A 445684-nucleotide genomic window follows, 5' to 3' on the forward strand; every position below is an offset into this window, starting at 1 on the left:
CACGGCCCCTGCGCCAGCTTGGCGACGTGCTCGTACAGGAAGGGCTGGCCCTCCACGTCCGCCAGCCGCTGCCCCTGCAGGTCGGAGCCCCCGGGGTTGCTGGTGCGGCACAGCAGGAAGGCGCCCTTGCCTTCGTGCTTGAGGTAGGGCGCCACCGAGTCGAAACCCATGAAGGGCGACAGAGTGACGGCGTCGGCGCCGTAGCGTTCGAAGGCTTCGAGCGCGTACTGCTCGGCGGTGGAGCCGATGTCGCCGCGCTTGGCGTCCAGGATGGTGGGCACGTGGGGCGCGTTGCGGCGCATGTGCTCCATGAGCTGCTCGAGCTGGGCCTCGGCGCGGTGGGCCGCGAAATAGGCGATCTGCGGCTTGAAGGCGATGACCAGGTCGGCCGTCGCGTCGACGATGCGCGCGCAGAAGTCATAGATGCGGCTGGCGTCGCCCTTGAGTTGCCCCGGGAACCTGGCGGGCTCGGGATCGAGCCCCACGCAGAGCAACGAACCGTTTTTTTGCTGTGCGGCGGCCAGCTTGTCGAGGAAAGTCATGGGCCGGGATTTTAGGCGGCCCCGCTCCGGCAGCTGTTTCAGCGCCTGTTTGCGCCGCTGTGCCAGCCGGCCAGCCCCCTCAGGGCGATGGGGTGGGCGTGTGCTGTTCCGCGGCCAGGCACAGGTCGGCCCAGGCGCGCGCCTTGTCGGCCGGATTGCGCAGCAGGTAGGCGGGGTGATACGTCGCCACCACCGACGCACCGTCGACGCCAGCCAGCGGCACGACGCGCCCGCGCAGCTTGCCCAGCGGATCGCCGCTTTGCATCAGGCCTTGCGCGGCCAGCGGGCCCATGGCCAGCACGACGCGCGGGGCGAGCGCGGCGGCGTGTTCGCCGAAGGCCTCGTCCATCGCGCGCGGGCTGCCGGGCTGGCCGGCGGCCACGCCGCGGTGGGTGCGCACGAGGTGCACGGGCGTGCGGCCGTCGTGCAGCTTCAGGGCGCGCAGCATGTTGTCGAGCAGGCGGCCGGCGTCGCCCGCGAAAGGCTCGCCGTGGCGGCCGTCGGCCTCGGGCGGCATGTCGGCGACGACGAGCCAGCCGCCTTGCGCGGGTTCGGCGCCGGCTTCGGCATAGAGGCGGCAGGGCGCTTCGACCAGCACGGCGGCGCCTTGAGGCTGAGGCGCGGCGGTCGGACGGGCGACCGGCGCGGGCGCCATGGCGGGCCGGGTGACAGGCGCAGGCGCAGGAGCGGGCGCCGGTGCGGCGACCGGCATTTCGGCCTCGTTTCGCTCATCTGCGCTCGCCACATCTGCGTATGCCGCTACTGTTTCAATAGCAGCGGGCGCCGCCTCGACCGCTTCGGCGACCTCCGGCACGGGCCACCAGACCTTCACACCCATCTCGTCGAGCATCGCGCGCTGGCGCGCGTCGAGCTTCAATGTCTGCACGGCACTCATCGCAAGGCTCCCCAGGCGGTGCCTGTTTCATTCAATCGCAGGCTCATGACGACCGCGTCTTCACGCTTGTTGTCATGGGCCGGGTAGTAGCCCTTGCGCACGCCGACGCTGCGAAAACCGTGGCGCAGGTAGATGTCGAGCGCGCGCTGGTTGCTCTGGCGCACTTCGAGCCACAGCCACTGCGCGCTCTCGGCGCGCGACCAGCCGCCCAGGGCCTCGAGCATGAGCGGCGCCCAGCCCTGGCGCTGGAAGGCCGGCGCCACGGTGATGTTCAGCAGGTGCACCTCGTCCACGCCCTTCATGGCGACGAAATAGCCGATCAGCGTTTCGCCCAGCTCGGTGACCGGCGAGCGCACGCCCTGCGCCACGCCGGGCGCCAGAAGGCACTGGCAGTGGTAGCCCACGGCCATGGAGTCGGTGAAGTTGGCGCGCGTCCACGGGTGGCTGTAGGCCGTCTGCTCGACCGCGCACACCGCATCGATCCGCTCGATGGTGAGCGGTTCGAGGCGGGCTTCGACGGGCTGGAGGACGGCGCTCATGCGGGGTCGGGGGTGGGTGTGTCAGAGGGCGGCGGCGGCTGCCTTGATGGCCGCGCGCTCTTCGGTGGTCTGCGCCACTTTATCGCGAACGTACAGCGGCCAGGCCTGTGCCGCCGGCACGGTGCGCCCTGCCGCGAGCAGCGCGGGGGCCAGCCGCAGCAAGGCGGTGGCGCTCGGCAGGGCATCGTGGCGGGCGGCGGCCGGGGCCAGGCGCGGACCGTAGGCGGCGAAGGCGGTGCCGGCGAGCGCCCAGCCGGGCGGCACTTCGAGCGCTTCGGGCGACAGCAGCAGCGGTTCGTCGTCGCCGCCGAGCGGGCCGTGGGCGGCGAAGTCGTAGCGCGCGGCGTAGATCTGGTCCATGCGGGCGTCGAGCGCGGCCACCACCTGCTGCGCGCCGAAGGCATGGCGCGCCTCCTCGGCCACGGCCAGCAGGGTGTCGACCGGCACCAGCGGCACCTTGGCGCCGAAGGCCAGCCCTTGCGCCACCGAGCAGGCGGTGCGCAGGCCGGTGAACGAGCCGGGGCCGCGGCCGAAGACGATGGCGTCGAGTTCGGACAGCGCGAGGCCGGCGTCGGCCAGCAGTTGCTGGATCAGCGGAAGCAGCGTGGCCGAGGCCTGGGCGCCGCCCACGCCGTTGTGCGCGCGCAGCGTGTCGCCGTGCAGCACGGCCACGGACAGGTGCTCGGTGCTGGTGTCGAAGGCAAGCAGCTTGGGCAAGGCGAGGGGCATGCGCCGATTATCGAGGGGCGGCCCCATTCGTGCCGTGACCCGGCCTTCATCCCACGCTCACCCCACGCTCACCCCACGCTCACCCCACGCTCATCCCGCGCTTACACCGCGCGCTCCCCGCGCTCACCCCTCGTCATCGCTCCGCAGAATCGCCAGCCCCGCCTTGCGCAGCGGCGCCAGCGCCTTGGCCGGCGCATCGGGCGACACCAGCAGGCGGGTGGCCGCGCCCACCGGGTTGACCACCCAGGCCGAGGCCGCGCCCAGCTTCTCCGACGAGGCCAGCACCACCGTCTCGGCCGCCGCCGCCATCAGCGCGCGCTTGATCTCCGCCTCTTCCAGGTCGCCCGTGGTGAGCCCGGCCTCGGCGTGCACGCCGGTGACGCCCATGAAGTACGTGTCCGCATGGATGCGCGCAATGGCCGCCATCGCCGCCGAGCCGACCGCCACCATGGAGTGCTTGAACAGGCGCCCGCCGATCAGCACCACCTCGATGCCGGCATGGTCCACCAGCTCGACCGCCACCGACGGGCTGTGCGTGACCACGGTGGCCTGCAGGCTTTTCGGCAGGTGGCGCGCGAGCTGCACGGCGGTGGTGCCGCCGTCGACGAACACCACCTGCCCTGGCTTCACCAGGCGCGCGGCGGCGCGGCCGATGGCCACTTTTTCGTCGGGCGCGAGCTGCTGCCGCCCGGCGAAGTCGGCCTCGGCCGCCGCGATCGGCAACGCGCCGCCGTGCACGCGAAGCAGCAGGCCCTCGGCCGCCAGCTCGCGCAGGTCGCGGCGCAGGGTGTCTTCCGACAGGCCGAGTTCGTCGCTGAGCGCCTTCGCCACGACGTGGCCGTCGCGCTCCAGGACCGAGAGGATGTGTTGCTTGCGCTGGCGGGTGAGCATCGGTCGATGGTATCGGCCCGAACAGCCGATTGCACGTTTTTTCTTGTTTTTGCACGAACATGCACATATGCTCGCCGCCCATGACCCTCCAAGACCGCGTCCGGGTGCACGAAGTCACCCTGCTTTCCGACCATTGGTACACGCTGCGCACCACCGCCTTCGACTGGCGCCGCAACGACGGCCAGTGGCAGCGCATGCACCGCGAAACCTACGACCGCGGCAACGGCGCCACGCTGCTGCCCTACAACCTGGCGCAGCGCACGGTGCTGCTGACGCGCCAGTTCCGCTACCCGGCCTTCGTCAACGGCCACGACGACCTGCTGATCGAGGCCGCGGCCGGCCTGCTGGACAACGCCGCGCCGGAGGAACGCATCCGCGCCGAGGTCGAGGAAGAACTGGGCCTGCGGCTCGGCAACGTGCAGAAGATCTTCGAGAGCTTCATGAGCCCGGGTTCGGTGACCGAGAAGCTGCACTTCTTCATCGCGCCCTACGAGCCCTCGATGCGCATCGGCGCGGGCGGCGGCCTGGCGGAGGAAGGCGAGGACATCGAGGTGCTGGAGCTGGGCATCGACGAGGCGCTGGCCATGGTGGCCGACGGGCGCATCGCCGACGCCAAGACGGTGATGCTGCTCTACCACGCGAAGCTGCACGTGTTCGCTGCGTCACTTGCGTCTGGATAATGGGCGGATGCCTTTTGCCCTCCGCCGCGCGGCCTGCGCACTGACCTTTCCCCTCGTTTCCTTGCTGGCCCCGGCCGCAGCCTTCGCGCAGCAGGTTCAAGCCCTTCCCCCGCAAGTCGACGCCGCCCTCGCCCGCGCCAAGGTGCCGCGCGAGTCCGTCACCATGCTGGTGGCCGAAGCCGACGGCACACGCCAGCCCCGCCTGGCCTGGCGCACCCAGGTGCCGGTGAACCCGGCGTCGATCATGAAGCTGGTCACCACCTACGCCGCGCTCGACATGCTCGGCGCGGCCTACAGCTGGACCACGCCGGTCTACGTCGAAGGCACGGTGGCCAACGGCGTGCTCAACGGCAACCTCTACATCAAGGGCCAGGGCGATCCCAAGCTGGTGCTGGAGCGCGTGTGGCTGCTGCTGCGCCACGTGCAGGGGCTGGGCATCACCACGGTGAGCGGCGACATCGTGATCGACCGCAGCGCCTTCGAGACCACCGTGGAGGGCGACCCGGGCGCCTTCGACGGCGAGCCGCTGCGCCCGTACAACGCCTCGCCCGACGCGCTGCTGGTGAACTTCAAGTCGGTCAACATGACCTTCGCGCCCGACCGCGCGGGCCAGGTCGCCCGCGTGAGCTACGAGCCCCCGCTGGCCAGCGTGGCGATGCCGGCGACCGTGCCGCTGGTGCCCGGCGAATGCGGCGACTGGCGCACGGCCCTGCGCGCCGACTTCAGCGACGTGAACCGCATCCGCTTCAACGGCGGCCTGCCTGCCGGCTGCGGCGAGAAGAGCTGGGCCGTGGCCTACGGCGACCCGCGCACCTACGCCCTGCGCGCCATCGGCGGCCTGTGGGCCGAGATGGGCGGCCGCGTGGGCGGGCAGATGCGCGAGGGGCGCGTGCCGGCGGGGCTGAAGCCGGCGTTCGAGTTCGAGTCGCCGCCGCTGGCCGAGGTGATTCGCGACATCAACAAGTACAGCAACAACGTGATGGCGCAGCAGCTGTTCCTGACCATCGGGCTCACGCAGAAGAACCGCGGCACCTTCGAGGCCTCGCGCACCGCGCTGGGCCAGTGGTGGCGCGAGCGCATCGGCACGGGCGAGGCGCAGCCGGTGTTCGAGAACGGCTCGGGCCTGTCGCGCGACGAGCGCATCAGCGCCGCGGCGCTGGGCAAGATGCTGCAGGTGGCGTGGCGCTCGCCGGTGATGCCGGAGCTGATGTCCTCGCTGCCCGCCATGGGCGTGGACGGCACGCTCAAGAAGCGCACGCTGCGCTCGGGCGGCTCGGCCCACCTGAAGACCGGCACGCTGCGCGACGCCTCGGGCGTGGCTGGCTTCGTGGACGGCGCGAGCGGGCGGCGCTATGTGCTGGTGGCCATCGCCAACGGCGAGAACGCGGGCGCGGCGCGCGCGGCATTCGACGCGCTGGTCGACTGGGCGTCGCAGGACAACTGAGCCCTCGGAGGGTGGGCCGCTGCGGGCGACGTCCTGTAGGCGAACACCGATTGCGTGGGGCCTCGCTGCTGAACAGAATCGGACGCTCGTTCGATTTCATTCCAACGCAGGAGACAAACCCGTGCAACAAACACAACACACCTCCACCCCGCCTGTGCGGCTGCACCGGACGGCGGCACTCGCGGGCATCACGCTGCTGCTCGCGGCCTGCGGGGGAGGTGGCGGCGGGGGCGGGGGTGGGGGTGGCGGCATCGGGGTGGGGGTCGGGACCCCGCTGCCCGCGGCCGACACCGGCCGGGGCTCGGTGGTCACCAGCCCGCCCGAGCAGACGGCCAATCTCACGGCCGACCAGTTCAAGGCCAGCCTGCAGGCCAGCGCCCAGGGCAGCGCGCTGCTGCAGGTCGCGGGCACGCCCAAGTGCGGCATCGACATGCGCTACCTCGAATACCGCACCGTCGGCGCGAAGAACGAGGCCACCAACGCCACCGCCGCCGTGATGGTGCCCACGGGCTCCGACGTGGCCTGCAGCGGCCAGCGGCCGGTGGTGCTCTATGCGCACGGCACCACGGCGGCACGCAACTACAACCTGGCCAAGTGGACCGACAGCACGCAGGCCGCCGCCGGCGAGGGCCTGCTGATCGCGGCCACCTTCGCGGCGCAGGGCTACATCGTGGTGGCGCCCAACTACGCGGGCTACGACAAGTCGACGCTGCCCTACCACCCCTACCTCAACGGCGACCAGCAGGGCAAGGACATGGTCGATGCGCTCACCGCGGCGCGCAAGACCTTTGCGAGCATCGGGGCGAACGACGCGGGCTCGCTGTTCATCTCCGGCTACTCGCAGGGCGGCTACGTGGCCATGGCGGCCCACCGCGAGATGCAGGCCACGGGCAGGACGGTGACGGCCTCGGCCCCGCTGTCGGCGCCCTCGGCCATCAGCCTGCTGACCGACTACGCCTTCCAGGGCTGGCCGGCGCTGGGCGCCACGCTGTTCGTGCCGCTGCTGTCGACCAGCTGGCAGCAGCAGTTCGGCAATGTCTACGGCACCCCTGGCGACGTGTACGAAGCGCAGTACGCCAGCGGCATCGAGACCCTGCTGCCGAGCCTCGCGCCCGACACGCTGTTCAGCTCGGGCAAGCTGCCGCAGCTGGCGCTGTTCCCGGCCAATGCCACGCCGGGGCCGGTGAACAGCCAGCTCGCGATCTTCTACGGCGCCAACAACCTGGTGCGCCAGAGCTACCTGACGCAGGCGGCCGCCGACATCCAGTCCAACCCCTGCCCAGGCAATGCGCTGCCGGCCACGGCAGCTTCGCTGAGCACGGCCACGCCGCTGGGCTGCACGCCGTCCACGGGTTTCCGCAAGGCGGCCGTGGCCAACGACCTGCGCAACTGGGTGCCCGCCAGGCCGGTGCTGATGTGCGGCGGCGCCAACGACCCGACGGTGAACTTCGTCAGCACCCGCGCCACCGCCGGCTACTTCCGCGCCAAGGGCATGCCGGCCGCCGCGCTGACCGTGGTCGACCTGGAGGACTCGGCCGCGGTCGACGTGTATGCGACGGCGCGCGCCGGCTTCGCGCAGGCCAAGGCGTCGCTGGTGCAGAGCACGACCGGCAGCGCGGCGGACAAGGCCCAGGCGGTCACGCTGGCGTACCACGGCACGCTGGCGCCGCCGTTCTGCCTGGCCGCGGCACGCGGCTTCTTCCAGGGCGTGCTGGCGGCCGGCGGCTGACCGGGGTCAGGGCCCGCCCCCAGGCTGCGCGCACTTCGTGTCGCTGCTCCTCCCCCCTACCTGGGGCAACACCTGAGGCCCGGCAAAGCCGGTTCCCTGGTGTTCCTGGATCAGGCCGCCGACGCTCGTTGCAGCCTGTCCTTCACGCCTTCCCACTCGGGCGTGTCGGGCGGGGTTTCGATCCAGATCAGCTTGGCGCCCTGCGCGTCGAACTCGCGCAGCACGGCGAACAGCTGCTGCGCGCTGGCCGCCGCGTCGTCGGGCATGCGCCGCAGCAGCAGGCGCTGCGAGCGGGTGCGCATCGGGGCGCGGGCCCACACGGCGATGTGCGCCGCGTTGGCGCCCAGCACGTCGAGCCCGGCCTGCAGGACCTTGGCATCCATCAGCCGCACCTTGGCGTTGGGGGCATAGTGCGCCTCCAGCGTGCCCGAGGCGCGCGGGTCGGGCGTGTCGAGCACATCGCGGTCGCTGAGCTTCTCGCCGCAGGCGGCCTCGATCTGCGCGCGCGTGATGACGCCCGGGCGCAGCAGCACCGGCGCGCCGCGACTGCAGTCGACGATGGTCGACTCGATGCCCACCTCGCACGCGCCACCGTCGATCACGAGCAGGTCGTCTCCGAACTCGTCGTGCACATGCTGCGCGGTGGTCGGGCTGACGCGGCCGAAGCGGTTGGCGCTGGGCCCCGCGACGCCGGGCACGCCCAGTTCGGCGCAGGCCTCGAGCAGCGCCTGCGCCACCGGATGCGAAGGGCAGCGCAGGCCGATGGTGTCCTGCCCGCCCGCGGCGGCAGCGCCCACGCCGGGCTGGCGCGTGACGATCAGCGTGAGCGGGCCGGGCCAGAAGACCTGCACCAGCTTCTGCGCGAACAGCGGCAGCGGCTGGGCGAAGCGCGACAGCGCCTCGGTGCCCTTGATGCCGGCCGCCACGTGGACGATCAGCGGGTGGTCCGAAGGCCGCCCCTTGGCCTTGAAGATGCCGGCAACCGCCATGTCGCTGGTGGCATCGGCCCCCAGGCCGTAGACGGTCTCGGTCGGGAACGCGACCAGGCCGCCCGCGCGCAGCACGCGCGCGGCTTCGGCAATGGCGTCGATGGCCTGGGGCGAGCGCCCGTCCAGGATCATGCGAGGTCGGCGGTGGTCACCGCGGGCAGGCCCAGCAGCAACGCGGCCTGCGACGCGGCGGCGCGCACGCCGTCGAGCGTGGCGCCGGTGAAGGTCAGGTGGCCCATCTTGCGGGCGCGCCGCGGGTCGACCTTGCCGTACAGGTGCAGGTGGGCGCCGGGCAGCGCGAGCACCTCGCTCCAGCGCGGCGTGACGGGGGTGTCACCTCCCTGCACGAACCACAGGTCGCCCAGCAGGTTGAGCATGATGGCCGGGCTGTGCTGGCGCGGCGCGACCAGCGGCAGGCCGGCGAGCGTGCGCACCTGCAGCTCGAACTGCGACACGTCGCAGGCTTCCATCGTGTAGTGGCCGCTGTTGTGCGGGCGCGGGGCCATTTCATTGACCACCAGCGAGCCGTCGGCCAGCGCGAAGAACTCCACGCACAGCACGCCCACGTAGTCCAGGCCATTGGCAATGCTCTTCGCGGAATTGACCGCGCCCTGCGCCACCGTCTTGGGCATGTTCCGCGCGTGCACCTCGGTCACGGCCAGGATGCCGTCGCGGTGCAGGTTGCGCTGCGGCGGAAAATGCACCACCTGCCCGTCGCGCCCGCGCGCCAGGATCACCGAGCATTCGAACTCGAGCGGCAGCATCTTCTCGAGCACGCAGGGCACGCAGCCCGTGGCCTGCCAGGCCTCGACCAGCTCGGCGCGCGTCTTCACGCGCTGCTGGCCCTTGCCGTCGTAGCCCAGGCGCGCGGTCTTCAGGATGCCGGGCAGCAGGCCGTCGTCGACGGCGGCGAGCTGCGCGGCCGTTTCGATGGCCGCATAAGGCGCGCAGGGCACGCCGCAGCGCGTGAAGTGCGCCTTCTCGGCGATGCGGTCCTGCGCGATGGCGATGGCCGAGGCGGCGGGCGACACCGGGCGGGCCACCGCCAGGTGCTCCAGCGAGGGCGCGGGCACGTTCTCGAACTCGGTCGTCACCGCGTCGGCGAGCCCGGCCAGGCGGGCCAGGCCGTCGACGTCGTCGTAGTCGGTGTGGATGTGGTGGTGGCTCACGCGGCCGGCGGGGCTGTCGGCGTCGGGGTCGAGCACCGCCGTGAAGTAGCCCATGCGCTGGGCGGCGTGCACGAACATGCGCCCCAGCTGGCCGCCCCCGAGCACCCCGAGCGTGGCGCCCGGAAGAACCGGCAGATCGCCTTCATGGCCGCTCACAGGGCACCTCCGCCTTGCGGCGAGAAGGGGGAGACCGGCGCGGCCTCGCCGGCGCGAACCGGGGTGGCCTCGCCGGCGCGAACCGGGGCGGCCTCGCCGGCGCGAACCGGGGCCGCCTCGCCGGCGGGGGCCGGCGGCAGCGTCATGGCTTCGGCGGCGGCGGTCTGCGCCGTGCGGAAGGCGTCGAGCTGCGCGCGCAGCGCCGGGTCGTTCACCGCCAGCATCGCCACCGCGAACAGCGCCGCGTTGGCCGCGCCGGCGTTGCCGATGGCAAAGGTGGCCACCGGCACGCCCTTGGGCATCTGCACGATGCTGTAGAGCGAATCGACGCCCTGCAGGTGCCGGCTGGCCACCGGCACGCCGAGCACCGGCACCGTGGTCTTGGACGCCAGCATGCCCGGCAGGTGGGCCGCGCCCCCCGCGCCCGCGATGATCGCGGTGAGCCCGCGCCCCGCGGCGCTTTCGGCGTACGCAAAGAGCGCATCGGGCATCCGGTGGGCCGAGACCACCTTTGCTTCGTGGCTGATTCCGAATTGCTGGAGAATCTCGACCGCGTTGCGCATCGTCTCCCAATCGGAGCTCGAGCCCATCACTACACCGACCTGAATGGTTTCGTTCATGGTTTCAATTTTACGTTTCACCCCCAGCTGGTTCCGATGATCGACATCACTCTCGAAAATTTTCAGGCCGAACTGGTCGAAGGCTCCGTCGCCACGCCGGTGCTGCTGGACATCTGGGCCGAATGGTGCGGACCGTGCAAACAGCTCGGGCCGGTGCTCGAAAAGCTCGAGGTCGAATATGCCGGGCGCTTCACGCTGGCCAAGCTCGACGCCGACAAGGTGCCGCAGATTTCCTCGCAGCTGTCTGAAATGTTCGGCGTGCGCAGCATTCCGTTCTGCGTGATGTTCAAGGACGGCCAGCCGGTGGACGGCTTCGTCGGCGCCATTCCGGCCGAGAAGATCCGCGAGTTCCTCGACAAGCATGTGCCCGGCGCCGACGAAGCGCAAGCCGCGTCCGAAGAAGCCGCGGCACAGGACGCGCTGGCCGAGGGCGACACCCAGGGCGCGCTCGAGAAGCTGCAGCACGCCGTGGCCACCGACCCCGCCAACGACGACGCCCGCTTCGACTACATCAAGCTGCTGCTGCTGGAAGGCCGCCTCGACGACGCCAAGGTCGCCTTCGCGCCGGTGATCGCCAAGACCGGCCTGGTGCGCCGCTTCGACGCGCTGCAGCGCTGGATGGATGCTATCGATTTTGCAGCACCACCCGCAGGCGTGGCGCCCGCGATGGCGGATTTCGAGGCCCAAATTGCCGCCAACAAGCGCGACTTCGACGCCCGTTTCGCCCGTGCCCGCCTGCTGATGGCCGCGCAGCGATGGACCGACGCCATGGACGAGCTGCTCGACATCCTGATGCGCGACAAGTCCTGGAGCGAAGAGCTCGCCCGCAAGACGTACGTGGCGATCCTCGACGTGATCGAGCCGCCCAAGGTAAAGGTCGCCGACGGCCAGATTCCGCCGGACGATCCGGTGGTGGCCACCTACCGGCGCCGGCTGAGCAGCGTGGTGCTGAGCTGATTTTCGCCAATGCGCCTTTGGGCGCTCAAATTCAATGAAAAGCGACCTTCAGGTCGCTTTTTTTGCATCTGCAAATTGCCCAACGGTTCTCACATAGATAAGATTGCTACTCTTTTTTGAAGAAAAGCATATTTCAATGAGCCAAGTCATCGAAGAACTGTCGAGCGCGCGCAAGGCAGGGGGTTGGAGCCAGGAAGCGCTGGCGACCCAGGCAGGCCTGTCGCGCATGACGGTGCAGCGCATCGAAAGCGGCCAGATCGATCCACGCCTGTCCACCCTGCTCGAGATGGCGCGCGTGCTGGGACTCGAATTGATGACCGTGCCCGCCGCGTTGCGCCCGCAACTGGAAGACTTCGTGCGTTCGGGCGGCCGCCTGCTGGGCCAGCCGGCGGGCGTGGGCGCGCCGCCCTCCATCGCACAGAGCCTGGCCGACGAAGGGCGGTGAGCACAGCCGCCGCATTCAACACCGGCATCCGCTACCTGCGGATGTCCCTGCACGCACCGGACGGCGGACGGCGCGCCGTCGGCTATCTCTCGCAGTACGGCGACATCCTGCGCGTGTCGTTCGACGACGCATACATCGGCGACGCCGGGCGCCCGACGCTCTCCCTGGCCTACCGCGGCGCCGACGAGGCCGCCACCCGCGCCATCCTCGCCTCGGCCCGCGACGCTCGCGTCTCGCGCGGCGACGGGCACTGGCCCACCTACTTCCAGAACCTGCTGCCCGAAGGCCACAACCGCGAGCGCCTGGCCCAGCAGCGCGGCTGCAGCGCCGACGATGAGTTCGAGCTGCTGGCCGCCGCCGGCCACGACCTGATGGGCGCGCTCGAGGTCGAGCCCGTGCCCGCGGCCGAAGGCATTCCCGACACCGTGCGCCACTGGCACACGGCGCTCGGGCTCGACGTGCTGGAACCGGGATTCGTCGAAATGCCGGTGGAAGACGCCGCGGCCCTGCCCGGCGTGGTGACCAAGTTCTCCGCCGTGCAGGACGGCCGGCGCTACGTGGTCAAGCGCCATGGCGCGGCGGGCTCCTTCATCCTCAAGCTGCCGACCACGCGCCACCCCGACCTGGTCGACAACGAGTTCACCGGCTACCGCCTGTGCGGCGCGCTCGGCCTGGACTGCGCCGAGGCCAGCGTCATCGGTCGCGCCGATGCGGACCTGCCCGAACAGGTGCCGTTCACGCAGCTGCTCGCCGTGCGCCGTTTCGACCGCACGGCCGACGGCGGGCGCATTCACATGGAAGAGTTCGCGCAGGTGTTGCAGTACGAGCCGCGCCAGAAATACGGGCGCGGCCTCGCCGTCGACTGGCCCGCCATGCTGCGCGTGCTCGACCGGCTGTCGCCGAACCCGGTGGCCGACGTGCGCGAATGCGTTCGGCGCATCGTGGCGTTCATCCTGCTGGGCAACAGCGACGCGCACCTGAAGAACTGGGCGCTGCGCTACCCCGACGGCGTGGCTCCGGTGCTCGCGCCGCTGTACGACCCCGTCTGCGTGGCGGCCTTCTTCGAGGACGTGCCGCCTTCGGACTACGGGGTCAACCGCGCCATCGACGCCAAGCTGCGCGCCTTCGACTGGGACGCGCTCGACGCGTTGCTGCGCTCGGCGGGCCTGCTGCGCCCCGCGCGGCTGATGACCATCGCCAAGGACACCGTGCGCCAGGCACAGGCCGACTGGCCCGCGCTGCTCGCGCGCGACGACACGCCCGACAGCGTGCGGCGCTGCGTGAAGGCCCGGCTGGCCGGTGGCGTGGCATTGGCGAGCTAGACGCGCTCGCATACGATCACGCCCGATTCAACTTGTTGCAGATCGAAAAGGAAAGACCGGCCATGCGCTCCTTCGCCCGCCTCGCACGCTTCTCCCGCGGTACAGCGCTTCCCGCCCTCGCAACGGCGGCTTTGCTGACGGCCTTGACCGGTTGCGGCAGCGGCATCAGCCTCGACGAGCCGATCGAAGGCCCGGCCTGGCGGCTGGTCCAGCTGGGCGACGAGCCCGTCGCGCCGGGCGGCGAGGCGCAGGTCCAGTTCGACCGCAGCAGCGGCCGCGTCAGCGGTTCGGGCGGCTGCAATCGCATCTCGGGCACCTTCACGCGCGCGGGCAGTGCGCTGAAGATCGGCCAGATGGCCTCGACCCGCATGGCCTGCCTCGACCCTGCGCGCGGGGCCAACGAGGCGCAGTTCATCTCCGCGCTGCAGAGCACCGCGAGCTACAGCCTGGCAGGCCCGGGCCGGCTCGCGCTGCTGGATGCGCGTGGGCGGACGGTGGCGTTGCTCATCGGCGGCGGCCGCTGAAACGAAAAAAGACCGGCCTCGGCCGGTCTTTGCTTTTGAAGAGAACGCCGGGTCAGCCGGTCAGCCGCTCCAGCGCCTCGCGGTACTTGGCGGCCGTCTTCTCGATGACCTCGGCTGGCAGGCGCGGCGCCGGGGGCGTCTTGTCCCAGGGCTTGCCGTTGATCTTGGTGGCTTCGAGCCAGTCGCGCACGAACTGCTTGTCGTAGCTCGGCGGGTTGGTCCCGGCGGCCAGGGCGGCCTGGTAGCCCTCCACCGGCCAGTAGCGCGAGCTGTCGGGCGTGAGCACCTCGTCCATCAGCACCAGCGTGCCGGCCTCGTCCAGGCCGAACTCGAACTTGGTGTCGGCAATGATCATGCCCTTGGCCAGGGCGATCTGCGCGGCGGTCTCGTAGATGGCGATGCTGGTCTCGCGGATCTGCTGGGCCAGCTTGGGGCCGACGATTTCCACCACGCGGTCGTAGGTGATGTTCTCGTCGTGCTCGCCGGCCGCGGCCTTGGCGGCGGGCGTGAAGATCGGGCGCGGCAGCTTGCTCGCGTTGGTCAGGCCCTCGGGCAGCGGCACGCCGCAGACCGACTGGGTTTCCTGGTATTCCTTCCAGCCGCTGCCGGCCAGGTAGCCGCGCACCACGGCCTCCACCGGAATCGGCTTCAGGCGCTTGACCAGCATGGAGCGCTGGGTGACCTGGGGCACTTCCTCGGCCGTGACCACGCTCTCGGGCGCGTCGCCGGTCAGGTGGTTGGGGCAGAGCTGGCCGAGCCGCTCGAACCACCACAGCGCCATCTGCGTGAGGATCTCGCCCTTGCCGGGAATGGGCTCGCCCATGATGACGTCGAAGGCGCTGAGCCGGTCGCTCGCGACCATCAGGATGCGGTCTTCGCCGACGGCGTAGTTGTCGCGCACCTTGCCGCGCGCAAGCAGGGGCAGGCTCTGGATGGAGGAGGTGTGGACGGTGGTCATGGGGCAGATGCGGTGAAAAACGACGGAAACGAAAAGACGGTGAAAGCGGATTGTGCGCGCAGAAAAAAGCCACCGCGAACGGTGGCCTTCGAATCACGCGGAAGTTGTCAGACCACGGCCTGCGCCAGCTCGCCCTTGGCGTAGCGGGCGGCAACCACCTGGAGCGTGTCGCCCTTGATCTTGGCGCCCTGGCCTTCGCAGCCGAACTCGATGTAGCGCTGCTTGCAGATCAGCTTGGCGGCTTCGCGCGCCGGCTTGAGCCATTCGCGGGCGTCGAACTTGTCGGGGTGCTCGGCCAGGAACTTGCGCACCGCGCCGGTCATGGCCAGACGGATGTCGGTGTCGATGTTGATCTTGCGCACGCCGTGCTTGATGGCTTCCTGGATTTCCTTCACGGGCACGCCGTAGGTTTCCTTCATGTCGCCGCCGTACTGGCGAATGATGGCCAGCAGGTCCTGCGGCACGCTCGACGAGCCGTGCATCACCAAGTGGGTGTTGGGAATGCGGCGGTGGATTTCCTTGATGCGGTCGATCGCCAGGATGTCGCCGGTGGGCTCGCGCGTGAACTTGTAGGCGCCGTGGCTGGTGCCGATGGCGATGGCCAGTGCGTCGATCTGGGTGCGCTTGACGAAGTCGGCGGCCTGCTCGGGGTCGGTCAGCAGCTGCTCGCGCGTCATGGTGTCGTCGGTGCCGTGGCCGTCTTCCTTGTCGCCCTTCATGGTTTCGAGCGAGCCGAGGCAGCCGAGCTCGCCTTCAACGGTCACGCCCAGGCGGTGGGCCATGTCGGACACCTTCTTGGTGACGTCCACGTTGTACTCGTAGCTGGCGATGGTCTTGCCGTCGGCCTCGAGGGAGCCGTCCATCATGACCGAGCTGAAGCCCAGGTCGATGGCGCCCTTGCACACGTCGGGGTTCTGGCCGTGGTCCTGGTGCATCACCAGCGGAATGTTCGGGTACTGCTCGATGGCGGCCTGGATCAGGTGCTTGATGAAGGCTTCGCCGGCGTACTTGCGCGCACCCGCGCTGGCTTGCAGGATGACCGGCGCGCCGGTTTCCTTGGCGGCCTCCATCACGGCCTGGACCTGTTCGAGGTTGTTGACGTTGAAGGCCGGAATGCCGTAGCCATTGGCTGCGGCATGGTCGAGCAGTTCGCGCATCGAGACGAGTGCCATAGGGAAATACCTCGCGGGAATTAGGGAAAGAAGAAGGCGGAAAGACGAGAGAAAACTGCCGCAATTCTACCGAGACCCCCCTCACCCTAATTGTGGGACGGCACCGACGCCAGCCCGAGGAAACCCAGGACCGGCGGCAGAACCGGCCCGCCCAGCCACTGGATCGGCTTGGCGAACGCACCGATCAGCGTGACATGGCTCAGGTTGTCGAACAGCTTCACCTCCACCGGCACGCCCGCGGCCCGCAGCGCGGTGGCCATCTGGCCGGTGTTGCGATCGGGGTAGACCAGGTTGTCCTTCGAGGCCGCCATGAGCAGCGCGCGCGGCGAGGCCGCAGTGACATGCGCCAGCGGCTGCGAGTCGCGCGGCGTGTTCGGCCAGTTGAAAGCCGCCTGCGCCTGCGGGTCGCCGATGGGCAGGAAGTCGTAGGGGCCGGCCAGGCCGATCCAGCCGGCCAGCTGCTTCGGGCTGGCGCCCACCTCGCCGAGCCAGCGATCGTCCAGCGCCACCATCGCGGCGTTGTAGCCGCCCGAGCTGTGCCCCATCACGTAGACCTGCTTCGGGTCGGCACCGAGCTGCGCGGCGTTGTCGAGCGCCCATTTGACGGCCAGCGCGCTGTCGCGCACGAACACCGGGTAGGTGAAGGCCGGCGACAGCCCGTAGTCGGGCACCACCACCACCGCGCCGCGCGCGGCCAGCGCCTCGCCGACGAACTTGTAGCTGGCGCGGTCGCCGTGGGTCCAGGTACCGCCGAAGAAGAACACCACCAGCGGGCGCGAACCGCGTGCAGGCCGGGTGGACGGCAACGGCTGGTACACGTCGAGCACCTGGCGCGGCGCCTGGCCGTAGGCGATGTCGCCCTGGAACTGGTAGGTGTCGGCGGGCACCAGCCCGTTGAGCACCTTGACCGGCGAACAGGCCGACAGCACGGCGGCGGCGGTGACGGTGAAGGCGGTGACGAAGGCGCTGCGGCGCCGGCGAAGGGAGTGGAAAGCGGTGGCGAAGGTGGGAAAGCTCATCGCACCAGTACGCATGCAGTGGCCGACCGGTTTCGTCAGATGGGAAGCTGCGTGGTCGACAGCACCTGCTTCAGAACGACGAAGGTGCGGATCTGCCGCACCCCCGGCAGGTACAGCAGTTGCTCGGCGTGCAGGCGGTTGAAGCTGTCGTTGTCGCGCGTGCGCACGAGCATGAAGTAGTCGAACTCGCCGGTCACCACGTGGCATTCGAGGCAGCCCGAGACCTTCTGCGCGGCTTTCTCGAAGTCGGCGAAGGAGTCTGGCGTGGAGCGGTCGAGCACCACGCCGATCATCACGAGCATGCCGACGTCGAGCGCGTCGGGGTCCAGCAGCGCGACGATGGCCTTGATGAGCCCCGAGGCCTTGAGCCGCTCCACGCGGCGCAGGCAGGCGGCGGCGCTGAGGTTGACCTTGGCGGCCAGCGCCACGTTCGACAGCGAGGCGTCGCGCTGCAGGGCGCGAAGGATGGCGCGGTCGGTGCGGTCGAGCTCCGGGGGAGGACGCAATTTTGTTGTGTTCATTCCTTTTTCCTCGGCTTGAAAGTGATGGCTTTTGCCATCGTGCCTTTTTTTCATTCGGGAAGCCAGACAACTTCGCAAGCACGTTGCGGGCCCTTCTTCCTACGATTCAAGGCTTCAACCCCTTGGAGCCGCACCATGAACCTGAAGAAGTTTCCCCGTCACGCACTGACCTTCGGCCCCACGCCGATCCACCCCCTGAAGCGCCTGAGCGCGCACCTGGGCGGCGAGGTCGAGCTGTACGCCAAGCGCGAGGACTGCAACAGCGGCCTGGCCTTCGGCGGCAACAAGACCCGCAAGCTGGAGTACCTGATTCCCGAGGCGCTCGAAGGCGGCTACGACACCCTGGTGTCCATCGGCGGCATCCAGTCGAACCAGACGCGCCAGGTGGCCGCGGTGGCGGCGCACCTGGGGCTGAAGTGCGTGCTGGTGCAGGAGAACTGGGTCAACTACTCCGACGCGCTGTACGACCGGGTCGGCAACATCGAGATGTCGCGCATCCTGGGCGCCGACGTGCGGCTGGACGCGGCGGGCTTCGACATCGGCATCCGCAAGAGCTGGGAAGAAGCGATGGCCGACGTGCGCAAGGCCGGCGGCAAGCCGTTCCCGATTCCGGCGGGCTGCTCGGAGCATCCGCGCGGCGGCCTGGGCTTCGTGGGCTTTGCGGAAGAAGTGCGCCAGCAGGAGGCCGAGCTGGGCTTCAAGTTCGACTACATCGTGACCTGCTCGGTCACCGGCAGCACGCAGGCCGGCATGGTGGTGGGCTTCGCGGCCGACGGCCGTGCCGACCGCGTGATCGGCATCGACGCCTCGGCCAAGCCGCAGCAGACCTTCGAGCAGATCGTGCGCATCGCCAAGGGCACGGCCGAACTGGTGGGGCTGGGCCGCGACATCACCGACGAGGACGTGGTGCTGGACCGCCGTTTCGGCGGGCCCGAGTACGGGCTGCCGAACGAAGGCACGCTGGAGGCGATTCGCCTGTGCGCGCGCATGGAGGGCATGCTGACCGACCCCGTGTACGAGGGCAAGTCGATGCACGGGATGATCGAGAAGGTGCGGCTCGGGGAGTTTCCGGCCGGCTCGAAGGTGCTGTATGCGCACCTGGGCGGTGTGCCCGCCCTGAACGCCTACAGCTTCCTCTTTCGCAACGGCTAGAAATTGGCACTCCCCCAGGCTGCGCGCACTTCGTGTCGCTTCGCCAACCCCCTCGCCGGGGGCAACACCTGCGGCCCGGCAAAGCCGGTTCCGCGGTGTTTCGTGAAAGTACCCGTCAGCTGGCGCGGCAGATCTTGAGCATGTTGGTGCCGCCCGGGGCGCCCATCGGCTCGCCGCAGGTGATGGCGTAGACGTCGCCGCTCTGCACGATGCCGCGCTTCTTCAGATGGGCTTCGGCCTGTTCGAGCGCGGTGTCGCGGTCGGTCTGCGAGTCCATCAGCAGCGGGCGCACGTTGCGGTACAGCGCCATCTTGCGCTGCGTGGCCAGGCGCGAGGTCAGCGCGTACATGGGAATGTGCGCGCGGTGGCGGCTCATCCACAGCATGGTGGAGCCCGACTCGGTGAGCGCCACGATGGCCTTGGCGCCCAGGTGGTGGGCCGTGAACAGCGCGCCCATCGCGATCGACTGGTCGATGCGGCTGTAGGTCTTGCCGCTGAAGTCGGCGTCCAGCGTCTTGTCTTCGGCGATTTCGGCCGCCTCGCAGATGCGGCTCATCTCCTGCACGGTTTCCAGCGGATAGCGGCCCGAGGCCGTTTCGGCCGAGAGCATCACGGCGTCGGTGCCGTCGAGCACGGCGTTGGCCACGTCGCTCACCTCGGCGCGGGTGGGCACGGGGTTGGTGATCATCGACTCCATCATCTGGGTCGCGGTGATGACCACCTTGTCCATGTCGCGCGCCATGCGGATCATCTTCTTCTGCAGCGCCGGCACGGCGGCGTTGCCGACTTCAACGGCGAGGTCGCCGCGGGCGACCATGATGCCGTCGCTGGCGCGCAGGATCTCTTCGAGCTTGGGAATGGCCTCGGCACGCTCGATCTTGGCGATCATGCCGGGCTTGTGGCCGAACTCGGCCGCGGCCACGTTGCACAGCTGGCGCGCCATTTCCATGTCGGTGGCGTTCTTGGGGAAGCTCACGGCCACGTAGTCGGCCTGGAAGCTCATCGCGGTCTTGATGTCTTCCATGTCCTTGGCGGTCAACGCGGGCGCCGTGAGGCCGCCGCCCTGCTTGTTGATGCCCTTGTTGTTCGACAGCTCGCCGCCGAGCTTGACGGTGGTGTGCACCGCCTCGCCCTTGACGCCGTCCACCGTGAGCACGATGAGGCCGTCGTTCAGCAGCAGCTTGTCGCCGGGCTTCACATCGCGCGGCAGGTCCTTGTAGTCCAGGCCCACGGCGTCGACGTCGCCGGGTTCGGTGCGCGAGGCGTCCAGCACGAACTTGGCGCCCGGCTCCAGCCAGACCTTGCCCTGCGCGAACTTGCCCACGCGGATCTTGGGGCCCTGCAGGTCGGCCATGATGGCCACTTCGCGGCCCATCTTGCGGGCGGCTTCGCGCACCATGACCGCGCGGTCGATGTGGTCCTGCGCGGTGCCGTGGCTGAAGTTCAGCCGCACCACGCTGACCTTGGCCTGGATCATCTGTTCCAGCAGTTCCGGTGTGCTGGACGCCGGACCGAGCGTGGCAACGATCTTGGTGGCGTGGCGGGGGATGCGGTCCGTGCTCATGAGGGTAGTCTCCGTTTTGTATTCGCTACTGTATACACTTTGTGTGTCTGACGGAAGTCACCCTGACGGGCTTTCGTCGCGCGTCCGCCGCACCGCCGGTCAACCGGCCGCGCGCTTGGCCAGGATTTCGAAGGCCGGCAGGGTCTTGCCTTCCAGCACCTCGAGGAAGGCGCCGCCGCCGGTCGAGATGTAGCCGACCTGCTTCTCGATGCCGTACTTGGCGATGGCCGCGAGCGTGTCGCCACCACCGGCGATCGAGAACGCGCTGCTCTCTGCGATGGCTTGCGCGATGGCCTTGGTGCCGCCCGCGAAGGCGTCGAACTCGAACACGCCCACCGGGCCGTTCCAGACGATGGTGCCGGCTTCGCGCAGTTGCGCGGCCAGGATGGCGGCGGTCTTGGGGCCGATGTCCAGGATCAGGTCGTCGTCCGCCACGTCATTGGCGTCCTTGACGGTGGCGAGCGCATCGGCGGCGAAGGTCTTGGCCGTGACCACGTCCACCGGAATCGGCACGTCGGCGCCGCGCGCGCGCATGGCCTCGATCACGGCCCGGGCGTTGTCGACCAGGTCGGGCTCGGCCAGCGACTTGCCGATCTTCAGGCCGGCGGCCAGCATGAAGGTGTTGGCGATGCCGCCGCCGACGATCAGCTGGTCCACATTGGCCGACAGGCTTTTGAGGATGGTGAGCTTGGTGCTGACCTTGGAGCCCGCCACGATGGCCACCAGCGGGCGCTTGGGTTGCGCCAGCGCCTTGGTGATGGCGTCGATCTCGGCCGCCAGCAGCGGGCCGGCTGCGGCGATCTTGGCGAACTGCGCAATGCCGTAGGTGGTGGCTTCGGCGCGGTGGGCGGTGCCGAAGGCGTCGTTCACGTAGATGTCGGTGAGCGCGGCCAGCTTCCTGGCCAGCGCCTCGTCGTTCTTCTTCTCGCCCTTGTTGACGCGGCAGTTCTCGAGCAGCACGACCTGGCCGGGCTTGACGTCGACGCCGTCGACCCAGTTGGCGACCAGCGGCACTTCGCGGCCGAGCAGCTCGCCCAGACGCTTGGCCACGGGGGCCAGCGAGTCTTCGGGCTTGAACTCGCCTTCGGTCGGGCGGCCCAGGTGCGAGGTGACCATGACGGCCGCGCCGGCATCGAGCGCGAGCTGAATGCAGGGCACCGAGGCGCGGATGCGCGTGTCTTCGGTGATGTGGCCGGCGTCGTCCTGCGGCACGTTGAGGTCGGCACGGATGAAAACGCGCTGGCCGGCGGCTTTGCCCTGTGCGCAGAGGTCGGTGAATCGAATGACGTTCATGGATCTGGAGTAGGTGGAAGACGGGTCGGCCTGCATTGTAGGTTTGGCGCCCTCGTGGCACTGTGCGCCTGTTGCGGCGGCCCGATGCTTTTCAGCCCTTGCTCAGCGCCCTGGCTGGGCTTTGGCGAAGCCTTCGAGGATCTCGACGAAGCTCGCCGCCGCCGGGGACAGGCTGCGCCGCGCCGCACTGTAGACGCACACCTCGCGGTGGAAGTCGGGCGACTCGAGCCGCACCATCTGCAGGCCGTGGGCGCGCACCAGCGAGGCGGAGTAGGTCGGGCACACCGTGAGCCCGAGCCCCGAGGCCACCATGCCGAGCGCTGTGGTCATGTACGACACCTCCTGCGTGCCGGCGCGCAGCATGTACGCGCGCTCGGCCGGGCCCAGCTCGGGCAGCACGCGCTGGCGGAAGTCGCGCGTGGGGGCGATGAAGGTGTAAGGCCCCAGCTCGTGCCAGCGCACCTTGCGGCGCTTGGCGAAGGCATGGTCCGGCGGGCAGATCAGCCAGTGGCGGTCGCGAAACAGCGTGCGGCGATCGATGGCACCGTCGACCGCCACGTCCTGCCCCACGGCGAGTTCGACGTCGCCGGCCATCACGCCCGCGAGCAGGTGCTCGGGCAGCGTGTCGGCCAGGCGCACATCGACGTCGGGGTAGCTCTCGCGGTAGGCCGCGATCACGCGCGGCATCAGCGTGCAGGCCATGAGCTGCGGCGCGGCAAGCCGCAACACCCCTTTCTTCTTGTCACGCAGATCCGTGACGCCCGCCACCGCGCCCGCCAAGTCGCCGAGCAAGCGGTGCACCGAAGGCAGGAACTCGCGCCCGGCCTCCGACAGCTGCACGCTGCGGGTGTTGCGGTCGAGCAGCTGCACGCCCATCTCGCGTTCGAGTTCGCGCACCAGCACGCTGAGCGCCGACTGCGTGAGGTGCAGCTGCTGTGCCGCGGCGGTGAAGCTGCCGGTTTCGGCCACGGCTGCGAAGGCGCGCAGCTGGCGCAGGGTCAGGTTCATATATATGTTTATTTCATCAATCGATGAATTAATTTCGATTGCATCATAAGACGCGTCGTCGCCCAATCGCGGCTGAACGGAGACACCCATGCCGACGACGACTGCCCACACGGCACCCCCACCCATTCACGGGTTGCACCATTTCGCCTGGCGCTGCCGCGACAGCGAGGAAACCCGCCGCTTCTACGAAGACCTGCTGGGCCTGCCACTGGCGCACGTGATCAAGAGCGACCACGTGCCGAGCACGGGCGAGTACTGCCCCTACGTGCACATCTTTTTTCAGATGCGCGACGGTTCGTACATCGCCTTCTTCGACCTGGGCGACGACACCGCGGCGCTGCCCTCGCCCAACACGCCTTCGTGGGTGAACCACATCGCGCTGCGCGTCGATTCGGTGGCCGACCTGCAAGCCGCCAAGGCGCGGCTCGAAGGCGCGGGCGTCGAGGTGCTGGGGGTGACCGACCACCACATCATCGAGTCGATCTACTTCTTCGACCCCAACGGCATCCGCGTGGAACTGACCACGCCCACCGTGCCGCAAGCCGAGATGGACGCACATGCGTTGCGCGCCCGTGCCGACCTCGATGCATGGACAGCGCGCAAGGCCGAGCTGCGTGCAGCGAAGAAGGGCGCATCGCATGTCTGAACTGCAACTCGCCGTCATCGACGTGAAGCCCGGCGCGGCGATGGAAAGCCAGTCGGGCCTGCAGATGCTGCGCCCGCGCATCTACGGCGCCTTCCGGGCCCCACAGGGGCCGAAGAAGGTGGCGGCGATCGTGATGCACCCGACCAGCAACTTCATGGGCCACTACCTGATCGGCCCGCTGGCCGAGCGCGGCGTCTGCTGCATGGGGCTGAACTCGCGCTTCGTGGGCAACGACACGGTGCTGCTGATGGAGCGCGCCATCCAGGACCTGGGCGCCGGCGTGCGGCACTTGCGCGAAGCCGGCTACGAGAAGGTATTTCTCGTCGGCAACTCGGGCGGCGCCGCGCTCGCGGCCTTCTACCAGGCGCAGGCCGAACAGCTCACCGCCACCCACCTGCCCGACGGCGACGCGACGCACCTGCACCCGAGCGACCTGCCGCCGGTGGACGGCATCGCACTGTGCGCCGCGCACCTGGGCCGCACGCGGCTGATGCGCGACTGGATCGACCCCTCGGTCACCGACGAGCACGACCCGCTGTCGGTGGACCCCGACCTCGACATGTACGACCCGCGCCATCGCGTGCCCTACGACGGCGACTTCCTGGCGCACTTCAGCGCGGCGCAGAAGGCGCGGCTGGACCGCATCGAGCAGTGGTGCGTCGAGCGCCTCGCGCTGTTGCGCGGCACAGCGGGCGCGCCGCGCGACCAGACCTTCATCGTCTACCGCACGCACGCCGATCCGCGCTGCGTGGACCTCTCGCTGGATGCGAACGACCGGCTGCCCGGCAGCGTGTGGGGCGACGCGCGGCAGGTGAACTACTCGGCCAACGCCATGGGGCGCACCACCTCGCTGACGGCGTTTCTCTCGCAATGGTCGTCGCGCTCGCAGGCCGACGGGCCGACCAACCTCGCGCGCACCACGGTGCCCAAGCTGCTGCTGACCTACACGGGCGACCAGTCGACGTTCCCGAGCACGCGCGACGCGTGGATGGCCGCGGGCGGCTCGCGCATCCGCAACGTCGACATCGTGGGCGGCAACCACTACCTCGCGGGGCAACCCGAACTGGTCCCGAAGGCGGCCGACGCCATCGCCGAATTCGCGCACGCGCTGTAGAAGAAACATGGAAACCTTTGCCTTCGCACCGGCCTACGAGCTGCCGGCCTGGCCTTTCGCGCCACCCCCTGAACTAGAGAGCACGAAGGTCGTGCGCCACCCGATCGTCATCGTCGGCGCCGGGCCTTCCGGCCTCACGCTGGCCTGCGACCTGGCGCAGCGCGGCGTGCGGGCCGTGCTGCTCGACGAGGACAACACCGTCGGCGTGCGCGGTGCGTCGTCGCGCGGCATCTGCTACGCGCAGAAGAGCCTGGAGATCTTCGAGCGCCTGGGCGTCTACGAGCGCATCGCGGCCAAGGGCATCACCTGGTCGTTCGGGCGCACCTTCTCGGGCGACGAGGAGGTCTACAACTTCAACCTGCAGGCCGCGAGTGTCTCCAGGCAGCCGCCGTTCATCAACCTGCAGCAGTTCTACGTCGAGTGGTTCCTGGTCGAGCGCATCCTCGAACTGGGCGTGACCGACGTGCGCTGGAAGAGCCGCGTGACGCGCGTGGAGCCACTGGCCGACGGCGTGCGCCTGGACATCGAGACGCCCGCCGGCAGCTACACGATCGAGGCCGACCGGCTGATCGACGCGACCGGCGCCAACAGCCCGATCCGCACGCAGCTCGGCATCGAGGCCCATGCTTCGCGCAGCACCGACCGCTGGTGCATCAGCGACGTGCGCTTCAAGAAGCCGCTGCCCACCGAGCGCTGGACCTGGGTCGACGCGCCCTTCAACGAAGGCCGCGGCGTGTGGCAGCACCTGATGGCCGACGGCGTGTGGCGCATCGACTACCAGATGCCCGAGGACTGCGACACGGCCGCCATCAGCCGGCCCGAGGTGGCGGGCGCGCGGCTGCGCGAGCAGCTCGGGCCCGACGTGGCGTTCGAGTTCGTGTGGATCGGACCCTACGGCTACCGCGACCACCTGCTCGACAGCTTCCGGCACGGCCCGGTGTTCTTCATCGGCGATGCGGCGCATGTGGTGAGCCCGTTCGGCGCGCGCGGCGGCAACAGCGGCATCCAGGACGCGGCCAACCTCGGCTGGAAGCTCGCGCTGGTCGCGCAAGGCCAGGCCGGCGATGCGCTGCTCGACAGCTACGACGCGGAGCGCCAACCCGCCGCGAAAGAGAACCTGCAGGTGACCAGCCGCTCGGCGCGCTTTCTTGCGCCGCGCTCGCCGGCCGAACACACGCTGCGCCGCGCGGTGGTGGCGCTGGCGGCGCGGTATCCGTTCGCACGCGCGCTGGTGAACACGGGGCGCATGTCGGTCGCCAACGCCTACCCGGCCGCACCGCATTTGCCCGAGGGCGCGCGCACCGTGCAGAACCTGCCGCTGCGCTGGGCCGATGGGCGTGAGACGACGTTGATGCAGCTGCTGGCCGAAGGCACGCATTGCATCGGCCTGTGGTTCGCGCCCACGCGCGCGCAGGCCGAAGCGGCGCTCGAGGCCACGGCTTCATTGCCGCTGCGCCTGCTGGCCGTGGGCGGCGACAGCGGCCTGCCCGCGCTGCAAGCCGACGACCAACTCGCAGCCCATCTCGGCATCGACGGTGCAGGCGGCTTCGCGCTGGTGCGGCCCGATGCCTACCGCGCCGCCGTGCTGCAGAACGCTCTGCCCGAAGCCATCGCCTCTGCGTTGCGCACCGCGCTCGCACACCGCCCGACCCCATGATCACCGAACCCCGCATCCCCGATCCCGACGGCTTCTACGCAGCGCTGCTCGCCGCGCACGAAGGCCGCACCGACGCGCAGAGCGCCGACCTCAACGCCCGCCTGGTGCTGCTGCTGGCCAACCAGTGCGCCGACCAGGACGTGCTGCTCGCCTGCATCCATGCGGCAGCGGCCGCGCAAGACCCCACGACCCCACACGCCCCATGACCACTTCCGTCTCCTTCGCTTCCGCTTCCGACACCCGCGAGCAGAAGCCGCAGCTGCGCGAGCTCGCGCCCGGCGCCTATGGCTACATCAGCGACTTCGATCCCAACTGCGGCTTCGTGGTCGGCGACGAGCAGGTGGTGCTGATCGACACGCGCCCCACGCCGCGCATGGCGCGCGACTTTCTCGCGGCCATCCGCACGGTGACCGACAAGCCCGTCAAGACCGTCGTGCTCACGCATTACCACGCAGTGCGCGTGATGGGCGCGAGCGCCTTCGACGAGGTGGAACAGATCGTGTCGAGCAACGGCACGCTCGACTGGATCCGCACGCGCGGGCAGGCCGATTTCGATTCGGAAGTCGGACGCTTTCCGCGCCTGTTCGCGGGCGTGGAGGAAATCCCGGGGCTGACCTTTCCGACGGTGAGCTTCGCCGGCGAAATGAGCCTGTGGCTCGGCCCGCGCCCGGGCACGGGGCGAGAACTGCGGCTGATGGCGCTGGGTCGCGGCCATTCGAGCGGCGACACGGTGGCCTGGCTGCCCGACTGCGGCGTGCTGTTCTCGGGCGACGTGGTCGAGAACCACTGCGGCGTGTACGCGGGCGATGCCTACATCGGCGACTGGGCCGGCACGCTCGACGCGGTGCGGGCGCTGAACCCCCGCGTGCTGGTGCCGGGGCGCGGCGCGGTGCTGCAGAACGAAGCGGCCTGCGCGGAGGCCATCGACCTCACCAAGGCCTTTCTTTCCACGCTGCTCGACAGCGTGAAGGCCGGCATCGCCGCAGGCGAAACACTGCGCGGCTGCTTCGCGCGCGCAGACGCCGCGATGACACCGCGCTTCGGCAGCTGGCCCGTGTTCCAGCACGTGCTGCCCTTCGACGTGTCGCGCGCCTACGACGAGCTTCGCGGCATCGAGCACCCCGTGGTGTGGACCGCCGAGCGCGACCGCGAGCTCTGGCAGGTCTTGCGCGGCGAATGACCTGAACCGATTTCAAGACAAGCAACGGAGACAAGAGACGATGAAGCGATTCCTTCCCCTGATGGCCGCGGCGCTCGCCCTGACGAGCGCCACCTTCGCGTCGGCGCAGCCGGCCGCCTACCCCAGCCAGCCGATCAAATGGATCGTGCCCTACTCGGCCGGCGGCGGCACCGACAACCTCGCGCGCACGCTGGCCGAGGCGATGCAGCCGTCGCTCGGGCAGCCGCTCATCATCGACAACCGGCCCGGTGCGTCGACCAACATCGGCGTGTCGGTGATGATGCAGGCCAGGCCCGACGGCTACACGGTCATGCAGGCCGAGAACGCGGCGCTGCTCTTCAACGAGCACATGTTCGTCAAGTTGCCGTACAAGCCCGCGAGCGACTTCACCTACATCGGCACCATCGGCCGCTTTCCGGTGGCGCTGGTGGTGCACCCCGACTTTCCTGCCAAGACCGTGGCCGAGTTCGTGCGCTACGTGAAGGCCAACCCCGACAAGGTGAGCTACGCCTCGCCCGGCAACGGCTCGCCGCACCACATGGCGATGGAACTCTTCAAGCAGAAGGCGGGCCTGACGATCACGCACGTGCCGTACAAGGGCGCCGCGCCCGCCATGACCGACGTGATGGGCGGCCAGGTGCCGGTGATGATGCTGGACCTGGCCTCGGGCCTGCCCATCATCAAGTCGGGCAAGGTGCGGGTGCTGGCCATCGCGCTGCCGCAGCGCGCGAGCGCGTTGCCCGAGGTGCCGACCTTCGTGGAGGCCGGTTTCAGCGACGTCAACGCCTACGCCTTCCACGGCCTGATCGGCCCGGCCGGCATGCCGCCCGAGGCGGTGGCGCGGCTCAACAGCGAGCTGCACAAGGCAATGAAGGCACCGAAGGTGGTGAAGCTGTTCGCGGACTTCGGCTTCGAGGCGCTGCCCGGAACGCCGCAGGACTTCTACAAGCTGTCGCGCGCGGAAAGCGAGCGCTGGGGCAAGATCATCGCGGCCGCCGGCGTGAAGCTCGACTGAACAAAAAAGAAACCCTGCGGCTACCAGCCCAGGCCGAGGTGCAGCGGCAGGTAGACCGCCATGCCGGCGATCATGGTGCCGAGCACCCCGCGCCGCCAGTAGAAATACGCCGCACCGACAACCGCCGCATACAGGCGCGCGTCGTGCAGCGTGGTGATCAGGTGGCCCTGGGTCATGACGATCTCGGGCGCGATCACGCCCGCGAGCGCGGCCGCCGGCGCGTAGTGCAGCGCGCGGTGCGCCCACTCGGGCAGGCCCCAGGGCCGGTCGAGAATGAAGAAGAAGCAGCGGGTGAGCACGGTGACGAGCGCCAGGCCGACGATCACGCCCATCGTCCACCAGTCCGTCGTGGCGCTCACTTGTCGTCCTCCGCCGTCGGGTCGAGGCCGAACTGCTTCTCGAGCCAGAAGCACAGCAGCACGGCCACGCCGATGGCCACCACGATGTTGAGCTTCAGCGGCAGTGCATAGGCCGCCACGGCGGTCACGCCGGCAATCAGCGCGGCGAGCACGCGCAGGCGGGTGGTCGCCATCGAGCAGACGATGGCCACCAGGCTCAGCACGCCGGCGAAGCCCAGGCCCCAGGTCTGCGGAATGAAGTTGGCCAGCGCCACGCCCAGCAGGCTCATGCCCATCCACGCGCACCAGGTCACGAAGTAGTTGCCGGTGAGGTAGGCCTCCTGCGATTCCTGCTCGGAAATGGTCAGCGGCGGCTTCGGATACTTCTTGGTGAAGAGCGCATAGCTCATGTCGGCCGTGAGGTAGCCGTGCGTCATGCGGCGCCAGCGCGGCATGTGCATGAGGTAGGGGCGCAGGTGCAGGCTGAACACCACGAAGCGCAGGTTGACGCAGAAGCCCGTGGCCAAGATGACCCACGCCGGCGCGCCCGCGAACAGCAGCGGAATGGCCGCGAGCTGCGAGCTGCCCGCGTAGACCAGCAGGGTCATGGCCAGCGCCTCGATCACGCTCATGTTCGACTTGACCATGGCCACGCCGGTCATCAGGCCCCAGGCGCCGATGCCCAGCGCCACCGGCGTCATGTCGCGCACGCCGACGCGGAATTCAGGGCGGCTGCGGATGCGCTGCGAGAGGAACATCAGCCGAAGGCCTGCCCGGGCTTCAGGTCGAAGCCGCGCAGGAAATCGGCCACGGCCAGGCGCTTGCCGCCCGGTCGCTGGAGTTCGGTGACGGTGACGGCCGAACCGGCGGCGGCCACGGTCACGCCGGTGTCGCTGACGGCCAGGATGGTGCCCGGTGCGGCCTGCTCGGCAGACGCGGCATCGGCATGGGCGGTCCACAGCTTGATGGTCTCGCCATCCAATGGGCTGTTGGCGCCCGGGAACGGATCGAAAGCCCGGATGCGCCGCACGATGGCGTCGGCCGGCTGGGCCCAGTCGATCAGCGCTTCGTGCTTCTCGACCTTGTGGGCATAGGTCACGCCTTCGGCGGGCTGCGGCGTGCGCACGAGCGTGCCGATGCGCGCCAGCGCCTCGACGATCATCTTTCCGCCCAGCTCGGCCAGCCGGTCGTGCAGGCGGGCGGTGTTGTCGCTGCCGATGTCGATGGCCTCGCGCAGCAGCATGTCGCCGGTGTCCAGGCCCGCGTCCATCTGCATGATGGTGATGCCGGTCTGGGCGTCGCCGGCCTCGATGGCGCGGTGGATGGGCGCAGCGCCGCGCCAGCGCGGCAGCAGGCTCGCGTGGATGTTGAGGCAGCCGTGCACCGGCAGGTCGAGCACCCACTGGGGCAGGATCAGGCCGTAGGCCGCCACCACCATCACGTCGGGCCTGGCAGCCAGCAGGGTGTCGCGCGCGGCCGAGGCCTCGTCGGGGTACTTGCCGTCCAGCCGCAGGCTGCGCGGCTGTGCCACCGGCCATTGGTGGGCGACGGCGCATTGCTTGACGGGGGAGGCCTGCAGCTTCATGCCGCGGCCGGCAGGGCGGTCGGGCTGGCTCATCACCAGCACGACGTCATGGCCGGCGGCGGCGATGGCCTCCAGGGCGGCGCGCGCGAACTCGGGCGTGCCCGCGAAAACGACTCGCAGGCGGCTCAATCTCGGACCCGATCGAGCTCGAGATCGTCTCCCGTGTGATAGCGCCGGACCACGCCGGTGGGGTCGATGTAGATGTACAGCATGCGGCGTTCGTTCACGGCCTTGTAGCGCCAGGTCCAGACGGCACCGTCGAAGGAGCTGACGCGGCTGATTTCATAGGGGCGGCCGTAGAAGGCCATCACGTCGTTCTGGCGCCACTGGTTGACCAGGATGTCCTGCCCGAAGCGCGCCTCGCTGAGCACCTGCGTCACCGAGACGACCTTGCCTGCGGCGTCGACGTCGATGTCGGTCACCTCGAAGCCGGCCGGCATGCGCGAGTACTGCAGCCGCTCGCCGCCGCCGGTGAGCGGGTAGCGGCCCGTGGGCGCACCCAGGCGCTGCAGGGTGTCGGCGGCGGTGGCGCCCGGCTGGACGCGCGTGGGTTCGTTCGCGCAGCCGGCGAGCCCCAGGGCTGCGACCGCGAAGACCGCCAGTGCTGCGAGGGAGCCGAAACGACGTGAGGTCATGGGGGTCAGGCCTGTTCGCGCAGTTCTTCGCGCTGCTGCTTGAGCAGCTTGCTCTTGATGCGGTTGCGCTTCAGGGGCGAGAGGTATTCGACGAACACCTTGCCGAGCAGGTGGTCGAGTTCGTGCTGGATGCACACGGCCAGCAGGCCGTCGGCCTCGATGGTGCGCTGCTCGCCGTTCTCGTCGAGCGCCTGCACCTTGACCGAGGTGGAACGCATCACGCCGTCGTAGATGCCGGGCACCGAAAGGCAGCCCTCCTCGTTCAGCACCTTCTCGTCGCTGGCCCAGGTGATTTCGGGGTTGATCAGCACGATGGGCTGGTTGCGCTCCTCGGACACGTCGATGACCACGAGGCGCTCGTGCACGTCGACCTGCGTCGCCGCCAGGCCGATGCCGCTGGCGTCGTACATGGTCTCCAGCATGTCGGCCACCAGGGCCTTGATGCGGGCATCGACGCCCTGCACGGGCTTGGCCACGGTGTGCAGGCGCTTGTCCGGGTAACTCAGAATGATTCGTTTAGCCATGAAATCGGGGGAAAGTTGTGGCTATTTTCGCCAATTCCGCGACCAGACGCGACGCGTGGCACCGAAAACGTTGCCCTCCCAGGGGCTTCAGCGCAGAATTCGTAGCAAATTGTGAGATTCGTATGCGCGGCGATACTTCGCGCGCTCACCATCCAGACATGAAAAAGCTCAGATTCACCGACCACCAGCGCCCTCATCTTCTTGCAACGCTGACAGCCCTGGCGGTGCTCGGCGGCTGTGGCGCCACGACGGCCTGGGCACAGAATTACCCGGTCACGCCCCAGCAGCGAGCCACAGCCCAGCAAACCGCCCAGCAGGGTGTGCCCCTGAGCGAACTGGCGCCCAACGCGCCCGACGAATACACGGTCAGGCCCGGCGACACGCTCTGGGCCATTTCACGCCTCTTCCTGCTGCGCCCCTGGCGCTGGCCGGAGCTCTGGGGCATGAACATCGATGAAATCGCCAACCCGCACCGCATCTACCCGGGCCAGGTGCTCTACCTGGACAAGACCGGCGGCCGGGCACGCCTGACCACCCGCCGCGGCGGCTTCGGCGGCGAAGGCGGCACCATCAAGCTGTCACCGCGCACCCGTTTCGATTCGCTGGCCGGCATGGCATTGCCCACGCTCAACCCGAGCGTCATCGAGCCGTTCCTGAGCGAACCCATCGTGGTGGACGCCAACACGCTGGACAGCGCCCCCCGCATCGTGGCGGGCAACGACAGCCGCGTGCTGCTGTCGCGCGGCGACCGGGCCTATGCCCGGGGCAATGCCGAATCGCCGCTGGTCGAGGCCGCGGGCCCGGTGCAGAACTTCCGCGTCTTCCGCACCGCCACGCCGCTGAAAGACCCCGGCACGGGTGAAATCCTCGGCTACGAGGCGCAGTACCTGGGCAAGGCACGGCTGCAGCGCGGCGAGTCGACCACCATCGAGACGGTGCAGGACAAGGACGTCATCACCGTGGTGCCGGCGAGCATCGACATCGTCGCGTCGCGCGAGGAAATGCGCGCCGGCGACCGGCTGCTGCCCGAGCCGCCGCGCCAGCTCCTGAGCTACGTGCCGCGCGCACCGTCGACGCAGGTCGAAGGCCGCATCATCTCCGTCTACGGCAATGCGGTGCAGTTCGCGGCGCAGAACCAGGTGGTGGCCATCAACAAAGGCACGCGCGACGGGGTGGACAACGGCCATGTGCTGGCCATCCTCAAGAACGGCGAGACCATCCTCGACCGCACCGGCGCGCGCAAGGAAACCATCAAGCTGCCGAACGAACGCATCGGCCTGCTGATGGTGTTCCGCACTTTCGAGAAAGTGTCCTACGCGCTCGTGCTCGAAATCAACGACACTCCGCGCGCCGGCGACTTCCTCGTCAATCCCTGACCTGCGGCCCCGGCTTTCTCGAACACAGGTTTGGAACGCGCAGAACTCGCAGGCTGGCTGCGGCTTTCATTGACGCCAGGCGTCGGCGACGGCGCCGCTCGGCGGTTGCTCGCGGCCTTCGGGCTGCCTGAGCAGGTCTTCGCGCAACGCGACGCCGCGTTGTGCGAGGTCGTCTCGCAAGCCCAGGCCGCGGCATTGCAGCAGACGCCCCCCAACCTGCAGGCGCAGATCGACCTGACCTGGCAGTGGCTGCATGCCGGGGACAACGGCACGTCGCGCCGCGTCGTGACGCTCGGCGACGACGGCTACCCCGCCTCGCTGCTCGAAATGACCGATCCGCCGCTGCTGCTCTACGTGCTGGGCGCCGCCGACTACAACCTGACGCAGCTCGGCCACAGCATCGCGGTGGTGGGCAGCCGCAACCCCACGCCGCAAGGCGCCACCAACGCACGCAGCTTTGCCCGCGCCCTGGGCGAGGTGGGCCTGCCCGTGGTGTCGGGCCTGGCGCTGGGTGTGGACGGCGCGGCGCACCAGGGCGCGCTCGACGCGGCCGGCGACACGCCGCGGCTGGCCACGGTGGCCGTGGTCGGCACCGGGCTCGACCGCGTGTATCCGGCGCGGCACCGCGACCTGGCGCATCGCATCACGCAGCAGGGGCTGATCGTGAGCGAGCTGCCGCTCGGCACGCCCCCGCTCACGCAGAATTTCCCGAAGCGCAACCGGCTCATCGCCGGGCTGGCGCGCGGGACGCTGGTGGTGGAGGCGGCGCTGCAATCGGGCTCGCTCATCACCGCGCGGCTCGCGTCGGAGCAGGGCAAGGAAGTGTTCGCGATTCCGGGCTCGATCCATTCACCGCAATCGCGCGGCTGCCATGCGCTGATCCGCCAGGGCGCGAAGCTCGTGGAATCGGTGAGCGACATACTCGAGGAGCTCCCGCCGTTGCGGACCCAAATCGCGGCCGCGGCCTCGTCCACCATCGGCAACGGGCACGCGGCCACCCCGGCCGAAGACCCGCTGCTGGACGCCCTCGGCTTCGACCCCGTGAGCCTCGACGCGCTGAGCGCGCGCACCGGCTGGAGCGCGGCCGCGCTGCAGGCCAGGATGCTCGAGCTCGAGCTGGACGGCCAGATCACACGCCTGCCCGGCGGCCTCTTCCAGCGCATGGCCACCACCTGATTCGCGGGTGCTCGTTCGCAAGCGAAGGAGAAGAGACACGAAGTGCACGAAGCCCGAGGGCGAGCGACCACTTCCTGGGCTATATTGGGCCCATGTTCGAAGTGCTTGTTTTTGTGTACGAAAACTATTGGCGCGGCGATGCCTGCCCCGAACCCGAGCAGTTGGGCCGCAAGCTCAGTGCGCACGGCTTCGAGGCAGAAGAAATCCGCGACGCCCTTCACTGGCTCGACGGCCTGAGCCTTGCCACGCAAGGCATGCAGATCGAGCACCACACCAAGGACAGCGCCACGGTCACGCTGCGCGGCGCGCCCGAAGCGGCCATGCCGCAGTCGCAAGATGCCATGCGCGTCTACTCGCAGGCCGAGCAGGAGCACCTGGGTGCCGAGTGCCTGGGCTTCATCAGCTTTCTTGAGTCGTCCCAGGTGCTGCCCTGCGGCTTGCGCGAAATCGTGGTCGAGCGCGCCATGGCGGCGCCGGGCGATCCGGTGGCGCTCGACGAGCTGAAGATCATCGTGCTGATGGTGCACTGGAGCACCGGCATCGAGCCCGATGCGCTGGTGCTCGACGAGCTCTGCGAGTCCCGCGAAGGCCGCACGGCCCATTGACCCGGGGGCCCGGCGCCCCGTCCACGGACTAGTTCAGCAGCCGTTCCGGGTTGGCGTCCAGCTTGGCCAGCGCCTCGCGCGTGGCGCGCACGGTGAGCGTTTCTTCCTCGGCCGGCACCAGCAAGCCCGCCTGCAGGTAGCTCGCGAGCCGCCCCGCCTGGATCAGGAAACTGCGGCCGTCCGCCGAGGCGAACAGGTGCAGCTTCTTGCGCTCGCTGCGCCAGACGAACTGAACCTGGCTCACGCGGTCGTTGTGGTCCAGCATGAACCAGTTGCCCACTTGCAGTTCGTGCGCCCAGGCGAGCATGTCCTCGGCGACCTTGCTGCCGCCGGCATCGGGAATCACCTCGATCGATGCGGCGTCCACCCCCAGCAGCAGTTCGATGCTGTGGGCGTCCAGCGGCAGGTCGTCTCCGGCCCCGCCCTCGTCGCTCACGAAGTCTTCCAGGTGCGTCAGCCGTTCGGCCATGGCTTCGATCTTGGCCTGCGGAATCGCCTCGGTCTTCGACAGGAAGGCATCGGACAGCGTGGCGCCGATGATCTTGATGTGCGCCTCCTGCGGCTCGTCGACGATGCCCAGCAGCGCCATGCCCTGGCGCAGGCGCTGCAACAGCTGCGGCAGGTCCTGAATCACGCGGGCGCGGTCTGTGCGGTTGGGCTTGGCGCTGGCGGCCCACACCAGTTCGGAGGCCACGCGCTTGAGCATGACGGTCTGCTCGCCCTGCGCGCCGTAGCGCAGGGCCGCGATGGCCAGCACTTCGGCCCAGACCTTGAACAGGAACTCGCGGATCTCTTCGCGCACCGGCATGTCGTTGAGCATCTTGCGCAACTCGATGGTGTACTGGATCGCCATCGTTTCCTTCTGCTCGACCTGCTGCGCCACGCTCATCACGCGCTGCGTGGTGTCGCTTTGCGTCAGGTAGCGGTTGAGGAAGGCGACGAACTCGTCGAACACCAGCTTGAACACGCGCTGGCCGGTTTCAGGGTACTGCTCGATGACCTGCACCACGCGGCGGATCTCGCTTTCGAGCGCGCTGCCGGTGATGGCCGCCGCGTCGAAGCCCATCACGCACGAGCCCATGCGGTCGATCAACATGCGCGCGGGATGCTGCAGCGTGCCGAAGAACTCGGGCTCGGCGATGGCCACGCGCAGCACCGGCATCTGCAGCCGGGCGAACCACACGCGGGCGGAGAAGGGAATGCGCTCTTCGGCCAGGATGGCCTGGAACATCAGCGCCACGATCTCGACCGTGGCCTTGTCGGCCGTGGTGGGTGCGCGCTTCTTGAGCTCGGCGGTGCGCCGGCGCATGTCCACCGCGGTCTGCTGCATCAGCGTGGCCTGCTCGCCGGCGCCGTCCATGAACTGGGTGGCGGCCATCCGGTAGGCGACCTCGGCGTCGGCGATGGCGCCGGCAAAAGTCCTGGAAAAGACGCGGGGTGGCGAGGTGCCGGCGACCTGGCCCGCATTGCTGCCACCGCCACCGCCGCTGCCGGTTGCCCGTCCTTCGGCGCCAGAGGCCGGGTACTGCCCGGCCGAGCCGCCCGCCTCGCCGCCGATGCGCGCGGCGACGAAGCGCTTCAGGCTCAGCAGCGCTGTCTGCGCACGCTGCCGCGCGATCATCAGCGGCGAGCCGCCCGTGGTGGCCGTGGCGACAGTGGACGAGGTGGCCGCGTTCGAAGACGCCGAAGTCTGCTGCCCGTCGGATCCGAAGCCTGCGCGCTGCCCACCGCGCGGACCGCCCGGCATGCCGCCGCCGTCCATCGGCACGCCGGACGACGTGGCCGGTCCACCGCTGCCGGCGGCGCCGGCACTGCCCGTGCGGCGCACGAAGCTCTTGAGGTCGATCTCCTCCATCACGCCGTTGGCGATCAGGAAGGCGTTGGCGCTCTGGTAGGCCTTGACCACCACCTCGACCAGCCCCTGCTGCACCGTGTCCTGCACCCGGGTCCACAGCCCGCGGCTCAGGCCGGCGGCCAGCCATTGTTCGACCAGCAGCTTGGCCAGCGTCTCGGGCTTGAGCACGTCCCTGGCGTCGAGTTCGGTCGTGCCTTCGAGGTGCTGGATGCGCAGGCGCAGGTCGCTGAGCTCGAAACTGGCCTTGTCGTGGATCATCTGCGCCAGGCGCGAGGAGAGGATGTTGCTCTCGACCACCTCGTCGCCGATCAGTTCGAGCCGCAACGCCGAAGGCACCGCCGACACGCCGCCGGCCGAGGCGCCCAGCGCCTTGCGCCAGCCAGTCTGCGCAAGCGTTACCCATTGCGTGGCCTGGCCCTGGAACGCCACGAAGTCGTCGCGATGTTCCTGCATGGCGCGGGCGTTGCCGGCCTCGGAGGAGATGGCAGTCAGCCGGTCGCGGATCGCGCGGGCCAGCGGCGCGATGGCGCCTTCCGTTGCCAAGACGAAACGCTCACGCGTCTCGCGTGCGAGCTGCAGGGAAGAGGCGGACCGCGCAATGCTCATTGAAAAGTCGGAAAGACCCGGATATTCGAATTCGATTCGTCAGCAACAACCGAGAGCTTGCATCGGGATGCGCAACCGCACAAGTGCGCGGAGTGCCCGGCGTTGCATGCGAACCGCAGCGCGGCGCGGCCGCCGCCTGATTAAAGCCTGAAGTATCCGTCAGACCACCGCGCCGGCGTTGGGATCGTCTTCGGACTCCCCGTCGCGCTTCGTCGGGCCGCCCTTGACCAGGTCTTCGCGCTTCACCCCCAGCCACATCGCGATGGCAGCCGCCACGAAGCACGAGGAGTAGATGCCGAAGCAGATGCCGATGGTCAGTGCCAGGGCAAAGTAATGCAGGGTCGGGCCGCCGAAGAAGAACATCGACAGCACCACCAGCTGCGTGGAGCCGTGGGTGATGATGGTTCGGCTGATGGTCGAGGTGATCGCGCTGTCGATCACTTCGGAGGTCGTCATCTTGCGGTAACGCCGGAAATTTTCGCGAACCCGGTCGAAGATCACGACCGACTCGTTCACCGAGTACCCCAGCACCGCCAGCACCGCCGCCAGCACCGCCAGCGAGAACTCCCACTGGAAGAAGGCGAAGAAGCCCAGGATGATCACCACGTCGTGCAGGTTGGCGAGCACGGTGGCCAGCGCGAACTTCCATTCGAAGCGGAACGCCAGATAGATCATGATGCCGAGGACCACCATGCCCAGGGCCTTCAGGCCGTTGGTGGTGAGTTCCTCGCCGACCTGCGGGCCGACCACCTCGATGCCGCGCTGCGTGGCCGACGCGTCGACCGACTTCAGCGCCCCCATGACCTGCGCGCTCTGCTGGTCGGAGCTCATGCCCTTCTGGGCCGGCAGCCGGATCTGCACGTCGCGCGAGCTGCCGTAGCTCTGCACCTGCACGTCGGGGTAGCCGAGCTTGCCGATGGCGTCGCGCACCTTGCCGATGTCGGCCGACTGCTCATAGGCGACCTCCATCACGGTGCCGCCCGTGAACTCGACCGACAGGTGCAGCCCGCGGTGGAACAGGAAGAACACCGCCAGCGCGAAGGTGACGAAGGAGACGATATTCAGCACCAGTGCATGGCGCATGAACGGGATCGTCTTGTGGATGCGGAAGAATTCCATGGCGCTTGTCCTCGACCTTTACTTGGTGGCCACGGCCGAGCCGTCGGTCGTTGGGCGCCAGACGGTACCGATGGACACCGTCTTGAGCTTCTTCTTCTGGCCGTACCAGAAGTTCACGAGGCCGCGCGAGAAGAACACGGCGGAGAACATCGAGGTGACGATGCCGATGCAGTGCACCACCGCGAAGCCGCGCACCGGGCCAGACCCGAAGGCGAGCAGCGCGATGCCTGCGATGAGCGTGGTCACGTTGGAGTCCAGGATGGTGCCCCAGGCGCGTTCGTAGCCCGCGTGGATGGCCGCCTGCGGCGACGCCCCGTTGCGCAGCTCTTCGCGCACGCGCTCGTTGATCAGCACGTTGGAGTCGATGGCCACGCCGATGGCCAGCGCCATGGCCGCGATGCCGGGCAGCGTGAGCGTGGCCTGCAGCATCGAGAGAATGGCCACCAGCAGCATCAGGTTGACGGCCAGCGCGATCGAGGAGAACAGGCCGAACAGTGCGTAGTACGCGCACATGAACACCATGATCGCCAGGAAGCCGTACATCACGCTCTTGAAGCCCTTCTCGATGTTGTCGGCGCCCAGGCTCGGACCGATGGTGCGTTCCTGGATGATTTCCATCGGCGCGGCCAGCGAGCCGGCGCGCAGCAGCAGCGCGAGGTCGCTGGCTTCCACCACCGTCATGGAGCCCGACACCTGGAAGCGGTTGCCCAGCTCGCCGTTGATCGACGGGGCCGTGAGCACTTCGCCCTTGCCCTTTTCGAAGATCAGCATCGCCATGCGCTTCTTGTAGTTCTCGCGGCTGACGTCGCGCATGATGCGCCCGCCCTTGGCGTCCATGGTCAGGTCGACCTTGGGCTGGTTGCTCTGCTGGTCGAAGCCGGGTTGCGCGTCGGTGAGGTTCTCGCCGGTGACCAGCACCTGCTTCTTCACGATGACGGGGCGGCCCTGGCGGTCGAGGAATTTCTCGGAGCCGAACGGCACCGGGCCGCCGCTCAGTTCGGCCGAGCGGCCTTCGGCGCTTTCGTCGACCAGGCGCATTTCGAGCGTGGCGGTGCGGCCCAGGATTTCCTTGGCCTTGGCCGTGTCCTGCACGCCGGGCAGCTGCACGACGATGCGGTCCAGGCCCTGCTGCTGGATCACCGGTTCGGCCACGCCGAGTTCGTTGATCCGGTTGTGCAGCGTGGTGATGTTCTGCTTGAGCGCGGCGTCCTGCAGGCGGCGCGCGGCCTCCGGCTTGATGCTGGCCACGAGGCGCCAGTTGCTGCCGTCCTGGCTGTCGGTGGTGCTCAGGTCGGTGAACTGGTCCTGGATGACGCGCTTGGCCGCCTCGAGCGCCGCCGCATCGCGAAAGCTCACTTCCACGGTCTGGCCGTTGCGGCTCACCGAGGTGCCGCGGATGTTCTTGTCGCGGAAGGTGGTGCGCAGGTCGCTGGCGAAGGACTCGGCCTTCTTGTCGATGGCGCCCTTCATGTCCACCTGCAGCAGGAAGTCGACGCCGCCGCGCAGGTCGAGGCCCAGGTACATCGGAAACGCGTGCAGCGCGGTCAGCCACTTGGGCGAGCGCGACAACAGGTTCAGCGCCACCGTGTAGGGCGGGTCGCCGGCGTCGGGCACCAGGGCGCGCTGGATCACGTCGCGCGCCTTGAGCTGGTCGTCGGGGGTGGTGAAGCGGGCGCGCAGCGAGCCGGCGTCCAGCGTGACGAGGTCGGGCGTCAGGCTGGCAGCCTTCAGCGCCTCTTCGACCCGGGTCTGGGTGGTGGCGTCGACCTTGACAGTCGTCTTGGCCGCCGACACCTGCACCGCAGGTGCCTCACCGAAGAAATTGGGCAGGGCGTAGATGAGCCCCACGAGCAACACGATCACGATGATCGCGTACTTCCAGACCGGGTAACGGTTCATGAGAAAACGCTTTTCTGAAACGGAACACGGCGTGAATTGGGGCCCTGCGCCGCAAAGCGCAAGGTTCAGCTCACGCCTTTATTTGACGGCGCCCTTGGGCAGGACCTGCACCACGGCGCTGCGCTGGATCTTGATCTCGACGCCGTTGGCGATCTCGAGGCCCAGGTACTGGTCGCTCATCGAGGTGATCTTGCCGAGCACGCCGCCGGCGGTGGCGACTTCGTCGCCCTTGGCCAGCGCTTCGATCATGGCGCGTGCTTCCTTCTGGCGCTTCATCTGGGGCCGGATCATCACGAAATACAGCACCACGAACATCAGCACCAGCGGCAGCATGCTGCCGAGCGAGGACAACATGTCACCGCCGCCGGCTGCGGCAGGCGCGGTTTGGGCGAAAGCAGAGGAAATGAACAAGAGAGTCTCCAGCAGAGGGAAGAGAAAAGGATGGGAGCGCGGGCAGCGTCCGCGGTTCCTTGGGGCTGGCGGCCGCATGGGATGCGCACCGCAAGTCAAAGCGCGGCGGGGCTTGGCCGCGCACAGCACCGGGCATTGTATTCGGCGCGGAAGGCAGCTCCACGCGCTTATCCGGCGCGGTGGGGAGGGCTTTCCGGGTATTCAACAGGCCCCGAATCCGCTACGTTTTCAATAGCAACGGGCGTCCAATGGACGCCCGTATGCTTGCAAAAAACCCTGGAACTCAGGCCGCCACGCGCTGCGCCTGAGGGTTGCGCCACTTGGCCAGCAGCTCGCTCCAGCGGGTGCGGGCGGCCGCCAGGTTGCGCTCCTTCACGTGGCCGTAGCCGCGAATCTGCTCGGGCAGGCCGGCAATCTCGAGGGCCAGCGCATGGTTGTCCGCGCGCAGGGCGCCGATCACTTCCTCGATGCTGGCGCGGTACTCGCCGATCAGCGCGCGCTCGGTCTTGCGCTCCTCGGTGCGCCCGAAGATGTCGAGCGCCGTGCCGCGCACGCCCTTGAGCCTGGCCAGGAACCTGAAGCCGGTGAGCATCCAGGGGCCGAACTTCTGCTTCTGCAGCTGGCCCTTGGCGTTCTTCTTGGCAATGACCGGCGGCGCCAGGTGGTAGTTGAGCTTGTAGTCACCTTCGAACATGCCCTCGACGCGGTCGAGGAAGCTGCGATCGGTGTGCAGGCGGGCGACTTCGTACTCGTCCTTATATGCCATGAGCTTGAACAGGTAGCGCGCCACCGTCTCGCTCAGCCCCGTGCGGCCCAGTGCCGATTCGGCCTGCTGCACCTTGCCGACGAACTGCTTGTATTCGGCGGCGTAGGCGGCGTTCTGGTAGCCGGTCAAAAACTCCACGCGGCGGGCCACGAGGCTTTCGAGCGTTTCGCGTTTCTTGAACTCGATGACCTGGCCGGGACGCACGCGCTTCTGGAAATCTTCTGGACGCACGGCCGCCTGGCGGCCCCACTCGAAGGCCGTCTTGTTGTTCTCGATGGCCACCGCATTCAGCTCGATGGCGCGCATCAGAGACTCGTGCGCCAGCGGCAGCCAGCCCTTTTGCCAGGCGTAGCCCAGGATCATCGGGTTCACGTAGATGGTGTCGCCCATCAGCGCGGTGGCCGCGGCATCGGCGTCGAAGGTGCCCATGCCGTCCAGGCCCACGGCGCGCGCAATTTCGGCGGCGCAGGCGTCTTCGGGGTTCTGCCAGTTGGCGTTGCGCACGAAGGCGGCGGTGGGCGAGCTGTGCGTGTTGAGCGCCACGTGCGTGCGCCCTTCGCGCATGCGCGCCATGGTTTCGCCGTTGATCGTGACCAGCGGATCGCACGCCAGGATCAGGTCGGCCGCCGCGGTGCCCACGCGCGTGGTGCGAATGTCGTCCTGCGTGTCGCCGATGAGCACATGGCTCCACGTGGCGCCGCCCTTTTGCGCCAGGCCGGCCGCGTCCTGCGTGACGATGCCCTTGGCCTCGATGTGCGCGGCCATGCCCAGCAGCTGGCCGATGGTGATGACGCCGGTGCCGCCCACGCCCGCGACCACCACGCCCCAGACCTTGCCGCCCGCCAGCGACGGCAGCGCGGGGTCGGGCAGCAGGCCGAACTCGGCCGGCGTCGCGCCCTTGCTCTTGCTCTTCTTCTTGAGCTGGCCGCCTTCGACGGTGACGAAGCTCGGGCAGAAGCCCTTCAGGCAGCTCATGTCCTTGTTGCAGCTGCTCTGGTTGATGGTGCGCTTGCGGCCGAATTCGGTTTCCAGCGGCTCCACGCTCAGGCAGTTGCTCTGCACGCTGCAGTCGCCGCAGCCTTCGCAGACCAGCTCGTTGATGACCACGCGCTTGGCCGGATCGACGGCCGTGCCCCGCTTGCGGCGGCGGCGCTTCTCGGTGGCGCAGGTCTGGTCGTAGATGATGGCCGTGGTGCCCGGCATGGCGCGGAACTCGCGCTGGATGTCGTCGAGCAGGTCGCGGTGCTTCACCTGCACGTGGTCGCCCGGGATGCTCACGCCCTCGTACTTCTCGGGCTCGTCCGTGACGATGACCACTTTCTTCGCGCCCTCGGCATGCAGGCTCTCGGCAATCTGCAGCACCGAGTGCCCTTCGGGCCGCTCGCCGACCTGCTGGCCGCCGGTCATGGCGACCGCGTCGTTGTAGAGGATCTTGTAGGTGATGTTCACGCCCGCCGCGATGCTCTGGCGAATGGCGAGCAGGCCGCTGTGGAAGTAGGTGCCGTCGCCCAGGTTCGCGAAGATGTGCTGGTCGGTCGTGAAGGGCTGCTGGCCGACCCACGGCACGCCCTCGCCGCCCATCTGCGTGAAGCCGATGGTGGAGCGGTCCATCCAGGTCGCCATGAAGTGGCAGCCGATGCCGCCCATGGCGCGCGAGCCTTCGGGCACCACGGTGCTGGTGTTGTGCGGGCAGCCCGAGCAGAACCACGGCTGGCGCGTGGCGTCGGCCACGCTGGTGGAGGCCTGCTGCACCACCATAGAACGCTCCTTGGCCTCGAGGATGGCGAGCTGCGCGTCGATGCGCGCGGCCATGTCGGCGCCGGCGGCGGCCAGCAGGCCGGTCTTCTTCAGGCGCGCGGCGATGGCCTTGGCGATGAGCGCGGGGTTCAGGTCGGCATTGGCGCGCAGCAGCGTGTGGGCGGTGGGGTTGGGCATCGACCATTCGCCGCCGGAGTAGCCGTCGTCGCTCGCGCCCTGGCCTTCGTCGAACTTGCCGACCACGTTGGGCCGCACGTCCGAGCGCCAGTTGTAGAGCTCTTCCTTCAGCTGGTATTCGATGACCTGGCGCTTTTCCTCGACCACCAGAATCTCTTGCAGGCCGGTGGCGAATTCGCGCGTGAGCTGCGCTTCCAGCGGCCACACCACGCCCACCTTGTGCAGGCGAATGCCCAGCTGGCGGCAGGCCGCGTCGTCCAGGCCCAGGTCGATCAGCGCCTGGCGCGTGTCATTGAAGGCCTTGCCGCTGGCCATGATGCCGAAGCGGTCGTTCGGGCCTTCGATCACGTTGTAGTTCAGGCGGTTGGCGCGGATGTAGGCCAGCGCGGCGTACCACTTGTAGTGCATGAGCCGGGCTTCCTGCTCCAGCGCATGGTCGGGCCAGCGGATGTGCAGGCCGCCGGGCGGCATCTCGAAGTCGGTGGGAATGACGATCTGCACGCGCTCGGGGTCGATCATGGCCGTGGCGCTGGACTCCACGATTTCCTGGATCGTCTTCATGCCCGACCACACGCCCGAAAAACGGCTCATGGCAAAGGCGTGGATGCCCAGGTCGAGGATTTCCTGCACGTTCGCCGGGAAGAACACCGGCGTGCCGCAGGCCTTGAAGATGTGGTCGCTCTGGTGCGCGGCGGTGGAGCTCTTGGAGATGTGGTCGTCGCCGGCCACCGCGATCACGCCGCCGAACTCGGTGGTGCCGGCCATGTTGGCATGCTTGAACACGTCGGAGCAGCGGTCCACGCCCGGGCCCTTGCCGTACCAGATGCCGAACACGCCGTCGAACTTGTTGGTGCCCTGCGGGCTGAAGCCCAGTTGCTGGGTGCCCCATAGCGCAGTGGCCGCGAGCTCTTCGTTCACGCCCGGCTGGAAGACGATGTTCTGTTCCTTGAGGAACTTGCTGGCCTTCCACAGCGCCTGGTCGTAGCCGCCGAGCGGGGAGCCGCGATAGCCGCTGATGAAGCCGGCGGTGTTCTTGCCGGCCTGCTTGTCGCGCAGCTGCTGGAGCATCGGCAGCTTGACGAGGGCCTGGACGCCGCTCATGAAGGCACGGCCGTAGTCGAGCGAGTATTTGTCGTCGAGGGTGACCGTTTGCAGGGCCTTGAGAATGTGCGCGGGCAGCGGTGCATTCATATATGTCTTGTCTCCGTGTGGCAGGGCCTTGTGGGCCTGGCTGATGGGTGTGGGTCTGTGCCCGGATAGGGCGCGAGCCCATGATCACGCAAAGTGTATGCCGGGGTCCGCGACAGGTGTTTGCGTTCTTTGCCCTGAAAAACCCTCTTCTAGAAAGAATCTTGCTTAACATCGCCACCCATGGAAAGCATCGATAAGTTCGACCTTGCAATCCTGCAAGAACTGCAGGCCGACGGCCGCCTCACCAACGCCGAGCTCGCGCAGCGCGTGGGCCTGTCGGCCGCGCCCTGCTGGCGCCGGGTGCGCGCGCTGGAGGAGTCCGGGTTCATCAAGGGCTATCACGCCGAGATCGACCGCCACAAGATAGGGCTGGGCGTGCTCGCCTTCGTGCGGGTGGACACCGAGCGCGTCACCCACGAAGCCACGCGCAAGCTGGAGGACGCCATCCGCAAGCTGCCCGACGTGATCGCCTGCCACTACATCAGCGGCACCGGCACCTTCGAGCTGCAGGTGGTGGCGCGCGACCTCGACGGTTTCTCGGCCTTCGCGCGCCAGCACCTGATGAACCTGCCGAATGTGAAAGACCTGCACACCAGCTTCTCGCTGGGCGAGGTGAAGGCCAGCAGCGCGCTGCCGCTGGGGCACCTGGCCAAGTAGCCAGCGCCCACGAAAAAAGCCGGCTCCTCGCGAAGCCGGCTTTCCGGAAAGGGGACGCGGGGCGCTCGCCCCGCACCTGCTCAGAAGGTGATGTCCTTCTCGACTTCCAGCAGCTTGCGCCGCGCCAGCGCCAGGTTGGACTTGGCCTTGTCCAGCACGTAGTAGATGAACACGCCTTCCTTCTGCGCCAGCGGGCGAATCAGGTGGTATTGCTTGCCCAGCGTGATCAGGATGTCCTCGATCACGTCGTTCAGGCCGAGCGAACGCATGGTCTTGAGCTTGGCGCGCACCACCTCGGTGTTGCCCGCCGCGGCGACTTCCAGGTCCACGCCGGTGCCGCCCGAGCCGAGCATCATGCCGCTGGCGGAATCGACCACGGCGGCGCACATGGCACCGTCGGCGGTCAGGAGGTTGTCAATGCTTTGCTGAATGGTCGACATATCGAGGTTTCCTAATCGGTCATGCGTATGAAAAGAGCGAAGACGCCGCATGCAAACTCGTCCTCGCCCGTTGTCCCTAGCCGTTGATTCGGGGCGGCAGCCAGCCCGACTTGTGCGCTTCGAGCACCTTCACGCAAGTGGCGGTGCGGTACATCGCCTGCGCAAGCACGGCGCCCGCATTGGCAATGACGTTCACCACGAGCTCGGTTTCCTCGTTGCGCACCGGGCTGAACAGGGCAAAGCCGTCGTCGGTGCCCACGGTGATGCATTTGCAGCGGCCCAGCCGCGCCTCCTGCGAGACCACCACGCCCATGGCGGAGATGGTGCTGGCCATGGCGGCGATGCGCGACGGGTCGAAGCTGCGCAGGCTGGCGCTGGCCACCTCGAACCCGTCGGGCGTGGCGATGACCACGGCGGTCACGCCGGCGATCTCGTCCAGGATGTGCTGCGCCTCGGAGGCGGCCTTGAGCTTCAGTGCAAGGCTGATGTTCACAGCGGCGCTCCCGCATCGATGGCTTCGATCTGCATCAGCAAGGTGTCGATGAGCGCGATCACGTTGTCTTTCTTGCGCAGGTCGACGGCCACGATCGGCAGCACCAGCCCGCGCGCCTGCAGCGCGCGCGCGTAGTCGTCCAGCGAGGGCGTGGGGTGCGTGTCGCAGCGGCTGATGCCCAGGGCGCAGGGCATTTCCTTCAGCGCGCCGGCAAAGCCGTCGAGGTATGTGGCCAGGTCGTCCAGCGGCTGCGGGCGGGCGTTGTCCAGCAGGATGGCCAGGCCGAGCGCGTCGCGAATCAGGATCTGCCACATGAAGTCGAAGCGGCTCTGCCCCGGCGTGCCGTAGATGCGCAGCCGGTCGCCGTTGTCGAGCGTCAGCTCGCCGAAGTCCAGCCCCACCGTGGTGGTGGCCTTGGCCACCGAGGTGTCGGCATTGGCGACGTCGGTGGAAATGGGCGGTGTCTCGCTGATGGCGGCGATGGCGGTGGTCTTGCCCACGCCCATCGGGCCCGTGAAGACGAGTTTGTATTCCCTCAATCGATGTCCCCTGGATGGTCGTTCGTTCAGGCCAGCCCGAGGCGGCGGCGGATGCGAGAGAGCAGGCCGGTGCGGTGCCGGGCGGCCTCGTCGGGCAGGGCGCGGCCGCGCGCGGCGTCGCCGTTGCCGCCGACCCTGTCGGCCCTGTCGGCCTCGGCCGACCAGGCCAGCACGCCCTCCTGCTCCAGCAGGCCCAGGAAGGTCGAGCATTCGTCGACATCGATGCGGCCCAGCGCGCTCAGGCTTTCGGCGGACTGCGCGCTCTTGGAGAGCGCCGCGGCCAGCCGCAAATAGACGGGGTTCTTCTGCAGCGTCGCCTGCGCGGGCCAGCGGACCAGGCGGGCACGATCGCGGGCCGACCGGACGATGTCCGCGGCGGCTGCCTGGGTGCCGCGGATGCGCGGGGTCATCTCGTTGAGGAGGTCAACCAGCTCTTCCGCGAAGATCGGGCGGGCCAGGGTACGGCGGGCCACCGGCGCCGCCGCATCGGCTTCGCCGCGCTGCACCACGGGCACGACGACGAAGGGCGCGGTAGGGGCGTGGCGGGCGTCGGTGGACCCGGCGCTGTCCACCAGCAGCAGGTCGCAGGCGCCCGATTCGCCCACGGTCCACGGGGTACGCAGGTTGGAGCTCAGCCGGACGATGATCCGCAAGAGCTCGACTTCCACTTTCGGGATCCCCATGACCCCCAGAACGAGTGACATAACTGCTTCGCTGGCGCGTGTTTCAAATAGTTAGATATTGTTATCTTTGTGAACTAAACACTTCCGCCCCGCCCTGAAAAGAAGTGGAATCGCTGCGGCTTTTGAGACTAAATGCACAGCAGCAGTGCTTTTTGCCGCGCCGCAGCAACGCCCGTGGACCCCGCCGTACCGGGCCGGGCATCGCTCTTGCAGGCATAGAATTCGCCGCCCTTCAAAGCCACAACCACTCCCCGGGAGACTCCATGAACCGCATCCGGCGCGCCTTTTCGCTCGGCCTATCGCTCGGCCTCGTCGCCACGGCCGCCCTCTTCGCGCCCGGTGCCCAGGCGCAGAACCGCGAACTGACCGTGGGCTCCAGCGCCACCTACGCGCCCTTCGCCTTCGAGAACAAGGACAAGCAGATCGTCGGCTTCGACATCGACATCATCAACGCCATCGCAAAGCAGCAGGGCCTGAAGATCAAGATCGTCAACACGCCCTTCACCGGCATCTTCGGCGCGCTGAACAACGGCGATGTCGACCTGGTGATCTCGGGCGTCACCATCAACGACAAGCGCAAGCAGAGCTACGACTTCACGCCGCCGTACTTCGCGGCCCGCCAGCTCATCGCGCTGCCGAAGAACAGCAAGGTCGCCTCGCTGAAGGACCTGGCCGGCAAGAAGATCGCCGTGGTGAGCGCCTCCACGGCCGACGACATCGCCTCGCGCGAGTTCGGCAAGACCAGCCCCGACATCCGCCGCTTCGAGAGCACGCCGCTCATCATTTCCGAGCTGGCCGGCGGCGGCGTCGATGCGGCCATGGGCGACAACGGCGTCATTGCCTACCGCGTGTCGCAGAACCCCGAGCTGAAGACGCTGGACGACAAGTCCTTCCCCGAAGAGGGCTTCGGCATCGTCGTGAAGAAGGGCGACAAGGCGCTGCTCGACAAGCTCAGCGCCGGCCTCGCGGCCATTCGCGCCGACGGCAGCTACGTGACGATCTACAAGAAGTGGTTCAACAAGGACCCGAACGTGCGCTGAGCCGCACGGCATCTTTTTGAACACGGCCGCCCTCACGCGGCCGTTTCGTTTTTCGTTGTTTGACTCGGATTGAGGTCGTAAGCATGGAACAACCAGTGCTGCTGTTCGGATGGTTCCGCTGGGACATCCTCGTTGAGTACAAAGACCTGTTCTGGCAAGGCGCCTGGATGACGCTGCGCATGACCGTGGTCTGCGTGCTGCTGGGCTCCAGCTGGGGCCTGTGCCTGGCGCTCGCGCGCCTGGCGCAGCCGCGCCACGCGCCCTGGACCTGGGTGGCGCGCTTCTTCCTGCGCTGGCCGGCCACGGTGTACGTGAGCTTCTTCCGCGGCACGCCGCTGTTCGTGCAGATCCTGCTGATCCACTTCGCGGTGATGCCGGTGTTCATCCACCCGACCTCGGGCCTGCTGATCGACGGCGACCTCGCGCGCACACTCAAGCAGGAGCACGGTGCGCTCATCTCGGGCGTGGTGGCGCTCACGCTCAACTCGGCCGCCTACATCTCGGAGGTGTTCCGCGCGGGCATCCAGTCGATCTCGCGCGGGCAGTTCGATGCCGGCCGCTCCATCGGCTTCACGCCCGCGCAGGTGATGCGCTACGTGGTGCTGCCGCAGGCCTTTCGCCGCATGCTGCCGCCGCTGGGCAACAACGCCATCGCGCTGCTGAAAGACACCTCGCTGGTGTCCGCCATCGGCCTGGCCGAGCTGGCCTACGCGGCACGCACCGTGGCCGGTGCGTATGCGCGCTACTGGGAGCCGTACCTGGCGATCTCGGTGGTCTACTGGGTCATGACGCTGGTGCTCACCACCTTGCTGCGGCGCCTGGAGATCCACCTCGCGCGCAGCGACCGGGGCTGAGGAAAACGCCGGCGCCACAATAGCGCCACATGCCACCCATATCCCCCGAAGAGACACCGATCCCGCCCGCGCGGCCGCAGCCATCGAAGCTCGCGGCCCTCGAGCCCCTGAAGCTCCCCGTGTTCCGCATGCTGTGGAGCACCTGGCTCATCGCCAACATCTGCATGTGGATGAACGATGTGGCCGCCGCGTGGATGATGACCTCTCTCACCACCTCGCCCATCTGGGTGGCGCTGGTGCAGTCGGCCTCCACGCTGCCGGTGTTCCTGCTGGGCCTGCCCAGCGGAGCGCTGGCCGACATCCTCGACCGCAGGCGCTGGCTGGTGGCCACGCAGTTCTGGCTGGCCGGCACCGCCGTCGTGCTGTGCGCCGCGCTGGCGCTCGACCTCATGACCGCGCCGCTGCTGCTGGCGCTCACCTTCGCCAACGGCATCGGCCTGGCGCTGCGCTGGCCGGTGTTCGCGGCCATCGTGCCCGAGCTGGTGCCCCGGCCGCAGCTGCCCGCCGCGCTGGGCCTGAACGGCATTGCGATGAACGCGTCGCGCATCGTCGGCCCGCTCACCGCGGGCGTGCTGATCGCGAGCGCGGGGACCGTCTGGGTGTTCGCGCTGAACGCGGTGCTGTCGGTGGCCTCCGGCTTCGTGGTGATGCGCTGGCGGCGCGAGCACACGCCCAACCCGCTGGGCCGCGAAAAGCTCATCGGCGCGATGCGCGTGGGCGTGCAGTTCGTGCGGCAGTCGCAGCGCATGCGCGCGGTGCTGGTGCGCGTGTCGATCTTCTTCTTTCACTCGACCGCGCTGCTCGCCCTGCTGCCGCTGCTCGCGCGCAACCTGCAGGGCGGCGGCGCGGGCACCTTCACGCTGCTGCTGGCGGCCATGGGCGCGGGCGCGATCATCGCGGTGCTGTTCCTGCCGCGCCTGCGCCAGGCGCTCGGGCGCGACCAGCTGGTGCTGCGCGGCACGCTGCTGCAGTCGGCGGCCACCGCCGTCATGGCCTTCGCACCCAACGCGTGGGTCGCGGTGCCGGCCATGTTCTTCGGCGGCATGGCCTGGATCGCCGTGGCCAATTCGCTCTCGGTGTCGGCCCAGCTCGCGCTGCCCGACTGGGTGCGCGCGCGCGGCATGTCGATGTACCAGATGGCCATCATGGGCGCGAGCGCAATCGGCGCGGCCATCTGGGGCCAGGTGGCGACGGTCAGCAACCTGGAGATCAGCCTGGCCATTGCCGCCGCGAGCGGCACGCTGCTGATGCTGATGGCCCTGCGCTGGGTGACCGACCTGAGCGGCGAGGACGACACCAGCCCTGCCCAGGCCGGCTGGGCGGCCGGCCCGCCCACCGAGGCGCCGCAGGAAAACGGCCGCGTGGTCATCACCGTCGAGTTCCTCATCGATCCGGCCCGCGCCGCGGCCTTCCACCTGGTGATGCAGCAGACCCGCCGCGCGCGCCTGAGCCAGGGCGCCGTCGGATGGGAACTTCTGCACGACATCGCCCAGCCCGAACGCTACGTGGAGCAGATCGTCGACGACTCGTGGACCGACCACCTGCGCCGCTTCAACCGCGCCACCGCGAGCGACATGGCGCTGCGCGAGCGGCGGCTGGCGTTCCACCTGGGCGAGACGGCGCCGGTGGTGACGCGGTACGTGGTGCGGCGCTGAGCCTGCGCGCGTGAACCGGCGCGGCCGCTGCGCGCGACGTGTTGCCACCGCAACACGTCGGGGGCTCGTCTGATTGTTTCTCAATTGTTGGTTGTGCTAAATGCCGTGACAAACGTCACACAACCATCTCGCTTACCGCGAGGGACAGCAAAGGAGCACGCATGAGCATCGCGCCAACGCATCGATCGACGAGCCACCCGACGTCCCCTCGTGCTTCCCTTCGCCCCCGCCTTCCTCCTGCTTCTCCTTCCCCTCTTTCTCTTGTCGGCTGTCTCGCGGCCACACTCGCCACGCTGACCGGCAGCGGCGCCTACGCCGCTTGCGGCCCCACGGCCACACCGGGCGCGAACACCGCCGTGGCCTGCGACGGCCTGACGACCGGCTCGGCCAGCGTGATCGCCGCGCCGGGCAGCACCGGCGTCGCCATCACCGTGAACCCCGGCGCCACGCTCGCCACCAACGCCACCCAGGCCCTGCTCGTACGCGACGCCAGCAGCATCACCAACAACGGCCAGATCACGGTGTCGGGCGGTTCGGGCTCGGCGCGCGCGGCGATGGTCGCCACGGGCAACGACAACACGATGACCAACAACGGCGCCATCCGCACGACCAGTGCCGGCACCGCGGGCATCCTGGTGACGTCCAACAGCAGCACGCGCACGCTCATCACCAACAACGGCAGCATCAGTACCGCGGGCGGCAGCTCCCATGGCATTTCCATCCTGGGACCTGGCAATACCGTCATCAACAACGGCACCATCACGGCCAGCGGCTCCTCGGCCAAGGGCGTCTACCTGCAGGGCGGCAACCTCGTTTCCAACCTGCTGGTCAACACCGGCACCATCGCCACCACGGGCGCCAACTCGCCCTCGGGCGGGGCCGACGCGGTGCATGCGAACACGCTCGGCCTGAGCTTCTTCTCGCGCGTGGAGAACCGGGCCGGCGCCACCCTCTCCAGCGCCAACGGCTATGGCTACCGCGGCCAGAACGGCAACGACGTGCTGGTCAACGCCGGCACCGTGGAAGGCCATGGCGGCACCGGCGGCACCGACGCGATCTACATGGGCGCGCTGGGCGTCGGCACGCTGGTGCTGCAGACCGGCTCGGTCATCCGGGGCGGCGCGGACGGCGGCGGCGGGCGCGCGGACGCCTTTCTCGAAGGCAGCGGCACCGTGGACAACGCCTTTCGCAACTTCCAGACCCTGACGATGCGCGGCACGCAGTGGTCGTGGCTCACCGATGCGAGCTTCTCGGACGGGGTGCGCGTCGAGTCCGGGCGCTTCAACCTGCCCGCGACGCTCACCAGCCCGGTCATCGCCGTGCTCCCCGGTACCACGGTGGCCGGCACCGGCACCTTCGCGGGCAACGTGACCAACCAGGGCACGCTGCTGCCCGGCCCCAACGACGGCGTGAACTACGGCGCCTTCACGGTGCGCGGCAACTACCTGGGCAGCGGCGCGCTGATGCAGATCAACACGGTGCTGGGCGGCGACGCCTCGCCATCCGACAAGCTGGTGATCGACGGCGGCAGGGCCTCGGGCGCCACCGCCATCCGCGTGGTCAATCGTGGCGGCCTGGGCGCGCCGACGCTGGCCGACGGCATCCTGGTGGTGCAGACCGTCAACGGCGGCACCACGGCGCCCGGCGCGTTCTCGCTGACCCAGGCCGTGGAGGCCGGCGCCTACGACTACCGCCTGTTCCGGGGTGGGGCGGTGGGTGGCAATGCCGACAACTGGTACCTGCGCAACAACGGCTATGCGGTCGGCGGCACGCTGGTGGGCTCGCTGGCGGAGGCCGTGGCGCTCATGGAAGCCATGCCGGGCGCCGCGGCGCCGGCGTCGGTGGAGCCGGTCAAGCTGTACCGGCCCGAGGTGGCGCTGTACAGCAGCATGCCGCTGGTAGTGCGCCGGCTCGGCCTGGCGCAGCTCGGCACCTTCCACGACCGGCAGGGCGACACGCAGCTGCTTGCCGACGACCCGGACGGCCAGGGCAGGCAGGCTTCATGGGCCCGCGTGTTCGGCGAAAGCACCCGGCAGCGCCTGCGCGGTGACGCCGACCCGCAGTTCGACGGCCAGATCAGCGGCCTGCAGCTGGGCCACGACTTCCTGGCGGCCACCGATTCCGCGGGCGGGCGCCACCGCGTGGGCGTGCTCGGCGGCTACACCCGCGCCAGCGGCGACACGAGCGGGGTGGCCAGCGGCGGCACCAACACCGCCACCGGCCACCTGAGCATCGAGGGCTACAGCCTGGGCGCGTACTGGACGCGCATTGCCGCAAGCGGCTGGTACAGCGACGCGGTGCTGATGGCCACCCGCTACAAGGCCGACGCGCGCTCCACGCTGGGCCGCGGCGGCGACCCGCGCGGCACGGCGGTCACGGCCTCGCTGGAAGCCGGCTACCCGCTGGCCCTGGGCGAGAACGTCACGCTGCAGCCGCAGGTGCAGCTGATCTGGCAGCGCAGTTCGTTCGACGACGTTGACGACGGCATTTCCGCCGTGCGCTTCCAGCGCGACAACGCGGTCACCGGGCGCATCGGCGCGCGGCTCGAAGGCCGCTTCGACGCCGGCGGCGGCGTCTGGCGGCCTTACCTCAAGGCCAACCTGTGGCACACCTTCAGCGGCAGCAACGCGATCTTCTTCGGCCCGACGGACCAGGTCGTCAACCGCCGCAACGCGAGCGCGCTGGAGGTGGGCGCCGGCGTGGTCGGTCAGGTGAACAAGACGGTGTCTGTGTACGGCGGGCTTGCCTACACCAGCGCCATCGGCAACACCGAGCAGACTGGGGTGCAGGGGCAAGTGGGCGTGCGTCTGCGCTGGTGACGGCGCAGCGTCGACCGACCCGTGCAGGGTCTGAAATTGACCGTGTGTGTAAATTTGAATGTCGGCGACACGTCTTTACAGAGGCATTCGGGTAAATTCTTAGCCACTTTTCTTGACCACATGGATAATTAAAGAGTCCAACCGACGTCAAAGAGGTGTGCCACGATGAATCCGCCCCGCCTGCGCAGCCGCTTCTGGTCCGACCTGACCAGCGAAGAGTTCTCCCGCCTCGACCGCGAACGGCTCATCGCCGTGCTGCCGGTGGGCGCCACTGAACAGCACGGCCCCCACCTGCCGATGTCGACCGACACGGCCACCATCGACGGCATGGTGCGCGCCACGTTGCCGCACCTGCCCGACGACCTGCCGGTGCTCTTTCTGCCCACCGTGCCCTACGGCAAGAGCAACGAGCACTCGCGCTATCCGGGCACGCTCACCGTGTCGGCCACCACCCTCATCGCGCTGTGGAAGGACATCGGCGCCTGCGTCGCCAAGGCCGGCGTGCGCAAGCTGGTGCTCTACAACAGCCACGGCGGGCAGATGAGCGTGATGGACATCGTGGCGCGCGACCTGCGCGAAGCGCACGACATGATGGTCGTGGCCGCCAACTGGTACACGCTGGGCTTGCCCGAAGGCCTGTTCACCGCGCACGAGGGCAAGCACGGCATCCACGCCGGCGACCTCGAGAGTTCGGTCATGCTGCACCTCACGCCCGACTACGTTCGCCGCGACCAGTTCCAGAATTTCAGCTCCATGACCGAGCAGCTGGCCGAAGAGAACAAGTTCCTCTCGATCACGCCCAGCGGCAAGCTCGGCTGGCAGATGCACGACATCAACCCCGCTGGCGCCGCCGGCGACGCCACGCGCGCCACTGCCGAGAAGGGCGCCGCGGTGCTCGACCACGTGGGCCGGCGCTTCGTCGAGCTGCTGCACGAAGTCGACCGTTTTCCGTTGTCTCGTCTCGCCAACACGCCGGCCTGGCGCTAGGCTGCGCGCCAAAGGAACGCGCCATGGAAAGCACAACGCCATCCACTCCGCCCCTGGTTGCCCTGCGCAACGTCGGCAAGCGCTTTGCCAACGGCACGCTCGCGCTGCAGGGCATGTCGCTCGACATCGGCGAGCACGACTTCGTCAGCTTCCTGGGCCCCTCGGGCTGCGGCAAAAGCACCGCGCTGCGGCTGATCGCGGGGCTCACCCGCGTGAGCTCGGGCGAGATGCACTGGTCGGGCGCCAACACCGGCGCGGCCAAGGACAGCAAGAGCGACCGCGACCTGGGCTTCGTCTTCCAGGAGCCCACGCTCATGCCTTGGACCAAGGTGTTCGACAACGTGTGGCTGCCGCTGAAGCTCGCGGGCATGCGCCGCGACGAAGCCGCGCCGGTGGTCGAGCAGGTGCTGGAGCTGGTCGGCCTCTCGCGCTTCGCCGACGTGTACCCGCGCGAGCTCTCGGGCGGCATGAAGATGCGAGTGTCGATTGCCCGCGCGCTGGTCACGCACCCGCGCCTGCTGCTGATGGACGAGCCCTTCGCCGCGCTCGACGAAATGACGCGCATCAAGCTCAACAACGACCTGCTGGCCATCTGGCGCGAGCACCGCTTCTCGATCGTCTTCGTCACGCACAGCGTGTACGAGTCGGTGTATTTGTCGAACCGCATCGTGGTGATGGCGGCGCGCCCGGGCCGCGTGATCGACGAGATCCGCATCGACGAGCCGTATCCGCGCGGCGAAGAGTTCCGCACCTCGAGCCGCTACAACGCGCATTGCACGGCCGTCTCGCAATCCCTGCATGGAGCCCTGCATGGCCTCGACGTCGACCATTGAACCCGTGATGCCTGCACCACCCGTGGACACCGCCGAAGCCACGCCCACCGCGGACATGCTGCGCGCCCACGAAGACAGGCTGCGCCGGCGCGAGTCGATGCTGCGCATCGTGGTGCCCGCGGGCATCGTGCTCGCGCTGCTGCTGCTGTGGGAATGGATGGTGCGGGCCAACAACATCCCGCACTACATCCTGCCCGCGCCCTCGCTCATCCTGCGCACGCTGTTCGACAACTGGGATTCGCTGTCCAGCGCGCTGTGGTTCACGGTGAAGCTCACGCTGCTCGCGCTCACGGCGGCCATCGTCGGCGGCGTGGCGCTGGCGATCGCGTTCGCGCTGTTCAAGTGGGTGGAGATCGGCCTGTTTCCCATTGCCGTGATCCTGCAGGTGACGCCCATCATCGCGATCGCGCCGCTGATCCTGATCTACGTGTCGAGCACCACGGCGGCGCTGCTGCTGTGCGCATGGATCGTGGCGTTCTTTCCGATCCTGTCGAACACCGTCATCGGCCTGAAGAGCGCCGACAGCAACCTGCGCGACCTGTTCCAGCTCTACAAGGCCTCGCCCTGGCAGACCTTCCGCTACCTGCTCGCGCCCAGCGCGCTGCCGTACTTCATGGCGGGGTTGAAGATCGCGGGCGGGCTGAGCCTGATCGGCGCGGTGGTGGCCGAGTTCACGGCCGGCACGGCGGGCAAGGAAACGGGGCTGGCCTCGCGCATCCTCGAATCGAGCTTTCGCACCGAGATCCCAATGATGTTCGCGGCGCTGCTGCTGGTGTCCTTGCTGGGCATCGTGATCTTCATCGTGTTCGCGGCGCTGTCGCGCCTCGTACTCGGCCACTGGCACGAAAGCGAGATGCGACGTGAACGCTAGGACGCCCGTGCCCGCCGTCGACTGGGACGCCGTGCGCGCAGACCTGCGCGGCCTCAACCTGATCACTGCGCCGGCGCAGCGCAAGCAGCTGTCCAAGGACTTCTACTGGTACAGCCCCATCCTCAGCGCGCAGCTCGCGGGCTGCGTGGCCGACCTCGTGGTGAAGGTCAGCACGGAAGACGACGTGCGCCAGGCCGCGGCGGTGGCCGCGAAGTGGAAGCTGCCGCTCACCGTGCGTGCCGGCGGCACCGGCAACTACGGCCAGTGCGTGCCGCTCGAGGGCGGCCTCGTGCTCGACGTGACGCAGATGTGCCGCGTGCTGGACATCCAGCACGGCAGCATGCGCGTCGAAGCCGGCGCGCGCATGCACGACATCGACCTCGCCGCGCGCGAGACCGGCCAGGCACTGCGCATGTGGCCCTCGACCTGGCACGTGGCCAGCATCGGCGGCTTCATCGCAGGCGGCTTCGGCGGCATCGGGTCGTTTCGCCACGGCATCCTGCGCGACCCCGGCAACCTGCTGCGCGCGCGCGTGATGACGGTGGAGCGCGAGCCACGCGTGATCGAACTGCACGGCGACGAGATCCAGCAGGTGCACCACGCCTACGGGACCAACGGCGTGATTCTCGACGTGGAGGTCGCCCTGAGCCCCGCCGTCGAATGGGTGCACTGCACGGTGCTGTTCGAAACGTACCGTGGCGCGCTGGACTTCGGCATCGCGGCGCAGGCGCCTTCGCTCGACATCTTCCTGCTGTCGACGGTGGAGGCGCGCTTCTCGCCGTACTACACGGCGATGCGCGACCGCTTTCCGATCGATCGCCACGCCGTCTTCACCATGGTGTCGCCGGAGTCGATGGCCGAGTTCCGCGCGCTGGCCGATGCGCACGGCGGCACGATCTCCGTCGCAGGCACCGAGGCCGAGTTGCTCGCCGACGGCCTGCCACCCGCCTACGAGTGCGCCTTCAACCACACGACGCTGCAGGCGCTGAAGGCCGACCGCGGCTGGACGTACCTGCAAGTGGCTTATGCGCAGCCCTTCGATCCTTCAGTGGTCGAGCGGCATCTTGAAATCTTCGGCGACGACGTGCTGCAGCACCAGGACTTCGCGCGCGCCGGTGGCGAGTGCGGCACCTTCGGAATCCTGCTGGTGCGCTGGAAGGGCGAAGCCCACCAGTACGAGCTGATCCGCGAGATCGAGTCGCAGGGCGGCTGCCAGATCTTCAACCCGCACGTGGTCACCATCGAGGACGGCGGCATGAAGACCATCGACACGCAGCAGATCGACTTCAAGAAGCGCAGCGATCCGATGGGTTTGATGAACCCGGGCAAGACGCGTGGCTGGCACCCGGACATGGCCGTCGAACGCTGAGAAAAGATTTAGTCTCCGCATCCCGTACTTTTCAAAACCTCCACAGGAGCACGTCCCCATGCGCATCCCCGCTTTCCGCATCCGCCCGCTGGCCTTCGCCCTGGCGCTGACCGCCGCCGCCTTCGCCGCGCAGGCGCAGGAAAAAGTGGTGTTCGCCACCAACTGGAAGGCGCAGGCCGGCCACGGCGGCTTCTACCAGGCGCTGGTGGACGGCACCTACAAGAAATACGGCCTCGACGTGGAGATCCAGCAGGGCGGCCCCATGGTCAACAACCGGCCGATGCTGCCGGCCGGCAAGGTCGACTTTTTGATGACCGGCAACCTGCTGCAGTCCTTCGACAACGTGAAGAACGGCGTGCCCACCGTCGTGGTGGCGGCCTTCTTCCAGAAGGACCCGCAGGCCATGTTCGCGCACCCGGGCCAGGGCTTCGACACCTTCAAGGACATGGCCAAGGCGCCCGTGGCCTTCATCGGCAAGGACGGCCAGTTCAGCTTCTGGCAGTGGATGAAGTCGGAGCACGGCTTCAAGGACTCGCAGCTCAAGCCCTACACCTTCAACGTCGGCCCGTTCCTGGCGGACAAGAAGTCCATCCAGCAGGGCTACGCCATCTCCGAGCCCCTGTCGATCAAGGCGCAGGCCGGCTTCGACCCCGTGGTGCAGCTCTTGGCCGACAACGGCTTCTCGACCTACTCCACCACCATCGAGACCCGCGCCGACCTGATCAAGACCAAGCCCGAGACGGTGCGCAAGTTCGTCGAGGCCTCGATCATCGGCTGGAACAACTACCTCTACGGCGACAACAAGGCCGCCAACGAACTCATCGCCAAGACCAACCCCGACTCGCCCGTCGCGTCGCTGCAGGGCTCCATCGAGCTGATGAAGAAGATGGGCATCGTGGACAGCGGCGAGTCGCTCACCAAGGGCATCGGCGCCATGGACGAAGCGCGCGTGAAGGACTTCTACGACAAGATGGTCAAGGCCGGCCTGTACAAGGCGGGCGAGGTCGACCTGTCGAAGGTGGTCACCACGCAGTTCGTGAACAAGGGCGTGGGCCTGGACGTTCGCAAGAAGCTCACCGGCAAGTGATTCGTCTCGTTGTTTTTCCCGTGGGTCGCGCGGGGCTTGCGCCGGGGTCAGATGCCGGCGCCTGGGTTGCCATAAGGCACGCGCGGCCTTTGTTCCCTGGGCTCTGACCCTGTCTCGCCGAACAGGCGATGCGGCCCTCTCTCATGAAAACGTTAGTCGTCCACTGCCATCCAAACCCCGACAGCTTCAACCACGCGCTCTACCGCACCGCGCTCGCGGCGCTGGAGCCTCGCCACGCCGTCAAGACCATCGACCTCTATGCCGAAGGCTTCGACCCGACGCTGACGCGCGAAGAGCGCATCGCCTACCTGGACAACCCCGACCTGATCCGCGAGCGTGTGAAACCCCACGTCGACGCGCTGCTGTGGGCCGAGCACCTGGTGTTCGTGTTTCCCACCTGGTTCCACGGGCCGCCGTCGATGCTCAAGGGCTGGCTGGAGCGCGTGTGGCTGCCGGGCGTGGCCTTCTTGCCGGCCGAGCGCAAGGGGCAGCTCGCCAGGTCGGGCATGCGGCATGTGCGCAGGCTCACCGTGGTGACGACCGGCGGCTCGCCGCACTGGTTCGTGCTGGCCATCGGCCATCCATGCAAGCGCCTGTTCACCCGTGCGCTGCGCGCGCTGTTCGACTGGCGTTGCCGCGTCACCTGGCTGCAGCTGCACGACATGAACGCCGCCACCGCACAAGACCGCACGCGCTTCATCGAGCGCGTGTCGCGCAAGCTGGGCAGCATCTGACGAACACCCACTCCACCGACCAGACCCAGGGAGCCCTTCCATGAGCCTCGAACGCACGCTGACCGTGCGCGTCGCACGCATCTCGCGGCAGACGCCGGAAATCCTGGCCTTCGAGCTGGCCCACCCGTGGGGCCGGCCGCTGCCGTCGTACGAGGCAGGCGCGCACATCGACGTGCACATGCCGGGCGGCTTTTCGCGGCAGTACTCGCTGGCGCGCGCGCCTGCTTCCTGCGATGCCGGCCCGTACGTGATCGGCGTGAAGCGCGAGGCGGCGAGCCGCGGCGGCTCGGCCTCGATGCACGAGCGCGTGCGCGAAGGCGACCTGCTGTCGATCAGCGCGCCGCGCAACACCTTTCCATTGCGCGAAGAAGCCACGCACCACCTGCTGCTGGCCGGCGGCATCGGCATGACGCCGCTGCTGGCGATGGCGCAGGCGCTGGCCGCGCGCGGCGCTGCGTTCACGCTGTGCGTGTTCGCGCGCAGCGAGGAACACCTGGCGTTCGTCGACGCGCTGCGCGACGCAGCGCTAGCGCCGCACCTGCGCCTGCACCTCGACCAGGGCGACGCCACGCAGCGCATCGACCTGCACGCGCTGCTGGCCGACCGTGCCCCGGGCACGCACCTCTACGTGTGCGGCCCGGGCGGCTTCATGCAGGCGGTGCGCGACGCCGCCGCGCACTGGCCGGAAGACGCCTTGCATGCCGAGTACTTCGCAGCACCGACCGACGCCGCCACCGGCACCGGCCTGCCCTTCACGCTGATGCTCGCGAAGCGCGGCATCCGCGTGCCGGTGGCCGCGGACCAGACCGCCGTCGATGCGCTGCATGAAGTGGGCATCGACATTCCCGTGTCGTGCCAGCAGGGCCTGTGCGGCACCTGCGTGGTCGAGGGCGACGGCGAAGGCGCGGAGCACCGCGACTTCTGCCTCACGGGCAGCGAGCGCCGCCACAAGGTGGCCCTGTGCTGCTCGCGCGCCAAGGGCACGGAACTGGTGCTGCAGCTGTGAGCGCACGCCCGCCCGCCGCCACCGAAGAGAGCGAAGCCGACGCGCCCGCCACGCGCGGTCGCTCGCGCAAGTACACGCAGGTGCTCGGCCTCATCAACCAGGCCGCCATCGAGGTGTTCGCCAGCGAAGGGCTGGCCGGCGCGTCGACGCAGGCCATCGCCGACAAGGCCGGCTTGTCGAAGGCGCAGCTGCACTACTACATCGAGAGCAAGGAGGCGCTGTACCGGCAGGTGCTGCAGGACATCCTGACCGACTGGATCGTGGTGTTCGGCTTCAGCGACGAGGCCTTCGGCCCGCGCAAGGTGCTGGGCGACCTGATCCACCGCAAGATGGTGTTCTCGTTCGAGCACCCGCTGCGTTCCCGCATCTTCACGGCCGAGATGATGCGCGGCGCGCCGGTCATCAACGACATGATGGACACGAGCAAGCAGCGCACCGACCAGGCCGCCGCCGTGATCCGGAACTGGATGAACCAGGGCCTGATGGACAGCGCCGACCCGATGCTGGTGCTGTTCCACATCTGGGCCGTGACGCAGTTCTACGCCGACCACGCCACGCAGGCCGCGTACTACCGCGACGCGGCGCGCCAGGGCGACGAGAAAGACCGGCGCTACCTGATCGAGCAGGTGACCGAGTTCCTGCTGAAGGGCGCGGGCGTCAAGTAGACGCGGCTCGTCGGCGCCTTGTCAGCGCCGGGGCAGGTACATGGTGGCTTCGACTTCCACCAGCACCTCGTCGCCGGGCAGGAAGCGCGACACCTCGACCACCGTGCTCACCGGCGGCTCGCCCGGATAGAACAGGCCGCGCACGCGGTTGTAGAACGCGTAGTGCGGCAGGTGGCGAAAGTACTGCACCAGCTTCACCACGTCTTCCATCGTGCCGCCGTGCTCCGCGGCGATCTGGCGGATGCGTTCCAGCACGAACCAGCTCTGCGCCACGATGGGCGCCTCGAACACGTCGACCGACATCTGGCCCGTGGCGTAGCCCACGCCCTGCAGCGCGGTGCGGGCGGATTCGGGAATGGCGTCGTAGCCGGCGACGGCGCGGCGCGTGGCCGGGTCGACGGCGACCACGCCGCTCATGAAGACGAAATCGCCGACGCGCTTGGCGGCAGCGTAGTTGGCCATTGGCTTGCCCATGCTCATGGGGTGTTCTCCGGATTCATTTCAAGGCATCGAGCACACGGCCTGCGCGGATGACGGTGCGTTGCCGTCCGCGCGGGCCGATGAGTTCGTGTTCGTCGGTGGCCGCCAACACCAGCAGGTCCGCCGGGCAGCCCGGCGCAATGCGCCCGTCCCATGCGAGCCCCAGCGCCTTGGCGGGGCTCACGGTGACGGCGTCGAGCCAGTCGGAGGCCGGTGCCAGGTGCGCCATCTGCACGCCGAGGCCGAAGCTCTCCAGCAGGTCGTAGCTGCCGTAAGGGTAGAAGGCGTCCTGCACGTTGTCGGTTGCCAGGCTCGCACGCAAGCCCCGTGCCGCCGCCTCGCGGATGCGCGTGATGCCGCGCGGCACCGGTGTGCCGTCCCATGCGCCCTGCAGGTAGAGGTTGGTGGTGGGCAGCGCGACCAGGTGCAGGCCCGCGCCGGCGCACAGCGCGAGTGTTTCGTGGGCGACCGCCTCGTCCTGCACCGACAGCGAGCAGCAATGGCCGCAAACCACGCCGTGGCGGAAGTCGCGCGCACGCACCAGCTGCGCGATGCTGCGCAGCCCGCCGGCCTCCACGTCGAGGCCCTCGTCCACATGAAAGTCGAGCCCCAGTTCGTGCTGCTGCGCCAGGTCGAACACGCGCCCCAGCTTGTGCACGATGCCGTCGTTGCGGTAGACGAACGCGCCGAGCGTGCCGCCCGCGCGCTTCACCTCGCGCGCGATGCGCTCGCCCGCCGCCAGGTCGGCGAACAGGTCGAGCGGCGTGAGCGACACGAACTGCAGCGCGACGCGCCCGCGCCATTCGTCACGCAGCGCTTCGAACACGGCCAGCGCGGCCGGCGGTTCGGCCTGCACCCAGTCCAGGTGCGTGCGCAGCGCGCGCGTGCCCGAGTGCCACGCGTCTTGCAGCGCGCGCTCCATGCGCAGGCGCAGCGACGCGCCGGTCCAGCTGTCGCGGTGCCTGTTCATGCGCTCGATGGCCGCGAACAGGTTGCCCTGCGCCGCGCCCACGTCCTGCACGGTGTAGTTCTTGTCGATGTGCGCATGCGCTTCGACCAAGGCACTCAGCAGGGTGCCGCGCGCCTGTGCCTGCGAGGCGCTGGGCGCGATGGCCGCGACCCTGTCGCCCTCGAGCGTGACATCGAAGACCTGCGCATCGCCCGCCGCAAAGCCGCGCAGCGGCGCCGGAATGCGCAGCGCTTCGAGCCTCATGCGCGTTGCTGCAATGCGCGCAACCAGCCCAGGCCCGCGGAGGTGCCGCCGGGCTCTGAACCGCGCCTGGGCCGGTACTCGCAACCGACCCAGCCCTGCCACCCGCACTGCGCCGACACCTCGTCGAGCACGTCGAACAGGTAGGGGTAGTTCTGCTCGCCGAGGTCGGGCTCGTGCCGGTCGGGCACGCCCGCGATCTGGATGTGGCCGACGCGGCCGGTGGGCAGGTACTTGCGGATCTTCATCGCCACGTCGCCCTCGACGATCTGGCAGTGGTACAGGTCCATCTGCACCTTGAGGTTGGGCGCGCCGACCGCCTCGACGATCTCGTGCGCATGGTCTTGCCGGTTGAGGAAGAAGCCCGGAATGTCGCGCGTGTTGATCGGCTCGATCAGCACGTCGCGGCCGGCCTTGGCGGCTTCCGTCGCGGCCCAGCGCAGGTTGTCGAGGTACACCGGCTGCAGCGCGTCGCGCTCGAGCCCTTCGGGCACGAGGCCGGCCATGACGTGGATGCGCGGGCAGTCGAGCGCCACGGCGTAGTCGATCGCGCGGGCAATGCCTTCGCGAAACTCGGCATCGCGCCCGGGCAGGCAGGCCAGGCCGCGCTCGCCGGCGTTCCAGTCGCCGGGCGGGCCGTTGAACAGCACCTGCTGCAGGCCGTTGTGCTTCAGGCGCGCCACGATGTCGCTCTGCGCGAAGTCGTACGGAAAGAGGTACTCCACGGCCTTGAAGCCGTCTTTCGCGGCGGCATCGAAGCGATCGAGGAAGGCGAGCTCCGGGTAGAGCATCGAGAGGTTGGCGGCGAATTGGGGCATGGGGTGTTTGTACTACCAGCGTGCGCCGAAGGTGCGGCGCAGTTCATCGATCTGATCGGCGTTCAGGGGCACGGGTCTTGAAGCCTGCGCGAGCATCTGGAGCCGGGCGGTTTCCTCGAGTTCCTCGAGCACGGACATGGCCGCGGCGGGCGTGTCGTGCCACACGTTGGGGCCCAGGCGCGTGAGCATCACGGCGCGGATGGGCGTGCCGGCGTTGCCCAGGCGTTCGATGGCCTGTGCCACCTGTTCGGCCGCGTCGGGTGCGCCGGGACGGTGGTACGCCATGACGGGCACATGGCCGACTTTCATCACGAAGTACGGCGTGAGTGCGGGCAGCAGTTCGTCGCCCGGTTCGTTCAGCGTGAGCGCCACGCAGTGGGTGCTGTGGGTGTGGATGACGCAGGCGGTGTTCGCGTCGAACTTGCGCGCGGCGGCGTAGATGCGCGTGTGCAGCGCGATGGTCTTGCTGGCGCGGTCACCGCTGGTCTGCTGGCCTTGCGCATCGAGCCTGGCCAGACGCGCGGGGTCCAGAAAGCCCAGGCAGGCATCGGTCGGCGTGATGAGGTAGCCGTCGTCCAGCCGCACGCTGATGTTGCCTGCCGTTGCGTGCACGTAGCCGCGCTCGAACAGGCTGCGGCCGACTCTGCAGATTTCTTCTCGGGCTTGGGTTTCGTTCATGTCACAACCACCGCGGAGGTCATCCAAGCACCGCAAAGGCCTTGGTAAAGAAATCATCGCTGCCGAAGTTGCCGGACTTCAGCGCAATGTGCAGCCCCGTCTGCGGTGCGGCGGGAGAGCGCGCATGGCACCACGGCACACCCGGGTCGATCTGCGGGCCGATCTGCATCTGCGCGATGCCCAGCGCCTGCACACAGGCGCCCGAAGTCTCGCCGCCGGCCACCACCAGTTGATGCACGCCGCGCTCGACCAGGCCGCGCGCGATGGCGGCGATGGTGCGTTCGACCATGGCGCCCGCTTCTTCCACGCCGAGCCGGCCCTGTACCGATTTCACGGCACCGGCTTCGGCGGTGGAGTAGACGAGGACCGGCCCCTTGTCGATCAGCGGTGCGGCCCAGGCCAGCACCTCGGCCGCGACATCCACGCCCGCCGCGATGCGCAACGGGTCGACGGCCATCGCCGCGCCGCCGCGCTCGATGAAGTCATGCACCTGGCGGTTGGTGGCCAGCGAGCAACTGCCCGAGACCACCGCCGTCTTGCCGCCGGCCTTCGGCAACGCGCTGGCCTGCGACGACGGCGCAAGGCCGAAGTTGGCTGGCAGGCCGATGGCCACGCCCGAGCCCGCCGTGAGCAACGGCAACTTCGCGAGGGCCGGGCCCATGCGCAGCAGGTCGTCGTTCGACACCGCATCGACGATGGCGATCGACACGCCCTCGGCCTTCAGCTGGGCGATGCGCGCGTCGATGGCCTCGGCACCGCGCGCGACCACCGTGTAGTCGACCAGCCCCACCTTGCGCGTGCACTGCGCCTGCAGCACGCGCACCAGGTTCGGGTCGGTCATCGGCGTGAGCGGATGGTTCTGCATGCCGCTCTCGTTGAGCAATACATCGCCCGCGAACAGGTAGCCCTTGAACACGGTGCGCTTGTTGTCGGGGAAGGCGGGCGTGGCAATGGTGAAGTCGCATTGCAGCGCGTCCATCAGCGCCTCGGCGACGGGGCCGATGTTGCCTTTCGCCGTGCTGTCGAAGGTGGAGCAGTACTTGAAGTAGATCTGCTGGGCACCCTGTGCCTGCAACCAGCGCAGGGCGTCCAGCGATTGCGCGACCGCGTCGGCCGGGGCGATGGTGCGCGACTTGAGCGCGACCACCACGGCGTCGACATCGGCGTCCAGCGGGCCGGCCGGCACGCCGATGGTCTGCACCACGCGCATGCCGGCGCGCACCAGGTTGTTGGCCAGGTCGGTCGCGCCGGTGAAGTCGTCGGCGATGCAGCCGAGCTTGATGGCGCTCATGCCTTCTTGCCCTTGGGCAACTCGATGCCCGGGAAGATCTTGATGACGGCGCTGTCGTCTTCCTTGGCAAAGCCGGCGGTCGAGGCCTGCATGAACATCTGGTGCGCGGTCGAGGCCAGCGGCAGCGGGAATTTGCTGGCGCGCGCGGTGTCGAGCACCAGGCCCAGGTCCTTCACGAAGATGTCCACGGCCGACAGCGGCGTGTAGTCGGCGGCCAGCACGTGGGCCATGCGGTTCTCGAACATCCAGCTGTTGCCGGCGCTGTTCGTGATGACCTCGTACAGCGCGGCGGCGTCCACGCCCTCGCGCAGGCCCAGCGCCATGGCTTCGGCCGCCGCGGCGATGTGCACGCCGGCGAGCAACTGGTTGATGATCTTCACCTTGCTGCCGGCGCCGGCGCCATCGCCCAGGCGGTAGACCTTGCCGGCCATCGCGTCGAGCACGGCGTCGGCCGCGGCGTAGGCCGCAGGCCTGGCCGAGGTCATCATCGTCATCTGGCCCGAGGCCGCCTTGGCGGCGCCGCCGGAGATCGGCGCGTCGACGTAGTTCACGCCCTGCGCCTGGAGCCGGGCTTCGAGCGCGATCGACCAGTTCGGGTCGACGGTCGAGCACATCACGAAGGTGCTGCCGGCCGGCATCGCGGCGGCGGCGCCGTTCTCGCCGAACAGCACCGATTCGGTCTGTGCCGCGTTCACGACCACCGACACCAGCACCGGGCAGGCGGCGGCCAGGGCGGCGGGCGATGCGCAGGCCACGCCGCCTTCGCTCGCAAAAGCGTCCGCCGCGCCGGGGCGCACGTCGCACACGTGCACGTTGAACCCGTTGCCGCGCAGCGTCTTGGCAATGCCCAGGCCCATGGCGCCGAGCCCGATCACGCCGACATTTTTGGAAGTCATGCTGGATTGTTTCTCTGGAAGGATGAAGAAGGAAGGATCAGACGGCGCGGCGCGGGAAAACCCCGGTCAGGTCGCCAGCGCCCACAACACGGCCGTCATCAGGAAGCCGGCAACGCCGAGCACCGTGGTCAGTACCGTCCAGCTGCGCAGGCCGTCGGCCACGCTCAGGCCCAGGTAGCGGGTCACGATCCAGAAGCCGGAGTCGTTCACGTGCGACAGGCCCAGGCCGCCGAAGCCGATGGCCACGGCCAGCAAGGCCACTTGCACGGCGCTGTAGCCGCCCGCCGCGACGGCCTCGGCCAGCAGGCCGCAGGTGGTGAGGATGGCGACGGTGGCCGACCCCTGCGCGGCGCGCAGCGCCAGCGAGATCACGAAGGCCGCGAGGATCAACGGCAGGTGCGCCGCCGCGATGCTCTGCGACAGTGCCGCGCCGATGCCCGTGGCCGTCAGCACCTTGGCGAACACACCGCCCGCCCCCGTCACCAGGATCACGGTGGCGGCCGGCGGCAGGGCCGATTCCATGACTTCGTTGGTGTGCGCCTTCGACCAGCCCTGGCGCCTGGCGATCAGCCAGAAGGCCAGGCCGATGGCGACCATCAGCGCAAAGATCGGGGACCCGATGAAGCCCAGCATGTTGCGCATCGGATCGGCCTTGGGCAGCAAGGTGGCGCCGGTCGTGCCGATCATGATCAGCAGCAGCGGGACGGCGATCAGCGTGAGCACCACCCCCACGCCCGGTGCCTGCAGCTTCTGGCGTGCCGAGGCGTCGGCGCCCGCGTCGAAGGCGGCGAACTGCTCGGCCGTGGTCGGCAGCATCGCGTAGCGCTTGCGGTTGAGCCAGCGCGAGACGAACTGCGAGAGCACCGCCAGCACCAGGCAGATGCCCAGGCCGATCAGCGTGATCCAGCCGATGTCGGCCTTGAGCACGGCCGCGCCGCCCACGATGCCCGGGTGCGGCGGCACCACGACGTGGGTGGCCAGCATGATGCCCGCCACCGGCAGGCCGAACTTCACCGGATCGACCCCGGCCGCCTTGCAGAAGCCGTAGATGATGGGCACCAGGATGATGAAGCCGACGTCGAAGAAGACCGGTATCGACAGCACCAGCGCGGCAGCCGTCAGCGCGGCCGGCACCCGTCGGGGGCCCAGCCAGACGGTGAAGCGCGTCGCCATGCTGCCCGCGCCGCCCGAGACCTCGATCATCCGGCCCAGCATCGCGCCCAGCGCGACCAGGATCGCCACCGAGCCGAGCGTGCCGCCCATGCCGCTGATCAGCGTGGGAATGATCTCGGCGATCGGCAAACCGGCCGCCAGGGCCACCAGAAAGCTCACCAACATCATGGCGATGAACGCGTGCACCTGGAAACGGATGATGAGCAGCAGCAGCAGTGCGATGCCGGCGGCGGCAATGCCGAGAAGAACGGGCGTGGACATGGAATGGAACGGCCAGGAGTGGATGGACGGGGTCGGGGCGCGTTCAGTTCAGCTGAATCTTTGCGAAGTCGGCGACCCGCGTTGCGATTGATTTGTCAGGTCATCATACAAATTTGAGACAAGTTGCCGGCCCCGGGTAAACCCGCAAAGAGCACCTCGTTTGCTTCTTACTTGCCCACAGGCCAGCCTTCGACCAGCGGCCGCGCGAGCTGCGCGCCCTCCTGCCGCCAGAAGGCCGGGTCGGCCTGCTCGATGCGGCGGATGGCGTTGTCCATGTGGGACTTGGCGGCCTCGCGGGCGCCGAGCGCATCGCCGGCCTCGATGGCTTCGACGATCCGCGCGTGCTCTTGCGCAACCTCGCGCGCGAAGTCCGCGCGGCGCGCCTCGTTGGCGCGGGTGACGCGCGTGGCGCCGTGCAGGAACTGCCGCAGGTATTGCAGCGTGCCGATCAGAAAGGGGTTGCGCGCGGCCTCGGCGATGGCGCGGTGAAAGCGCACGTCTTCGTCCGCACCGTTGCCACCGGCGGCCACCGCCGCATGCAGCGCCTCGATGGCCTCGCGGATGCGTTGCACATCGTCGGGGGTGCGGCGCTCGGCCGCCAGCGCGGCCACTTCGGCTTCGAGCGCGCGGCGCAGCTCGACCATCTGGATCACTGCTTCGCGCGAGGCCACATGCGGCATTTCGAAGCGCAGCGGCTCGACGCCGGCGGCACGCACATACACGCCGCTGCCCTGGCGCGAATCCACGAGCCCCAGCGACTTGAGCCGCGAGACCGCCTCGCGCACCACGGTGCGGCTCACGCCGAACTGCTCGGCGAGCACCGCCTCGGTCGGCAGCCGGTCGCCTTCGGAGAGGCGCCCGCTGCGCACCTCGGCCGCGAGCGCATCGGCCACCTGGTCGGCCAGGCGGACGGTGGGGGCGAGGGATTGGAAGCGGGTTGCCATCGAACGCGCGACTCTAACGCAGGCCTGCGCGTCCTCCGCCCGCGGCATGCTCAGCCCAGCGCGTGCCGCGCCGCCCGCGCGATGCTCTGCGCATCCACCCCGAAGAACCCGCGCAATGCCGCGCGCGTGTCGCTGCGGCCGAAGCCGTCGGTGCCCAGCGTGAGGTAGCGACGGCCTTCGGGCAGGAAGGCGCGCACGCTCTCGGGCACGCTGCGCACGTAGTCGGTGGCGGCGACGATCGGGCCCTTGCCTGCGCCGAGCTGCTGCGCGACGAACGGCACGCCGGCCTCTTCGCCGGCCTGTTCGCCCGCGATCGCCCGCTGTTCGCACGCCACGCCGTCGCGCGCGAGTTCGCTCCAGCTCGTGACGCTGAACACCTCGGCCTCGATGCCTTCGTCGGCCAGCAGCTGCGCGGCCTTCACGACCTCGGTGAGGATGGCACCCGAGCCCATCAGCGTGACCTTCTTCTTCGCCTTGCCCGAAGTGGGCGCGTAGACGCCGAAGCGATAGCACCCGCGCAGGATGTCGCCTTCCGCGCCCGCGGGCACGTCGGGCTGCGCGTAGTTTTCGTTCATGAGCGTGACGTAATAGAAAACGTCCTTCTGCTCGACCATCATTTCGCGGATGCCGGCGTCGACGATCACCGCCATCTCGCCCGCGTAGGCCGGGTCGTAGGCCTTGCAGTTCGGGATGGTCGCGGCCACCAGGTGGCTGCTGCCGTCCTGGTGCTGCAGGCCTTCGCCGCCGAGCGTGGTGCGGCCCGACGTGGCGCCCAGCAGGAAGCCGCGCGCACGCTGGTCGGCCGCGGCCCAGATGGCATCGCCCACGCGCTGGAAGCCGAACATCGAGTAGTAGATGTAGAACGGCAGCATGGCCAGGCCGTGCACGCTGTAGCTGGTGGCCGCGGCCGTCCAGCTGGCGATGGCGCCGGCTTCGCTGATGCCCTCTTCCAGGATCTGCCCGTCGGTGGCTTCGCGGTAGCTCAGCACCGAGCCGATGTCTTCCGGCGCATAGCGCTGGCCCACGCTCGAATAGATGCCCACCTGCTTGAACAGGTTCGCCATGCCGAAGGTGCGCGCCTCGTCGGCCACGATCGGCACGATGCGCGGGCCCAGGGCCGGGTCCTTCATGAGGTTGCCCAGCATGCGCACGAAGGCCATGGTGGTGCTCATTTCCTTGCCCGCCGCAGCGGTGGCGAACTGCGCGTAGCTCGCGATGTCGGGCTTGGGCACCACGTCGCAGGCGGTCTCGCGGCGCGGCATGGCGCCACCGAGCGATTCGCGGTGCTGGCGCAGGTAGCGCATCTCGGCGCTGTCTTCGGCCGGGCGGTAGAAGTCCATCGCGGTGGCCTGCGCGTCGGTCAGCGGCAGGTTGAAACGGTCGCGGAATTCGATGAGGTCCACGTCGCCCATCTTCTTGTGCGAGTGCGTGGTCATCTTGCCCTGCGCGGCGCTGCCCATGCCGTAGCCCTTCTTGGTGTGGGCGAGGATGACGGTGGGCTGGCCCTTGTGCTTGGCCGCCGCGGCATAGGCGGCGTGGATCTTCACCAAGTCGTGGCCGCCGCGCTTCAGGCGGTCGATCTGCTCGTCGGTCATGCCTTCGGCCAGGCGCGCGAGCTCGGGGTTCTGGCCGAAGAAGTTGTCGCGGTTGAAGCGGCCGTCCTTGGCCGCGAAGGTCTGCATCTGGCCGTCGACGGTTTCGGCGAACACGCGGGCCAGGGCACCGCTCACGTCCTGCGCGAACAGGCCGTCCCAGTCGCTGCCCCACACCAGCTTGACGACGTTCCAGCCCGCGCCGGCAAAGAGCTTCTCGAGCTCGTCGATGATGCGGCCGTTGCCGCGCACCGGCCCGTCCAGGCGCTGCAGGTTGCAGTTGACGACCCACACGAGGTTGTCGAGCTTTTCGCGCGCGGCGAGCGTGAGCGCGCTCATCGACTCGGGCTCGTCCATCTCGCCGTCGCCGAACACGCCCCACACTTTCCGGCCTTCGCAATTGAGCAGGTTGCGGTGCGTGAGGTAGCGCATGAAGCGCGCGTGATAGATCGAGCTGATGGGGCCGATGCCCATCGAGCCGGTGGGGAACTGCCAGAAGTCCGGCATCAGGTACGGATGCGGGTAGCTGCTCAAGCCGCGCGCGCCGCTGCCTTCTGTGAAGGCGGGGGCGGTGAGCTCCTGGCGGTAGTGCTTCAGGTCTTCTTCGCTCAGGCGGCCTTCGAGGTACGCGCGGGCATACACACCGGGCGCGCTGTGCGGCTGGAAGAACACCAGGTCGCCGCGGTGCTGCGCGCTGCGTGCATGGAAGAAATGGTTGAAGCCGGTCTCGAACAGGTCGGCCGCGCTGGCGTAGCTGGCGATGTGGCCGCCGAGTTCGCCATAGGCCTGGTTGGCCTTGGCCACCATCGCGAGTGCGTTCCACCGCATCAGAGAGGCGAGCTTTTCTTCCAGGGCAAGGTCGCCCGGGAACGGCGGCTGGTCTTCCACCGCGATGGTGTTGACGTACGGCGTGGCCAGCTCGGGCTGCCAGCCGATGCGCTGCTGGCGCGCCAGGCGGGCCAGTTCGACCAGCATCTGCCGGGCGCGCTGCGGCCCCTGCGTTTGCGCCAGCGCCAGGAAGGCGTCGCGCCATTCGGCGGTTTCCGTGGGGTCGGGGTCGTGCGACAGCGGGGTCTGCGACGTATCGAGCAGCAGGGCGCGCATCTGGTCGGGCGAGATCGGGGCGTTCATACCGGCACTTTAGGCCGCACCCCGAAGAATTGGCTACCGGCGCAGGCAATTCCATGCGAGCGTCGCAGCATAAAATTTTTCAAACACTATTGGAGACAGCATTTCATGCAACTCGACGCCATCGACTTGCGCATCCTCGACGAACTGCAGCGCGACGGCGCGCTGTCCAACGTGGAGCTCGCGCGCCGTGTGCACCTGTCGCCCTCGCCGTGCCTGTCGCGCGTGAAGGCGCTCGAAACCGGCGGCGTGATCGACCGCTACGTGGCGCTGGCGAATCCGAAGGCGCTGGGCCTGGGCCTGAACGTGTTCATCTCGATCAGCCTGCGCACGCAGAGCAAGCAGTCGCTCGCCGACTTCGAGCAGCGCATCGCCGAGCACGACGAGGTGATGGAGTGCTACCTGATGACGGGTGACCGCGACTACCTGATCCGCATCGCGGTGGCCGACATGGCGGCGCTGGAGAAATTCATCATGGAACAGCTCACGCCGATTCCAGGGATCGAGAAGATCCGCTCGAGCTTTGCACTCAAGCAGGTCAGATACAAAACGGCGCTGCCGTTGCCGGCAGCGCCGTAGAGGCAGGCACTCCCCCAGGCTTCGCGCACTTCGTGTCGCTTCTTCTCCCCCCTCGCCGGGGGCAACACCGCAGGCCCGGCAAAGCCGGTTCCTCGGTGTTCCTGAAAAAGTGCCCGGGATTCTTCAGAGACCGATCAGGCCGCCGTCGTTCTTGGTGATCACCACGGTCGCCGAGCGCGGGCGGGCGTTGCCGCCTTCCGGCCAGTGGCTGAGGAACTTGCCCGGGGTGCCGATGTCGGCCTTCGCCGTGTTCTCGCCCGGATGCTGGATGTTCACGAACAGCGCGCGGCCGTCGCCCGATTCGGCGATGCCGGTGATCTCGCAGTCCACCGGGCCCACCAGGAAACGACGCAGGCCGTCGGTACCCGGGGCCTTGCCGACGAAGGTGGGCTGCTGGACCGTGGTGGCGCCGTTGAAGTTGGTGATGGTCTTGGCCCCACCGTCGCCGACCTTGCCCGGCAGTGCCGCCAGCAGCATGCAGTTGGTGACGTCGGTGTACTTGCCGTCGTCGGTCTCCAGCCACAGCAGGCCGGGCGCAGCCTGGCTGAACCACATGCCGTCGGGGCTGGAGAAGTCGTTGTCGGCACCCAGGGCGGACACATTCACGTCGGCAGACGCGGTCGAGCGCGCGCCGAAGAGGTACACGTCCCAGGTGAAGGTGACGGCCGCCGGGTTGTTGCCGGCGTCGGCGAAGCGCACGATGTGGCCGTTCGGGTTGCCCGTCTGCGCGGTCGCGCCCTTGGGGTCGTTGTAGTAACGCGGGTTGGCGGCGTCGATGGCGTTGACGCCGTTGATCGTGCGGGCTGCGTTGTTGGTCAGCGTGAGGTACACCTCGCCGTTCTTCGGATTGACCGCGGTCCACTCGGGGCGGTCCATCTTCGTGGCGCCAGCGACGTCGGCCGCCAGGCGGGTGTGGATCAGCACTTCGGTCGCGTCGGTGAACGCAAAGGCCGTGTTGGCCGCGGTGATGCCGTTGACGCCCAGCTTCAGCTCCAGCCAGTCGCCCGTGCCGTCGGCCTTGAACTTGGCGACGTAGAGCTTGCCGTCGTCCATGTACTTGTCGCCGGCCGCGATGCCGCCGCCGATGTCGGCCGCGTCCCAGGCCTTGGTGGAGACGAACTTGTACAGGTACTCGTTCTGCGAGTCGTCGCCCATGTACCAGACTAGCGGCTTGCCGGCCACGACCGGGCCGAGGCAGGCGCCTTCATGGCCGAAGCGGCCCAGCGCGGTGCGCTTCTTCGGCGTGCTGGCGGGCGCGAAGGGATCGATCTCGACCACCCAGCCGTAGGTGTTGGCGCCGTTGCGGAAGTCGTCGGTGGCGGTGGCGCCGAGCACTTCGGTGTTCCAGCGGCCATACAGGTTGTCGGCGGTGTCGGGCGTGACGGTGGCCCAGAGTTCGCGCCCGGTGCTGCTCACGCCATAGCGGCTGAAGGAGGCGAGCTCCTTGGCCGTGCGGTTGGCGTTGTCGTTCGCGGCAATGCGGCGGAAGTAGCCGGCCCAGTTCTCCTCGCAGGTCAGGTACGTGCCCCAGGGCGTGGTCCCGTTGGCGCAGTTGTTGACCGTGCCGCGCGTCTTGCTGCCGTCGGTGGAGTACTTGGTCTTCAGGGCGTCGGTCTTGGCGGCCGGGCCCGAGAAGCTCATCTCGGTCAGGGTGTGGACGCGGCGGTTGAGGGCCGAGTCCTGCTTGTAGCTCCACGCGGTGCCGGCCTTGTTGACCTCGATCACGCTCACGCCGTGCAGGTAGAACTCGCGCAGCACCTCGTCGGCGACCGTGCGCACGGCCGCATTGCCGGTGCCGGTGGTGGTCTGGCCCGTGGGGTGCAGGAACACCGGTGTGATGGCTTCGTGGTTCATCACCAGCAGGCCGCGCGAGGCATTCACGGCGTCCCACTTGTTCGACGCGTTCATGCCGAAGAAGGTCATGCCGTCGTGGTGGTCGCCGGCGCGGCGATCGTAGGTGGTCGCGTCGTCGGTGCCGTCGTTCTTGTAGGCCGCGACGCCCGAGGCGATCGGGTCGCCCAGGCGGTAGAGCACGCTGGCGGTGTAGCCGGCAGGCACGGCGACCGCGTCGGCCAGGCTCTTGGCGACGGCATTGAAGCCGAGCTTCATCGGGGTGGGCGCGGGGGCAGGCGCCGGTGCCGGGGCCGGAGCGGGCGCTGGCGGCACGATCGGAAACGCCGCAGCGCCACCGCCGCCGCCACCGCCACAGGCCTGCAGCAGGGCCGTGCCGGCGGTACCCACACCCAGGCCGAACAGGCTGCGGCGGCTCAGGCGCGAGGCGATCAGGTCGGAGAACGAGGGGTTCGACGTGGGGTTGGTGCCGATGTCGTCGAGGTCGACCGAGAGATCGTCGGTGCGGGTGTTTGCGGTCATGCGCAATGTCTTTCTTCGTGGGTTGGAAAGGAAACCAGCCCGCGAAGTTAGGCACTTCGTATGACGACTTGGTGAAACGTTCAGCTGGCCGTCAGGTTGAATTGATCCACCTGACGGGTTCGTGGGTTCAGGGCGCGGGCAGTTGCCGCGGCCACAGCGCCCACAGCCGCAGCGGCTGGTTCATGCTCGCAGCCAGACGCCCGGCATCGGCGCCGGTGCCCGCGAAGTAGTCGGCGCGCACGGCGCCGAGGATGGCGCTGCCGGTGTCCTGCGCCACCACCAGCTTCTGCAGCTGCGCCGCCGGCCCGTTGGACGCAAGCCACACCGGCGTGCCGTATGGAATGCTTTCGCGGTCGACCGCGATGGAACGCCCGGCCGTCAGCGGCACACCCTGTGCACCGCGCGGACCGAAGGCGGCGTCGACCTCGCTCATGGTTTCCTCGCGGAAGAACACGTAGCGCGGGTTGCTCCACAGCAATTGCGGCACGCGCTGCGGGTTTTGCACGGCCCAGGCCTTGGTGTCGTCGGGCCACTTGCCGACCTTGCTCACGCCCTGGCTCATGAGCCACTGCTGCACGCTGCGGTACGGCTGCTCGTTGGTGGCCGAGAAGGCCACGCGCACGGTGTGCTGGTAGCCGTTGGCCTCGGTGATGCGCAGGCGCCCCGAGCCCTGGATGTGCAGCATCAGCGCGTCGATGGGGTCGGCCATCCACGCGATCTCGCGCCCGCGCAGGGCCGCCTGCGCCTCGGGCAGGGTCTCGATTTCCTGGCGGGTGTACCAGGGGCGGCGAGGCACAAGGCCGTCCGGCGCCTGGTAGATCGGCACGCTGAAGGCGGCGCTCGGCACGCGCGAGGCTTCGTACACGGGCTCGTAGTAGCTGGTGAGCTTGCCTTCGGTCTGCCCGTTGAGCGCCTCGACGCGGTAGGGCTGCAGCCGGTCGGTCATCCACTGGCGCTGCTCTTCGGGGGTGGCGATGGTGAGCTGGCGCACGTCGCGGCACAGCGGCGCAAAGGCGGCGTTGGGGCGCGCGCAGTTGGCCAGCAGCGCGATCCAGGCCTCGTGCAACGGGTCTTCGCCGAAGCCCGGCAGTTCCGCCCAGCCGACCGGCACCCAGCGGCTCTTGGGGTGCGCGAGCGAACCGGTGAGCGGACCGAGGTCGCGCGGCGGGGTGATGACGGGAGGGCGGGTGGGTGCGTCGGGCGCACGCGGGCCGGTGGAACAGGCTGCGAGCGTTGCTACGATCACGAGCCCGACCAGCCACTGGAGTCCATTTCTCATGGGTTTGATTCTGCTTGAAGCCCTCGCCGCGGGACTTGTGTTCATCTTGATCATCTGGTGGACCATGTTTTCCGGGCGCAAGAAGGGTGAATTGCACGACGAGGACGAGGCCGATGCCGGCCACGGCGCCTCCGGGCCGAAAAACCCACCGCCGAAACCGTGAATTGCTCGTGTAGCCCGATGCCGCCGGAAGGTGTGGGAGAAGCACCTCGACGCTATTACTTTAGTAGCAATCATCGCAGCATTCATGCGCGTTTGCGACTCTTTTCTTATTTTCCTTAGGGCTTTGAGGTCGTACCATCGCGTGCGCCCCTGCCGCTAAGCTGCATCCCGATTGATTCAACCTTGAAAGGGCAATGCCATGAAAAAATTCGTACTCGCCACCTGCGCCACCGCCGTCATCCTGTCCGGCTGCGCCGGCGGCATGAGCGACACCCAACGCAACACCGGCATCGGCGCCGGCATCGGTGCCCTGGGCGGCGCGGCCATCGGCTCGGCCACCGGCGGCAACCGCGGTGCCATCGGCACGGGCGCGGTGGTCGGCGCGGCAGCCGGCGCACTGGGCGGCTACCTGTGGTCGCAGCGCATGGAAAACCAGAAGCGCCAGATGGAAGCCGCCACGCAGGGCACCGGCATCGCCGTGACGCAAACGCAGAACAACGAACTGAAGCTGCAGATTCCGAGCGACGTGTCCTTCGACGTGGGCCGCGCCAACATCAAGTCGAACTTCGCGCCCGTGCTCGACCAGTTCGCCAACGGCCTGCGCAACAACCCGAACGCCGAGGTGCGCATCATCGGCCACACCGACAGCACCGGCTCGGACGCCATCAACAACCCGCTGTCGGTCGACCGCGCGGCCAGCACGCGCGACTACCTGGTGGCGCGCGGCGTGAACGCGGCTGCCTTCCGCATCGAAGGCCGCGGCTCACACGAGCCGATTGCCGACAACAACAGCGACGCCGGCCGGGCGCAGAACCGCCGCGTCGAGATCTACGTGGGTGAACGCGCGCCGCGCGGCTGATCGGCGTTCACCGCACCGGGAAACCGGCCGTGCCTGAAAAAAATAAAAGGCCGGTTCCCGCTACCGTTCCATTGGTCCATAGAGAGGGAAACTCATGAGGAAGTTTGTTGTTGCGAGTGCGGCCGCGGCCGCGCTGGTGTTCATTGCGGGCTGCGCTTCGCAGACGCCGCCACCGGCTGCCGCCGCGCCGGCAGCCGCCCCGGCGGGGCCCGCCAACAGCTGGACGGCCCGGCTGGCCGCGCTGAAGACCGACCTCGAGACCTCGACCAAGGGCACGGGCGTGGTGATCGAACAGACCGCAGACAACCAGCTGCACGTGGTGATTCCGAACGAACTGTCGTTCGACACGGGCCGCTCCAACGTCAAGCGCAACCTGGCGCAAGTGCTCGACAAGGTCGCCGAAGGCCTGAAGAGCGCCACCGCCGCCAGCGTGCGCGTGGTGGGCCACACCGACGCCACGGGCAGCGAGGAAGGCAACGAACGCCTCTCGGTGAGCCGTGCCGACAGCGTGCGCAACCACCTGGTGGGCCGCGGCGTGTCGACCACCGTCATCACCACCGACGGCCGCGGCTCGCGCGAACCGCTGGCGGACAACGGCACGGCGGCAGGCCGCGCACAGAACCGCCGCGTCGAGATCTTCGTGGCGGAAAAGGCCTAAGCGCTCTAGAGGTCCCTGAGGCGGTTCGCCAGCTCGACGGCCGACTTCACTTCCATCTTGTCGAACACGCGCGCGCGGTGGACCTCCACCGTGCGCACGCTGATCGCGAGCTGGTCGGCAATCAGCTTGTTGGGCAGGCCTTCGACCACGAGCCGCATCACGTCGCGCTCGCGGTCGGTCAGCTCGGCGACGCGCTCGGCCAGCCCGCGGCGCTGGCGCTGCAGCTCGAGCGCCTGCAGCGACGCACCGAGCGCATGCTCGATGCGGTCGACCAGGGCGTTGTCCGAGAACGGCTTCTCGCAGAAATCGAAGGCGCCGCGCTTCACCGCGTCCACGGCCGTCGGCACGTCGGCATGCCCCGTCAGGAAGATCACCGGCATCGCGGGCAGCAGGCCGCGCTCGGCCAGGCGGTCGAACAGCACCAGCCCGCTGGTGCCGGGCATGCGCACGTCCAGCAGCAGGCACAGCGGTTGCTCGGGCAGCGGCCCCTGGTCGAGGAACAGCTCGAACGCCTCGGCACTGCCGAAATGCTCGCTGGCCAGGCGCCGCGAGCGCAGCAGCCAGGCCAGCGCCTCGCGCACGCTGGCGTCGTCGTCCACGATGAAGATCAAGCCATCGATCAGCGGTTGCATGCCATGAAGTCCAGCAGAAAAAATGGTTGATGGAAAAAAGCGCCGTCAGCCTGCGGCCGGAAGCGTGAATCTGAAGACGGTGCCCCTGGGCTTGTTCGGCTCGAACACCAGCGCCCCGCCATGTTGCTCCACCACCGTGCGGCACAGGCTCAGGCCGAGCCCCATGCCGTCGGCGCGCGTGGTGAAGAAGGGCGTGAAGAGCCGCTCGGCGACCTCGGTGCTGATGCCGCAGCCCAGGTCGGCCACCGAGAATTCGATCCAGCGCCGGCCGTCTTCCTGCCCGGTGCCGCCCACCGCCACGGCGCGCGCCACGCGCAGGCGCAGCACCCGGCTGCCGACATTGTCGGGGCCGTCCATGGCCTGCATCGCGTTGCGCGCCAGGTTCAGCAGCACCTGCTCGACCAGTGTGCGGTCGCACATGGCCGCGGGCAGGCGGTCTTCGAGCACCACCTCGATGATCACGCCCAGCTTGCGCGCCTGCAGCCGCACCAGCGGCAGCACGGCGTCGATCAGCGCCTGCGGCGCCACGGCCTCGCGCGTGCGGTCGCGCCGGCGCACGAAGTCGTGCACGCTGCGAATCACCTGGCCCGCGCGGTCGGCCTGCTCGGCGATGCGCTTCACGGCCATGGCCACCTCGCCCTGGTCGCCCGTCGCGTTCGGCCCGAGCAGGTTGAGCGAGCCGCTCGCATAGCTGGCAATGGCGGCCAGCGGCTGCGTGAGCTCGTGGCTCAGCAGCGAAGCCATCTCGCCCACGGTGGCCAGCCGCGCGCTGGCCTGCAGGCGCTCCTGGCTGGCGCGCGAGAGCTCCTCGATGCGGCGCTGCTCGCTCACGTCGATGAACGCGCTCATCCAGCCGGTCTGCACCTTGTGCGCGTTGATCAGCGGCGCCTCGAAGATCAGCACCGGAAAACGCGTGCCGTCCTTGCGCATGAAGACCGACTCGAAGCCCTCGCGCGGCGGCATGCCGCCGGCCAGGCGACGGGCCTGGCGCTGCTGGTATTCGTGCGCCAGTTCGGTGGGCCAATAGGGCGCTTCCGTGTTGTCGGCCATGAGCTCTTCGGGGCTGAAGCCCACCATCTCGCAGAAGGCCGGGTTCACGTAGGTGATGCGGCCCTGCAGGTCGCGCGCGCGCAGGCCGGTGATGACCGAGTCTTCCATCGCCTTGCGAAAGGCCAGCGCGTCGGCCAGGTCGCGCTCGGCGCGCAGCCGGCGGCGCGTGTCGCGCGCCAGCAGCACCAGCACCGACACCAGCGCGATCGAAATCGCCGTGACCAGCGCGGTGAGCATGTTCGGGAACAGGTCGGGCGCGGCGCGCCAGCCGTCCACGCGCAGCATCAGCGCGGCGCCCGGCAGGTCGATGAGCTGCTGGGACGTGAACACGCGCGTGCCGGTGCGCCGCGAGGTGCCCAGCGCCACCAGCCGCGTGCCGTCGGCCTCGGTGAAGGCCACTTCCTGGCCGCGCGTGAGGGTGGGGCCGACCAGCTCGATGAGCGCGTCGCGCAGCGAATAGCTGGCCACGAGGTAGCCGCCCGCGTCGATCGGCACGCACAGCTCCATCACCTCGACGCCGCCGCCGCCGGCGATCGGCACGTAGTGGCTCGGCGAATAGGCCGGCGCGCCGAGCTTGCGGGCGGCGGCGCAGGCCAGCGCGACGTCGGACTGCTCGGAGCCGCGGGTCGCCTCGTCGAGGATGCGCATGCGGTAGGGCGTGTTGACGGCCTGCAGCGGACGCAGCGCGGCGTCCCGCCATTCGAGGCGCAGCCATTCGCGGTGCTCGCGCAGCAGCGAGGCCGCGATGTCGGGCCACAGCGCGCGGTCGGCGCCCGGGGCCTGCGTGGCGCGCAGGCTCTGCGCGTTGCGCTGGAAGCCGCTGCGCAGGTCGGACACCGCATCGGCGGTGTCCCGGTCGAGCGCGGCCTGCACCTGCTCGACCTCGTGCCGCCCCGCGAGCCACACCACCGTGACGAGCAACGCGGACACCAGCACCGCCAGCAGCAGCCACAGAAACCAGCGCTGCCACAGGGAGCGCAGCCGCGCGAACGCCAGCAGCGCCCCGCGCGGCGGCGCGACGGTCGGCAACGCGTCGGACATCGCTAGAGCACGCAGTGCGACAGCACGGGCAGTTGCGCCCGCATGCGCTCGACCTGCGCCGCGTCGATGTCGAACAGCACCACGCCTTCTTCGGTGGCCTGTTGCGCCACCACCGTGCCCCAGGGGTCGACGACCAGCGACTGGCCCCAGGTGTGGCGGCCGTTTTCGTGCGTGCCGCCCTGCGCGGGCGCAACCACCCAGGCCAGGTTCTCGATGGCGCGGGCGCGCAGCAGCACCTCCCAGTGGGCGGCGCCGGTGGTGCGCGTGAAGGCGCTGGGCACCAGCAGCAGGTCGGCGCCCTGCCGTGCGAGCGCGCGGTACAGCTCGGGAAAGCGCAGGTCGTAGCACACGCTCATGCCGACGCGCCAGCTGTGGCCGTCGCGCGAAGGCAGGTCGAACACCACGGGCTCGGTGCCCGGGGCGATGACGCGGCGCTCGTCGTAGCGCTCGGTGCCGTTGTCGAAGAAGAACAGGTGGATCTTGTCGTAGCGCGCCACGCACTTGCCCTCGGGCGAGAAGGCCAGCGAGCTGTTGAACACGTGCTCGGCGTCGGTGCTCTCGATGGGCAGCGTGCCGCCCACGATCCACAGGCCGAACTCGCGCGCCGCATCGGCCAGGAAGCCCTGCACCGTGCCCGCGCCGGCGGTTTCGCGCAGGCCCAGCTTGTCGGTGTCTCGCGCGCCCATCATGCAGAAATACTCGGGCAGCACGGCGAGTTCGGCGCCGGCCGCGGCGGCCTGCGCGAGCAGGGCGTGAGCGCGCGCGAGGTTGGTTTCGCGGGCGATGGCCGACACCATCTGGACGGCTGCGACTTTCATTGCGTGGTCTCCGGTTTCTTGCCTTCGTTCACGCCGGACAGGCCCGGCATCGAAGGAATGCCTTGCGGCAGCAGTTGCAGCGAGCGCGGCACCTTGGCGATCTTGGGGTCGGCCCAGGTGCCTTCGATGTGGAACTCCTGCGTGGCCGCCGCCGACAGCGGCTTGCTCAGCACCCATTGGGCCAGGAAGGTGCCCAGCCCGATGGCGGGGTTGATGGCCGTGGCCACCAGCGCGGCCGTGCCGGCGTTGATCTCGGGCACCACCACCACGCGCAGGTCCTGCGTCTCGCGCACGATGTCGGCCGAGCCGTCCATCAGCGCGGCGGCGTTCACACCCTTCATCTGCAGGTTGTTGGTGCTGGCAATGCCCTTGTTGATCTTCGCGTCGCCGCGGATGAAGTCGAAGGCGAAGCCCTGGCTGAACACGTCGCGGAAGTCGAGCGTGAGCCGGCGCGGCAGCGCCTGCAGGCTCAGCACGCCGAGCAGCTTGGCAAGGCCCGGGTCGGCCTTGAGGAACTGGCCCTGCTCCACGTCGACCTGCAGCTGCCCGCCCAGGCTCGGGTAGTCGAGCGAGAGCGGTGAGCCGCGCCAGTTGACGTCGCCCTCCAGCCGGCCCTTGCCGCGGCGCAGCACGCCCGGCATGCCGAAGCGCGCGAGCAGCTCGCCGGCGTCGGCAATGTCGAGCCTGAAGGTCATGCCGGTGCGGCGCTGGCCGGCCGCGCCGCCGGGCACGCCGGCCCAGGTGCCCTTGGCGGCGAAGCTCGCCTCGGGCATGGTGAAGGCCAGCTTGTTCAGCGCCCATTCGCGGCCCGCGCCGCCGCGGTTGACCGCGTCGATCTCGGCGCGGCCCAGGCGCTTGCCCAGCAGCTCGAAGTCGTCCACCACGATGTCGAGGGCGGGCAAGGTGCCCGGCTGTTCGTCGAGCAGGGTCTCGACCTGGGTGGCTTCGCTGGGCGCGATCTTCAACCGCGCAAGCCGCGCATACAGCCGCCCGGCCTGCGTGTGGCGGTACTCGGCGTAGCCGCTGAGTTCGGTGGCGTCGATGTTGGCGCGCCAGAGGTCACCGTCGCGCGTGCCGCCGAGCACCACGTTGTGCAGCGTGCGGCCTGCCACGGCGAGCTGCTGCGCGCGCACGGCGATGCGCGTGGGCAGGTAGGCCAGGGACGGGTCGTCGGCGCGCTCGCTGCCCTCGGCCGCAGTGGCGCCTGCGCCCGTCGTGCCGGTCGCCTCGCCCACCAGCGACTGCCAGGCGCCCATGTCGAGCTTGCCCACGTTGATGTTGGCGAACACGCCCTTGTCGGACTGGCTGGCGGTTTCGCCCGCCGCCAGGCCGATGCCGATGCTGCCGCGCACCACGCGCGCTTCGTTGCCCACGAGGTCGCGCACGTACTGCACGGCGCCGATGCGCCCGAGGTCGAGCGACAGCTGGTCCTGCGTGGCGGTGCCCGAGGCAACGGCGGCGCCCTGGCGGGTTTCGCGCGCCAGCACCTTCTTCTCGATGCGCAGCGGCATCTGCTCTTCGGCGCTCTTCACGAGCGGGGGCGGCAGTTGCAGGGCCAGGCCCTGCAGGCTGCTGGTGAGCGAGAACTCGGGCGTGCCGTCGCGCATCGAGAAGGTGGCCGCATACGGCGTGCTGCCGGTGGCCTTCTTCGCCAGGCGGGCGAGCCAGCCGACCTCGCGCGCGCCGCGCAGGCCGTCGGCGGTGGCGGTGCCCTGTGCCTTCAGCGCGACTTCGCGGTTGGGGCCGGTGAAGCGGCCGCGGCCTTCGACGCGGACGTCGCCGCCGAGCAGCCTGGCCTGAACGTTGGCCATCGTGAAGCCGGTCTCGGTGAAGCTCAGCGTGCCCTTGGCCTGCGTGAAGGTGGGGGCCTCGGGCACGATCTGCAGCTCGTTGCCGGACAGCACCACGCTGGCCTGCACCTTGGCGTTGTCCATGGCGGCGAGGGGCAGTTCGAGGTGCAGCTTGTAGTCGGCGGGGCCGGTGGCGCGCGCGCGCAGCATGATCTCGCCGGTGTCCCCGGCCAGCGGCGCGCCCGCGCGCAGCACTTCGCCCAGCGGCCCCTTGGCCTGGGCGTCCACTCGCAGCGTCGAGGCGTGGTGCGACATGTCGGCAATCTGCGCCTCGGCCCGGGTCACCTCGACGCCCGGCGCGCCCACCAGCCGGCCGCGCGCATTGCGCACCAGCATGCCGGCGCGCTCGAACACCAGTTCGCCCGACAGGCCGGTGAGCGGCGGCCACACCGGGGGCGGCACGCCGTTGCGCGCGGCGGACTGCGCGGTGCCGCTCGGGGTGTGGGGCGGCGCGTAGGCGTAGTCGACGTCGGCCACCTTGGCGGCGATGCGGAAGTCGCCCTGCTTCGGGTCCATGAAGGGCATGTCGTGCAGGTCGCCGCGCACGCGGAAGTCGACGCTGCTGGCGGTGCCCTTGGTGACGGCGTCGCGCACGTAGTCGCGCGTGTGCTGGGGAATGTCCAGCGGCAGGTAGCGGAACACGCGCGTGCCGTCGGCGCGCGTGAGCTTGCCCTGCAGGTCGAGCACGCCGGGGTAGCGGCCCTTGCCGCTGGAGACGGCGGGGTCGCTGGTGCGCCAGCTGGCCTCGGCATCGCCCTCGGCGTCGGCGTTGGCGAAGCGCAGCCTGGACACCTGCAGCTGCGCGTTGCCGTTGTCCAGCTTCCATTGCAGCTGGGTCGAGAGCCGGTCGATGGGGACCACGGGCTCTTCGAACACGCCGGGGAATTCGAGCGTGCCCTGCGCGATGGCCAGCGTGGCGGTACCCCCGGTGTGGGTGGCGTCGAAGTCGACGGTGGCGCCGCTGAGGCCGGGGGTGCCGGGGTGGGCCCTGGGGGGAGCGGCGGTTGCGGCAGTGGTGGTCGTGGTCGCGGTCGTGGTGGTGCTCGCCGCGGGTTGCGAGGCCACGCGCAAGCCGCTGATGCGGCCCTTGGCCTGGTAGCGGTCGGGCGCGCCCGGCGAACCCTGCCAGTTCAGGTCGATGTGCTCGACCAGACCGCGCGGCGCATAGGCCTCCAGCACGCGGTGCGTGGCGTCGCCCAGCGGCAGCCGGTCGGCGATGAGCGCCAGCGCGGCCAGGTCGAGGCGGTCGGCGCGCATGGCGCCGTGCTCGGGCGTGCGGCCCTTGGCCGGCGTGTGCTGCAGCCACAGGTTGCCGCCCGGCCAGCGCATGCCGTCGCTGGTGTCGAACTGCAGCGCGGTGGTCGAGAACTCGAGCGTGTCCTCGGTCCGCTGGCCGGCCAGGCGGCCGGTGACGGCGCGCAGCACCAGCGGCTGCAGGCCCTTGTCGAGCGAGACGTCGACCGTGTCCAGCCCCAGGTCGGCCGCGCCGCCGACGACCTGGCCGTCGTCCACGTCGGCCCACACGCGCAGCGCGCCGTTGCCTTCGCGGATGCGCGCGTCGAGCGACACGTACTGCCCCAGGCGCGTGACGTCGATGTAGGGCAGGTCGGCATAGAGCTGGCCGTCCCAGGTCTGCCAGTGGCCGCTGCGTATCGACAGCAGGGGCTGGCGGAACTGGCCGCGCAAGGTGAAGCGCTCGCCCCAGCCGGCCGGCGGAGTGGCGTCGAGCCGCAGCCCGTGGCGGCGCGACGTGTTGCGCGCGACGAAGCGCACGTCGGTCAGCAGCAGGGGTTCGGCCTGTCGCTGCTCGTCGGTCCAGCGCACGGTGCCGCCTTCGATGACCAGCTCGCGCTGCGCGAAAAACCAGTCGGCGCCGCGGGTCTCTCCGGTGGTGTCGGTCGACATGTGCAAACCAGCCACATGGAGTTTTCCCTGAGTGTCGCGGCGCACGTCGAGCTGCGGGCCCTCGATGTAGAGCTGCTCGAAATTCAGCCGCCACAGCGAGCGCGGCGACACGCTGGCCACCACGCGCACGAGGCGCAACGCCTCGCGCTGGTCGGCGTCCTGCAGCACCACGTCGCGCAATTCGAAGGCTGGAAAAAGCCCTTCGGAGCGGGCGGTGATCGAGCCGATGCGCACCGGCACGCCGATGGCCTTGCTAGCCTGTGCTTCCAGGGCGCCGCGAAAATCGCCGATTCGCGGCACAATCCACGCGTGTAGGACAACGACTGACAGCGCCAGAAGAAGCCATGCAGCGATCAACAGACCCAGCAGCCAGCGCGCCGTCACAGCGGTGATTTTGAGCAGACGTGAAGGGGGAGACGCCGTGTCGTTCATTGAGGATCGCGCTGTGTCGGGAATTATGACCGCCAGCATTCAGAGGGGTTCCACGGAAACCGACAGCAGTGTGAACCAGTTGCAAGCCACATCGACGCAAACCGCGTTCTCCTCCTACTCACGCTTCGTGCAGCGCCTGCGTCGCAGGTACGCGGCCGAGCTTTCATGGCTTCCCCCCGGCGCGCCGCGGCGCGAATCGATGACTGTGGCTTACGAGGCATTGCGCCGACGTGGGGACAGCGTGGGCGATGCACTGCGAATTGTGCGGCAGCTGGTGATGGAGCGGCTCGTCACCCTCGATTGCGACGCGCAGGCGCCGCTGGCCGTGGTGACCACCGCGGTCACCGAGCTGGCCGAACTGGCCCTCGATGTCGCCTGCCAGGACGCCTGCCATGAACTCGATGCGGTGCACGGCGCCCCGCTCGGCCCCGAGGGCCAGCGCGCGCAGCTGTGGATCGTGGGCATGGGCAAGCTGGGTGCACGCGAGCTCAACGTGTCGAGCGACATCGACCTCATCTACCTCTACGACGTCGACGGCGAGACGAAGGGCGACGCCGACGGCCGCGGCCGGCTGTCGAACCAGGAGTACTTCTCGCGCGCGGTGAAGCGCATCTACGCGCTGGTGGGCGACACCACCGAGCACGGCTTCGTGTTCCGCGTCGACCTGGCGCTGCGGCCCAACGGCAACTCGGGGCCCAGCGTGGTCTCGCTCGATGCGCTGGAAGAATATTTCCAGGTGCAGGGCCGCGAATGGGAGCGCTTTGCCTGGATGAAGAGCCGCGTGGTGGCGCCGCGCGACATCGTGCTGGCGGGCCAGGCCCAGGGCCTGCGCGGCGCGGTGCTGCCCTTCGTGTTCCGCCGCTACCTCGACTACAGCGTGTTCGATGCGCTGCGCGTGCTGCATCGCCAGATCCGCGAGCAGTCGGCGCGCCGCAGCGCGGGCCGGCCCGAGCGCGCCAACGACGTGAAGCTGTCGCGTGGCGGCATCCGCGAGATCGAGTTCACCGTGCAGCTGCTGCAGGTGGTGCGCGGCGGCCAGTTCCCCGAACTGCGCACGCGGCCCACGCTCGACGCGCTGCAGCGGCTGGCGCGCGCCGGCCTCATGCCGCAGGAAAGCGCCGACGCGCTGGCGCAGGCCTACGAGTTCCTGCGCCGCGTGGAGCACCGCATCCAGTACCTGGACGACCAGCAGACCCACGTGCTGCCGGTGGCCGACGACGACCTGCGCTGGATCGCCCAGACCATGGGCTATGCCGACTGCTGCCCGTTCCTCGCGCAGCTCGACACGCACCGCGAGTTCGTCGCGCAGGAGTTCGACAAGCTGCTCGGCAGCGACAAGCCCTGCAGCGGCAAGTGCAGCGGCAAGAAGGCCGCCGCACCCGCCGAGTTGGCCGACCTGCTCGGCGACCTGCCCCCCGCCTTCGCCGAGCGCATCCGCGACTGGTGCGAGCAGCCGCGCGTGCTGGCCCTGCGCGAAGACACCCGCGCACGGCTGCGCCAGCTGGTGCAGCGCACCGGCGCGTGGTTGAAAGAGCCCGACGGCGACGGCGAAGGCCAGACGCCGCGCCACGTCGATGCCGCGCTGCGCTGGGCCGACTGGATCGAGCCGCTGATGCGCCGCGAGAGCTACCTGGCGCTGCTGGTCGAACGCCCGGCCGTGCAGGAGCGCCTGCTGCGCCTGCTGGGCTCGGCCAAGTGGCCCGCGCGCTACCTGATGCAGCACCCCGGCGTGATCGACGAGTTGGCCAGCGACGAAATGCTCTCGGGCCGCTTCGTGGCCGCGGAATTCGAGCGCGAGCTCGAGGCGCGCCACGCCTCGCTCACCCGCACCGGCGAGGCCGACGAGGAGCGCCTGCTCAACCTGCTGCGCCATGCGCACCATGCCGAGGTGTTCCGCACCCTGGCGCGCGATGTGGACGGCCGCATCACGGTGGAGCAGGTGGCCGACGACCTGAGCGCGCTGGCCGACACCACGCTGCGCGTGACGGCCCGCTGGTGCTGGCCGCATGTGCGCAACCGGCACCGCGAGGTGGCGCAGTTCGCCATCATCGGCTACGGCAAATTGGGCGGCAAGGAGCTGGGCTACGGCAGCGACCTGGACATCGTGTTCGTGTACGACGACGACGACGAGCGCGCCGGCGAGGTGTATGCGGCCTACGTGCGCAAGCTGATCAACTGGCTCACGGTGAAGACGCGCGAAGGCGACCTGTTCGAGATCGACACGGCCCTGCGGCCCAACGGCAACTCGGGCCTGCTGACCACCAGCTTCCAGGCCTACGAGAAGTACCAGCTCGGCCGCGGCAGCAACACGGCGTGGACCTGGGAGCACCAGGCCATGACGCGCGCGCGCTTCGTGCTGGGCAGCGAGGACCACGGCGCCGAACTGGGTGCGCGCTTCGACCAGGTGCGCGAGGCCGTGCTGGTGGCGCCGCGCGACCGCGAAGCGCTGAAGGCCGAGATCATCGCCATGCGCGACAAGCTGCGCGGCGCGCGGCCGGTAAAGGCCGGGCGCTTCGACGTGAAGCACAGCCCCGGCGGCATGGTCGATGCCGAGTTCGCGGTGCAGTTCCTGGTGCTGTCGTCGTCCGGCGAACACCCCGAGCTGATTCCGAACGTGGGCAACATCGCGCTGCTGCTGCGCGCGGAACTGGCCGGCATGCTGCCCGAGGGCGTGGGCCGCAGCGCGGCGCGCGCCTACCGCGAGCTGCGCCGCGTGCAGCACCGCGCACGCCTGAACGAAGAACCGACGCAAGTCACCCCGCCCGCACTGGCCGCCGAGCGCGACGCCATGCTGGCGCTGTGGAAGGCCGTGTTTGGCTGATCTGGCTCACCCCCAGGCTTCGCGCACTTCGCGTCGCTTCGCCACCCCGCTCGCCGGGGGCAACACCGGCGGCCCGGCAAAGCCGGTTCCGCGGTGTTCCTGGCACGACCCGCGACAGGCACTCGCTGTGTGCGCGGTCGTGGTCGCCGCACTTCTGGCCGGTTGCGCGAGCGGCCCGCGCGGCGGTGGCGGCGTGCCCTCCAGCGGCCGCGACGGCCCCGGCAGCCACATTCCGCCGGACCTCGCCAGCGTGCCCGACGCCGAGCCCCGCATCGAGCCCATCCGCACCAGCGGCGGCACCAGCAAGCCCTACACGGTGCTCGGCCGCGGCTATGCGCCGGTCACCGACGACCGGCCGTTCCGCGAGTCCGGAATGGCCTCGTGGTACGGCAGCAAGTTCCATGCGGCGTCGACGTCCAGCGGCGAGCCCTACGACATGTATGCCATGACGGCCGCGCACAAGACGCTGCCGCTGCCCAGCTATGTGCGCGTGCGCAATCCGGCCAACGGGCGCGAGGTGATCGTGCGGGTGAACGACCGCGGGCCCTTCGTCGACGGCCGCGTCATCGACCTGAGCTACACGGCCGCGCTGAAGCTCGACCTGCTGCGCGGCGTGGCACCGGTGGAGATCGAACGGATCACCAACGAGGACATCCGCACCGGAGCCTGGCGGCGCGACTCGGACACGGCGTATGCCGCCGCGGCACCTGCTGCCGCGCCCACTGCCGCACCCATGGCCGTTCCCGTGCGCATGTCGGCGACGCGCGTGGCGAGCGCCCCGCAGGTGCGCGTGCCGGCCGAATGGGTGGCGCCGGTCGGTGCGGCGTACAACGACATTCCACCGCCGGCCTCGACGATGCCGGTCGTGCCGCAGACGCCGATGACAGCGGCCCCATCCGCCGCGTCCGGTGCCTCGGCGGGGGCCGAGACGGAATCGGCGCAGTGGCCGCCCTCCACGCCGCCGTCGCGGCCGGCCATCGTGGTCAACGACCTGGCGCCGCTGCAGGCGGCGCCGTCGTCACCCCCGCCGTTGCCGCCCGGCGCTCCCGCGCCGTCCGCCGCGCTGCAGGGCTTCTGGGTGCAACTGGGCGCGTTCCGCGAACGCGACGGCGCCGAGAGCCTGCTGAACCAGGCCGCGCGCGGCCTGCCTTCGCTGGCGCCGCAGTTGCGGGTGTTCAGCGAAGCGGGCACGCACCGGCTGCAGGCCGGGCCCTTCCCGTCGCGCAACGCGGCCGGCGAAGCCGTCACGCAGCTGCGCGACAGCCTGCGCATCTCGCCGACGGTGGTCGAGCGGCGCTGACCGAGCCCACGCCCGTACAGGGCACCGCTCAGTCGATCGGCTTGGCAGCCACCGGCAGCTGCATGCCCACGCCCAGCCGGTTCCATGCATTGATCTGCGCGATGGCCACCGAGAGCTCCACGATTTCGAGCTCGTTGAACTGGCCCTTCACCGCTTCGTACTCCACGTCGCGCGAGCCGTGGTCGCTGGACAGGCGCGTCAGGCTCTCGGCCCAGCCGAGTGCGGCGCGTTCGCGTGCGTCGTAGAAGCTCACTTCGCGCCAGGTGGCCAGGCTGTTGATGCGCTGCCAGTCTTCGCCCTGCACGCGCAGGTCGCGCACATGCATGTCCAGGCAGTAGGCGCAGCCGTTGATCTGCGAGACGCGGGCGAAGACCAGGTCGACCAGCTTCTTGCCGAGCGTGGTCGATTCGATGGCGCCGTTGACGCCGAGCATGGCCTGGAAGGCCTTGGGCGCGATCTTGAACCAGGCGAGGCGGGGGGCGGTGTTCATGGTGACTATCTCCAGGGTGGTTGACGATGAAATCTGCTTACCCACTGAAGACGGGCGAACCCTGCGCCCTGTGACACGCCGCGCGAATTATTTCGATGCAACGCCCCGGGCGATGCGCGCGAGCTTGTCCGGATTGCGCTGCGCGCGGATGCGCACGATGCGGTCGTTCTCGATTTCGAAGGTCTGCGCCGATTCGAGCTGGCCGTCGATGAAACGCAGCAGGCCGGGCTCGCCATTGATGTCGACCACCTCCACGCGCACGGCCGCGGCCCCCATGCGCCGCCAGACGGCGAAGTAGAGCTGGGCCAGCCGCTGGCTGCCGCGCAGGATCTTGCCGAAGCTCGGCACCTTGCCGCCGCCGTCGCTCAGCAGTTCGGCGTCTTCCGACATCAGCGCCTTCAAGTCCTGCAGGCTGCCGCGCGCGGCCGCATCGGCGAAGGCGCGCAGCAGCCGCTGGTGCGTCTCGCGCGGCACGCTGAAGCGCGGGCGTGCGTCCAGCACCTGGGCCTTGGCGCGGTGCACCAGCTGGCGGCAGGCGGTCTCGGTCTTTCCGAGGGTGCGGGCAACGTCCTCGTAGTCGGCGTCGAACACCTCGCGCAGCAGGAAGGCGGCACGCGCTTCGGGCGCGAGGCGTTCGAGCACGGCCAGGAAGGCGACCGAGACGTTGTCGGCGCGCTCCAGCAGTTGCTCGGGGGTGTCGGGGGCGCCCGTCAGGGTGGGCTCGGGCATCCAGGTGCCGATGTAGTGCTCGCGCTCGACCTTGGCGGCGCGCAGCCGGTCGATCGACAGGCGGGTGACCACCGTCACGAGCCAGGCGTCGGCGCTGTCTAAAGTGTCCCGGGCGGCTTCATGCCAGCGCAACCAGGCGTCCTGCACGACCTCCTCGGCCTCGGCCATGGAACCGAGCATGCGGTAGGCAATGCCCTGCAGCCGGGGGCGCAGGCGGTTGAAGGTGAGGGTGGCGTCGTCCATGAGAGCTAGACGGCTGGCATTCCCCGTTTGTGACGGCGGCCTCAAAAAAAACGCCCCGGGGTGCGGGGCGTTTCTTGAATCAGGCGCCCTGGTATTCGGGCTTGGGGCCGAGGGTGGCCGAGATTTCCTTGCGGTAGCGGTTGAGCTCCTGCACGGTCTTGAAGCTGCGGTCCATCAGCAGGCTCAGGTTGTGCAGGATGCGTTCGCCCACCTTGGTCTCCCAGACGGCGTCGAACTTGATCTGCTTGTCGAGCCAGTGCTCCAGCCAGTCGGGGTCGGGCATGCGGCTCTGGATGGTGTCGTTGGGAAACAGTGCCTTGTTGACGTGCAGGTTAGTCGGGTGCAGGGCCTGCGCGGTGCGCCGGGCGCTGGCCATCAGGACGCCGACCTTGGTGAACGCGGCACGGGCCTCGTCGCCGAACTTTTCCATCGCGCGCTTCATGTAGCGCAGGTAGGCGCCGCCGTGGCGGGCTTCGTCCTGGCTCAGCGTGGTGTAGATGTGCTTGATGACCGGCTCGGTGTGCCACTGGGCGGCACGGCGGTACCAGTGGTTGAGGCGGATCTCGCCGCAGAAGTGCAGCATGAGGGTTTCGAGCGGGGGGGCCGGGTCGAAGTCGAAGCGCACTTCGTGCAGTTCCGCCTCGGTGGGCGCGTGCTGGGGGCTGAAACGCTTCAGGTACTCCATGAGCACCAGCGAATGCTTCTGTTCCTCGAAGAACCAGATCGACATGAAGGCGGAGAAGTCGCTGTCGTGGCGGTTGTCGCGCAGGAACATCTCGGTGGCCGGCAACGCCGCCCACTCGGTGATGGCATTCATCTTGATGGTTTGCGCCTGCTCGTCCGTCAGCAAGGAAGCGTCGAACGATTGCCAGGGAATGTCTTTTTCCATGTCCCAGCGGACGGATTCGAGTTGTCTGAAGAGTTCCGGATAGAGCATCAATGTCTTTCTATGGCCGTCGATTTTAGTCGGCACGTTTGGCGCGACCATGACAGAAGCGCGATGATGCGAATACGTGCGCCGTGGCAACGCGGATGCACACCCCCCTTTTTCGAACCTGGAGCCCGCCATGCGACCCCTCTCCCGATTGTCGATGCGGTGGCACTGCGTACCGGCTGTTTCCCTCGTGGCGAGCCTTATTTCAGCCCTGCCCGCCGGTGCCCAGACCACACCCGCCGCCCCCGCCGCGGTGCAACCGTCGGGTTGCCCCGTGGTACTGCAACACACCTTCCCGCGGCTGCAGGATGAAAAACCCCAAAGTCTCTGCCAGTACTCCGGAAAGGTGGTCCTGGTAGTCAATACGGCCAGCTTCTGCGGTTTCACGCCGCAATACAAGGGTCTGGAGGCGCTGGACCTGAAATACCGCTCGCGCGGCCTCGTGGTGCTGGGCTTTCCGTCGAACGATTTCTCGCAGGAATCGGGCTCCAACAAGGAAATTGCCGACTTCTGCGAAAGCACCTTCGGCGTGAAATTCCCGATGTTCGCCAAGTCGTCGGTGCGCGGCACCGACGCCAATCCGCTGTTCAAGCAGCTGGCGCAGGCTTCAGGCACCACGCCGAAGTGGAATTTCTACAAGTACCTGATCGGGCGCGACGGCAAGGTCGTGCAGGCGTGGTCGAGCATGACGGCGCCGGACGAAAACGGGTTCGTGAACGTCATCGAGAAGCAACTCGGACCAAATTAAGACTGAACAGTTCACAGAACGACGCATCGGTAATATTATCTACCGATGCGTCCAAGCCATTGTGAACTCGTAGAAACAAACGTTTACCAAACGCGAGGGAACCGTGCCTCGGGTGCCGCGCTCCTAACTCGAGTGGGCAGTGAGTGCCCACAGGTTTTCATGTTGCGAGGTCTTCCGGGCGCCTGCCGTCCGGTCGAAATCCCGAGGCGATTCTTCTCCTCCTCCCTCCCTCCCTCCTTCGCGTCGGGGCGCCTCGCAACATTTTTGTCTTCCGGCCGGACGGCGGGTGCGCCGTGACGCACACCACCCGCATCGCCGTCGTCGGCGCCGGCATCTCGGGACTGGCCGCTGCCCACGCCCTGCGCGACGTGGCCGCCGTCACCCTCTTCGAAGCCAGTGACTACTTCGGTGGTCACGCCCACACGGCGACGATCGAGCTTGCGCGCTCCGCCACAGACACCACCCGTGTCGCACATGGCGTCGACACCGGCTTCCTGGTCTACAACGACCGCACCTACCCCCAGTTGATCCGCCTGTTCTCGGAGCTCGGCGTCGAGACGGCGCTGTCCGAGATGTCGTTCTCGGTGCAGGCCACGCGCGACGACGGCGGCGGCCCGCTCGAGTGGAGCGGGAACAACCTGGGCACCGTGTTCGCGCAGCGGCGCAACCTGTTCGACGCCCGCTTCCTCGGCATGCTGGGCGACCTGCTGCGCTTCAACCGCCTGACCACGCGCATCGCGCAGGCCGGCACCGAGGGCGAACTGGCCCAGCCGCTGGGCGAGTTTCTCGACGCCCATCGCTTCGGCGCGGCCTTCAGAGACTGGTACTTCCTGCCCATGATGGGCTGCATCTGGAGCTGCTCGACCACGCAGATGCTGGCGTTCCCGGTGGCCACCATGATCCGCTTTTGCCACAACCACGGCCTGATCCAGATCGCCAACCGGCCGCAGTGGCGCACCGTGCGCGGCGGCTCGCGCAACTACGTGCAAAAGATCGTCGCCGGCCTGGCCGACAAGCGCCTGAGCACACCGGTGCGCCACATCAGCCGTTCGGGTGTCGACGTGCTGGTGACCACCGACGCAGCCGGCACCGAGCATTTCGACCACGTGGTGATGGCCACCCATTCAGACCAATCGCTCGCCCTGCTGGGCGACCCCAGCCCTGCCGAGGCGGCGGTGCTGGGCGCCATCCGCTACCAGGCGAACCACGCCGTGCTGCACACCGACGCCGCCGTGCTGCCGCAGCGACAGTCGGCCTGGGCCGCCTGGAACTACGAGCGCGCGGCCGCCGGCGAGCGCGAAGCGGGCCGGGTCTGCCTGCATTACCTGCTCAACAAGCTGCAGCCGCTGCCGTGGGAGCAACCGGTCGTCGTTTCGTTGAATCCGGTGCGCGAGATCCAGCGTAGTCAGGTGATGGCCGAATACGACTACGACCACCCGGTGCTCGACCTTGCCGCCATCCGCGCGCAAGGCGAGGTGCCCGCCCTGCAAGGCCAGCGCAACACCTGGTTCGCGGGCGCGTGGATGGGCTACGGCTTCCACGAAGACGGCCTGAAGGCCGGGCTGGCCGCGGCCCAGGGCCTGCGCGAGCACCTGGCGCGCCAGGACGCACCGATCGACGCCATGGGGAGTGCGCTGGTATGACCCAGGCGCAGCCGATGCCGACCCCGCTGATGGGCTTCGGCGAGGTGCGCCACTCGCGCTTGCGCCCGGCGCGCAACGCCTTCGCCTACCCGACCTATTTCCTGATGCTGCCGATGCGGGCCCTGCGCGCGCGGCCCGCCGGAACGCTGGCGCTCAACCGGTGGGCGCCGCTGTCCTTCCACGACGTCGACCATGGCGACGGCCGCGCGCCCGCGCAGGGCGGCGCGCTGGGCTGGCTCGACGAGCTGCTGGCCGCGCACCAGATCCACGATGCCACCGGCGAAGCCTGGCTGCACTGCTACCCGCGCGTGTTCGGCTACACCTTCAAGCCGGTGAGCTTCTGGTACTGCCACACGCACGAAGGCGTGCTGCGCACCATCGTGGTCGAGGTGAACAACACCTTCGGCGAGCGCCATTGCTACCTGCTCGACCGGCCCGTGTACGGCGCGGAACTGAAGGCGACCAAGGCCTTCCACGTCTCGCCGTTCTGCCGCGTCGCCGGCGACTACCGCTTTCGCTTCTTCGTCGATGCCGACCTCACGCGCACCGTGGTGCGCATCGACCACGACGACACCGACGGCCCGCTGCTGCAGACCAGCGTGAGCGGCGATCTCGTGCCGATGACCGCGTCCAGCGTGCGGCGCGCGCTGTGGCGCTACCCCGCCATGACCTTCGGGCTGATCGCACGCATCCACTGGCAGGCCGCGAAGCTCTGGCTCAAGCGCGTGCCTTTCGTGCCCAAGCCGGCCCCGCCCACCCATTTCGTTTCACGCGACACCCCCCAGCAGCAGGCGAATTCGCGTGCGGCGCGCCGGGCCGCCCCAAGCAAGCTCGCACCGTAGTGCGACGCACGAAGGCATTCGAATGACCTCCACCACCACGGCCTCCCGCTTTTCGCTTCCTCAAGACGCGCCCGGTTCCGCGCGCACCGTGCTCGGCCTGCTGCAGCGGCTGTCCTACGGCTCGCTCACCGTACGCCTGCCGGACGACTCGGTGCGCCATTTCGGCGCCACGCCGGGCAGCGGCCCCACGGCCTCGCTCACGCTGCGCAACTGGAACGTGTGCCAGGCGGCGCTCAAGTCGGGCGACATCGGCTTTGCCGAGAGCTACATCGCCGGCGACTGGACCACGCCCAACCTCACCGAGCTGATCAAGGTCTTCATCGCCAACCGCCGCGCCATCGAGGACGTGGTGTACGGCAGCTGGTTCGGCCGGCTGGTGTACCGCGTGCGGCACATCATGAACCGCAACAGCAAGGCCGGCAGCTCGCGCAACATCCATGCGCACTACGACCTGGGCAACGCCTTCTACAAGCTCTGGCTCGACCAGACGATGAACTATTCGTCCGCGTGGTTCGAAGGCGACCTCGCCAGGCCGATGCCCGTGGCGCAACGCGCCAAGGTGCGCCGCGCGCTGGAACTGGCGCGCGTGAAACCCGGCGACCGCGTGCTCGAGATCGGCTGCGGCTGGGGCGCGCTGGCCGAGATGGCCGCCACCGACTTCGGCGCCTCGGTGACCGGCGTGACGCTGTCCACCGAGCAACTGGCCTTTGCCCAGAACCGCACCGCCGGCATGGGCACCGACCTGCGCCTGCAGGACTACCGCGACATCAAGGACGCGCCCTTCGACGCCGTGTGCTCCATCGAGATGGTGGAGGCGGTGGGCCGCGAATACTGGCCGACCTACTTCCAGAGCGTGAGCCGGCTGCTCAAGCCGGGCGGGCGCGCCTGCGTGCAGAGCATCGTGATCGACGACGAGCTGTTCGACCGCTACATCGACTCGACCGACTTCATCCAGCAGTACATCTTTCCGGGCGGCTGCCTGCCGTGCCCGCGCGAGTTCCGCCGCGAGGCCGAGGCCGCGGGGCTGGACGTGGTGGACGAATTCGCCTTCGGCGCGGACTACGCCGAGACGCTGCGCCGCTGGCGCGAGAGCTTCCTGGCGCAGCGCGCCCACATCCTGCAACTGGGCTTCGACGAGCGCTTCATGCGCATCTGGGAGTTCTACCTGGCCTACTGCGAGGCCGCGTTCTCGCAGGCCAACATCGACGTGGTCCAGTACACGCTGCGCAAGCGATAGAAACACGCGGCCCTTCGTGCCCCCTGCCCCTTCTTCCTCCCGCTTCGGAACCCTCGACGGCCTGCGTTACGGGCTGCTCGGGCTGCCGCTCGCGTTCGTCGCGCTGCCGCTCTATGTGCTGCTGCCCAACCACTACGCGCGCGCCTTCGGCGTGCCGCTGGCCACGCTGGGCGCGGTGCTGCTGGGCGCGCGGCTGCTCGATGCGCTGATCGACCCGCTGCTCGGGCGGCTCAGCGACCGGCTGCATGCGCGCTCGCCGCGGGCGGTGCTGGGCTTCGGCGCCTTCGCAGCGGGCGTGCTGCTGCTGGGCTTCGGGCTGCTGTTCTTTCCCCAGCTGCTGGTCGACCCCGCGCGCCACGGCGCGCTGCTGGCGGCGGCGGCCGTGCTGCTGGCCGTGACCTATGCGGGCTACAGCATGCTGAGCATCGCGCACCAGTCGTGGGGCGCGATGCTGGGCGGCGACGCGGTGCAGCGCGGACGCATCGTGGGCTGGCGCGAAGGCATGGGCCTGGTGGGCGTGGTGCTGGCGTCGGTCGTGCCGACTGTGGCGGGGCTGCCCGCGATGGTGGCGCTGTTCGGCGTGCTGCTGGCGGTCGGCTGGCTGATGTGGACGCAGGCGCCGCGCCCGGTGCGCACGCAGGCCCCGCATGTGACGGTCGATCTGCGCCTGCCGCTGCGCCGTCCGGCGTTTCGCCGGTTGCTGGCGGTGTTCGTGCTCAACGGCATCGCCAGCGCGGTGCCGGCCACGCTGGTGCTGTTCTTCGTGCAGGATCGGCTGCAGGCGCCGGCCTCGCTGGAGCCCGCGTTCCTTGGGCTGTACTTCGTGATGGCCGCGGCATCGATTCCCGTGTGGCTGCGCATCGTGCGGCGCTTCGGGCTGGCGCGCTCGTGGCTGGGCGGCATGTGCATGTCGGTGGTGGTGTTCGCATGGGCCGGCGCCATGGGCGCGGGCGACGCGGTGCCCTTCCTGGTGGTGTGCGCGCTGTCGGGCTTTGCCATCGGCTCCGACCTGGTGCTGCCGAGCGCGCTGCTGGCCGGAATCATCGCCGAGGCCGGCGACCAGCCCAACGCCGGCGCCTACTTCGGCTGGTGGAACTTCGCGACCAAGCTCAACCTGGCGCTGGCCGCCGGCCTGGCGCTGCCGTTGCTCGGGCTGGCGGGCTATGTGCCCGGCGCGCGCGAAGCCACTGCGCTCCAGGCGCTGTCCCTGGCGTACTGCCTGTTGCCCTGCGTGCTCAAGGTGGCGGCGGGGCTGGCGCTGTGGGCGCTGGTGATACGGCCGGTCCCCGCCCCTTCTTCCTCGCCCCTGCCGAAAGTCTCTCCTTGAAGCCACTCAATCCGCCGCTGACCGACTGGCAGGGCAAGACGGCGTGGGTCGTGGGCGCGTCCTCGGGCATCGGCCGCGCCACGGTGCTGGCGCTGCTGGCGCGCGGCGCGCGCGTGGGCGTGTCCGCGCGCAGCGGCGAGGCGCTCGACGAACTGGCGGCGCTGCACAACGAGGCCGGCCAGCCGCCGCGCGTGATCGCGCTGCCGCTGGACGTGCGCGACGCCGCCTCGGTGGCCGCCGCCCACGCGCATCTGCTCTCGGTGACCGGCGCGATCGACTTCGTGCTGCACAACGCCGCCACCTACGACGCCCTGCGCGCGGACGCGTTCGCGCTCGACACGATGCTGGTGCACCAGCAGGTCAACTACGTCGGCGCGCTGCATGTGCTGGCGGCGGTGCTGCCCGGCTTCGTGGCGCGCAACGCGGGCCACATCGCCATCACGGGCAGCGTGGCCGGGTTCCGCGGGCTGCCGAAGAGCCTGGCCTACGGGCCGACCAAGGCGGCGCTGACCAACCTGGCCGAGGTGCTGTACGTGGACCTGCATGCGCGCGGCATCGGCGTGAGCCTGGTGCAGCCGGGCTTCGTCGACACGCCGCTCACGGCGAAGAACGATTTCAGGATGCCGGCACTGATCACGCCCGCCGCCGCCGCCGAAGCCATGCTCGAAGGCTGGCGACGCGGCCATTTCGAGATTCACTTTCCGCGCCGCTTCACCTTCTGGATGAAGCTGATGCGGCTGCTGCCGTACCGGCTGTACTTTCCGGCGGTGGCGCGGCTCACGGGGCTCTAGCAACGAAAAAGGCGCCTTGGGGCGCCTTTCGTCAGGGTTTCGTGTCGATGAAGCTGGGCCGCAACATGAGCTTGTCGTACAGCTTGGCCAGGTTGCTGTGGTCGGCGCGCCAGTCGATTTCAGGAAAGCGCAGGGCCAGCCAGCCCAGCGTGCAGCCCACCGCGATGTCCGACAGGCTCAGGTGAATGCCGCTGCAGAAAGGCTTGTCGGCCAGGCCCTTGGCCATGGCGGCGACGCCGTCCTCGACCTTGGCGCGCTGGCGCTCGATCCAGGCGGCACTGCGCTCGCCGTCGTTGCGCCCGGCCCAGGTGGCTTCCAGGCGCCAGAGCACGCCGGCGTCCATGACGCCGTCGGCCAGCGCCTCCCAGGTCTTGACCTCGGCACGCTCGCGGCCCTGCTGCGGAATCAGCTTGCCGACCGGCGACAGGGTGTCGAGGTACTCGACGATCACACGCGAGTCGAACATCGCCTCGCCGCCTTCCATGATCAGGCAGGGCACCTTCCCCAGGGGATTGGAGCTGGAAATGGTGGTCTCGGGAGCCCAGACGTCTTCGATGACAAACTGGTAATCGAGCCGCTTCTCGGCCAGCACCACGCGCACCTTGCGCACATACGGGCTGGCGGCGGATCCGATCAGTTTCATGAAGGCTCTCTCCCTAAGATTTACAACATTCGTTAATAGTCATTTTAGGTGAACGGGAAAACCAGGGCCCCAAATCGACGCCGATGTGTAGGTACCGCCCCACGGAGCGGCAGCCGCCTAAAATTCGGGCATGAGCTTTTCCACCGTTTCCGCCCTCTCCCCCCTTGACGGTCGCTACGCGGCCAAACTCGCGGCGTTGCGCCCGCTGATGAGCGAGCAGGGCTATATGCACCGGCGCGTGCAAGTCGAGGTGGCGTGGTTCATTGCGCTGTCCGACTGCGGCTTCGCCGAATTCAAGCCCCTGACGGGCGGCGCCCGCAAGTACCTGCTGGGCCTGGTCGCCCACTTTTCCGAGGCCGACGCGCTGGCCATCAAGGAAATCGAAAAAACCACCAACCACGACGTGAAGGCGGTCGAGTACTGGATCAAGTCCAAGTTCGAAGCCCGTCCGGAGCTGCTGGCCGCCGCCGAGTTCGTGCACTTCGCCTGCACCAGCGAAGACATCAACAACACCAGCCACGCCCTGCAGATCCAGGCCGCGCGCGAAAAGGTGATGCTGCCGGCCATCGACGGCCTGATCGCCAAGCTGCGCGAAATGGCGCACCAGTTCGCCGATGTCTCGATGCTCGCGCGCACCCACGGCCAGACCGCGAGCCCGACCACGGTGGGCAAGGAAATCGCCAACGTGGCGGTGCGCCTGGCCAAGGCCCGCGCGCAGATCGCCTCGGTGCAGCTGCTGGGCAAGATGAACGGCGCGGTCGGCAACTACAACGCCCACCTGGCCGCCTGGCCCGAGTTCGACTGGGAAGCCTTCAGCCGCAAGGTCATCGAGACGCCCGCGCCGCTGGGCCTGGGCCTGAGCTTCCAGCCGTACAGCATCCAGATCGAGCCGCACGACTACATGGCCGAGCTGTTCGACGCGGTGGCCCGCGCCAACACGATCCTCATCGACTTCTCGCGCGACATCTGGGGCTACGTGAGCCTGGGCTACTTCAAGCAGCGCCTGAAGAAGGGCGAGATCGGCTCCTCGACCATGCCGCACAAGGTCAACCCGATCGACTTCGAGAACGCCGAAGGCAACCTGGGCCTGGCCAACGCGGTGCTGCGCCACCTGAGCGAGAAGCTGCCCATCAGCCGCTGGCAGCGCGACCTGACCGACAGCACGGTGCTGCGCAACATCGGCGTGGCCTTCGGCTATGCCACGCTGGCCTACGCGAGCCTGGCCACGGGTCTTGGCAAGCTCGAGCTCAACGAGGAGGCGCTGGCCGAAGACCTCGACGCTTCGTGGGAAGTGCTGGCCGAGCCGATCCAGACCGTGATGCGCCGCTATGGCGTGCAGGGCGCGTACGAGCAGCTCAAGGAAGTGACGCGCGGCAAGACGGTGACGGCCGAGGCGCTGCACGGGCTGATCCGTTCGCTGGAAATTCCGGAAGAGGAAAAGACCCGTCTGCTGGCCATGACGCCGGCCAGCTACGTCGGCAAGGCTGCCGAGCTGGCCAAGCGCATCTGATGGCCCTCAAGTCCACCATCTTCAAGGCCACCCTCGCGGTGGCCGACATCGACCACGGCTACTACGCCGACCACGCGCTGACCCTGGCGCGCCACCCCAGCGAGACCGACGAACGGATGATGATCCGGCTGGTGGCGCTCGCGCTCAATGCGCACCAGCTGCAGGACATCTGCAACGGCGACGGCACGCTGGCCTTCGGCGCCGGCCTGTCGAACGTCGAGGAGCCTGATGTGTGGCTGCGCGACTTCACCGGCCAGGTCAAGATCTGGATCGAGGTCGGCCAGCCCGAGGACAAGCCCGTGCTCAAGGCCTGCGGCAAGGCGGACGAAGTGATCGTCTACTGCTTCAACCACGCGGCCGAGATCTGGTGGCGCGGCATGGAGAACAAGCTCGCGCGGCCGAAGAACCTGAAGGTCTACCGCGTGCCGACCGATGCCTCGCAGGCGCTGGCCGCGCTGGCGCAGCGCAGCATGCAGCTGCAGGCGACCATCCAGGAAAACACGCTGACGCTGGGCGACGGCACGAACAGCGTCGACGTCGAACTGCTGCGCTGGAAATAGCGCCGCGCGGCTAAGCCGCCGGCATCATCTCGCCGCACTGCCAGCACTGCTCGAAGCCGCCTTCGACCTGCTCGCCGCACACGCACAGCCAGTTGCGCTGCGGCCGGTTCTGCAGTTCGTGCAGCAGGCGTTGCGCCAGCTCGAACTGGGTCTCGTCGGCGATCCATATCTCGGGCAGGCACTGGTCGGGCGGCAGCTGGCCCATGACCGCCCCCAGGAACTCGCGCTGCACCGTGGCGGCCACGCCCTCTTCGCGCAAGGCGTGCGCCCACACGGTGGCGATCGCGAGGTTGGGGGCTTGCGCGAGACGGCGCATCGTCAGGGCGCCCGGTTCTTTTCGTCGTCGGGGTCGAACTCGGGCTCGGCGGAGGATGCCGGCCCCTCGTCACGCGCCTCGCGCGCCCGCTCCGCATAGCGGTTGAAGCGCCAGGCCGAATCTTCCATGGTGATGCGGCGCCACGTGGCGCGCTTTTCGACCGCGGTCATGGCGGGCCAGAACTGCACTTCGTCGAAGCTGCGCCCGCAGCCCTTGCATTCGTCGTCGCCCTGGCTGGTGGAGCAGATCGCGATGCAGGGCGTGTCGGGCGTGTTCTCGTACCAGGCCATCCAGGCGGCCCAGGCCTTGGGCGGAAAGCCGACCTCGTCGACCTCGTCCTCGTGGTGAAAGACCATGAGCGCGTAGACCTCGGCCAGCGCGCGCAATTCGGGACCGAGCGTGATGCCATCGGGCGAGGGCGTCTTCTCGCGCCAGTGGTTGATGGCGGCCTCGATGTCGGTGATGTGTATGGCGGCCATGAAAGGTGAAAAAACAGCGGACGGCGATCATAGTCCGGCAATGTCCCGAAGCGTCGAAGGGACAAGATCGCTACAAAAGAAATAGCAGCACACCCCCTGTTCATGCGCATCTCCAAGCTGTTCTCTTCAAGCCCCTGAAAACTTTCGATTGCGCGGCCGCGGGCTTCGATGCTCTAATCCGCCCCACGAAGGGGAGTAGCTCCCGACCGCTGTCCACGGCAGCGCGAATCGTCAGGTCGTCAATACGAAGCAAAACACTTCCGGCCTGCCGGGCAACGTACGCGCGCTCGCGCGGGCGCTGTCGAGCAAGACCTTCGATTTGAACCTGTGCAGGTTTGGTCGAAGCGTTTGCAAGCTCCCGGCGGTCCCCAAAGTCTCCGGCCTTCATCCCCCGCTTTCGATCTCTCCCGCCCAGGATGAATCGAAACGCATCGGCATGCGCCTTCCGTCGTCACCCCTGCAGGGAGAGACAGGGGCGCGAAGACAAAGAGGAATCTATGGAACTGTTCATGACCCCGGAATTCTGGGTCGCTGTCGGTCAGATCATCATGATCGACATCCTGCTCGGTGGCGACAACGCCGTCGTGATCGCGCTGGCCTGCCGCAAGCTGCCGCCCGCACAACGCACCAAGGGCATTCTTTGGGGCACCGCCGGCGCCATCATCCTGCGCGTGATCCTGATCTTCTTCGCGCTCACGCTGCTGGCCATTCCGTTCCTGAAGCTGGTCGGCGCCATCCTGCTGGTGTGGATCGGCGTGAAGCTGCTGGCGCCCGAGCATGACGACGCGCACGGCAACATCACCGGCAGCGACAAGCTGTGGGGCGCCGTCAAGACCGTGATCGTTGCCGACCTCGTGATGAGCGTGGACAACGTCATCGCCATTGCCGGCGCCGCCCAAGGCGCGGGCGAAGGCCACCAGATGCCGCTCGTGATCTTCGGCCTGCTCGTGAGCATCCCGATCATCGTGTGGGGCAGCCAGCTGGTCATCAAGCTGATGGACAAGTTCCCGATGATCATCACGCTGGGCGGCATGCTGCTCGGCTGGATCGCCGGCACGATGGCGGTGTCCGACCCGGCACTGGCCAACGCCGCGGCCTGGACCTGGGTGCCGAAGGTGCCGCAGACCGACGTCATCAAGTACGCTGCCGGCATTGCCGGTGCGCTGCTGGTGCTGGCCCTGGGCAAGTGGATCGCCGCGCGCAATGCACGCAGCCGGCCCGCAACGGCCGTGGCGGCCGACTGAGCCCGCGCCACCGCCCGGAAACCAGCCACCCCGCCCAGTCTCTGTCACTCTAACTACCTGAAGGAGCACGCCATGGAAAAGATCATTCTTTACGTCGACGACGTCACCTACGCCAGCGAGCAGTTCGCCGAACTCGCGCCGGACGCGGGCAGCGTCGTGGCGCGCCATTGGGTGCTGGTGGCCTGCGCGCCGCGCATGACGCATCGCATCAGCAAGTGGGTGAGCCACAGCGCGCGCGAGAACTGGCGCGCCAAGTGGTTCAGCAAGGTGCAGGCGCAGATGCTGCCGCTGCTGGAGCGCAACGGCGGCCAAGTGACCCCGGTGCTGGCCAAGGGCCCGCTCACCGAGCTCACGGCGCTGCTCAAGCGCGAGCATGGCGCGGTCCACGTGGTCGATGCGCGCCGCCCGAAGATCGGTGTCGACATGGAGCCGGTCACGCCCGACCAGAAGCCTGCGCACCAGTCGGGCTGGGCCTTTCCCGGCGCAGTGATGGGCATGGGCGCGCTGCTGGTCTTGGCGAACGAGCTGGCCGAGTAAGACAGGCCCGGTCATTCGTGCAACGAGCCCCGGTGCGGCAACGCACCGGGGCTCGTTGTTTTTCGGGCCCTGCGTTATCCTGCGCCGCATGCGCATCATCATCAAATGGCTGCTCAGCGCTGTCGCGCTGCTCGCGGTGGCTTATCTCTACAGCGGTGTCCAGGTCAACAACTTCGGCTCCGCGCTGATCGCGGCCGCGGTGATCGGCCTGCTCAACATGATCGTGCGGCCGGTGCTGGTGGTGCTGACGCTGCCCGTCACCATCGTCACGCTCGGGCTGTTCCTGTTCGTGATCAACGCGCTGCTGTTCTGGGCGGCTTCGGGCCTGCTCGGCGGCTTTCACGTCAACGGCTTCGTGGCCGCGCTGATCGGCTCGCTGCTCTACTCGCTGCTGGGGCTGGTGATCGAGGCCGCGCTGGGCGGCCTGCTTTCCAAGCGCTGAGCGTCCCGGCTACCTGAGAGGCGGCTCTGCCGCCTGCTCCTTCACCAGCGCCTCCACGGCCCGCGCACGGGTGTCGATGATCGACGCCTCGTAGTGGTCGACCACCCTGGACTGGCGCACCAGTTCCTGCGCCGCCTTGAAGCGGTCGCGCGCGGCGGGGTAGTCGAGGATCGCGACGTTCGCCTCGGCATCGGCACGCACCGCGCGCAGCGTGTCGTTCTCCGCGCCATACAGGTTGCCGAGCGCACGCCAGGCGGTCGCATCGCGCGGGTTCGCGGCGACCCAGTCACGCAGCACCGGAACCATCGGCGCGGGCTGTCGCATGGCGGTCGCGGCTTCGGCGGACAGCAGCATCTCGGGGCGCTCCTTCGACCTGGCGTCGAGCAGCGCCGCCGCCCTGGGCGCGGCGCCCGCGGCCAGTTCGATCTCTGCAGCGAGCCAGCGTGCCTGCCTGGCCGCGGCCTTGTCGTCGGCCGTGCGCGCGATCAGACGCTCGGCCAGGGCACGCGCCGTCTTGTAGTCGCGCATCTCCTTGGCCGACAGCGCCGCCGCGTAGAGCATGCCGGCCTGCTGGGCGGGCGAGCTCCTGGCGAACTCGCCGCTGGAGGCGGCATCGATCCACAGCCGCAACACGTCGACACCCGGGCGCGTCAGCACGCGGGCGCGCGACGCGACCATCGCATGGTCCATCACCAGCGGGACCGGCGGCGCCGCGTCCATGCGGAACTGGAAGCGGCCCTGCATGTCGGAAATGCGCTCGGTGGTCAGCGGATGGCTGCGCAGGTAGGGGAACGAGCCGTTGTCGTTCAGGCGCGAGGCGTACTGCAGCCGCTCGAACATGGCGGCGGCGCCTTGCGGCGCGAAGCCCGCCTGTGTCATCACCCCGAAGCCGATGCGGTCGGCCTCGCGCTCCATGTCCCGCGAGAAGCTCAGCTGGCTCTGCATGAACAGGGCCTGGCTGCCCATGATCACGGCCTGGCCGGCGTCGCCGCTGCGGCTGCGGCCGGCGGCGATCATCCCGAGGATCAGCCCGGCGATCATGAGCGGCATCTGCTTGCCCTGCTTGTCCATGATGCGCGAGATGTGGCGCTGCGTGACGTGCGAGAGCTCGTGCCCGAGCACCGTGGCCAGCTCGTCGCGGCTGCCCACCGCCGCCACCAGGCCCAGGTTCAGTCCGAGGTAGCCGCCAGGCAGCGCGAAGGCGTTGATGTTGCGGTCGCGGCCCAGCAGGATCGTCCAGGCAAAGCGTTCGTCGAGTTCGGGCGTGAGCTCGCCGCGGGCGCGTGCGGCGGCCAGCAGGCGCTGCCAGATGTCCTGCACGTAGGCGGCGATCACCGGGTCGTCGATGTAGTCGGTGTCGCGGTACAGCTCGCGGGCGATCTGGTCACCCAGGTGGCGCTCGGCGCTGGCGGTCATTTCGCCGCCGTCGCCCAGGCCGGGCAGCACGGTTTGAAAGGGCTGCAGCTGCGCCAGGGCCGGCGTGGGAAGCAGCGCCTGCGACGCTACCAAAACAGTAGCGCACAACGACCGCAGGACGTGCGTCAATTGTCTTTTTCGGGAATGTTCGGGAGTCAAGCGCGGCAGTCCTCGTCAGTGGCTCGGGCTCGTATGATGCATCTTCAACTCGATTGTTCAACCATGAGCTCTCTCACCCATTTCGACGCCCAGGGCCAGGCCCACATGGTCGACGTCGCGGCCAAGCCCTCCACCCACCGCGTGGCCGTGGCCACGGGCCGCATCGAGATGCAGCCCGCGACGCTGGCGCTCATCGAGTCCGGCACCGCGAAGAAAGGCGACGTGCTGGGCATCGCGCGCATCGCGGGCATCCAGGCGGCGAAGAAGACCAGCGACCTGATTCCGCTGTGCCATCCGCTGGCGCTGACGCGGGTGGCGGTGGCATTCGCACTGGCCGACGCGGGCAACGCTCCCCAGGTGGCCTGCACGGCGACGGTCGAGACCGTCGGACCCACGGGGGTCGAAATGGAAGCGCTGACGGCGGTGCAGGTGGCGCTGCTGACCATCTACGACATGTGCAAGGCGGTGGACCGCGGCATGCGGATCACGGATGTGCATGTGCTGGAGAAGCATGGGGGGAAGTCGGGGAGCTGGGTGGTGGGGGACTGACGCCACGCAGCCACCGTTGATTTGTATGATCCGGAAGTTTTTTTGCCCAGGGCCCGACATGCCGAAGTCTTTCATCTTGCTGAGCCTCGCCGCTTTCCTGTCCTCTACCGCCTTCGCCAACACGCTCAGCGACAAGGTGGATGCCATGTCCGAAAACGGGCGTCGCAACTTCACCGCCGTGCTGGTGCAGCAGAGCGGCGCGCAGTGCCCCGCCGTGCAGCGGGTGTTCTTCCAGGGCCTGCTGGACAAGGCGGCGGTGTGGAATGTGCGGTGCAGCGGCAAGAACGCGGACTTCGGCGTCATCTTCTACGACGACCAGGCCAACACCACCCGCGTGATGCCGTGTGCGCAGCTCAAGGAGCTGGGCGCACCCGGCTGCTTCAAGAAATTCTGACCGGCGCTGCGCGTTCAGCGCGGCGGGGCCGCCGGCTGCAGCGGCGCGGCCGACCCTGAAACCGACATGCCGGTGGCGCTGTACTGCACCGCCACCCGCATGCGCGCCGCTGTCGGCACGCCGGCACGCATGCCGGGTGCGAACCGGGTCCCGACGAAGGCGGAAATGGCGGACGCCTCGAACAGGCCCACGGGCGTGGCCTCGATGATCTTGACGTCTTCCACCGCGCCGCCGGCACCGATCAGCAGGTCCAGCACCACTTCGCCCTGGCGCATGCCCGCACCGGGCGGGTACACCAGCCGTATTTCGGTGAGCGGTCGTGGGGGCGGGTCGAGTTCGGACGCGGGCAGGTAGGCCGAGGTGGGCGCCGCGGAGGCAGCGGCGTTGGCTTCCGATTGCGCGGGCGAGATCGATGGCGACGATGCAGGCGGCGGAGCCGGCACGGCCGCTTGCGGCGGTGGCGTCTCGGCGGGCGGTCGCTTCTCCGGCTGCGGTGTTGACGGAGGCGGCGATACCGGTACGGACAAGGCCGGTGCCTCGCGCGCCGGCACCGGGCTCGGCGCGGGCAGCGGCGGACTGGGCACCGCGGGCTGCTCTACAACCGAGGGCGTGGCGTCCGCGATCGGTGGCGCACTGGCCGCCGCCGCCTGGGCCGCAGGCGGCGCCAGCAGCCGCGCCTCGATCACCCGCACCTTCGACTGTGAGGCGACCGGCGGCCGCGGCCACGCCGCGTACAGCAGCACCGCATGCAAAGCGACCGACCCCAGCACCGCGGCAGACAGGGACCGGCGCGGCGCCGGGGCAAGCCTCAACGCACGAGCTCGCGCCAGCTGATGCGCTTGCCCTGCGGCGGCGGGCTGCCGATCGGGATATCCTGGATATCGACGGGGCCCTGGGCAGACGTTCCAACAGCCCCGAACGTGCCATCCGACCGGCCGATGACGACCAAGCCCACCACGACCGAGTCGGCGAAGAACGGCCTTGACGTCACTCCGCCTGTGCTGGAACCGACCGGCAGGCCAGTGATGAGGTCGACATAGTTCAGCCAGCTGTAGCCGCCGCCGGAGCACATCGTGTTGCTGGGCACGTTGGACGCGAACACCAGGGTGCCGAACACGCTTTGCATGTCCACATTCACGCGCTCGCCGTTGTCGGGCAGGTCGATGTACCACCCCTTGGTCTGCATGCAGACGCCCTCGCCGGTGGTCGCGCACTGAACGGTGCGCGTCGCCGAACTGCCTGAGCCGCTCTGCACGAGCGCCAGGCCTTTCAGTTCCGTTCGAAGGTTGGCATAGACCGACGGATTCGCGGCCGTCAGCGCATCCTGGAAGGCGTAGACGGTCTGCGCGCTGGTGTCCGTCAGGTCGTCCGTCGACAGCATCCGTCCTGTGCCCACCACCACCATCGTGGTGCCGTTGACCTCGGCGAGTTGCGGTCGCGTGGTGATCGGTTGCGGGTTGTTGCTCTTGTCCTTCGCTGTGGCGAGCAGTGCCGCCTCGTACCCTGTCGGCGCAACGACGTTGTTGATGTCGAAGCGCCAGACGTTGCCCAGCAGGTCGGCGCCATACGCGCGCTCGGCCGTGTTGTTCAAGGCGTAGTTGTTCACGAAGATGTTGATCTCACGCAGGCCGCTCGGCGTCGTGGCGTCGCCCGCCGAGGTGGCGATGCGCTGGATGATCGCACCGGTGCCGGCGTTCAGCACATAGAGATAGCCCTTGCCGTCGCCGCTCACCGAATTGTTGTAGCCGGACGTCACCAGCACCACCCAGGTGCCGTCGCGCAGCTTGGTGATGATGGGGCGTCCGTACGTCAACCCCACGTTGCAATCCGCGGTCGCACCGATCGGGTTGCTCGCGCACGCGGTGCTCATGTTGAACTCCCACATGGCACGGGGCGAGGCCGGATTGGTGACGTCCAGCGCGTAGTAGCCGTTGCCGCCATGGCCGAGGCCCGCGACGACCATCGTCTTCCATTGGCCGCCGGTGTAAACGTCGCTGGAAATCGGCGAGCCGTCCACGAAGAACTGGTGCTTGTCGGGGTAGTTCGTGTCGGCCAGGGTCCACATGTTGGGCATCACCACCTGCGGAACGAAGGCCCACGCCTCCTGGCCCGCATTGGCATAGTTGGTGTCGGCCGAGCTTGCCGGCGCATAGAAGGCATGCAGCATGCCGTCATTCGCACCCACGTACACCATGGGCGTGCGGGCCTTGTACGTGGTCTTGAAGTCGTCGTAGCCGGCGTCCTGGAAGAACTGGCTGGGTGCCTTCACGTAGGCCGGCTGCGAATTGACGATGTCGCCCAGCACGTGCGCCCGCGCCCGGTAGAGCTTGGTGGTGTTGTAGACGTAGCCCTCCCGCTTGCGCTGCCCGCGCAGGTAGTTCAGCAGGTTCGCGCCAGTGGTGGCGCCGCGCTGGTCGACGGTGCCGGAGCTGCCGTCGCTCATGAACGGGTACTGGCTCAGGCCGGTGGTGATGGCCGTGCTGGTGAACGCCGCTTGCATGGCGGCGGTCAGCCCGGTCGCCGCGGTGCCGGTGGGTAGACCGGTGGTTGCGTCGCAGGCCTTGGTGTTCCAGGTGAAATCGACCAGGTTCCCGCTCGCCGGATCGCGTGCATAGATCTTCCGGTTGTCGCACTCGTCGCTCACCTTGGCGTCGAGCAGCCCGCGGGCGGACCACCTTACCGTGGTCGACAGGTTGCCGGTAGCCACATCCACCTCGCGCGCCAGCAGTTCGCCGGTCCAGTCCAGCGTGGTGAAGCTGCCGGTGTAGGCCGTGTTGTCGCCCGCTGTCGGCGTCAGGCTGGAGACCGATGCGCCCGCGCCGGCACCGGCTTGCGCCTTGATGCCCGAGAGTGCTTCCTTCAGGCCGTCGACCACCGACTGGGGATCGCGCGCGCTGAAGTACTTGCCGCGGCCATTGACGGCGGCATGCCAGAAGTCGTCGATGGAGCGCGGGTCGTTGTACTGCAGCTGCGACAGGTTGGTGCCGTTGGGCCAGATCGGCCAGTTCACGACCGGTGTGTTTTCGTAGCTGCGGATCTTGGAGAAATCACCCGTGGTCGCGCTCTTGTAGTTCTCTTGGTAGCTCAGGTTTCCAGAGACGCCCAGGCCCACGACGAAGGTCGTCATGTGCTGCCACGGGGCACGGTCGTCCTCGATGCCTTCGCCCAGGCGAGGGGTGTCGTTCGACATGCCGGGGCGCAAGTCGTTGATGTAGTAGTACTGCGCCACGTCGGCCAGCGAATCGACGCTGCCCAACTTGGCGGGGCCTGAGACCGGCCCCTTGGCCGTCGTCGTTCCACCCCATGCGCCGGACACATCGACCACAGGCGGGGAGGCCGGGCTGGCGTAGCAGATGCCGGTCGCGTCGGTCCAGTCGGTCTCGGTGGTGGACTTGTCGCGCACGCTGGAATCGATGGCTGTGTCGCCGCTCACGTCATAGGTCGCGGTGATGGTCTGCGTGCGGCGCTGCACCTTGGTGCCCGGAATGGCCACGCAGGTCGTGGAACGGTAGCCGTTGTCTGCCGTCGGCGTGACGGGCGAGCAGCTGGTCACGCGGTCCGGGCCTTGCGTGTCGGCGGTGCAGCTGGTCGTCAGGAAACTGGCGTCCGTGCCGGGCGTGCAGGCCGCCACCGGCGTCGGGTTGGTGGTTACCGTTGCGCATGACACAACCGGCAGCACACCGCGCGGCGAAGGCACGCAGGTGTCCGCAGCCACACCGACCGTGGTGTCGACCGCGGTGCAGGTGGTGCGCGTGAAGTTGTTGCCGCTGGTCGGAGCTTCGCTGGTGCAGGCGGTACCCGGCGTCAGTTGCTGAGGCTGCGATGTGTTGACCGTGCAGCTGGTGACCTTGAAATTGGCATCCACGCCGTTCGAGCAGGCCGCCACCAGCGTGGGGCCCGTGTTCACCGTGTTGCAGCTGGTGGTGGTGAAGTTGCCGCTGGTGCCGGCGGTGCACGAGCCCTGCGCGACGAAAGTCGGGCCGGTCGTTACCGTGTTGCAGCTCACTTGCGTGAAGCCGTTGCCCGAGGCAGCCGTTTGCGCCACGCAGCTGCCGGCCGACACACCCACCGTCCTGACATTGGGAACGCAGTTCACCGTGGTGAAGCCATTGCCGGGCGCTGCCGTTTGCGCCGTGCACGACCCCGGGACCACATTGGTCACCGGCGTGTTGTTGGTCGAGCAGGTCGTGATGGTGAAGTCGGTAGGGTTCGTGCCGCCCGTGCAGCTCGCCACCGGCGTGGGGGTCGTCGGCCCGTTCATCGTGCAGATCGTTTGCGTCCAGCCGTTCCCCACTGTTGCAGCCGCGTTCGTGCAGCTCCCGAGCGCTACGCCAGTCGGTCCGGTTGTCGCGGGTGCGGGGCAGGTCGTGGTGACCCAGTTGTTGCCGAGGTTGCCGGTCTGGGGCACACACGTCCCGGGTGCGATCGGCTGGGTGTCCGTGTGCGGGTAGCACACGGTCGCCGTGTTGCCATTGCCCGTGCCGGCGTTCGCCGGCGTACAGGTCTGCACATTCTGCTCGGGCGTGTCCGCTGTGCGGCAACTCGTGATGACCCAGTTGGTGCCCGCGCCGCCGCCAGGCGTGCACGATGCGACCAGCGTCTCAGGCGTCGTGACGGTACGGCAGCTCACGAAGCTCGGACCGGTGGTGTTGGGTGTGCACGACGACACCGCGGTCTCGGGCAATACCACAGGGGTGCAGGTCGTCTTGACGCCGCCGCCGGTGGTGTTGGGGGTGCATTGCGCCGGCAAGACCTGGGTCAGCGTGGGCGTGGTTTCCTGGCATGCGCGCTCGAGAAAACCGTTCAATGCAGTGGGCGCTTGCGCGACGCAGCTTCCCACGTTACTCCAGGCGCTGAAGGCTGTACCGCCGCAGGCGGTCTTGACGTGGTTATTGGCATCGGTCGCGTTCGCGGCATTGCAACTGTCGACCGCCTGGTTGGAAACCAGTGTCTCGGTATCGCACACCGTTGCAATGAAGTTGGGCGACGAGCCCGCGTTGGCAGTGCAACTGTTGACCAAGGTCCGCGGGCTGATGGTGGCGGTGTTGCACGCCGTGTCCGTATAAGCGTTGCCCGAGCCGGCGCCTGCCGGCGTGCAAGACGTCTTCTGGGTGAAGGTGGGGGTGACCTTGGTCGTGCACGACGTCGTCACCCAGTTGTTGGCAGCATTGGCCGATGACTGGTTGCACGACTGCACGCCCGTCGGCCCGCTGTTGTTGTTGCCGCAGGTGGTAACCACTTTCGTGGACGCATTCGTTCCTGCACTGCAGGACTGCACAGGCGTGCTGGAGCTCGTCGTGGTGCAGGTCGTGGTCGTGAAACTGGCGTCCGTTCCCTGCACGCAAGCCGATGCGGGCGCGATCGGGGTGGCAGGGGTGGAGTTCGCCGAGCAAGTGACCTGAGCCCAGCCGTTGCCGGCGCTGGGGCTGGCCGGCGTGCAACTGGCCGCGGCGGTCGGACCGACCACCCGCGGAGCGCAGGTGGTGCTCACGAAATTGTTGCCCTGACCCGCCGACTGTTGCGTGCACGTCTGGACCGCGGTCGGTCCCGTCGTCGTTGGCGTGTCGCAAGTGCGATTGACGTAGTTGTTTCCCGAATTGGCAGACTGCGCCGTGCATGAAGCGACCGCCGTCGGGCCCGTCGTAAGGGTCAGGCAGGAAATGTTGCCGCCGTTGGTGCACGAGGCCACAGGCGTCGTCGTTTCGGTGGAACCGTTGTACGCAAGGACCTGCGTCGTACGCTGGAATTCCTGGCGAGTCGACTGCATCTGGTAGGTCTGAGTGACCAGCGGCTGGTTCGTGGAACGCTTGGTCAGCGTGTCGATCTGCAGTGCCTGGGCCGTGGTCCGTTGCAGCTGCGTCGTGGTCTTGGTCGTCTGTTCCTGCGTCTGGAATTGACGCGTCTGCGTCATCGTCTGCGTCCGGGTCCGCGTCTGGATCTGGGACACCGCCTTTTGGGTGTAGGAGGTGGTCTGCAGCTGCTGCGTGGTCGTCGCAAACACCTGGCGCGTGCCCCGGCCTGTCCAGGTGCGGGTCACCAGTTCCTGTCGCGTTGCGCGGGTCTGCTGCTGCGTGCTGGCCAGGTTCTGCAGGCTCTGGCGTGTTTCGGTGCTGGTGGTCTGCCGGTCTTGCGTGGTCGAGCGGCTGGTCTGCACGGTCGAGGCAAGGATCTGTTCGGTGGTCTTCGTCAACGACTGGACGCGCTGCGTAGGCTGCGAAGTCGAGCGCGACACCACAGAGCTCGTGCGGAAGAATTCGCCGGTGGTGCAGGGCTGGTAGCGGTTCATCGACGACGTGGTCGTGTCGGTGCGGCTGCCGGACGTGGTGCCGTCCCAGATGGGACGGTGGCTGTACAGCAGCGGGTCGAAGCGGTCCAGGATGGTCTTGGGCGTGAGGTTGCCGTCCTGGTTGCCCACGCGCGTCGTGCCGTCGATGCCGACCGGGCCGCGCGTCTCCTGCGCGGTGTTCCAGTAGCCGTCCGTGGTCATGATGGTGAAGTTCTGCTGGCAGCTGTAGCGCACCGGGTCTGGCGTCATCTCGGCATTGATGCCGTCCGTGCGGCCGGCATAGTGGCGCCCCACCCGGGCCAGGCCTTCGCGGGCCGGCGACGAGCCGTCTGGCGTCTGGCCGTACAGCTTGGCGTACCACGCGGCCTTTTGCGTGTCGTTGAAGTCGTCGATGGCCAGGTACTTGGCCGGGTTCACGCCGCTGTCGGCGTTGGCCGTGTCGCGCAGCGGATTCATGCTCACCAGGCCGACGCGGAAGCCGTCGTTGATGGGGTTGAACGCAAGGCTGATGCTGCTCTTCACCATCGCCATGCGGGTGCGATAGAACGTGTACCAGATGGCGAAGTTGCGCCGTTCGTCGGTGCCTGCGGCGCCCGTGCCCGAACTGGCAGTAACGAGCTTGCGGCGCCACAGTCCGCCCGTGGTGTTGGCCGTGACATTCGACTGCGTCAGGTTGACGCCGGCGAAGCGCACGCTTTCCATGTCGGTGCAGGGCGCGGCGTCGTAGCGCAGTGATTGGGTGCCTTCGTACGTGTAGTAGTAGGCCGGCTGCGCCGGGTCTTCGGCGTCGTTCGCAACCTGAAGCTGGCGCGTGTTGCGGTCGTAGGCCCTGAAGCTGGTCGCCAGGTTGGTGCTGGTGGTGGCGGCCGAATAGAAGTCGTAGCGTGCAGCCCCGAAATCGACGTTGGCCGGCGGGTTCACCAGGTAGTAGCCGTCGGCGCCGCGCGGCACCTCGTAGACCTTGGCCGGGTCGTAGTACAGCGCATTGCACTGCGCGCTGCGATAGCCGATGGGCATTTCGTAGCTCGGGTTGCCGCCGGGAAACTCCAGCTCGTCGGGCATGTGCGTGAACGCCATGGACCGCGAGGTGTCCATCAGCAGCATGACGTTGGGCTTGGGCACGGCCTGCCCCGTTCCGGCGACCGGCACGGTGGCCAATTGGGTCTGCGCGGCCTGCACGTCGGTCGTCGACGCCCCGTTCCCCCACAGGAGCACGCCGGCGATGGCCGACGCGACGACCGCAAAACCCTTGGAGCGATTCATTTCCCCGGCCCTCATAGCATGATTATTTGTGTGTAGCTGACAGCGCCTCGTACCCCGTCCACGCGCGCGGTGATTCGGTAGTAGGGCGACTTGGGTGCCTGGAAACCACCTCCGACACCGCCACCGGGGCCCAAGCCGCTCGTGGACTGCGGAATCACGCACTTCTGGGTCACATCGGTCGGCGGCCCCGGAGTGGCGCAAAGCCGGTGGATCACATAGCGCACGCGATTGCCGGTGCCGTCGTCTGCGGTCACTTCCTTGGCGGTCGACCAGTCGAAAGTCATCGGGTCGAAGGTGTCGTTCCAGGTCGCGAAATATGCCGCGGCAGGAATGTCGGTGTTGAGCACAGTGGGGTTCGTGCGCTGGTCGTAGACCCACTTGAACCCCGACTCGGTGCCCAGGTCGGCCATCGACGTGGCGTTCTGCTTGAAGCCCACGTTGCCGGCAACCTCCACGCCGGTGCCGGTGGTGCGGAACATCAGCAGGCCGGTGACCGTCATGACGACCAGCACGACCAGCGCAATGATCAGCACGATGCCGCGCTGCGCCTTCGCGCGCGGCCGCCCCTGTGCACAGGTTCTTCTCATGGCACGGTTCCCCAGATCATGTTGCGCAAGGGCACGACCGTGTCGTACACCCGGTACCGGTAGTTGCGCCAGTTGTTGGCGGCGGTATCGCCGTCGACGCCAGACGCACCCGAATCGGCGGAGTCGTCGAGGTTCCTCATGGCGAAAGAGATGGAGCCATTGGCCCACTTCGGCGCCGACGCGGTCACCGGCACGGCCACACCCGTCGCCATGTTCGGCCGCTCGAACAGCCGGCTGCGAATCAGCAGGCCGAAGCGCACCGCAAGCAGGTGGCTGTAGTCGGCGCCGGTCGGCAACGTGTCATACCACTCGTTGGCGGCGACGATGCCGTCGCCGGAGGCGTCGTAACCATACTGCGCCTTGAGCGTGACGACGTCCGTGACCACGTCGGACGCGGGCGAAGGGTTCTCGGTCAGGCTGTTGTAGCGCGTGAGCGCTTGGCGCGTCAGACTGACCTTCCATACGGTGCGCGCGGGCGCCGGGCCCAGGTTGAACGCGTAACCCGTGCCGATGTCGGTGCCCGTGCCGATGGACGCGTTCATGACGGCCGTCTTGTTGCCCTGGTTCGTGGCGTAGGTGTAGGCAGCCTTGTGCTCGACGGCGCTCAGATCCGTCAGCGACATGCCGGTGAGCTCGGCCAGATAGCACTTCAACCCGCCCGAGGCCGTGCTGGTGAGAATCACCTTGTCGCCGGCAAGAAAGCCTTCGCGCGACCTCAGCGTGTTGCTCTCGGCGGTCGACGACATGATCGGTTGGCGCGAAACGAAGAACGACGAGTTGCCGTACAGCACGCGAATCTCGTCAGGCTTGTCGTCCACCTTGATGATCTGCACGGGAACCAGATCGAAGCCGATGTTTTGGTTCGCGAGAGAGGTGTTGGTCGCGATCACCGGGCACCCCATCACGTTGCTGTTGGGCTCGCTGGCATCGCCGCCGGCCGCGCCGATGCCAAAGCCCGCCAGCCGAAGGTCGCGGTCGAGCGCGAAGGCGCCCAGGGTGCCACTGATCTGCGCGTCGTTGCCTGCGCCGACCGAGCGCTTGCGCGCGTCCCACAAGGTCTGCAGCTGCACGATGACGAGCACGCAGACCAGCCCGACGACGAGGCCGACCATCAGTTCGATCAGGGACACGCCGCCCTGCCGGCGCCCGAGGCTCGCCAAGGAATGCGAACGAAGATGCATGTCGTCTTTGCGCACGGTGCTTGTCTCAGTTGATGAGGGTGGCAAAAACATGGCGGCGCAACTTCGGATTCGACGGCACTTTCCAGCACACCGTAATGGTCAGCTTGTTGTGGCCGTCGGGGGTCGAATCCACGCGGATCTGCTGCATGGTCGCCTCGGAGCCCGGCATGCCGCCGTGCGCCGCGTCCTGCACCGCCGCGGCCCACGAAGTCACCACGGCGTTGGTCGCAGGATCTCCGGAGAAGTTGCAGTCATCACCGGTAGCCTGATGCTGGAAGCCGACCAGCGCGTTCTGCACCGACGTGGCACGCGCCACACTGTCCACGCCGGCCCGGCTCACGCTGATCCACGCCTCCTGACCGATCTGGCTGGCCCATTGCGCGGCCAGGGTGCGGTACTCAGCATCGGACTGGGTGGCAACGGCCTGCGCGCTGAGCCCCACCATGCCGACGATGCCGAGCATGAACAAAAGGATCGCGACCACAGCCTCGATGAGGAACATGCCGCGTTGGCGCACCGCACCGCGCATGCTGCGCGCGTGCATCGGCATCCGGTTCGAACGCAGCGTCAGCATTTGCGTGTTTCTCCGGCGCCTGAGACAGACGGATCGCACATGCGTACCTGGCCGCCGGTGCTGACCACGACGTCCAGGCAGCGAGCCGCGCCGTTGTCCGCCACGCAAGTGCCGCCCTGCTGAGTGAAGTGCACCGCGAGCAATGACCCGACCAGCCCTCCTGACGCATTGAAGCGGATGCTGGAGGCGTCCGCAGCGATGACCACCGAGGTCCCCTGGTTGGCACGTCCTCCACCCTCGGCGCCAACCTTGCCGTCGATGAAGACATGTGGATCGTCAGCGGTTTCGGGTGTCTGGCGTACAAGCCAGTTGGGGCCGCTGGTGGTCAGCGCCGAGGTCTCCACATTGGCGGGCACCGGAGAAGCAGTGGTCAGAACCAGTTCCACCGGAACGTTCCGGCGAATCGCCTCGGCGCGTGCTTGCTGCAACGAGGCAGAGAAGGCCTCAGCGGTGGCGAGAGTCTTCATATTCTCGGCGTACTGGCGCATCGACGGCGCCGCCATGGCAGCCATCACGGCGAAGATGACCAGCGTGACCATCAGCTCGATGAGCGAGAAGCCGCTCTGGCGAGCGGGGCTCAGCATGTGCCGCCCTTGCTCGTGATCCAGCACGACGCGGGAGCACCTGTCCAACCGGCTCCAAGGGTCGTTGTGGCCTTGGCTCCAGTGGCTGTCAGGGTGTATACAAAGCCTGCGGTGCTCGTGCCGGTTTTACCCGTTGCAGTGATGGTGTAAGCGGTGGCAGTAGGAGTGCCACAGTCAAAGTCGAACCCTTTGGTACTGGCTGGCGTTTCTGCGAGTGCGCCGGAGGCACAAGCGCCCGCAAAAGTGCGGTTGTCTTGAAAGAACTGCTCCATCCGTGGGCGCATGCCAGCCAGCAGCCCAAGCGCCTCCGAAACCCGCGCACGCCGAACATAGTCCGAGTACTGAGGGATCGCGATCGCAGCCAGGATGCCGATGATCACGACAACAATCATGACTTCGATCAGCGTGAAGCCAGCATGGCGGTTGCGGTTTTTGTAAATGGTCATGAACAAGGCCCAAAACGCCCACAAGGGCGAAAGACACAAATGTGTATCTTTGTGGCCTAGCTTACGCTTCTTTACCTTCTGTAAAGAAGCCGCTTATCAGGGGATAAACGCCGCTCGTCGTCCCCGCGAAGACGCTGGGCGGGGCTCAAAGGGCGGAAGCATCAACTGGTTTGCCTTCAAGCCAAAGTTCGTATTGACGTGGAAACGCAACACCGAAACGTTGCGCTTCCGCCTGGGCCTCGTCGTGCAGGCCCAGCAATTCGGCGCTTTCGATGAGCTTCACGATCACACGGGGTTCGGGCGAGAAGTGCACAAGTCGTCGAGCCAGCCCATGGATTTCCGTCGCGTTGGCGGCGGCTACCGTGGTGAGGGTGAGTGCGGCAAAGTCGACCTGATTCGCAAACAGCCACGAGCCTTGCGCTGCTTCGAGTGGATGCTCCTCGTACTGAGGCAACCGCTCGTCCCGAGGCAGATAGATCTGGCTGATGCGGATGTAGTCCCAGCTTGCATAGCCGACGATGGCGATCAACACCGCCGCAGCTACCGACGAAAAGGCCTGAAGCCTGGGCCGGGGTCGATCTCGATCTGCTACCGCTCGCTTGGCGGGCCAGAGTACGCCGAGGCAAAGACCGAACACCATCTGGAACGGCCCGTACCACAACGGATATTCGAGCAGGCTGTGCAGCACGATCACGCCCAGCAGTCCCCAGGCCATGACGCGGAACGGATCGCGCTCTCGCCACGGCTGCGCGGTGATGACGAACCAGATGAAGCCACCACACACGAGCACCGCCGCCGGAATGCCGAGCTCGACCGCAAGGTGCAGGGGCAGGTTGTGGGCGTTGTCGAGGATCTCGACGAAGCGCGCTCCCGGGTACAGCGTGCTGTGCATGTAGTGCGCGAAGCTCAGTTCGCCCCAGCCCAAACCCCGCCACGGGTGCTCCGCGATGAGCGTCAGCACGTTGTGCCAGAGAATCAGCCGGCTGTGGCCGACCGGAGCGCCTTCGCTCAGTCGCTGCGCCATGCTCTCGGCTCCATGGCCGACGAGTTGGGGCAACACCCAGGCGGCCGCGAAGTACAGCGGAGTCAGGGACAGGAGAGCCAGCGGGGCAGGCAAGCGGTACGCCGCCGCTGGGCCAGCCTTACAGCCAAAGCGCAGGTCACGTCGTTCACGACGCGCCATCCAGGCTGCTGCACCAATGATCAGGAGAAACTCCAGCAGGCCCGTTCGCGACGTAGATGCTGCGGAGCCCACCACCAGCAAGACAACCGCTGCCAGCCAAGCAAGGCGCCTGGAGGGGGCCGAGTTCTTGCGCATGGCGTGAAGCCAGAGCGCGGCAATGAGGGCCATGCCGATCAAGCTGGCAAACTGGTTGCGCTGGCGCAGGTTGCCGAAAGCCTGTCCGACTGCGGGCGAGGTCGTCCACGGCTCCAGATGTTCTGCCAACCCGTAGTACTGGAGCAGGCCGAGCACGGCACTGATGAGTCCGGCTCCCAGCAAGCCATGTGCGATGACCGCGTGCCAGCGGGTACCGCGGTTGACGAGGCTCGAGCCCACGCTGGCTGCCATGGCGGCGACGACGATGGCAACGACCGCGGGGATGCGGGCGCCGAGGCCAAGCCCGGAGTCGACAGAAGCGGTGACAAGGAACGCTAATACCGCGAGCCAAGCGATAACCCAGGGGCTCACAAAGCTAAATCTTGCTTTTGCCAAGACCAGCAACAGCGCGATGGAGAGCCAAGACGCCAACTGCTGCCAGACGTTGACCGACGGGCCGGCCGCCACAGGCCATATGAATGGCATTGCGATCAGCGAGGGGCAGAAAATAGAGGCGAGAGCCTGTGCAGACGCATCGCTACTGATTGGATGCGTCGCCGTGGGTAAATTCATCGCGCCGATTCTGCCTGCGTATCGAACCGGAGCCGAGTTTTGCCAAAAACAAGCATCAAGCCAATTTAACGATGTACCCGTTACAAAATTCAATTAAACGATTTTGGCATTGCTGGCTCCAAACGTCAGATGCTATTTCAGTGCGCCAAGGCCTAAAAAAATCAAATAATTCGCCGACAGAAAAATTCCAATACTCCAGGAATCGCTGAGCATCTCATTCGCTTTTAAGGTCTGATTTCGCAAGGATTTCGGGCTACCGACTTGTCAAAATCAGCCCAGCCGTTATTAGCGAAGACGCGTCGTGGTCGATGACCCTCATCAAACCAAGTCGCCGTCCTCGAGTCAATTGGTGTGGCAACACCAACAAGATCAAGCAGTGTCTGCGGCACGGCACTGGAACTCTTCGGCCGCGCTCGCGATTTTGAGAGCATCGCCAGTCTATCTCCGATCCTCAGTCTCGCCTTTTCGCTAGCCCAAATGAAGGCCGGAACAGTGAACGAATGACTTGAATTTCGCGTGATGCTCATCGCCTTGCATTGTTCGTCAAATACATCCTGCCCGTGATCAGAAATGTACATCACTAGTGCCGCATCACCTTTTCGACTGACAGCTTCGATGATTTGAGATAACAGAAAATCCGTGTACTCGATGCTGTTGTCGTAGGCATTACTAACCTGAACAGCAAGCGAGGAGTTGTTTTTAATGCCATCCTGCGCCGGAACAGTCGTCAACGAAGGACGGTAGATGTCAAAAGCGGGCGGATAGCGATGGGAGAAATCAAAATGGCTTCCCAGCGTATGCACCACAATAAACTTCTTTCCCGAAATATCCAGTTTTCGGCGCAACGGCTCGACAAGCACTTCGTCGTAAGTTCCTCGCGCGTCATAGCTGGTTGGGTTGAAGTAAGTGGCTTCGTCCGCATCGCCGGCATACATGGCAATGGGGCTCTCGTAGAAACCACCTACTCCTTGGTTGGACAACCAAAATGTCCGGTAGCCCACCTGCTTCAACGCCGCCAGGATAGAAGGCTCCGGCCGAAGAGCGACACTGCCGTCGCTTTTCAGCAAGGGGCGACGGGAAATCAGGTTCGGCACCGCATATCGCGTGGCGACCGACTCGGTCGCCACGTCCGGAAACAGGATCAAATCGCTCATCGTCGATAGTCGCGGCGTAGTGGGGCGCTCATAACCAAACAGCTGCCAGCGATCAGAGCGAGAAGACTCTCCGATAACTAAGACCACAGTATCTGGATAAGCATCGGTAAGCTTCGGCGTGAAGTCGAAGCCAGCCAGTTCCGCCCTAAGCTGCCGAACAATCGATGCATCTTGCCGTATTGAAAAAATCGACAGGGGCAAGTCAAGCGGATAGACCGCCCCGAATCTGGCTAGCAAGCTGCCCGCTCTGCTGACGAAAGGCTCAGAGGTAACAGCAGGATCACCCTCGTTCATATACGTAAGCATGGGCGCACACAGAATGACCGGAAGGGCCAATAAGACCCACCAGCGGGATCGGTGCGTCCATTCCACCCGCCCACGATAGAGGCGCCGCCCTACGACAATGGAAATTAGGATGAACAGTAGCGGAAGTAAAACACTCCACCCTAATGTTGTTAAAAACTCGGAGAGTTCACGTGCGTCCGTCTCCATTGCCATGCCGACGGAGGTCGGCGTCACAGGCTGCGCAAAGGCAAGACGCAAGAAAACTTCAACCGGCCACCAAAGCGAACACAAAGTCGCGACGATAAGGCCCATCCATAGACGGGGCACGACCGCAAAGGTCAGAAGCCAAAAACAGATCGCAAATGCGATGCTTTCTACATATGTTGCCTCCAAAACATTGGCAGCGTTGCGCACAGCCATGACGTTCGGAGCGACGATTATTAGCACCAACGACACAAGCAGCAGAACTGTGATCCCCGCGCGCTCCTTTTTTTTCGGTAGTTCTGTCCTATTAGCGATTTTTGAAGCTGAAAGTTCGGGTTTGCGCACGATCGGACTCTACTTTGATCGGACAGATCGATCAATCGTATTGAGATTACGATATTCGCTCAACACGGCCATCGGGCTATGAGTATGAAGCCTGCTGATGTCCATGCTTTTTTGTCAAAAAAAAGCCGCCCGAAGGCGGCTGACTAAATGCGGGACGTGTGATTAAGTCGCAGCAGCAGTCTGGCAAGTCTGAGGACGCAGTTTTGCAGCAACGTTCGTTGAGCATGTCCATGCGCCGGAAGTTCCAGCAGTCTTATCGTCTGCGCCGCGGGTCCAGATAATTTTCTGACCCACGACCTGTGAATTGCCCTTCAGTGTGCAGCTCACGACGCTCGCACCAGATGCAGCGGTCACTGTTGCGTCATATGTGCAACGATCAGATGCAACGCCGGTCGACGGGTTGGGGGTCAAGCCCACAGCGAGCACACCGGCGTTGCCGGTAGCGATGTCTGCAGCGAGGCCGTCGGCGATCTTGGTTTCGATATTGGTCTTGGCGGGCGAAATCTCAGCCAAACCAGCCGCAACTTGCGACTTAGCAATGTAATCCTGATAAGCCGGCAGAGCCACAGCAGCCAAGATACCAATGATCGCCACGACGATCATCAATTCGATAAGTGTAAAGCCGGCCTGTGCGCGGCGGGCGAGAGTGCGATGGTTCATGAACTAACTCCAGGTTGGTTGGTTGAGCCCGGGAACCTGCCCGGAGCGCAGTACCTTCCGCAGCATCTGTGCCAACCGGCTTTCAATCGTTTACACAGTCAAAGTAGTGCATTTGTTCACACTTCAGTTACAGCGCGTGACACTTCTTGGCTGTGCTGGCAACAACCGGTGACATGTTTGTCACTCTTCAGCTCCAACGAACTCAAAACGTCAGCACCCCATCCGCCCTCAGCCAGCGAATGTCCCGCTGCGCCAGCCCCGCCACCTGCCGGGCCGCCAGCCCTTCGATCTGGCTCATGATTTCCTCGGTCTCCGCGGGCTTGGTGTGCGTGATGTAGATCGGGTACTGCTTGCCCGGATCGATCTGCGCCAGCTCGTCAGCCAGCACCGACGGCGACAGGTGCAGGCTGCGCTCGGCCAGCGCCTGCTCGCGGCTGCTGAAGGCCGTCTCGATCACCAGCATTGCCACGTCCAGCGCGTTCACGCGCTTCCAGAAGGGCGCGTTGCGCTCGGTGTCGCCGGTGAAAACCCAGTGAGCGCCTCCTTCGGCGCGCCGCACGGCGAAGCCGCAGGCCGGCACGGTGTGCACGGCCGGCAGCACCTCGATGCGCTTGGGCACGCGGCTGCCCAGGTGCAGCGACTGCCCGACCGCAATGTCATGAAAGCTCACGAAGGGCGCTTCCTGGCTCGGAATGTTCTCGAAGTCCGGCCAGATGACGTTGTTGAACACATGCGTGCGCAGCGCCTCGATGGTGGCCCTCAGCGCATGCACGCGCAGCGGCTGGGCGCGGCGGCTGCCGACGGCGTCGAGCATCAGGGGCAGCGCAGCGATGTGGTCGAGGTGGCTGTGGGTGAGCACCACGTCGTCGATGGCGGCCATTTCGTCGAGCGTGAGGTCTCCGACCCCCGTGCCCGCGTCGACGAGCAGGTCGGTGTCGACCAGAAACGAGGTGGTGCGGCAGCCTTTGGCGATGGCGCCCGAGCAACCCAGCACACGAACCTGCATTGTGAGAGACCCCTTGTGTGTGTCTGCCGTCATTTGGTTTCGAACCGGGTTGCGCCGTCCCAGTTCGGGTCTTGCGGACGCAACGCCATCGAGGCTAAACGCTGGGCGTAGAGCTGGTAAAGGACTTTTTTGGCATCCTCGGCGAGCAAGGGGGCGAGCAGGCTTCGGCCCAGGGCCCAGTCCTGGCGCCGGTAGGCGGCGAGCACGTCGCTCCAGCGCTCGAGCATGCGGCGGGCGTGCTCGACGGATTCGGGGGTGCGTGCGACCAGCGGCGTGAACACGGCCACCGCCTGGGCCTTGCCCTTGACGCGCACGCTGTCGAGCTCCTGCCAGAGATGGCCCGGCGCCATGGCCCGGGTCGCGCTGCTGGCGACAATTTCGACGCCGTAGTGCCCGCTCAGGCCCTCGAGCCGGGACGCAAGGTTGACCGCGTCGCCCACCACGGTGTAGCTGCGGCGCTCGGTCGAGCCCATGTCGCCCACGCTCATCACGCCGCTGTTGATGCCGATGCCCACGCTGATCTCCGGCCGGCCGCTGTCGCGGTGGATGCGGTTGATGTCGCGCACGGCGTCGCCCATGTCCAGGGCGGCCTGCACGGCGAGCGTGGCGTGGTCGGGCGTGTCGATGGGCGCGCCCCAGAAGGCCATGACGCAGTCGCCCATATACTTGTCGACGGTGCCACGGTGCGCGCTGATGACGTCGGTGAGCCGGCTGAACACGGTGTTGAGAAAGGCCTGCAGCTCGGCCGGCGCCATCTGCTCCGACAGGCGGGTGAAGTCGCGCATGTCGCAGAACAGCACGGTCATGGGCTTGCTCTCGGCGCGCATGCTGTAGCGGTCGGGGTGCGCCATCATTTCGTTGACCAGTTGCGGCGGCACGTAGGTGCCGAAGAGCCGGGCCAGCCCCCGCCGGGCGCGCGATTCGACGAAGTAGCCCCAGCTCATGTTGAGCACGAACGCCAGCGCCGTCATGGCCAGCGCCGACGCCAGCGGCAGGACGAGCCCGTGGCCCACGTAGAGCCAGAGGTTGAGGCCGACCAGCGCGGCGACGGTGCCGGCGGCCAGCAGCACGGCGCGCGACGCCGACAGCAGCGACAGCCCGAAGGCCAGCACGAGCCCCGCCGCCAGGAGCAGCAGCACCTCGTAGCCCGGCGCGTAGTCCGGCACGCTCAGCAGGCGGTGATCGAGCAGGCCGGAGACGACGTTGGCATGCACCTCGACGCCCGGAAACGCTGCGTCCACGGGGGTGGCGCGCAGGTCCTGCAGGCCCGGCGCGGTGGCGCCGAGCAGCACGATCTTGTCTTTCAGCTCGCCAAATGCGAGCTTGCCTTCCAGCACGTCGGCGGCGGGCACATAGCGAAACGATCCGCCGTTCGCGCCGCCGGGCCCGCGAAACGGCACCTGCATGCTGGCGCCCTGGTCGACCGGAATGCGCAACGGGCCCAGCCGCAGCGACGAGAGCCGGGGCGCCCCCGCGCCGGCGCCCGACGCGAAGGCCGGCAGCACCGCCGGCGAGCCGTTGGCGAGCCGGTAGACCGCGAGCCCCAGCGATTCGTAGTACCCAGGCTGCGCCTGGTCGCCTTCGTAGCGGGCGAGCAGCGGCACGCTGCGGATTGCGCCGTCGCCGTTGGCGCCGACCAGCATGTTGAGAAAGCCGGCGGCCGGCGCGGCCTGGGCCAGCGCAGGCAGGCTGGCGCCGAACCCGTTCCAGGTCGTGCCGTAGGTGCCGCCCGCGGGAAAGGCGCCGGCCGGCAGCAGCGGCGTGGCGGGCAACTGGCCCTTGGCGCGGGACGGCTGCGTGCGGTTGAAGTAGTAGCCGAGCGCCACCCGCTGGCCTTTCAGGGCTCCGGCAAAGGTGGCATCGTGGTCCAGCGAGGGCGCCAGCCGCTCGACCTCCGACGCCAGGCCGGGCACGCCCTGCAACGGCCCGTTCGCCATCTCGCGCAGCCGTTCGAGGCCGGAGCTGCGGTCGGGTTCTAGAAACATCACGTCGAAGCCGAGCACGGCGGCCTGCTGGCGGGTCAGCAGTTCGGTGGTGAGGCGGGCCATCTTGTCGCGCGGCCAGGGCCACTGACCCTGGCGCGCCAGGCTGGCGTCGTCGACGTCGACGATCACCACGCGCGGATCGGCCGTGCGCGGCATGGTGGCGCGCAGGCGGACGTCGTAGATCAGCAGGTCAAGGCGTTCGAGTGCGCTCAGCGGCCAGGCGCCGGTGGCATGCGCCAACGCCAGCAACAGCGGCAACAGCGTGATGGCGATGCGCGGCCAGTGGCGCCGCAGTTCGCTCCACTTGCTCACGACAGCCCGTCCTTGCGGGCGTTGCCGCGGCAGGCCACGGGGGGAAATTCAGATGCGAACGAACTGCATGCGCGTGGCGCCGCCGAGCTCGAGCACGTCGCGCTCCTGCAAGGCGACCGCCTCGGTGCCCAGCTGCAGCCCGTTGAGCGTGACGTTGCCCTCGACGCCTGCGGCCACGTAGCCCTGCCGGCGGCGCGTGACGACGGCCACGGCGACGCCGGGCTTGCCGATGGTGGTGACGACCTTCTGCAGCGCAACGTCCTGGCCTTCGTTGGCACCAGCCAGCACCCGCAGCACCGGAATGCCCAGCTCGACCAGCGCGCCGGACTCGGTGGGCGCCGACGACAGCGGCACGGCACCCGAATGTCCCGAGTGCTCGGGCAAGGTGGTTCGCACGGAACCGGGGCCGATGGCCAGGTTGCTTCGCGCCCGGAAATGGATGCGGCAGCCACCGACCTCGATGACGTCGTTGTCCTTGAGCGCCTGCTTCTGGATGGCGAGCGCATTGACGTACGTACCGTTGGTACTGTTGAGATCTTCAATTTCGACTTGACCATCGCCATCGCTCATGTGCAGCACGGCGTGCTCGCCGCTGACCGCCAGATTGTCGATCACGATGTCGTTGTAGGCACGTCGTCCCAGCGTCGTGCGTTCCTTGGCGAGTGCCACTTGTCCGATGACAACGCCATCGACAGAGATGATCATCTTCGGCATTGCCGACTCCCCGATTGCAAAGCTTGAGTGAGGGCAAGCGGGACGGTGGGGTGCCGTCCAGGCCTGCTACTTGGCCGCGCGAGACGTTTCCAGGACGCTCGCCCGTGCCAGAACAACCGAAATATTGTCCCGTCCGCCATTGTCGTTTGCAATTGCAACTAAAAGTGAAGATTTTTTCTGAAGCCCGATATCGTGCGCAAGAAGCGTGAAAAGCTGCTCATCGGAAATCATCTCGCTCAGTCCGTCGGAGCAGAGCATATAGAGATCGCCCGGTCTTGCGCTGTGTTCGTGCATTTCCAGCATGACCTGCGGCTCCACGCCCACCGCGCGGGTCACGAGGTTACGGGTCGGCGAATTGAGCGCTTCCTCGGCGGTGATGGCGCCGGCGTCGAGTTGCTGCTGGCGCAGCGAATGGTCGCGCGTGAGCAGTTCGAGCTTGTCGTTGCGCACGCGGTAGCAGCGCGAATCGCCGATATGGCCGACCACCACGCGCTGCGGCCGGAAGGCCGCCAGCACCAGCGTGGTCCCCATGCCCTGCAGCTCGGGGTTGGTGGTGCCGGCATGCAGGATGGAGCCATTGGCCTCGTCCGTGGCGGCCTGCAGCGCCCGGCGGACCACCCGGGCCGGCGCCTGCATGCCGGCCTGGGCGAACCAGCGGCCGAAGCTGGCATGCATCAGCGACACGGCCATCGCACTCGCCACTTCGCCGCCCTTGTAGCCGCCCATGCCGTCGGCCAGCAGGGCCAGCCCGAGCGCGGAATCGACGTGGACGGCGTCTTCGTTGTGGGCGCGCAACCGCCCGACATCGGTCAGGGAGGCGAACTCCCAGGTCAGCGCGGGGCGGGTCGAGAACAGGGAAACGCCGACACTCGCCATGGTTTGCCAGTGCCGACTTCTCAGAAACTCAGTGTGCCGCGGCGTGCGCACGCCGTTGCAACAGGCGGCCGACGGCCACGACGAACAGGGCACCGGCAGCAGCTGCCGCATAGTGCAACCAAGGATTGGCCGCGAGCGTGTCGCGCAGCGCCACGTCGCTCACGATGGTTTCGCCACCGACCCAACCGATCAGCGCGGCACCCAGCATGACGATGATCGGGAAGCGTTCCATGAGCTTGATCATGAGGGTGCTGCCGAAAATGACCAAGGGAATACTGATCGCCAGGCCCAGCACCAGCAGCACCATGCTGCCCTGCGCGGCGGCCGCCACGGCAATGACGTTGTCCAGGCTCATCACCAGGTCGGCCAGCAGGATGGTGCGCACGGCGACCATCATGCTGCCGTATTCCTTGGACTCGCCCTCGCCCTCGTCGTCGCCGCTGAGCAGCTGCGTGCCGATCCACAGCAGCAGCAGGCCGCCGACGATCTGCAGGAAGGGCAGCGCGAGCAGCTTGGCCGCCACCACCGTGAGCACGATGCGCAGCACCACGGCCGCGCCCGAGCCGAACATCACGGCCTTTTTCTGCTGTGCGGGCGGCAACGAGCGCGCCGCCATGGCGATCACCACGGCGTTGTCGCCCGACAGGATGATGTTGATCCAGACGATCTTGAGCAGACCTATCCAGAAATCTGTGCTTTGAAGGAGTTCCATGTCTCTGATCCCACTGTGTTTTATTTGAAAAAAGCGCCCGCAATCCAGTGCGGGCGCTTTTTTTGTTTCTGCGTGGTCCTCGCATGACCCGGCTCTGCGGCCGGTGTCGTGGAGCGTCTCTTACAGACGTGCCTTGAGCAGCTTGGCCAGCTCGGAGAAGTTGCGCGTCACGGTGAAGCCGCACTCTTCCATGATGGCGAGCTTGGCATCGGCCGTGTCGGCGCCGCCCGAGATCAGCGCGCCGGCGTGGCCCATGCGCTTGCCGGGAGGGGCGGTGACACCGGCGATGAAGCCGACGACCGGCTTCTTCATGTTGTCCTTGCACCAGCGGGCGGCGTCGGCCTCGTCGGGTCCGCCGATTTCGCCGATCATGATGACGGCGTCGGTGTCCGGATCGTCATTGAAGGCCTTCATCACGTCGATGTGCTTCAGGCCGTTGATCGGGTCGCCGCCGATGCCGACTGCCGACGATTGGCCCAGGCCGATTTCCGTCAGTTGAGCCACGGCTTCGTACGTCAGCGTGCCCGAGCGCGAGACCACGCCGATGCGGCCCTTGCGGTGGATGTGGCCGGGCATGATGCCGATCTTGATTTCGTCGGGCGTGATCAGGCCGGGGCAGTTCGGGCCCAGCAGCAAGGTCTTCTTGCCGCCGGCCGCTTCCTTGGCCTTCATCTTGTTGCGCACTTCGAGCATGTCGCGAACAGGAATGCCTTCGGTGATGCAGATCGCCAGGTCCAGGTCGGCCTCGACGGCTTCCCAGATGGCGGCCGCTGCGCCTGCCGGCGGCACGTAGATCACCGACACGGTGGCGCCGGTCTGCGAAGCGGCTTCCTTCACCGAACCGAAGATCGGGATGTTGAAGATCGACTCGCCGGCCTTCTTCGGGTTCACGCCCGCCACGAAGGCGTTCTTGCCGTTCGCGTATTCCTGGCACTTTTCCGTGTGGAACTGACCGGTCTTGCCGGTGATGCCTTGGGTGATGACTTTGGTGTCTTTGTTGATGTAGATCGACATGACTTGTTCCTTAGGCCTTCTTGACTGCTGCCACGACCTTCTGGGCCGCGTCCGCCATGGTGTCGGCGCTGATGATCGGCAGGCCCGAATCGGCCAGCAGCTTCTTGCCTTCGACTTCGTTGGTGCCCTTCATGCGCACGACCAGCGGCACTTGCAGGTTCACGGCCTTGCAGGCCGCGATCACGCCGGTGGCGATGGTGTCGCACTTCATGATGCCGCCGAAGATGTTCACGAGGATGGCTTCCACGTTCTTGTTCTTCAGCATGATCTTGAAGGCTTCGGTGACCTTCTCGGGGGTGGCGCCGCCGCCCACGTCCAGGAAGTTGGCCGGCTCGCCGCCGAACAGCTTGATGGTGTCCATGGTGGCCATGGCCAGGCCGGCACCGTTCACCAGGCAGCCGATGTTGCCGTCCAGCGAGATGTAGGCGAGGTCGAACTTGGAGGCTTCGACTTCGGCCGCGTCTTCTTCGTCGAGGTCGCGCAGGGCCACGATTTCGGGGTGGCGGAACAGCGCGTTGCTGTCGAAGTTGAACTTGGCGTCCAGCGCCATGACGTTGCCCTTGCTGTCACGGTTGAGCGGGTTGATCTCGACCAGCGAGGCGTCCGTCTCCATGTAGCAGGTGTAGAGCTTCTTCAGGATGTCGACCGTTTGCGCGGTCGAGTCGGCCGGCATGCCGATGCCGTCGGCGATCTGCTTGGCCTGTTCGTCGGTCAGGCCCTTTTCGGGGTCTGCGAACACCGTGATGATCTTCTCGGGCGAGGAGTGGGCCACTTCCTCGATGTCCATGCCGCCTTCGCTCGAAGCGATGAAGGCCACCTTCTGGGTGGCGCGGTCGGTCACGGCGGAAATGTAGTATTCCTTGTTGATGTCGGCGCCGTCCTCGATGTAAAGGCGGCGGACCTTCTGGCCTTCGGGGCCGGTCTGGTGTGTCTTGAGCTGCATGCCGAGGATTTCACCGGCGAGCTTCTTGACGTCTTCGATGGTCTTGGCGACCTTGACGCCGCCGCCCTTGCCGCGGCCACCCGCGTGAATCTGGGCCTTGATGACCCAGACCGGGCCTCCAAGTTTCTGGGCGGCTTCGACCGCCTCCTGGACCGTGTAGGCCGGAATGCCGCGCGGCACTGGCACGCCGAACTTGGCAAGGATTTCCTTGCCTTGGTACTCGTGAATCTTCATGAGGGATGTCTCTCGGAAGGAGGAGGTTGAGAACGGGAATCTGCGGGTGAGAGTGTTTCTGCTCTGTTGCTCGCGGGCGACGGCAGCCTGACGGCTGGGGGCGGCGAACAACCGCGGACTGTATCATGGTGCGCCGCACCAATACTGTACGTGGGGTTGCGGTCAATACGTACTTTCTTCTAGACCCCCTCCCCCCCGGAACACAGAGCACTCCACCATGGCCAAGGTTTTCATCGACGGCGAAGCCGGTACCACCGGCCTGCAGATTCGCGAGCGGCTCCAGACGATGCCCCAGATCGAACTCGTGAGCATCGCGCCCGAGCTGCGAAAGGACGTCAACGCCAAGCGCGACCTGATGGCCGGCGTCGACCTGGTGGTGCTGTGCCTGCACGACGACGCGGCGCGCGAGTCGGTGGCGCTCATCGACCAGCTGCCGGGCGCCAAGCCCAAGATCATCGACGCCTCCACGGCCCACCGCATCGCCCCGGGCTGGGTGTTCGGCTTTCCCGAACTGGCCGAAGGCCACTGGCAGGCCGTGGCCAAGGCCGAGCGCGTCGGCAACCCCGGCTGCTATGCCACCGGCGCCATCGCCATGGTGCGCCCGCTGGTCGACGCAGGCATCCTGCCGGTCGACTTTCCGATTTCGCTGCCCTCCGTGAGCGGCTACTCGGGCGGCGGCCGGACCATGATCGAGGCCTACGAAAAGGGCGAGGCGCCCCTGTTCGAGACCTACGCGCTCGGCCTGAAGCACAAGCACATTCCCGAAATCATGGCCTACACCGGCCTGACCCGCCGCCCGGTCTTCATTCCCTCGGTGGGCAATTTCAAGCAGGGCATGCTGGTGCAACTGCCGCTGCACCTCGACCTGCTGCCCGGCAAGCCGAAGGCCGCCGACCTGCACGAAGCGCTGGCTGCGCACTACGCGAAGAGCAACACGCCCGAGCAGTTCGTGAAGGTGCTGCCGCCTACCGAAGACGGCAAGCTAGAGCCGCAGGCGCTCAACGACACCAACGAACTCGAGATCCGCGTGTTCCCGAACGAGGACCACCACCATGCCGTGGTCATCGCCCGCCTGGACAACCTGGGCAAGGGCGCCAGCGGCGCCGCGGTGCAGAACCTGAAGCTGATGCTGGCGCTCTGAGCGCCCGGCCTCGCTTCCCCTGGCTCAGTTGACGAGCCAGAGCCCCACGCCCAGCAGCGCCGCGTGCGCGCCCAGCGCGATGTACAGCGGCGTGCGCGAGGGCTCCGCCATGTCCTGCAGGGTTTCGTTGATGCGGCGCGTGAGCAGCGCACGCAGCGCCGGGTCCTGCACCGGGCCTTCGCCGGGTGAAACGACCGGCTCGCCATGCGCGGCACGGCTCTCCTGCCACTCGGCCATCATTTCGCTCAGCGGCAGCCGGTTGAGCACAAAGCCCACCACCGAACGCACCGCCTTGCCCTCGCCCAGCAGGGGCGCGAGCTGCTTGCTCAGCGCATCGGCCGACAGCCAGTCTGCCGCGCGGTGCAGCGTGCCGTGGGCGCGCGGCATCGCCTCGATGCGGGCGGCAATCGCGCCGGACAGCCGCTGCGACACCGCCTCGCCGCGCGCCGCGACCAAGTGCTGCATCGCGCGTGCGCGCCCTTGCGCCACACCCAGCATCACGTAGACGACCACGAACAACAGCAGCAAAAACGCCACCAGCACCGACGGCGTGGTGATCAGCGCAACGATGGCGCCCGCACCGCCGGCCCGCGCCGCGACGTTGCCCGGCCCATTCAGCTGGCTCAGGTAGAAAAAGAAGACGCCCCCGCCCAACACCACGCCGAGCAAACCGCCCTTGACGACGGAGCCGGCAAAAGCCAGCCCGGCCTTGGCGCCGGTGCGAACAAGGGACGGCTGGGCATCGGGACCGGTAGAACCTGTGGACATGCGGGACTCCTCCAACTAATTTATTAATTCAGTTCCGCAAAGCACTTGGGATTGATGCGGATCGGTACGGATCGACGCTGAAAAATTCAGCAAATGCGAACAAGTGCAGCATCGCACACACGCGTTGGATCATGCCATCGGCCCGCGCCACCAGAATCGCCCTTCACAAACACAAAGGGAGGAATTCAATGGACCGCACATTTCAAAAACCCACGGGCGCCTTCATTGCGGCGTCCTGGACCGCGCTGCTCGCAGGCGCGGTCGCTTACCTGATCGGGCTCTGGAATGCCACGATGCAGCTCAATGAAAAAGGCTATTACTTCACCATCCTGATGTACGGCCTCTTTGCCGCCGTGTCATTGCAAAAGAGCGTGCGCGACCGGCTCGAGGGCACGCCCGTCACGGGCATCTATTACGGCCTGTGCTGGATTTCTATGCTGCTCGCCATCGGGCTGCTGGCTGTCGGCCTGTTCAATTCGACGCTGGCCCAGAGCGAAAAAGGCTTCTACGCCATGGCCTACCTGCTCAGCCTGTTCGGCGCCGTGGCGGTCCAGAAGAATGTGCGCGATCTCACGGCGCGCCGTACCGAGGCGCCATCGGCCGCGGAGATGCCCGAAGCCGGGTGACGCCCACCCCGCGCGCCCACGGCCCGCGGCTCACTCGTTGTCGTTGTAGCCGCTCGCCCCCATCAGCGCCGACAGCCGCGCGGCGATGTTGCCGACGATGCCGCGCACCTGCACCGCGTCGGGCGCCGACTTCTGGTCGATGCGCTCGATGTACGGCACGTTGATCGACGCGATCACGTGGTCGGCCGCACCCATCACCGGGTACGCGATGTTGGTGATGCCGCGCGTCTGCTTGCTCGGCATGGCCGAGTAGCCGCGCGCGCGCACCTCCTGAAGAATGGCGAACAGCTCGCCCGGGTCCATGTCGAGTTCGCCTTCCACGCCGATGTGGGCGCGCAGCATGCGGGCGCGGTCGATCTCGTCGCGAAACGCCAGCAGCACGTGCCCCGAGGACGTGTCCGTCAGCCCCATCACCACGCCCACCTTGAGCCCGAACGACCAGCGCTCCGGGCTTTCGACCTGCGCGATGACAACCACGCGTCCGCCCTGGTACATGGTCAGGTGGCACGACTGGCGCGCCCGGTTGGCCAGCTCGCGCAGCAGCGGCAGCGCGGCGCTCACCAGGCTTTTCAGCGGCTGCTGGCGGTGCGCCAGCTCGAACATGCGCAGCGTGAGCGTGTAGCGGTCGTTCTCGTCGACCTGCACGTAGCCGCGCCGCTGCAGGGTCACGGCCATGCGGAAGATCTCGCTGACCTTGCGCCCCACCTTCTGCGCCAGTTCGTTGAGCGTGTAGCCCCCGGGGCTGTCGGCCAGCGCCTCCAGGATGTCCAGCCCCTTCTCGAGCGCCGGCGCGGCATAGCGCAGCGCGCCCTCGCCCTCAGGCGCTGCCTCGTCCTGGCCCTGTTGTTCTTCCGGCGCTGGTGCTTGCTTCATTGTTCCCTGCTCAGTTCGACCATCCACCGTCGATCATATGGACCGCGCCGGTGGTGAAGGCCGACTCGTCGGACGCGAGGTAGACCACCAGCGCCGCGATCTCTTCCGGCTTGCCGACGCGCCCCAGCGGCTGGCGGGCCACGAAGGCGGCGCGGACCGTGGCCTCGTCGGCACCGGCCTGCTCGGCCTGCGCCGCGATGCGGTCGCGCAGCGAGGGCGACTCGACCGTGCCCGGGCAGATGGCGTTGCAGCGTACGCCCTGCTGGATGAAGTCGGCCGCCACCGCCTTGGTCAGCCCGATCACCGCCGCCTTCGAGGCGCCGTAGACGAAGCGGTTCGGCACGCCCTTCACGCTCGACGCGGCCGAAGCCATGTTGATGATCGAGCCGCCGCGCTCCAGCATCGCCGGCAGGAAGGCGCGGATGGTGCGGTACATCGACTTCGCGTTGAGGTCCATGCTGAAGTCCCAGTCGGCCTCCTCGCAGGCCAGGATGTTGCCGCTGTGCACGAAGCCGGCGCAGTTGAACAGCACGTCGAGCCGGCCCGCGGTCGGTGCGAAGGCCTGCAGTGCGGCGCTGTCGCGCACGTTGAGCGTGGCGGTCTTCAGGCCCGACAGGCCTTCTTCCCGGGCCAGCGCGGCGAGCTCGGCCAGCGCCGCCTCGTCCACGTCGGTGGCCCACACCGTGCCGCCTTCGCGCGCCAGCGCCAGCGCGCTGGCGCGGCCGATGCCCTTGCCGGCGGCGGTGACGAGGATGTTCTTTCCCTGAACGCGTGAAGTCATTGCGCAATGTCCTTGAGTGAGTTGTCGGCCGTTTCGATGCACAAGTGAAATACATATTTCACTGATGAAATTAAATATACGCGACATATCCGCGCTGGCTGCCTCTCAGAAACCCGCGTGTGTCTGCCAATTCATTGGTAATTACCCTCGAATTGGCGCAAACCCCAGCCGCAATCGCGCACGCCACTGCTAACCTTAATTCTGAAAAGTAGTTTCACCTAAGAAAACGAAAGCCGCCATGCCTCACGATTCCGCACTGCTCCCTCGCCTGCAAGCCTGCTACACCGGCATCCTTCACGACGTGATGCGCGCGGCCGGCCTGCGCGACTTCACGCTGCCGCCCACGCTGCGCCCGCTGATCGCCGGCCAGAAGCTGTGCGGTCCGGCTTTCACCGTGAACGGCCGCGTCGACCCCACGGCCGATCCGCACGAGACGCTGATGGCCTGGACCGGCTTTCTCTCGCGCGCCAAGCCCGGCCACATCGCCGTGATCCAGCCCAACGACTCGACCGTGTCGCACATGGGCGAGCTCTCGGCCGAGACGCTGGGCCGCAAGGGCGTGCTGGGCGTGATCGCCGATGGCGGCGTGCGCGACGCCGAATTCATCCTGCAGCAGGGCTTTCAGGTGTGGCACCGCTACTTCACGCCGCGCGACGTGGTGGGCTACTGGCTGCCCGACGCGATGGACGTGCCGGTGCGCATAGGCGAGGTCACGGTGAACCCCGGCGACCTGCTGCTGGCCGACACCGATGGCGTTGTCTGCCTGCCGCTCGCGCAGGCCGAGGCCATCGTCACCGAGGCCGAGCACATGATGGGCCGCGAGAACCTCGTGCGCACGGCCATCCTCGCGGGCACCGACCCGCAAGAGGCCTACCTGAAGTACCGCAAGTTCTGAGCGCCGGATGCCCCACACATCCTCCACGCCCGCCATCGACGCCCGGCTGGTGCTGCTCTCGCCGGCCGACAACTGCCTGATCGCCTGCACCCACCTGGCCGCCGGCACCGCCGTGCAGCTCGAAGGCGGCACGGTGGCCCTGGACAAGGACATCGGCCTGGGCCACAAGCTCGCGCGCCATGCCATCGCCGCCGGACAGCAGGTGCGCAAGTACGACGCCGTCATCGGCAGCCTGCGCACGCCGGTCGAGGCCGGCGCGCACATCCACACCCACAACCTCGACAGCGACTACACGCCCACGTACACGCTGGACGAGGGAAAGACCTTCGTCGGCCACGCCTGAGGCGCCCCACCTTCGCATGAACGGCATGAACACTCCCAACCCGCTCCAGATCCACGGCTTCCCGCGTGCCGACGGCCGCAAGGGCATCCGCAACGTGGTGGTCGTGGCCTACCTCGTCGAGTGCGCGCACCACGTGGCGCGCGAGATCACGCTCAACTTTCGCCAGCAGGACGGTGAATCCGAAGTGCACCTCGTGGGCTTCCCCGGCTGCTATCCGAACGAGTACGCCGAACGCATGATGGAAGCGATTGCCACGCACCCCAACGTGGGCGCGACGCTGCTCATCTCGCTGGGCTGCGAGAGCATGAACAAGCGCAAGCTCGAGCAGGCCGTGGCGGCCTCGGGCCGGCCGGTGCACACGTTCACCATCCAGCAGAAGGGCGGCACGCGCAGCACCATCCGCGAAGGCACGGAATGGGTGCAGTGGGCGCTGGCCGAGCTCGCGCAGCAGCAGCGCGTGCCCATGGAGCTGAGCGAGCTGGTGGTGGGCACCATCTGCGGCGGCTCCGACGGCACCAGCGGCATCACCGCCAACCCGGCCGTGGGCCGCGCCTTCGACCTGCTGATCGCGCAGGACGCACGCTGCATCTTCGAGGAAACCGGCGAGCTGATCGGCTGCGAGTTCCACATGCAGCGCCGCGCCGCCACTCCCGAGCTGGGCCAGGCCATCGTCGACTGCGTGGCCAAGGCCGCGCGCTACTACAGCACCATGGGCCACGGCAGCTTCGCGCCGGGCAATGCGGATGGCGGCCTCTCGACCATCGAGGAGAAGTCGCTGGGCGCGTACGCCAAGAGCGGCGCCTCGCCCATCAACGGCATCGTGAAGCCCGGCGACGTGCCCACGCAACCCGGCCTCTACCTGCTGGACGTGGTGCCCGACGGCGAGCCGCGCTTCGGCTTTCCGAACATCAGCGACAACGCGGAAATCGTCGAACTCATCGCCTGCGGCGCGCACCTGATCCTGTTCACCACCGGGCGCGGCTCGGTGGTGGGCTCGGCGGTGTCGCCGGTCATCAAGGTCTGCGCCAACCCCGACACCTACCGCCAGCTCGGCGAGGACATGGACGTGGACGCCGGCCGCATCCTCGAAGGGCGCGGCACGCTGCAGGAGGTGGGGCAGGAGATCTTCGACGCGGTGCGCAGCGTGGCGAACGGCGCGGCCAGCAAGTCGGAGGCGCTGGGCCATCGCGAGTTCATCCTGACCTACAAGGCCTTCGAACCGATCGGGCCTGCGTGCCTGCCTATCGCCCAAGTGGCTCGCGTCGCGCACGCCGCCTGAGCGTCTTGCGCCGCGCCCTCCCCGCCTTTTTGCTGGCCTTCCGGAGCCCCCATCCTTGAACTACCAGTTCGACTTCGCGCCCGTGCTCGCGCAGTGGCCCTTGCTGCTCGACGGCGCCTGGACCACCGTGCAGCTGTCGTTCATTGCCACCGTGCTGGGCTTCGCGCTCGGCACGGCCTGTGCGCTGGGCCGCAACAGCCGCCATGGCTGGCTGCGCCACCTCACGGGCGGCTACGTGGAGGCGGTGCGCAACACGCCGCTGCTGATCCAGAGCTACTTCCTCATCTTCGGCCTCTCCAGCGCGGGCGTGACGATGCCGATCATGGTGGGCGCGGTGCTGGCGCTGGTGGTGAACATCGGCGCATACAGCTGCGAGATCATCCGCGCGGGCATCGAGTCGATCCACAAGGGCCAGCTCGAAGCGGCGCAGTGCCTGGGGCTGTCGAAGCTGCAGGTGTTCTGGCACGTGATATTGCGGCCCGCCGTGGAGCGCGTGTACCCGGCGCTCGCGAGCCAGTTCGTGCTGCTGATGCTGGCCTCCAGCATCATGTCGTCGATCGGCGCGGAAGAGCTGTTCGGCGTGGCCAACCGCATCCAGTCGGACACCTTCCGCAACTTCGAGATCTTCATCGTGCTGTGGGTGGTGTACCTCGCGCTGTCGTACGCCATGCGCCTGGGCTTCTGGCTGCTGGGCATGCTGATCTTCCCGCGCCGGCGCAAGCTGGGCACGCCGCTGTGAAGAAGGTTGGCAAGCCATGAGCTTCATGCCCATCGATCACTTCGGCTTCCTGTTGATGGGCGCATGGGGCACGGTGCAGCTCTCGGCGCTCGCGTTCGTGGGCGGCGGGCTCATCGGCCTCGCGGTGGCGCTGGCGCGCGTGTCGCCGATCAAGGCCGTGCGCGTGGCCGCCGCGGGCTACATCCAGGTCATCCAGGGCACGCCGCTGCTGGTGCTCATGGGCGTGTGCTTCTTCGGGCCCAACATCGCGGGCGTCGGCTCGGTGCCCGCGCTTGCCGCGGCGGCGCTGGCCATCACCATCTATGCGAGCGCCTTCCTCGGCGAGATCTGGCGCGGCTGCATCCAGTCGGTGCCGCGCAGCCAGTGGGAGGCGGCCGAATGCCTGGCGCTCACGCGCTGGGAGCGCATGCGCCGCGTGATCCTGCCGCAGGCGCTGCGCATCGCCACGCCGCCCACCGTGGGCTTCCTGGTGCAGATCATCAAGAACACGTCGATCGCATCGCTGGTGGTCGGCTATGCCGAGCTTTCCTACAACGCCAAGGTGCTGAACAACTCGACGTTCCAGCCCTTCCTGTATTTCGGGTGCGCGGTGGTGCTGTATTTCATTCTTTGTTATCCGCTCTCGCGATGGAGTCGCGCCCTTGAAAGGAAGCTCAATGCAGCCCGTGGTTGAACTGAACGAGGTCCACAAGCACTTCGGCAAGCTGCATGTGCTCAAGGGCGTGTCGTTCTCCGTCACGCGCGGGCAGGTGGTGGCCATCATCGGCCAGAGCGGCTCGGGCAAGAGCACGGCGCTGCGCTGCATCGACCGGCTGGAGACCATCGACAGCGGCACCATCCAGTGCTGCGGCCACGCGGTGCACGACAACGCGCTGAACCTGCGCGACCTGCGCCAGGACGTGGGCATCGTGTTCCAGAGCTACAACCTGTTCCCGCACCTCACGGTGAAGCAGAACATCACGCTCGCGCCCAAGTCGGTGAAGAAAATGAGCGGCTCGCAGGCCGACGCCGTCGCCATGGAAGTGCTGGAGCGCGTGGGCCTGGCCGAGAAGGCCGACGCCTACCCCGAGCAGCTCTCCGGCGGCCAGCAGCAGCGCGTGGCCATTGCGCGCTCGCTCGCGATGAAGCCCAAGCTGATGCTGTTCGACGAAGTCACCTCCGCGCTCGACCCGCAGCTCACCGGCGAAGTGCTCAAGGTGATGGAGAAGCTCGCGGCGGAGGGCATGACCATGATCCTCGTGACGCACGAGATGGCCTTCGCGCGCGGCGTGGCCGACAAGGTCATCTACATGCACCAGGGGCTGGTGTGGGAGCAGGGCGACGCCAGCATCCTCGGCAACCCGCAAACGGCCGAGCTGCGCGAGTTCATCGGCACCGGGCTTTGATTTTTTCTTCTTCAGACAACTCCAGGAGACTCTCGATGACTTCCCCCTTCTCGTTCCCGCGCCGCGGCGCCCTGCTCTCGGCGCTGATGCTCGCGCTGCCGCTGGCCTTTGCCGGCGCCTCGGCACACGCCGACCAGCTCGACACCATCACCGCCGCCAAGAAGATCCGCATCGCCATCGACCTCGCGGTGCCGCCCTACGGCCTGAAGGACGAGAAGCTCAACGCCACCGGCTCCGACGTGGAAACCGCGCGCCTGCTGGCCAAGAGCCTGGGCCTGGAGCTCGAGATCGTGCCCACCACCGGCGCCAACCGCATTCCGTTCCTGCAGACCGACAAGGCCGACATCGTCATCTCCAGCATGTCGGTCACGCCCGAGCGCGAGAAGGTGGTCGACTTCTCGGTGCCCTACGCCGCCATCCTGGCCGTGGTGGGCGCACCCAAGAGCATGACCATCACGGGGCCTGCCGACCTCGCGGGCAAGAAGGTGATCGCCACGCGCGGCACCACCAACGACCAGGAACTGACCAAGGTGCTGCCGGCGAGCGCGCAGGTGATTCGCTTCGACGACGACGCCACCTCCATCACCGCCGTGGTGAGCGGGCAGGCCGACATCTTCGCGACCGCGCCACCGCTCTTGAAGACCATCAACGAGAAGAACCCGGCCAAGCAGATGGAGCCGAAGTTCACCATGAAGGTCAACTTCCTGGCCATCGGCATGCGCAAGAACGAGCCGCGCCTGAAGGCCAGGCTCGACGAGTTCGTGAAGGCGCAGCTCAAGAGCGGCGAGCTCAACACCATCTACAAGAAGTTCCATGGCGCCGACCTGCCGGCCGACGTGACGCGCAACGGGGCCTGAGCACGATGGCAAAGATCGACCAGGTCGAAATCGCGCAGATCGACATCGCGCCCAAGGTCAAGCGCACCGACGCCATCCAGTCCTTCGTGACGCAGGAGACCGTGATGGTCACCGTGCGTTGCGACGACGGCTCCGCGGGCACGGGCTACACGTACACCATCGGCACGGGCGGCTCGTCCATCGTGGCGCTGCTTCACGACCACCTGGTGCCGCGGCTGATCGGGCGCGACCCGCAGCAGTACGAGGCCATCTGGCGCGACCTGTTCTTCCACACGCACGCCACCGCCGTGGGCGCCATCACCAGCCTGGCGCTGGCGGCCATCGACACCGCGCTGTGGGACCGCAATGCGCGCGCGGCGGGCCTGCCGCTGTGGCGCCTGGCGGGCGGTGCGCAGCCGCGCGTGCCGGTCTACACGACCGAGGGCGGCTGGATGCACATCGAGCCGGCACAACTGGTGGAGCAGACGCTGGCCGCAAAGGCCGACGGCTTCCTGGGCGCGAAGATCAAGGTCGGCAAGCCGCACGTCGCGCAGGACATCGCGCGCCTCGCGGCCGTGCGCGAAGCGGTCGGTGCGGACTTCGAGCTGATGGTGGACGCCAACCAGAGCTTCACCGTGGCCGAGGCCATTCGCCGCGCACGCCAGTACGCCTCGCTCGACCTCGCGTGGTTCGAGGAGCCGATGCCGGCCGAGCATGTGCGCGGGCATGCGCAGCTGCTGGCGAGCACCTCGGTGCCGATTGCGGTGGGCGAGTCGATGTACCACCCTTCGCAGTTCGCGGAATACATCCAGCAGGGCGCCTGCTCCATCGTGCAGGCCGACGTGGCGCGCGTGGGCGGCATCACGCCGTGGCTCAAGATTGCGCACCTGGCCGAGGCGCACAACATCGCGATGTGCCCGCACTTTCTGATGGAGCTGCACGTGAGCCTGTGCGCGGCGGTGCCGAATGCGCGCTGGGTGGAGTACATCCCCCAACTCGACGACCTGACGACGAGCCGGCTGCGCATCGAAGGCGGCCACGCGGTGGCGCCGGAGACGCCGGGCCTGGGCATCGAATGGGATGCGGACCAGCTGAAGGCGCGGCGCAAGTTCGCGCCGATCGTGGTGCGCGGCTGAAGAAGCCCAGCCGCCTCGCTCAGGCTTCCAGCAGATTGCGCAGCGCCAGCAGGTCGCGCGCAATCCACTGCGCATCGCGCTCGAAGGCCGCATCGTCCATGTGCGGCTGGCGCAGCAGCGTGAACTGCAGCTCGCAGGCGTCGGGCGCGACGCCGATCACGCGAAAGGGCAGGTAGACCTCGCTCACGCCTTCGGGCGTGACCCAGTGGTCGAGCACGCCGAAGTCGTTGCGCGGCGCGAAGCGCATGCGGGCGTCGCCGCTCTCGGGCGTGCGCACGATCCAGTGGTCGCCGTGCGGCACCAGCGCGCTCTTCGCGAGGCCGCTGGCCCAGTCGGGCAGCCGCTTCGGGTCGGCCGCCAGCACGTAGGCGCGGCGCCATTCGCAGGCCACGCGCAGCGTGATCACGCGGGAGGGCGCGCCGGGGTCTTCATTCGTCTGCTGTTTCATCGAAATCGCTCCTGAGGACCTTGGACACGACGGCGCCGGAGAAACCGCGCGCCATCAGGAACCGCATCTGCTTCGCTCGCGCCTTCGCATCGGCGGGCGGGGCGTCGAAGCGGCGGCGCCACAGGGCCGTGGCGCGTTCGACTTCCGTTTCCTGCAAGCCGGCCACCGCCTGCGCGATGGCCTCGGGCGCGATGCCCTTGGCCTGCAGCTCCTGCCTCACCCGCAACGCGCCCGAACGGGCCGCACGCTGGTGGAGCACCGAGGCCACCACGCGCGGCTCGCTGATGAAGTCCTTGGCGGCCAGCTCGTCGAGCGCCTTGGCCAGCGTGCCGGGCTCTTCTTCGTGCTTTGCGAGCTTGCGCTCCAGCTCCAGACGCGAATGCTCGCGCTGGCTCAGCAGGCGCAGGGCGCGGCCTTTGAGGGAGGGGGCGTTGAATGCCATGCCGGGGTTGCTCGCGCGGCCCCGCATGAGGCCGCGGAGCCGCGCGGGGTCTTATTCGCCCTTGTCTGCCTTCTCGGCCTTGTCCGCCTTGGCGGCCTTCTGCGGCTTCTCGGGCGTGGCGCCGGCGTCGGCGGCCAGCAGCGGAATGCCCAGCGACTCGCGCACCTTGTTCTCGATCTCGCGCGACAGCTCGGGGTTCTCGCGCAGGAACTCGCGGGCGTTGTCGCGGCCCTGGCCGATTTTTTCGCCGTTGTAGGCGTACCAGGCACCCGACTTGTCGACGATCTTGGCGGTGACGCCCATGTCGATGATCTCGCCTTCGCGGCTGATGCCCTCGCCGAACAGGATGTCGAACTCCGCCGTCTTGAACGGAGGGCTGACCTTGTTCTTCACCACCTTCACCTTGGTTTCGTTGCCGATGGCCTCGTCGCCCTTCTTGATGGTGCCGATGCGGCGGATGTCCAGGCGCACCGAGGCGTAGAACTTCAGCGCGTTGCCGCCGGTGGTGGTTTCGGGCGAACCGAACATCACGCCGATCTTCATGCGGATCTGGTTGATGAAGATGACCATGCAGTTGGTCTTCTTGATGGTGGCGGTGAGCTTGCGCAGCGCCTGGCTCATCAGGCGGGCCTGCAGGCCGGGCAGCGAGTCGCCCATTTCGCCTTCGATTTCGGCCTTGGGCGTGAGCGCGGCGACCGAGTCGATGACGATCAGGTCCACGGCGCCCGAGCGCACCAGCGAGTCGACGATTTCGAGCGCCTGTTCGCCGGTGTCGGGCTGGCTGATCAGCAGGTCGGACAGGTTCACGCCGAGCTTCTGGGCGTACTGCACGTCGAGCGCGTGCTCGGCGTCGACGAAGGCGCAGGTGCCGGCCTGCTTCTGCATGGAGGCGATGACCTGCAGCGTGAGCGTGGTCTTGCCCGACGATTCAGGGCCGTAGATTTCGATCACGCGACCGCGCGGCAGGCCGCCGACGCCCAGGGCGATGTCCAGGCCCAGCGAACCGGTGGAGACCACCTGGATGTCCTCGAGCGCCTCGCCTTCGCCGAGCCGCATGATCGTGCCCTTGCCGAACTGCTTTTCGATCTGCGCCAACGCGGCCTGCAGGGCCTTGGCCTTTTCACTGTTGGCGACCGAGATGCTTGCGCCCTTGACAACTGCGTCCATGTGGAAATCTCCTTGAATATCAACGGTTTGTGTGAGGTTTCATCTAATCTGCTTTTAACCACAGGCTGGATGCTTGAACAGTAGTGTAGGGGCTCATTGGTTCGAGTAAACCCATTTTTTGATCAGTTTGCTTTACCATTTGGCGCCATGTCCGAAGCCGCTTTTCCGCCCGACACCGACGCCTGGCGCCAGACCCACCTGGGCCGCCTGCTCGGCCATGCCATGCGCCGTTTCGACGCGCGCGTGCTCGAACTGATGGCGCACGATGTCGACGTGCCGCTGGCGCTGTCGAACCTCGCGGCGCGCGCGCAGGTGAGCGCGGCGCACATCCACATCACGCGGCACCTGGCGCGCGAGGGCTCGCGCCTGACCGAACTGGCCGAGCGCGCCGGCATGACCAAGCAGGCGATGGGCGCGCTGGTCGACCAGTGCGAGGCCTGGGGCCTGGTCACGCGCGGGCCCGACCCGCTGGACGCGCGGGCGCGGCGCGTGCTGTTCACGGCCGACGGCCTGGCCTGGCTCGACGCCTTCCGAAGCGCGGTGACGCAGGCCGAGCGAGAGTTCAGAAACAGCGTGGGCAACGACATCGCCACCGTGGTAACCATCGGTCTGGAAGCCTATACGGCCGCGTAGACTCCGCCGCAGAGACAAATGTGAACGGCGCCGGCACGGCGCCCGAAACCGGCCGGAGGTGCCTCATGCGGATTCTGATTGCCGAAGACGACCAGGTGCTTGCCGATGCCCTGCTGCGCAGCCTGCGCACCTCGGGCGCGGCGGTCGACCACGTGGCCAACGGTTCGCAGGCCGACACCGCGCTCATGACCCATGACGAGTTCGACCTGCTGATCCTCGACCTCGGGCTGCCCGGCCTGCACGGCATCGAGATCCTCAAGCGCCTGCGCGCGCGCGGCTCGCAACTGCCGGTGCTGGTGCTCACCGCGGCCGACAGCGTGGAAGAACGCGTCAAGGGCCTGGACCACGGCGCCGACGACTACATGGCCAAGCCCTTCAGCCTGCAGGAGCTCGAGGCGCGCGTGCGCGCCCTCACGCGGCGCGGCATGGGCACCACCAGCAACACCATCCGCCACGGCCCGCTGGTGTACGACCAGGGCGGCCGCGTGGCCACCATCGACGGCAAGATGGTCGAGCTGTCGGCGCGCGAACTCGGCCTGCTCGAGGTGCTGCTGCAGCGCGCCGGCCGGCTGGTGAGCAAGGACCAGCTAGTCGACCGCCTGTGCGAATGGGGCGAGGAGGTGAGCCTGAACGCCATCGAGGTGTACATCCACCGCCTGCGCAAGAAGATCGAGAAGGGCCCGGTGCGCATCGCGACGGTGCGCGGGCTGGGCTACTGCCTGGAGAAGATCCCGGGCTGAACCCTTCGGGCCCCTGCGCCTTGGCCGTTGCGCGTTACGGCTGCTTGCGCAGCGCCGCCGACAGGGTTGCACCGGTGGTCGTCTTCACCATGAAGAAGATGCTGCGGAAATAGCCGTTGCTGTCGAAGTTGCCCGCGGGCAGCAGCACGATGGCGGCGGGCCCCGAATAGGGCAATACGGCCGTGAGCTTGCAGGCATCCTTGCCGTCGGCATTGGCATCGACCGCGGTGAACTTCAGGCCGTACATGTTCTTGGAGGTGCCGGGCTGCGCCTGTGCGAGCGTGCCCGAGATGCTGCAGTTGCCGACCTGCACGCCGGCCGTGGTGCCCGTGAACGCGCCCGAGGCGTCGACGTCGATCGACAGGCCCACGCCAAAATTGCGGTCCGGGTTGGCCCACTTGCCGACCACGCTGTCCTGCGTGACCGCCAACGCGTTTTCCTTGATGTAGTCCAGCGGACCGAATGCCGAGGGCTCGCGCGTTCCGTAGGCGTAGGTGCCGCTCATCGTCTTCCTGGGTGCGAAGGTGCCCGAGCCCGTGACGGGCGAGGCCTTGATGAAGTAGTAATTCGTGTCGGGGTTGAAGGACCAGCCGAGGCCGTCGACCTTGATCGATCCCCACATCGTGCCGATGTGATCCTTGCTGGCAATCGATCCGTCGGCGCCGACAAGGGCGACATCGAGCAGCGAGAGGTAGATGCCTTCGCTGTCGTTGCCGGTCTGCGCGGTCGATCCGGGCTGGGGTGCGTCCAACGACGGCATCGGCTCGCTGCCCGGCACCGGATCGCGGTTCGGCGCGGGCGCCGGCGCGGGGGGTGGCGCGGGCGCGGGTGCCGGGGCCGCCGCAGGCAAGACCGGCAGCATGGGCATGCCGCCGCCCTCACCGCCTCCGCCACCCCCTCCACAGCCCGCAAGGCCCGCGACACACACGGACGCGACGATCCACAACGGCTGCACGCAGCCGTTCAATGACTTGTTCTTCATGACTCACTCCCTGATGCTTTTTTGAATTGCAGAAACTGCACGCCGAGACTACAGCCGGGGCCCGCAGGGACGCCGCTGCGCGGGCTCACCACCACACCACTAAGTCACGCCCGGCGGAGATTTCTTGCCTGCCTCCGCGAACGGGGCGACCCGCAGCGGAGGAGGCCGCGGCGCGCCGCTGTGCCACCGCGGTCGACGACAGCCAGCCGACCCTCCGCCGGCGCATGCGGCAAGAAAACCCGCCTCAGCACTGCGCAGCATTGAGCTTCTGAAAGACCTCGCGAACGCTTGTTGCCCCGGCCCCCAGCACAAGCGTCAACAAGATCCTGGATTTCCTCGGGCAGAGAAATCCGGCCATCACCATCCCGTTGGCAGCAAGATCGATTTCTCCGCCCTTGTACCCATAGGTTTTCTCCGCTGTCGGTCCCGCGCCGGTCCTGGAGGACACGACGACCGGCATCTTCCTGGCCACCGCTGCAAGCGCATCGGCCCACTGCACGGACACGTGACCCGCTCCGAATGCCCCGATCACCAAGCCGTCGTAGCCGGCATTCCCGACGTGCTCGATCAAGTCGGTATCGGCGGAAAGAGTGGCCTCGATCAATGCGACCTTCCGTGTGACCCGGGCCGGCGCTGGAAATGTCAACCGTGCAGCTGGCGGGCGGTGATAGCGGATGGCGTCTTCGATCAGCGCCCCGCACGCGCCAAAAATCGGGGACTCGAACGCCGCAACCGACAGGGTGTTGTTCTTGCGAATGCGTTTGGCCTCATGGACCTGATCGTTGAACGCGACCAGCACGCCCCGATGGCGACTTTCCCGCTCCAGGGCGACCAGCGCGGCCGTCCACAGATTGGCCGGGCCATCCGCGCCAGGCTGAGATGCGTTGCGCATCGCGCCTGTCAGAACCAGCGGCTTTTCGCTGTCCCACAGCAGGTCGAGGAAGAACGAGGACTCCTCCAGCGTGTCCGTTCCCTGCAGGATCACCACGCCGTCGGCGCCGCTGGCGACTTGCGTTTTCGCCCACTTCAGTACATCGAGCAGGATCGAGAAATCCAGCGACGCGCTGGGAAGAAGCTGGATGGTCTCGGCCCTGAAGCGCGCAACGCCTGCGAGTTGGGGAACCGTCAACAGCAACTCCTCCACCGAAAGGGTAGGCCTGACGCCGCTGTGCGCGGCCTGCGCCTGCATGCTGACAGTCCCGCCGATGGAGCCGATGGCGATGAGTGGAAGCGTCATTTATCTCGCTCCCTTTGGTCCGGCCATCACGCCCGGACGAACGACCAGCATGGCCAAGGCGCCCACCGCGGCTGCAACGGATGCCGCGACGAACATCGAGTCGTAGCCGTACTTCGCAACCAGCACGCCCGTCAGCGTCGGGGCGAGAACCACGCAGCTGTTGGCGAGGAAATGCGTGATGCCGCTGAAGGTGCCGACCCGGGACGACGGCACCGTGTCGATGACGACGGCCCAGAACACCGCGTTGGGCAGCGCATTCAGGGCATTGCCCAACGTCATCAATGCAATGACTGCCACCGCGCTGTCGGCCATCGAAATGGAGCCGAACACCAGCGCCGTGCAAACGAGCGACGCCGCGGCGAACCAGCTTCTCGCGATCTTGAGGCTGGACGTGCGCCGGTAGAGCCAATCCGAGAGCTTTCCACCCAGCAGGACGGTGAAGCAGGCGCCCACCCAGGGAATCATGCCCAGGTACCACAGCGAAGAAAGGCTGTAGCCGAAGTGGTCCTGCAGGTATTTCGGCGTCCATGTCAGCAGCAGAAAATTGACATAGATGTACGCGCCGTAGCCCAGGGCATTGAAGACGAGCGTGCTGCTGCGGAAAAATTGCCACCAGGGCAGTTCCTTGCCCGAGACGGATGCGCCCGGCTGGTTCTCTTGCTGGCGGCCCGCACGGATCAATGCGAGTTCTTCAGCGCTCACCCGGGGATTTTCCTCGGGGCGGCTCGTGAAGACGCGCATGAAGAAAACGAGGAACAGAAGCCCGCTCACCCCCAGGACGATCAACATCACGCGCCAGCTTCCGGTGAAGACCAGCAGGCCGACGGCAATGGGCGCGGTGAGCAGGGCACCCAACGGGGTGGAAAGCAATCCGATGCTCACCACGAGGCCGCGCTCGCTTTGGGTCGTCCAACTGGAATTGGTCTTGTTGATGATCGAATACGCCGGCCCTTCGGCCAGTCCGAAAAGTATTCGAATGCACGCAAATCCCGCCAAGGCGGACCCACCAAAGAACATCAGGCCGATTTCGCCGGCAAAGGCCGTCGCCACCTCGAAGATCGACCAGGCCACCCCGGCAATGATCCACACCTTTCGCGGCCCGAGGCGGTCCGCCATTGCGCCTCCGAACAGGGCACCGAACATGTAGCCATAGCCGAAATAGCCCATGACAGCGCCCCAGGAGGCCTTGTCCAGGCCGTATTCCCTGATGATGTCTCCAGATGCATATGAAATTGCGCCCCGGTCAACATAGTTGATCAGCGCGAGAACAAACACCATGAAAAATATGGTGTATCTGTAATTTGGCGAACCTGCCTTCATTCCACCGGCCTCCATTTGAAAATCAAGATGAAAATGCCGCGCAATGCCTTCTTCTGGACGTCAATGCGGCTTTGAAAAAGCCGTCATTGTTTCGAACCCTTAATCACACGACAAAAATTAACCATTGCCGTCAATTAAAGGCGAAGAATCACTGAACGCAGCTTGTGTGCGGATTCTAAAAACAGGAACCTGACCCACAATCCACATTTTGGTTTTTTCAATGTGCACACTTCATGAACAATCTGCCGACACCCGAAGATTTGAGGGTGTTTGTCGCCGTGGTTCGAAAAGGCGGTTTTTCTCTTGCGGCAAATGAAATGGGTACGTCGCCCGCCTACATCAGCAAGAGGATCCGCATCCTCGAGGAAATCTTGAATTGCAGGCTTTTTGCACGGACCACGCGCGTGGTGGCCATCACGCAGACAGGGGAGCGCGTCTATCGATGGGCCGAGAAAATACTGAACGACGTGAACCTCCTGTATGAGGAAATATCGGATCACAAACAGCAGCCTCGCGGCCCGATTCGCATCTGCAGCAGCTTCGGGTTTGGCCGAAATCACGTAGGGCCCGCAATTTCATCGCTGATGGACAGATATCCGCTTCTGAGCGTTCGGTTCGAAGTCTTCAGCCACCTTGTGGATCTGGCGGAGCAGGGCTTCGACCTCGACATCAGAATTGGCGACGAAATTTCTCCGCAACTTATTGCGAAGCGCCTTGGAAGCAATCACAGAATTCTCTGCGCCTCACCGTCCTATCTGAAAAAATTTGGCGCGCCCGCTTCCCTTGCGGAATTGGAGCTCCATAAATGCCTGATCATCAAGGAGCGCGACCACCCATTCGGGATCTGGCGTCTTTGTGGTGCAGCCGGAGAAGAATGCGTCAAGGTCAAAGGAAAACTCTCGACGAATCACGGTGAGATAGCGGTTGCCTGGGCTATTGAAGGCCACGGCATCGTGCTGCGGTCGGTATGGGATTTGAATCCCCATATCCGCACTGGCCAGCTGATTCAGGTGCTTCCGGCCTATTCGCAGCCGGCCAATATCTGGGCCGTCTATTCCGAGCGCGCCGACAATTCCGCAAAAATATCCGCAGCGGTCGCGTTTTTTTCGGACTACTTCTCGAAGTTCGAGTGAGGCTTCCCCCTTCGAACTGCAGGCACCGGCGGTGCGAACACATTCGCGCCGCCCTTCGAGCGGATCACGAGCGATGCGGGCGCGTGCACCTGCGTGTCGGTGCGCCCTGGTACTTTTGCATTGCGGAAACTTCGCACCGAAGCTACAACCGGTCGCCCTCCTCAACGGCACGCAGCCCTTGCGGATCGGCACCTTCGCTCATGCGCGTCAGCGTTGTTTCGTCCAGTCAGGAAGCCCCTTGAAGCTCTTTCAGCGCGCCCAGCGTTCTCTTTTCGGCGAAATCCTCGACTGGATGCTCACCCCGCTGCTGCTGCTCGTGCCCGTGAGCATCGGCGTCACCTGGCTGGTGGCACAGGGCATCGCCAACGCACCGTTCGACCGCGCGCTCGAGCACAACGTCAAGGCGCTGGCCGAACTGGTGACGGTGAAGGACGGGCAGACGCAGTTCGTGCTTTCGCAGCCCGCGCGCGAGATCCTTCGCGCCGACAACGCCGGCCACGTGTACTACCAGCTGCTCGATGGTCATGACACGCTGCTCAGCGGCGATCGCGAACTTCCGATGCCCGGCCTGGACGAGCCGCTGCCGCCCGGCCAGGTCTTCCTGCACAACAGCGCCCTGCACGGCAAGGAGGTGCGCGTGGCCTCGCTGTGGATCGCCAGCGGCAGCGACGACGTGCCGCCCACGCTGCTGCAGCTGGCCGAGACGCGCGAGAAGCAGTCGGTGCTGGCGGCCGAGATCATCAAGGGCGTGCTGCTGCCGCAGTTCGCGATATTGCCGCTGGCGGTGCTGTTGATCTGGCTGGCGCTGGTGCGCGGCATCAAGCCGCTGTCGGTGGTGGAGGCGCGCATCCGCGAGCGGCGCCCGGGCGACCTGAGCCCGCTGGACGAATCGTCGGTGCCGCTGGAGGTGGTGCCGCTGGTGTCGTCGGTGAACGAGCTGCTCGACAAGCTCAACGACTCCATCGGCACGCAGAAGCGCTTTCTGGCCGACGCGGCGCACCAGTTGAAGACGCCGCTGGCGGGCCTGCGCATGCAGGCCGACCTGGCGCAGCGCGAAGGCGCCAATGCCGACGAACTGAAGCAGTCGCTCAAGCAGATCGGCCGCGCCAGCAAGCGCGCCACGCACACGGTGAATCAGTTGCTGTCGCTGGCGCGCGCCGAAGGCAACAGCGCCCACGCGCACCACCAGCCCTGCGACCTGGCGCGGCTCACCATCGAGGTGGTGCGCGAGGCCGTGCCGCGCGCGATCGAGAAGCGCATCGACCTGGGCTACGACGGCGCGGAGGCCGGCGCGCCCGGCGTGGTGTTCGACGGCAACGTCACGCTGCTGAAGGAGCTGGTGCGCAACCTGGTGGACAACGCGATCAACTACACGCCCTCGACGCCCGAGCGCCCCGGCCTGATCACCGTGCGCGTGCTGGCCGACCCCTTCGGCCATGTGCAGCTGCTGCAGGTGGAGGACAACGGCCCGGGCATCGCCGAGACCGACCGCGAGCTGGTGTTCGAGCCGTTCTACCGCGTGCTCGGCAACGAGGCCGACGGCTCGGGGCTGGGGTTGCCGATCGTGCGGGAAATTGCCAACCAGCACCGTGCGCGGGTGAAGCTGGAGGATGCGCATCCGGGCAAGCATCCGCCGGGGGCGCTGTTCACGGTGCGCTTCGAGGGCGAAGCGGCGCCTTGAGCCGCGGCGTCAGGGCGAGGGCGCTTGGGCTGGCGTCAGGGCGAGGGCGCCGGGGCTGGCGCCGAGGCGGGCGCGGGTGTCGATGCGGTCGCGGCCGCGGCCGGCTTGACGTCCTTGCGGATCTGCAGCCACTCGGGGTGGATCTGGCGCGCAACACGCTGCGGCTCGCGTTCGTAGAGGCTCGCGGGCGCCAGGCCGAAGCCTGCGAGATCGCCGCGCGTCCACAGGAAGTAGCCGGCGTTGGCCAGCAGCAAGACGACGAGCAGCGCGCGCAGCTTCATGCCGGTCAGAAGGCCATGCCGCGAGGGCGCACGCTCACTTCGTCGCTGGAGATCAGCTGCAGGCCGGCGTCGGTGCGCACCTGCAGCTCACCGCCCCAGGCCACGCCTTCGCACAGGCCGGCGGTGCCGTCGCTGAGCACCACCTCGCGCCCGCGCAGCACGTCGCGCGCGGCAAAACGTTCGGCGAAGGGGGCGAAGCCGCGGGCCTCGAACTCGCGCACGCTGCGCACCAGCGGCTCGGCCAGTTCGCCCAGCACTTCGGGTGCGCTGGCGTCGGGACGCCACTGGCGCAGCCACGCGGGCGGCGTGCGCATGCCGTCGGCTTCGCGCGGGCCGATGTTGATGCCGATGCCGATCACCACGTAGCGCTGCGCACCGGGTCTGCCGGCGTGCGGCATTGCGGTTTCGATGAGGATGCCGACCAGCTTGCGGTCGTTCACCCAGATGTCGTTGGGCCACTTGAGGCCGATCCCGTGCTCGCCCGACGGGTCGAGGCTTTCGGCCACGCTGACGCCCACGGCAAGCGACAGGCCCGACCAGTCGGCCGGTGCGAGAGGCAGGCCAAGCGAGAACAGGAGCGACGTCTGCTCCCGGCTCTGTTGCTCGCTCTGCCAGGCGCGGCCAAGGCGGCCGCGGCCCGCGGTCTGGTGCTCGGCCACCAGCAGCACCGGCTCGACGCGGCCGGCGCGCGCGCGGCGCATGAGCTCGGTGTTGGTGGAATCGATCTCGGCCACGGCCTCGACCGCGAACCCGGGCAGCAGCGGCGCCACCGCAGCGGCGATCCGGTCCTCGTGCCAGGCAGCCGTGGTGTTGCCCATGCTCAGCCCTTGTCGGACTTGTCCTTTTCGGACTTCTTTTTCCCGTCTTTTTTCTCAGCCTTCTTGTCGGCTTTCTTGTCGGCCTTCTTGGCTTCCTTCTTCTCGGCCTTCTTCTTTTCAGCCTTCTTCTTGGCTTTCTTCTTCTTTTTCTTTTCCTCGTCCTCATCCTTGGGTGTCAAGAGCGTGCCGCGGCACTCTTCGGAGCCGCACCAGCAAGGAAACTCCGACAGCAGCTTGGGCGTGTACGGCTCGTCGATGATCAGGCCGTAGTCGTAATTGAGCTCTTCGCCTGCAGCAATGTTGCGCAGCGCCTTGATATAAACGCGCCCATCGACTTCGTCGGCCTCGCAGTTCGGTTCGCACGAGTGGTTGATCCAGCGTGCGTCGTTGCCCTTGACGTTGCCGTCGATCACACGCCCGTCATCGATGTGGAAGTAGAACGTGTGGTTCGGCTGGGCGGGGTCGTGCGGATGGCGGCGCAGCGCCTCCTTCCAGTTGATGACTTCGCCCTTGTATTCGATCAGCGTTTCGCCTTCGGCCAGGTCCTGCACGGCGAAGACGCCGTTGCCGTGGACATCGGAGCGGCGCATCTGAATTCGGCGGCCGCCGGAAATGGGGGTTTTGGAAGGCATTGCCGAAGTCTGTTAGTTTGAATGTGCACACATGCGCGTGTACGCGTGCGCACGCGGGAAGCCGCACAGTATAGAGAGCCCTTAGATGACAAAGACGTTGGTAATCGCAGAAAAGCCGTCGGTGGCACAGGACATCGTCCGTGCCCTCACGCCGGTGGCCGGCAAATTCGACAAACATGACGAGCACTTCGAGAACGACAGCTACGTCGTGACCAGCGCCGTCGGTCACCTGGTCGAAATCCAGGCGCCCGAGGAGTTCGACGTGAAGCGGGGCAAGTGGAGCTTTGCCAACCTCCCCGTGATTCCGCCGCACTTCGACCTCAAGCCGGTCGACAAGACGAAGACGCGCCTGAACGCGGTGGTCAAGCAGGCCAAGCGCAAGGACGTGACGCAGCTCATCAACGCCTGCGACGCGGGCCGCGAGGGCGAGCTGATCTTCCGCCTGATCGAGCAGTACGCCGGCGGCAAGACCGGGCTGAACAAGCCGGTCAAGCGCCTGTGGCTGCAGTCGATGACGCCGCAGGCCATCCGCGAGGGCTTCGATGCGCTTCGCACCGAAAAGCAGATGCAGGGCCTGGCCGACGCCGCGCGCTCGCGCTCCGAGGCCGACTGGCTGGTGGGCATCAACGGCACGCGCGCCATGACCGCGTTCAATTCGCGCGACGGCGGTTTCTTCCTCACGACCGTGGGCCGCGTGCAGACGCCGACCTTGTCCGTCGTCGTGGAGCGCGAGGAGCAGATCCGCAAGTTCGTCTCGCGCAACTATTGGGAAGTGCACGGCAGCTTCGCCGCCGAGGCCGGCGCGTACCCCGGCAAGTGGTTCAACCCCGACTGGAAGAAGGCCAACGCGCCGCTGCAGGCCAACGGCGAGCCCGACCCCGAGCAGCGCGCGGACCGCGTGTGGAACGAGCAGGAAGCGCTGGCCATCGCCAACGCCGCGCGCGGCAAGCCCGCCACGGTCACCGAAGAAAGCAAGCCCACCACGCAGGCTTCGCCGGGCCTGTTCGACCTGACCTCGCTGCAGCGCGAGGCCAACGGCCGCTTCGGCTTCAGCGCCAAGACCACGCTCGCGCTGGCGCAGAGCCTGTACGAACGCCACAAGGCGCTGACCTACCCGCGTACCGATTCGCGTGCGCTGCCGGAGGACTATCTGCCGGTGGTCAAGGACACCATGGCCATGATCGCCGACAGCGGCATGAAGCACCTGGCGCCGTTCGCCAAGCAGGCGGTCGACGGCAACTACGTCAAGCCCAACAAGCGCATCTTCGACAACGCCAAGGTGTCGGATCACTTTGCCATCATCCCCACCCTGCAGGCCCCCAGCGGCCTGAGCGACGCCGAGCAGAAGCTCTACGACTTCGTGGTGCGCCGCTTCATGTCGGTGTTCTTCCCGAGCGCCGAGCACCAGGTGACCACGCGCATCAGCACGGTGGAGCAGGGCGGCAAGAAGTACCCGTTCCGCACCGACGGCAAGGTGCTGGTCAAGCCGGGCTGGCTCGCGATCTACGGCAAGGAAGCCCAGGACGACGAGAAGGAAGACGACAAGGACGGCAAGCGCCTCGTGCCGGTGAAGCCGGGCGAGATCGTGCAGACCGAATCGGCCGACATCAAGGGCCTGAAGACACGCCCACCCGCGCGCTATTCCGAAGCCACGCTGCTCGGCGCCATGGAAGGCGCGGGCAAGACCATCGACGACGACGAACTGCGCGAAGCCATGCAGGAGAAGGGCCTGGGCACGCCCGCCACGCGCGCGGCCACCATCGAAGGCCTGATCGCCGAGAAATACATGCTGCGCGAAGGCCGCGAGCTCATTCCCACGGCCAAGGCGTTCCAGCTCATGACGCTGCTGCGCGGCCTGGGCGTGGAAGAGCTCTCCAAGGCCGAGCTCACGGGCGAGTGGGAATACAAGCTCGCGCAGATGGAGAAGGGCGCGCTCAGCCGCGACGCCTTCATGCGCGAGATCGCCGCGATGACCGAGCACATCGTCAAGAAGGCCAAGGAGTACGACCGCGACACCGTGCCGGGCGACTACTCGACGCTGCAGACGCCGTGCCCCAATTGCGGCGGCGTGGTGAAGGAAAACTACCGCCGCTATGCCTGCACCGGCAAGAGCGGCACGGGCGAGGACGCCTGCGGCTTCTCGTTCGGCAAGTCGCCGGCCGGGCGCACCTTCGAGGTGGCCGAGGCCGAGGCGCTGCTGCGCGACAAGCACATCGGCCCGATCGACGGCTTCCGCTCCAAGGCCGGCTGGCCCTTCACCTCCGAGATCGTCATCAAGTACGACGAGGAGGCGAAGAACTGGAAGCTGGAGTTCGACTTCGGCGACGACAAGAACGCCGAGAGCGGCGAGATCGTCGACTTCAGCGAGCAGGACACCGTGGGCCCGTGCCCGGTGTGCGGCGCGCCGGTGTTCGAGCACGGCAGCAACTATGTGTGCGAAAAGTCGGTGCCCACCAACGCGCAGCCCACGCCGAGCTGCACCTTCAAGACCGGCAAGATCATCCTGCAGCAGCCGGTGGAGCGCGCGCAGATGGAAAAGCTGCTCGCCACCGGCAAGACCGACCTGCTCGACAAGTTCGTGAGCATGCGCACGCGCCGTGCCTTCAAGGCCTTCCTGACGTGGAACGCCGAAGAGGGCAAGGTGACCTTCGAGTTCGCGCCGCGCGAGGGCGGCAGCAAGTTCCCGCCGCGCAAGACCTTCGGCAAGCCGGCGGCCAAGACCGCGGCCGCCAAGAAGGTGGCCGCCAAGAAGACGCCCGCGGCCAAGAAGGCACCGGCCGCGAAGAAGGCTGCGGCACCCCGCAAGCCGGGCGCGGGCCTCAAGCCCAGCGACTCGCTGGCCGCGGTGATCGGCGCCGATCCGGTGGCGCGCACCGAGGTCATCAAGAAGCTGTGGGACTACATCAAGGCCAACGGCCTGCAGGACGCGACCAACAAGCGCGCGATCAATGCCGACGCCAAGTTGAAGCCGGTGTTCGGCAAGGACCAGGTCACGATGTTCGAACTCGCGGGCATCGTGGGCAAGCACCTCTCGGCGCTGTGAGCCGCATGCAGCGCCGTCACTTCGCCACCCTGGCCGCGGCCGCGATGCTGCTGGCCGCCACGGGCGCGGCGCAGGCCGCCGCCTGGCCCGACAGGCCGATCAAGCTCGTGGTGCCCTTCCCGCCCGGGCAGGCCACCGACATCTTCGCCCGCGCGGTGGCCGAGCAGCTCGGCAAGCGGTTGGGCCAGCCGGTGATCATCGACAACAAGGCCGGCGCCGGCAGCAACATCGGCACCGAGTTCGTGGTGCGTTCGGCGCCCGACGGCTACACGCTGGTGGTGGCGGGCAGCGCGATGGCGGTGAACCAGACGCTCTACGCCAAGCCGGGCTTCGACCCCAGAAAGGACCTGGTCGGCATCTCGCTGGTCGCCAAGGTGCCGCTGGTGTTCCTGGCCACGCCCGAGAGCGGCATGCGCACGCTGGCCGACCTGACCGCGCGCGCCAAGGCCGAGCCCGGGCGCCTGAGCTATGCGAGCGCCGGCATCGGTGGCACGCAGCACCTGTCGGGCGAGATGTACAAGGCGGCGGCGCATGTGTTCATCACGCACATTCCCTACCGCGGCAGCGGGCCGGCGCAGTCGGACTTCCTGGGCAACCAGGTACCGTTGATGATCGATTCGGTGACGGCCGCGCTGCCGCACATCAAGTCGGGCAAGGCGGTGGCGCTGGCCGTGACCTCGGCCACGCGCTCGTCGCAGCTGCCCGAGGTGCCCGCGGTGCGCGAGACCGGCGTGCCGGGCACCGCGAATTTCGAGGCCGTGGGCTGGCTCGGCCTGATGGCGCCGCGCGGCACGCCGGCGGACATCGTCGAGCGCCTGAACCACGAGGTGACCGACATCCTGAAGGGCGAGCAGATGGCGCGCTTCATCCGCGAGCGCGGCTCCGAGCCCGCCCCCACGACGCCGGCCGAGTTCGACCGCTTCGTGGCGAGCGAGATCGGGGTCTGGGGTGCGGCGGTGAAGGCCTCGGGCGCCAAGCCCGAGTAACCACGACAAGGGCAGGGCGCGGGCCCCTTGCCGCGTCCTGCCGCACCTTGCCGCTGTCACGCCGTCACGCCGGCGCGGCGGTCAACGCGTCCTTGCCCCGGTCGACCTCGGCCAGCAGCCAGCTGCGGAAATGGTCGAGCGTGGCCAACTGGCCCCGCCCTTCGGGGTAGCAGAACCAGTAGCCCTGGCCGCCGCGGTAGCCGCCGCCGGGCAGCGGCTCGTCCACCAGCCCCGAGGCGATCTCGTCCTGCACCAGGCAGCGCGGCACCAGCGCCACGCCCATGCCCACCATCACGGCGCGGATCATGGTCTGGAACTGGTCGAACTGCGGGCCGGCGAGCGGGTCGAGCCCGCGCACGCCGTGCGCCTCGCTCCATTGCAGCCACGACTGCGGCACCGTCACGTGGCGCAGCAGCGTGCAGCGCGCCACGTCCTGCGGCGAGCGGATGACCACCTCGGCCTGCGCCGCGCGCGGTGCGATCAGCGCCACGTCCTGTCCGGCGAGGTAGTGCGAACGAGCGCCGGGCCAGTGGCCGTCGCCGAAAAGAATGGCGCAGTCGAGTTCGGGCCGTTCGAAGTCGTAGCCGTGCACGAAGGGCACGAAATGCAGCGTGATCTGCGGATGCAGGCGCTGGAAATCGGGCAGCCGCGGAATCAGCCACTTGGCGCCGAAGGTGGGCAGGGTCGACAGGTGCAGCGCGCCACCGCCGTCGCCGCTGGTGATGAGTTCCAGCGTGGCCGCCTCCAGCTGCGCGAGCGTGGCGCGCACCGCCTTCTCGTAGCGCTCGCCGGCGGGCGTGAGTGCCAGGCGCTTGCGGCTGCGCTCGAACAGCGGCGCGCCGATCCAGCGCTCGAGCTCCTGCACCTGCTTGCTGACGGCGCCCTGCGTGAGGTGCAGCGCTTCGGCCGCTCGCGAGACGCCGCCGAAGCGCACCACGGTCGAAAAGGCGCGCAGCAGATTCAGGGGAGGGTTGAGACGGCGCAGCGACATGGCAAGGACCTTGAAGGATCGCGATTAAAACATTCCGAATCGGAATATTAGCGGGTATATCCTTTGCTTCAAGTGAGGTGGCAAATCGCTTCTTCACCCTCAATGCACATTGGAATACACCCCATGCAACGTCGTCATTTCATTTCCACGCTGGCTGCCGCTTCTATCCTTCCAGGAATATCCTTTGCCCAAGGCAAGCCGATCCGTCTGGTCGTGCCCTTCCCGCCCGGCGGCGCCACCGACATCACGGCCCGCGTGCTCGGCGAGCCCATTGCCAAGATCCTGCAGCAGCCCGTGGTCATCGACAACCGCGCCGGCGCCGGCGGCTCCATCGGCATGGCCGAGCTGGCCCGCGCCACGCCGGACGGCCTGAGCTTCGGCATTGCCACGCTGTCCACGCACGGCGTGAACCCGGCCGTGTACCAGAAGCTGCCGTACGACCCGATCAAGGGTTTCACCGCCGTGACCGAGATCGTCAAGGCGCCGGGCGTGATCGTCATCAACCCCGCCAAGCTGCCGGTCGCCAACTTCGCCGAACTGGTGAAGTACCTGAAGGCCAACCCGGGCAAGGTGTCGTACGCCTCGCCGGGCAACGGCACCATCGGCCACATGTGGGGCGAGCTGTTCAAGAGCAGCACCGGAACCTCGATGGTGCACATCCCCTACCGCGGTGCGGGCCCGGCCATCAACGACGTGCTCGCGGGCGAAGTGCCGGTGTACTTCGACCAGGTGGCCTCGTCGCTGCCGCACGTGAAGTCGGGCAAGCTGAAGGCGCTGGCCGTGTCCTGGACCGGCCGCCTCGACGTGCTGCCCGACGTGCCGACCTACGGCGAGCTCGGCTACCCGGCGAACAACGACCCGTCGTGGTTCGGCATGATCGCGCCCGCCGGCACGCCGGCCGACCTGGTGCTGCGCATGCAGCAGGCCGTGGCCACCGCGCTGAAGGACGCCTCGGTGCGCGAGCGCCTCGCGCTGCAGGGCCTGTACGCCTCGGGCACCACGCCGGCCCAGTTCACCAAGCAGATCGCCAGCGAGATCGACAAGATGAAGAAGGTGGCCGAATTCGCGCGCGTCCGACTGGACTGAGCCGCACCTGCCTATGCATCCAGTCCTGAAACTGATCCAAAACCGCGCCCAGGTGACCAGCGTCGCCGGGCACACGCCGCTGGTGCTGGACTCCCCGCACAGCGGCACCGTCTACCCCGAGGACTTCGGCACGGTGCGCGAACTCGCGACGCTGCGCCGGGCCGAGGACACGCACGTGGAGAAGCTCTACGCCTTCGCGCCCGACCTGGGCGCGGCCTGGGTGGAGGCGCACTTTCCGCGCAGCTACCTCGACGCCAACCGCGACACGACCGAGATCGACACCACGATGCTCGACGGCGAATGGACCGACCCGGTCTCCACCGACCCGCGCGTGCTGTCGAAGGTGCGCCTGGGCAAGGGCCTGATCTGGAAGCTGACCGACGAGGGCCTGCCGATCTACGACCGGCAGTTGCCGGTCGACGAGGTGCGCCGGCGCATCGACAGCTGCTGGCGCCCGTACCACGCGGCCGTGGCGCAGGCGGTGGACGAGGCGCATGCGCGCCACGGCTACGCCATCCACATCAACTGCCACTCGATGCCGGCCATCGCGGCCAGCCACGCGACCGACTTTCCGGGGCTGGCGCATGCCGACTTCGTGATCGGCGACCGCGACGGCAGCACGGCCGACCCGGCGCTGTCGCGCAAGATCTGCGAGCACCTGCGCGGCCTGGGCTACAGCGTGGACTACAACCACCCCTACAAGGGCGTGGAACTGGTGCGCCGCAACGGCAACCCGGCGGCGAACCGGCACAGCATCCAGGTGGAGATCAACCGCAAGCTCTATATGGACGAGGCCACGCTGGCGCTGGACGAAGCCGGCGCGGCACGGCTGCAGGCGCACCTGCAGTCGATGGTCGAGATGCTGCTGGCCACGGACCCGCGCTGACGGCGATGCGGCCGGGCCCGGCTGCAACAACCCTGCCCCCGGCAGGCTTGTTGCCGGCGGGGCGGGCCGCCGTCCGGCCTATAGTGAACCGCTCGCGTCCACCCACCCCCTTTTGGAGTTTTCTGTGAAGCCATTCATTGCTGCCGTGTTCGTGATCGCCGTGGGCGCGCTGGTGTCGGGCTGCGCGGGCACGGGGTCGGCCGGCAGCGGCGCGAACGCATCGGGCGCGACCGGCGGCAGCGGCATCACGGTGTTCGGCACCATCGACGCCGGCGTGAGCAACACGACGAACAAGTCGCGCTGACACGCCCGGCCGCTCAGGCCACGCCGGCCAGGTAGCCGTGCAACGCGCCACGCAGCTGCCGTGACAGCGCCTGCAGGTCGGGCCGCCCGCCGGTGCCGATGTACGTGTGCGCCACCAGGCCGTAGAGGAGGGTCTGGCACACGCGGGCCATCTCCTTCTTCTCGATGCCTTTCCTGCAGCCGTCGGCCGCCAGGTCGCCGGCGGCGTCGAGCGCACCCACCCACTCGCCCACGAAGCGGTCGTACATCTTTCGGTAGGCCTCGGGGCTGGAGAGATGGCGCTCCAGCAGGTAGTGCGCGCCCCAGGCCAGCGGCTGCTCGCGGTGGGCGTCGAGCTGCGCATCGATCACCGCGTCCACGATCTCGCGCAGCGGCCGGCCCGCATGCGCGGCGATCGCCGCGCGCATGCCCAGCAGCAGCGCCTTGGAGCGCAGGTGCAGGCACACGCGCGCGAGGTCGTCCTTGTTCTCGAAGTACTCGTAGAAGCTGCCGAGCCCCGTGCCGGCCACGGCCGCGATCTCGCGGATGGTGACTGCCGCGTAGCCCTTCTCGACCCAAAGCCGAACAAAGGCCTCCTGCAGCGCCTGCGAGGTGTGGCGCGCGCGGGACTGGCGCGGCTTTCTCCTCGGGGCGGCGGCCGCGGCGCGAGGGCTTGTCATGCGCACCGAACCCGAACACCCTGCGGGCGTGTTGTTCCTAGAATTTTCGAACCCATCGAACGGATTCTGCAGTGGCCTTGCGCGAAAGGGCGCCGCCTGAACCTTTCCGGAGCTTCTTCTCCGATACAGCCGACACAAGGAGACACCCATGACCACCGCCACCGGCATCCACCCCGACAACCAGGTTCCCGAACTCAAGGACTACAACGTCTACACCAGCGACCCCGCGCTGCGCGGCGCGGTGGCGCGTGGCGGCGCCGAATGGCGCGACGCCGAACTGGTGCGCCAGGGCGCGGAGTACGGCGCCGAAGCCACGCTGCGCGCCGCCGAGAACGCCAACCGCCACGAGCCCGAGCTGCACACGCACTCGCGCATCGGCGAGCGCATCGACCAGGTGGAGTTCCACCCCGCCTGGCACACCATGATGACCATCGCGCGGCGCAACGGCATCGCCAACCTGCCGTTCTTCGACGAGCGGCCCTCGGCCTGGGTGGGCTACGGCGCGTCGCTGTACATGCACAGCCAGATCGAGTCGGGCTCGACCTGCCCGACCACCATGACCAAGGCCTGCATCCCGGTGATGCAGCGCAACGCGGCGCTGTACGCGGCCGTGCGCGACAAGCTTGCCTCCAACGAACACGACCCGCGCGACATCCCGCTCGAGGGCAAGGCCTCGATGACCGTCGGCATGGGCATGACCGAGAAGCAGGGCGGCAGCGACGTGCGCAGCAACACCACGCGCGCGGTGCCGGCCGGCAGCGGCCCATGGGGCGAGGAATTTCTCATCACCGGCCACAAGTGGTTCTTCTCGGCGCCGATGTGCGACGGCCACCTGGTGCTGGCCAGGACCGACGAGCACGGCGCCTCGTGCTTCTTCGTGCCGCGCTGGCGGCCCGACGGCAGCAGGAACCCCGTTCACATCCAGCGCCTGAAGGACAAGGTGGGCAACCGCTCCAACGCCAGCAGCGAGGTGGAATTCAAGGAGGCCTGGGGCGTGCGGGTGGGCGACGAGGGCCGCGGCATCCCGACCATCATCGAGATGGCGACCGTCACCCGGCTCGATTGCGCGCTGTCCAGCGCCGGCTTCATGCGCCAGGCCTTCGCGCAGGCGCTGCACTACACGCGCAACCGCTACGCCTTCGGCAAGGCGCTGGTCGACCAGCCGGTGATGACCGAGCTGCTGGGCGACATGGCGCTGGAGTCCGAAGGCGCCACGCTGCTGGCGATGGGCCTGGCCTCGCGCTTCGGCTCCGCAGCGCCGATCGACACGGCCTGGCGCCGCCTGCTCACGCCCGCGGCCAAGTTCTGGAACTGCAAGCGCGCGGTGGCACTCACCGGCGAAGCCATGGAAGTGTTCGGCGGCAACGGCTACGTGGAAGACGCGCCGATGGGCCGCCTGTTCCGCGAGGCGCCGGTCAACTCGATCTGGGAAGGCTCGGGCAACGTGATGTGCCTCGATGTGCTGCGCGCCGTCTCGCGCAATCCCGACGACGTGCACCTGGTGCTCGACCAGCTGCAGGGCATTGCGGCCGGCGAGCCGCGCCTGCTGGCCGAACTGCAGGCCGTGCGCCGGATGGTGCAGCTGCCGCCGCAGGACCTGGAGCGCCAGGCCCGCCGCTTCACGCAGCGGCTGGTGCTCTCGACGCAGGCTTGCCTGATGCTGGAACACGCGAGCGCGCAGGCCTCGGCCGCGTTCGTGTCCAGCCGCTTCGACCCCGACTGGGGCGCGGTGACGGGCATCAGCGCCGGCACCAGCGACCCGGGCGCGCTGGTGCTCGCCGCCTGGCACTGAGACGGCGAAGGGCGAAGCGGCGCTGTCAGCGCCTGAGCAGCGCGCGCTGCAGCATCCGCGCCGCGCGGTCGCGGATCTTGCCGGTGTTGGAGCGAAGCGACGAGCGCGGCGCGACCTTGGCGGTGGCGCAGGCCCACAGGAAGTCGTGCAGGATGGGCGTGTCGTCGACCGTCTCGTTGCTGCCGTACTTGTGGAACTCAGGGTGCCACTGGGTGGCGGCGATGTAGCTGCGGCCCCGGTCCGGCCGGCGGCGGATGGCCTCGGGCACGCGGTCGGGCAGGCTCCAGGCCTCGATGTCGAAGCCGGGCGCGATGTCCTTCACCCCCTGGTGGTGGATGCTGTTGACGCGCGCCGTCTTTATGTCGGGAAACAGCTTGGACAGGCGCGTGCCCTCCACCACCTCGATCTGGTGGAAGTTCTGGTCGTAGGTCACCGGGTCGCGGTGGCGCAGCCCGCCGTCGTGCTGCGCCTCGATGTCCTGGTAGAGCGTGCCGCCGAAGGCCACGTTGATGAGCTGCAGCCCGCGGCACACGCCGAAGATGGGCTTGCCGGCCTGCTCGAAGGCCTCGACCAGCGCCAGGTCGTAGAGGTCGCGGATCTGGTCGCCGATCCACGCATCCTTGAGCGGCACCTCGCCGTAGCTGCCGGGCCACACGTCGGCGCCGCCGTGCATCACCACGCCGTCGAGCCATTCGGCGTAGTGCGACAGCTTGGTGTCGCCGCGCGCGGTCTCGCCGGTGGGGCAGGGCACCATCACCACCATGGCGCCGGCGGACATGAGCCAGTGCGCGATCGATTGCTCGACGTACTGCAGCGTCTTGTTGGTGAAGAGCGAGCGGGCCGGGTCGGCGTGCGAGAAGCAGGCGGACAGGCCGATCTTGAGCCGGGCGGAAACAGGTTGTGTCATCGCGGGACTGTCGACGGTGCGAACCGGACGAGGGGTGCGAAAAGGAAAATCCATTGTGGCTCTTTGGCCTCTCGCACGGGGTCGGACGACACGCCAAGTATGCTTTCAACGCTGCCCCAACGCATAAGGAAGACAAGCCGATGAAAACCATCCAGGGCCCCGCCATTTTTCTGGCCCAGTTTGCCGGAGACACCGCTCCGTTCAACACGCTCGACGGCATCGCCAAATGGGCGGCCGGCCTCGGCTACAAGGGTGTGCAGATTCCCAGCTGGGACGCACGCCTGTTCGACCTGAAGAAGGCCGCGCAGAGCCAGACCTACTGCGACGAGGTGACGGGCACGCTCGCTGCGCACGGGTTGCAGATCACTGAACTGTCGACCCATCTGCAGGGCCAGCTGGTGGCGGTGCACCCGGCCTACGACGCGGGCTTCGACGGCTTCGCGGCGCCCGAGGTGCGCGGCGACCCGGTGCGGCGCCAGCAGTGGGCCGTGGAGCAGTTGCACTTCGCGGCGAAGGCGTCCGCCAACCTCGGCCTCACGGCGCATGCGACCTTCTCGGGCGCGCTGGCCTGGCCGTACCTGTACTCGTGGCCGCCGCGCCCGCCGGGGCTCATCGAGGAAGCCTTCGACGAACTGGCGCGCCGCTGGCGTCCGATCCTCGACGCCTTCGACGCCGCGGGCGTGGACGTGGGCTACGAGATTCACCCCGGCGAAGACCTGCACGACGGCGTGAGCTACGAGATGTTCCTGGAGCGCGTGAACAACCACCCGCGCGCCTGCCTGCTGTACGACCCGAGCCATTTCCTGCTGCAGCAGCTCGACTACCTGGCCTACATCGACCATTACCACGAGCGCATCAAGATCTTTCACGTGAAGGACGCCGAGTTCAACCCCAGCGGCAAGCAGGGCGTGTACGGCGGCTTCCAGAGCTGGATCAACCGCGCTGGGCGATTCCGTTCGCTGGGCGACGGGCAGGTGAACTTCAAGGCCATCTTCTCGAAGATGGCGCAGTACGACTTTCCGGGCTGGGCGGTGCTGGAGTGGGAATGCTGCATCAAGCATCCGGAAGACGGGGCGCGCGAAGGCGCCACGTTCATCGCCGATCACATCATCCGCGTGGCGGACCGGGCGTTCGACGACTTCGCGGCGGGCGGAGTCGATGTGGCGGCGAACCAGCGGATGCTGGGCATCGGCTGAAGCGGTTGCCAGACCTCAGCGGTGCATCGGGCAACCGTTGCGCTCGCTGCGGAAGCTGGAAGACGCCGCATACGCCACCTTGCGCGCGCGCATCACGTTGCCCAGCGGGCGATGTGCGGCCAGCGCATGCCAGGGATTGAAGGCCATGCCGTCGTCGAACTCGCGCGCCAGCGCCTCGCTCCAGACCTCCTGCGGATCGGCGGTGATGCGCGCGACCGCAATGAACGGGCTGAGCTCTTGAGACCACTCGACCGAGGCGTCTTCGATGGGCATGCGCTCGAGGTCCACGCACAGTTGCACGCGCAGTTCCCACACCGCCGGCTGCTGGCGCATGAAGTCGGCGACGGCCTCGCGCGTGCCGTCGGGCTTGTCGGTCAGGTCGATGGGCGCGTTCTCCAGCGCCTGCAGCGCGGGCGACACCGGCACCAGCTGCAGCTTGGCGATGTAGTTGCCGTAGCGCATCGGCACCTGCGTGAAGAAGGTGGCACCGAGCGGATGCGTCTCCGGGTGACCGCCCATGGCGATGAGCGTGCCGCTCTTGCCACCGACCGCCTCGACCGCTTTCTCCACGCCCTGCAGCACGCTGGACAGCACCCGCTTGGCGTTGGGCGCCTTGTCGGTGGTGCTGGCGAGCAGCTTCAGGCTGCGCAGGAAGCCCTTGGCATCAGGCGCAGCGAAGACCGGGCCGTCGACGAAGAGAAAGTCCTGCGTGCGCTGGTCTTCGGAGCCGTCGACGCGCGCCCCCTCCACGTCGAGCACCTTCACGGCCATGCCGCGCGGCAGCGAGACGCGGTCGTCGAGCACTTCCGCCGGCGGCGTCGACAGCCGCATCACCACCGGGAAGCGGCGCGCCGCCGCGAAGAGGCCCTGAGCCAGCGGCTCGGGCAGGCCGTCGAGCACGCGCAACTCGCCACGCAGCAGGCCGTGGCTCTTGGCGTGCACGGCGCGCATGGCATGGCCGGTGTGGTCGGCCATGGTCTTCTCCATGTCGACGAGGGTTGCGACAAGTTCCGTCTGCGTCTGGGCCTCGTCGTCGTGGAAGGTCTCCACGGCGGGGTCGTAGCGAACGGGGGCGGTGGCGAGCATCGTGATCGTGTTCATGGCGCGATTGAGCGCACCGGCGCTGCGCACGGCTGTAGGAGCGCTTCGGCAAAGCGTGCGCTCGAACGCCTGCGGGTGGCTCGCAGGGTGGCACTTAGGGTGGCGCTTAGGGTGGCGCACAGGGTACTCAAGGCCTGTGCCTCGACTGCGACGCTATGCTTTTGATAGCTAACAGCGCTTGGTCAGCGGTCGTTCAGAGCCTTTTTCACAGGATCGTTGTTATTAAGACAAGCAGCCGTCACGCCCCGCAAGCTATAATGTCGGGTTCGTTTCGATACCACGACGAAGAATTTCGTCAATACCGCCGGCTGACCTGCATCGTCCCTTGGATCTTCAGGCCTCTCATTCCCAAGCCGGCTTGCACAGTGTGTTGGAGCGCCAGACCGGGCGCCCATGATTGCCACCACTGCCTTCGTTCATGTTGAAGCGAATAGCGCGTCCGCCGCGCCGTTCTGGCAGGCCCACGCCCGTTTTCAATCATTTTTCAGGCATTTCGCGTTCCACATCTGCGCGCTGTGCCAAGGCTTCATGGACATCATTCAACACAGTATCGCGGTGGGCAAGTACCTTGTTTCCCCGCTCATTCGACACCAGGACGACGGCAACTACGCCGCCTCCGTCTCGATCCGCTCCGGCCACGGCAGCGGCATGCACGACCGCGTGATGCGTTTCACGCCGCGCTTTGCCAGCCACGCCGCCGCCGCGGGCTACGCCATCGACCAGGGCCTGGGCTGGGTGAGCGAACGCGCCCCCCGCAACGCCCCGCTCGCGCTGCCCTGCGCAGGCTGAAACAATCACGCCGAATTCCATCTCCAACACACATCGAACGATTCAGAGGTAATCACCCATGCCCAAGGAAGAACTGATCGAAATGAACGGCGCAGTGACCGAAGTGCTGCCCGATTCGCGCTACCGCGTCACGCTGGACAACGGCCATCAACTGATCGCCTACAGCGGCGGCAAGATGCGCAAGCACCACATCCGCATCCTGGCGGGCGACAAGGTGTCGCTCGAGCTCTCGCCCTACGACCTGACCAAGGGCCGTATCACCTTCCGTCACCTGGAACGTCGCGGCCCGCCGCCGACCTCCGGCGGCAACAACTCCCCCCGCCGCTGATCCGCGACGCACGAAAGGCCTTGCGGCGCCCCGCGAAGGGCGCCGGCAAGGCTTTTTGTCTTTCATGGACCACGGCTGCTGAACGATGACCACACCCACTCCCCCAGCCGGCGGCCCGCAAGCCCAGGCCACTGCCGACCACGGCTTCGCCACGCTGGCGCTCTCGCCCCAGATGCTGGCCAACCTCACGCAGCTCGGCTACACGCAGATGACGCCGATCCAGGCCGCCAGCCTGCCGCCGGCGCTGCTCGGCAAGGACCTGATCGCCCAGGCCAAGACCGGCAGCGGCAAGACCGCCGCCTTCGCCCTGGCGCTGCTTTCCAACCTGAACCCGCGCCGCTTCGCCGTGCAGGCGATGGTGCTGTGCCCCACGCGCGAACTGGCCGATCAGGTCACGACCGAAATCCGCCGCCTGGCGCGCGCGGAGGAGAACATCAAGGTCGTCACGCTGTGCGGCGGCGTCGCGCTGCGCGGGCAGATCGCCAGCCTGGAGCACGGCGCCCACATCGTGGTCGGCACGCCCGGGCGGCTGATGGACCACCTGGAGCGCGGCAACCTCGACCTGTCGGCGCTCAACACGCTGGTGCTCGACGAAGCCGACCGCATGCTGGACATGGGCTTCTTCGAAGACATCGTGAAGGTCGCGCGCCAGTGCCCGAAGGAACGCCAGACATTGCTGTTCTCGGCCACCTACCCCGAAGGCATCGCCAAGCTCGCGCAGCAGTTCATGAAGAACCCCGAGCAGATCACCGTGCAGGCGCAGCATGAAGGCAGCAAGATCCGCCAGCGCTGGTACCAGGTCAAGGACAGCGAACGGCTGCACACCGTGAGCCTGCTGCTCGACCACTTCCGCCCCGTAAGCACGCTGGCCTTCTGCAACACCAAGCAGCAGTGCCGCGACCTGGTCGAGGTGCTGCAGGCCCAGGGCTTCAGCGCGCTGGCGCTGTTCGGCGAGCTGGAGCAGCGCGAGCGCGACCAGGTGCTGGTGCAGTTCTCCAACCGCAGCTGCTCCGTGCTGGTGGCCACCGACGTGGCCGCGCGCGGCCTGGACATCTCGCAGCTCGAAGCGGTGATCAACGTCGACGTGACGCCCGACTCCGAAATCCACATCCACCGCGTCGGGCGCACCGGCCGCGTGGGCCAGCAGGGCGGCTCGGAAGGCCTGGCGCTCAATCTGGCCAGCATGAACGAGATGGGCCACGTCGGAAAGATCGAGCAGCTGCAGGGCCGCGAATCGGAGTGGCACGACCTGGCCGAGCTCACGCCGGGCAAGGGCGAGCCGATGAAGCCGCCCATGGCGACGCTGCAGATCGTGGGCGGGCGCAAGGAAAAGATCCGCGCCGGCGACGTGCTGGGCGCGCTGACGGGCGACTGCGGCTACGCGAAGGACCAGGTCGGCAAGATCAACGTCAACGAGTTCTCGACCTATGTGGCAGTCGACCGCGCCATTGCCGAGGAAGCCGTGCGCAAGCTCTCGAGCGGACGCGTGAAGGGCAAGTCGGTCAGGGTTCGGCTGCTGACGCTGCAGGACCTGGGCCAAGACCAGTAAGCGCCCCAGGCTGCGGCGTGGCGAGCGCCGCAGCCTCCCCGTGCGCCGAGGTCGGCGCCACCGGCGCGTCGAGCACCAGCACAGGCCCCGAATCGGGCGCTTGCTGCCGCGCCAGCTTCGCGGCCAGCCGGAACGCCACCACCACGGCGAACAACCCGAACAGCGACGAGCCCACCGCCTGCCCGACCAAGACGCCGGCCGCGCCGTGGTGCGAGCCCCACCAGGCGAACGGAATCGTCCCCATCGTGGCGCGCCCCCAGTTGAACGCGGTCGACAGCAGCGGATGCCCCAGGTTGTTGAACGACGCATTCGCCACGAACAGCCCGCCCGCGAAGAAGAAGCTCGGCGCCAGCCAGCTGCAGAACAGCGAGATCAGCTCCGCCGCCAGGCCTTCGGCCGAGAACGCGCGGATCAGCAGGCCCTGGCTCAGCGCCAGCACCAGCCACGCCGCGGCCACCGACGCCACCATGAACAGCAGGCTGTCGCGCAAGCCCTCCTGCACGCGCCGGTACTGCCCCGCGCCCAGGTTCTGCGCCAGGATGGGCCCGACCGCGCCGCTCAGCGCATAGACCAGCCCGAAGGCCACCGGCGTGAGCCGGTCGATGGTGGCCGCGCCCGCCACCGCCGAGGGGCCGAACTGCGCCACCGCGTGCGTGACGAAGGCCGCGCCCACGGGCGTGGCCAGGTTGGTCAGCACCGCGGGCCCGGCCACCGTGCCGAGCGCACGCGCATCGCCGCCCAGGCGCGACGCTTCGAAGCGCCCCAGCATGCGGTGCGTGACCATCACGCCGTGCAGCCCGATGGCCGCCAGCACCAGGCGCGAGACCACCGCGCTGATGGCCGCGCCGTCGAGCCCCAGGCCGAAGCCGAAGATCAATATCGGGTCGAGCACCGCCGTCACGAAGGCGGCCGCGAGCGTCACCGTCATCGAACGGCGCGCGTCGCCGACCGAACGCAGCAGCGCCGAGCAGGCCATGCCGATGCCCAGCAGCGGCAGCGTGTGCACCGTCACCGACAGGTAGCGCTGCGCCAGCCGCGCGGTCTCGCCCTGGGCCCCCAGCGCCTGCAGGGCCGGGTGCAGGAAGAAGGCCGTGCCCGAGCCCACCGCCACCGACAGCACCGCCATCAGCACCAGGCTCGACGTGCCGATGCGCCGCGCATCGGCCGGGCGGCCCGCGCCCACCGTGCGCGACACCACCGCCGCGATGCCGATGGTCAACCCGATGCACAGCGACGCATGAAAGAAGCCCACCACGCCCGCGAAGCCGACGGCGGCGGCCGTCTCCTTCTCGCCGAGCAGCGAGATGTAGAACAGGTTGATCAGGTCGACCGCGAACACCGCGATCAGGCCGACGGCGCCGGTGCCCGCCATGACGCAGACGTGGCGCAGCAGCGACCCCGAAACGAAGCGCGGCCCCTCGACACCGCCGGCTGTTTCGGTTATTGGCATGTGAAATCCTTGAATGTGGCCTAATTGCGCCTCGAACATTCATTACTTTTTACCCGAGCTTTTCATGCCCAAGACATTCCGTACCGAAGCCGAACGCGTTGCCACCCCCAAGCCGACGCCGCTGCCCGGCTACACCGCGCCTCGCTCCGGTGGCGGCCAGAAGGTCAGCCTCGAACGCGGCACCGCAACGCGCAGCAAGAAGAACCCCGGCAAGCGTCCCAAGAAGGGCGGCTGATCCAGCACCCATGGCTCCCACGGGCCACGACGAACGCGCCCCTGGGCGCGTTTTGTCATTGGGGCCTCTGAAAAAACCGCCATGTCCGACGACAACCAGATCTTCATTCCGCCCTCGTTCTTCGCGGTGTACAGCGACGCGCGCCAGCGCCTGAGCGAGCCGATCGCCGTGGTGCGCGCGCGCTACGAGATCTGCGAGGACCTCGCCAGCCACCTGGTGGGCCACGCGCAGATCCAGCACCACACCGAGGTGCCCGTCGAGAGCGAGATCCTGCGGCGCATCCACGCCGGGCTGGCGACGGCCGAGTCGGGCGTGTCCGCGGCCGAGGCCACGTGGATCGTGCAGCGGCTGGCCGAGCTGCTGGGCTGGCCGGGCTGGCAAGAGCCCGAGCCGGAACCCGCGCCGAGCGAAGACTGACCGGGCCTGCGGGTACCGCCTCCGTCGCGTCAGGCCGGCTGAGCCGACGGCGACGTGGCCCGCTTCAGCAGGCTCAGGTACCCAGGCTGCACCTCCATCCGCACAGTCGCGCCCTGACGTTGCAGCAGGCGGTGCGCCTTCGGCAGCGCCCAGCACGGCAGGCTGGTGAACATGTGGTGCTCGCAGTGGTAGTTGACCCAGTAGGGCGCCACCAGCAGGCGCTCGAGCCAGCCGGCATGCGTGGTGCGGGCCTGGCGCAGCGGGTCGGATTCGTTCTGCGCGACCAGCGCATGCTCGGCGATGTTGCGCACGCGGCTCACCAGCGGCAGCCAGGTGGCCATCGGCAGCAGCCACATCAGCAGCCATGCCCACCCGTAGCCCGCCAGCGCGAAGGCCAGGAAGCCGAGGCCGTTGGCGAGGAGGAAGCGCCTGTCCTTCGCAAGCTCCCGGCCGAACGCCTTCAGCGCCGATTCACCCGGCGCCCGTTCGCGGATGCCCTGTGCGATGTGCCCGAAGCGCTGCTTGTAGAACGTTTGCCCGCTCAGGTCGCGCGCCACCTTGCGCCACATCGAGGCGCGCGCGATCGGGAAGGGCGCCGACAGCACGAGGTCGGGGTCCTCGGTCTGCTGCACGAAGCGGTGGTGCTGCAGGTGATAGGGCCGGTAGTCGCGCAGCGACGACGAGCACAGCCAGTGGCCGACCCAGTCGTTCACCTTGCGGTGGCGGTGCAGCCCCGCATGCGCCGCGTCGTGCATGAGGATGAACAGGCCCAGCTGCCGCGCGCCCACGATCGGCACCATGAGCGGCACGGTCCACGGCCACACGATGCCCACGAGCATCGCCGCGCCGATGGTGCCCCAGCAATGCGCCACCAGCCACAGCCCCTTCCACGACGAACGCGCGGTGAGCGCGCGCCATTCGTCGGCGGTGAAGAAGTCTTCGGGTTGGGCACGTGGGGCGGCGGCCATGCGTTTCAGTATGCGCGCGCAGCCCAGGCGGCACACGCGGAATTCCCCGGGGTACGGACAGGGCCCGCAGGGCCTACTTGTCGATGATCTTGCGCGCGAAGACCTCGAGGTAGTCCATCAGCCGTTCGGCGCCCGCGACGGCGGCGGCTTCGTCGCCGGTGGCAATGCCCTGCGCCAGTTCGAGGTGCGCGTGGGCCCCTTCGACGATCTCGCCCTCATGCTGGTAGGCGTACCAGAAGCGCCGGCACTGCACGATCAGCGGCACCACCGCCTGCACCGCCGAGTCGTTGTGGCTGGCCTGGTGGTTGACGAGGTCGAGCGCGTGGTCGGCGCGCATGTAGTCGGTCAGGTCGCCGCGGTCCGCGGCCTCGACCATGGCCTGCGCGCACTGCACGATCTGCTCGCGCTGCAGCGCGGTGGCGCGGCGCGCCGAGCAGGCGGCCACCAGCCGTTCGAGCACGCGCCGGGTCTGGATCACGTCGAGGTGGTCGGCCAGGTCGATCGCCGACACCAGCAGGCCGCGGCGCGGCTGCTGCACGATGAGCCCGATGGACACCATGCGCATCAGCGCCTCGCGCACCGGCGTGCGGCCCAGGCCCGTGCGCTCGGCCAGTTCGGCCTCCACGACCTGGCTGCCGGGCTGGATCTGCAGGGTCGACAGCAGCGCCTCGATGGCGTCGTAGGCCACGTCGGCGGCACGGCGCTTGGGAAGAGGGCGGGAGTCGGGGGTCGGGGCGGCCATGGGGTGGTTCTGCGGATGCGGCGGCGTCATTGTCGAGGGTCGCCCGGCCCAGGGAGCGCGGCCAGTGTCGCGATGCGGACCGGCGACAAGGGCGGGCGCGGCACCGGGGGCGCCCAGCCGAAGAGGAACTGCCCCGCATCGCCGCAGACGCGGCCCTGGCAGGCGCCCATGCCGCAGCGGCGGTGCAGCTTGGCGTCGGTCCAGCCGGTGCTTGCCGAGAGCGCGGACAGCGGCACGTCTTCGCAGCGGCACACGAGCGTGTCGGGCCGGGGCATCGCGCGCAGGTCCGGTGCCAGCGCGAAGCTGCGGTGCAGCTGCGCGGCAAAGGCATCCCAGCTGGCGCGTTCGCGCTGGTGTGCCTTGGCTTCGGCTTCGTTGCCGACGGCCGCATGGCCCGCGATGCGGCCCTGGGCCAGCGCGCGTTCGCTGCCGCCGAAGCCCGTGCACTCGCCGGCGGCGTAGATGTCCGCGACGCCCGTGGCCTGCAATGCATCGACCGACAGGCCCTGTGCGCCTTGTGCGCCTTGTGCGCCTTGTGCGCCGAGCGCGCAGCCGAGCAGCTGGCCCAGCTGCGTGTTCGGCACGAGGCCGAAGCCGCAGGCCACGCGGTCGCAGGCGATCTCGGCCTCGCGGCCGCCCTGCCTGAGCCGGACCGATTCGACCTGCGCCGTGCCCTGCACCGACACGATGCGCGACGCGGTGCGGTACTGCGCGTTGACCAGCGTCACGGCCTGCGCCGCCTTGCCGGGCCAGCGCACAAGGCCGGCACCGAAGCGCGCGACCGATGCGAACGAGGCCTGCTCGGCGATGCGCAGCACCTTCGCACCGGCCGCGCGCGCCGTCGCCGCGGCGGCCAGCAGCAAGGGCCCGCTGCCCGCGATGACGATGCGCTCGCCCTCCACCGGCATGCCCGCCTTGACGAGCGCCTGCAGACCGCCCGCGCCCGTGACGCCGGGCAGCGTCCAGCCGGGGAAGGGCAGCAGCAGCTCGCGCGCGCCGGTGCAGAGGATGAGCTTCTTCCACCGCATGCGCGCGGCGCCCTCGGCGTCCTCCAGCAGCAGTTCATGGGCGGCGGGCACGGCCACGACGCGCGTGCCGCTGCGCACGCGGATGTTGGCGTGGCGCGCGAGCGCATCGCGCCATCGGCGCGCGGCAGGCGGCAGCGCCGCACCGGGGCCGTCGCGCCAGATCTGACCGCCGGGCGCGGGGTTGTCGTCGATGACGACGACCGATGCGCCGCTCTTCGCAGCCGCCACCGCCGCAGCCATGCCGGCCGGGCCCGCGCCGACGACCAGCACATCGCAGTGTTCGCCAGCGATGCCGCTCATTCCGTGGTCTCCACGCGCATGCCTTCGGCGCACACCGTCTGGCACGCCAGCCTGCGCCGGCCGTCGACCCACACGCGGCATTCCTGGCACACGCCCATGCCGCAGAACGGCGCGCGCGGCTGGCCGGTGACCGAGGTCCGCGCCACGCCCATGCCGCCGGCCACGCACAGCGCGGCGGCGACAGAGCTGCCCGCCTTCACGCGCACGAGATGGCCGTCGATGTGCAGCAGGGTGTGACCGCTCATGTCATTTCCCGCAGACCGCGCGGCGCATACGGCGCCGCGTCGACATCGGGCGTCGTGCCGGTCATCAGTGCGGCCAGCAGATGCGCGCTGCCCGGCGCGGTGGTCACGCCCAGGCCTTCGTGCCCGACGGCGAGCCAGAGCCTCTCGCGCCAAGGGTGCCTGCCCAGCAGCGGCAGGCCGTCGGGCGATGCGGCGCGCAGGCCGGTCCATGCGCGCACCGCGTTCAGGTTCGCGAGGCCCGGCAGGTATTCGAGCGTGCGCTGCAGCATGCGCGCCAGCATCGGCGCCTCGACGGCCGGGTCCGTCGTGTCGAACTGGCGCGACGAGCCGACCAGCAGTTGCCCCGTCGGCCGCGGCTGCACGTTGAAGGCCACCGAGTCGCCGTCGCTGTGGTGCGCGCTGGTGACGTAGCCGAGCTCGACGAGCTGGTGGTGCACCGTGCCCGGGTACCGGTCGGTGATGAGCAGGTGGCCCTTCTTGGGGCGTATCGGCAGTTCCGGGCACAGCGCCGTCGCCTGCATGCCGTTGGCCAGCACCACCCGCGGCGCACTGCGGCGGTTGCCGTCGGCCAGGCGCAGCGTGCCGTTGTCTTCGATGGCCTCGACCCTGGCGTGCTCGATGCGGACCGATTTCGCTTCCTGGGCGAGCATCCAGCGCGCCGCATTCGGCGCATAGAGAATGCCGTCGCCCGGCACTTCGAGCGCGCCCGCGAGGCCCTGGCGCAGCGCGGGTTCGGCGCTTGCCAGTTCGCGCCCACTGAGCAGGCGGCTGTCGATGCCGTGCGCACCCAGCCGCTGCCGCTTGCGCTCGGCCTCGGCCATCTCTTCGTCGTTGGCGGCGATCCACAGCGTGCCGCAGGGGCTGTACGCGCAGTCTTCGCCCATGCGCGGGGCCAGCGCGCGCCAGCGCGCCACCGAATCGCGGCTCAGCGCCAGCTCGGCCGCGTTGTCGTCCATCACCACGAGGTGGCCCATGCCCGCGCCGGTGGCGCCGCCCAGGCGCGCATCGAGCACCAGCACGCGCGCGCCCTTTTGCGCCAGCGCCTGCGCGCAGGCCGCGCCGACGATGCCGGCGCCGATGACGATGACGTCCGCGTCCATGCCGAGCAGCCCGGCGTCAGGGCCGGATGCCCCAGCCGAAGGGGTCTTCGTCTTCGATCAGCAAGGTGGCTTCGGCGCTGATGTGCGCGCGGCCGCGCAGCGTGGGAATGACCTTGCCGCCGTCCATTGCGTAGCTGGCCTCGAACACGCTGCCGATCACGCTGGCCTGCTTCCACACGGCCCCCGGTGCGAGCTTGCCGTCGGCCGCGAGGCAGGCGATCTTGGCGCTGGTGCCGGTGCCGCAGGGCGAGCGGTCGTAGGCGTTGCCGGGGCACAGCACGAAGTTGCGGCTGTCGGCGCCTTCGTCATCGTGCGCGAAGAGCTCGATGTGGTCGATCTCCGCGCCCTCCGCGCCCGTGATGCCCTGCGCCGCCAGGGCAAGGCGCAATGCGGCGGTGTAGTCGGTCAGGGCGGCGAGGTTGTCGCTGGCCACGCGCTGGCCGTGCTCGCTCTCGCTCACCAGGAAGAACCAGTTGCCGCCATAGGCCACGTCGCCCCGCACCGTTCCGTGGCCCGGCAATTCGACCGCCACCTGGTGCAGGTGCCGGTAGGCGGGCACGTTGCGCACGCTCACCGAGCCGTCTTCGTGCAGCGTGGTCGTCACCGTGCCCACGGGTGTCTCGATGCGGTGCTCGCCCACGCCGATGCGCCCCAGGTGCGCCAGGCTCGCGACCAGCCCGATGGTGCCGTGGCCGCACATGCCGAGGTAGCCGGCGTTGTTGAAGAACACCACGCCGGCCGCCGCATCGGGCGACACCGGCGCGCACAGCAGCGCACCCACCACCACGTCGCTGCCGCGCGGCTCCAGCACGGCGGCCGCGCGCCACTTGTCGTGGCGCTCGGCCAGCAGCGCGCGGCGCTCGGCCATGGGGCCGGTCCCCAGGTCGGGAAAGCCGCCGATCACGAGGCGCGTGGGTTCGCCGCCCGTGTGGGAGTCGATGACCTGGATGCGTTGCATGGGCCTGGTTCCGTTCAGTAGCTGGCGATGGGCACGGGGACCGCGTTCTTGAAGGTGAAGACGGTGATGGGCGCCTGCTTCATGTTGCCCTTGTCGTCGTAGGCATACGTGGCAGCCACGCCCTTGTAGGTGGCCTTGTAGAGCTCGGCACCCACCTTGTCGGGGTCGATGGAGTTGGCCTTCTTCATCGACTCGCCGATGAACAGCACCTGGTCGTAGTACGAGGCCGCGTACGCATCGGGATCGGCGTTGAAGCGCTTCTTGAACTTCTCCTTGAAGGCCGGGCCGGTCTGCGCCTTCTCGAGCATGGAGCCGCCCTGCGCGCAGAACACCAGGTCGTTCACCGCGTCGCCGCCGAGCTTGCCGGTGGCCGGGCTGCAGACGGTGTCGCCGCCCAGCAGCTTGCCGGGCACCGCCAGTTGCTTCATCTGGCGCGCCATGGGCGCGGCCTGCGGCGCATAGCCGCCGAAGAAGATGGCCTCGGGCGCCTTGGCCTTCATGTTGGTCAGGATGGCGGTGAAGTCCACGGCCTTGTCGGTGGTGAACTCCTGGCCGACCACGGTGAGGCCCTGCTTCTTCGCCTCCTTGGTGAACTCTTCCGCCAGGCCCTGGCCGAAGGCGGTGCGGTCGTCGATGACGCCGACCTTCTTCACCTTCAGCTCCTTGGCCGCGTACACGGCCATGGCGGAGCCGATCTGGTTGTCGCTCGCGATGATGCGGTAGAGGTTCTTGTAGCCGCCCTGCGTCACCTTCGGGTTGGTGCCCACGGTGGAGACCAGGGTGCCGCCGTCGCTGTAGAGGCGCGAGGCCGGAATGGCCACGCCTGAGCAGTACGGCCCCATGACGTACTTGACGCCGTCGTCCACGAACTTCTGCGCCACGCTCACGCCGGTCTTGGCGTCGCACTGGTCGTCTTCGGAGACCAGCTCGAACTTCAGCGTCTTGCCGCCCACGCTGAGCTTCTTCGCGTTGAGCTCCTCCACCGCGAGGCGCACGCCGTTTTCGTTGTCCTTGCCCGCGAAGGCGTTGGGGCCCGACAGCGGCCCGCTGTGGCCGATCTTGACCACCTGCTCCTGCGCGTGCGCCTGGCCGGCGAGGGCAAGGGCCGCCAGGCCGGCAAGACTGAAAGATGAAACCATGCCTGCTCGTGTCTTCATGCTTCTTCCTAGGTTGGGACAATGAAAAGTGCGAAGGTTCGCGGTGACTACATGACCGACTGGTACTGCGCGGGCCGCGTGGCCAGCGCCTTCTTCACGATGTTCTCGATGAAGGCGCGCTCCTCGCCGATCAGCGGCAGGCGCGGACGGCGCATGTGCTCGGTGCCCACGCCCACCAGCACGTCGATGAGCTTCAGGTTCTGCACCAGCTTGGTCGACACGTCCAGGTGCAGCATCGGCGTCATCCACTGGTAGAGCTTGAGCGCCTCGGCAAACTTGCCGGCCTTCATCAGGTCGTACAGCGCCACCGTCTCGCGCGGGAACGCGCAGCCCACGCCGGCCAGCAGGCCGTCGCAGCCCAGCGCCAGGCCTTCGTAGGCGAGGTCGTCCACGCCCAGGAACAGCTGGTAGCGCTCGCCCACGGTGTTGCGCAGGTCGGTGATGCGGCGGATGTCGTCGGTGCTTTCCTTGATGGCCGCGATCCATTCGCAGTCGGCCAGCTCCACCATGTGCTGCGGCTTCAGGTCGACGCGGTAGGCCACCGGGTTGTTGTAGACCATGATGGGTTTCTGCGCGGCGTTGGCGATGGTGCGCACGTTGAGCATGGCCTCGCGCGCGTCGGCCACGTAGATCACCGAGGGCATCACCATGAAGCCGGCCACGCCCAGCTTGTTGGCGCCGTCCACGTAGCGCAGCGCCTCGCGCGTGCTGGTCTCCGACACGTTGGCCAGCACCGGGACGCGGCCGTCGGCGGCGTCCAGCGCGATCTTGGCGACCTGCAGCTTTTCTTCGAGCGACAGCGTGCTGGCCTCGCCCAGCGAGCCGCAGGTGACCAGGCCATGGATGCCGTTGCGGATCTGGAAGTCGATGTGGCGCGCCGTGCCTTCGGCATCGATGCTTTCGTCGGCGTGGAACTTGGTGGTGACGGCGGGAAAGATGCCTTGCCAGCGGGGATTGCTCACTTGATCGCTCCTTGTGGATGTGCGGTGTCGAAACGTCGCACTGTAAATATATTAAGGATATATCGTCAAGATATCCGTGGGGCAAGCGAGCTTCCGGTGCCGGTGCTTCTGTGATATCGGGGAGAAAACGCCGGGCCACGTGGCGTCGGGGCGGCCCGGCTCGCGGCTACTTGTGGCCGTCGACAGGGCGCAGCACGCCGCGTTTGAGGGTGACCGGCTTGCCGAGGGGCGGCGCCGACTTGGTCTCGACGGTGCGCACCGTCCCGTTGTCCATGCGTACCGCCACCTCGTAGACCGTGACGGTGCGCACGTGCTTCTCAATCTCGTTGCCTGCGAAGCCGCCGCCCACCGCGCCCAGCACCGTGGTCGCGGCGCGCCCGTTGCCGTGCCCGAACTGGTTGCCGACAAGGCCCCCCACCACGCCACCGGCCACGGCGCCGACGCCGCTGGTGCTCTGCAGGCGCTTCTGCACCGGACGAACCGACTCGACGCGCCCGCAAACCGCGCAAGGCGCAGGCGCGGGCGCTGCAGCCGCCAGCGGCGCATTCACGCCCGGCGCCGGTCCCGGCTGGGCGGCCTGGGCGGGCAAGGGAGCGGGCGCGGGCATCGGCGCGGCCGCCATGAGTTGCGGGGACTGCCCCGCCGCCGTGGGCGGCACGGCAGGCGCGGGCGGCATGGCTTCAGGCTTGAAATCGTCCGGTGCGGCCGGAGCCGCAGGCGACGCAGCGGCCACGACCGGCGGTGCGCCCGCGCTCACGGCGGGCCCCTGCTTGTAGAGCAACACGCCGCCGAGCGCGACGACGGCCACTGCCAATGCGCCGATCACCGCCCACAAGGCCTTGGGCGAATTGCTCACGGGCTGGCCCGGGGGCGGGTTGAATGGTGAAGACGAGTCCATGGAAATTCCCTAGTCCGTCCGAAGCGAAATCCTTCGGAACCCACCAGGGAGCATGAGCGCGGGCGGCGTGTTGTCAATTGACCGGTGTCCTACAGCGCGGCCCGTGCGCGCACCCCGGACCAGGTCAGTCGATCTTCGCGCCCGAGGCCTTCACCACGGCACCCATGGCATCCCAGTCGGAGCGCAGCAGCTTCTGGAATTCTTCAGCGCTCTGCGTGCGCGGCTCCACGCCCAGGCGCTTGAAGCGTTCCTGGATCACCGGGTCCGCCAGCACCTTGTTGGCCGCGACGTTGATGCGCTCCACCTCGGCCTTCGGCGTGCCGGCCGGCGCGAGCAGGCCGATCCACGAATCGAAGGCGTAGCCCGGCAGGCCGCTCTCGGCCACGGTCGGCAACCTGGGCAGGAAGGGGCTGCGCGACTGCCCGGTGGAGGCCAGCAGCTTCATGCGCGCATCGTCCTGGAAGCCGATCACGCCGATGCTCGACGAAATCACCGCCTGCACCCGGCCCGCCAGCACCTCGTTGACCGCCTCGCCGGTCGACTTGGTCGGGATGTGCGTCATCTGCAGCCCCGCCTTGGCCAGGAACGACGCCATGGCCAGGTGCGTGGCGCTGCCGTTGCCCGCCGAGGCATAGTTGTACTTGCCCGGGTTGGCCTTGACCTCCTTGATGAAGTCGGCCGTGTTCGACACGTTCAGCCCGCTCGCCACCGCCAGAACGTAGCCCGCATTGCCCACGTTCGCCACGCCCACGAAGTCCTTCAGCGGGTCGTAGCTCAGCTTGTTGTACAGAAAGCCCGCGATGTTGTGGCTCGCCGCGGCCAGCACCAAGGTGCTGCCGTCGGCCGGCGCGCGCGCCACCATCGCCGCGCCCACGGTGCCGCCCGCGCCCGCGCGGTTCTCGACGATGGCGCTGGCGTTCAGCGCCACGCCCAACTCGTTGTTGAAGGCGCGCGCCACCGTGTCTTGCACCGCGCCGGTGCCGAAGGGCACGACGATGTGGATCACGCGCTGCTGCGCATGCACGGGGGAAAAGGCGCAGAGCGCTGCCGCCGCAGCGGCAAGCGCGCCGAGGGAACGTCGGGTGAACGGGGTCGAGGGCATCGGGGTGTCCGCTTTCTTCATCGTCAACAGGGGAATGGATTTCAGGTGCCCGACGGCAGCCAGCGCTGCACCAACTTCACGAAGTAGCTGGCACCGATCGGGATGATCTCGTCGTTGAAATCGAACGAGGTGTTGTGGATGATGCAAGGGCCGGGCCCGTGGCCGTCGAGCCGGTGGTCGCCGTCGCCGTTGCCCAGGAACGCGTAGCAGCCCGGCCGCGCGATCAGCATGTGCGCGAAGTCTTCGGCGCCCATCACGGCGGGGAAGTCGTCGGTGACCATGTCGTCGCCCACCACCTCGCGCATCACGCCGGCGGCAAAGCGCGCCTCCGCCGCGTGGTTCACGGTCGGCGGCGACGAGCGGTTGAAATACACCTCGGCCGTGCAGCCGTGCGCCGCCGCCACGCCCGCGGCCACCTCGCGCAGGCGGGCCTCGATCTTGTCGATGGCGTCGAACGAAAAGGTGCGGATGGTGCCGCCCACCGTGGCCACGTCGGGAATGACATTGGGCGCGTCGGAGCCCTGCAGCTGCGTCACCGCGAGCAGCGCGCGCTCGGTGCTGGGAATGGTGCGCGGCACGATGGTCTGCAACTGCTGCGCCAGCGTGACCACCGCCGCCACCGGGTCGATGCCCGTGTGCGGCATCGAGGCATGCGTGCCGCGCCCGCGCACGGTGATCTTGTAGGTGTTGCTCGAGGCCATGAGCGCGCCTTCGTTGAGCGCGAAGCGGCCCACGTCACCCACGGGGAAGTTGTGCAGCCCGAAGACCGCGTCGCACGGGAAGCGCTCGAACAGGCCCTCGTCGATCATCTTCTTGGCGCCCGCCTTGCCCATTTCCTCAGCGGGCTGGAAGATGAAGTTCACCGTGCCGTCGAAATCCTCCGGGCCCTGCTGCGACAGGTGCCATGCGGCGGCCAGCAGCATGGTGGTGTGGCCGTCGTGGCCGCAGGCGTGCATGCGCCCGGGGTTCGTCGACTTGTGGGCGAAGTCGTTGGCCTCGTGCAGGGGCAGGGCGTCCATGTCGGCGCGCAGGCCGATGGTGCGCGTGCCCTTGCCCTTGCGCAGCACGCCGACGAGGCCCGTGCCGGCAATGCCGCGATGCACCTCGATGCCCCACTCGGTGAGCAGGTTCGCCACCTTCTCGGAAGTGCGGTGTTCTTCGAAGCCGAGTTCGGGGTGGGCGTGGATGTCGCGCCGGATGTCGACGAAGCGGGCGGCGTTTGCAAGGAAGGAGTCGGCGATGTTCATGGCAGGGCGTTGTGCGGGAAGTCGTTCGAAGGATCGAACGATTCTGGCGCAGTCGCCCGCCGCGCGCACGCGCGGGTTTCGCGGGCCGTGCGGCTTTACCCGAGCCGCCCTTGCTGGCGCAGCGTCGCGCCGATGCGCCGGATCTCGGCCTCGCCCTGCTCGAGCGTCGAACGGCTCGTGTGCACCGAGTAGTGGCCCATCACCAACTCGTGTGGATGCTTCACCGCCGAGCCCAGCACGAAGGCCGTGTCGCCACGGGCGGTGAAGTCGATCGCGTCCTGCGACTCGTCGAACACCGCGAGTTCGCCGCCGCCGATGGGGCCGCCCCGGTCGTCGCCGGTTGCGAGCGCGCCTTCGTTGACCGCGACCCAGCCCACCGTGTGCCCGGCCGGCGGCACGTAGCGCCAGTGCTCGCCGTCTTTCAGCTGCACGGCCAGGTAGTTCATCGACGCGGGCGCCGCTATTGCGCTGCGCGCCGCGCCGTGGTGCCCGAGCAGCACGCGCGCCGGGCCTTCCTGCGGCACCTGCGCGGGCGCGAGGTAGAGGCTTTGCGCGGGCGCGTTCTCTTCAGAAGCCGGCAGCGCCACCCACAGCTGGAAGCCGCGCACGCGCGTCACGCCCGGCGCGGGGCCGCCGGTGTGCCACACGCCGTTGCCGGCGCGCATCCACTCCACGCCGCCGCCCAGCAGCGTGCCTTTCTCGCCGGTCGTGTCTTCGTAGAGCGTGTCGCCTTCGATCAGGTAGGTGAGCGTGGCGATGCCCGAGTGCGGATGCAGGCCGAAGCCCTTGTGGCCGCCGGTGGTGTCGAAGCCGAAGAGGTCGAGGAACACGAAGGGCTTGAGAAATTCGCCCAGGTCGCCCGGGCTCACCAGCCGCGTGATGCCGCCGTGCTTCGCGCCACGCGTGCGGTAGACGATGGCGCGGGCCTGCGTGACTGTGTCGGTGCTCATGCGGCCTCCCTTGCGGTCTTCAGCGCGCGGGTCCACCAGGCCATGTCGTCGAGCATGGCGGTGGCAGCCTGTGCGAGGTGAGGGAAGTCGTCGAACGACTTGCCCTGCTGCCAGATACCCATGAACTCCACCATGCCGATGTGCACCGCATGGCGCACCGGTGCCATCTGCATCTCGACCGCCACCAGCCGCAGCTGCTCGACGGCCCGCGCCGCGCCCACGCCGCCGTAGCCCACGAAGCCGATCGGCTTGCGGATGAACTCCTTGTAGGCCCAGTCGATCGCGTTCTTCAGCACCGCGCTCGGGCCGTGGTTGTATTCGGGCGTGACGACGACCAGACCGTCGAAGGTGGCCAGCTTCGCCTGCCAGCGCTGCGCCGCCTCGTTCTTCACCGGACCCCACGCGGGTGCGCCGGCCTCGTCGAAGAAGGGCAGCGGATGGTCGCGCAGGTCGACGAGTTCGAAGGCCAGGTCGGTGCGCTGCTTTGCGATCTCGTGGATCCAGCGGGCGGGCTTGTCGCCGAAGCGGCCTTCGCGGGTCGAGGCGATGACGATGCCGATGCGGGGTTGTGCCTGGGTCATGGGTGGCTCCTGATGGGTTGGCATGGCGGCCGGGGTGGCCATGCACCGAAGCTTAGGCACGCACCCATTGATCGACTAGACGGTAGAGTCGGATTGCACTCGTCCAGAATTCGAAGGAATCAACCCGCCATGCTCGACCTCAACGACATCGCCATGTTTGTGCAGGTGGTGCGCCACGGCAGCTTTGCCGAGGCCGCCCGCCGGCTCGGCCTGCCGCCCAACACCGTGAGCCGGCGCGTCCAGCAGCTCGAAGCGCAGCTCGGCACGCGGCTGATGCAGCGCTCCACGCGCAAGCTGACGCTGACCAGCGCGGGACAGGCCTTTCACGAGCGCTGCGCGGGGGCGGTCGACGGGCTGGTGGCGGCGGGGCAGGAACTGGAGGCGGGCGGGCAGGCGCCCAGTGGGCTGGTCCGGGTGGCGGCGCCGGCGGATTTCTTCGATTTCTTCCCGATGGAATGGGTGGCGGACTTCCTGGCCGAACACCCCCTGGTCAGGCTCGACTTCGTGCTCAGCGACGCCGCCGCCGACCTGATCGCCGAGCAGATCGACGTGGCGTTCCGCGGCGGCATGCTGCGCGATTCGGGCTACATCGGCCGTCGGCTGGCCACGCGCAGCGGCGGCCTGCTGGCCAGTCCCGCCTACCTCGCGCGGCGCGGCGCGCCCGCGACCTTGCAGGCGCTGGCGGACCACGACTGCGTGACGCCGCCGCACCCGGCCGGCCACACCACATGGCGGCTCACGGGCCCCGACGGGGTGCAAGAAGAAGTGCAGGTCGCCGGGCGCTTCACCGGCAACACGGCCCAGGCGCTGCGCAAGGCCGCGCTGGCCGGCATGGGCATCGCGCAGCTGCCGCCGTCGATGGCGACGCGCGACGAGCAGGAAGGGCTGCTCGTGCGGGTGCTGCCGCAGTACGCGTACACGGGGCGGGGGCTGAGCGTGGTCTACCCGAGCCGCAAGCACCTGCCGCTGGCGGTGTCGGCGTTCATCGAGATGGTGGTGGGCAAGCTGGGGCAACTGGACGTGCTGCAGGAGCCCGTGCCTTCAGGGAAAGCCTAGCCGCCTGCGCTTTTTCGTTTCCACTGAAAATGCCTTCCCATGAAAATCGAAAAAGACACCGTCGTCACCATCAAGTACAAAGTCTCCGACGCCCAGGGCAAGCTCATCGAGGCGAGCCCCGAGCCGATGGCCTACCTGCATGGCGGCTACGAGAACACGCTGCCCAAGATCGAGGAAGCGCTCGACGGCAAGGAAAAGGGCTACCAGACCGTGGTGAACCTGTCGCCCGAAGACGCCTTCGGCCAGCGCGACGAGGCGCTGGTGCGCAGCATTCCCAAGGCCGAATTTCCGCCCGGCGTGAAGATCGGCGGACAGCTGCAAGGCCGCCTGGACGACGGCACCGAGCATGTCTTCACCGTGATGAAGATCAAGGGCCCGGTCGTGCTGCTCGACGGCAACCACCCGTGGGCCGGCAAGGCGCTGAAGTTCAGCCTGCAGGTGACGGATGTGCGTGCGGCGCTGCCGGTGGAGATCGAGCACAAGCATGTGCATGGGGCGCACGGGCACCATCACTGATTCGTAGCCGGGAATGGATTTCGCGACGATTTCGAGCCTTGCGCAGGCGCTCAGTGTTGCTGCGCCGCTTTTAGTTGCTGCGGCATTTGCCTGGGGGATATTGCGCGCGGGTTCGCGCCAGGTCGTCGTCCGCCGCTTGTGGCAACTGGTCCATGGCAAGCAAGAAATTGCCGATCCAGAGATCAAGGCGTTCGTCGAAGAGGAGGCGAGTCTCCTGTCGTTTCGCATGCTTGCAGGCGTGCAGGTCTCTTCGCTGGAAAAGGCCCGCGAACTGATCCGATGGGCCAAGTCCAATGAAGTGCAGATGTACAGGCTGCGTCTTTGTGGCGATCTTTTCGATCCCGAGACCCGTCAGGTCAAAGGGCATGAGTTGCCGTCCACCTGGAAGCAGCGATTCAGACTTGCTCGGCTGTTGCTTTGCTGGTTCCTCGTGGTTGCCAGCGCAGGAATTCTGGTCTTTGACAAGACCTTGCTGACGCTGAATGCGACCGGGCGGCATTTCTTCGCGACAACGACAGAACTGGGCGCGCTCGGATCTGCCATTCCGTTTGGCCCCAATGCTTTGAAGGTGGCGGACTGTTCGCGTCCAGCAAGCACAAACGCGGCTCGCAGCTCATTCACAGAGAAGGAGGTCAATATTCTTTGCGACGTCCTGAAGCACAGTGAGACTACTGCTTATCTGAAGACTGCACTGAACGACCAGCGCTGGGCGGTTTTGCGTTTGTTCGTGATTGCCCTGGTGCTGTCGTGGATGAGCTTTTTCTCGTGGGTCTCAGGTCTTTCAGCGCAGAAGCTGTTCAATCGCCGTTTGGACCCGTCGATCTCTGATTCGCAACTGGCCTTCGATTTCGGAAGCTAGCCCTTCTTCCAGAACCTCGGCGCGTCCCCGATCTTTCCCAGCGCCTTGCGGCAGGCCTTCGCGCCGCCCGCATGCCGCGCAGTGAACCAACCCACCGCAAACCACGCGCGCGCATCGCGTTGCGTGGCCTCGCGGTACAGCGCCAGCGCCACCGCCTCGTCGTTGAACTCCCCCAGCGCGTCCTGCGCGGGCCGCAGGGCCTTCAGGTAGCGCTCGGCGGCGTCCTTGTCTTCGCCCTCGAACAGCGGCGCCACGAACTCCGCCAGGTAGCGCAGGCGCTTGAGCCGCTTGCGCACGCGGTGCTGGCTTTCGGTTGCCAGTGACTCGAAGCGCTCGCCGTCGCGCACCGCCTGCTTGTGCAGCTTCTGCAGGCGCTTGCGCAGCAGGCGGCGGGCGTCGTCGGCACTGGCCGCGGCGGATTCCGCCGGCGCCAATGCGGTGAAGCCGATCAGCGAAACCAGCACGTTCTGGAACGCCGCAGCACGCACGACATCGCCTGCAGACGACGCACTGGACGCCGCATCGCCCGCCATCGGGTCGAAGGCCGGCCCGCCCGCTTCGCGCAACAGGGGCTGCGCGAGCTTCACGACCTGTTCGCGGTCGCGCAATTCGCCGAGCGCGCGGAAGGCGTCGACCAGCGGCGGCTCCCACGCGGCGGCCTCGAACAGCCCTGAGTCCGCATCGAGCGGCGCCAACTCGCGCAGCGCCGTGCGCAGCCGCCGGATGCCGATGCGCAGCTGGTGAATCTGCTCTTCGTCCGCGGGGTCGGTATTGCCCGCCGCAATCTCGCTGGCATTCGGCAGCATCTGCGCCAGGCAGGACGCGACCACGGCCTGCTGAATCGCCCGGCCGTCGGGGTGCTGCGCGGCGAAGCGCGGCGGCTGCGCCTTCACCGCTTCCACGCGGTCTTGCGCGGCCAGCAGGCGCGCGCCGCGCTCGGCCTTCGACACGGTGCCGAACCACAGCCCATGCTGCTGCGACCAGCGCCGCGCAAGCGACACCAGGCCCCGCACGTCGCCGCTCTTGAGTTCCAGCTCCAGCTCGCACACCGGCGATTGGCGCTGTTCGGGCGTGCCAGCGTGCGCGACGACCTTGCCGACGTCCAGCGCCATCTCGACCACCGCGCCACCGGGCCCCGTCACGCGCACGTCGCGCGTGAGCCGCACGATGTCGGTCGATTGCCGTTCGACCAATGCAGCATCTCCCCCCTCCGCCAGCAGCCTGGCGAGCCGTTCGCCCACAGGCGTGCCCTGGTGGCGCTGCGGATCGATTTGCGGCGCCTTGCCAGCCGTACCCAGGTCGACGTTGTGCTCCAGCCGGTGCAGCGCGTTGTCGCCCGTGGCCTTCACGGTCTGGACCCAGCGCGGGCCTTCCTTGCGCAGCCGCAGCACCATGCCATGGGCGGCCAGCCGGAGGTCGGCGGTGTCGAAGTAGCGGGCCTGCAGGCGGGTGCGCACGACGGTGCCGCGCTTCAGCGCGGCTTCGACGGCCTTCAGGCGGCCGGGGGGAATGCAGAACTTGAACTCGATTTCCATAGCCGCCGATGATGCGCGCGCCGCATCCGCCCGCAGCGCAAAACCCCCGCACCGAAATTCATGTGGACGCCGTCCATTTTCTTTGATATCTTTTGTGGACGGCGTACACAAAACACCGGAAATCCTCCATTCATCCTCATCGACACAGGACGACACCATGGCCACCAAGCAGATCTTCGTGAATCTCCCCGTCAAGAACCTCGACAAGACCAAGGCTTTCTTCGCCGCCCTGGGCTACACCTTCAACCCGCAGTTCACCGACGCCAACGCCGCGTGCATGGTGGTGCAGAAGGACAGCATCCACGTCATGCTGCTGGTGGAAGACTTCTTCAAGACCTTCACGGCCAAGGCCATCGCCGACACCGGCAAGACCACCGAGGTGCTGCTGTGCCTGTCGTGCGAGAGCCGCGCCGAGGTCGACGACCTGGTGGCCAAGGCGGTGGCGGCCGGCGGCACCACGCCGCGCGAGCCGCAGGACTACGGCTTCATGTACGGCCACGGCTTCCAGGACATCGACGGCCACCTGTGGGAGCTGATGTACATGGACCCGAACGCAGAGATGCCCAAGCAGTAACAGCGCAACGCGCCGCCGCACCCCGAGGCAAAGAACGATGCCCATCGTTCCATACGCGCTCCTCACTGTTGCAGGCAAGGCACCTACCGGAAGGCGCTTGCGCCCCGATATTCCAGCCATCGGCAAGGCACCATCGGCCATGCCCCCCATGGAAAGGAATAACGACATGTCCGAAGACAACAACAAGCGCGCGAGCCCCGTCCTGCAGGTCGCGCCCCTCGGGTTCCCGTGGCAGACGATCGACCCGTTCCTGTTCTGCGTGTACCACGACGACGCCTACCCGCAGGGCAACGGCCGCATGGGCCCCGAAGCCTCGCTCGCCGGGCGCCAGATCGGCCAGGACTTCAGCCGCAAGGACGGCTGGAGCATGTACCACGGCGACACGGTGCCGGGCTTTCCCTCGCACCCGCACCGCGGCTTCGAGACGGTGACCATCGTGCGCAAGGGCCTGGTCGACCACTCCGACTCGCTGGGCGCCACCGCGCGCTTCGGCGGCGGCGACGTGCAGTGGCTCACGGCCGGCAAGGGCATCGTGCATTCCGAGATGTTCCCGCTGCTCGACGCCGGTGCGCCGAACCCGCTGGAGCTGTTCCAGATCTGGCTCAACCTGCCGGCGCGCAGCAAGATGGCCGAGCCGCATTTCACGATGCTGTGGTCCGACGACATTCCGCGTTTCGCGTCCGACGACGCCAGGGGCGGGCGCACCGACGTCGCGGTGATCGCGGGCAAGCTCGGCGACGCCCTGAACGGCCAGGCGCCGATCCAGCCGCTGGCGCCGCCGCCCGATTCGTGGGCCGCGCAGGCCGACGCCGACGTGGCCATCTGGACCATCAAGATGACGCCCGGCGCGCAATGGACGCTGCCCGCCGCCACGGGCGAGGGCACGCGGCGCATGCTGTACTTCTTCAAGGGCGCGACGGCGCACGTGGGCGGCGAGCGCGTGCAGGGCCCGGTGGCCATCGAGCTGCGCGCGGACATGGCCGTCGAGCTGGTCAACGGCCCCGACGAGGCGAGCGAGTTCCTGGTGCTGCAGGGCCGCCCGATCGCCGAGCCGGTGGTGCAGTACGGCCCCTTCGTGATGAACACGCAGGCCGAGATCAGCCAGACCATGGCCGACTACCGGCGCACGCAGTTCGGCGGCTGGCCCTTCGACAATTCGGCACCGGTTCATGGCCGCGAGACGGCGCGCTTCGCGAAGCACCCAGGCGGGCGCGAGGAAGTGCCTGCGGCCTGACCGCGCCGTGCGGGCCGGAGGCGTCAGAGGGTCTTCAGCACCTCGGCGCCCAGCGCGGTCATGCTCGGGATGAACTCGAGCACCTCCGTGCGCGCCACACCGTTCTGCACGAACGGGTCGCGCGCCAGCACCGCGTCGAGCGCCTCCCGGTCGCCCGAGCGCGCCAGGATCACACCCCCCTTGCGCGGCACCTGTCGCCCGGAGGCCACGAACAGGCCGCTCGCATAGTGCTTCTTGAGCCAGGTGACATGCGCGTCCATCAGGGCGTCGAGTTCCTCGAGCGGGCGGACGTAGGTGAGGGTGACGATGAACATGGCGGGATGGCGGGAGTTCAAGAAACACCATCCTATGGGCTCGGCGTGTTGCCGACTGCGCCAAGGTGTGCGCACCGGTAACCGACGGCGCGCCGGCGCGGCTAGTCGATCGCCACGCCGCCTTCCTTCACCAGCTTCGCGAACTTGGCCGTCTCCTCGCGGATCTGCTTCGCCATCTCGTCCTGCGTGCCGCCCAGCGGCTCGGCGCCGATGGCCTGCATGCGCTGCGCGAAGTCGGGCGAGCGGATGATCTTCACCATCTCGGTGTTCAGCCGCGCCAGCACGTCCTTGGGCGTGGCCGCCGGCGCGAGCACACCGAACCAGGTGCCGATGTCGAAACCCTTGAGCCCCGCTTCTTCCAGCGTGGGCACGTCGGGCAGCACGGACGAGCGGCGCGCCGTGGTCACGGCCAGCGCGCGCAGCTTGCCGCTCTTGATGTGCTGCAGCACCGGCGTGATGGTGTCGAAGGACATCGCCACCTGCCCGCCCAGCAGGTCGGTGGTGAGCGGGCCGCTGCCCTTGTAGGGCACGTGCAGCAGCGTGGTGCCGGTGCTGGCCTGGAACTGCGTGCCGATCAGGTGCTGCGCCGTGCCGTTGCCGTTGGAGCCGTAGGCCAGCTTCTCGGGCGCAGCCTTGGCCAGCGCCACCAGTTCGGCCACGTTCTTCGCGGGCGTCTGGGCCGCATTGACGACCAGCACGTTGGGCACCATGGCCACCACGGTGACGGGCGCCAGGTCTTTCTGGAAGTCGTAGGGCAGCTTCTTGTAGACGCTGGTGGCGATGGTGTGGTGCACCGCCCCCATCAGCAGCGTGTAGCCGTCGGGCTTGGCCTTGGCCACGTAGTCGGCCCCGAGCGTGGCGCCGGCGCCGGGCCGGCTCTCGACCACCACGGGCTGGCCCAGCGACTGCGAAAGCTTGTCGGCCAGCGCACGCGCCAGCACGTCGGTGGTGCCGCCCGCGGGGAAGGGCACGACGAGGCTGATGGGCCGCGCGGGCCAGCCGGCGGGCTGCTGCGCGAAGGACAGCGCGGTTGCACCCAGGCCCAGGCCCAGCCCCAGGGCGGTGGCGCGAAGCACGGTGCGCCGGCGGCGCGCGTCGAAAAAAGCGGTCATGGTGTTTGTCTCCGGCTTGTTGTCGTGGTGAGCGCATCGAGGCGCGCGAATACCGTCGGGGTCGCTCGAAATCGATCAGGCCATCAAGGCCCGGGCCGTCAGGCGGCCAGGCGCTGCGGCACGCCGGCGATGTGGTCGCACACCGCGCGCGTCACCTGCGCCGTGGTCGCGCTGCCGCCCAGGTCGCGCGTGTGCAGCGACGGGTTGGCCGTGACGTGCTCCACCGCCGCCATCACGCGGCGCGCGGCCTCGGCCTCGCCCAGGTGCTCCAGCAGCATCACCACCGACCAGAAGGTGCCGACCGGGTTGGCCAGCCCCTTGCCCATGATGTCGAAGGCCGAGCCGTGGATGGGCTCGAACATCGAGGGGTAGCGGCGCTCGGGGTCGATGTTGCCGGTGGGCGCAATGCCCAGGCTGCCCGCCAGCGCGGCCGCCAGGTCGCTGAGGATGTCGGCATGCAGGTTGGTGGCGACGATGGTGTCCAGCGTGGCCGGGCGGTTGACCATGCGCGCGGTGCAGGCGTCGACCAGCTCCTTGTCCCAGGCGACGTCGGGGAACTCCCTGGAGACCTGCAGCGCGATCTCGTCCCACATCACCATCGCGTGGCGTTGCGCGTTGCTCTTGGTCACCACCGTGAGCAGCTTGCGCGGCCGCGAGCGGGCCAGGGTGAAGGCAAAACGCATGATGCGTTCGACCCCCGCGCGGGTCATCATGCTCACGTCGGTGGCGGCTTCGATGGGGTGGCCCTGGTGCACGCGGCCGCCGACGCCCGAATACTCGCCCTCGGAGTTCTCGCGCACGATCACCCAGTCGAGCTGGCCCGGCGCGCAGCGCTTGAGCGGGCCGTCGATGCCCGGCAGGATGCGCGTGGGCCGCACGTTGGCGTACTGGTCGAAGCCCTGGCAGATCTTCAGGCGCAGTCCCCACAGCGTGATGTGGTCGGGAATGTGCGGGTCGCCCGCGGAGCCAAAAAGAATGGCGTCTTTCTCGCGCAGCGCGTCCAGGCCGTCGGCCGGCATCATCTCGCCGTGCGCGCGGTACCAGTCGCCGCCCCAGCCGAAGTCCTCGAAGCTGAACTGCAGCGCGCCGCCGGAAGCCGCGGCCAGCGCCTCCATCACCTCGCGACCCGCGGGGATCACTTCCTTGCCGATGCCGTCGCCGGGAATGGTGGCAATGCTGTAGCTGCTCATCGATGTCCTTGTGAATGTGTGCTCTGTCGAAAGAGCCCACTGTAGGATTCGATGCGCCGAACGATTCATGCCGAAAGTGAATCCATCCTTAACTTCAATTCAACAGTGAGGTGGCCATGACATCCCCCGTCCAGCCCGCCGACCTCGGCTTCTTCGCCACGCTCGCGGCCTGCGGCAGCCTGAGCGCCGCGGCGCGCGAGCTCGGCATCAGCACGCCGGCGGTGAGCAAGCGGCTCGCGCTGATGGAAGCGCGCCTGGGCGTCACGCTGGTGAACCGCACCACGCGGCGCATGAGCCTCACGCCCGAAGGCGAGCTCTACGTGGCCAGCGCGCGGCGCATCCTCGGCGAGATCGACGACATGGCACAGCAGCTCGGCGGCGCCAGAGGCGAGGCACAGGGCCTGCTGCGCGTGAACGCCACGCTGGGCTTCGGGCGCAGCCATGTGGCGCCGCTCATCTCGAAGTTCGTGCGCAAGCATCCGCAGGTGGAGGTGCAGCTGCAGCTCTCGGTCAACCCGCCGCCGCTGACCGACGACGCCTTCGACGTCTGCATCCGCTTCGGCGCGCCGCCCGAGGCGCGCGTGATCGCGCGACGCATCGCGTCGAACCGGCGCCTGCTGTGCGCCTCGCCCGCCTACCTGGCGCGGGCCGGCACGCCCAAGGTGCCGAACGACCTCACGCACCACCGCTGCATCGGCATCCGCCAGGGCGACGAGGCCTACGGCGTGTGGCGCCTGAGCACGGGCCGCGGCACGGCGCAGCGCACCGAGGCCGTGAAGACTCGCGGCGCGCTGAGCACCAACGACGGGGAGATCGCGGTCAACTGGGCGCTGGACGGCCACGGCATCCTGATGCGCGCCGAGTGGGACATTGCGCGCTACCTGCGCAGCGGTCGGCTGGTGCAGGTGCTGGCCCACTGCCGCACGCCCGACGCCGACATCCACGCGGTGTACCCGCAGCGCCACCAGCTGTCGGCGCGCGTGCGGGCCTTCGTCGATTTCATGGCCGCGGCGCTTGGCAAGGACGATGCCGAGCCGGCGCTCAGCCGCCGCTGAGCACCGAGCCCACCAGCCACACGTTGGCCGCGCTGATGACGCCGAACAAGCCCCAGGCCAGCAGCTTGAGCACCGGGCCGTTGGCGAAGCTGCCCATCATGTCGCGCCGGCTCGTGAAGCGGATCAGCGGCCACATCGCGAACGGCAGCTGAAAGCTCAGCACCACCTGGCTGAGCACCAGCATCTTGCCCACGCCGCCGTCGCCGAACCACCACACGCCCAGGAAGGCCGGGCCCAGCGCCAGCAGGCGTGTGATAAGCCGGCGCTGCCAGCACGGGATCTTCATGTCGAGAAAGCCCTCCATGATGATCTGGCCCGCGATGGTGCCGGTGAAGGTCGAGCTCTGGCCCGAGGCCAGCAGCGCAATGCCGAACAGCGTGGCCGCGAACGCGCTGCCCACGATGGGTTCGAGCAGCCGGTAGGCGTCGTCGATCTCGGCCACTTCGCGGTGGCCGGTGGCGTGGAAGGCGCTGGCCGCCAGCACCATGATCGCCGCGTTGACCAGCAGCGCGAGCGACAGCGACACCACCGCGTCGAGCGTGCAGAAGCGCACCGCCTCGCGGCGCGCGGCGTCGGTGTCGGCCACGAGCCGGGTCTGCACGATGGACGAGTGCAGGTACAGGTTGTGGGGCATCACAGTGGCGCCCACGATGCCGATGGCCAGGTACAGCGCGCCCGGCTGGTGCAGCCGCTCCAGGCTGGGCGCGAAGCCCATCGCCACGCCGAACCAGTTGGGCGGCGCCATCGCCAGCTCGACGATGAAGCAGCCCGCGATGGTGCCGACCAGCCCGAGCACGATCGCCTCCACGCGCCGGAAGCCCGCGCCCTGCAGGCCCAGCACCAGCAGCGTGTCGAAGGCCGTGATGGCGATGCCCACCGGAATCGACACGCCGAACAGCAGGTGCAGCGCGAGCGCGCTGCCCAGCACCTCGGCGAGGTCGCAGGCCACGATGGCCAGCTCCGCGCCCAGCCACAGCAGCCGATTGACGCGCGGCGAATAGTGCTCGCGGCAGGCGCGCGCCAGGTCCTTCTGCGTGCCCAGGCCCAGGCGCACGCACAGCGTCTGCAGCAGCATCGCCGCCAGGCTCGCGAGCAGCACCACGAACAAGAGGCCGTAGCCGAAGCGCGAACCGGCCTCGATGTCGGTGGCCCAGTTGCCAGGGTCCATGTAGCCGACCGACACCAGCAGGCCTGGGCCCGCGTAGCGCATCAGCTTCTTGAAGAACGGCAGGTCTTGCGGGACGGCGACGCTGCCCTTCACTTCGGACGGGCAGAAAGGCGCGGTGGCCGTGCGGGGCAGCGGAAAGAACATGCGCGCGATGATAGGGACAAGCCTGCGACGTTGTCGCGGACCGGACCCGCGCCCTCTGCGCGGCAGCGCGAAATCTCTTAGATTCGAGCGTCGAAATTCCTACACACCCTGGAGACCTTTCACATGATCCACGTCGTCGCAGTCATCACCGCCAAGCCGGGCCAGCGCGCCGCATTGCTCGAGGCCTTTGCCGCCAACCGCGCGGCCGTGCTGGCCGAAGCGGGCTGCATCGAGTACGGCGCCGCGGTCGATGCGCAAGGCGTCCCCACGTCCAAGGCCAGCTTCGGCCCCGAGACCTTCGTCGTGATCGAGAAGTGGGAAACGCTGGCCCATCTGCAGGCCCATGCCGTGGCGCCGCACATGAAGGAGCACGGCGCGAAGACCAAGGAGCTGGTCGAGAGCAAGCTGATCCACGTGCTCGAGCCGGTCTGAGCCTGGGCAAAAAGCAGCGCGGGCGCGCCTCGCCGCCTTGCGGCCGCCCATGAAAAAACGCGCCCTCGGGCGCGTTTTTCATTGACGTCTTACTTCGACACGACCTTCACCATTTCGAGGCACTTGTTCGAGTAACCCCATTCGTTGTCGTACCAGCTCACGAGCTTCACGAAGGTGCTGTCCAGCGCGATGCCGGCTTCGGCGTCGAAGATGGAGGTGCGCGGGTCGCCGCGGAAGTCGGTGGCCACCACCTTGTCTTCCGTGTAGCCCAGCACGCCCTTCAGCGCGCCTTCGCTCTGCGCCTTCATTTCGGCGCAGATTTCCTTGTACGTGGCTTCCTTCTCGAGCTCGACCACGAGGTCGACCACCGACACGTCGGAGGTCGGCACACGGAAGCTCATGCCCGTGAGCTTCTTGTTGAGCTCGGGGATCACCACGCCCACGGCCTTGGCGGCGCCGGTGCTGGACGGAATGATGTTTTCCAGGATGCCGCGGCCGCCGCGCCAGTCCTTGTTGCTCGGGCCGTCCACGGTCTTCTGCGTGGCGGTGGCGGCGTGCACGGTGGTCATCAGGCCGCGCTTGATGCCCCACTTGTCGTTCAGCACCTTGGCCAGCGGGGCCAGGCAGTTGGTGGTGCAGCTGGCGTTGCTGATGATGGCTTCGCCGGCGTACTTCTTGTCGTTCACGCCGTAGACGAACATGGGGGTGTCGTCCTTGGACGGTGCCGACAGGATGACCTTCTTGGCGCCCGCGTCGATGTGCTTCTGCGCCGTTTCCTTGGTGAGGAACAGGCCGGTCGATTCGAGCACGATGTCGGCGCCGACTTCGTCCCACTTCAGTTGCGCGGGGTCGCGCTCCTGCGTCAGGCGGATCTTCTTGCCGTTCACGATCAGCGTGTTGCCTTCGACCGTGACTTCACCCTTGAAGCGGCCGTGCACCGAGTCGTACTGGAGCATGTAGGCCAGGTAGTCGGGCTCGAGCAAGTCGTTGATGGCAACGATTTCGATGTCGTTCTTGAAGTTCTGCACCGCTGCGCGCAGCACGTTGCGACCGATGCGGCCGAAGCCGTTGATACCGAGTTTGATAGCCATCTGACTTGCTCCTAAGGTTGAAAAACTTGTTGTGGACCGGCAGGAAGAAACGCTGTGCGACGGTCAGTCGCGCAGTGCCGCTTCCACCGTGGCGGCCACGTTCTCCGCCGTGAATCCGAAGTACTTGAACAGTTCCGGCGCGGGCGCCGACTCGCCGTACGTGTCGATGCCGACGACGGCGGCGCAGCCGTACTTCCACCAGCCGCCCGTGCAGCCCATTTCGACGGCGATGCGCGGCAGCTTCTTCGGCAGCACGGCCTTCTTGTAGGCGAGGTCCTGGCGGTCGAAGGTGGTGGTCGAGGGCATCGACACCACGCGCACGGCGATCTTCTTTTCAGCCAGCAGCTTCTGCGCAGCCAGTGCGAGCTGCACTTCGGAGCCGGTGGCGATGATGACGGCGGCCGTCTTCTTGCTCTTGAGGCCCACGGTTTCCGGCTCGGACAGCACGTAGGCGCCGCGGCTGATGTCGCCGAGTTCGCTCTTCGGTGCGTAGGCGATGTTCTGGCGGCTGAGCAGCAGCGCGGTCGGGCGCGTCTGGTTCTGCAGCGCCACGGCCCAGGCCACGGCGGTTTCGGCCGTGTCGCCCGGACGCCAGACGTCCAGGTTGGGAATCAGGCGCAGCGAGGCGGCGTGTTCGATCGACTGGTGCGTGGGGCCGTCTTCGCCCAGGCCGATGGAGTCGTGCGTGAACACGTGGATCACGCGGTGCTTCATGAGCGCGGCCATGCGGATGGCGTTGCGGCTGTAGTCGCTGAACGTGAGGAAGGTGCCGCCGTAGGGGATGTAGCCGCCATGCAGCGCCACGCCGTTCATGATGGCCGCCATGCCGAACTCGCGCACGCCGTAGTTGATGTGCCGGCCGATGGTGCCGTGCGGCACTTCCACCGGGGCTTCGGGCTTGGCTTCGTCTTCGGCGCCTTGCTTGGCTTCGACCGCCGGCACGTTCATGACCACGGCGCCGGTCTTCGCATCGAAGCGAAGGGCGGCGGTGCTCTTGGTGTTGGTGAGGTTGGAGCCGGTCAGGTCGGCGCTGCCGCCGAGCATTTCGGGCAGCGCGGCGGTGAAGGCTTCCAGCGCGAGCTGGCTGGCCTTGCGGCTGGCGACGGTCTCGGCCTTGGTGTGGGCGGCGACCACGGTGTCGAACGCCACCTGGTGGAAGTTCTTGGGCAGCTCGCCCTTCATGCGGCGCGTGAACTCGGCGGCCAGCTCGGGGAACGCCACGGCGTAGGCGGCGAACTTGGCGTTCCACTCGGCTTCGATGTTGGCGCCGGCTTGCTTGTGGTCCCAGTCGGCGTACACCTCGGCCGGGATCTCGAATGGCGCGTGGTGCCAGTCGATGGCGTCGCGCGTGAGCTTGATTTCTTCGGCGCCCAGCGCCTCGCCGTGCGCCTTGGCGGTGCCGGCGCGGTTCGGGCTGCCCTTGCCGATGACGGTCTTGCAGTTGATGAGCGTGGGCTTGTCGGTCGACTGCCTGGCCTTGGCGATGGCCTTGGACACTTCGGCGGCGTCGTTGCCGTCGATCGGGCCGATCACGTGCCAGCCATAGGCGTGGAAGCGTTCGGCCACGTTGTCGATGTACCAGGGCTTGACCTGGCCGTCGATGCTGATGCCGTTGTCGTCGTACAGGGCAATGAGCTTGTTCAGGTGCCAGGCGCCGGCCAGTGCGCAGGCTTCATGGCTGATGCCTTCCATCATGCAACCGTCGCCCAGGAAGGCGTAGGTGTGGTGGTCGACGATGTCGTGGCTCTTGCGGTTGAACTCGGCGGCGAGCAGCTTTTCGGCCAGCGCGAAGCCCACGGCGTTGGTGATGCCCTGGCCCAGCGGGCCGGTGGTGGTTTCCACGCCGGGGGTCACGTCGACTTCGGGGTGGCCGGCGGTCTTGCTGTGCAGCTGGCGGAAGTTCTTGAGCTCGCCGATCGGCAGGTCGTAGCCGGTGAGGTGCAGCACGGCGTACAGCATCATCGAGGCGTGGCCGTTCGAGAGCACGAAGCGGTCGCGGTCGAACCAGTGCGGGTTCGCGGGGTTGTAGCGCAGGTGATCGCCCCAGAGCGCGACGGCCATGTCGGCCATGCCCATCGGTGCACCCGGATGTCCGGAGTTCGCTTGTTGGACGGCATCCATGGCCAGCGCGCGAATCGCGTTGGCCATCAGGGCTTGGTTTGCCATGGGCATGGGGCTTTCGGGGGAAAAGGGTGGGTGGGATTAGGGGGAACCCGCGATTTTACCGGGCGAGCCCGCCGGGGCGCCGACACAGGCCGAACACCCGTCCGATGCGCTCCTGTGCCGGGCCGGACTGCTAGAGTTGCCACCCATGCATGGGCTGCACCTTACCGCCGACCTCCACGACTGCCAATGCGGCCTTCAATGGCTCACCGACCGGGAGGCCCTGGGTGCCGTCTGCATGAAGGCGGTGGCCGCCGCCGGCCTGCAGGCGGTGGGCAAGCTGGTCCACGGATTTCCCGCCACGCCCCTGGGGCCGGGCGGCGTCACGGCCACGGTGCTGCTGGCCGAATCGCACCTGTGCATCCACACCTGGCCCGAGCAGCGCGGCGTGACGCTGGACGTGTATGTGTGCAACTTCGGCGGCGACCATTCGGCCAAGGCGCATGCGCTGATGGAATGCCTGGTGTCGCTGTTCCAGCCCCGTCACAGCGAGCGCAACGAACTGCAACGCGGGCGCGTGGCAGCAGGCGCGCAATGACCCCGGTCCGCGCGATGGTGCTGGCCGCCGGGCGCGGCGAGCGCATGCGGCCGCTGACCGACGCCTGCCCCAAGCCCCTGCTCGAGGTGCGCGGCAAGCCTTTGATGCAGTGGCCGATGGAAGCGCTGGCCGCCGGAGGGTTCACCAAGCTGGTGGTCAACACCGACTGGCTGGGCGCGCAAATTTCAGACCATTTCGGCGCAACACCCTTGATGGACAAGGGTGTCGCGCTATCAATTTCATACTCCAACGAGGGCCGCGACTTCGGCGGCGCGCTGGAGACGGCCGGTGGCATCGTGCGCGCGCTGCCGCTGCTGGGCGAGGTGTTCTGGGTGGCGGCCGGCGATGTGTTCGCGCCCGATTTCACCTTCACGCAAGCCTCGGTCGAGCGCTTTGTCGCCAGCGGCAAGCTCGCCCACCTGTGGCTGGTGCCCAACCCCGAACACAACCCGAACGGCGACTTCGGCCTGGCACCCGACGGCCTGGCGCTGAACACGGCGCCCGAGAAGTTCACCTTCTCCACCATCGGCCTCTACCGCGCCGCGCTGTTCGCGCCGCCGTACTGCGACATTCCGGCCGGCAACCCCGAAGGCCGCAAAGCCCCCTTGGCCCCGATCCTGCGCGCCGCGATGGAGCGCCGGCAGGTGAGCGCCGAGCTCTACGCTGGCCCCTGGACCGACGTGGGCACGCCGCAGCGGCTGCAACAACTCAACGCCGGCCTGGTACCGGCGCCCGACGCATGACCATCGCCCCGCTGCCCGACGCGCTGCGCCTGCTGCCCCTGCGCATTCACGACCTGGCCCTGGAAACAAGCGCGGAACGCAACGGCGGCGCGCCCGAAGACCCGCTGAGCGTGCCGATGTACGAAAGCGACTTCACGCGCCTGGGCCTCGCGCCCATGCGCCAGGGCTGGCATGTCGAGTATTTCGGCGAGACCTGGGGCGAGGCCTTCGAAGAAACCCTGGCCTGCCTGGCCCGCCAGGAGGTGGCCGACTGCATCACCTCGCTGTCGTTCAGCGGCGTCGACAGCGGGGCGAACGGCACGCGCGACTGGACCTTCGCGCCGCTGCTGGACAGCCCGGCGACCTTCCCGCGCCTGCGCTCGCTGTTCATCAAGCCCACGCAGCCGGAGGACCACAACCAGTCGCTCGTGTGCGCGAGCGGCCGCATCCTCGAGGAAGGCGGCGACATCGCGCGCTGGGTGCGCAAGGCGCCGCGCCTGAGCGAGCTCACCGTGCCGAACGCGCCGGACGCCGACTTCTTCGCGGTGCCGCTGCCGCAGCTGGGCAGCCTGTGCATCGGCGCCCATTTCGACACCCAGGGGTTCATCCGCAACCTCGCCGCGGCGGCGCACCTGCCGGCGCTGCGGCTGCTGGACTTTTCCGAATCCACCGAGCAGCAGATGGTGTGGCCGCCCGACCGGGCGCCCGGCGGCATCACGCCCTTCGAGGACTACGAGGCCCTGCTGCAAGGCCCCATGGGCGCGCAGCTGCGCGTGCTGAGGCTGCGCAACACCTGCCTGGACCTGGCGCAGCTCGAACGGCTGCAGGGCGTGCGGCAGGGGCTGCAATTCATGGTCATCCAGTCAACGATCGGCGGGTACGTCAGCCACTTTGCGCAGGATGTGTTCCCATGGCGGCACCTGGTTCCCGCGGACCCCGGACTTGCACCGTATCGAAAGTGAAAACCCATGCTCATTGACACCACGATCTACGCCGAGCGCCGCGCGCGCCTCGCCGCGCAACTGGGCAAGGACGGCATCGCCCTCATCCCCACGGCCCCCGAGCGCCAGCGCAACCGCGACAGCGACTTCCTGTTTCGCCACGACAGCTACTTCTACTACCTGACCGGCTTCACCGAGCCCAACGCCTGGCTGGTGCTCTCGGGCGACGGCCGCGCCACACTGTTCTGCGCGCCCAAGGACCTGGAACGCGAAATCTGGGACGGCTTTCGCCTCGGCCCCGAGGCCGCGCCCGCCGCGCTGGGCGTGGACGACGCCCTCTCTATCAACGAGCTCGACACGAAGCTGCCCAAGCTGCTCGAGAACAAGTCGACCGTGTGGTTTCCCTTCGCCACGCACAAGGGCCTGGAGACCCGCATCGACGGCTGGCTGCAGTCGGTGCGCGCGCGCGTGCGCTACGGCGCGCTGTGCCCCGAGGAGCAGCGCGACCTGTGCGGCCTGCTCGACGAGATGCGCCTCGTGAAAGACGCGCACGAGCAGGACGTGATGCGGCGCGCCGCGCAGATCAGCGCGCGCGCCCACATCCGCGCGATGCAGCTGTCGGCGCGCATGCTGCGCGAAGGCAAGGACGTGCGCGAGTACCACCTGGACGCCGAGCTGCTGCATGAATTCCGCCTGGGCGGCTCGCAGTACCCGGCCTACGGCTCCATCGTAGCGGCGGGCGCCAACGCCTGCGTGCTGCACTACCGCGCCGACGCCGCGCCGGTGCGCAAGGGCGAGCTGGTGCTGATCGACGCGGGCTGCGAGCTCGACAGCTATGCCAGCGACATCACGCGCACCTTCCCGGCCGACGGCAAGTTCAGCGGGCCGCAGCGCGCGCTGTACGACCTGGTGCTGCAGAGCCAGTACGCCTCGGCCGCCGCCACCAAGGCCGGCAACCGCTTCAACGACCCGCACGACGCGGCGGTGAAGGTGCTGGCGCAGGGCATGCTCGACCTGGGCCTGCTCGACGCCAACAAGGTCGGCGGCCTGGACGACGTGATCGATTCGCGCGCCTACTTCCAGTTCTACATGCACCGCACCAGCCACTGGCTGGGCATGGACGTGCACGACTGCGGCAGCTACGTCGAGCCCACGCAGGTCGGCGAAGTGAGCGAGCGAAAGGATCCGCTGTCCAACGAAGTCATCAAGAACCGCCCGAGCCGCATCCTGCACCCGGGCATGGTGCTGACGCTGGAGCCCGGCATCTACGTGCGCCCCGGCGAGGGCGTGCCCGAGCAGTTCCACCACATCGGCATCCGCATCGAGGACGACGCGATCGTCACGGCCACCGGCTGCGAGCTTATTTCGCGCGGCGTGCCGGTGGACGCGGACGAGATCGAGGCGCTGATGCGGGCTTGACCGCCCGCTGCGACACCGGCGGCGGCGCATGCCGCGCCTGCAGGAAATCGATGAACACCCGCAGCTTGCGCGGCATCTGCGCGCGGCTCGGGTGGTACAGGTAGAAGCCCGGAAAGGTCGGCCACCAGCGCTCCAGCAGCGGCACCAGCCGGCCGCTCTCGAAGTCTTCGCGCACTGCGCCTTCGAAGGCCGAGGTGATCCCCGCGCCCGCACGCGCCGCGGCCAGCAACACCTCGCCGTCGTTGCTGACCAGCGGCCCCGGCAGCGCGATGTCCAGCACGCGCCCGTCCTGCGCGTACTCCCAGCGATAGAGGCCGCCCGTGCTCAGGCGGTAGTTCAGGCAGCGGTGCTCGCGCAGGTCTTCGGGCACCAGTGGCGGCTTGCGGCCCTTCAGGTAGCGCGGCGCGGCGAAGGTGACCATGCGCAGCGGCCCGCCCACCGGCACGGCCACCACATCCTGTGCAAGGCTTTCGCCGAGCCGGATGCCGGCGTCGAAGCCGCCCTCGACCAGTTCGACCATGCGGTTGTCGCAGACCAGCTCGAGCGTGATGTCGGGCCAGGTGTCCGCGAAGTCGCCCAGGTACGGAAAGAGCAGCAGCTCGGCCGCCACCCGCGAGACGTTCAGGCGCAGCATGCCGGCGGGCTTGTCGCGCGCCTCGTCGAGGCCTTCGACCGCCTGGGCCAGCGCGTCGAGTGCAGGGCGCGCGCCGTTCAGCAACTGCTGGCCCAGTTCGGTCACGCCGACCCGCCGCGTGGTGCGGTCCAGCAGGCGCACGCCCAGGCGCTGCTCCAGCGTGCGCACGGTCTGCGACAGGGCCGAGGGCGACACGCCCAGTTCTTCCGCGGCGCGCGTGAAGCTGGCGTGGTGCGCCACGCGGGCGAAGGCGGCGATGGCAGGGAGCAGCTCGGGCGACATGGCTTTCATTATGAAGACAGGCTTCACAAAGCATCCACCCCAGCGGTCTTTTTCCAGAGGAATTCCAGGCCTACCTTCGAGGCCATGGCGATGCGACCGCACCGCCAGCCATCTCGAAAGAACATTCACCATGAAGCTGGACAACTACCTCACCCTCGGCCGCTCGGGCCTGCGCGTCAGCCCCATGTCGCTGGGCACCATGACCTTCGGCAGCGACTGGGGCTGGGGCGCCGACGCCGTGGAGTCGCGCCGCATGTTCGACCGGTACGTGGAGCGCGGCGGCAACTTCATCGACACGGCCAACTTCTATACCAACGGCAGCTCGGAGAAGCTGCTGGGCCAGTTCATCGCCGAGCGGCGCGAGTCGGTGGTGCTGGCCACCAAGTACACGCTGAACATGCAGCCCGGCAACCCCAACGCGGGCGGCAACCACCGGCGCAACATGGTGCGCTCGGTCGAGGCCAGCCTGAAGCGCCTGGGCACCGACTACATCGACCTGCTGTACCTGCACATCTGGGACAACCTCACGCCCATCGACGAAGTGATGCGCGGCTTCGACGACCTCGTGCGCTCGGGCAAGGTGCTCTACGCGGGCATCTCCGACACGCCGGCCTGGCAGGTGGCGCGCATGCAGACGCTGGCCGACCTGCGCGGCTGGACGCCGCTGGTGGCGCTGCAGATCGAGCACAGCCTGATCGAGCGCACCGTGGAGCGCGAACTGCTGCCGATGGCCCACGAGCTCGGCCTGGGCGTGATGGCGTGGTCGCCGCTGGGCAGCGGCGTGCTGTCGGGCAAGTACACGCGCGCCGACCTCGCCCAGATGAAGGGCGCCACGCCGGGCACGGCAGGCGTCTCGGGCACGCGCAAGGACCTGGTCGCCATGAACGGCGCGCTGAGCGGCCGCACGCTCGACATCGCCGACGTGGTCGCGCAGATCGCGCAGGAGCAGGGCCGCTCGTCCGCGCAGATCGCGCTGGCCTGGCTGCTGCACCGCAGCGCGCCGACCGTGATGCCGATCGTCGGTGCGCGCACCTTCGCGCAGTTCGAGGACAACCTGGGTGCGCTCGACGTGGAACTCGATGCCTCGGCGCTGCAGCGTCTCGATGCAGTCAGCGCCGTGCCGATGGGCTTCCCGCACGACTTCATGGCGCTGCCGGTGACGCAGGGCGTGCTCTCGGGCGGCACCGCGGCGCGGCGCCCGGCCTGAACGGCTCAGGCCAGCAACAGGAGCAGCAGGTAGAGCAAGCCGCCGCCCACGGCGACGAGCGCCGCGGCCGACCCGATCCACGGAAACCGCCGCGGCGCGCAGCCCAGCAGCCCGACCGTCGCCAACGCGGCGGCCGTGAGCGCGCCCAGCCACAGCACCCAGCCGATCGAACTGCCCGCGGCCTGCAGGCTCGCCGCCAGCGACAGGCACAGCAGCACGGTGCCGCCAAGCTGCAGCCAGCGCCGCCATGTGCCCGGCGAGCTGCCGCGGCCGTAGACGTCTTCGCTGTGGCGGTCCATCGCCAGGCTCAGCGCGCAGAAGCCGCCGAGCGAGGCGGCGAACACGAGGGCCAGGAGCAGCGAATCCATCACGAACCCTGTTCCGAGGTGACGAGCGCGGACTGCGCCGCAGGCGTGGCCTTGGCCGCCGGCGGAGCGGCCTTCCTGGCCAGCGACTTGCGGCGCTTGCGCTCCACGATCCAGACCGCGCTCGCCAGGCCCAGGCCCAATGCCATCGCGACGAGGTCGAAGCCGGCCACCGCGCTCGGGCCCGAACGCAGGCTCACGGTCAGCGGCGCGGGACCTGTGAACGCGTTGAGCACCGGCAGCAGCACGAACAGCAGTGCGCCGAATGCCAGCTGCGCCTGCCACATGCGCAGCGTCGGTCGCAGCAGGCCGAGCACGGCGGTCGCGCCCCAGACGATGAAGAACCAGCGGATCTCGACCGCGCCGCGCTCGGCCACCTCGACCGGCACCAGCCGGTTGGCCCAGAAGAAGGCGGCCATCGCCACCGGCAGGCCGGCGACGGCGCCGACGTTCAGGCCGTCGACCAGCCGCAGGCCGAAACCGATGCGCCCGCCCTGCTTGAGCGTCTTGGCGAACTTCTGGCGCTCCTTCACGGCCCACAGCAGCAGCCCGGTCGCCACCATCAGGCAGCCGGCCAGGCCCGAGAGGAAGAACAGCGCGCGCAGCAACGGATCGCCGAAGCGCCCGATGTGCAGGCCGTAGAGCACGCCGCGCGTTTGCGCGGCCGGCCGGGGCACGTCACCGAAGGCGCCGATCAGCGCGCCGGTGGCGCCGTTGAACTGCATCGACGGCTGGTCGTACGACAGCTGCGGCCCTTCGGCGCGCGTGAGCGAGACCACCGCATTGGCATCGTTGGGCTGGTGCACGGTGATGCGGCCCACGGCGGCGCCGTTCCAGTGCGCCGAGGCCTGGGCCAGCATCGGCGCGAGGGGCGCCAGCGGCGCCTTGGTGCCCGAGGCCTTGACCTGGTCGCGGCCGCCGCCCGGGAAGGCTTCGGCGAAGAAGGCCTGCTCGCCGCCGCGGTCCTTGTAGGCCACCTGCGGGGCCCAGGGCATGTACATGAACATCAGCGTGACCAGGCCGGTGTACGTGATCATCAGGTGATAGGGCAGCGCGAGCACCGCCGTCACGTTGTGCGCGTCGAGCCAGGAGCGCTGGCCCTTCTTCGGGCGGAAGGTGAAGAAGTCCTTGAAGATGCGCTTGTGCGTGACGATGCCGCTGAAGATGGCCACCAGCATGAACATCGCGCAGAAACCCACGATCCAGCGTGCCCACAGCGCCGGCATGTAGTGCAGGTCGAAGTGCAGGCGGTAGAAGAACTCGCCGCCGCGGGTGGCGCGCGGCGCGGACATCGCTTCGCCGGTGGCCGGGTCGAGCGAGGCGCGGTCGAAGCGGCGGCGCGGCCTCTCGGCGGGTGCGGCACCGGCGGCGGCGGGCGCCGGCGTGGCGAGGTACAGCACGTCGGTCGAGGGCTGGCGCTCGGTCGGCAGGTTGATGAACCAGCGCGGGCTGCCGGCGCCGCGCCGCTGCAGGTAGGCCACGGCGCCTTCGGCGGCCTGGACCGGCGGCACCGCGTGCTGCGCCACCGCGTGCAGCTCGGGCTTCATCCAGAACGTGATCTCGTCCTTGAAGTACGAGGCCGTGCCGGCCGCGAACACCATGAACAGCACCCAGCCGACCAGCAGGCCCGACCAGGTGTGCAGCCACGCCATCGACTGGCGAAAACCTTCCTTCATGCGGCGCCCCCGGCGATGCGCAGGAGCACGAACAGCAGCACGGCGAGCGGTGCGGCGGCAACGGCCAGGCCGGTCCATGCGCGCACGGCGGTGCGCGCGGCAAAGACCCACATCACGGCCAGCGCGAAGACGATGAAAGAGGCCAGCGTGCCGGTCATGGCGGCTTCGCTGCGTGCCATGCCGAAGGCGGCGGGCAGGCACAGCGCGAGCACCGCGGCAGAGAGCGCCGCCACGCCGTAGCCGCCGGCAATGGCGGCCACCGCGCGGGACGCCACGCCGAGGCGATGGCGAACGCCGGTGCTCACGCCGCGCGCCGGACGGCGCGCGAGGTCGTTCGGAAATTCATGGAAAAGGGGACGAGGGAATATGCTTGAAGATGAGAATCATACGCATTTGGCGCAATTTCCCCAACCAGCCCCTCACACGCCCTGCCTGCGCGCGGGGCAATGCGGCCCCCGGGAGCGCCCCGTGCCCGCCGCCTACTTCGCCTGCAGCAGCGCGCCCGCTTCCAGCAGCACCAGCTCGTTGTCGTCGGCCTTGTTCGGCTCGCGGCTGCTCGAGAAGGGCAGGTTGTTGTCGTTGCCGACCACGATGTGCGTGGCGTCGACCACGTCGACGTTCTCGATGGTGAAGAACGGGAACTTCAGCACGCCGTCGTTCAGCGGCTTGCGCGCGAGCTTGTCGGGGTCGGCAATGTTCAGCAGGTCGATGTAGCCGATCTTGCGCACCGGGCCGCCCACGTTGGCGTCGCTCAGCTCGACCTTGTAGACGCGCTTGAACTTCGCGATGTCGTGGAAGCAGTCGGTGCGCTTCTGGCCTTCGGGGCAGGCCTTGTCGGAGGTGCCTTCGCCGTTGTCGCGCTCGATGATCAGGCCCGTGGTGGCGTCGATCATGTTGAAGTCGCCGATGGCGTTGCCGTTGGCTTCCAGCACGTACTTCCAATGGCGCCCCGTCCACTTCTCGGTGGCCACGTCGAACTCCAGCACGCGCAGCGCCTCCTTGCCCTCCACGCGCTCGTAGTCCTTGGCCTCGGCATTCCACACCGGGCCTTCGAGCAGTGCGTACAGCTTGCTGCCGTCCTTCGAAGACGCCATGCCCTCGAAGCCCTTGGAGCGCTTGATCTGGAAATCGACCGCGCCACCGGGCACGCCCGGCGTGGTCACGGCCGGATGGTCGGGCGAGCGCACGGCCTTGCCGTCGACCAGCGTGTCGAACACCGCGAGCACCTTGCCCTTGAGGTCGGCCTTGATCAGGAAGGGGCCGAACTCCTCGCCGATCCACAGCGCGCCGCCGGCGAACTGGAAGCTCTCGGGGTCGAAGTCCGAACCCGTCAGGTAGCGCTGCCTGGTGCCTTCGTGGACGATGCGAAACGGCACCTTCTTGTCGGGGTCGTGCAGGAACACGGTTTGCAGCCGGTCGAACTTGCCGCTCTTGAAGTCCACCTTGTAGTGGTTCAGGTAGAGCATGAAGTCGGGCGAGTTGGCCTTGGCGCCCGCGCCGTTGTCGGTGAGGATCCAGAACGTGCCGTCGTCCATCTTCTTGATGCCCGAATGGCCCTGCAGCGGCTGGCCCTTGAAGGGCACCGAGATCCCCGTGCCGCGCCCGGCAGAGAGGCCTTCGACGGTGCCGATGGCCTCGACGCGCCTCGGCGTCGTGAACTTGCCGCTGACCTGCAGGTCGGCCGGCGCGTCCTTCGGCGCGGCCACGAAGCTCTGCGCGGGCAGCACGGCGTGGCCGGCGAGCGTGGACGGAAAGGCGGTCTGCGCCGCCGCGCTGCCGCAGGCGAGTGCGGTGGCCAGGGCGATGAAGGAAAGGGAAGCGAGGCGCGTCATGAACGAAGAAGTTCCAAGTCGAAAACGCGTGACCATGCCGGGCAGGCATGACGCGACCATGACACCCGGCCACCATGACATCCGGCGGCCCTGACATCCGTTCAGGGTGCGACGTCCACCGTCACCTCGCGCGATTCGGCGCGTCCCTGGTCGTCGACCGCGCGCAGCACGTAGCGCCGGCCGGACTCCGAAAGGCTCGGCATCCAGGTGATGCCTTCTCCGGGCGCGGCACGGCCAATGAGCGCGTCGTCGGCGAACCAGTACACCGCCTGCGTGCCTGCGGCGGCCTCGGCGCGCAGCACCAGCGGCTCGGGCTTGTTCACGCGCAGCGTGTGGCGCACGCCGCGCAGCGGCGAGGTGATGAGCGGCGCGCCCTCGGGTGCATCGCCGTCCTTCTCGCAACCGTCGGCCGGTGCGCTCGCGCGCGGCAGCCCGGCCTGGCGGAACAGGCGGCGCATGTCGCTGCCCCACTGTTCCACCACCTGCTGTCTTGCGTTGGGCTGCGGCCCGCACACCACCTTGCCGGTGGTCTCGTCGACCCACACCGCGCGGTGCAGGTTGCTGACCTGGATCGGCGACTTGCCGGCGATGAACCACGTCGTCGCGCGCACCGGGCACAGCGCATCGGGCAGGCCGCCGGTGGCGGCGCACACCTCGACCTGGCGCAGGTCCGGCGGCTGGCGCGACGCGACTTCGCCCGGGTCGAGCCGCTCGGCGCGCAACGCGTCGACCATGCGCAGGAACAGCGGCGCGGCCGCATCCACGCCCACCAGCGCGGGGTTGCTGGTGCCGTCGAAGTTGCCCACCCACACCACCAGCACATGACGGCCGAACACGCCGGCCGTCCATGCATCGCGAAAGCCCCATGACGTGCCCGTCTTCCACGCGACGGCGGGGCGCGCGGGCAAGGTGGTGTCGGGACGCGGCGTGTGGCGCAGCATGTCGAGCGTGATGAACGATGCCTCTTCGCTCAGCAGGCGCAGCGGCTGCACAGGCGGCTCGTCAGGCGCGGGCTGCGTGTAGCGGATGGGCTGCGAAATGCCGCCGTTGGCCAGCGTCGCATACATGCCCGCGAGCTCCTCGGGCGTGACCTCGCCGCCGCCCAGCACCAGCGCCAGCCCGTAGTGCGATTCGCTCTGCAGCTTCTGCACGCCGGCCAGCCGCATGAAGTCGTACAGCCCCGGTTTCGAGAGCTTGGCGGCCACGGCCACCGCGGGAATGTTGCGGCTGCGGATCAGCGCCTCCTGCGCCGACAGCGGACCGGCGAAGCGGTGGTCGAAGTTCTCGGGCGTGTAAGGGCCGAAGGAGGTCGGCGCGTCTTTCAGCATCGTGCGCGGATGCAGCAGCCCCTGGTCGAGCGCCAGCGCATAGATGAAGGGCTTGAGCGTGGAACCCGGCGAGCGCCTGGCCAGCACGCCGTTGACCTGGCCCGCGATGGCGTCGTTGCGGAAGTCGGCCGAGCCGATCATGGCGCGCACCTGCATGGTCGAGGCGTCGAGCAGCAGCGCGCTCGCGTTGGTCATGCCCACGTCGGCATGTGTGCGCAGGTACTGGCCCATCACGCGCTCCAGCGTGGACTGCATGCGCAGGTCGATGGTGGTGCGCACCTCCTGCACGCCGCGCTCCTGCGCAAGCAGCATGTCGGTGGCGTGCGGCGCCAGAAAGGGCAGGCTGCCGCGCGACTGCGCCGAGAGCGCGAGCTGCGCGTCGGGGGCGTGCTGCCTGGCGGTGGGGTCGCGCTCGGCCCACAGCGCCCACAGGCGTTCGCGCGCCGATTGCAGCTCGGTGTTGCGCCCGCGCTCGGCAATGCGCTTGACGGGGTTCTGCGGAATCACCGCGAGCGTGAGTGCCTCGGGCAGGCTGAGCCTGGCGGCGTCCTTGCGGAAGTAGATGAGGCTCGCGGCCTGCACGCCTTCGATGTTGCCGCCGTAGGGCGCGGTGTTGAGGTAGGCCTCGAGGATGTCGCGCTTGCCGAAGCGTGCTTCGAGCCACAGCGCGGCGAAGATCTGCGCGACCTTGCCGCCGGGCGTGCGGCTGTCGATGCCGTACACGCGGCGCGCGAGCTGCATGGTGAGCGTGGAGCCGCCCTGGCGGCGCTCGCCGCTGGCGATGCGCCACGCGCTGCGCACCAGTGCGGCGGGGTTGACGCCGGGGTGCGCGTAGAAGCGGCGGTCTTCGTACAGCAGCACCGCATCGACCAGCGTCGGAGAGATGCGCGCGAGCGGCACCCAGAGCCGGTACTGTTCATCGCCCGCGAGCGTGAGCCGCATCAGTTCGCCGCCCTGGGCATAGACGGCGCGGGAGCTGCCGACGGTTTCGCTGAGCGGGGCATGAGGCCAGAGGCGCAGCAGGGCGAGCAGCAGCGCGACGATCGCGAAGGCGACGAGCGTCTTGCGCCCCCGTGTCTTGCCCCCTCTCCCGCGTGCGGGAGAGGGCTGGGGTGAGGGGAGCGGCGACGGATCAAGCAGCGTGTTCATGGGAAGGCCGAACCCTCACCCTAGCCCTCTCCCGCACGCGGGAGAGGGAACAACGCGGACCGTCGTCGTGGTCAATTGCCCACCACCTGGAAGCGCCCACCCGCCGAGCGCGAGAACACGCGCCGGTCGTACATCGCCTCGCCATAGGCGGCCGGCACCACGTAGTCGCCCACGTTGGTCGCGCGCGCCTTGTAGGTCACTTCGAGCAGGTCCTTGCCGACGCCGCCGTAGAACACCACGCGGTCTTCGCGGATGTCGGCGTACTGCACCTGCCACGAGCCGCCGCCGCCCAGGCGCTTCTTCCAGATCGGCGCATCGGCGTTGGCATCGTCGTCGTCGCCCACGGCCTGCAGCACCGGCTCCAGCCCGCCGGGCAGCACGTCGACCAGCGCCACGTCGGCGATCTGTGCGCGGTCCAGGCTGCGCACGCGCACCCGCACCGTGACCTCGTCGCCGAGCTTCACCTTGGTGACCGGGTTGCCCTTGGCGTCGAGCACCTCGTGGAATATTTCCATGCCCTGGTTCACCGGCGTGGCGGGCACGTTGCGCTCGAAGCCCTGCTCGGCCCAGCTGTAGTACAGGTTGAAGTCGCTGTCGTTCGACAGCTTCAGCTTCGCGGTGCCGGCCGGCACCGCGGCGCGCGCGATCGGGTTCACCGCACCCAGTGCCAGCGCGGCGGCCTGGCCCTGCGCGTTGACGGCGCTCGCCGTGAGCTTGCCTTCGGCGTTCTGCCCCACGGCCTCGAAGTACGAGTCGACCGCCAGCAGCATCGAGGCCGACGACAGGCTGTTGTACCAACCGTCGCGCACCATCGCGGCCATGCCTTCCCACACGGCGGGCTTCAGCGTCTTCAGGCGCGCCGGAAAGTGCCGGCCCACCAGGTGCAGCGTCATGCTGTCGTGCACCAGCGGGTCGTAGTAGGCGCCCCAGACGTTGCGGCGCTGCTTCTTCTCGGTGCGCGCGAGCAGGTCGCTCCACACCGGGTCGAGCAGTTCGTTGGCCACCTGCTCCTGCTTCACGAGCTGGTAGCTCGCGGCGAGGTACACGGCGCCCAGGTCGTCGTTCCAGCCCTGGGTCTTCTTGTTGCGCCAGGCCTCGCGCAGGTTGGCCAGCGCGGCCGGCGCGATGATGCCCTGGCGCGTCAGCAGGTAGGCCGCCTGCGTGCGCTGCCGCCAGCCGTCGAGCGTGGCGTCGCCGCTGCCGAGCCAGCCCTGCAGGTAGGTGTCGGCCTTTTGCAGCAGGTCTTGCGGCACCGGCAGCTTGTGGTCCCTGGCCTCGACCAGCAGGTGCACCGCATAGAGCGTGGCGAACGGGTCGGTGCCCGCGCCGGGCCACAGCGAGAAGCCGCCGTCGGCCGTCTGCCGTGCGCGCAACTGCACCAGGTAGCGCTCGAAGGTCTTGCGCGCCTCGGGCAGCGGGCCTTGCTCCGCGGTGCGGCCGCGCGCCATTTCCTTCACCAGCTCGGGCCGGCCCGACAGCAGCACCGCAGGGAAGGTCTGGCTCGTGATCTGCTCGGTGCAGCCGTGCGGGTAGGCCTCCAGGTACTGCATGAGGCCGGTCGCGAAGGCCCAGGGCGCAGCAGACACGGCCACGTCGCTCTGGCGGAAGTTCGGGTACAGGTCGGCCTTGCTGCTCAGCTCGCCGGCACGCTGGAAGCTGCCGGCCTGCACCAGCGTGACGAAGGGCGATGCGGGCCGCACGCTCACCTCGGTCGACAGGCGCGCGCTGAAGGTCTTGTGCGTCGAGGTGAACACCAGCGCCGAAGAACCCAGCACCGCCTGCTCGCCGGGTTTGGCGCGCACGTTGAATTTGGTGCTCGCTTCGCCGCGCTCGTTGACCTTGAGCGTCTGCGTGGCGTCGCCCACCACTTCGAGGCCGCCCGAGGCGGTGAGCGTCAATGCAATCGGCGCTTCCTTGCCGGAGCCCGCGATGTTGTTCGCCAGGCCCACGCCCACCTCGACCGTGTCGCCCGGCGCCATCGCGAGCGGTGCGTTCGGCAATATCACCATGTCGCCGCGCACCACGGTGCGCGTGCTCTTGGCGGCGGTGGCTTCGTCGTTGATGGCCACGGCCATCACGCGCAGGCTGCCGTTGAAGCTCTCGGGCACGGTGTAGCTGAACTCGCGGCTGCCGTTCACGTCCACCAGCCCCGACCAGTAGGCCACCGGCTTGTCGCGCTTGCGCTTGAACGGGTTCAGGTGCTTGCCGAGCTCGCCTTCGCCGTCGCCGCCGGGGGCCGCGCCCTGCATGAGCTTCTTGAACTCCGGCAGGATCAGGTCGAGCGTCTGCAGCGTGCCCACTTCGAGCGCGCGCTTCTGGAAGAAGTGCTTCAGCGGGTCGGGCGTCTTGTAGCGCGCCACCTGCAGGATGCCCTCGTCCACCGCGAACACCACGGCGCGCGTGGGCTTGTCGCTGGTGAGCTTCATCTTCACCGTCTGCCCCGGCTTCACCAGCTCGCTGCTGGTGAGCTGCAGGTTGGCCGTGCGTTTGGTCAGCGCGGTGGCGAAGGGCACGATGCCGTACGACAGCGGGCTCATGTAGACCTCGTCCGAGGACGGGTCGCGCACGAAGTGCACGTTGATGTAGCCGGTGCCCTCGAAGTCCTTGGGCAGCACGATCTTCTGCACCGAGGCGGTCTTGTCGGTCTTGAACCACGCATGGGCGTAGACCTTGTCGCGCTCGATGGTGATGAGGCCCGCGCCCACGTACGGGGCACGAATGCTCACCGCTATTTCCTGGCCGGGCTCGTAGTCCTTGCGGTCGAGCGTGAGCTGCAGCTCGGCATTGCGGTCCAGCGAGCGCGACACATTGGCGTTGCCCGCCACGCTGTACTCCACGCGGTTGAGCTCCTGGCCCTGCGCGTTGCGCACCACGTAGGCGAAGTTGCCGGGCGCGGCGGTGTCCAGCGACACCGTGTTGCCTGCTGCGGCAATGGCGAAGGGCTTCTCGTCGAGCACCACTTCCTTCTTGCGCGACTCGTAGCGGTACAGGCCGTTGTCCTGCTTGACGAGCACCGACAGCACCTTGCGCTCCACGCGCTCGATCTTCAGCTCGGCCACGGCCGTCTTCTTCGCCTGCGGGTCGATGGCGATCACGGTGGCGTTGCGCGCGGCGCCCTTGCTCACGTAGCTGGTGTCGCCGTCGACCTTCACGCCCACCAGGTAGGGCATGTCGCTCACCAGCGTCTGCGCCTCGGCCGACACGCTGCGCCCGCCCTCGGGCTCGAAGGCCTTGGCCAGCACGTGCACCTGGTAGGTGGCCGCGTCGAAGCGCGACAGGCGCAGGTCGAACTCGGCCTTGCCGTCGGCGCCGGTCTGCACGCTGCCCAGGTCGTCGACCTGCTTGTCGGCGGCGCGCTGCGGATCGAAGAAGGCGTAGTCGGTGAACGCGCGGAACACCGGGAAGCCCGGGCTCAGCGTGAGCTTGCCTTCCACCTTGCGGTCGGGCGCGGGCGTGCCGAAGAGGTTCTGCACGTCGACGAAGGCCTTCAGGTCCTTCGGCTTGACCCAGCCTTCGGCCGCCTCGCTGCTGAGCCTGGCGGTGACCTTGGTGCGGTCGGGCAGGAACTCCTGCACCTTCACGGTGGTGCTGCCGATGAGCAGGCCTTCGACCTCCGGCGTGCCGGGCGACGATTCGCGCGGCAGGTAGAGGTTGACGGTGTAGTTGCCGGTGGGCGAGCTGTCCTGCGTGGTGTGGGCGATTTCCGCCGCGCCACCAGGGCCGAGCTTGAGCTTCTCGCGGCGCACGCTGAGGCCGCGCGCGTCGATGATCTCGGCTTCCAGCGGCAGGTCGCGCAGCGAGGTGCCCCAGTTGCCGGCTTTCACCATCATCGCGATGTGCATCGTGTCGCCGGGGCGGTAGATGCCGCGGTCGCTGAACACATAGGCCGTCATCTGGTTCGGCACGCCGGCCGCGCGCAGGCCGCCGACGTCGAAGCGCGAGATGTCCAGCGTGCGGTCGCTGCGGTTGAAGGGCAGGAAGCTCAGGTCGCCGTCCTTGCGCACGACCAGCACCACGGGCGTCTTCTCGCGCTGGTAGCCGGCCAGGTTGGGCAGCTTCGCGGCGCCGGTGGCGTCGGTGGTCTGCGACGCGACGATCATGCCGTTGCGGCCCCACACCTCCACCAGCGCATTGGCCACGGGCTGGCCGTTGGCGATGCTCTGCACGAACACGTCGCGCGTGCCGTCGAGCGACTTCTTCGCAACGATGCCCAGGTCGGTGACGAGCACCAGGCGCTGGTCCAGCTGCTGCTCGGGGTTGCCGGCTTCGCCGTTGCTTTCGTCTTCGTCGGAGGACTGTTCTTCCTGCTGCTGTTCGTCTTCCGGCTGGGCTTCGCCGTCGCCTTCGGGTTTCTTTTTGGCCTTGGGGTCGTAGCCCTGCACCTTCAGCAGGAACACGCCGCGCCGGTCGGCCACGTCGTTGCGCAGGTACTCGGCGAAGTCGACCGTCTCGTAGTGCGCCTTGCCGGCGGGAATGCTGAGCGGAATTTCCTTCTGGAAGCGGTCGACCAGGTTGTCCGAGGTCAGGCCGCCGTAGAACTGCGGATGCGAGAAGTCGCCGTTGGTCTGCGTCACCAGGTGCTGCAACTGCTGCGGCAGCAGGCGGCCGATTTCCAGGCGGATGCCGGGCAGGTCGCGCACCAGGATCGGCAGCTTGCGCTCGCCCGACAGCGCGAGCAGCGAGCCCTGGCTCATGATGCTGAGCTCGGGCGCGAAGGTCTTGAGCAGGCGCACGTCCTGGCGCGCCGCACCCAGCTGGTAGCCGCCGGGCGTCTTCAGGCCTTTGGCAATGCGCACCAGCAGGTAGCGCCCGCCCTCGGCCTGGGGCATGCGGAAGCTGACCATGTCGGTCACTTCGCGCTCGCTGGCGATGGGCTGCAGGTTGATCTTCTTCGCGCGGCGCAGCACGGCGTCGGTCACCTTCGCCGGGTCGGCCGACCAGTCGAACTTCTCGTCGTTGTCGTCCTTGCTGCCCTTGGCTTCTTCGGTCGCGGGCAGCAGCCAGGCTTGCACCACGCGCGCCATTTCGCGCTCGTGCACGGGCATGGAAGCGCTGACGTGCATCACGTGCTCGGGCTCGCCGTTCTCGCCGGTGACGATGGTCGGGTCGATGCTGGCGATGCTCAGGCTGAAGAGGCCGGGAATGTCGACCGCGCGGGACACGTCGTTGCGCAAGGCCGGGCCGCCCTTTTGCGCAAGCGCGCCGGCCGTGAGGCTCAGCACCACGGGGCGGGTCTTCTCGGGAATGGGCAGCGGCTCGGACTGCAGCGTGGCGTTGAGGCGCAGCTTGTCGTAGCTCACGGTGAACTTCTCGCTGGCGCACTTGCCGACGCTGAAGAACGAGGTGCTGCAGGCCTGGTCGTAGGTGAGCACCAACCGCTTCTCGAACTCGGCGGTGTTGACGGGGTGCGAGAAGCGCACCTGGAACAGCGCGCGGCGCACGTTGGCCTGCACCGGATCTTGATAGAACTCGGCGCCGGCGATCTGGGCGGTGAACTCGGGGGAGCTGAACTCGTACTTGCGCTGCGCCATCTCGATGTGCGGCGCGAGCGCGTTGCCGGCAAGCTGCACCTTGTAGGGCTGGCCGACGGGCCAGTCTTGCGCGGGCAGGAACTCGAGCCGGTTCTGTTGGGTCCAGGTCCAGCGGCCAGCGATGGCAGGCTCGATGCTGACGCCGGTGGCCTCCTGGCCGATGCGCGCAATGGGCGCCACCGAGGCCGAGAAGTTCATGACGAAGGGGTTCGGCCCCTTGTCGAGCTCGATCAGCGTGCGCTGCGGCGGTTCGATCCTGGCGGTGGCGACGACGGGCTCCACGCGGTCTGGCGTGAGGCCGTGCCACCACTTCAGCACATGGGGGCTGGCCATCCAGCCGGCGAGCACCAGCAACATCAGCAACACAAGCCATGCCAACCGTTGCTGAAGCCACCGCAACCCGAGCAGCGCGAAGGCACCCGCGATACGCAGCCAACCCGGCGGTCGCCATGACCCGATGAGCCCACGGGCCACCGGACCCAAGAAACCGAGCACGCGGCCCAGTCCGGTGAAGAGCACGTCACTGAACGACGCGAGTTTTCGATTGGCGACTTGAAGCATGGATGCTCCCCCGATGTTTTTGTTGGCGTCCGCGAGTGTGCGGACTGTCTGTGAAGCAATGGCGCTGTGTGTGAAGTCTTCGTGAAAACCGCACGGGGTCAGTTCGGGGCGTGTGCACAGGCCGCCGGGTGCTCCTCTCCGCGAATGTCCCCCGGCTTCATCTCAGAACCAGAGCTGCGGCTTGTTCACCATCAGGTAGAACACCACCGCCATCGCCACGAAGGCCGGGTAGCCGAGCAGTTCCCAATGACGTTGGTACCGCGCATAGAGGGGCGGCAATGCGGTGCCTTCGCGGTGCGCCTGCGCCGCGATGGCCGCCATGCGGATCTGCAGCCACACCACCGGCAGCCAGCACAGGCCCGCGACCACGAACAGCAACAACGACAGCGCGAGCCACGGCGTGGACATCGGCCAGCCCGCCATGTGCGCCAGCGCGAAGCCGGTGGCCGGCTGCAGGATGACGGTGGGCGTGGTGAACCACCAGTCCGCGCGCACCACCAGCCGGCTGACCACCGCCTGCGCGGGCACGCTGCCGCTGCGGTTGGTGAAGAACAGGTAGAACGCCGAACCCAGCCCCGTGCCGACCATCAGCACGCTGGAGACGATGTGCAGCCACTTGAGGACGAGGTACGTGTTCATGGTGTGGCGCGTCGGTACAGGTGCCAGAGCAGGGCGGCGATGGGCAGGTTCTTGAGCAGCGGGCCGAGCGGATGCAGCCACAGGCTCGGCTGGAGCACGGTCGCCACGGCGGTCATGACGGCCATCAACGCGAACGCCGCGGCGTAGCTCGCGCGGCCCGGCCAGCGCCACAGCGCGATGGCGATGAGCAGGTCCGCGGCCGCGCCGCCGACGATCAGCCCCTGCACCAGCCACGGCGGCGACGCAATGCCCGCCGCGGCCAGCACCTCGCGGCTCTGCCCGTTCAGCTCGACCAGGCTGGCGACGGCGGTGAAGAGCCACACCGCAACGAGGCTCAGGCGCAGCAGGCGATCGTCGTCGCAACGCGTCATGCCGCGCCGGCCCCGTGCTGCGTGCGTTGCCACTCGACGACCTCGTGCGCATGCACCGCGAGGAACTCGCGCATGCGCGCGAAGCGGCGTTGCGTCTGCCGTGCGAAGACCCGCGCCACCACCGGCTCCAGCAGCCATCGAAAGGACTGCGGCCCCACTTCGATGGTGTAGACGTAGATCAGCACCGAGTGGCCGGGCTGCGTGTCGCGGTGCCGCATGGACGCGGCCCAGCGGCTGAAGGGGAAGGAGCGGCCGACCATCGACGCCGCCGCCACGTGCGGCCGGTCGAAGGTGACGAAGCGCGTTCGCATCGACAGGCCGCGCAGCCAGCCACCGCCGCTGTTCTCTGTCTCCGCGCCGACGAAGGGGCAGGGGGCACCACCCACCACGCGCGCATTGCCGACCAGCGAATCCCAGCGCGCGCGCCACACATGGAAGTGGAAGGCGTCGAAGACCACGTCGGCGGGTGCCGGCATGTCGAACTCAAAGCGGCGGTGCGCCATGGCCCTGCACCGTGGTTGCAGCCTCTTCGACGATGTCGGTCACCATGCCCCAACGCGCGAACTCGGGCGCGAATTCGTCCAGGGCCAGCAAGCCGGCGCAGGCATGCGCGCCCGTGGGCAACGCATCGCCGCGCGCGAGCCGGCGGGCCAGCAGGATGGCGGCCATGCACGGGATCTCCGGGCCGTGGTTGTGGTCCGCGGCGATGTGCCAGGCGCGGCGCGCTGCCCGGCCTTGCGCGTCCGTGCCTTCGACGCGCACCACCATGCCGCCCAGCGCGGTGCCGAGCGCATCGAACACGCGGCCTGCCGAATGCAGCAGCGGCGCCAGCTTGTGCGGCGCGGGCAGCAGGCCCACGCGGCGCATGAAGGCCATGAACGCGAACGCGTGCTGTGCCAGCCCGACTTCGAGCGCGGCGCGGAACATGACCGACTGCACGCCGGGATAGCGAGAGGGAAGAAGCTCGAGGTCGGGGATGTCGCACAGCGCACCGCGCCTGGGCTTCATGCGCGCGAACTCGACCTTCACCGGGTCGGCCCAGCCGAGCCGCTCGACCCACCGGCCGTCCTGCCACACGCGGATCGGCGCGCCGCAGTAGGCAAGCACGCCGGCCAGCGTGGCCTCGCCGCGCGGCGCGCCTTGGGCCGGCGCGATGCAGATGTCGATGCTGCGTATGCCTTGCCAACCCGCCGCGAGCTGGTCGACCACCGCCGAGGACAGCGCGGGCACGGTGCTGGCGCCACTGACCGCCGTGCGGCCCGCGTGGCGGAAGGCGGCATCGAGCGCCGCCGGAAAGTCGCACACGAAGCGCCGGCCGTCGGCCAGGTCGATGTAGTGCGCGCCTGCTGCGGCCACGGCCTGGGGCACGCGGTAGTCCTGGCTCTGAAAGGGCCCCGCCGTGTGGATCACCAAGCCGACACCCAGCTCGCGCAAGCTGGCCGCCAGATCGCCCGCCTGCACATCGAGGCGGACACCGCGCGCACCGCCGCCGAGCGAATCGGCCAATGCCGTGGCACGCTGCGCATCGCGCCCCGCCACCAGCAACGCAATGCCGGGGTCGGCGGCCAGTGCGCGGCAGATGCGCGCACCGAAGTTGCCGTAGCCACCGAGCACCAGTGTCTTCATGCCACTGCGGTCCCGGCCACGTGCCCGCGCGTGAAGGCCTCCTCGAAGATCGAATAGCCCGACCAGTCGGCATGCGCGAACGACAACCGGCCCGCGACGACGCTGCCGCGGTGCGCGTCGTCCGGCGCGCTGCGCTGCGAACCGATCTGCGCGAGCAGGCCGGGTCTGGGGATGGACATCGCGTGCCCGTAGCGCGTGATGTCGATGCGCGTGGCCAGCGAGGGCAGGTCGGGGTGCGGCACCGACAGCTCCGCGAGCAGGTCGTCGCGCCAGCCGGTCCAGGGGCGCTCCAGCAAGAGCTTGCGGCCGTCGGCCGTGTCGTAGCCGCTGGCGCCCAGCGGGCGGTACCAGCTCAGCACGGTGCCGCGCGGTGTCGGGTCGAGTGTCTGGTGGCGCGCGTCGACATAGCCCAGGCCCTTGGTGCCGTACACCACGTTGTCCCAGCTCGGCGCGGCGCCGTGCCGGTCGGCCAGCGGCCCGCGCAGGTGGATGTTGGCCACCAGCCAGGGCGCGTAGCGCACGTGCGCGGCGGCGTTCTTCAGTACCTCGGGCGGGTTCTCGACCACGCGCGCGGCGATGAACACCGGCAGCGCGACGATGCAGCGCTCGGCCTGCCAGCGCACCAGCGACTTCGTGGCGGTGTCCCACGCATCGACCTCGACGCCGCCGCGCACGTCGGCGATGCGCGTGACGACCTGGCCGGTGCGCAGGCGTTCGCCGAGCGGGCGGGCCAGCTGCTTCGTGAGCCAGCCGTTGCCTTCGGGCCAGGTGAGGATGCCGTCGCGCTCGGGGTTCGCGTCGTTGGCGCTGCCGGTCGGATCGCCGGGCGCATGAAAGCCGTGCCGGCTGGCGAAGTAGTGGATGCCGGCCCAGGCCGACACCTGCGCGATGCCCGCGCCGTAGTCGTCGCGGCAGCAGTACTCCAGGTACCAGCGCAGCTGCACGTCGCTGAAGCCCTCGCGGTCGAGCCAGCTCGAAAAGGAAATCGCGTCGAGCGCCAGCAGCTCGGGCGTGACGGCGACCTTGAGCGTGGGAATGGCGAAGTGCGCCGCGTGCTGCAGCGCGTCGATGCGCTGCGAGAACTTGCGGTACTGCGCCAGCGTGCCTTCGCCCACGCCGTGCACGGGCAGCAGGCCGTCCTGCCATTCGCCCTGGAAGAACAGGCGCTCCTGCGGGCTGTGGCACAGCGTGACCTCGTCGTACGCCCAGCGGCCCGCCACGCGGCGGCGCAGGCCGAGCTCCTCGAGCAGGTCCTGCACCTCGCGCGCATCGTCGCCGGGCACGGGCAGGTAGTGCGCGCCCAGCGGGCAGGCAATGCCGTTGACCATGCCGCCGCGCGCGTTGCCCCCGGCCGTGTCTTCGAGTTCGAGCAGCGTGAAGTCGTCGATGCCCGCGAGCCGCAGGGCGCGTGCGGCGGCGAGCCCGGCGACGCCGCCACCGGCGATGACGACACGGGTGCGCTTCACGACAGCGGGTGCCGCGCTCTTGAGCGCGCCGTCGCGCATCGCATGGCCGCGCGCCACGTCGATGCCGGTGAAGCCGCCTTCGATGGGCGCGGGCGGCGCCTCGCAGCCCGCAAGCGCCAGGGCGCCCGCCGCACCTGCGGCTGCGCCAAGGAAGCCACGGCGCTTCATCGGATCCGTTCCCTTCGGGGAACACCGCGGATGCGGCTTCGCCGGGCTGCAGGTGTTGCCCCCGGCAGGGGGTTGGCGAAGCGACACGAAGTGCGCGCAGCCTGGGGGCGAGCCATATCAATGCGCCATCACCTTGCCCCACTCCTGTTCGTAAGTGGTGACAAGGATCTGGTTCGACAAACGGTTCACTTCCGTCGGCACGCGCGCCATGTCGAGCGGAAAGTCGAACATCAACGGCAGCGTGGAAGGCGAGAGAAAACGCAGGCCCGGCGGCAGCGCGTCGGGCATGCGGTACGGCCGGCGGCTCGCGATGATGTAGCCCCATTCGCCGAAGCTCGGCACATGCGCGTGGTACGGGGTGGCGCGCAGGCCCACCGATTCGATGGTCGTCGCCACGGTCCAGTAGCTCTTGCGTGCCACCAGCGGCGAGGTGGTCTGGATCACCGCGTAGCCGCTGGCCGACAGGCGCTTTTCGAGCAGCGCATAGAAGCTGTTGGTGTAGAGCTTGCCGATGGCGAAATTGGTTGGGTCCGGAAAGTCGACCACGATCACGTCGTACATGTCGCCGGGTTGCTGCAGCCACTGGAAGGCGTCGGTGTTGACGATCTTCACCTTCGGCGAGGACAGTGAATGGCCGTTGAGCGCGGCCAGCGTCTCGTGCGTGGTGAAGAGCTGGGTCATGTTCGGGTCGAGTTCCACGAGCGTGACCGACTCGACCGACGGGTACTTCAATATCTCGCGCACCGCCATGCCGTCGCCGCCGCCGAGCACGGCGACCTTCTTGGGCGCGCCCTGCGCGGCCATCACCGGATGCACCAGGGCCTCGTGGTAGCGGTACTCGTCGCGCTCGGCGAACTGCAGGTTGCCGTTCAGGAACAGGCGGTGGCCGAGCAGCCCGCGCGTGACCACGATGCGCTGGTAGGGCGAGGTGGCGCTGAAGACGATGTGGTCCTGGTAGAACTTGTCCTCGGCCAGCGTCGTGATGTGGTCAGCCCAGATGAAGGCCGCGAGCAGCGCGGCCAGCGCCAGGAAGCAGGCCACCGCATGCGCGCCGATTCGGCGCAGCTCATGGCGGAACAGCCACAGCGCCCACAGCGCCACGGCGGCGTTCATGAAGCCGAACAGCAGGCCGGTGCGGATCATGCCGAGCTGCGGCACCAGGATCAGCGGGAACGCCACCGACACCGCCAGTGCGCCGAGGTAGTCGAAGGTGAGCACCTGCGACACCAGGTTCTTGAGCACGATGTTGCGCTTCAGGATGCGCATCACCAGCGGAATCTCCAGGCCCACCAGCGTGCCCACGACCATCACCAGGCCGTACAGCAGCAGGCGGAAGGCGCTGGGCACGTAGGCGTTGGCCAGGAACAAGATGGCTGGCAGCGCGCCGCCGATCAGCGCCACCATCAGCTCGATGCGAAGAAAGTGCGCGGGCAGCTGCCGGTCGAAATAGCGCGAGAGCCACGAGCCCACGCCCATGGCGAACAGGTAGGTGCCGATGATGGTGCTGAACTGCAGCACCGAGTCGCCGAGCAGGTAGGAGCTCAGCGCGGCCGCGCTCAGTTCGTAGACCAGCCCGCAGGCGGCGACCACGAACACGCTGGCGAGCAGCGCGATCTCCACGGGTTGCGGCCCCCGCGCATCCGGGGTGCGCGCGGGCAGGGCCGCGTCGCTCAATGGATTGCTGCGGCCACGATGATGCTGATGCCCAGGCTCATCGCGGCAACCACCAGCCCCAGCGCCACGTTCTGCTTCTCGACGATCTCGCCCCACAGGTCATAGGGCGTGATCTTGTCGATGATCAGGAAGCACAGCCAGAAGATCACGACGCCGATCAGCGCGTACACGAGCGATCCGAGGACCACGCCCGGTTTCAGCCATTCAAATCCCATGGGGACCTCCAGTCGTAGTAATAAGAAACATCGCGTGCATCTTCGCCGTCATTTGTGGCCGCCGCCACTCGAATAGCCGCCGTACGAGCCGCCCGAACTGCGCGAGCCGCCGGACGATCCGCCGCTGCAGGTGCTCAGGATGATCAGCAGGATGATGATCACCACGATGATGAGGATGATGGTGCCGCAGCCCATGCCCGAGGCGGCGCTCACGGGTAGCGCGTCGGCGCGCTTGAACATGTCCTTCTTCGCGTCGAGCTTGAAGGCGGTGGCCACCACGCCGCTGTCGAGCTTGATGCCCGACGACCATGTGAGCTCGTTGGCCGAACGCTCCATCGACAGCAGCGCGGGGCCGTTGGCGAAGTCGCGGTTGAAGGTCTTCTGCCCGCGCTCGACCTGCCAGTAGAACTCGCCCGCCACGTAGGTGGTCTCGGCGTTGTACGCGTACTGCTGCTGGTAGCGCTTGCTGAGGTAGGTGGCGGTGCTGCCGTTCTCGGCCATCACCGGCGCGCCGGTGGTCGGCTTGACCAGGCTCCAGCCGTCCTCGGCGTCCACCAGGAAGCTGAAGCCGCGCTTCTTGTTGTAGAGCAGGTACTCGTCCCAGCCGAACATCTCGTCGTCGCCGGGCTCGGTGCCCATGCGGTGCTGGAAACCGACCACCTGCCACTGCGCGCCCTGCAGCTGGCCCATGGTGCCCAGCGCGATGAGCGGGCGCACGGGCTCGTTCTGCGTGGCGTGCTTCAGCTCGCCGCCGATGCCTTGGGACAGGTCGATGATGCTGTTGCACGAACGGCAGGTGATGCTCTTGCTGTCGGCCAGGTTGACGGTGACGGGCGATCCGCAATTGGGGCAGTTGAAGCTGCGGCCCGTCTCGTTCTTGGCGGAGTCCTCGCGCAGGCCGGTGAGCTGCAGGTCTTCGAGCTGCACCGAGCGGCCCAGCGAGGCCGCCGGCGGCGCGGTGCCGTAGTCCAGGCTGAGCACCAGCCCCTTGTCGTTGCGCAGCTCGACCATCGCGAACGGCTTGCCGAGCTCGGGCAGGTGCGGCAGCTCGCCCTGCGCGGAGGTCAGCGCCACCTGCTCGTTGGAGGTGACGGTGTAGCTCTGGCCGGCGAAGGCGGTGGTGGCGCCCACGCGCAGTTCGTTCCAGGGCGGCGCGGTGCGCTGGATGTCGAAGGGCAGCGCGAACACGTACGCGCCGTTGTCCTCGCTGAGCACGCCGGTGCGCTCGCCGTCGAGCGCGGCGATCCACTCGGTCCAGCGACCGCCGGGGTAGGTGTACTGCAGCCGGCCGATCAGCGTGAACGGCTTGTCCTGGATGCGGCCGGCGGCGAACAGCTGCAGCGGGCTGAAGTCGTCGAACAGCTCGGCCATCTTGCCGGTGCGCGCGAGCGTGTCGCCCTGGCGCACGACGGTGCTCTGGCAGTAGGGACAGACCGCGTGCGTCGACTGTGCCGAGCGGAATTCGACCGGCGCGCCGCAGCCGGGGCAGGGCGCGCGGTAGTAGCGTTGGTTGCCGGTTTCCTCAGCCATGGCGCGCGGCTGAAGATGCGACGAACGAAGCGGGAGATACCGCGGTACCGGCTACGCCGGGCCGCAGGTATCGCCCCCTGCAAGGGGGAAGGAGTAGCGACACGAAGTGCGCGAAGCCTGGGGGTTAGACCAGCTTCTTGAGCAGCTCGACCTTCTTGGCGTCGAACTCTTCCTGCGTGAGGATGCCCTTGGTCTTGAGCTCGCCGAGCTTCTCGAGCGTGGTCATCACGTCGCTCGCGCTCACCACGGCCACGGCGGGCTGCTGCTGCGTGGCTGCGGCCTGGGCGGCCGCATTCGGGCTCAGGCCCTGCGCGAGGTTCTGCGCCAGCACCTGGCCGAGCGCCACGCCGGCGCCCAGGCCCATCGCGTCGCCGGCAATGCCGCCGCCGTTGGCCGCGCCTTCGGCGAACTTGGGGATGGCCTGCGCCGTCTGGTACTGCATGAACTTGCCCATGTCGTTGCCGACCATGCCCATGCCGATCTTCTGGTCCAGGATCTTCTGCAGCTCTTCGGGCAGCGAGACGTTCTGCACCGTGATGTTCTCGAGCTTGATACCGATCTTCTCGAACTCGGGCACCAGCTGCGCGGCGAGCGCCTGCGCAAACTGGATCTGGTTGGCCGCGAGATCGAGGAAAGGCACGCCGCTGGACGCGATGGCGTTGCTGATGTTCTGCAGCACCAGGCCGCGCAGCTGGCCGTCGAGGTCGGCCACGCTGTAGATGTCGCGCGTGCCGGAGATTTCGGTGTGGAACAGCTTGGCATCGCCGATGCGGAAGCTGTAGTTGCCGAAGGCGCGCAGGCGCACGGCGCCGAAGTCCTTGTCACGGATCGTGATCGGCTGGGGCGTGCCCCACTTCTGGTCGACCTGCTGGCGCGTGCTGAAGAAATAGACGTCGCTCTTGAAGGGGGACTCGAAGAGCTTGTCCCAGTTCTTCAGGTAGGTGAGCACGGGCAGCGTCTGCGTCGTGAGCTTGTACATGCCGGGGCCGAACACGTCGGCCACCTTGCCTTCGTTGACGAACACCGCCACCTGCGACTCGCGAACGGTGAGCGAGGCGCCGTTCTGGATTTCCATCTCCGCCATCGGGAAACGCCAGGCCAGCGTGCCATCGCCGGTCTCCGTCCACTGGATGATGTCGATGAACTGTTTCTTGATGAAATCCATCAGCGCCATGGTCGCTCCTCTTCAGGTTTTTTCAGGTTTTGTCCGAGCCGTGCATATTGCCACAGCGACTTGACGGCGCAACCCGTGCATTTGGTCATGTGCGCCCCCGGCCATGCGGCGTATGGCCTCTGCCAAGGCCTTGCGGGGCGAGGTCTACAATCGGCGCCCCCAGAAGAAGCGCCACCAGGAGCTACAGGCACATGTCCGATTCGACCCCCTCGACCTCATCGACTCCCACGCCCGAAGACAAACGCGCCGAGCTGCGCCGTGCCGCCCTCGAGTACCACGAGTTCCCCGTCCCCGGCAAGATCGCCATCGCGGCGACCAAGCAGATGGTCAACCAGCGCGACCTGTCGCTGGCGTACTCGCCCGGCGTGGCGGCGCCCTGCGAGGAAATCGTCAAGGACCCGGCCAACGCCTTCAAGTACACCTCGCGCGGCAATCTGGTCGGCGTGATCAGCAACGGCACCGCGGTGCTCGGCCTGGGCGACATCGGCCCGCTGGCCTCCAAGCCGGTCATGGAAGGCAAGGGCGTCCTGTTCAAGAAGTTCGCCGGTGTCGACGTGTTCGACATCGAGATCGACGAGAAGGACCCGGTCAAGCTGGTCGAGATCATCGCCGCGCTGGAGCCCACCTTCGGCGCCATCAACCTGGAAGACATCAAGGCCCCGGACTGCTTCTACGTGGAGCGCGAACTGCGCAAGCGCATGAAGATCCCGGTGTTCCACGACGACCAGCACGGCACGGCCATCACCGTGGCGGCCGCCATGGTCAACGGCCTGAAGGTGGCCGGCAAGAATATCGCCGAGGTCAAGCTGGTCACCTCGGGCGCCGGTGCCGCGGCGCTGGCGTGCCTGAACCTGCTGCTCAAGGTCGGCCTGAAGCGCGAGAACGTGTTCGTCACCGACCTGGCCGGCGTGGTCTATGAAGGCCGCGAAGAGCTGATGGACGACGACAAGCGCCAGTACATGCAGAAGACCGACATGCGCAAGCTGTCGGAGGTGATCGTCGGTGCCGACGTGTTCCTGGGCCTGTCGGCCGGCGGCGTGCTGAAGGCCGAGATGGTGGCGAAGATGGCGGCCAAGCCGGTGATCTTCGCGCTGGCCAACCCGAACCCCGAGATCGCGCCCGAGGACGCCCATGCGGTGCGCGACGACGTGATCATGGCCACCGGGCGCACCGACTATCCGAACCAGGTCAACAACGTCCTGTGCTTCCCGTACATCTTCCGCGGCGCGCTCGACTCGGGTGCGACCACGATCACCGACGAGATGGAAATCGCCGCGGTGCACGCCATCGCCGACCTGGCCCAGGCCGAGCAGAGCGAGCGCGTGGCCGCTGCCTACGTCGGCGAAAAGCTGTCCTTCGGCCCCGAGTACCTGATTCCGAAGCCCTTCGACCCGCGCCTGATGATGAAGATCGCGCCGGCCGTGGCGCAGGCCGCCGCCGACAGCGGCGTGGCGACGCGCCCGATCAAGGACATGGACGCCTACCGCGACCGCCTGCAGAGCTTCGTCTACGCCTCGGGCACGACCATGAAGCCGATCTTCGACGCGGCCAAGCGCTCGCCGAAGAAGCGCGTGGCGTACAGCGAGGGCGAGGAAGAGCGCGTGCTGCGCGCCGCGCAGATCGTGGTCGACGAAGGCCTGGCCCGCCCGACGCTGATCGGACGTCCGGCCATCATTGCCCAGCGCATCGAGAAGTTCGGCCTGCGGCTGAAGGAAGAGCTGGACTACGACATCGTCAACGTCGAGCAGGACCACCGCTACCGCGACTTCTGGCAGACGTACCACCGCATGACGGAGCGCAAGGGCATCACCGCCCAGGTCGCGAAGATCGAGATGCGCCGCCGCCTCACGCTGATCGGCGCGATGCTGCTGCACAAGGACGAGGTGGACGGCATGATCTGCGGCACCTGGGGCACCACGCTGATCCACCTGCACTACATCGACCAGGTGATCGGCAAGCGCCCGGGCGGCTGCGCCAGCACGCCGCAGGACGTGCCGGTGTACGCCTGCATGAACGGCCTGCTGCTGCCCGACCGCCAGGTGTTCCTGGTCGACACGCACGTCAACTACGACCCCTCCCCCGAGGAGCTGGCCGAGATCACGACCATGGCGGCCGAGGAAATGATGCGCTTCGGCCTGAAGCCCAAGGCGGCGCTGCTGTCGCACTCCAATTTCGGCACCAGCAACGAGCCCAGCGCCATCAAGATGCGCAAGACGCTCGACCTGCTGCGCGTGCAGGCACCGTGGCTCGAGGTGGACGGCGAAATGCACGGCGACGTGGCGCTGGACAGCAAGCAGCGCGCAATCGTCATGCCGCACAGCGCGCTGGCCGGTGACGCCAACCTGTTGGTTTTTCCGAACATCGACGCGGCCAATATTTCGTACAACCTGCTCAAGACGGCAGCCGGCGGCAACATCGCAATCGGCCCGGTTCTGCTCGGCGCGGCCAAACCTGTGCACATTCTCACGGCCAGTGCGACTGTTCGGCGCATCGTGAACATGACAGCCTTGACAGTGGCTGACGCAAACGCCGAAAGATAGGCGCTTTGGCGAGAGTGGTCGCCAACTTAAAACACCACTTACCCCCTTGGCGACTGCTCAAACTTTGGGCAGTCGCTTGCTATTTTCGCCAGCGTGGTGCACACTCGCGGGCTTGAATTTGCGGGTTAACCCCGAGGTTGGACGCCGATTCAAACCCCCCGCTCTTTTCTTGTGGTGCCCCATGGCGGCTTACGCCTCGATCACGTCCTCTGTCACCAAATTTGCGCTTACCGGCCTGATGCTGGCGGCGCTGACGACCGGGGCCGAGGCCCGCGGATGGTTCGGCGCCGGAAAAACGTCCACCGAGGGAACGATCGCCCTGTCCGAATTGCCGGTGCAGGGCCAGCGAACCTACCAGTCCATCCTCAACGGTGGACCTTTCCGGTACGACAAGGACGGCACGGTTTTCGGCAATCGCGAGCGTCTTTTACCGCCGGCACGGCGTGGCCACTACCGCGAGTACACGGTGACAACACCCGGCTCGCGCAATCGTGGTGCACAACGAATCGTTTGCGGCGGTGAACAGCGCACCACACCCGAGGCCTGCTGGTACACAGCGGACCACTATGCAAGTTTCAGACGGATTGCGCCATGAGCGATGACAACGACCTGGGTGCCGCCCCGAAGCGCCCCGAAGAAATGATGATGACTATGGAAAGACCAGCGGAGATGACCTTATCCCTTCGTGCCGTACGCCCGAACATCGTGCAATCGATCCGCGCGTTCCGCGTGAACGACCTGCAGGACGCTGCCAACGCAGCCGGCCAGCACTTCCTGTACGCCAACCTGGGCAACGCCCAGACCAAGCAGGACGTGCTCGACCTGATCGCGCAGCAATTCACGTTCCCGGCCCACTTCGGGAAGAACTTCGACGCGCTGTACGACTGCATGACGGACCCATTGCATAAATCGGGCCCGCAGCCGGGTTTCGTCATCGTGCTGGAGCAGATTCCGGCCAATGCCAAGTTCGACAAGGAAGCACGCGAGCAGCTGCTCGACATCTTCCGCGACGCCTCGGACTACTGGGGCGACCGCAAGGTCCCGTTCCGGTGCTTCTATTCTTTTCTGTAGCCCGTTCTGCATCTACCAGCCAAGCAGAACGGGCGAACGAGGCTCAGCCCAAAGCTGAAACCCTCGATGGCATCGAAGTGAACACCACCGCAGCAGCAGCCACCGCCAGCACCGAGCCGGCCGGCGAAAAAATGCCGACCGACAAGCTCGTCGACGTGTCGCCGCTGGCGCTGCGCATGAGCAGCCCGTTCAACGCGGGTTACTGGCTCGCCGCCGCTTGAATCGGTTCAAGCATCAGCGCCTGGGCTTTCCCCGGCGCACATAAAAAAGCCCGTCTGTGACGGGCTTTTTTCATGGGGCCACGGTCTGCGCCAGGGCCACATATTCGTGCACAGGCACTTCCTCCGCCCGGCGCTGGGTATCGAACTCGCCAGTGAAGCCATGCTCCTGCAGCCACTTGCCCAGCGTGTGCCGCATGATCTTGCGCCGCTGGCTGAAAGCCACCTGCACGATTTCGCCCAGGCGCTTCGCATCGACGAGCGGCGGCTGCGCCAGCGGCACCATGCGCACCACGGCGCTGTCCACGCGCGGCGGCGGCTCGAAGCTCTCGGGCGGCACGAACAGCACGTTGGCCATGTCGTAGCGCCACTGCAGCATCACGCTCAGGCGGCTGTAGTCCGACGTGGCGGGCTTGGCCACCATGCGGTCGATCACTTCCTTCTGCAGCATGAAATGCTGGTCTGCCACCAAATGGGCCGAGCCCAGCAGGTGGAACAGGATGGGCGTGGAAATGTTGTAGGGCAGGTTGCCCACCACGCGCAGCGGCTTGGCCGGAAAGCGGCCCGCGAGTTCGGCGAAGTCGACCTTGAGCACGTCGGACTCGATCACGTCGAGCTGCGCATGCTCGCGCAGTCGCTTGGCGAGGTCACGATCCAGCTCGATCACGGTGAGCCGGCCGAGCCGCTCGACCAGCGGTTGCGTGAGCGCCGCGAGCCCCGGGCCGATCTCGACCATGGCGTCGCCGGGCTGCGGTGCGATCTCCCGCACGATCGCATCGATGATCCCGCCGTCGGACAGGAAATGCTGTCCGAACCGCTTCCTGGCGATGTGTGCCATCAGTGAATCAGGACTGCGGGGGTTCGCGGTATTCGACGTAGGCCCGGGCGCGCACTTCCTGCACCCAGGTGCTGAAGGCTTCCTCGATGCGCTGCTCGCGCAGCGCCGCCCGCGCGGCTTCGCGCTGCTCGGACTGGCTCAGCTTGGCCTCGCGGCGGCCGACCACCTGGATCAGGTGCACGCCGAAGCGCGACACCACGGGGTCGCTGATCTGGCCCGGCGTGAGGCGGTCCATCGCTTCCTCGAACTCGGGCACGAACTGGCCCGGGCGCGACCAGCCGAGGTCGCCGCCGGCCTTGGCGCTCGCGTCCTGCGAGTTGTCGCGAGCCAGGGCCGCGAAGTCGGCCGTGCCGGCCTGCAAGCGGCGCTTGAACTCCGCCAGCTGCGCGACCGCCTGGGCCGTGGTGCGCTTGGGATCGCTCAGCAACAGGATATGTCGCACCTGCGTCTGGGTGACGGTGGCGTCGCTCGAACCGACCTGGGCCTTGGCCACCACCTTCAGCACGTGAAAACCGGCGCTGGAGCGCACCGGTCCGGCAATGCCGTTCACCGGCGTCGATTGCGTGGCCTCGACGAACAGCGACGGGTAGCGGTCGGCGCTGCGCATGCCGATGGCGCCGCCGTTGGCGCGGTCGGGCGAATCGGAGTTGTCCTGCACCAGCTTGGCGAAGTCTTCGCCGGCGCGGGCGCGCTGGGCGAGGCCCTGGGCCTTCTGCTGCGCGGTGGCGATCTGCGCGTCGGTCGCGTTTTCCGGCACGGCGACCAGGATCTGCGCCAGGTTGAGGTTCTCCAGCGCGGCGTTCTTGACGGACACGTTGCGCTGGTCGCGCAGGTACTCGTCGGCCTCGGAGTCGCTGATCTTGACCTTCGACTCGACCTCGCGGTCGCGCAGGCGCGTGAGCAGCAACTGGTCGCGCAGGTCGTTGCGGAACTCCTGCTGCGCAATGCCTTCGGCGGCCACGCGGCGGCGCAATTCGACCAGGCTGATCTCGTTCTGGCGCGCCACGGTCTGTTCGGCCTGGTCGATCGCCACCTCGTCGACCTTGATGCCGTTTTCCTTGGCGAGCTGGAGCTGCGCGCGCTCGGTGATCAGGCGCTCGAGCACGAGGCGCGTGAGTTCGTTGCGCGGCACGCGCTGCGCATCGGGGTTTTCCTTCAGCAGGCGCTCCACGCGGACCAGCACCTCGGTGTTGGTGATGGGCTCGGAGTTGACCAGCGCGACGATGAATTCCGCCGAGCGCTGCACCGGCGCCGCGGGAGGCGTGGCGGGCGTGGGGCGTGCCGCCGGTGGGCCCAGCCGCGGGCCGGCGCGCATGATGTCCGTGATGCCGCCGCCGGAGCGAAAGCCCTGCGCGAACGACGTTGCTGCCACGGCCGCTAGGCAGGCGAGGGTGATGATGGAACGGATGTTTTTCATGGCTAGCTCGGTCAGTCGACTCAGTCGTAATTGGTGAAGCGGCTCGGCGCCTCGCCCGGTTGGCGCAGGGGTTCGTAGCGCTGGATGTTCTGCCGCAGGGCCTGCATCGGGCTGGAGCCGATGCTGGAGAACCCGACGAATTCGAGCTGGAACATGATGCGGGTGTTCGCCGTCACCAGGCCCGTGGTGGTGCGCTGCAGCACCACGCGCCCGATCCAGCAGCAGCCGTCGTACTCGAAGCCGAGCACGCCGTCGGTGAGCTTCTTGTCCTGCAGGCTGTAGTTGAGGCGGCCCACAGCGTACCAGCGTCCGCCGCCCTGGCCCTTGCCCGGACCGAGGTTCTTGCCCTTGTCGCCCCACAGGTCGTTGAGGGGCCATTGCCAGCCCACGTCGAACGACTTGCTGCCGTCGGTGGCGGTCGGGGTGGTGGGCGCCTGGTAGCGGAAGGCCGCGCTCAGGTTGTGGTACGGCTCGGGGTTGTAACGGGCACTGATGGCCGAACGCTCCGAGCGGCGGGTGTCGGGGTTGTACTGGACCACGGTGTCCAGGCTCCACTTGGGCGTCCAGTTGATCTGCGCGCCCACCAGCAGGTCGCTTGCGCGGTCGGTGACCGGCGTGCCGCCGGGCAGCGTGACCTTCTGGTCGCTGAAGCGCAGGCGCTGCGCGATGCCGAAACGCGCCGCCTCGACACCGGTGGCCGGGTCGATCAGGCGCGAGGTCACGCCGAGCGTGAGCGCATTGGTGTCCGAGACGCGGTCGCCGCCCGAGAACGCGTTCTCGGTGTAGATGGTCGCGAAGCTGAAGTCGTTGGCGGCCGAATCGTAGTTCGGCAGCATGCTCTGGTTTCGGTACGGCGTGTACACGTAGTACGCGCGCGGCTCCAGCGTCTGGCGGAAGGCGCGGCCGAAGTAGCTCGCATCGCGCTCGAAGATCAGGCCGCTGTCGAGGCTGAAGGTCGGCACCGTCCGGTTGCTGGAGGTCGGGAAGAAATACAGCGAGTTCGGGTTGTAGGGAATCCCGCCGACGTACTGCGTGCCGTTGATCGTGAGCTTCGGAATGTCAGCCTGCGGCACGTAGTAGCTGTACGACGCCGCGTTCACCATCACCTTGGGGATGACGAACGAGCTGGGCGTGATGAACGGCCGGCTGATCGAGGCGATGGCGGAGGCCCGGTCGCCGTCGGGCTGCGACTGCTGGCTGACGTCGAAGCCGGGCTGGCCGCTCAGGATCGTGTTGACCCGGAAGCGCGTGTAGTCCAGGTTGAGCGACACGTCGAAGCCGTGCCAGTCGTACTTGTTGTAGTTGGCCGTGATCTGCGGCATGCGGTCGTACGACGGCACGATCGGCGACAGGTTGTACTGCAGGTTCTGGTACTTGAGCGTGCGGATCGCGCCGCTCCAGTCGTCCTTGGCCCAGCTGAGCGACGCGTCGTTCGGCAGCTGGCGCTGCGCGAGCGACGGCGTGCGCGTGAAGTCACGCCAGTAGTCGTTGTCGCTCACGCGGTTGATCGCGATGTTGGCCGACAGCGAGTCCAGGCCGAACGCCTTGGCGTCGAAGTCCTGGTGGTGATTGAGCCAGAGGCCCCAGCGCCTGGTGCTGTTGGGCGGGGCGGTCAGGTCCTTGGCCTGGATCTCTCCGTTCGCCAGCTGCTGCAGCTGGCTCGCGCGCAGCTCGTTGTAGCGCTGGCCCACGAGGCGGTCGCTGCCCATCAGGTCGAGCCGGGCCGTGCCGTTGTAGCCCTTCTCGAGGTAGCGGAACTCGTTGCTGAGGTTGAGCCCGCGCTTGCTCATGAGCGTGGGGGTGATCGTGGCGTCGCGGTTCGGGGCGATGTTCCAGTAATACGGCTGCGCGATCTCGATGCCGTTGTTGCTGTCGATGCCCACGGTCGGCGGCAGCAGGCCGCTCTTGCGATCGTTCGACAGCGGGAAACTCACACTCGGAATGGGCGGCGTGGAGATGCCCATGAAGCTCAGGCGCGCATTGGTGGCCACGCCCTCGTTTTCCTCGGTGTCGGTCGTTATGGTGGTTGCGGTCAGCAGCCATGCCGGCATCCAGCCGGGAAAGTCCTCGCGGCGGCAGGTGGTGTAGGTGGCCTGGCGGGCCACCGACACGTTGGCGTCGACGAAGTCGATGCGTTGTGCCTCACCGTGCGCCTCGTTCGCCAGGAACTGGTAGCGCACGTTGTTGAAGAAGCCCTCGAAGGTCTCCAGCTTGAGCTGCAGCTCCGGGCCTTCGTACACGTTGCCGCCCTGGTTGACCCGCACGTTGCCGGTGGCCTTGGCCAGGTCGTCGGGCTGGTAGTACTCGAGCCGGTCGGCGGTGATGGAGACCGGGCCGCGGCGCAGCGTGGCATTGCCTTCGACCACGGTATCGAGGTCGGGGCGACCGGACATGCGGTCGCCGGTGACCAGGCTGGGCAACTGGCCGCGCTCGGCGGGCGGCACGACCTCGGTCAGCAGCGGCGTGCGCTTCAGCGTGAGCGGTCCGTCGACATTGGCCGCGGTCTGCGCGGACGCGCCGTGCACATGCATGAGGGCCAGCGACAGCACAGCCAGCGGCAGAGGCGGGCTTGAGCGCCGCAGGGTCACGCGTCGGCTCATCAAGCCTCCCGCCCGGCCGTTCCGAGGAAAGCCGGCGACTCCCCCGGGGAAAGCAGCGAGCGCGCAAGGTGCCCAGCGTGAGGGCTTTGGGTCGTAGGCATCGGTTCGGAACGAAAGATCGTCGGGGAGACGGCGCGGCAGGCCGGCGGGTTGCAGGGGCCGGCAGCGACCCCGGCCCGGCCGGAAGCCGGCCACGGGGGGTTGCCGCGCCAGGCGGATTTGTAGAATCGATTATCCATGACAGCACCCTTGCCCCCCGCCTCTTTGGCCCCGAGCCCCGCCGAGACCATTCTCTGGACCGATCCGCAGCGTGCCGAGGCGTTCCAGGCCTGGCTGGCCGGCATCGCACCCGCCCAGCGGCTGCTGCCCGACACGGTGCGCCTCGCCTCGGCGGACGCGAGTTTTCGCCGCTATTTCCGCGTCGACACCACGGACCCGGTCGCCCCCACGCGCATCGTGATGGACGCGCCGCCGGACAAGGAAAACAGCGACCCCTTCGTCCAGGTGGCGCGGTTGATGTCCGAGGCCGGCGTGCTCGCCCCGACGGTGCTCGAGTGGGACCGGCTCCAGGGCTTTTTGCTGCTCGACGACCTGGGCCGCCAGACCATGCTGGACGTGCTCGACCCGGCCCGGCCCGACGCGAGCCGCCCGCTGTACGGCCGGGCAATCGACGCGCTGATCAAGTGGCAGCTGTCTTCCAAGCCGGGCGTGCTGCCCCCCTATGACCGGGCGCTGCTCGAGCGCGAACTGGCGCTGTTCCCCGAGTGGTACATCGGCCGCCACCGCGGCGTGGCCATCGAGGGCAAGCTGAAAGAGCGCCTGGAACGCAGCTTCAAGTTGATCGTCGACAGCAACCTGGCCTCGCCCAGCGTGTACGTGCACCGCGACTTCATGCCGCGCAACCTGATGGTGAGTGCCGCCCCCACGCTCGGCGCTGACGTGTCCTCGCTGCCCCCCGAGGGGGCGCTCGGCGTGCTCGACTTCCAGGACGCGGTCTACGGTCCCATCACCTACGACATCGCCAGCCTGATGCGCGATGCATTCCTGAGCTGGGACGAGGAGTTCGTGCTCGACATCACCATCCGCTACTGGACCGCCGCGCGCAAGGCCGGCCTGCCGGTGGACGAGGACTTCGGCGCCTTCTACCGCGCGGTCGAATGGATGGGCCTGCAGCGCCACCTGAAGGTGGCCGGCATCTTCGCGCGCCTCACGCTGCGCGACGGCAAGCCCAGGTATCTGGCCGACACGCCGCGCTTCATCGCCTACATCCGCGCCACCGCCAGCCGCTACATGGAGCTCACGCCGCTGGTACGGGTGATCGACGAGGTCGAAGGCACCTCGGCCCTCACCGGCTTTGCCTATGGCCGCGTCTGATGCCCGTCAGATGGACCTGTGCCGCTACTGATTTCATAGCATGCCGCGTTTTCACTGTTCCGTGCCGCTGACCGCCGGCACCAGCCTGGCGCTGCCGTCCGGCGCCGCACGCCACGTGCAGGTGCTGCGCATGCAGCCCGGCGACGCGCTCACCCTGTTCGACGGCGCGGGCGGCGAGTATGCAGCCACGGTCGAGCGCATGGGCCGCAGCGACGTTTCGGTCTTGGTCGGCACCCACCAGCCGGTGGAGCGCGAGGCGCCGCGCGCCGTGCACCTCGCGGTCGGCATGCCGGCCAACGAGCGCATGGACTGGCTGGTCGAGAAGGCCACCGAACTCGGCGTCGCGAGCATCCAGCCGCTGGCCACCGCGCACGGCGTGCTGCGTCTCTCAGGCGAACGGGCCGAGAAGAAGCGGGCGCACTGGGAGGCCATTGCCGTCGCCTCCTGCGAACAATGCGGGCGCAACCGGGTGCCGATGATCCATCCGGTGCAGTCCTTTGGGGGCTGGATCGATGCCCAACCGGCGCAACCGGCGGAATTGGCCGCCGTGCGCCTCGTGCTGAGCCTGGCCGACGGCACCCGCGCCGTGCACGCGCTGCAGGTGCCGCAAGACCGCGGCGCGCTCGTGCTGAGCGGGCCCGAAGGCGGCCTCAGTGTCAGCGAGGAACAGCAGGCCATCGCCCGCGGCTTCGCGCCGGTCACCCTCGGCGCACGCGTGCTGCGCGCCGAAACGGCGGCGCTGGCCGCGCTGGTGTCGCTCGCCGGGCTCTGATCCCTGCGCGGCAAGTGCCGGACAAAGGTCGAACAAGCTTCGAACAGAGGGCGAAAGGTGGGTGTTTTCCGCCACGCGCGCGTGGAGCAGTTGGGAAACAATCGTTACCTTATTAAGACAAAAGAAGGACTTTTGCCCCATGTCCCGCCTGCCTGGCGCGCTGCGCCTCGCCCCGCTCGTTCTTGCCGCGCTGTGCGCGGCCCAAGGCGCCAGCGCCCAGACCCTGGCCGTCGCCCCGGCGCCGGCGCAAGTGAGCCCCGAGGTCGACAAGGCCTACACCCAGCTGATGGCGTCCCCTGCCATCCAGAAGCTGCTCGACGCCGTCAAGGCCGACCATGAACGCTCGGTCGAAGACCTGAAGATGCTCACCGAGATCGAGGCGCCCCCCTTCAAGGAGCACAAACGCGCGGAGGCCTTCCTCGCGCGCATGAAGGCGCTGGGCCTGAGCCACGCGAAGATCGACGCCGAAGGCAACGTGGTCGGCCTGCGCAAGGGCATCGGCGGCGGGCCGAAGCTGCTCGTTTCCGCCCACCTCGACACGGTGTTCCCCGCCGGCACCGACGTGAAGGTGAAGGAGCGCGACGGCCGGCTGTACGCGCCGGGCATCGGCGACGACACGCGCGGCCTCGCCGTGCTGCTGTCCTGGCTCAAGGTGCTGAACGAGCACAAGGTGCAGACCGTGGGCGACCTGATGTTCGTTGCCAACGTCGGCGAGGAAGAGCTGGGCAACCTGCGCGGCATGAAGGCGATCTTTCGCGACCACCTCGACATCGACGGCATGGTGGGACTGGAGCCGTCCCCGCCGGGCGCCGTGCTGGTGCTGGGCACCGCGAGCCACCGCTACGAGGTCACGTTCCAGGGCCCGGGCGGCCACAGCTTCGGCGCCTTCGGCCAGGTGCCCAGCGCCATCCACGGCATGGGCCGCGCCATTGCGAAGATCGCCGACGTGCGCACGCCGAGCTTTCCCAAGACCACCTTCACCGTCGGCACGGTCGGCGGCGGCACCTCGGTCAACACCATCGCACCCGACGCGCGCATGGCCATCGACATCCGCTCGGACGACATGGGCGCGCTGCTCGAGACGGAAAAGAAGATCCTCGCCGCCGTCGACGAGGCCGTGGCCGAGGAAAACAGGCGCTGGAACGTGAACACGCTGAGCGCCAGCACCAGGCTCATCGGGGACCGGCCCGGCGGCCGCACGCCGCCGGACTCGGTGATCGTCGAGGCCGCGACGCGCTCGAACGCGGCCTTCGGCCACAAGACGATGCTGCGCGGCGGCAGCACCGACGCCAACGTACCGATCTCGCTGGGCGTTCCCGCGATCATCGTCGGCGGCGGCGGCAAGGGCTCGGGATTCCATTCGCTCGCCGAGTCCATCGACGTGACAGACGCCTGGAAAGGCGCGCAGAATTCCCTGGTGACGGTGCTCGGGTTGGTGGGTGTGCAAGGGGTGAGCCCTGCATTGCTGCCCAAACGCGTGGCGCGTACCAAGTAATTTGTCACGTTGCCCGTTCGAAAGTGGCCATGCCACTTTCGATTCAAGGTCCGCGGCATCTAACAATGTTGTCGGTTCTGTCACACACCAAGGAAACGGCCATGGGATTGCTCGATTCGGTACTCGGTCAAGTGCTGGGAGGCGCTGCACAACAGCAGCAGCCGCAAGGCGGAGGCCTCGGCGGGCTGGGCGATCTCGGTGGCCTGGCCGGCGCGCTGGGTGGCCTGCTCGCGAACAATGGCGCACAAGGCGGTCTGGGAGGACTGGTCTCGAAGTTCGAGCAGGCCGGCATGGGCAACGTCATCAACTCGTGGATCGGCACGGGAGAAAACCAGCCGGTCTCGGGTGACCAGCTGCAGAACGCACTGGGCGGCGACACCATTGCCGCCATCGCGTCCAAGCTGGGCATCAATGCACAGACGCTGCTGCCGATGCTCGCGACCATGCTGCCGGCGCTCATCGACCAGCTCACGCCGCACGGCAAGGTGCCGGAGCAGGGCCTGGGCAACCATGAAGACCTGCTGGGTTCGCTCAGCGGCCTGCTGCAAGGCAGACAGTCCTGAGCGACGGCTGCCTCTTTCCCTCATTCCGGCGCCCGCGAGGGCGCTTTTTTTTGGCCTGCCGCCGTGGCCGACAATGCCGCTCGCATCAGTTCGAGGGAGCATGGCATGGCGGTCGGTGGCAAATCGAAAGAGGAAAAGGCGGCACAGGGCCTGCAGGCACAGCCCGACGGCAGCGTGCGCTGGACCAAGGGCATGCGCGAATCGCTCGCGCGGTTCAACGACCGGGCCTGCGGCCACTGCGGCGGCTTGCTGTCCACCGAGCGCAGCCTGGACGACAGCCTCGACTTCTATCGCCGGCACCGCGCCAGCTTCTACCCGCCCCGCGCCGCGCGGCTGCGCATGCTCGAGATGCACGGCGCCGCGGCCGCCGAGCTGTTCTTCGAGCCCTCGCCGCACAAGGAGGCCGTGACCGACCTGCTGGCCATCCACGACGCGGCGGTCGTGCGCTTCTTCGTGACGCAGGTCAAGCAGATCGATTGCAAGTCCGCGCTGGCCAAGCAGGCCGCGCGCTGGCCGCTGTTCGTGCTGCGTGCGCTGCTGTCGGCGAACCCGTCACGCCACCAGGCCGGCGCCGCGCTCGTGCTGGAGCTGCTGGCCGCCAACCCCGACTGGCAGGCGGCACTGGAAGCGTCGTGCGACGACAGCCAGCGCAAGACGCTCGCGCGCCTGCAGGAAGACGGCTCCGACGGCGTGACCGACGCCGCCCCCCACGCGTGGCCCGCGCTGCTGCGCCATCCACCGTGGAAGAACCGGCAGGCGCTCCCCGTCGTTCCCACGCTGGCGCTGCAGCCGCTGCCCGCCACCGCCGCGCTCCACTGGAACACACTGCCCCCGCCGCAGTACCAGCAAGCCACGGGCGAGGCGTCCGACTGGCTGGCGCAGGAGGTGCGCGCCTTGCGCGCACGCTCCGACGAGCAGGCCAGGGATTTCGCTCGCCAGCAGCCCGAGGCGCCCGCGGCCATCCGCAACGGCGACCCCGTGCGCAAGGCGCTGTGGATGTTCGGCGTACGGCCGGAACGCATCGACGACATCGCCGAGGGCCGCGCGGTACAACCGGACGACTTCGGCGACATGCCAGGCAGCGCCTGGGCCACGGCCGACTACATCTGGCAGCTGCCGCCGCAGCTGGCCATGGCGGTGTTCACGCACGGGCCGGCGCAGCTGCACGCGCTGAGCGACGCGGGCCGCATCCGTCCGGTCCTCCATCACTTCGGCGTCGCCGCACTGCCGGCGTTGCCGCACTACCTGCGGCACGGCGCGCGCGCCATGTTCGAGCTGGCGTCGGCCATCGAGTGGGACCCGCTGGCGGGCTGGATCGCCAAGGGCCTGCATACCAACCGCTGGGTGCGGCGCGAGGCCGGCGAATGGCTGGCCCGCTATCCCGACGCGGCCGCGCGCGGGCTCATTCCCGCGGCATTGGGCGAACCCGGCCCCGCGCATGAAGCCGCCCAGGCCGCGCTGCGCTGGCTGCACGCGGCCGGCCATGCCGACGCCGTGCGCCGCCAGGCCGCTGCCTACGGCGCCGAGGCCGCCGACGCGGTGGCGACGCTGCTGGCCATCGCGCCCGAAGACCTGCTGCCCGACGGTTTGCCCGTGCTGCCCAAGACCCTGCCGCTCGCGGCGCTGCCCCGGCTGATCCTGAAGGGCAGCGGCCACGCGCTGCCGCAGGCCTGCGTGCCGGACGTGCTGATGGCCATGATGCTCGGCCGCCCCGACGCCCCCTACCCGGGGCTGCCAGCGCTGCTGGACACGCTGGCGCCCGACGCCCTTGCGCGTTTCGGCCGTGCGCTGCTGGCCTGGTGGATCGGCAACGGCCGCCCGAGCAAGGAGCGCTGGATGTTCGCGCTGCAGGGCCGCCTGGGCGACGACGAGACCGCCCGCCAGCTCTACGGCCTGCTGCGCCAGTGGCGCGCCGCGCTCGACCGCGTGCGCGCCTACGACGCCATGGCGATGCTCGGCGACATCGGCAGCGACGCCGCCCTGATGCACCTGGCCGAGCTCGCGCGCCAGACCCGCTACGACGACCTGCGCACCCGTGCCGACCGCATGCTGGGCGAGGTCGCCGAGCAGCGCGGCCTGAGTCTCGACCAACTGGCCGACCGCACCGTGCCCGACCTCGGCCTGGACGCGCGCGCGCGCCTCACGCTCGACTTCGGCCCGCGCACGTTCGAAGTGCGCATGGACGACCACTTCCAGCCCGTGGTGCACGACGCCCGAGGCAAGGTGCTCAAGACGCTGCCCAAGCCCGGCGCGAACGACGAGCCCGGCAAGGCCGCCACCGCGACCACGCAGCTGAAAGACCTGCGCAAGCTGGCCAAGACCGTCGCCGCCACGCAGGTCAAGCGCCTCGAAGCCGCCATGTGCGCGCAGCGCCGCTGGGGCGTCGACGAGTTTTTGCCCTTCTTCGCGAACCACCCGGTGCTGCGCGTGTTCAGCCGGCCGCTGGTGTGGGGCCTGTTCGATGCGTCGAACCGGCTCGAAGGCAGCTTCCGCGTGAGCGCCGAAGGCGAGCTGACCGACCTGCAGGACGACCCGGTCGCGCTGCCGGACACCGCACGCATCGGCCTGCCGCACCCGCTGGAGATGGCCGCGCTCGACACGGCGCTGGCCCCCGCCTGGGCCGCGGTGCTGGCCGACTACGAAATCATGCAGCCTTTCGAGCAGCTGACGCGCCAGACCTTCGTGCGCGACGACGCGCTGCGCACGCGCCGCGATCTCCCGCACTGGGCCGGCCGGCAGGTGTCGAACGCCGGCCTGATGGGGCTGGAGGCGCGCGGATGGCTGCGCGAGGTGGGCGAGGGCGGCATGGTCGACAGCTTCAACAAGGCACTCCCCGGCGGGCGGCGCCTCTGCGTGCAGCTGGAAGAAGGCTGGTTCGTGCAGGACACCCCCGACGGCAAGGCGCTGCAGACGGTGCGCGCGGTGGCGCTGGACGGCACGGAAGGCACGCTGGGCGACCTGTCGCCGATCGCCTTCAGCGAGATCGAGCGCGACCTGCAGCGCGTGATGCGGGACGCCCCATGAACCGCGACCTTCGGCTGCGCGGCGTCGGCCGGGGGGTTCTGAAGGGTGCGTTCAGGCGGGCGGAAAGCGCGCGTCGAGCCAGCGCTGCAGGGCCGCGAAGACCGGCTCGGCGTCCAGCTCGTTGAAGATCTCGTGGTACAGCGCATCGAAGCCATGCGCCTCGACCATGCCGCTGGGCGCGGCCGCAGCCGCAAAGGCGCGGCTTGCGTCGGGCCGCACGAGGTGGTCGTCGCCCGCGTAGAGCAGCAGCGTCGGCACGGGCCAGGTCGCAGCGCGCTGCTGCACGGCCCGGCCTTCGGTCGCAAGGAAGCGCGCCAGGCGGCTGCCGATGCGGTCGTGCGTGAGCGGATCGTCGCGGTAGGCCTGCACCACGGCCGCATCGTGCGAGAGGTAGTTGTCGTCCAGGCCATTGCCCACGCGCAGGTTCGGCGCAATGCGCGGCAGCACCGCCAGCAGCGCCTTCTGCATGCCGCTCAGGCCCGGGTCCAGCCCCGGCGAAGACAGCACCAGGCCGTCGACCGGCCGCACGTTGCGCGCCACGAGGCTCGCCGCGACCAGCCCGCCCAGGCTGTGCCCCAGCAACACCAGCGGCACGCCGGGGTTCAGGCGCCGCGCGTCGTCGACCACCAGCGCCAGGTCGTCGACCAGGCGCAGTTCGCTCGGCAAGCCGCCGCGCGCACCGGTCGATTCGCCGTGCCCGTGGTGGTCGTGCGCCCATACGGCAAAGCCCCATTCGTGCAGGCATTCCGCCACCGCGTGGTAGCGGCCCGCGTGCTCGCCAAGCCCATGGACCACCACGATGACGGCACGCGCCGGGCCGGGTGCCGGCAACCGGCGCAGCGCCAGCGTCTCGCCGTCCGGGGTGGACAGCGACACGCGTTGCGGCAAGGGCAGCGGCTCGCTCAAGCGGCGACGGGCTCCGACGCGGCGGCGCGGTGCGCCACCGGCAGGGCCGCGATCACCTCGGCCACGGCGGCCGTCAGCTTCTTGGCATAGGGCACGTGCAGGAACTCGTTCGGGCCGTGCGCGTTGCTCTTGGGACCGAGCACGCCGCAGACCATCATCTGCGCCTTCGGGAAACCGGCGCTGAGCATGTTCATGAGCGGAATGGTGCCGCCCTGGCCGATGTAGCCGCAGGAGGCGCCGAAGTGCGCCTGCGAGGCCTTGTTGAGCGCCTGTTCGAACCACGGCGTGATGGTCGGGGCATTCCAGCCGGTGGCGCCGCCGCCGCTTTCGAAGGTAACGCGGGCCTGGTAGGGCGCGTTGTCTTCCAGCAGCGCCTTGAGCTTTTGCACCGTCTCGGCCGCGTCGACCAGCGGGGGCAGGCGCAGCGACAGCTTGAAAGCGGTGTACGGGCGCAGCACGTTGCCCGCGTCCTTCAGCGCCGGGAAGCCTTCGGCGCCGGTCACCGACAGCGTGGGCTTCCAGGTGCGGTTGAGCAGCGCCTCCACCGGGTCGGTGGTGGTGGGCAGGGCGAACATGGTCGAGCCGCCGCAGTCGTAGTGCGCCCACGGAAAGCGCTTGTAGACCTCTTCCCCGAGGATGGCCGCGGTGGCCTTGGCCTGGGCCAGGCGGTCGGCCGGCACTTCGCAGTGGAAGCTCGCGGGCAGCAGGCGGCCGGTGGCGCTGTCTTCGAGGCGGTCGAGCACCTGCCGCATGATGCGAAAGCTCGAGGGCACCAGGCCCGAGGCGTCGCCCGAGTGAATGCCTTCGGTCAGCACCTCCACCTTCAGCGTGCCGCTGGCCATGCCGCGCAGCGAGGTGGTGAGCCACAGCTGGTCGTAGTTGCCGGCGCCCGAGTCGAGGCAGATCACCAGCTCGACGTTGCCCAGGCGCGCACGCAGCGCATCCACGTAAGGCAGCAGGTCGTAGGAGCCGCTTTCCTCGCAGGTCTCGATGATGCCGACGATGCGCGGATGCGCCGCGCCCTGCGCCTTCAGTGCCTGCAGCGCGGCCACGCTGGCGTACACCGCATAGCCGTCGTCGGCGCCGCCGCGGCCGTAGAGCAGGCCGTTTTCGTACTTGGGCGTCCAGGGGCCGAGGTCGTTTCGCCAGCCGGTGAACTCGGGTTGCTTGTCGAGGTGGCCGTACATCAGCACGGTCTCGCCCATGTCGGTGCCGGTGGCCGGCACTTCGAAGAACAGCACCGGGGTGCGGCCTTCGAGGCGCACGATTTCCAGCTTCAGGCCTTCGACCTTCTGCGCCTCGACCCAGGCCGCGGCGTTGCGCAGCACGGTCTCCAGGTAGCCGTTGGCCGACCAGTCCTTGTCGAAGCCGGGCGACTTGGCCGGAATGGCGATGTAGTCGGTGAGTTGCTTGACGATGTCGCCGTCCCATTGGGCGGTGACGTCAGACAGGGCGCGCGCGGCGTCGAGCGTGCCGGCGGGCATTTCGCGGTGCAGGGGAGCGTTCATCGGGGTTCTCCGCGGGAGGGGAAAAATTTGCATTTTGCGCCTTGAAGCGACCGCGCGTAGAGTGCGGGCGATCTCAACGCTGGAGGCGACGTGAGCAAGCCAAACATCAAGGTGGGCATCGGCGGCTGGACCTACGAGCCCTGGCGCGACAACTTCTACCCGAAGGGGCTCGCGCAATCGAAGGAGCTGAACTATGCGAGCCGCCGGCTCAGCGCCATCGAGGTCAACGGCACCTACTACAGCACCTTCAAGCCCGAGACCTTCCGCAAGTGGCACGACGACACGCCGGCCGACTTCATGTTCTCGCTCAAGGCCTCGCGTTTCGCGACCAACCGCAAGCTGCTGTCGGGTGCGGGGGAGTCGATCAAGCGCTTCATCGACAGCGGCGTGACCGAGCTGGGCGACAAGCTGGGGCCGATCGTGTGGCAGTTCATGCCGACCAAGCCCTTCGAGGCGGAAGACTTCGAGGCGTTTCTGTCGATGCTGCCGAAGAAGGAAGGCAGCCGCACGCTGCGCCACGTGATGGACGTGCGGCACGAGAGCTTCATCGTGCCCGCCTACAAGGCGCTCGCGAAGAAGCACAAGGTGTCGACGGTGTTCACCGACGCCGACAAGTTTCCGTCCTTCGAGGAGCCCGAAGGCGACGTGGCCTATGCACGGCTCATGATGGCCGACGCCAAGCTCAAGACGGGCTACGGGCCGAAGGCGCTCGACACCTGGGCCGAGCGTGCACAGGGCTGGGCCGCATCGCCAAAAAAGCGCGACGTGTTCGTCTACTTCATCAACGGCGCCAAAGAAAAAGCACCGGCCGCGGCCGGTGCCTTGCTGGAGCGCCTGGGGTGGACGCCGCCGGGAGCCTGATGAGGCCCGCGCGGCGCACCGGAACTACGCCTTGGTGCCGAAGCTGATTTCGCCGGACAGCTGGCCGCCTTCTTCGATGACGATCTTGCCGTAGCGGATCTTGCCGGTGACCTTGCCGGTCGAATGGATCACGAGCTTTTCGCGCACGGTGAGGTTGCCGTCGAACACACCGCGGATCTCGGCGATGTCGATCTCGGCGGAGCCCTTGAATTCGCCCTGTTCGGCGATCTGCATCAGGCGCGAGTCCATCGTGGCTTCGACCAGGCCTTCGACCACGAGCGTGTCGCAATCGGTGATCTCCACGCCCTTGAGCTTGATGTTCGGCCCGACGGTGAGCTTGCTGCCGCCTTCCTTGGCGACGGGTGCAGCAGCTGCCGATGCTGCGTTCAGGCCGCCTTGCTGTGCGGTGAGCGACGAGGGATTGACGGGGGTACCCGAGAGATTGGTGCCTGCGCCGACCAGCGGTGCGGGGCGGGAAGTCAAAGAGTCGGTGTCTCGGTCACGCTTGCCGAAGAAGGGGGACTGTGTAGCCAATGGGGAGCTCCTCTAGGAAAACGACTATCGTAAGAACGCACTTGCGGCCTGCCGTACTTCATTGCGCAAGAGGCGTAACCGAGTAAGACGGTACACCCCGCCGACAATGGCTTTCCAGTAGACCCTAAACCACGGCAGATGACGACCCCTTCGCGCAGCACCGCCACCACCACCTCTTCAGATTCGGCCGCAGGCGACGAGCGTTTCGGCAAGCCCGAACAGGGTTGGCGGCGCACGTTGTTCTCGGTGATCTTCGAGTCGGAGTCGCGGCTGGGCCGGCTGTTCGACCTGATCCTGATCGCGGTGATCGTGACCAGCGTGGGCGTGGTGATTCTCGACAGCGTGCAGGCCATCCATTTGCGCTTCGGCCACGTGTTCGGCGTGCTCGAATGGGTGTTCACCGCGCTCTTCACGCTCGAATACCTCGGGCGGCTGGCCTGCGTGAATCGGCCCGCGCGCTATGCGGGAAGCTTCTACGGCGTGATCGACCTGCTCGCGTTGCTGCCGACCTTCCTGGCCGTGCTCACGCCGGGCCTGGCCTACCTGATCGACGTGCGCATCCTGCGGCTGCTGCGCGTGTTCCGCATCTTCAAGCTGTCGCGCTACTCCGAGGAGTACCGCGCGCTGGTGTCGGCGGTGCATGCGAGCCGGCGAAAGATCACGGTGTTCGTCGGCTTCGTGATGCTGGTGGTGCTGGTGATGGGCACGCTGATGTACGTGGTCGAAGGACCGGTGCACGGCTTCACCAGCATTCCGGTGGCGATCTACTGGGCCATCTCGACGATGGCCACGGTGGGCTTCGGCGACCTCGTGCCCAAGACCGACCTGGGCCGCGCGATCGCCTCGGTGATGATGCTGCTGGGCTGGGGCGTGCTGGCCGTGCCCACCGGCATCGTGACGGCAGAGATGGCGCGGCGCGGACCCGGCGACGAGGCGGTGCCGCTGGCGCCGCGCGGCATTCTGGCGATGACGGCGCCGGTGTCCACGGCACCCGCGGCATCTGCGGTGCCGGCGAAGCGCGTCACGCCTTCGGCCAGACGGCGCGCCCTTGCGCAGCATCGCCGAGGCGGGCGATGAACGCATCGGCGTCGGGCTCGGGCAGCGAGAAGGCGAAGGCCACGTCGTCGCCGTGCGCCACACCGTCGAGCACCGCGCCGGCCGCGGCGAGCTCGCGACGCACCAGGCCTTCGAGCGCGTAGGGCACCGTGCAGCGCAGGCTGCGCTGGCGCACCAGCGGCACGAGCGCGGCGCCGAGCAGGGCCTGCGCGACCGCATCGGTGTAGGCCCGCACGAGGCCGCCCGCGCCCAGCTTCACACCGCCGAAATAGCGCACCACGGTGGCGAGCGCTCCTTCGATCTGCTGGTGGCGCAGCACCTCGAGCATCGGCCGGCCGGCGGTGCCGCCGGGCTCGCCGTCGTCGTTCGCGGCCGACTGTCCGCCGGCCATCAGGGCCCAGCACACATGCGCGGCAGCGGGGTGTTCTGCGCGCAGCGAAGCCACCACCGCCAACGCAGCCGCGCGGTCGGCGACCGGCTGCACGCAGCCGATGAAGCGGCTCTTCCTGATGAGCAACTCGCTGTGGACCGGCTCGGCAAGCGTGAAGCTCATCGTGCGCTGCGGGCGTGCTTCAGCTGCCGCCGCGCTCGAACTTGAAGACCGCCGTGCCGGCGCGCGCATTGGGCAGCCAGCGCACGTCGCGGCCGTCCTGCAGGCCGAAGGCATCGAGCACGCGCAGGTTGTTCTTGCCGGCCAGCACCTCGAAGTCCTTGAAGGTGCCCACGCGGATGTTGGGCGTGTCGTACCACTGGTAGGGCAGGCGGCGCGTCACGGGCATGCGGCCGCGCGCGATGCTCAGGCGGTTGGGCCAGTGCGCGAAGTTGGGAAAGGCGACGATGCCGGTGCGCCCCACGCGCGCGGTCTCGCGCAGCATCACCTCGGCGTTGCGCAGGTGCTGCAGCGTGTCGATCTGCAGCACCACGTCGAACGAGGCGTCGTCGAACATCGCCAGGCCTTCGTCGAGGTTGAGCTGGATCACGTCGACCCCGCGGCGAATGCACTGCAGCACGTTGCCGTCGGCAATTTCCACGCCGTAGCCGGTGCAGCCGCGCTCGCGCTGCAGCAGGTCGAGCAGGGCGCCGTCGCCGCAGCCGAGGTCGAGCACGCGCGATCCCTGCGGCACGAGCTGCGCAATCAGGCGTTGATGGTCGAGGTCGCTCATTGGATCTCCTTGGCAACGCGCTCGAAGTAGGAGCGCACCACGCCCATGTAGCGCACGTCGTCGAGCAGGAAGGCGTCGTGGCCGTGCGGCGCGTCGATCTCGGCGTAGCTCACGTTGCGGCGGTTCTCCAGCAGCGCCTTCACCAGCTCGCGGCTGCGCGCGGGCGAGAAGCGCCAGTCGGTCTTGAAGCTCACGAGCAGGAACTTGGCCGTGGCAGTGGCGAACGCGGTGCTGAGCTTGCCGCCGTGGCTGCGCGCGGGGTCGAAGTAGTCCAGCGCGCGGGTGATCAACAGGTAGGTGTTGGCGTCGAAGTACTCGCTGAACTTGTCGCCCTGGTAGCGCAGGTAGCTCTCGATCTGGAACTCGACGTCCTGCGTGGAATAGCGGTAGTCGAGCGCCGCGGGCCCGCCGTTGCCCTCGCCTTCCACGGCACTGCGCAGGATGCGGCCGAACTTCGCATTCATCACGTCGTCGCTGAGGTACGTGATGTGGCCGATCATTCGCGCGATGCGCAGGCCGCGTTTCGGAACGACGCCGTGTTCGTAGAAATGGCCGCCGTGGAAGTCGGGGTCTGTCACGATGGCGCGTCGCGCCACCTCGTTGAAGGCGATGTTCTCGGCCGTGAGGTTGGGCGCGCTGGCCACCACCACGGCGTGGCGCACGCGCGCGGGGTACTGCAGCGTCCACGACAGCGCCTGCATGCCGCCGAGGCTGCCGCCCATCACTGCCGCAAGCGTGTCGATGCCGAGCGCGTCGAGCAACGCGGCCTGGGCGTCGACCCAGTCCTCGACCGTGACCACCGGGAAGTCGGCGCCGTAGACGCGGCCGGTGGCGGGGTTGACGTGCATCGGGCCGGTCGAGCCGAAGCAGGAGCCGAGGTTGTTCACGCCGATCACGAAGAAGCGGTCGGTGTCGACCGGCTTGCCCGGGCCCACCATGTTGTCCCACCAGCCCTCGGAGCGGGCCTGGCCCTGGTAGACGCCGGCGACGTGATGCGAGGCGTTGAGGGCATGGCACACCAGCACCGCATTGCTGCGCTCGGCGTTCAGGGTGCCGTAGGTTTCGTAGGCGAGCGTGTAGTCGCTGATCGACGCGCCGCTGCGCAAGGCCAGCGGCCCGGCGAACTGCATCGATTGCGAGGTGACGACCAAAGGAGGTGACGACGACATGAATGAAAAAACCCGGCCTCGCCAAAAACGAGCCGGGTCTGCCGCGCCTGTCTTTAGCTGAATTTATAAAGCGCCCGCAAGCTGTAGCAAATCGGCGCAGGGCAAGTATATCCCCCAGGCTTCGCGCACTGCGTGTCGCTTCTCCACCCCCTCTACGGGGGCAACACCGGCGGCCCGGCGAAGCCGGTTCCGCGGTGTTCCCGGAAGGAACCCGCCCTTCTTACCAGCCGACGATCATGACGATGCCGAGCACCAGGAAGATCGCGGCGGAGATGCCGTGCACGAGCTTGATCGGCACGCGCCGCACGATCTTGTCGCCCAGCCACACCACCGGCGCGTTGGCCAGCATCATGCCCAGCGTGGTGCCGGCGACCACCCAGAAGTAGTCGTGAGTGAAGCGCGCGGCGAGCATGACGGTGGCGATCTGGGTCTTGTCGCCCATCTCGGCCAGGAAGAAGGCGATCACGGTGGTGCCGAACACGCCGAACTTCGAAACGCCCGGGGCGTCGTCGTCGTCGAGCTTGTCGGGAATCAGCATCCAGACCGCCATGGCGATGAACGAGCCGCCAAGGATCCAGCGCAACACCTCGGGCCCGAGCCAGCGCGTGATGTAGTTGCCGACGGCGCCCGCCAGCGCGTGATTGACGATGGTGGCGACGAAGATGCCGAGCACGATCGGCCAGGGTTTCCTGAAACGGGCCGCAAGCAAAAGGGCCAGGAGTTGGGTCTTGTCGCCCATTTCCGCGAGCGCAACGACGCCGGTTGCAACGAGAAAAGCTTCCATGATGAACGTGGGGTTCCTTGGGCCGAAGGACGCAATTGACCATGCAACACCTTCGGCCATATTTCCCGAAGTTGCATGGTCAAAGGTCTCGCCAGGTGTGGGCTCACTGCACGCGCCATGTCCCGTGTGGGGCAGGACAAGTCTGTTGACGCGGGCCCTTCTCGCAATTCGGAAGGCGGCTACTCCCCAATGACGGGTCGGATTCTAACCACCGGTCGCGCCGGAATAGCCCGCCAACAGTACGCGGGCACTGGCTTTCCGATGGTTTTGACAGGGGCTACCTCAAGACGCAAATTCCCGCTTGCTTTTTAAATATTTCCCCCATAATGCACGAGCCTCCCTCTTCATTTTGGCCGGGAGACAGCTCGGTGATCGGTCAGTTTCGCGCGACTCGACGGCTCTCGTTTGAGTGATGCTTTCGGGACTCCATCGCTTTTCTTGATGTGTTTATAGGAGTCCCTCGATGGGCAACAAACTGTACGTCGGCAACCTGCCTTACTCGGTGCGCGACCAGGATCTCGAACAGGCTTTCGGCCAGTTCGGCGCAGTGACCAGCGCCAAGGTCATGATGGAACGCGACACCGGCCGCTCGAAGGGCTTCGGCTTCGTCGAGATGGGCAGTGACGCGGAAGCTCAAGCAGCCATCACCGGCATGAACGGCCAACCCCTGGGCGGCCGCAGCGTCGTCGTCAACGAAGCACGTCCGATGGAAGCACGTCCCCCGCGCAGCGGTGGTGGCGGCGGCTACGGCGGCGGTGGTGGTGGTTATGGCGGCGGTGGTGGCGGTGGCTACGGCGGCGGCGGTGGTGGCTACGGTGGCGGTGGCGGCGATCGCAGCGGCGGCGGCGGTGGTCGCTCCGGCGGTGGCGGCTACGGCGGCGGTGGCGGTGGCCGCAGTGGCGGCGGCGGTGGCGGTGGCGGTGGAGACGGTGGTTTCCGCAGCCCCTACGGCGCCGGCCCGCGTGGCGGCGGCGGTGGTGGCCGCAGCGGTGGTGGTGGCGGCGGGTACGGCGGTGGTGGCGGCAACAGCTACTGAGCCCTGCACCTCGGCACACAGAAAGACGAAAGGCTCCCTCGGGAGCCTTTTTTCATGGTCGGCCGCGCAAGACCGCGCGCTGGCGTGATCGCGCTCAGGTTTCCCCGCTGCGCTTCTTGCGCCCCCGCCCCTGCACGGCCCGGTCAAGCAGGGCATTGGGCAGCATGCGCATGACCTTCGCAATCACGCCCATCTGCCACGGAATCACGCGGTAGCTGGTGCCCGACTCGATGGCGCGCAGGGCCTGGGCGGCGAAGTCCTCCGCCTTCATGAGAAACGGCATGCCATAGCGGTTGCCCTGCGTGAGCGGCGTGTCGATGTAGCCCGGGCACAGGGTGACCACCTTGACGCCGCTGTTGTGCAGCTCGCCGCGAAGGCTTTCGCAGTACGCCACCACGCCGGCCTTGCTGGCGCAGTAGGCACCGTGCCCGGGCAGCCCCCGAATGGATGCCACGCTGCCGATGCCCACCAGCCGCCCGCTGCCGCGCCGCACCATGGCTCGCACGAACGGATGAAAGGTGGCGGCCAGGCCGACGTTGTTGGTGGCGAAGGTTTGCGCCAGCACGTCGAGGTCGGCGCGCTCCGCCGTGTCGATGCCCACGCTGATGCCGGCATTGGCGATCACCACGTCGGGCAACCCCTGGCGCGCGATGCAGGCGTTGCCTGCAGCCACGATGCTGTCGGTCTGTGCCACGTCCGCACTATAAATTTGATAGCGTTCCGTGCTTAATTGGCGCGCGTTCGCCCACGATTCGATCTCTGGCGTGCGGCGCGCGACCAGCGCCAGCCGGTAGCCCGCGTCGCAGAAGCTCGCGGCCAGGGCCTGGCCGATGCCGCTCGATGCACCTGTGATGAAGACTAGTGGGGACGTGGTCATGCGGGGGTTTGTTCTTCTTCAGCGCTTCTTGGCGGGGGCAGGGGCGGCAGCCGCCGCCGACGGAATCAGCACCCCGCGCACCCGGCCGTTCAGGTTGGCCACGCCGCTCAGGTTGTCGTAGTCGAGCGTGTCGCCCACGAACTTGTCGGTGCCGCGGATGAGCGTGACCGGCTTGTTCGAGGTGACGCGCTCGGTGTCGACGTAGGCATGCAGGAAGTCGCCGCGAAACTCGAGCTGCGGCGTGGCCTTGCCGCCCGGGCCCACCGTCGGCTCGCGGATGACGATCGCATTGCCGAACAGCTGAATCTCGCTGCCGTCGGAATTCGACAGGCCCCGGTCGGCCGTTGCGCGGGTTACCAGCCCTTCGGGCGACACGGAGCGCATGCGCACCTTGTCGACTTCCATGGTGTCGGTGTCCGGAAAGTGCCGGCCCTCGGTGCCGTGCAGTTCGCTGCGCAGGTCGCCGTTGGGCAGGAAGTTCTTGATGACGAAATCGCGCATGAAGTAGTCGGGCTCGTGCGTGGGCGCCACCTTGGCCACGGGCTCCAGCAGCTTGGGCGCGTTGCGCACCAGCCAGTAGGTGCCCAGCGCGACGCACGCCGTCAGGATGATCGGCAGGTAGATCGTGGCGCGGTCGAGGACGTCGCGCGCCAGGCCCCACACGCGTTTCACATTGCTCATGGCTTCGGTTCCCGGTTCGGGCCCAGCGCCGCGTCGAGCAGCGTGCGGTATTGGCCGCAAGCGGTGAGCAGCAGGTCGCAGAACTCGCGCGCCGCGCCTTCGCCGCCGCGCGCCAGGGTCACATAGTTGGCGACGCCGCGCACCTCGGCATGCGCATTGGCCGGCGCCGCCGCGAAGCCCACGCGCGTGAGCACGGGCAGGTCGGGCCAGTCGTCGCCGATGGCCGCGGCCTGCGCCCAGTCGAAGCCCAGCTGGTCGAGCATGGCCTGCGCGGCGGGCAGCTTGTCTTCGGTGCCGTAGCGCACGTGCTCGATGCCGAGCGCCTCGAGCCGCACGCGCAGCGGCTTGGAGTCGCGCCCGGTGATCACGGCCGGCACGATGCCGGCCTTGCGCAAGAGCTTCAGGCCGTAGCCGTCGAGGATGCTGAAGCGCTTGAGCGTCTCGCCGTGCTCGGTGAAGTACACGCCGCCGTCGGTCAGCACGCCGTCGATGTCGAAGAAGACGATGCGCACGTCCTGCGCGGCGAGCAAGGTCTCGGCCTGGAACTCGAGCGGCATCAGATGACCTTCGCCCGCATCAGGTCGTTGGTGTTGATCGCGCCCACGATCACCCCCTCGCCGTCGATCACGAACAGGCGGGTGATGCCGCATTGCTCCATCAGCTCGGCGGCCTCCACCGCCAGCGCGTCCACGCGGATGGTGCGCGGGTTGCGGTGCATCACCTCGGCCGCCTTGGGGCTGCGCAGGTCGGCGCCGGCTTCGATCAGGCGGCGCAGGTCGCCGTCGGTGAAGATGCCCGCGGCGCGGCCATCGGGCTCGACCACCGCAGCGGCGCCGAAGCCCTTGATGCTCATCGCGCGCATCAGCTCGCTGATGCTGGCCGACGGCGGCACGCGCGGAACCTCGTCGCCCGAGCGCATGACGTCGCTCACGTGCGTGAGCAGCTTGCGCCCGAGCGCGCCGCCCGGGTGCGAGCGCGCGAAGTCTTCCGAGCCGAAGCCGCGCGCGTCGAGCAGCGCCACGGCCAGCGCGTCGCCCATCGCCATCTGCGCGGTGGTGCTCGCGGTGGGCGCGAGGTTGAGCGGGCAGGCTTCCTTGGCCACGCCCGCGTCGATCACGATGTCGGCGTGGCGCGCCAGCGTCGATTCGGGGCGCCCGGTCATGGCGATCAGGGGCACGCCCTGGCGCTTGACGACGGGCAGGATGACGGTGAGCTCGTCGACCTCGCCGCTGTTGGAGATGGCCAGCACCAGGTCGACCGTCTTGATCATGCCGAGGTCGCCGTGGCTGGCCTCGGCAGGGTGCACGAACATCGCGGGCGTGCCGGTGGAGGCGAGGGTGGCGGCGATCTTGCGCCCGACATGGCCGCTCTTGCCCATGCCCATCACGACCACGCGGCCGCGCACGTCGAGGATCTTGCGCACGGCCTCCACGAAACTCGGGCCGACGCGGCCCTTCAGGCCGAGAACGGCTTCGGCTTCGATGTCGAAAGTCAGGCGTGCCCGGGCGAGGATCGCTTCGGGGTCGACCACGGGGGCCGGGGCGGGGCGGGAACTCATCGCCGGATTTTACGGGCGGGCGGCCTTGCCCCCACGCTCGGCACGGCGTGCCACTCCCGCACGCCTGCGCACGAGTCTTGCTCTAGCATCGGCGCCTATGTCTTCGTTCGATCTCACGCTGTTGTATCTGTTGGCCGCGGTGATCGGCGTCGTTGCATGCCGGTCGCTGAAGCTGCCGCCGATGCTCGGCTACCTGTCGGCCGGCGTGCTGATCGGACCGCACGCCTTCGCGCTGGCGCAGAACACCGAAGGCATCCAGCACCTGGGCGAGTTCGGCGTGGTGTTCCTCATGTTCGTGATCGGGCTGGAATTCAGCCTGCCCAAGCTGCGCGCAATGCGCAAGCACGTGTTCGGGCTCGGCCTGCTGCAGGTGCTGCTGACGATGACCATCGCCACCGTCGGCGCGCTGGTGATCGCCACGCAGCTGCCGCCCGCCTGGCGGCTGGGCTGGCAGACCGCGCTGGCGCTGTCGGGCGCGCTCACCATGAGCAGCACGGCCATCGTGGTCAAGCTGATGGCCGAACGCCTCGAGCTCGAGAGCGAACCCGGCAAGCGCGTGATGGGCGTGCTGCTGTTCCAGGACCTGGCCGTGGTGCCGCTGCTGGTGCTGATTCCGGCGCTGGGCGCGCCGCCCGAGGCGCTGGCCAAGGCGCTGGGCTTCGCGCTGCTGAAGGCGAGCTTTCTCATCGGCGTGCTGCTCTACGGCGGGCCGCGCGTGATGCGCTGGTGGCTCACGCTGGTGGCGCGGCGGCGCAGCGAGGAGCTCTTCATCCTGAACGTGCTGCTGGTCACGCTGGGCCTGGCCTGGCTCACCGAACTGGCCGGCCTGAGCCTGGCGCTGGGCGCGTTCATCGCAGGCATGCTGGTGTCGGAGACCGAATACAAGCACCAGGTCGAGACCGACATCCGCCCGTTCCACGACGTGCTGCTGGGGCTGTTCTTCATCACCGTGGGCATGTCGCTCGACTGGCACATCGTGGTCGAGCGCTGGTTGCTGGTGGGCGTGCTGCTGCTGGTGCCGCTGGCGTTCAAACTGGGGCTGGTGACGGTGCTGGCCAAGGTCCTGGGCGCCACCTCGGGCGTGTCGCTGCGCACCGGCCTCTACCTGGCGCAGGCCGGCGAGTTCGGCTTCGTGCTGCTGACGCTGGCGCAGGAGCGCAGCCTGCTGCCGCCGTGGCTGGCCAACCCGGTGCTGGCGTCGATGGTGCTGTCGATGCTGGCCACGCCCTTCATCATCATGTACAGCAATGCCATCGTGCGAAAGCTCGTGGCGAGCGACTGGATGCAGCAGTCGCTGCAGATGACGAGCATCGCGCGCAAGACCATCAACACCGCCAAGCACGTGATCATCTGCGGCTACGGGCGTTGCGGGCAGAACCTGGCGCGCATCCTGGAGCGCGAAGGCATTCCCTACATGGCGCTCGATCTCGACCCCGACCGCGTGCGCCAGGCCGCCGCCGCCGGCGACTCGGTGGTGTTCGGCGACGCGGCGCGGCTGCAGGCGCTGATGGCCGCGGGCCTGGCGCGCGCGAGCGCCGTGGTCGTCACCTACCTCGACGTACCGGGCGCCATGAAGGTGCTGGCCAACACGCGCGCCCATGCCGCCCACGTGCCGGTGATCGTGCGCACGCAGGACGACCACGACCTCGAGAAGCTGCAGGCGGCGGGCGCCACCGAGGTGGTGCCCGAGGCCATCGAAGGTTCGCTGATGCTCGCCAGCCATGCGCTGGCGCTGGTCGGCGTGCCGATGCGCCGCGTGATCCGCGTGGTGCAGGACCAGCGCGACGCCCGCTACAACCTGCTGCGCGGCTACTTCCACGGCGCCGACGACGACAACGCCGACGAGATCAACCACGAGCGGCTCAACAGTTTCACCCTGAGCACCGGCGCGCGCGCCATCGGGCAGACGCTGGAGCGCATGGCGCTGCCCACGCTGGACGTGCGCGTGGTCAGCCTGCGCCGGCAGGACGGCCAGACGCGTACGCTGGCCGAAGACACGGTGCTGTCGGACGGCGACACGCTGGTGCTGTCGGGCAAGCCGGCCGCGCTGGCCGTTGCCATCGAGCGGCTGCAAAAGGGCTGACACAGGCCGCAACGGCCGGCCCCGGCCCCGATCAGTTGATCAGGGTCGGATTGCGCTTTTCTTCTTCGAGACGCTGCTGGCGGCGCACCGCTTCGCACTGCGCGTGGGCCTTGAACTCGGCCTTCAGGCACTGGGCGGCCATGCACTGCGCCTTGGCGATGAAGTTGCGGTCGCCGCACAGGGCCTGGGGCTCTGGCGGCGCAGCGGGCGCGGCCGGCGGCGGGGCCGGTGCAACGGCCGGTGCCGCGGGCTCCGGTGTGCTTGGTGCCGCCGCGGCGACAGCCGCCTGCTTGCGCGGCTTGGCGACGGGCTTGGACGTCGCGGCGCCTGCCGCCGGGGCCGGGGCCGTTTCAGCGACAGGTGGCGCCTCGGCTGGCGCGGCCGCCTGCGGTGCCGGCGGTACCGCGGCAGGCGGCGGCTCTGCCGCTGGCGAAGGGGCCGCAGGCGCCGGTGCCGCAACGGCCGGCACGGGCGCGTCGGCCACCGCGGGCGCCTTGCGCGTCCCGTAGCCGTACCAGCCGGCGACGACCATCGCCACCGCCACGACCAGCAGGCCGAGCCACAGCAAGACCATGCGCTTGCGCGGCGCCGATTCGGCCCGTGCCGGACGGCGGACCGAAATGCGCGCGTTCTTGCGTACGTCTTTCGCGGCTTGCTGCGACTCGAAGGTCGCCGACACGGCATGCGGCGCAGCGGCGTACGGCGGTTCTTCGTCGCCGTCGTGCACCATGAACACCGTCTGCTCGTCGTCCCGCGGCGCGGCGCTCAGCCTCCCGAAGAACGGCGACCGCGCAGGTCGGGGCGCCGGCGCGGGCACCGGCGCGCCCGGATCGAACAGCGGCGCCGGAATGGTGGGCGCGCGCAACTGGGCCGGCGCGGTGGTGGCCCATTCGCGCTCGGGGCTGGGCGGCGGGGGAATCCGGTCGGGCGCGGTGGACAACGCGAGGCCGCAGCTTCGGCAGAAATGGGCGCCGTCACGGTTTTCCGTGCTGCAGACCGAACAGATCAAGGCCATGGCTTGCGACTGACTACTCTGGAATCAAGAACGAAAACGGGGCGTCGAGCCCCTGCGGAAGACGGCCTGGCAGCGGACAGCGCAGGCCTCAGGTCACGGCGACGCGCTTGGAGCGGTGCCCCATGCGCTTGGCGAGCACGGCGCCCAATGCCATGGCAATTTCCAGCGCCATGTTGGGCTGGCGGTTCGACATTTCCCCAAAGCGGATCGCGTTGAGCCGCCACACGCGGCCCGCGCCGGTGACCACCACGTTGGCCGAGTGCGGCTGGCGCGAGAAGAACGAACCTTCCCCGACCACCGAGCCGGGCGTGAGCACGGCGAGCTTCATCTGCTCCTTGCTGCTGACACGGTGCACGCTGATGGCGCCGCTCTCGAGGAAGAACACCGAGCGGTCCGGCGTGCCCTGCTCGATCAGCACGTCGCCGACACCGGTCTCGATGGGCTGCAGATAGCCCGCCAGCGTGTCCCACTGCTGGATGGTGAACGTCAACGCGAAGGCGTCGCTGTTCATGTTCTCCGCGATGGCGCGGCTCAGGTTCTGGATGGACATGTTTTTCTTCAACCCCGCTTGTGAGCCGAAGTATCCGCGAACGCGGCAAGATTCGGCTACAAGTGTTTACGCTTTTCCCTGCGCCTGTCGCTATTTGCCGATGCAGAAGCTGGAAAAGATGACCCCGAGCAGGTCGTCCGCGCCGAACTCGCCGGTGATCTCGTTCAGCGCGTTCTGCGCCAGGCGCAGTTCCTCGGCCAGCAGGTCGAGCAGTTGCGCCTGCGCCGCCAGGTGGCCGGCGGCCAGCGCCAGGTGCGTTTCGACCTGCGCCAGCGCCTGCACATGGCGCGCCCGCGCGAGGTACACCCCCTCGGGCACGGCCTGCCAGCCGGCCATGGTCAGCAGCTGCTCGCGCAGCGCCTCGATGCCCAGGCCGGTCTTGGCCGACAGGGCGATGCCCTGAGCGTGGAGAGCCGAAGGCGCCGCGTCCTGCTTGTTCCACACGTCGAGCACCGGCACGCTCGCGGGCAGCTTGCTGCGCAGGCTGGCCAAGATGCTGGCGTCGGCGGCGGCGTAGTCGCCCAGGTGGGCGCGCGTCAGGTCGTGCAGGAACAGCACGGCATCGGCGCTTTCGATCTGCCCCCAGGCGCGCGCCACGCCGATCTGCTCGACCTCGTCGCTGCTCTCGCGCAGCCCGGCGGTGTCGGCCACGTGCAGCGGCACGCCGTGGATCTGGATGGTCTGCGAGACCACGTCGCGCGTGGTTCCGGCCACCGCGCTCACGATGGCCAGCTCGGCACCCGCCAGCGCGTTGAGCAGCGAGCTCTTGCCCGCGTTGGGCTGCCCCGCGATCACCACCTTGATGCCTTCGCGCAGCAAGGCGCCCTGGCGCGCGCGCTGCTGCACGGCCGCCAGCTGCGCCTGCAACCGGTCCAGCTGCCCGGCGGCATCGGCCTTCTGCAGGAAGTCGATTTCTTCCTCCGGAAAGTCCAGCGTGGCCTCCACCAGCATGCGCAGGTGGATCAGCGCGTCGCGCAGCGTGTGGATCTCGCGCGAGAAGGCGCCCGACAGCGAGCGCCCGGCGCTGCGCGCGGCCGCCTCGGTGCTGGCGTCGATCAGGTCGGCGATGGCCTCGGCCTGGGCCAGGTCGATCTTGCCGTTGAGGAAGGCACGCTGGCTGAACTCGCCGGGCTCGGCCACGCGCAGGCCGGGAAGGCGAGGGCGCCCGCTGGCGGGGTCCGGCTCGGCGGCGGCCTCCAGGCAGCGCGCCAGCAGCAGTTGCAGCACGACCGCGCCGCCGTGGGCCTGCAGCTCGAGCACGTCCTCGCCGGTGAAGGAGTTCGGGGAGGGAAAGTGAATCGCCAGGCCGTGGTCGACCGGCTCGCCGTCCTTGTCCCTGAACGGCAGGTAGGTCGCTTCGCGCGGCTTGAGCGCGCGGGCGCAGAGCGCGTCGATCAGCGGCGCCAGCCTGGCCCCCGACACCCGCACGATGCCCACGGCCCCGCGGCCGGAGGCTGTGGCGATGGCAACGATCGGGTCGGTGGTGCGTGCGAGCATGGTGGAAACCGGATTCTTTCAGCAAAAAGGGCCGCTGATGCGGCCCTTCGGGATTGACGCAGCTGGCGTCCGGCTACTTCTTGCCGAGCACGCCCAGGCGCTTGTTGATGAACCACTGCTGCGCGATCGACAGCGTGTTGTTGGTGATCCAGTACAACACCAGACCGGCCGGGAAGAAGATGAACATCACGCTGAACGCGAGCGGCATGATCCACATCAGCTTGGCCTGCATCGGATCGGGTGGCGTCGGGTTGAGCCAGGTCTGGAACAGCGAGGTGGCCGTCATCACGACCGGCAGGATGTACCAGGGGTCCGGTGCCGACAGGTCGGTGATCCAGAGAATCCACGGCGCGTGGCGCATCTCGACCGACGACAGCAGCACCCAGTACAGCGCGATGAACACCGGGATCTGGATCACGATGGGGAAGCAGCCGCCCATCGGATTGACCTTCTCGGTCTTGTAGATCCGCATCATCTCCTGCTGCATCTCTTGCGGCTTGTCCTTCAGCCGCTCGCGCATTTCCATGATCTTGGGGTTGATGGCCTTCATCTTGGCCATGCTGGCGTAGGCCTTGGCGTTGAGCCAGTAGAAGGCCGCCTTCAGCAGCACCACCAGCGCCACGATCGACCAGCCCCAGTTGCCCATGATGCCGTGCAGCTGGGTGAGCAGCCAGTACAGCGGCTTGGAGATGATCGCGAAGATGCCGTAGTCCTTCACCAGGTCCAGGCCCGGGGCGATGGCTTCGAGCTTCTTTTCTTCTTCGGGACCGGCGAACAGCGCACTGTTCACGACCTGCGTGGCACCCGGGGCGATCTTCGGCAGCGTGGCCACCATGGCCACGGTGAAGAGGTTGTCGCCCAGGTCCTTCACGCGGAACTCGCGGCGCAGCTGTTCGCTGGCCGGGTCGCCCTTGAGCAGCCAAGCCGACGCGAAGTAATGCTGCACCATCGCGATCCAGCCGTCGTTGGCCGGCGGCGGCGGTTCGATCTTGCCCTTGGCGATGTCCTTGAAGTCGAGCTTGTGGAACTTCTTCTCGTTGGTGTACGCGGCGGGACCGGTGAAGGTGTTGGTGCCGAACATGGTGCCGGCGGCCACGGTGCCGTGGCGCAGCAGCTGCAGGTACAGCTGCGCGTCGCGCGGCTGGTCGCTCACGTTGACCACCTCGTGGCGCACGCCGATGACGTAGTCGCCGCGGTGGAACACGTAGGTCTTGATGTACTTCAGGCCACCGACGGGCGCGCTCTCGAAGCCCACTTCCAGCGTGTTCTGGCCATCGGCCATTTCGCGCGGGCCGGCCTTCGGCGTCATCGGCGTCAGGTGGTTGGGGAAGCGCTCACCGGTGTCGACCGTGTTCAGCAGGCCGGTCTGCGCCACGTAGCGCGTGGCCGGCGAGCCGTTCTCGAACAGCACGACGCGCTTGGTGCGGTCGGCTTCGTCGTACTTCTGCAGCTCGAGGTGGTTGACCGTGGCGCCTTCGCTGTCGATCGTGGCCTTGAACAGGTCGGTGGTCACGATGACCTGCTCGCGGGGAGCGACCGCCGCAGCCTGCGTGGGCACGGCGCCTGCGTTGCCGCTGGTGCCGGATGCCGTCGGCACGCCGTTGCCGGCAGCGGGCGTGGTGCCGGCCGGGGCGGTGGCCACGGCGGCCGGCTTGCTCGACGGCAGGAAGGTCGGCTTGTTGCCGTTGAAGACCTGCCATTGGTCCCACAGCAGCACCAGCGAGAACCCAAAAATCACCCACAGGATCGTGCGGCGGATATCGTTCATGACGAAGACTTCTTGTCGGAGGAGAGAAGAGACGAAAACAGCGATCCTGACTTGTCAGTGCGACGCTTTGATTTCGGTGAAACCGGATCGTGGCCGCCCTGGCACCAGGGCTGGCAGCGCACGATGCGGTGCGCAGTGAGGTAGCTGCCCTTGAGCGCGCCATGCACCTCCAGCGCCTCGATCGAATACACCGAGCAGGTCGGCGTGAAGCGGCACGACTGGCCGAGCCAGGGGCTCAGCAGCAGGCGGTAGCCCTTCACGAGGCCGATCAGCAGGCGTTTCATGGCGAGGGGGCGGAAGGCGCGGGCGTGGGAGCGCGCTCGGAACGCGCGCGCGGCGGCGCCGCCGGGCGGGCAGCCCGCTCCAGCAGCTGCTGGAGCTCGGCGCGCACGGCGGCCTTGAGCTTGTCCGACGTGGCGCTCACGAACTCCTTGCGGTCGAAGGTCGAGCGCAGCCGCACCACGTGCGCCGCACGTGGCAAGACCACGCCGGGAGCAGCGCTCACGGCGTAGATCTGGCGCTTGATGGCGTTGCGCGTGACCGCACGGCGCGCCCAGCGCTTGGGCACCATGGCGCCCAGCCAGACGTCGTCGGACACGAACAACGGCTGTGCGCTCGATGCGAGATCGAGCGCACAGCGGTGCAATGCGAAATGAGCAGTGCGCGCCACGGTGGCACCTGCGAGAGCGGCCTGGAATTGCGCGCGGGTCTTGAGCCGCTGCATGGAAGCCGGGCCGGGCACGTCGTGACCGGGAATACCGGATGCGCCGGCTGCGGGAGCTGGCGCTGACGTGTCGGCTGCTGGCAACGGCAGGTGAGCTGCCGTCAGACGGCCAGGCGCTTGCGGCCCTTGGCGCGGCGTGCGTTGATGACGGCGCGGCCGCCACGGGTCTTCATGCGGACCAGGAAGCCGTGGGTACGGGCGCGGCGGACTTTGGATGCTTGGTAGGTGCGTTTCATGGTGATTTCCTAATTCCCTGTTCGCGCGGGCTCTTCGTACGGAAGGCATGAAGAAACCTGCGGGGCGCCGGGGGAGCGTATTGGGATGGCCCCTGAGCTCCTAGTGACGAACGCAAGAAGGTTTTCAGGGAAACCCGCAATTATCGCAAACATTGGCCGCGGGGACAATCTTCGAGCAGATTTGCGGGCCTTTCGCCGGCCCTGCCAGCATGTGGATAAGGTTTTGACAAGTTAGAATGCCGGGTGCCTTCCAGCAGAGAATATCCACAATACCTATACCAAAAAATGCACGAGGGTTTCACCACTTTTTCAAGCGCCCATGTCCACTGACGGCATCGGCGAAAGCCTCTGGCAGGCCTGCGTCGACCAGCTCGCGCAGGAGCTGTCCGAGCAGCAGTTCAACACCTGGATCAAGCCCCTGACCGCACAGGTTGCCGACGACCTGTCGCGCATGACCGTGTTCGTCGCCAACCGCTTCAAGCTCGACTGGATCAGGGCCCAGTACGCCGGCAAGATTGCGGCCATGGCCGAGAAGATGTACGGCCAGCCAGTGGCGGTCGAGTTAGCGCTTGCTCCTCGCGAAACGCCCGTGCGGTCTGCGCCGGTTGCCGTGATGGCCGAGACCGATGTGCCCCGCGACGTCGCCGGCCCGGGCGAGGAGCCCGCCGCCGCCGGCTTCAAGAACCGGCTCAATTCCGGCCTCACCTTCGACACCCTGGTCGAAGGCACCGCCAACCGCATGGCGCGCGCCGCGGCCATGCACGTGTCGGGCATGCCGGGCCATCTGTACAACCCGCTTTTCATCTACGGCGGCGTCGGTCTGGGCAAGACCCACCTGATGCACGCGGTGGGCAACCGGCTGCTCGCCGACCGGCCCGATTCCAAAGTTCTCTACATCCACGCCGAGCAATTCGTGTCGGATGTGGTCAAGGCGTATCAGCGCAAGACTTTCGACGAGTTCAAGGAGCGCTACCACTCGCTCGATCTGTTGCTCATCGACGATGTGCAGTTCTTCGCCAACAAGGACCGCACGCAGGAAGAGTTCTTCAACGCGTTCGAGGCCCTGCTCGCCAAGAAGTCGCACATCGTGATGACCAGCGATACCTATCCCAAGGGCCTGGCCGACATCCACGAGCGCCTGGTGTCGCGCTTCGATTCGGGCCTCACGGTGGCCATCGAGCCGCCCGAGCTAGAGATGCGCGTGGCCATCCTGATCAACAAGGCGCGCGCCGAATCGGCCGAAATGCCTGAAGAGGTGGCTTTCTTCGTCGCCAAGAACGTGCGCTCCAACGTGCGCGAGCTCGAAGGCGCGCTGCGCAAGATCCTGGCCTACTCGCGCTTCAACCAGAAGGAGATCTCGATCGCCCTGGCGCGCGAGGCGCTGCGCGACCTGCTGTCGATCCAGAACCGGCAGATCTCGGTCGAGAATATCCAGAAGACGGTGGCCGACTACTACAAGATCAAGGTCGCCGACATGTACAGCAAGAAGCGTCCGGCCAGCATTGCGCGGCCGCGGCAGATCGCGATGTACCTGGCCAAGGAGCTCACGCAGAAAAGCCTGCCGGAAATCGGCGAGCTGTTCGGCGGGCGCGACCACACGACGGTGCTGCACGCGGTGCGCAAGATCTCGGGCGAGCGCCAGCAGCTCACCGAGCTCAACCAGCAGCTCCACGTGCTCGAACAGACGCTCAAGGGCTGACAAACCGGATGTCATCGGGAGCGTCCCCGCGACAGCGGAGAATGGCGCCCTTACAAGCTGATTCAAAGAGATAGAGAAGAGGAAGAAGACATGATCGTTTTGAAGGCAAACCAAGACAAAGTCCTCGCCGCGCTGCAGTCGGTGGCGGGCATCGTGGAGCGGCGTCACACCTTGCCTATCCTGGCGAACGTGCTGATTCGCAAGACCGGTGGCCAGCTGCAGCTGACCACCAGCGACCTCGAGATCCAGATCCGCACCACCGCCGAGCTCGGCGGCGACGAAGGCAACTTCACCACCACCATCGGCGCGCGCAAGCTGATCGACATCCTGCGCACCATGCCGGCCGACCAGACCGTGAGCCTCGAGTCGAGCGCCAGCAAGCTGGTGCTCAAGGGCGGCAAGAGCCGCTTCACGCTGCAGTCGCTGCCCGCGGAAGACTTTCCGCTGGTGCAGGAAGCGGCCAATTTCGGCCCCGTGTTCAGCGTGCCGCAAAAGACGCTGAAGGACCTGCTCTCGCAAGTGTCCTTCGCCATGGCCGTGCACGACATCCGCTACTACCTGAACGGCATCCTGTTCGTCGCCGAAGGCAAGCAGCTGAGCCTGGTGGCCACCGACGGCCACCGCCTGGCGTTCTCCTCGGCCACGCTCGACGTCGAAGTGCCGCGTCAGGAAGTGATCCTGCCGCGCAAGACCGTGCTCGAAATGCAGCGCCTGCTGTCCGACGCCGAAGGCGCCATCGAGATGCAGTTCGCCAACAACCAGGCCAAGTTCAGCTTCGGCGGCATGGAGTTCGTCACGAAGCTGGTCGAGGGCAAGTTCCCCGACTACAACCGCGTCATCCCGAAGAACCACAAGAACACCGTCACGCTCGGCCGTGCACCTTTGCTGGCCAGCCTGCAGCGCACCGCCATCCTGACCAGCGAGAAGTTCAAGGGCGTGCGCCTGAACATCGAGCCCGGGACCCTGCGCATCGCGTCCAACAACGCCGAGCAGGAAGAAGCGCAGGACGAGCTCGACATCGACTACGGCGGCGACGCCATCGAGATCGGCTTCAACGTCACCTACCTGATCGACGCGCTGTCGAACATGGACCAGGACATGGTCAAGCTGGACCTGGCGGACTCCAACAGTTCCGCGCTGCTGACCATCCCCGAGAACGCATCCTTCAAGTACGTCGTGATGCCGATGCGTATCTAGCAGACAGACCCTACAGCGCCTTGCGCACACGACCCGCGGCCCCCCGCGGGTTTGCGCTTTCAAGAGGCGGCGAATTGAGTTCTTGCGAGCCCGAAAAATCACGTCAATGCCGTGAGAGAGATAGAGGAATACCGAATGAGTGCAGAAGAAAACAAGCCCGAAGTGCCGCACACCGAGCCGGTCTACACGCCTGAAGTCCAGGTTGTGCCGCCCGAGGCCATCGCGGCCGACACCAGCTACGGCGAAGGCTCGATCACGATCCTCGAAGGGCTTGAGGCCGTGCGCAAGCGCCCCGGCATGTACATCGGCGACACCTCCGACGGCACGGGCCTGCACCACCTGGTGTTCGAAGTGGTGGACAACTCCATCGACGAGGCGCTGGCCGGCCATTGCGACGACATCGTCGTGACCATCCACAGCGACAACTCGATCTCCGTCACCGACAACGGCCGCGGCATTCCCACCGGCGTGAAGATGGACGACAAGCACGAGCCCAAGCGCTCGGCGGCTGAAATTGCGCTCACCGAACTGCACGCCGGCGGCAAGTTCAACCAGAACAGCTACAAGGTCTCGGGCGGCCTGCACGGCGTGGGCGTGAGCTGCGTGAACGCGCTGAGCATCAAGCTGCGCCTGATCGTGCGTCGCGAAGGCAAGATCCACGAACTCGAGTTCAGCCGCGGCTTCGTGCAGAACCGCCTGCTCGACCAGGTGAACGGCGTCGAGGTCTCGCCCATGAAGATCATCGGCGACACCGACAAGCGCGGCACCGAGGTGCACTTTCTGCCGGACACCGAGATCTTCAAGGAGAACTCGGACTTCCACTACGAAATCCTCAGCAAGCGCCTGCGCGAACTGAGCTTCCTGAACAACGGCGTGCGCATCCGCCTGAAGGACGAGCGCACCGGCAAGGAAGACGACTTCTCGGGCGCCGGCGGCGTGCGCGGCTTCGTGGAGTTCATCAACAAGGGCAAGACCGTCCTGCATCCGAACTCGTTCTACGCGGAAGGCGAAAAGCCGGCCGACACCTACGGCGGCATCCCCGGCACGCACATCGGCGTCGAGGTGGCGATGCAGTGGAACAGCGGCTACAACGAGCAGGTGCTGTGCTTCACCAACAACATCCCGCAGCGTGACGGCGGCACCCACCTCACGGGCCTGCGCGCCGCGATGACCCGGGTCATCAACAAGTACATCGAAGAAAACGAGTTCGCGAAGAAGGCGAAGGTCGAAGTCACCGGCGACGACATGCGCGAAGGCCTGTGCTGCGTGCTGAGCGTGAAGGTGCCCGAGCCCAAGTTCTCGAGCCAGACCAAGGACAAGCTGGTGTCCAGCGAAGTGCGCGCGCCGGTGGAAGACATCGTCGGCCGCCTGCTCAGCGACTACCTTCAGGAACGCCCGGCCGACGCCAAGATCATCTGCGGCAAGATCATCGAGGCCGCCCGCGCCCGCGAAGCGGCCCGCAAGGCCCGCGAAATGACGCGCCGCAAGGGCGTGCTCGACGGCATGGGCCTGCCCGGCAAGCTGGCCGATTGCCAGGAGAAGGATCCCGCGCTCTGCGAGGTCTACCTGGTGGAGGGCGACTCCGCCGGCGGCTCCGCCAAGCAGGGCCGCGACCGGAAGTTCCAGGCCATCCTGCCGCTGCGCGGCAAGATCCTGAACGTGGAAAAGGCGCGCTACGAGAAGCTGCTCACCAGCAACGAAATTCTCGTGATGATCACCGCCCTGGGCACCGGCATCGGCCGCGCCGGCGCCACCAGCGCGGGCAGCGGCGCGGACGACTTCAACGTCGCCAAGCTGCGCTACCACCGCATCATCATCATGACCGACGCCGACGTCGACGGCGCCCACATCCGCACGCTGCTGCTCACCTTCTTCTACCGGCAGATGCCGGAGCTGGTGGAGCGCGGCCACATCTACATCGCGCAGCCGCCGCTCTACAAGGTCAAGGTCGGCAAGGAAGAGCAGTACCTGAAGGACGAAGCCGCCCTCAACGCCTTCCTGATGAAGGTGGCACTGAAGGACGCGCGCATCGAGACCGGCGGCGCCGGTTCCACCACCCTGACCGGCGACACCCTGGCCGAACTGGCGCGCAAGCACCAGCTGGCCGAGGCCGTGATCGCGCGCCTGCGCAACTTCATGGACGCCGAGGCGCTGCGCGCCATCGCCGACGGCGTGGCGCTCGACCTCGACACCACGCCCGCGGCCGAAGCCTCGGCCGCGGCGCTGCAGGTCAAGCTGCGCGAGCTCAACACCACCGGCATTCCGGCCGAGGTGAGCAACGAGTTCGACGCCCGCACCGACAAACCGCTCCTGCGCATCAGCCGCCGCCACCACGGCAACATCAAGAGCAGCGTGATCACGCAGGACTTCGTGCACGGCGCCGACTACGCGGCGCTGGCCGAAGCGGCCAACACCTTCCGCGGCCTGCTGAGCGAAGAAGGCGCCGTGGTCCGGCGCGGCGAGGGCGAGCGCGCCAAGGAAGAAAAGGTCGGCGACTTCCGCCAGGCCATGAAGTGGCTGATCGGCGAAGCCGAGCGCGCCACCTCGCGCCAGCGCTACAAGGGGCTGGGCGAAATGAACCCCGCGCAGCTGTGGGAAACCACCATGGACCCGACCGTGCGCCGCCTGCTGCGCGTGCAGGTCGATGACGCGATCGAAGCCGACCGCGTGTTCACGATGCTGATGGGCGACGAGGTAGAGCCGCGCCGCGAGTTCATCGAGCAGAACGCGTTGCGCGCGGCGAACATCGACGTTTAGGAAAGAAGCGTCGTCGGTTCTCTGCCCCACCGACGACACGCAACGAACGCCCGGCCCCGCCGGGCGTTTGTCATTGGAGCTTCAAGGTCGAGGCCTGCGCACCGTCGGCGCACGGACCATCGGAATACTCCGCCGTGCCGGAAGACGACACGCACTTGGTCACCGCCATGCGAACCGGCGTGGCCACCACGGGCGACAGCTCGGCGGCGACGGAGGGCGAGGGCACGGCCCGCGCAACGTAGGCCCGAACGGGCGGCGGGGGCGCATACACCGGCATCGCATCGTCGGCGCCGACACTCGCCAGCGGCGGCTGAACGACGGCGGGGGCCACGCTCACCGGCACAGGGACGTGCGCGGCGCGCTCCTTCAGCAAGTCGGTCAGCGCCATATAGAAGAGGCTCACGGCCACCAAGGCCACGGCCAGGCACGGCGCCCACCAGCGCCGCGAGCCCGCCGCTGGTTGCGGCGGCCCGTTCAGTGCAGCGGCCTGAGGCCGGCCGCTCAGCGCCGCGGCCACGCCAGCCCCCCGCCTTGCAACGCTCCCGCCAGCTTCGCAATGCCACCGGTGCCGCTCGCCGCACGCCCGATCAACGCACCGCCGGCCGCGCCCACCACGACGCGCATCAGGAACGACCGGCTGCGGCCCGCTGCCAGCAGCAGCAACACGCCCGCGCCCAGCACGGCGAGGTGCTCGCCGGGGTAGTCCGCCCGCTGGGCGTCCACGCGCTTGAACTCGTTGATCGTCGATTCGAGGGTCATGGCCGAAGCTCCTTGTGTCAGTTGCGTCATTCATATCGCGCCGCGCCATGCACCGCTGTAGGCCTGCACCCATGCACGTTTGCGGATTCGGACGCCAGAACGCGTCAAAACGCAGCGAAACCACCCGGATCAGGGTTTCCGTGAGGCTTGTTAACAAAAGTAGCCGGAACGCGCGTCACACGGAGGTCATCAGCTATGAAAACAATAGCATTCAACTCGAATCCGCAGATCGTTCCTCGTAAACGCTATATCTAGCCCGACTCTTGCTAAGCAAAATCCCTGACGGATTTCACGTTACGCAAGATCGAGGACCCCACAGCAATGAACCCTTCGCGTCTCCGCCGGCCACTGGCCGCGCTGGTATTGAGCGGCACAGCAGCATTCCTCGGGGCCGCGGCCTTGGTCGCGCCGGCCCATGCGCTCTCGAACCCGCCCATCGAAGTGGCGCAGGGCATCGAGTACATGTGCGGCGGCGCCGCGCGTGACGAAGCTGCCTTCATGGAAATGGTGTCGCCGCGCTGGGCCGCCACCATCGCGCTGGGCGTGAGCGACGGCAAGGGCGCGCAGCAGGGCGGCTTCCCGGCCAAGGCCGCGGTCCAGATCCGCCAGAAATACACCGGCCAGCTGGTGATGGACGTGCAGACCAGGTCGCCGTACATGCTCGCGCGCCTGAACCCGGGCGCCTACGACGTGAACGTGACGCTCGGCGGCCTCACGCTGACGCAGTCGCTGGTGGTGATTGCCGGCGTGCCGGCGCGCGCTTCCTTCGTCTGGCCGTCGAACTTCGACATGGCCTCGGTGGCGCCGCAGCTCCCGCAGACGCTGGCGCAAAGCTCGGCCGCCGCGCGCTGAGCGGTTGAGGCCCACAGGCTGCCGCTAGGTGGACTGTTTATTTCTCAGCCGCCGCAAGGCGGCCTGTTTTCATTTTCCAGGTCAGCCTTTCCTAAGCCACGCCGCGCACAGTGGCACCGTGGCCGCTCGCCACGTCGACCAGGAAAGGATCCAGACCATGACCCCCCGTTTTCCATCGCGCATGCGGCCCCTGGCGGCCGCGCTGTTCTGCGGCGCCGCTCTGCTCGGCGCGCTGTCGTCGGCCCAGGCGGCGGAGAATCCGCCGATCTACATGTCGCACGGCGTCGAGTACATGAGCGGCGGCATCGGCAGCGATGAAGCCCAACTGATGGAGACGGTGGCGCCGCGCTGGCCCGCCACCTTCGAATTCGCGGTCAAGGACAGCAAGGGCGCCGACTTCGCGGCCAACGTGCATGTCACTGTGCGCGACAGCCACGGCGTGGCGCTGATCGACAACGTGACTTCGGGCGGTCCGTTCATGGTGGCCCGGCTCGACCCGGGCAGCTACGAGGTGGAAGCGCGCCTGGGCAGCCAGGTGCTCAAGCAGCAGATGCGCGTGCCGGAAGGCGCGTCGGCCAAGGCGAGCTTCGTCTGGCCCGCGGGCACCGACATGGCCTCGGCCGGCACACGCGCGGTGCAGTAACGCCGCGAAAGGGGCGCGAAAGGCCGCGCAGCTGGACGCCGGCACCGCGTGGCGATGATGTTTTTCGTCGGCTCCTTGCCGGCCACAGCGCCCGCTATCCGGGCCCCTTGCGCTATAGAAAAAATAGCGGCTCCCGCCTATCGCGGCGTCTTGAATGCGCGGCATGCGCCTTGCAGGTGGTGTATCCCGGGCAGTGCCCGAACCCATTGCCCCGATGCCGATCCGTCCCCTGAGCGCGCTCACCGCGCTGCTCCACGTCTACATTGCGCTGCGCCTGCTGCCCGCGCTGGCCGCGCTCACGCCTGCCTGGCCGCTGGTACTGCTTGCGCTGGGGGTGTCCGCAGCCACGATTCCCCTGCCTTTTGTGTCGCGCCGCGCCGGGCGCGAGGGCTCGGCCGGCGCCGTCCTCAAATGGGTCGGCCTGATCAGCATGGGCTGGTTCTCCTCGATGTTCGTGCTGACCCTGGTGCGCGACGCGGGCCTGGGGCTGACCTGGCTGGCCAGTGCCGCGGGCGGCGTGCAGGTGCCGTGGAACAGCCTGAAGCCCTGGAGCGCGCTGGCGGTGCTGGCGGTGGCCACGGCCACGTCGGCCGTCGGCTTTTTCAACGCGCGCCGCACGGCCAGCGTGAAGCGGGTCGACGTGCCGATCAGCGGCCTGCCGCAGGCGCTTGAAGGCTTCACGATCGCGCAGCTCAGCGACATCCACGTGGGGCCGACCATCAGGAGCGCGTACATCCAGCGCATCGTCGATGCGGTCAACCGGCTGGGCGCGGACGCCATCGCGATCACCGGCGACCTGGTCGACGGCAGCGTGCCCGAACTGCGCGAGCACATCGCGCCGCTGGCGGGCCTGCGCGCGCGCCACGGCACCTTCGTGGTCACCGGCAACCACGAGTACTACGCCGGCGCGCACGCCTGGATCGTCGAGCTGCGCCGGCTCGGCCTGAAGGTGCTGCTCAACGAGCACGTGGTGCTGCAGACGCGCAACGTGCGCGGCGCGCAGACTGACGAAGAGCTGTTCGAAAGCGCGCTGGTGCTGGCCGGCGTGACCGACTTCACCGCCGGGCACTTCGACGCGGCGCACGCCAGCGACCCGCACCTGGCGCTGCACGACGCCCCTCCGCTGGTGCACACGCGCGTGCTGCTGGCGCACCAGCCGCGCAGCGCCACGCTGGCCGCCGCCGCCGGCTACCAGCTGCAGCTGTCGGGCCACACGCACGGCGGCCAGTTCTTTCCGTGGAACCTGTTCGTGCCGATGCAGCAACCCTTCACCGCGGGACTGCACCGCCTGCACGACATGTGGGTCTATGTGAGCCGGGGCACCGGCTACTGGGGCCCGCCGAAGCGCTTCGGCGCGCCTTCTGAAATCACGCTGCTGACGCTGGTGCCGGCGAAAGCCTGAACGTTTTCTTCAGGCCTCGAGGTCGGCCAACCGGCGCGCGTTGGACGTGGCGGCCGCATGGATCGGCTTGAGCCCTTCGCGCGCGATGCCTGCCGCGATGCCCGGCAGCTGGCTCGCGGCGTTGACGGAGCCGGCGGCCGACTGCACGAAGGCATCGCCGTTCGCCGCCGCCTGGGCCGGCGTGACGCTGCCGGCCAGCAGGAAGAAGGCGGTGGTGCCCTGCATCCATTGCTGCAACGTGCGGCTGGCCAGCGACACCTGGCTGTGATGCCACTGCCGGGCCATCGCCATGCCCGATTCGCTCGCGGCGGCCAGCTTCTCCTGGCCCATGAGCTGGAACTCGGCCAGGTCGGCCGCGCTGGGCGTGAGCCCGGCCTTGGCCATGCGCTCGGTCCGCATGCGGATCACCGAGCCGGAAGACAGCAGCATCTCCTGGGTCTTGAGCGCCAGGTCGAACCACTGCGTGAGCGGGTTGGCCGCAGGAACAGCGAAGGTGAGCGATGACATTGGGGCAGTGCGTGGGCGCTTGGAGGAGGTCGAGCCACTATAGGCTTCTCGCGTCGAAATTGCTGCGGCGCAACAATTCCATGCATTGTTGGCGCAATAGTCCTACTTTTGGATGTGGAAATTACGTGCCGAGCGAATGCCTGACGCGCCAGAAATTGATCATGTCGCTTTCATTCCGCTTCATGCATTCACGAGCCACATCATGAGATCTCGCCGTTCCGCTCCGCTGCGCAACAGTGCGCTGGTTGCCCTGTTCGGCGTGCTGGGCACGGCAGCCAACGCGTACCAGGACAACGCACCTGGCATCTATTTCGACGCAGGCCATGCGGCCCATGGCGAACTGGGCAGCACCAATACAACAACGGCGGGCATGACCTTTCCCTGGTGGCCGGGCCGCACGGCGCAGCAAGGCCCACTGACAGGCTATTGGGACGTGTTCCTGAGCAACTGGCATGCGCCGGCACTCGGCGACGGTCCGCGCAACTATGCACAGATCGGCGCCCTCTACACCTGGCGCTATCGTTTCGGCGAAGGCAGCTCGCCCTGGTTTGCCGAAGGCGGCATCGGCGGCAGCTTGATGGACCACGTCTACCAAACGCCCGACCGCAGCTTCAGCACCGCCTTCCAGTTCACCGAGGTGCTGGGCGTGGGGCGCAGCTTCGGCGAGAACGGTGCGCATGAGCTGTCACTGCGGGTGCAGCATTTCTCGAATGCCGGCATCAAGAAACCGAACCCGGGCGAGACCTTCCTGCGGCTGCGCTACACCTATCACTTCTGAAGTGAGCTCCGGGGTGCCTCGCGCAGCCGCCTGGCACGTACCTCGGTGAACAAATAGCCCAGCGTTGCCACCACCAGCGGCAGCAGGTAATACAGGCCGCGGTACGCCAGCAGCGCCCCGAGCAACTGCGCCTCTGCCACGGCATGCCCCAGCAGTGCGACGAACACGGCCTCCAGCACGCCGAGCCCCGCGGGCACGTGCGTGACCACGCCGGCCACCGCGGCCACGAGAAGCACCGCGAGCACGTGCACATAGCCGACCTGCCCCTGCAGCAGGAACCAGATCACGCCGCCGATCAGCGACCAGTTGGCGCACGACATCGCCAGCTGCAGCAGCGCCATCGGCAGGCCCGGCGTCTTGAACGCATGCCCGCGCACGCGCCACACGCGCCCCTTGGCCACGGCGCACAGCAACAGGTAAGCCAGCGCCACCGCCAGCAGCGCCGCGCCCAGGATGCGCAGCCCCTCGTTGCCGATCTTCCAGCCCGGCGGCAGCGCCAGCGGCCAGAAGCAGAACGCCGCGCCCGCCACCACCAGGTAGCCGAACCAGTTGGTCAGCATGCTGAAGCCCAGCACCCGCGTGATGGTGTCGTTGCCCAGCCCCAGGCGCGAATACAGCCGGTAGCGGAACGCCACGCCGCCCACCAGCGAGCCCAGGTTGAGGTTGAACGCATAGCTGATGAAGGTCACGCCCATCACCGTGCCCGTGCCCAACTGGTGCTTCGTCACGTACCGGCCCAGCAGGTCGTAGGTGCTGTACAGCGCGAAGCTGCACACCACCAGCGCGCCGGCGGACAGCAGCGCGCTCGCGGGCAACGCGCGGATCGCACCAAGCACCTCGCCCCAGTCGATGGTGCGCGCCTGCGTCACCAGCAGCCAAGCGATCAGCGCGAAGAAGCCCCACACGGCCACGCGCCGGGCCCAGGGCCACCAGGCGGTGCGGGACAGGGCCATGGCGCTCATGTCCGCTCGCTCCTGCCCGGCCTCAGGCGGCTTCCGTCTGCGTGGCGCCGCCGGTCGGGTTGCTCAGGCCGGTGTCGCGCCGGCTGGCCAGGTCGGTGGCCTCGGCCAGCGTCAGGCGCGGCACGTGGCGCGGCAGGCGGCCCAGCAGCGCCGGATACCAGCGCAGGATGTGGAACACGAAGAAGCTGCGCACCAGCCGCCAGCCGCTCCATTCGCTGGCCAGGTCGGCCGCCTCGACCTGCTTGCAGCTGTGGCGCATCAGCTGGTCCATGCGCTCCCACAGCACGCCGTTGAAGGCGGTGTCGCGCACGATGACGTTCGACTCCAGGTTGAGCGACAGGCTCAGCGGGTCGAGGTTGCTCGAGCCCACGGTGCTCCACTTGTCGTCCATCAGCGCGACCTTGCCGTGCAGCGGCCGTTCGCAGTACTCGTAGATGCGCACGCCCGCGTGCAGGAGGTGGTGGTACAGCATGCTCGCGGCCGTCTTCACGATGGGCATGTCCGGCTCGCCCTGCAGGATGAGCCGCACGTCCACGCCGCGGCGCGCCGCGCGGCGCAACTCCTTGATGAGCCGGTAGCCAGGAAAGAAGTACGCGTTGGCGATCACTATGCGCTCTTTTGCCGAACGGATGGCCGCGCGGTACTGGTGCTCGATGTCGTTGGTGTGGCGCCGGTTGTCGCGCGTGACGAACATCACGTCGGCGTCGCCGGCACGGTCTTGCCGCACCGGCGGCGCCAGCTTCAGGCGGCGGCGGAACCACCCCGCGCCCCTGCCGCCCAGCGCAATGGCGCGCAGCACGAACTGATGGATCTGCGCGACGATCGGGCCCTCGAGCTCCACCGCATAGTCCTGCTTGGCCTTGGGGCCGAAGTCCATGAGGTGGTCGGCCGAGTAGTTGATGCCGCCCACGAAGGCGCGCTCGCCGTCGATCACCACGATCTTGCGGTGCATGCGGCGAAACACGTTGAGCCGCTGGCCCATGAAGCGCGAGCCCGGGTCGAACACGCGCACCTTGACGCCCACCGAGGTGAGCCCCTCGATGAACTCGCGCGACAGGTCGGGCGAGCCGAAGCCGTCGATCATCAGGTCGACCTTCACGCCACGCTGCGCGGCTTCGCGCATGGCAGCGTGCAGCTGCAGGCCGACCTTGTCCTCGAACAGGATGAAGGTCTCGACGATGGCTTCGCGCTTCGCATGGCGAATGGCGTCGAACACGCGAGGGAAGAACTGCTCGCCGTTCTCGAGCAACTCGATGCGGTTGCCACCGATCCAGTGGTTGTTGTTCATGGGAATGCTCGCAAAACCTCGGGAAACTCAAAGGTCGATGTTCGCCACCAGCGGCGCGTGATCCGACAGGTGCGACCACGGCCGGCGCGGCAGCACCACGGGTGCATGCACGCCGGCGTTGCGCACGTAGATGCGGTCGAGCTGCAGCACCGGAAAGCGCGCCGGAAAGGTCTTGGCCGCGCGGCCGTTGGCCTGCACGAACACTTCGCGCAGCGCAGCGCCCTTCTCCAGCACCTCGTGCGCGCGGCCGCGCCAGTCGTTGAAGTCGCCGGCCACGATCAGCGGCGCGTCGGGCGGCACCTCGTCGCGCACGATATGGCACAGCAGCTCCAGTTGCTGCTGGCGGTGCGCCTCGGCCAGGCCCAGGTGCGCGCAGATCGCGTGCACGTCGACCGTGCGGCCCGGCAGGCGCAGCACGCAATGCAGCAGGCCGCGCTTCTCCGGCCCGCTCACCGACACGTCGTGGTTGCGGAAATGCACGATCGGGAACTTGGACAGCACCGCGTTGCCATGGTGGCCCTTGGGGTACACCGCGTTGCGCCCGTAGGCGAACTGCGGCCACATGGTGTCGGCCAGGAATTCGTAGTGCGGCGCCTCGGGCCAGTTGCTCACCTTGCGCTCATGGCGCGAATGCGTGCCCAGCACCTCCTGCAGGAACACCACGTCGGCCCCCACCGTGCGCACCGCATCGCGCAGCTCCGGCAGGATGAACTTGCGGTTCAGCGCGGTGAAACCCTTGTGGGTGTTCACCGTCATCACCTTCAACGAGGTGGTCGCTGGCGCTGCGTCGGCGGATGGAATGGGCGAGGAAGACATCGTTGTACGGGTTGTACGTTGCTGAACGCACCCTGACTGTAGGAACGGGCCACCTTCTCGCGCCCCTTTCAGGCCTGGGGCGCGACCTCCTACAGGCAGGCTTGCCACAGCCCGACACGGCACGGATTTCGTCGCTCCTACGGTGATTTCAGGGCTTGGAGAAAGCAGCCCGCGTTTTCATCCATCCAAACCGAGACAAGCCACAAGGCACAAGGAGCACAACCATGAAGTCATCCACTTTTCACGCCACGGTTCTTGCCGCACTGCTGGGCACCGCCAGCATGGCCATGGCGCAGACCACGTCGATCCCCGCCGCTCCCAACCCGTCGGTCGGCGGCGAGGCCAGCACCATGACGCCGGCCGGCGTGGCCAATCCGCCGCAGCGCCCCGACAACTCGATGCCGGCCTCGCGCGAAGCCGTGAAGGCAGAAGCCCGCGTGCAGAACCGCAACAACGCCAACAGCATGGTGCCCAAGGGTGAAGCCAGCACCACGTTGAACCACCAGCCCAATGCCATGCCGCAGCCCACCGGCGAGATGTCGCGCGCCGAAGTGAGCCAGACCGGCCGCAAGGTCAAGCCGCAATTCGGCCAGAAGGGCGAACGCCCGGACGTGGCGACGAACCCGACCGACAAGACCGGCACGCCGAAGTAACCCGGCCAGGCACGCACAAAAAAAGCCCGCAGCGCTTTCGCGCTGCGGGCTTTTTTCACCTGGCGAGGATCAGCCCTTGGCCGGTGCCGCACCGCGCTGGCCGTCAGGGCCGCCGTGCCCGTGATGACCGCGAGGGCCGCCATGACCGCCGAAGTGCGCGGTCTCGGCGTCGAAGGTCTTCTGCTGCTCCGGCGTCAGCCCGGCATAGAAGGTCTTCGTGGCCTCGGCGCGCTTGGCGAACATGGCACTGCGTTCGGCCTGGCGGGCCTGCATGCGTTCCAGGCGCTGCGGCGTGGTCAGCTTGGCGAACTCGGCGCGGTCCATGCGCGGCGGGCGGGCGCCGGCCGGCGGCTGGCTCGCGGCGGTGAAGGTGCTCCATGCGCCTTCCTGGCCGGCGTTGAGCTTGAGCTTTTCCTTCAGGGCGGCGAGACGCTTGGCGCGGTGCTCCTGCATGCGCTCCATGCGCTTGGCGGGGTCCATGCGCTTGTGCTGCGCCTTGGGCGTGGCAGCGTTGTCGGCCTGGGCCACCGCGGCGGCGGGTGCGGCTGCGGAGGGCGCGACCGGCGCTTGAGCGAAGGCGCCCGAAGAGGCGAGGGCGGCCGAACCGAGCAGGCTGGCCCAGACGATGCGTTGGCGAAGAGAGATCATGAGAAGTGCTTCCTTTCGAAGACTGCCGCCGATGGGCAGCAGGTGAGATGAAGTGTGGAAGACCTCTGTATCGCATCCGTTAGCCCGGCGTGAGCTTGCGTAAAGAATGGTGAACACCGCAACGCGCGCCGGACAGGCGTGCGTTCCCTACTTGGGCCGCGGGCGCTTCAGCCCCCGGTCGGGCGGCTGCAGCTTGCCGGCGCGCAACTCGCCCACGGCGCGGGCCACCGCGCGCGCCACGTTGCGCACTTCTTCCTGCATGTCGGTATCGGCGTCCAGCACATCGTGGCTGGTGGCGTAGGGTTCGTAGTAGCCGATGTAGCGGTCCAGCCGCGCCTGCGTGCCCGCGTCGACGAGCCCCATCCAGTCGAGCCAGTCGCAGAGGTTGCGTCGCAGGCTCTCGACGCCGGCCACGTCGCCGTGCACCACCACGCCGTAGGCGCGGCCGTCGAGGTGCTTGGGGTAGCTCCAGCCGGCGCCTTCCAGCTCGAGCGCCTTGGCTTCCTCGGGCTTCTTGCCGTGGGTGCTGCTCGGGTCGGGGTTGCCACCGTCGGCGCACACCAGCCGGTCGATCATCAGCTTCAGCGGGCTCGTGGCCTGGTACCAGTGCGTGGGCGTGAGCAGGATCACGCCGTGCGCGGACACCCAGCGTTCGTAGATCTCGTTCATCCAGTCGCCGGTCTGGCGCAGCGAATGGTTCGGGTAGCAGCTGCAGGGCCAGTGGCACAGCGGCATGGCGGTGGAAACACACCCCTTGCAGGGATGGATCTGCCGGCCGTATTCAGAGGTGACCAAACTCAGGTCGAGCAGGTCGACTTCAAGGCCGCTGCCTTCGAGCACTTCGCGCGCCAGTTCGGCCATGCGCCATGTCTTGGAGATTTCGCCGGGGCAGGTGCCGTCGTTGCGCGGCGAGCCGTTCACCAGCAGCACGCGCGAGCGCGTCTGCGGCAGCCCCCATGCGGCCTGCGCCGCATCGATGCGCGCCTTCGCGTCGAGCCAGTCGACGGACAGGTCGTAGTCGGGATCCGCATAGCCCGGCCCGGCCTTGCGCGTGACCGGTGCCTTGCGGCCTTCCGCATAGGCTTCCCACGCGACCAGCTCGATGCGCTTGAGCGCTTCGGCCTCGGCCTGGAAGGCCGGGTCCTGGAAAGGCTGCATGAAGCGTTCATGGAACTGGGCGCGCTGCAGCGTGTCAGGCGCCTGTCCTTTTCGGATCGTGGGGGGCATTGCTGCAATCTAGGCAGCCGTGCGCCGGGCCGCGTCCGTGCCCCATGCCGTCTTTCGGTAGGCGGCCGACTACATCAGCCCAGCTTGCCGTTCTGGAAGTCGTGCATCGCCTGCTTGATCTCCTGCTGCGTGTTCATCACGAAGGGGCCGTATTGCGCGATGGGCTCGTGCAGCGGCCTGCCCGCGATGAGCAGCGCGCGCGCCGGGCTGTGGTTGGTGGCGCCCGCGCGCAGCACCACGCCGTCGCTGGCTGCGTCGTTGGCGAGGATGGCCATGCGGCGCGTCGGAATTTCGCTGCCCGCGATCCACAGCGATTCGCGGAACACGTAGACCAGCACGTTGTGATCGTGCGGCAGCGGCTGCGCGAACTCGGCGCCCGGAGGCAGCGTGACGTCGAGGTACAGCGGCTCGGTGTGCTCGCGCCGCACCGCGCCCTCGATGCCGTGGCTCGTGCCCGCGATCACGCGCACATGCACCCCGGCGGCGGTGGTGAACTCGGGAATCTCCTGGCTCTGGATGTCGCGGTACCAGGGCTCGCGCATCTTGTCCTTGGCGGGCAGGTTGAGCCACAGCTGGAAGCCTTCCATCAGGCCTTCTTCCTGCTCGGGCAGCTCGCTGTGCACGAGGCCGCGGCCCGCGGTCATCCATTGCACGCCGCCGTTCTCCAGCAAGCCCTCGTGCCCCGCGCTGTCGCGGTGGCGCATGCGGCCCGCGATCATGTAGGTGACGGTTTCGAAGCCGCGGTGCGGGTGGTTGGGAAAGCCGCCGATGTAGTCGCCCGGGTTGTCGCTGCCGAAGGCGTCGAGCATCAGGTACGGGTCGAGGCGCTTCTGCAGCGGCTGCTGCAGCACGCGGGTGAGCTTGACGCCGTCGCCGTCGCTGGTGGAAACACCGGCCACGATGTGGTCGATGCCGCGCGGCACGGCGACGGGATCGGTGGGGTGGTTGGCGTGGTGGTTAGCGTTCGTCATGCGGCCATGGTGGCACTAACCCGCGCCCGGCGCCACCCGTGCACGTCGGCGTGGTCTTCTTACTTCGTCCAGTAGCTGTACTGCCAGTGCGTCTCGAAGCCGGCACGCCGGTACAGCGCCAGCGCGGCAGGGTTCGCCGCGTCGACCTGCAGGAACACCCGCTCGAACCCCTGCGCCAGCGCCGCCTGCGCCAGCCCGGCCAGCACGCGGCCCGCCAGGCCGCGTCCGCGCTGCGCCTTGTCGGTTCGCATGCCGTGCACGCTGGCCCAGCCGTGGCCGAACGCCATGGCGCCGGCCGCCACCGTGCGGCCGTCTTCGCGCACGCTGGCGTACAGCGTGCCCTTGGCGCGCGACAGCATGCGCACGCGGTGCGCGCCGTCCACCGGGTCGAAACCCTCGCCCAGGAACAAGGCAGCCCACGCGTCGTCGGGGGCGCTGTCGACATCGGCGGGCGCCACGCCGGGCGCGGCCACCTGCCGCATGCGCTGCGCCGAGCCGACCTGCACGCAGGTCGGGGCGTCCGCCTGGTACTGGCGGCGTTCCAGCTCGGCGCGCAGCCCTTCGAAGCAGGGCGCGTCGGCCAGCCGCAGCGCGGTCGCGGCCTGGCGGCTGGCGTAGCGGTCCTCGATGCGGCCGAGCGTGGCGGCATCGACCGCGCCGCGGTGCAGCGGCACGGCCGACCTGGCGCGCTTCACGGTGCCGTCGGCGAAAGGCAGCAGCCAGCCGTCGAGCTCCTCGGTGAGGTCGGGCGAAACGGCCGCGACGGTGGCGCGCTCGATGGCTTCGATGTCGGAGACGTTCAGGGTCATGGGATTCATGGGGTGGCCTCGGGCGCCGTGAACTTCGCCGCGGCCACGCCCTTGAGCAGCGCCTCGCGCTGGTTCCGGCTGATGCCGCGGATGCCCTCGGCCACCCACTTGATGCGCTCGGCGTCGATGTGGCCGTCGCGCCGCCATTGTTCGAGCACGGCCTGCGGCTTGTGCAGCATGGCCGCGAGCCACACGGCCTGCGCCGGCTCCAGCGTGCGTGCGCTGCGCTTGAAGTAGCGGCGCGCCGCGGCCTCGGCGCCGCAGAGGTTGCCGCCCCACGGCGCGTTGTCCAGGTACAGCTGCAGGATGCGGGCCTTGCCCAGCGTCTGCTCCATTTCCACCGCGTAGAGCAACTCGCGCAGCTTGCGCTCGGCGGTGCGGTCGCTGCCCGTCACCAGCAGCTTGGCCAGCTGCTGCGTGAGCGTGCTGCCGCCGCGGCGGATCTGCCCGGGCTTCTGGTTGTTGTCGATCGACGCGAGGATCTCGGTCAGGTCGTAGCCGGTGTGGGTGAAGAAGCGCTGGTCTTCCGCCGCGATGACGGCGCGCGCCAGCCAGCTGTCGTTGCCGAGCTTGGCCGACGGGCCGCAGCTGGTGCGCGCGTTCAGCATGGCCTCGGTGCCCAGCCCCTCGACCGTGAACTGGCTGATGGCCGGCTGCACTGCGAAGGTGGCCTCGGGCAGCGCGAGCTGGCCACGCAGCGCCAGCGTGCCGCCGATGCGCGCACGCTGCAGCTCGGGCAGCGTGGGCACCAGCACCGCGTACCAGCGCGCGATGGGCGCGTCCTGCACGCTGGCGTTGAGATGCAGGGTCTTGGGTGCGAGCCTGCCGTCCCACTGGCCTTGCAGCGGCGTGGTGTCGGTGCTCAGCGGCATGGCCTCGAAGGTGCCGGCGAGCATGTTGCCGTCGCGCTTGACGGTGGCGACAAGGCGCTCGACCTTGATCGGCTCGGTGCCCAGCGCCGACACCTCGGCGCTGCAGGGCGCGCACTGCATTTCGAGCAGCTCGCCGGCCGGCTTCCAGGCGAAGCGCACGGTGCCGAAGCGGGTGTCGAGCGAACGCCCGTTCAGGTACGGCGCGAACCAGGGCGAGGTGGCCACCCGCACCGCGGTCGGCACGCCGATCTCGAAGTTCAGCGGCCCGGCCTGCACCGTGGTGCTCCACTCGCCGGCGGCGGGCGCGAGCGCGAGCTTGACTATCAAAAAGATAGCTACACACGCAGTAATGACAAGGGCCAGCAGGCCATAAAGCACAAATCGCAGGGTCTTCTTCACAGGCTCGTTCACAGGCTCGTTTGTCAGATCGGTCTCGCCACGGTGACAGCTTGCCACGGGCCATGCGACTGGCCGCTGGCCGCCGCCCAGTACCAGGCTGAAGTGTCAGTGAAAGCCGTGCCCCGGGCATCCACGATCCGCTCGCAGACGCGGATTTTTTGCGCGCCGGGCCGTTGCGCAACAAAACAGCGCCACAGGCGTTCCTGCGCATCGCGCTCCAGCCGCGCCTGCTCGATGCGGTAGCCCAGCGCGCGGTAGCAGTCCACCGCGGGGTGCAGCATGCGCGTGGGCTGCGTCACCGCGCGCATCACCAGCGTCTGCGTGCCGTCGGTCATGCGGCCGATCGCGCCGGGAAAGTTGTCGGCAAAGCGCTGCTCGACCTCGCTCAGCGCCAGCGGGCGCAACGTCGCACCGTCCCATTCGCGGGGCCATTCGTGCGACGTGGCGGCGGCCACCGGCTCGGCCGGCGCGCGCACCGCCGCGGTGAGCGACCACCCCATGCACAGCACCATCGCCAGCGCGAAGGCCGACTTGTGTCCGATGCGGTTGATGAAATGGTTGGCGAACCAGCGCTCAAAGAACGGTGTCGACACGGCGGCCTCCCTGGGTGGTGATCAGGCCCGGAATGGGTTGTCCGGGATGTTCGGAAAGTTCAGGCGCGGGACGCACCGGCACCATCAGCCGGGCGATGGCGCCACACACCACGGCCAGCACCAGCAGGCCCAGTGCGTTGTGCGCCCAGGGCGCCGGCGGATGGCCCGCGCCTTCGAAGGCGATCAGCACGCTGTTGCGAACGATGTTCCCGCCCAGCACGAAGAGGCCGACCATCGGCAGGCGGCGCACGAAGCCGCGGTCGCTGCGGCCGGCCCACAGCGCGACCGCGCAGGCCGTGAAGTAGCCGAGCCAGACCATCTGCACGCCGGAGCAGGGCGCATCGACGATCACCAGGCGGCCGTCGATCATCAGGGTCGCGCCTTCGCGCGCCACCTCGAAGCCCGGCGCCAGCAGCCAGCGGCTGACCTCGGCGGTGACCACGCGCAGCGGGTAGCCGGCATAGAACTGCAGCGACGACAGCAGCGGCAGCGCCAGCACCGACAGGCCGGCCACCGGCAGCGCCGCCACGCGCCGCGGCAGGAACGCGAGCAGGCCGCAGGCCAGCGCCAGCACGGCGATCAGGCCCGCCGCCAGCGGCGGCAGCGCAGGGACCAGGCCGAGCCCGGTGCGCAGCAGCGTCGCCAGCACGGTGCCCGCGCCCGCCAGCGCGAGCCAGCCCAGGCGCGGCGAAGCGCGCAGTTCGCGCCGGCGATGCCAGGCCAGCGCGGCGAGCGCGACCAGCGCCAGCAGGCCCATCGGATCGTCGGAGCCGTCGCGCATGCGCTGGACCATCCAGGCCCAGGTGGGCACCAGCGCGGCGAACTGCAGCGCGAGCCAGCCGGCGGCCGGCGTGCGGTCGATGTGGATGCCCCAGTCCACGATGCGCGGGTGGCGGTGGGCGAGCGTTGCCAAGGACATGGGTCTTCTCTCTCTCTTTTCTGTTCAGGACGTGAAGCGGCGCGCGTCGTTGCGGCGTGCGCGGCGGCGCAGCATGGCCAGCATCGACAGCACCACGGCAATGGCACCCAGCGATTCGGGCTCGGGCGTGCTCGGCACTTCGGCACCGAGCGCCAACTCGCTCACGCCTTGCGGCAGGGGCAGCGGCTGGTTCACCGACGCGCTGTCCTGCGGCGCCAGGTTGCGCACCACCTTGTCGACCGCGATGAAGCTCGTGTACTGCGTGAGCAGGCTGTACTTCAGGCCCAGCTCGGTGATGCGCTCCTTGAAGGCCGCGCTGCCTTCGAGCGTTTCCTGGTCGCTCAGGCTCTGGATGCGGTGGCGCGCCCACAGCGTGCGCAGCGCCGCGGTGTCCAGGCGGGTGCGGTCGTCGATGCGCACTTCCTGGCGGTACGGGCCGCTGGCGCTCTGGCCTTCGATGATCACGCGGCCCTTGGGCTGGCCACGCCACTTGCCGAACACGATCACCGGGCGTTCGCCGAGCACGTCGGGCAGGGCCTGCGGCTCCACGTCGTACACGTCGAGGCCGCCGAAGGTCGCCTTCACATTCGTGAGCACCGGCGACTCCACCATGCGGCGAAAGCGCGCGGCCTGCTCGGGCGCCTGCACCGGGTCGGTGATGATGAAGGGCTCGCCCATGCCGGCGCGCGCAATGCCTTCCATCAGGCTGCGGTTCACCGAAGAGCCGATGCCGAAGGCGAACACATTGGCCTTCGACAGGTTGTTGCGCACCAGCTCGAAGGCTTCGCGCTCCACCGTCACGTAGCCGTCGGTCACCACGACCACGGTGCGCGACACCTTGTCTTCCTTCGGCTCCGCGTACACGCGCTTCAGAGCCGGAATCAGCTCGGTGCTGCCGCTGCCGCTGTAGTTCTGGATGGTCGACAGCGCCTGCTGGATGTTGGCGCGCGTGGCCGGCACCGACCTGGGCGACAGCATCTTGTTGCTGCCCGAGAACAGCAGCACGTTGAAGGTATCGCTGGGGCGCAACCCGCCGATCAGGCGTTCGAGCACCGTCTTGGCGGTGTCCAGCGGAAAGCCGTGCATCGAGCCCGAGATGTCGACCACGAAGATGTAGTCGCGCGGCGAAATGGCACTGGCGGCCACGGCCTTGGGCGGCTCGACCATCGCGAGGAAGAAGTTCTCCGCGTTCTCACCCTGCCCCTTGTAGAGCATCAGGCCCGATTCGATCTTCTCGCCCGCCAGCCGGTAGTCGAGCACGAAGTCGCGGTTGTCCGCGGGGCGGCCGTCGGCCGTGAGCGCAATGTCCGCATGCTGGTCTTCGTCGCTCTTCTTCACGTCGATGGTGTGCGTGGCGGAGCGAATTTCCTTCAGGCCCATCGGCGTGTCGATGCTGGCCTTCAACTTGAAGCTGGCGGTGGGCGTCGTGCCCGAGGCCGGTGCAGGCAGCGTCGGTTGCGCGACCCACTTCGCCTGCGCGTTCTCCGACTGCGGGCTGTTGTAGCGCGGACCGACCACGGTCGGGAACACGAACTGGTAGTTGCCCGACTGCGGCACCAGCAGCTCGGTGTAGCGCAGCTCCACCTTCACGTCGTCGCCGGGCAGGATGTTGGCGACGTTCATCTGGAACACGTTGGGCAGGTGCTGCTCGAGCAGGGCTGCGGTCTTGCCCTCCTTCTTCGCGGTGTCGTACTCGATCTGCGCCTGCTGCTTCTCGCGGATCTGCGCGGTGATGAGGCGGTCGGCCAGGCGCACATTCAGGCCGCTCACCGCGGCCTTGGTCGAACCGGGGAACACGTACTTCGCCTCGATGGCGCGCCGGCCTTCGTTGCGGTAGGTCTGCGTGACCGTCACGTCGGCGATCACGCCCGAGATCTTCACCGAGACCTCGGTGCCTTTCAGCGGCAGGCGGTCGACCGCGGGGTCGTCGCTCTTCACGAAGAAGTAGGGGCTCTCGGTCTTCAGGCGCGCGCCGGCCGGCGCTTCCTGCGCGTGGGCCGGGCGCACGCCCATGGCGATGAAGCCCGCGGTCGCCAGGCTCACGGTGGCGAGCCAGAGCCAGCGGCCGGGGCGTGGGGTGGTGTGGGCATCCATGGCGGGGGTCCTTGTCCGTGCGAACTTGCACAGCGGCAACTGTCGCCAGCGCAGGAGAAGGCAGTGGGAAGACGCCTTGAAGTCGCAACCCTTGAATTCGCCGCTGTGTGAAGCCTGTGTGAAGCCGTGCGGCGCGGGCGCTTCACACGGCCTTCGGATCGCGCGGCGAGCATCGCGGCTTCCCTGACAACGAGGAGAGAAAAAATGCTTCAGTTCCTGAGAGCCCTGCAGAGCTCGATGCTGGTCAAGGTGGCCGGCCTGTTCTTCCTGGTGCTGATGCTGTGCATTCCGCTGGCGGAGATCGACTCGCTCAACCGCGCGCGCGGCGACAGCCAGCGCGAAGCCGCCCAGGAACTCGCCGCCACCTACGCCGGACGCCAGACCATGGTCGGCCCGCTGCTGCTGGTGCCGTATGTCGAGCGCTGGATGGAGCCGCAGCGCAATGCGCAGGGCAAGGTGATCGGCCAGGAAGCGCGAGCCAAGGAAATGGCCCACGTGGTGTTCCCGGAGAAGCTGCACATCGAAGGCACCATGGCGCCGCAGGAGCGCTACCGCGGCATCTTCAAGATTCCGTTCTACACGCTGAACGCCACGCTCGGCGGCGGCTTCGCGGCTTTCGACCCGAAGGCCGTGCAGCGCAGCGAGACCGATTCGAAGATCGAATTCAAGACCCCCTTCATCGCCTTCAACGTGAGCGACCTGCGCGGCCTCGACGGCTCACCGGCGCTGGTGATGGGCGGCGAGACCTTGCGCTTTCGCCAGCGCGTGCCGGGCATCGCCGACGACGCCTGGTTCGCCGACGGCATCCACGCGCCGCTGACCGGCGCCGCGCTGGCGGCATGGCAGGCCAACACCCCCGTGTCTTTCGAAATGAAGCTCGGCCTCGTCGGGCAGGACACGCTGGCGATTGCCCCCATTGCCGAGGAAACCACCGCGCACCTCAGTTCGCCCTGGGCGCACCCGAGCTTCGGCGGCCGCTTTCTCGCGGCCGAGCGCAGCGTGACGCCGCAAGGCTTCGACGCGCGCTGGCGCGTGTCCTCGCTCGTGACCTCGGCGCGCGAGCAGGTGCGCGGCGGCCTGGCCGGGCGCGGCGGCGACCCCGAGAGCGACGCCGAACCGGTGGGCCGCGCGCGCCGCACCCTGGGCGCGCTGCAGACCTTCGACGTGTCGCTGGCACAGCCCATCAACGTGTATTCGATGAGCACGCGCGCGGGCAAGTACGGCATGCTGTTCATCGGGCTGGTGCTGATGGCGGCCTTCATGTTCGAACTGTTCCGCAAGCTGCGCCTGCACCCGGTCCAGTACGGCCTGGTGGGACTGTCGATCGCGCTGTTCTTCCTGCTGTTGCTGGCACTGTCGGAAAAGTTCGCCTTCTGGATGGCGTATGCGGGCGCGGCCACGGCCAGCGTCGCCTTGCTGGCGGTGTACTTCAGCGCGGTGCTCGAAGGCTGGCGGCGCGGGTTGTCGTTCAGTGCGTTCGTGGCGCTGTTGTATGGCGCGCTCTACGGGCTGCTGGCCTCGGAGAGCAATGCGCTGCTGCTCGGCGCGTTGCTGATCTTCGGCATGCTGGCCGTGCTGATGCTGGTCACGCGCAAGGTCGACTGGTATGCGCTGTCGCGGCAAAACAAGGCGAACGAAGCGACGCCGGCCACGATCGCCGAAGCACAGGCGGCATGAAGCTGCTGCGGGCCATCGGCGGTGCGCTGGGCTGGCTGGCCCTGGTCACGCTGTGGTTCTGGGCCTGGCACCTGAAGGACCCGCACCTGCTCTTCATGCGCGCTTGGGAGCTGCCCCTGCTGCTTGCAGCGCTGGCCGCAAGCAGCGCCACGGCATGGCGGTTCGCGCGCGGCGCGTTGCGCCCGGTGGCACTGGGCCTCGCATGCACGGGGCTGCTCACGGCGGTGTGCAACGAGGCCGCTTCTCGCCAGCACCACGCCGAAGTCCTTGCAATGTCGGGCCCCACCGCGCAAACGCTGGGCGCGCACTTCATCGTTGGCTACGACGACGCGAACGACCTGCGCGAACTCGCGCGCAAGGGACTGATCGGCGGCATCTTCGTGACCGGGCGCAACGTGCGGGGCCGCACCGCCGACCAACTGCGCGACGAAATCCGGGGCCTTCAGGCGCTGCGCCGCGACGCCGGCCTGCCGCCGCTCGTCGTCGCGACCGACCAGGAAGGCGGCGGCGTCTCGCGCCTGTCGCCACTGGTGCAACGCCAGCCCGCGCTGTCCACCCTGCTCGACGCGGACGTTCCCGACGGCCAGCTCTCCGAACGCGCGCGTGCCTACGGTGCGCAACAGGGCAGGGCGCTCGCGGCTTTGGGCGTCACGCTCAACTTCAGCCCCGTGGTCGACCTGCGGCCGGGCCGTGCGCCGGGCCGCTGGGATTTCCACACCCGCATCGAAGACCGCGCCATCTCGAGCGACCCCACCGTCACCACGCAGGTGGCGCTCGCTTACGCGCAAGGCCTTGAATCCGCTAGCGTTCGCGGCACGCTGAAGCACTTTCCCGGCCTGGCCGGCGTGACCGCGGACACCCACCATTTCGCCGCCGAACTGCGCACACCGGTTGCCCGCTTGGCCGCGCAAGACTGGAAACCATTTCAAGAAGTGTCGAAACAATCTGACGCAGCCATCATGCTGGGCCATGTCATCCTTGCGGAACTCGATGCGCGGTACCCGGTCTCTTTCTCGCGCAGAATCGTGCAGCGGCTGATTCGAGGCGAGTGGGGCTACCAGGGCCTGCTCGTCACCGACGATCTCACGATGGGCGCGGCCTACAACCGCGGTCTCTGCGAAGCCACTGTCCGGGCCATCGACGCCGGGGTGGACCTCCTGCTGATCGCCTTCGACCACGACAAGTACTTCGATGCCATGCATTGCGCGCATCAGGCCGCGCAGCGCGGCGCGCTCGATCTCAAGATGCTGGAACGCCGCAACGCGCAGCGGCTCCAATCCTTTCGCTAGCTAGCTTTCTCCTATGTTCAAACGTTCAAGCTCCACCCCTCCCGACGGCCCTGAAGACGATGGCCGTTCCGGCGATCCGAACCGCCGCTGGAAACGCATCGCAGGGTGGGGCGCCATCGTGGTGGGCTCCGGCGCGCTGGTGGTCATCGTCGCGGCCATCGTGGCCGTGGTGGCCATCTACCCGAAGCTGCCCGACGTGTCGGAGCTGGCCGACTACCGCCCCAAGCTGCCGCTGCGCGTGTACTCCAGCGAAGGCCAGCTGATCGGCGAGTTCGGCGAAGAGCGCCGCAACCTCACGCCCTTCGCGAACATTCCCAAGGTGATGAAGGACGCGGTGCTGGCGGTGGAAGACGCGCGCTTCTACGACCACGGCGGCGTCGACTACAAGGGCTTCCTGCGCGCGGCCGTGGCCAGCCTGAAGGGCGGACGCAAGCAGGGCGCCTCGACCATCACGATGCAGGTGGCGCGCAACGTGTACCTGAGCTCGGAGCGCACGCTGAGCCGCAAGTCGTACGAAATCCTGCTGGCGCTTCGGCTCGAGCAGCAGCTCACCAAGGACCAGATCCTGGAGATCTACCTCAACCAGATCTACCTGGGCAACCGTGCCTACGGTTTCGCGGCTGCCGCCGAGACCTACTTCGGCAAGCCGCTGCAGAACGTGACCATCGCCGAGGCCGCGATGCTGGCCGGCCTGCCGAAGGCGCCCGGCGCCAACAACCCGGTGGCCAACCCGCGGCGCGCGCGGGCACGCCAGCTGTACGTGATCGACCGCATGCAGGAAACCGGCTTCATCACCGCCGCGCAGGCGGCCGAAGCGAAGAAGGAAGAACTGCACCTGCGCGATTCCGCCGACCCCAGCCGCCTGCACGCCGAGTACGTGGCCGAGACGGTGCGCCAGATGATGTACGCACAGTACGGCGACAGCATCTATACCAGCGGCCTGAAGGTCTATACCTCGCTGGTCGCGGCCGACCAGGCGGCGGCCTACAAGTCGCTGCGCAAGGGCATCATGGATTACGAGCGCCGCCAGCCCTACCGCGGCCCCGAGAAGTTCGTCGACCTGCCGACCGAGCAGAAGGAAGTCGACGAAGCCGTGGACGATGCGCTGGCCGAACACCCCGACAACGGCGACGTGGTCGCGGCCGTGGTCCTGGATGTCGACGCCAAGGAAATCAACGCCGTGCGCGCCAACGGCGAAACCGTGCAGATCAGCGGCGAAGGCCTGAAGCCCGCGCAGTCCGGCCTGGCCGCGAAGGCGCCACCGAACATCAAGATCCGCCGCGGCGCGGTGATCCGCGTGGCCCGCACGCCGAAGAACACCTGGGAGATCACGCAGCTGCCCGAGGTCGAGGGCGCCTTCATCGGCATGGACCCGCGCAGCGGCGCCATCAAGGCGCTGGTGGGCGGCTTCGATTTCGGCAAGAACAAGTTCAACCACGTGACGCAGGCCTGGCGCCAGCCGGGCTCGAGCTTCAAGCCCTTCATCTATTCGGCCGCGCTGGAGAAAGGCTTTTCGCCTTCCACCGTGGTGAACGACGCGCCGCTGCACTTCGACGCCGCCGAGAACGGCGGCCAGCCCTGGGAGCCGAAGAACTTCGAGGGCACCTACGAAGGCCCAATGCCGCTGCGCACCGCGCTCATGAAATCGAAGAACCTGGTCACGCTGCGCGTGCTGCAGTCGATCGGCGCGCCCTATGCGCAGGACTGGGTCACCAAGTTCGGCTTCGACAAGGACAAGCAACCCGCCAACCTGCCGATGGGCCTGGGCGCCGGCTCGGTCACGCCGATGCAGATGGCGGTGGGCTATTCGGTGTTCGCCAACGGCGGCTACCGCGTGAACCCCTACCTGGTCACGCGCGTCACCGACCTGCGCGACAAGGTCCTCATGGAAACCGAGGCGCCGGTGCTCGACGAGTCGCGCCGCGCCATTCCGCAACGCAACGCCTTCGTCATGGATTCGCTGCTGCAGAGCGTGGTGAAGAGCGGCACCGGCTTCAAGGCGCACCAGGCCCTGAAGCGTGACGACCTCTACGGCAAGACCGGCACCACCAACGATTCCTTCGACACCTGGTTCGCGGGCTTCCAGCCGACCATGGTCGGCATCGCGTGGATCGGCTACGACACGCCGCGCCAGCTGGGTGTGCGCGGCGAGACCGGCGGCAGCCTGAGCCTGCCGATCTGGATCGGCTACATGCAGACCGCGCTGCAGGGCGTGCCGGTGACGCAACCGCCCGAGCCGCCGGGCGTGGTGAACGTCGACGGCGAGTGGTACTTCGACGACTTCACGCCGGGCCACAACGTGGCGAGCCTGGGCCTGGAGACAGAGACTGCGCCGCCGCCGGTGGAGGAAATCACCGGCGCGCCACTGGGTGCGCCGCCGCAGCCCGAAGAGCGCAACAAGATCCTGGATTTCTTCAGGTAGCCCGCCCGGCCATCGAACAGGCGGGGGGAAGCAGGCGGGTCATGGTGCCTACACTCGGTGCTGCGTCCCGCCTTCTCTTTTTCTTCCTCACGATTCCATGGAAATTCTTACCCTGGTGGCATTGATTGCCGCCGGCTTCTACATTCTCAAGTCCAGGGAGCAGCGCCAGCGCATCGCCGTCCTGGGCAGCCACCTCGGCCGCTACCAGATCGAACGGCTCATGGAGAGCCTGACCTCCGGCTACCTGCGCTGCCTGGGCGAAGACGACGCCGAGCGCCGCCAGCAGATCTGGCACCTGCTGGACGCCACCGAGGAAAAGATCGCCAGCCAGCTCGAGAGCTTCTCCACCGAGATGGCGCGCGTGCCGGAGCCCATCGCGCGCGTGAGCAAGCTTCCGGTGGCGCTCCCGCTGGCCACGCAGCTTCTTCCGGCCGCGAGCTTCGACCTGCGCGAAGCGCTGCGTATCCATGCACGCGGCGTGGCCGGCGTGACGCGCAACGACGCGAACCGCACGCCCAAGTCGAAGGCTTTCACCATGTCGGCCGAGCTGTTCCTGATGCAGCACACCTGCCACTGGTACTGCAAGTCGAAGACCGTGGCGTCGGCGCGCATGCTGGCGCGGCACCACACGTCCTACGACCAGTTGCTCGCAGCCGTGAGCCCGGAAACGCGCAACGCGTACCGCGCCCTCACGGGTCAGTGAACCGCTCAGTGATGTGACGACAACAGCGGCAATGTGAGCGTCGCCACCGCGCCGCCACGCGACGCGTTGCCCAGCTCGATGCGGCCGCGGTGCAGTGCCGCGATCTCCTTCACGAACGCCAGCCCGAGCCCCGTGCTCTTCTTCTGGCTGTGCGGACGGGCGAGCGAATAGAACTTCTGGAAGACCTTTTCCTGCGCGTACTCGGGAATGCCCGGGCCGTGGTCGCGCACGCTCACGCGTGCGAGCTTCGAGGTGGTTTCCAGCGTGAGCAGCACCTCGCTGTCGCGCGGTGAAAAATCGATGGCGTTGTCCAGCAGGTTGCTGATGGCCCGGCGCAGCAGGAACGGGTCGCCTTCCGTGCGTGCGTCGTCGCGGACATTCACCAGCAGGCGGATGTTGCGCTTGGCCGCCGCGGGTTGCGCACTGATGGCGATGTCGTCGATCAGCGCGGCGAGCGCCACGGGTTCGGTGCGGTCCAGCCTGCGGCGCGTTTCCAGCGCCGTGAGCTCCATCATGCGATCGACGATTTCCTGGATGCGCTGTGTCTCGCGCTCGATGTTCGTGAGAAAGCGTTCGCGCTCGGCATGCGGCATCGACGGTTCCTGCAGCAGTTCGGCCGCGCCGCGAATGGCCGACAGCGGGCTCTTCACTTCGTGCGTGAAGGTCTGCACGTAGTCGGCCACGTAGTTGCGCCCGGTCAGCGCATCGCGCATTTCGCTGAAACCCGTGCGAACGCCGTCCACCGCGCGGCGCGCCATGCGCCCGATGCTCAGGCTGCCCAGGCGGTGCTGGGCCCGCACCCAGGTCCAGTAATCGCGGATCAGCCCGAAGGGCCGCACCAGCCACACCGAGACGATCACCGCCAGCAGCAGCAGCGCCAGCCCCGAGCCCACGCCCACCCAGATGGTGCGGGCGCGCGCGTCTTCCACGAACTGGCCGAAGCTCTGCACCGGCTTGCCCACGCTGACCATGCCGACGATCTCGTTGTTCCATCGGATCGGCGCGCCGACGTACATGACCGAGGTGCGCGGGTCGCCGTCGACGTCGCGCGAGGTGCGCGCGCCGTACAGGCCGGCGAGCGTGCGGCTCACGTCGCTCCACTGCGAATAGTCGGCGCCCAGGTGCCTGCCGAGCGAGTCGAACATCACGCGCCCGCTGCGGTCGGTGACGTACACACGCAGCTCGACGCGGCTCTTGTGCAGGTTGTAGATCTGTGCCGAAAACTCGCGCGCGTACACCGTGCGGAACAGCGGTTCGAGCCGCGCGGTGTTGATGGCGCCCGCAATCACGTCCTGCTCGACCAGGCTGGCCACGAGCTGAGAGGTTTCGACCAGCGATTCCTCGGCCGACTCGCGGTAGCGCGGATCGATGTCCGACACGACGCGGTAAAGCAGCAGCCCGATGCCCGCCGTGTAGATCAGCAAGATGCCGATGAAGATGCGCGTGCGTCGCGTCAAAGGCTGGCACTCCCCCAGGCTTGCCCACTTCGTGTGGCCTCCAACCCCCTCGCCGGGGGGCATGCCCGGGTCGATGTCATGCCTTCGAGGGCAATTCTTCGTTCAATGCATAGCCGGTGCCGCGCAGCGTGCGGATCGGCTCCACGTCCGGCGCGACGGCCTTGAGCTTGGCGCGCAGGGTCTTGATGTGCGCGTCGACCGTGCGGTCGAAGCTGTCGCTGGCGTCGTCCCAGACGAGCTGCAGAAGTTCGTCGCGCGTGAAGACGCGCCCGGGCCGCTGCACCAGCAGCCGCAGCAGGCCGTACTCGTAGCGGGAGAGTTCCAGCAGCCGGCCGTAATAACGGATCTGCATGCGCTCATTGTCGAGCAGAAATGGCATTGCAGGCGCCTGCGGGCTCGCTGGAGAAGCCTGCGACGCGATTTGAGGGGGCACCCCATGGTTTGCCGCCGCGGCTGCTGGCGACGCTCCTGCGCCGTTCCTGGCACTGCGCCGCAGGATCGTCCTCACGCGAGCGACCAGCTCGCGCGGCGAGAACGGCTTGGCGATGTAGTCGTCCGCACCCAGTTCCAGGCCCACCACGCGGTCTATTTCGTCGCTGCGGGCGGTCAGGAACACCATCGGTACCTCCGGGCCGCCCATCGACTGGTTCAGCGCCCGGAGGCGTTTGAAGAGCTCGAAGCCGTTCAGGTCGGGCAATCCGATGTCCAGGATGGCCAGCGCCGGCGGTTCCTGCGCGAACTGGGCGATGGCTTCCTCGGCCGTGGCGCACCAGACCGGAATGAATCCGTCGCTTTTCAGGACGTATTGCAGGGTGTCGGCGATGCCCGATTCGTCTTCGGCAATCAGGATCCGGGGTTTGAAGCTCATGCCCCGGATGGTAGCGAGGGGAGAGAACCGAGAGGACAGCTTCGCGCCCAAGGCGCCGTGGACCGGCGCGGCCGTTCGCGGCCTTTTTTTTGCGCGCAGCTTTCCCTGTTCCCTATCTTCTTATTCTTCTTATTCAAATTAGTAGTAGTAGATAAGGGTCGCACTCTTCTGTGGACATGCCTCTTTTTCCGTTATGTGACAACGAGTTGTCATGCCTGCGTCACTGTGCGCAGCTGCGCTTCCGAGGTGTACCCGCCAAATGAACAACATTGGGTAACCGCTTTGCCCTGTGGATAAGCCATGGCTTGTGCAAAAACTGTCCCCAGAGTTGTCCTTTGACGCCCTCCGGAAAATCTGCCAAAGACGGTTTTCGAGCAGAGAAATTCATTGCTCAAAATTAAGGCAATGTGTAGATTTCCTTTGTAAATCAACAACTTGCCACACCCCTACACGGAAGTTCCAGGGTTATCCACAGAGTTGCTCAAGGTTTGTGGGGAGAACAGGGCGCGGAACCTTCCCGCCCCTTCGGCAACCCAACAAGGTCCTTCCTATTACCAAATGTCGAAAATGACACCTTCAGAAACAAAGTCGATCGTGACCCTGAGCCTGCTGGCTGCCTTTGTCGATGGCGAGAAGCACGAGCGCGAGCGCGCCGAGATCAAGCGGATCGCCGAGGGCCTGTCGCAGGCCGACGGCGTGAACCTGCCGACGCTCTACCAGGACGTGCTGATGAAGCGCGTGTCGCTGGCGTCGGTGGCCGCGGAGCTGAAGAGCAGCGAATCCAGGCAGCTGGCCTATGAAATGGCGGTGTGCGTGTGCGACGCGGACGGCACGCAGTCGCAGGCCGAGCGCATGTTCCTGGCGGACGTGCGCACGTCGCTGGGCCTGGACGCGTCAGCGGTCGGCTTTTCGCAGCAGGCGGAAGATATTGCGGCGGCGGTGCCCGCTGCGGCGGCCGGCACGGCGGTTGCTGCGTCGCCGTCGCCGAACCTGCCCGGCGCGCCTGCACCCGACGCCGCCGAGCTCGACAAATCGATCCTCAATGCCGCGATCCTCAACGGCGCGCTCGAGCTGCTGCCCGAGACGCTGTCTACCATGGCGATCATTCCGCTGCAGATGAAGCTGGTCTACCGCATCGGGCAGGCCCACGGCTACCAGCTCGACAGCGGCCACATCAAGGACTTCCTGGCCACGGTCGGCGTGGGCCTGACCTCGCAGTACCTGGAGCAGGCCGGGCGCAAGCTGCTCGGCGGTTTGCTCGGCAAGGTCGGCGGCCGCCTGCTGCGCGGGCTGGGCAACCAGGCCGTGAGTTCGGGGATGAGCTTTGCCTCGACCTATGCGCTGGGCCATGTGGCCAAGCGGTACTACGCGGGCGGCCGTACGCTTTCCACGCAGATGCTGAAGGAAGCGTTCTCGGGCGTGGTCAAGGAAGGGCAGAGCCTGCAGACCCAATATCTGCCGGCGATCCAGGAGAAGGCCCGCACGCTGGACGCGGGCAAGGTGCTGTCTCTGGTGCGTGGCGCCTGACCCTTCCGGAGACACGATGGAACTGGCTTTGCCGGGCCACCGGGTGCAGACCCCGGCGAGGGGGAAGTAGAAGCGACCCGAAGTGCGCGCAGCCAGGCGGAGTGCCTAGTTCGCGAGGTCGTCCAGGATCGGGCAATCCGGCCTGGCGTCGCCGTGGCAGCAGTGCACCAGGTGGGACAGCGTGTTGCGCATCGCCTGCATGTCCGCAATGCGCTGCTCCAGTTCGCCCAGGTGTTTCTGGGCGATGCGCTTCACGCTGGCGCTGGCGCGGCGGCGGTTGTGCCACAGGCCGACCAGTTCCGCGATTTCTTCCATCGAGAAACCCAGGTCGCGCGAGCGCTTGATGAAGCGCAGCGTGTGGATGTCGGCCTCGCCGTACTGGCGGTAGCCGCTCTCGGTGCGTGCCACCGCCGGCAGCAGGCCCAGCCCTTCGTAATGCCGGACCATGCGGGCCGACACGCCGGAGCGCTGCGCCGCTTCGCCGATGGCGACCGTGCCCGTCATTGGACGGCGTAGCCCGCGTTCTCGATCGCGACCACGAGATCCTGGCGCGGCTGTTCGCTCAGCACGTCGACGTGACCCGTCTGCAGATCGACCGTGACCTGCGCTTCGGGGTCCACCGTCTGCACCGCGTTCTGCACCGCGCTCACGCAGTGACCGCAACTCATGCCCGTGACCTGGAATTTCTGGCTCATTGTTCTGACTCCTTCGAAGTGATGAATGGTTGACCGGGAAGAAGCTGCAGTCTGAACCCTCTCACGATGTCAATGTCCAGCGAAGGGGCACTGAAATTCTCCGCTTGACCTTGCCATCGTGTGAAGCCTTAGCCTTGAACTCATGGAAAACCTGCAGCCATCCCCCGCCGCCACCCTCGACCTCTCGGTCGGCGGCATGACCTGTGCCTCGTGCGTCATGCGCGTCGAGCGCGCCCTGAAGAACGTGCCCGGTGTGCAGGACGTGAGCGTGAACCTGGCGACGGAGTCTGCCCGCGTCGTGACCACACCCGGCAGCGGCGGCAGCGACGACATGGACGTTCGCCTGCGCCGCGCCGTGCGCGCCGCAGGCTACGAGCCGCGCGCGGCGAGCACCGCCGCCGACGAAGCCGCGGCGCTGTCGCCGTGGCACGGCTTCGCGCCTGTCGCGGCCGGCATTGCGTTGTCGATCCCCTTGCTTGCGCCCATGCTCGGCGAACCCTTCGGACAGGACTGGATGCTGCCGCCCTGGGTGCAACTGCTGCTCGCCACGCCGGTGCAGTTCTGGCTGGGCGCGCGTTTCTACCGTGCCGGCTGGCATGCGGCCAGGGCGCGCACCGGCAACATGGACCTGCTGGTCGCGCTCGGCACCAGCGCCGCGTTCGGGCTGTCGCTGTGGCTGTGGTGGCGTTCAGCCACTGGTGCGCACGCAGGCCACGGCGCGATGCCGCACCTGTACTTCGAGGCCTCGGCCGTGGTGATCACGCTGGTGCTGCTTGGCAAGTGGCTCGAGGCTCGCGCCAAGCGCCAGGCCACCTCGGCCATCCGCGCGCTGCAGCAGTTGCGGCCCGAGGTGGCGCACCTGGTGGGCCTGCGCGGCAAGGAAAGCGACGTGCCCCTGGCCGAGGTGATGGTGGGCGACCGCCTCGCGGTGCGGCCCGGCGAGCGCGTGCCGGCGGATGCCCGGGTGGTCGAAGGCCAGTCCGAAGTCGATGAATCGATGCTCACCGGCGAGCCGCTGCCCGTGGCCAAGGGCCCGGGCGATGCGTTGACCGGCGGTTCGGTGAACGGCGACGGCCGCATGGTCGTGGAGGTGCGCGCGGTCGGTGCCGAGAGCGTGCTGGCGCGCATCATCCGCCTGGTCGAGGACGCGCAGGCGGCGAAGGCGCCGATCCAGCGGCTGGTGGACAAGGTCGCGGCCGTGTTCGTGCCGGTGGTGCTGGTGATTGCGCTGGTCACGCTCGCCGGCTGGCTGGTGGCGGGCGCCGGCATCGAGACCGCGCTCATCCATGCGGTGGCGGTGCTCGTCATCGCCTGCCCGTGCGCCTTGGGCCTGGCCACGCCGGTCGCGGTGATGGCGGGCACGGGCGTGGCGGCGCGCCACGGCATCCTCATCAAGGACGCACGCGCGCTGGAGATTGCCCACCGCGTCGACACTGTCGCGTTCGACAAGACCGGCACGCTGACCGTCGGCCGGCCGGTGCTCACCGCGCTGGTGGTGCTGCCAGGTGTGCAGGCCAGCGAAGACGAATTGCTGGCCACGGCTGCGAGCCTGCAGGGCGGCAGCGAACACCCCTTGGCCAAGGCGGTGCTGGCCGCCGCGGCGCAGCGCGAGCTGCAGGCGCCAGCGCTGGGCGCGATGCAGGCGTGGCCGGGTCGCGGTGTGCGCGGCGACGTCGACGGCGTCAACTGGGCGATCGCCAGCCTGCGCTGGTGCCGCGAGCTCGACGCGATGCCCGAGGCCGCCGACATCGACGGCCTGCAGTCGCAAGGCGCCACCGTGTCCGCATTGCTTCGTTTCGACGAAGCAGGCACCGCGCATGCGCAGGCCTTGCTCGCCTTCGCCGACGAGCCCAAGCCGCAGGCCGCCGAGGCGGTTCGCACGCTGCGTGCGCGCGGCCTGCGCGTGGTCATGATTTCCGGCGACAACCTGCGCGCGGCGCAGGCCATGGCGGCGCGGCTGGGCATCGATGCGGGCGACGTGCGCGCCGACGTGCTGCCGGCCGACAAGGCGGCGCAGGTCGGCGCGCTGCGAAAGAACGGGCACGTCGTCGCGATGGTGGGCGACGGCGCCAACGACGCGCCCGCGCTGGCCGCGGCCGACGTGGGCATGGCAATGGCACCTTCGGGCGGCGGCACCGACGTGGCGATGGAAGCCGCCGGCATCACGCTGATGCGTGGCGACCTCGCGCTGGTGGACCAGGCCTTCGAGCTGTCGGCACGCACGGTGGCGAAGATCCGGCAGAACCTGTTCTGGGCCTTTGCCTACAACGTGGCCGGCATTCCGCTCGCGGCCTTCGGCCTGCTGAGCCCGGTGGTCGCCGGCGCGGCGATGGCGCTGTCGAGCGTGAGCGTCATGGCCAATGCGCTGCTGCTGCGGCGCTGGAAGCCCTGACGCTGTTGCCCCCGGCGTTTCATTCAGTCGATCAGCAGCGCCAACACGTACTCGTCGATGCAGTCCGCATCGCCCGCGCGCTTGTAGAACTTGCGCAGCGTGCCTTCGCGCTCGAAGCCCAACTTTTCGTAGAAGCGCAGCGCGGGCGCGTTGTCGCTTTCGGCGAAGAGCTCGATGCGCTTGACGCCGGCTGCCTTCAAGGTGTCGATGGCTTCGCTCACCATCGCCAGCGCGATGCCCTGGCCGTGGAATTCGGGGGCGACCGCCAGCGTGCCCAGGCAGGCCACGTGCTGCACACGGCCCGGGTAGCGCGTGGCACGGTAGAAGCCGGCCATCTTTCCTTCGCGCTCGTAGATGAAGAAGCAGCCGCTGTCGACCAATGCCTGGTAGACCGGGCGGAAGTCGTCGAGCGGCATCGGGTCGTAGCCCAGGAAGGGCACGACCTTCTCGTGCATGTAGAGGGCGAAGACGGCGTCGAGGTCTTCAGGGGTGGCCAGCCTGCGCATGAGGGGAAGCTTCGAAGCGGTGAAGCCGCCGAGCATAGCGGGGCTCAGGCGAGCAGCAGCGCGGACGACGCCAGCAGCAGCAGTTGCGCGCACCACGCCCACCGCAGCCGCAGCCGCGCGTCGAGCACTGCGCCGATGGTCCAGAAGCCACCGACCGACAAGGCGAGCAGGGCCAGCCCGGTGTGGAACGCGAGGTCGTCGGCGCGCCACAGAAAGGCCAGCGTCACCCCGACCCAGCAGGCGAAGTGAATCGAAGCCGATGCCGACTGCGCTCGCGTGAGGGCAGGCGCGTGGATGCGCCGGGCTTCGTCCAGCGAGAACGGCGGCTCGGGAAAGCGCGCCGCCACATCGGCCGGCCGCCACCCCGGCGGCTTGAACCACACCGCGACCTTGTCCTGCCATCGCTTCGTGTGCCATGCGTCGCGCAGCAGCGGCACATAGGGCCCGAGGATCGCGCGCATCGGGTCGAAGCTGGCCAGTGCCTTGCGCGTGCCGTACACGCAGGGCTCCTTTTCTTCGGTGAAGGTGCCGAACATGCGGTCCCACACCACCAGCATGCCGCCGTAGTTGCGGTCCACATAGCCGTCGTTCACCGCATGGTGCACGCGGTGGTTCGAGGGCGAGGAGAACACGCGGTCGAACCAGCCGAGCTTGCCGATGTGCTCGGTGTGGATCCAGAACTGGTAGACCAGCACGATCAGCCCGGCCAGCCCGAACTGCTCGGGCGGCACACCCACCACCGCCATCGGCAGGTAGAAGGCCCAGCCGAGGAAGGCCACGGTGCTTTCCTGGCGCAGCGCGGTGGAAAAGTTGAAGTGCTGGCTCTGGTGGTGCACCGAGTGCGCGGCCCAGAAAACGGCCGACTCGTGGCCCGCGCGGTGCAGCCAGTAGTCGAAGAAGTCGAACAGCAGCACGGCCAGCACCCAGCCGAGGGCGCTGTCCCAGAAGCCGGGCCGCGTCCACACGGCGACCAGCGGATAGACCATGGCGTACAGCCCGATCTGGAACAGCTGCGTGCACACCGCGAGCGCCTGGCTGAACAGCCCCTGGCTCAGGCTGCCGAGCGTGTCGGCGAAGCGGTAGGTGTTGCGCTGCCTGAGCCAGCCCCAGGCAAGTTCGCACGCCATGAGCAGCGCGAACACGGGCACCACGAAAACGACCAGCCGATGCACCGTGTTCTTTTTTTCAGCAAGCGTTCAGCGAATCTTCAGTCTTGCACGGCACGGCCGGCGACGATGACCGCGTTGGTGCCGCCGAAGGCGAAGGAGTTGGACAGCGCGTAGCGGATGCCCTTGGCCTCGCGCGCCTCGCCCTGGACGAAGTCGAGGTCGAACGCGGCGTCCGGTGCCTGGAGGTTGGCGATGGGCGGCAGCGTCTCGCGTGCCAGCGCGCGCAGCGCCGCGATCAGCTCGATGGCGCCGCCGCCGCCGAGCACGTGGCCGTGGATCGACTTGGTCGCGCTGACCGGCGTGCCCTTGCCGAACACCTCGCGGATCGACGCGGCCTCCGCGGCGTCGCCGGCCGAGGTGGCGGTGCCGTGCGCGTTGATGTGGCCCACGTCGGCCGCCTCGATGCCCGCGTCGCGCAGTGCGGCGCGCATGGCGCGCACCTGGCCCGCGCTGTCGGGGTTGGTGATGTGGGTGCCGTCGCAGTTGGTGGCGTAGCCCGCAAGCACGAAGGGCGCGGCCTGCGCGCCACGTGCGGCCGCATGCGCTTCCGATTCGAGCACCAGGGCTGCGGCGCCTTCGCCGATGGCAAAGCCCGCGCGGTCGCCCGAGAACGGGCGGCAGGCGGTCGAGGGCGCGTCGGCCGGCGGCGGTGCCATCACGCGCATGGCGTTCCAGCTGGCCATCACGCCCGGCGTGAGCATGGCGTCGTGGCCGCCGACGATGGCCACGTCGATCCAGCCGCCGCGAATGGCGCGCATCGCCTCGCCGATGGCCACGGCCGAGGAGGCGCAGGCGCAGGCGTACGCAATGGCCGAGCCGCGCGCGCCGAAGTGCAACGCCAGCTCCGCCACCGCGGCGTTGGGCATCACGGTGAGCACGGTGGTCGGGCGCATGCGGCGCTGTTCGCCGTAGAGCGCGCTGGTGGTGTTGTCGAAGGTGCCGGCGCCTGCGAGGCCGCTGCCCCAGAAGACACCCAGGCGGTCGCGGTCGAGCGCATCGAGGTCGAGCTTCGCTTCGCAGGCCGCGTCCTGCGCGGCGGCCAGCGCCATGGCGGTGCCGCGGTCCAGCGGCAGGCGGGAGGTGCTGCGCACACCGTTCGAGTCGAACTCGCAGGCGGCCACGGCCAGCTGCACGGTGTCCATGCCCTTGATGGCCAGCGTGTGCGAACGCACGGCCGAACGGCCCGCGAACAGGGCCTCGTCGAAGGCCTCCACGGTGCGCCCGATGGGCGTGACGAAACCGATGCCGCTCACGCGCACGGGCGCCGATGCAGCGCGCGCGGCCGAGGCGGCAAGTACGGCGTGGGCGGCACCGCTGCTCATGCGGTAGCTTCTGCGGGTTGGCCTGCCACGGCACCGGCGCTTTCCGCGTCGATCACTTCGCACAGGCGCTGCAGCGTGATGCCGGCTTCGCGCGGGTCGAGGCGGTCTTCGGGAATGCGCAGGTGGAAGGCGTCTTCCACGGCGAACACGAACTCCATCAGCGCGAGCGAGTCCAGGCCGAGGTCCGACAGCGCGGTGGCCGGCGAGATGGCCGAGCGCTCGACGCGGAAGTCGGCCTCCAGGATCGTGGCGATGCTGTTGAAAGTGGGGGAAGAAGACATGGGAATGCTTTCCTTTCAGGCGGGGTCGGAAGGGTTCAGGCGTACAGCGGATGCTCGGGCATCGTGCCATGCGCTACCGCATCGGCGAACGACACGGTTTCGCGCATGACCTGTTGCCGGTCGTTGTCGATCGTGATCATGTGGTAGCTGTTCGCGACCACCACCGTGCGGAATGCGCGGCAGCGCAGGCCGCGCGCGAGGATGTCGAGATTGGCCACGCTGGCCACCTCGTCCTGCTGGGCATGCAGTGCGAGCACGTTGCCGCATTGCACGTTGTGGAGGTTGCGCCGCACGTGGCGGATGAGCCGGTCGTGCTCGCGCAGGTGGCCCACGCCGATCACCGAGCTGCCCGCGCGCGAGACCTTGCGGTGGCGCAGCTCGCGCTCGATCCAGGCGCGCACGCGCTCGTTCTTCACGCCGTAGGGCGGGCGCTCGCGGTATTGCCACAGCCGCCCGAGCGGCGTGTAGAAGGCCAGCGGCAGCAGGAACTGCGTGCGCGGAATGGCCCAGCCGTCGAAGCGCAGCGTGGTCGACATGAGCACCAGCGCATCGACGTCGCTGCCGCAGCGGATGGCCGCGCCGAGCGCGAGCGACGAGCCGGCCGAGATGCCCACCAGCAGCACGCGGTCGTGCTGCACGCGAAGCGCCTTCACCTTCGCGTGGATCGCGTCGATCCAGCGCTCGTACGGCGCCGCGCGCTGCATCGGCGCGCCGGCGTCGAACGAGTAGCCCTCGATCGACATCGGGTGCACCGGGTAGCCGCGGCTGCGCAGCGCGGACTGCACGGTCAGCAACTCGTCAGGCGTGCTGCATAGACCGTGCAGCAGGACCACCGCCGTGCCTTGCACCTCGGGGGGAACGATGCTCAGCTGATCGGAGGGTTCGCGTGCACTCATCGCGCGGCACAGGCCATGAAAGTGGCCCGTGTTTCGTGTGGCTGTCGTATGCTCATGCAGCGTTTATCGCTTGGAGCGACTGACGGGCCGCTGACCCATCATTCGCAGGGCAGATTACCCCCTCACCACTCAAAACACCATGCGAATTCTGCTTGTCGAAGACGACGCCGTTCTGCGCGACGTGATGGTCCGCAGCCTTGCGGACGCAGGCCATCGGGTCGACGTGTCGACCAACGTCGAAGACGCCGACCACCTGTGGCGCGTGCAGCCTTTCGATGCCGTGCTGCTCGACCTCAACCTGCCCGCCACCGCCAGCCCCACCAGCGGCCTCGCGAGCGGCCTCACCGCGCTGCGCCAGGCGCGTGCGCGCGGCGACCGCACGCCGGTGCTGGTGCTCACGGCGCGCGGGCGCACCGAGGAGCGCATCGCGGGCCTCGACGCCGGCGCCGACGACTACCTCGGCAAGCCCTTCGACCTGGCCGAGGTCGAGGCCCGCTTGCGCGCGCTGGTGCGCCGCGCCAAGGGCACCGAGGACATCGTGCTGCTGGGACAGCTCAAGCTCGACCGCAAGGCGCGGCGCTTCTCCACCGCGGGCGGCCCGCTCGACCTGCCGGCGCGCGAGTTCGAGGTGCTGTGGGAGCTCATGAGCCCGCCGGGGCGCACGGTGAGCAAGCGCGCGTTGTCCGACAAGCTGTCCAGCTTCGACGAATCGCTGGGCGACAACGCGCTGGAGGCCTTCATCTCGCGCCTGCGCAAGAAGCTGCAGGGCACCGGCGCGGGCATCCGCACGCTGCGCGGCATCGGCTACCTGCTCGAAGCCGAGGTGTGATCCGCGCCTTGCCGACCCGGCGATCGATCCAGTGACCGCGTTCGCGAAAGAACGGCTGCAGGAGCCGAAGAAAGCGAGACAGGCACCGTCGCTCACGCGGCGCGTGCTGCGCAACGTGCTGGTGCCGCTGGCGCTCACCTGGATGGTCGGCGCGGTCATCGCGCTGGTCATCGCCAACTACTTTTCCGAGCAGGCCTTCGACCGCGGCATGCTCGACGACGCGTATGCGCTGTCGGCCAACGTGCAGGCGGGCGAGCGCGGCATCGAGCTGCTGCTCACGCCGCGCGAAGTGGCCACCGTGCTGTTCGACCAGGTCGACAAGGTGTACTTCGCGGTGCAGCGACTGGACGGCACGCTGATCTCGGGCCAGTCGGGCCTGCAGGCGCCGCTGCCGGTCGATGGGGCGCGCTACCGCTTCTCGGACATCGACTACCAGGGCAGCGTGCTGCGCGCGGTGGTGCTCGAGCACGACGCCGAGCCCGACCTGAGCATGCCCTACCGCGTGATCATTGCGCAGACCACGCTGAGCCGGACCGCGCTGGTGCGCCAGCTGCTGGGCTATGCGCTGGCGCCGCAGATCCTGCTGCTGATGCTGCTCGCCATCTGGCTCTGGTACGGCATTCGCAGCGACCTGCGCCCGCTGGGCGAACTGCAGCGCGCGCTCGACCGGCGCGACGTGCACGACCTGTCGCCCGTGGCCGTGGCGGAAACCTCGCGCGAGCTGCAGCGCCTGGGCAATGCGGTGAACGCGCTGTTCGAGCGGCTCGACCAGAGCGTGCAGGCGCAGCGCGAGTTCGTGGGCAACGTGGCGCACGAGCTGCGCACGCCGCTGGCGGGCATTCGTGCGCTGGCCGAGTACGGCCTGGCGCAGCAGGACACGGCCGTGTGGCGCGAGCAGCTGGAGCGCGTGTCGGAGCGGCAGTCGCGCGCGAGCCATCTGATCGACCAGCTGTTGGCGCTGGCGCTGGCCGAAGAGGCGCGCGCGGGGCTGGAGCGCGTGCCGGTGCGGCTCGATGTGCTGGCCGAGCAGACGGTGCTGCGGCACCTGGCGAAGGCCGATGCGCGCGGCGTCGACCTGGGCGCGCGCGGCCTGGACGACGGCGTGGTCGTGATGGCCAACGACGCGCTGGTCGAAGGCATCCTCGACAACCTGATCGACAACGCGCTGCGCTATGGCGGACGCACCATCACGGTCGAACTCTCGGGCCGCACGCTGAGCGTGATCGACGACGGACCCGGCATTCCGCTGGAGGCACAGCGCGACCTGATGCAGCGCTGGGCGCAGGGGCCGGAGGGGCAGAAGCTGGGGCAGGGCTCCGGGCTGGGGCTGTCGATCGTGTCGCGCTATGCGGAGCTGCTGGGGGCGGAGCTGCGGCTGGAAGCGGCGGAGCCGACGGGCCTGCGCGTGAGCGTGGCGTTCGGCGAGGTGGCGTAGCGCGTGTCTTGCTCCTTCCCCTTCCGGGGGAAGGCGGGGATGGGGGCAGGCCTTCGATGAAGCGCCGCGTGGGCGTGGAGGCCGTCGTGCCCCCACCCCGGCCCTCCCCCGGGAGGGGAGGGAGAAAGACAGCGCGCTACAGCGCCGTGCCCTGGTGAAACACCATCCGCCACCGGCCCTGCCTGCGCTTCCACAGCGAGCTGCGCAGCGAGTCCGCCGCAGGCCTTTCAGCGATGGCTTCGCGGTGCACGCGGTACGTGACCAGCGCCACGTCGCCCGCCATGCGCAGCACGCGAAAGTCCGACATCGTGCGCCTCGAAAACGCCTCGTCGCGCAGTGCATCGACGATGGACGCGCGTGTCCACACGGTGCCCGACACGCCGAGTTCATGGAAGTCGTCGTCGAGCAGTTCCATGAGTTGCTCCGCACTCGCGCGCACCTCGCGCAGGTGCAATGCGCCTTCGAGTTTCAGCAGCAGGGCATCGAGTTCCTCGGCCGGCGCGGCCTCGTAGAGCTCCAGCGGAAGACCGTCGGGATCGGCGAAGAACGTGAAACGCCGCCCAGTGAATTCGTCGATGCGCAGCGGCTCCACCGCAATGCCTTGCGCCGCGAGTTCGTCGGCCGCGGCCTGCACGTCGAGCACCTCGAAGGACAGGTGACGCAGCCCTTGCGCTTCAGGCCGCGTGGGCCGCGCGGGCGCACCGGGAAAAGAGAAGAGTTCGATCTGCGAGCCGTCGGGCAGGGCCAGGTCGAGCTTGTACGAATCGCGCGCGGCGCGGTGGTTCTCGGCGATCACGCGCAGGCCGAGCACCTCGGTGTAGAAGCGTTTCGACACCGCGTAGTCGGCGCAGATGATGGCCACGTGGTGGATGCGGGCCAGCTGCATCGCGGTGCTCACTGCAAGGGCTTTCGCAGGTAGACGCGGGTGCGGCCGTCGAGCGTTTCGCGCTTGTATTCGACATAGCCGATGCGCTGGTAGAGCGCGCGGTTCTCGGTCATCTTCTCGTTGGTGTAGAGGTAGATCGACGCATGGCCTTGCCGCACGGCCTCGCGCTCGGCGAGCTCGAGCAAGGCACGCCCGAGGCCCGTGCCCTGGTGCGCCGGCAGCACCGCGATCACGTCGATCAGGAAGCCCTCGCCGGTCACGTCGAGCAGCAGCGCGGCGACGGTCTCCTGCCGCAGCGTGGCGACCCACACCTGCGCATGGGCGATGGCCTGGGCGTAGTCGCGCGTCATCGGCCTGGGCTCGACGCCCAGGCGCGGAATGTAGACGCGGAAGGCGTCGGCGGCGCAGGCGGCAACGGCGGCCGTGTCGGCCGCGGTGGCACGCCGCAACGTCCAGGGCAAGGTGGCGGGCGAGGGGATCGTGGGGTGCGTCACTCGAACTCCACCTCGCCCTCGATCTCCACCGGAATGTTGAACGGCAGCTCCGCCATGCCCACGGCACTGCGCGCATGCGCGCCGATGTCGGGGCCGAAGACTTCGAGGATGAGGTCGGAGAAACCGTTGATCACGGCCGGCTGCCTGTCGAAGCCGGGTGCGCACGCGACCATGCCGAACACGCGCGTCCACGCGGTGATACGGTCGAGGTCGCCGAGCGCACGCTGCAGGCTGCCGAGCATGGCGAGCGCGGTGAGGCGTGCGGCCACGTAGCCCTGTTCGACGGTGACTTCACGCCCCAGCTTGCCCAGCGGTTCGGCGATGATGCCGTCGGCATTGAGCGGACCGTGGCCCGAGACGAGCGCGCGCCTGCCGATGACGCGCACGAACTGGAAGGGCAGCACGACGCCGGGCGGCGGCGTCACGGGAGGGGGCAGCACGAGGCCTGAAGCGGCCAGTCGTTGTGCAATGCGGGCCATGGCGGTTGTCTCCTGTCGGCGGACGAATGGGTCCGCCGCATCTTGCCATGGCCCCCTGCGGCAGCAGGGTCAGGCCAGCGCCGGATAGTCCGTGTAGCCCTTGGCGCCGCCGCCGTACATGGTGGCCTTGTCGATCTCGTTGAGCGGTGCGTTCTCGCGCAGGCGGCGCACCAGGTCGGGGTTGGAGATGAAGGGCTTGCCGAAGGCCACGAGGTCGTCGCCTTCCTTCACGGCTTCCTCGGCCAGCGGGCGGTCGTAGCCGTTGTTCACCATCCATGCGCCCTTGCCGCCGGCTTCGCGGTAGGCGGCCTTCAGCGCTTCGTAGTCGAAGGGACGGTCGGCAATTTCGCGCGGGCCGCCGGTGGCGCCTTCGATGATGTGGATGTAGGCCAGGTTGAGCTGCGCGAGCTGCTTCACCACGTAGGTGAACAGCGGCTGCGGGTTGCTGTCGTGCGCGTCGTTGGCGGGCGTGACGGGCGACAGGCGGATGCCGGTCTTGCCGCCGCCGACCGCGTCGACCACGGCGCGCGTGGCTTCGAGCAGCAGGCGTGCGCGGTTCTCGATGGAGCCGCCGTAGTCGTCGGTGCGCTTGTTGCTGCCGTCCTTCAGGAACTGGTCGAGCAGGTAGCCGTTGGCGCCGTGCAGTTCCACGCCGTCGAAGCCGGCGGTTTCCACCGCGCTGCGAGCGGCCACCGCGAAGGCGTGCACGATGCCCGGGATTTCACCGGCGTCGAGCGCGCGCGGCTCGGAGGTGTCGACGAAGCCCGGCACGCCGTTCTTGATGAGCACGGTCTTGGTCTTGGCGGTGATGGCCGAGGGCGCCACCGGCTTGCCGCCGTCGGGCTGCAGTTCGGTGTGCGAGACGCGGCCCACGTGCCACAGCTGCACGACGATCTTGCCGCCTTCGGCATGCACGGCGTCGGTCACGCGCTTCCAGGCGTCGAGCTGTTCGCTGCCGTAGAGGCCGGGCACGTCCGAGTAGCCCTGGCCCTGGTGGCTGATGGCGGTGGCTTCGGTGATGAGCAGGCCGGCGCTGGCGCGCTGGGCGTAGTAGGTGGTGGCGATGTCGGGCGGAATCGCATTGGGCGAGCGGTTGCGCGTCAGCGGCGCCATCACGATGCGGTTGGCGAGCTGCAGGTCGCCGGCCTGGACGGGGTCGAAGAGGGTGGACATCGGAGTTGCGGGTGGGCAGAGTTGAAACAGGCGCAAGGCTAAGCGCGCGGCCTCAACCCTGCTGTCGTACGGTTGTCCTGTTTGGTGCTAGGACAAGGGCGACAGCAAGGACAACAGCGCGGGGCTCACCCGCACCGGCACGGCCAGCAGGATCTGCCCCATGCCCTTGCCCAGCGGGTCGTTGCGCAGCGACGCCATGCCGCCGCCGCCCAGCGCCTGCTCGCAGACGAAGTTGAAGGCACCGATGCCCGGCACCTCGAAGCGCGTGACGCGGCCCTTGACGAGGTGGGCCAGCCAGCCGGCCACGCGCGCTTCGGTGAGCTGCTCGCGCAGCAGCGGCAGCAGGGCGGGGTGGCGCGCGATGACGCCGATGTTCGAGGTGTCGCCCTTGTCCCCGCTGCGGGCCCAGGCGAGTCGCACCAGGGGCACTTCGACGGTGTCCGATGCCTGGGGTGCGGGTGCGGTCTCCCGGGCCTTGTCGGGCTGCGCGGCCGGTGCGGCGGCATCGGTCGCTACCGGTGCGTCGAGGCGCGGCAGCGCGATGGGTTCGCCGCCGACGTGCACGCCGGCCTGCACCTGCGACTTGTCGAGCAGGAAGGCGTACTGCCGGATCGACGGCGACACCGAGGCCCGCCCGCCGCCCGCGCCCGTGGTGCCCGGCGCCCACGAGGTGCCGGCCGGCGCCACCTCGCGCGCGAACAGCGCCAGCGCCTCCTTGCGCGGATGCGTCACGGCGAGCCGCAGCACCGCTTCGCGCGTCTGCAGGGCCTGCGCATTCGCATGCGGGCCGTAGCAGGACTCGGCCCCCAGCACCTCGAGCTGCGTGTCGCTGTAGGGGCCGAAGCCGTGCTGCGCGAACAGCGCCTGCGTGCGCGCCAGGATCGCCTCGCCCGTGCGCCTGGCCTTGGCCGCCGCGTCGAAGCCCACGAGGGTGAGCTGCGCCGCGGTCTTGAAGCCGTCGACGTAGGTGGCGCTCACCTTGTAGCTCGCGGTCGGTGCGCGGCCGCGCGCGCCGTGCACGCGCACGCGGTGCTCGCCGGCCTGCGCGATGTGCACCTGCGTGAAGTCGGCCGTCACGTCGGGCAGCAGGTAGGCCGCGGGGTCGCCGATTTCGTAGAGCATCTGCTCGCCCACCACGGCGGGCGTGAGCTTGCCGCCGGTGCCCGCGGGCTTGGTGACGACGAAGCTGCCGTCGGCGCCGCACTCGACGATCGGGTAGCCGATGTTGGGCCAGTCGGGCACGGTGTCCCAGTCGGTGTGCAGGCCGCCGGTGGCCTGGCAGCCGCACTCGATGATGTGGCCCGCGAGGCTGCCGGCGGCGAGCAGGTCGAAGTCGCCCGGCTGCCACTTGAATTCGTGCATGAGCACGCCCAGCGTCACGGCCGAGTCGACGCAGCGGCCGGTGATGACCACCTGCGCACCGGCGTCGAGCGCGGCCTGGATCGGGCGCGCGCCCAGGTACGCGTTGGCCGTGAGCACGCGTTCCGGCAATGCCGCACCGCTCTGCAGTTCGCGCACCGGCGGCTGCGACTGGCGCAGCTGCGGCAGCAGTGCGGACACGTCGTCGCCGCTCACCACGGCGATCTTCAATTCGATGCCTTGCTCCGCAGCAAGGGCCGCGAGCGCGTCTGCGCAGCCCTGCGGATTGACGCCGCCCGCGTTGCTCACCACGCGAATGCCTTGTGTGACCACGTCCTTCAGCACGGCCTTCATGGCCACGGTCACGAAGTCGGTGGCATAGCCCAGCTCGGGCTTCTTCAGCCGCGCGCCCGCCAGGATCGACATGGTGAGTTCGGCCAGGTAGTCGAACACCAGGTAGTCGATCTGCCCGCTGCCCACGAGCTGCGGCGCGCCCACGCTGCTGTCGCCCCAGAAGCCCGAGGCGCCGCCGATGCGCACGACGCGGTCGGCGTCGTGCCCTTTGCTGCTGCTGCTGCTGTTCATCGCCCACTCCATTGCGGCTTGCGTTTCTCGCGGAAGGCGAGCTGTCCTTCGGCGGCGTCCTCGGTCAATGCGAAGAGGCCGATCTGGCTTTCGGTGAAGGCCATCGATTCCTCGAAGGCCATCGCCTCGATCTTCTTCATGGTGTACAGCCCGCGGCGGATGGCGGCGGGCGACTTGTCGAGCAGGCGCGCGAGCAGCCCGTCGACGGCCTCGTCGACGTCGTCGCTCACGCGGTTGACCAGGTGGAGTTCCAACGCCTGCGCCGCGGTGATGGGCTCGCCGGTGATGCACATCTCGGCCAGCACGCGGCGCGGCAGCAGGCCGCCCAGCACGCTGAGCACCTGCGCGGGAAAGACGCCGACCTTGACCTCGGGCAGGCCGAACACGGCGTGGCGGGCGGCCACCGCCATGTCGCACATCGCCATGAGGCCCATGCCGCCCGCCATGCAGGCGCCGTTGACGCGCGCGATAAGCGGCACGGTCGATTGCCGCGCCTGGCGAAAGAGGTTGGCCATGCCCTGGTAGGGCGCGGCGTAGTCGAACTTGAAGGAGGTGCCGCTCTGCAGGTCGGCGCCCGAACAGAAGGCGCGCGTGCCGGCGCCGGTGATCACCACGGCGCGCACGGCGGTGTCGGCGTTGGCGCGTGCGAGGGCATCGCCCAGGCCGGCGATGACGGCGGCGTTGACGGCGTTGCGGCGCTCTTCGCGTTCGATGGTGAGCCACATGACGGGCCCGCGCATCTCTTGGCGCAGTTCGGTGCAGGAGGGGGACGGGTGCGATGAGGGCGAATGGGGCATGTGCCTAGCGTCGCCCGAAAAAAAAGCCGCTTCATGCGGCTTGTGGCTGAAGCGGGCCGGGTTTTCCCTGAGGGGAATCCGGCCGCGTCGTTGCCAGGCTTACTTCAGCAGGCCTTCGGCCTTCAAGGCTTCCTGCACCGCGGGGCGTGCGCCCACGCGTGCATGCCACGCCTGCAGGTTGGGGAAGCCGGAGATGTCCACGCCCGTCGGCTTGGTCCAGTTGGTCACGGTGAACAGGTAGCCGTCGGCCACGCTGAAGGTGTCGCCCATCAGGTATTGCTTGTTGGCCAGTTCGCTGTCGAGCCACTTGAAGCGCGAGGCGAGCTTGTCCTTGAAGATGGTCTTGGCTTCTTCGGGCATGTTGGGGTTGAACAGCGGGCTGAAGCCCTTGTGCACCTCGGTGCCGATGAAGGTCAGCCACTCCTGCAGGCGGTAGCGCTGCAGGGTGCCGTTGGCCGGTGCCAGGTTCTTGGTGGGCGCCAGGTCGGCGATGTATTGCAGGATGGCCGGGCCTTCGCGCAGGCGGGTGCCGTCGTCGAGCTCGAGCATCGGCACGTAGCCCAGCGGGTTGATGCCGTAGTAGTCGGTGCCGTCTTGCAGCTTGTGGCTCTTGGTGCTGGCCAGCACGGCCTCGACGGCGATGCCTGCTTCATGCAGCGCAATGTGGGGCGAGAGCGAGCATGCGCCCGGCGAGTAATACAGCTTCATTCGAATAACTCCAAAGGATGACGAGGTGATTGTTGTGGGAGACCGCGCAGGATGCTAGCGGGTTTGGCTGCGTCGCGTTTTTGTCCTACGGCGCCTTGAGGAGGGCGACTATCGGGCGCGAGGCGGGCTTTTTCTAAGCTGCGTCGCACGGTGGGCAGGGCCCCGCTGAAGGAGTTTCAAATGTTGAAGTACGCGATCATTTTTGCGGTCATCTCGTTGCTGGCGGGTGTGTTGGGCTTCGGTGGCGTGGCCGCCGGTGCCGCCGGCATCGCCAAGCTGCTGTTCGGCCTGTTCCTGGTGCTGGCCGTGCTGTTCGTCGTGCTGGCCGCGCTGGGCGTGGGCGCGGTGAAGAAAGCGCTCGACTGAGCTGCGGGGAACCCATGCATCTCTCCCACATCGACGCGCAACTCGACTACGAGGTGGCCGCGCCCGCCCACATGCTGCTCAACATCGAGGCAGCCAGGTGCGGCGTGCAGGCCGTGGTCAACGAGCAGCTGACCATCGAGCCGCCTACCGAGATGCAGGTGTTCTGCGACGAGGCGAACGGCAACCGCTTCATTCGCTTCGATGCCAACCCCGGGCCGCTGAAGATCAGCTACAAGGCCAGCGTGCAGCGCGCCCATGTGCTGGTGCCGCCCGACCTGCGCGAGGTGTCGGTCAGCCAGGTGCCCGACGCGGTGCTGCACTACATGATGCCGACGCGCTACTGCGAGTCGGACCTGATGTCGCGTTGCGCGCAGCAGCTCTTCGGCGACCTGCCGCCGGGCATCGGCCGGGTGCAGGCCATCGTCGACTGGATCCACGACAGCATTGCCTACGAGCCGGGCAGCAGCGTCTCGACCACCACCGCCAGCGAGGTGTTCGTGGAACGCGCGGGCGTGTGCCGCGACTTTGCGCACCTGGGCATCACCTTCTGCCGCGCGCTGAACATTCCGGCGCGGCTGGTGGTGGGCTATGTGTGGTTCGACGAACCGCCGCAGGACTTTCATGCGGTGTTCGAAGCGTGGATCGGCGGGCAGTGGGTGCTGTTCGATCCGACGCGCATGGCGCCGGTCGACCGCCTCGTGCGCGTGGGCACCGGGCGCGACGCCAAGGACGTGGCCTTCTGCACGATCTTTGGCAACGTGCGCATGACGGACAAGCGCCTGTCGATTCGCGAATTGCAGGACGAGAGCCTGCAACCCTCGAAGGCACCGCCGCCCACCGGCGCGCTGGTGGGCATCGAGAAGCCCGTGCCTGTGGTGCAAGTGGCTGAAGTGACCGGCTGACGCGGGTTGTTTGCTATTAAATATATAGCAAACTAGTCAATGGGCATGCGCGTGGAGGGCCAATTTGGCAGGGCCCTCTAGCTTGTCCACACAATGGGCGCAGGCGGGCACCGGCGATTAAAATTGGCGCCCCCTTTTGCGCCGCGCACGCGTCAGTTGTGCGCCCCCATTCAAATGCTGTACCCCGAAGAATTCGACGTGATCGTCGTCGGCGGTGGCCATGCCGGCACCGAAGCCGCGCTCGCCGCCGCGCGCATGGGCGCCAAGACGCTGCTGCTCTCCCACAACATCGAGACGCTGGGCCAGATGAGCTGCAACCCGTCGATCGGCGGCATCGGCAAGGGCCACCTGGTGAAGGAGGTCGATGCGCTGGGCGGCGCGATGGCCATTGCCACCGACGAGGCCGGCATCCAGTTCCGCATTCTCAATTCGAGCAAGGGCCCCGCGGTGCGCGCCACCCGTGCGCAGGCGGACCGCGTGCTGTACAAGGCGGCCATTCGCCACCGCCTGGAAAACCAGCCGAACCTGAGCCTGTTCCAGCAAGCCGTCGACGACCTGATGGTGGAAGGCGACCGCGTGGTCGGCGCCATCACGCAGGTGGGCATTGCCTTTCGTGCGCGCACCGTGGTTCTGACCGCGGGCACCTTCCTCGACGGCCGCATTCATGTGGGCCTGGACAACTACCAGGCCGGCCGCGCGGGCGATCCGCCGGCCATCAGCCTGTCGGCGCGGCTGAAGGAACTGAAGCTGCCCCAAGGCCGCTTGAAGACCGGCACACCGCCGCGCCTGGACGGGCGCAGCATCGACTTTTCCAAACTGGCCGAGCAGCCGGGCGACGGCATGCCGGGCGGGGCAGGGCCGATGCCGGTGTTCAGCTTCATGGGCCGTGCGGACATGCATCCGCGGCAGATGGCGTGCTGGGTCACGCACACCAACGCGCGCACGCACGACATCATTCGCTCCGGCTTCGACCGCAGTCCGATGTTCACCGGGAAGATCGACGGTGTCGGCCCGCGTTATTGCCCGAGCGTGGAAGACAAGATCAACCGCTTCGCCGACAAGGAAAGCCACCAGATCTTCCTGGAGCCCGAAGGCCTGACGACCAATGAGTACTACCCGAACGGGATCTCGACCAGCCTGCCGTTCGACATCCAGCTGCAGCTGGTTCGCTCCATGGCGGGCCTGGAGAACGCCCACATCCTGCGCCCGGGCTACGCCATCGAGTACGACTACTTCGATCCGCGCGAACTCAAGAGCAGCTTCGAAACCCGCTCGGTGAAGGGCTTGTTCTTTGCCGGGCAGATCAACGGCACCACCGGCTACGAAGAGGCGGCGGCCCAGGGCCTGTTCGCCGGCATCAATGCCGCGCTGCAATGCCGCGATGAAGACGCCTGGCTGCCGCGCCGCGACGAGGCCTACCTGGGTGTGCTGGTCGACGACCTGATCACCAAGGGCGTGACCGAGCCCTACCGCATGTTCACCAGCCGCGCCGAGTTCCGCCTGCAACTGCGCGAGGACAACGCCGACATGCGGCTGACCGAAGCAGGGCGCAAGCTGGGCTTGGTGGACGACGCGCGCTGGGACGCTTTCAGCCGAAAGCGCGACGTTGTTTCACGTGAAACAGAGCGGCTCAAGTCGATATGGGTGAACCCGCGCAACCTGCCGGCTGCCGAGTCGGAGCGGGTGCTGGGCAAGGCCATCGACCACGAATACAACCTGGCCGACCTGCTGCGCCGGCCCGACGTGAACTACGAAACGCTCATGTCCCTGGACGGCGGCAAGTACGCCGCCCCGGCGGCACTCAACGGCACCGAGGTCGAGCAGATCGAGATTTCGGCCAAGTACTCGGGCTACATCGAGCGTCAGCACGACGAGGTGGAGCGTGCGTCGCACTTCGAAAGCCTGAAGCTGCCGGCCGATTTCGACTACGGACAGGTCAAGGCGCTGAGCTTCGAGGTCCGCCAGAAGCTGGACAAGCACCGTCCGGAAACGCTGGGCTTGGCCTCGCGCATCTCCGGCGTGACGCCGGCTGCCATCTCGCTGTTGATGATTCACCTGCGCAAGGGCGGCCACAAGGCCTTCGCCCGTGGGGCCGAGCTGACCGAAACCGCCACGGAAGCAGCCGCCGCGCCGCAGTCCGCGGAATGACGGCGCCCATCGATACGCTGCGCGCGGGTGCAGCCGCCATGGGCGTTGCCTTGTCTGACGGGCAGGGCGAGCAACTGCTGGCCTACGGCACGCTGATGCTCAAGTGGAACAAGGTCTACAACCTGACAGCGTTGCGCGACCCCGCCAGCGTGCTGACGCACCATCTGCTCGACAGCCTGGCAGCGGTAGCGCCCTTGCAGCGCGAGTGGCCAGGGGAGGGCAAGCTGCTCGACGTGGGCTCCGGCGGCGGCCTGCCCGGCGTGGTGATCGCCATCATGCGGCCCGACCTGCATGTGAGTTGCCTCGACGCCGTGGCCAAGAAAGCTGCCTTCGTGCAGCAGGTGTCGGCCGAGCTGGAACTGCCCAATTTGCGCGGACTTCACGCGCGGGTCGAGTCGCTCGTCGGCAGCTACCAGGTGATCAGCTCGCGGGCCTTCGCCTCATTGCCGGACTTCTTCAACGGCTCGATGAACCTGCTCGCCCCGGGCGGTCTGTGGCTGGCCATGAAGGGCAAGGTGCCCAGCGACGAACTCGCTGTCTTGCCCAAGGGCGTCGCAGTGTTTCACGTGGAACAACTGACGGTTCCAGGCCTCGATGCCGAGCGCTGCATCGTCTGGGCACGCAAAGAAGCCGTCTGAAAGCCGACCAAGGTTGGCGGGAATCACGTTCGATTCCGTAAAAGAAGCAGAGGCACCGGCAAAACCCGGTGCCTCGACCGCCCTCCCGGCATCGTGCTCGCTTAGACTCGTTGCCTCCCTCGCGTTTCTCTCCCGTCTGTTCCCGGCGCTCTTTTTGAGGCAATCCCATGTTCGGCATCGCTGACTACGGCGCTTTCGTCGCCGCCATCGTCCTGTTTCTACTGATTCCCGGCCCGGGCAACCTCGCGCTGATCACGTCGACCAGCAAGGGCGGGATTCGTGGCGGGTTGGCCGCGACGGCCGGGCTGATCCTCGGTGACCAATGCCTGATGTGGGCCGCGGTGGCGGGCGTGTCGGCTGTGCTGGCGGCGTACCCTGCCGCCTTCAAGGCGGTGCAATGGCTGGGTGCCGGCTACCTGGCGTGGCTGGGCCTCAAGATGCTGCTGGCCAAGCCCGGCTCGGCGCCCATCCTCAACATCAAGCCCAGCCACTTCCTGCGCCAGGCCTTCACCATCACCTTGCTGAACCCGAAGGCCATCGTGTTCTACATGGCCTTCTTCCCGCTGTTCGTGGACCCGACCCGCCACCAGGGGCTGATCAGCTTCGGCGCCATGGCCGTCACCATTGCGGCGCTGACCTTCCTGTACGGCCTGACCTCGACGCTGCTCACGCACTTCCTGGCCGAGCGCATCCGCGCCAATCCCCGCATTTCCACCACGCTCGAGAAGCTGGCCGGTACCTTCCTGATCGCCTTCGGCATCAAGCTCGCGATTTCCCGCTGATCGACCTCCCGCACTGACATGGCCAAGATTTTCTGCATTGCCAACCAAAAGGGCGGCGTCGGCAAGACCACCACCACCGTCAACCTCGCGGCCGGCCTGGCCAAGGCCGGCCAGCGCGTGCTGATGATCGACCTCGACCCGCAGGGCAATGCCACCATGGGTTCGGGCATCGACAAGCGCCAGCTGGAGCTGACGGTGTACGACGTGCTGCTGGAGTCGGCCTCGGTGGCCGAGGCCCGCGTCAAGGCCGACAAGCTGGTGGAGGGCGGTTGCGGCTACGACGTGCTGGGCGCCAACCGCGAGTTGGCCGGCGCCGAGGTCGAAATGGTGGCCATCGACCGCCGCGAGAAGCGCCTGCGCACCGCGCTGGCCGCGGTCGGTGCCGAATACGACTTCGTGCTGATCGACTGCCCGCCCAGCCTGAGCCTGCTCACGCTCAATGGCCTGTGCGCGGCGCACGGCGTGATCGTGCCGATGCAGTGCGAGTACTTTGCGCTGGAAGGGCTGACCGACCTGGTCAACACCATCAAGCAGGTGCACGCCAACCTCAACAAGAACCTGCAGATCATCGGCCTGCTGCGCGTGATGTTCGATCCGCGCATCACCCTGCAGCAGCAGGTGAGCGAGCAGCTCAAGTCCCACTTCGGCGACAAGGTGTTCGACACCGTGATCCCGCGCAACGTGCGCCTGGCCGAGGCGCCGAGCTACGGCCTGCCGGGCGTGGTGTTCGATCCGGCGGCGCGCGGCAGCCAGGCTTTCATTGCCTTCGCGCAGGAGCTGATCGAGAAGATGCCGCCCGCGAGCGCCTTCGCCTCGGGTGCGGTGGCGCCGCCCATTGCCGCGGTCGGCCGCGCCGCGCCCGACCTGGCCATTCCAGACGATGTGCTGGCACCGGCTTCCTCGCCGAACTCCACCAGCGAAAACAATGCCTGACCCACGTCCTGCCTGCGTGTGTTGCTATCAAAGTAATAGCAAATGACGGCGCCCCGCATCCTGCTCCTGCCCGGTTGGCAGAACAGCGGCCCCGGGCATTGGCAAACCCGCTGGGAGTGGGCGTACGGCGACCAGCGCGTCGAGCAGCACGAGTGGATGCGCCCGTTGCGCGGCGACTGGTCGATCCAGCTCGAGGAGGCCGTGCTGGCCGCGCCGGGCCCGGTGGTCTTCGCGGCACACAGCCTGGGCTGCATCCTGGCCGCCTCCTGGGCCGCGCATTCGCGCCACACGCACAAGGTGCGCGGCGCCTTGCTGGTCGCGCCCGGGGACCTGGAGCGCGACGACCTGCGCCAGCTGATTCCCGGCTGGGCGCCCATCGTGCGCCAGCCTCTGCCGTTTCCCGCAGTGCTGGTCGCCGCCAACGACGACCCGTACTGCGACGCCGCGCGCTCCCGGCAGCTCGCCCATGACTGGGGCGCCCGCTTCGTCGACGCCGGCGCGGCCGGCCACCTGAATGCCGAATCCGGCCTGGGCGACTGGCCCGAAGGCCGGCACCTATTGAACGAAATCTCGAAAGACACCGACTGATGGCGACCAAGAAACCCAAGGGCCTGGGCCGCGGCCTCGAAGCCTTGCTCGGCCCCACCGCCGCGCCGGCGGCCGACCACGGCAACGGCGACGGCACCCCGGGCTCGCAAGACGGTGGCGCGCAGCGCAATCCGAACACGCTGATGCTCGACCAGATGGTCGCGGGCGTCTACCAGCCGCGCACGCGCATGGACGAGGGCGCGCTGTACGAGCTGGCCGAGAGCATCAAGGTGCAGGGCATCATGCAGCCGATCCTGGTGCGCCGGCTCGACGCCGAATCGGCCGCCGCCAAGAACGCCGAGTACGAAATCATCGCGGGCGAGCGGCGCTTCCGGGCCGCCAAGCTCGCGGGCCTGGACAGCGTGCCGGTGCTGGTGCGCGACGTGCCCAACGAAGCCGCGGCGGCGATGTCGCTGATCGAGAACATCCAGCGCGAAGACCTCAACCCGCTGGAAGAGGCGCAAGGCCTGCAGCGCCTGGTGAACGAGTTCGGCCTCACGCACGAGCAGGCGGCACAGGCCGTGGGCCGTTCGCGCAGCGCGGCCAGCAACCTGCTGCGCCTGCTGAACCTGGCCGAGCCCGCGCAGCAGATGCTGATGGCCGGCGACATCGACATGGGCCACGCGCGCGCGCTGCTGTCGCTGGACCGCGGCACGCAGATCACCGCGGCCAACCAGATCGCGGCTAAGAAGATGTCGGTGCGCGAGGCCGAGGCGCTGGTGAAGAAGCTCGCGGCCGAGTTCACGCTCACGCCTTCGCGGCGCAGCAACGACGGCGAGAAGTCGCGCGACCTGCAGCGCGTGGAAGAAGAACTCGCCGACCTGCTGACCGCCGAGGTCGAGGTGCGCATCAAGAAGCGCACCAAGCGCGGCGAAAGCGGCGAGCTGGTCATTCACTTCGGCTCCATCGATGCGCTCAACGGACTGATCGAGCGCATCCGCCGAACGGCGGCCTGAAACGGGCCGGCATCTTCCGAATGGCCTGTGGTGTGAACGCGGTGTCGTGCATTCGTTTGGTTGATCAGTGCAATCCTTTGCGCGTATCCTTCGCGACTGAATTTGTTAACTAATATCTCTGAACACAGAGGGAGTCCACCCATGCAGCTCACCAAGTTCCCGCTTGCGGCCATTGCCGCGGGCGCCTTCTTTCTCACCGGTTGCGCGGCCACCGACATGCAGATGGGCAGCCAGTCGGCCAAGACCATGGCCACCGGCAGCGCGGCCGGCGGTGCGACCTCCGGCGAAAGCAGCCAGCTCGAGCGTTGCGAATCGCCGCTCGGCACGGTCTCGCTGATCGAGAACCAGAGCGCGGGTTGGTACACCGTGCTCACCGGCGAATACAAGCTGCCGCCCACCGCCAACCTGCTGCGCCTGCTGGTGCAACAGTCGAACTGCTTCGTCGTCGTGGAACGCGGCGCGGCCGGCATGAACGCCATGACGCGCGAGCGCGCGCTGCAGCAGTCGGGCGAAATGCGCGGCGGCAGCAACTTCGGCCGCGGCCAGATGGTGGCGTCCGACTACGGCCTGTCGCCTGAAATCGTCTTCAGCAACAGCGATGCCGGCGGCATCGGCGGCGCGCTCGGCGGCCTGGTGGGTGGCGGCCGCGGCCGTGCGCTGGCCCAGCTCGGCGGCAGCATGCAGACCAAGGAAGCCAGCGCGCTGCTGACCCTCATCGACAACCGCTCGGGCGTGCAGGTGGCGGCCGCCGAAGGCAGCGCCTCCAAGACCGACTTCGGCGCCTTCGGTGCGCTGGCCGGCCGCGGCGGCGCTGGCGGCGTCGGCGGCTACACCAACACGGCGCAGGGCAAGGTGATTGCCGCCGCGTTCATGGACGCCTTCAACCAGATGGTCCGTTCGCTGCGCAACTACAAGGCACAGACCGTTCGCGGCCAGGGCCTGGGCGGCGGCGGGCGACTCGGCGTGGACGGCGGCGCGGCACCGTCGCAAACCTACGTGCCCGCAGAGAAGGCACCGGCGCGTCGACGCAGCAACAGCAACCAATAAACAAAAGCAACCAGCAAGCACGGCAACTGCAAAGCAGAAAGCCCGGTGGCTCTTACGAGCCACCGGGCTTTTTTTATCGTGGCGCCTGAGCGGGCCGAGCCGGCTCAGAGCGCGAAGATCTTGCCCGGGTTCATGATGTTCTTCGGGTCCAGCGCGCGCTTGATGGTGCGCATCATGTCGATGGCGCCGGCACCGGCCTCGGTCACCAGGAAGTCCATCTTGTGCAGGCCCACGCCGTGCTCGCCGGTGCAGGTGCCTTCGAGCGCCAGCGCGCGGCTCACCAGTGCGTGGTTCAACGCTTCGGCCTTCACGCGCTCCTCGGGAATGTTCGGGTCGAGCAGGTAGCCGAAGTGGAAGTTGCCGTCGCCCACGTGGCCGACGAGGAAGTAGGGAATGCCGCTGGCATCGGCCTCGGCCACCGAGTCGAGCAGGCAGTCGGCCAGGCGCGAGATGGGCACGCAGGTGTCGGTGGAGATCACGCGGCAGCCCGGGCGCGACTGCACGGCCGCGAAGTAGCTGTTGTGCCGCGCGGTCCACAGGCGCGTGCGTTCTTCGGGTGTGCTGGCCCATTCGAAGGCATTGCCGCCGTGCCCGCTGGCGAGCTCCTGCACCGTCTCGGCCTGTTCCTTCACGCCGGCGGGCGAGCCGTGGAATTCCATCAGCAGCATCGGCTCTTCGCGCAGGTCGAGCTTGGCGTACGCGTTCACCATGCGCACCGTGTTCACGTCGATGAGCTCCACGCGCGCAATCGGCACGCCCAGCTGGATGGTCTCGATGGTGGTGCGCACGGCGGCCTCGATGCTCGGGAACGAGCAGATGGCGGCCGACACCGCCTCGGGCAGCGGGTAGATGCGCAGCGTGATCTCGGTGACCACGCCCAGCGTGCCTTCGCTGCCCACCATGAGGCGCGTGAGGTCGTAGCCGGCGGACGATTTCTTCGCGCGCGTGCCGGTGCGGATGACCTCGCCGCCGGCGGTGACCACTTCGAGCGCCAGCACGTTCTCGCGCATCGTGCCGTAGCGCACCGCGTTCGTGCCGCTGGCGCGCGTGGCCGTCATGCCGCCGATGGAGGCGTCCGCGCCCGGGTCGATGGGGAAGAACAGGCCCGTGCTCTTGATCTCTTCGTTGAGCTGCTTGCGCGTGACGCCCGGCTGCACCGTCACCGTGAGGTCGTCGGCGTTGATCGACAGCACCTTGTTCATGCGCGACACATCGATGCTGATGCCGCCTTGCACCGCCAGCAGGTGCCCTTCGAGCGACGAACCCGCGCCGTAGGGAATGACCGGCACGCTGTGCTCGCTGGCGAGCTTCACGGCATCGGCCACGTCCTGCGTGCTTTCCGCGAACACCACGGCCGAGGGCGGCGGTGCGTCGAACGACGATTCGTCGCGCCCGTGCTGCGTGCGCACCGCCATGGCCGTGGAACAGTTGGCGCCGAAGCGCGTCTTCAGGCCGTCGATGAGTGCGGCAGGAACGTCGCGCAGATGAAGCTCCGGCATCAGGTGCGAGGTTTGGGTCGGGGCGTTCATCGGGCGTCTCCTGGCAGGGTGAGAGGGTTCGGGATCAAGCGGGGAGGGCCATTTTACGGAGCGCGCACCATAATGCGCTTCGGAAAAAACATGAACCCTACGACCCTCAGCGCTCTCGCGGCCTTCCCGTCGCAACTGGAGGCCCACTACGCGGCCATTCCCGCCGCCTACAGGCACTGGACGCCGCCCTCGTGGGAGGGCGTGCCCAGCGAGGCCTTCACCGCCATCGAGCAGCTCTGCCATGTGCGCGACATCGAGATCGAGGGCTACCACGTGCGCTTTCGCCGCACGTTGGCCGAAGCCCATCCGACACTGGCCTCCATCGACAGCGAGCCGCTGGCCGTCGAGCGCGGCTACGGCACGGCCGATGCGCAGAAGGTGCTGGCCGACTTCCGCATGGCGCGCATCCAGACGATGGAAATCGTCTCCAGCCTGAGCGACGCCCAACTGCAGCGCACGGCCGTGTTCGAGGGCTACGGCCCGCTCACGATGCGCAGCCTCATTCACTACCTTTGCAGCCACGACCAGCAGCATCTTGCAGGCCTGCAGTGGCTGGCCGGCAAGATCGACGCTTCCACCGTCGGCGCCTAACCCCTTCAGGAGCTTCCAATGGGCAACCGACTTTCACAGATCGCCACCCGCACGGGCGACGACGGCACCACCGGCCTCGGCGACAACACGCGCGTGCCCAAGGACCATCTGCGCGTGCATGCGATGGGCGACGTGGACGAGCTCAACTCCAACATCGGCGTGCTGCTGTGCGAGCCCCTGCCAGAGCCCGTGCGCGAGCTGCTGGTCGACGTGCAGCACCAGCTCTTCAACCTGGGCGGCGAGCTGTCGATGCCGGGCTTCACGCTGCTGAAGGCCGAGGCGCTGCTGCAGCTGGACAACGCGCTGGCCGAGCACAACGCCGCCTTGCCGCGCCTGGCCGAGTTCATCCTGCCGGCAGGCACGCGCGCCGCGTCGCTCGCGCATGTGTGCCGCACGGTGGCGCGCCGGGCCGAGCGTGCGGTGGTTGCGCTGGGTGCGAACGAACAGCTCAACGATGCGCTGCGGCAATACCTCAACCGGCTCAGCGACCTGCTCTTCGTGCTGGCGCGCGTGCTCAACCGCATGGACGGCGGCGACGACGTGTACTGGAAGAGCGAGCGCATGGCGCGCGCGGCCGAGGCGCAAGCCGACACCCAGGAGGCCCCATGAAATTCCCGAACACCTTGCACGCATGGCTTGCCGCGACGATGGTCGCAACGCTGTGGTTGCCCGTTGGCGCGCAGGCGCAAAGTGCCGACAACCCACCCCACGCCCAGCGGGCGCACACCCTCAAGCCGCCCTCGCGCAGCGGCAAGGTCGTGGGCAGCGTGCAGCGCGGCACCAACGCCGCGGGCCGTGGCGTCAACCGTGCGGACGCCGCCGCGCGACGCGGTGTGAACAACGTGTCGGAGAAGGCGAGCCGGCCCGTGCGCAACGTGGGCGAAGCCTTCGGTCGCAAGCTGTCGCCAGGGTTCGGCGGGCGGGCGCGCCCACCGGCCGTGGGGCCGCAGGGCAACGCGCCCTGATCTCGGTGCACCCGGGGCAGTTCGGGGTGCGCTCACGCCGACGGTGTACCTTGCTCCGCGAATGTCCCCCGGCCTGCGGCCTCCTCCTTTATTTCGCTGCGCAAGGCACCCCATCGGCGTGAGCGTGTTCAGAGCCGTGGTTGATCGGCCGTTCACCGACAGCGTGCCCAAGTGAACAGGGCGTCGGGTGCTTCCCGCAGCGAAATAAAGGAGGAGGGGCGCAGCCCCGGGGGACATTCGCGGAGGGAAGTACCCGGCGGCCTGTTCACACGCCCTGGACAGGAGACCGCCGAACATCGGCAACTCATGAAGAGAAACAGGCATGCCAAGAAACATCGAGATCAAGGCCCGCATCGACAGCGTGGACCGCGTCGCAACCATCGCAGCAACGCTGGCCGACCAGGGCCCCACCGAGATCGCGCAGGACGACACCTTCTTCCGCTGCAGCGACAGTGCCGACCGCCTCAAGCTGCGCACCTTTGCGCACGACCGCGCCGAGCTGATCTTCTACCGCCGCGCCAACAGCACCGGGCCGAAGGAATCGTTCTACCTGATCACGCCCTGCAGCACGCCCGACGTGCTGCGCGAATCGCTCACGCTCGCGTGGGGCCAGGCCGGGCGCGTGCGCAAGCAGCGACGGTTGTTCATCGCCGGCCGCACGCGTGTGCACCTCGACCGCGTCGAAGGCCTGGGCGAGTTTCTCGAGCTCGAAGTGGTGCTGGAAGAGGGCGAGTCCGCAGAGGCCGGCACGGCCGAAGCGCACGCGCTCATGGCACGGTTGGGCGTGGGCGCCGACCAGCTGGTGCAGGGCGCCTACGTCGACCTGCTGAACGCCCCGATCAGCAGCGCCTGATCAATTAGCGCCTGATCAATCAGCGCCAGCCCGCGGCCTTGAGCTGGTCCGCCAGCAGCTGCGCGACCTTTTCATAGCCTCGTGCATTGGCATGAATGCGGTCGGAGCGCAGCGACGCGTCCGACAGCACGCTCGAATACACATTGGGCACCAGCAGCGCCTGCTGCGATTTCGCCACCTCTTCGTAGAACGGCGCGTCGCTGAGCGAACCGACCGCCGCGCGCATCGCATCGGGCGCGGGCGTGGCCAGCACGGCGACGTAAGGCGTGTGCGCACGCGCCTGCGTGATCAGCGCCGCGAGGTTGTCGCGCGTGGCCGTGGCCGACACGCCGCGCAGCATGTCGTTGCCGCCGATGCCGATCAGGATGGCGTCGTAGGCGCCCGCGTTCAGCAGCGCGGGCAACCGCTGCAGTGCGCCCTCTGAGGTGTCGCCGTTCACGCCCTCGTTGTCGACCTGCCAGCCCGTGAGCTCGCCGAGTTTCACGGGCCACGCCGCCTCGGGCGGTGCGCCGTAACCATGGGTGAGGCTGTCGCCGATGGCCAGCACGCGGGCATCGGACTTCAGTGCGGCGATGGCGGGCTTGCGCTTTCCGCAGGCCGACAAGAGGGCCAGGGCGGGCACGCAGGCCCCCAGGTGGAGGAGGTGTCGTCGCTTCATGTGGCGCGCAGCATAAACGCAGCCACAGGGCTCGCCGGCGCTTGCCCCTTTGCGCGGAAAGCGCATAAGCCTCCCCGTTTTTGTTCGTTCCCCGGCGCAGGGCGCAGGCGAAGAATCGCGGCCCTGCACGTTCATTCATCACGGGGTTCGACACCATGCCCACGCCTGCGACGCTTCTCAATCGCCACCGTTTCCTGCGCCACGTGGCCGCGCTTTCCACCGCCTTGCTGGTGGCGCCTCTCGCCGGCTGGGCCGCACCCGCCACCGGCGAGCCCGTGTGGTTCGGCGTGAGCGGGCCGCTCACCGGACAGAACGCGCAGTACGGCGCGCAGTGGAAGGCGGGCTTCGACCTGGCGCTGGACCACATCAACGCGCAGGGCGGCATCCTGGGCCGCCCGCTGGCCTACAACTTCGAGGACAGCCAGAGCGATCCGCGCCAGTCGGTGGCCATTGCGCAGAAACTGGTGAACGACAAGCGCGTGCTCATCGAGCTGGGCGACTTCTCCAGCCCCGCATCGATGGCCGCATCGCCCATCTACCAGCGCGCGGGCCTGGTGCAACTGGGCTTCACCAATTCGCACCCTGACTTCACCAAGGGCGGCGACTACATCTGGAGCCCCTCCATCAGCCAGGCCGACGCGCAGCCGCTGCTGGCCCAGCTCGCGGTGAAGACGCTGGGCTTCAAGCGCATCGCGGTGCTCTACCTCAACACCGACTGGGGCCGCACCAGCAAGGACGTGCTGGTGAAGGCCGCGCAGGAGCGCGGCGCGCAGCTCGCCATTGCCGAGGGCTACCAGCCCGACGAGAAGGACTTCCGCTCGACGCTGGTGCGCGTGCGCGACGCCAACCCCGACGGGCTGGTGCTCATCTCCTACTACCCCGACGGCGCGCTCATCGCGGGCCAGGTGCGCAGCGTGGGCCTGAAGCAGCCGATCGCTGCGGTGGGTTCGGTGTATTCGCCCAAGTTCATCGAGCTCGGCGGCGCGGCGGTCAACGGCATCCACACCAACACGGCCTTCTATCCCGAGGAGCCGCGCACCGAGGTGCAGGAGTTCGTGAAGAGCTTCCGCGCCAGGTACAACAAGGAGCCCGATGCGTTCAACGCCTACGCGTACGACGCGGTGGTGTACGCCGCGGCGGCGCTGCGCCAGGCCGGCCCCAAGGCCGACCGCAAGGCGGTGCGCGACGCGTTCTACAAGATCAAGGACGTGCCGAGCGTGATCTTCGGCAAGGCCAACTTCGATGCGCAGACGCGGCGCGTGGTCGGGGTGAAGAGCGTGAACCTGGTGGTGAAGGACGGCAAGTGGGCGCAGCTGGACGAGAAGGCGGCCGTGGCCTCCACGAAATGACCGGGTCTTGGCGTTGTTCCCTCTCCCTCTGGGAGAGGGCTAGGGTGAGGGCAGTCGGCCTCGCAACATCGCGCGGCCTTGATGGCCGCGTGCCCTCACCCCAACCCTCTCCCAGAGGGAGAGGGAGCAAGGCAGGCAGCACCGCATGAGCTTCACCTCCTTCTTCGACTACACCGTCAACGGCCTGATCATCGGCAACATCTACGCGCTGCTGGCGGTGGGCCTCGCGCTGATCTTCGGCGTGTCGCACCTCATCAACTTCGCGCACGGCTCGGTGTACACGGTGGGTGCGTACATCGGCTGGGCCAGCATCACCTACCTGCACACGCCGCTGCCCGTGACCATCCTGCTGGTGGTGCTGGGCTCCGGCGCGCTGGGCATGCTGATCGAGCGCGTGGGCCTGCGGCCGCTGCAGGGCGAGGCACGCATCGCGCCGCTGCTGGCCACCATCGGCATCAGCTTCGTGCTCGACATCCTGGTGCAGCTGTCGTTCAGCCCCGACCCGCGCTCGCTGCCCACGCAGTTGCCCGACTGGCGCCTGCAGATCGGCACCGGCACCATCGGCGCGCTCGACCTGCTCATTGCGGGCATCGGCATCACGAGCGCGGCCGTGCTGTTCGGCTTCTTGCGTTTCACCAAGCTCGGCTGGGCCGTGCGCGCCACCGCACAGGACCGCGACGCGGCGCAGCAGATGGGCGTGGACGTCGACCGCGTGAACCAGACCGTGTTCGCCATCGCCGCCGCGCTGGGCGGGCTCTCGGGCCTGCTGGTGGGCATGTACTACAACAACATCAGCCCGGCGATGAGCTTCCAGGCCACGCTCAAGGGCGTGGTGGCCACGGTGGTCGGCGGCGTGGGCAACGTGCCGGGCGCCATCGTCGGCAGCCTGCTGCTGGGGCTCATCGAGAGCTACGGCGTGGCGATCCTCGGCACGCCGTACCGCAACCTGTTCGCCTTCGCGCTGCTGCTGGTGATCCTGGTGTGGAAGCCCAACGGCCTGTTCGGCCGCAAGCGCGCGTTGCCGCCCGAGCCGCTCACGGGCACCTTCATCGCGCCGAGCAAGCCGTGGCACATACCGCCGCGTGTGCTGCTCGCGCTGTTCGCCGCGGCGGCGGCCTTGCCGCTGTTCGATCCGTCGCCCTACCTGCTGCAGACGCTCACCAACGCATGGCTCTACGGTGCACTCGCGTTGAGCCTCACGCTGGTCGCCGGCACCATCGGGCAGATTTCGCTGGGCCATGCGGGGCTGCTGGCCATCGGCGCGTATGCATCGTCGCTGCTGGTGCTCGACCTGCACCTGCCGGTGGGCACGGGCATCGTGGGGGCGGGCATTCTCACGTCGCTGATCGGCACCGCGCTGATCTTCCCGGCCTTCAGGCTGCGCGGCCACTACGTGTCGATCGCCACGCTCGGCATCGGCGAGATCGTGGCGCTCACCATCCTCAACTGGGAAAGCCTCACGCACGGGCCCATCGGCGTGTCGGGCATTCCGCCGCTGTCGCTGTTCGGGCGCGACGCCTCGTCGAACGAGGCCATCTACTGGGCCTCGTTCGGTGCGATGGTGCTGCTGGCCCTGCTGCAGTGGCGTCTGCTGCGCTCGCACCTGGGCCGCACCTTCCGCGCGGTGCGCGAAGACGAGGTGGCCGCGCGTGCCTATGGCGTGAGCCCCGACCGCTACAAGGCGCTGGCCTTCGGCTTCGGCGGCTTCGCGGCCGGCGTGAGCGGCGCCTTCACCGCGCACATGTACTCGTACATCAACCACGAGACCTTCGGCTCGCAGATCTCGATCCTCGCGCTGACGATGGTGATCCTCGGCGGCCTGGGGAACATCAGCGGCGCGCTGCTCGGCGCGGTGGCGCTCGTGAGCCTGCCGGAGCTGTTCCGCGTGACGGCCGAGTACCGCATGCTGATCTACGGCGTTGCGCTGCTTCTGTTGATTCGCTTCCGCCCGCAAGGTCTGCTGGGCACTGTCTGAAAGAACCACACCATGAGCCACCTGAACGACTACCTCGCCGAGAAACGCGCCGCCGTGCTGGCACGCAATGCCGCTGTCGAAGCAGGCACCGCCAAGCCCGCGCAACTGAAGGCCAGCGTCAAGGCCGAGGGCCGCAGCGGCGTGCGCCGCCTGCGTATCCGCGAGCACCAGGTCATCAGCGACAGCCCGCCCGATTTCGCGGGCTACAACCTCGGGCCCAGTTCGCCCGAGCTGCAGCTGGGCGTGCTGGGCACCTGCGTCACGCACATCTTCCTGATCCATGCGGCCGAGCGCCAGGTGCCGCTCGAGAGCCTGGAGGTGGAAGTGACCGGCGTCATCGATCCGCGCGGCGGCAAGCCGGGCCACGAGCAAACGCCGATCTGGCCGCACGAGATCGGCTACACGGTGCACATCGATTCGCCCGCGAGCCGCGAAGAGATCGACGCGCTGTTCGAGGCGGTGGAGCGCAACTGCCCCATCCTCAACCTGCTGCGCAACCCGCAGACCATCCGCGCCGAGGTGAAGCTCGTCAACTCGAAGGCCCGCACCGTGGATCAAACCGCCGATGCCCTCGCTGCTTGAGATCCGCGGCCTGGTGCGCCGCTTCGGCGGGCTCACGGCCGTCAACGCCGTGGACCTGCACGTGGACGAGGGCGAACTGCTCAGCGTGATCGGGCCGAACGGCGCGGGCAAGACCACGCTGTTCAACCTGGTCACAGGCCTCGACCGGCCCGATGAAGGGCAGGTGCTGTTCGACGGGCAGGACATCACCGGCCTGCCGGCGCAGCAGCTCGCGCAGCGCGGCCTGGCGCGCACCTTCCAGCATGGGCGCGTGTTCGCGAACCTCTCGGTGCTCGACAACGTGCTGGTGGGCGCGCACACGCGGCTGCGCGCCGTGAAACCGCGCGTGGGCGGAATGCCGGGCCTGGGCGCGTTGGCCGAGCTCGCGCTGGCGCTGCTGCAGCCCGGCGCCGTGCGCCGCGAGGAACAGGCCCTGCGCGAAGAAGCGCGCGAGATCATCGCGCTGTTCGGCGAGCGCCTGGCGCCGCGCGTCGACCACCCGGCCTACAGCCTGTCGTACGCCAACCGACGCCGCGTGGAGATCGCACGGGCACTGGCGCTCAAGCCCCGCCTGCTGCTGCTCGACGAACCCACCGCGGGCATGAACGAGAGCGAGACGGCCGAGATGCTGGAGATCATTCGCGGCCTGAAGGCGCGGGGCCAGACCATCCTGCTGATCGAGCACAAGCTCGACCTGGTGATGCAGCTGTCCGACCGCGTGGCCGTGCTCGACGACGGCCGCAAGATCGCCGAAGGCCTGCCTGATGATGTGCGCAACGACCCGGCGGTGATCGAGGCGTACCTCGGCCATCGCCATGTGGGCACGGTCGGCGCGCCGAAGGCACAAGAGACGCCAGAGGCGGTGCCCGCATGATCGCCACCGTCGCCCGCTCCGGCCTTGCTCCCTCTTCCCTGCGGGGAGAGGGTTGGGGCGAGGGTCTGCCTGAACGCACCACCGTGCCCGCATCCAGCGGCTCGAAACATCCGCTGCTCCAGCTCAGGAAGATCAACAGCTTCTACGGCCCCGTGCAGGCCCACTTCGACCTCGACATCGAGGTGCGCAAGGGCCAGATCGTGAGCCTGCTCGGCGGCAACGCCAGCGGCAAGTCGACCACCATGAAGATCGTGCTCGGGCTGCTCAAGCCGCGCTCGGGCGAAGTGAACTTCAACGGTGCCTCGACGCTGGCTCTGAGCACGCCGCAGATCATCCGCCAAGGCATCGGCTCCGTGCCCGAGGCCCGCCGCCTGTTTCCCGCGATGACCGTGCGCGAGAACCTGCTGATGGGCGCCTATGCGCGCAGCGACCGCAAGGCCGTGGCCGAAGACCTCGAGCGCATGCTCGAACTCTTTCCGCGCGTGGCCGAGCGCATAGAGTTCCAGGCCGGCACGCTGTCGGGCGGCGAGCAGCAGATGGTGGCCATGGCGCGCGCGCTCATGGGCCGCCCGCAGCTCATCTGCATGGACGAGCCGACCATGGGCCTGTCGCCGCTGTACGTCGACAAGGTGCTGGAGCTCATCGCGCGCATCAACGCGCAGGGCGTGTCGGTGTTCATGGTCGAGCAGAACGCCAGCCTGGCGCTGCAGATCGCGCACCACGGCTACGTGCTGCAGACCGGGCGCATCGTGCTGTCGGGTCCGGCGCGCGAGCTGCTGGCCGACGCCCGCATCCGCGATGCGTACCTGGGCGGCAGCGACGCCGCGCGCACCGCTTCCTGATCCAGACCACCCACGGAGAAACACACATGTCCTTGAAGCTCGACCACATCGTCATCGCGGTCCACGACCTGGAACGCACCATCGCCGACTACGGCGCGCTCGGCTTCCACGTGGTGCGCGGCGGCGACCATCCGGGCCGCGCCACGCACAACGCGCTGGTGGTGTTCGGCGACGGCAGCTACTTCGAGCTGATCGCGTGGCGCGAACCGTCGCCTACCGAACGCTGGTGGCAGCTGCTGCAGCGTCACGGCGAGGGCATCGTCGACTTCGCGCTGCTGCCCGCCAGCACCGCGGCCACCGTGGCCGACGCGAGGGCGCGCGGGCTGCTGCTCGAAGGCCCGCTCGACGGCGGGCGCGTGCGGCCCGACGGCGAACGCCTGCGCTGGCAGACGGCGCGTTCGCCGTCGGCCGACCTGCCGTTCCTGTGCGGCGACCTCACGCCGCGCGCCCTGCGCGTGCCCGAAGGCAAGGTGCGCGTGCATGCCAACGGCGCACTCGGCGTGGCGAGCCTGGCCATTGCCGTGCGCGACCTCGACGCCACGCTGGCGCGCTACCGCGCCTTGCTCGGCACGCAGGGCGACGATGACGGCACGCACATCGGCGAGCCCGTGGCGTTGCCCGGCAGCCCTGTGCGCGTGGCCGTCATCGTGCTGGGCGGCAGCGTGCTGGTGCTGTTGTCGCCGCGCGAGAACGCGACGAATGCAGGGGAGGGCAGCGGCACGCTCGCGCAGCGCATCGCCGCGCGCGGCGAGGGCCCGTACGCGCTCGTGCTGCACACCGGCAAGCCTCAGTCGACCGGCACGCTCGACCTGGCGCGCACGCATGCCGCGTTGATCGAGCTCGACCTGCCGCCGGTGGGGCGCGAAACGAAGCCCGGCCATCACACAGACACGGCCGACAGCGTCGTGGGCGGATGAGCTGAACTGCGTGGCGCCGACGGGCCGTGCAGGACAAGGCCCCGCCCCGATACCAGCGCTTACCTGATTTCACCTGACCGCGACCTGAAGTGCCCGAAGCGGACACAAGCGGGGCACACAATGGACTCGTCACCAACGCATGAAGGAGTTCCAGATGATCCGCAATTCAAAGAGCATGGCCGTTGCCGCCGCGGCGCTTGCAATGTGCATGGCCGCGGGGAGCGCCTTTGCGCAAGACCGCCGCTTCGACGGCCGCCCGGGTCCCGGCGGCGATGGCCGTGATGGCCGTTTCGAACAGCGTGGCCCCAATGGCGACCACCGTGGCGGCCCTCCGGGCTACCGCGGCAACCAGGACTTCCGCGACGGGCGCCAGTTCGATCGCCGCGGCTTCCCGCAGCCGCACGCCGAATGGCGCCGTGGTGGCCGCGTGCCGCCCGAGTACCGTGGCCGCAACTATGTGGTGCAGGACTGGCGCTCTTACCGCCTGCAGCAGCCGCCCCGTGGTTACCAGTGGGTGGGCGTGGGCGGCGACTTCGTCCTCGCGGCCATTGCCACCGGTGTGATCGCCAACATCATCGCAGGCCAGTAAACAGACGCTGTTCCGGCCGTCGCACGCGACAGACAAACAAACAAACGCCGCAGGCCGAAAGGCCTGCGGCGTTTTTTTCAGACCAATGCGGTGGGTGCGGACTGGGCGCAGACGTTGCGCCCGGTGATCGTCAGGCGCAAGCCGCCGCCGTGCCATTCGAGCCAGTTGAGGCCCACGTACGCGTCGATGTCGGCGTCGTCGATGCGGTCGGCCTGTCGGCTCTGCAGCAGCTCCACCGTGGCGGGCAGGGCCCGTCTCAACCGCTCGCGGCGCTCTGCTGCATCGGCCGCCTTGAGGGCGGCCCTGGTTTGCTGTTGCTGCTGCTGCGGGGTCGATGCCATTGCTGATCCGTTTCCAGGAAGCCAGGGAATTAACCCGAATGTACGCCCCCTGTGTGAAGCCGCATTCTTCTTTTTTAACCTTTCTGTCGTCCGCAGTACACACCCTGCAACTGCCGCTGGACAGGCTCTAGATTTCGTAGTGCGAGGCCTTGGCCTCGTCGCCCAGCGCCTTTTCCACGACGGCACGTGTCAGCGTCGGCGCGAACGACTCGATGAATGCGTAGACATACTTGCGCAGGTAGGTGCCCCGGCGCACCGCCAGCTTGGTGAGGTTGATGCCGAACAGGCGCCCCGCGTCGAGCGCACGCAGGTGCGTGTCGCGCTCGGCCTCGTAGGCCACGCCGGCAACGATGCCCACGCCCAGGCCCAGTTGCACGTAGGTCTTGATCACGTCGGCGTCCATCGCGGCCAGCACGATGTTGGGCTGCAGCCCGCGCTGCTCGAAGGCCTCGTCGATGCGGGAGCGCCCGGTGAAGCCGGTGTCGTAGGTGATGAGCGGGTAGCGCGTGAGCGCGTCGAGCGTGAGCGGCGCGTCCAGCAGCGGATGGCCCGGCGGCACGATCACCGAATGCGTCCAGCGGTAGCAGGGCAGGGCGACCAGCTGCGGGTAGTCGCCCAGCGCCTCGGTGGCGATGCCCACGTCGGCCTCGCCGTCGAGCAGCATCTGCGCGATCTGCTTGGGCGAACCCTGGTGCAGGTGCAGTTTCACGTTCGGGAACTGGGTGCGGAATTCCTGCACCGCCACCGGCATGGCGTAGCGCGCCTGCGAATGCGTGGCCGCCACCGAGAGCAGGCCGCTTTGCTGCGCCACGAACTCCTGGCCCGCGTGCTTGAGGTTGCTGCTCTCCATGAGCATGCGTTCGATGATCGGCAGCACGTGGCCGCCGGGCTCGGTGAGCCCGGTGAGCCGCTTGCCGGCGCGCACGAAGAGCTCGATGCCGAGCTCCTCCTCGAGTTCGCGGATCTGCCGGCTCACGCCGGGCTGCGAGGTGTGAAGGGTGTGGGCGACTTCGGTCAGGTTGAAGCCGCAACGAACGGCCTCGCGTACCGAGCGCAGTTGTTGGAAGTTCATCTGCCGCGGAGGTGAGTCAGGAAAGTCAGGGCCCCGGACGAGGCCGAGGGGCGATTCTCGGCAGAAGTGCTTATTCGGGGAACGATGCGTTTGTTGGTTCCACATGAACAAAACATCTTTAAGGCGTTTGCTGCCGATTCGAGGAGGGCGTGGGGGTTGAGTGCGCCGGCCGCTCGGCGCCTCGTGCCGCGCCCCTAAACTGCCCGCCAACCCTGGCCTTCGCCAGGCACCACACACGCACCGACCGCACATGGGTAATCGCTCCTGGCTCTATCTCGAACACCGCACCGCAGCCGATGACGAAGAGGCCGCCTCCACCGAATTCGGCGCGGCCAACAACAACTTTCCCGTGCTCTGGCAGATCCTGCTGGCCGACGGCGCGGCGGGCGCGGCCATCGACCACCAGCGCGTTTTCGGCGATGCCGGCACCCGCAACCTCGCCAGCGACGCGCACGCCGCGCTGGGCCGCGTCCGGCGCATGCAGGCCTTCGTGGGGCAGCATCCGATGCTGCACACGCTGCCGCAGGTCGCGCTGCAGTTCGAGGCGCTGGCGCTGCACCTGGCCGCGCTGATCGACGAGGCGCCCGAAGGCACCCGGGCGTGCCTGTCCGCCGACCTGGACGAGCTGTCGTGGATGGACGGCGATGCGCAGCAGAACGGCTTCATCGAGCGCAGCCGCAACGAATGCAATGCGCGGTGGGCGCGCGTGCAGCGTTGCATCGACGGCGGCAACCACCCGGGCTTCGACGCTGAACTCGGCATCAAGCGCTTCGCGGACTGGGAGGGCTGGGCCTGGCAGTTCGGCCTGGGCGGTGTGTCGCATTCGTACTTCAATGGCTACGAGCCGCCGCGCGACGAGCGCTTCGAAGACTTCATGGCGAATGAAGGCGACGAGCAAGACGGGGAAGCCGCAGAAGACCGCGACTGGGACAACCACCTGGGCGGCCCGCTCTGGCGCTTCGAGGCCAACGGCCTGTGGGGCGTGCGTTTCTCGGAAGACGGCGAGCGGCGCACCGTGGCCGAGCCCGCGTGGGACGACATCCGCACCAGCGGCGCGAGCGACGCGCGCCTGCTGTGGGTGTCGCGCGGCGAGCACACCGGCCTGCTGCTTGCGCACACCGATGCGCCGCGCGTGCTGCTCGAACCGCAGCTCGGCGAGGCGTGGGACTTCGAGGACGACATCGCCACCGTGCTGGTGGGCGACCACATCGGCCTGCTGCGCCCGGACGGCAGCTGGCTCATGGCGCCCTCGGTCGACGAGATCTGGAGCTTTGCCGGCGGCATGGCGCGCGCCCGCGTGGGCGAGCGCCAGGGCTATGTCGATGCACAGGGCCGGTGGGCCGTCGCGCCGCAATTCGACGAGGCCGAAGACTTCGCGCCCTGCGGCCTCGCACCCGCGCACACTGACGCCGGCTGGGGCCTGGTGCGCACCGACGGCGCATGGGCCGTGCCGCCGGGTTTCGACACCCTCGAGTGGCACCACGACTGGGACGCCTTCGAGGCCACGCGCGGCGGCAAGACCGGGCTCATCGATGCGCAGGGCCGCGTGGCGGTCGAGCCGGTGTACGAGGTGCTGGAGCTGCTCGAGGAATATCCCGTCGAGATGCTGCAGGCCGCCGACGCGGCGCCGGGCCATGCGCCCGTGGCCCGGCCGAAGCGCTTCGCCGTGCAGCGCGAAGCCGGCCGGTGCGGGCTGATCGACGCGCAGGGCCAGGTGCTGGTGCCCTTCGACTACGGCCTGTTCGAATCGCTGGAGCCGCTGACCGGCGAGGAGCGCGCCCACGCGATGGTGCAGCGCGACCTGGTGCGCGTGGCGTCCAAGGGCGGCCGCACGGCGAAGAACGCGCCGTGGCTGCGCGGCATCTACGACATCGGCGCCGGCCGCGAGCTGGTGCCCTGCAGGCACCGCACGGTGCAGCCGCTGACCTGGGGCACGCAGGACATCGGCTGGCTGGTGGCCGACCCGCTGCCGCGCGCCGAGAAGAGCGACAAGACCGCCAAGGGACAGCTGGCCGTGGGCGTGCTGCGCGCCGACGGTTCCACGCTGCATCCGCAGGCCTACCCCTGGATCGCGTCGCCGGTCTCCGTCAGCGAGGGTTGGTACGCCGTGCTGGTCCGCTCCGAACTGCGCAAGCGCTGGAGCGCCGGCGAGCCGGTGAAGGCCGCGCGCAACGACCGCGACGTGTACGTCTGGCTGCATGCCGACGGCCGCGAGCAGGACCACGCCGCGCACATGGCCGCGCGCCATGCGGCGGGCGACCTGCGGGCGGCCTACGAGCTGGCCTGTCATCTGCGCGACGGCGAGGGCGTTCCGGCCGACGCAGCGCAGGCCCTGCAATGGATGGCGCGCGCCGCCGGCGTGCGTGCGCCCGGCGATGCGCCTGCCAGCGCGTCACCGGGCGGCTTGCCCGAAGCCATGCGCGAGCTCGCGCCGATGCTGCGCACGGACGCGGCGGGCACGGGCGCCGACCTGGCCGGCGCGCGCGCATGGCTCGTCCACGCCGTTGCGCACGGCGGCGCCGACGACGCGGAAACCCGGGCCCAGCTGGGCTACATGCTCTTCGAAGGGCAGGGCGGCGAACGCGACCCCGAGGCCGGCGTGCGGCACTACGAGGCGGCCGCCGAACGCGACAACCCCATGGCGCTGTTCAACCTGGGGCTGGCGTTGCGGGCCGGCGAGCAGGTAGCGCCCGACCTGGCGCGCGCCGCGGGCTACTTCCGCCGCAGCGACGAAGCCGGCGACCACGACGGCACGCTGCAGCTCGGCGTCACGCTGTGCAGGCAGGCCGCGGCAGCGGGCGGGAAGGATGGCGACGGTGCCGTCGATGCGGCGCAGGCGAAGGTGTTCTACGCCGAGGCGGCCTACGCGTTCCAGAAGCTGGCCGAAGACGACGACAGCCGCCTGCAGGGCTGGGGTTGCTACGAGCTGGGCATGCTGCGCCTTCACGGGCATGGCGCGCCGCCGGACGCCGTCGAGGCCGAACGCTGGCTGCTGGCCGGCGCCGCGCTCGACGACTGCGAGCAGAACCTGGAAAGCCAGCGCGCCTGTGTCGAAGACCTGGCGCAGGTGCTCTACGGCGACCGCGAGAGCCCGCTGTTCGACGCGCGCAAGGCGGCCGAATGGGCGCAGCGCCTGCGGGCGCTGCCCGCTACCACGTCGGATGAACCGGGGTGAACACCGGCCGGAAAAGGTGCCGCCGCACGATCTCGCCGTACCCCCGGTAGTAGAAATTGCCGTTCGCCGCCAGCACCGCCGCGCGGTGCCTGCGGAAGTACACCGGAATCTCGTACCAGGGCATGGTCGGCGCGCGGTGGTGCACGTGGTGCAGGTTGTTGAACAGGTACAGCAGCCCGAACACGACGTTCGACTCGACGATGGCCACGCGCTCGTGCGGCGTGTCGGCCCAGCGGTGCTCGGTGAAGGTGCGCAGCGAGCCCAGCATCATCCCGGGGTACACGACGTACAGCAGGTACTCGCCCAGGCCCATGCCGCAGACGGCCGTCACGTAGTACAGCACCGGCGCCACGCTCAGCGCATGCCAGCCCCATGTCGGCAGGCGCGAGAAGTTGCCCGAGAGCACCTGGCCGGCTTCGAAGCGCACCAGCTTCCACAGCCGCAGGAACGGCCCCAGCACCACGCGGAAGGCGATCGTCTGGTTGGCCATGTAGATCCACCGCCACACCGGCCCGTAGCCGGCCCAGGCGGGCGCGGAGTGGTAGGCGCTTTCGTTGTCGCGCTCCGGGTGCGTCAGGTGGAAGTTGACGTGGTGTGAACTGTGGCCGCGGTTGTAGAACGGGTACGGCAGCCACAGGTTGAGCGGCGGCCACACCACCGCATGGCGCAGCGACTTCGGCAGGTGCCGCATTGCATGGATGCTCTCGTGCTGCAGCGAGAAATGCAGCTGCGCGAGAAAGCCGCCGAGCACGAACAACGCCCAGCCCGGCAGCGCCGCGTGCCACCACAGCAGCGCGGCCCATGCGGCGTAGAGCGCGCCGGCCAGCAGCAGGGTGGGCACTTCGTAGTGCCACCACCAGTGGCGGCGCGCGGACGGCTTTTCCGTGAGGGGTGTGGCAGTCGATGTCATGGTGAAGGACTGCATGCTAGGTAGCAAGCGACCGCTTGCATGCGCGCATTTCGCATAAGCATGGACGTGAAACTTCGTTCGTCGCGCCGCGGGGTGCGGCCTACGCTCGCCGGCTCCGCTGTGATCCCTCTTCCATGAAAAACTTCCTTCTCCGCCTGGCCCTGGCGTTGCTCGCCGCACTGGCCACCGATGCGCAGATCCACGCCGCCACGGTGGACGACTACCCGAGCAGGACCCTGCGCGTGGTCGTGCCGTATCCCGCCGGCGGCATCGCCGACAAGATCGCCCGCGAGGTCGCCGAGCAGCTGGCGCAGCGCCTCAGGCAGCCCGTGGTGGTCGAGAACCGCAGCGGCGCGGCCGGCAACATCGGCTTCGACCACGTGGCGCGCCAGCCGGCCGACGGCTACACGCTGCTGCTCGCGCCCGCCTCCAACCTCACGGTGCAGCCGGCGCTCTTCAAGCAGCTGAGCTACGACCTCGCGCGCGACTTCACGCCCGTGTCGCTGCTGGTGCAGACGCCGCAGGTGCTGCTGGTCAACCCCAGGCTGCCGGTGAACACGCCGCGCGAGCTGATCGACTACTCGAAGAAGAACCCCGGCAAGGTCAACTACGGCATCAGCGTGGGCGCGTACTCGCACCTCGCGGGCGAGTTGCTCAAGACGCAGACCGGCGCCGACTTCACCGCCATTCCGTACCAGGGCAGCGCGCCCGCCATCAACGACCTGCTCGCGGGCCAGACGCAGTTCATCTTCAACGAGGTGGTCACCGCCATTCCCTTCGTGAAGGCCGGCACGCTCAAGCCGCTGGCCGTGGCCTACAAGACGCGCGCACCGTGGCTGCCCGGCGTGCCCACCACCGCCGAGGCCGGCCTGCCCGACTTCGAGGTCACGTCCTGGTACGGCGTGGTCGTGCGCAGCGGCACGCCCGCGCCGCTGGTGCAGCGCCTGTCGCGCGAACTGCGCGACATCGTGCAGAGCGCGGACTTCCGCAAGCGCTACGACGACATCGGCGCCTTCACCGTGGGCAGCTCGCCCGAGGAATTCGGCCGCTTCATCCGCAGCGAGACGGTCAAGTGGACCGCGGTGGTGAAGCAGGCCGGCATCCAGCCCAACTGAGCGGCGGCACAGCGCAAGGAGACGCGAACCCGAGAATGAGCGCATGAGCCCCACACCCCGAAACGCCATTGCGCCCGCCGAGCTGTGGGCACTGCTGCTGGCCGAGCCCGCGGCGGAAATCGCATTGCTCGACGTGCGCGAGACGCGCTGGTTCGTGCAGCGCCACCTCAACCTCGCGCGCAACGCGCCCTTCAGCGGGCTCGAGCTGCAGGTGGGCGCGCTGGTGCCGCGCCGTTCCACGCCGGTGGTGCTGCTCGACGACCGCGGCACGCCCGATGGCGTGGCGCAGGAAGCCGCTGCCGTGCTCGCCCGGCTGGGCTACAGCGACGTGCGCACGCTCGCGGGCGGCCTGCAGCGCTGGCTGGCCGAGGGCCTGCCCGCCATCGACGGCTACGGCACGCTGGTCAAGGCCTTCGGCGACCGGGTGCGGCTGCACTACGGCACGCCCGGCCTGCCCGTGGAGGCCCTGCGCGCGCGCCTGCGCGAAGGCCGGCCGACCACGCTGGTCGATGCGCGGCCGCGCGCGGAGTTCGAATTTCTCTCGCTGCCCGGCGCGCGCAACCACCCGGGCACCGAGCTGGCGCTGCGCCGCTTCGCGCCGGGCGGGGCCGACCACCAGCCCGATCACCTGTGGGCCATCAACTGCTTCAGCCGCACGCGCGGCATCGTCGGCGCGACCACGCTGCGGCTGCTCGGCCGCGCGAGCGACGCCGTGTTCGTCGAGGACGGCGTCATGGACTGGGGCCTGCACGGCGCGCCCACGGTGCAGAACGCGGCGCCCGAGGACGAACTGCCGCCCGAATCCCCGGCGCTGCTGCGCGGCATCGCCGACGACCTGCTGCGCAGCTTCGCCTTGCCCGTGGCCGATGCCGCGCAGCTGGCCCAGTGGCGCGACGACGGTGCGCGCACCCTCTACGTCTTCGACGTGCGGCCGGAAGCCGACCCTGCGTTCGCGCACACCGGCCTGCGGCAGGTGCCCGGCGGCCAGCTGCTGATGCATTTCGAGAACCTCGTGGGCACGCGCGGCGCGCGCATCGTGCTGCTCGACGACCCGGCGCACCGGCTGCGCGCGGCCGTCACGGCCTTCTGGCTCACGCAGCTCGGCCAGGCCGAGGTGTACGTGTACGACGGCGAGTTCACGCCGCGGCAGGCCCCGCCCGACCCCTCGGCGGCCATCGACGCCGCCCCGCCGCCGCTTGCGCCCGAGGCCCTGGCCGTGCTGCAAGAGGACGGCGCGGCCACGGTGATCGACGTCGGCCCCAGCCTGGACTACGAGCGCGGCCACCTGCCCGGTGCGCTCTACCTGCTGCCGGCCTCGCTGACGCCGCTCGCCCCGCATGCCGCGGCCGGCCGCACCGTCGTCTTCACCTCGCCGGACGGCACGGTGGCCGCCCGCGTGGCGCGCGATGCGCACCGGCGCTGGCAGGGTTCAGGGGCGGTGTTCACCTGGCTCCAGGGCGGAACACAGGGCTGGAAGGCTTCGGGAAGGCCGCTGGAGGCGGCGTTCGAGCCGGCCCAGCTGCTGACCCCCTTCGACGACGACTGGGGCTCGGTGATGCGCGTGTTCGGCCCGCGCCGCGATGCGGCCTGGGCCGGCTACCTTGCGTGGGAACGCGCACTGGCAGAACGGGTCGTGAAAGACCCGTCCGTGCGCTTTCGCCTCTTCGCGCTCAGCGCGCCCCGGCCGGCGTAGGCGTGGGGTCGGGCAGCTCGATCTTGATGTCGAGCACCTCGAGGTTGTCCTGGGTCTCCAGGTGCACCTTGATGTCGTCGGGGTTGATCGACACGTACTTGGAAATCACCGCCACCAGCTCGCGCTGGAGTTCGGGCAGATAGTCGGGCCGCTTCTTGCCGCTGAGGCTGGACCGCTCGTGCGCGAGGATGATCTGCAGCCGCTCCTTCGCGACGCTCGCAGTCTTCTTCTTTTCGCCCAGCAGGAACGAGAGAAAGGACATGGCCTACTTGCCTCCGAAAATCCGCTTGAAGAAGCCCGGCTTCTCGGCGTCGACGAAGCGCATCGGCCTGTCTTCGCCCAAAAAGCGCGCCACCACGTCGGTGTAGGCCTGGGCCACGTCGGTTTCCTTGTCGTGGATGGCCGGCACGCCCTGGTTGGAGGCGTGCAGCACGCTCTCCGACTCGGGGATCACGCCGATCAGCTTGATGCGCAGGATGTCCTGGATGTCTTCCAGCGACAGCATCTGGCCGCCCGCCACCCGGTTCGGGTTGTAGCGGGTGATGAGCAGGTGCTCCTTGATGGGGTCGCCGCCGTCCTTGGCGCGCTTGGTCTTGCTGCTGAGCATGCCCAGGATGCGGTCCGAGTCGCGCACCGAGGACACCTCGGGGTTGGTCACCACCAGCGCTTCGTCGGCGAAGTACATCGCCATCATGGCGCCGGTTTCGATGCCGGCGGGCGAGTCGCAGATGATGTATTCGAAGTCCATCGCGGCCAGGTCGGCGAGGATCTTCTCCACGCCCTCTTGCGTCAGCGCTTCCTTGTCGCGCGTCTGCGAGGCGGCCAGCACGAACAGGTTGTCGCACTGCTTGTCCTTGATGAGCGCCTGGCTCAGGTTGGCTTCGCCCTGGATGACGTTGATCAGGTCGTACACCACGCGGCGTTCGCAGCCCATGATCAGGTCCAGGTTGCGCAGGCCCACGTCGAAGTCGATCACGGCCGTCTTCTTGCCCGCGAGCGCCAGGCCCGAGGCGAAGCTGGCGCTCGTGGTCGTCTTGCCGACGCCGCCCTTGCCCGAAGTCACCACCACAATTTTGGCCATGGCCATTCCTTCTTGTTTCGATTCAGTTGTTGGTTGTCAGGGTCGCCGCGGTCCGTGAGGGGGCTCAGGGAATCGGGTCGATCGCTAGTTTTTTTCCGTCCAGGCGCACCTGGGCCGATTTTCCCAGCACGTTGTCGGGCAGCGGCACTTCGTTGGTCCGGTAGATGCCGGCGATGGCCACCAGCTGCGCTTCCATGCAGGTCGAGAAGATCCGCACCTCGGTGTTGCCGCGCGCGCCGGCAATGGCCTTGCCGCGCAACGGGGCGTACACGTGCACGTTGCCGTCGGCGATGACCTCGGCGCCGAAGCTCACCACGGCCGTCACCACCACGTCGCCGCCGCGGGCGTAGATCTGCTGGCCCGAGCGCAGCGGCTTGTCGATCAGCAGCGTGCCATTGGCCGGCACCGGCACCTCGCGCACGATCTGCGGGGCTTCCGACACCGGGGCTTCGGCCGGCGGCGCAGGGGCACGCGGCGCCGGGGCCGCGGGCATGGCCGCCACCGAGAGGCCGGCGGCGCGTGCCGCGGCGTTCTGCCCGGCGTTGCCGCCGCGCACCGCGATGGGCTGGGTCTGGTGGCGCGCCAGCAGGCTGCGCAGCGCGGCAAAGTCGATGTCGGCGGCGGCCTGGCCCTCGCCCTGTGCGTCCTGCAGCAGGGAAAGATCGATGACCACCGGCTCCTGCTCGAAGAAATCGGGCGAATCCGCCAGCTGTGCGTCGAGCGCCTCGGCCAGCACGTCCAGGTCGGACGTCTTCAGGATCACTGCGATCAGCGGCAGCGTGGCGCTCTTGAATTCGAAAACCGCCTTGGTGCGCGCGGCGGAGACATCGGCCATTGGAAAACGTCGGTGCGAAAAGCGTTGGAGTCTAACGGGCGCGGGCCAAACCCCGGCGACCCGTCCCCGCCTGGAGCACCCCGGACAACACTTCTTTCATGAGGTTGCACTTTTCCGGGGGTGGGCCGCGTCAGTTCTTCGAGCGCCCCAGCAGGGCGTAGAGAATGATCGCGCCGAAGGTGGCGGTACCGATGCCGCCGAGCGCGAAGTCGCCGAACTTCAGCGTGAAATCGCCCGTGCCGATGATCAGCGTGATGGCCGCCACGATCAGGTTCTTGTTCTGCGAGAAGTCCACCTTGTTGTCGACCCAGATCTTGGCGCCCGCAATGGCGATCAGGCCGAACACCACGATGCTCACGCCGCCCATCACCGGCAGCGGAATGGCCTGGATCAGCGCGCCGAACTTGGGGCTGAAGCCCAGCACCAGCGCAATCACGGCCGCCACCACGAACACCGCCGTCGAGTAGATGCGCGTGGCCGCCATCACGCCGATGTTCTCGGCGTAGGTGGTCACGCCCGTGCCGCCGGCGGCGCCGCTCACCACCGTGGCGATGCCGTCGCCGATGAAGGCGCGGCCCATGTAGGCGTCCAGGTTGCGCCCGGTCATGGCCGTCACTGCCTTCAGGTGGCCCAGGTTTTCCGCCACCAGGATGATCGCCACCGGGGCGATCAGCAGCATGGCGTTGGCCGTGAACACCGGCGCGGTGAAGGTCGGCAGGCCGAACCAGGCCGCGTTGGCGATGCCGCTCAGGTCCACCGGCTTGCCCAGCCCCAGGCCGTTGGTCAGCACCGCGTAGACCACCGTGGCCAGAATCAGCCCGATCAGGATCAGCAGGCGCTGCAGCATGCCGCGCGCGAACACCGCCACCAGGCCCACGCACAGGAAGGTCACGGCCTGCATCCACGAATCGAAGTTGCTGGCCGCCATGTTCTTGATCGGCACGCTCGCCAGGTTGAGCCCGATCACGGCCACCACCGCGCCCGTGACCACGGGCGGCATGAAGCGCTCGATCCAGCCGGTGCCGATGGCCTGCACCAGCGCGCCGATCAGGATGTAGACCACCCCGCAGGCCACGATGCCCCCCAGCGCCACCGCGATGTTGGCGTTGGGCCCCTTGCCCGCGTAGCCGCTGGCCGCGATCACCACGCCGATGAAGGCGAAGCTCGAGCCCAGGTAGCTGGGCACCTTGCCGCCGGTCACGAAGTAGAAGATGAGCGTGCCGATGCCGCTCATCAGGATGGCGATGTTGGGGCTGAAGCCCATCAGGATCGGCGCCAGCACCGTGGCGCCGAACATGGCGATGACGTGCTGCACGCCCATGGCGCCGGTCTGCAGCCAGGGCAGCCGCTCGTCGGGCCCGATGACCGCGCCGTTGGCCAGCGCGGACGCGGGTCGTTCTGTCCAGTTGAACATTGCTTATCTCCTCTTGTTGGTTGTGTGTGCCCGGTGGCCAGGACGCCCTGGCTTGCCCGGGGCGTGATTGTGGGCGAGGAAACGGGGGCTGAACATCCGGCACGCACCCTGCACATCGGAGAAAGCGGCGTGCCGGCCCTGGCAGGCCGGCGCGTGCCGACGCCCGCTCAGCGCGGCTGCAGCACCGCCATCGTGATGCGCGACACGCAGGTCAGCTCGCCTGCCTCGTTCGTCAGGTCGATCTGCCAGACCTGCGTGCTGCGCCCGCGGTGCACCGGCCGCGCGGTGCCGATGACCCAGCCGCTGGTCACCGAGCGGATGTGGTTGGCGTTGATGTCCAGGCCCACGGCGCGGTCGCCCTCGGGGGCCGAGTAGTGCGCGCCGCAGGAGCCTAGCGTCTCGGCCAGCACCACCGACACGCCGCCGTGCAGGATGCCGTAGGGCTGGCGGGTGCGCTCGTCGACCGGGCAGCGGGCGCGGATGAAGTCGTCGCCCACCTCCAGGAATTCCATGCCCAGCGTGGAGACGGCGGTGCCGACGTGGTTGCGGGTCAGCGCCTCGACGGAGATTTCTTTTTTCCAGATACGCATTCGGTTCTTTCGTGCTTGCTGCCTGTGGGAGTGGCAAAACTATAGCGACGGCGGCTGACAAGGGCAGTCGCCTTTGCGTGTTACCTTGGCCCGATGAAGCACCCCGTCCGTCGTTGGCTCCTCGGCATTGCCGCCGTTCTGGTGCTGGGGGCAGGCACGCTGGTGCTGGTGGTGCGCGCCAGGCTGCCCACCGACGACGAGGTGGCCGCAATGATTTCCTCGGGCTTCGAAAAGCGCTTCGGCGTGGCGCTCAAGGTCGGCGCGGCCCACTGGGCGCTGCTGCCCACGCCCATGCTGGTGCTGACCGACGTGGCCACCGACCAGCCCCGCCCCATCACCCTGAAGCGCGCCAGCGTGCAGGTGCAGCTGGCGCCGCTGCTGCACCGCGTCGTTGCGCTGGACGAGATCGAGGTCGAGAGCCTGGTGCTGCCGCGTGCCTCGGTGCGGGCATTTCGCGGCAAGGGCCCCAAGCCGCAGGAGGGCGCCGGCGCCATCGCGCTGCCCGCGCCCTGGACGCTGGCCGCTGTTCCGGTGGAGCAGGTGCGCTGGCGCGACGTGGTCTGGATCGACCGGCGCGACATCGCGCTGGCCTACGACGGCGAGGTCAGCTTCGATGCGCAGTGGCGCCCGCGCGAGGCCCGCCTCGAGCGCGCGGGCCTGACGCCGCCCGTGCGCCTGCGGCTGGACCGCGAGTCCGGCCAGGACCGCTGGCGCACCCGCATCGACGCAGGCGGCGGCACGTGGAACGGCGTGACCTGGCTGGAGACGCTGCCCAGCGGCAAGTTGCGCGTGTCGGCCGAACTGGAGCCGCGCCAGATCGACATCGAAAGCCTGGTGCAGGCCTTCGACCGCCGCACCTCGCTGGCCGGCAAGGTTTCCGGCAAGACCACGCTGACGGCCGAGGCAGACACGGCGCAGGACCTGGGCGCGCTGGCGCGCAGCCTGCACACCCGCACCACCTTCACGGTGCAGCCCGCCACCCTCACCAAGCTGGACGTGGTCAAGGCCGTGAGCACCGCCGGCATCAGCCGGGGCGGGCGCACCCCGCTCGACCAGCTCACCGGCACGCTCGACACCCAGGGCACCGAAGACGGCGTGGTGATGCAGTACACCAACCTGAAGGCCCGCTCGGGCGTGCTCACGGCCAGCGGCAACCTCAAGATGTTCAACCGCAAGCTCGACGGCGAGATCGCGGTCGACCTGGTCGACGGCGTGGTCGGCGTGCCGCTGAAGATCGGCGGCACCATGAGCGACCCCGAGCTGTCGCTGACCGGCGCCGCGCTCACCGGCGCGGCCATCGGCAGCGCGGTGCTGCCGGGCGTGGGCACGGCCATCGGGGCCCGGGTGGGGCAGCAGGTGGAGAAGATGTTCGGCGGGGACAAGAAGCCGGCGTCCAGGCCCGCGGCGAAGCCCGCGCCCCGTTCCGCCAGGCCCTAGCCGAACGCCTTGATCACGGCCGGCACCGTCAGCACCGCCGTGTAGTAGCCCATGAACTGCACGCCGGTGTTGAACCCGATGGCGCGCGACAGCAAGCCGCCCAGCAGCCCCATCGTCAGGATCACCAGCAGCCCGAGCAGCTGCCCCTCCCACACGCTGATGACCACGATCAGCCCGACGAAGGTCGCGATGATCGCCTCGTGGCTCACCTTGCGCGACACGAACAGCGCCGCGCGGCGCGCGAAGTTCATGGTGAACGGGTAGGCCACCAGCGCCGCGAGCACCACCGCCAGCATGCCGTAGCCCAGGAACTCCCAGTGGCTGAGCAGGTTGTGCAGGTTGTGCGTCTGGCCCGTGGCCGCGTCGATGGTGTAGACCGGCGGCGCATTGAACAGCGGCGCGGCCGGGCCGGCCGCCACCGGGCTCAGCGGCAGGCCGATGGCGATCAGCGGAATCAGCGCCTCGGCGATGTAGGTCGCCTCGGTCACGCCGTTGCGCGCGGCCAGCGTGGTGGTGAGCCGGTGGTACGCATGCTTGATGCGCGAGCCCACCAGTTCGCCCAGCACCACCGTCATCGCGACCGGGCTGAAGACGAAGGTCGCACTGGAGACGGCCGCCGTGGCAAAGGTCCACTTTACCTGCGTGCGGTCGAGCACCTTGAACGGGTTGGGAAAGTAGCCCGACCAGCCCTTGACGTCGGGCGCCAGCGAGAAGGTGCGCACCGTGTCGCGCTTCATGCGCGCACGCGCGGCCGGCGAGATCACCGAGAACAGGTCGGCCACCAGCGGCCCGATGGCAATGCCCAGGAAGTAGCTGATGCTGAGCTTCACCCCGTACTTGCCGGTGAGCGCCTGCAGCGCCACGATCACCATCACGAACGGCACCAGCGTGGCCACGGAGGCCCAGCGCCCGCTGGAGAACCAGGCAATGGCCACGGCCGCCACCACGAAGATCCAGGGCGCCGCCCTGGTGATGGCCGCGCCGTAGGGCGCCAGCAGCACCGCGAACAGCACGGCCAGCGGCACCGCGAGGAAGGCCGCGATGATCGCGCCCGACACCATCTTGCGCAGCGCGATGTGCGGCACGCCCAGGTTGCGCAGCACGTTGGCGTCCTGCAGCAGCGGCGTGGCCATGGTGTCGCCTGGAATGCCCAGCAGCGCGGTGGGCACCGCATGCGTCATGTGCTTGGCGACGGCCGCCGCCAGGAAGAAGGTGAACACGCCCTCGGGCGGTACGCCGAGCAGCACCACCAGCAGCGTGAGCGGTGCGAGCGTGGTGGTCTCGTCGGTGCCGGACACGAGGCCGATGGCGGCGAACACCACGGCGCCGACGAGCCCCATGCCGGTGGCCACGAGGATCTGGTTGAGCAGTGCGGCGTCGATCACGTTGCGGCTCCTTCGACACCCTTGGCGCGGGGCTTGTACGACGCGAACAGCTCGTAGATCTCGAGCTCCTTCATCTCGCGCACCACCGAGGGCGGCAGGTCGTCCACCGAGCCCAGGTCGCCGTGTTCGCCGGCCAGTTCGGCCAGCACGTCCTCGCGCCAGCGCGGATCGGCCGCGGCGCCTTCCACCACCTCGCGCTTGGGCGTGAAGAGCTTCGCGCAGATCACGCCCGACACCACGCAGCCGCCGAGCCCCGCCAGCATGGCGTAGGCGCGCGCCAGTTCGGGCGTGCTCACCAGGCTTGCGAGCACGCGGCTGGCCACGAGGTACCCCGTGAGGCTCACCGCGACGCCGATGACGATGGCCCACGCGAGGTGGCCCAGGTCGGCGGTGTCGCCCCATATCTCCACCAGCCGCCAGCGGGCGGGCGTTGCACTGTCTGCGTTCATGTTCGTGTGTCTCCGTCTTTGGTTGTGTGACGGCGCGCCTGCGCGGCCGCCGCGGTATCGGCCGCGGTCCGTGGTGCGGGACGCTCCCGCCGTTGCTTATTTCTTGCGCAGCGCGTCGAGCAGCGCCACCGCGCGGTCGGTGCGCACGTCGTGCTCCGCGGCCATCTGCCTGGCGATGCTGTCGATCTCGTCGCCCGTGGCGCCCGCCACCAGCGCGATGTTGCGTGCGTGCAGCGCCATGTGGCCGCGCTGGATGCCTTCGGTGGCGAGCGCGCGCAAGGCGCCCAGGTTCTGCGCCAGGCCGACGGCGACCGCCACTTCGCCCAGCTCCTGCGCCGACGCCACGCCGAGGATCTTCAGCGCCAGCCGCGCGAGCGGGTGCGTCTTGGTGGCACCGCCCACCAGGCCCACCGGCATCGGCATCTCGATGGTGCCGACCAGCGCGCCCGTGCGGTCCTTCTCCCAGGTGGTGAGCGAGGTGTAGCGGCCGGTGCGGCAGGCGTAGGCATGCGCGCCGGCTTCCACCGCGCGCCAGTCGTTGCCCGTGGCGACGATCACCGGGTCGACGCCGTTCATGATGCCCTTGTTGTGCGTGGCCGCGCGGTAGGGGTCGACCGCCGCGAAGGTGTACGCATCGAGCACGCCTTCCACCACTTCCGCTCCGCTGCGCTCCTTGGTCTCGAGCGCCTCGGGCGCCAGCCGCACGCGGGCGCGCGCCAGCCTCAGGTCCGCCAGGTTCGACAGGATGCGCAGGCGCACCGTGCCGCCCGTGAGCTTCTCGACCAGGGGAGACACCGCCTCGGCCATGGTGTTGACGGTGTTCGCGCCCATCGCGTCGCGCACGTCCACGATCAGGTGCATCACCACCATCGGGCCGCGCGGCGTGCTGTCGAACACATGCACCTCGATGTCGCGGCAGCCGCCGCCCAGGCCGATCAGCACCTTGTCGCGGCTGTTCGCCACGGCCAGGATCTCTTCGCGCGCGCGCAGCAGCGCAAGCCGCGCGCCGTACGGATCGCCCAGGCCGATCACCTGCACCTGCGCGCGCATCAGCGGCCCGGTGCTCGAGGTCTCGAAGCCGCCGCCTTCGCGCGCCAGCTTGGCCATGAACGAGGCGGCCGCCACCACCGAGGGCTCTTCCACCGCCATCGGCACCAGGTACTCGCGCCCGTTCACCAGGAAGTTGCCGGCCACGCCCAGCGGCAGCTCGAAGGTGCCGATCACGTTCTCGACCATGCCGTTGGCGCGCGCCACGCCCAGCGCGCCGGGCGCGGCCAGCAGCGCCACCTCCTCGTCGGTCAGCGATGCGGCGCGCGCGATGTGTTCGAAGCGCTGCGCGGGGGTGAGTGCGCGGAAGTTGGGAATGCGGGAGTCGGCGACCATCGTTGCGTGTCTCTTCAGGAGGTGAGTTCGGGAGACGGCAATTTAGGCCGGCTGTACCGCTGGCGGAAGGCACAGTTTGGCGGGACAGTGCGGACAGTGGCTCGCCGTGCGGGCCCGCTGTGTCACAGTCGAAACCCATGACGACCATCGCAGATTCGCTCGCCGACGCCCTCGAACGCCAGATCGCGAGCGGCGCCTACAAGGCCGGCGACAAGCTCCCGTCGCTGCGCGAGCTGGCGCAGCTGCACGGCTATGCGAAGAACACCGTGGTCGCCGCCTTCGAGCTGCTGGTGTCGCGCGGGCTGGTCGAGCCGCGGCGCGGCTCCGGCTACTTCGTGCTCGCGCGGCAGACCGCCAAGCCGGTGGAGGAAGACGCCGGCAGCCTGGGCCGCGCCATGGACATCGTGTGGCTCATGCGCGAGCAGCTCAAGACGCAGCCCGACGCCGTGGCCGTGGGCGACGGCTTTCCGCCGGTCGAATGGCTGGCCGACGTGCGGCTGGACAAGTACCACCCCAAGGTGGTCCGCACGGGGCTCGGCGCGCTGTTCCGCTACGGCAGCCGCTTCGGCTATGCGCCGCTGCGCGACCACCTGGTGCGCAAGCTGGCGGACTTCGGCATCGGGGCGGAGCCCCGGCAGATCGTGCTCACGCACGGCGCCAACGAGGCGATGGACATCGTCATCCGCTACTTCGTGCCGCCCGGCGGCAAGGTGCTGGTGGACGACCCGGGCTACTACCCGCTGTTCGGCAAGCTCAAGCTCGCGGGCGCGCAGATGCTGGCCGTGCCGCGCCTGGCCGACGGGCCCGACCTGGAGGCGCTGGAGCGGCTGCTCATTGCGGAACGCCCGCGCCTGTTCTTCACGCAGTCGATCGCGCACAACCCCACGGGCTCCGACATGTCGCCGGCCAAGGCCTTCCGCGTGCTGCAGCTGGCGCAGAAGCACGACCTGCTGATCGTGGAAAACGATCCGCTGGCCGACTTCAAGCCCACGTCATTGCCGCGCCTGTCCGCGCTCGACCAGCTGGAGCGCACCATCTACATCGGCAGTTTTTCCAAGTCGTTCTCGGCCGCCTTGCGCGTGGGCTTCATCGCCTGCGGCGCCGACCTGGCGAGCGACCTCGCGGACCTGAAGGCGCTGATCCACGTGAGCAGCTCGGAGTATTGCGAACGCACGGTCGACGTCATCCTGAGCGAGGGCCACTACCAGCGGCACCTGAACCGCCTGCAGACGCGCCTGGGCGAGGCCACGCGCAACGCGATCAAGCTGTTCGAGTCGGTCGATGCGGAGGTGTTCGCGCGCACGCCGCACTCGCTCTACGTGTGGGCCGCGCTGCCCGGCGTGGCCGATTCGCTGGCCTTCGCCAAGGAACTGCTGCCGCGCAAGATCGTGATGGCGCCGGGCCGCATCTTCAGCGTCGACTCCACGCAGGTGTCGCGCTGGTCGCGCTTCAACGTGGGGGCCATGGCCGACCCGCGCTTTGCGAAGGCGCTGCGCACCGCGCTGCGCCGGCGTGTCAGCGATTGACGCCGGAATCGCCGAAATCGCCGTGGCGCCCGGCGCCGCCCGCAAAGCGCGCGGCACCGCGTTCGCCTTCGGCAAAGACGATCGGCACGCCGTGCGCACCTTCGCTGCGCAGGGCCTCGGCCAGCGGCATGTCCCACTGCGCATAGGCCGACGCGCGATCGGCCCGCATGCATTGCTGCGGAAACGCCGCGATCTCGCGCGCCAGTTGCTGCGCGGCGGCCAGTGCACCACCGCTCGGCGTGGTGCGGTTGACCAGGCCCATCGCCAGCGCTTCGGCCGCGCCGACCGGGCGGCCCGTGAGGATCATGTCGAGCGCGCGCGCCATGCCCACGATGCGCGGCAGCCGCACCGTGCCGCCGTCGATCAGCGGCACGCCCCAGCGGCGGCAGAACACGCCCAGCACCGCGTCGTCGTCGGCCACGCGCAGGTCGGCGAGCAGGGCGAGCTCGAGCCCGCCGGCCACCGCATAGCCGTTGATGGCCGCAATCAGCGGCTTGGACAGCGCCATGCGCGTCGGCCCCATCGGCCCGCTGCCGCCGCCTTCGGGGTCGAGCGCGTTGCGTTGCGCGGGGTCGCCCACCGCGGCCAGGTCGGCGCCGGCGCAGAAGTGGCCGCCTGCGCCGGTGAGCACCGCCACGCGCAGTGCGTCGTCGGCCTCGAAGCGCTCGAAGGCCTCGCGCAGCTCGGCGGCCATGGGGCCGTGCACCGCGTTGCGCTTGTCCGGGCGGTTCAGCGTGATCGTGCAGACGGTGTCTTCGGTGTCGTAGCTCAGGTAGTGGGAGGCCATGCGCGTTCCTTTCGCGGCCAGCCTACTTGAGGCACCTCTCAGCGTCATCGTGGGAAATGCGGGGGCCGATGCATCACGCCAGTTCGTCGAACTGGATCACCCCTTCCTTCATCACCAGCGGAATGCGTTCGCCCTGTCCCAGCAGGCAGGCGACGTCGCGCAGCGGATTGCCGTCGACCACCAGGATGTCGGCCAGCGCGCCGGGCACCAGGCGCCCCAGGCGGTCGGGCATGCCCAGCACCTCGGCCCCGATGGTGGTGGCGCTGGCGATGGCCTCGGCCGGCGACAGCACCTCGGCGCGCAGGCGGAACTCGTCGCTCTGCAGCCGCTGCGATTCGCCCAGCAGGTCGGAGCCGAAGCCCATCTTCACGCCCGCCGCCTTGTAGATTTCCAACGAGCGCAGGCCGGCCTCGCGCACGTCGGCCACCTTGGCCACGCTGTCCTTGGGCAGGCCGAAGCTCTCGCCCTCGTTGGCCAGCGCGTCGTAGGTGACCAGCGTGGGCACCACGTAGGCGCCCAGCTGTGCCATCAGCGCGGCCGTGGGCGCGTCCACCAGGTTGCCGTGCTCGATGGTGCGCACGCCGCAGCGCACGGCCCGCGCGATGGCTTCGGCGGTGTAGGCGTGGGCCATCACGTAGGTGCCGCGCGCCCGGGCTTCTTCGACGATGGCGCGGATCTCGTCCTCGCTGTAGCCGAAGGCACCGACCGGATCGGTGGGCGACGCCACGCCGCCGGAGGCCATGATCTTGATCTGGTCCGCGCCCATCTGCAGCTCTTCGCGCACGGCCCGGCGCACCGCGTCCACACCGTCGACCACGCGTGCCAGCGCGCCCACCCGCACGCAGGTCGGGCAGGGCGCGTTGGGGTCGAGGAAGTCGGTGCGCGCGCGCATGTCGCCGTGCCCGCCGGTCTGGCTCAGCGCACGGCCGGCGACGAACAGGCGCGGCCCCTGCGCGAGGCCTGAATCGACCGCCTGCTTGAACGCGAACCCCGCGCCGCCCGCATCGCGCACCGTGGTGAAGCCGCGGCGCAGCATGCCGCGCAGCATGGGCACGCTGCGCAGCGTGATCAGCACGTTGGGCATGTGCACCTGCCGCGCGAGGTTGAGCTCCACCGCGATCACGTGCACGTGCAGGTCGATGAGGCCGGGCATCACCGTCTTGCCCTTCACGTCGATCACGCGTGCGGTCTTGCTGTGCAGCGGCGTGTCGGAAACTTCGCGCACCACGCCTTCTTCGACCAGGATGTCGCGGCCTTCCAGCAGCTCGTGGTGCTGCGGATCGAGCAGGTGGGCGTTCTTGAAAAGTACGGTGTTCGTCATGCCACGGCCTCCTTGGCTTGCAGCGCCATCACGGCCGGCACCGCCAGTTGCGCGAACACGCGCGCGGGTTCGATGTGCTGCGTGCCGTACCAGTTTTCTTCATGCAGCAGGTTGAGCGTGCCCAGCGTTTCGCCTTGCCAGCGCAGCGGAATGTTCAGCACGCTGCGGCAGCCCAGCGAGTCGATGAGCGCGTGGTCGTAGAACACCTCGCGCAGGTCGTCGGCATTGCGCCCGATGTAGGGCAAGCCGCGCTGCATCACCTGCTGCATCCATGGCGAATCGGTGACCGGCTTGCGCCCGCCCACCGGGTAGGCCTCGCGCATGTTGGTGTAGATGCGCTCGGACTCGCGCTGCGCAGGGTGATGCACCAGCACGGTGAACAGCCGGTGGCCGATGGTGGCCGCCAGCGCCGCATTGATCGCGTCGAAGGTGGCCTGCGGCTGTTGCGTATCGGCATGGGCGCGTGCCACGGCCGAGAGTGAGGTGTCGAAGGAAGTGGGTTGCATGAATGTCGGATGTGTTCAGGAAAGTTCGGCCGCGGCAATGTCCTCGAGCGAGCGGCCGCGTGTGGGGATGCCCATGAACGTGACGGCCGTCGCGCCCAGCAGCAGCACCCCGGTCGTCATGCCGAACACGCCGGCGAAGCCCAGCGTCGGGTAGATCAGGCCGACCAGGATGGGCGAGGTGATGCCGCCGATGCGCCCGATGGCCGACGCCAGGCCGGAGCCGGTGGCGCGCACCTGGGTCGGGAACACCTCGGGCGTGTAGGCGTACACGCCCGCATAGGTGCCGTTCATGAAGAAGGACAGCAGCACGCCGGCCACCATGATCTGCGCGTCGCTGTGGGTGAAGGCCAGGCCCAGGGCCGACAGCCCGCCGAGCAGCATGTAGCTCACGATGGTGGCCTGGCGGCCGATGCGTTCGTTGAACCACGCGGCCGAGAAGTAGCCCGGAATCTGCGCGATGTACATCACCAGCGAATAGCCGAAGCTCTTGGTGATCGTCATGCCGTTCTGGATCAGCAGGCTCGGGATCCACGTGAAGAACGAGTAGTAGCTGAAGGTGATCGACAGCCACATCAGCCAGGTCATGGTGCTGATGCGGATGAGCTTGTGCGACAGCAGCGTGGCGTAGTTCTTCAGCAGGCTGCCCCGGCTGGTGCTGGGCGGGGGCGCGGCCACGTCGTCGGCGTTGAGCGCGGGCAGCGCATGGCCTCGGCGCACGTGGTCGGACTCCATTGCATCCATGATCGATTGCGCCTCGGCCAGGCGGCCCTGGCTTTCGAGCCAGCGCGGCGACTCCGGCAGCGCCCGGCGCCACCACAGCAGCAGCACCACGGGCGTGGCCGTGATGAAGATGACGATGCGCCAGCCCTCGGCGAACGCCGGCACGATGAAGTAGCCCAGCAAGGCCGCGGCCACGAAACCGAAAGAGAAGAAGCCGGCCAGCGCGCCCGTGAAGGTGCCCCGGTAGCGGCGCGCCACGAACTCCGACAGGTAGGGCGCGATGATCGCGCTCTCGGCGCCGGCGCCGAAACCGGCCACGATGCGCAGCCCGAGGAAGATCGTCCACTCGTTGACCATGCCGCTGAACAGCGACGCCACGCAGTAGATCGCCAGCGCCGACATCATCACCTTGCGCCGCCCGATCAGGTCGCCGAAGGAGCCGGCGGCCAGCGCGCCGAAGAAGAAGCCGATGAAGTTCGCGCTGGCCAGCACGCCGATCTGCACGCTGCTCAGGCCCCAGGCCGTGCGCAGCACCGGCAGCACGAAGGCGATGACGGCCGCGTCCATCGCATCGAAGGTGTAGCCCAGTCCTCCCATCAGAAGCAGCCGGCGGTGGAAGCCGGAGAAGGGCAGGCGCTCGATGCGGGCCGACAGCATGGTCATGGGAATCCCTCAGCTCGGGTGATACGACGAAACGATGCAGAAGCGCCAAATCGTAGGATCGGAGGGATATAACGGCAAATTTATACGTGTGATTGTGTTTATAGAGCCCGTGAATGACCTACCGCACCGCTGACCTCAACCTGCTGAAGGTGTTCGAGGCCCTCATGACCGAGGGCAACGTCACGCGCGCCGCGCGCAAGCTGTCGCTGACCCAGCCGACGGTCAGCAATGCGCTGCGCCGGCTGCGCGAGACCTTCGACGATCCGCTGTTCGTGCGCAGCGGCGCGGGCGTCAACCCGACGCGGCGCGCCATCGACCTGTGGGAGCCGCTGTCGCAGTCGCTGCACGCCATTCGCGGCACGCTGGACGTCGAGCGCTTCGACGCCCTGCGCAGCACCGCCAGCCTGAGCATCGCCATGTCCGACTACGTGTCGAGCATCGTGGTGCCCCGGCTGGCCAGCACGCTCAGCAAGGTCGCGCCGTCGATGCAGATCCATGCCATTCCCAACACGCTGGTCGATTTCGGCAAGGTGCTGGCCGACAACAAGGCCGACTTCGCGATCAGCGTCTACAACGAGGAGGTGCAGCGGCCGGCGTTTTTAAAGTCGCGCGCGCTGTGGTCGCCCGACTTCGTGTGCTTCATGCGCACCGGGCATCCGCTGGCGCGCCTGGAGAAGATTCCGCTGAAGAAATTTCTCGCGGCGCGTCATGTCGACGTGAGCCTGGTCGGCAAGACCTCGCCCACCTACGACCTGTTCCTGCGCAGCCGCGGCCTGCAGCGCAACCTGGTGTCGACCGTGAACCACTACGGCGCCGCCTACGAGGTGGTGCGCCGCTCCGACCTGATCGCGGTGCTGCCGTGGTCCGCGCGTTTCGAGCCGCCGCGCCTGGCAGGCCTGCGCAAGGTGCCCGTGCCGCTGGAGGCGCCGCCGCGCATCATCGAGCTGTTCTGGCACCAGCGGCACGAGACGTCTGCCTTGCACCAGTGGCTGAAGAACACGCTGCTGGACCTGTTCGAGCAGCGGTGATGCGCCGTCAGGCTCAGCCGCGCAGGCGCACCACCTGCAGGTCGTCGCGCGCGGCGGCATGCAGCCGCGCCACCTCGGCCGCGCGCCGGTTGAGCACCGCGCGCTGGTTGATGTAGCCCTTGTCGGTGATCTCGCCCGCATCGAGGTTCGGCGGCTCCGCCAGCACCAGCGCGCAGGTGGGGCACTGCGAGGAGCCCGCGCCTTCGTCGCGCAAGGCGCGCAGCACGCCGGCGATGCGCTCGCCCAGCGCCTCGGGCGACAGCGACGCCGCCTGCGGGCTGGGAAACACCAGCATGCCGATTTCGTCGCGGTCGTGGCCGGTGAGCACCACGTCCTGCACATGCGGCGCCAGCAGCGACACCAGCTTCACGCGCAGCGTGCCCACCGACACCCAGGTGCCGCTGGAGAGCTTGAAGTCTTCCGCCACGCGGCCATTGAAGATCACGCCGTGCGCGGGCTCGCCCGGGTTCGCCAGGAAGCCGGCGTCGCCGATGCGGTAGTAGCCCTCTTCGTCGAAGGCCTCGGCGGTTTCGCGCGGGGCGTCGCGGTAGCCCGGGAACACCGAGACGCCCTTGACGCGCATTTCCAGCTTCTCGCCGTTGGGCACGAACTTCAGCTCCAGCCCGGGCAGCGGCGCGCCGATGCAGCCGGCGCCGTCGAGCTTCCAGTGCGCGGAGGTGATGGCGGGCGAGGTCTCGGTGGCGCCCCACGAGGTGGTGAGCCACAGCGGGCGCGCGGGTCGCACGCGCTGCGCCACCGCCTCGAGCCGTTGCCAGGTGGAGGGCGCGAGCGCCGCCGCCGCATAGAAGGCCAGCCGCAGGCGCGAGAACACCTCGGTGGCCAGCGCGTCGTCGGCTTCCAGGAAGGGCAGCAGCATGTCGAAGCCGCGCGGCACGTTGAACAGCAGCGTGGGCTTCACCTCGCGCAGGTTGCGCACGGTCTTCTCGATCAGGCCCGGCGCGGGCCGGCCTTCGTCGATGTAGAGCGCGCCGCCGTGGCACAGCACCATGTGCAGGTTGTGGTTGGCGCCGAAGGTGTGGCTCCAGGGCAGCCAGTCGACCAGCACCGGCTTCTCCTGAGTGAGAAAGCGCCAGGTCTGCGCCATCATCTGCTGGTTGGCGCACAGCATGCGGTGCGTGTTGATCACCACCTTGGGCTTGCCGGTGGAGCCGGAGGTCAGCAGGTACTTGGCGTGGGTGTCGGGCAACACGTGCCCGAAGGCTTGCATCACCGCGGGCGTTTCCCTGGCCGCCAGCAGCCGGTCGAACGCCGTCGCACCCGGATGCGCGTCGGCGTTGCGGCTGAACACCGTCACCGCTTCCACGCCGCAGCCCGCGAGCGAGCCGCCGTAGACCTTGGCGTCGGAGGCGTAGATCAACCCCGGCTTCAGCGCCTGCAGCATGCCGTGCAGCCGCGACGGGTCCTTGGCCATGCGCGAGTAGGCGCTCGAGAGCGAGCACGCGGTGCGACCGACGTGCATGGCCGCGAGCATCAGCACCGCGTGGTCGATCGCGTTGTCCGAGAGGATCACGACCGGCCGGCCCGGTGGCAGGTCCATGTCGAGCAGCGCCTGCGCCACCGCGCCTACCGCTTCGCGCAGCGCGCGGTAGTCGAGCTTGCGCCAGCCCTCGCCGGTGTCGTCGCGCTCGGCAAACGCCAAGGCATCGGGCGTGTCACGCGCCCAGCGCTCGATCCATTCGCCGATGCAGCGCGCATAGGGCTTCAGCGCCATCGGCGAGCGCAGCGCGAAGGAGCCGTCGTCGAAGTCGATGCGCACCGTGCGGGGCGGGGCGATCAGGCTTTCGTCCAGAAGGAAGTCGGTCATGTCAGTCGAGTGTGCCGGTATCGGCCTTCGCGCGAATCAGGTTCAACAGCAGGGTGTCGCGGGCGGCTTCCAGGTCGGCCGTGCGGCGCGTGCCCAGTTCCTCGGCCACGCCTTCTGCCACCTTCTGCTTCAGCTCCGCCGTCATCGACGGCGCGCCCAGGTCCTTCCACCAGTCCTCGATCGGGCCGCCCAGGTGCGCGAGCACATGTTCGATGCCGCCCGCGCCGCCCGACAGATGCAGGTTCATGAAAGGCCCCATCACCGCCCAGCGCAGGCCGGGGCCGTGCGCGATGGCAGTGTCGATGTCGGCCACGCTGGCCACGCCTTCGTTCACGAGGTGAAAGGCCTCGCGCCACAGCGCGGCCTGCAGCCGGTTCGCGATGTGGCCCTTGACCTCGCGCTTCACGTGGATCGGCCGCTTGCCGATGGCCGCATAGAAGGCCATCGTGCGTTCGATGGCTTCGGCCGATGTCTGCTCGCCGCCGATCACCTCCACCAGCGGAATCAGGTGCGGCGGGTTGAACGGGTGCCCCAGCACCACGCGCTGCGGATGCGCGCAGCCCGACTGCACGCCGCTGATGGCCAGCCCCGACGAACTCGACGCGAGGATCGCGTCGGGCGGCGCGGCCGCGTCCATGCGGCGGAACAGGTCGATCTTGAAATCCATGCGCTCCGGGCCGTTCTCCTGCACGAAGTCGGCCACGGACACGGCGTCTTCCAGGCTGTCGTGAAAGCGCAGGCGGTCGACCGAGGCACCCTCGGACAGGCCGAAGCGCGCGAGCGTCGGCCAGTGCTGCGCCACCGCCGCGCGCAGGCGTTCTTCCGCGCCCGGCGACGGGTCGGTCGCGTTCACGTCCAGCCCGTGCGCCAGGAAGTACGCCGCCCAGCTTGCACCGATCACGCCGGTGCCGACCACCGCCACGCGCTTCACTTCGTTGCTGTTGTTCATGATTTCCACCGCGTGCAGCGGCTCTCCGCCTTCGTCGTCCATGCGGCCTCGCCGCGAATCGGCTCGACCACCTTGTAGTAGTCCCACGGCTCCTTCGACTCGGCCGGGGTCTTCACCTGCATCAGGTGCATGTCGTGCACCATCAGCCCGTCGTCGCGCAGCCAGCCGCCCTTGACGAACATGTCATTGAACTTCGTCTTGCGCAACTGCGCCATCACCTTGTCGGCGTCGTCGCTGCCCGCGGCCTTCACGGCCTGCAGGTACTGCAGCGCGGCCGAGTAGTCGCCGGCGTGGAACGAAGAGGGCATGCGCTTGTGCTTGTCGAAGAAGCGGCGCGCCCACTCGCGCGACTCGGGGCTCTGGTTCCAGTACCAGCTGTCGGTGAGGTACATGCCCTGCGAGTTCTTCAGGCCCAGCGCATGCACGTCGTTGATGGTGATGATCATGCCGGCCAGTTTCATGTTCTTGCTGATGCCGAACTCCGCCGCCGACTTGATGGCGTTCACCGTGTCGCCGCCCGCGTTGGCCAGCGCCAGCACCTGCGCCTTGGAGTTCTGCGCCTGCAGCATGAACGACGAGAAGTCGCTCGCGCCCAGCGGGTGCTTCACCGACCCGGCCACCGTGCCGCCGTTGGCCTGGATCACCTTGGCCGCGTCCGCCTGCAGCGCCGCGCCGAAGGCGTAGTCGGCCGCCACGAAGTACCAGCTCTTGCCGCCGGCCTTGACCACCGCGCTGGCGGTGCCGCGCGCCATGGCCACGGTGTCGTAGGCGTAATGCACCGTGTAGGGCGAGCAGTATTCGTTGGTGAGGCTCGATGCGCCCGAGCCCACCACGAAGTACGGCTTCTTCTTGTCGGCCGCCACGCCCGCCATGGCAATGGCCGCGCCCGAGTTCACGCCGCCGATCAGCATGTCGACCTTCTGCACGTCGAACCACTCGCGCGCCTTGGCCGCGGCGATGTCGGGCTTGTTCTGGTGGTCGGCCGTGACCAGCTCGATCTTCTTGCCGCCGATGGCGCCGCCCATGTCGGCGATGGCCATGCGGATGGCCTCGGCGCCGGCCGGGCCGTCGTAGTCGCGGTACAGGCCGGACATGTCGCTGATGAAGCCGATGCGGATGGTGTCGTCGGACACCTGGGCCGATGCGCCCGATGCGAATGCGGTGCCGAGTGCGAGTGCGAGTGCGAATGCTCGGGCCAGGGCGGTGCGGGGAATGTTCATGTGTCTTGTCTCGGTTCGTTGTTCTTGTCGTCGGCGGTGCCTGGCTTAACCCAGCGCGAACTCGGGCCGCGGACCGCCCACGCGCGGCAGTCCCATCATCTGGCGCGCCTCGGCGGGCGTGGCCACTTCCATGTCGAGCTCGCGGATCACGCGCACGATGCGCTCGGTGAGCTGCACGTTGGTGGCCAGCTCGCCCTGGCGGAAGTACAGGTTGTCTTCCAGCCCCACGCGCGCATGGCCGCCCAGCAGCAGCGCCGCCACGTTGGCCTCCAGCTGCGACATGCCGATGCCGCTCACGCCGAAGATGGCGCCCTTGGGCAGGGTGTCGACCATCATCTGCAGGTTGCGCGGCGAGTAGGGCATCGCGTTCTGGAAGTTGCGGTGCACGTTCATCACCAGGTTGATGAAGTAGGGCTCGTCGTCGTGGCCTTCCCCGATCAGCGTGGTCGTGTCCTGCAGGATGTGCGTGGGGCTGAACACCTCCCACTCGGGCTTGATGCCGCGCGCCTTCATGCCGGCGGCCAGCTCGCGCCCGCGGGTGATGGGCGTGTCCATCAGGATCTGCCTGCCCTCGAAGCTCAGGTTGAGCGTGGTGGCGTCCAGCGTGCACATCTCGGCACCGGCGTCCATGCCCTTGATGCGCTCTTCCCATGCAATTTCCCAGCGGTCGCCGGCCAGCGGCTTGACCATGTCGCCGTGCACGCCGCCGCCGGTGGAGTTGTTCAGCACGATGTCGCAGCCACCCGCGCGGATGCGGCTGTTGATGTCGCGGTACACGTCGGCGTTGCAGGTGGCGCCGTCGTCGGGGCGGCGTGCGTGGATGGCCACCACGCTGGCACCGGCGTTCCAGCAGCGCAGCACGTCGGCGGCGATCTCGGCGGGCTGCGTGGGCAGGTGGGGGTTCTGCGACTTGTGCGCCATGCCGCCGGTGGGGGCGATGGTCACGATCACTTTGCGCTTGGACATGCTCGGGGACTCCTGGTGTCGTTCATGGGGGCGCGCCATTATTTTTTGCGGCGCTTGGGCACGCAGTCATCGCGACGACATTTGGGGGCAGGGTTTACGCTGCGCCAGAGGCTAAAGTCGCCCGTGCGCCGTTGCGCGAACCAAGGAGCATTCATGAAACTTCTGCCCATCGTGCTGGCCGCCGCGGCCGCGCTGACCTCGACCTGGACGCTCGCGCAACCCGTGGCCGGCGCCACCTGCGAAGCCAAGCGCGAAGCCATCGGCCGCGACATCGACGCCGCCAGGGCGCAGGGCCAGACGCAGCGCGTGCGCGGCCTTGAAACGGCGCTGGCCGAAGTGCGCCGCAACTGCAGCGACACCAAGCTGGCGGCGGCGCACCAGCGCCGCGTCAAGGGCCAGGAGCGCAAGGTGGCCGAGCGCGAGCGCGACCTGCGCGAAGCGCAGCGCAAGGGGCGCGCCGACAAGATCGCGCAGCGCGAAGACAAGCTGCGTGAAGCGCAGGCCGAGCTGCAGCGGCTCAAGGACGCGCGCTAGGCAAGGCGGCAGGCGGCAAATGCCCACGGCCAAGCCCGTCGCCCAGGCGGCGTCCCTCACGATCCCGCAGCTGCTGCAAGGCTCGGCCTGGTTCCCGCTGCTCGACGTGAGCGCGGGCGAGCGCGTGCTCGACGAGATGCGCGAGGTCGAGGTGGCCGCCGGTGCCGCGCTGTGCCGGCGCGGCGACACGCCGGCGCACTGGTACGGCACGCTCGAGGGTCTGCTCAAGTGGTCGATCACCTCGAGCGACGGGCGCGCGGTGACGCTGGGCGGCCTGTCGGTGGGCAGCTGGTTCGGTGAGGGCACGCTGCTGCGCGCGCTGCCGCGCTCGGCCGACATCATCGCGCTGCGGACCAGCCGCGTGGCGCAGCTGCCGCTGGAAACCTTCGAGTGGCTGCACCGCACGCAGCGCGGCTTCGATCACTTTTTGCTGCAGCAGATCAACGAGCGGCTGCACTGGTTCATGGGCAGCTATGCGGCGCACCGACTGCTCGACGCCGACAGCCAGGTGGCGCGCGCGCTGGCCGGGCTGTTCCACCCGTGGCTGCACCCCGGCAGCGAGCCGCACCTGCAGACCTCGCAGGAAGAAATCGCCAACCTGTCGGGCGTGTCGCGACAGCGCTGCAATGCGGCGCTGAACCGGCTGAAGGAAGCGGGTTTTCTTCGCGTCGAGTACGGGGGGATCACCGTGGTCGACCTCGAAGGGCTGCGGCGCTTCATCAGCGAGTGACCGGCCCTAGACGCCCAGCAACTCTTCCAGCGCCTGCGGCTGCGCGAGCAAGTCGGCCGAAGCCCCGTGCCGCACGATCTGCCCCTTCTCCATCACCACCGCCAGGTCGGTGTGCGCGAGCACCTTGCGGTAGTCGCGGTCGACGATCAGCGTGGCGATGCCGGTGGCGCGGATCTCGCTGATTACGCGCCAGATCTCGGCCACGATCAGCGGCGCCAAACCTTCAGTCGCTTCGTCGAGGATTAGCAGGCGCGGGTTGGTCATCAGCGCACGGCCGATGGACAGCATCTGCTGCTCGCCGCCTGACAGCTGCTGGCCGCCGTGCGACAGCCGTTCGGCCAGCCTCGGAAAGGTGGCCATCACGCGCTCGAAGGTCCAGGCGCGCTGGCCGTCGATGCCGGCGCGTTCGCTCATCACGAGGTTCTCGCGCACCGACAGATTGGGGAAGATGCCGCGGCCTTCGGGCACGTAGCCGATACCGAGGCGCGCCATCTTCTCGGGCGGCAGGCCGGTGACGGTGCGCCCGTCGACCTGCACTTCGCCCGAGGCGGGGCGCACATAGCCCATGACGGTGCGGATCAGCGTGGTCTTGCCCATGCCGTTGCGCCCGAGCAGGCCGACCGAGGTGGCGCCCGGAATGGCCGCATGCACGCCGCGCAGGATGTGGCTGTTGCCGTAGTAGGTGTTGAGGTCGCGAACGATCAGCATGTCAGGCCTTCCGACGGGCCGCCCCTAGGAAGGCCTGCGCCCCCTCGGGGGGCAGCGAATACACGAAGTGATGAGCGTGGGGGCATCAATGGTCTTCTCCGAGGTAGGCGGTGCGCACTTCGGGGTTCTCGCGGATCGCGCGCGGGTCGCCGGTGGCGATGACCGTGCCGTTCACCATCACCGTGATGCGGTCGGCAATGCGAAACACCGCGTCCATGTCGTGCTCCACCAGCAGGATGGCGTGCGTGGCCTTCAGCCGCGCGAGCAGCGTGAGCATGCGGTCGGTTTCCTCGGCGCCCATGCCGGCGAGCGGTTCGTCCAGCAGCAGCACGCGCGGGTGGGTGGCCAGGCACATCGCCACCTCGAGCTGGCGCTGCGCGCCGTGGCTCATCGTGCCGGCGATGCGCCGCGCCTCGTGCGCGAGGCCGGCCGCTTCGAGCGCGGCATCGGCCGATGCGTTGCTGGTGGCGCAGCGCTGCGAAGACTGCCAGATCGCCCACGGCTTCGCGGTGGCGGCCTGCGCGGCGAGGCGGCAGTTCTCGTGCACCGTGAACTCCGGGAAGATGGTCGTGCGCTGGTAGCTGCGGCCCACGCCGTCGCGCGCGCGCCGCGATTGCGCGCGGCCCGTGATGTCCACCCCCTCGAGCGCGATGCGGCCTTCGGAGGCCTCGATCTCGCCCGAGAGCATGTTGATGAGCGTGGACTTGCCGGCGCCGTTGGTGCCGATCACCGCGTGGACCTCGCCGATGTGCAGGTCGAGCGTGACGGCGTTGACGGCGGTGAGGCCGCCGAAGCGGCGGGTCAGCTTGTCGACGGAGAGCAGGGCGTTCATGATCTTGCTCCTTCCCCTTCCGGGGGAAGGTGGGGATGGGGGCRAGCGGCGCTGGTGGAGGCGGTGCYTTKGCAAAGGCCGCGTGCCCCCACCCCRGCCCTCCCCCAGMGGGGGAGGGAGACAGTCAGGAAACGGGGGTGGCTCATGCGGCCTCCTTCGGTGACAGCCGCTTCACCAGCCCGATCAGCCCCTTCGGCAGCAGCGCCACGAACACGATGATCGTGAGCCCCAGCGTCAGCTGCCAGTGGTCCGCCAGCGGGCCCATCACCGCATGCGTCGAGAAGATCTCCTTCAGCAGCGTGAACGCGATGGCACCGATCACCGCGCCACGCAAATGCCCGAGCCCGCCCAGGATCACCATCAGCAGCACCTCGCCCGAGTTGTGCCATGCCATCAGCTCCGGGTTGACCACGCCGTCGCGCGAGGCCAGCAGGAAGCCCGCGAGGCCGGCGAGCCCACCGGCCAGCACGAAGGCCGCGAGCTTGTAGCCGTACACCGCGAACCCGGCCGCGCGCATGCGCTGCTCGTTCACGCGAATGCCCGCCAGCGCCGCGCCGAAGCGCGAGCGGCGAATGAGCGCCAGCAGCCCGTAGGTGAACACCAGCGACGCCAGCACCACATAGAACAGCACCGTGCGGTTCTCCAGGTCGAGCGCGCCGAGGGCGGGCCGCACGTACATGTAGATGCCGTCGCTGCCGCCGCCGACCTTGGTGTCGTGGAACACGAAGAAGGCCATCTGCGCGAAGGCCAGCGTGACCATGATGAAGTACACGCCGCGCGTGCGCAGGCTCAACGCGCCCACGAACAGCGCATAGAGCGCCGCCGCACCCATGGCCAGCGGCAGCAGCAGCGCGAAGTTGCCGCCCTCGCTGCCCGAGGCCAGCACGGTGACGTACGCGCCGATGCCGTAGAACGCCGCATGGCCCAGGCTCACGAGCCCGGTCATGCCGACCAGCAGCTCCAGGCTCAGCGCGAAGATCGACAGGATCATGATCTTCACGACGAAGTCGGACATGTAGTTGCCCATCAGCGGACCCGCCACGCCGATGGCGACGGCGCAGGCCACGGGCACGAGGAAGGCGCTCTTCTTCATGACCGTCATGACCGCTTCCCCATCAGCCCTTCAGGCTTCCAGATGAGCACGATGGCCATCAGCAGGTAGATGCCGATGCCGCTCAGGTCCGCGAAGAACACCTTGCCGAAGGTGTCGACGAAGCCCACCAGCAGCGAGGCCACGAGCGCCCCGGTGATCGAGCCGATGCCGCCGATCACCACCAGCACGAAGCAGATGATGAGCACGCTCGCGCCCATGTTCGGGTACACCGAGGACATTGGCGCGGCGATCATGCCGGCCAGTGCCGCCAGCGCCACGCCGGCGGCGAACACGATGCGGTAGAGCCGCTTCACGTCGATGCCCAGCCCGCGCACCATGTCGCGGTTGCTCGCGCCGGCGCGGATCATCATGCCCAGGCGAGTGCGGTTCACCACCCAGTACAGCGCCACGGCCAGCACGATGCAGGCGGCCGAGGCGAACAGGCGGTACCAGGGGTAGCTCATGACGTTGCCCAGCGCGAAGCTGCCGTCGAGCCAGGCGGGCACCTTCACGCCGTGCACGTCGTTGCCCACCAGGATGGAGCGCAGCTCCTCGAACACCAGGATGAGCCCGTAGGTCATCAGCACCTGCTGCAGGTGGTCGCGCTGGTAGAGGTAGCTGAAGAAGGCCCACTCGAGCAGGTAGCCGAAGATGGCCGCGAGCACCACGCCGGCCACCAGCATCAGCAGGAACTGGTCGCCGAACAGCGGCGCGAGCGCGAACGCCATGTACGCGCCGATCATGTAGAAGCTGCCGTGGGCGAGGTTGATGACGCCCATGATCCCGAAGATCAGCGTCAGCCCCGAGGCCACGAGGAACAGCAGCAGGCCGTACTGAACCGAGTTCAGGCACTGCACGAGAAAGGTTCCGAAATCCACGTTGGAGGTTCTCTCAGGGCGGAATCGTCAAGAAGAAGATGCACTGCGGGAGACACCGCGGAACCGGCTCTGCCGGGCCGCAGGTGTCGCCCCCGGCGAGGGGGGAGGCGCAGCGACACGAAGTGCGCGAAGCCTGGGGGAGCGCCTGGTTTACATCCTGCAGCCGCGTGCCGGATCGGCCAGGCCCTTGATGGCCGCGCTCACCAGCTTGTTCTCCTTGCCGTCCACCTTGCGCAGGTAGATGTCCTGCACCGGGTTGTGCGACTTGCTCACGGTGAACGTGCCGCGCGGGCTGTCGATCTTCGCCTTCTCGATGGCGCTCGTGAACTCGGCCTTCTTCGAGATGTCGCCCTTGGTGGCGTTCAGGCCCACGCCCAGCATCTGCGCCGCGTCGTAGCCCTGCACCGCGTACACGTCGGGCTGCAGCTTGAACGACTTGGCATAGGCGGTGCGAAACGCCGTGTCGCGCGGCGTGTTCAGGCCGTCGGCATAGTGCAGCGTGGTCAGCATGCCTTGCGCCGATTCGCCTTGCGCGTCGAGCGTGCCGTCGGTCAGGAAGCCGGGGCCGTACAGCGGAATGGTCTTGTTCAGGCCCGCGGCCTGGTAGTCCTTGACGAACTTCACCGCACCGCCGCCCGCGAAGAAGGCATACACCGCATCGGGCTTGGCCGCCGCGATCTCGGTCAGCAGGGCCTGGAACTCCACGTTGGGGAAGGGCAGCGTGAGCTGCTTGTCGACCTTGCCGCCGTTCTTCTCGAAGCCTTCCTTGAAGCCGTTGACCGACTCGTCGCCGGCCGCGTACTTCCAGGTGATGGTCATCGCCTTCTTCTTGCCCTGCTGCTTGGCCGCGACTTCGCCCATGGCGTAGGCCGGCTGCCAGTTGCTGAACGAGCTGCGGAAGATGTTGGGCGCGCACATCGGACCCGTGACGGCGTCGGCGCCGGCGTTGGGCACGATCAGCACGGTGCCGCTTTCCTTCGCAGCCTTGGCCATGGCCATGGCCACGCCCGAGTGCACGGTGCCGACGATCACGTCGACGTTGTCGCGCTTGATGAGCTTGTTGACGTTGTCGGTGGCCTTGGCGGGGTCGGACTCGTCGTCGACCTTGAAGTACTCGATCTCGCGGCCGGCGAGCTTGCCGCCCTGCTCGTCGACGTACAGCTTGAAGCCGTTCTCGATGGCGACGCCCAAAGCGGTGTAGGTGCCGCTGTAGGGCAGCATCAGGCCGACCTTGAGCTTGCCGGTGCCCTGGGCGCCGGCGGCCGAGGCCAGGGCGGCAAAGGCGATGGCGGTGAGTGCCAGCCGTGCGGTGCGAATGGTCATGGTGTCTGTCTCCTGTTTTTGGTAATGAAAGAAGTGGTCGCGACGATGACACGATCCGGCTGATCGCGATGCGGGGAATGCCCGCATTCAGGGATCTCGAGCAGCTGCGTCGTGGGCACGCGCGCGGCGATGTCGCGGATCTGCGCGAGCGTGCCGTATTCGTCGTCGATGCCCTGCACGGCGAGCACCGGGCAGCGGATGGTGTCGAGCTCGGCCTCGATGTTCCAGTCGCGAAACGGCGGGTGCAGCCAGATGCGGTTCCAGCCCCAGAAGGCGGAATCGGCGCTGTCGTGGTAGCGGCCCAGCTTCTTCGGCAGGTCGGTGTTCAGGTAGGCGGTGCGCGCGATCTCGATGTTCGCGACGGTCTTGTCTTCCACGAAGATGTGCGGCGCGAGCACCACCAGGCCTGCGACCTTGTCCGGAAAGCGCGAGGCGTACAGCAGCGAGATCGAGCCGCCGTCGCTGTGGCCGAAGAGCCAGGGCTTGTCACCGTCGAGCTTCAATGCGGCGAAGAGCGCGGGCAGCACTTCGTGGGCCTGGCGGTGCATGAAGTCGACGTCCCAGGTCTCGTCGTCGGCACGCGGTGTGGAGCGGCCGTAGCCGGGGCGCGAGAACACCAGGCCGCGGGCGTTGGCGGCTTCGCAGACCTGCGCGGGGAAGTCCTTCCACATGGCGACGGAGCCGAGGCCTTCGTGGAGGAAGACGATGAGGGGGGCGTCGGTGCGCTCGGGGGCGATCCACTGGCATTCGATGCGGACCGTGCGGCCGCGCCAGTCGATGGCGGCGAACTCGGGGCTCATGGTTTTGCTCCTTCCCCCTTTGGGGGAAGGCCGGGATGGGGGAGAGCGGCGTTGGCAGAGGCAGTGCTTGTGCAAATGCCGCTTGCCCCCACCCCAGCCCTCCCCCGGGAGGGGAGGGAGCAAGACAAAGACAGGGCTCCTGTCATGCCTGCTTTTCCCTCTCACGCAACCTGAACCGCTGAATCTTCCCCGTCGCCGTCTTCGGCAGCTCGCTCACGAACTCCAGGAAGCGCGGGTACTTGTACGGCGCGAGCCGTTCCTTCACGAAGGCCTTCAGCTCTTCCTCGGTCGCCGTGCTGCCGTCCTTCAGCACCACGAAGGCCTTGGTCTTCGTCAGCCCTTCGGCGTCTTCCTTGCCGATCACCGCGACTTCGAGCACCGAGGGGTGCTGCATCAGCGTGGCCTCGACCTCGAAGGGCGACACGTAGATGCCGCTGACCTTCAGCATGTCGTCGCTGCGGCCTGCGTAGGTGAAGTAGCCGTCGGCATCGCGCGTGTACTTGTCGCCGCTCTTGGTCCAGCCGCCCTGGAAGGTGTCGCGCGACTTCTCGCGGTTGGTCCAGTACATCAGCGCCGCGCTCGGGCCACGGATGTAGAGGTCGCCGATCTCGCCGTCGGCCACGGGGCGGCCGTCTTCGCCGCGCAGCTCGATGTCGTAGCCCTCCACCGGCTTGCCGGTGGTGCCGTAGCGCACGTCGCCGGGCCGGTTGGAGATGAACACGTGCAGCATCTCGGTCGAGCCGATGCCGTCGATGATCTCGCAGCCGTAGTGCGCCTTGAAGCGCTGCGCGATCTCGCCGGGCAAGGCCTCTCCGGCCGACGAGCACATGCGCAGCGACACCGCTTCGCGCGCCGGAAGTCTCGGCGAAGCCAGCATGCCCGCGAAGCCCGTGGGCGCGCCGAAGAACACGGTCGGCTTGTGCTCCACCCAGCGGCGGAAGGTGGCGTCGGGCGTGGGCCGCTCGGCCATCAGCACCACGGTGGCGCCGACCGACAGCGGGAAGGTCAGCGCATTGCCCAGGCCGTAGGCGAAGTACATCTTGGCGGCCGAGAAGCACACGTCGTTCTCGGTCAGCCCGAGCACCGGCTTGCCGAACAACTCGGCCGTCCACCACAGGTTGGCGTGCGTGTGCACCGTGCCCTTGGGCTTGCCGGTGGAGCCCGACGAATAGAGCCAGAAGCCGGGGTCGTCCGACGCCGTGGTGACGGGCGCGGCCAGGGGCTCGACGGCGGCGAGCGCGGTGTCGAACGCTTTGGCGTTTTCAGGCAATGCACCCGCCGGCTGCGACACGAACAGCGTCTGCACCTCATGGCCGCCGCGCGACATCGCGTCCTGCAAGGTCGGCAGCAGCGCGCCCGACACCAGCACGGCCTGCGCGCGGCTGTGGTCGAGCATGTAGGCGTAGTCGTCGGGCGTGAGCAGCGTGTTGACGGCGACCGGCACCACGCCGGCATAGAGGCAGCCGAGAAAGCTCACGGGCCAGTCGCTGCTGTCGAGCATCATCAGCAGCACGCGCTCTTCGCGGCGAATGCCCGCGGCCTTCAATGCGGCGGCCAGGCGGCGCGCCCGGTCTTCGAGCTGGCCGTAGCTCAGCGTGCCGCGGTCGTCGATGTAGGCAATGCGTTCGGCGCGGCCGCGGTTGAGGGCGAACAGGTGCTCGGCGAAGTTGAATCGTGGGGGCAGGGTCATTTCTTTGTCTCCTTCGGCCGCTTTTGTGTTTCTTCTAGAGGCCCAGTGCCGCGAGCACGCCGGGGCTGGCCTGCACGGCGGTGCGGCGGTGATAGAAGTCGAGCGCGCGCAGGCCGCCCAGTTCGGCGCCGCCGCCCGCGCGGCCGGGGCCGCCGTGCAGCGACATCGGCATCACGTTGCCGTGCCCCGTCTGGGCTTGCGCCACGTCCGGCGTGATGACGTGCACGCGGCCATGGCTCGGTGCGACAGACAGCGCGGCTTGCGCCAGCGCGGCGTCGTCGCTGCCGTACAGAGAGGTGACCAGCGAGCCTTGACCCCGATGGGCGAGCGCGATGCCATGCGCGAGATCGCGATACGGCAGCAGCGTGGCGACGGGGCCGAACACTTCCACGTCGTGCACGCGCTGCGCCGCATCGGCATCGCGCGCGCCCAGCAGCACGGGGCCGATGCAGGCGGCCACCTTCGGGTCGGCATCGACCAGGGGCTTGTCGCGGCTGTCGTGCAGCACGGTGGTCTGTGCGGCCAGCGCGTCGAGGCCGTCGCGCACCGCGTTCAGCTGCGCGCGGCTCACGAGCGAGCCCATGCGCACGCCTTCGTTGCGCGGGTTGCCTACGCTGATGCCCGCGAGCTTGGCGCCGATGGCTTCGGCGGCCGCGTCATACACCTCGGCCGGCACCAGGATGCGGCGGATGGCGGTGCACTTCTGGCCCGACTTGACGGTCATTTCGCGCACCACTTCGCGCACGAGCAGGTTGAAGGCCTCGCTGCCGGGCGCGGCGCCGGGCAGCAGCAGGGCGCTGTTGAGGCTGTCGGCCTCGATGTTCACGCGCACCGAGCGTTCGGTCACGGCGGCGTGCGAGCGGATCACCGCGGCCGTCTCGGCAGAGCCGGTGAACGAGGCCACGTCGAAGGGCTGCAGCGCGTCCATCAGGCCGGCCGAGCTGCCGCACACGATCGACAGCGCGCCGGCCGGCAGCACGCCGGCGTCGACCACGTCGCGCACCATGCGCTGCGTGAGCCAGGCGGTGGCCGTGGCGGGCTTCACGATCACCGGCACGCCCGACAGCAGCGCGGGCGCGGCCTTTTCCCACAGGCCCCACGACGGAAAGTTGAAGGCGTTGATGAACAGCGCCACGCCGTGCGTGGGCACTTGCAGATGCTGCGACTGGAACACCGGCTCCTTGCCGAGCTTGACCGCGTCGCCGTCGCGCAGCGCGCGCACGTCGCCCAGCGTGTCGCCCCACTTGGCGTACTGGCCGACGGTGAAGATGGCGCCGTCGATGTCCACGGCCGAGTCGTTCTTCACCGTGCCGGAGTTGGCGGTGGCGATCTCGTAGTACGCGTCGCGGTTGGCCTGCAGCACCTTCACGATGGCGCCGAGCAGCCCGGCGCGCTGGCGGTAGGTGAGGGCGCGCAGCGCCTGGCCGCCCTGTTCGCGGGCGAAGGCAAAGGCCCCGGGCAGGTCGAGCCCGGTGGCGTCGACGCGCGCGAGCTCGGTGCCCAGCACCGGGTCGAACAGGGGCGTGCCGGCGCCCGATCCGCTCTGCCAGCGGCCGGCGACGTAGTTGGGGAGGAGCTCGGTCATGGGGTGAACTTGATCTGTCCTTCGGGCAGGAGATAGAGAACGAGCGCGCGGCCTTGGGCCACGGTCGGGCGGTGTGCGGTGCCCGGCCCGTAGACGCACCAGCCCGCGGGCCGCCCGTCGAAGGTGGCGGGGTGGTCGTCGAGCGGCATGATCAGGTCGATCTCGCCGTTCGGGTGGGTGTGGTGCGGGCCGGCGATGTCCTGCATGTCGACCACGTCGACCGAGAAGCGGTGCAGCGCGTCTTCGGCCTTGAAGACGCGGCCGTACCTGATGCCGCCGCCTTCGCGCTCGCACAGCCAGCCCTCGGCCACGCCGCCGATGCAGGCCTGGCGCAGCGCCTCGAAGCTGGCGCTGCCCGCGCCGTGGGTGGCGTTGAGCCACTGGTCGAGCGTGGCGTCGAGCGGCTTGCCGGCGATTTCTGCCGTCAGGCCGGCGATCAACTGGTGAAATGCTGCCTTGCCTGAGGTGGCTGGGTTGCTGCTGTCGGACATCGGGGGGCCTCGAACGGTGGAACGACCTTGCGTGATTGCTGCGTGTGCAGTATCTTGCTTGTGGCCGAACAATAAGCATCGAGACAATGAGTGTCAAGCAATATAGTGCATATATGGTGTTTACCCTGAGCGCGCACAATCCCGGCGAAGAACGAGGAATTGCATGAACGAGCATGTAGAGGCGGTGCTGGCCACCGCGCCGGAAGGCGCCCATGGCAACGCCGGAACCGTGGCCGTCGCGCCGGCCGGGGAGGCGAAGAACCCATTGCTGGCGGCGCTGGGCGACCGGGTGCGCAACCTGCGCGCGCAGCGCGGCCTCACGCGCAAGGCGGTGGCCCTGTCGGCCGACGTGTCGGAGCGCCACCTGGCCAACCTCGAATACGGCATCGGCAACGCGTCGATCCTGGTGCTGCAGCAGGTGGCGGGCGCCCTGCATTGCTCGCTGGCCGAACTGGTGGGTGACGTGACGACCAGTTCGCCCGAGTGGCTGCTGATTCGCGAGCTGCTCGAAAACCGCAGCGAGACCGACTTGCGCCGCGTGCGCGTGGCGCTGGGCGAGTTGCTGGGCACGGCCTCGGTCGACCCGGCGCGGCACCGGCGCATTGCGCTCGTGGGGCTGCGCGGCGCGGGCAAGTCGACGCTGGGGCAGATGCTGGCCGAAGACCTGGAGCTGCCGTTCATCGAGCTGAGCCGCGAGATCGAGAAGCTCGCGGGCTGCAGCGTGCGCGAAATCCACGACCTGTACGGCACCAACGCCTACCGCCGCTACGAGCGCCGCGCGCTCGAAGAAGCGGTGCAGATCTACAGCGAGGTGGTGATCGCCACGCCAGGCGGCATCGTGTCCGACCCGGCCACTTTCAACGAGCTGCTGGCGCACTGCACCACGGTGTGGCTGCAGGCCGCGCCCGAGGAGCACATGGGCCGTGTGGCTGCGCAGGGCGACACCCGCCCGATGGCCGCGAGCAAGGAGGCGATGGAAGACCTGCGCCGCATCCTGAACGGCCGCGCCGCTTTCTATTCGAAGGCCGACCTGTCGGTGGACACGAGCGGCAAGACGCTGGCGCAGAGCTTCCAGACCCTGCGTGCGGCCACGCGCCAGTCGATGGGCCTGGGCGCCTGACTGAAATCTGAAAAAAAGCACAACAGGCATTGACTTGCCTGTATGCATGCAGCATGATGCATGTCATCGGCGCAAGAAAGTGCATTATCTTTCCTGTTCCCGGTTTCCGAACACAGCCCCACAGGAGACTTCTGCATGACCGACACCACCACGCTCCAGGCGCCCGCGCGCGTCGACTATCGCACCGAACCCAGCCAGTACCGCCACTGGTCGCTGAGCTTCGACGGCGCCATTGCGCGCCTCGTGCTCGACATTGCGGAAGACGGCGGCATCCGCCCCGGCTACAAGCTCAAGCTCAACAGCTATGACCTGGGCGTGGACATCGAGCTGAACGACGCGCTCAACCGTGTGCGCTTCGAGCACCCCGAGGTGCGCAGCGTCATCGTCACCAGCGGCAAGGACCGCATCTTCTGCTCGGGCGCCAACATCTTCATGCTCGGCGTTTCCAGCCACGCCTGGAAGGTTAACTTCTGCAAGTTCACGAACGAAACGCGCAACGGCATCGAAGACACCTCGAAGCATTCGGGCCTGAAGTTCATCGCGGCGGTGAACGGCGCCTGCGCCGGCGGCGGCTACGAGCTGGCCCTGGCCTGCGACGAAATCCTGCTGGTGGACGACCGCTCGTCGGCCGTGTCGCTGCCCGAAGTGCCGCTGCTCGGCGTGCTGCCCGGCACCGGTGGCCTGACCCGCGTGACCGACAAGCGCCGCGTGCGCCATGACCTCGCCGACATCTTCTGCACCAGCGTGGAAGGCGTGCGCGGCCAGCGCGCGGTCGACTGGCGCCTGGTCGACGCCGTGGCCAAGCCCGCGCAGTTTCCCGCCGCCGTGCAGGAGCGCGCGTCGCAGCTCGCCGCAGGCAGCGACCGCCCGGCCGATGGCAAGGGCGTGGCGCTGACCCGCCTGGAGCGCACCGACAGCGCCGACGGCATCGCGTATTCGCACGTCAACGTGCAGATCGACCGCAGCAAGCGCACGGCCACGATCACCATCAAGGCGCCCACCGGCGCGCAGCCGGCCGACATTGCCGCCATCGAGGCCGCGGGTGCCGCTTGGTGGCCGCTCGCGATGTGCCGCGAACTCGACGACGCCATCCTCAACCTGCGCACCAACGAGCTCGACACCGGGACCTGGCTGCTCAAGACCGAAGGCGACGCCGCCGCCGTGCTCGCATCGGACGCCGTGATGTTCGCCCACAAGGACCACTGGCTGGTGCGCGAAACCATCGGCGCGCTGCGCCGCACGCTGGCGCGCCTCGATGTGTCGTCGCGCAGCCTGTTCGCGCTGGTGGAAGCCGGCTCATGCTTCGCCGGCACGCTGGCCGAACTGGCCTTTGCCGCCGACCGCACCTACATGCTCGCGCTGCCCGACGATGCCGACCGCGCGCCGAAGCTCACGCTGGGCGAGGCCAGCTTCGGCCACTTCCCGATGGTCAACGACCAGAGCCGCCTGCAACGCCGCTTCTATGAAGAGACCGCGCCGCTGGAGGCCGCACGTGCCGCCGTCGGCAAGGCACTGGACGCCGATGAGGCCGTCAAGCTGGGCCTGGTGACCGCCGCGCCCGACGACATCGACTGGAACGACGAGATCCGCATCGCCATCGAGGAGCGTGCGGCCATGTCGCCCGACGCGCTCACCGGCCTGGAAGCCAATCTGCGCTTCGCGAGCAAGGAGAACATGAACACCCGCATCTTCGGGCGGCTCACCGCCTGGCAGAACTGGATCTTCAACCGCCCCAACGCCGTCGGCGAAAAGGGCGCGCTGAAGGTCTACGGCACCGGCGAGAAGGCCGGCTTCGACCTGAACCGCGTCTGAGCACACAACCGTCCGAACAACCCAAGGAACAACGATGAGCACGATCAACTACGGCGAGAAGATCCCCAACAACGTCAACCTCGGCGAAGACCGCACGCTGCAGCGCGCGCTCGAAGGCTGGCAGCCCAACTTCATCAACTGGTGGGACGACGTGGGCCCCGAAGGCTCGACCAACCACGACGTGTACCTGCGCACGGCCGTGAGCGTCGACCCGCAAGGCTGGGCCCAGTTCGGCCACGTGAAGATGCGCGATTACCGCTGGGGCATCTTCCTGAACCCGGGCGACGCCAACCGCGAAATTCACTTCGGCGACCACAAGGGCGAGAAGGCCTGGCAGGACGTGCCCGGCGAACACCGCGCCAACCTGCGCCGCATCATCGTGACGCAGGGCGACACCGAGCCCGCGTCGGTCGAGCAGCAGCGCCACCTGGGCCTGACCGCGCCCAGCATGTACGACCTGCGCAACCTGTTCCAGATCAACGTGGAAGAAGGCCGCCACCTGTGGGCCATGGTGTACCTGCTGCAGAAGCACTTCGGCCGCGACGGCCGCGAGGAAGCCGACGCGCTGCTGCAGCGCACCTCGGGCGACGCCAACAACCCGCGCATCCTGGGCGCCTTCAACGAGAAGACGCCCGACTGGCTGGCGTTCTTCATGTTCACGTACTTCACCGACCGCGACGGCAAGTTCCAGCTGGCCGCGCTGGCCGAGAGCGCGTTCGACCCGCTCGCGCGCACCACCAAGTTCATGCTGACCGAGGAAGCCCACCACATGTTCGTGGGCGAGAGCGGCGTGTCGCGCGTCATCGCCCGCACCGCGCAGGTGATGAACGAGCTGAAGACCGACGACGCGCAGAAGATCCGCGCGGCCGGCTGCATCGACCTGGGCACCATCCAGCGCTACCTGAACTTCCACTACAGCGTGACCATCGACCTGTTCGGCGCCGACCAGTCGAGCAACGCCGCCATCTTCTACAGCTCGGGCCTGAAGGGCCGCTACGAAGAAGGAAAGCGCGACGACGACCACGTGCTCAAGGGCCAGACCTACAAGGTGCTCGAAGTGCGCGACGGCCAGCTCGTCGAGAAGGACGTGCCGATGCTCAACGCGCTGAACGAAGTGCTGCGCGACGACTTCATCAAGGACTCCGTGGCCGGCGTGGGCCGCTGGAACAAGGTGCTCGAGAAGGCCGGCATCCCGACGCGCCTGTCGGTGCCGCACAAGGCCTTCAACCGCCAGATCGGCGCGCTCGCCGGCATCAAGATGTCGCCCGAAGGCCGCGTGGTGAACGAGGTGGAATGGGCCGCCAAGCGCGACGAATGGCTGCCGAGTTCCGAAGACTTCGCTTTCGTGGCATCGTTGATGGGCCGCGTGGTGGAGCCGGGCAAGTTCGCCGGCTGGATTTCGCCGCCGGTGATGGGCATCAACCGCCAGCCGGTCGATTTCGAGTACGTGCGTTTCGGTTGATTGGTATTTCGGTATTGCTCCTTCCCCCGCTGGGGGAAGGCTGGGATGGGGGCCAGCAGCGTGACCACGACAAGCGCCGCTTGCTCCCACCCGACCCTCCCCCTGAAGGGGAGGGCTTTCAGGAGAGAACCACATGGACATGGCCGTTGAAGCCGGAGTCATCAAGCAGCACCTGATCGACCCCGAGATCTGCATCCGCTGCAACACCTGCGAGGCCATCTGCCCCGTGAACGCGATCACGCACGACGACAACAACTACGTCGTGCGCGCGGACATCTGCAACGGCTGCATGGCCTGCATCTCGCCGTGCCCCACGGGCTCGATCGACAACTGGCGCACGATGCCGCTGGTGCGCGCGTACACCATCGAGGAACAGCTCGGCTGGGAATCGCTGCCGGGCGAACTGTCGCCGGAAGAGCTCGAAGCCGCCGGCGTGCCTGCCGCGACAGCAGAAGCCGCCGAAGTGCCCGCGCAGACGCAGGCCCAGGCCGCCGCCGAAGCGACCGAGCCGGTCTTCAATTCCGCGCAGTACGGCGCCAGCGTGCCGCCCTGGTCGGCCGCGCACGCGTACACGAATCTCTTTCCGCCCAAGACCCCGACCACCGCCACGGTGGTGGGCAACTTCAATTGCACCGAGGCGGGCTTCGACAGCGAGACGCACCACATCGTGCTGGACTTCGGCGTGGTGCCGTTCCCGGTGCTCGAAGGCCAGTCGATCGGCATCGTCCCGCCGGGCGTGGACGCCATCGGCAAGCGCCACCATGCGCGCCAGTACTCGGTGGCCAGCCCGCGCAACGGCGAACGGCCCGGCTACAACAACGTCTCGCTCACCGTGAAGCGCGTGACCGAGGACCACGAGGGCGACCCGGTGCGCGGTGTGTGCTCCAACTTCGTGTGCGACCTGAAGGTGGGCGACACGGTGCAGGTGGTGGGGCCCTTCGGTTCCTCGTTCCTGATGCCGAACCACCCCAAGTCGAACATCGTGATGATCTGCACCGGCACCGGCAGCGCGCCCATGCGCGCCATGACCGAGTGGCGCCGCCGCCTGCGCAAGAGCGGCAAGTTCGAAGGCGGCAAGCTGATGCTGTTCTTCGGCGCGCGCACGCAGCAGGAGCTGCCGTACTTCGGGCCGCTGCAGTCGCTGCCGAAGGACTTCATCGACATCAACCTCGCGTTCTCGCGCACGCCGGGGCAACCCAAGCGCTACGTGCAGGACCTGATGCGCGAGCGCGCCGCCGACCTGGCCGCGCTGCTGAACGACGGCAGCAGCCACTTCTACGTGTGCGGCCTGAAAAGCATGGAAGAGGGCGTGGTGCTCGCACTGCGCGACGTAGCGAAGGACGCGGGGCTCGACTGGGACACCGTGGGCGCCGCGCTGAAGCGGGAAGGCCGCCTGCACCTCGAAACCTACTGAGCCGCGGCGGATGCAGTTCGCCGACTTCCATGCGGGCCAGGTCATCGAGGCCGGGCCCTATGTGCTCACCGAGGCCGAGCTGGTGCAGTTCGCGCGGGCCTACGACCCGCAGTGGTTCCACACCGATGCCGAAGCGGCCGCGCAGAGCCCCTTCGGCGGACTCATCGCCAGCGGCTGGCAGACCTGCGCCATCGCGATGCGGCTGGTGGTCGATGCGGTGCTGGCGGGGTCGGAGTCTTTCGCGTCCCCGGGGCTCGAACAGGTGCGCTGGCCCCACCCCGTGCGGCCCGGCGACACCCTGCGGCTGGTGGCCGAAGTGAGCGAGGTGCGACGCTCCGAGAAGCGCCCCACGCTGGGCATCCTGCGCTGGCGCTGGCGGCTGTTCAACCAGCGCGAGCAGATGGTGCTCGAGGTGGACGTGACCAGCCTTTTCAAGCTCAAGCCGGCGCCCTGAACGCACAAAAAAACCCGCAACGCGCGAGCGCTGCGGGTTTTCCGTGTGTGACAGACTTTATTTCTTACTTGGTCAGGTCGACGGCGCTGGAGCCCTTGGCCTTGCCGTTCGCCTTCACGCCAGCGCCCGATGCGCCGGGTGCCTTCAGGCCACTTCCGGCCGAGCCCGCGGCACCGGTCGCGCCGTTGAGCGTGCCGCCCACGGTATTCGTCAGACCGCCCGTGGTGTTGCCGACGGCGCCCGTGGCACCGCCCACCGCACCGGTCGCGCCGCCGAGGACGCCGCCTGCTGCGTTGCCCACGCCGCCTGCGGCATTGCCTGCACCGCCAGTATTCGCCGACGTGCCCGCCCCGGCGGCTGCGCCGGTGTTGGCGCCGGCGCTGCCCTGGGCTGGCGCCGTCTTCACGCCGGTCGAGGTGTTGACGTCGGTATTCACGCCCACGCCGACCCCCACGCCTTGCGCCTGCGCTGCACCGCTCACGGCCAGGAGGCCGGCGAGCAGGGCGCCGACGAAGATCTGCTTGTGTTGTTGTTGCTTCATGTGTGACTGTTCCTTTCGTTGAATGGTCACGAACCGGCTCTGGGCCAGTTCGGGTTGAACCTTCAACGTACCGGCACGTGTCGCCGTGTGCGCGACAGTCGTCCTTGCGTGTGGGATTTGGCTGTCAGCGGGATCCGGGGCTCGTGCGTTCGTGCCGGCCATCTATCGCCGGCAAAGACACTACGAGACGCAGGTGCAAACCGGCCGCAGGCCTGCGCCCGTCAACTCACGCAACTAATAATGTTGCATGAAAAGAGACGGCAAGCTTTCAGGCGTTCTCCACGTGCTGCTGCACATGGCCGAGATGGACGGCCCCGTCACCTCCGAGTCGCTCGCGGTCGCGATGCACACCAACCCGGTCGTCGTGCGCCGCGTCATGGCGGGGCTGCGGCAAGCAGGGTTCGTGAGTTCGGCCAGGGGCCACGGCGGCGGCTGGGTGCTGTCGTGCTCGCTGGATGCGGTGACGCTGGGCGACATCCACAACGCCTTGGGCGCGCCCGCGCTGCTGGCCATGGGCCACCGCACCGAAAGCCCGGGCTGCATCGTCGAGCAGGCCGTGAACGCGGCGCTCGACGGCGCCTGCCAGGAGGCCGAGGCCTTGCTGCTGCGGCGTTTCAACAGCATCACCCTGGCAGACCTGTCCAGGGACTTCCATCGCCGCATGACGGGCGGCAGCTTCACCTTGAAGGACATCGAACATGCGGCATGACGCCCTGATCGTGGGCGGCAGCTTTGCCGGCCTTTCCGCTGCGATGCAGTTGGCCCGTGCGCGCCGCAAGGTGTGCGTCGTCGACGCGGGTGCGCCGCGCAACCGCTTCGCCGCCCAGTCGCACGGTTTCTTCGGGCAGGACGGCGTGCCGCCGCTGAAGATGATTGCCGACGCGCGCGACAAGCTGCTCGCATACCCGACGGTCGAATACATCCAGGCCAGTGTCGTGGCCGCGAGCGCCGACGGCGCCGACGGATTCACCGCCACGCTGGACAACGGCGAACAGCGCTCGGCCCACAAGCTGCTGCTGGCCTTCGGCGTGCAGGACGGCCTGCCGGACATTCCCGGCGTGCGCGAGCGCTGGGGCACCAGCGTGCTGCATTGCCCCTACTGCCACGGCTACGAGTTCAGCGGCCGGCAGTTGGGCCTGCTGTTCGCCGGCGCGCTGCCGCCGGACCATGCGCTGCTGATCGCCGAGTGGGGGCCGGTCACGTTGTTCATGAACGGCAGCGACGCGCTCGACGCCGAGGTGCGCGCGAAGCTGCAGGCGCGCGGCGTGACCATCGAGCCGGGGCGCGTCGCCGGCCTCGAAGGCGCGGGAACCGACCTGGCCGGCGTGCGGCTAGGCGACGGGCGGCGGGTGCCGATCGAGGCGCTGTACGTGGTGCCGCGCACGCGGCCCGCCAGCCCGCTGGCCGGGCAGCTCGGCTGCGCCTTCGACGACGGCCCGCTCGGCCCGGTGCTGCGCGTCGACGCCATGAAGATGACGACCGTGCCCGGCGTGTACGCGGCGGGCGACCTCGCCATGGCCTTCACCAACGCCACGCTGGCCTCCGCCGACGGGCTCTCGGCCGGTGTGTCGCTGCATCGGTCGCTGGTGTTCGAGGCCTGATTTCACTTTTTTTCGCGAATTCGGCGAAAACGGCCCGAGACCACCCTATAATCTGAGGCTGTCGCGGGAATAGCTCAGTTGGTAGAGCGCAACCTTGCCAAGGTTGAGGTCGAGAGTTCGAGACTCTTTTCCCGCTCCAAATCGCGCAAAAAGGCCACCTCACAAGGGTGGCCTTTTTCATTGGCGCTCCGGTTCAGCCCCTCGCCGGCAACACCGTCCCCCGGCTCTCCCCGAACCCGATGCGCGCATGCCCGGGCTTCTCGCACCAGCCGCGCAGCAGCACCGCGTCGCCGTCTTCCAGGAAGCTGCGCTGCTCGCCGTTGGCCAGCGTGACCGGGCTTTGCCCCGCGCGCGCCAGCTCGATGATGGCGCCGGCCTCACCCTCGCCGGGCCCCGAGATCGTGCCGCTGCCGAACAGGTCGCCCGGGTTCAGGCTGCAGCCGCCCATCGTGTGGTGCGTGACCATCTGCGTCACGCTCCAGTACTGGTGCCTGAAGCTGGTGGACGACAGGCGCGACGGCCCGGTGTTTTCCTTGCGTGCCTTCTCGCTTTCGAGCCACACCTCCAGCCGGATGTCGAGCGTGCCGCTTTCGCGGTTGGCTGCGTTCTCCAGGTACGCCAGCGGTTGCGGCTCGTTCGCGGGCCGCGTCCATGCCTGCCGGTAGGGGGCGAGCGCCTCCATGGTCACGATCCACGGCGAAATCGTGGTCGCGAAGTTCTTCGCCAGGAAGGGCCCGAGCGGCGCCATCTCCCAGAACTGGATGTCGCGCGCCGACCAGTCGTTGAGCAGGCAGATGCCGAAGATGTGCTCCCCGGCGCGCTCGAGCGGAATCGGTTCGCCCTGCGCGTTGCCCGTGCCGATCCACACGCCCAGCTCCAGCTCGTAGTCGAGCCGCGCGCAGGCCTGGTGCGTTGGAGCCTTGGCGCCCGGTGCCATCGACTGCCCCATCGGCCGGTGAAAGCGCTGCCCGCTCACGCCGATGGTCGACACGCGCCCGTGGTACGCGGTGGGAATCCAGCGGAAGTTGGGCGTCACGTCGCCGTCGGGGTTCATCAGGCGGCTGATGTTCAGCGCATGGTCGATCGAGGTGTAGAAGTCGGTGTAGTCGCCGATGCGCGCGGGCACGGTGTATTCGACCTCGGCCTGCGGCACCAGGCACGTGCGCACCGCCTGCACGGTGGCATCGGGCGCGTCGTGCTTCAGCAGGTCGAACAGCGCGTGGCGCAACACCCGCCATGCGCCGCCGCCAAGCGCGAAGAAGTCGTTCAACGCAGGCAGCGCGGCCATGCGCGCCGCATCGAGGGCCGCACCGTCGAGCTGCCGGGAGCCGACCAGCGCCGCCAGGTCGAGCACCTGGTCGCCGATGGCCACGCCGCCGCGAAACGCCTCTGTGCTGCCCGCGCGGCGGAACACCGCATGCGGCAGGTTCTGGATCGGAAAGTCGCTGCCCGCGGCATGGGCCGATTCGACCCAGCTGCGTGCGTCGGCGTCGTGCGTGCGATTGAGTGCGCTCATCAAATGCCCCTTACACGGATGCCATCAGCGCGTCGTCGAAGATCGCGACCGCGCGCGTCCACCCCGCCGATGCGCCGCGGATCTTGTGGGGGAAGCAGCTGATGAAGAAGCCCGTGGGCGGCAGCACCTCCAGGTTGTGCAGCTTCTCGATGTGGCAGTAGCCGATGTCGCGCCCGGCCTTGTGGCCCTCCCAGATCAGCGAGGCGTCCTGCGTCTCGCCGTACTTCTTCGCGGTGTGCACGAAGGGCGCGTCCCAGCTCCAGGCGTCGGTGCCCGTCAGGCGCACGCCGCGCTCCAGCAGGTACATGGTGGCTTCGTAGCCCATGCCCGCGCCGGCCGACACGTAGTCGTTGTGGCCGTAGCGCGAGCCGGCGCGCGTGTTGACCACCACGATCTCCAGCGGGCTCAGCGTGTGGCCGATGCGCTGCAACTCGGCCTCGACGTCGGCGGCCGTCACCACGTAGCCGTCGGCGAAGTGGCGGAAGTCGAGCTTCACGCCCGGCTGGAAGCACCATTCGAGCGGCACGTCGTGGATGGCGATGGCGGGCTTCTTCTCGCCCAGCGCCTTGTCCATGGTCGAGTGAAAGTGATAGGGCGCATCGAGGTGCGTGCCGTTGTGCGTGGACAGCTGCACCAGCTCCACCGCCCAGCCTTCGCCGTCGGGCAGGTCCTCCTTCTTCAGGCCGGGGAAGAAGGGCTCGATCTGTTCGTAGGTCTGCTCGTGCGTGAAGTACTGGATCTTCGGCGCGAAGGCCGGCGGGTCGGACATCACGTCGTTCTCCAGAAAGATCGACAGGTCGACGAATTTGCGTGGCATGGGAAGGCTCCTTGTGTCTTCGTGTGGGAATAAGGAATCAGGGCTGCTGCCAGCGCAGCAGGCGTTGCTCGGCAAAGGCCAGCAGCGCATTGCTCACGAAGCCGATGAGGCCGAGCAGCACGATGCCGGCGAACAGGTCGCTGGCGCGAAAGGCGCGCGCGGCCAGAAGAATGGCCTGGCCCAGTCCGCTTTGCGAGGCGATCATTTCGCCCACCACCGCCACGATGAGCGCGATGGTCAGCGCCAGGCGCATGCCGGCCAGGATGTCGGGCATGGCGTTGGGCAGGCCCATCTTCCAGATGTACGCCGCGCGCGACATCTGCAGGCAGCGCGCCACCTCCGCCAGGCGCGGCTCCACGGCCGCGAAGCCGTGCACCGTGGCCAGCAGCACCGGCCACATCGCGCCGAAGGCCACCACGAAGAGCACCATGCCGGGGTTGAGCCCGAAGATGGAAATGGCCAGCGGCAGCAGCGCCGAGGCGGGCAGCGGGCGAATGAACTCCAGCGTGGGCTGCACCCACGCGCGCACCGCGGGCGACACGCCGATGGCTGCGCCCAGCACCACGCCGAACAGCGACGCGAGCAGCCAGCCTTCGACCATCCGGCCGACCGTGGCCTGCGTGAACGCCAGCAGCTCGCCCTTGCCTGCGTTCGTGCTGTCGCCCGAGAGGTTCAGCCCTTCGAGCAGGCTGGCGAGGGTGGCTTGGGGCGTCGGCAGGAACACACGGCTGACCCAGCCCGCGTTGCTCGCGACCCACCACAGCGCGACCAGCGCGAGCAGCACGCCCAGCGAGCCGAGCCAGTCCAGGCCGAAGCGGTTCGAGCGGTTCATGACAGCACGCCCATGCGCCGCGCGACCACGCGCTGCAGCAGCACCATGCCCACGTTCACCGCGAAGCCCACCACGCCGATCCACCCCAGCCACGCGAGCATCAGCGCGGGGTCGAAGCTCTGCTGCGCGATCATCATCGCGTAGCCCATGCCGTTCGGGTTGGCCGCGATCTCCACCGTCACGGCCACCACCAGCGCCACCGCCACGCCGAGCCGCAGCGCCACGAACAGGCGCGGCACGATGGCCGGCAGCACGATCTTGAAGGCCCGTTCGCGCGCCGACAGGCCCAGCACGCGGCTCACCTCCAGCAGGCGGGGCTCGATCTGCTGCACCGCCGACTGCACCAGCACCAGCAGCGGCCAGAAGGTGGCGAAGGCGACGATGGCCAGCTCCATGCGCACCCCGAAGCCGAAGCCCAGCATCGCCAGCGGAATCAGCGCCACCGAGGGCACGGGGCGCAGCACCTCGATGGACATGGACCCGAGCTGCGCCGCGCGGCGCGAGAGCCCGAGCACCAGGCCCCCTGCAATGCCGAGCACCGCTCCCAGCAGCAAACCGAGCGCAGCGGTGCCCAGCGTGAAGCCGGTGGCCTGCCACAGCGAGCCGTCCATCGCCGCGCCTGCGAAGGCCCTGGCCGCCGCGCTCGGCGGCGCGAGCGAATCGCTGCCCAGGGCGGCCGCGCGCCGCGCGTACCACTCGAATGCCGCGACCAGCAGGGCGGGAACCACCCACGGCCGCAGCCACCGAAGGACGCGGCGCTCAGTCATGGCCCTGCTCGATGAAGGCGAACAGCTCACGCCGCAACCGCAGGTACTCCGGATGCTCCTTCGTCGTGAGCTGGTCGCGCGGCCGCGGAATCTTCACGTCGATCATCCGCGCGAGGCTCGGCCGCCCCGGGCCCGGGTCGGCCTGCAGCGCGATCACGCGGTCGCCGAGGTAGATGGCTTCTTCCAGGTCGTGCGTGACGAACAGCACCGTGAGCCCGTCGTCGCGCACCAGCCGCGCCAGCTCGTCCTGCAGGCTCTGGCGCGTGAGCGCGTCCAGCGCGCCGAAGGGCTCGTCCATCATCATCAACTCGGGTTGCTGCGCGAGGCAGCGCGCAATCTGCGCGCGCTGCTGCATGCCGCCCGACAGCTGCACCGGAAACTTCTGCGCATGCTTCGCAAGGCCGACCTTGCCCAGCACGTCGGCGATGCGCGGCGCGCGCTCGGCCGCCGGCACGCCGGCCGCCTCGAGCGCCAGGCTCACGTTGCCCTCCACCGTGCGCCAGGGCAGCAGCGCGCGGCCGTAGTCCTGGAACACGAAGGCGACTTCGCGCGAGGGTTCGGTCATCTTCACGCCGTTGCGTCGAACGTCGCCCGCACTGGCCGTGACGAGCCCGCTGGCCGCGCGCAGCAGCGTGGTCTTGCCGCAGCCGCTCGGGCCGACGATGCAGACGAACTCGCCGCGTGCCACGTCGAACGAGGTGGGCGACAGGATCTCGCGTCCGCCCAGGCGGATGGCAACGCCGTCGAAGCGCAGGAAGGGGGTGGTCTGCATCGCGGGGCCGGCCTGCGAAGGGAAGCCGTTCGCCGACAGCGCGGCGCGCGCGGTGACAGGTGCGGGTGCCGAGATCACTTGGCCACCAGCTTCGTCACGTCGATGTTCGTCTTGAGCATGTCCTGCTCCTTCATCAGCCCGGTCCAGTAGGCGAGCTGCTTCTCGGTCACGACCGGACCGGGCGGCGAGATCTGCACCTTGGCCAGCACCTCGGGCGGCAGCTTGATGTACTTGCCGATGGCCGCGCGCACCTTGGCGTCGTTCTTGGCCTGCTGCATGAACGCGGCGGATTCGACCAGCGCCTCGCGAAAGGCGCGCGCCGCGCCCGGGTTCTTCGCCACCCATTCGCGCTTGGCCGCATGCACGATGGTCTGGTTGTTCTCGGGCAGGAAGGTCGAGTAGTACGAGGCCACGTAGCCCGCACCGCTTTCGGTGATGCGGCTCATGAACGGGTCGGCCGACACCACCGCGTCGACCGAGCCGCCGCGCAGCAGGTCGGCATGCTGAGGGAACGCGGCCTCCACGAAGTTGACCTTGCGGTAGTCCACGCCGCTGTCCTTCAGCCAGGCGCGGAAGGTCACGTGCAGGAAGGCGCCCAGGCCCGGCACGCCGATCTTCTTGCCCACGCAGTCCTGCGGGCCCTTGATGCCGGAGCCCGCGCGTGCCACCAGGCCGAAGCCGGTGATGGTCTTCGACGTGAGCCCGCCGCCGGCCACCAGCACCAGGTCGAGGCCGCCGTCCACCGCCTGCAGGAACACCGAGGGCGTGGGCCCGCCGATCTGCAGCGAGTCGGACTGCAGCGCCGCGGGAATGGTCGAGTTCAGCGGAATGAACTTGAGCTCCACGTCGAGGTTGCGCTTCTTGAAGTACCCCTCCTCGGCCGCCACGAACACCGAGGCGAAGTCGGTCACGGCGGTGTAGCCGAACACGATCTTCGTGTTGGCCTGCGCGAAGGCGGGCAGCGCGGCGGCGGCCGATGCCGCGGCCATCGCCGACAGCAGGGTGCGCCGTTTCATCGTGGGGGTCTTCGTCATGTCTTCTGTCTCCTGGGAGTGGTCTTCGTGCGTGGGGTCTTGACGGTCTTCGGACGCGGCAGCGCGGCGCGCAGCCCGCCGACGATGAAGCTCACCAGCATCGGCGCCACGGCCGGGTCGGCGCGCTTGTTCTCGCCGCGCGACAGCCGCTCGATGCGGGTGTCGTTCAGGTGATGCAACAGCGAGCCCAGCGCGAACTGGTAGCCCCAGGCGGCCTGGCTGCGCGTGGCGTGCGGCAGCGCGGTGTGCAGCGCGTCGATGTAGGCCTCGGCCAGCGGGTCGAAGTAGGCCCGCAGCACGCGGTCTGCCTCCTCGGTGGCGTGGTACAGCTCGCGCGCCACCAGCAGCGCGTAGTACTCGCCCTCGGCGCTCGCGCGCAGTGCCAGCACGGGCGCGGTGAAGGCATCGATGATGCGCGGCAGCGTGCGCGCGTCGTCGGGGGCGATGTCCACCGCGGCCAAGCCGGCGAGCCGCGCCTCGATGGAGTGGCCCCAGTGCTCGAAGATGGCGTGAAACAGCTCGTGCTTCTGGCCGTAGTAGTAGCCCACCAGCGCCAGCGGCACGCCGGCCTCCTCGGCGATCTGGCGGATCGTCACCACGTGGTAGCCGTGCCGTGCAAAAAGCTTCTCGGCCGCCAGCAGGATCGCCTGCTTGCGGTCGGGCCGCGCAGTCTCGGCGGCGACTGCGGCGGAACTCTGCGTCGGAGTGCGCGAGGCGCTGCGCCTTGCGGCAGGTGTGCGGATGCTCATGGAGGCGTATTGAACGCTTGTACAAAAACATTGAACACGCGTACAAACCCTGAGGTCAACCCTCATTGAGCACGGTCGTTCGCGGCGCTACGCTCGTGCCATGGCCGTTCCCAACATTCCCCAGATCCGTCTCTATCAAAACTGGCTGCGCGACGTGCGCGGCCTCTCGTTCGACAGCTACGACGCGCTGTGGCGCTGGTCGGTCACCGACCTCGACGCCTTCTGGCAGAGCCTTTGGGACTACGCCCGCATCGAGTCGCCCACGCCGCACACGGCGGTGCTCGCCGAGTCGCGCATGCCCGGCGCGCGCTGGTTCCCCGGCGCCCAGGTCAACTACGCGCGCGAGGTGCTGCGCCATGTCGACGCGGCACATGCGGCCGGCATGCCCGCCATCGTGAGCGACAACGAGCGCGGCGAGGTGCGCGAGATGTCATGGCCCGAAATGCGCCGCCAGGTCGCTTCGGCCGCGCTCACGCTCAAGTCGCTGGGCGTGCAGCGCGGCGACCGCGTGGCCGCCTACATGCCCAACGTGCCCGAGACCATGGTGGCCTTCCTGGCGTGCTCCAGCATCGGCGCCGTGTGGAGCGTGTGCGCGCCCGACATGGGCACCGCCGCCGTGGCCGACCGCTTCCGCCAGATCGAGCCCAAGGTGATGATCGCGGTGGACGGCGTGCACTACGGCGGCAAGGCGCTCGACCGCAGCACCGTGCTGCAGGAACTGCGCGCGCAGCTGCCAAGCGTGAAGAAGCTGGTGCTGGTGAAGACGCCCTACGCCGCGCAGACGGTGCCGCACGACGTCGAATGGCTGCACGCCACCGACCGCTACGACGACAGGGTCGCCGCCTTCGAGCCCGAGTGGCTGCCCTTCGACCACCCGATCTGGATCGTCTATTCGAGCGGCACCACCGGCCTGCCCAAGCCCATCGTGCACGGGCAGGGCGGCATCATCCTCACCATGCATGCCTGCGGCCTGCACAACGACGTGGGCGCGAGCTACGGCGCCAACAACTTCGGCGAGCGCTACCACTGGTACAGCTCTACCGGCTGGGTCATGTGGAACTCGCAGCTCTCGGGCATGGCCTTCGGCGCCACCATCTGCATCTACGACGGCAACCCGGCCGGCAGCAAGGACAAGCCCGACTGGGGTGTGCTGTGGCGCTTCGTGGCGCGACACAAGGTCACCTTCTTCGGCGCGGGCGCGGCCTATTTCACCAACTGCATGAAGGCCGGCCTGGTCGCGAAAGACTGCGGCGACCTGTCGCGCGTGCGTGCGCTCGGCAGCACCGGCTCGCCGCTGCCCGAAGAGGTGCAGCGCTGGGGCTCGCAGCAGGTGCTCGACGCGGGCTCCCCGGATGTGTGGTGGTGCAACATCTCGGGCGGCACCGACTTCTGCGGCGCCTTCGTCGGCGGCAACCGCGAACTGCCCGAAGTGCCGGGCCAGATGCAGTGCCGCGAACTCGGCCATGCGGTCGAGGCCTGGAACGAGAGCGGGCAGAGCGTCGTCGGCGAGGTGGGCGAGCTGGTGTGCACCCAGCCCATTCCGTCGATGCCGCTCTACCTGTGGGGCGACGAAGGCAACGCGCGCTACCTGTCGAGCTACTTCGACACCTACCCGGGCGTGTGGCGCCACGGCGACTGGATCAAGATCGGCGAAGACGGCGGCTGCGTCATCTACGGCCGCAGCGACGCCACCATCAACCGCCAGGGCCTGCGCATGGGCACCAGCGAGATCTACAGCGCGGTCGAGGCACTGCCCGAGGTGCTCGACTCGATGGTGGTCGACCTGGAGTACCTGGGCCGCGACAGCTACATGCCGCTGTTCGTGGTGCTGCGCCCCGGCGTGGCGCTGGACGACGCGATGCGCACGCGGCTGAACAACGCCATCAAGACCTCGCTGTCGCCGCGCTTTGTGCCCAACGACATCTTCCAGGTGGCCGAGATTCCGCGCACGCTGTCGGGCAAGAAGCAGGAGCTGCCGATCAAGAAGCTGCTGCTGGGCCAGCCGATCGAGAAGGTGGTCAACCGCGAGGCCATGGCCAACCCCGCGAGCCTCGACTGGTACGTGGCCTTTGCCGCGCAGCGCGCTGCCGCGGCCTCGGAAGCCGCAGCAGCCTAGGACGTCAGCAGCTCGTAGAGCACCATGCGCGTCTGCCGGCCGCGCAGCTCCACCAGCTCCTCGATGCGCCGCGTGTGCAGGCGGCCTTGCAGCCCGGCGAAGGTCACCTCCGACATCAGCATCTGCGTGCCAAGCTGCTTGTTGATGCCCTCGATGCGGCTCGCCACGTTGATGACGTCGCCGAAGGCCGTGTAAGACAGCCGGTCGTTCGAGCCCAGCACCCCCGCGATCACCGTGCCGGTATGGATGCCGATGCGCGTGCGGAATTCGGGCAGCCCCTGTGCCAGCCACTTGCGGTTGAGCTCGCTCATTTCCACATGCAGCTCGAGCGCCGCGAGGCAGGCCTTGTGTTCCGCGTCGGGCAGGTCGGCCGGCGCGCCCCACAGCACCATGATGCCGTCGCCGATGAACTTGTCGACCACGCCGCCGTGCCGCGCGAACACGCCGGTGGCCAGGTTGAAGTACTCGGTCAGCATGCCCACCAGCACGTCGGTGTCCAGCGACTCCGAGATCGAGGTGAAGCCTTCCACGTCGGTGAACATCACCGTGATGCGTCGCGGCGAGCCGTTGGGCGCGAGTGCGTGCCCTTCGGCCACCAGCTGGTTGATCACGTCCACGGGCACGAACTTGCTGAACGCCTTCAGGCTGCGCGCCGAGTCGTCCAGCGCCTGGTCCAGATGCTGGATCTCCAGCACGCGGCTCGGCTCGCGCGGCAGGTTGTCCAGTTCCAGCAGGCCGATGCGCCGCGCGATGTGCGAGAGGTTCTCCACCGGCGAGGTCACCAGCTTGGACAGCTTCAGCGACATGAGCAGCGCCATCGCCAGGAACACCAGCGCCAGCAGCAGCCCCCACAGCACCGCGCGGTGCAGGTCGCCCAGCAGCATTTCTTCGGGCACCCAGCTCACCAGCTGCCAGCCGGTGGCGGGAATGCGCGAGGTCTGCACCAGGTAGCGGCGCCCTTCGTGGGTGAACGAAAACGCCGTGTCGGTGCCGCTGCCGGCGGTGCCGTCGGCCACCATGTGCGCGTGCAGTGCGCCGAGCACACCGGTCGGCGCGTCCAGCTTGTGCAGCACGCCCGGCATGTCGCTGCGCGCGAGCACGCGGGCGTCCGAGCTCAGCAGCGCGCTGTCGCCGTAGCCGCCGCTGCTGAACTGCCGCACGAAGTCGGACAGCCGCCCCAGCGACACGTCGCCCGCTACCACCAGCGCCTGCGCGCTGCTGTCCGCATAGCGGCGCTTGCTGGGCAGCGCGTAGGTCACGCCCAGCTCCTGCGCGGCCGCGAACACGTAGGGCTGCGTCCAGACCGGGCCCTGCGTCTTGCTGGCCTGCAGGTACCAGCTGCGCTGCGTCGGGTCGTAGCTGCTGCGGTAGGACGCGATGCGCTGCGTGGCGTAGCGCTGCTGCACGTCGGCCTCTGCGTCCAGCGGCAGCTTGTACTGCCAGGTTTCCGTGGTGAAGCCCTGGCCGAGCTCGATGTGGCGCATGGCAGGCACCGGGTAGCGCAGGGCCATCAGCATCTGGCCGCGCTCGTTGCTCACGTAAATGCTGTCGAGCTCGGGCGACTGCTGCAGCAGCGTCCACAGCAGCTCGGACGTGTGTTCCACCTGGTCGCCCGCGGGCCGCAGGCTGGGTGCGGTGCCCACCGCGTTGATGACCGACTCGGCCTTCTGCAGGAAGGCCCGCACCTTGTCCTCGGTGCGGTCGTGGTTGGACTTGTGCGCGGACACGCCGATGCGCGACACCAGCCGCTGCGAGCCCCAGTAGCCCAGCGACACCAGCAGCAGCGACTGGGCCAGGGCCACGGCACTGACGATGGAGCCCACGTCGACCCTGAAGCGCCGCGAACGCCCGGGCGGTGGGGCCGTTGTCGAGGCGGCGGCGGGTTCTATCGACGGCTTTCCAGCCGCGGCCGGATGTCCGGACGAGTTCTTGTGCATACAGCTCCCTGGCAACCATCGGACACACCCGTGGCGCGAAGGCCGCGGGTCGGCCCGCGGGGAGCCCACGGCCCCGATCGTGTGTGTCAGGGATCCTGGTGAGTGCCGCAGGCGGGCTGGATTTTCGCTCGTCTTCGCGGATGGGGTGTCTCAGGCCTGTCTAGACCGCAGCGGCAGCGGGGCGGGCCGTGAGCGATGCCGCTCAGCGTGCGTCGTGGAAGATCAGGCCCAGCGTGTGCCGCCGGCCCGCGCGCAGCCGGCTCACGCCGTGGCGCATCGTCACGCGGTAGCTGCCGCGCGTGCCCGCCACCGGCCGCTGGTTGACCGCGAAGATCACCGCCTCGCCCTGCGCGAGCGACACCACGTCGGCGCGCGACTGCATGCGCGGGCGCTGCTCGGTCAGCACGAACTCGCCGCCGCTGAAGTCCTGCCCCGGCACGCTCAGCAGCACCGTGAGCTGCAGCGGAAACTGCAGGTCGCCGTACAGGTCCTGGTGCAGGCAGTTGTAGTCGCCTTCGTCGTAGCGCAGCAGCAGCGGCGTGGGGCGCAGCTGGCCCGCCGCGTGGCAGCGCGCCAGGTAGGCCGCGTGGTCGGGCGGGTAGTCGGCCGGCTGACCCATGGCGGCGGCCCACGCATTGGCCAGCGGTGCCAGCCGTTCGTACAGCGCGCCGCGCCATGCCGCGAGCTTCTTCGGCAGCGGGTACGCGAAGTACTGGTACTCGCCCTGGCCGAAGCCGTGGCGCTGCATCACGACGCGGCTGCGAAAGCGCTCGCCCTCGTCGTACATCGCAATGAGCGCGGCACATTCCTCGGGCGTGAAGAGGGGGCCGGCGACGGCGCAGCCGCGGGCGGCAAGGTCGGTTTCGATGCGGGGCCAGTCGAGGGCGGCGATGGTGCGCACAGGGGGGGCGGAGGTTTGCATGGGACCAGTGTCCGGGCGGCGGGCGGGCGATGCTGGCCGTTTTCGGACGCGATGCCAGCGGCGAGCGGGCATTCGTTCAAGGGCTGTCGCTGTGGGTCGCGCGGGATGCCCTTGGAAGCAAGGCCTTGATATGTTTGCGCAGCAGTGCCGGAGGGACCGAAGGCGCCATCTGCAGCATTTCCATGCACCTTTCCATGCGGCCGGGCCGCTGCAGCAAGGCATCGGCCGCTTTTGCAAGGTCGGTGTCGATGCTGTCGCCGTAGGCCTGCCGGGCCTTGTCTGTTGCGCGCTGGCGCAGCGTCTTGCCGGGCCGCATCATGGCCAGGTCGATCAGGTCCCGGCTGAACACGCCGTCGTCGGCCCAGCGGTCGGAATTGGCGAGCAGCTTGCTTGCCGCCATGTCCAGGGGCGTGAGCGTGGCGATGCCGCCGATGCGGTCGGCGGCACCCGGCGCTTCGAGCGCGATGCGTGCCTCGAGCACGATTTCGAACTTGATCTCCGTGCCGTCCACGCGAACGAGGGTTCGGATGCCGTATTGGTCGGCGCGGACTTCGCGTGCCTGCTGCAACCGGCTGCCTTCGCGGGCGAGTGCGCGCAGGCCTTCACTGCCGGTGACAAGCTGCCGCAGGCAGCGATAGCCCGCCACGTCCGACACGAGAAAGTTGATGTCCACCGATTCGCGGTACTCGCCATGCCGAAGCGCGATGGCGGTGCCCCCGCCGAACAGGCAATGGTTGTCTGCCAGCAGGTCGGCATTCAGCGCGGCGAGCACCTCGGCCACGCGGCGATGGTGTGCGCGTTCAAACATCCAGGGGCTTGCGACCGAGCGTGCGGGCCAGCTCGGCGAGCAACTGGCGTTCCTTGTCTTCGAGTGCCGATGGATCGGCGTGGCGCCAGTTGCGTTCGTAGGTGCCCCAGGCTTCTTCGGGGGTGAGCTCTGCGTCCGCCGGCAGTTGCCAGGCGAGACGGCGCAATTGCGGGAAATCGGCAACCCGCACGGTTGTCTTCGACGCGCGCGCGGAAGCAGGCGTTGCAATCTCGCTGGCGCGGCCTTCGAAAGGCGCAACCACCTCGACATCCAGCCCCAATGCCGCCAGCGCGTTCATGTAGGCCCCCATCGTGACGGACGGCTCCCCGCGTTCGATGCGATGCAGCGTCATGCGCGACATGCCCGCCGCCTCGGCGGCCGTGACGGCGCTGACCTTGAGTGCCTTTCGCCGGGCGTGAATGTGCCGGCCAAAGGCTTCAAGGCGTTGGCAGGCTCCTTGGGAGGTGGTGGGCGCAGTGGATGATTGAGTGACTTTTCAGTTTGGCCGACCTTGCCGCGCCTGCACTAGCAGCCAGTCGCTGAAGAACTTCAGCAGCGGCCGCTGGTCGGCGCGCTCCGGGGTGACCAGGTAGTAGTTCCGCTCGCCCGACAGCGGCCGCGCACACGCCACCACCAGCTCGCCGCGCGCCAGCTCGTCGGCCACCAGCATCGTCGGCATCAGCGCCACGCCCAGCCCGTGCGAGGCCGCCGCCGCGAGGATGGAGAACAGCTCGTAGCGCGGCCCGCCGCGCGCGTTCGGGGCGTCGACGTGCTGCGCGTCGAACCACTGGCGCCAGCCGTCGGGCCGCGTGCTCTGCTGCAGCAGCGGCATCTTCGCGACGGCGGCCGGCGCCACGGCCTTGCCGCGAGGCAGCAGCGAGGGGCTGCACACCGGCACCACGTCCTCGTGCATCAGCAGCAGCGCATGCGTGCCGGCCCAGTTCTCCACCTGCGCGGGCGTGCCGGCATACAGCGCGGCGTCGAACTCGGCGTCGGCGAACAGAAAGGGGCGGGTGCGCGTCTCGATGTGCACCACCACGTCGGGCTGCAGCGCCGCGAAGCCCTTCAGGCGCGGCATCAGCCAGCGCGTGGCGAAGGTGGGCACGGCGGCCAGCGACAGCGAGCCGCCTTCGCCCTGGTGCGCCATGGCGTCGAGCGCATCGCGTTCCATCGCCTGCAGCCGCAGGGCGGTTTGCCGCGCGTAGGCCGCGCCGCTGGCGGTGAGCGCCACGCCGTGGCGCGTGCGGCGGAACAGCGCCACGCCGAGGAAGGCTTCGAGCGTGCCGATCTGCCGCGACACCGCGCTCTGCGTGAGGGCGAGCTCCTGCGCGGCGCGGGTGTAGCTCTCGTGGCGCGCGGCGGCGTCGAAGCACACCAGGGTCTGCAGGGGCGGGATCTTGCGTCGCATGTATGACTGGAATGTATGAATGGGAACGGAGGCTCGCCAATGAAGATGCCGCTCCAACATCTTGCAAGACATTCTACGAACGCATATCTGGGTGCGGAATCCTCGTTTGCCTCGGGGGCCCCGGGTGGCTAGGATCGGGCCATTCCCCTCATTCTTTCCTCTTCCGGAGACAGCCACATGGCCGCCAAAGCGCAATTCCACTGGGACGACCCCCTTCTTCTCGACCAGCAACTGACCGACGAAGAACGCATGATCCGCGACGCGGCCAATGCCTACTGCCAGGAGCGCCTGGCGCCCCGCGTCATCGAGGGCTTCCGCAGCGGTGAAACCGACCCGGCCATCTTTCGCGAAATGGGCGCGCTCGGCCTGCTGGGCCCGACGATTCCCGAACAGTACGGCGGCCCCGGCCTCAACTACGTGGCCTACGGCCTGATCGCGCGCGAAGTCGAACGCGTCGACTCGGGCTACCGCTCGATGGCCAGCGTGCAGAGCTCGCTGGTGATGGTGCCCATCTTCGAATTCGGCACCGAAGGCCAGAAGCAGAAGTTCCTGCCCAAGCTCGCCACCGGCGAATGGATCGGCTGCTTCGGCCTGACCGAGCCCGACCACGGCTCCGACCCCGGCAGCATGGCCACGCGCGCCAAGAAGGTGCCGGGCGGCTACTCGCTCAGCGGCTCGAAGATGTGGATCAGCAACTCGCCCATCGCCGACGTGTTCGTGGTGTGGGCCAAGGAAGTCAGCGAGAGCGGCACGGTCGGCCCGATCCGCGGCTTCGTGCTCGAAAAGGGCATGAAGGGCCTGAGCGCCCCCGCCATCCACGGCAAGGTCGGCCTGCGCGCCAGCATCACCGGCGAGATCGTGATGGACGGCGTGTTCTGCCCCGAGGAAAACGCCTTCCCCGAAGTGCAGGGCCTGAAGGGTCCCTTCACCTGCCTGAACAGCGCGCGCTACGGCATCTCGTGGGGCGCCCTGGGTGCCGCCGAAGACTGCTGGCACCGCGCCCGCCAGTACACGCTGGACCGCAAGCAGTTCGGCCGCCCGCTGGCCGCCAACCAGCTCATCCAGAAGAAGCTGGCCGACATGCAGACCGAGATCACGCTGGGCCTGCAAGGCAGCCTGCGCCTGGGCCGCATGAAGGACGAAGGCACGGCCGCGGTGGAGATCACCTCGATCATGAAGCGCAACAACTGCGGCAAGTCGCTGGACATCGCCCGCATGGCGCGCGACATGATGGGCGGCAACGGCATCAGCGACGAGTTCGGCGTGGCACGCCACCTGGTGAACCTGGAAGTGGTCAACACCTACGAAGGCACGCACGACATCCACGCGCTCATCCTGGGCCGCGCCATCACCGGCATCGCAGCTTTCGCCAACTGATCGAAGGCATGAGCAACAAGCCCGCAGCACTCGACGGCATCAAGGTCCTCGATCTGTCCCGCGTGCTCGCGGGCCCGTGGTGCACGCAGATCCTGGCGGACCTGGGCGCCGACGTCGTCAAGATCGAGCGCCCCGGCGTGGGCGACGACACGCGCACCTGGGGCCCGCCCTTCATCAAGGACGCGAACGGCAACGACACCGACCAGGCCAGCTACTTCGCCGCCTGCAACCGCAACAAGCGCTCGGTCACCATCGACATGGCCACGCCCGAGGGGCAGGCGCTCCTGAAGCAGATGGCGGCGCAGGCCGACATCGTGGTGGAGAACTTCAAGACCGGCGGCCTTGCGCAATACGGCCTCGACCAGGAAAGCCTGCGCGCGGCCAACCCGCGCCTCATCTACTGCAGCGTGACCGGCTTCGGCCACGACGGCCCCTACGCCGAGCGCGCGGGCTACGACCTGATGATCCAGGCCATGACCGGCATGATGAGCATCACCGGCCGTCCCGACGACGTGCCCGGCGGCGGCCCGCTGCGCGTGGGCGTGGCGCTGACCGACCTGTTCACCGGCGTGTACGCCAGCACCGCCATCCTGGCGGCGCTGCAGGTGCGCGACCGCACCGGCGAAGGCCAGCACATCGACATGGCGCTGCTCGACGTGGGCATGGCCATCCTCGCCAACCAGGCCAGTGCCTTCCTCAACACCGGCGAAGCGCCGCAGCGCCAGGGCAACACGCACCCGAGCCTGGCGCCCTACCAGGACTTTGCGACGCAGGACGGCGCGATGCTGCTGGCCGTGGGCAACAACGGCCAGTTCGCGCGCTTCTGCGAAGCGGCCGGCCACCCCGAATGGGCGACCGACGCGCGCTTTGCGACCAACACGCTGCGCGTGAAGCACCGCGGGGTGCTGATTCCGATGATGGAAGAACTCACGCGCACCCGCACCACGGCCGCGTGGGTCACGCTGCTCGAGGACAAGGCCGTGCCTTGCGGCCCGATCAACGACATCGCGCAGGCCTTCGACGACGCGCAGGTCCAGGCGCGCGGCCTCAAGGTGACGCTGCCGCGCGATGCGGGCGACGGCATCACGAGCATCACCGGCGTAGCGAGCCCGCTGCGCCTGTCGGCCACGCCACCCGTGCTGCGCCACGCGCCGCCGGCGCTGGGGCAGCACACGCAGGAGGTGCTGGCGGAAATGGGCATCGGCGGCGAGCGCTTCGACGCCTTGCGCGCGGCCGGCGTGGTCTGACGCGGCGCCACCCTCGAGCGCACCGATCCGGCGGCCTGATGGCCGCCGTTTTCTTTTCTGATTTGTACGCCACTGTGTCCGGGTGGCGCGGCGTACACACGCGCATGCAAACAGGCGGGGGGCTCGACACATCGGAGATACAGCCGGTCGATGTAATTCATTCATCGCCACCGACGGACACCCCACAGAGGAGGCGATGGTGCTCCAACCCGCTTCATCTTCACCTCATCTCCGAAAGACACTGTCATGCAAACCACCAAGCTCCTGCTCGTTGCCGCCGCGCTTTGCGCATTCGCCGCCGGCGCCTCCGCCGAGGACTACCAGGGCGTCCTCCAGTTCCACTCGAGCGCAAGCCGCTCAGCCGTGCAGGCTGGCGGTGTCGCCGCCGCGCACAGCGCCGACCCGTATGCGGACGGCGCATCGGCCGGTGTGCCCACCGTCGTGGCCGGCCTGGGCGACCGTGCCCGGGCGCGCGCCGACGCCATCGCCGCGGCCCGTGCCGGAAACATCTACGGCGACGGTGCGGGCGCCGGCCCGGCCGAGCGTTTCGCGAGCACGCTGGACCGCGCCACGGTGCGCGCGCAGGCCGTCGCCGCCGCCCACGGCATCGATCGCCTCGCGCTCTGAGCTTCTCTCTCGCCCATCCTCATCTCGTCCAGGAATTTCCCATGACCGACAAGCAAGTCCTCTACACCGGCAAGACCCACACCACGGGCGGGCGCCTCGGCGCCTCGCGCAGCAGCGACGGCCACCTCGACATCCAGCTGTCGCCGCCCGGCGGCAACGGCACCGGCACCAACCCCGAGCAGTTGTTCGCCGCAGGCTGGTCGGCCTGCTTCATCGGCGCGATGGGCAAGGCCGCCGGCGCGATGAAGATCAAGCTGCCGGTCGATCTGGCCGTCGATGCCGAGGTCGATCTCGTCAACGAGGAAGGGCAGTACTTCCTGCAGGCGCGCCTGAACGTGAGCCTGCCGGGCCTCGACCGCGACACCGCGCGCGACGTGGTCCACACCGCGCACCAGACCTGCCCGTACTCCAAGCTCACGCGCGGCAACATCGAGGTCGAGCTCAACCTGGTCTGAACCTCGGCGGCTGCCGGGCTTCGGGGAGCGACCGGACGTCGCCGGGCGGGGGGCTGACCCCTAACCCGCGCGCCCGACGATCGCCACCGCGAACACCACCACGCCCAGCACCAGGTTCATTCCCACCAGCTGGCGCACCGTGTTCAGCAGCGAAGCCGCCTTCGGCCACTCGCTGTCGGCCACCGCGCGCCGCAGCGCCTTGAACACCGAGGCGCGGATGTACACGTAGATCGCGGCCATCACGATGGCGAGGCCCATCATGGCCTGCACGTGCCAGTGCACGGAACGAAAGCCGCCGGTCGCCAGGATCATCACCACGCCGGTCACGAACAGCAGCGCGACCGACGCATCCACGCCCACGAAGAAGCGCCGCAGCGTCGCGGCCATCATGCGCAGGCGCAGCGGCGGCTCCAGCGTGGCGACGGCGGCGGGGCGCACCGCGAAATGCATGGTCGCCATGCCGCCGACCCAGAAGGCGGCGCACAGCAGGTGGATGAAAAGCGGGATGACATAGGACATGGGGCCCGATCAGAACACCGATGGGCCGCATCGCGCAACGTGGCCCGTCATGCGGCCACGCCACGCCGGCGCGTGGCTGGCCGCGTGGCTGGCCGTGTGGCCGGGCGCTTCTCGGGCCCCGTCGGGGTCTCGGCATAGCGCCGCATGTCCGTCACGATGCACCGCAGCAGCTCCGCCGCGGCGGGCGACAGCATGCGCCCGTGGCGCGACACGATGTGGGAGCGGCCCTGCGACAGCAACGGGTTCTTCATCGGCAGCTCGACCACTTCCGGGTGGGTGGCATTGGGCGTGAGCGAGATGCGCGTGCCCAGCGCGTACCCCAGCCCTGCCGACACGAAATGCCCGAGCGCGCTGAACGAGGTGGTGGTCAGCACCGAGGGCAGCCGCACGCCCTCGCTGACCTCGGCCGCCTCGATGTGCTGGCGCACGCCGAAGTTGCGGTGCAGCGTGGCGCCGGGGTAGGGCACCAGGTCGGCCAGCTTCAGTGGCCGGCCCAGCCGTGCGAGCGGGTGCGAAGCCAGCACCAGCGCCTGGATCGGCTGCGGGTGCGACTGGTGCGACGTGAGCCGCTCGTCCTTGGGCGGCTGGAACAGCATGCCGATGTGGGCGCGCTCCTCGACCACGCGCTGCACGATCTCGTCGGTGCTGGCCACGTCCAGGTCGATGGTGATCTTCGGGTGCGTGGTCATGAAGTCGCGCAGGCTGTGGCGCATGAGCCAGTCGACGTAGCCCTCGCCGGCCACCACGTCGATGTGGCCGCGCTCGATCTTGCGGATGCTGTCCATCTGCGCCATGAGGTGCTGCTTCTGGCTGTTCTGCCGGCGCACGTAGCCGGCCAGCATCTGCCCCGCGTCGGTGGGCGCCACGCCGCGGCCGTGGCGCTCCAGCAGCGGCACGCCGCATTCCTGCTCGAGCAGGCCGATGGCGCGGCTCACGGCCGAGGGGTCCATGTCGAGCACGTCGGCGGCACCGCGCACCGAGCCGCTGTCGAGCACCTGCATGAAGTAGCGCACGCGGCGCGTGTCGAGCTTGTCGTCCATGGCCCGGTCTCCTGAAGTTCGTGGCGAGTGTTGCATTTGGTGCATCGAATATCCCGATTTACTGTCATTGATGCAAGAGGCCCGCAGGCAGAAACTCGCCCGGATTGCCACAGACCGAGCCCCCCGCGCCATGAACCCTGCCGCCTCCGCCCACCCGGCCCTCGCCGCCGCCGCGCCCTCCGCCGGCGCCTCCGGAAAACTCAAGCTCGCGCTCGTCACGCTGGCCATCGTGGCCGCGGCCGAGCTCATCGGCCCGGCGCAGTTCAGCGTCGGCCCCGGCAAGGTGGCGCTGCTGCCGATGCTGTGGGCGCTGCTGATCGCGGCCGTGTGGGGCATCGCGCACCGCCGCATGCCGGGCGTGGTGCGCGTGGCGACCGCCGAGCAATCGTTCGCCGGCGGCCTGCTCAACGCGGGCCTGCTGCTCTTCATCGTGAAGCTGGGCCTGACCGTGGGCGCCGCGCTGCCGCAGATCAGGCAGGCCGGCTGGGCGCTGCTGTTCCAGGAGTTCGGCCATGCGCTGGGCACCCTGGCGCTCGGCCTGCCGCTGGCGCTGCTGTTGGGCATCAAGCGCGAGGCGGTGGGCGCCACTTTTTCCGTGGGCCGCGAGGGCAACCTGGTGATCATCGGAGAGAAGTACGGCATGGCCTCGCCCGAAGGCCGCGGCGTGCTGGCCGAGTACATCACCGGCACGGTGCTGGGCGCGCTCTTCATCGCGGTGCTGGCGGGCTTCATTGCGAGCCTGCACATCTTCGATCCGCGCTCGCTGGCCATGGGCGCCGGCGTGGGCTCGGGCAGCCTGATGGCTGCTGCGCTGGGCGCCATTGCCGCGCAGAACCCGCCCGAGATGCTGCCGCAGCTCACCGCGATCGCCGCCGCATCGAACCTGCTGACCACGGTGGCGGGTTTCTACTTCACGCTCTTCCTGTCGTTGCCGCTGTGTTCGTGGCTGTACGGCAAGCTGGAGCCGGTGCTGGGCCGCCTGTCGAAGCGCGGCGCGCAGGACGCCGCGGGCACGGGTGCCGTGTCGCAGGTGAGCGTGGCGCACGGCGGCGCGCTGCCGTTTCGCGACACGCTCATCGCCTGGGCGGTGGTGGGCGGCGGCGTGCTCATCGGCAATTCGCTGACCTACAAGGTGCCGGTGCTGGTGTCGCTCGAAGGCGTGGCCGCGGTGGTGCTGATTGCGCTGGTGGTCGAAGGCATCAAGCGCCTCGCGCCGCGCCTGCCGATGGTGCTGGTGCTGTCGGTGGTGGCCACCGTGGTGGGCATTCCGGGGCTGTTCCCGTTCTCCGACGCGCTGATCGGCATCACGTCCAAGCTCAACTTCCTGGCCTTCACCACGCCGGTGCTGGCGCTGGCCGGCTTCTCGGTGGCGAAAGACCTGCCGGTGTTCCGCCAGCTGGGCTGGCGCATCGTGGTGGTGTCGCTCACCGCCACCGCTGGCACCTTCCTCGGCGCCACGCTCATCGCCGAATTCTTCCACTGACACGACAACCCCACGAGAGACCCACGCCATGTACCGCGACCCCGAAATTGCCGAAGACACCCGTGCCCGCATGCTCAGCTGGCGCCGCGACATCCACGCCAACCCCGAGACCGCTTTCGAGGAACACCGCACTGCCAACGTCGTCGCCAATGCGCTGATGCTGATGGGCCTGCCGGTGCACCGCGGCCTGGCCGGCACCGGCGTGGTCGGCACGCTGAAGAACGGCGAGGGCCCGAGCATCGCGTTGCGCGCCGACCTCGACGCGCTCAACATGCAGGAGCTGGGCACGCAGGCGCATGCGTCCAGGTGCGTCGGCAAGATGCACGCCTGCGGCCACGACGGCCACACCGCCATGCTGCTGGGCGCGGCCGAGCACCTGTCGCGCCACAAGCCCTTCAAGGGCACGGTGCAGTTCGTGTTCCAGCCCGCCGAGGAGAACGAGGGCGGCGGCCGCGTGATGGTGGAAGAGGGGCTGTTCGACCAGTTCCCTGCCGATGCCGTCTACGGCATGCACAACTTCCCGGGCCTGGCGCGCGGCAAGTTCGCCATCCGCAAGGGCACCATGACGGCCTTTCTGGACACCTTCGAGATCGTCGTCACCGGCAAGGGCAGCCATGGCGCCATGCCCGAGACCGGCATCGACTCGGTGGTGGTCTCGGCCCAGCTCATCAACGCGCTGCAGACCATCGTGAGCCGCCGCACCGGCGCCACCGACTCGGCCGTGGTGAGCGTCACGCAGATCCACGGCGGCGACACCTGGAACGTGATTCCCGAGACGGTGGTGCTGCGCGGCACCGTGCGCACGCTGGACGCGGCCATCCAGGACAAGACCCAGGCCGCGATGCAGCAGATCTGCGACGGCGTGGCCGCCACGCACGGCGCCCGCGTGGCGCTGGACTACCGCCGCGGCTACCCCGGCGTGGTCAACACGCCCGCCGAGACCGACGCGGCCATTGCCGCGGCCGCCAGCCTGGTCGAGCGCGCGCAGGTGCACACCGACATTCCGCCGGCCATGGGCTCGGAAGACTTCGCCTTCATGCTGCAGAAGCGCCCGGGCGCCTACATCGGCATCGGCGCGGGCGAGGGCCCGAACGACCCGAACGTGCACAACCCGTACTACGACTTCAACGACAACATCCTGCCGCTGGGTGCGGCGTACTGGGTGGCGCTGGTCAAGCAGCAGTTGCCGCTTGCCTGAAGCGCCGATGCTGTCCGCCTTCGACATCTTCAAGATCGGCATCGGCCCGTCGAGCTCGCACACCGTGGGCCCGATGCGCGCGGCACTGATGTTCGCGCGCTCGCTCGAAAGCCGCGGCGTGCTGGCGCAGGTGGCGCGGCTGCAGGTGGACCTGTTCGGCTCGCTCGGCGCCACGGGCCACGGGCACGCCACCGATCAGGGCGTGATCCTGGGCCTGCTCGGCGACGCGCCCGACACGGTGCGGCCCGAGAGCGTGCAGCCGCGGCTCGACGCGCTGCGCCGCACCGGGCAGCTGAGCCTGCTCGGCACCATGCCGATGGCCTTCGACCGCGTGCGCGACATCGCGTTTCGCGGCGAGGAATCGCTGCCCGAGCATCCCAACGCGATGCGCTTCACGGCTTTCGCGGCCGAGGGCCGCACGCTGGCCGAGGGCACCTACTTCTCGGTCGGCGGCGGCTTCGTCGTCGAGGGCGGCCAGGCCGTGGCCGCGACGGTGGCCGCGGCCGCCGCCGTGCCGCATCCCTTCACCACCGGCGACGAACTCATGGCGCAATGCGAGGCCACCGGCCTCTCGGTGGCCGCATTGGTCATGCGCAACGAATGCGCGTGGCGCCCCGAGGCGGACGTGCGCAGCGGCCTGCTGCGCATCTGGCAGGTGATGCAGCAGTGCGTGCAGCGCGGCTTCGGCATCGACAACCCATTGGCCGCGCAAGCGCTGCCTGGTCCGCTGCGCATGCGCCGCCGCGCACCGGAGCTAAACCGCGAACTGCTGGCCCAGGCCGGCGCGGCCGACCCGCTGGCGGTGATGGACTGGGTCAATGCCTTCGCCATGGCGGTGAACGAGGAGAACGCGGCGGGCGGGCGCGTCGTCACCGCGCCCACCAACGGCGCGGCGGGCGTGGTGCCCGCGGTGATGCACTACTACCAGCGCTTCGTGCCGCAAGCGAGCGACGAAGGCATCGTCGACTTCCTGCTCACCGCCGCGGCCATCGGCATGCTCTACAAGACCAACGCCTCCATCTCGGGCGCGGAGGTCGGCTGCCAGGGCGAGGTGGGCGTGGCCTGCTCCATGGCGGCCGGCGCGCTGGCCGCGGTGCTCGGCGCCACGCCGGCGCAGGTCGAGAACGCGGCCGAGATCGGCATGGAGCACAACCTCGGCCTCACCTGCGACCCGGTCGGCGGCATGGTGCAGATCCCGTGCGTGGAGCGCAACGCGATGGGCGCGGTGAAGGCCATCAACGCGGCGCGCATGGCGCTGCGCGGCGACGGCAGCCACTACGTGTCGCTCGACGCCGTGATCCGCACCATGAAGCAGACCGGCGAGGACATGAAGTCGACCTACAAGGAGACTTCGCTGGGCGGTCTCGCGGTGAACGTGGTGGAGTGCTGAGCGGGCTGCGCGCAGAATGCGGGCTCCTTGCCACGCACGCAGAAAGCCGAGGCTCCATGACCCGCTCCGTCGACCAGAAACGCGCCGACTTCCGCGCGCTCCACACCAGGGACTGCTTCGTCATCCCGAACCCCTGGGACACGGGCAGCGCGCGCTACCTCGAAGGCCTGGGCTTCAAGGCGCTGGCCACCACCAGCTCCGGCTTCGCGTGGTCGCACGGCCACGCCGATGGCGCGATGTCGCGCGACGCCATCCTGGCCCACCTGCGCGAACTGGTGGCGGCCACCGACCTGCCGGTGAACGCCGACTTCGAGAACGGCTTTGCCGCCGATGCGCAGGGCGTGGCCGAAAGCGTGCGCCTGGCCGTCGAGACCGGCGTGGCGGGCCTGTCCATCGAGGACGCGACCGGCAATGCGGCCGAGCCGCTCTTTGCCATCGACGTGGCGGTCGAGCGCCTGCGCGCAGCGCGCAAGGCCATCGACGCGTCGGGCGCCGACGTGATGCTTGTCGGCCGCGCCGAGAACTTCTTCGCCGGCCGGCCCGACCTCGACGACACGCTCGCGCGGCTCAAGGCCTATGCGAATGCGGGCGCCGACTGCCTCTATGCGCCCGGCATCAAGACCCGCGAGCAGATCGCCGCCGTGGTTGCCGCCGCCGGGCCCAGGCCCGTCAACCTGCTGGTGGGCGGCGCGAGCGAGCTGACCATGGTGGACATCGCCGAACTGGGCGTGCGCCGCGTCAGCGTGGGCGGCGGCATGGCGCGCGCCGCGTGGGGCGGCTTCCTGCAAGCGGCGCGCACGCTGGCGGACCAGGGCCGCTTCGACGGCTTCGCCGACGCCGCGCCGGGCGCCGAACTCAACGCCTTCTTCCGGCCGTTCGCCGGTTGAGGGCCGCCGCGCAAGCCTGGCCGTGGACAGCATGGAGCTGCTGCTCGCCGAGATCCGCAATTGCACCGTCTGTACGGCGCACCTGCCGCTGGGCCCGCGGCCCGTGGTGCAGGCCAGCGCCAGAGCGCGCCTGCTGATCGTCGGCCAGGCGCCCAGCATGACCGTGCACCAGACGGGCGTGCCGTGGGACGACAAGAGCGGCGACCAGCTGCGCCGCTGGCTCGGCGTGGAGCGCGACACCTTCTACGACGCCACGCGCATCGCCCTCGTGCCGATGGGCTACTGCTACCCGGGCCGCGGCACCAGCGGTGACCTGCCGCCGCGCAAGGAGTGCGCCCCGCTGTGGCAAGACCGCCTGCTGGCGCAGATGCCGCACATCGAGCTGACGCTGCTCGTGGGCCAGTACGCGCAGCGGCACCTGCTGGGAAGCAGGGCGCGCGGCGGCGTCACAGAGACGGTGCAGGCCTTCGCCGACTACGCACCGCGCTTCATTCCGCTGCCGCATCCTTCGCCGCGCAACACGGGGTGGTTCAAGCACCATCCGTGGTTCGAGAGCGAGGTGCTGCCGGTGCTGCGCGAGCGGGTGCGGCGCGCGCTTGCCACCGACCGCACCGCGGCCTGCAGCTAGGGCGCCGAGGCGACGGACGGGGTCGCCGCGGCGAAGGGCCGCGCCGCGTACACCACGCGCCCGCCCACCACCGTCATCAGCGAGGTCGTCTTGCCGATGCGCTCCACCGGCACGCTGAAGAAGTCCTGGTCGAGCACCGCGAAGTCCGCGAGCTTGCCGACCTCCAGCGTGCCGCGCTTGCCCTCGTCGAAGCTGAACCACGCGCTGCCCGCCGTGTACAGCCGCAGCGCCTGTTCGCGCGTGGGCGTTTCGTCGGAGCCGCGCATGGCCTTGCCGCTCACGGTCTTGCCGTCGAGCATCCACTGCAATGCGACAAAGGGGTTGTACGAGGCCACGCGGTGTGCATCGGTGCCTGCGCCCACGTTCACGCCGGCGCGCAGCGCGGTGGCGATGGGCGGCATGCGCCGCGCCGCGTCGCCGCGCACGCTCAGCATGCGGTCGCCCTGGAAGTACATCGCGTCCTGCATCGTCCAGCCGATGCCCAGCGCCTTCATGCGCGCGAGCGTCTCGGGGGAGGCATCGTCCAGGTGGGCAATGGACCAGCGCAGGTTCTTGATCGGCACCTCGGCGTCGAGCTTCTCGTACAGCCCGAGCAGGTGGTCGACCGAGCCGTTCTCCTGCCAGTGGATGGTGACGGCGAGCTGGCGCATCGCCGCCCACTTGATGAGCTCGTAGAACTTCTCCTTGGCGGCCGCGTCGGGAAAATTGTTGTTGTACATCGCGAGCGTCACGCGTTCGCCCAGGCCGTTGAACTTGAGCATGTCGTCGCCGAAGCCCATCGGCAGCATCTGCGTGAGTTCGCGAAACTCCTGCAGTTCCGCGCCGGGCTTCTGCGCGAACACGCTGTAGGCCACGCGCAGCGTCAGCGCCTTTTCGCGCCACAGCGCGAACAGCGCGGCGTACTGCGAAGGCGCGATGCTGAAGCCGCCCGGGTCCACCAGGCCGGTGATGCCCAGGCGGTTCAACTCGGTGAAGAAGGCGCGCGTGCCGGCCACGTTGTCGTCGTAGGTGGGCTTGGGCAGCTTGTCGAACAGGGCCGAGATGCCGACGATGTCGCCGGTCATCCAGCCCGGCGCGCCGTCGGGCGAGGGCTTCATGCCGGCGGGCAGCGTGCCGGCGGGAACGCCCAACGCGTCGAGCGCCTTGGGCGTCATGACCACCGCTTCATAGAAGAGCTGCACGTACACCGGGTTGTTCGGCGCGGCCTCCTGCAGCTCCGCGAGCGTGGGGCGGCGGCGTTCGGCGAACTGCTGCTCGGTCCAGCCGCCGGCCACGATCAGCCAGCCGCCGGGGCGTGCCTGCGCCGCGGCGCCGCGGATGCGCGCCATGGCTTCGGCGATGGTGCCCGCGCCGATCCAGTTGACCTCGGTCGAGTAGCTCAGCGCCGCGCGCACCGCGTGCATGTGCGAGTCGATGAGGCCGGGAATGACGGTGCGCCCGCCCGCGTCGACCGTGCGGGTCGTGGGGCCGGCGAGCGTGCGCACCTGCGCGTCGTTGCCGACGGCCACGATGTGCCCGTCGCGCACGGCCAGCGCCTGCGCGGTGCTGGCGGCGGCATCGAGCGTGGCGATCTTCGCGTTGGTGACGATGAGGTCCGCCGGTTGCGCTTGCGCGGCGACGGGCTGCAGCAGGCTGGTGGCGAGGGCCACCGCCGTGATGAGTGTGCGTGGTGTCATGTCAGTCGACCTTGATGCTGGCGGCCTTGACGACCTGCTGCGCCTTCGCCGTCTCGTCCACGATGAACTTGTTGAACTGCGCGGACGGCATCGTGAAGGGCTCGGCACCCAGCTTCTCCAACCGCTCCTTCAGCTCCGGCGACACCATGATCTTCGCCACCTCGGCCTGCAGCCGGTCGATCACCGGCTGCGGTGTTTTCGCGGGTGCGAACAGGCCGACCCAGAACAGGTACTCCGAGCCCGGCACGCCGGCCTCCACGGTGGTCGGCGCGTTGGGCAGCGCCGACGAGCGCTTGCCCGTGCCCACGGCGAGTGCCTGCAGCTTGCCGCTCTGGATCAGCGGCAGGGCCGACACCATCGGCGCGAAGAACCAGTCGACCCGCCCGGCCATCACCTCGGTCATGGCCTCGGGCGTGCCGCGAAAGGGCACATGCTGCGCATCGATGCCGGCCGCGAGGCGGAACACCTCCGCGTTCATGTGCGTGGCCGAGCCGTTGCCCGCGGAGCCGTAGTTGAAGCTGCCGGGCTTGGCCTTGACCTTCGCCACCAGGTCCTTCACGTCGGCGAAGTGCGCGGGCGCGGTGACCAGCACGTTGGGCAGGCTGGCCATCGGCGTGATGCCCGCGAAGTCCTTGATCGTGTCGTACGACAGGCCCTTGTAGATCCACGGGTTCACCAGGTGGCCGGCCGAGTGCACCAGCAGCGTGTAGCCGTCGGCCGGCGCCTTGGCCGTGATGGCCGCGCCCAGCGTGCCGCCGGCGCCGGGCTTGTTGTCGACGATGACGCTGGTGCCCAGCGCGGGGCCCAGCTTCTCGGCCACGAGGCGCGCGACGATGTCGGTGCCGCTGCCCGCCGTGAAGGGCACCACCAGCTTGATGGGCTGCGTGCCCGGCCATGCGCTCTGCGCGTGGGCACCGGTGAGCGTGCAGGCGGCCGCGAATGCGGCGGCCATCGCCAGCGCGTGCCGTCGGCCCTGTTGGAATGTCTTCTTCATGCGTCTTGTCTCCGTTGATTTGATTTGATTGATGAGCGATGAATGACTGAAAGAGCGGCTGCTAGGGCGGTGGCGCGTGGGGCATCACCAGCGCGACCAGCACCGGCCGGTTGCTGCGGTTCTCCAGCTGGCGCTTTTCACCGGGCGCGAAGCGGCAGCTGTCGTAGGGCCCGAGCACTTCTTCCTGGTGCGCGCCGTCGATCTCGCCCATCACGTGCAGCTGGCCTTCGAGCACGAGGTAGAGCTTTTCCATCGGAGAGCCGTCCAGGCCGGTGTGGCCGCCGGGCAAGATCTGGCTCATGCCCATCCACATCTGCGTGGACGGGCCGGCTTCCTTGCCCTGCAGGCGCAGGCAGCGCATGTCGAAGTGGTTGGGCGCCTCGTAGTGCGGCGCGGCGTTGAAGCGTGTGACGTGCATGGCGTGTGCTCCAGCAAGGTTCAGGGCCGCAGCACCACGCGGTCGGTGCTGCCGGAGAGCACCAGCCGGTAGGCGTCCATCGCTTCGTCGAGCGTGAAGCTGCGCGCCACGGGAAAGGGCTTCAGCGTGCCGCGCTCGAAGCCTTCGCGCATGGCGTCGAGCTGCGCGGTGCTGGCCACGCAGTCCATCGCCAGCGAGTCGATGCCCACGAAGGTGTGCATGCCGCGGTAGAACGCGAAGATGTCGAAGGGCACCGCGCGTTCGTGCGTGGCGATGAAGATCTGCGTCGCGCCCTTGGCCATGGCCTTGTTGGCGGCCTCGAAGTAGGCGCTGCCCACGGTGTTGTAGACGATGTGCGCGCCGTGCCCGTCGGTGAGCTCGCGCACCCGTGCGGCCACGTCGGTATGGTGGCGGGCATCGATCAGGTCCACCGGTCCGTTCGCAAAACCCGCATAGGGCCGGGCATGGCGCTGCACCGCGATCACGCGCGCACCGGCCTGCGATGCCAGCTGCACCGCCGCCTGCCCGACCTTGCCGTTGGCACCCAGCACCAGCACGGTCTGCCCGGCCTGCGGCATGCCGCTGCGGCGAAAGCCTTCGTACGCGGTGACGAAGGGCACGCCCACCGCGCCGGCTTCGTCCATCGAGATGCCCTGGGGCTTGGCGCGCAGCGCCTGTTCGGGCAGCACGAGGTAGCGTGCATGCGAGCCGTCGCGCGTGATGCCGACGTCGCCGCCCGAGCCGTAGACCTCGCGGCCGATCCATTCGGCGGGGCCGCTCACCACGGTGCCCGCAAAGTCGCGCCCCGGGGTGCGCGGCCACACGGCCTGCGGCATGATGCCCAGCGTCGCCTTCACGTCGCTCGGGTTCACGGCCGCGGCGGCGATGCGCACCACGGCGTGGCCCGGGGGCGGCGTGGGTTCGGCCTGCGGCGCGGCGTGCAGTTGCAGCGCGTCGAGGTTGGCCGCCTTCTCGTTCACGCGCAGCGCGCGGGCCGAATGGGGGGAGTGCATGGCTGCGACGCTCATCGTGCGGCTCCCTGCACGGCGCGGGTGTCCGCCAGCCCCAGCATGGCGCGCGCCTCGCGCGGGGTGGCCACCTCGCCGCCCAGGCTCACCAGGATGTCGCGCGCCTTCGCCACCAGCTGCGCGTTGCTCTCGGCGAGCACGCCCTTCTCGAGGTAGATGTTGTCTTCCATGCCCACGCGCACATGGCCGCCCATCAGCCACGCCTGCGCGACGATGGGGAACTCCATGCGGCCGATGCCGAAGGCGCTCCAGAAGGCGCCGCGCGGCAGCATGTTGCGCGCGTACAGCAGCGTCTCGGGCGTGGGCGCGAAGCCGTACTTCACGCCGAGCACGAAGGTCCACATGGCCGGGCCGTCGAGCGTGCCGTCGGCGATCAGGTCGAGCGCGAGGTTGATGTCGCCCGAATCGAAGATCTCCAGCTCGGGCTTCACGCCGGCCTCGCGCATCACCTTCGCCATGCGGCGCACGTTCCTCGGCGTGTTGATGACCACGTCGGGCCCGGAGTTCATGGTGTTCAGGTCGAGCGAGCACACGTCGGGCCTGATGAGCGCGATGTGTTCCACGCGCTTTTCCGGCGGCAGCAGCGTGGTGCCGGGTGCCGCGACCTTCGGATCTTCTTCGCCGGGAACGAAACGTCCGCCCGGGCCGGTCGTGAGGTTGACGATCAGCTCGCGGTTGCCGCGGCGGATGCGCTCCACCACCTCGCGGTACAGCTCGACCTCCATCGAGGGCTTGCCGGTTTCGGGGTGGCGCACGTGGATGTGCACCTGGCTCGCGCCGGCCTCGGCCGCGGCCAGGCATTCGTCGGCGATCTGCACCGGCGTGATCGGCAGGTGCGGCGTCTGCTCCGGCTTCACGAGGTTGCCCGTGACGGCGCAGGTGATGAGCGTCTTGGCGGTGCTCACAGGTGGCGCCCTCCGTCGACCACGATGCGCGTGCCGGTCACGAAGCGCAGCGTGGTGGCCAGCGCCTCGACCGTGGCGGCCACGTCGTCGGGCTTGCCGATGCGCCCCAGCGGCGTGGTGCTGGCCATCTTGCCGGCGAACTCCGCGCCGCGCCCGGGCACGAAGCCCGACTCCACCGCGCCCGGCGACACCGACACCACGCGCACCGCCGGCGCCAGCGCCTTGGCGAGCGCGTCGCCCACCACGTCGAGCCCCGCCTTGGCGGCGACGTACGCCAGGTTGCTGCCCACGCCCGTGAAGCCCGCGATGGACGAGATGTTGACCACCAGCGCGTCGCCGCCGGCCTTCAGCATCGGCGCGAAGGCGCGGATGGTGGCGAACACGCCGCGGAAGTTGGCGCGCACGATGTCGTCGATGAGTTCGTCGGTCAGCGCGTCGAGGTCGGCCGCCGGCACGGGCTGCGTGTGGCCCGCGCTGTTGACGAGGATGTCGCAGCGCCCGTGCGTGGCTTGCACTTCGGCGGCGGCGGCGGCGAGGCTTGCCGAATCGACGATGTCGGCGCGGATCGCCGCATGGCGCTGGTTGGTGGCCGAGGGCAGGGCGGCGGCGCGCGCGGCGGCATCGTCGCCCTTGCGGTGCAGCAGCACGCAGGTGGCGCCGAGCGCGGCCAGGCGCGTGGCCGTGGCGTAGCCGATGGCGCCGAGGCCGCCGGTGATGACGGCGACCTTGCCGTCGAGTCGGGATACAGGATCGAAGCTCATGGATGTGAGAAGAGTGGGTTGATCGGGGTGATGCCTTTTCGCGGAACACCGCGGAGCCGGCTTAGCCGGGCCGCAGGTGTTGCCCCCTCGAAGGGGGTTGGCGAAGCAACACGAAGTGCGCGAAGCCTGGGGGTGGTCAAGGTATGGGAGGCCGGGGGAACTTCATTTCTCCCGGTTCGAGTTCGAAGTCGTGGTGCATCGATGCGGTCTTGCCGTCGGGCGCCAGCGCGAAGCGCCCGATCAGCCGGCGCGTCACGCCGAAGGTCGGGTCGCTCTCGAGGTTCTCGTCGTCGTCGGCGAACACCTGCGTGATCAGCACCTTGTGCCCCGGCTTGCTCACCATGAAGTGCAGGTGCGCGGGCCGGTTGGGGTGGCGCAGCTGCGCGCGCAGCAGCACGCCGCACGGCCCGTCGGTCGGCACCGGGTAGCCGGCCGGGCGCACGCTGCGGAAATGAAAGCGCCCCTCGGCATCGGTGCCGAAGCGCCCGCGCAGGTTCATGTCTTCCTGCGCGGGGTCCTGGTTCTCGTACAGGCCGACGGGCGATGCCTGCCACACGTCGACCGTGGCGTCGGCCACCGGCCGGCCCGCGGCGTCGCGCACCGTGCCCGTCACCTCCAGCGGAATGCCCGGCGTGCCCGAGCGCGCGATGTTGTCGCCCAGCGCGCAGGCCGGCGCGTTCGCGCGCCAGAAGGGCCCGAGCAGCGCGGCCGGCGACTCGCCGTGCGGGTCCTGGTTGTTCTGCAGCGCCACCACGGTCGACACGCCCAGGATGTCCGCCGCCAGCACCACCTCGTTCTTGGTCTCGCCCGTGGCGTGGCCGATGGCGACGATGAATTCGAGCGCCTGCTCGAACTCCTCCTCGGTGAGCTTCACCTCCTGCACGAAGGCATGCAGGTGGCGCGTGAGTGCGTCCATCACGGTGCGCAGCCGTGGGTCGGGCGTGCGTTTCATGGCGTCGAGGGTGAAGCCCAGCACCGAGTCGGGGGAGGTGGCGATATTCATGGCAGGTCTTTGCAATCGTTTGCACGATGGTAGACCAAATCGCCGAAAAGTAAAATACAGGGATTCCCAGGCCATGAGCGATGGAAAGGCGGCCGAAGCCATCCGTTCGCACGACAATCGTTTGCACCAATGAGCACCCAACCGCCCGCCTCGCCGTCGTCTTCCCCTGTCACCATCCGCGACGTCGCCCGCGCCGCCGGCGTGCACGTGTCGACCGTCTCGCGCGCGCTCAGCCCCGGGAAGCGTTCATTGATCAGCGACGAAGTGCTGCGCGTGGTCGAGGAGGCCGCCCAGCGCCTGGGCTACCGGCCCAACCGCGCGGCCTCGGCGTTGCGCACGGGCCGCACCCACACCATCGGCGTGCTGGTGCCCGACATCACCAACGCGGTGTTCCCGCCCATCCTGCAGGGCATCGAGGCCAGCGCGGCGGCGCGCGGCTACTTCGTGTTCGTCGCCAACGTGGTGGATCCGGCGCTCGCCCGGCCGGTGCTCGAACGCATGCTGGCGCAACGCGTGGACGGCGTGGTCATGGCCACCGCCACGCGCGACGACCCGCTGGTCGACTTCGTCACCCAGGCCGGCATGACGGCCGTGCTGGTCAACCGCGCCGACGAAACCGGGCGGCTGCCCGCTGTGGTGAGCGACGACCGGCTGGCGATGAAGCTCGCGGTCGATCACCTCGTGGGCCTGGGCCACAAGCGCATCGCGCACCTGGCCGGCCCGCAGAACATTCCCACCGGCGTGGGCCGCAGGCTGGGCGTGGAGCAGGCCTTGCGCGACCACCGCCTGAAGCCATTCCGCGTGGTCGAGTGCGCCAGCTACAGCCGGGAGGCCGGCGCCGCCGCGATGCGCCAGATGCTGGACGCTGGCGCCGCGCCGCAGGCGGTGGTGTGCTGCAACGACCTGGTGGCGCTGGGCGCCTACGACGCGCTGCGCGCGGCGGGGCTGCGCGTGCCGCAGGACATCTCGGTCACCGGCCACAACGACATGCCGCTGGTCGACATGGTCGACCCGCCGCTCACCACCATCCGCCTGCCGCACCGCGAACTTGGCTGGCGCGCCGCGGAGATGCTGTTCGAGGAGATCGACGGGCGCTCGATGTCGGCCTCGACCGTGGTGCTGCGGCCCGAGTTGGTGGTGCGCAAGTCGACCGGCGCGCCGGGTGCGCCGGCGGGGGCGCGCTGAACGGCGCCACGCGGCGGCATCCGCTCACCACCAGCGCGCGATGTCGTCGCTCAGGCCCGCCAGCAGCAGCGCCACGGCGACCAGCGCGACGATGAGCTTGTTGCGCCGCGACAGCCCCTCCTTCGGCGCGAAGGCTTCGGCGCGGCCGCTGAAATGCACGCCGCAGTGGGGACAGCGCAGCGCGTAGCCGAACACGGGCTGCTTGCAACGCACGCAGGGCACTTCGCCCGGGCCCATGCCCGGCTGCGCCGGGGCGTCGGTGGCGGTGTTGGCGTCGGCGTCTCGCGATGCCTGCGCCGCGGCGCGTTCCTGCTGCAGCTTCTTCAGCCGCGCGCGGCGTTCGCGGTGCGCGGCCAGGTCGATGGGCTCGCCGGAGCCGTTGTGGCTGTCATGGCCGTCGTGGCCGTTCGGGTCGTTGGGCATGTGATGAACCAGGTCTCTAGCGCGCGCGGGGCGCGGTCTTCTTTCGTGCGGCCGGCCGGCGCGGCGGTTTCGCTTCGAGCACCAGCTCGGCCGGCAGCGTGTCGTTCCACGATTCGGTGAAGTAGGCGCGGTCGCTGGCCACCAGCGCGGGCAGGGCTTCGCGCAACAGCACCAGTGACGCCTCGGCCGCCTTCAGGTCGCCCGCATGCGCCGCGTACCAGGCGTGCTCGAACAGCAGGCTGCAGTGCTGCAGGCCCGGGTAGCGGCGCCGTCCGGCCTGGTGGTCGGCCAGCCGTGCCTGCGCCACCTGCACCCAGCGCGCGGGCCAGTTCGTCGCGTCGAAGGCATCGGCCAGCGGGCCCGCGAGCCTGGAGACAGCCGCCGGGTCCAGCGGCTTCTGCGCGCGGAACTGCGCGAACGTGGGTTGCCCGCCGGATTCATCGGGCTTGCAGTGGCCGCGCGCGATGCGCATCAGGTAGATCGCGTTCCACGCCGAGCGGCCCTGGCCGTCGGTGTGGCCGCAGAGCCATTCGCTGAAGGCGATCCACTGCACCGCGCGGCGCGTGGTGTCGGCCTTGCCGTCGTGCGCCAGCGCCGGCAGGTCTGACAGGCCCACGCGGTCGAACAGCCATGCGGCCATGCCCATGTTGGCGGCCACGTGCTGGGCCGCGTCGAAGGAGTGCGACTCGAACGCCGCCGCCAGCGCCTCGCCGAAGCGGCGCAGCGACTCTTCGGCCAGCGCTGCCGCCGCCGGCTTGTCGTCGGCGGCCAGCCCCAGCGCGCGCGAGCGGCACACCAGCGCCCACAGGTTGCACCACTCGAAGCGCACGTCGGGGTGGTGCCGCAGCACCAGCCCGCGTGCCGCGTCCTCGGCCATGCCGGCCAGCAGCGACTGCGCCAGCGGCAGGTCGCGCGCGGTGTAGGCGCACCACGCCGAGACGATGCACTCCATCGCGCCCAGGTAGTCGTTGCCCGCCACGTGGTGCGCGAGCCGCTGCTTCTTGAGCGCCTGCAGCCGGCGCCGCGCCTGCTCGTTGTCGCCGAGCCGGCGCCACAGCATGGCCTCGTTCAGCGTGACCAGCGCGCGCTGGAAGTCGCTGGCGGCCAGGGTGCCCGCGAGGCGGATCGATTCGAGGGCGCTGCCCTGGTTGCTGCCGCCCGCCACCGGTGCCATCAGCCTGCCTTGCCTGGCAGCCTGCTGCGAGGCGACCAGCTGCTTCCAGAACGCCGCGTCCTGCAGGTGCACGGCATCTGGCGGCGGCGCGCCGGCGGCCTGGGCCTTGCGCGAACGCAGCCCGAGGAACGAGGCCACCTCGGCGGGCGTGGCCGCGCGGCCTTCGACCAGCACGCGCAGCCGCCTGGCTTCAGCGGCGGGCAGCCAGAACGGGCCCTGGCTGCGCCGCTCGGCGTTCAGGAAGCGCGGCTCGCGCTGCGTGTCCTCGCCCCAGCCGACCTCGAGCTGCCAGGCCTTGAAGTCGCGAAACGCCCGGCTCACCACCATGCGCAGCGTGCTGGCGTCGGACACCTCGCCGCGCAGGTCGGCCAGCCGCACCACACCGGCGGCGGTGTGGTGCGCGTGCTGCATGCGCACCAGCAGCCAGAGCGACTGAAAGGCCGCGCGCCGGCCGTTGACCGACTGCGGCGAAGTGAGTTCGATGGAAAGAACGGCGGGGTTGGAAGCAGGCTTGGGCACGCCCTGAATTGAACCTCAAAACGGGCGCGATGCCCGAACGAGGCAGCGCGCTGCTCAGTACCGGTGGCGGTCCAGCAACCCGGGCACCTCGCTGCGCCCGATGCCCAGGTCGCGCAGCTCGTGCTCGCTCATGCCGCGCAGGTGCCGCCAGTCGGCGCGTGCACGGCGGCGGTTCACCACGCGGCGGCGCCAGCCCCGCAGGGCATGCATCAGGCGTTGATGAAAAGACGGTGGCTTCGGCGCGGTCACGATGGGCTCCTTGGTTGGGAACGCTCATCTTCTTGCGCTGGCTGCTATTGTGGAAGTTGAGAATACTGACACTAATAATCAGGCTTCCTGATACTCAACCGACGCAACGCCATGCGACAACTCAACCTCGACCAACTGCGCACCCTCATCGCCATTGCCGACCTCGGCACCTTCTCGGCCGCGGCCAAGGCGCTGCACCTGGCGCAGCCCACGGTGAGCCTGCACATCAGCGAGCTGGAGTCGCGCCTGGGCACGCCGCTGGTGCTGCGCGGCGGCCGCAACGTCACGCCCACGGCGGCCGGCGCGGCGCTGGTGGAGCGCGGGCGCAAGCTGCTGCGCGACACCGACGACGCCATCGAGGCCGTCAAGCGCCAGACCGAAGGGCGCGTGGGCCGCGTGCGGCTGGGCACCTCGACCGGCGTGCTGGTCGACCTGCTGCCGCAGGTGCTCGAAGCGCTGGGCGAGGCGCACGCGGGCATCGACGTCGAAGTGAGCATCCGCGGCTCCTACGAGGCCATGGAGCGGCTGGCCGCGGGCACGCTCGACATCGGCCTGGTGGCCGTGCCCCAGCCGCCGGTGCGCGGCATCGTCGTCACGCCCTGGTGCGAGCAGCCCATGATGGCTTTCGTGCCCCAGCGCTGGAAGGCGCCCAAGCGCGTCACCCCGGCCTGGCTGGCGGCGCAGCCGCTGATCTTCAACGAGGCGACCACGCACATGTACCGGCTCACCATGGAGTGGTTCGCCGCGGCGGGCTTCGCGCCGCGCGCGCGCATCGAGCTCAACTACGACGCGGCCATCCGCAGCCTGGTGGCGGCCGGCTACGGTGCCGCGCTGCTGCCGCTGCAGCAGAGCACCGACCTGCTGCACAACGACCGCATGCGCGTCTTGCCGGTGAGCCCCAGGCTCACGCGGCGCGTGGGCATTGCGCACCGCCAGCACGCGCTGCTCGACGGCGCCACGCTGAGCGTGCTCAAGGTGCTGAAGACCTTCAGCCAGGCCGGCCAGGGCTGAGCATGCCGAGCCGCGTGCCCAGGCGCGCCAGCCGCGCGGGCAGGCTGCGCGCGTCGTCGGCGATGCCGTGGTTTCGCCAGCCGAAGATGCGCCGCACACAGGCGTCGGCCGCCCCGTCCACGGCCATGCAGGCGGCGTGCACGCCGGCTGCGCGCGCTTCGGCCACGGCCTGGCGGGCGTCTTCGACCAGGTACTTCGGGTCGTGTACGTCGATGTCGGAGGGCGCGCCGTCGGTCACGAGCACGATGGCGCGCCGGCCTTCGGGCTCGCCGCGCAGAAGCGAGGTCGCATGGCGCAGCGCGGCGCCCATGCGGGTGGAGTACCGCCCGCGCACCGCGCCGATCGTGGCGCGCGCGGCGGCGTCCAGCGGCTGGCCGAAGTCGAGCAGTCGGCAGTAGTACACCTCGGCCCGCGTGTTCGACGAGAACCCGTGGATCGCCAGGCGGTCGATGCCGCGCAGGGCCGATGCGGCCAGCAGCAGCGCGGCCTGCTTCTCGATGTCGAGCAACGAGACGCCATGCGCGCCCGCATCGTTCGCCGAGGCCGACAGGTCGAGCAGGACCAGCAGGCTCGACGGGCGCGGGCCCCGGCCCGCTCGGGTGAACAGGCGCGCGTCGGGGCGCAGGCCCAGGCGGCGGTCGACGCGCATCTCGATGGCGGCGTTCAGGTCGATGTCGTCGCCTTCCCATTGGCGGCGCAGGCGGCGGGCGCGGTCGAGGTGGCGCGTGCGGGGCAGGGCGCGCGCATGCACGCGGTCGTGGGGGCTGGCGGGCTGCTCGCCCAGGTCCTGCAGGCCTTGCCACGCCGGCCGCGTCTCGATCACGGTGCACCAGTCGGGGCGCAGGCGTTCCTGCGTGCGGTCCCATTCGGGGTAGGTGTAGCGGCCCAGCGCCGGCTCCGGCTCCGGCTCCGGGTGTTGCCCGCCGTCGCGCGGTGCCTCGCCTTCGTTCGCCGCACCGGAAAGCGGGGGCGGCCGCGCACCCGCGTGCTGCAGCGCGACGGCCTCGTCCGGTGGCGTCCGGGCCTCGCCGAAATCCCACAGGTAGCTGTTGTCGTCGCGGTACGGCGCGGGCACGGTGTGGTCGCGGGGCTCGAAGCGCACGCGCATCTGGCCGAGGTCGTTGGCGAGGACGGACGCGATGGCGCGGAAGGCCGCGCCGTCTTCGAGGCCCGCATGCGCCACGGTCTGTTCGAACAGGCGGCGCGCCTTGTTCACCCAGTGGTTGTCGTCCTGCCACGCGGGCAGCATCAGCACGCGGTCCATGCGCGAGATCAAGGCGTGGAAGCCCAGGTCCCGCGCGTCGGGCACGGGCGCGAGGAACGCGGTGAACCAGCCGTGCACACCGGGAAAGTCGCGGCACAGCAGGCGCTCCACGCGCGCGTCCTCGATGGCCGAGGCCACCGCGATGCCCATGGGCTTGAGCGCGCCGGCCGGCCGGGCCGGCGCCGAGTGCCGCAGGTGGGCGACGGCATGCGCCACCATGGCGCGGCGCAGGTGGTCGCTGGCGGCGCCGTCGGGCAGCAACAGCCGTTTGCCGGCCAGCACGGGGCGCTCGCCCGGAAAAGGCTGCACCTCGGCATCGACGCCGGCCAGGCCGCTGGCCAGCAGCGACAGCGCAGCCAGCCTGTCGTTCATCCGAACTGCGCCTCGACGAAGCCCTGCAGCGCGCTCTCCATGTCGGGGTCGTCGGTCAGCGCGCGCGTCATCGTCATTTCGCAGCTTTCGCGCGGCGTCACGCCGTCGCGGATCAGTACGCCCGCGTAGATCAGCATGCGCGTGGACACGCCCTCGTCGAGCCCGCGGTGCTTCAGCGCGCGCGAGCAACGCGCAACCGCCACCAGCTTCGTGGCCAGGTCGGGCGCCAGCCCGGCCTCGTGCGCGACGATCTCGGCTTCGAGCGCGCTGTCGGGGTAGTCGAACGCCAGCGCCGCGAAGCGCTGGCGCGTCGAGGGCTTCATGTCCTTGGCGCTGCTCTGGTAGCCGGGGTTGTACGACACCACCAGCTGGAAGTCGGGGTGTGCGCGCACCAGCTCGCCCTTCTTGTCCAGCGGCAGCATGCGGCGCGCGTCGGTCAGCGGGTGGATCACCACGGTGGTGTCCTGCCGCGCCTCCACCACCTCGTCGAGGTAGCAGATGCCGCCGTGTCGCACGGCCAGTGTCAGCGGCCCGTCGTGCCAGGCCGTGCCGTCGGCGTCCAGCAGGTAGCGCCCGACGAGGTCGGACGCCGTCATGTCCTCGTTGCAGGCCAGCGTGACCAGCGGCCGCCCGAGCGACCACGCCATGTGTTCCACGAAGCGCGTCTTGCCGCAGCCCGTGGGGCCCTTCAGGATCAGCGGCATGCGGTGGCGGTACGCCTGGCGGTACAGCGCCACCTCGTTGCCCGCAGGCCGGTAGAAGGGTTCGGCCTCGATGCGGTAGGCGGCCAGCGGATCGGGCACGGCCGCGTTCATCGGTGCTGGGCCGGCGTGTGCGGAATGCCTTCGATCGGGCACTCCGGCGTGCCCACCGTGCTGCGCGTGAACGACTCCACCATGTCTCGCGTGCCCTCGGGGTCGTTGATCCACTGCGTGTAGAAGTTGTACGGGCAGGCCGCCACGCCCTTGTCGCCGTCGCCCGAGTTGATGGTGCCGGTGTAGCCGCGGTGCACCAGCTTGAACAGGTGGTTCTGCGACTGGCCGTTCCTGCGCGCGTCGCGGATCAGCCCCATCGAGAGCTCGGCGTAGTTGATGCCCATCTCTTCCTCGCCGCATTCGCCGAGCGTGCGGCCGTCGAAGCCGATCAGCGCGGAGTGGCCGAAGTACGAGTACACGCCGTCGAAGCCCGCCGCGTTGGCCACCGCCACGTAGGTGTTGTTCATGAAGGCCATGGCCTTGGACACCAGGATCTGCTGCTCCTTGGCCGGGTACATGTAGCCCTGGCAGCGCACGATGAGCTCGGCGCCGCGCATGGCGCAGTCGCGCCAGATCTCGGGGTAGTTGCCGTCGTCGCAGATGATCAGGCTGATCTTCATGCCCTTGGGGCCATCGCTCACGTAGGTGCAGTCGCCGGGATACCAGCCCTCGATGGGCACCCACGGCATGATCTTGCGGTACTTCTGGACGATCTCGCCCTGGTTGTTCATGAGGATCAGCGTGTTGTAGGGCGCCTTGTTCGGGTGCTCTTCATGGCGCTCGCCGGTCAGCGAGAACACGCCCCACACGTTGGCGCGGCGGCAGGCGTCCGCGAAGATCGCGGTCTCCTCGCCGGGCACCGTGGCGGCGGTGTCGTACATCTCCTTGGCGTCGTACATGATCCCGTGGGTGGAGTACTCGGGGAACACCACCAGGTCCATGCCCGGCAGGCCCCGCTTCATGCCGACCAGCATCTCGCCGATCTTGCGGGCGTTGTCCAGCACCTCGGCCTTGGTGTGAAGGCGGGGCATCTTGTAGTTGACGACCGCGACGCCCACGCAATCGTTGCTGCTCGAAATATCACCATGTCGCATGACGCTGCTCCTGAAGGATGGTTGAGAAAAAACAAAAAGGCCCGAGCCGGTGTCCAACCGGTTCGGGCCTGTCTGCGGGGCATCGGGTTCGTGTCGTCGAAGCCGATTGTTCTCAACTCAGCGGGGGCTGCACATACGTCATTTCGCTGATTGCGGGGCTGGCTCAGCGCGGGCGCGCGTAGTCGGACTCGATCCAGGCGGTGGCGCTCGAGGGGGTGAGCTTGAACGCGGGCGACACGCTCACGCTGGCGAGTTCGGAGTCGTCGGCATCGTCGCAGGCGCTGAGCGTGGCCGAGGGGTTGTCCTCGTCGGGCACGATGGCCAGGGTCACGCGAACGCGCTGGTCGTTGCGCGCGGTGACGGTCACGCTCTTGTTGAGCGTGGCGTGCAGCTGCTGCTCGTGGCGGCGGATGACTTCGGCGGCGGTCTTCACCAGCGTGGAGAAGGCCGGGCCGTCCAGCGGCTTGGGGTTCTTCTTGTCGCGGCCCATGGTCCAGGGGCCGACCAGGGCGGGTTCGGGGTCGCCCTGTCGGGTCATCTCGACGGCCCAGCCGTCGTCTTCCTCGTTCTTGATGACGCGGGCGGTCCACAGGCCGTCGCGCCAGAGGCGGGGTTCCTGCAGGGGGAGGGTGTCGGGGTCGGTGGTGTCGGTGAGGTCGGTCATGCGGGTGTCTGTGTGCTTGCGCGGGCCATTTTCCCCTGAGTCCCTCGCGGGGGCGGGCCGATGTATTCCTGCAGTCCGTCGACGAGGGCATCGAAGGTGGCGCGGCAGCGCGGGCTGTTGCGCAGGTCTTCGTGCATCGTGACCCAGGTTTCCAGCTTCATCGCGAAAGCGCGCGGCACGAGGCGCACCAGTGCGTCGTCGCGCCGGGCCAGCCCGGCCTGGCAGATGCCGATGCCCGCACCGGCGCGGATCAGCGCCAGCTGCGCGAGGTCGCTGTCGGTGCGCAGCGAGAAAGCCTCGCGGCCATAGCCCGGCAGCGCCTTGCCCGCATTGCGCACGAAAGCCGAAGGCTGGTCGTAGCCGATGAAGGCATGCGTCGCCATGTCTTCCATCCTGCGCGGCGTGCCGTGGCGGGCCAGGTAGTCCTTGCGCGCGTGAAAGCCCAGCTCGATCTGCCCGACGTGGCGCGCGACCAGTTGCTCCTGCTTCGGCCGCACCATGCGCACGGCGATGTCGGCCTCGCGCCGCAGCAGGTCCTGCACGCGGTTGGTCAGCACCAGCTCGACCTTCAGCGCGGGGTGCGCCTCGCGCAGCCGCGCGACGATGGGCGGCAGCACCTCGACACCGATCACCTCGCTGGCCGAGATGCGCACCACCCCGCGCACGCCTTCGCCCTGGCTGCTGGCCGCGCGCTGCAGCGACGCGGCGGTGCTTTCCATGGCCTCGGCGTGCGTGCGCAGCGCCAGCGCCACCTCGGTGGGCAGCAGGCCCACCTGCGAGCGCGTGAAGAGCACCACGCCCAGCGCGGCCTCGAGCGCGGCCACATGGCGCCCGGCCGTCGGCTGCGTGATGCCCAGTGCGCGCGCCGCGCCCGAGAGCGAGCCCTCGCGCAGCACGCTGAGAAAGGAGCGGTACAGCTCCCAGCCGATGTCTTGGTTCATGCATAAATGTATAGCTGCTGGCTCATGCTCGGCAATTCCAATGCAACGCGATCGCTTCCAGAATCGGTCCATCGACAACCCTTTTGGAGCATTTCATGGCACACAACGACACGGTTCTGGTTCTGGGCGCAACGGGCGGCATCGGCGGCGAGGTGGCCCGCCAGCTGCGCGACGCGGGTTGGGAGGTGCGCGCACTGAAGCGCGGCGCGACCGAAGAAAAGCGCGATGGCATCACCTGGCTGGCCGGCGACGCGATGGACGCGCAGGCCGTGCGGCAGGCCGCGAAGGGCTGCGCGGTGATCGTGCATGCGGTCAACCCGCCGGGCTACCGCGGCTGGGCGCAGCTGGTGCTGCCGATGCTGGACAACACCATCGCCGCCGCGAAGGCCGAAGGCGCGACCATCGTGCTGCCGGGCACGGTCTACAACTTCGGGCCCGACGCTTTCCCGCTGCTGGCCGAAGATTCGCCGCAGCACCCGGTCACCCGCAAGGGCGCGATCCGCGTCGAGATGGAAAAGCGCCTGGAGGACGCCAGCCGCCAGGGCGCCCGCGTGCTGATCGTGCGCGCCGGGGACTTCTTCGGCCCGAAGGCCGGCAACAACTGGTTCTCGCAGGGGCTGGTGAAGGCGGGGCTGCCGGTCAAGGCGGTGAGCTACCCCGGCCGCGCCGGCACGGGCCACCAATGGTCGTACCTGCCGGACGTGGCGCGCACCATGGTCGAGCTGCTGGCGCGGCGCGACCGGCTGGCACCCTTCGCGCGCTTCCACATGGCCGGACACTGGGACGCGGACGGCACGCGCATGAGCGGCGCCATCCGCAAGGTGGTGGCCCGCCGCATGGCTGGCTCGGGCGCCGAGGTGCGCGTGTCCGCCTTCCCGTGGTGGTTGCTGACGCTGGCCTCGCCCTTCGTCGCCACCTTCCGCGAGATGCGCGAAATGCGCTACCTGTGGGAAACGCCCGTGGGCATGGACAACGCGAAGCTGGTGGCCTTTCTGGGGCGCGAGCCGCACACGCCGCTGGAAGAAGCGGTCGAGGCCGCGCTCGACGGCATGGGCTGCCTGGCCGCGGCACCGGTGGCAACCGTGACCGCGGCGGCCTGATCAGAAGACCGAGAGCCCCGTGCGCGCCACGAACAGTTCCAGCGCCTTCATGCCCAGCAGCGAATTGCCGGTGGCGTCGAGCGCGGGCGACCAGACGCACAGCGTGAGCCGGTCGGGCACCACCGCCACGATGCCGCCCCCCACGCCGCTCTTGCAGGGCAGGCCGATGGAAAAGGCCACGTCCCCGGCCGCGTCGTAGGTGCCGCAGGTGAGCATCAGCGCGTTGATGCGGCGGGTTTGCCGCTCGCCCGTGATCTCGGGCTCGCCGTCGATCGGGTGCGCGCCGTCGCGGCTCAGGAAGGCCGCGGCGCGCGCCAGCTGGCGGCAGCTCATGCGCAGGGCGCACTGGTGGAAGTAGGTGTCCAGCACGGTGGCGACGTCGTTGTCGATCTTGCCGAAGCTCTTCATGAAGTTGGCCAGCGCGATGTTGCGAAAGCCCGTGTCGGCCTCGGATTGCGCCACCTCGTCGTCGAAGGCGACGGGCTCGCCGCACAGGCCGGCCATGAGCGCGAGGATGTCGTCCTTCGCGCTGCCACCCGCGGCCTTCGCCTGGCTCACCAGCCGGTCGGCCACCGCGATGGCGCCGGCATTGATGAACGGGTTGCGCGGCTTGCCCTGCTCGTTTTCCAGCTGCACCAGCGAGTTGAACGGGTTGCCCGAGGGTTCGCGCCCGATGCGCTCCCACAGCGCGTCGCCCATGCGCTGCATGGCGAGCGTGAGCGTGAAGAGCTTGGACACGCTCTGGATGGAAAACGGCGTCTCGAAGTCGCCCGCGCCGGCTTCCTCGCCCTCGCAGGTGCGCAGCGCAATGCCGAACTGGCGGGCATCGACGCGTGCCAGCGCCGGGATGTAGCTGGCAACCTTGCCGCCGTGTTCACCCTGGCCGCACTGGTCGATCTGCGGGCGCAGGGTGGCGACGATCTCGTCGAGCACCGGCTGGAATTTGATGGGGTTCATGCCGTGCGTTGTACCGCGGGCCGCCGGTTCACCAGCACGATGCCCAGCGCCACGCCGACCAGCGCCACGATCAGCTGCGCGGTGAGCGGCTCCTTCAGCAGCACCACGCCGCACACCAGCGCGAACAGCGGCGTGAGGAAGGTGAAGGACGACATCTGCGTGGCCGGGTAGTGCCGCAGCAGCCACATCCAGGCCAGATAGCTTGCGAAGGCGCCGACCACCATCTGCAGGCCGATGGAGCCCCAGGCCCAGGCCGAGTACGCAAAGCCCCACGGCTCGCCCAGCGCCAGCGACAGCACCGGGCACATCGCGGCCGTGACCGCCACCTGGTAGAAGAGCGTTTTCTCGGCGCTGGCGATGGCCAGGCGGGTGGTGCGCAGCGTGAGCGTGGTCAGGCCCCACAGCATGCCGGCCCCCAGGCCCATGGCGTCGCCGATGAGCTGCGACGAGCTCATGTGGTCGAAGCCCTCGCTGAAGGCCAGCACCACGCCCGAAAAAGCGATGAAGAGCCCGAGCCACTGGAAGCCCCGCAGCCGCTCGGCCGGCACCCAGCGCGGCAGCAGCAGCGACACCCAGAACGGCGCCGTGTAGAGAAACACCGTGAGCCGCGAGGCACTGGTGTGCTGCAGCCCGAGGTAGATGCCGGCGAATTCGCCCGAGAACAGCAGGCCGGCCAGCAGCCCCGGCCACAGCGTGCCGTCGCGCTCGAACAGCCGCACGCCGCGCGAGGCGCACCACAGCCACAGCAGCGCGGTGGCGCCCACCATGCGGATGGAGGCCTGCCACATGGGCGGCACCTCGGCCACGGTGGTCTTGATGAGGATCTGCTGCAGGCCCCAGAAGGCGCAGCAGGCAATGAGCAGGCCGATGGCGAGGCTGTCGAGGTGGGTCTTGCGCTGGATCATGAACGGTCGGTCACTGTCGTTGAGGCGGCGGGCGGCCACCAGATTCATCGGATGATCGTACCGCGCCGATGCGTTGCCCGGGGCGTCACTGCGCGAAGGCCTCCAGCGCGGGCAGCGGCGCCTGCCGCTCGAAGCGCCGTTCGATGGCCAGCAGCGCGGCCTCCAGGAACTGCAGGAACATGCCCATGGCCACCGCCGTGGTCTGGCCCGCGCGCTGGTAGAGGCAGCTGAACGAACGCGCGCCCGCGTCGGCCAGCCCGGTCCACACCAGCGTGCCGCGTTCCACGTCCTCGGCCACGTTCTCCGGAATCAGAAAGCCGATGCCCGTGCCGCCGGCCACCAGCCGCCGCACCATCGCGACCGAACTGGTTTCCACCAGCGGGCGCACCTTGCGGTGCTCGCGGTGGTCGATCTGGTCGACCATGGCGCGCAGCTCGGTGTCGGGCGTCATGAGGATCAGCGGGTGCTCCAGGCAGTCGCGCAGCCGCGGCAGCTTGCCCAGCGCCGCCAGCGGATGGCCGGGCGGCGTGACCAGGCCCAGGTGCTGCGGGAAGGCGCGGATCTCCTCCACGCCAGGCGGCGGCTTGCGGCGCAGGCAGAAGCCGATGTCCGACTCGCCGTTGGCCACCCATTTCAATATGTTCTCGCCGCTGCCCGAGCGCACGCTGTAGGTCACGCCGGGGTAGTTCTTCATGGCCGCCTCGATCACTTCGGGCACCAGCTGCTCGGCCGACGAGTGCGACACCGCCAGGTTGATATGCCCGCGCCGCAGCGACCGCAGGTCTTCCACCTGCGCCATGGCGTTGTCGAAGTCGCGCTGCCCGCGCCGCACGGCCGCGACCATGATCTCGCCGGCGGTGGTCAGCTGCATGCCGCGCGGCAGGCGGTCGAACAGCGGCGTGCCCACCTGTTCCTCGAGGTTGAGCACTTGCTGGTGCACCGCCGCGGCCGTGAGGTGCAAGGTCTCGGCCGCCTTGCGCACCGAGCCGCGCCGGGCCACTTCGTCGAAACACCGGAAGGTCTGGGAGATGGGGCGCATGGTGCTGCGCAGTGTATGGATTTTCTATACGCACCGTACAGAACAAACAGATTTTCCTGACGCGCGATGCGGCCTAGATTCGCACCATTCGTCCATTTCCCCGAGGTTCGTTCCCGTGACCCAGACCACCGTCGACCAGATCACCCAGCGCCGCCGCGGCACCGGCCTGATCGCCCACGACCCGGCGCTCAGCGCCGGCGGCTACACCCTGATCGCGCCGCAGACCGATGACGGCAACGTCTACCTGATCGACATCGAGGGCCGCGTCGCGCACCAATGGAAGATGCCGGTGCGCCCCGGCCGCGCGGCCGTGATCCTGCCCAACGGCAACCTGGGCTACAACGGCAACCACGCCGGCACGCCCGAGATCTACGCGGCCTGGTCGCTGTGGCACGGCGGCGATTTCTACGAGGCCACGCCCGCCGGCGAGATCGTCTGGCGCTTCCAGGACCCCACGCACCACCACGACGCCCGGTGGCTGGCCAACGGCCACCTGTTGTATGCCGGCTGCGCACCGGTGCCGCCCGGCTTTGCCGAGCGCGTGCCAGGCGGCACCGCCCATGGCCCCGACGAGCCGATGTACGCCGACGTGGTCCGCGAGGTCGACCGCGACGGCAAGCTGGTGTGGGAGTGGAAGGCCTGGGAGCACCTGAAGCCTGAAGACTTTCCGATCCACCCCGGCTTCGGCCGTACCCACTGGCCGCTGGTGAACGGGCTGGACGTGACGCGCGAGGGCCTGGTACTGATGAGCCTGCGCACCACCTCGGGCATCGTCGGCATCGACAAGGGCACGGGCGCCGTGAAGCTGCACATTCCGCCGTCGGTGCTGTCGCACCAGCATGCGCCTGTCGCGCTGGAGAACGGCCACATTCTTGCTTTCGACAACGGCAACTTCCGCACCGGCAAGCATGTGGCGTTCTCGCGCGTTCTCGAAATCGACCCGGCCTCCCACGAGGTCGTGTGGCAGTACGCGGACGAACTGGTCAACGCGTTCTACACGGCCTACATGGGCAGCGCGCAGCGCCTGCCCAACGGCAACACGCACGTCACCGAGTCGGCCACGGGCCGCCTGTTCGAGGTCACGCCGGCCGGCGAGGTGGTGTGGGAGTACGTGATTCCCTGGTTCGCCGAATACCCCGACGAGGCCGCGCGCAGGTACGTACCCGGCCGGCAGAACAGCGTGTTCCAGACCTTCCGCTACATGGCGGCGCAACTTCCCTGGCTCAAGGTTTCCGCACCATGATTTCTTACGCCCTTCGATTGGCAGCACCCCTGGCGCTGGCCGCATGGCTGCCGCTGTCCGCGCTGGCGGCCGATGCGCCCAAGCCCCTGCAGCCGGTGCGCATCCTCAGCAACTGGTTCGCCCAGCCCGACCAGGCCGGCTACTGGCAGGCCCAGCAGGACAAGCTCGGCAAGGAGGCCGGCATCGAGATCAGCGTGCTGCAGGGCGGCCCGAAGATCCAGACCATTCCGCAGGTGGCCTCGGGCCAGGCCGAGTTCGGCATCGGCAACGCCGACGACGTGCTGCTGGCACGCCTGCGCGGCGCGCCGGTGCGCGCGGTGTTCGCGCACCTCGACCACGTGCCCTACACGCTGGTCTATCACGCCGACCCGGCCGTGAAGTCCATCGCCGACCTGCAGGGCCGCACCTTCGCGGTGAACCTCGGCAACGCCTACTGGGAGTGGACGAAGAAGCAGTACAAGCTCGCCGGCACGCGCGAGATCCCGGTGAGCGGCGACCTGAGCCTGTTCCGCAACGACCCGAAGATGGTGCAGCAGGGCTACTCGCTGTTCCTGCCCGCGCGCATGGCCGCCGCCGGCGTGCAGGTGCAGCAGATCACGCTGGCCTCGCTGGGCTACCGGCCGTACGACGTGCTGTTCACCACCGACGAGCTGATCCGCAAGAACCCCGCTTTGGTGAAAGCCACCATCGCAGCGGTGCAGAAGGGCTGGGCCGACTACGTGCGCAACCCGCAGGGGCTCAAGCCGCTGATCACCGGCATGAACAAGCAGATGACACCCGAGATCTACGACGCGGCCAACAAGGAAATGATCGAGACGCTGATCTCGCACGACCTCGGGCGCATCGGCTGCATGACCGATGCGCGCTGGAGCGAGCTCGCGGGCCAGCTGCGCAGCGTGAACTTCCTGCCGGCCAGCTTCGACGCGAAGCAGGGCTACGACCGCACGCTGGTGCCGGGCTGCAACCCATGAGCACCCCGGGCGCGGCCATCGGCCTGGACGGTGTCTCGAAGCGCTTCGGCAAAGGCGAGGGCCTGCAGGCCCTGGACGCGGTCGACTTCGCGCTGCGCCCGGGCGAGTTCGTCTCCATCGTCGGGCCCTCCGGCTGCGGCAAGTCGACGCTGCTGCGCATCATGGCGGGGCTCGTCGCGCCGAGCACCGGGCGCTGCACGCGGCCCGAGGGTGTAGCAACCGCCTTCGTGTTCCAGGAGGCGGCGCTGCTGCCCTGGCGCACCGTGGCGCGCAACGCGCAGCTGCTGATGGAGCTCGAAGGCCACGCGCCGGCGAGCTACCGCGCGCGTGCCGCCGAGGCGCTGAAGCTGGTCGGGCTCGCGGGCTTCGAGACCTCGTACCCGCACCAGCTCTCGGGCGGCATGCGCATGCGGCTGTCGCTGGCGCGCGCACTGGCGCTGCGGCCCGGGCTGCTGCTGCTCGACGAACCGCTGGCGGCGGTGGACGAGCTCACGCGCGACGTGCTGCAGGAAGAGCTGTCTTCGCTGTGGCGGCAGGCGGGCTTTACCGGCGTGCTGGTGACGCACAACGTGCACGAGGCGGTGTACCTGTCGAACCGGGTGGTGGTGATGTCGCCGCGGCCGGGGCGCATCCTGGACGTGATCGACGTGCCTTTCGAATTTCCGCGCGCACCCGAGCTGCGCGCCAGCGCCGGCTTCGCGGCGCTCACCGGCCAGGTCACCGGGGTGCTGCGCGCGCAGCACCGCGCGCCGGCCTTGGCTTGAGGGTGGGGGCCATGGCAACGACCCGATCTGTTTCGTCTTCGGCCGTGGCCTTCGCGCGCAACGCCGGCCCCGTGCTGGTGGTCGCGCTGCTGGCCATCGGCCTGTGGTGGCTGCTGAGCGCCACCGTCTACCAGGGCAAGGGCTACCTGCTGCCGTCGCCGCAGGAGGTGGCGGCCGCCACGGCGGAGAACGCCGGCGTGCTCGTGGGCGCCACGCTCTCGACGCTGAAGGAGGCGCTGCTGGGCTATGCCCTGGCCATCGTGCTCGGCATCGCGGGTGCGGCGGTGCTGGCGCAGTCGCGGCTGCTGGAGCGCAGCCTGTACCCGTATGCGGTGCTGCTGCAGACGGTGCCGGTGGTGGCGATCGCGCCGCTGATCGTGCTCTGGTTCGGCTACAACGAGCTGTCGGTGGTGATCGTGAGCTTCATCATGTCGCTGTTCCCGATCATCAACAACACGATGCTGGGCCTGCGCTCGACCTCGCGCAACCTGGCCGAGCTGTTCGCGCTGCACCGCGCGAGCGGGCTGGTGTCGTTCTGGAAGCTGCGGCTGCCGGGCGCGCTGCCGCACATCTTCGCGGGGCTGCGCATTTCCGCGGGGCTGTCGGTCATCGGCGCCATCGTGGGCGAATTCATCATCGGCTCGGGCAATGCCGAAGGCGGGCTGGGCGTGCAGATCGTGTTCGCGCAGGGGCGCATGTACACCGCGCTGCTGTTCGCCGAGGTCATCGCGGCGACGCTGCTGGGCTTTGTGTTCTTCCTGGCGGTGAGCGCGATCGGGCGGCTGCTGCTGCGGCACTGGCACGAGTCGGCGCTGGAGAACTGAGCGCCGCCCGGCGTTATCTCGCGGCTGCCGGATAGGGCGGCTTGCCGTGCGTGCCGAGCATCAGGTCGGGCACCACGGCCTCCACGTCGGGCAGCGCACGCGCGGCGCGCTCCAGCCGCTTCGCCAGCGCCGCATCCGGCACGCAGCCCTGCAGGTACACCCAGCGGCGCTGGACCGTGACCCACACGCTGCCCTTGCCCACGCCCGGCACGGCCAGCAGCGCGGCGCGCACCTTGGGCGCGAGGGGCTTGTCGTAGCGGTAGGCGTTGCTGTCGGCGCACTTGCCGGCCAGCCAGCAGCTGGTGCCGCGCTCCAGCCGCGAATGGATCTGCACGCGGCGTTCCTCGGCCGTGTAGAACGGGCCTTCGGGCACGGCGCAAGCGGGCAGGGCGGCGGACACCTGGAAGAAAGGGTCGTCGAACCAGTTCTGCTTGAGCGGCCCCGCGGCCTCCTGCGCCATGACGGTCTGCGCAAGAAGCAGCAGCACGGGCATGAGCGCAGGGTGTTTCACTACAAGGGGTGTTCCGTGTAGAAGCGCCCGCCGTGGAACAGCAGCGGCGAGGCGCCGGCGTCGTGCGTGCAGCGCTCCACCTCGCCCACGAAGATCACGTGGTCGCCTTCGTCGTAGCGGCTGCGGTTGAAGCACTCGAAGCTGGCCGCGCAACCCGCCAGCACCGGCGCGCCGCCCAGGCCTTCGGAGTAGGGCACGTCGGCCCAGCGGTCGATGTTCTTGGTGGCGAAGCGCTCGGCCAGCGCCTTCTGGTTGGCCGCCAGGATGTTCACGGTGTAGTGCGAGCCCGTGCTCAGCGCGGGCATGGAGCCGGCCGCGCGCGCCAGGCTCCACAGCACCAGCGGCGGCGCGAGCGACACCGAATTGAAGGAGTTGGCCGTGAGGCCGACCAGCGTGCCGTCGGCCGCGCGCGCGGTGACGATGGTCACGCCGGTGGCGAACATGCCGAGCGCATCGCGAAACTCGTCGGGCGAAAAGGAGGGCGGTTGGGCCCGGCGGGGAGTGGTCACTGAAAGGGGCAGCAAGTGCTTGAAGGGCAGAAGGCCATTTTGGCTCAGCGCCCGGGGGGCTGCTCGGGCGGGCTCATCAACTCGGTCACCAGCCGGGAATAGACGGTGGCCGCAGGCGAGAGGGTACGCCCTGCGAGCGTCACGAGGCTGTAGTGCGTCTGCATGCGCGCCAGGCCCGCCACCGGCAGGGGCACCAGGGCACCGGTCTCGTGCCCCGGCGCGGGCGCCAGCGGCGCCAGGATCACCGCGTGCGCCGTGAGCGCCAGGTGGCGCAGCGTGCCGGCGTCGTCGCAGGTCACGTTGAACACGCTGCGTTCGCTGTGCCGGGGCAGCCGGTCGAACTGCGCCGACACCTCTGCGGGCATCTGCGGGCCGGCCACGGGGTAGGCCATGAGGTGCGCGAGCGTGGCCTGCTTCAGCCGCAGCAGCGGGTGCTTCGGCCGCACGAAGAACGACACGGGCACGTTGGGCAGGCGCGCGAGCTTCAGGCCGGGCTGCTTCGTCAGGTCGCGGGTGTCGGCGATGAACAGGTCGAGCTGGCGGCGGTGCAGGCGCTCGCACAGGGTGGCGGTGTCTGCCACCTCCATGCGCATCTGCAACTGCGGGTGGCGCTGCGTCATGAGCGACAGCGCCAGCCGGCCCAGCGTGCCGGCGGCAAACGGGCCCAGGCCGACCGCCAGGCTGCCGATGGCCAGGCCCTCGAGCTGCAGCACGTCGCGCGCGATCTGCTGCGCGTCGGCCAGCAGTTCGCGGGCGCGCGCCAGCACCAGCTCGCCGGCCTGCGTGAAGCGCACGGTGCCGTAGGCGCGGTCGATCAGGCGCGCCTGCAGGCCTTCCTCGAGGTTGTCGATGCTGCGCGACAGGGCGGGCTGCGACAGGTGCACGGCCTGGGCCGCGCGGCCGAAGCTGCCCTGGTCCGCGAGGGCGACGAGATGCTGGAGCTGGCGCAGCTGCATTTTGCGTTTCACTTAAAAAGTAAGCGCGTATTTTGCATTTGCCAATGCATGGGGGGCTTCGGAGAATCCGGCCTTGCCCCCTTGGAAGACCGAGACACACCATGACGCCCCCCTATTTCTCCCGCGCGCTCGTTGCACTGGCTTGCGCGTTTGCCGCCGCATCGGCCCCGGCGCAAGTCGCGCCCAAGCCGCCCGAGCCGTCCACGCTGCAGGCCAACGCCGACATGGCGAAGGCGTTGCCCTTTGCCGACCGGCGCGATTTCGAGGACGCGACGCGCGGCTTCATCGCCACCGTTCCCGACGCTCTGGTGCCCGGCAACGGGGCGCGCCCGGTGTGGAGCATGAAGCCGTACGACTTCCTGAAGACCGACACGCCCGCCGACACCGTCAACCCCAGCCTGTGGCGCCAGGCGCAGCTCAACGCCATCCACGGCCTCTTCAAGGTGACCGATCGCGTGTACCAGGTGCGCGGCTTCGACCTGGCGAACATCACCATCGTCGAGGGCGACACCTCGCTGATCGTCATCGATCCGCTGCTCACCGCCGAGACCGCGCGCGCCGCGCTCGAGCTGTACTACCAGCACCGCCCGCGCAAACCGGTGGGCACGGTGATCTACACGCACGGCCATGCCGACCACTTCGGCGGCGTGAAGGGCGTGGTGAGCGAGGCGGACGTGGCTGCCGGCAAGGTGCAGGTGATCGCGCCCGCGGCCTTCATGGAAACGGCCGTGGCCGAGAACATCCTGGCGGGCAATGCGATGAACCGGCGCTCGCAGTACCAGTTCGGTTCGCTGCTGCCACCGGGCGTGCGCGGACAGGTCGACACCGGCCTGGGCAAGGCGCTGGCGCGCGGCAGCGTCACGCTGATCGCGCCCACGACCACCATCGACAAGCCGACCGAGGCGCGCACCATCGACGGCGTGGAGTTCGTGTTCCGGCTGGTGCCGGGCTCCGAGGCGCCGTCGGAAATGCTGCTGTACCTGCCGCAGTTCCGCGTGCTGAACATGGCGGAAGACGTGACGCACACCATGCACAACCTCTACACGATCCGCGGCGCCGAGGTGCGCGACGGCAACCTGTGGTCGAGGTACATCGACGAGGCGCGCGTGGCCTTCGGCGACAGGTCCGACGTGCTCATTGCCCAGCATCACTGGCCCACCACCGGGCGCGAGCGCATCGTCGAGCTGATGAAGAAGCAGCGCGACATGTACAAGTTCATCAACGACCAGTCGCTGCGCCTGCTCAACCAGGGCTACGGCGCGGCCGACATCGCCGAGACGCTGCGCATGCCCGCGAGCCTGGCGCAGGAATGGTCGGCGCGCGGCTACTACGGCACGCTGAGCCACAACGCCAAGGCCGTGTACCAGAAGTACCTGGGCTGGTACGACGCGAACCCGGCCAACCTGAACCCGTTGCCGCCGGTGGCCTACGCGAAGAAGACCGTCGAGTACATGGGCGGCGCCGACGCGGTGCTGGCGCGTGCGCGCGAAGACTTCGGCAAGGGCGAGTTCCGCTGGGTGGCCAGCGCGATGAGCCAGGTGGTGTACGCCGACCCGTCGAACCGCGCGGCGCGCGAGCTGGGCGCCGACGCGCTCGAGCAGCTCGGCTACCAGTCGGAGGCCGGCACCTGGCGCAGCGCCTACCTGGTGGGCGCGATGGAGTTGCGCAACGGCGTGCCGAAAATTGCCGCGGGCAGCAGCGCCAACGCCGACACGCTCAAGGCGGTGAGCAACGACCTGTTCTTCGACTTCCTCGGCGTGCGGCTGGACGCGGCCAAGGCCGAGGGCAGGAAGATGGTCATCAACTGGAACTTCACCGATTCCAACCAGCAGTTCGTGCTGACGCTGGAGAACTCCGCGCTCACGCACATCGCCGGCCAGCAGCCCGGCGCCGACGCCACCATCACGCTGAGCCGCGCCACGCTCGATGCGGTGACGCTGAAGGAAACGAGCTTTCCCGCGGCGGTGCTGACCGGCAAGGTGAAGATCGACGGCGACCGCGGCAAGCTGGCGGAGCTGATGTCGATGCTCGATACCTTCGAGCCGATGTTCCCTGTTGTCGAGCCGCGGAAATAGGGGCGTTCAGGGCGGGTGCACAGGGGTCGCCGTGGGTGAACGGCGCAGCCTCTAGCCGAAGAACCAGTAGCAGACAGCGACCGCGGCCACGACCCCCGCCACCTCGGCCAGCAACGCACAAGCCACGGAGTGCCGTGCCCGCTGGATGCCGACCGCCCCGAAATACACCGCCAGCACATAGAACGTGGTCTCCGTGCTGCCCTGGATGGTGGCCGCCACCAGCGCGGGGAAGCTGTCGACGCCCTGGGTTTTCATGGTCTCGATCAGCATCGCGCGGGCCGCGCTGCCCGAGAACGGCTTGACCAGCGCGGTGGGCATGGCGTCGACGAAGCGTGCGTCGAAGCCGCCCGCCGTTACCAGCCAGCGCAGGCCGCCCAGCACGAAGTCGAGCGCACCCGAGGCGCGCAGCACGCCGACCGCGCAGAGCATGGCCACGAGGTACGGCAGCAGGTTCTTCGCGATGTCGAAGCCTTCCTTCGCGCCCTCGACGAAGCACTCGTAGACCTTGATGCGCCGGATGGCCCCGGCCAGCAGGAACAGCAGGATCACGCCGAACAGCGTGAGGTTGCCCAGCAGCGACGACAGCGACGCGATGGCCGCGGCCGACAGCGTGCCCAGCAGCGCCATGAACCCGCCCAGGGCCAGCGCGCCCGGCACCAGGTAGGCCAGCACCACCGGGTCCCACAGCCGCAGGCGCTGCACCACCGCCACCGACAGCAGCCCGACCAGCGTCGAGGCGCTGGTGGCCAGCAGGATCGGCAGGAACACCATCGTCGGATCGCCCGCGCCCTGCTGCGCGCGGTACATGAAGATGGTGACGGGCAGCAAGGTCAGTGACGAGGCGTTGAGCACCAGGAACAGGATCTGCGCGTTGGTGGCCGTCACCGGGTCGGGGTTGAGCCGCTGCAGCTCGCGCATCGCCTTCAGGCCGATGGGCGTGGCGGCGTTGTCCAGGCCCAGCGCATTGGCCGCGAAATTCATGGTGATCAGCCCGAGCGCCGGGTGCCCCGCCGGCACGCCCGGCATCAGGCGGCGAAACAGCGGCCCCAGCAGCCGCGCGAGCCAGCCGACCAGCCCCGCCGCCTCGGCGATGCGCAGGAAGCCCAGCCACAGCGTGAGCGTGCCGAAGAGCAGCACCATCACCTCGACCGCCAGCCGCGCCATGGCGAACAGGCTTTCGACGATGGCCGCGAACACCGTCGGATCGCCCCCGACGAGCCAACGGCCCAGTGCGGCCAGCGCCGCGACTGCGAAGAAACCCAGCCACAAGCCGTTGAGCACGCTTCTTTTCCTTTTTGCTGCGCGATCATAGGCCGCGCATGGCATGCCGCCGCGAGCTACAGTTCGGCCCATGCGCGCCACCACCTTCCGCCGATTTGCCGTCCTGGTGCTGGGGTTCGCCGCCCTCTGGCTGGCAGGTTGTGCGAGCCTGCCCCCACCGCCGCCGGAAGCGTCGCCCACGCTGGCCCTCGCCGACGTCGCGCAGACCGAGCTGGCCCAGCTCGCCGCCAAGGATGCTCCCGGCGGCTCGACGCTGCTCTCGGGCTTTCGCCTGCTGCCCGAGGCGGCCTTCGCGTTCGATGCGCGCATCTCGCTGGCACGGCACGCCGAGAAGTCGCTCGACGTGCAGTACTACCTGATCCAGAACGACGACGTCGGTCTGCTGTTCCTGAAGGAGCTGCGCGAGGCCGCCGCGCGCGGCGTGCGCGTGCGCCTGCTGGTGGACGATCTCTACACCGGCGGCGAGGACGAATTGTTCAGCGCGCTCTCGGCGTTCCCGAACGTGGAGGTGCGGCTGTTCAACCCGCTGCCCTCGCGCGCCAGTTCGCTCACCACGCGGCTGCTGATGTCGTTGACCGACTTCGGGCGCATCAACCACCGCATGCACAACAAGATGCTGCTGGCCGACAACAGCTTCGCCGTCACGGGCGGGCGCAACATCGCCAACGAGTACTTCATGCGCAGCACCGCGGCGAACTTCATCGACATGGACGTGATCTCCAGCGGCCCGGTCGTGCGCGAGATGTCGGCCGGCTTCGACCGCTACTGGAACAGCGCGCACGTGCGCCCGATCGAGAACATCGCGCCGCTGCGCACCACGCGCGAGGCCGCGCAGCGCCGCTTCGACGAGATCGCGCGCACCGCGGTGCCCGACGTGGCCATGCGCCCGCGCGACATCCTCAACAAGTCGCCGGTGGGCGAGCAGCTGCTCACGGGCAAGATCGACCGCTACTGGGCGCCGTTCACGTTCTTCGTGGACGACCCCGAGAAGATCACGCGCAAGCCCGACCTCGCGTTCCAGGGCAGCGTGACCGAGGGCGCGCTGGGCGTGATCGACTCCGCGCGGCGGGACGTGAAGATCGCCTCGCCCTATTTCATTCCCGGCCCGCGCGGCATGGCGCAGATGAAGCGCGGTGTGGCGCAGGGCGCGCACATCACCGTGGTCACCAATTCGCTGGGCGCCACCGACGAGCCGCTGGCCTATGCGGGTTACGAGCGCTACCGCGCCGACATGCTGAAGATCGGCGTCAACATCTTCGAGATCGCGCCGGTGCTCAGCGGGCGCTCGGGCCAGTTCGGCGACTTCGGCAAGACCACCAGCCGGCTGCACGCCAAGCTCGCCATCGTGGACGACGAGCGCTTCTTCGTCGGCTCGATGAACCTCGACCACCGCTCGGCGGCGGTCAACACCGAGGTCGGCCTCGTGATCGACAGCCCCGAGCTCGTGCGCGACTACGACAAGCTCATGCGCACCACCGGGCGCGTGAACATCGGCTACCGGCTGCGCCTGGGCCCCGACGGGCGCCGCGTGCAGTGGCTCGAGTACGACGACGCCGGCGGCGACATCGTCCACGAGGACGAGCCCGGCGAGTTCCTGTGGCTGCGCCTGAAGAACTGGTTGCTGCTGCCCATCGTGGGCGAAGAACTGTTGTAACGGCGGGTCGGCGCGCGCCGGTTGTCATCTTCAGAACGGGCAGCTGCGTTACATTTCTAGTAGAAATGTGAACGTTTGTGACAGCATTCTGGAGACTTCGACCATGACCGATCCCCTGCCGCGCGAGTCGATTGCGCCGCTTTCCAACAGCCGTCGCCGTGTGCTGACCGGTATGGCCGCCACCGCGGCGACCGCCGCAGCGGGCCTGGGACTGCCGGCCTTCGCGCAGAACCGCGCGGTGCGCGTGGGCACCACGTTCGACAACAGCAGTGTCGAGAAGGCCAACGGCCAGGGGCTCTTTCAGGGGTCGAGCGCCTTCTTCGCGGCGCTGAACAAGGCCGGCGGCATCGGCGGCACCAAGGTCGAGCTGGTGATGGCCGACGACACCTTCAAGCCCGACGTGGCCAAGGCCAACGCGCTGGCGTTCGAGAAGGACAGCGCCGTGCTCGCGCTGCTGCACCCGCTGGGCACGCGCCAGACGGCCGAGGTGATGGACGCGGTGCCCGGCATGGCCGTGGTCGGCCCCATCACCGGCACCATCTCGCTGCGCAAGAAGGCCTCGCCCAACACCTTCTGGGTGCGCGCCAACTACGACCAGGAAGTCGACAAGCTCGTGAGCACGGCCGCCGTGCTGGGCCAGACCCGCATCGGCCTCGTGCATTCGGAAGACCCGCTGGGCCAGTCGGTGCTGGCGGCCTTCAAGAACGCGCTGGCCAAGGCCAAGCTGGAGCCGGCGGTCATCGCGACCACGCCCAACACCACCAGCATGGAAGTGGGGCCTGCGGCCGCCGCCATCGCCAAGGCCAAGCCGCAGGTGATCGTGGTGGGCCTGGCCGGCACGGCGCCGGTGTTCCTGAAGGCGCTGCGCGAGGCGGGCAACAGCAGCTCGGCCTACGGCCTGTCGATCACGGCCAGCGCGCTCGCGGCCATGGGCGACCTGGCCAAGGGCCTGGGTTTCGTGATCGTGGTGCCTTCGCCGTACTCGACCAAGTTCGAGATCGTGCGCCGCTACCAGGCCGACATGCTGGCCAGCGGCGTGAAGGAGTTCTCGCTCACCAGCCTGGAGGGTTACCTGAACGCCGCCGTGCTGGCCGAGGGCATGCGCCGCGCCGGCGGCCCGCTCACGCGGGCGTCGGTGATGTCGGGGCTGGCCAGCATCGAGAACTTCGACCTGGGCGGCGTGAAGATCAACTACGGGCGCACCAACCGCGAAGGCGGGCAGTTCGTGGACGTGGCGGTGATCGGCAGCCGCGGGCAGATGCTGAGCTGAGCCTGCGCTTCTGCGGGTAGCGTCTGCGGCTACTTCTGCGCGGTTCCCGCGCTGCGCGGGAGTGGCGCCGCTAAAGTGCAAGCCACCTGCACTGCCGGAGCTTTGCGCCCATGGACGACGACTTCTTGCTGCTGAACGGCCTGTTGCTGCTCGGCTTCGTGACCTGCGCATTGCTCGCCGTGGTCGCTTTCTTCGCCTGGCAGCGGCCCGTGTCGCAAGGCCGCATCGGCCCGCTGGAGGCCAGCCTTGGCTACGCCCTGTGCGTTGCCGCGGTGCCGCCGGCCGTGTGGTGGTGCGTGGGCGCCTATCTCCAGCGCCTTCAGGGCCTGAGCGGCAACGCCCCCTCGTTCTGGACGCACCTGGCGGACATCGGCGTGGCCTTCATCGTCTTCGCGTGCCTGTGGGTCTCGTGGGCGGTGGCCTTCGCGCTCGCGTGCCTCGCCGCGTGGCGCTTCAGCGTGTGCGCCCGGCGTTGGCGCGAACGGGCCGGGGCCTGAGGCCGGGGGGAGCCTCAGGCCGCCGGGTCAGCCCGCCACGTCCTCGGCAATGCCCACGCCGAGCAGGCCTTCGAGCAGGCCCCTGTCGGCGGCCAGCGCCGCGCTCGGGCCGGCATGCACGACAGTGCCGCGCTCCAGCACGATGGCCTTGTGCGTCATCTCCAGCGCCAGCACCGGATGCTGTTCGACCACGATGGACGCCAGTCCTTCCGACTCGCACAGCCGCCGGATTGCCGCGGCCAGCTCTTCCACGATGATCGGCGCGAGACCCTCCATGGGCTCGTCGAGCAGCAGCAGCTTGGGGTTGGTCATCAGCGCGCGGGCAATGGCCAGCATCTGCTGCTCGCCGCCCGAGAGCTGGTTGCCGTAGTTGCCGCGCCGCTCGCGCAGGCGCGGGAAAAAGTCGTATACGCGCTTGAGGTTCCACGCGCCGAAGCGCGCGATCACGGTGAGGTTCTCTTCCACGGTGAGCGAGGGAAACACCTCGCGCTCCTGCGGCACCCAGCCCAGCCCGGCGCGCACGCGCTGGTGCGAGGGCCAGCGCGTGATGTCCGCGCCCTGCCATCGAATGGCGCCCTGCATCACGCGCGTGTTGCCCATCAGCGTTTCGAGCAGCGTGGTCTTGCCTACGCCGTTGCGCCCGAGGATGGCGAGGCTCTCGCCCTGCTGCAATGAAAAGTCGAGGCGGTCGAGCACCACGGCGTTGCCGTAGCCGGCGGTGACGCGGTCGAACGCGAGTGCGGGTACGGATGCGGATGTTTCAGGCATGGTGATGAGAGCTTCCCAGGTAGACCTCGCGCACACGCGGATCGGTGCCGATCTCGGCCGGCGTGCCTTCGGTGAGGATGCGTCCGCCCACCAGCACCGAGATGCGGCGCGAGAAACGGAAGACGAGCTTCATGTCGTGCTCGATGAACAGCACGCTGATGTCTTCGGGCAGCGCCGCGATGGCTTCGAACAGCTCGCCGCTCTCGTCTTCCGGCACGCCGGCCGCGGGCTCGTCGAGCAGCAGGATGCGGGGTTTGGCGGCCAGCGCCAGCGCAATCTCGAGCAGGCGCTGCTTGCCGTAGGGCAGCTCGGACACGGGCACGTCGGCCAGGCTGTCGAGCTTGAGCGTGCCGAGCAGCGCGTGCGCTTCGTCGAACACCGAGGTGCATCCCGTGAGCGGGCGCCACCAGGTGGCGCCCAGCCCTTCGCGCTCGCTGATCGCCAGCACCACCGACAGCAGCGGCGTGAGGCTGGGGAACAGCGTGTTGATCTGGAAGGTGCGCGCCAGGCCCATGCGGGCGCGCTTGTCGCAGGGCAGGCGCGTGATGTCGCGCTCGCCCATGTGGATCGAGCCGCTCGTGGGCTTGAACACGCCGGTGAGCAGGTTGATGAGCGTGGTCTTGCCCGCGCCGTTGGGGCCGATCAGCGCTTGCCGCGCGCCGGGTTCGAGCGAGAGGTTCACCTCGCTCACGGCCTGGAAGGCGCCGAAGCGGATGCCCAGGTTCTGCGTGCGCAGCGTGTGGGTGGCGGAGCCGCTCATCGCGCCTTCCCCGTGCGAACGAAGCGCGACAGCGCCCCCATGATGCCGCCGCGCCCCAGCATGACGGCCGCGATCAGGAAGATGCCGAGCCAGAACATCCAGTACTGCGGGTTCATGTCGGCGAACCCGTCGTGCACCAGCATGTAGACGATGGCGCCGATCATTCCGCCATACAGGCGCCCGGTGCCGCCGAGCACGAGGATGATGAGCACTTCGGCCGAGCGGTTGAAGCCGATCGACTCGATGCCGACGAACTGCGTGGTCTGCGCGAGCAGCGCACCCGCCACGCCGGCCACGGCGGCCGAGAAGGCGTAGGCCATGCGCAGCCGCGCTTCGACCGGCGAGCCGATGGCCAGCATGCGCTTGCGGCTGTCGTGGATGCCGCGCAGCGCCAGGCCGAAGGGCGAGCGCAGCACCAGCCGCACGAGCAGGAACATGGCGAGCACCACGCCGAAGGCATAGCAGAAGGCGGTCTTGCCGTAGAGGTCGAAGTCGAAGAAGCCGAGCACGGGCGCAATGACCACGCCCTGCAGGCCGTCGGTGCCCCCGGTGATGCCCGAGAGCCGGTTGGCCAGCTCGAACAGGAGCACGCACACGCCGATGGTGATCATCAGCCGCGTGAGGTCGGCGCCGCGCACCACGAGGTAGCTCAGCGCATAGCCCAGCAGGCCGCTGACGACCAGCGCGAACACGAGGCCGGTGAAGGGCTCGCCCCAGCCGTACTTGGCGAGCAGGCCGGCGGCGTACGCACCCGCGCCGAAGAAGGCGGCGTGGCCGACGGTGAGGATGCCCGCGTAGCCCAGTGCCATGTCGAGCGACACGGCGAACAGGCCGAAGATCATGACCTGGCTCATCAGCGTGAGCTTGTCGGGCAACAGGAAGAAGGTGGACGCGAGTGCGAGCCAGAAGGCGACCTCGGCGATGCGCAGCTGCGCGGCGGAAACGTTCAGGGCTTTCATGCGATCCCCTTCTTCGCCACGATGCCGTGGGGCCGCACCAGCAGCATGACGATCATGACCACGTAGATGAGAAAGGCCCCTGCTTCAGGCCAGTAGTACTTGCCCGCCACATCGACGATGCCGACCAGCAGCGCCGCGATGAACGGCCCGGTGACGGTGCCCGCACCGCCCACGCACACCACCATCAAGAAGTAGACGAGGTACTTGAGCGGGAACGAAGGCTCCAGCCCCAGCATGCCCAGGCTCAATGCACCGCCCAGCCCCGCGAGACCGCAGCCCAGCGAGAAGGTCAGGAAGAACAGGCGCTGCACATGAATGCCCGTGCCGCCCGCCACGCGCTGGTTGTCCACCGCCGCGCGCACCATCGCGCCGTAGCGCGTCTTGCCCAGGCCCAGCAGCAGCGCCACCAGCACGGCCACGCCGCAGACGATCAGGAACAGGCGGTAGCGGCCCACCTCGAGGCCGAACAGCGACACCTGCCCGTCGAGCGCCGGCGGCAGCGTGAAGGGCTGCATCGTCGGGCCGAAGAAGTAGGTGAACGCGGCGATCGACACGAACACCATGCCGATCGACAGCAGCACCTGGTCGAGCGGATGCGCGCGGTACAGGCGCCGGTAGAACACGAACTCCAGCACCGCGCCCACCAGCGCAGCCGACACGAAGGCCGCCGCCAGCGAAAGGCCGAAGCCCACGCCGAATTGGTTCATCAGCACGCTCGCGGCGTAGCCGCCCACCATCGCGAAACTGCCGTGCGCGAGGTTGACGAAATTCATGAGCCCCATCGTGATGGACAGGCCCACGCCGATGAGGAACAGGAGCATGCCGTAGGCCACTCCGTCGAAGATCACGATGCCCATGAGTTTCCTGCTTGCTGCGTGCTGGCTGGCGGCTTGCGTTGCGCCTTACTTGGCGGCGGCTTCCTTGGCCGGGTCCTTCACGCGGTCGAACTTGTCGAACTCCACGTTCACCAGCTGGCCGTTCACGCGCTCGGTCTTGCGGATGTACACGGTCTGCACGATGTCGCGCGTGGCCGGGTCGATCTCGATCGGGCCGCGCGGGCTCTCGAAGCTCAGGCCCTTGAGCGCCTCCATGAACTTGTCGCCGCCGGTGTCGCCCTTGGTCTTGGCCAGTGCCAGGTCGATGGCGGCCATGGCGTCGTACGCGGTCACGGCGAAGTAGCTCGGGCGCAGCTTGGCACCGTTGTCGGCGGCGAAGTCTTTCACGAACCTCTGGTTCTTGGGCGAGGGGTGCGCGAACGAGTAGTGGTGGCTGGTGACCAGGCCCAGCGCCACGTCGCCGGTGGCGTCGAGGTAGCTGTCGTCGGTGGCTTCGCCCGTGGCGTACAGCTTGATGCCGGCCTGCTCCATGCCGCGCTCCTTCCACACCTTCAGGAAGGCCGGCGGCATCACGCCCGAGGGGAAGAAGAAGAACACGGCCTGGGGCCTGGCGTCCTTGATGCGCTGCACGTAGGCCGAGAAGTCGGGGTTGTTCATGGGCGTGCGCACCTCGCCCGACACCTTGCCGCCGCCGGCGGTGAAGGTCTTCTTGAAGGCGGTTTCCGCGTCGACGCCCGAGGCGTAGTCGGCCACCACGGTGTAGGCGTCCTTGATGCCTTCCTTGAGCATGTAGCGCGCCATCGGGTCGGTGACCTGCTGCACGGTGAACGACAGGCGCGCCACGTAGGGCGAGCTGGTGGTGATGGCCGAGGAGGCGGCGTTCATCACGAGGGTCGGGATCTTGGCCTGCGTGGCGATGGCGCCCACGGCGTAGGCGTTGGGGCTGAAGTCCAGGCCGGTGAGGATGCTCACCTTGTCGCGCACGATGAGCTCCTGCGCGATGCGCTTGGCGGCGTCGGGCGCGGGACCGGCGGTGTCCTTCTTGATGATCTCCACGGTGCGCCCGCCCACCTTGCCGCCGTGCTCCTTCAGGTACAGCGCGATGCCCGCGTCGAACTGGCGGCCGTAGTCCGCGTAGGGGCCGGAGTAGGTGGCGATGAGGCCGATGCGCAGCGGCTCGTCGGCGGCGTGCGCCGTCGCGCCCAGCAGGCCGAAGCCGGCCAGCAACAGGGTCGACAGGAGGGTTCTCTTGGAGATCGTCATGGGCGTCGTTGGCGTCATTTGAAAAGACCTTTCAGGTGGAGTGAATGCGCCCCCTCGGGCGCCGCTGTCATGTAACCGGATGCGCAAAGCGGGCGATGATGCCCGACCCCCGCTTCAGATCTGCGTATCGGGCACGCGCACCGTGAGGCCATCGAAGGCGGCCGTGACGGTGAGCTGGCAGCTCAGGCGCGAGCCCGGCCTGCGTTCGGAGGCGACCGCGTCGAGCAGGGCGCTTTCCATGTCGTCGGGCGGCGGCAGCAGGTCGAGGAAGGCGTCCTCCACGTAGACGTGGCAGGTGGCGCAGGAGCAGCAGCCGCCGCACTCGGCGTCGATGCCGCGCACATTGCCGCGGATGGCGGTCTCCATCACGCTGGCGCCGAGCTTGGCGTCGACGTCGCGCGTGGTGCCGTCTTTGAGGATGTAGTGGATCGTGGGCATTTCTTGCAGGCTCAGAACATGTCGAAGTACTCGCGGTGTTCCCACTCGCTCACTTCGAGGTTGAAGCGGGCGATTTCCGCTTCCTTGATGTGGCACAGGTAGTCGACGAAGGTCTTGCCCATCTGCGCGTTGAGCATCTCGTCGCTGCGCAGGCAGGCCAGCGCCTCGCCCAGCGAGCGCGGCAGTTGCTCGGCCGGCGTCTCGTAGGGTGCGTCGGCGGAGGGGCCGGGGTCGATGCGGTTCTTCATGCCGTCCAGGCCCGAGAACAGCTGCGACGCCAGGTACAGGTACGGGTTGGCCGTGGGCTCGCCCACGCGGTTCTCGATGCGCGAGGCGTTCTGCCCCACGCCGCCGAGCACGCGCAGCATGGCGCCGCGGTTGTCCTTGGCCCAGATCGCACGGTCGGGCGCGAGCGAGAAGGGCCGGTAGCGCCGGTAGCCGTTGATGGTCGGGCTCGCGAGCGCCGCGGCGCCGCAGGCGTGCGCCTTCAGCCCGCCCAGGTAGTGCATGCCGATCTCGCTCAGGTGCTGGCCCTCGGCCTCGGGCATGAAGGCGTTCACGCCGTCGCTCTTGCGCCGCAGCGACTGGTGCAGGTGCCAGCCGCTGGACATCACGTTCGGAATTTTCGGGCGGCACATGAAAGTCGCGTGCAGCCCGGCGCGCTGGCAGATCTGCTTGATGGCGCTGCGCAGCAGCACCATCGTGTCGGCCGGCGTCACGCCCGCGGTGGGGCCGAAGGTCAGCTCGAACTGGCTCGGACCGAACTCGATTTCCAGCGAGCGCAGCGGCAGGCCGAGCGCAATCAGCTGCGAGCGCAGCAGCTCCATCAGCGTGTCGACGCGGTCGTAGCGCAGCTCGGTCAGGTACTGGTGGCCGTGCGACAGCAGCGACACGCGCGGCGGCTCGCCGGGCTGGCCCGAGTCGGCCAGGTTCATGCGCGCGTCTTCCAGCTTGAAGACGTGGAACTCCACCTCGAGCCCGGCGATGAAGTCCAGCCCCAGCTCGTCGAGCTGGCGCACCGCGCGCTGCAGGATCTGGCGCGTCGCAAAGGGGCAGGGCTTGCCGTCGGCCATGTAGGCGTCGCACAGCACCCAGCCGGTGCGCGGCGACCACGGCAGCACCTTGAAGGTGGCGGGGTCGGCCACGACGGTGAAGTCGGCGCCGCCCTGCAGGCCCTCGATGGCGAAGCCGCCGTTGGCGCTGAACACGGGGAACACGGTCTTGTGCGAGGTGTCCTTGGCCAGCAGGGTGGAGGTGAGGTTCACGCCGTCCCACAGCGCCGAGCGGGCCTCGGCGGCCACCAGTGTCTTGCCGCGCAGGATGCCGTGCTGGTCGGGCCAGGCGAAGCGCACGAGGTCGACCTCCGCGTTGTCGATGCGCCGCACCAGTTCCCTGGCCTGCGCGTGCTGGTCGTCGGACCAGAGACCGAAACGGTCGACGAATGTGTTGCTGCTCATGGCGTGCGCTCAGCCGGCGAGCCGGGCGGCCGCCCATTCGGACTTCAGGCGGCGCGCGCGGTCGGCGTCCTGCCAGTAGGCCTCGGTGGCGGCTTCGTCGCTGACGTTGCGCCCGATGCCGTCGATGGATGGCGGCCCGGTCATCGTGCGTGCTTGCGCGGCGTCGATGAGCATCGGTGCGGTCTCGCCGGCCAGCGTGGCCTCGATGGCCTTCACCAGCATGCGGCGGTAGGCCACGATGCCCTTGTCGGTGCTGCCCAGGTGCTCGCGCGTGCGGTCCTGGATGGCGCCCTGCGACTCCACCGCCCACTGGTCATGCACGTTGATGTCGTCGCCCATGCCGGTGTAGGTTTCGGTCAGCTGTTCCTCGATGCTGAAGCCGTAGTTGTTGCGCTTGTTCTTGCGCGAGGTGTAGTCGGGCAGCTCGTAGAGCTTCAGGCGCTGGTCGCGCATCTGCTGCTTGTCGACCGGGCCGGTGAAGCTGGTGAACACGGCGTACCAGTAGCAGTGCGTGTCGTCGACCGGCACGTGCCATTGCGAGATGGTCATCTCCGCGCTCATCGGGATCACGAAGGCCTGCGGGAACACCACGTTGGTCACGCGCACGTGGGTGGTGTCTTCGCTCAGCTTGCGCAGGGCCTTCAGGCGAAAGCCGTAGCCGGTGGTCTCCACGCTGATGTCGGGGCGGTCGTACTCGCGCAGCACCTTGGTGATGGGCATGTCGGAGTCGGCCGAGGCGCCGCGGAACTGCTTGCCGTAGCTCTCGGACGTGTCCTCGTCCTCGAAGAAGCGGTGCAGGTACGAGGCGTGCGCGGGGTCGATGCCCACTTCGAGCGCCTGCAGCCAGTTGCATTCGAACAGGCCCTTGAAGGCGAAGGTGTGGCTGTCGGGCGCGACGAAGCAGTCGAAGTCGGGGAACGCGGGGGGCTCGCCCTCGCCGATGTATGCGAAGACCACGCCGGCCTTCTCGACCACCGGATAGGCCGACTGCTTGATGCGGCTGCACAACTTGCTGGTGGCGGGCTCGGCCGGGGTTTCGAGGCAGTTGCCCTTGGCGTCGAACAGCCAACCATGGAAGGCGCAGCGGATGCCGCCGTTTTCCAGCCGGCCGAAGGCGAGGTCGGCGCCGCGGTGCGGGCAGTCGCGGTCGAGCATGCCGAGCTGGCCGCTCTCGTCACGGAAGAGGACGAAGTCCTGCCCCATGAGCTTCACCGGCTTGACCGGGCGTGGGCCCGCCAGTTCGTCGGCCAGGGCCACCGGCTGCCAGTAGCGGCGCAGCAGCTGGCCGGCCGGCGCGCCGGGTCCGACGCGGGTGATGAATTCGTTCTGCTCTGCGCTGATCATCGTGCGGGCTCCATTCGTGGGTGCTGGGAAGAGGCTGTTCGCCATTGCATGCAACTGTATGCATTGTCTTGGTGATCCTCTGCTCCGGTCAAACTTCTCGGGCTGGTTTTGCCCTGAAACAGGGCGTAGTTTCGCCAAAATCAGGGTAAATACGAAGCCTGCCGTTTGTTTTTGACACTTGCTAACCACGAATGCATGCAACAACCGAGCCAGGGTAAATCAGCTGCGTGCAATGACAGCGGTGTCTCCTAGAATTCGCCGATGGACTCCCAACAATCCCGCGTGCTCGTGCAACTGCGCGACCTGATCCTCAAGGGCGCATTCGTGCCCGGAGAGCGGCTGGCCGAGATCCCGCTCGCCGAAAAGCTCGACGCCTCGCGCACCCCGGTGCGCCTCGCGCTGGCCAGCCTGGAGCATGAAGGCCTGATCGAACAATCGCCCAGCGGCGGCTACCAGATGCGCCGCTTCACCTCGCAGGAGGTGGCCGACGCCATTCGCGTGCGCGGCGTGATCGAAGGCTTCGCGGCGCGCCTGCTGGCCGAGGACGGCGCGTCGCGCCAACTGCTGCGCGACCTGAAGGACTGCCTGGACGACGGCGACCGCGCCGTGAACAAGCCGAGCATGGAAATCGACGATTACGCGGCGTACGTCGAAATGAACGACCGCTTCCACAAGCTGATCCTCGAAGGCTGCGGCAACTTGGCCCTGAAGCGCGTGATGGACATGCTGGGCGGCCAGCCCTTCGCCGCGCCGAGCGCCATGCTGCCGATGCAGTCGTCGATGGAAGAAGGCCAGCAATGGATGCGCCAGGCGCATCGCACCCATCACGCGATGGTGCAGGCGATCGAGCGGGGGCAGGGCTCGCGGGCGCAGGCGCTGGGCGAGGAGCATGTCGAAATTGCGCGCATGAACCTTGACTACGCGCTGGAGCGGCCGGAACTGGCGGCCGAGTTGATGCCCGGCATCCGCCTGGTGTCCAAGGGCCGCGGCAGCTGAAGGTGGATGTCAAACTGGTCAGTCTGTAAAAGACTGGTTGGTATTTCGGCATCCGCTCCGTCTGGATGGCGACGCCCGAGACTAGAATTTCCCGCATGAGTGCCCCCGCCCCCGCCAAGACCTCCTTCAAGGAACAGATGCTGCAGGCCCGCGAGGAGGCCATCGTCCAGACGGCCAACCGCCTGCTGGCCGAGAAGGGCTTCGAGTCGATGACGGTCGACGAGGTGGCGGCCGCCGTCGGCATCGCCAAGGCCAGCCTCTACAAGCACTTCCCCAGCAAGGAAGACCTGGCCGCCGCGGCAATGGTGCGCGTCATGCAGCGCACCCTCGACTTCGTGGCCACTGTGCCGGCCGAGGACACCCCTGTCGCCAAGCTGCGCGCCGTGGTGCGCTGGTCGATGCAGGTGCAACTGGCCGGCGAGATGCCCTCGCTGCCGCACCAGAACTCCACGCTGCGCGCCGCGCTGATGAACAACCGCGGCTACCTCGACCGCCTGGTGACCCTGAGCGACAAGCTCGGCGGCTGGATCCAGGCCGCGCAGGCCGACGGCTCGCTCAACCCGAAGCTGCCCGCGATTGCCGTGCTGTACACCTTGTATGCGCGCGCCTGCGATCCGGTGCTCGGTTTCCTGAAGGCCGGCGGACTGCAGACCGACGAGCAGATCGTCGACCTGGTGCTCGCGACCTGCTTCGACGGCATCGCCTCGCGCTGACTGCACAGCGGGGCGCTGCGCGCACGTCGAGGCCTGGTTCTTCAGCGCACCTCGATCAGCAGTCCGGGCCTGAAGCCTTCCTGTTCGCCGTTGCGCGCGTAGCCCAGCGGATTGGCCACCACGCGGCAGCCGTTCTTCACGTAGTCGGACGGGCAGTGCAGGTGGCCATGCAGCCATAGCTTCGCGTGGGGCAGGAGTTCGTCCAGCCCATTGCAGAAACCGGCCGTGCCGGGCGTCAGGCCGTAGCGCGGATCGCCGCTCTCGAGACTGGGCGCGAAGTGCGTGATGGCCACCGTGGTGCCGTCGAACGGCTCGGCCAGCGCCTGCGCGAGCCAGGCCTGGCAGGCCAATCCCTGCTCCCGCAGCTGCGCGGCGAGGAAAAGCTCGCCGTGACGCATGGTGGCTGCTTTTTCAAGGTAGAAGTCAGCCGCGCGCATGGCCTTGCCGCGCTTCTTCAGCGCCTCGGCCAGGCTGTCGGTGGGCACGGCGAGCGCGTCGAAGTCCGCCCACAGCGTGGTGCCGATGAAGCGGATGCCGTCGATCACGCGGGTTTCGCGTTCCAGCCAGAGGATTCCGAGCTCTTCGCAGAGCGCGCGCAGCTTGTCGTGGGTTTCGTCGAAGTCGACGTTGTCGTACTCGTGGTTGCCCGGCACGTAGATCACCGGCGTGGGCCAGCCGTTGCGCGGGGAAAAACGGCCCAGGCCGAAGTCCGTGTCGGTCAGGCGGGAGCCTTCCTGGTACGAGCCGATGTCGCCCGCCAGGATCAGCATGTCGGCACCCGGCACGGGCTCGGCATGGAAGCGGGGGTGGGACTCCAGGTGCAGGTCGGAGAGCAGTTGCAGCTTCATCGTCGGGGCAGTCTAGGTGAATTGCCCCATGCATGAAGCGCATAAGGTTGCGCTTGTTTTGTTAGGGATAACCCTTAATCTTGGTACATCAACCACTCAGAGCACGGCCACAAGCCGCGCAACACCATGTTCAGCCTCATCGCCCAAGTGGCAAGTTTCTTCCGTTCCTCTACCGTCAACGCCCCCGCAAGCCATGCGTCGGCCCTGATGGAAAGCGCCGACATGCGTGCCGGCCGCGGTGCCCACGACGCGCAGGAACTGCGCGCTGCCGCCAGCGCCTGGCTCAGCGTCGTCCGCTGATCCGCTCCGGTCAGCCGGGCACCTTCTGCCCGAGGACCGATCCGGCGAAAGCCGAGGCTGCCGAGCGCAACAGCGCGGTGCGCAGCCACTCGTGCGAATGCCCGTGCTGGGCGCGCCGGTGCCAGATGGCATCCACGTGCACCGGCGGCTGGTCGAAGGGCAGGTCGCGCAGCACCAACTGGTCGTCGATGCCGGTCACCGTCACGAAGTGACGCGGCAGCACGGTCAGCAGGTCTGAATTGGCGACCACCCGGCCCGCCGTGAAGAACTGGTTCACCGTCACCACGATGCGCCGCTCGCGCCCCAGGGCGCCCAGCGTCTGGTCGATGAAGCCGTAAGGCCTCCCCGAAAAGCTCACCAGCAGGTGCCGCGCCGCGCAGTAGTCGTCGAGCGTGAGGGGCGACTTTGCCAGCGGGTGGTCCCGCCGCATCACGCACACATATTGACCCAGGTAAAGCCGCTGGGTCTCGAACGCCACACCCACGCCCGACTGGCCTCGTGCCGCGAGGCTGGCGATCACCGCCGGGAAATAGCCGACGGCCATGTCGACCTCTTCCTGCTCCAGCATGCGGCGCGGGTCGCGCGTGGTCAGGGGCAGCACGCGCATCGAGATGGCGGGTGCCTCCTTTTCAGCGATCTGCACCAGGCCCGGGATGAGCTCGGCCGCCGTGGCGTCGGCCATGGCCAGCAGGAAGGTGGTGTCGGCGGTGCCAGCATCGAACTCACCGGGCGCCAGCGTGTGCTGCAACTGGCGCAGGGCGTCTCGCACGGTCGGCCACAGAGCCAGTGCGCGCGGCGTGGGCTCCACGCCGGCACCTGAGCGGCGCACCAGTTCGTCTCCCAGCACCTCGCGCAGACGCCGCAGCGCATTGCTCACCGCCGGCTGGGTGATCGACAGGTTGCGGGCGGCGCGCGTGAGATTGCGCTCCGCCATCACCTCGTCGAAGACGCGGAGCAGGTTGAGGTCGAGCGTGCGAAAGTTGACGTCCATCAGTGCTGTGAATGATAAACATCAGAAAGATAAAGTGGAAACGTACTAGGGTAAGCCCTAATATCACTGCATCGGCCTTGTTCGCCACCACTGATTACCACTGTCCCTTAGGAGGGATGCATCATGACCAGCTTCGTCCACGTTGACCAACCTACTGTCCACCCCGGCGTGCATCGCGCCGAGGTCCTGTTCGGCCAGATCCAGGCCGCCCGCGCCGGTGCCAACGGCGCCCGCCCCCTCATCGCCCTGCTGATCGTCGCCATTGCCGCGGCTGTGCTGGTGGTGACCGACTCGCTCGTGTCGAACTGGAGCGAAGGCAACGTGCTTGCCGTGTGGGCAGTGTTCTGCCTTGCAGCCATCGGCTTGTTCGCGCTGTTTGCCGGCTCGGTCCGCCAAAGCAGCGTCGCCGGCGCCTGGCGTGCCGCCGCTCAACGCCGTGCTGCTGCTCGCGCTGACGCTCGTTTCCTGGAAACGGCCAAGAACGATCCGCGCGTGATGCAGGAACTGCAGGCCGCCATGTGGCGTCAGCAATCGCAAGGCACCATGCCCGCTGCCGAAGCCGCCAAGATCGATGCCGTCGCCCGCATGAACCTGCGTTCGCAGGAAGCACGCATGCCTACGCTGTACGAGGCGATGCGTCGCATGAACAACTCGCGCTATTACTAAGCAGCGAGTTGCAGGATGCAAAGCCGCCCTTGGGCGGCTTTTTGCTTTTTTGAATCTCAAAGCGGGTCGGGCAAGTGACTGCTTGATGAAAAATCTTCTCGTCCTTGCTCGAAGTGCTAAAAACTGTGCATAATCGAGGGCTAGGCTGACAGTCACTGAAAAGTGTTTGAAGCGATGGGTTCTTCGGAGCTGATTGCGAGTTGGTTGGGTGAAAAAAGCTTCTTCGAAGTTGACGCTGATTGARAAGTCGGTGCATAATCGAAGGCTTCGCTGAAASGGATTCGGCGGCTGGTTGCGAAAGTGGCGAGCTGGTTGAAGATGAGGAAAGCGAAAAAAGTTTGACGGTACTTAAAAAACCGTGATAGACTACAAGGCTTCGCTGATCACAGCGAGCTGAACGAAGTAAGCGCAAAGCTGCTTCGGTG

The 445684-nt window shown here is 68.4% G+C and carries 424 protein-coding genes, 1 tRNA gene, 1 pseudogene and 1 riboswitch (1 of these 427 cut by a window edge); of the genes and pseudogenes, 177 read left to right on the plus strand and 249 right to left on the minus strand.

The window, feature by feature from the left end; translation table 11 throughout:
- The 5 genes from pyrF to AC1DJH_RS09855 all read right to left on the minus strand — a co-directional run.
- On the minus strand, positions 1-542 hold the 5' portion of the coding sequence (pyrF, locus tag AC1DJH_RS09835) for an orotidine-5'-phosphate decarboxylase (RefSeq protein ID WP_478185550.1). Its footprint begins 283 nt before the window's first position; the window shows 542 of its 825 coding nt (coding positions 1-542); the start codon lies at positions 540-542; its stop codon lies beyond the left edge, outside the window.
- Positions 543-621: 79 nt separating this feature from the next.
- Positions 622-1437 carry a uracil-DNA glycosylase gene (locus tag AC1DJH_RS09840; protein WP_478185551.1) on the minus strand — a complete coding sequence of 272 codons (816 nt, stop codon included), beginning with the start codon at positions 1435-1437 and terminating at the stop codon, positions 622-624.
- Entirely contained in the window at positions 1434-1976 is a 543-nt protein-coding gene (gene rimI, locus AC1DJH_RS09845; protein ID WP_435487564.1) for a ribosomal protein S18-alanine N-acetyltransferase, read from the minus strand. Before rimI ends, AC1DJH_RS09840 begins: the two co-directional genes overlap by 4 nt.
- Before the next feature lie 21 nt (positions 1977-1997).
- Positions 1998-2705 carry a tRNA (adenosine(37)-N6)-threonylcarbamoyltransferase complex dimerization subunit type 1 TsaB gene (gene tsaB, locus AC1DJH_RS09850; protein ID WP_472125107.1) on the minus strand — a complete coding sequence of 236 codons (708 nt, stop codon included), beginning with the start codon at positions 2703-2705 and terminating at the stop codon, positions 1998-2000.
- A 123-nt stretch (positions 2706-2828) separates the two neighbouring features.
- Complete coding sequence (locus tag AC1DJH_RS09855) at positions 2829-3596, minus strand: DeoR/GlpR family DNA-binding transcription regulator (RefSeq protein WP_478185552.1); 768 nt, start codon at positions 3594-3596, stop codon at positions 2829-2831.
- 80 nt (positions 3597-3676) lie between these two features.
- On the opposite strand from AC1DJH_RS09855, the gene AC1DJH_RS09860 reads away from it, so the two are divergent.
- The 3 genes from AC1DJH_RS09860 (at position 3677) to AC1DJH_RS09870 (ending at position 7449) form a co-directional block, all read left to right on the plus strand.
- Positions 3677-4276: a GDP-mannose pyrophosphatase gene (locus AC1DJH_RS09860; RefSeq protein ID WP_478185553.1), complete on the plus strand. Its 600-nt coding sequence runs from the start codon at positions 3677-3679 to the stop codon at positions 4274-4276.
- A gap of 7 nt (positions 4277-4283) precedes the next feature.
- On the plus strand, positions 4284-5720 hold the full coding sequence (gene dacB / locus AC1DJH_RS09865; RefSeq protein ID WP_478185554.1) for a D-alanyl-D-alanine carboxypeptidase/D-alanyl-D-alanine endopeptidase: 1437 nt from the start codon (positions 4284-4286) through the stop codon (positions 5718-5720).
- Positions 5721-5874: 154 nt separating this feature from the next.
- The gene (locus AC1DJH_RS09870) at positions 5875-7449 is read left to right on the plus strand and encodes an alpha/beta hydrolase family protein (RefSeq protein WP_478185836.1); all 1575 of its coding nucleotides are present in this window, start codon (positions 5875-5877) and stop codon (positions 7447-7449) included.
- Between the two features lie 110 nt (positions 7450-7559).
- Here AC1DJH_RS09870 and AC1DJH_RS09875 read toward each other — a convergent pair whose 3' ends face one another.
- From AC1DJH_RS09875 to purE, 3 genes and pseudogenes are all read right to left on the minus strand, one after another.
- Positions 7560-8570 (minus strand): L-threonylcarbamoyladenylate synthase, encoded by a 1011-nt coding sequence (locus AC1DJH_RS09875; RefSeq protein ID WP_478185555.1) that lies wholly within the window; start codon positions 8568-8570, stop codon positions 7560-7562.
- Positions 8567-9763, minus strand: coding sequence for a 5-(carboxyamino)imidazole ribonucleotide synthase (locus AC1DJH_RS09880; protein WP_478185556.1), 1197 nt, complete (start codon positions 9761-9763; stop codon positions 8567-8569). The genes AC1DJH_RS09875 and AC1DJH_RS09880 overlap by 4 nt, the downstream gene beginning before the upstream one ends.
- A 122-nt stretch (positions 9764-9885) precedes the next feature.
- Positions 9886-10383: pseudogene (gene purE, locus AC1DJH_RS09885) on the minus strand (5-(carboxyamino)imidazole ribonucleotide mutase); the annotation flags it as partial.
- A gap of 36 nt (positions 10384-10419) precedes the next feature.
- Between purE and AC1DJH_RS09890 the strand changes: the two are divergent.
- From AC1DJH_RS09890 to AC1DJH_RS09905, 4 genes are all read left to right on the plus strand, one after another.
- Entirely contained in the window at positions 10420-11340 is a 921-nt protein-coding gene (locus AC1DJH_RS09890; RefSeq protein ID WP_478185557.1) for a tetratricopeptide repeat protein, read from the plus strand.
- A gap of 136 nt (positions 11341-11476) precedes the next feature.
- The gene (locus tag AC1DJH_RS09895; protein WP_472112769.1) at positions 11477-11785 is read left to right on the plus strand and encodes a helix-turn-helix domain-containing protein; all 309 of its coding nucleotides are present in this window, start codon (positions 11477-11479) and stop codon (positions 11783-11785) included.
- A gap of 41 nt (positions 11786-11826) precedes the next feature.
- Complete coding sequence (locus AC1DJH_RS09900) at positions 11827-13107, plus strand: type II toxin-antitoxin system HipA family toxin (protein ID WP_478185837.1); 1281 nt, start codon at positions 11827-11829, stop codon at positions 13105-13107.
- A 62-nt stretch (positions 13108-13169) separates the two neighbouring features.
- Positions 13170-13631: an META domain-containing protein gene (locus tag AC1DJH_RS09905; protein WP_478185558.1), complete on the plus strand. Its 462-nt coding sequence runs from the start codon at positions 13170-13172 to the stop codon at positions 13629-13631.
- 52 nt (positions 13632-13683) lie between these two features.
- On the opposite strand, the gene AC1DJH_RS09910 is transcribed toward AC1DJH_RS09905, so the two are convergent.
- From AC1DJH_RS09910 to AC1DJH_RS09925, 4 genes are all read right to left on the minus strand, one after another.
- A complete protein-coding gene (locus tag AC1DJH_RS09910; protein WP_478185559.1) occupies positions 13684-14589 on the minus strand; it encodes a phosphoribosylaminoimidazolesuccinocarboxamide synthase in 906 nt (301 codons plus the stop codon).
- 107 nt (positions 14590-14696) lie between these two features.
- On the minus strand, positions 14697-15761 hold the full coding sequence (gene fba / locus AC1DJH_RS09915; RefSeq protein ID WP_478185560.1) for a class II fructose-bisphosphate aldolase: 1065 nt from the start codon (positions 15759-15761) through the stop codon (positions 14697-14699).
- Positions 15762-15847: 86 nt separating this feature from the next.
- Entirely contained in the window at positions 15848-16780 is a 933-nt protein-coding gene (locus AC1DJH_RS09920; RefSeq protein ID WP_478185561.1) for an alpha/beta hydrolase, read from the minus strand.
- A gap of 35 nt (positions 16781-16815) precedes the next feature.
- Positions 16816-17301: an Lrp/AsnC family transcriptional regulator gene (locus tag AC1DJH_RS09925; RefSeq protein ID WP_478185562.1), complete on the minus strand. Its 486-nt coding sequence runs from the start codon at positions 17299-17301 to the stop codon at positions 16816-16818.
- A 135-nt stretch (positions 17302-17436) separates the two neighbouring features.
- Between AC1DJH_RS09925 and AC1DJH_RS09930 the strand changes: the two genes are divergently transcribed.
- Positions 17437-18453, plus strand: a complete 1017-nt coding sequence (locus AC1DJH_RS09930) for a 1-aminocyclopropane-1-carboxylate deaminase (protein ID WP_478185563.1) — start codon at positions 17437-17439, stop codon at positions 18451-18453.
- Positions 18454-18568: 115 nt separating this feature from the next.
- Here AC1DJH_RS09930 and pyk read toward each other — a convergent pair whose 3' ends face one another.
- The 3 genes from pyk to AC1DJH_RS09945 form a co-directional block, all read right to left on the minus strand.
- Positions 18569-20017: a pyruvate kinase gene (gene pyk / locus AC1DJH_RS09935; RefSeq protein WP_472112783.1), complete on the minus strand. Its 1449-nt coding sequence runs from the start codon at positions 20015-20017 to the stop codon at positions 18569-18571.
- Between the two features lie 99 nt (positions 20018-20116).
- A complete protein-coding gene (locus AC1DJH_RS09940; RefSeq protein WP_478185564.1) occupies positions 20117-21310 on the minus strand; it encodes a phosphoglycerate kinase in 1194 nt (397 codons plus the stop codon).
- 102 nt (positions 21311-21412) lie between these two features.
- Entirely contained in the window at positions 21413-22318 is a 906-nt protein-coding gene (locus AC1DJH_RS09945) for a LysR family transcriptional regulator (RefSeq protein WP_472112789.1), read from the minus strand.
- 88 nt (positions 22319-22406) lie between these two features.
- On the opposite strand from AC1DJH_RS09945, the gene AC1DJH_RS09950 reads away from it, so the two are divergent.
- From AC1DJH_RS09950 to AC1DJH_RS09975, 6 genes are read left to right on the plus strand one after another with little or no spacing between them, the layout of a single operon-like run.
- The gene (locus AC1DJH_RS09950) at positions 22407-22964 is read left to right on the plus strand and encodes a VOC family protein (protein WP_478185565.1); all 558 of its coding nucleotides are present in this window, start codon (positions 22407-22409) and stop codon (positions 22962-22964) included.
- Complete coding sequence (locus AC1DJH_RS09955; RefSeq protein ID WP_478185566.1) at positions 22957-24078, plus strand: alpha/beta hydrolase family protein; 1122 nt, start codon at positions 22957-22959, stop codon at positions 24076-24078. The genes AC1DJH_RS09950 and AC1DJH_RS09955 overlap by 8 nt, the downstream gene beginning before the upstream one ends.
- A gap of 7 nt (positions 24079-24085) precedes the next feature.
- On the plus strand, positions 24086-25735 hold the full coding sequence (locus AC1DJH_RS09960; RefSeq protein WP_478185567.1) for an FAD-dependent monooxygenase: 1650 nt from the start codon (positions 24086-24088) through the stop codon (positions 25733-25735).
- Complete coding sequence (locus AC1DJH_RS09965; RefSeq protein WP_435487584.1) at positions 25732-25941, plus strand: DUF2783 domain-containing protein; 210 nt, start codon at positions 25732-25734, stop codon at positions 25939-25941. Before AC1DJH_RS09960 ends, AC1DJH_RS09965 begins: the two co-directional genes overlap by 4 nt.
- Positions 25938-26915, plus strand: a complete 978-nt coding sequence (locus AC1DJH_RS09970; RefSeq protein ID WP_478185568.1) for an MBL fold metallo-hydrolase — start codon at positions 25938-25940, stop codon at positions 26913-26915. Before AC1DJH_RS09965 ends, AC1DJH_RS09970 begins: the two co-directional genes overlap by 4 nt.
- Positions 26916-26955: 40 nt before the next feature.
- Positions 26956-27930, plus strand: coding sequence for a Bug family tripartite tricarboxylate transporter substrate binding protein (locus AC1DJH_RS09975; RefSeq protein ID WP_478185569.1), 975 nt, complete (start codon positions 26956-26958; stop codon positions 27928-27930).
- 20 nt (positions 27931-27950) lie between these two features.
- On the opposite strand, the gene AC1DJH_RS09980 is transcribed toward AC1DJH_RS09975, so the two are convergent.
- From AC1DJH_RS09980 to def, 5 genes are read right to left on the minus strand one after another with little or no spacing between them, the layout of a single operon-like run.
- On the minus strand, positions 27951-28262 hold the full coding sequence (locus AC1DJH_RS09980; RefSeq protein ID WP_435487620.1) for an AzlD domain-containing protein: 312 nt from the start codon (positions 28260-28262) through the stop codon (positions 27951-27953).
- 23 nt (positions 28263-28285) lie between these two features.
- Positions 28286-29026 (minus strand): AzlC family ABC transporter permease, encoded by a 741-nt coding sequence (locus AC1DJH_RS09985; protein ID WP_478185570.1) that lies wholly within the window; start codon positions 29024-29026, stop codon positions 28286-28288.
- Entirely contained in the window at positions 29026-29982 is a 957-nt protein-coding gene (gene fmt, locus AC1DJH_RS09990; RefSeq protein ID WP_478185571.1) for a methionyl-tRNA formyltransferase, read from the minus strand. The genes AC1DJH_RS09985 and fmt overlap by 1 nt, the downstream gene beginning before the upstream one ends.
- Positions 29979-30488: a hypothetical protein gene (locus AC1DJH_RS09995; protein ID WP_478185572.1), complete on the minus strand. Its 510-nt coding sequence runs from the start codon at positions 30486-30488 to the stop codon at positions 29979-29981. Before AC1DJH_RS09995 ends, fmt begins: the two co-directional genes overlap by 4 nt.
- A gap of 5 nt (positions 30489-30493) precedes the next feature.
- On the minus strand, positions 30494-31012 hold the full coding sequence (def, locus tag AC1DJH_RS10000) for a peptide deformylase (protein ID WP_435437434.1): 519 nt from the start codon (positions 31010-31012) through the stop codon (positions 30494-30496).
- A gap of 158 nt (positions 31013-31170) precedes the next feature.
- Between def and AC1DJH_RS10005 the strand changes: the two genes are divergently transcribed.
- From AC1DJH_RS10005 to AC1DJH_RS10015, 3 genes are all read left to right on the plus strand, one after another.
- Positions 31171-32388, plus strand: coding sequence for a LysM peptidoglycan-binding domain-containing protein (locus AC1DJH_RS10005; RefSeq protein WP_435487590.1), 1218 nt, complete (start codon positions 31171-31173; stop codon positions 32386-32388).
- A gap of 30 nt (positions 32389-32418) precedes the next feature.
- Positions 32419-33564 carry a DNA-processing protein DprA gene (gene dprA / locus AC1DJH_RS10010; protein WP_478185573.1) on the plus strand — a complete coding sequence of 382 codons (1146 nt, stop codon included), beginning with the start codon at positions 32419-32421 and terminating at the stop codon, positions 33562-33564.
- Positions 33565-33656: 92 nt separating this feature from the next.
- Positions 33657-34169 carry a Smg family protein gene (locus AC1DJH_RS10015; protein ID WP_472112820.1) on the plus strand — a complete coding sequence of 171 codons (513 nt, stop codon included), beginning with the start codon at positions 33657-33659 and terminating at the stop codon, positions 34167-34169.
- 28 nt (positions 34170-34197) lie between these two features.
- On the opposite strand, the gene AC1DJH_RS10020 is transcribed toward AC1DJH_RS10015, so the two are convergent.
- The 5 genes from AC1DJH_RS10020 to AC1DJH_RS10040 all read right to left on the minus strand — a co-directional run bounded on the left by AC1DJH_RS10020 (position 34198) and on the right by AC1DJH_RS10040 (position 43951).
- A complete protein-coding gene (locus AC1DJH_RS10020; protein WP_478185574.1) occupies positions 34198-36630 on the minus strand; it encodes a DUF1631 family protein in 2433 nt (810 codons plus the stop codon).
- A 159-nt stretch (positions 36631-36789) separates the two neighbouring features.
- Complete coding sequence (secF, locus tag AC1DJH_RS10025) at positions 36790-37749, minus strand: protein translocase subunit SecF (RefSeq protein ID WP_435437429.1); 960 nt, start codon at positions 37747-37749, stop codon at positions 36790-36792.
- Between the two features lie 18 nt (positions 37750-37767).
- Positions 37768-39648 carry a protein translocase subunit SecD gene (gene secD / locus AC1DJH_RS10030; RefSeq protein WP_478185575.1) on the minus strand — a complete coding sequence of 627 codons (1881 nt, stop codon included), beginning with the start codon at positions 39646-39648 and terminating at the stop codon, positions 37768-37770.
- Positions 39649-39726: 78 nt separating this feature from the next.
- Complete coding sequence (yajC, locus tag AC1DJH_RS10035; RefSeq protein ID WP_435437427.1) at positions 39727-40059, minus strand: preprotein translocase subunit YajC; 333 nt, start codon at positions 40057-40059, stop codon at positions 39727-39729.
- A gap of 283 nt (positions 40060-40342) precedes the next feature.
- Positions 40343-43951, minus strand: a complete 3609-nt coding sequence (locus tag AC1DJH_RS10040; RefSeq protein ID WP_478185576.1) for an indolepyruvate ferredoxin oxidoreductase family protein — start codon at positions 43949-43951, stop codon at positions 40343-40345.
- Between the two features lie 180 nt (positions 43952-44131).
- On the opposite strand from AC1DJH_RS10040, the gene AC1DJH_RS10045 reads away from it, so the two are divergent.
- Positions 44132-44608, plus strand: a complete 477-nt coding sequence (locus AC1DJH_RS10045; protein ID WP_478185577.1) for an Lrp/AsnC family transcriptional regulator — start codon at positions 44132-44134, stop codon at positions 44606-44608.
- Positions 44609-44688: 80 nt separating this feature from the next.
- On the opposite strand, the gene AC1DJH_RS10050 is transcribed toward AC1DJH_RS10045, so the two are convergent.
- The 4 genes from AC1DJH_RS10050 to AC1DJH_RS10065 all read right to left on the minus strand — a co-directional run bounded on the left by AC1DJH_RS10050 (position 44689) and on the right by AC1DJH_RS10065 (position 46784).
- Positions 44689-45048 (minus strand): hypothetical protein, encoded by a 360-nt coding sequence (locus tag AC1DJH_RS10050; protein ID WP_435445601.1) that lies wholly within the window; start codon positions 45046-45048, stop codon positions 44689-44691.
- Positions 45049-45124: 76 nt separating this feature from the next.
- Positions 45125-45541 (minus strand): roadblock/LC7 domain-containing protein, encoded by a 417-nt coding sequence (locus AC1DJH_RS10055; protein ID WP_478185578.1) that lies wholly within the window; start codon positions 45539-45541, stop codon positions 45125-45127.
- A complete protein-coding gene (locus AC1DJH_RS10060) occupies positions 45538-46080 on the minus strand; it encodes a GTP-binding protein (RefSeq protein ID WP_478185579.1) in 543 nt (180 codons plus the stop codon). Before AC1DJH_RS10060 ends, AC1DJH_RS10055 begins: the two co-directional genes overlap by 4 nt.
- Positions 46081-46106: 26 nt before the next feature.
- Complete coding sequence (locus tag AC1DJH_RS10065; RefSeq protein WP_478185580.1) at positions 46107-46784, minus strand: hypothetical protein; 678 nt, start codon at positions 46782-46784, stop codon at positions 46107-46109.
- 242 nt (positions 46785-47026) lie between these two features.
- Between AC1DJH_RS10065 and AC1DJH_RS10070 the strand changes: the two genes are divergently transcribed.
- The 12 genes from AC1DJH_RS10070 (at position 47027) to AC1DJH_RS10125 (ending at position 60683) form a co-directional block, all read left to right on the plus strand.
- Positions 47027-47803, plus strand: a complete 777-nt coding sequence (locus AC1DJH_RS10070; RefSeq protein ID WP_478185581.1) for a basic amino acid ABC transporter substrate-binding protein — start codon at positions 47027-47029, stop codon at positions 47801-47803.
- Between the two features lie 83 nt (positions 47804-47886).
- Entirely contained in the window at positions 47887-48657 is a 771-nt protein-coding gene (locus AC1DJH_RS10075) for an amino acid ABC transporter permease (protein ID WP_478185582.1), read from the plus strand.
- A gap of 29 nt (positions 48658-48686) precedes the next feature.
- Entirely contained in the window at positions 48687-50312 is a 1626-nt protein-coding gene (locus AC1DJH_RS10080; RefSeq protein ID WP_478185583.1) for an MFS transporter, read from the plus strand.
- 161 nt (positions 50313-50473) lie between these two features.
- The gene (locus AC1DJH_RS10085; protein ID WP_478185584.1) at positions 50474-53131 is read left to right on the plus strand and encodes an autotransporter family protein; all 2658 of its coding nucleotides are present in this window, start codon (positions 50474-50476) and stop codon (positions 53129-53131) included.
- Between the two features lie 165 nt (positions 53132-53296).
- Complete coding sequence (locus AC1DJH_RS10090) at positions 53297-54118, plus strand: creatininase family protein (protein ID WP_472112837.1); 822 nt, start codon at positions 53297-53299, stop codon at positions 54116-54118.
- A gap of 23 nt (positions 54119-54141) precedes the next feature.
- Positions 54142-54951, plus strand: a complete 810-nt coding sequence (locus AC1DJH_RS10095; protein ID WP_435437419.1) for an ABC transporter ATP-binding protein — start codon at positions 54142-54144, stop codon at positions 54949-54951.
- Positions 54929-55822: an ABC transporter permease gene (locus tag AC1DJH_RS10100; protein ID WP_435487601.1), complete on the plus strand. Its 894-nt coding sequence runs from the start codon at positions 54929-54931 to the stop codon at positions 55820-55822. The genes AC1DJH_RS10095 and AC1DJH_RS10100 overlap by 23 nt, the downstream gene beginning before the upstream one ends.
- The gene (locus AC1DJH_RS10105; RefSeq protein ID WP_478185585.1) at positions 55812-57191 is read left to right on the plus strand and encodes an FAD-binding oxidoreductase; all 1380 of its coding nucleotides are present in this window, start codon (positions 55812-55814) and stop codon (positions 57189-57191) included. The genes AC1DJH_RS10100 and AC1DJH_RS10105 overlap by 11 nt, the downstream gene beginning before the upstream one ends.
- Positions 57192-57249: 58 nt before the next feature.
- Positions 57250-58278 (plus strand): ABC transporter substrate-binding protein, encoded by a 1029-nt coding sequence (locus tag AC1DJH_RS10110; protein WP_478185586.1) that lies wholly within the window; start codon positions 57250-57252, stop codon positions 58276-58278.
- A gap of 143 nt (positions 58279-58421) precedes the next feature.
- Positions 58422-59012, plus strand: a complete 591-nt coding sequence (locus AC1DJH_RS10115; RefSeq protein ID WP_435487604.1) for an NAD(P)H-dependent oxidoreductase — start codon at positions 58422-58424, stop codon at positions 59010-59012.
- A gap of 40 nt (positions 59013-59052) precedes the next feature.
- Complete coding sequence (locus AC1DJH_RS10120; protein WP_478185587.1) at positions 59053-60018, plus strand: PDR/VanB family oxidoreductase; 966 nt, start codon at positions 59053-59055, stop codon at positions 60016-60018.
- Positions 60015-60683, plus strand: coding sequence for a TetR family transcriptional regulator C-terminal domain-containing protein (locus AC1DJH_RS10125; protein WP_478185588.1), 669 nt, complete (start codon positions 60015-60017; stop codon positions 60681-60683). Before AC1DJH_RS10120 ends, AC1DJH_RS10125 begins: the two co-directional genes overlap by 4 nt.
- Before the next feature lie 21 nt (positions 60684-60704).
- On the opposite strand, the gene AC1DJH_RS10130 is transcribed toward AC1DJH_RS10125, so the two are convergent.
- From AC1DJH_RS10130 to mdeB, 9 genes are all read right to left on the minus strand, one after another.
- Positions 60705-61163 (minus strand): RidA family protein, encoded by a 459-nt coding sequence (locus AC1DJH_RS10130; RefSeq protein WP_478185589.1) that lies wholly within the window; start codon positions 61161-61163, stop codon positions 60705-60707.
- Between the two features lie 16 nt (positions 61164-61179).
- A complete protein-coding gene (locus AC1DJH_RS10135) occupies positions 61180-62376 on the minus strand; it encodes an amidohydrolase family protein (RefSeq protein ID WP_478185590.1) in 1197 nt (398 codons plus the stop codon).
- Positions 62373-63191 (minus strand): 2-oxo-tetronate isomerase, encoded by an 819-nt coding sequence (otnI, locus tag AC1DJH_RS10140; RefSeq protein WP_478185591.1) that lies wholly within the window; start codon positions 63189-63191, stop codon positions 62373-62375. Before otnI ends, AC1DJH_RS10135 begins: the two co-directional genes overlap by 4 nt.
- Positions 63192-63203: 12 nt before the next feature.
- Positions 63204-63869, minus strand: a complete 666-nt coding sequence (locus tag AC1DJH_RS10145; protein WP_478185592.1) for a class II aldolase/adducin family protein — start codon at positions 63867-63869, stop codon at positions 63204-63206.
- Positions 63870-63888: 19 nt separating this feature from the next.
- Positions 63889-65160, minus strand: coding sequence for a 3-oxo-tetronate kinase (otnK, locus tag AC1DJH_RS10150; RefSeq protein WP_478185593.1), 1272 nt, complete (start codon positions 65158-65160; stop codon positions 63889-63891).
- Positions 65157-66056, minus strand: coding sequence for an L-threonate dehydrogenase (gene ltnD / locus AC1DJH_RS10155; protein ID WP_478185594.1), 900 nt, complete (start codon positions 66054-66056; stop codon positions 65157-65159). The genes otnK and ltnD overlap by 4 nt, the downstream gene beginning before the upstream one ends.
- A 66-nt stretch (positions 66057-66122) precedes the next feature.
- Positions 66123-67490 (minus strand): GntP family transporter, encoded by a 1368-nt coding sequence (locus AC1DJH_RS10160; protein WP_478185595.1) that lies wholly within the window; start codon positions 67488-67490, stop codon positions 66123-66125.
- Positions 67491-67657: 167 nt separating this feature from the next.
- A complete protein-coding gene (locus AC1DJH_RS10165) occupies positions 67658-68434 on the minus strand; it encodes a FadR/GntR family transcriptional regulator (protein WP_478185596.1) in 777 nt (258 codons plus the stop codon).
- A gap of 50 nt (positions 68435-68484) precedes the next feature.
- Positions 68485-71157, minus strand: coding sequence for an alpha-ketoglutarate dehydrogenase (gene mdeB, locus AC1DJH_RS10170; protein WP_478185597.1), 2673 nt, complete (start codon positions 71155-71157; stop codon positions 68485-68487).
- Between the two features lie 105 nt (positions 71158-71262).
- Between mdeB and AC1DJH_RS10175 the strand changes: the two genes are divergently transcribed.
- Positions 71263-71733, plus strand: a complete 471-nt coding sequence (locus AC1DJH_RS10175) for an Lrp/AsnC family transcriptional regulator (protein WP_435495822.1) — start codon at positions 71263-71265, stop codon at positions 71731-71733.
- Positions 71734-71856: 123 nt separating this feature from the next.
- On the opposite strand, the gene AC1DJH_RS10180 is transcribed toward AC1DJH_RS10175, so the two are convergent.
- The gene (locus AC1DJH_RS10180; protein ID WP_478185598.1) at positions 71857-74106 is read right to left on the minus strand and encodes a PhoX family protein; all 2250 of its coding nucleotides are present in this window, start codon (positions 74104-74106) and stop codon (positions 71857-71859) included.
- 127 nt (positions 74107-74233) lie between these two features.
- A complete protein-coding gene (gene mltA / locus AC1DJH_RS10185; protein WP_478185599.1) occupies positions 74234-75385 on the minus strand; it encodes a murein transglycosylase A in 1152 nt (383 codons plus the stop codon).
- Between mltA and AC1DJH_RS10190 the strand changes: the two genes are divergently transcribed.
- From AC1DJH_RS10190 to AC1DJH_RS10200, 3 genes are all read left to right on the plus strand, one after another.
- The gene (locus AC1DJH_RS10190) at positions 75384-75548 is read left to right on the plus strand and encodes a hypothetical protein (RefSeq protein ID WP_478185600.1); all 165 of its coding nucleotides are present in this window, start codon (positions 75384-75386) and stop codon (positions 75546-75548) included. The two genes, mltA and AC1DJH_RS10190, sit on opposite strands and share 2 nt — an antisense overlap.
- Positions 75549-75746: 198 nt before the next feature.
- On the plus strand, positions 75747-76406 hold the full coding sequence (locus AC1DJH_RS10195; protein ID WP_472112867.1) for a YiaD family glycine zipper/OmpA-like lipoprotein: 660 nt from the start codon (positions 75747-75749) through the stop codon (positions 76404-76406).
- Between the two features lie 94 nt (positions 76407-76500).
- On the plus strand, positions 76501-77064 hold the full coding sequence (locus tag AC1DJH_RS10200; RefSeq protein WP_478185601.1) for an OmpA family protein: 564 nt from the start codon (positions 76501-76503) through the stop codon (positions 77062-77064).
- A 5-nt stretch (positions 77065-77069) separates the two neighbouring features.
- Here the strand turns inward: AC1DJH_RS10200 and AC1DJH_RS10205 are convergent, their stop codons facing one another.
- From AC1DJH_RS10205 to AC1DJH_RS10220, 4 genes are read right to left on the minus strand one after another with little or no spacing between them, the layout of a single operon-like run.
- The gene (locus AC1DJH_RS10205; RefSeq protein ID WP_478185602.1) at positions 77070-77696 is read right to left on the minus strand and encodes a response regulator transcription factor; all 627 of its coding nucleotides are present in this window, start codon (positions 77694-77696) and stop codon (positions 77070-77072) included.
- 45 nt (positions 77697-77741) lie between these two features.
- Positions 77742-79787 carry a two-component system sensor histidine kinase NtrB gene (locus tag AC1DJH_RS10210; protein ID WP_478185603.1) on the minus strand — a complete coding sequence of 682 codons (2046 nt, stop codon included), beginning with the start codon at positions 79785-79787 and terminating at the stop codon, positions 77742-77744.
- 2 nt (positions 79788-79789) lie between these two features.
- Entirely contained in the window at positions 79790-80605 is an 816-nt protein-coding gene (locus tag AC1DJH_RS10215) for a carbon-nitrogen hydrolase family protein (RefSeq protein WP_478185604.1), read from the minus strand.
- A complete protein-coding gene (locus AC1DJH_RS10220) occupies positions 80602-84792 on the minus strand; it encodes a YhdP family protein (RefSeq protein ID WP_478185605.1) in 4191 nt (1396 codons plus the stop codon). The genes AC1DJH_RS10215 and AC1DJH_RS10220 overlap by 4 nt, the downstream gene beginning before the upstream one ends.
- Positions 84793-84817: 25 nt before the next feature.
- On the opposite strand from AC1DJH_RS10220, the gene glnE reads away from it, so the two are divergent.
- Both glnE and AC1DJH_RS10230 read left to right on the plus strand, forming a co-directional pair.
- Positions 84818-87613: a bifunctional [glutamate--ammonia ligase]-adenylyl-L-tyrosine phosphorylase/[glutamate--ammonia-ligase] adenylyltransferase gene (gene glnE / locus AC1DJH_RS10225; RefSeq protein WP_472112873.1), complete on the plus strand. Its 2796-nt coding sequence runs from the start codon at positions 84818-84820 to the stop codon at positions 87611-87613.
- A gap of 139 nt (positions 87614-87752) precedes the next feature.
- Positions 87753-88913 carry a septal ring lytic transglycosylase RlpA family protein gene (locus AC1DJH_RS10230; protein ID WP_478185606.1) on the plus strand — a complete coding sequence of 387 codons (1161 nt, stop codon included), beginning with the start codon at positions 87753-87755 and terminating at the stop codon, positions 88911-88913.
- A gap of 28 nt (positions 88914-88941) precedes the next feature.
- On the opposite strand, the gene AC1DJH_RS10235 is transcribed toward AC1DJH_RS10230, so the two are convergent.
- The 3 genes from AC1DJH_RS10235 to AC1DJH_RS10245 all read right to left on the minus strand — a co-directional run bounded on the left by AC1DJH_RS10235 (position 88942) and on the right by AC1DJH_RS10245 (position 91312).
- A complete protein-coding gene (locus AC1DJH_RS10235) occupies positions 88942-89403 on the minus strand; it encodes a carboxymuconolactone decarboxylase family protein (RefSeq protein ID WP_478185607.1) in 462 nt (153 codons plus the stop codon).
- Between the two features lie 87 nt (positions 89404-89490).
- Complete coding sequence (locus tag AC1DJH_RS10240; protein WP_478185608.1) at positions 89491-90375, minus strand: RNA polymerase sigma-70 factor; 885 nt, start codon at positions 90373-90375, stop codon at positions 89491-89493.
- 79 nt (positions 90376-90454) lie between these two features.
- Positions 90455-91312, minus strand: a complete 858-nt coding sequence (locus AC1DJH_RS10245) for a ferritin family protein (protein ID WP_472112880.1) — start codon at positions 91310-91312, stop codon at positions 90455-90457.
- A 130-nt stretch (positions 91313-91442) separates the two neighbouring features.
- Between AC1DJH_RS10245 and AC1DJH_RS10250 the strand changes: the two genes are divergently transcribed.
- The 6 genes from AC1DJH_RS10250 to AC1DJH_RS10275 all read left to right on the plus strand — a co-directional run bounded on the left by AC1DJH_RS10250 (position 91443) and on the right by AC1DJH_RS10275 (position 97897).
- Positions 91443-92057, plus strand: a complete 615-nt coding sequence (locus AC1DJH_RS10250; protein ID WP_478185609.1) for a glutathione peroxidase — start codon at positions 91443-91445, stop codon at positions 92055-92057.
- Between the two features lie 293 nt (positions 92058-92350).
- Positions 92351-93700: an NAD(P)/FAD-dependent oxidoreductase gene (locus AC1DJH_RS10255; protein WP_478185610.1), complete on the plus strand. Its 1350-nt coding sequence runs from the start codon at positions 92351-92353 to the stop codon at positions 93698-93700.
- 14 nt (positions 93701-93714) lie between these two features.
- A complete protein-coding gene (locus AC1DJH_RS10260; protein ID WP_478185611.1) occupies positions 93715-94542 on the plus strand; it encodes a DUF1365 domain-containing protein in 828 nt (275 codons plus the stop codon).
- A 22-nt stretch (positions 94543-94564) separates the two neighbouring features.
- Positions 94565-95779 (plus strand): class I SAM-dependent methyltransferase, encoded by a 1215-nt coding sequence (locus tag AC1DJH_RS10265; RefSeq protein WP_478185612.1) that lies wholly within the window; start codon positions 94565-94567, stop codon positions 95777-95779.
- Positions 95780-95795: 16 nt separating this feature from the next.
- Positions 95796-97106, plus strand: coding sequence for an MFS transporter (locus AC1DJH_RS10270; RefSeq protein ID WP_478185613.1), 1311 nt, complete (start codon positions 95796-95798; stop codon positions 97104-97106).
- Positions 97103-97897 carry an SDR family NAD(P)-dependent oxidoreductase gene (locus AC1DJH_RS10275; protein WP_478185614.1) on the plus strand — a complete coding sequence of 265 codons (795 nt, stop codon included), beginning with the start codon at positions 97103-97105 and terminating at the stop codon, positions 97895-97897. Before AC1DJH_RS10270 ends, AC1DJH_RS10275 begins: the two co-directional genes overlap by 4 nt.
- A 31-nt stretch (positions 97898-97928) precedes the next feature.
- On the opposite strand, the gene AC1DJH_RS10280 is transcribed toward AC1DJH_RS10275, so the two are convergent.
- Complete coding sequence (locus tag AC1DJH_RS10280; RefSeq protein WP_472112892.1) at positions 97929-98540, minus strand: glutathione S-transferase N-terminal domain-containing protein; 612 nt, start codon at positions 98538-98540, stop codon at positions 97929-97931.
- 130 nt (positions 98541-98670) lie between these two features.
- Between AC1DJH_RS10280 and purB the strand changes: the two genes are divergently transcribed.
- Positions 98671-100050: an adenylosuccinate lyase gene (gene purB, locus AC1DJH_RS10285; protein WP_435486767.1), complete on the plus strand. Its 1380-nt coding sequence runs from the start codon at positions 98671-98673 to the stop codon at positions 100048-100050.
- Positions 100050-100610 carry a YaeQ family protein gene (locus tag AC1DJH_RS10290; protein ID WP_435486766.1) on the plus strand — a complete coding sequence of 187 codons (561 nt, stop codon included), beginning with the start codon at positions 100050-100052 and terminating at the stop codon, positions 100608-100610. Before purB ends, AC1DJH_RS10290 begins: the two co-directional genes overlap by 1 nt.
- 10 nt (positions 100611-100620) lie before the next feature.
- Here the strand turns inward: AC1DJH_RS10290 and AC1DJH_RS10295 are convergent, their stop codons facing one another.
- Positions 100621-100926: a putative signal transducing protein gene (locus AC1DJH_RS10295; protein ID WP_478185615.1), complete on the minus strand. Its 306-nt coding sequence runs from the start codon at positions 100924-100926 to the stop codon at positions 100621-100623.
- 2 nt (positions 100927-100928) lie between these two features.
- Positions 100929-101405: a DUF3717 domain-containing protein gene (locus AC1DJH_RS10300; protein ID WP_478185616.1), complete on the minus strand. Its 477-nt coding sequence runs from the start codon at positions 101403-101405 to the stop codon at positions 100929-100931.
- A gap of 497 nt (positions 101406-101902) precedes the next feature.
- Here AC1DJH_RS10300 and AC1DJH_RS10305 point away from each other — a divergent pair, with 497 nt between their 5' ends.
- The 3 genes from AC1DJH_RS10305 to AC1DJH_RS10315 all read left to right on the plus strand — a co-directional run bounded on the left by AC1DJH_RS10305 (position 101903) and on the right by AC1DJH_RS10315 (position 103628).
- Positions 101903-102649 carry a TerC family protein gene (locus AC1DJH_RS10305; RefSeq protein WP_435486764.1) on the plus strand — a complete coding sequence of 249 codons (747 nt, stop codon included), beginning with the start codon at positions 101903-101905 and terminating at the stop codon, positions 102647-102649.
- Between the two features lie 72 nt (positions 102650-102721).
- On the plus strand, positions 102722-103186 hold the full coding sequence (locus AC1DJH_RS10310) for a hypothetical protein (RefSeq protein WP_435486763.1): 465 nt from the start codon (positions 102722-102724) through the stop codon (positions 103184-103186).
- Between the two features lie 88 nt (positions 103187-103274).
- Positions 103275-103628, plus strand: coding sequence for a phage holin family protein (locus AC1DJH_RS10315; RefSeq protein ID WP_435437376.1), 354 nt, complete (start codon positions 103275-103277; stop codon positions 103626-103628).
- 9 nt (positions 103629-103637) lie between these two features.
- On the opposite strand, the gene AC1DJH_RS10320 is transcribed toward AC1DJH_RS10315, so the two are convergent.
- Positions 103638-105212, minus strand: coding sequence for a M48 family metalloprotease (locus AC1DJH_RS10320; protein WP_478185838.1), 1575 nt, complete (start codon positions 105210-105212; stop codon positions 103638-103640).
- Between the two features lie 54 nt (positions 105213-105266).
- Here AC1DJH_RS10320 and moaC point away from each other — a divergent pair, with 54 nt between their 5' ends.
- Together moaC and AC1DJH_RS10330 are read left to right on the plus strand one after the other, a co-directional pair.
- On the plus strand, positions 105267-105752 hold the full coding sequence (moaC, locus tag AC1DJH_RS10325; RefSeq protein WP_478185617.1) for a cyclic pyranopterin monophosphate synthase MoaC: 486 nt from the start codon (positions 105267-105269) through the stop codon (positions 105750-105752).
- A 58-nt stretch (positions 105753-105810) separates the two neighbouring features.
- Positions 105811-106146, plus strand: a complete 336-nt coding sequence (locus AC1DJH_RS10330; RefSeq protein ID WP_478185618.1) for a hypothetical protein — start codon at positions 105811-105813, stop codon at positions 106144-106146.
- A 14-nt stretch (positions 106147-106160) separates the two neighbouring features.
- On the opposite strand, the gene AC1DJH_RS10335 is transcribed toward AC1DJH_RS10330, so the two are convergent.
- From AC1DJH_RS10335 to sucC, 17 genes are all read right to left on the minus strand, one after another.
- On the minus strand, positions 106161-106958 hold the full coding sequence (locus AC1DJH_RS10335; RefSeq protein ID WP_478185619.1) for a TonB family protein: 798 nt from the start codon (positions 106956-106958) through the stop codon (positions 106161-106163).
- Positions 106955-113695: a PilC/PilY family type IV pilus protein gene (locus AC1DJH_RS10340; RefSeq protein WP_478185620.1), complete on the minus strand. Its 6741-nt coding sequence runs from the start codon at positions 113693-113695 to the stop codon at positions 106955-106957. The genes AC1DJH_RS10335 and AC1DJH_RS10340 overlap by 4 nt, the downstream gene beginning before the upstream one ends.
- 11 nt (positions 113696-113706) lie before the next feature.
- Positions 113707-114282, minus strand: coding sequence for a pilus assembly PilX family protein (locus AC1DJH_RS10345; RefSeq protein ID WP_478185621.1), 576 nt, complete (start codon positions 114280-114282; stop codon positions 113707-113709).
- Complete coding sequence (locus AC1DJH_RS10350; RefSeq protein ID WP_478185622.1) at positions 114279-115478, minus strand: PilW family protein; 1200 nt, start codon at positions 115476-115478, stop codon at positions 114279-114281. Before AC1DJH_RS10350 ends, AC1DJH_RS10345 begins: the two co-directional genes overlap by 4 nt.
- A 10-nt stretch (positions 115479-115488) precedes the next feature.
- A complete protein-coding gene (locus AC1DJH_RS10355; protein ID WP_478185623.1) occupies positions 115489-116037 on the minus strand; it encodes a hypothetical protein in 549 nt (182 codons plus the stop codon).
- Complete coding sequence (locus tag AC1DJH_RS10360; RefSeq protein WP_478185624.1) at positions 116031-116621, minus strand: GspH/FimT family pseudopilin; 591 nt, start codon at positions 116619-116621, stop codon at positions 116031-116033. Before AC1DJH_RS10360 ends, AC1DJH_RS10355 begins: the two co-directional genes overlap by 7 nt.
- Entirely contained in the window at positions 116615-117067 is a 453-nt protein-coding gene (locus tag AC1DJH_RS10365; protein ID WP_478185625.1) for a type IV pilin protein, read from the minus strand. The genes AC1DJH_RS10360 and AC1DJH_RS10365 overlap by 7 nt, the downstream gene beginning before the upstream one ends.
- Positions 117068-117212: 145 nt before the next feature.
- A complete protein-coding gene (locus AC1DJH_RS10370) occupies positions 117213-118958 on the minus strand; it encodes a PglL family O-oligosaccharyltransferase (RefSeq protein WP_478185626.1) in 1746 nt (581 codons plus the stop codon).
- Positions 118959-119182: 224 nt separating this feature from the next.
- On the minus strand, positions 119183-120946 hold the full coding sequence (locus tag AC1DJH_RS10375) for a phosphoethanolamine transferase (protein ID WP_478185627.1): 1764 nt from the start codon (positions 120944-120946) through the stop codon (positions 119183-119185).
- Positions 120947-121108: 162 nt separating this feature from the next.
- Positions 121109-121606 carry a pilin gene (locus AC1DJH_RS10380; RefSeq protein ID WP_478185628.1) on the minus strand — a complete coding sequence of 166 codons (498 nt, stop codon included), beginning with the start codon at positions 121604-121606 and terminating at the stop codon, positions 121109-121111.
- Positions 121607-121808: 202 nt separating this feature from the next.
- A complete protein-coding gene (locus AC1DJH_RS10385) occupies positions 121809-122612 on the minus strand; it encodes a 3',5'-cyclic-nucleotide phosphodiesterase (RefSeq protein WP_478185629.1) in 804 nt (267 codons plus the stop codon).
- Between the two features lie 29 nt (positions 122613-122641).
- Positions 122642-124909 carry a CHASE2 domain-containing protein gene (locus AC1DJH_RS10390; RefSeq protein ID WP_478185630.1) on the minus strand — a complete coding sequence of 756 codons (2268 nt, stop codon included), beginning with the start codon at positions 124907-124909 and terminating at the stop codon, positions 122642-122644.
- 48 nt (positions 124910-124957) lie between these two features.
- Positions 124958-125623 (minus strand): FHA domain-containing protein, encoded by a 666-nt coding sequence (locus AC1DJH_RS10395; protein WP_435486751.1) that lies wholly within the window; start codon positions 125621-125623, stop codon positions 124958-124960.
- 66 nt (positions 125624-125689) lie between these two features.
- Complete coding sequence (locus tag AC1DJH_RS10400) at positions 125690-126499, minus strand: Stp1/IreP family PP2C-type Ser/Thr phosphatase (protein WP_478185631.1); 810 nt, start codon at positions 126497-126499, stop codon at positions 125690-125692.
- Positions 126500-126527: 28 nt separating this feature from the next.
- Entirely contained in the window at positions 126528-127211 is a 684-nt protein-coding gene (locus AC1DJH_RS10405; protein WP_116910421.1) for a TerC family protein, read from the minus strand.
- A 120-nt stretch (positions 127212-127331) separates the two neighbouring features.
- Entirely contained in the window at positions 127332-128225 is an 894-nt protein-coding gene (gene sucD / locus AC1DJH_RS10410) for a succinate--CoA ligase subunit alpha (protein WP_435437361.1), read from the minus strand.
- A gap of 10 nt (positions 128226-128235) precedes the next feature.
- Entirely contained in the window at positions 128236-129402 is a 1167-nt protein-coding gene (gene sucC / locus AC1DJH_RS10415; RefSeq protein WP_472112936.1) for an ADP-forming succinate--CoA ligase subunit beta, read from the minus strand.
- Between the two features lie 217 nt (positions 129403-129619).
- On the opposite strand from sucC, the gene argC reads away from it, so the two are divergent.
- Positions 129620-130543: an N-acetyl-gamma-glutamyl-phosphate reductase gene (gene argC / locus AC1DJH_RS10420; RefSeq protein WP_478185632.1), complete on the plus strand. Its 924-nt coding sequence runs from the start codon at positions 129620-129622 to the stop codon at positions 130541-130543.
- A gap of 24 nt (positions 130544-130567) precedes the next feature.
- On the opposite strand, the gene AC1DJH_RS10425 is transcribed toward argC, so the two are convergent.
- A complete protein-coding gene (locus AC1DJH_RS10425) occupies positions 130568-131311 on the minus strand; it encodes a hypothetical protein (RefSeq protein ID WP_478185633.1) in 744 nt (247 codons plus the stop codon).
- 188 nt (positions 131312-131499) lie between these two features.
- Here AC1DJH_RS10425 and yiaA point away from each other — a divergent pair, with 188 nt between their 5' ends.
- Entirely contained in the window at positions 131500-131937 is a 438-nt protein-coding gene (yiaA, locus tag AC1DJH_RS10430) for an inner membrane protein YiaA (RefSeq protein ID WP_478185634.1), read from the plus strand.
- Positions 131938-131967: 30 nt separating this feature from the next.
- Here the strand turns inward: yiaA and AC1DJH_RS10435 are convergent, their stop codons facing one another.
- Together AC1DJH_RS10435 and AC1DJH_RS10440 are read right to left on the minus strand one after the other, a co-directional pair.
- Positions 131968-132810: an IclR family transcriptional regulator gene (locus AC1DJH_RS10435; protein ID WP_472112944.1), complete on the minus strand. Its 843-nt coding sequence runs from the start codon at positions 132808-132810 to the stop codon at positions 131968-131970.
- Positions 132811-132820: 10 nt separating this feature from the next.
- Entirely contained in the window at positions 132821-133591 is a 771-nt protein-coding gene (locus tag AC1DJH_RS10440; protein ID WP_478185635.1) for an SDR family oxidoreductase, read from the minus strand.
- Between the two features lie 238 nt (positions 133592-133829).
- Between AC1DJH_RS10440 and AC1DJH_RS10445 the strand changes: the two genes are divergently transcribed.
- The 8 genes from AC1DJH_RS10445 to AC1DJH_RS10480 are packed head-to-tail and all read left to right on the plus strand — an operon-like array spanning position 133830 to position 140204.
- Positions 133830-134486: an RraA family protein gene (locus tag AC1DJH_RS10445; RefSeq protein WP_478185636.1), complete on the plus strand. Its 657-nt coding sequence runs from the start codon at positions 133830-133832 to the stop codon at positions 134484-134486.
- 7 nt (positions 134487-134493) lie between these two features.
- Complete coding sequence (locus AC1DJH_RS10450) at positions 134494-134829, plus strand: UxaA family hydrolase (RefSeq protein ID WP_472112953.1); 336 nt, start codon at positions 134494-134496, stop codon at positions 134827-134829.
- 25 nt (positions 134830-134854) lie between these two features.
- Positions 134855-136108, plus strand: coding sequence for a UxaA family hydrolase (locus AC1DJH_RS10455; protein ID WP_478185637.1), 1254 nt, complete (start codon positions 134855-134857; stop codon positions 136106-136108).
- Between the two features lie 55 nt (positions 136109-136163).
- Complete coding sequence (locus AC1DJH_RS10460; protein WP_435486740.1) at positions 136164-136847, plus strand: amino acid ABC transporter permease; 684 nt, start codon at positions 136164-136166, stop codon at positions 136845-136847.
- Between the two features lie 16 nt (positions 136848-136863).
- Positions 136864-137520 (plus strand): amino acid ABC transporter permease, encoded by a 657-nt coding sequence (locus AC1DJH_RS10465; protein ID WP_478185638.1) that lies wholly within the window; start codon positions 136864-136866, stop codon positions 137518-137520.
- Entirely contained in the window at positions 137504-138232 is a 729-nt protein-coding gene (locus AC1DJH_RS10470) for an amino acid ABC transporter ATP-binding protein (RefSeq protein ID WP_472112958.1), read from the plus strand. The genes AC1DJH_RS10465 and AC1DJH_RS10470 overlap by 17 nt, the downstream gene beginning before the upstream one ends.
- A gap of 35 nt (positions 138233-138267) precedes the next feature.
- A complete protein-coding gene (locus AC1DJH_RS10475) occupies positions 138268-139089 on the plus strand; it encodes a transporter substrate-binding domain-containing protein (protein WP_478185639.1) in 822 nt (273 codons plus the stop codon).
- 5 nt (positions 139090-139094) lie between these two features.
- Complete coding sequence (locus AC1DJH_RS10480) at positions 139095-140204, plus strand: mandelate racemase/muconate lactonizing enzyme family protein (protein WP_478185640.1); 1110 nt, start codon at positions 139095-139097, stop codon at positions 140202-140204.
- 19 nt (positions 140205-140223) lie between these two features.
- Here the strand turns inward: AC1DJH_RS10480 and AC1DJH_RS10485 are convergent, their stop codons facing one another.
- From AC1DJH_RS10485 to recA, 3 genes are read right to left on the minus strand one after another with little or no spacing between them, the layout of a single operon-like run.
- Positions 140224-140652 (minus strand): SRPBCC family protein, encoded by a 429-nt coding sequence (locus AC1DJH_RS10485; protein WP_435486736.1) that lies wholly within the window; start codon positions 140650-140652, stop codon positions 140224-140226.
- Positions 140633-141094 carry a recombination regulator RecX gene (gene recX / locus AC1DJH_RS10490; RefSeq protein WP_478185641.1) on the minus strand — a complete coding sequence of 154 codons (462 nt, stop codon included), beginning with the start codon at positions 141092-141094 and terminating at the stop codon, positions 140633-140635. Before recX ends, AC1DJH_RS10485 begins: the two co-directional genes overlap by 20 nt.
- A gap of 51 nt (positions 141095-141145) precedes the next feature.
- Positions 141146-142261 carry a recombinase RecA gene (gene recA / locus AC1DJH_RS10495; RefSeq protein ID WP_435437346.1) on the minus strand — a complete coding sequence of 372 codons (1116 nt, stop codon included), beginning with the start codon at positions 142259-142261 and terminating at the stop codon, positions 141146-141148.
- Positions 142262-142408: 147 nt separating this feature from the next.
- On the opposite strand from recA, the gene AC1DJH_RS10500 reads away from it, so the two are divergent.
- Both AC1DJH_RS10500 and AC1DJH_RS10505 read left to right on the plus strand, forming a co-directional pair.
- Positions 142409-142894: a MarR family winged helix-turn-helix transcriptional regulator gene (locus tag AC1DJH_RS10500; protein ID WP_435486734.1), complete on the plus strand. Its 486-nt coding sequence runs from the start codon at positions 142409-142411 to the stop codon at positions 142892-142894.
- Between the two features lie 65 nt (positions 142895-142959).
- Positions 142960-143634 carry a response regulator gene (locus AC1DJH_RS10505; RefSeq protein WP_435437344.1) on the plus strand — a complete coding sequence of 225 codons (675 nt, stop codon included), beginning with the start codon at positions 142960-142962 and terminating at the stop codon, positions 143632-143634.
- A 34-nt stretch (positions 143635-143668) separates the two neighbouring features.
- On the opposite strand, the gene AC1DJH_RS10510 is transcribed toward AC1DJH_RS10505, so the two are convergent.
- The 3 genes from AC1DJH_RS10510 to AC1DJH_RS10520 form a co-directional block, all read right to left on the minus strand.
- Positions 143669-144616, minus strand: a complete 948-nt coding sequence (locus AC1DJH_RS10510; RefSeq protein ID WP_472112969.1) for a hypothetical protein — start codon at positions 144614-144616, stop codon at positions 143669-143671.
- Positions 144617-144860: 244 nt separating this feature from the next.
- Positions 144861-145853 (minus strand): asparaginase, encoded by a 993-nt coding sequence (locus tag AC1DJH_RS10515; RefSeq protein WP_478185642.1) that lies wholly within the window; start codon positions 145851-145853, stop codon positions 144861-144863.
- A complete protein-coding gene (locus tag AC1DJH_RS10520) occupies positions 145854-147173 on the minus strand; it encodes an MFS transporter (RefSeq protein ID WP_478185643.1) in 1320 nt (439 codons plus the stop codon). It abuts the gene before it with no gap.
- Between the two features lie 233 nt (positions 147174-147406).
- Between AC1DJH_RS10520 and AC1DJH_RS10525 the strand changes: the two genes are divergently transcribed.
- Together AC1DJH_RS10525 and AC1DJH_RS10530 are read left to right on the plus strand one after the other, a co-directional pair.
- Positions 147407-148306, plus strand: coding sequence for a LysR substrate-binding domain-containing protein (locus tag AC1DJH_RS10525; RefSeq protein WP_478185644.1), 900 nt, complete (start codon positions 147407-147409; stop codon positions 148304-148306).
- Between the two features lie 238 nt (positions 148307-148544).
- Entirely contained in the window at positions 148545-149987 is a 1443-nt protein-coding gene (locus AC1DJH_RS10530; RefSeq protein ID WP_472112979.1) for a sensor histidine kinase N-terminal domain-containing protein, read from the plus strand.
- Between the two features lie 35 nt (positions 149988-150022).
- Here AC1DJH_RS10530 and AC1DJH_RS10535 read toward each other — a convergent pair whose 3' ends face one another.
- From AC1DJH_RS10535 to AC1DJH_RS10545, 3 genes are read right to left on the minus strand one after another with little or no spacing between them, the layout of a single operon-like run.
- Positions 150023-150268, minus strand: a complete 246-nt coding sequence (locus AC1DJH_RS10535; protein WP_478185645.1) for a sporulation protein — start codon at positions 150266-150268, stop codon at positions 150023-150025.
- A gap of 5 nt (positions 150269-150273) precedes the next feature.
- Positions 150274-151086 carry a biotin--[acetyl-CoA-carboxylase] ligase gene (locus AC1DJH_RS10540; protein ID WP_478185646.1) on the minus strand — a complete coding sequence of 271 codons (813 nt, stop codon included), beginning with the start codon at positions 151084-151086 and terminating at the stop codon, positions 150274-150276.
- A gap of 2 nt (positions 151087-151088) precedes the next feature.
- On the minus strand, positions 151089-151718 hold the full coding sequence (locus AC1DJH_RS10545) for an SET domain-containing protein (protein WP_478185647.1): 630 nt from the start codon (positions 151716-151718) through the stop codon (positions 151089-151091).
- A gap of 85 nt (positions 151719-151803) precedes the next feature.
- Between AC1DJH_RS10545 and AC1DJH_RS10550 the strand changes: the two genes are divergently transcribed.
- Together AC1DJH_RS10550 and AC1DJH_RS10555 are read left to right on the plus strand one after the other, a co-directional pair.
- The gene (locus AC1DJH_RS10550) at positions 151804-154761 is read left to right on the plus strand and encodes a DNA topoisomerase III (protein WP_478185648.1); all 2958 of its coding nucleotides are present in this window, start codon (positions 151804-151806) and stop codon (positions 154759-154761) included.
- A gap of 5 nt (positions 154762-154766) precedes the next feature.
- Positions 154767-155747 (plus strand): tripartite tricarboxylate transporter substrate binding protein, encoded by a 981-nt coding sequence (locus tag AC1DJH_RS10555; RefSeq protein ID WP_478185649.1) that lies wholly within the window; start codon positions 154767-154769, stop codon positions 155745-155747.
- 64 nt (positions 155748-155811) lie between these two features.
- Here AC1DJH_RS10555 and AC1DJH_RS10560 read toward each other — a convergent pair whose 3' ends face one another.
- Positions 155812-156738: a LysR substrate-binding domain-containing protein gene (locus AC1DJH_RS10560; protein WP_435486723.1), complete on the minus strand. Its 927-nt coding sequence runs from the start codon at positions 156736-156738 to the stop codon at positions 155812-155814.
- Positions 156739-156861: 123 nt separating this feature from the next.
- Between AC1DJH_RS10560 and AC1DJH_RS10565 the strand changes: the two genes are divergently transcribed.
- From AC1DJH_RS10565 to AC1DJH_RS10575, 3 genes are all read left to right on the plus strand, one after another.
- Positions 156862-157824: a tripartite tricarboxylate transporter substrate binding protein BugE gene (locus AC1DJH_RS10565; protein WP_478185650.1), complete on the plus strand. Its 963-nt coding sequence runs from the start codon at positions 156862-156864 to the stop codon at positions 157822-157824.
- Between the two features lie 13 nt (positions 157825-157837).
- The gene (locus AC1DJH_RS10570; protein ID WP_478185651.1) at positions 157838-158710 is read left to right on the plus strand and encodes an N-formylglutamate amidohydrolase; all 873 of its coding nucleotides are present in this window, start codon (positions 157838-157840) and stop codon (positions 158708-158710) included.
- A 124-nt stretch (positions 158711-158834) separates the two neighbouring features.
- Positions 158835-159014 (plus strand): hypothetical protein, encoded by a 180-nt coding sequence (locus AC1DJH_RS10575; protein WP_478185652.1) that lies wholly within the window; start codon positions 158835-158837, stop codon positions 159012-159014.
- A 13-nt stretch (positions 159015-159027) separates the two neighbouring features.
- On the opposite strand, the gene AC1DJH_RS10580 is transcribed toward AC1DJH_RS10575, so the two are convergent.
- Positions 159028-159672: a TetR/AcrR family transcriptional regulator gene (locus AC1DJH_RS10580; protein WP_478185653.1), complete on the minus strand. Its 645-nt coding sequence runs from the start codon at positions 159670-159672 to the stop codon at positions 159028-159030.
- A gap of 148 nt (positions 159673-159820) precedes the next feature.
- On the opposite strand from AC1DJH_RS10580, the gene AC1DJH_RS10585 reads away from it, so the two are divergent.
- Complete coding sequence (locus tag AC1DJH_RS10585; RefSeq protein WP_478185654.1) at positions 159821-161464, plus strand: acyl-CoA dehydrogenase family protein; 1644 nt, start codon at positions 159821-159823, stop codon at positions 161462-161464.
- A 25-nt stretch (positions 161465-161489) separates the two neighbouring features.
- On the opposite strand, the gene AC1DJH_RS10590 is transcribed toward AC1DJH_RS10585, so the two are convergent.
- Positions 161490-162371 carry a gamma-glutamyl-gamma-aminobutyrate hydrolase family protein gene (locus AC1DJH_RS10590; protein WP_435486717.1) on the minus strand — a complete coding sequence of 294 codons (882 nt, stop codon included), beginning with the start codon at positions 162369-162371 and terminating at the stop codon, positions 161490-161492.
- 140 nt (positions 162372-162511) lie between these two features.
- Between AC1DJH_RS10590 and AC1DJH_RS10595 the strand changes: the two genes are divergently transcribed.
- Positions 162512-163567, plus strand: a complete 1056-nt coding sequence (locus AC1DJH_RS10595) for a sugar phosphate isomerase/epimerase family protein (RefSeq protein WP_478185655.1) — start codon at positions 162512-162514, stop codon at positions 163565-163567.
- 15 nt (positions 163568-163582) lie between these two features.
- Here AC1DJH_RS10595 and AC1DJH_RS10600 read toward each other — a convergent pair whose 3' ends face one another.
- Positions 163583-164668, minus strand: coding sequence for a catalase family protein (locus AC1DJH_RS10600; RefSeq protein ID WP_472113017.1), 1086 nt, complete (start codon positions 164666-164668; stop codon positions 163583-163585).
- Positions 164669-165196: 528 nt separating this feature from the next.
- On the opposite strand from AC1DJH_RS10600, the gene AC1DJH_RS10605 reads away from it, so the two are divergent.
- From AC1DJH_RS10605 to dbpA, 3 genes are all read left to right on the plus strand, one after another.
- A complete protein-coding gene (locus AC1DJH_RS10605; RefSeq protein ID WP_472113020.1) occupies positions 165197-165457 on the plus strand; it encodes a hypothetical protein in 261 nt (86 codons plus the stop codon).
- A 58-nt stretch (positions 165458-165515) separates the two neighbouring features.
- On the plus strand, positions 165516-165785 hold the full coding sequence (infA, locus tag AC1DJH_RS10610) for a translation initiation factor IF-1 (protein WP_013544282.1): 270 nt from the start codon (positions 165516-165518) through the stop codon (positions 165783-165785).
- Positions 165786-165870: 85 nt separating this feature from the next.
- On the plus strand, positions 165871-167334 hold the full coding sequence (dbpA, locus tag AC1DJH_RS10615; protein WP_478185656.1) for an ATP-dependent RNA helicase DbpA: 1464 nt from the start codon (positions 165871-165873) through the stop codon (positions 167332-167334).
- Here the strand turns inward: dbpA and AC1DJH_RS10620 are convergent.
- Positions 167288-168784, minus strand: coding sequence for an MATE family efflux transporter (locus tag AC1DJH_RS10620; RefSeq protein WP_478185657.1), 1497 nt, complete (start codon positions 168782-168784; stop codon positions 167288-167290). The genes dbpA and AC1DJH_RS10620 overlap by 47 nt on opposite strands.
- A gap of 64 nt (positions 168785-168848) precedes the next feature.
- On the opposite strand from AC1DJH_RS10620, the gene AC1DJH_RS10625 reads away from it, so the two are divergent.
- A complete protein-coding gene (locus tag AC1DJH_RS10625) occupies positions 168849-169019 on the plus strand; it encodes a hypothetical protein (RefSeq protein WP_165840364.1) in 171 nt (56 codons plus the stop codon).
- An 81-nt stretch (positions 169020-169100) separates the two neighbouring features.
- Positions 169101-169436: a hypothetical protein gene (locus tag AC1DJH_RS10630; protein ID WP_472113028.1), complete on the plus strand. Its 336-nt coding sequence runs from the start codon at positions 169101-169103 to the stop codon at positions 169434-169436.
- Between the two features lie 29 nt (positions 169437-169465).
- Here the strand turns inward: AC1DJH_RS10630 and AC1DJH_RS10635 are convergent, their stop codons facing one another.
- The 13 genes from AC1DJH_RS10635 to AC1DJH_RS10695 all read right to left on the minus strand — a co-directional run bounded on the left by AC1DJH_RS10635 (position 169466) and on the right by AC1DJH_RS10695 (position 181674).
- The gene (locus AC1DJH_RS10635; RefSeq protein WP_478185658.1) at positions 169466-170404 is read right to left on the minus strand and encodes a fatty acid desaturase family protein; all 939 of its coding nucleotides are present in this window, start codon (positions 170402-170404) and stop codon (positions 169466-169468) included.
- 73 nt (positions 170405-170477) lie between these two features.
- Positions 170478-171146, minus strand: coding sequence for a GntR family transcriptional regulator (locus AC1DJH_RS10640; protein WP_472113034.1), 669 nt, complete (start codon positions 171144-171146; stop codon positions 170478-170480).
- Positions 171147-171172: 26 nt separating this feature from the next.
- A complete protein-coding gene (locus tag AC1DJH_RS10645) occupies positions 171173-172474 on the minus strand; it encodes an FAD-dependent oxidoreductase (RefSeq protein WP_478185659.1) in 1302 nt (433 codons plus the stop codon).
- On the minus strand, positions 172471-172719 hold the full coding sequence (locus AC1DJH_RS10650; RefSeq protein WP_435486708.1) for a (2Fe-2S)-binding protein: 249 nt from the start codon (positions 172717-172719) through the stop codon (positions 172471-172473). Before AC1DJH_RS10650 ends, AC1DJH_RS10645 begins: the two co-directional genes overlap by 4 nt.
- Positions 172716-173819, minus strand: a complete 1104-nt coding sequence (locus tag AC1DJH_RS10655) for an NAD(P)/FAD-dependent oxidoreductase (protein WP_478185660.1) — start codon at positions 173817-173819, stop codon at positions 172716-172718. The genes AC1DJH_RS10650 and AC1DJH_RS10655 overlap by 4 nt, the downstream gene beginning before the upstream one ends.
- A 16-nt stretch (positions 173820-173835) precedes the next feature.
- The gene (locus tag AC1DJH_RS10660; RefSeq protein WP_478185661.1) at positions 173836-174777 is read right to left on the minus strand and encodes a 4-hydroxyproline epimerase; all 942 of its coding nucleotides are present in this window, start codon (positions 174775-174777) and stop codon (positions 173836-173838) included.
- Between the two features lie 14 nt (positions 174778-174791).
- Positions 174792-175934: a branched-chain amino acid ABC transporter substrate-binding protein gene (locus AC1DJH_RS10665; protein ID WP_435486705.1), complete on the minus strand. Its 1143-nt coding sequence runs from the start codon at positions 175932-175934 to the stop codon at positions 174792-174794.
- Between the two features lie 47 nt (positions 175935-175981).
- Positions 175982-176896 carry a dihydrodipicolinate synthase family protein gene (locus AC1DJH_RS10670; protein WP_435486704.1) on the minus strand — a complete coding sequence of 305 codons (915 nt, stop codon included), beginning with the start codon at positions 176894-176896 and terminating at the stop codon, positions 175982-175984.
- A 166-nt stretch (positions 176897-177062) separates the two neighbouring features.
- Positions 177063-177794 (minus strand): outer membrane lipoprotein, encoded by a 732-nt coding sequence (locus AC1DJH_RS10675; protein ID WP_478185662.1) that lies wholly within the window; start codon positions 177792-177794, stop codon positions 177063-177065.
- Between the two features lie 124 nt (positions 177795-177918).
- On the minus strand, positions 177919-178896 hold the full coding sequence (locus AC1DJH_RS10680) for a tripartite tricarboxylate transporter substrate-binding protein (RefSeq protein ID WP_478185663.1): 978 nt from the start codon (positions 178894-178896) through the stop codon (positions 177919-177921).
- A gap of 41 nt (positions 178897-178937) precedes the next feature.
- On the minus strand, positions 178938-180143 hold the full coding sequence (locus tag AC1DJH_RS10685) for a M20 aminoacylase family protein (RefSeq protein WP_478185664.1): 1206 nt from the start codon (positions 180141-180143) through the stop codon (positions 178938-178940).
- A 95-nt stretch (positions 180144-180238) separates the two neighbouring features.
- Positions 180239-181093: a pirin family protein gene (locus AC1DJH_RS10690; RefSeq protein WP_478185665.1), complete on the minus strand. Its 855-nt coding sequence runs from the start codon at positions 181091-181093 to the stop codon at positions 180239-180241.
- A complete protein-coding gene (locus AC1DJH_RS10695; protein ID WP_472113063.1) occupies positions 181090-181674 on the minus strand; it encodes an NADPH-dependent FMN reductase in 585 nt (194 codons plus the stop codon). Before AC1DJH_RS10695 ends, AC1DJH_RS10690 begins: the two co-directional genes overlap by 4 nt.
- Positions 181675-181803: 129 nt before the next feature.
- On the opposite strand from AC1DJH_RS10695, the gene AC1DJH_RS10700 reads away from it, so the two are divergent.
- Genes AC1DJH_RS10700 through AC1DJH_RS10710 form a run of 3 tightly spaced genes read left to right on the plus strand, consistent with a single transcriptional unit; the run spans position 181804 to position 184105 of the window.
- Positions 181804-182730, plus strand: coding sequence for a LysR family transcriptional regulator (locus tag AC1DJH_RS10700; protein ID WP_478185666.1), 927 nt, complete (start codon positions 181804-181806; stop codon positions 182728-182730).
- Between the two features lie 39 nt (positions 182731-182769).
- Positions 182770-183246, plus strand: a complete 477-nt coding sequence (locus tag AC1DJH_RS10705; protein ID WP_116911885.1) for an FKBP-type peptidyl-prolyl cis-trans isomerase — start codon at positions 182770-182772, stop codon at positions 183244-183246.
- Between the two features lie 13 nt (positions 183247-183259).
- A complete protein-coding gene (locus AC1DJH_RS10710) occupies positions 183260-184105 on the plus strand; it encodes a DUF6216 family protein (protein WP_478185667.1) in 846 nt (281 codons plus the stop codon).
- Here the strand turns inward: AC1DJH_RS10710 and AC1DJH_RS10715 are convergent.
- Positions 184102-185640, minus strand: a complete 1539-nt coding sequence (locus tag AC1DJH_RS10715) for a CYTH and CHAD domain-containing protein (protein WP_478185668.1) — start codon at positions 185638-185640, stop codon at positions 184102-184104. The two genes, AC1DJH_RS10710 and AC1DJH_RS10715, sit on opposite strands and share 4 nt — an antisense overlap.
- Positions 185641-185797: 157 nt before the next feature.
- Here AC1DJH_RS10715 and AC1DJH_RS10720 point away from each other — a divergent pair, with 157 nt between their 5' ends.
- Together AC1DJH_RS10720 and AC1DJH_RS10725 are read left to right on the plus strand one after the other, a co-directional pair.
- Positions 185798-186214 carry a VOC family protein gene (locus AC1DJH_RS10720; RefSeq protein ID WP_435486684.1) on the plus strand — a complete coding sequence of 139 codons (417 nt, stop codon included), beginning with the start codon at positions 185798-185800 and terminating at the stop codon, positions 186212-186214.
- A 166-nt stretch (positions 186215-186380) separates the two neighbouring features.
- Positions 186381-187448 carry a pirin family protein gene (locus tag AC1DJH_RS10725; protein ID WP_478185669.1) on the plus strand — a complete coding sequence of 356 codons (1068 nt, stop codon included), beginning with the start codon at positions 186381-186383 and terminating at the stop codon, positions 187446-187448.
- A 23-nt stretch (positions 187449-187471) separates the two neighbouring features.
- Here AC1DJH_RS10725 and AC1DJH_RS10730 read toward each other — a convergent pair whose 3' ends face one another.
- From AC1DJH_RS10730 to AC1DJH_RS10740, 3 genes are all read right to left on the minus strand, one after another.
- Positions 187472-187762: a YciI family protein gene (locus AC1DJH_RS10730; protein WP_435486682.1), complete on the minus strand. Its 291-nt coding sequence runs from the start codon at positions 187760-187762 to the stop codon at positions 187472-187474.
- 101 nt (positions 187763-187863) lie between these two features.
- On the minus strand, positions 187864-188874 hold the full coding sequence (locus AC1DJH_RS10735; RefSeq protein WP_478185670.1) for a tripartite tricarboxylate transporter substrate binding protein: 1011 nt from the start codon (positions 188872-188874) through the stop codon (positions 187864-187866).
- Between the two features lie 98 nt (positions 188875-188972).
- Positions 188973-190064: a tartrate dehydrogenase gene (locus AC1DJH_RS10740; RefSeq protein ID WP_435439754.1), complete on the minus strand. Its 1092-nt coding sequence runs from the start codon at positions 190062-190064 to the stop codon at positions 188973-188975.
- A gap of 116 nt (positions 190065-190180) precedes the next feature.
- On the opposite strand from AC1DJH_RS10740, the gene AC1DJH_RS10745 reads away from it, so the two are divergent.
- A complete protein-coding gene (locus AC1DJH_RS10745; RefSeq protein WP_435495773.1) occupies positions 190181-191119 on the plus strand; it encodes a LysR family transcriptional regulator in 939 nt (312 codons plus the stop codon).
- Here the strand turns inward: AC1DJH_RS10745 and AC1DJH_RS10750 are convergent.
- Positions 191106-192431: an Nramp family divalent metal transporter gene (locus tag AC1DJH_RS10750; RefSeq protein ID WP_478185671.1), complete on the minus strand. Its 1326-nt coding sequence runs from the start codon at positions 192429-192431 to the stop codon at positions 191106-191108. The genes AC1DJH_RS10745 and AC1DJH_RS10750 overlap by 14 nt on opposite strands.
- A 123-nt stretch (positions 192432-192554) precedes the next feature.
- On the opposite strand from AC1DJH_RS10750, the gene AC1DJH_RS10755 reads away from it, so the two are divergent.
- A complete protein-coding gene (locus tag AC1DJH_RS10755) occupies positions 192555-192863 on the plus strand; it encodes a putative quinol monooxygenase (RefSeq protein ID WP_435486678.1) in 309 nt (102 codons plus the stop codon).
- Positions 192864-192952: 89 nt separating this feature from the next.
- Here the strand turns inward: AC1DJH_RS10755 and gap are convergent, their stop codons facing one another.
- Positions 192953-193954 (minus strand): type I glyceraldehyde-3-phosphate dehydrogenase, encoded by a 1002-nt coding sequence (gap, locus tag AC1DJH_RS10760; RefSeq protein ID WP_478185672.1) that lies wholly within the window; start codon positions 193952-193954, stop codon positions 192953-192955.
- A gap of 63 nt (positions 193955-194017) precedes the next feature.
- On the minus strand, positions 194018-196120 hold the full coding sequence (locus AC1DJH_RS10765; protein ID WP_478185673.1) for a transketolase family protein: 2103 nt from the start codon (positions 196118-196120) through the stop codon (positions 194018-194020).
- Positions 196121-196265: 145 nt separating this feature from the next.
- Between AC1DJH_RS10765 and speD the strand changes: the two genes are divergently transcribed.
- Genes speD through AC1DJH_RS10785 form a run of 4 tightly spaced genes read left to right on the plus strand, consistent with a single transcriptional unit; the run spans position 196266 to position 199737 of the window.
- Complete coding sequence (gene speD, locus AC1DJH_RS10770; RefSeq protein ID WP_435486675.1) at positions 196266-196655, plus strand: adenosylmethionine decarboxylase; 390 nt, start codon at positions 196266-196268, stop codon at positions 196653-196655.
- 14 nt (positions 196656-196669) lie between these two features.
- On the plus strand, positions 196670-197398 hold the full coding sequence (locus tag AC1DJH_RS10775) for a nucleotidyltransferase family protein (RefSeq protein WP_478185839.1): 729 nt from the start codon (positions 196670-196672) through the stop codon (positions 197396-197398).
- A complete protein-coding gene (locus AC1DJH_RS10780) occupies positions 197395-198339 on the plus strand; it encodes a hypothetical protein (protein WP_478185674.1) in 945 nt (314 codons plus the stop codon). The genes AC1DJH_RS10775 and AC1DJH_RS10780 overlap by 4 nt, the downstream gene beginning before the upstream one ends.
- Positions 198340-198345: 6 nt before the next feature.
- Entirely contained in the window at positions 198346-199737 is a 1392-nt protein-coding gene (locus AC1DJH_RS10785; RefSeq protein ID WP_435439762.1) for an aminopeptidase P N-terminal domain-containing protein, read from the plus strand.
- Here AC1DJH_RS10785 and AC1DJH_RS10790 read toward each other — a convergent pair.
- Entirely contained in the window at positions 199679-200653 is a 975-nt protein-coding gene (locus tag AC1DJH_RS10790) for a LysR family transcriptional regulator (RefSeq protein ID WP_478185675.1), read from the minus strand. The two genes, AC1DJH_RS10785 and AC1DJH_RS10790, sit on opposite strands and share 59 nt — an antisense overlap.
- A gap of 130 nt (positions 200654-200783) precedes the next feature.
- Between AC1DJH_RS10790 and AC1DJH_RS10795 the strand changes: the two genes are divergently transcribed.
- Positions 200784-201860: an aldo/keto reductase gene (locus AC1DJH_RS10795; protein WP_478185676.1), complete on the plus strand. Its 1077-nt coding sequence runs from the start codon at positions 200784-200786 to the stop codon at positions 201858-201860.
- Between the two features lie 5 nt (positions 201861-201865).
- On the opposite strand, the gene AC1DJH_RS10800 is transcribed toward AC1DJH_RS10795, so the two are convergent.
- The 15 genes from AC1DJH_RS10800 to AC1DJH_RS10870 all read right to left on the minus strand — a co-directional run bounded on the left by AC1DJH_RS10800 (position 201866) and on the right by AC1DJH_RS10870 (position 223165).
- Entirely contained in the window at positions 201866-202228 is a 363-nt protein-coding gene (locus AC1DJH_RS10800; RefSeq protein WP_435486671.1) for a DUF3325 domain-containing protein, read from the minus strand.
- Positions 202228-203901, minus strand: coding sequence for a PepSY-associated TM helix domain-containing protein (locus tag AC1DJH_RS10805; RefSeq protein ID WP_478185677.1), 1674 nt, complete (start codon positions 203899-203901; stop codon positions 202228-202230). The genes AC1DJH_RS10800 and AC1DJH_RS10805 overlap by 1 nt, the downstream gene beginning before the upstream one ends.
- Positions 203898-204206, minus strand: coding sequence for an iron transporter (locus AC1DJH_RS10810; RefSeq protein ID WP_435486669.1), 309 nt, complete (start codon positions 204204-204206; stop codon positions 203898-203900). Before AC1DJH_RS10810 ends, AC1DJH_RS10805 begins: the two co-directional genes overlap by 4 nt.
- Positions 204207-204380: 174 nt before the next feature.
- On the minus strand, positions 204381-205733 hold the full coding sequence (locus AC1DJH_RS10815; protein ID WP_478185678.1) for an esterase-like activity of phytase family protein: 1353 nt from the start codon (positions 205731-205733) through the stop codon (positions 204381-204383).
- 101 nt (positions 205734-205834) lie between these two features.
- Positions 205835-208210 carry a penicillin-binding protein 1C gene (gene pbpC, locus AC1DJH_RS10820; protein WP_478185679.1) on the minus strand — a complete coding sequence of 792 codons (2376 nt, stop codon included), beginning with the start codon at positions 208208-208210 and terminating at the stop codon, positions 205835-205837.
- 71 nt (positions 208211-208281) lie between these two features.
- Positions 208282-214302 carry an alpha-2-macroglobulin family protein gene (locus AC1DJH_RS10825; protein ID WP_478185680.1) on the minus strand — a complete coding sequence of 2007 codons (6021 nt, stop codon included), beginning with the start codon at positions 214300-214302 and terminating at the stop codon, positions 208282-208284.
- A 162-nt stretch (positions 214303-214464) separates the two neighbouring features.
- Entirely contained in the window at positions 214465-214941 is a 477-nt protein-coding gene (locus AC1DJH_RS10830) for a DUF2269 family protein (RefSeq protein WP_478185681.1), read from the minus strand.
- A complete protein-coding gene (locus AC1DJH_RS10835) occupies positions 214938-215312 on the minus strand; it encodes a DoxX-like family protein (RefSeq protein WP_435486664.1) in 375 nt (124 codons plus the stop codon). The genes AC1DJH_RS10830 and AC1DJH_RS10835 overlap by 4 nt, the downstream gene beginning before the upstream one ends.
- Complete coding sequence (locus AC1DJH_RS10840) at positions 215309-215788, minus strand: SRPBCC family protein (RefSeq protein ID WP_478185682.1); 480 nt, start codon at positions 215786-215788, stop codon at positions 215309-215311. Before AC1DJH_RS10840 ends, AC1DJH_RS10835 begins: the two co-directional genes overlap by 4 nt.
- Before the next feature lie 7 nt (positions 215789-215795).
- Positions 215796-216938 (minus strand): saccharopine dehydrogenase family protein, encoded by a 1143-nt coding sequence (locus tag AC1DJH_RS10845; protein WP_478185683.1) that lies wholly within the window; start codon positions 216936-216938, stop codon positions 215796-215798.
- On the minus strand, positions 216935-218572 hold the full coding sequence (locus AC1DJH_RS10850) for an FAD-dependent oxidoreductase (protein WP_478185684.1): 1638 nt from the start codon (positions 218570-218572) through the stop codon (positions 216935-216937). The genes AC1DJH_RS10845 and AC1DJH_RS10850 overlap by 4 nt, the downstream gene beginning before the upstream one ends.
- A gap of 117 nt (positions 218573-218689) precedes the next feature.
- The gene (locus AC1DJH_RS10855) at positions 218690-220246 is read right to left on the minus strand and encodes a polyamine aminopropyltransferase (protein ID WP_478185685.1); all 1557 of its coding nucleotides are present in this window, start codon (positions 220244-220246) and stop codon (positions 218690-218692) included.
- Positions 220243-220461 carry a DUF350 domain-containing protein gene (locus AC1DJH_RS10860; RefSeq protein ID WP_019653703.1) on the minus strand — a complete coding sequence of 73 codons (219 nt, stop codon included), beginning with the start codon at positions 220459-220461 and terminating at the stop codon, positions 220243-220245. Before AC1DJH_RS10860 ends, AC1DJH_RS10855 begins: the two co-directional genes overlap by 4 nt.
- 48 nt (positions 220462-220509) lie before the next feature.
- Positions 220510-221991 carry a DUF4178 domain-containing protein gene (locus tag AC1DJH_RS10865; RefSeq protein ID WP_478185686.1) on the minus strand — a complete coding sequence of 494 codons (1482 nt, stop codon included), beginning with the start codon at positions 221989-221991 and terminating at the stop codon, positions 220510-220512.
- Between the two features lie 124 nt (positions 221992-222115).
- Positions 222116-223165 (minus strand): SPFH domain-containing protein, encoded by a 1050-nt coding sequence (locus AC1DJH_RS10870; protein ID WP_472113131.1) that lies wholly within the window; start codon positions 223163-223165, stop codon positions 222116-222118.
- Positions 223166-223356: 191 nt separating this feature from the next.
- On the opposite strand from AC1DJH_RS10870, the gene AC1DJH_RS10875 reads away from it, so the two are divergent.
- The 4 genes from AC1DJH_RS10875 to AC1DJH_RS10890 all read left to right on the plus strand — a co-directional run bounded on the left by AC1DJH_RS10875 (position 223357) and on the right by AC1DJH_RS10890 (position 226997).
- Entirely contained in the window at positions 223357-225705 is a 2349-nt protein-coding gene (locus tag AC1DJH_RS10875; protein WP_472113133.1) for an NADP-dependent malic enzyme, read from the plus strand.
- A gap of 181 nt (positions 225706-225886) precedes the next feature.
- The gene (locus tag AC1DJH_RS10880) at positions 225887-226300 is read left to right on the plus strand and encodes a guanyl-specific ribonuclease (protein WP_472113136.1); all 414 of its coding nucleotides are present in this window, start codon (positions 225887-225889) and stop codon (positions 226298-226300) included.
- 50 nt (positions 226301-226350) lie between these two features.
- Positions 226351-226776, plus strand: a complete 426-nt coding sequence (locus AC1DJH_RS10885; protein WP_086011111.1) for a barstar family protein — start codon at positions 226351-226353, stop codon at positions 226774-226776.
- A 77-nt stretch (positions 226777-226853) separates the two neighbouring features.
- Complete coding sequence (locus tag AC1DJH_RS10890; protein ID WP_435486655.1) at positions 226854-226997, plus strand: hypothetical protein; 144 nt, start codon at positions 226854-226856, stop codon at positions 226995-226997.
- Positions 226998-227067: 70 nt separating this feature from the next.
- On the opposite strand, the gene rsmA is transcribed toward AC1DJH_RS10890, so the two are convergent.
- The 3 genes from rsmA to AC1DJH_RS10905 are packed head-to-tail and all read right to left on the minus strand — an operon-like array spanning position 227068 to position 231849.
- Positions 227068-227832, minus strand: a complete 765-nt coding sequence (gene rsmA, locus AC1DJH_RS10895) for a 16S rRNA (adenine(1518)-N(6)/adenine(1519)-N(6))-dimethyltransferase RsmA (protein ID WP_472113142.1) — start codon at positions 227830-227832, stop codon at positions 227068-227070.
- Positions 227833-227839: 7 nt separating this feature from the next.
- Positions 227840-229249: a peptidylprolyl isomerase gene (locus tag AC1DJH_RS10900; protein WP_478185687.1), complete on the minus strand. Its 1410-nt coding sequence runs from the start codon at positions 229247-229249 to the stop codon at positions 227840-227842.
- Positions 229250-229269: 20 nt separating this feature from the next.
- Positions 229270-231849, minus strand: a complete 2580-nt coding sequence (locus AC1DJH_RS10905; protein ID WP_472113147.1) for an LPS-assembly protein LptD — start codon at positions 231847-231849, stop codon at positions 229270-229272.
- Between the two features lie 237 nt (positions 231850-232086).
- Here AC1DJH_RS10905 and AC1DJH_RS10910 point away from each other — a divergent pair, with 237 nt between their 5' ends.
- The 5 genes from AC1DJH_RS10910 to AC1DJH_RS10930 all read left to right on the plus strand — a co-directional run bounded on the left by AC1DJH_RS10910 (position 232087) and on the right by AC1DJH_RS10930 (position 239077).
- Positions 232087-233223: an aminoglycoside phosphotransferase family protein gene (locus tag AC1DJH_RS10910; RefSeq protein WP_478185688.1), complete on the plus strand. Its 1137-nt coding sequence runs from the start codon at positions 232087-232089 to the stop codon at positions 233221-233223.
- 40 nt (positions 233224-233263) lie between these two features.
- On the plus strand, positions 233264-233995 hold the full coding sequence (locus AC1DJH_RS10915; protein WP_478185689.1) for a 16S rRNA (uracil(1498)-N(3))-methyltransferase: 732 nt from the start codon (positions 233264-233266) through the stop codon (positions 233993-233995).
- Positions 233996-234134: 139 nt separating this feature from the next.
- The gene (locus tag AC1DJH_RS10920) at positions 234135-235490 is read left to right on the plus strand and encodes a M20/M25/M40 family metallo-hydrolase (protein ID WP_478185690.1); all 1356 of its coding nucleotides are present in this window, start codon (positions 234135-234137) and stop codon (positions 235488-235490) included.
- Between the two features lie 101 nt (positions 235491-235591).
- Entirely contained in the window at positions 235592-236053 is a 462-nt protein-coding gene (locus AC1DJH_RS10925) for a YidB family protein (protein WP_435486649.1), read from the plus strand.
- A 105-nt stretch (positions 236054-236158) separates the two neighbouring features.
- Entirely contained in the window at positions 236159-239077 is a 2919-nt protein-coding gene (locus AC1DJH_RS10930; protein ID WP_478185691.1) for a DUF4132 domain-containing protein, read from the plus strand.
- Positions 239078-239128: 51 nt separating this feature from the next.
- On the opposite strand, the gene AC1DJH_RS10935 is transcribed toward AC1DJH_RS10930, so the two are convergent.
- Both AC1DJH_RS10935 and AC1DJH_RS10940 read right to left on the minus strand, forming a co-directional pair.
- The gene (locus tag AC1DJH_RS10935) at positions 239129-239983 is read right to left on the minus strand and encodes a lysophospholipase (RefSeq protein WP_478185692.1); all 855 of its coding nucleotides are present in this window, start codon (positions 239981-239983) and stop codon (positions 239129-239131) included.
- Positions 239980-241491 (minus strand): M20 family metallopeptidase, encoded by a 1512-nt coding sequence (locus AC1DJH_RS10940; protein WP_478185693.1) that lies wholly within the window; start codon positions 241489-241491, stop codon positions 239980-239982. The genes AC1DJH_RS10935 and AC1DJH_RS10940 overlap by 4 nt, the downstream gene beginning before the upstream one ends.
- 90 nt (positions 241492-241581) lie before the next feature.
- Between AC1DJH_RS10940 and AC1DJH_RS10945 the strand changes: the two genes are divergently transcribed.
- Positions 241582-242352 carry a DUF72 domain-containing protein gene (locus AC1DJH_RS10945; protein ID WP_478185694.1) on the plus strand — a complete coding sequence of 257 codons (771 nt, stop codon included), beginning with the start codon at positions 241582-241584 and terminating at the stop codon, positions 242350-242352.
- Between the two features lie 24 nt (positions 242353-242376).
- Here the strand turns inward: AC1DJH_RS10945 and AC1DJH_RS10950 are convergent, their stop codons facing one another.
- Positions 242377-242886, minus strand: coding sequence for a bactofilin family protein (locus tag AC1DJH_RS10950; protein WP_435439790.1), 510 nt, complete (start codon positions 242884-242886; stop codon positions 242377-242379).
- Positions 242887-243024: 138 nt separating this feature from the next.
- On the opposite strand from AC1DJH_RS10950, the gene AC1DJH_RS10955 reads away from it, so the two are divergent.
- A complete protein-coding gene (locus tag AC1DJH_RS10955) occupies positions 243025-243963 on the plus strand; it encodes an ion transporter (RefSeq protein ID WP_478185695.1) in 939 nt (312 codons plus the stop codon).
- Here the strand turns inward: AC1DJH_RS10955 and AC1DJH_RS10960 are convergent.
- The 4 genes from AC1DJH_RS10960 to AC1DJH_RS10975 form a co-directional block, all read right to left on the minus strand.
- Entirely contained in the window at positions 243908-244495 is a 588-nt protein-coding gene (locus AC1DJH_RS10960) for an IMPACT family protein (RefSeq protein ID WP_472113176.1), read from the minus strand. The genes AC1DJH_RS10955 and AC1DJH_RS10960 overlap by 56 nt on opposite strands.
- Positions 244496-244514: 19 nt before the next feature.
- Positions 244515-245105, minus strand: coding sequence for a methionine biosynthesis protein MetW (gene metW, locus AC1DJH_RS10965; protein ID WP_472113179.1), 591 nt, complete (start codon positions 245103-245105; stop codon positions 244515-244517).
- A complete protein-coding gene (metX, locus tag AC1DJH_RS10970; RefSeq protein ID WP_478185696.1) occupies positions 245102-246274 on the minus strand; it encodes a homoserine O-succinyltransferase MetX in 1173 nt (390 codons plus the stop codon). The genes metW and metX overlap by 4 nt, the downstream gene beginning before the upstream one ends.
- Positions 246275-246494: 220 nt before the next feature.
- Entirely contained in the window at positions 246495-247058 is a 564-nt protein-coding gene (locus tag AC1DJH_RS10975; RefSeq protein WP_435439795.1) for a TMEM165/GDT1 family protein, read from the minus strand.
- Positions 247059-247069: 11 nt separating this feature from the next.
- A riboswitch (yybP-ykoY riboswitch) is annotated at positions 247070-247258 on the minus strand.
- A gap of 263 nt (positions 247259-247521) precedes the next feature.
- Between AC1DJH_RS10975 and AC1DJH_RS10980 the strand changes: the two genes are divergently transcribed.
- A complete protein-coding gene (locus AC1DJH_RS10980; protein ID WP_478185697.1) occupies positions 247522-248094 on the plus strand; it encodes an RNA recognition motif domain-containing protein in 573 nt (190 codons plus the stop codon).
- A 94-nt stretch (positions 248095-248188) separates the two neighbouring features.
- Here the strand turns inward: AC1DJH_RS10980 and AC1DJH_RS10985 are convergent, their stop codons facing one another.
- Genes AC1DJH_RS10985 through AC1DJH_RS11000 form a run of 4 tightly spaced genes read right to left on the minus strand, consistent with a single transcriptional unit; the run spans position 248189 to position 251210 of the window.
- Positions 248189-248971, minus strand: a complete 783-nt coding sequence (locus AC1DJH_RS10985) for an SDR family oxidoreductase (RefSeq protein ID WP_478185698.1) — start codon at positions 248969-248971, stop codon at positions 248189-248191.
- 18 nt (positions 248972-248989) lie between these two features.
- Complete coding sequence (gene lptC / locus AC1DJH_RS10990) at positions 248990-249652, minus strand: LPS export ABC transporter periplasmic protein LptC (RefSeq protein WP_472113190.1); 663 nt, start codon at positions 249650-249652, stop codon at positions 248990-248992.
- The gene (locus tag AC1DJH_RS10995; protein WP_478185699.1) at positions 249649-250209 is read right to left on the minus strand and encodes a KdsC family phosphatase; all 561 of its coding nucleotides are present in this window, start codon (positions 250207-250209) and stop codon (positions 249649-249651) included. The genes lptC and AC1DJH_RS10995 overlap by 4 nt, the downstream gene beginning before the upstream one ends.
- Positions 250209-251210, minus strand: a complete 1002-nt coding sequence (locus AC1DJH_RS11000; protein ID WP_478185700.1) for a KpsF/GutQ family sugar-phosphate isomerase — start codon at positions 251208-251210, stop codon at positions 250209-250211. The genes AC1DJH_RS10995 and AC1DJH_RS11000 overlap by 1 nt, the downstream gene beginning before the upstream one ends.
- 97 nt (positions 251211-251307) lie before the next feature.
- Between AC1DJH_RS11000 and AC1DJH_RS11005 the strand changes: the two genes are divergently transcribed.
- Positions 251308-253293, plus strand: a complete 1986-nt coding sequence (locus AC1DJH_RS11005; protein WP_478185701.1) for a monovalent cation:proton antiporter family protein — start codon at positions 251308-251310, stop codon at positions 253291-253293.
- 31 nt (positions 253294-253324) lie between these two features.
- Here AC1DJH_RS11005 and AC1DJH_RS11010 read toward each other — a convergent pair whose 3' ends face one another.
- The 7 genes from AC1DJH_RS11010 to rpmH form a co-directional block, all read right to left on the minus strand.
- A complete protein-coding gene (locus AC1DJH_RS11010) occupies positions 253325-254233 on the minus strand; it encodes a zinc ribbon domain-containing protein (RefSeq protein WP_478185702.1) in 909 nt (302 codons plus the stop codon).
- A gap of 163 nt (positions 254234-254396) precedes the next feature.
- Positions 254397-254858 carry a Crp/Fnr family transcriptional regulator gene (locus AC1DJH_RS11015; RefSeq protein ID WP_478185703.1) on the minus strand — a complete coding sequence of 154 codons (462 nt, stop codon included), beginning with the start codon at positions 254856-254858 and terminating at the stop codon, positions 254397-254399.
- A gap of 90 nt (positions 254859-254948) precedes the next feature.
- Positions 254949-256355: a tRNA uridine-5-carboxymethylaminomethyl(34) synthesis GTPase MnmE gene (gene mnmE, locus AC1DJH_RS11020; protein WP_478185704.1), complete on the minus strand. Its 1407-nt coding sequence runs from the start codon at positions 256353-256355 to the stop codon at positions 254949-254951.
- Positions 256356-256428: 73 nt separating this feature from the next.
- On the minus strand, positions 256429-258123 hold the full coding sequence (gene yidC, locus AC1DJH_RS11025) for a membrane protein insertase YidC (protein WP_478185705.1): 1695 nt from the start codon (positions 258121-258123) through the stop codon (positions 256429-256431).
- Positions 258120-258407: a membrane protein insertion efficiency factor YidD gene (gene yidD, locus AC1DJH_RS11030; RefSeq protein WP_478185706.1), complete on the minus strand. Its 288-nt coding sequence runs from the start codon at positions 258405-258407 to the stop codon at positions 258120-258122. The genes yidC and yidD overlap by 4 nt, the downstream gene beginning before the upstream one ends.
- Positions 258404-258847 carry a ribonuclease P protein component gene (locus AC1DJH_RS11035; protein WP_472113213.1) on the minus strand — a complete coding sequence of 148 codons (444 nt, stop codon included), beginning with the start codon at positions 258845-258847 and terminating at the stop codon, positions 258404-258406. Before AC1DJH_RS11035 ends, yidD begins: the two co-directional genes overlap by 4 nt.
- Before the next feature lie 101 nt (positions 258848-258948).
- A complete protein-coding gene (rpmH, locus tag AC1DJH_RS11040; RefSeq protein WP_007834827.1) occupies positions 258949-259083 on the minus strand; it encodes a 50S ribosomal protein L34 in 135 nt (44 codons plus the stop codon).
- A 319-nt stretch (positions 259084-259402) separates the two neighbouring features.
- Here rpmH and dnaA point away from each other — a divergent pair, with 319 nt between their 5' ends.
- The 3 genes from dnaA (at position 259403) to gyrB (ending at position 264736) form a co-directional block, all read left to right on the plus strand.
- Positions 259403-260782: a chromosomal replication initiator protein DnaA gene (dnaA, locus tag AC1DJH_RS11045; RefSeq protein ID WP_435439808.1), complete on the plus strand. Its 1380-nt coding sequence runs from the start codon at positions 259403-259405 to the stop codon at positions 260780-260782.
- A gap of 90 nt (positions 260783-260872) precedes the next feature.
- Positions 260873-261979: a DNA polymerase III subunit beta gene (gene dnaN / locus AC1DJH_RS11050; RefSeq protein WP_093054972.1), complete on the plus strand. Its 1107-nt coding sequence runs from the start codon at positions 260873-260875 to the stop codon at positions 261977-261979.
- A gap of 135 nt (positions 261980-262114) precedes the next feature.
- Entirely contained in the window at positions 262115-264736 is a 2622-nt protein-coding gene (gene gyrB, locus AC1DJH_RS11055; RefSeq protein WP_472113217.1) for a DNA topoisomerase (ATP-hydrolyzing) subunit B, read from the plus strand.
- A 70-nt stretch (positions 264737-264806) separates the two neighbouring features.
- Here gyrB and AC1DJH_RS11060 read toward each other — a convergent pair whose 3' ends face one another.
- Positions 264807-265139: a hypothetical protein gene (locus AC1DJH_RS11060; protein WP_478185707.1), complete on the minus strand. Its 333-nt coding sequence runs from the start codon at positions 265137-265139 to the stop codon at positions 264807-264809.
- 98 nt (positions 265140-265237) lie between these two features.
- Positions 265238-265495, minus strand: coding sequence for a hypothetical protein (locus AC1DJH_RS11065; protein ID WP_435439811.1), 258 nt, complete (start codon positions 265493-265495; stop codon positions 265238-265240).
- A 321-nt stretch (positions 265496-265816) separates the two neighbouring features.
- On the opposite strand from AC1DJH_RS11065, the gene AC1DJH_RS11070 reads away from it, so the two are divergent.
- The 3 genes from AC1DJH_RS11070 to AC1DJH_RS11080 all read left to right on the plus strand — a co-directional run bounded on the left by AC1DJH_RS11070 (position 265817) and on the right by AC1DJH_RS11080 (position 268392).
- Positions 265817-266347: a hypothetical protein gene (locus AC1DJH_RS11070; RefSeq protein ID WP_472113223.1), complete on the plus strand. Its 531-nt coding sequence runs from the start codon at positions 265817-265819 to the stop codon at positions 266345-266347.
- 157 nt (positions 266348-266504) lie between these two features.
- Positions 266505-266990, plus strand: coding sequence for a hypothetical protein (locus AC1DJH_RS11075; RefSeq protein ID WP_478185708.1), 486 nt, complete (start codon positions 266505-266507; stop codon positions 266988-266990).
- 154 nt (positions 266991-267144) lie between these two features.
- Complete coding sequence (locus AC1DJH_RS11080; protein WP_478185709.1) at positions 267145-268392, plus strand: metallophosphoesterase; 1248 nt, start codon at positions 267145-267147, stop codon at positions 268390-268392.
- Between the two features lie 9 nt (positions 268393-268401).
- On the opposite strand, the gene AC1DJH_RS11085 is transcribed toward AC1DJH_RS11080, so the two are convergent.
- Positions 268402-268899 carry a polyhydroxyalkanoate granule-associated phasin gene (locus tag AC1DJH_RS11085; RefSeq protein WP_478185710.1) on the minus strand — a complete coding sequence of 166 codons (498 nt, stop codon included), beginning with the start codon at positions 268897-268899 and terminating at the stop codon, positions 268402-268404.
- A gap of 202 nt (positions 268900-269101) precedes the next feature.
- Here AC1DJH_RS11085 and AC1DJH_RS11090 point away from each other — a divergent pair, with 202 nt between their 5' ends.
- Positions 269102-269677, plus strand: coding sequence for an acyloxyacyl hydrolase (locus tag AC1DJH_RS11090; RefSeq protein WP_472113234.1), 576 nt, complete (start codon positions 269102-269104; stop codon positions 269675-269677).
- On the opposite strand, the gene AC1DJH_RS11095 is transcribed toward AC1DJH_RS11090, so the two are convergent.
- From AC1DJH_RS11095 to AC1DJH_RS11105, 3 genes are read right to left on the minus strand one after another with little or no spacing between them, the layout of a single operon-like run.
- On the minus strand, positions 269668-270639 hold the full coding sequence (locus AC1DJH_RS11095) for a lysylphosphatidylglycerol synthase domain-containing protein (protein ID WP_478185711.1): 972 nt from the start codon (positions 270637-270639) through the stop codon (positions 269668-269670). The two genes, AC1DJH_RS11090 and AC1DJH_RS11095, sit on opposite strands and share 10 nt — an antisense overlap.
- Before the next feature lie 22 nt (positions 270640-270661).
- A complete protein-coding gene (gene clsB / locus AC1DJH_RS11100) occupies positions 270662-271927 on the minus strand; it encodes a cardiolipin synthase ClsB (protein ID WP_478185712.1) in 1266 nt (421 codons plus the stop codon).
- A gap of 27 nt (positions 271928-271954) precedes the next feature.
- Entirely contained in the window at positions 271955-272743 is a 789-nt protein-coding gene (locus AC1DJH_RS11105; RefSeq protein WP_478185713.1) for an endonuclease/exonuclease/phosphatase family protein, read from the minus strand.
- Between the two features lie 224 nt (positions 272744-272967).
- Between AC1DJH_RS11105 and AC1DJH_RS11110 the strand changes: the two genes are divergently transcribed.
- Positions 272968-273396 (plus strand): serine/threonine protein kinase, encoded by a 429-nt coding sequence (locus AC1DJH_RS11110; protein WP_472113242.1) that lies wholly within the window; start codon positions 272968-272970, stop codon positions 273394-273396.
- 69 nt (positions 273397-273465) lie between these two features.
- Here AC1DJH_RS11110 and AC1DJH_RS11115 read toward each other — a convergent pair whose 3' ends face one another.
- The 8 genes from AC1DJH_RS11115 to AC1DJH_RS11150 form a co-directional block, all read right to left on the minus strand.
- Positions 273466-274044, minus strand: a complete 579-nt coding sequence (locus AC1DJH_RS11115) for a Spy/CpxP family protein refolding chaperone (protein WP_478185714.1) — start codon at positions 274042-274044, stop codon at positions 273466-273468.
- A 147-nt stretch (positions 274045-274191) separates the two neighbouring features.
- The gene (locus tag AC1DJH_RS11120; protein WP_478185715.1) at positions 274192-275271 is read right to left on the minus strand and encodes a flavodoxin family protein; all 1080 of its coding nucleotides are present in this window, start codon (positions 275269-275271) and stop codon (positions 274192-274194) included.
- A gap of 74 nt (positions 275272-275345) precedes the next feature.
- The gene (locus tag AC1DJH_RS11125; protein ID WP_478185716.1) at positions 275346-276242 is read right to left on the minus strand and encodes a pirin family protein; all 897 of its coding nucleotides are present in this window, start codon (positions 276240-276242) and stop codon (positions 275346-275348) included.
- A 59-nt stretch (positions 276243-276301) separates the two neighbouring features.
- Entirely contained in the window at positions 276302-277060 is a 759-nt protein-coding gene (locus tag AC1DJH_RS11130) for a GNAT family N-acetyltransferase (RefSeq protein ID WP_478185717.1), read from the minus strand.
- The gene (locus AC1DJH_RS11135; RefSeq protein ID WP_478185718.1) at positions 277057-278250 is read right to left on the minus strand and encodes a biosynthetic peptidoglycan transglycosylase; all 1194 of its coding nucleotides are present in this window, start codon (positions 278248-278250) and stop codon (positions 277057-277059) included. The genes AC1DJH_RS11130 and AC1DJH_RS11135 overlap by 4 nt, the downstream gene beginning before the upstream one ends.
- Positions 278251-278345: 95 nt before the next feature.
- Complete coding sequence (locus AC1DJH_RS11140; RefSeq protein ID WP_478185719.1) at positions 278346-278915, minus strand: hypothetical protein; 570 nt, start codon at positions 278913-278915, stop codon at positions 278346-278348.
- The gene (xrtQ, locus tag AC1DJH_RS11145; protein WP_478185720.1) at positions 278896-279834 is read right to left on the minus strand and encodes an exosortase Q; all 939 of its coding nucleotides are present in this window, start codon (positions 279832-279834) and stop codon (positions 278896-278898) included. Before xrtQ ends, AC1DJH_RS11140 begins: the two co-directional genes overlap by 20 nt.
- 24 nt (positions 279835-279858) lie before the next feature.
- Positions 279859-281928, minus strand: coding sequence for a VIT and vWA domain-containing protein (locus tag AC1DJH_RS11150; protein ID WP_478185721.1), 2070 nt, complete (start codon positions 281926-281928; stop codon positions 279859-279861).
- Between the two features lie 204 nt (positions 281929-282132).
- On the opposite strand from AC1DJH_RS11150, the gene creD reads away from it, so the two are divergent.
- The 4 genes from creD (at position 282133) to AC1DJH_RS11170 (ending at position 288019) form a co-directional block, all read left to right on the plus strand.
- On the plus strand, positions 282133-283605 hold the full coding sequence (gene creD, locus AC1DJH_RS11155; RefSeq protein WP_478185722.1) for a cell envelope integrity protein CreD: 1473 nt from the start codon (positions 282133-282135) through the stop codon (positions 283603-283605).
- The gene (locus tag AC1DJH_RS11160) at positions 283602-284894 is read left to right on the plus strand and encodes a glycoside hydrolase family 3 N-terminal domain-containing protein (RefSeq protein ID WP_478185723.1); all 1293 of its coding nucleotides are present in this window, start codon (positions 283602-283604) and stop codon (positions 284892-284894) included. Before creD ends, AC1DJH_RS11160 begins: the two co-directional genes overlap by 4 nt.
- 13 nt (positions 284895-284907) lie before the next feature.
- The gene (locus AC1DJH_RS11165; RefSeq protein WP_478185724.1) at positions 284908-287316 is read left to right on the plus strand and encodes a penicillin-binding protein 1A; all 2409 of its coding nucleotides are present in this window, start codon (positions 284908-284910) and stop codon (positions 287314-287316) included.
- Positions 287317-287413: 97 nt separating this feature from the next.
- Complete coding sequence (locus AC1DJH_RS11170; protein WP_472113266.1) at positions 287414-288019, plus strand: hypothetical protein; 606 nt, start codon at positions 287414-287416, stop codon at positions 288017-288019.
- Between the two features lie 5 nt (positions 288020-288024).
- On the opposite strand, the gene creC is transcribed toward AC1DJH_RS11170, so the two are convergent.
- Both creC and creB read right to left on the minus strand, forming a co-directional pair.
- On the minus strand, positions 288025-289476 hold the full coding sequence (gene creC / locus AC1DJH_RS11175; protein ID WP_478185725.1) for a two-component system sensor histidine kinase CreC: 1452 nt from the start codon (positions 289474-289476) through the stop codon (positions 288025-288027).
- Positions 289477-289552: 76 nt separating this feature from the next.
- On the minus strand, positions 289553-290344 hold the full coding sequence (gene creB / locus AC1DJH_RS11180; protein ID WP_478185840.1) for a two-component system response regulator CreB: 792 nt from the start codon (positions 290342-290344) through the stop codon (positions 289553-289555).
- 567 nt (positions 290345-290911) lie between these two features.
- Between creB and AC1DJH_RS11185 the strand changes: the two genes are divergently transcribed.
- Positions 290912-291871, plus strand: a complete 960-nt coding sequence (locus AC1DJH_RS11185; RefSeq protein ID WP_478185726.1) for a YcjF family protein — start codon at positions 290912-290914, stop codon at positions 291869-291871.
- Between the two features lie 105 nt (positions 291872-291976).
- Here the strand turns inward: AC1DJH_RS11185 and cueR are convergent, their stop codons facing one another.
- Positions 291977-292375: a Cu(I)-responsive transcriptional regulator gene (gene cueR, locus AC1DJH_RS11190; RefSeq protein ID WP_472113273.1), complete on the minus strand. Its 399-nt coding sequence runs from the start codon at positions 292373-292375 to the stop codon at positions 291977-291979.
- Positions 292372-292566 carry a heavy-metal-associated domain-containing protein gene (locus tag AC1DJH_RS11195; protein WP_435486605.1) on the minus strand — a complete coding sequence of 65 codons (195 nt, stop codon included), beginning with the start codon at positions 292564-292566 and terminating at the stop codon, positions 292372-292374. The genes cueR and AC1DJH_RS11195 overlap by 4 nt, the downstream gene beginning before the upstream one ends.
- Positions 292567-292708: 142 nt before the next feature.
- Between AC1DJH_RS11195 and AC1DJH_RS11200 the strand changes: the two genes are divergently transcribed.
- A complete protein-coding gene (locus tag AC1DJH_RS11200) occupies positions 292709-294958 on the plus strand; it encodes a heavy metal translocating P-type ATPase (RefSeq protein WP_478185727.1) in 2250 nt (749 codons plus the stop codon).
- A 23-nt stretch (positions 294959-294981) separates the two neighbouring features.
- On the opposite strand, the gene AC1DJH_RS11205 is transcribed toward AC1DJH_RS11200, so the two are convergent.
- From AC1DJH_RS11205 to AC1DJH_RS11225, 5 genes are read right to left on the minus strand one after another with little or no spacing between them, the layout of a single operon-like run.
- Complete coding sequence (locus tag AC1DJH_RS11205) at positions 294982-295464, minus strand: N-acetyltransferase family protein (RefSeq protein ID WP_478185728.1); 483 nt, start codon at positions 295462-295464, stop codon at positions 294982-294984.
- A 44-nt stretch (positions 295465-295508) separates the two neighbouring features.
- The gene (locus AC1DJH_RS11210; protein ID WP_478185729.1) at positions 295509-296636 is read right to left on the minus strand and encodes a sterol desaturase family protein; all 1128 of its coding nucleotides are present in this window, start codon (positions 296634-296636) and stop codon (positions 295509-295511) included.
- Between the two features lie 35 nt (positions 296637-296671).
- Complete coding sequence (locus AC1DJH_RS11215; protein WP_478185730.1) at positions 296672-297955, minus strand: beta-ketoacyl-[acyl-carrier-protein] synthase family protein; 1284 nt, start codon at positions 297953-297955, stop codon at positions 296672-296674.
- Positions 297952-298236 (minus strand): phosphopantetheine-binding protein, encoded by a 285-nt coding sequence (locus AC1DJH_RS11220; RefSeq protein WP_478185731.1) that lies wholly within the window; start codon positions 298234-298236, stop codon positions 297952-297954. The genes AC1DJH_RS11215 and AC1DJH_RS11220 overlap by 4 nt, the downstream gene beginning before the upstream one ends.
- Before the next feature lie 35 nt (positions 298237-298271).
- Positions 298272-299132: an alpha/beta hydrolase gene (locus AC1DJH_RS11225; RefSeq protein WP_472113284.1), complete on the minus strand. Its 861-nt coding sequence runs from the start codon at positions 299130-299132 to the stop codon at positions 298272-298274.
- Positions 299133-299271: 139 nt separating this feature from the next.
- On the opposite strand from AC1DJH_RS11225, the gene AC1DJH_RS11230 reads away from it, so the two are divergent.
- Both AC1DJH_RS11230 and AC1DJH_RS11235 read left to right on the plus strand, forming a co-directional pair.
- Positions 299272-299961, plus strand: a complete 690-nt coding sequence (locus tag AC1DJH_RS11230) for a response regulator transcription factor (protein WP_435439843.1) — start codon at positions 299272-299274, stop codon at positions 299959-299961.
- Positions 299962-299992: 31 nt separating this feature from the next.
- Positions 299993-301396 (plus strand): sensor histidine kinase, encoded by a 1404-nt coding sequence (locus AC1DJH_RS11235; RefSeq protein WP_472113286.1) that lies wholly within the window; start codon positions 299993-299995, stop codon positions 301394-301396.
- Positions 301397-301532: 136 nt separating this feature from the next.
- Here the strand turns inward: AC1DJH_RS11235 and gloA2 are convergent, their stop codons facing one another.
- The 7 genes from gloA2 to gstA form a co-directional block, all read right to left on the minus strand.
- The gene (gene gloA2, locus AC1DJH_RS11240) at positions 301533-302294 is read right to left on the minus strand and encodes an SMU1112c/YaeR family gloxylase I-like metalloprotein (protein WP_478185732.1); all 762 of its coding nucleotides are present in this window, start codon (positions 302292-302294) and stop codon (positions 301533-301535) included.
- Positions 302291-302776: a GNAT family N-acetyltransferase gene (locus tag AC1DJH_RS11245; RefSeq protein ID WP_478185733.1), complete on the minus strand. Its 486-nt coding sequence runs from the start codon at positions 302774-302776 to the stop codon at positions 302291-302293. Before AC1DJH_RS11245 ends, gloA2 begins: the two co-directional genes overlap by 4 nt.
- Entirely contained in the window at positions 302773-303255 is a 483-nt protein-coding gene (locus AC1DJH_RS11250) for a RidA family protein (RefSeq protein WP_478185734.1), read from the minus strand. The genes AC1DJH_RS11245 and AC1DJH_RS11250 overlap by 4 nt, the downstream gene beginning before the upstream one ends.
- A 69-nt stretch (positions 303256-303324) precedes the next feature.
- Positions 303325-304428 (minus strand): alkene reductase, encoded by a 1104-nt coding sequence (locus AC1DJH_RS11255; protein ID WP_435486593.1) that lies wholly within the window; start codon positions 304426-304428, stop codon positions 303325-303327.
- Between the two features lie 87 nt (positions 304429-304515).
- On the minus strand, positions 304516-306372 hold the full coding sequence (locus tag AC1DJH_RS11260; protein ID WP_478185735.1) for an acyclic terpene utilization AtuA family protein: 1857 nt from the start codon (positions 306370-306372) through the stop codon (positions 304516-304518).
- A complete protein-coding gene (locus tag AC1DJH_RS11265) occupies positions 306369-307112 on the minus strand; it encodes an enoyl-CoA hydratase/isomerase family protein (RefSeq protein WP_478185736.1) in 744 nt (247 codons plus the stop codon). Before AC1DJH_RS11265 ends, AC1DJH_RS11260 begins: the two co-directional genes overlap by 4 nt.
- A 156-nt stretch (positions 307113-307268) precedes the next feature.
- Positions 307269-307877, minus strand: a complete 609-nt coding sequence (gene gstA / locus AC1DJH_RS11270) for a glutathione transferase GstA (protein WP_435439851.1) — start codon at positions 307875-307877, stop codon at positions 307269-307271.
- A gap of 180 nt (positions 307878-308057) precedes the next feature.
- Between gstA and AC1DJH_RS11275 the strand changes: the two genes are divergently transcribed.
- The 9 genes from AC1DJH_RS11275 to AC1DJH_RS11315 all read left to right on the plus strand — a co-directional run bounded on the left by AC1DJH_RS11275 (position 308058) and on the right by AC1DJH_RS11315 (position 316237).
- The gene (locus AC1DJH_RS11275; protein ID WP_354353021.1) at positions 308058-308243 is read left to right on the plus strand and encodes a DUF1328 family protein; all 186 of its coding nucleotides are present in this window, start codon (positions 308058-308060) and stop codon (positions 308241-308243) included.
- 14 nt (positions 308244-308257) lie between these two features.
- Positions 308258-309145: a transglutaminase-like domain-containing protein gene (locus AC1DJH_RS11280; RefSeq protein ID WP_478185737.1), complete on the plus strand. Its 888-nt coding sequence runs from the start codon at positions 308258-308260 to the stop codon at positions 309143-309145.
- 174 nt (positions 309146-309319) lie between these two features.
- Positions 309320-311293: a tRNA uridine-5-carboxymethylaminomethyl(34) synthesis enzyme MnmG gene (mnmG, locus tag AC1DJH_RS11285; RefSeq protein ID WP_478185738.1), complete on the plus strand. Its 1974-nt coding sequence runs from the start codon at positions 309320-309322 to the stop codon at positions 311291-311293.
- Entirely contained in the window at positions 311290-311931 is a 642-nt protein-coding gene (gene rsmG / locus AC1DJH_RS11290) for a 16S rRNA (guanine(527)-N(7))-methyltransferase RsmG (RefSeq protein WP_478185739.1), read from the plus strand. Before mnmG ends, rsmG begins: the two co-directional genes overlap by 4 nt.
- A 167-nt stretch (positions 311932-312098) precedes the next feature.
- Positions 312099-312713: a LysE family transporter gene (locus AC1DJH_RS11295; RefSeq protein ID WP_478185740.1), complete on the plus strand. Its 615-nt coding sequence runs from the start codon at positions 312099-312101 to the stop codon at positions 312711-312713.
- 18 nt (positions 312714-312731) lie between these two features.
- Positions 312732-313646 carry a ParA family protein gene (locus AC1DJH_RS11300; protein ID WP_435486586.1) on the plus strand — a complete coding sequence of 305 codons (915 nt, stop codon included), beginning with the start codon at positions 312732-312734 and terminating at the stop codon, positions 313644-313646.
- Positions 313647-313688: 42 nt separating this feature from the next.
- The gene (locus AC1DJH_RS11305) at positions 313689-314234 is read left to right on the plus strand and encodes an RBBP9/YdeN family alpha/beta hydrolase (protein ID WP_478185741.1); all 546 of its coding nucleotides are present in this window, start codon (positions 313689-313691) and stop codon (positions 314232-314234) included.
- Entirely contained in the window at positions 314234-315190 is a 957-nt protein-coding gene (locus tag AC1DJH_RS11310; protein ID WP_472113308.1) for a ParB/RepB/Spo0J family partition protein, read from the plus strand. The genes AC1DJH_RS11305 and AC1DJH_RS11310 overlap by 1 nt, the downstream gene beginning before the upstream one ends.
- Positions 315191-315331: 141 nt before the next feature.
- Positions 315332-316237 (plus strand): CsgG/HfaB family protein, encoded by a 906-nt coding sequence (locus tag AC1DJH_RS11315; protein WP_435486584.1) that lies wholly within the window; start codon positions 315332-315334, stop codon positions 316235-316237.
- Positions 316238-316341: 104 nt separating this feature from the next.
- Here AC1DJH_RS11315 and AC1DJH_RS11320 read toward each other — a convergent pair whose 3' ends face one another.
- Positions 316342-317766 (minus strand): FAD-binding oxidoreductase, encoded by a 1425-nt coding sequence (locus tag AC1DJH_RS11320; RefSeq protein ID WP_478185742.1) that lies wholly within the window; start codon positions 317764-317766, stop codon positions 316342-316344.
- Positions 317767-317856: 90 nt separating this feature from the next.
- Here AC1DJH_RS11320 and AC1DJH_RS11325 point away from each other — a divergent pair, with 90 nt between their 5' ends.
- The 4 genes from AC1DJH_RS11325 to AC1DJH_RS11340 all read left to right on the plus strand — a co-directional run bounded on the left by AC1DJH_RS11325 (position 317857) and on the right by AC1DJH_RS11340 (position 320175).
- On the plus strand, positions 317857-318357 hold the full coding sequence (locus AC1DJH_RS11325) for a DinB family protein (protein ID WP_472113313.1): 501 nt from the start codon (positions 317857-317859) through the stop codon (positions 318355-318357).
- An 18-nt stretch (positions 318358-318375) separates the two neighbouring features.
- A complete protein-coding gene (locus AC1DJH_RS11330) occupies positions 318376-318966 on the plus strand; it encodes a cob(I)yrinic acid a,c-diamide adenosyltransferase (RefSeq protein ID WP_435439862.1) in 591 nt (196 codons plus the stop codon).
- Positions 318963-319322, plus strand: coding sequence for a hypothetical protein (locus tag AC1DJH_RS11335; RefSeq protein ID WP_478185743.1), 360 nt, complete (start codon positions 318963-318965; stop codon positions 319320-319322). The genes AC1DJH_RS11330 and AC1DJH_RS11335 overlap by 4 nt, the downstream gene beginning before the upstream one ends.
- A 322-nt stretch (positions 319323-319644) precedes the next feature.
- A complete protein-coding gene (locus AC1DJH_RS11340) occupies positions 319645-320175 on the plus strand; it encodes a class IV adenylate cyclase (protein WP_478185744.1) in 531 nt (176 codons plus the stop codon).
- Between the two features lie 19 nt (positions 320176-320194).
- On the opposite strand, the gene AC1DJH_RS11345 is transcribed toward AC1DJH_RS11340, so the two are convergent.
- On the minus strand, positions 320195-320833 hold the full coding sequence (locus tag AC1DJH_RS11345; protein ID WP_478185745.1) for a GDSL-type esterase/lipase family protein: 639 nt from the start codon (positions 320831-320833) through the stop codon (positions 320195-320197).
- A gap of 155 nt (positions 320834-320988) precedes the next feature.
- Here AC1DJH_RS11345 and AC1DJH_RS11350 point away from each other — a divergent pair, with 155 nt between their 5' ends.
- The 7 genes from AC1DJH_RS11350 to AC1DJH_RS11380 all read left to right on the plus strand — a co-directional run bounded on the left by AC1DJH_RS11350 (position 320989) and on the right by AC1DJH_RS11380 (position 327940).
- Complete coding sequence (locus AC1DJH_RS11350) at positions 320989-322182, plus strand: ABC transporter substrate-binding protein (protein ID WP_478185746.1); 1194 nt, start codon at positions 320989-320991, stop codon at positions 322180-322182.
- 145 nt (positions 322183-322327) lie between these two features.
- Entirely contained in the window at positions 322328-324157 is a 1830-nt protein-coding gene (locus AC1DJH_RS11355; RefSeq protein ID WP_478185747.1) for an ABC transporter permease, read from the plus strand.
- A gap of 12 nt (positions 324158-324169) precedes the next feature.
- Entirely contained in the window at positions 324170-324739 is a 570-nt protein-coding gene (locus AC1DJH_RS11360; RefSeq protein ID WP_435486575.1) for an OsmC family protein, read from the plus strand.
- Positions 324723-325592 carry an ABC transporter ATP-binding protein gene (locus AC1DJH_RS11365; protein WP_478185748.1) on the plus strand — a complete coding sequence of 290 codons (870 nt, stop codon included), beginning with the start codon at positions 324723-324725 and terminating at the stop codon, positions 325590-325592. Before AC1DJH_RS11360 ends, AC1DJH_RS11365 begins: the two co-directional genes overlap by 17 nt.
- Positions 325589-326434 (plus strand): ABC transporter ATP-binding protein, encoded by an 846-nt coding sequence (locus AC1DJH_RS11370; RefSeq protein ID WP_478185749.1) that lies wholly within the window; start codon positions 325589-325591, stop codon positions 326432-326434. Before AC1DJH_RS11365 ends, AC1DJH_RS11370 begins: the two co-directional genes overlap by 4 nt.
- Before the next feature lie 26 nt (positions 326435-326460).
- Positions 326461-327351 (plus strand): VOC family protein, encoded by an 891-nt coding sequence (locus AC1DJH_RS11375; RefSeq protein ID WP_478185750.1) that lies wholly within the window; start codon positions 326461-326463, stop codon positions 327349-327351.
- A gap of 154 nt (positions 327352-327505) precedes the next feature.
- Positions 327506-327940 (plus strand): RcnB family protein, encoded by a 435-nt coding sequence (locus AC1DJH_RS11380; protein ID WP_478185751.1) that lies wholly within the window; start codon positions 327506-327508, stop codon positions 327938-327940.
- A 77-nt stretch (positions 327941-328017) separates the two neighbouring features.
- Here the strand turns inward: AC1DJH_RS11380 and AC1DJH_RS11385 are convergent, their stop codons facing one another.
- Together AC1DJH_RS11385 and AC1DJH_RS11390 are read right to left on the minus strand one after the other, a co-directional pair.
- A complete protein-coding gene (locus AC1DJH_RS11385) occupies positions 328018-328281 on the minus strand; it encodes a hypothetical protein (protein WP_435439868.1) in 264 nt (87 codons plus the stop codon).
- A 127-nt stretch (positions 328282-328408) separates the two neighbouring features.
- Positions 328409-329353: a CysB family HTH-type transcriptional regulator gene (locus AC1DJH_RS11390; protein WP_478185752.1), complete on the minus strand. Its 945-nt coding sequence runs from the start codon at positions 329351-329353 to the stop codon at positions 328409-328411.
- Positions 329354-329603: 250 nt separating this feature from the next.
- On the opposite strand from AC1DJH_RS11390, the gene AC1DJH_RS11395 reads away from it, so the two are divergent.
- Positions 329604-332528 carry an SEL1-like repeat protein gene (locus AC1DJH_RS11395; protein WP_478185753.1) on the plus strand — a complete coding sequence of 975 codons (2925 nt, stop codon included), beginning with the start codon at positions 329604-329606 and terminating at the stop codon, positions 332526-332528.
- Here the strand turns inward: AC1DJH_RS11395 and AC1DJH_RS11400 are convergent.
- Positions 332503-333438 carry a fatty acid desaturase gene (locus AC1DJH_RS11400; RefSeq protein ID WP_478185754.1) on the minus strand — a complete coding sequence of 312 codons (936 nt, stop codon included), beginning with the start codon at positions 333436-333438 and terminating at the stop codon, positions 332503-332505. The genes AC1DJH_RS11395 and AC1DJH_RS11400 overlap by 26 nt on opposite strands.
- 134 nt (positions 333439-333572) lie before the next feature.
- Between AC1DJH_RS11400 and AC1DJH_RS11405 the strand changes: the two genes are divergently transcribed.
- Both AC1DJH_RS11405 and AC1DJH_RS11410 read left to right on the plus strand, forming a co-directional pair.
- Positions 333573-334553 carry a Bug family tripartite tricarboxylate transporter substrate binding protein gene (locus AC1DJH_RS11405; protein ID WP_478185755.1) on the plus strand — a complete coding sequence of 327 codons (981 nt, stop codon included), beginning with the start codon at positions 333573-333575 and terminating at the stop codon, positions 334551-334553.
- 43 nt (positions 334554-334596) lie between these two features.
- On the plus strand, positions 334597-336246 hold the full coding sequence (locus tag AC1DJH_RS11410; protein ID WP_478185756.1) for a rhodanese-like domain-containing protein: 1650 nt from the start codon (positions 334597-334599) through the stop codon (positions 336244-336246).
- Here the strand turns inward: AC1DJH_RS11410 and minE are convergent.
- From minE to AC1DJH_RS11435, 5 genes are all read right to left on the minus strand, one after another.
- The gene (minE, locus tag AC1DJH_RS11415; RefSeq protein WP_472113350.1) at positions 336224-336508 is read right to left on the minus strand and encodes a cell division topological specificity factor MinE; all 285 of its coding nucleotides are present in this window, start codon (positions 336506-336508) and stop codon (positions 336224-336226) included. The genes AC1DJH_RS11410 and minE overlap by 23 nt on opposite strands.
- 3 nt (positions 336509-336511) lie before the next feature.
- On the minus strand, positions 336512-337327 hold the full coding sequence (minD, locus tag AC1DJH_RS11420) for a septum site-determining protein MinD (protein WP_435439872.1): 816 nt from the start codon (positions 337325-337327) through the stop codon (positions 336512-336514).
- 64 nt (positions 337328-337391) lie between these two features.
- Positions 337392-338162, minus strand: a complete 771-nt coding sequence (gene minC, locus AC1DJH_RS11425) for a septum site-determining protein MinC (protein ID WP_478185757.1) — start codon at positions 338160-338162, stop codon at positions 337392-337394.
- Positions 338163-338292: 130 nt separating this feature from the next.
- The gene (locus AC1DJH_RS11430; protein WP_435486567.1) at positions 338293-339576 is read right to left on the minus strand and encodes a solute carrier family 23 protein; all 1284 of its coding nucleotides are present in this window, start codon (positions 339574-339576) and stop codon (positions 338293-338295) included.
- A 167-nt stretch (positions 339577-339743) separates the two neighbouring features.
- Positions 339744-340166, minus strand: coding sequence for a hotdog fold thioesterase (locus AC1DJH_RS11435; protein WP_472113356.1), 423 nt, complete (start codon positions 340164-340166; stop codon positions 339744-339746).
- A 93-nt stretch (positions 340167-340259) separates the two neighbouring features.
- Here AC1DJH_RS11435 and AC1DJH_RS11440 point away from each other — a divergent pair, with 93 nt between their 5' ends.
- Positions 340260-341603, plus strand: a complete 1344-nt coding sequence (locus AC1DJH_RS11440; RefSeq protein ID WP_478185758.1) for an AsmA family protein — start codon at positions 340260-340262, stop codon at positions 341601-341603.
- On the opposite strand, the gene AC1DJH_RS11445 is transcribed toward AC1DJH_RS11440, so the two are convergent.
- The 3 genes from AC1DJH_RS11445 to AC1DJH_RS11455 form a co-directional block, all read right to left on the minus strand.
- Positions 341600-342988 carry a tripartite tricarboxylate transporter permease gene (locus tag AC1DJH_RS11445; RefSeq protein WP_478185759.1) on the minus strand — a complete coding sequence of 463 codons (1389 nt, stop codon included), beginning with the start codon at positions 342986-342988 and terminating at the stop codon, positions 341600-341602. The genes AC1DJH_RS11440 and AC1DJH_RS11445 overlap by 4 nt on opposite strands.
- Positions 342985-343437: a hypothetical protein gene (locus tag AC1DJH_RS11450; protein WP_472113365.1), complete on the minus strand. Its 453-nt coding sequence runs from the start codon at positions 343435-343437 to the stop codon at positions 342985-342987. Before AC1DJH_RS11450 ends, AC1DJH_RS11445 begins: the two co-directional genes overlap by 4 nt.
- A 96-nt stretch (positions 343438-343533) precedes the next feature.
- Complete coding sequence (locus AC1DJH_RS11455) at positions 343534-344862, minus strand: hydroxymethylglutaryl-CoA reductase, degradative (protein ID WP_478185841.1); 1329 nt, start codon at positions 344860-344862, stop codon at positions 343534-343536.
- 95 nt (positions 344863-344957) lie between these two features.
- On the opposite strand from AC1DJH_RS11455, the gene AC1DJH_RS11460 reads away from it, so the two are divergent.
- Entirely contained in the window at positions 344958-346346 is a 1389-nt protein-coding gene (locus tag AC1DJH_RS11460; RefSeq protein ID WP_435486563.1) for an aminotransferase-like domain-containing protein, read from the plus strand.
- Here the strand turns inward: AC1DJH_RS11460 and AC1DJH_RS11465 are convergent.
- The 4 genes from AC1DJH_RS11465 to AC1DJH_RS11480 form a co-directional block, all read right to left on the minus strand.
- The gene (locus AC1DJH_RS11465) at positions 346336-347133 is read right to left on the minus strand and encodes a crotonase/enoyl-CoA hydratase family protein (protein WP_478185760.1); all 798 of its coding nucleotides are present in this window, start codon (positions 347131-347133) and stop codon (positions 346336-346338) included. The two genes, AC1DJH_RS11460 and AC1DJH_RS11465, sit on opposite strands and share 11 nt — an antisense overlap.
- A 73-nt stretch (positions 347134-347206) precedes the next feature.
- Entirely contained in the window at positions 347207-348454 is a 1248-nt protein-coding gene (locus AC1DJH_RS11470) for a metal-dependent hydrolase family protein (protein WP_478185761.1), read from the minus strand.
- Complete coding sequence (locus AC1DJH_RS11475; protein WP_435486560.1) at positions 348451-348960, minus strand: GAF domain-containing protein; 510 nt, start codon at positions 348958-348960, stop codon at positions 348451-348453. Before AC1DJH_RS11475 ends, AC1DJH_RS11470 begins: the two co-directional genes overlap by 4 nt.
- A 15-nt stretch (positions 348961-348975) precedes the next feature.
- On the minus strand, positions 348976-350343 hold the full coding sequence (locus tag AC1DJH_RS11480; protein ID WP_478185762.1) for an MFS transporter: 1368 nt from the start codon (positions 350341-350343) through the stop codon (positions 348976-348978).
- A gap of 113 nt (positions 350344-350456) precedes the next feature.
- Here AC1DJH_RS11480 and AC1DJH_RS11485 point away from each other — a divergent pair, with 113 nt between their 5' ends.
- Positions 350457-351371: a LysR family transcriptional regulator gene (locus AC1DJH_RS11485; protein ID WP_435486558.1), complete on the plus strand. Its 915-nt coding sequence runs from the start codon at positions 350457-350459 to the stop codon at positions 351369-351371.
- Between the two features lie 13 nt (positions 351372-351384).
- On the opposite strand, the gene AC1DJH_RS11490 is transcribed toward AC1DJH_RS11485, so the two are convergent.
- From AC1DJH_RS11490 to AC1DJH_RS11505, 4 genes are read right to left on the minus strand one after another with little or no spacing between them, the layout of a single operon-like run.
- Entirely contained in the window at positions 351385-353196 is a 1812-nt protein-coding gene (locus AC1DJH_RS11490; RefSeq protein WP_478185763.1) for a feruloyl-CoA synthase, read from the minus strand.
- A 1-nt stretch (position 353197) separates the two neighbouring features.
- Positions 353198-354187: a 3-hydroxyacyl-CoA dehydrogenase NAD-binding domain-containing protein gene (locus AC1DJH_RS11495; protein WP_478185764.1), complete on the minus strand. Its 990-nt coding sequence runs from the start codon at positions 354185-354187 to the stop codon at positions 353198-353200.
- Complete coding sequence (locus AC1DJH_RS11500; RefSeq protein WP_478185765.1) at positions 354142-355365, minus strand: ABC transporter substrate-binding protein; 1224 nt, start codon at positions 355363-355365, stop codon at positions 354142-354144. The genes AC1DJH_RS11495 and AC1DJH_RS11500 overlap by 46 nt, the downstream gene beginning before the upstream one ends.
- 45 nt (positions 355366-355410) lie before the next feature.
- A complete protein-coding gene (locus AC1DJH_RS11505; protein ID WP_435439888.1) occupies positions 355411-356331 on the minus strand; it encodes a beta-keto acid cleavage family enzyme in 921 nt (306 codons plus the stop codon).
- A 153-nt stretch (positions 356332-356484) separates the two neighbouring features.
- Between AC1DJH_RS11505 and AC1DJH_RS11510 the strand changes: the two genes are divergently transcribed.
- Both AC1DJH_RS11510 and AC1DJH_RS11515 read left to right on the plus strand, forming a co-directional pair.
- Positions 356485-356865: a DUF1090 domain-containing protein gene (locus AC1DJH_RS11510; RefSeq protein WP_478185766.1), complete on the plus strand. Its 381-nt coding sequence runs from the start codon at positions 356485-356487 to the stop codon at positions 356863-356865.
- Between the two features lie 19 nt (positions 356866-356884).
- Positions 356885-357595: a Crp/Fnr family transcriptional regulator gene (locus AC1DJH_RS11515; RefSeq protein ID WP_478185767.1), complete on the plus strand. Its 711-nt coding sequence runs from the start codon at positions 356885-356887 to the stop codon at positions 357593-357595.
- A 6-nt stretch (positions 357596-357601) separates the two neighbouring features.
- Here AC1DJH_RS11515 and AC1DJH_RS11520 read toward each other — a convergent pair whose 3' ends face one another.
- From AC1DJH_RS11520 to AC1DJH_RS11560, 9 genes are all read right to left on the minus strand, one after another.
- Positions 357602-358303 (minus strand): ABC transporter ATP-binding protein, encoded by a 702-nt coding sequence (locus AC1DJH_RS11520; RefSeq protein ID WP_478185768.1) that lies wholly within the window; start codon positions 358301-358303, stop codon positions 357602-357604.
- An 85-nt stretch (positions 358304-358388) separates the two neighbouring features.
- Positions 358389-359135, minus strand: coding sequence for an ABC transporter ATP-binding protein (locus AC1DJH_RS11525; RefSeq protein ID WP_478185769.1), 747 nt, complete (start codon positions 359133-359135; stop codon positions 358389-358391).
- 142 nt (positions 359136-359277) lie between these two features.
- Positions 359278-360237 (minus strand): branched-chain amino acid ABC transporter permease, encoded by a 960-nt coding sequence (locus AC1DJH_RS11530; protein ID WP_478185770.1) that lies wholly within the window; start codon positions 360235-360237, stop codon positions 359278-359280.
- The gene (locus AC1DJH_RS11535) at positions 360234-361106 is read right to left on the minus strand and encodes a branched-chain amino acid ABC transporter permease (RefSeq protein WP_435486541.1); all 873 of its coding nucleotides are present in this window, start codon (positions 361104-361106) and stop codon (positions 360234-360236) included. The genes AC1DJH_RS11530 and AC1DJH_RS11535 overlap by 4 nt, the downstream gene beginning before the upstream one ends.
- Positions 361107-361256: 150 nt before the next feature.
- A complete protein-coding gene (locus tag AC1DJH_RS11540; protein WP_478185771.1) occupies positions 361257-362429 on the minus strand; it encodes an ABC transporter substrate-binding protein in 1173 nt (390 codons plus the stop codon).
- On the minus strand, positions 362426-363229 hold the full coding sequence (locus AC1DJH_RS11545; RefSeq protein WP_478185772.1) for an alpha/beta fold hydrolase: 804 nt from the start codon (positions 363227-363229) through the stop codon (positions 362426-362428). The genes AC1DJH_RS11540 and AC1DJH_RS11545 overlap by 4 nt, the downstream gene beginning before the upstream one ends.
- 142 nt (positions 363230-363371) lie before the next feature.
- Positions 363372-364919 carry a benzoate-CoA ligase family protein gene (locus tag AC1DJH_RS11550; RefSeq protein WP_478185773.1) on the minus strand — a complete coding sequence of 516 codons (1548 nt, stop codon included), beginning with the start codon at positions 364917-364919 and terminating at the stop codon, positions 363372-363374.
- A 34-nt stretch (positions 364920-364953) separates the two neighbouring features.
- The gene (locus AC1DJH_RS11555; RefSeq protein ID WP_478185774.1) at positions 364954-366504 is read right to left on the minus strand and encodes a 3,4-dehydroadipyl-CoA semialdehyde dehydrogenase; all 1551 of its coding nucleotides are present in this window, start codon (positions 366502-366504) and stop codon (positions 364954-364956) included.
- Positions 366501-366995 carry a 4-hydroxylaminobenzoate lyase gene (locus AC1DJH_RS11560; protein WP_478185775.1) on the minus strand — a complete coding sequence of 165 codons (495 nt, stop codon included), beginning with the start codon at positions 366993-366995 and terminating at the stop codon, positions 366501-366503. The genes AC1DJH_RS11555 and AC1DJH_RS11560 overlap by 4 nt, the downstream gene beginning before the upstream one ends.
- Positions 366996-367158: 163 nt before the next feature.
- Here AC1DJH_RS11560 and AC1DJH_RS11565 point away from each other — a divergent pair, with 163 nt between their 5' ends.
- From AC1DJH_RS11565 to AC1DJH_RS11585, 5 genes are all read left to right on the plus strand, one after another.
- Positions 367159-368115 (plus strand): helix-turn-helix transcriptional regulator, encoded by a 957-nt coding sequence (locus tag AC1DJH_RS11565; RefSeq protein WP_478185776.1) that lies wholly within the window; start codon positions 367159-367161, stop codon positions 368113-368115.
- Positions 368116-368250: 135 nt separating this feature from the next.
- Entirely contained in the window at positions 368251-369927 is a 1677-nt protein-coding gene (gene boxC, locus AC1DJH_RS11570) for a 2,3-epoxybenzoyl-CoA dihydrolase (RefSeq protein WP_478185777.1), read from the plus strand.
- A gap of 34 nt (positions 369928-369961) precedes the next feature.
- The gene (gene boxB / locus AC1DJH_RS11575; protein ID WP_435439903.1) at positions 369962-371389 is read left to right on the plus strand and encodes a benzoyl-CoA 2,3-epoxidase subunit BoxB; all 1428 of its coding nucleotides are present in this window, start codon (positions 369962-369964) and stop codon (positions 371387-371389) included.
- Between the two features lie 133 nt (positions 371390-371522).
- A complete protein-coding gene (gene boxA / locus AC1DJH_RS11580) occupies positions 371523-372803 on the plus strand; it encodes a benzoyl-CoA 2,3-epoxidase subunit BoxA (RefSeq protein ID WP_478185778.1) in 1281 nt (426 codons plus the stop codon).
- Positions 372804-372813: 10 nt separating this feature from the next.
- Entirely contained in the window at positions 372814-373257 is a 444-nt protein-coding gene (locus AC1DJH_RS11585) for a MaoC family dehydratase (RefSeq protein WP_478185779.1), read from the plus strand.
- A 64-nt stretch (positions 373258-373321) separates the two neighbouring features.
- Here AC1DJH_RS11585 and AC1DJH_RS11590 read toward each other — a convergent pair whose 3' ends face one another.
- On the minus strand, positions 373322-373798 hold the full coding sequence (locus AC1DJH_RS11590) for an adhesin (protein WP_478185780.1): 477 nt from the start codon (positions 373796-373798) through the stop codon (positions 373322-373324).
- Between the two features lie 247 nt (positions 373799-374045).
- On the opposite strand from AC1DJH_RS11590, the gene AC1DJH_RS11595 reads away from it, so the two are divergent.
- From AC1DJH_RS11595 to AC1DJH_RS11605, 3 genes are all read left to right on the plus strand, one after another.
- Entirely contained in the window at positions 374046-374507 is a 462-nt protein-coding gene (locus AC1DJH_RS11595; RefSeq protein WP_478185781.1) for an RrF2 family transcriptional regulator, read from the plus strand.
- Complete coding sequence (locus AC1DJH_RS11600; RefSeq protein WP_472113431.1) at positions 374497-375399, plus strand: NAD(P)/FAD-dependent oxidoreductase; 903 nt, start codon at positions 374497-374499, stop codon at positions 375397-375399. Before AC1DJH_RS11595 ends, AC1DJH_RS11600 begins: the two co-directional genes overlap by 11 nt.
- Before the next feature lie 63 nt (positions 375400-375462).
- Positions 375463-375538, plus strand: a tRNA-Gly gene (locus tag AC1DJH_RS11605).
- Positions 375539-375592: 54 nt separating this feature from the next.
- On the opposite strand, the gene fahA is transcribed toward AC1DJH_RS11605, so the two are convergent.
- The 7 genes from fahA to AC1DJH_RS11640 are packed head-to-tail and all read right to left on the minus strand — an operon-like array spanning position 375593 to position 381886.
- On the minus strand, positions 375593-376915 hold the full coding sequence (gene fahA, locus AC1DJH_RS11610; protein WP_478185782.1) for a fumarylacetoacetase: 1323 nt from the start codon (positions 376913-376915) through the stop codon (positions 375593-375595).
- A gap of 10 nt (positions 376916-376925) precedes the next feature.
- Positions 376926-377732 (minus strand): cyclase family protein, encoded by an 807-nt coding sequence (locus tag AC1DJH_RS11615; RefSeq protein ID WP_435486525.1) that lies wholly within the window; start codon positions 377730-377732, stop codon positions 376926-376928.
- A 37-nt stretch (positions 377733-377769) separates the two neighbouring features.
- Complete coding sequence (locus AC1DJH_RS11620) at positions 377770-378564, minus strand: ABC transporter permease (RefSeq protein WP_472113437.1); 795 nt, start codon at positions 378562-378564, stop codon at positions 377770-377772.
- On the minus strand, positions 378561-379331 hold the full coding sequence (locus AC1DJH_RS11625; RefSeq protein WP_478185783.1) for an ABC transporter permease: 771 nt from the start codon (positions 379329-379331) through the stop codon (positions 378561-378563). Before AC1DJH_RS11625 ends, AC1DJH_RS11620 begins: the two co-directional genes overlap by 4 nt.
- The gene (locus tag AC1DJH_RS11630) at positions 379324-380181 is read right to left on the minus strand and encodes an ABC transporter ATP-binding protein (protein ID WP_478185784.1); all 858 of its coding nucleotides are present in this window, start codon (positions 380179-380181) and stop codon (positions 379324-379326) included. The genes AC1DJH_RS11625 and AC1DJH_RS11630 overlap by 8 nt, the downstream gene beginning before the upstream one ends.
- A complete protein-coding gene (locus tag AC1DJH_RS11635; protein WP_478185785.1) occupies positions 380178-381137 on the minus strand; it encodes an ABC transporter substrate-binding protein in 960 nt (319 codons plus the stop codon). The genes AC1DJH_RS11630 and AC1DJH_RS11635 overlap by 4 nt, the downstream gene beginning before the upstream one ends.
- Positions 381134-381886 (minus strand): TetR/AcrR family transcriptional regulator, encoded by a 753-nt coding sequence (locus tag AC1DJH_RS11640; protein WP_472113448.1) that lies wholly within the window; start codon positions 381884-381886, stop codon positions 381134-381136. Before AC1DJH_RS11640 ends, AC1DJH_RS11635 begins: the two co-directional genes overlap by 4 nt.
- A 100-nt stretch (positions 381887-381986) precedes the next feature.
- On the opposite strand from AC1DJH_RS11640, the gene AC1DJH_RS11645 reads away from it, so the two are divergent.
- Complete coding sequence (locus AC1DJH_RS11645; protein WP_478185786.1) at positions 381987-384002, plus strand: acetoacetate--CoA ligase; 2016 nt, start codon at positions 381987-381989, stop codon at positions 384000-384002.
- Here AC1DJH_RS11645 and AC1DJH_RS11650 read toward each other — a convergent pair.
- The 5 genes from AC1DJH_RS11650 to AC1DJH_RS11670 all read right to left on the minus strand — a co-directional run bounded on the left by AC1DJH_RS11650 (position 383999) and on the right by AC1DJH_RS11670 (position 389077).
- Positions 383999-385939, minus strand: a complete 1941-nt coding sequence (locus AC1DJH_RS11650) for an adenylate/guanylate cyclase domain-containing protein (protein WP_478185787.1) — start codon at positions 385937-385939, stop codon at positions 383999-384001. The two genes, AC1DJH_RS11645 and AC1DJH_RS11650, sit on opposite strands and share 4 nt — an antisense overlap.
- Before the next feature lie 202 nt (positions 385940-386141).
- On the minus strand, positions 386142-386861 hold the full coding sequence (locus AC1DJH_RS11655; protein WP_478185788.1) for a 2OG-Fe(II) oxygenase: 720 nt from the start codon (positions 386859-386861) through the stop codon (positions 386142-386144).
- A 76-nt stretch (positions 386862-386937) separates the two neighbouring features.
- Entirely contained in the window at positions 386938-387669 is a 732-nt protein-coding gene (locus AC1DJH_RS11660) for a nucleotidyl transferase AbiEii/AbiGii toxin family protein (RefSeq protein WP_478185789.1), read from the minus strand.
- Positions 387662-388090, minus strand: a complete 429-nt coding sequence (locus AC1DJH_RS11665; protein ID WP_472113636.1) for a helix-turn-helix domain-containing protein — start codon at positions 388088-388090, stop codon at positions 387662-387664. The genes AC1DJH_RS11660 and AC1DJH_RS11665 overlap by 8 nt, the downstream gene beginning before the upstream one ends.
- 75 nt (positions 388091-388165) lie before the next feature.
- Positions 388166-389077, minus strand: coding sequence for a LysR substrate-binding domain-containing protein (locus AC1DJH_RS11670; protein WP_478185790.1), 912 nt, complete (start codon positions 389075-389077; stop codon positions 388166-388168).
- Between the two features lie 177 nt (positions 389078-389254).
- Here AC1DJH_RS11670 and AC1DJH_RS11675 point away from each other — a divergent pair, with 177 nt between their 5' ends.
- The 4 genes from AC1DJH_RS11675 (at position 389255) to AC1DJH_RS11690 (ending at position 392783) form a co-directional block, all read left to right on the plus strand.
- Positions 389255-390454 (plus strand): acyl-CoA dehydrogenase, encoded by a 1200-nt coding sequence (locus AC1DJH_RS11675; protein ID WP_435445906.1) that lies wholly within the window; start codon positions 389255-389257, stop codon positions 390452-390454.
- Between the two features lie 8 nt (positions 390455-390462).
- Entirely contained in the window at positions 390463-391701 is a 1239-nt protein-coding gene (locus tag AC1DJH_RS11680; RefSeq protein WP_478185791.1) for a CaiB/BaiF CoA transferase family protein, read from the plus strand.
- 246 nt (positions 391702-391947) lie between these two features.
- Complete coding sequence (locus AC1DJH_RS11685; protein WP_478185792.1) at positions 391948-392328, plus strand: helicase SNF2; 381 nt, start codon at positions 391948-391950, stop codon at positions 392326-392328.
- Between the two features lie 41 nt (positions 392329-392369).
- Positions 392370-392783, plus strand: a complete 414-nt coding sequence (locus tag AC1DJH_RS11690) for an organic hydroperoxide resistance protein (protein WP_472113471.1) — start codon at positions 392370-392372, stop codon at positions 392781-392783.
- Positions 392784-392843: 60 nt separating this feature from the next.
- Here the strand turns inward: AC1DJH_RS11690 and AC1DJH_RS11695 are convergent, their stop codons facing one another.
- Together AC1DJH_RS11695 and AC1DJH_RS11700 are read right to left on the minus strand one after the other, a co-directional pair.
- Positions 392844-393302 (minus strand): CopD family protein, encoded by a 459-nt coding sequence (locus AC1DJH_RS11695; protein ID WP_478185793.1) that lies wholly within the window; start codon positions 393300-393302, stop codon positions 392844-392846.
- A 47-nt stretch (positions 393303-393349) separates the two neighbouring features.
- Positions 393350-394342: a LysR family transcriptional regulator gene (locus tag AC1DJH_RS11700; RefSeq protein WP_478185794.1), complete on the minus strand. Its 993-nt coding sequence runs from the start codon at positions 394340-394342 to the stop codon at positions 393350-393352.
- 130 nt (positions 394343-394472) lie between these two features.
- Here AC1DJH_RS11700 and AC1DJH_RS11705 point away from each other — a divergent pair, with 130 nt between their 5' ends.
- The 5 genes from AC1DJH_RS11705 to AC1DJH_RS11725 are packed head-to-tail and all read left to right on the plus strand — an operon-like array spanning position 394473 to position 399928.
- Positions 394473-395825: a DUF3100 domain-containing protein gene (locus tag AC1DJH_RS11705; RefSeq protein WP_478185795.1), complete on the plus strand. Its 1353-nt coding sequence runs from the start codon at positions 394473-394475 to the stop codon at positions 395823-395825.
- A 28-nt stretch (positions 395826-395853) separates the two neighbouring features.
- Positions 395854-397023, plus strand: a complete 1170-nt coding sequence (locus AC1DJH_RS11710; RefSeq protein WP_435496335.1) for a M20 aminoacylase family protein — start codon at positions 395854-395856, stop codon at positions 397021-397023.
- 7 nt (positions 397024-397030) lie between these two features.
- Positions 397031-398413, plus strand: coding sequence for an L-serine ammonia-lyase (locus tag AC1DJH_RS11715; RefSeq protein ID WP_478185842.1), 1383 nt, complete (start codon positions 397031-397033; stop codon positions 398411-398413).
- A gap of 56 nt (positions 398414-398469) precedes the next feature.
- Entirely contained in the window at positions 398470-399300 is an 831-nt protein-coding gene (locus tag AC1DJH_RS11720; protein WP_478185796.1) for an isocitrate lyase/PEP mutase family protein, read from the plus strand.
- Positions 399301-399331: 31 nt separating this feature from the next.
- Positions 399332-399928, plus strand: a complete 597-nt coding sequence (locus tag AC1DJH_RS11725) for a uracil-DNA glycosylase family protein (RefSeq protein WP_478185843.1) — start codon at positions 399332-399334, stop codon at positions 399926-399928.
- Here AC1DJH_RS11725 and AC1DJH_RS11730 read toward each other — a convergent pair.
- The 7 genes from AC1DJH_RS11730 to AC1DJH_RS11760 all read right to left on the minus strand — a co-directional run bounded on the left by AC1DJH_RS11730 (position 399925) and on the right by AC1DJH_RS11760 (position 406713).
- Entirely contained in the window at positions 399925-401604 is a 1680-nt protein-coding gene (locus AC1DJH_RS11730) for an amidohydrolase (protein ID WP_478185797.1), read from the minus strand. The two genes, AC1DJH_RS11725 and AC1DJH_RS11730, sit on opposite strands and share 4 nt — an antisense overlap.
- 1 nt (position 401605) lies before the next feature.
- On the minus strand, positions 401606-402598 hold the full coding sequence (locus tag AC1DJH_RS11735) for a Bug family tripartite tricarboxylate transporter substrate binding protein (protein ID WP_478185798.1): 993 nt from the start codon (positions 402596-402598) through the stop codon (positions 401606-401608).
- A 61-nt stretch (positions 402599-402659) separates the two neighbouring features.
- A complete protein-coding gene (locus tag AC1DJH_RS11740; protein WP_478185799.1) occupies positions 402660-403016 on the minus strand; it encodes a cupin domain-containing protein in 357 nt (118 codons plus the stop codon).
- 20 nt (positions 403017-403036) lie between these two features.
- Positions 403037-404044 carry a quinone oxidoreductase family protein gene (locus tag AC1DJH_RS11745; protein WP_478185800.1) on the minus strand — a complete coding sequence of 336 codons (1008 nt, stop codon included), beginning with the start codon at positions 404042-404044 and terminating at the stop codon, positions 403037-403039.
- Positions 404041-404949 carry a beta-keto acid cleavage family enzyme gene (locus AC1DJH_RS11750; RefSeq protein ID WP_478185801.1) on the minus strand — a complete coding sequence of 303 codons (909 nt, stop codon included), beginning with the start codon at positions 404947-404949 and terminating at the stop codon, positions 404041-404043. Before AC1DJH_RS11750 ends, AC1DJH_RS11745 begins: the two co-directional genes overlap by 4 nt.
- Entirely contained in the window at positions 404946-405710 is a 765-nt protein-coding gene (locus tag AC1DJH_RS11755) for an SDR family NAD(P)-dependent oxidoreductase (protein ID WP_478185802.1), read from the minus strand. Before AC1DJH_RS11755 ends, AC1DJH_RS11750 begins: the two co-directional genes overlap by 4 nt.
- 136 nt (positions 405711-405846) lie before the next feature.
- Positions 405847-406713 carry a dioxygenase family protein gene (locus AC1DJH_RS11760; RefSeq protein WP_478185803.1) on the minus strand — a complete coding sequence of 289 codons (867 nt, stop codon included), beginning with the start codon at positions 406711-406713 and terminating at the stop codon, positions 405847-405849.
- Positions 406714-406842: 129 nt separating this feature from the next.
- Here AC1DJH_RS11760 and AC1DJH_RS11765 point away from each other — a divergent pair, with 129 nt between their 5' ends.
- Entirely contained in the window at positions 406843-407898 is a 1056-nt protein-coding gene (locus AC1DJH_RS11765) for a LacI family DNA-binding transcriptional regulator (protein WP_478185804.1), read from the plus strand.
- 24 nt (positions 407899-407922) lie between these two features.
- On the opposite strand, the gene AC1DJH_RS11770 is transcribed toward AC1DJH_RS11765, so the two are convergent.
- From AC1DJH_RS11770 to AC1DJH_RS11780, 3 genes are read right to left on the minus strand one after another with little or no spacing between them, the layout of a single operon-like run.
- Entirely contained in the window at positions 407923-408321 is a 399-nt protein-coding gene (locus AC1DJH_RS11770; RefSeq protein ID WP_478185805.1) for a hypothetical protein, read from the minus strand.
- A 16-nt stretch (positions 408322-408337) separates the two neighbouring features.
- Positions 408338-410014: a hypothetical protein gene (locus tag AC1DJH_RS11775; RefSeq protein WP_478185806.1), complete on the minus strand. Its 1677-nt coding sequence runs from the start codon at positions 410012-410014 to the stop codon at positions 408338-408340.
- A gap of 54 nt (positions 410015-410068) precedes the next feature.
- The gene (locus AC1DJH_RS11780) at positions 410069-410263 is read right to left on the minus strand and encodes a YjiS-like domain-containing protein (protein WP_435486497.1); all 195 of its coding nucleotides are present in this window, start codon (positions 410261-410263) and stop codon (positions 410069-410071) included.
- 111 nt (positions 410264-410374) lie between these two features.
- Here AC1DJH_RS11780 and AC1DJH_RS11785 point away from each other — a divergent pair, with 111 nt between their 5' ends.
- On the plus strand, positions 410375-411274 hold the full coding sequence (locus AC1DJH_RS11785) for a LysR family transcriptional regulator (RefSeq protein ID WP_478185807.1): 900 nt from the start codon (positions 410375-410377) through the stop codon (positions 411272-411274).
- On the opposite strand, the gene AC1DJH_RS11790 is transcribed toward AC1DJH_RS11785, so the two are convergent.
- The 5 genes from AC1DJH_RS11790 to AC1DJH_RS11810 all read right to left on the minus strand — a co-directional run bounded on the left by AC1DJH_RS11790 (position 411252) and on the right by AC1DJH_RS11810 (position 416364).
- A complete protein-coding gene (locus tag AC1DJH_RS11790; RefSeq protein ID WP_478185808.1) occupies positions 411252-412910 on the minus strand; it encodes a nitric oxide reductase activation protein NorD in 1659 nt (552 codons plus the stop codon). The genes AC1DJH_RS11785 and AC1DJH_RS11790 overlap by 23 nt on opposite strands.
- Positions 412907-413725 (minus strand): AAA family ATPase, encoded by an 819-nt coding sequence (locus AC1DJH_RS11795; RefSeq protein ID WP_478185809.1) that lies wholly within the window; start codon positions 413723-413725, stop codon positions 412907-412909. The genes AC1DJH_RS11790 and AC1DJH_RS11795 overlap by 4 nt, the downstream gene beginning before the upstream one ends.
- On the minus strand, positions 413722-414759 hold the full coding sequence (locus AC1DJH_RS11800; RefSeq protein ID WP_478185810.1) for an aliphatic amidase: 1038 nt from the start codon (positions 414757-414759) through the stop codon (positions 413722-413724). Before AC1DJH_RS11800 ends, AC1DJH_RS11795 begins: the two co-directional genes overlap by 4 nt.
- Positions 414760-414922: 163 nt before the next feature.
- Complete coding sequence (locus AC1DJH_RS11805) at positions 414923-415423, minus strand: hypothetical protein (RefSeq protein ID WP_478185811.1); 501 nt, start codon at positions 415421-415423, stop codon at positions 414923-414925.
- Positions 415420-416364 carry a LysR family transcriptional regulator gene (locus AC1DJH_RS11810; protein WP_478185812.1) on the minus strand — a complete coding sequence of 315 codons (945 nt, stop codon included), beginning with the start codon at positions 416362-416364 and terminating at the stop codon, positions 415420-415422. The genes AC1DJH_RS11805 and AC1DJH_RS11810 overlap by 4 nt, the downstream gene beginning before the upstream one ends.
- A 95-nt stretch (positions 416365-416459) precedes the next feature.
- Here AC1DJH_RS11810 and AC1DJH_RS11815 point away from each other — a divergent pair, with 95 nt between their 5' ends.
- The gene (locus AC1DJH_RS11815; RefSeq protein WP_478185813.1) at positions 416460-417464 is read left to right on the plus strand and encodes an SDR family oxidoreductase; all 1005 of its coding nucleotides are present in this window, start codon (positions 416460-416462) and stop codon (positions 417462-417464) included.
- Here AC1DJH_RS11815 and AC1DJH_RS11820 read toward each other — a convergent pair whose 3' ends face one another.
- The 3 genes from AC1DJH_RS11820 to AC1DJH_RS11830 form a co-directional block, all read right to left on the minus strand.
- Complete coding sequence (locus tag AC1DJH_RS11820) at positions 417465-418421, minus strand: glutaminase (protein WP_478185814.1); 957 nt, start codon at positions 418419-418421, stop codon at positions 417465-417467. It abuts the gene before it with no gap.
- Positions 418418-419326: a DMT family transporter gene (locus tag AC1DJH_RS11825; protein WP_478185844.1), complete on the minus strand. Its 909-nt coding sequence runs from the start codon at positions 419324-419326 to the stop codon at positions 418418-418420. The genes AC1DJH_RS11820 and AC1DJH_RS11825 overlap by 4 nt, the downstream gene beginning before the upstream one ends.
- Before the next feature lie 85 nt (positions 419327-419411).
- Complete coding sequence (locus tag AC1DJH_RS11830) at positions 419412-420365, minus strand: LysR family transcriptional regulator (protein WP_435439959.1); 954 nt, start codon at positions 420363-420365, stop codon at positions 419412-419414.
- A 115-nt stretch (positions 420366-420480) separates the two neighbouring features.
- On the opposite strand from AC1DJH_RS11830, the gene AC1DJH_RS11835 reads away from it, so the two are divergent.
- From AC1DJH_RS11835 to AC1DJH_RS11850, 4 genes are read left to right on the plus strand one after another with little or no spacing between them, the layout of a single operon-like run.
- Positions 420481-421608, plus strand: coding sequence for an aryl-sulfate sulfotransferase (locus AC1DJH_RS11835; RefSeq protein WP_478185815.1), 1128 nt, complete (start codon positions 420481-420483; stop codon positions 421606-421608).
- Positions 421605-422579, plus strand: a complete 975-nt coding sequence (locus AC1DJH_RS11840) for an ABC transporter substrate-binding protein (protein ID WP_478185816.1) — start codon at positions 421605-421607, stop codon at positions 422577-422579. The genes AC1DJH_RS11835 and AC1DJH_RS11840 overlap by 4 nt, the downstream gene beginning before the upstream one ends.
- Positions 422576-423343 (plus strand): ABC transporter ATP-binding protein, encoded by a 768-nt coding sequence (locus AC1DJH_RS11845; protein ID WP_478185817.1) that lies wholly within the window; start codon positions 422576-422578, stop codon positions 423341-423343. Before AC1DJH_RS11840 ends, AC1DJH_RS11845 begins: the two co-directional genes overlap by 4 nt.
- A gap of 11 nt (positions 423344-423354) precedes the next feature.
- Positions 423355-424167: an ABC transporter permease gene (locus AC1DJH_RS11850; protein ID WP_478185818.1), complete on the plus strand. Its 813-nt coding sequence runs from the start codon at positions 423355-423357 to the stop codon at positions 424165-424167.
- 13 nt (positions 424168-424180) lie between these two features.
- Here AC1DJH_RS11850 and AC1DJH_RS11855 read toward each other — a convergent pair whose 3' ends face one another.
- The 3 genes from AC1DJH_RS11855 to AC1DJH_RS11865 are packed head-to-tail and all read right to left on the minus strand — an operon-like array spanning position 424181 to position 426143.
- On the minus strand, positions 424181-424678 hold the full coding sequence (locus AC1DJH_RS11855) for a BON domain-containing protein (RefSeq protein WP_478185819.1): 498 nt from the start codon (positions 424676-424678) through the stop codon (positions 424181-424183).
- Entirely contained in the window at positions 424678-425187 is a 510-nt protein-coding gene (locus AC1DJH_RS11860) for a flavin reductase family protein (protein WP_478185820.1), read from the minus strand. The genes AC1DJH_RS11855 and AC1DJH_RS11860 overlap by 1 nt, the downstream gene beginning before the upstream one ends.
- A gap of 44 nt (positions 425188-425231) precedes the next feature.
- The gene (locus tag AC1DJH_RS11865; RefSeq protein ID WP_478185821.1) at positions 425232-426143 is read right to left on the minus strand and encodes a LysR family transcriptional regulator; all 912 of its coding nucleotides are present in this window, start codon (positions 426141-426143) and stop codon (positions 425232-425234) included.
- Positions 426144-426244: 101 nt separating this feature from the next.
- Between AC1DJH_RS11865 and AC1DJH_RS11870 the strand changes: the two genes are divergently transcribed.
- Positions 426245-428218: an alkyl/aryl-sulfatase gene (locus AC1DJH_RS11870; RefSeq protein ID WP_478185822.1), complete on the plus strand. Its 1974-nt coding sequence runs from the start codon at positions 426245-426247 to the stop codon at positions 428216-428218.
- A gap of 51 nt (positions 428219-428269) precedes the next feature.
- Here AC1DJH_RS11870 and AC1DJH_RS11875 read toward each other — a convergent pair whose 3' ends face one another.
- Entirely contained in the window at positions 428270-429499 is a 1230-nt protein-coding gene (locus AC1DJH_RS11875; protein ID WP_472113571.1) for a nucleoside recognition domain-containing protein, read from the minus strand.
- A gap of 70 nt (positions 429500-429569) precedes the next feature.
- Between AC1DJH_RS11875 and AC1DJH_RS11880 the strand changes: the two genes are divergently transcribed.
- From AC1DJH_RS11880 to AC1DJH_RS11890, 3 genes are all read left to right on the plus strand, one after another.
- Positions 429570-431153: a phospholipase D family protein gene (locus tag AC1DJH_RS11880; RefSeq protein ID WP_478185823.1), complete on the plus strand. Its 1584-nt coding sequence runs from the start codon at positions 429570-429572 to the stop codon at positions 431151-431153.
- Positions 431154-431256: 103 nt separating this feature from the next.
- Positions 431257-432423, plus strand: a complete 1167-nt coding sequence (locus AC1DJH_RS11885; RefSeq protein ID WP_478185824.1) for an ABC transporter substrate-binding protein — start codon at positions 431257-431259, stop codon at positions 432421-432423.
- Positions 432424-432533: 110 nt separating this feature from the next.
- The gene (locus AC1DJH_RS11890) at positions 432534-432920 is read left to right on the plus strand and encodes a hypothetical protein (RefSeq protein ID WP_435486477.1); all 387 of its coding nucleotides are present in this window, start codon (positions 432534-432536) and stop codon (positions 432918-432920) included.
- A gap of 27 nt (positions 432921-432947) precedes the next feature.
- Here AC1DJH_RS11890 and AC1DJH_RS11895 read toward each other — a convergent pair whose 3' ends face one another.
- The 8 genes from AC1DJH_RS11895 to AC1DJH_RS11930 all read right to left on the minus strand — a co-directional run bounded on the left by AC1DJH_RS11895 (position 432948) and on the right by AC1DJH_RS11930 (position 440745).
- Positions 432948-433688 (minus strand): ABC transporter ATP-binding protein, encoded by a 741-nt coding sequence (locus AC1DJH_RS11895; RefSeq protein ID WP_435486476.1) that lies wholly within the window; start codon positions 433686-433688, stop codon positions 432948-432950.
- Positions 433681-434448: an ABC transporter ATP-binding protein gene (locus tag AC1DJH_RS11900; RefSeq protein ID WP_478185825.1), complete on the minus strand. Its 768-nt coding sequence runs from the start codon at positions 434446-434448 to the stop codon at positions 433681-433683. The genes AC1DJH_RS11895 and AC1DJH_RS11900 overlap by 8 nt, the downstream gene beginning before the upstream one ends.
- The gene (locus AC1DJH_RS11905; protein WP_478185826.1) at positions 434445-435407 is read right to left on the minus strand and encodes a branched-chain amino acid ABC transporter permease; all 963 of its coding nucleotides are present in this window, start codon (positions 435405-435407) and stop codon (positions 434445-434447) included. The genes AC1DJH_RS11900 and AC1DJH_RS11905 overlap by 4 nt, the downstream gene beginning before the upstream one ends.
- Positions 435404-436264, minus strand: a complete 861-nt coding sequence (locus AC1DJH_RS11910) for a branched-chain amino acid ABC transporter permease (protein ID WP_478185827.1) — start codon at positions 436262-436264, stop codon at positions 435404-435406. Before AC1DJH_RS11910 ends, AC1DJH_RS11905 begins: the two co-directional genes overlap by 4 nt.
- 45 nt (positions 436265-436309) lie before the next feature.
- Complete coding sequence (locus tag AC1DJH_RS11915) at positions 436310-437506, minus strand: ABC transporter substrate-binding protein (RefSeq protein WP_478185845.1); 1197 nt, start codon at positions 437504-437506, stop codon at positions 436310-436312.
- Between the two features lie 114 nt (positions 437507-437620).
- Entirely contained in the window at positions 437621-437944 is a 324-nt protein-coding gene (locus tag AC1DJH_RS11920) for a 2Fe-2S iron-sulfur cluster-binding protein (RefSeq protein WP_472113595.1), read from the minus strand.
- Positions 437945-437955: 11 nt separating this feature from the next.
- On the minus strand, positions 437956-439401 hold the full coding sequence (locus AC1DJH_RS11925; protein ID WP_478185828.1) for a glutamine synthetase family protein: 1446 nt from the start codon (positions 439399-439401) through the stop codon (positions 437956-437958).
- 9 nt (positions 439402-439410) lie between these two features.
- Positions 439411-440745 carry an aromatic ring-hydroxylating dioxygenase subunit alpha gene (locus tag AC1DJH_RS11930; RefSeq protein ID WP_478185829.1) on the minus strand — a complete coding sequence of 445 codons (1335 nt, stop codon included), beginning with the start codon at positions 440743-440745 and terminating at the stop codon, positions 439411-439413.
- Between the two features lie 261 nt (positions 440746-441006).
- Between AC1DJH_RS11930 and AC1DJH_RS11935 the strand changes: the two genes are divergently transcribed.
- Positions 441007-441741 carry a GntR family transcriptional regulator gene (locus AC1DJH_RS11935; protein ID WP_472113604.1) on the plus strand — a complete coding sequence of 245 codons (735 nt, stop codon included), beginning with the start codon at positions 441007-441009 and terminating at the stop codon, positions 441739-441741.
- Between the two features lie 95 nt (positions 441742-441836).
- Positions 441837-442454, plus strand: coding sequence for a TetR/AcrR family transcriptional regulator (locus AC1DJH_RS11940; protein ID WP_472113606.1), 618 nt, complete (start codon positions 441837-441839; stop codon positions 442452-442454).
- A 41-nt stretch (positions 442455-442495) separates the two neighbouring features.
- Here AC1DJH_RS11940 and AC1DJH_RS11945 read toward each other — a convergent pair whose 3' ends face one another.
- Positions 442496-443302: a metallophosphoesterase gene (locus tag AC1DJH_RS11945; RefSeq protein ID WP_435486469.1), complete on the minus strand. Its 807-nt coding sequence runs from the start codon at positions 443300-443302 to the stop codon at positions 442496-442498.
- 126 nt (positions 443303-443428) lie between these two features.
- On the opposite strand from AC1DJH_RS11945, the gene AC1DJH_RS11950 reads away from it, so the two are divergent.
- Positions 443429-443602: a hypothetical protein gene (locus AC1DJH_RS11950; protein ID WP_478185830.1), complete on the plus strand. Its 174-nt coding sequence runs from the start codon at positions 443429-443431 to the stop codon at positions 443600-443602.
- A gap of 10 nt (positions 443603-443612) precedes the next feature.
- Here the strand turns inward: AC1DJH_RS11950 and AC1DJH_RS11955 are convergent, their stop codons facing one another.
- A complete protein-coding gene (locus tag AC1DJH_RS11955; RefSeq protein WP_478185831.1) occupies positions 443613-444593 on the minus strand; it encodes a LysR family transcriptional regulator in 981 nt (326 codons plus the stop codon).
- A gap of 123 nt (positions 444594-444716) precedes the next feature.
- Here AC1DJH_RS11955 and AC1DJH_RS11960 point away from each other — a divergent pair, with 123 nt between their 5' ends.
- Entirely contained in the window at positions 444717-445259 is a 543-nt protein-coding gene (locus AC1DJH_RS11960; RefSeq protein WP_478185832.1) for a hypothetical protein, read from the plus strand.
- The last annotated feature ends 425 nt before the right edge of the window (positions 445260-445684 follow it).

This window comes from Variovorax sp. 10N412 (assembly GCF_056394985.1).

Bases quoted from the DNA above. Each gene is read 5' to 3' on its own strand.
- AC1DJH_RS09840 (WP_478185551.1), bottom strand. From the start codon at position 1,437: ATGAGTGCCGTGCAGACATTGAAGCTCGACGCGCGCCAGCGCGCGATG.
- rimI (WP_435487564.1), bottom strand. From the start codon at position 1,976: ATGAGCGCCGTCCTCCAGCCCGTCGAAGCCCGCCTCGAACCGCTCACC.
- tsaB (WP_472125107.1), bottom strand. From the start codon at position 2,705: ATGCCCCTCGCCTTGCCCAAGCTGCTTGCCTTCGACACCAGCACCGAG.
- AC1DJH_RS09855 (WP_478185552.1), bottom strand. From the start codon at position 3,596: ATGCTCACCCGCCAGCGCAAGCAACACATCCTCTCGGTCCTGGAGCGC.
- AC1DJH_RS09860 (WP_478185553.1), top strand. From the start codon at position 3,677: ATGACCCTCCAAGACCGCGTCCGGGTGCACGAAGTCACCCTGCTTTCC.
- dacB (WP_478185554.1), top strand. From the start codon at position 4,284: ATGCCTTTTGCCCTCCGCCGCGCGGCCTGCGCACTGACCTTTCCCCTC.
- AC1DJH_RS09875 (WP_478185555.1), bottom strand. From the start codon at position 8,570: ATGATCCTGGACGGGCGCTCGCCCCAGGCCATCGACGCCATTGCCGAA.
- AC1DJH_RS09890 (WP_478185557.1), top strand. From the start codon at position 10,420: ATGATCGACATCACTCTCGAAAATTTTCAGGCCGAACTGGTCGAAGGC.
- AC1DJH_RS09895 (WP_472112769.1), top strand. From the start codon at position 11,477: ATGAGCCAAGTCATCGAAGAACTGTCGAGCGCGCGCAAGGCAGGGGGT.
- AC1DJH_RS09900 (WP_478185837.1), top strand. From the start codon at position 11,827: ATGTCCCTGCACGCACCGGACGGCGGACGGCGCGCCGTCGGCTATCTC.
- AC1DJH_RS09905 (WP_478185558.1), top strand. From the start codon at position 13,170: ATGCGCTCCTTCGCCCGCCTCGCACGCTTCTCCCGCGGTACAGCGCTT.
- AC1DJH_RS09910 (WP_478185559.1), bottom strand. From the start codon at position 14,589: ATGACCACCGTCCACACCTCCTCCATCCAGAGCCTGCCCCTGCTTGCG.
- fba (WP_478185560.1), bottom strand. From the start codon at position 15,761: ATGGCACTCGTCTCGATGCGCGAACTGCTCGACCATGCCGCAGCCAAT.
- AC1DJH_RS09920 (WP_478185561.1), bottom strand. From the start codon at position 16,780: ATGAGCTTTCCCACCTTCGCCACCGCTTTCCACTCCCTTCGCCGGCGC.
- AC1DJH_RS09925 (WP_478185562.1), bottom strand. From the start codon at position 17,301: ATGAACACAACAAAATTGCGTCCTCCCCCGGAGCTCGACCGCACCGAC.
- AC1DJH_RS09930 (WP_478185563.1), top strand. From the start codon at position 17,437: ATGAACCTGAAGAAGTTTCCCCGTCACGCACTGACCTTCGGCCCCACG.
- pyk (WP_472112783.1), bottom strand. From the start codon at position 20,017: ATGAGCACGGACCGCATCCCCCGCCACGCCACCAAGATCGTTGCCACG.
- AC1DJH_RS09940 (WP_478185564.1), bottom strand. From the start codon at position 21,310: ATGAACGTCATTCGATTCACCGACCTCTGCGCACAGGGCAAAGCCGCC.
- AC1DJH_RS09945 (WP_472112789.1), bottom strand. From the start codon at position 22,318: ATGAACCTGACCCTGCGCCAGCTGCGCGCCTTCGCAGCCGTGGCCGAA.
- AC1DJH_RS09950 (WP_478185565.1), top strand. From the start codon at position 22,407: ATGCCGACGACGACTGCCCACACGGCACCCCCACCCATTCACGGGTTG.
- AC1DJH_RS09955 (WP_478185566.1), top strand. From the start codon at position 22,957: ATGTCTGAACTGCAACTCGCCGTCATCGACGTGAAGCCCGGCGCGGCG.
- AC1DJH_RS09960 (WP_478185567.1), top strand. From the start codon at position 24,086: ATGGAAACCTTTGCCTTCGCACCGGCCTACGAGCTGCCGGCCTGGCCT.
- AC1DJH_RS09965 (WP_435487584.1), top strand. From the start codon at position 25,732: ATGATCACCGAACCCCGCATCCCCGATCCCGACGGCTTCTACGCAGCG.
- AC1DJH_RS09970 (WP_478185568.1), top strand. From the start codon at position 25,938: ATGACCACTTCCGTCTCCTTCGCTTCCGCTTCCGACACCCGCGAGCAG.
- AC1DJH_RS09975 (WP_478185569.1), top strand. From the start codon at position 26,956: ATGAAGCGATTCCTTCCCCTGATGGCCGCGGCGCTCGCCCTGACGAGC.
- AC1DJH_RS09980 (WP_435487620.1), bottom strand. From the start codon at position 28,262: ATGGGCGTGATCGTCGGCCTGGCGCTCGTCACCGTGCTCACCCGCTGC.
- AC1DJH_RS09985 (WP_478185570.1), bottom strand. From the start codon at position 29,026: ATGTTCCTCTCGCAGCGCATCCGCAGCCGCCCTGAATTCCGCGTCGGC.
- AC1DJH_RS09995 (WP_478185572.1), bottom strand. From the start codon at position 30,488: ATGACCTCACGTCGTTTCGGCTCCCTCGCAGCACTGGCGGTCTTCGCG.
- def (WP_435437434.1), bottom strand. From the start codon at position 31,012: ATGGCTAAACGAATCATTCTGAGTTACCCGGACAAGCGCCTGCACACC.
- AC1DJH_RS10005 (WP_435487590.1), top strand. From the start codon at position 31,171: ATGAAAAAGCTCAGATTCACCGACCACCAGCGCCCTCATCTTCTTGCA.
- AC1DJH_RS10015 (WP_472112820.1), top strand. From the start codon at position 33,657: ATGTTCGAAGTGCTTGTTTTTGTGTACGAAAACTATTGGCGCGGCGAT.
- AC1DJH_RS10020 (WP_478185574.1), bottom strand. From the start codon at position 36,630: ATGAGCATTGCGCGGTCCGCCTCTTCCCTGCAGCTCGCACGCGAGACG.
- secF (WP_435437429.1), bottom strand. From the start codon at position 37,749: ATGGAATTCTTCCGCATCCACAAGACGATCCCGTTCATGCGCCATGCA.
- secD (WP_478185575.1), bottom strand. From the start codon at position 39,648: ATGAACCGTTACCCGGTCTGGAAGTACGCGATCATCGTGATCGTGTTG.
- AC1DJH_RS10040 (WP_478185576.1), bottom strand. From the start codon at position 43,951: ATGAATGCACCGCTGCCCGCGCACATTCTCAAGGCCCTGCAAACGGTC.
- AC1DJH_RS10045 (WP_478185577.1), top strand. From the start codon at position 44,132: ATGGAAAGCATCGATAAGTTCGACCTTGCAATCCTGCAAGAACTGCAG.
- AC1DJH_RS10050 (WP_435445601.1), bottom strand. From the start codon at position 45,048: ATGTCGACCATTCAGCAAAGCATTGACAACCTCCTGACCGCCGACGGT.
- AC1DJH_RS10065 (WP_478185580.1), bottom strand. From the start codon at position 46,784: ATGTCACTCGTTCTGGGGGTCATGGGGATCCCGAAAGTGGAAGTCGAG.
- AC1DJH_RS10070 (WP_478185581.1), top strand. From the start codon at position 47,027: ATGAACCGCATCCGGCGCGCCTTTTCGCTCGGCCTATCGCTCGGCCTC.
- AC1DJH_RS10075 (WP_478185582.1), top strand. From the start codon at position 47,887: ATGGAACAACCAGTGCTGCTGTTCGGATGGTTCCGCTGGGACATCCTC.
- AC1DJH_RS10080 (WP_478185583.1), top strand. From the start codon at position 48,687: ATGCCACCCATATCCCCCGAAGAGACACCGATCCCGCCCGCGCGGCCG.
- AC1DJH_RS10085 (WP_478185584.1), top strand. From the start codon at position 50,474: ATGAGCATCGCGCCAACGCATCGATCGACGAGCCACCCGACGTCCCCT.
- AC1DJH_RS10090 (WP_472112837.1), top strand. From the start codon at position 53,297: ATGAATCCGCCCCGCCTGCGCAGCCGCTTCTGGTCCGACCTGACCAGC.
- AC1DJH_RS10095 (WP_435437419.1), top strand. From the start codon at position 54,142: ATGGAAAGCACAACGCCATCCACTCCGCCCCTGGTTGCCCTGCGCAAC.
- AC1DJH_RS10100 (WP_435487601.1), top strand. From the start codon at position 54,929: ATGGCCTCGACGTCGACCATTGAACCCGTGATGCCTGCACCACCCGTG.
- AC1DJH_RS10110 (WP_478185586.1), top strand. From the start codon at position 57,250: ATGCGCATCCCCGCTTTCCGCATCCGCCCGCTGGCCTTCGCCCTGGCG.
- AC1DJH_RS10115 (WP_435487604.1), top strand. From the start codon at position 58,422: ATGAAAACGTTAGTCGTCCACTGCCATCCAAACCCCGACAGCTTCAAC.
- AC1DJH_RS10120 (WP_478185587.1), top strand. From the start codon at position 59,053: ATGAGCCTCGAACGCACGCTGACCGTGCGCGTCGCACGCATCTCGCGG.
- AC1DJH_RS10130 (WP_478185589.1), bottom strand. From the start codon at position 61,163: ATGAGCATGGGCAAGCCAATGGCCAACTACGCTGCCGCCAAGCGCGTC.
- AC1DJH_RS10135 (WP_478185590.1), bottom strand. From the start codon at position 62,376: ATGAGGCTCGAAGCGCTGCGCATTCCGGCGCCGCTGCGCGGCTTTGCG.
- otnI (WP_478185591.1), bottom strand. From the start codon at position 63,191: ATGCCCCAATTCGCCGCCAACCTCTCGATGCTCTACCCGGAGCTCGCC.
- AC1DJH_RS10145 (WP_478185592.1), bottom strand. From the start codon at position 63,869: ATGAACGAAACCCAAGCCCGAGAAGAAATCTGCAGAGTCGGCCGCAGC.
- otnK (WP_478185593.1), bottom strand. From the start codon at position 65,160: ATGAGCGCCATCAAGCTCGGCTGCATCGCCGACGACTTCACCGGCGCG.
- ltnD (WP_478185594.1), bottom strand. From the start codon at position 66,056: ATGACTTCCAAAAATGTCGGCGTGATCGGGCTCGGCGCCATGGGCCTG.
- AC1DJH_RS10160 (WP_478185595.1), bottom strand. From the start codon at position 67,490: ATGTCCACGCCCGTTCTTCTCGGCATTGCCGCCGCCGGCATCGCACTG.
- AC1DJH_RS10165 (WP_478185596.1), bottom strand. From the start codon at position 68,434: ATGGCAACCCGCTTCCAATCCCTCGCCCCCACCGTCCGCCTGGCCGAC.
- mdeB (WP_478185597.1), bottom strand. From the start codon at position 71,157: ATGAACGCCCCGATCTCGCCCGACCAGATGCGCGCCCTGCTGCTCGAT.
- AC1DJH_RS10175 (WP_435495822.1), top strand. From the start codon at position 71,263: ATGCAACTCGACGCCATCGACTTGCGCATCCTCGACGAACTGCAGCGC.
- AC1DJH_RS10180 (WP_478185598.1), bottom strand. From the start codon at position 74,106: ATGACCGCAAACACCCGCACCGACGATCTCTCGGTCGACCTCGACGAC.
- AC1DJH_RS10190 (WP_478185600.1), top strand. From the start codon at position 75,384: ATGGGTTTGATTCTGCTTGAAGCCCTCGCCGCGGGACTTGTGTTCATC.
- mltA (WP_478185599.1), bottom strand. From the start codon at position 75,385: ATGAGAAATGGACTCCAGTGGCTGGTCGGGCTCGTGATCGTAGCAACG.
- AC1DJH_RS10195 (WP_472112867.1), top strand. From the start codon at position 75,747: ATGAAAAAATTCGTACTCGCCACCTGCGCCACCGCCGTCATCCTGTCC.
- AC1DJH_RS10200 (WP_478185601.1), top strand. From the start codon at position 76,501: ATGAGGAAGTTTGTTGTTGCGAGTGCGGCCGCGGCCGCGCTGGTGTTC.
- AC1DJH_RS10205 (WP_478185602.1), bottom strand. From the start codon at position 77,696: ATGCAACCGCTGATCGATGGCTTGATCTTCATCGTGGACGACGACGCC.
- AC1DJH_RS10210 (WP_478185603.1), bottom strand. From the start codon at position 79,787: ATGTCCGACGCGTTGCCGACCGTCGCGCCGCCGCGCGGGGCGCTGCTG.
- AC1DJH_RS10215 (WP_478185604.1), bottom strand. From the start codon at position 80,605: ATGAAAGTCGCAGCCGTCCAGATGGTGTCGGCCATCGCCCGCGAAACC.
- AC1DJH_RS10220 (WP_478185605.1), bottom strand. From the start codon at position 84,792: ATGAACGACACGGCGTCTCCCCCTTCACGTCTGCTCAAAATCACCGCT.
- glnE (WP_472112873.1), top strand. From the start codon at position 84,818: ATGACCGCCAGCATTCAGAGGGGTTCCACGGAAACCGACAGCAGTGTG.
- AC1DJH_RS10235 (WP_478185607.1), bottom strand. From the start codon at position 89,403: ATGAACACCGCCCCCCGCCTCGCCTGGTTCAAGATCGCGCCCAAGGCC.
- AC1DJH_RS10240 (WP_478185608.1), bottom strand. From the start codon at position 90,375: ATGGACGACGCCACCCTCACCTTCAACCGCCTGCGCCCCCGGCTGCAG.
- AC1DJH_RS10245 (WP_472112880.1), bottom strand. From the start codon at position 91,312: ATGCTCTATCCGGAACTCTTCAGACAACTCGAATCCGTCCGCTGGGAC.
- AC1DJH_RS10250 (WP_478185609.1), top strand. From the start codon at position 91,443: ATGCGACCCCTCTCCCGATTGTCGATGCGGTGGCACTGCGTACCGGCT.
- AC1DJH_RS10260 (WP_478185611.1), top strand. From the start codon at position 93,715: ATGCCGACCCCGCTGATGGGCTTCGGCGAGGTGCGCCACTCGCGCTTG.
- AC1DJH_RS10265 (WP_478185612.1), top strand. From the start codon at position 94,565: ATGACCTCCACCACCACGGCCTCCCGCTTTTCGCTTCCTCAAGACGCG.
- AC1DJH_RS10280 (WP_472112892.1), bottom strand. From the start codon at position 98,540: ATGAAACTGATCGGATCCGCCGCCAGCCCGTATGTGCGCAAGGTGCGC.
- purB (WP_435486767.1), top strand. From the start codon at position 98,671: ATGAGCTTTTCCACCGTTTCCGCCCTCTCCCCCCTTGACGGTCGCTAC.
- AC1DJH_RS10290 (WP_435486766.1), top strand. From the start codon at position 100,050: ATGGCCCTCAAGTCCACCATCTTCAAGGCCACCCTCGCGGTGGCCGAC.
- AC1DJH_RS10295 (WP_478185615.1), bottom strand. From the start codon at position 100,926: ATGCGCCGTCTCGCGCAAGCCCCCAACCTCGCGATCGCCACCGTGTGG.
- AC1DJH_RS10300 (WP_478185616.1), bottom strand. From the start codon at position 101,405: ATGGCCGCCATACACATCACCGACATCGAGGCCGCCATCAACCACTGG.
- AC1DJH_RS10305 (WP_435486764.1), top strand. From the start codon at position 101,903: ATGGAACTGTTCATGACCCCGGAATTCTGGGTCGCTGTCGGTCAGATC.
- AC1DJH_RS10310 (WP_435486763.1), top strand. From the start codon at position 102,722: ATGGAAAAGATCATTCTTTACGTCGACGACGTCACCTACGCCAGCGAG.
- AC1DJH_RS10315 (WP_435437376.1), top strand. From the start codon at position 103,275: ATGCGCATCATCATCAAATGGCTGCTCAGCGCTGTCGCGCTGCTCGCG.
- moaC (WP_478185617.1), top strand. From the start codon at position 105,267: ATGAGCTCTCTCACCCATTTCGACGCCCAGGGCCAGGCCCACATGGTC.
- AC1DJH_RS10330 (WP_478185618.1), top strand. From the start codon at position 105,811: ATGCCGAAGTCTTTCATCTTGCTGAGCCTCGCCGCTTTCCTGTCCTCT.
- AC1DJH_RS10340 (WP_478185620.1), bottom strand. From the start codon at position 113,695: ATGAATCGCTCCAAGGGTTTTGCGGTCGTCGCGTCGGCCATCGCCGGC.
- AC1DJH_RS10345 (WP_478185621.1), bottom strand. From the start codon at position 114,282: ATGAGAAGAACCTGTGCACAGGGGCGGCCGCGCGCGAAGGCGCAGCGC.
- AC1DJH_RS10355 (WP_478185623.1), bottom strand. From the start codon at position 116,037: ATGCTGACGCTGCGTTCGAACCGGATGCCGATGCACGCGCGCAGCATG.
- AC1DJH_RS10360 (WP_478185624.1), bottom strand. From the start codon at position 116,621: ATGCTGAGCCCCGCTCGCCAGAGCGGCTTCTCGCTCATCGAGCTGATG.
- AC1DJH_RS10365 (WP_478185625.1), bottom strand. From the start codon at position 117,067: ATGACCATTTACAAAAACCGCAACCGCCATGCTGGCTTCACGCTGATC.
- AC1DJH_RS10370 (WP_478185626.1), bottom strand. From the start codon at position 118,958: ATGAATTTACCCACGGCGACGCATCCAATCAGTAGCGATGCGTCTGCA.
- AC1DJH_RS10380 (WP_478185628.1), bottom strand. From the start codon at position 121,606: ATGAACCATCGCACTCTCGCCCGCCGCGCACAGGCCGGCTTTACACTT.
- AC1DJH_RS10385 (WP_478185629.1), bottom strand. From the start codon at position 122,612: ATGCAGGTTCGTGTGCTGGGTTGCTCGGGCGCCATCGCCAAAGGCTGC.
- AC1DJH_RS10395 (WP_435486751.1), bottom strand. From the start codon at position 125,623: ATGCCGAAGATGATCATCTCTGTCGATGGCGTTGTCATCGGACAAGTG.
- AC1DJH_RS10400 (WP_478185631.1), bottom strand. From the start codon at position 126,499: ATGGCGAGTGTCGGCGTTTCCCTGTTCTCGACCCGCCCCGCGCTGACC.
- AC1DJH_RS10405 (WP_116910421.1), bottom strand. From the start codon at position 127,211: ATGGAACTCCTTCAAAGCACAGATTTCTGGATAGGTCTGCTCAAGATC.
- sucD (WP_435437361.1), bottom strand. From the start codon at position 128,225: ATGTCGATCTACATCAACAAAGACACCAAAGTCATCACCCAAGGCATC.
- sucC (WP_472112936.1), bottom strand. From the start codon at position 129,402: ATGAAGATTCACGAGTACCAAGGCAAGGAAATCCTTGCCAAGTTCGGC.
- argC (WP_478185632.1), top strand. From the start codon at position 129,620: ATGGCCAAGGTTTTCATCGACGGCGAAGCCGGTACCACCGGCCTGCAG.
- AC1DJH_RS10425 (WP_478185633.1), bottom strand. From the start codon at position 131,311: ATGTCCACAGGTTCTACCGGTCCCGATGCCCAGCCGTCCCTTGTTCGC.
- yiaA (WP_478185634.1), top strand. From the start codon at position 131,500: ATGGACCGCACATTTCAAAAACCCACGGGCGCCTTCATTGCGGCGTCC.
- AC1DJH_RS10435 (WP_472112944.1), bottom strand. From the start codon at position 132,810: ATGAAGCAAGCACCAGCGCCGGAAGAACAACAGGGCCAGGACGAGGCA.
- AC1DJH_RS10440 (WP_478185635.1), bottom strand. From the start codon at position 133,591: ATGACTTCACGCGTTCAGGGAAAGAACATCCTCGTCACCGCCGCCGGC.
- AC1DJH_RS10445 (WP_478185636.1), top strand. From the start codon at position 133,830: ATGCCTCACGATTCCGCACTGCTCCCTCGCCTGCAAGCCTGCTACACC.
- AC1DJH_RS10450 (WP_472112953.1), top strand. From the start codon at position 134,494: ATGCCCCACACATCCTCCACGCCCGCCATCGACGCCCGGCTGGTGCTG.
- AC1DJH_RS10455 (WP_478185637.1), top strand. From the start codon at position 134,855: ATGAACACTCCCAACCCGCTCCAGATCCACGGCTTCCCGCGTGCCGAC.
- AC1DJH_RS10465 (WP_478185638.1), top strand. From the start codon at position 136,864: ATGAGCTTCATGCCCATCGATCACTTCGGCTTCCTGTTGATGGGCGCA.
- AC1DJH_RS10470 (WP_472112958.1), top strand. From the start codon at position 137,504: ATGCAGCCCGTGGTTGAACTGAACGAGGTCCACAAGCACTTCGGCAAG.
- AC1DJH_RS10475 (WP_478185639.1), top strand. From the start codon at position 138,268: ATGACTTCCCCCTTCTCGTTCCCGCGCCGCGGCGCCCTGCTCTCGGCG.
- AC1DJH_RS10480 (WP_478185640.1), top strand. From the start codon at position 139,095: ATGGCAAAGATCGACCAGGTCGAAATCGCGCAGATCGACATCGCGCCC.
- AC1DJH_RS10485 (WP_435486736.1), bottom strand. From the start codon at position 140,652: ATGAAACAGCAGACGAATGAAGACCCCGGCGCGCCCTCCCGCGTGATC.
- recX (WP_478185641.1), bottom strand. From the start codon at position 141,094: ATGGCATTCAACGCCCCCTCCCTCAAAGGCCGCGCCCTGCGCCTGCTG.
- recA (WP_435437346.1), bottom strand. From the start codon at position 142,261: ATGGACGCAGTTGTCAAGGGCGCAAGCATCTCGGTCGCCAACAGTGAA.
- AC1DJH_RS10500 (WP_435486734.1), top strand. From the start codon at position 142,409: ATGTCCGAAGCCGCTTTTCCGCCCGACACCGACGCCTGGCGCCAGACC.
- AC1DJH_RS10505 (WP_435437344.1), top strand. From the start codon at position 142,960: ATGCGGATTCTGATTGCCGAAGACGACCAGGTGCTTGCCGATGCCCTG.
- AC1DJH_RS10510 (WP_472112969.1), bottom strand. From the start codon at position 144,616: ATGAAGAACAAGTCATTGAACGGCTGCGTGCAGCCGTTGTGGATCGTC.
- AC1DJH_RS10515 (WP_478185642.1), bottom strand. From the start codon at position 145,853: ATGACGCTTCCACTCATCGCCATCGGCTCCATCGGCGGGACTGTCAGC.
- AC1DJH_RS10520 (WP_478185643.1), bottom strand. From the start codon at position 147,173: ATGAAGGCAGGTTCGCCAAATTACAGATACACCATATTTTTCATGGTG.
- AC1DJH_RS10525 (WP_478185644.1), top strand. From the start codon at position 147,407: ATGAACAATCTGCCGACACCCGAAGATTTGAGGGTGTTTGTCGCCGTG.
- AC1DJH_RS10535 (WP_478185645.1), bottom strand. From the start codon at position 150,268: ATGAAGCTGCGCGCGCTGCTCGTCGTCTTGCTGCTGGCCAACGCCGGC.
- AC1DJH_RS10540 (WP_478185646.1), bottom strand. From the start codon at position 151,086: ATGGGCAACACCACGGCTGCCTGGCACGAGGACCGGATCGCCGCTGCG.
- AC1DJH_RS10545 (WP_478185647.1), bottom strand. From the start codon at position 151,718: ATGCCTTCCAAAACCCCCATTTCCGGCGGCCGCCGAATTCAGATGCGC.
- AC1DJH_RS10550 (WP_478185648.1), top strand. From the start codon at position 151,804: ATGACAAAGACGTTGGTAATCGCAGAAAAGCCGTCGGTGGCACAGGAC.
- AC1DJH_RS10555 (WP_478185649.1), top strand. From the start codon at position 154,767: ATGCAGCGCCGTCACTTCGCCACCCTGGCCGCGGCCGCGATGCTGCTG.
- AC1DJH_RS10560 (WP_435486723.1), bottom strand. From the start codon at position 156,738: ATGTCGCTGCGCCGTCTCAACCCTCCCCTGAATCTGCTGCGCGCCTTT.
- AC1DJH_RS10565 (WP_478185650.1), top strand. From the start codon at position 156,862: ATGCAACGTCGTCATTTCATTTCCACGCTGGCTGCCGCTTCTATCCTT.
- AC1DJH_RS10570 (WP_478185651.1), top strand. From the start codon at position 157,838: ATGCATCCAGTCCTGAAACTGATCCAAAACCGCGCCCAGGTGACCAGC.
- AC1DJH_RS10580 (WP_478185653.1), bottom strand. From the start codon at position 159,672: ATGACAAGCCCTCGCGCCGCGGCCGCCGCCCCGAGGAGAAAGCCGCGC.
- AC1DJH_RS10585 (WP_478185654.1), top strand. From the start codon at position 159,821: ATGACCACCGCCACCGGCATCCACCCCGACAACCAGGTTCCCGAACTC.
- AC1DJH_RS10590 (WP_435486717.1), bottom strand. From the start codon at position 162,371: ATGACACAACCTGTTTCCGCCCGGCTCAAGATCGGCCTGTCCGCCTGC.
- AC1DJH_RS10595 (WP_478185655.1), top strand. From the start codon at position 162,512: ATGAAAACCATCCAGGGCCCCGCCATTTTTCTGGCCCAGTTTGCCGGA.
- AC1DJH_RS10600 (WP_472113017.1), bottom strand. From the start codon at position 164,668: ATGAACACGATCACGATGCTCGCCACCGCCCCCGTTCGCTACGACCCC.
- AC1DJH_RS10605 (WP_472113020.1), top strand. From the start codon at position 165,197: ATGGACATCATTCAACACAGTATCGCGGTGGGCAAGTACCTTGTTTCC.
- infA (WP_013544282.1), top strand. From the start codon at position 165,516: ATGCCCAAGGAAGAACTGATCGAAATGAACGGCGCAGTGACCGAAGTG.
- dbpA (WP_478185656.1), top strand. From the start codon at position 165,871: ATGACCACACCCACTCCCCCAGCCGGCGGCCCGCAAGCCCAGGCCACT.
- AC1DJH_RS10620 (WP_478185657.1), bottom strand. From the start codon at position 168,784: ATGCCAATAACCGAAACAGCCGGCGGTGTCGAGGGGCCGCGCTTCGTT.
- AC1DJH_RS10625 (WP_165840364.1), top strand. From the start codon at position 168,849: ATGCCCAAGACATTCCGTACCGAAGCCGAACGCGTTGCCACCCCCAAG.
- AC1DJH_RS10630 (WP_472113028.1), top strand. From the start codon at position 169,101: ATGTCCGACGACAACCAGATCTTCATTCCGCCCTCGTTCTTCGCGGTG.
- AC1DJH_RS10635 (WP_478185658.1), bottom strand. From the start codon at position 170,404: ATGGCCGCCGCCCCACGTGCCCAACCCGAAGACTTCTTCACCGCCGAC.
- AC1DJH_RS10640 (WP_472113034.1), bottom strand. From the start codon at position 171,146: ATGGCCGCCCCGACCCCCGACTCCCGCCCTCTTCCCAAGCGCCGTGCC.
- AC1DJH_RS10645 (WP_478185659.1), bottom strand. From the start codon at position 172,474: ATGAGCGGCATCGCTGGCGAACACTGCGATGTGCTGGTCGTCGGCGCG.
- AC1DJH_RS10650 (WP_435486708.1), bottom strand. From the start codon at position 172,719: ATGAGCGGTCACACCCTGCTGCACATCGACGGCCATCTCGTGCGCGTG.
- AC1DJH_RS10655 (WP_478185660.1), bottom strand. From the start codon at position 173,819: ATGGACGCGGACGTCATCGTCATCGGCGCCGGCATCGTCGGCGCGGCC.
- AC1DJH_RS10660 (WP_478185661.1), bottom strand. From the start codon at position 174,777: ATGCAACGCATCCAGGTCATCGACTCCCACACGGGCGGCGAACCCACG.
- AC1DJH_RS10665 (WP_435486705.1), bottom strand. From the start codon at position 175,934: ATGAAGACACGAGCAGGCATGGTTTCATCTTTCAGTCTTGCCGGCCTG.
- AC1DJH_RS10675 (WP_478185662.1), bottom strand. From the start codon at position 177,794: ATGGACTCGTCTTCACCATTCAACCCGCCCCCGGGCCAGCCCGTGAGC.
- AC1DJH_RS10680 (WP_478185663.1), bottom strand. From the start codon at position 178,896: ATGCCCTCGACCCCGTTCACCCGACGTTCCCTCGGCGCGCTTGCCGCT.
- AC1DJH_RS10685 (WP_478185664.1), bottom strand. From the start codon at position 180,143: ATGAACATCGCCGACTCCTTCCTTGCAAACGCCGCCCGCTTCGTCGAC.
- AC1DJH_RS10690 (WP_478185665.1), bottom strand. From the start codon at position 181,093: ATGAGCACCGACACAGTCACGCAGGCCCGCGCCATCGTCTACCGCACG.
- AC1DJH_RS10695 (WP_472113063.1), bottom strand. From the start codon at position 181,674: ATGACCCAGGCACAACCCCGCATCGGCATCGTCATCGCCTCGACCCGC.
- AC1DJH_RS10700 (WP_478185666.1), top strand. From the start codon at position 181,804: ATGCTCGACCTCAACGACATCGCCATGTTTGTGCAGGTGGTGCGCCAC.
- AC1DJH_RS10705 (WP_116911885.1), top strand. From the start codon at position 182,770: ATGAAAATCGAAAAAGACACCGTCGTCACCATCAAGTACAAAGTCTCC.
- AC1DJH_RS10710 (WP_478185667.1), top strand. From the start codon at position 183,260: ATGGATTTCGCGACGATTTCGAGCCTTGCGCAGGCGCTCAGTGTTGCT.
- AC1DJH_RS10715 (WP_478185668.1), bottom strand. From the start codon at position 185,640: ATGGAAATCGAGTTCAAGTTCTGCATTCCCCCCGGCCGCCTGAAGGCC.
- AC1DJH_RS10720 (WP_435486684.1), top strand. From the start codon at position 185,798: ATGGCCACCAAGCAGATCTTCGTGAATCTCCCCGTCAAGAACCTCGAC.
- AC1DJH_RS10725 (WP_478185669.1), top strand. From the start codon at position 186,381: ATGTCCGAAGACAACAACAAGCGCGCGAGCCCCGTCCTGCAGGTCGCG.
- AC1DJH_RS10730 (WP_435486682.1), bottom strand. From the start codon at position 187,762: ATGTTCATCGTCACCCTCACCTACGTCCGCCCGCTCGAGGAACTCGAC.
- AC1DJH_RS10735 (WP_478185670.1), bottom strand. From the start codon at position 188,874: ATGACCGCTTTTTTCGACGCGCGCCGCCGGCGCACCGTGCTTCGCGCC.
- AC1DJH_RS10740 (WP_435439754.1), bottom strand. From the start codon at position 190,064: ATGAGCAGCTACAGCATTGCCACCATTCCCGGCGACGGCATCGGCAAG.
- AC1DJH_RS10745 (WP_435495773.1), top strand. From the start codon at position 190,181: ATGACATCCCCCGTCCAGCCCGCCGACCTCGGCTTCTTCGCCACGCTC.
- AC1DJH_RS10750 (WP_478185671.1), bottom strand. From the start codon at position 192,431: ATGTTCTTTCCGCTGCCCCGCACGGCCACCGCGCCTTTCTGCCCGTCC.
- AC1DJH_RS10755 (WP_435486678.1), top strand. From the start codon at position 192,555: ATGATCCACGTCGTCGCAGTCATCACCGCCAAGCCGGGCCAGCGCGCC.
- gap (WP_478185672.1), bottom strand. From the start codon at position 193,954: ATGGCTATCAAACTCGGTATCAACGGCTTCGGCCGCATCGGTCGCAAC.
- AC1DJH_RS10765 (WP_478185673.1), bottom strand. From the start codon at position 196,120: ATGGCAAACCAAGCCCTGATGGCCAACGCGATTCGCGCGCTGGCCATG.
- speD (WP_435486675.1), top strand. From the start codon at position 196,266: ATGCATGGGCTGCACCTTACCGCCGACCTCCACGACTGCCAATGCGGC.
- AC1DJH_RS10775 (WP_478185839.1), top strand. From the start codon at position 196,670: ATGGTGCTGGCCGCCGGGCGCGGCGAGCGCATGCGGCCGCTGACCGAC.
- AC1DJH_RS10780 (WP_478185674.1), top strand. From the start codon at position 197,395: ATGACCATCGCCCCGCTGCCCGACGCGCTGCGCCTGCTGCCCCTGCGC.
- AC1DJH_RS10785 (WP_435439762.1), top strand. From the start codon at position 198,346: ATGCTCATTGACACCACGATCTACGCCGAGCGCCGCGCGCGCCTCGCC.
- AC1DJH_RS10790 (WP_478185675.1), bottom strand. From the start codon at position 200,653: ATGTCGCCCGAGCTGCTCCCTGCCATCGCCGCCTTCGCCCGCGTGGCG.
- AC1DJH_RS10795 (WP_478185676.1), top strand. From the start codon at position 200,784: ATGAAGCTGGACAACTACCTCACCCTCGGCCGCTCGGGCCTGCGCGTC.
- AC1DJH_RS10800 (WP_435486671.1), bottom strand. From the start codon at position 202,228: ATGGATTCGCTGCTCCTGGCCCTCGTGTTCGCCGCCTCGCTCGGCGGC.
- AC1DJH_RS10805 (WP_478185677.1), bottom strand. From the start codon at position 203,901: ATGAAGGAAGGTTTTCGCCAGTCGATGGCGTGGCTGCACACCTGGTCG.
- AC1DJH_RS10815 (WP_478185678.1), bottom strand. From the start codon at position 205,733: ATGACGCGCCTCGCTTCCCTTTCCTTCATCGCCCTGGCCACCGCACTC.
- pbpC (WP_478185679.1), bottom strand. From the start codon at position 208,210: ATGAACACGCTGCTTGATCCGTCGCCGCTCCCCTCACCCCAGCCCTCT.
- AC1DJH_RS10825 (WP_478185680.1), bottom strand. From the start codon at position 214,302: ATGCTTCAAGTCGCCAATCGAAAACTCGCGTCGTTCAGTGACGTGCTC.
- AC1DJH_RS10830 (WP_478185681.1), bottom strand. From the start codon at position 214,941: ATGAACACGTACCTCGTCCTCAAGTGGCTGCACATCGTCTCCAGCGTG.
- AC1DJH_RS10835 (WP_435486664.1), bottom strand. From the start codon at position 215,312: ATGACGCGTTGCGACGACGATCGCCTGCTGCGCCTGAGCCTCGTTGCG.
- AC1DJH_RS10840 (WP_478185682.1), bottom strand. From the start codon at position 215,788: ATGCCGGCACCCGCCGACGTGGTCTTCGACGCCTTCCACTTCCATGTG.
- AC1DJH_RS10845 (WP_478185683.1), bottom strand. From the start codon at position 216,938: ATGAAGACACTGGTGCTCGGTGGCTACGGCAACTTCGGTGCGCGCATC.
- AC1DJH_RS10850 (WP_478185684.1), bottom strand. From the start codon at position 218,572: ATGAAGCGCCGTGGCTTCCTTGGCGCAGCCGCAGGTGCGGCGGGCGCC.
- AC1DJH_RS10860 (WP_019653703.1), bottom strand. From the start codon at position 220,461: ATGGGATTTGAATGGCTGAAACCGGGCGTGGTCCTCGGATCGCTCGTG.
- AC1DJH_RS10865 (WP_478185686.1), bottom strand. From the start codon at position 221,991: ATGGCTGAGGAAACCGGCAACCAACGCTACTACCGCGCGCCCTGCCCC.
- AC1DJH_RS10870 (WP_472113131.1), bottom strand. From the start codon at position 223,165: ATGGCGCTGATGGATTTCATCAAGAAACAGTTCATCGACATCATCCAG.
- AC1DJH_RS10875 (WP_472113133.1), top strand. From the start codon at position 223,357: ATGTCCGATTCGACCCCCTCGACCTCATCGACTCCCACGCCCGAAGAC.
- AC1DJH_RS10880 (WP_472113136.1), top strand. From the start codon at position 225,887: ATGGCGGCTTACGCCTCGATCACGTCCTCTGTCACCAAATTTGCGCTT.
- AC1DJH_RS10885 (WP_086011111.1), top strand. From the start codon at position 226,351: ATGACTATGGAAAGACCAGCGGAGATGACCTTATCCCTTCGTGCCGTA.
- rsmA (WP_472113142.1), bottom strand. From the start codon at position 227,832: ATGGCACACATCGCCAGGAAGCGGTTCGGACAGCATTTCCTGTCCGAC.
- AC1DJH_RS10900 (WP_478185687.1), bottom strand. From the start codon at position 229,249: ATGAAAAACATCCGTTCCATCATCACCCTCGCCTGCCTAGCGGCCGTG.
- AC1DJH_RS10905 (WP_472113147.1), bottom strand. From the start codon at position 231,849: ATGAGCCGACGCGTGACCCTGCGGCGCTCAAGCCCGCCTCTGCCGCTG.
- AC1DJH_RS10910 (WP_478185688.1), top strand. From the start codon at position 232,087: ATGACAGCACCCTTGCCCCCCGCCTCTTTGGCCCCGAGCCCCGCCGAG.
- AC1DJH_RS10915 (WP_478185689.1), top strand. From the start codon at position 233,264: ATGCCGCGTTTTCACTGTTCCGTGCCGCTGACCGCCGGCACCAGCCTG.
- AC1DJH_RS10920 (WP_478185690.1), top strand. From the start codon at position 234,135: ATGTCCCGCCTGCCTGGCGCGCTGCGCCTCGCCCCGCTCGTTCTTGCC.
- AC1DJH_RS10925 (WP_435486649.1), top strand. From the start codon at position 235,592: ATGGGATTGCTCGATTCGGTACTCGGTCAAGTGCTGGGAGGCGCTGCA.
- AC1DJH_RS10930 (WP_478185691.1), top strand. From the start codon at position 236,159: ATGGCGGTCGGTGGCAAATCGAAAGAGGAAAAGGCGGCACAGGGCCTG.
- AC1DJH_RS10940 (WP_478185693.1), bottom strand. From the start codon at position 241,491: ATGAACGCTCCCCTGCACCGCGAAATGCCCGCCGGCACGCTCGACGCC.
- AC1DJH_RS10955 (WP_478185695.1), top strand. From the start codon at position 243,025: ATGACGACCCCTTCGCGCAGCACCGCCACCACCACCTCTTCAGATTCG.
- AC1DJH_RS10960 (WP_472113176.1), bottom strand. From the start codon at position 244,495: ATGAGCTTCACGCTTGCCGAGCCGGTCCACAGCGAGTTGCTCATCAGG.
- metW (WP_472113179.1), bottom strand. From the start codon at position 245,105: ATGAGCGACCTCGACCATCAACGCCTGATTGCGCAGCTCGTGCCGCAG.
- metX (WP_478185696.1), bottom strand. From the start codon at position 246,274: ATGTCGTCGTCACCTCCTTTGGTCGTCACCTCGCAATCGATGCAGTTC.
- AC1DJH_RS10975 (WP_435439795.1), bottom strand. From the start codon at position 247,058: ATGGAAGCTTTTCTCGTTGCAACCGGCGTCGTTGCGCTCGCGGAAATG.
- AC1DJH_RS10980 (WP_478185697.1), top strand. From the start codon at position 247,522: ATGGGCAACAAACTGTACGTCGGCAACCTGCCTTACTCGGTGCGCGAC.
- AC1DJH_RS10985 (WP_478185698.1), bottom strand. From the start codon at position 248,971: ATGACCACGTCCCCACTAGTCTTCATCACAGGTGCATCGAGCGGCATC.
- lptC (WP_472113190.1), bottom strand. From the start codon at position 249,652: ATGAGCAATGTGAAACGCGTGTGGGGCCTGGCGCGCGACGTCCTCGAC.
- AC1DJH_RS10995 (WP_478185699.1), bottom strand. From the start codon at position 250,209: ATGCCGCTCGAGTTCCAGGCCGAGACCTTGCTCGCCGCGCAGGACGTG.
- AC1DJH_RS11000 (WP_478185700.1), bottom strand. From the start codon at position 251,210: ATGAGTTCCCGCCCCGCCCCGGCCCCCGTGGTCGACCCCGAAGCGATC.
- AC1DJH_RS11005 (WP_478185701.1), top strand. From the start codon at position 251,308: ATGTCTTCGTTCGATCTCACGCTGTTGTATCTGTTGGCCGCGGTGATC.
- AC1DJH_RS11015 (WP_478185703.1), bottom strand. From the start codon at position 254,858: ATGTCCATCCAGAACCTGAGCCGCGCCATCGCGGAGAACATGAACAGC.
- mnmE (WP_478185704.1), bottom strand. From the start codon at position 256,355: ATGCTCGCACGCACCACCGACCCGATCGTTGCCATCGCCACAGCCTCC.
- yidC (WP_478185705.1), bottom strand. From the start codon at position 258,123: ATGAACGATATCCGCCGCACGATCCTGTGGGTGATTTTTGGGTTCTCG.
- yidD (WP_478185706.1), bottom strand. From the start codon at position 258,407: ATGAAACGCCTGCTGATCGGCCTCGTGAAGGGCTACCGCCTGCTGCTG.
- AC1DJH_RS11035 (WP_472113213.1), bottom strand. From the start codon at position 258,847: ATGCAGCGGCTCAAGACCCGCGCGCAATTCCAGGCCGCTCTCGCAGGT.
- rpmH (WP_007834827.1), bottom strand. From the start codon at position 259,083: ATGAAACGCACCTACCAAGCATCCAAAGTCCGCCGCGCCCGTACCCAC.
- dnaA (WP_435439808.1), top strand. From the start codon at position 259,403: ATGTCCACTGACGGCATCGGCGAAAGCCTCTGGCAGGCCTGCGTCGAC.
- dnaN (WP_093054972.1), top strand. From the start codon at position 260,873: ATGATCGTTTTGAAGGCAAACCAAGACAAAGTCCTCGCCGCGCTGCAG.
- gyrB (WP_472113217.1), top strand. From the start codon at position 262,115: ATGAGTGCAGAAGAAAACAAGCCCGAAGTGCCGCACACCGAGCCGGTC.
- AC1DJH_RS11065 (WP_435439811.1), bottom strand. From the start codon at position 265,495: ATGACCCTCGAATCGACGATCAACGAGTTCAAGCGCGTGGACGCCCAG.
- AC1DJH_RS11070 (WP_472113223.1), top strand. From the start codon at position 265,817: ATGAACCCTTCGCGTCTCCGCCGGCCACTGGCCGCGCTGGTATTGAGC.
- AC1DJH_RS11075 (WP_478185708.1), top strand. From the start codon at position 266,505: ATGACCCCCCGTTTTCCATCGCGCATGCGGCCCCTGGCGGCCGCGCTG.
- AC1DJH_RS11080 (WP_478185709.1), top strand. From the start codon at position 267,145: ATGCGCGGCATGCGCCTTGCAGGTGGTGTATCCCGGGCAGTGCCCGAA.
- AC1DJH_RS11085 (WP_478185710.1), bottom strand. From the start codon at position 268,899: ATGTCATCGCTCACCTTCGCTGTTCCTGCGGCCAACCCGCTCACGCAG.
- AC1DJH_RS11090 (WP_472113234.1), top strand. From the start codon at position 269,102: ATGAGATCTCGCCGTTCCGCTCCGCTGCGCAACAGTGCGCTGGTTGCC.
- AC1DJH_RS11095 (WP_478185711.1), bottom strand. From the start codon at position 270,639: ATGAGCGCCATGGCCCTGTCCCGCACCGCCTGGTGGCCCTGGGCCCGG.
- clsB (WP_478185712.1), bottom strand. From the start codon at position 271,927: ATGAACAACAACCACTGGATCGGTGGCAACCGCATCGAGTTGCTCGAG.
- AC1DJH_RS11105 (WP_478185713.1), bottom strand. From the start codon at position 272,743: ATGTCTTCCTCGCCCATTCCATCCGCCGACGCAGCGCCAGCGACCACC.
- AC1DJH_RS11110 (WP_472113242.1), top strand. From the start codon at position 272,968: ATGAAGTCATCCACTTTTCACGCCACGGTTCTTGCCGCACTGCTGGGC.
- AC1DJH_RS11115 (WP_478185714.1), bottom strand. From the start codon at position 274,044: ATGATCTCTCTTCGCCAACGCATCGTCTGGGCCAGCCTGCTCGGTTCG.
- AC1DJH_RS11120 (WP_478185715.1), bottom strand. From the start codon at position 275,271: ATGCCCCCCACGATCCGAAAAGGACAGGCGCCTGACACGCTGCAGCGC.
- AC1DJH_RS11125 (WP_478185716.1), bottom strand. From the start codon at position 276,242: ATGACGAACGCTAACCACCACGCCAACCACCCCACCGATCCCGTCGCC.
- AC1DJH_RS11130 (WP_478185717.1), bottom strand. From the start codon at position 277,060: ATGAATCCCATGACCCTGAACGTCTCCGACATCGAAGCCATCGAGCGC.
- xrtQ (WP_478185720.1), bottom strand. From the start codon at position 279,834: ATGTCCTTGGCAACGCTCGCCCACCGCCACCCGCGCATCGTGGACTGG.
- AC1DJH_RS11150 (WP_478185721.1), bottom strand. From the start codon at position 281,928: ATGGATGCCCACACCACCCCACGCCCCGGCCGCTGGCTCTGGCTCGCC.
- creD (WP_478185722.1), top strand. From the start codon at position 282,133: ATGCTTCAGTTCCTGAGAGCCCTGCAGAGCTCGATGCTGGTCAAGGTG.
- AC1DJH_RS11160 (WP_478185723.1), top strand. From the start codon at position 283,602: ATGAAGCTGCTGCGGGCCATCGGCGGTGCGCTGGGCTGGCTGGCCCTG.
- AC1DJH_RS11165 (WP_478185724.1), top strand. From the start codon at position 284,908: ATGTTCAAACGTTCAAGCTCCACCCCTCCCGACGGCCCTGAAGACGAT.
- AC1DJH_RS11170 (WP_472113266.1), top strand. From the start codon at position 287,414: ATGGAAATTCTTACCCTGGTGGCATTGATTGCCGCCGGCTTCTACATT.
- creB (WP_478185840.1), bottom strand. From the start codon at position 290,344: ATGAGCTTCAAACCCCGGATCCTGATTGCCGAAGACGAATCGGGCATC.
- AC1DJH_RS11185 (WP_478185726.1), top strand. From the start codon at position 290,912: ATGACACCTTCAGAAACAAAGTCGATCGTGACCCTGAGCCTGCTGGCT.
- cueR (WP_472113273.1), bottom strand. From the start codon at position 292,375: ATGACGGGCACGGTCGCCATCGGCGAAGCGGCGCAGCGCTCCGGCGTG.
- AC1DJH_RS11195 (WP_435486605.1), bottom strand. From the start codon at position 292,566: ATGAGCCAGAAATTCCAGGTCACGGGCATGAGTTGCGGTCACTGCGTG.
- AC1DJH_RS11200 (WP_478185727.1), top strand. From the start codon at position 292,709: ATGGAAAACCTGCAGCCATCCCCCGCCGCCACCCTCGACCTCTCGGTC.
- AC1DJH_RS11205 (WP_478185728.1), bottom strand. From the start codon at position 295,464: ATGCGCAGGCTGGCCACCCCTGAAGACCTCGACGCCGTCTTCGCCCTC.
- AC1DJH_RS11215 (WP_478185730.1), bottom strand. From the start codon at position 297,955: ATGAGCAGCGGTGCCGCCCACGCCGTACTTGCCGCCTCGGCCGCGCGC.
- AC1DJH_RS11220 (WP_478185731.1), bottom strand. From the start codon at position 298,236: ATGTCTTCTTCCCCCACTTTCAACAGCATCGCCACGATCCTGGAGGCC.
- AC1DJH_RS11225 (WP_472113284.1), bottom strand. From the start codon at position 299,132: ATGAGTGCACGCGAACCCTCCGATCAGCTGAGCATCGTTCCCCCCGAG.
- AC1DJH_RS11230 (WP_435439843.1), top strand. From the start codon at position 299,272: ATGCGAATTCTGCTTGTCGAAGACGACGCCGTTCTGCGCGACGTGATG.
- AC1DJH_RS11250 (WP_478185734.1), bottom strand. From the start codon at position 303,255: ATGGCCCGCATTGCACAACGACTGGCCGCTTCAGGCCTCGTGCTGCCC.
- AC1DJH_RS11255 (WP_435486593.1), bottom strand. From the start codon at position 304,428: ATGTCCACCCTCTTCGACCCCGTCCAGGCCGGCGACCTGCAGCTCGCC.
- AC1DJH_RS11260 (WP_478185735.1), bottom strand. From the start codon at position 306,372: ATGAACAGCAGCAGCAGCAGCAAAGGGCACGACGCCGACCGCGTCGTG.
- AC1DJH_RS11265 (WP_478185736.1), bottom strand. From the start codon at position 307,112: ATGCGCGGGCCCGTCATGTGGCTCACCATCGAACGCGAAGAGCGCCGC.
- gstA (WP_435439851.1), bottom strand. From the start codon at position 307,877: ATGAAGCTGTATTACTCGCCGGGCGCATGCTCGCTCTCGCCCCACATT.
- AC1DJH_RS11275 (WP_354353021.1), top strand. From the start codon at position 308,058: ATGTTGAAGTACGCGATCATTTTTGCGGTCATCTCGTTGCTGGCGGGT.
- AC1DJH_RS11280 (WP_478185737.1), top strand. From the start codon at position 308,258: ATGCATCTCTCCCACATCGACGCGCAACTCGACTACGAGGTGGCCGCG.
- mnmG (WP_478185738.1), top strand. From the start codon at position 309,320: ATGCTGTACCCCGAAGAATTCGACGTGATCGTCGTCGGCGGTGGCCAT.
- rsmG (WP_478185739.1), top strand. From the start codon at position 311,290: ATGACGGCGCCCATCGATACGCTGCGCGCGGGTGCAGCCGCCATGGGC.
- AC1DJH_RS11295 (WP_478185740.1), top strand. From the start codon at position 312,099: ATGTTCGGCATCGCTGACTACGGCGCTTTCGTCGCCGCCATCGTCCTG.
- AC1DJH_RS11300 (WP_435486586.1), top strand. From the start codon at position 312,732: ATGGCCAAGATTTTCTGCATTGCCAACCAAAAGGGCGGCGTCGGCAAG.
- AC1DJH_RS11305 (WP_478185741.1), top strand. From the start codon at position 313,689: ATGACGGCGCCCCGCATCCTGCTCCTGCCCGGTTGGCAGAACAGCGGC.
- AC1DJH_RS11310 (WP_472113308.1), top strand. From the start codon at position 314,234: ATGGCGACCAAGAAACCCAAGGGCCTGGGCCGCGGCCTCGAAGCCTTG.
- AC1DJH_RS11315 (WP_435486584.1), top strand. From the start codon at position 315,332: ATGCAGCTCACCAAGTTCCCGCTTGCGGCCATTGCCGCGGGCGCCTTC.
- AC1DJH_RS11320 (WP_478185742.1), bottom strand. From the start codon at position 317,766: ATGAACGCCCCGACCCAAACCTCGCACCTGATGCCGGAGCTTCATCTG.
- AC1DJH_RS11325 (WP_472113313.1), top strand. From the start codon at position 317,857: ATGAACCCTACGACCCTCAGCGCTCTCGCGGCCTTCCCGTCGCAACTG.
- AC1DJH_RS11330 (WP_435439862.1), top strand. From the start codon at position 318,376: ATGGGCAACCGACTTTCACAGATCGCCACCCGCACGGGCGACGACGGC.
- AC1DJH_RS11335 (WP_478185743.1), top strand. From the start codon at position 318,963: ATGAAATTCCCGAACACCTTGCACGCATGGCTTGCCGCGACGATGGTC.
- AC1DJH_RS11340 (WP_478185744.1), top strand. From the start codon at position 319,645: ATGCCAAGAAACATCGAGATCAAGGCCCGCATCGACAGCGTGGACCGC.
- AC1DJH_RS11345 (WP_478185745.1), bottom strand. From the start codon at position 320,833: ATGAAGCGACGACACCTCCTCCACCTGGGGGCCTGCGTGCCCGCCCTG.
- AC1DJH_RS11350 (WP_478185746.1), top strand. From the start codon at position 320,989: ATGCCCACGCCTGCGACGCTTCTCAATCGCCACCGTTTCCTGCGCCAC.
- AC1DJH_RS11355 (WP_478185747.1), top strand. From the start codon at position 322,328: ATGAGCTTCACCTCCTTCTTCGACTACACCGTCAACGGCCTGATCATC.
- AC1DJH_RS11360 (WP_435486575.1), top strand. From the start codon at position 324,170: ATGAGCCACCTGAACGACTACCTCGCCGAGAAACGCGCCGCCGTGCTG.
- AC1DJH_RS11365 (WP_478185748.1), top strand. From the start codon at position 324,723: ATGCCCTCGCTGCTTGAGATCCGCGGCCTGGTGCGCCGCTTCGGCGGG.
- AC1DJH_RS11370 (WP_478185749.1), top strand. From the start codon at position 325,589: ATGATCGCCACCGTCGCCCGCTCCGGCCTTGCTCCCTCTTCCCTGCGG.
- AC1DJH_RS11375 (WP_478185750.1), top strand. From the start codon at position 326,461: ATGTCCTTGAAGCTCGACCACATCGTCATCGCGGTCCACGACCTGGAA.
- AC1DJH_RS11380 (WP_478185751.1), top strand. From the start codon at position 327,506: ATGATCCGCAATTCAAAGAGCATGGCCGTTGCCGCCGCGGCGCTTGCA.
- AC1DJH_RS11385 (WP_435439868.1), bottom strand. From the start codon at position 328,281: ATGGCATCGACCCCGCAGCAGCAGCAACAGCAAACCAGGGCCGCCCTC.
- AC1DJH_RS11390 (WP_478185752.1), bottom strand. From the start codon at position 329,353: ATGAACTTCCAACAACTGCGCTCGGTACGCGAGGCCGTTCGTTGCGGC.
- AC1DJH_RS11395 (WP_478185753.1), top strand. From the start codon at position 329,604: ATGGGTAATCGCTCCTGGCTCTATCTCGAACACCGCACCGCAGCCGAT.
- AC1DJH_RS11400 (WP_478185754.1), bottom strand. From the start codon at position 333,438: ATGACATCGACTGCCACACCCCTCACGGAAAAGCCGTCCGCGCGCCGC.
- AC1DJH_RS11405 (WP_478185755.1), top strand. From the start codon at position 333,573: ATGAAAAACTTCCTTCTCCGCCTGGCCCTGGCGTTGCTCGCCGCACTG.
- AC1DJH_RS11410 (WP_478185756.1), top strand. From the start codon at position 334,597: ATGAGCCCCACACCCCGAAACGCCATTGCGCCCGCCGAGCTGTGGGCA.
- minE (WP_472113350.1), bottom strand. From the start codon at position 336,508: ATGTCCTTTCTCTCGTTCCTGCTGGGCGAAAAGAAGAAGACTGCGAGC.
- minD (WP_435439872.1), bottom strand. From the start codon at position 337,327: ATGGCCAAAATTGTGGTGGTGACTTCGGGCAAGGGCGGCGTCGGCAAG.
- minC (WP_478185757.1), bottom strand. From the start codon at position 338,162: ATGGCCGATGTCTCCGCCGCGCGCACCAAGGCGGTTTTCGAATTCAAG.
- AC1DJH_RS11430 (WP_435486567.1), bottom strand. From the start codon at position 339,576: ATGTTCAACTGGACAGAACGACCCGCGTCCGCGCTGGCCAACGGCGCG.
- AC1DJH_RS11435 (WP_472113356.1), bottom strand. From the start codon at position 340,166: ATGCGTATCTGGAAAAAAGAAATCTCCGTCGAGGCGCTGACCCGCAAC.
- AC1DJH_RS11440 (WP_478185758.1), top strand. From the start codon at position 340,260: ATGAAGCACCCCGTCCGTCGTTGGCTCCTCGGCATTGCCGCCGTTCTG.
- AC1DJH_RS11450 (WP_472113365.1), bottom strand. From the start codon at position 343,437: ATGAACGCAGACAGTGCAACGCCCGCCCGCTGGCGGCTGGTGGAGATA.
- AC1DJH_RS11460 (WP_435486563.1), top strand. From the start codon at position 344,958: ATGACGACCATCGCAGATTCGCTCGCCGACGCCCTCGAACGCCAGATC.
- AC1DJH_RS11465 (WP_478185760.1), bottom strand. From the start codon at position 347,133: ATGGCCTCCCACTACCTGAGCTACGACACCGAAGACACCGTCTGCACG.
- AC1DJH_RS11470 (WP_478185761.1), bottom strand. From the start codon at position 348,454: ATGACGAACACCGTACTTTTCAAGAACGCCCACCTGCTCGATCCGCAG.
- AC1DJH_RS11475 (WP_435486560.1), bottom strand. From the start codon at position 348,960: ATGCAACCCACTTCCTTCGACACCTCACTCTCGGCCGTGGCACGCGCC.
- AC1DJH_RS11480 (WP_478185762.1), bottom strand. From the start codon at position 350,343: ATGACCATGCTGTCGGCCCGCATCGAGCGCCTGCCCTTCTCCGGCTTC.
- AC1DJH_RS11485 (WP_435486558.1), top strand. From the start codon at position 350,457: ATGACCTACCGCACCGCTGACCTCAACCTGCTGAAGGTGTTCGAGGCC.
- AC1DJH_RS11490 (WP_478185763.1), bottom strand. From the start codon at position 353,196: ATGACCGACTTCCTTCTGGACGAAAGCCTGATCGCCCCGCCCCGCACG.
- AC1DJH_RS11495 (WP_478185764.1), bottom strand. From the start codon at position 354,187: ATGGACGACGAAGGCGGAGAGCCGCTGCACGCGGTGGAAATCATGAAC.
- AC1DJH_RS11500 (WP_478185765.1), bottom strand. From the start codon at position 355,365: ATGAACATTCCCCGCACCGCCCTGGCCCGAGCATTCGCACTCGCACTC.
- AC1DJH_RS11505 (WP_435439888.1), bottom strand. From the start codon at position 356,331: ATGTCCAAGCGCAAAGTGATCGTGACCATCGCCCCCACCGGCGGCATG.
- AC1DJH_RS11510 (WP_478185766.1), top strand. From the start codon at position 356,485: ATGAAACTTCTGCCCATCGTGCTGGCCGCCGCGGCCGCGCTGACCTCG.
- AC1DJH_RS11515 (WP_478185767.1), top strand. From the start codon at position 356,885: ATGCCCACGGCCAAGCCCGTCGCCCAGGCGGCGTCCCTCACGATCCCG.
- AC1DJH_RS11520 (WP_478185768.1), bottom strand. From the start codon at position 358,303: ATGCTGATCGTTCGCGACCTCAACACCTACTACGGCAACAGCCACATC.
- AC1DJH_RS11525 (WP_478185769.1), bottom strand. From the start codon at position 359,135: ATGAACGCCCTGCTCTCCGTCGACAAGCTGACCCGCCGCTTCGGCGGC.
- AC1DJH_RS11530 (WP_478185770.1), bottom strand. From the start codon at position 360,237: ATGACGGTCATGAAGAAGAGCGCCTTCCTCGTGCCCGTGGCCTGCGCC.
- AC1DJH_RS11540 (WP_478185771.1), bottom strand. From the start codon at position 362,429: ATGACCATTCGCACCGCACGGCTGGCACTCACCGCCATCGCCTTTGCC.
- AC1DJH_RS11545 (WP_478185772.1), bottom strand. From the start codon at position 363,229: ATGAGCCCCGAGTTCGCCGCCATCGACTGGCGCGGCCGCACGGTCCGC.
- AC1DJH_RS11550 (WP_478185773.1), bottom strand. From the start codon at position 364,919: ATGACCCTGCCCCCACGATTCAACTTCGCCGAGCACCTGTTCGCCCTC.
- AC1DJH_RS11555 (WP_478185774.1), bottom strand. From the start codon at position 366,504: ATGACCGAGCTCCTCCCCAACTACGTCGCCGGCCGCTGGCAGAGCGGA.
- AC1DJH_RS11560 (WP_478185775.1), bottom strand. From the start codon at position 366,995: ATGTCCGACAGCAGCAACCCAGCCACCTCAGGCAAGGCAGCATTTCAC.
- AC1DJH_RS11565 (WP_478185776.1), top strand. From the start codon at position 367,159: ATGAACGAGCATGTAGAGGCGGTGCTGGCCACCGCGCCGGAAGGCGCC.
- boxC (WP_478185777.1), top strand. From the start codon at position 368,251: ATGACCGACACCACCACGCTCCAGGCGCCCGCGCGCGTCGACTATCGC.
- boxB (WP_435439903.1), top strand. From the start codon at position 369,962: ATGAGCACGATCAACTACGGCGAGAAGATCCCCAACAACGTCAACCTC.
- boxA (WP_478185778.1), top strand. From the start codon at position 371,523: ATGGACATGGCCGTTGAAGCCGGAGTCATCAAGCAGCACCTGATCGAC.
- AC1DJH_RS11585 (WP_478185779.1), top strand. From the start codon at position 372,814: ATGCAGTTCGCCGACTTCCATGCGGGCCAGGTCATCGAGGCCGGGCCC.
- AC1DJH_RS11590 (WP_478185780.1), bottom strand. From the start codon at position 373,798: ATGAAGCAACAACAACACAAGCAGATCTTCGTCGGCGCCCTGCTCGCC.
- AC1DJH_RS11595 (WP_478185781.1), top strand. From the start codon at position 374,046: ATGAAAAGAGACGGCAAGCTTTCAGGCGTTCTCCACGTGCTGCTGCAC.
- AC1DJH_RS11600 (WP_472113431.1), top strand. From the start codon at position 374,497: ATGCGGCATGACGCCCTGATCGTGGGCGGCAGCTTTGCCGGCCTTTCC.
- fahA (WP_478185782.1), bottom strand. From the start codon at position 376,915: ATGAGCGCACTCAATCGCACGCACGACGCCGACGCACGCAGCTGGGTC.
- AC1DJH_RS11615 (WP_435486525.1), bottom strand. From the start codon at position 377,732: ATGCCACGCAAATTCGTCGACCTGTCGATCTTTCTGGAGAACGACGTG.
- AC1DJH_RS11620 (WP_472113437.1), bottom strand. From the start codon at position 378,564: ATGAACCGCTCGAACCGCTTCGGCCTGGACTGGCTCGGCTCGCTGGGC.
- AC1DJH_RS11625 (WP_478185783.1), bottom strand. From the start codon at position 379,331: ATGACTGAGCGCCGCGTCCTTCGGTGGCTGCGGCCGTGGGTGGTTCCC.
- AC1DJH_RS11635 (WP_478185785.1), bottom strand. From the start codon at position 381,137: ATGACGAAGACCCCCACGATGAAACGGCGCACCCTGCTGTCGGCGATG.
- AC1DJH_RS11640 (WP_472113448.1), bottom strand. From the start codon at position 381,886: ATGAGCATCCGCACACCTGCCGCAAGGCGCAGCGCCTCGCGCACTCCG.
- AC1DJH_RS11645 (WP_478185786.1), top strand. From the start codon at position 381,987: ATGGCCGTTCCCAACATTCCCCAGATCCGTCTCTATCAAAACTGGCTG.
- AC1DJH_RS11650 (WP_478185787.1), bottom strand. From the start codon at position 385,939: ATGCACAAGAACTCGTCCGGACATCCGGCCGCGGCTGGAAAGCCGTCG.
- AC1DJH_RS11655 (WP_478185788.1), bottom strand. From the start codon at position 386,861: ATGCAAACCTCCGCCCCCCCTGTGCGCACCATCGCCGCCCTCGACTGG.
- AC1DJH_RS11660 (WP_478185789.1), bottom strand. From the start codon at position 387,669: ATGTTTGAACGCGCACACCATCGCCGCGTGGCCGAGGTGCTCGCCGCG.
- AC1DJH_RS11670 (WP_478185790.1), bottom strand. From the start codon at position 389,077: ATGCGACGCAAGATCCCGCCCCTGCAGACCCTGGTGTGCTTCGACGCC.
- AC1DJH_RS11675 (WP_435445906.1), top strand. From the start codon at position 389,255: ATGGCCGCCAAAGCGCAATTCCACTGGGACGACCCCCTTCTTCTCGAC.
- AC1DJH_RS11680 (WP_478185791.1), top strand. From the start codon at position 390,463: ATGAGCAACAAGCCCGCAGCACTCGACGGCATCAAGGTCCTCGATCTG.
- AC1DJH_RS11685 (WP_478185792.1), top strand. From the start codon at position 391,948: ATGCAAACCACCAAGCTCCTGCTCGTTGCCGCCGCGCTTTGCGCATTC.
- AC1DJH_RS11690 (WP_472113471.1), top strand. From the start codon at position 392,370: ATGACCGACAAGCAAGTCCTCTACACCGGCAAGACCCACACCACGGGC.
- AC1DJH_RS11695 (WP_478185793.1), bottom strand. From the start codon at position 393,302: ATGTCCTATGTCATCCCGCTTTTCATCCACCTGCTGTGCGCCGCCTTC.
- AC1DJH_RS11700 (WP_478185794.1), bottom strand. From the start codon at position 394,342: ATGGACGACAAGCTCGACACGCGCCGCGTGCGCTACTTCATGCAGGTG.
- AC1DJH_RS11705 (WP_478185795.1), top strand. From the start codon at position 394,473: ATGAACCCTGCCGCCTCCGCCCACCCGGCCCTCGCCGCCGCCGCGCCC.
- AC1DJH_RS11710 (WP_435496335.1), top strand. From the start codon at position 395,854: ATGTACCGCGACCCCGAAATTGCCGAAGACACCCGTGCCCGCATGCTC.
- AC1DJH_RS11715 (WP_478185842.1), top strand. From the start codon at position 397,031: ATGCTGTCCGCCTTCGACATCTTCAAGATCGGCATCGGCCCGTCGAGC.
- AC1DJH_RS11720 (WP_478185796.1), top strand. From the start codon at position 398,470: ATGACCCGCTCCGTCGACCAGAAACGCGCCGACTTCCGCGCGCTCCAC.
- AC1DJH_RS11725 (WP_478185843.1), top strand. From the start codon at position 399,332: ATGGAGCTGCTGCTCGCCGAGATCCGCAATTGCACCGTCTGTACGGCG.
- AC1DJH_RS11730 (WP_478185797.1), bottom strand. From the start codon at position 401,604: ATGACACCACGCACACTCATCACGGCGGTGGCCCTCGCCACCAGCCTG.
- AC1DJH_RS11735 (WP_478185798.1), bottom strand. From the start codon at position 402,598: ATGAAGAAGACATTCCAACAGGGCCGACGGCACGCGCTGGCGATGGCC.
- AC1DJH_RS11740 (WP_478185799.1), bottom strand. From the start codon at position 403,016: ATGCACGTCACACGCTTCAACGCCGCGCCGCACTACGAGGCGCCCAAC.
- AC1DJH_RS11745 (WP_478185800.1), bottom strand. From the start codon at position 404,044: ATGAGCGTCGCAGCCATGCACTCCCCCCATTCGGCCCGCGCGCTGCGC.
- AC1DJH_RS11755 (WP_478185802.1), bottom strand. From the start codon at position 405,710: ATGAGCTTCGATCCTGTATCCCGACTCGACGGCAAGGTCGCCGTCATC.
- AC1DJH_RS11760 (WP_478185803.1), bottom strand. From the start codon at position 406,713: ATGAATATCGCCACCTCCCCCGACTCGGTGCTGGGCTTCACCCTCGAC.
- AC1DJH_RS11765 (WP_478185804.1), top strand. From the start codon at position 406,843: ATGAGCACCCAACCGCCCGCCTCGCCGTCGTCTTCCCCTGTCACCATC.
- AC1DJH_RS11770 (WP_478185805.1), bottom strand. From the start codon at position 408,321: ATGCCCAACGACCCGAACGGCCACGACGGCCATGACAGCCACAACGGC.
- AC1DJH_RS11785 (WP_478185807.1), top strand. From the start codon at position 410,375: ATGCGACAACTCAACCTCGACCAACTGCGCACCCTCATCGCCATTGCC.
- AC1DJH_RS11790 (WP_478185808.1), bottom strand. From the start codon at position 412,910: ATGAACGACAGGCTGGCTGCGCTGTCGCTGCTGGCCAGCGGCCTGGCC.
- AC1DJH_RS11795 (WP_478185809.1), bottom strand. From the start codon at position 413,725: ATGAACGCGGCCGTGCCCGATCCGCTGGCCGCCTACCGCATCGAGGCC.
- AC1DJH_RS11800 (WP_478185810.1), bottom strand. From the start codon at position 414,759: ATGCGACATGGTGATATTTCGAGCAGCAACGATTGCGTGGGCGTCGCG.
- AC1DJH_RS11805 (WP_478185811.1), bottom strand. From the start codon at position 415,423: ATGACCGACCTCACCGACACCACCGACCCCGACACCCTCCCCCTGCAG.
- AC1DJH_RS11810 (WP_478185812.1), bottom strand. From the start codon at position 416,364: ATGAACCAAGACATCGGCTGGGAGCTGTACCGCTCCTTTCTCAGCGTG.
- AC1DJH_RS11815 (WP_478185813.1), top strand. From the start codon at position 416,460: ATGGCACACAACGACACGGTTCTGGTTCTGGGCGCAACGGGCGGCATC.
- AC1DJH_RS11820 (WP_478185814.1), bottom strand. From the start codon at position 418,421: ATGAACCCCATCAAATTCCAGCCGGTGCTCGACGAGATCGTCGCCACC.
- AC1DJH_RS11825 (WP_478185844.1), bottom strand. From the start codon at position 419,326: ATGATCCAGCGCAAGACCCACCTCGACAGCCTCGCCATCGGCCTGCTC.
- AC1DJH_RS11830 (WP_435439959.1), bottom strand. From the start codon at position 420,365: ATGCGCCCCATCTCCCAGACCTTCCGGTGTTTCGACGAAGTGGCCCGG.
- AC1DJH_RS11840 (WP_478185816.1), top strand. From the start codon at position 421,605: ATGATTTCTTACGCCCTTCGATTGGCAGCACCCCTGGCGCTGGCCGCA.
- AC1DJH_RS11845 (WP_478185817.1), top strand. From the start codon at position 422,576: ATGAGCACCCCGGGCGCGGCCATCGGCCTGGACGGTGTCTCGAAGCGC.
- AC1DJH_RS11850 (WP_478185818.1), top strand. From the start codon at position 423,355: ATGGCAACGACCCGATCTGTTTCGTCTTCGGCCGTGGCCTTCGCGCGC.
- AC1DJH_RS11865 (WP_478185821.1), bottom strand. From the start codon at position 426,143: ATGCAGCTGCGCCAGCTCCAGCATCTCGTCGCCCTCGCGGACCAGGGC.
- AC1DJH_RS11870 (WP_478185822.1), top strand. From the start codon at position 426,245: ATGACGCCCCCCTATTTCTCCCGCGCGCTCGTTGCACTGGCTTGCGCG.
- AC1DJH_RS11880 (WP_478185823.1), top strand. From the start codon at position 429,570: ATGCGCGCCACCACCTTCCGCCGATTTGCCGTCCTGGTGCTGGGGTTC.
- AC1DJH_RS11885 (WP_478185824.1), top strand. From the start codon at position 431,257: ATGACCGATCCCCTGCCGCGCGAGTCGATTGCGCCGCTTTCCAACAGC.
- AC1DJH_RS11890 (WP_435486477.1), top strand. From the start codon at position 432,534: ATGGACGACGACTTCTTGCTGCTGAACGGCCTGTTGCTGCTCGGCTTC.
- AC1DJH_RS11895 (WP_435486476.1), bottom strand. From the start codon at position 433,688: ATGCCTGAAACATCCGCATCCGTACCCGCACTCGCGTTCGACCGCGTC.
- AC1DJH_RS11900 (WP_478185825.1), bottom strand. From the start codon at position 434,448: ATGAGCGGCTCCGCCACCCACACGCTGCGCACGCAGAACCTGGGCATC.
- AC1DJH_RS11905 (WP_478185826.1), bottom strand. From the start codon at position 435,407: ATGAAAGCCCTGAACGTTTCCGCCGCGCAGCTGCGCATCGCCGAGGTC.
- AC1DJH_RS11910 (WP_478185827.1), bottom strand. From the start codon at position 436,264: ATGGGCATCGTGATCTTCGACGGAGTGGCCTACGGCATGCTCCTGTTC.
- AC1DJH_RS11915 (WP_478185845.1), bottom strand. From the start codon at position 437,506: ATGACGATCTCCAAGAGAACCCTCCTGTCGACCCTGTTGCTGGCCGGC.
- AC1DJH_RS11920 (WP_472113595.1), bottom strand. From the start codon at position 437,944: ATGCCCACGATCCACTACATCCTCAAAGACGGCACCACGCGCGACGTC.
- AC1DJH_RS11925 (WP_478185828.1), bottom strand. From the start codon at position 439,401: ATGAGCAGCAACACATTCGTCGACCGTTTCGGTCTCTGGTCCGACGAC.
- AC1DJH_RS11930 (WP_478185829.1), bottom strand. From the start codon at position 440,745: ATGATCAGCGCAGAGCAGAACGAATTCATCACCCGCGTCGGACCCGGC.
- AC1DJH_RS11935 (WP_472113604.1), top strand. From the start codon at position 441,007: ATGGACTCCCAACAATCCCGCGTGCTCGTGCAACTGCGCGACCTGATC.
- AC1DJH_RS11940 (WP_472113606.1), top strand. From the start codon at position 441,837: ATGAGTGCCCCCGCCCCCGCCAAGACCTCCTTCAAGGAACAGATGCTG.
- AC1DJH_RS11945 (WP_435486469.1), bottom strand. From the start codon at position 443,302: ATGAAGCTGCAACTGCTCTCCGACCTGCACCTGGAGTCCCACCCCCGC.
- AC1DJH_RS11950 (WP_478185830.1), top strand. From the start codon at position 443,429: ATGTTCAGCCTCATCGCCCAAGTGGCAAGTTTCTTCCGTTCCTCTACC.
- AC1DJH_RS11955 (WP_478185831.1), bottom strand. From the start codon at position 444,593: ATGGACGTCAACTTTCGCACGCTCGACCTCAACCTGCTCCGCGTCTTC.
- AC1DJH_RS11960 (WP_478185832.1), top strand. From the start codon at position 444,717: ATGACCAGCTTCGTCCACGTTGACCAACCTACTGTCCACCCCGGCGTG.